The organism is Methylopila turkensis (assembly GCF_027922325.1).
GTDB lineage: Bacteria > Pseudomonadota > Alphaproteobacteria > Rhizobiales > Methylopilaceae > Methylopila > Methylopila turkensis.
This window is the reverse complement of record NZ_BSFL01000001.1, coordinates 340,608-785,319: the sequence shown is the minus strand read 5'-3', so window position 1 is coordinate 785,319 and position 444,712 is coordinate 340,608. Positions and strand designations below refer to the sequence as shown.

The window sequence follows — 444,712 nt, the reverse complement described above, 5'->3', positions numbered from 1 at the left end:
TGTAGCGGGTCAGGCGCATGACGTTCGGCCGCCGTCCGCGACAGCGCGTTTGGTTTGCATGTTCGAACCGTGCGACCTAAGCAGAAAAGATGTACAAGAAATATATCTTTAGAGCGCGGCCATGAGCGGTCAACCGACGGAAGCCGAGCTTCTTGGGCTGGTCGAGGCGTTCTACGCCCGAGTCCGGAGCGACCCGGAGCTCGGTCCGCTGTTCGAAGGCCACGTGGAAGACTGGACGGAGCATCTGGAGCGGCTCGGCGCGTTCTGGTCTTCGGTCATGCTGGGAAGCGGGCGCTACAAGGGCAATCCGTTCGCGGCGCATCTGAAGCTGCGCGATCGGCTCGAGCCTGCGCTGTTCGCGCGCTGGCTTGCGCTTTGGCGCGCGACCGCGGCGGAGCGCTTCCCGCCGGAGATCGCGGCCGAACTCGACGCCCGAGCCGGCCGCATCGCGGTCAGCCTTCAGGCCGGCCTGCTGTTCCGGCCCGAAGGCGCACCCTCGGGGCCCGAGCCTCAGCGCGCCTGATCGACGTCGCGAACGGCGCCGCGGGCGGCGCTGGTGGTGAAGGCGGCGTAGGCCTTCAGCGCGGCGGAGACCTTGCGCTTGCGCGCCCTCGGTTTCCAGGCGTCGGCGCCGCGGGCGATCTCGGCCGCGCGGCGGGCGGCGATCACGGAAGGCTCGACCGCCAGCCGGATCGACCGGCCCGGGATGTCGATTTCGACCATGTCGCCGTCCTCGACGAGCGCGATCAGGCCGCCTTCCGCCGCTTCCGGCGAGACGTGGCCGATCGAGAGCCCGGACGACCCGCCGGAGAAGCGGCCGTCGGTGACGAGCGCGCAGGCTTTGCCCAAGCCCTTCGATTTCAGGTAGCTCGTGGGGTAGAGCATCTCCTGCATGCCGGGGCCGCCGCGCGGACCCTCGTAGCGGATGACGACCACCTCGCCCGCGACCACCTTGCCGGTGAGGATGCCGCTGACCGCGTCGTCCTGGCTCTCGAACACCTTCGCCGGGCCGGAGAACTTCAGGATCGACTCGTCGACGCCGGCCGTCTTCACGATGCAGCCGTCGAGCGCGAGGTCGCCGGTCAGCACCGCGAGGCCGCCGTCCTGGCTGAAGGCGTGGGCCGCGCTGCGGATGACGCCGTGCTCCCGATCGATGTCGACGTCGTCCCAGCGGCGGTCCTGGCTGAACGCGGTCTGGGTCGGCACGCCGCCCGGTGCCGCCCGGAAGAAGGTCTTCACCGCCTCGCTGGTGGTGACCGCGACGTCCCAGCGGTCGAGCGCGTCGCCGATGGTGGCGCTGTGCACGGTCGGCAGGTCGCGGTGCAGCAGGCCGGCGCGGTCGAGCTCGCCGAGGATGCCCATCACGCCGCCGGCGCGGTGCACATCCTCCATGTGCACGTCCGACTTCGCGGGCGCGACCTTGCACAGCACCGGCACCTTGCGGGACAGCCGGTCGATGTCCTCCATCGTGAAGCCGACCTCGCCCTCGTGGGAGGCGGCGAGCAGATGCAGCACGGTGTTGGTCGAGCCGCCCATGGCGATGTCGAGGCTCATGGCGTTCTCGAACGCCTTGAAGCTCGCGACCTTTCGCGGCAGCACGGCCTCGTCGTCGTTCTCATACCAGCGGCGGGCGATGTCGACGATCAGGTGTCCGGCCTCCACGAACAGGCGCTCGCGGTCGGCGTGGGTCGCGAGCGTCGAGCCGTTGCCGGGCAGCGACAGGCCGAGCGCCTCGGTGAGGCAGTTCATCGAGTTCGCGGTGAACATGCCGGAGCAGGAGCCGCAGGTCGGGCAGGCGGAGCGCTCGATCTTCGCGACGTCTTCTTCCGGGATCCGGTCGTCGGCTGCCGCGACCATGGCGTCGACGAGGTCGAGCGCGACCTCCTTGCCCTTAAGGACGACCTTGCCGGCCTCCATCGGACCGCCGGAGACGAACACGCTCGGAATGTTCAGCCGGAGCGACGCCAGCAGCATGCCGGGGGTGATCTTGTCGCAGTTCGAGATGCAGACCATGGCGTCCGCGCAATGCGCGTTGACCATGTATTCGACACTGTCGGCGATCAACTCGCGCGAGGGCAGACTGTAGAGCATGCCGTCGTGGCCCATCGCGATGCCGTCGTCGACCGCGATGGTGTTGAACTCCTTCGCGACGCCACCAGCCTTCTCAATCTCGCGCGCGACCAGCTGGCCGAGGTCCTTCAGGTGGACGTGGCCCGGCACGAACTGGGTGAAGGAGTTCACCACCGCGATGATCGGCTTGCCGAAGTCGCTGTCCTTCATGCCGGTCGCGCGCCAAAGCCCGCGGGCGCCGGCCATGTTGCGGCCATGGGTCGTGGTGCGGGAGCGGTAGGCGGGCATGGCGATCCTCGGAACGGCTCAAGAGCCGGACGCTGGCGCGCACCGGCCGTTTTCCGAGCTTTTGGCGCCTTATCGCTGCGCCGTCCAACCTCTCCTTCGACGGTCAGCCCTGCGGCCGCGGTCGTGGCGAGGCCTGAGCCTCGGGGGTGAGCGGGCGTTCTGTTCGCTGCGTCGCCGGAGCGAAGGTCTCGTCGAGGCACCAACGTCAGGGGAGCGACCCGGCGCTTCGTAGGCGGTTCGTCCTGGCGCGTCCGGTCGGTCCGATGGCCGCCCGCCGTCAAAACTCTGGTGAATCTGAGCGATCGCCACTATCTCGATCGTGCCGCGCCGGCGTCAGGCCTTGCCGGCTCTGCCGGCCCCACGACGGACATCGACCCATGAGCCTGCACGCCGCCCTCGAGCCTACTGTCGAAGAGGCTGGCCTCTCTCGTCGTCTGAAAGACGGCACGGCGGCGGCCCACCAGCGCCTCGACCGGTCGATCATGGCCGGGGCCCCCTTCGCCGATCGCGCGCGCTACGGCCGATTCCTCGCGGTCCAGCAGGCCTTCCACGCCGACATCGAGGCGCTCTACGCCGATCCCGATCTCGGCCGACTGCTGCCGGACCTCTCCGCGCGCAGCCGGCTGGCGGCGATCGAGAGCGATCTCGCGGATCTTGGGGTTGAGACTCCGGCTTCGGCCGACGGCCCCGCCTTTCCGGCCGGCGCGCCGTTCGACGACGCCGAGGCGCTGGGCTGGCTCTACGTCGCCGAAGGGTCGAACCTCGGCGCGGCCTTCCTGCTGAAGGAGGCGGCGAAGCTCGGCCTCTCCACCGAGTTCGGCGCACGTCACCTCGCGCCGGCGCCGGACGGCCGCGGTCTCAACTGGCGCGTTTTCGCCGCCGCCCTCGACGCTGTTCCGCTCGACGCGGACGGGACCACGCGCGCGGTCGCCGGCGCGGAAGCCGCGTTCGCGCGCGTTCAGGCGCTCGTGCGGGCGTCGTTCGGCTAACGATCGCTCACCCGCGCGGCGCCGTCTCGCCGAGCAGGAAGCCGCGGTCGGCCGCGAGGCGCTTTTCGAGAAAGCCCGCCACCGCCTTGATGCGCGCGATGTGCACAAGGTCCTCGTGCACCGACAGCCAGACGTCCCGGACGGTGGACAGCTCCGGCAGCACCGGGATCAGCGCCGGATTATGGGCCGCGACGAAGCTCGGCAGCATCGCGATGCCCTGGCCGGACGAAGCGCTGACATATTGAGCGATCAGGCTCGTGCTGCGGAAGCCCACATGCGCCGGGCGGAAGATGTCCGACAGCCAGCGGTTCTCGCGGACGTGTATGTACTCGTCGATGAAGTCGATGAAGTCGTGTTCGTCGAGGTCCCGAGCGGAGGTCGGGCGCGGACGGTCCGCGAAATACGCCTCGGCCGCATAGAGCGAGACCCGGAATTCGCCGATCTTGCGGGTCGAGAGCCGCCGCCCGACCGGTCGGTTGAAGCTCACGAACACCTCCGCTTCCCGGCGCGTCAGGTCGAGCGTGCGCGTGTCGGTGATCAGCTCGATCTGGATGCCGGGATACTGCCTGCGGAACGCCCCGAAGCAGGTGGTGAGGTAGAGGCTGCCCATGCCTTCCATGGTGGCGATGCGCACGGCGCCGCCGGCGTCGCCGCCCGCGCCGACCGCCTCCGTCAAGGCGTTCGCCTGGTTCTCCATGCCCTCCGCGTGCTGCAGCAGGCGCAGGCCGGTCTCGGTCAGGGTGAAGCCTGTGCGGCTGCGCTTGAAAAGGCTGGCGCCGAGGCTGCGCTCGAGCTCGCGGATGCGGCGTCCGACGGTGGTGTGGTCGACCTTCAGCGCCTTCGCGGCGCGCGCCAGGTTCTTCTGCCGCGCCACGGCGAGGAAGTAGACGATGTCGTTCCAGTCGTAGCGGGGCTGCGCCTTCACCGCCGCCATGACGCGGTCTCCGTGCTTCGTCGCGAAGGACGGAACTGTAGCTGTCGCGAAAGCCATGATCACTACCGATCCGGCGGCGCACCCCGCCGCCGGATCGGCTCCCTGTCCTGCCGGCGTCAGGCCGCGACGAGCGGCGCGTAGGTGTCGGTCAGGCGGTTCGCGAACATGTCGACCTTCGGGATCATCATCTTCTGCCGGCAGACGGCGAGGTCGACGTGGCGGGGCATGACCGCGCCGAGCGTGAGCGAGCGCGGGGCGACGACGTTGACGTCCCACAGCGGGAAGCCGGTCGGCGGAACCACCATGCTGCCGCCGGGGTAGGGGCTGTCGACCCGGTTCGCGAGCGCGAGCGCGACGCGATTGTCTTCGGCCCGCGGCACGGCGAGCAGTTCGCGCTCGAACGGCTCCCTCAGCGCCGCCGGCCACAGCACGATGTCGGCGGCGCCGACGCCGAGGCAGCGCGAGGTTTCGGGGAAGACCGCGTCGAAGCCCGACATCACGCCGATGCGTCCGAACGGCGTGTCGAACACGGGGTACGCGTCGCCGGCGGTCGCCCAGCGCTTCTCCTCGGCGGTGAGGTGGGTCTTGCGGTAGCGCCCGATCTCCGCGCCGTCAGGCCCGATCAGGACGGTCGCGGCGTAGAGCCGGTCGCCCTCCCGCTCCACCATCGGCGCCCCGATCAGGCAGCCGTAGCGCTTGGCGATCCCCGCCAGCCGCGCCAGGATCGCAGGCGTCGACTCCGCCTGGAGCGCCGCCTCCTCGGCGTTCGGCAGCCAGGTCGGGCTGAAGGCGTATTCCGGCAGGATCAGCACCTTGGCGCCGAGCTTCGCGGTGTGGTCCACCATCTCGAACACAGCGTCCGCGTTGGCTGCGTCCGCCGTCATGTGCATCTGCACGGCGGCCACCTTGGTCACGCTGCGCGACGGCACCAGCGGCTGGTCGGCGATCCCGTAGACCGGGGTCTGCTCGTAAGGCAGCGCAAGCGCGCCGTAGGTCTCCGGCCGGCGGCCCGCGATCTTGTCGTCCGCGGCGTAGATCGACTTGTCCGCCGCCATATCCGGATCGACGTCGGCCACCGCCATGCCGTGTGTGTCGTACGGGACCTTGGCGGCGACGCGGCCCTTCGGGTCCACGATCATGCTTCCGCCGGGGTAGTAGATCGAGCGCTCGTGCCCGGCCTTGGTGGCGGCGACAAGCCACACGCCGTTCTCATAGGCGCGGGCCGGGCCCCACATGTCGGCCTGATCCATGGCGAAGAAGTTCGCCATGTCGACGATGATCTCGGCGCCCTGCAGCGTCATGGCGCGGAAGATCTCGGGGATGCGGCCGTCGAAGCAGATCAGCAGGCCGATGCGGCCGAGATCGGTGTCGACCACAGGGCAGCCGCGCTCGCCGAAGGCGAACCAGTTCTGGTCGTGGGTGGCGAGGAACTGCTTGTGGTAGTGGCAGGCGAGCTCGCCCTTGCGCCCGAACATGACGCCGGAGTTGAAGATCTTGTTCTTCGCCGGGTCCCATTCCGTGATGCCGCTCGCGATGTAGACGCCGTGCTTCGCCGCAAGCGCCGACAGCGCCTTCACGAACGGGCCGTCCGTCACCGTCTCCGCAAGGTCGCGGGCGTGCTGGGCCGAGTCGAACAGGTAGCCCGTGTCCATGCACTCCGGGAACACGATGAGCTCGCAGCCCTGCCGCACCGCCTCCTCCACATAGGAGGTCGCGAGCGAGATGTTGTGGTCGTAGTCGCCGAGGCGCGCGAGCGTCTGCACCGCCGCGGCGCGAAAGCGTCGCTTCGTCATGGGATTGGTCTCCGTAAGATGTCTGCGGGCCGCGTCGGCCCTTCGTCAGCCTGAGGTCAGCTTGGCTCGGGCGCGGCTTTCACCTCGCGCCAGAACGTGTCGAGGCAGCGCCGCTTCAGCGCCGTGAACTCCTCGCTGGTGGTGGCGGCGCCGTCGCGCGGCCAGGGCAGGGCGATGTCGACAATCTCCGCCACGCGCGTCGGCCGCCGGCTCAGCAGCACCAGCTTGTCGGCGAGCTGGATCGCTTCTTCGAGGTCGTGCGACACCAGCAGCGTGGTGATGCTGCGCTTCATGAAGATCTTCTGAAGCTGCTCGCGCATGAACAGCGTCATTTCATAGTCCAGCGCGGAGAACGGCTCGTCGAGGAACAGCACCTCCGGCTCGGTCACCAACGCGCGGAGGATCGACACCGTCTGCTGCTGGCCGCCCGACAGCGTGTAGGGGTAGGCGGCGAGGTCGAACTTGACGTCGAACTCGGCGAGCAGAGCCTCGACCCGCCGCTTTCGCTCCGCCCTCGGCACGCCCATCACCTTCAGCGGGTAAAGGATGTTGTCGATCGAACGGATCCACGGAAACAGCGCCTCCCGGTAGTTCTGGAAGACATAGGAGATGTTGGTCTCGCCGATGGTGCGGCCGTCGTAGAGCGCCTGGCCTGCGTCCATCGGCGCGAGCCCCGAGATCATGTTGATCAGGGTGCTCTTGCCGCAGCCGTTCGGCCCGAAGATCGAGATGAAGGAGCCGAGCGGCAGGTCGAGGTCGAAGCCGTCATAGACGACGGCTCCGTTGAAGCTCTTCGACAGGCCGCGGATCGTCAGCTTGCCGCGGCGCGGGACGGGGGCAGGGGCCGCTTCCGCGGGCGGGCCTTCCGTCGGTCTCAAAGCGTGGATCTGGCCCAAGGCGGCCTCCCGGGTCACTCAGCTGCCGAGGTCGGCTGCGGTCAGCAGCTTGGTCTTCACGTCCACGGAGGCCGGCAGCACGCCCTCCTTGGAGAAGACGTCCACCAGCGCCTGGTAGGAGGCGGCGTCGACGTCGTTCAGGTCCTTGAAGCCGCGGAGGTAAGGCTGCGCGACGAGCTCCAGCTGCTCCGCGCGGATCGCGGTGTATTTGGGAAGCACCGCCCGGTACTTGGCGAAATCGGCGTTCACCATGTCCGTCGCCTGATCGATGATCTCGACCACCTTGCGCGCGACCGCCGGCCGCTCCTTCAGGAACTTCGTGGTGATGAGCGAGGCGCCGGAATAGAACGGGTCGGCGATCACGGCCTCGACCGGGTTGGTCATGGCGCGCTTGGCCTTGCCGGAGGCGACCGCGATCGAGCCGACCGGCTCGAGCGACAGCGTCGCGTCGGCGGTGCCGCCGACGACCGCCGGCACCTGCATCGCGACCGCGAGGTCGACGAGCTTCACGTCCTTGTCCGGATCGAGGCCCGCGGAGCGCACCATGTGGCGGGTGATGGTGCGCCACTGGATGCCCGGCAGATGCCCGAGGGTCTTGCCCTTGAGATCGGCGAAGCTCGCGATCGTGCTGTCCGGCTTGACGATCAGCCCGTCGTTGATGCGGTCGACCTTGATGCCGCCGCCCTGCAGGCCGAACACTTTGAAGGTGCCGGGAAATTTGTGCTCGGCCACCATCGCGATGCCGGCGGCGGCTCCGGGAGGGCCGAAGTCGGCGCGGCCGGCGACCAGCGCGTCGATGATGTGGTTCGGCGACTCCATCTTGTTGGAGACGACCTCGATGCAGGCCTTCTCGAACAGCTTCTCTTCGAGCGCCACGTAATAGGCGGTGGTCTGCATGATCGGGAGCCAGGCCGCGGAGACCTTCTCCATGCTGGCGCAGGCGGAGGCCGCGCCGGCCGACGCGATAAGGGCGACGCCTGCGGCGAGGGCGGTTGCGAGATGGCGCATGCGGTCGATTCCTTCGGGTTCGGAAGGCGGAGAAAGAGGCGCGGCCAGGCTCAGCGCCCGGCCCAGTGGACCAGACGGCGCTCGAGCACGAGCAGCAGCACGTTGAGGCCGTAGCCCATGGCGCCGGCGACAAGGATCGAGCCGTACATGTCGGCGAGTTCGTAGGAGATCTGGGCGTCGATGATGCGGTGCCCGAGGCCGTCGGTCGCTCCGATGAACATCTCGGCGACGATGATGACCACGAGCGCGATCGACACCGCGTTGCGCAGGCCGACGAAGGTCTGCGGCAGCGTCTCGAAGAAGATGACGTCGCGGAAAATCCTGAGCGACGAGGCGCCCATGGACTGCGCTGCGAGGATGCGCGTCCGGCGCGCGTTCAGCACGCCGTAGGCGACGTTGAACACGATGACGAGCCAGGCCGCGAAGGCCGCCACCGCGATCTTGGCGGCGTCGCCGAGCCCGAACAGCAGCAGGAACAGCGGGAACATCGCGGTCGCGGGCGTCGACCGGAAGAAGTCGATCAGGAACTCGACCGAGCGGTAGACCGCGGCCTTGGCGCCGAGCACGATGCCGATCGGCACCCCGAGCGTCACCGCGATCCCGATGGCGTAGGCGACGCGCGCCAGCGTGTGGCCGAAATCTTCGTTCAGCTCGCCCGCCGCGACCCGGCGCGCGGTTTCGCCGATCGTTTCGAACGGCGACGGAAGAAGATCCTTGTTGACGTAGCCGCCCTTGAACGCAATCCACCAGATCGCGATCAGAAGCAGCGGACCGACGGCGAGTTCAAGCGTCTTTCGAAGCTTGGTCGACGACAGTAAAGAGTTCATGGCGTTGAGGCCCGATCCGTTTCGACACGACGCCGTCATGGCGCCGGAGCGTCCTGCGGGCCGAAACGTCGCGAGGACATCTCAGCTTCCGTGGATCATCGTGCCGATCTGTCGGGGATAAAAGGGCCAGTGTTGCACGTCATCGTGCAAAAACGCATGGCATCGCGGGCATTTGGCGTCGGATGAAGAGTAACGATGCAGTTTTAGGCGCCCGGCGCCCATGGCGGCGGCACCTCAGGTCTTTCGAACCTTGAAGCTCATCGAGAGAGACCGGGGCGATCGAAGGACCGGCTGGATAGCGAGGGCGCATTGCGCTGGGGGCATAGCGCGGTCAGACGATCCGGACCGAGCGCGGTCCGTTGAAGCGGACCACGTTCGGACGATGATTCGGGCCTTACCAGCCAGACTGCGCAATAATGGCGCTTTCCGGCAGGCGCGGACGAAGCGCGGGCGATCAAAAGCAGAGCGGCGAGGAAATCCTGAGGAGTCCCTTAGGGAGCCCCTACCGGAAGCCGACCGCCTCGACGACGATCCAGACGATCGCGAAGGGAGCTGCGAGGTTCAGCACGGCTCCGGCCATGAGCACGACGGTCGCGGCGATGGAGCGGACTTCCCCCAGCACGTCGGGCTCCGCCCGGCACCGATACGCCGAGTTCGCGTAAAGCTCCGTGAGCTTGTCTATCGCCATCGCCATTCCCCGAAGTCGCCGTTGGCAAATTCGCTTAGCCGAAGGCGGCGGGGAATAGGGAGTAATCCTTAATGAGATGTAAATTTTAAGGAAAGGTTAACCCTGCCGCGCGGCCGCAGGCGCTGCGGCCACGAGCCGGCGGCCGGCCTCGGTGAGCGCGAGCTTCGCGCGCTGGGTGCGGGCGTCGCGCGCGGCGACCGACACGAGGCCGAGCTCGTCGGCGAGGTCGGACACCGCGCGCAGGACGAGGGCGTGAGCGAGCCCGAAGACTTTGGCGAAGGAGCGGCTGTCTCCGGCGACGCCGGCGCCGAGCGCGGTCAGCACGCCGGCGTGCAGCGGCGTCAGCCCCGGCGCGGCCTCCACCATGGCCTCTACCGCCGCCATGAAGGCGCGTTCGTCCTCGGCGACCGCGGTCATCAGGCGGCCTTTCCCGCGCGCGGCGCGAGCGAGACCAGCACGGACTTCGACAGCGGCGTGTCGGAGAGATCGCCGGCCTTGGTGAAGGGCACGACCGCGTTCAGCTCGGGATAGTAGCCGGCGATGCAACCGCGCGGGATGTCGTAGGCGACGAGCCGAAAGTCCTCGGCGCGCCGCGAGCGGCCGTCGGCGGCGTCGCCCACCACGTCGACGCGCGCGTTGGGCTTCGAGCCCATGGCGGCGATGTCGTCCGGGTTCATGAAGATCACCCGGCGCTCGCCGTAGACGCCGCGGTAGCGGTCGTCGAGGCCGTAGATCGTGGTGTTGTACTGGTCGTGGCTGCGGACGGTCTGCAGCACGAACTGGCCGGGGCGCCTGCGGGCGCTCTGGTGCTCGATCTCGGCCGGCAGCGGCGTCGCGGAGAACTCCGCCTTGCCGGACCGCGTCAGCCATTCGCGCTCGCTCGCCGCGTTGCGCAGCCGGAAGCCTCGCGGCTGGCGGACGCGGACGTTGTAGTCCTCGAAGCCCGGAATGGTGCGGGCGATGCTGTCGCGGATCAGGTCATAGTCCTCGGCCATGGCGGCCCAGTCCACATGGCCCGAGCCGACAGTCGCCGCCGCGATGCCGCAGATGACGCCGACCTCGGACTTCAGATGCGGCGAGGCCGGCTTGTTGATGCCGCCCGAGCCGTGGACCATCGACATCGAGTCCTCGACGGTGACGATCTGGGCCTTCTTCGCGCTGTTGCGATCGATCTCGGTGCGGCCCATGCAGGGCAGCAGATAGGCGACCTTGCCCACCGCCATGTGGCCGAGGTTCGGCTTGGTCGCGATCTGGACCGTGAGGCGGCAGCTCCGCAGCGCCTGCTCGACGACGGCGGTGTCTGGGGTGGCGCGCAGGAAGTTCCCGCCGAGCCCGATGAAGGCCTTGGAGCGGCCCTCGACCATGGCGCCGATGGCGTGCAGCACGTTGTGGCCGGGCTGCCGCGGAACGGCGAAGCCGAACTCCCGCTCGATCGCCGCCAGGAACCACTCCGGCGCGTTCTCGTTGATGCCGACCGTGCGGTCGCCCTGCACGTTGGAATGGCCGCGCACGGGGCACAGGCCGGCGCCCTCGCGGCCGACATGGCCGCGCAGGAACAGCAGGTTCGCGATCTCGCGCACCGTCGCGACCGAGTGCTTGTGCTGGGTCACGCCCATCGCCCAGGTGACTATGACGCGTTCGCCGCCGAGATAGACGTCGGCGAGCGTGGCGATCTGGTCATAGGTGAGGCCCGACTGGTCCTCGATCGCGCCCCAGGAGGTCGCCTCGACCTCCGCGCGCCACGCGTCGAGCCCGACGGTGTGCTCGGCTATGAAGGCTTCGTCCAGCAGCGACGGGCGGCCGGCGGCGCGCGCGGCGTCGTCGCGCGCGAACACGATCTTCGCGACGCCGCGGATCGCGGCCATGTCGCCGCCGAGCTTCGGCTGGAGGTAATGCGTCGCGATCGAGGTCGATCCGCCGCGGATCATCTCGATCTTGTCCTGCGGGTCGGCGAAGCGTTCGAGGCCGCGCTCGCGGATCGGGTTCAGCACCGCGACGCGCGCGCCGCGCATCGACGCCTTGCGCAGGTCGCCCAGCATGCGCGGGTGGTTGGTGCCCGGGTTCTGGCCGATCACGATGATCGCGTCGGCGTGGTGGAAGTCCTCGAGCGTGACCGTGCCCTTGCCGACGCCGATCGCCTGCGTCAGCCCGACGCCCGACGCCTCGTGGCACATGTTCGAGCAGTCGGGGAAGTTGTTGGTGCCGTAAGCGCGCGCGAACAGCTGATAGAGATAGGCGGCCTCGTTTGAGGCGCGGCCGGAGGTGTAGAACTCGGCCTCGTTCGGGCTGTCGAGCGCGTTGAGCTCTGCCGCGATCCCGGTGAACGCCTCGTCCCACGAGACCGCGACGTAGCGGTCGGTCGCCGGATCGTAGCGCATCGGCTCGGTCAGGCGGCCGACGTTTTCGAGGTCGTAGTCGGTCCAGCCGCGCAGCGCGCTCACCGTATGCTCGGCGAAGAAAGCGGGGGTAGCGCGGCGGGCGGTCGCCTCCCACGACACCGCCTTGACGCCGTTCTCGCAGAACTCGAACGACGAGCCGTGCTCCGGATCGCCCCAGGCGCAGCCCGGGCAGTCGAAGCCGTCGGACTGATTGGCCTTCAGCAGCGTGATCGCGCCGGTGATCGCCGACCCGCTCTTGAGCAAATGCTTTCCGCAGCTGCGAAGAGCGCCCCAGCCGCCGGCGGCGTGAGAGCGTTTGAGGGGCGCGTCCGCCTGAGACATGTGCTTCGACCGTGCATGTGAGAGCGCCGAAGCCGCGCGATCGCGGCAGTGAATATGATCCGAGATAGCCCTGAGGCGCTTTCGGCGCAACTAAACGCGCCGGATTTATTTGTCCTTACATGAAGACATGGCGGCCATGCGCTTAATTCATAACAATTAAAAACAGACTTAGAGGTTCGAAAACTATCGATATCGCCGATCGGGCGATATGGATTCGGACATCATCTTGCAAATCATCGTTGACTACGATTGCGCGATAGGAAAATCGCATCATGCCGCGGTGCAATAGGAAAACCGCGTTCAGGTGCCTTCATACCGGGGAGGGAAGTGACTAGATTGCGGACCCGCCCCGGTCTGACGGACCGCAGCGCCGCATCCATCGCCGGCTGAATTTGAGCAATGTCCCCCATTCTTGAGATTTCGGGTCTGTCCAAGACCTATGCGTCCGGGTTCCAGGCGCTGAAGCATGTCGACCTCGCGATCGAGACCGGAGAAATCTTCGCGCTGCTCGGCCCGAACGGCGCCGGCAAGACGACGCTGATCTCGATCGTCTGCGGTCTGGTGAACCGGACCGACGGAACGGTGATGGTCGCCGGCGCCGACATCGAGCGCGACTACCGCGCCGCCCGCTCGCTGATCGGCCTCGTGCCGCAGGAGCTTTCGACGGATCGTTTCGAAAGCGTGTGGGACACCGTGGCGTTCAGCCGCGGACTGTTCGGCAAGCCGAAGAACCCCGCCTACCTCGAAAAGCTGCTGCGCGACCTGTCGCTGTGGGAGAAGCGCGACGAGCGCATCATGGCGCTGTCCGGCGGCATGAAACGCCGGGTGCTGATCGCCAAGGCGCTGGCGCATGAGCCGCGGCTCCTGTTCCTCGACGAGCCGACGGCGGGCGTCGACGTGGAGCTCCGGCGCGACATGTGGCGGCTGATCCGCGAGCTGCGCGAGACCGGCGTCACCGTGATCCTCACCACCCACTACATCGAGGAAGCCGAGGAGATGGCCGATCGTATCGGCGTCATCACCGGCGGCGAGCTGATCCTGGTGGAGGAAAAAGCGGCGCTGATGGCGAAGCTCGGCCGCAAGGAGCTGATCCTCCAGCTCTGCGAGCCGCTTTCCGAGATCCCGGCGGCGCTCGGCCGCCACAAGCTGGAGCTGCGGGCCGGCGGCTCGGAGCTTGTTTACGTCTATGACGCGACGCGCGAAAGCGCGGACGTGGCCTCGCTCGTGACCGAACTGTCGGCTGCTGGCGTCCAGTTCCGCGACCTCAGGACGACGCAATCTTCGCTCGAGGACATTTTCGTGGGTCTCGTGAATGGAGGAGGCCGGTCGTGACCGGAGGCGTCAATCTGCGCGCGGTGGCCGCGATCTACAACTTCGAGATGGCGCGCGCGCTGCGGACGGTGATGCAGAGCGTCATCTCGCCGGTGCTGTCGACCTCGCTCTACTTCGTGGTCTTCGGCGCGGCGATCGGCCAGCGCATGAACGAGATCGACGGCGTGCCCTACGGCGCGTTCATCGTGCCCGGCCTGATCATGCTGTCGCTGCTGACTCAAAGCGTCGCGAACGCGTCGTTCGGCATCTACTTCCCGCGCTTCGCCGGCACGATCTACGAGGTGCTGTCGGCGCCGGTGTCCTATCTCGAGATCGTCATCGCCTATGTCGGCGCGGCGGCGACCAAGTCGATCGTCATTGGCCTGATCATCCTCGCGACCGCCTCGCTGTTCACGCCGCTGTCGATCCAGCATCCGTTCTGGATGATGGGTTTCCTCGTCCTGACCGCTGTCACGTTCTCGCTGTTCGGCTTCATCATCGGCGTCTGGGCCGACGGGTTCGAGCAGCTTCAGGTGATCCCGCTGCTCATCATCACGCCGCTGACGTTCCTCGGCGGCAGCTTCTACTCGATCGACATGCTGCCGCCGTTCTGGCGCACGCTCAGCCTGTTCAACCCGGTCGTATATCTCGTCAGCGGTTTCCGCTGGAGCTTCTACGGCAAGGCCGACGTGAACGTGGAGATCAGCCTCGCGATGACGCTGGCGTTCCTGCTGGTCTGCCTGGTCGCGATCCGCTGGATCTTCAAGACGGGGTACCGGCTGAAGCCCTGAACGCGGCCAAAGGCTCAGCCGCGCGTGCGCGCGCTGACCGCCGGCAGCACCTGGCGGGTGATCCAGTTGATGAGCTCGGTGCGGCGGATCGTCGGGTCGAGCACCGATGGCGCGACGCCGAGCCGCCAGGCGACGTCCTTGCGGTCGGGATCGGCGTCGAGCGCCACGAGGTCGGCGATGTAGGCCGCGGCCTCCGCGCCGTCGCGGAAGAAGCCTTCCTCCAGCATGATCGGCGTGTAGCGGGTCAGGATGCCGCCGAGCTCCGCGAACGTGTATTCCGGGTGGAACTGGACGCCCCAGAACACGCCGTTGCCGTGCCGGATCTCCGCCGCCTGCACCGCGCAGAGGTCGTTGACCGCAGTGACGGTCGCCCCCGGCGGCACGGCCGCGACCTCGTCGGAATGGATCGCGGGCGCGTCGAACACCTGGGCGCGGCCGGCGTGCAGCGCATGGTCGCGGCCGGCGTCGGTGAGATGGATCGAGCGGGCGATGCCGATCTCGCGGCCGCGGCGGTTGAGCTTCACCTCGCCGCCGGCCGCGGCCGCGGCCACCTGAAGGCCCCAGCACGAGCCGAAGAACGGCACGCCGGCGTCGTAGATCGTGCGGGCGAAATCCACCTGCACGAGCGATTCCCGCTCCGACTTCCAGAGGTTGAGCCCCGACCCCGTGATGACGACGCCGTCGTAGGATCCGACGCCTGCTCCGTCCGGCAGGTTCGCGCCTTCGTCCGCCGGATAGCACACGTCGATCGTGGCCTCGAGCTTCTCGGCCGCCGTAAGCCGCGTGAGGACGTCGCTGTAGAAGGCGCTCGGCGTCTGGCCGGAGACGGCGGCGTGCCGCTCGCGCATGGCCTTCGGGTTGCCTTCGACGACGAGGAGGCGGAGCGGGCGCATGCGCGTCACGCCCGCGCCGCGTCGAGGTCGCCGCGGATCGCGGCGCGGTAGAGCCTCGCGAAGTGCGCCGCCTTGAAGGGCAGGGGATTGCCGCCGGTCGAGGGATCGCGTTCGGCCTTCTCCGCCATTTCGTCGACGCGGTCCTCGTCGACGCCGATTTCGGCGAGCGTATGCGGCACGTAGAGCTCCTCCCGGAAGCGCAGCACCCAGTCGATGAAACCGTCGAAACCGCCGTCGATCTCGAACGAGCGCGCGAGATGGGTGAAGCGTTCCTCGATCGCGGGGCGGTTCGCCAGCAGCACGTAGGGCATGATCACGCCGTTGGTCAGGCCGTGATGTGTGTCGTAGAGCGCTCCGACCGGATGCGACAGCGAGTGGATCGCGCCGAGCCCCTTCTGGAACGCGGTCGCGCCCATGCTGGCGGCGGCGAGCATGTTGACGCGGGCCTCGATGTCGCCGCCGTCGACGACCGCGCGCGGGAGGTAGCGCTTGATCAGCCGCGCGCCGTTGACGGCGACGCCGTCCGCCATCGGGTGGAAGCCGGGGGCGGAAAAGGCCTCCAGACAGTGGGCGAGGGCGTCGAAGCCGGTCCAGGCCGTGAGCTTCGGCGGCAGGCCGACCGTGAGCTCCGGATCGAGGATTACGACCGCCGGCTGCATCTTCGGGTGGAAGATGATCTTCTTCTCCTGGGCGCCTTCGTTGGTGACGACCGCCGCGCGGCCGACCTCCGAGCCGGTGCCGGCGGTGGTGGGGACCGCCACGATCGGCGCGATCGCCGCGACGTCGGCGCGGGTCCACCAGTCGTCGACGTCCTCGAAGTCCCAGATCGGCCGGGTCTGGCCGGCCATAAAGGCGACCAGCTTGCCGACGTCGAGCCCGGAGCCGCCGCCGAAGGCGACCACGCCGTCCGCGCCCGCCGCACAATAAGCCGCGACCCCGGCCTCCACATTGGCGTCGGTCGGGTTGCCCTTCACCTCCGAGAACACAGTTGCCGGCCGCCCCGCCGCCTCGAGCGCCGCGAGGGCGCGGCCGACAAGCGGCGTGCTCATCAGGCCGGGGTCCGTCACCAGCAGCGGCCGGGCGATCCCGGCTTGCGCGCAGGCGTCGCCGAGCTCCGCGACGCGGCCGGGGCCGACGAGCACGCGGGTCGGGTAGTTCCAGGCGGCGGTGAAGGGGCTGGTCATGAGCGATCTCGCGGCAGTCGGCGCCGAAGCGCGCTTTCATGAACTCGACCGTCGTCCTACGGCTTGACCGGATGACCCACCGTCAGCGTCGCGCTCGACGTCGGAGATGGACGGTCCGGTCACGCCGGACCATTACGGCTGCTTGCGGCCAAGGGGGACCCTCAGGTCATCTCGCGCAGGTGATAGCTCTTCGGCCGCGTCATCATGTGAAAGCCGATCTCGGACAGGCTGGCGCCGCGGCCGGTGTCCTTGACGCCGGTCCAGGCGAGCGCGGGATCGAGATAGTCGCAGCGGTTCATGAACACCGTGCCGGTCTCGATCCGGTCGCCGAGCGCCTCGGCGAGGTCGATGTCCCGGGTCCAGATCGAGGCGGTGAGGCCGTAGGGGCTGTCGTTCATCAGCCGCAGCGCCTCCTCGTCACCGGAGACCTTCATGATCCCGACCACAGGGCCGAAGCTCTCCTCCATCATCACGCTCATGGAGTGGTCGACGTTGGTGAGCACCTGCGGGGCGAGATAGGGCGTGCCGGCCTTGTCCGCGGGGAAGGCGCGCGGGTCGAGATGCGCCTTGGCGCCGCGGGCGACCGCCTCCGCGATCTGGGCGCGGACGTTCTCGGCGAAGCGGGTCGCGGACATCGGCCCGAGCGTGGTGGCGTCGTCGAGCGGGTCGCCGAGCCTGTACTGCGCCGCCAGATCCACCACGCCCGCGACGAAGCGGTCGTAATGGCGCTCGTGCACATACACGCGCTCGATCCCGCAGCAGCACTGGCCGGAGTTGTAGAACGCGCCGTCGGCGAGGTTTTCGATCGCGAAGTCGAGTTCGGCGTCCTCGCGGACGTAAGCCGGGTCCTTGCCGCCGAGCTCGAGGCCGAGGCTCGCGAAGGTGCCGGCCGCGGCGCGCTCGATCGCCCGGCCGCCGCCGACCGAGCCGGTGAAGTTGATGTGGCCGATCATGCCCGAGCGGATCAGGTCCGAGGTCTCGTCATGGCCGAGGTAGAGGTTGCGGAACAGGCCCTTCGGCAGGCCGGCCTTGTCCATGGCCTCCTGGAGGCGCTCGCCGGCCAGAAGCGTCTGGTTGGCGTGCTTCAGCAACACCGCGTTGCCGGCGATCAGCGCGGGAACGATGGCGTTGACGGCGGTGAGGAACGGGTAGTTCCACGGCGCGATGACGAGCACGACGCCGATCGGCGTGCGCTTGATCATGCGGCGGAACCCCGGCTTTGGCTCGGGGGTGACCGGGGCGAGCGCCTTCTCGGCGGTCGCGACGCAGTGGCGGATACGCTCCTCGACGCCGCGCATCTCGCCGCCATAGCGCACGGGACGGCCCATCTGCAGCGCAAGTTCGGGGACGATCTGCTGGTTCAGGCCGAGCAGCGCCTCGAGGAAGGCGAGCATCTTCGCGCCGCGTTCGGCGATGGGCACGCCGGCCCATTCCTGCTGCGCGCGTTTCGCCGCCGCCGCCGCCTCCGCCACCGCGGCGGGCGGATCGATCGGCCGGCGGGCGACTTCGCGGCCGTCGATGGGGGAAATGCAGGTGAGGTCGGTCATGGAGACACCCATGAACCCGGCGCGAGGGGCGACCGCCGCGGGGAGCCGGGAGCGTTGTCAGGAAGCGGCGCTCTCTCGTAGCACGATCCTCGCGAGGCTTCCCATGCGGGTTTGTCGCCGCGCCGCCGCCGTCTCGACCGACCGGATCGCGGTCGCTCGCCGGTCCGCTTCCGCGGGCGGCCCGATGTCCGGGCCGCCCGACTTAATTCAGAGCGACTTGTACTCGCCCCTGCCGCCGGACAGCGCGAACTCCTCCTCGGGCGAGAGCACCAGCTTGTGGCGGCCGTAGACCGCGAAGTAGACGGTCGCGATCGCGAACCATACCAGCACCCACAGGACCCCCTTGGTGAAGTTCGGATCCTGAACCTGATAGAACAGCGTGACGACGGCGATCACGATGGTCGCGACCGCGCCGGGCACGCCGAGAGGGCTCTTGAACGGCCGCTTGATGTGGGCGGCGTTCTTGCGAAGCAGGATGTAGGAGACCGCCTGCGCGATGTAGGAGAACATCGCCCCCGACACCGCCATGTTGAGCAGCACGCTGCCGATGGTCGCTCCGCCGGTCTCGGCGCCGAGCGCGAACCAGATGATCAGCATCACGCCGAGTCCGACGACCGAGCCGACGATCATCGCGACGTAGGGCGTGCGGTAGGAGGCGTGCGTCACCGACAGGCCGCGCGGGAAGTAGCCGGCGCGCGAGAGCGAATAGATCTGGCGTCCCTGGGCGTAGAGGATGGTGTGGAAGCTCGCGATCAGGCCGGTGAGGGCCACGACGCCGAGCAGCACCACGCCGCCGTCGCCGTAGATCGCCTTGAAGCCGTCGAGCAGCGGCTCGAGCGAGGTGGCGAGGTGGAACGAGCCGACGCCCACGACCGACGGGTTCAGCAGCACGATCATGAAGGCCGAGACGATCAGGGTCGCGATGCCCAGCATGATGCCCTTCGGCATGTCGCGGGCCGGATCGACCGACTCTTCGGCGGCGAGCGGAAGCTGCTCGATCGCGAGGAACAGCCACACCGCGAAGGGCAGCGTAGCCAGCACGCCCGACAGCCCGAAGGGGAAGTACGAACCGCCGCCTTCGGGCAGCTCCACCGGCGCGCCGTCCGGCCCGGCCGCGATGTTCAGCGCCCAGCGCGAGAAGTCCATGTGCGGGACGGCGCTGATCCAGAAGAACACAAGCACCGCGAGCGAGATCAGCGTGAACGCCATCGTCACCTTGAACGACAGCTCCAGGCCGAACACGTTGAGCGCCACGAAGAGCACGTAGAACGCGACCCAGACCAGCGGAGAGTAGGCCGGATCGAAGCCGAAGATCGCGTTGACGTAGCCGGTGATGAAGGTGACGACGACCGCCGGCGTGATGACGTATTCGACGTTTTCGCACAAGCCGGTGAAGAAGCCGCCCCAGGGGCCCATGGCCGTGCGGGCGAAGGAATAGGCCGCGCCGGTGTGCGGCAGCGCCGCCGACATCTCGGCGATCGAGAAGGTCAGGCCGAGATACATAACCGCGATGATCATCCCGGCGACCAGCATGCCGCCCCAGCCGCCGGTGGCGAAGCCGAAGTTCCATCCCGAAAAATGCCCGGAGATGACGGCGCCGACGCCGAGCGCCCAGAGGCTCGCCACGCCGGCGTAGCGCGTCAGTCCGCGCTTTTCGAAATATCCGGCGTCCACCGTCTGGTAGGTGACGCCGCGCTTCCCGTCTTGGGCCATGCCGCTGTTCCCGTTGCGCCGATTGATCGGACGCGCGACGCGCTCGTGTCCAAGCGGGATGACGAGCCTTCTCGCGCGATCACGGAGAGCTCACGCTGTCGTGACCAAGGTCAGCGTCGTGTGGGGCGCGGCGTCTGTCAACTCGGGACGAGCGTCATCACGCCGCAAAATGCGTCACGGCGCAGAAATAGGCTCGGGCGGCGTTGGAATGTGCGGATCGAGGGCAGGTTCGTGAAGAGCAGGCGGGGCGGCGCCTCGCGATATGGGCTCAGACCGGAGGCGGGGGCGCCGCGATCACGAAATGATAGACCGCGATCCCGATTGCGATGACCACGGCCGCGACCAGCAGGATGCGGCCGACCGAGGCGCCGGCCGAAACCGGCTCGCGCGGCTCCTTCGCGGTCTCCGGCTTCGTCTCGGCAGGCTGGGGCGCGAGTTGGGCCGGGGGCGGGGCGAAGGCCGCGACGCCCGAGGCGAGCGGCGGAGCCTCCAGCGTCTGGGGCGCGGCGTCGCGCTCGTCCGGCTCCTCGTGGGCGATCGGCGGCGCTTCCGACACCGACGGAACCACGGTCTCCGCGCTTGGAGGACGGGCGACGATCTCGCGCGAGAACGCTTCGAAGAAGGCTTCGAGCTGCTGCCGCGCCACGCCGCCGACGAGGCGCGAGCCGAGCTGGCCCACCTTGCCGCCGACCTCCGCCGTGATCGTGTAGGTCGCGACCGTGACGTCGCCGTCTTCAGTGAGCGCGATCTTGGCGCCGCCCTTGGCGAAGCCGGCTCCGCCCGCGGCCGCCTGGCCCGACAGGACGCAGCTCTCGGGCCGGAGCTGCTCGTGGACCTTCACCTCGCCGTCGAACAGCGCCTTGACCGGCCCGATCTTGGCCGCGACCTTCCCCTTCAGCCCGTCGGCCGAACGCTCGACGCCCTCGCAGCCGGGCACGCTGGCGCGCAGGACCTCGGGGTCGCACAGACCGGCCCACACAACCTCGCGGGGCGCCGGAATGCGATGGGATCCAGTGAGCTCCATGACGATGTCCCGCACCCTGTTCGCTTTTTTGTCGGGCCAGTTCTAGAACCGGCGACGGGCGCCGGTCCAGCCGCATGAGGCGGGGCCCGGGCGCCTTGAGCACATCGCCGCGACCGGAGCCGCCATGCCCGCCTACGTCTTCACGCCGCCTCCGCAGCCGGCCGTCGCCGTGCTCGGCCGCTCGGAGCTGTTTCCCGCCCGCCGCGTCTACTGCATCGGCCGCAACTACGCCGCCCACGCCGTCGAGATGGGCCACGATCCGGACCGCGAGCCGCCGTTCTTCTTCCTCAAGACCCCGGACGCGCTGCTGCCGGACGGCGCGACGTTCCCCTATCCGCCCGAGACCTCCGACGTGCACCACGAGATCGAGATGGTGGTGGCGCTGGAGAGGGGAGGGCGCGACGTCGCGGTGACGGATGCGCTCGGGCTCGTCTTCGGCTATGGCGTGGGCGTCGACTTCACCCGCCGCGACCTGCAGGCCGAGGCCAAGAAGCTGCAGCGGCCGTGGGAGATCGGCAAGGCGTTCGACCACGCCGCGCCCTGCGGTCCGCTCGCCCGCGCGGCCGAGATCGGCCACCCCGACCGCGGCGCGATCACGCTCGACGTCAACGGCGCCCGCCGGCAGACCGGGGACCTCGACCAGATGATCTGGAAGGTCCCGGAGATGATCGCCTATCTGTCGCGCTACTTCGAGCTTGCGCCGGGCGACCTGATCTTCTCCGGCACGCCGTCCGGCGTCGGCGCGGTCGCGCGCGGCGACCGGCTCGAGGGCCGGGTCGAGGGCGTCGGGGAGCTGCGGCTCGACGTCGGCTGACGCATCCCGGGGCGTTCGCCCCAACGTCCAGGATCAAGAGTAACGATCCGAAAGTATCGATCGAGCGAACGCCCGGCGCCGCAGCGGAGGCCGACATGCTGGTCATTGACGACAAGCGCCTGATCTACGGCGTCCGCACCGCGGGCGACGGCGCGCTGACGCGCCTGCGGTGGGAGGACGTGGACGCCGCGCTCGCCGCCCCCGACGGCTTCGTCTGGCTGCATCTCGACGCTTCCGATTCCCGCGTGCAGCAGTGGCTCGCGACCTGCGAGCTCCTGCCGGAGGACGCGCGGGAGATCCTGCTCGGTTCCGACCGCCACATCCGCATCGAAGCCGGGCCGCACGGCGTCATGGGCGTGCTGGGCGACCTGCACCACGATTTCGCCGACGATCCCAACCGGATCGGCGCGCTGCGGCTGTTCTTCGACGATCGGCGCTTCGTCACCGCCCGCCGCAACGCGCTCCGCGCGGTCGACCGCCTGCGCCGCTCGGTCGAGCTCGACCGCTGCGAGCGGCGCCCGGCGCCGCTGCTGGTCGAGCTGCTGCACCATCTCTCCGACGCGTTCTCGGGTACGCTGTTGGAGACGATCGAGGAGCTCGACGACGTCGAGGCGGACGTGCTCGCCGATCGGGTGAAGGACGGCGGCGCCGCGCTCGGCCGAGCGCGGCGCACGTTCGCCCACCTGCGGCGTCATCTCGGGCCGCAGCGCATCGCGCTCGCCGGCCTGCTGGCGCGGCTTCCCGCCTGGGCGAGCGCCGAAGACGCGAGCGACCTTCGCGACGCCGTGACGCGTTTGGACGCCGTCGGCCACGATCTGGAGCTGGCTCAGGAACGCGCGCGCCAGCTTCAGGACGAGCGCGCCGGGCGGCTGGCCGAGATCACCAACCGGAACCTCTACGTGCTCTCGATCTTCACCGCGATGTTCCTGCCGATGACGCTCGTCACCGGCGTGTTCGGCATGAATGTGGGCGGGCTGCCGGGCGTGGGGTCGGCGCACGGCTTCATCTGGACCATGGCGCTGATGGCGGCGACGGGCGCCGGCACCTTCGCGGTGCTGAAATGGGCGCGGATCATCTGACGCCGATCCGGTTCGCCCATTACGCTCAGCCCGAGAACGCGCGCGCCGCGAGCCTCCGGCTGCGCTGCGCGAAGGCGTCGAACGCGTCCGCCGAGGCGAGGCTCTCCGCCGGGATCGTCACGGGAAGCCCGAGCGCCTCGGCGACCTCCGCCATGGCGCGCGCGCCGAAATAGGCGTTGCCGTGGACCGTGTCGCCGTCCTTGCGCGCCTCGAACTCGGGCCGCAGCCGGCCGTCCGGCCCGGTCGACCAGGGCCGCGGCGAGACCACGCGGACGCCGCGCCGCGCCGCTTCCCTCCCGACGATCGCCTCCAGCGCCGCGGCGAGGGGCGCGTCGGGATGGCGGGCGGGCGGCGCGACGAGCACGACGGTTGCCCCGCCGGCGGCGAGCCAGCCCAGCAGGTCGAGCAGGGGCCCCCGCCGCGCCGCGACAATGGCGCCGAGCGCTTCGATCGTGATGAAGTCGCGCGCGTCGTCCGGGTCCCGCGCCAGCGTGTGGCGGCGGCTGATCTCGTCCTGGACGAGGTCCAGCTGGAAGCCGAGCGTGGTCACGATCGGAAGGCGCACATCCTCGAGCCGGCTCGCGCCGGCCGCCGCGAGCGCGGCGTTCAGCCGGGCGCGCGCCATCGGGTCGGCGAAGTTCAGCCCGCGGGACGGGTCAAAGGCGAAGGCGTCCTCGTCCCAGAGGCGGCCGCGCATCAGCGCGCCGCCGGCCACGCGCAGCCCGATCACCTCCGCGCCCTTCTGCAGCCGCCCCGCATGGGAGCAGCCGAACAGGAACAGGTCGGCCGTCATTGGGGCGCGTCCAGCAGCTCTTCCTCACAGGCGAGGTCGTTGGCGGTCGGCGAAGCGGGAGGCGGCGGCGCGGAGGGCGTCGGCTCCGCCGGCGCCGCGCCCTGCTCGGCGAAGAACGCCTCCATCACGAAGGCGACGCCCGCGGGCGTGATGGTGCGCATGTTCGGGTTGTAGAACATGCCCCGCATCGGCGCGGTCGCCACCATCTCGTAGGACGGGAAGTAGTCGACGGCCGGGTCCCCGGCGGCGAGCTCTCCGGCGACCGCGCGCAGTGTCGACTTGGTGTAGGTGTTCGCGACCAGCGCATGTTCGCCCGTGACCGTCGCGATCAGCGGCACTGGCGAGACCGTCAGGATCAAGCGGATCGACGGATTCAGGCGCTTGAGCACGGCGATCGCCGCCTGCAGATCGTCGCGGATGCGCTCGAAGCCGAAATTGCGAAGGATGTGGCGCTGCGCATCGTAGCGCCCGGCCGCGACGCCGGGGCATAGCGGAAAGACCTCGCCGGTTCCGGCGTCCTGCCAGCATTCGGTCAGCCCGAGGGTGAACAGGAACACGTCGGCCGACGATACGCCCCTGCGGATGGCGCGCAGCGTGGTCGCGCGCGCTGCGCGGACATCGTCGGCGTCCGAAAACCCGCCAGGCTGGATCGCGGGCCGGAAGGGATCGAACCAGCGCCCGTCGTCGTCGCGCCAGAGCTCGTCCGAGGGGGCCGCGTCTCCCGCCGCCCAGTCCAGCCACTGCCGCAGCAGGGCGGCCGAATAGATGTTGCCGGTGCGGAAGCTGAACACGCCGTAGCCGAAGCTTTCCGCCACGTCCGGCGGCATGCCGAACGGCGCTGGCTCCGTGTCGAGCCAGCCGAAGCCCCTGCGCTTCAGCGCGCGGCTGATGTGCTGCGCGAAGCACGAGCCCGCGGTCGCGACCATGGCGTCGCGCCTGAGCGGCGCCTTCGGGCGCCAGATGGCGTTCAGCTCGAATGGGCTCTTCGCCGCGACCGCGAGCCGCCAGAAGGCGTCGTCGGGGAGCGTGTCGTAGGGGTGGCGGCCGTCAGCGATGGTCATCGCGCGGCACATTAGGTCACCGATCTCTCAAGCGCATCCCTATCCTGGACTGCAGGCCGATCGCCGTGGCGTCGTGGAGGGGCCGGCCGACGGGCGAGCCCCTCCGCGACTTACGCGAGGTTCTCGTTGAGGCGCCGGTCGACGATCTGGACGGTGTCGTCGATCGCGGCGTTGGGGAAGTCGAGCTGGTGCGCGATCAGCTTCACCAGCAGATCCACGCGCTCGATGAAGGGCGCGCCGCCGGCGACCGCGCGCGCGGCCGACGAAGGCTTCAGCAGGCTTTCCGCCGCCTTGGCGTATTTCTCGAACGGCACCTGGTCCGCCGGATCGGCGCCGAGCTTGCGGGCGATCGCGTCCACATGGTCGTAGATCGACTGCGAAAGCGCGATGTCGCTGTGCACCGCGTCCCGGATCGAACGCGGCTCGCCGAGCGTGATGCAGCGATAGTTGCCGGTCAGCAGCATCGACCACTTGGCCAGCGGCACGAACAGCGAGTCGAACACCTTGAGCTTCACCGGCACGTCCTTGCCGTCGAGCCGCACCGCGTCGATGTCCGCCTCGAGCTGCCGGAGCAGCCGGTTGTGGGCCTCGTCCTCGAAGGTCGCCGCCTTGAAGTTCGTCGGCAGGCCCACGTGCAGGACGTTCGCCTCCTCCTCCGGCGGGCGGAACGCCTGCGGATCCGGCGAGCACAGCGAGATCAGGCCGGGCTTGAAGCGCTCCCACACCTGCGCGTTGGTGAAGGCTTCCTCGAAGTTCACGCCCTCCAGCCCCGGAATGCGCTTGAGATAGGGCAGCGGCGGCATGTTCATGATCGACAGGCAGGGCAGCTTCGCCTCGGCGATCTTGACCATCAGCACGCGGATCGTGTGGTTGGCGTATTGCGGCTCCTGCATCGCGAGGCCGACCAGATCGTACTTGGAGACGTCGATCGTCTGCGGGGGCGCCGCGTCGAGCTTGCCCGGCAGGTCGCGCGAATGGATGGCGCGGTGCTCCGCCTCGTCGCGCAGCTTGATGCGGACTTCGGTGCCGGCGCGGTTGATGAGCTCGGCCGTCTTCTCGCGACAGACGAGCGTGACGTCGTGGCCCGCCATGAGAAACTTGGTCGCCAGCAGGGAGCCGTAAGAGGCTCCGAGGATCAGAATGTTCGCCATGTCGATGTTTTCCCGGATGTCGCCCGGTGTTTAAAGCAATCTGGCATACAAGGGCTATGAGACGATAATCGTAGGCAGTCGGGCGTCGGGCGAAGGTCTGCGGCTTGCGCGCGGTTTCATCGTTCCTCGATCCGGCCCCCTGCGCCGCTTGCCGACGACGACGCGCCGGCTCGTCCATTCATTCTCAACCGCCTTCTGTGACAGTCCGCATGATCGAGGCCGCATGGGACGACATCGGCATGAGCCGCGCGCTCGAACGGGCGAAACAATGGGCGCGCGCCGTCAAGCGCGACGTCGCGGCGCTGTGGATCGCCGGCCGCGACCCGCGCACGCCGCTCGCCGCCAAGATCGCGGCGCTGGCCGTCGTGGCCTACGCGCTGTCGCCGGTGGACCTCATCCCCGACTTCATCCCGGTGCTTGGCTATCTCGATGATCTGGTCATCGTTCCGCTCGGGATCATGCTGGCGGTCCGGCTCATCCCGGACGAGCTGCTCGCCGAGTTTCGCGCGCGCGCGGCGGCCGCGCCCAGACGCCCGGCCAGCGTCGCAGGGCTTGCGGCGGTGATCGTCATCTGGACCGGCGCGCTCGGCCTCCTGGCGGTCTGGCTGCTCTGACCGCCAGGAGGCGCCGGTCAGGTGCGCCAGGGATGCGCGGGAAGCTCCCATGCCCCGAGCGCCTTCGCGCCCGCGGTGGCGACGGCGTGGTCGTTCTCGACCGACGAGCCGCTGACCCCAATGGCCCCGACCATGACGCCCTCGCTGTCCACGATCGGCAGGCCGCCGGGGAAGGTGATCAGGCCGCCATTCGAATGCTCGATGCCGTAGAGCGGGCCGCCCGGCTGCGACAGCTTGCCGATCTCGCCGGTCGGCATGCCGAAGAACACGGCCGTCTTCGCCTTCTTGATCGCGATGTCGATCGAACCGACCCATGCGTCGTCCATGCGGTGGAACGCCTTGAGGTCCGCGCCCGAGTCGACGATCGCGACGCACATGAAGGTGTCGATCTCGCGGGCTTTTTCGATCGCCGCGCGGATGGCGGCGTCGGCGTTCTCAATCGTGACATGCATGGCGAACTTCTCCAGTACCGGTCCGGCGGACGCGGGGGGAGGGCATATAGACGGCGCGCGCTCGCCGACCGCCCGACTTTCGCAGCACGCGCCTGCGCGCGACGCCAGGGCGCGACTCGGAACCGGGAGGCGCGGCTGGCGTTTCGAGTCGTCGTCGGGAGGTTGCAGACGTGGCGCCACGAGCGAACTGGAAGGGCTTCCTGAAGGTCGGCGAGGTCGTCTGTCCGGTCGCGCTCTACACCGCGGCGTCGACCTCGGACCGGATCGCGTTCCACACCCTTAACCGCAAGACCGGCAACCGCGTGCGCCGGCAGTATGTCGACGCGGAGACCGGCCGGCCGGTCGAACGCGAGGATCAGGTCAAAGGCTACGAAACGTCGGCAGGCGAGCACGTCGTCCTCGAACCCGACGAAGTGGCTGCGGCGGTGCCGGAGAGCGACAAGACGTTCGAGATCGACGCCTTTATCCCGTGCGATGACGTCGACGACGTCTATTTCGACAAGCCCTATTATCTTGCGCCGGCGGACCCAACCGCCCACGAAGCGTTCGCGCTGATCCGCGAGGGGATGCGGAAGAAGAAGGTCGCGGCGCTGGCGCGGACGGTGCTGTTCCGCCGGGAGCGCATGGTCCTCATCCGCCCGCACGATGTCGGCCTGGTCGGCACGACGCTGAACTTCGACTACGAGGTCCGGTCGTCGGCCGACGCCTTCAGCGACCTGCCGAAAGCCAAGATCCAGGGCGAGATGCTCGATCTCGCCAGGCACATCATCGACACCAAGCGCGGCGCGTTCGATCCGTCCGCGTTTGATGACCGTTATGAGGCCGCTCTCGCCGAGCTCGTGAAGGCGAAGATCGAGGGCCGCAAGATCACGCCGCGGAAGCCGAAGGCGCCGGAGAAGGTCACCGATCTCATGGAGGCGCTGCGCCAGAGCGCCGGCGCGTCCGGGGACGCTTCGAAGAAGGCTTCGTCGGTTCCGAAGAGGTCCGGCAAGGCGAAGAAGACGGCGGCCGCCTCGCGGGGCGGCGGAGACACCGAGCGGCGGAAGGCGAGCTGAGCGATGGCGCTCGACGTCTACCGTCGCAAGCGCGACTTCAAGAAGACGTCCGAGCCGGCTGGGTCCGACGACGCACTCGGGTCCGGCGACGGCTACCTGATCCAGAAGCACGCCGCCCGGCGGCTGCATTACGACCTGCGGCTCGAGATGGACGGCGTCCTGAAGAGTTGGGCCGTCACCAAGGGACCGAGCCTCGTCCCCGGCGAGAAGCGCCTGGCGGTTCGGACCGAGGATCACCCGATCGAGTACGGGACTTTCGAGGGCACGATCCCTAAGGGGGAGTACGGCGGCGGCGCGGTCGCGCTGTGGGACCGCGGCCGATGGTCGCCAATCGGCGACGCGGCGCGCGGCTTCAAGAAGGGCCATATCGCGTTCGAGCTGCATGGCGAGAAGCTGTCAGGTCGCTGGCATCTTGTCCGGATCGCCGACCGACGCGGCGAGACGCGCGAGAACTGGCTGCTGATCAAGGGGGATGACGAGGCCGCGCGCGGCGCCTCGGATCCCGACATCCTCGAAGAGCGTCCGGAGTCCGTGAAGACGGGTCGGCTCGTCGAGGAGATCGCGGGCGAGGCGCCGGGATGGTCGTCGAAGACCGGCCGGATCAAGAAGCGACCGCCTGCGGCCGCGGCGAAACGGGCGACGTCGCGCTCCCCGAAAGCGCGCGACGCAGGGGGCGCCGCCGCTTTTCCGGCGAAGGCGAAGCCTGCTCCGCTGCCCGACTTCGTCCCGCCGGCGCTCGCGACATTGGCGCCGAAGGCGCCGGCCGGCGCCAGGTGGATTCACGAGATCAAGTTCGACGGTTACCGGCTGCTCGCCCGCGTCGACGCGGGTCGCGTCAAGCTTCTGACCCGCAGCGGACTGGACTGGACGAAACGGTTCGGGAAGCCGATCGTCGGCGCCCTGAAGGCTCTGCAGACAAAGGATGCGCTGATCGACGGCGAGCTCGTCGTCGAGAATGCGGCCGGCGCGTCGGATTTCTCCGCGCTGCAGGAGGCGTTGAGCGAGGGCCGGACCGACGGATTCGTGTTCTTCGCCTTCGACCTGCTCCACCTCGACGGTCACGATCTGACCGGCTGCGGGCTGCTCGACCGCAAGCAGGCTTTGGCCAAGCTGATCGCCGGCGCCGACCCAGTCATCCGTTTCAGCGAGCACTTCGACGAGAACGGCGGGCTGGTGCTGGAGCACGCCTGCCGGCTCAGCCTCGAAGGCGTCGTCTCCAAGCCTCGCGACGGCAAATACGTCTCGGGCCGGGGGCGAGGCTGGGTGAAATCGAAATGCGCGCACAGGCAGGAGTTCGTGATCGGCGGCTACATGCCGTCGAGCACGGCGCCGAACGCGATCGGCTCGTTGGCGCTGGGCGCCTATGAAGACGGACGGCTCGCCTATGTCGGGCGGGTGGGTACGGGCTTCTCCGCGAAGGTGGCGGCGGACCTGTTCGGCAAGCTCAAGCCGCTGGAGGCCAAGCGTTCTCCCTTCGCCGAAAAGCTGACGGCGGACGAGGCGCGCGGCGTCCGGTTCGTGAAGCCCGAGCTTGTCGCCGAGATCGAATTCCGGGCCTGGACCGGCGATCATCACCTGAGGCACGCGGCGTTCCGTGGCCTGCGCGAAGACAAGCCGGCGGACGAGGTGCGGCGCGAGACGCAAAGCGACGGGGCGCCCGAGGCGGTCGCGGCGCCGTCCGTGAAGCTCACGCACCCGGATCGCCTCTATTGGCCCGAGACCGGCGTGACCAAGCAGGGGCTCGCCGATTACTACATGGAGGTCTGGCCGAAAATCGCGCCGTTCGTCGTCGGCCGACCGCTTTCGCTGCTGCGGTGTCCGGGCGGCGTCGCCGAGCAGTGCTTTTTCCAGAAACACGGCTGGAAAGGCATGAACAAGCACATCGGGCTCGCGACCGATCCGACCGACGACGAGCCGGTGCTGACGATCGACAGTCGCGAGGGGCTGCTCGGGCTTGTGCAGGGCGGCGTCCTTGAGATCCACCCCTGGGGCTCCTCGATGGAGGCGCTCGAAAAGCCCGACATGATCATCATGGACCTCGATCCCGGCGAGGGCGTCGCATGGTCGGCGGTGATCGACGCCGCGCTGGAGGTGAAGAAAAGGCTGGAAGCCGCCGGGCTCACCGCCTTCGTCAAGACGTCCGGAGGCAAGGGGCTCCACGTCGTCGCGCCGGTGAAGCCGAAAGCTGAATGGCCCGACGCCAAGGCCTTCGCTAAGGCGATCGCGGACGCCATGGCCGCCGATCTTCCGTCCCGCTACGTCGCGACCGTCAGCAAGGCGAAGCGCCGCGGAAAAATCCTGATCGACTACCTGCGCAACGGCCGCGGCGCCACCGCCGTCGCGCCCTATTCGACTCGCGCAAGACCTGGCGCCGCCGTCTCGGCTCCGTTGAGCTGGGACGAGCTCGGCCCAGGCGTCGGCCCCGCGCAGTTCACGGTCGACAACATGCCGGCGCGGCTCGCCGCGATGGCGTCGGACCCGTGGGACGGGTTCCGGAAGGCCGCGGCGCCGATCCCGGACGGCGCGAAGACGAAGCGGCGGCGCGCCGGCTAGCGCGGCTTCGCCTTTGCCTTCGAAGAGGCGATGCTGTTCCGCAGCGCGTCCATGATGTTGATGACGTTACCGGTTTCGGGCTGCGGCTCGGCCTTGGGCTTGGCGACCTTCTTCGCGCCTTTCTTCTTCTTCGAGTTGATGAGCTCGAGCAGGCGGGCCTGAACGGGATCATCGACGAAATCGGCCGACCAACTCTTCGTCCGTTCCTCGATCAGCGACCCCATCAGCCGCATCAGCTTCGGGTCCGGCTTGGCCGGTTCGAGACCAGCGAAATAGTCGGCCGCGTCGCGAACCTCGTCGCCGTAGCGAAGCGTCCACAGCACGATGCCGTTGTCGCGCGGCTCCAGCAGCACGGCGCGTTCGCGGCGATAGAGCACCAGCCGCGAAATGCCGACCACGTCTGTCGCCGCCATCGCCTCCCGGATGACGGCGAAAGCCTCCGCGCCCACCTTATCGTTCGGAACGAGGTAATGCGGCTTGTCGTACCAGATCCAACCGACGCTATCGCGCGGGCAGAACATCTCGATGTCGATGGTGTGAGTCGTTTCGAGCGCCACGGCGTCGAGCTCGTCGTCCTCGAGCATGACGTGATCGTCCTCGCCGCGCTCGTACCCCTTGACCTCGTCGTCGCTGTCGACCGGCTTTCCGGTGACGCTGTCGACATATTCGCTGACGATCCGGTTTCCCGTCGTGCGGTTGAGCGTGTGGAAGCGGATCCGCTCGCTCTCCGACGTCGCCGGCGTCATCGCCACGGGGCAGGTGACGAGCGAGAGCTTCAGATAGCCTTTCCAGAACGCCTTCAACGCCATCGCGCGCCTCCCCGATCAGTCCAAAACCGGCGGCGCGCCTTTTTCGTTCCAGCGAGGCGGCCGACGGCCAAGGCTCGGGGCCTGAGATCGCTCCGTCAGACGACCGCCTGCCCGCCGGCGATCGTCAGCAAAGCGCCGGACGTGTAGCTCGCCTCGTCGGACGCCAGCATCACGTAAGCCGAGGCGAGCTCCGCCGGCTGGCCCGGACGACCGAACGGCGTCTTGGCGCCGAAGGTTTCGACCGCCTCGGGCGGCATGCCGGCCGGAATGAACGGCGTCCAGATCGGCCCGGGCAGCACCGCGTTCACCCGGACGCCCTTCTCGGCGAGCAGTTGAGCGAGGCCGACGGTGAGGTTCGCGATCGCGCCCTTTGTGGTGGCGTAGGGCAGAAGCTGCGGCGACGGATCCTTCGAGTTGATCGACGCCGTGTTGATGATTGCAGAGCCGGGCTTCATCCGGCGCATGGCGAGCTGCGTCAGGTGGAACGTGGCGTGGACGTTGACGTCGAAGGTCTTCGTCCATTCCTCCAGCGTCACCTCGTCGATCGACTGGAATGGCCGCTGGTAGGCGGCGTTGTTCACCAGAATGTCCAGGCCGCCGAGCTCCGATGCGGCGCGCTCGATCACCTCTTCGCGGAAGCGCGGATCGCTGATATCGCCCGGCGCCATCACCGCCTTGCGCCCGGCTTCCTCGATGTGCCGGCGGCAGGTCGCCCCGTCGTCGCCTTCGCTCGGCAGGTGGACCACGAGCAGATCGGCGCCCTCGCGCGCGTACGCGATCGCCACCGCAAGGCCGATGCCGCTGTCCCCGCCGGTGATGATCGCCTTCTTGCCTTGAAGCTTGCCAGAGCCCTTGTAGCTCGTCTCTCCGTGGTCGGGACGGGGGTCCATCTTCTCCGTGAGGCCGGGGAAGGACTGCGGCTGCTTCGGGAAGGGCGGGAAGGGAAAATGCTTCATCGAGAGCTCCTCATGTCAGGAGCCCAACGATGCGGCGCCGCTTTCGTTCGCCCGGCCGGTTCGAAGATGAGGCTTCCGCCGCGTCGCGAGAGCCCTTTAGTCGTCTATCCGCACGGCCGTATCAGGACCGGCACCGACTTGGCCGCCGGCACTTTGGACCCACGCGCGTGGTGCCACAGAGGGATCAACGGGTTGCACTCCGGATAGTAGGCGCCGACGCAGCCTTCGGGGATGTCGTACGCCACGATCCGAAAGCCTTCGACCTCGCGTTCGAAATCGTCGGCCACGGTGCGCATCGCCACGGTTTGGCCGTCCCTGAGCGATAGCCGGGCGATGTCGTTCGCGTGCATGAAGACGACCATCCGCGTGCCTTCGACGCCGCGGAAGCGGTCGTCATAACCGTAGACGGTGGTGTTGAACTGATCGTTCGACCGCAACGTGATCAGCCGCAGCGCGTCCGGTTGCGGCGCCGGCATGTCGGGATTTTCGTCGAGGCTTTCGGGGAAGATGAAGTTGGCCTTGCCCGTCGACGTGTTCCACTCGCGCTCGCGCGCCGAGATCGGCTTCGGAAACCCGCCGGGCGTCTCGATGCGCTCGTTGAAGCGCGGAAACACCTTGGGATAGGTCGCCTCGATAGCGTCGCGGACGCGTGCGTAATCGGCCGTCCAGCCGTCCCAGTCGATTGACGGATTCGGCGGCAGCGTCGCCTTGGCGATGCCGGCGACGATCGCGGGCTCGGACAGCAGCGTCGGCGCGCAGGGCTCGGCGAACCCGTGCGAGGCGTGGAAATGCGAGGTCGAATCCTCGATGGACACGATCTGCGGCCGGCCCGCCTGCCGGTCGATCTCGATGCGGCCGAGGCACGGCAGCAGGTAGGCCGCTCGACCGTGGACCACATGGCTGCGGTTCAGTTTGGTGGCGATCTGGACCGACAGCTTCAGCTTGCGCCAGCCGTCCTCCATCAGGCCGGTTTCGGGCGTCGCGCGCAGGAAATTGCCGCCGAGCGACACGAACGCCTCGACCTCGCCGTCGATGATCCCCTCGCAGACGTCGACGGTCGCCATGCCGTCCTCGCGGGGCGGCTCGAAGCCATAGAGCTCCTTCAGCCTGTCGAGCGGCGCGAGGCTGGCCTTCTCGGTGATCCCGACGGTGCGCTGGCCCTGCACGTTCGAGTGGCCGCGCACCGGGCATATGCCGGCGCCGGGACGGCCGATATTGCCCTTCATCAACAGCAGGTTCATCAGCATCTGGACGTTGTCGACGCCCGAGCGGTGCTGGGTCAGCCCCATGCCGTAAACGCCGATGGCGGCGCTGGACCTGGAATACACTTCCGCCGCGATCTCGATGGCATGGCGCGTCAGCCCGGAGCAGCGTTCAAGCTCCGGCCAGTCCCGCGCGCGGCAGGCGTCGGCGAAGGCGTCGTAGCCGTGGCAGTGCTCGGCGATGAAGGCGTGGTCGATCACCTTCGCACCGGGCGCCGCGGCGTCGTCGATCGCGATCAGCGCCTTGCAAAGGCCGAACAGCGCGGCCAGGTCGCCGCCCGCTTTCACCTGATGGTACTGCGTCGAGATCCTCGTCTCGGCCCCGGAGAGCATCTCGGTCGGGGCCTGCGGGTTGGTGAAGCGCTCCAGCCCGCGCTCCTTCAGCGGGTTGAACGTGATGATCGGCACGCCGCGCTTCGCCGCCTCCTGCAGCGGATGCAGCATGCGCGGCGCGTTCGACCCGACGTTCTGGCCGAAGAAGAAGATCAGGTCGGCGTGGTCGAAATCGTCGAGGAAAACGGTGCCGACCGGCACGCCGATGCTCTCGGGCAGGGCCACCGATGTGCTCTCGTGGCACATGTTGGAGCTGTCCGGCAGGTTGTTGGCGCCGTAGGCGCGCGCCAACAGCTGGTACATGTAGGAGGTCTCGAGCGAAGCCCGGCCCGACGCGTAGAAGGCCGTCCGCTTCGGATCGGTCGCCTTCAGCGCCCCGCCGATTTCTTCGAACGCTCTCTCCCAGGCGATCGGCTGGTACGTGTCGCTCGCCGCATCGTATTTCAGAGGTTCTGTCAGCCGGCCCTGATCCTCGAGCTCGAAGTCCGACCAGCCTTCGAGCTCGGTCAGCGTGTGACGGGCGAAGAATTCGGCCCCGATCGTCTTCGACGTCAGCTCCCAGCCGGTCGCCTTCGCGCCGTTCTCGCAGAATTCGAACAGGTGCGGCTCTCGCGGCTTCGACCACGCGCAGCTGACGCAGGCGAAGCCGCCGGGCTTGTTCTGCTTCCAGAGCGCCGCGCCGCTCTTGAGCGGCGCTCCGTCGTAGACCAGCGCCCGACCGACCGATTTGGCCGAGCCCCAGCCGCCGGCCGGCCCGTCATACGTCTCGATACGGCCGTCGCGCGCCATCCTGTACGCTCCTCGCTGAAGGCGTCCCCGGCTGTCGTTCGACCGGGGATGTCAGGGGGCAACGGCCGAGAGCGTCCGGCGTTCCTCCCCGCCGATCAACGGGGCGCGAGGAGCGAGGGCCCGCCAAACCCGGAAGGATTCATCGGGCGCGAACATCAGCACGGCGTTCAGATCGCTCGGGCCGCTGGCGCGAGCGCCCGGTCCATAGACGTCGCGCGCCGGGTTGACCTCATTCCTCCGGCCGCGCCGAGGCCGGCGCCGGGGCCTCCTGCGGCGACCGGACGGACGACCTGCGGACAGGCGACGGCGGTCCGAGCGTTCTCCTGAGAGCGGCCGGGCTCACCCCGAGCTCCGCGGAGAAGACCCGCGTGAGATGGCTCTGGTCCGCGAAGCCGCACTGGGCGGCGATGTCCGCGATCGCGGCGTCCGAATTCAGCAGCGCGGCCTGCGCGGCCTCGATCCGCAGCCGTCGCGACCACCGATACGGGGTTTCCCCGACCGACAACCGGAAAGCGCGGATGAAATGGCCACGGGAGAGGCCGCAAAGCGTCGCGACCTCCGCGACGCTCCGTTTCGGCTCGCCGCCGGCGCCGAGCTCCTCCAGCGCGATTCGGCGCTGTTCCGGCGTGAGCCCGCCGGGGCGCCGGAAGTCGCTCGTGCTCGGCCGCCGACTCATGACGCGGTGCCCGACGCTCCGGGTCGGCTCGCCACGCGCGCGTACCAGTCCGCCGCGAACTCAACGTCCGCGTTGGTGACGCCGTGGCTGGTCGGCAGGACTCGATGCTCGACCGGGCCGCCGGCCTCCTCGAGCATCGTGGCGAGGCGGGCGGCGTTGGCGGCGGGGACGATCGGGTCGCGCTCGCCCGAGACCAGCAGCGCCGGCGTCGGGACGCGCGCCGCCGCGGCGGGCGTCTCGAGCGGAACCATCCCGCGCAGCAGGATCGCGCCGGACAGGAGGCCCGGATGCAGCAGCCGCACAGCGGCCGCAATGTTCGCGCCGTTCGAGAAGCCCAGAGCGACCGGCGCGTCGATCCCGTAGGCGGCCCGCGCCTCGTCCACGAAGCGGGCGAGGTCGCCCGCCCTGCGGCGGAGGTCGGCCTCGTCGAACACGCCCTCGGCGAGCCGCCGGAAGAAGCGCGGCATGCCGTTCTCGAGAACCTGTCCGCGGGGGGACACCAGAGCCGCGCCCGGCGCGACCGCCGCCCCGAGGCCGAGCAGGTCGGTCTCGTCGCCGCCGGTGCCGTGAAGGAGCAGCACGGGCGGCAGGCCCGCGATGGTCGCGGGACGGAACAGATGGACGAAGGAAAGCTCACGCGCGGTCATGGCGAAGCTCCATGAGGTCTGGGTTCGGGAAGGGAGCCGCCTGCGTCCGTCGGGGGCGCAGGCGGACGTTCAAACGAGGGCGGGCAGCCGCTGCTCGATCCGCGGGCGCAGGGGCTCGAGGAACGGGGGCAGCTTCAGCGCCTCGCCGAGACGCTCGGCCGGCTCGTCCGCGGCGAAGCCGGGCTCGTCGGTCGCGATCTCGAACAGCACGCCGCCGGGCTCGCGGAAGTAGACGGACCGGAAGTAGTTGCGGTCCTTCTGCTCCGTCACGCCGAGGCCATGCTCCTCCACGAGCTTGCGGGCCATCTCCGCCTGCGCGGCGTCGTCGGCCGCGCGGAACGCGATGTGGTGCACGCTGCCGCCGCCCGGCCGCCCCCTCAGGAAGCCGCCGACCTCGCGCAGGTCGACGAAGCGGCCGTAGCCCTCGTCGCCGGCGCTGTAGCGGACGACGTTCTCCTCACGCCCGACCTCGCGGTGGCCGAACACGGCCGTGAGCACCGCCGCCGTCGCCGCCGCCTTGTCGAGCAGCAGCGTCACGCCGTGGAAGCCGCGGATGGCGTGCTCGGCCGGAACCGAACCGCCGTCCCAGGCCTCTTCGGCCTCCGCGCCCTCGACGCCGACTAGGGCGAGCGACAGGCCGTCCGGATCCTTGAAGGCGAGCACGGTCTCGCCGAAGCGCACGGCAGGGTTCTCGTGGGGGACCCCGGCCTCCACGAAGCGTTGCGTCCACCATCCGATCGAGCCGCGGGGCACGCGGAACGCGGTCTGCGAGGTCTCGCCGACGCCGACCCGCCCCGGGGCGACATGGTCCCACGGAAAGAAGGTCAGCACCGAACCCGGCCGCCCTGCGGCGTCGCCGTAGTAGAGATGGTAGGTGCCGGGATCGTCGAAGTTCACGGTCTTCTTGACGAGGCGCAGGCCCAGGACCCCGGTGTGGAAGCCGAGGTTCCGGCGTGCGGGCCCGCTGATCGCGGTGACGTGGTGAAGGGCTGCGCCGCTCATGGCGAGAACTCCGTTCGTTAGGCCCCGACATCGGGACGCCGATTTCGCTTGAACGAAAGTACGCGCTGCGCTGAGATATTAAATGGAAACAATCGAAAATCACTGTTTCGTGGAAATGACCAATGGCGACGCTTCCCGACTTCGAGGCCTGGGCGATCTTCGCCCGCGTCGCGGCCCGCGGCTCCCTTAGCCGGGCGGCGGCCGACCTCAATCTCTCGAAGGCCACGGTCTCGAAGGCCGTGGCGAGGCTGGAGACCCGCATCGGGGCGCCGCTCTTCCACCGGACGACGCGACGCCTGTCGCTCACCGAAGCCGGCCGAGCCGCGCTTCCGAACGCCGAACGGATCCTTGGCGCGGGCGAGGAAGCGGAAGCCGAGGCTTTGGCCCAGTCGGCCTCGCCCCGGGGCGCCGTGCGGCTCGCGACGCCGATGTCGTTCGGCCTCGCGCATGTCGCGCCGCTGTTGCCGGAGTTCTTCGCCGCCTACCCGGACGTTTCGGTCGACATGGAGCTCAGCGACCACACGGTCGATCTGATTGAAGGCGGCTTCGACCTCGCGCTTCGGATCGCGAGCCTGTCGGATTCGCGGCTGAAGGTGCGCCGGCTCTGCCGGGTGAACCGGGTGCTGGTCGGCGCGCCCGCCTACTTCGAGCGGGCGGGCCGTCCCTCTCATCCGCGGGACCTCGCCGATCATGCGTGCCTCGGCTACTCCTATCTCGCCTCGCGCGACCGCTGGCGGTTCCTGCGCGCGGACGGCGAGGAGGCCGCCGTCACGCCGTCCGGACCCATGCGCGCCAACAACGCCGATGCGCTGACGCCGAGCCTAATGGCCGGGCTCGGGCTCGCGGTGCAGCCGGAGTTCGTCGTCTGGCGGGACATCGCGGCGGGACGGCTGGAGGCGGTGATGTGCGACTGGCGTCCGCCCCCGATCGCGCTGAACGTCGTAACCCCGCCCGGGCCGCTGCGCCCGCCGCGGGTGACGGCGCTGATCGAGTTCCTGGCGCGTCGGCTAGCGAAGGCCCCGTGGGCGACCCCGGAGCCGGGCGAGACGGCCGCCGGGTAGTCGGCTCGCCGCAGTCAGGCGCGCCTGCGCGCCCGCGGTCGCCCCGGTCTCGCTTTCTCGGGCTCAGTATCGGAGCTGGATCTCCCCGCCCACGAAGTGGACGGTCTTCCCGGGCCCGGTTTCGCTCAGGAAGCGACCGGGTTCGAAAAGGGCGTAGGATGTTTCGAGCGTGACGTTCGGCGTCGCCTCCCAGCCCAGCACGACCTCGCCCTGCGTCCCGACGTAGCGCGCCCTGCTTCCGGCGGACGGGCGGATCAGGTTCCCGGGATTGCCGTAGACGCCGTCGTCAAGCGACTGTCGCCAGTAGAAGACGGCCGCGCCCGTAAGCGACCAGCCGGAACCGAGCGACACCCCGATGACGGGATGGATGTTCATAAGGTTCGCGGGGCCGATCAGGCCGATCTCGCCGAAGTATTTGCCTTTGGGGAACAGCGCGTTGAACGTGCCGAGGCGGCCGCCCGGCCCGCCGTCGCCGCTGATGACGGCGGCCTTGATCTCGACGAACGGTCGAAGGGGGAGCTCGGAAAAGGTGTGGCGCGTTTCGGTCGCCGCCGACCAGGCGAGGATTCTCTCTCCTCCGAAGGAGCCGAGCTGCAGCATCGCCTCGTGGTTCCAGCTCCAGTCCGCGAACGAGCCGAAGAACCGGGCGCCGAAGGTGTGACGGCGCTCGTCGGCGACGCCGCTGTCGAAGCGCGCGTCCTCACGCCCGTAGCCGATCCAGTAGAGGTCGAGGCCCGACCTCGGCCCGATCTCCGGCAGGGCTCGGGTGGCGTACAGGCCGTAGATTTCGCGGCCGCGGTCGGTGCGGTCGTCGAAGTCCCCGGGCGCGTTCGCGACGGGACGGTAGGCGAACGCGTCGGCGGTCCAGCCGCCGAATTCCAGCCGCGCCCGCGCGCCGTCGAAGGAGAGCGGCACGTTCGGCCCGAAGCGCAGGCCGATGAGGCGCTCCGACCCATAGGCGACCATCTGCCGGCCGCCGCGGACCGAAAGTTCACCTGAGCCGACCGGCGCGCTCGCCTCCGCAAAACCTTGCAGCAGCTCGACCCCGGTCTGGTCCACCGGCCCCTCGGTCAGCGCGCTGCGGTCGGCCCAGGCGCCCAGCATCTGACCGAAGAAGCGGAGGTTCGGTCCGAGATGGAGGTCGGCGTAGGGCATGACGCGCGACCAGCCGTAGGTCTCGTCGGGCTTCGCGGCGTCGAAGTTGGCGGCGTAGCTTTCGAACCGCAGCCGAAGGTCCGCGCCGATCGTCAGGAAGCTGTCGCCCGCGGCGTCGAGCGGCGCGAACTTGAACGCCTCCCACGCCGCGCCCGTGCGGTTGGCGGGCTCCCGGAGGACGCCCCAGTCCTCGTCCGCCCGGTTGTTCGAGAAGGACGGGGGCTTCGCGGCCGCCGGGACGGCCATGACCGCGCCGACGATCGAAGCAGCGGCGGCCGCCGTCCGGAGAGAGCGGAGCATGGCTCCGTCACCCTGCCGTGGAGGTCTTGAGGTCCAGGCCAAGCAGGTGGCGCACGACCGGAGCCTCCGGCCCGACATGGAAGCGCCGGGTCGCCTGCTGCAGGTCCGCGTCCGCATGGGAGACGCGCTTGTGCTGGCGAAGGTGCTCGGCCCAGCTTTCGACCATGAACCACTCGACGATCTTCTCGGGATCCTCGGCGTCCTCCGTCACGCCGCAGGCATAGGCGCCGTCGCGCCGCCGCTCGTCGGCGAGCCGGGCGATGGCCTTGAGGAAGTGCTCGCGATCCTCGCGGAGGACCCGGTACTCGATCTGGATCATCACCGGCCCACGGTCGTGCTCGACCGGCTCGGCGGTCAGCGGCTCCGGCCAGTGGTTTGAGGGCGTCAGGTCGGTCTCGCCCTTCGGCAGCGCGCGGCGGCGCAGCAGCAGTCCCGCGGCGGCGAGGCAGGCGGCCGCGACGAGCAGCGTCGCGGCCACGCCGAGATGATGCGCGACGAGGCCCCAGAGCAGGCTCCCGCCGGTCATGGCGCCGTTGAAGACCGTAAGATAGACGGCCAGCCCGCGACCGCGGACCCAGTTCGGCAGGATCGCCTGCGCGGCGCCGTTCAGCGTGGTAAGCGCCACGATCCAGGCGACGCCGAGGAGCAGCAGGCCAACCAGCGCGACGGGCTTCGGAGGCGCGAAGGAAAGACCGGCCATGACGATCGCCGCGACGATGGCGGCGAACAGCAGGAGGCCGTCGGTCCCGAGCCGCGCGCGCAGCTTCGGCATGACCAGCGCGCCGAGAATCGCGCCGAGGCCGACCGCGCCGAGCAGCAGGCCATAGAAGCTCGCCGTCCCTTCGAGCAGCCCGCGCGCGACCAGCGGCAGCAAGGCCCAGACGGCGCTGGCGCAGGCGAAGAACACGCCGGCGTGGAACAGCACGCGGTGAAGCTCGCGGCTCGCCTTGGCGTAGCGGAGGCCCGCCCGGAACGCGCCCGAGAAACGTTCGGCGAGCGCGTCGTCGGCCGTCTTCGGCCGCGGCCACCAGACCAGCGCCGCGATGACGAGGAGGTAGGAGACGACGTCGACGCCGTAGGTCGCGGCCGCGCCCGCGGCGCCGAGCAGGATGCCGCCAGCGGCAGGTCCGATCGAACGCGCGATGTTGATGCCGAGCGAGTTCAGCGCGACGGCGTCCCGCAACTCTCCCCGCGGCACGAGTTCGGGGACGATCGACTGCCAGGTCGGCCCCATCAGGGCCGCGCCGACGCCGCCGACGAAGGTGAGCGCCACGAGCGAATAGACGCTGAGCCCGCCGGAGGCCGCGAGGATCGCAAGCGTAAGGCTCGTCAGGCCGAGAAGCACCTGGATGGCGATCAGGAGCTTGCGGCGATCGAGGATGTCGGAGAGCACGCCGGCCGGGATCGCGAGCAGGAAGATCGGCAGCGTCGCGGCGGCCTGCACCAGGGCCACGGCGGCGGGCGAGGCCGCAAGGTCCGTGACGAGCCATGCGCTCGCGACGTCGCGCATGAAGGAGCCGACGTTCCCGACCACGGTCGCGCCCCAAAGCACGGCGAACAGCGGGCGGCGCAGCGGCGCGAAGGCGCTCGAGGCGGGGGGCGTGGTCATGGGGAGAATCTCGAAGCGGGTTCCTGAAAAGCGTCATGGTCCGGTCAAGCTGGAGAACGACGCCTGGGGTAGGTGGGACGACCCCCTCGTCACACCGCCCAGCATGCGCAACCGAGCGCGCCCCAGAACGTCTTGAGATCGGCGACCGGCAAACGGCCGGACGCCGCTCTCGCGTGGTCGTGGCCGTGGACCCCGCAGGCGTTCGCGCAGCCGCACGCCGTCGCCTGGAGGCGCAGCGCATTGTCCTTCTTCGCCTCCGCCTTCCAGGCGCCGTAGCCGCCATAGGCGCGGACCGGCGACCAGTCGGGCATAGCGGGCGGAACCTCGGTCTCGTCGAGTTTCTCGAAGTCGGCCTTGGCGTAGACGACCTTGCCGCCCACCACCGTGAGGTCCGAGGTGATCGAGGAGATCTCGTCGGGCGCGCAGGCGAAGTAGTCGCGGTCCGGCACGATGAAGTCGGCGAGCATCCCGGGCGCGATACGGCCCTTCTTGCCTTCCTCGTTCGAGAACCAGGTCACGTTCTCGGTCCACATCCTGAGCGCGGTCTCACGGTCGAGCCGGGCGCGGGAAGGGTAGAGAGCCAGGCCCCCGACCGTCCGGCCGGTGACGAGCCAGGACAGCGAGACCCAAGGGTTGTAGGAGGCGACGCGGGTGGCGTCGGTGCCGGCCGAGACCTTCACGCCCTTGTCCAGCATCCGCGCGAAGGGCGGCGTCTCTTCGGCCGCGCCTGGGCCGTAGCGCTCCACGAAGAACTCGCCCTGGTAGGCCATGCGATGCTGCACCGCGACGCCGCCGCCGAGCGCCGCCACCCGGTCGATGGAGCGCTCCGAGATCGTCTCGGCGTGATCGAAGAACCAGTTGAGGCCTTTCAGCGGGATGTCGCGATCGACCTTCTCGAACACGTCGAGCGCGCGCGAGATGGTTTCGTCATAGGTCGCGTGCAGCCGCCACGGCCAGCGGTTCTCGGCCAGCACCCGGACGACGCCCTCGAGGTCGCCCTCCATCTCGGCCGGCATGTCAGGGCGCGGCTGGCGAAAATCCTCGAAGTCGGCCGCGGAGAAGACCAGCATCTCGCCCGCGCCGTTGTGGCGGAAGTAGTCGTCGCCCTGTTTGTACTTTGAGGTCTGCGTCCAGCGGACGAAGTCCTCCTTCTCCTGCTTCGGCTTCTGCGTGAACAGATTGTAGGCGAGGCGCACGGTGAGCTGGCCGTCGTCGGCGAGCTTCTGGATCACCGCGTAATCGTCCGGATAGTTCTGGGAGCCGCCGCCGGCGTCGAGCGCGCCGGTGAGGCCGAGCCGGTTCAGGTCGCGCATGAAGTGGCGCGTCGAGTTCACCTGATACTCGAACGGCAGCTTCGGGCCCTTGGACAGCGTTGCGTAGAGGATCGTGGCGTTGGGTTTGGCGATGAGCAGGCCGGTCGGGTTTCCGCCTGCGTCCCGGGTGATCTCGCCGCCGGGCGGGTTCGGCGTGTCCTTGCCGTAGCCGACCGCCCTCAGCGCCGCGCCGTTCAGCAGCGCGCGGTCGTAGAGGTGGAGGATGAACACCGGCGTCTCGGGCGCGACCTGGTTCAACTCCTCGATGGTCGGCAGGCGCTTCTCCGCGAACTGGGTCTCGGTGAATCCGCCCACGACCCGCACCCACTGCGGCGGCGGCGTGATCGCGACCTGCGCGCGCAGTATGTCCATCGCGTCCTTCAGCGACGGCACGCCGTCCCAGCGCAGCTCCATGTTGAAGTTGAGCCCGCCGCGGATGAGATGCAGGTGGTTGTCGATCAGCCCCGGCAGCACGCGCCGGCCCTTGAGATCGACGACCTTCGTCTGCGGCCCGCGATGCGCCATCACGTCGCTCTCGCGCCCGACCGCGAGGAAGCGTCCGTCCTTGATCGCAAAAGCTTCCGCTTCCGGCGCGGACCGGTCGAGCGTCGTGACGCGGCCCTTGATGACGATGAGATCGGCGGTCGTCGCATCGGTCATTGTCGTCCCTTCGGCGGGCGCGGCCCGCGATGGCGAAGTGAGGCCGGCCGCAAGCGCGGCGGCGGCCGCGCCTAAGGTCGTGTCGCGGCGCGTGGGGCTCATAAGCCGGCTCCGTCTGTCGGCGGCGGGGAAGCGTCGGAATGGCGGCCGGGGAGCGCGCCGAAGAGATGCGCGCCGCATTTCGCCTCGGCCCAGGCGACCGCCGGGCTGAGGCCCGCGACGAGCTTCTGGCCGACAGGCATGATCTGCTCGCCGACAAGGATGCCGAGTAGGCCGACCAACGCCACCAGGGGCGGCGCGGGCGAGCGGACGTGCAGCAGGCTGTAGACGACGCCGACCAGCAGGCCGGCGCCGGCCGAGAGCAGATACATCCTCATCGGCGCGCGCCCGACGGGACCGTCAGTGGCCGCCTTCGGAGGCGCCGAACATCGTCTTGGCGTAGGTGATTCCGAGCCCGTAGGCGCCGCCGTACGTCTTCGCGACGCCGGTGGTGAAGTCGTAGGTCTCGGTGCGGGCCCAGTCGCGCTGGAGCTCGAGGATGTACTGAAGCGAGGTCATGGGGCGCACGCCCGCCTGGATCATGCGCTCCATCGCGCGTTCATGCGCCTCGTCCGAGACGTCGCCGCAGGCGTCGGCGATGACATAGGCCTCGAAGCCTTGATCGATCGCCGAGAGCGTCGGGCCGACGATGCAGACGGACGTCCAGAGGCCCGCGAACACCAGCCGCCGCTTGCCGATGCGGTTGACCTCGTCGATGACGGCCGCGTCCTCCCAGGTGTTCATCGAGGTGCGGTCGAGCAGCTTCTGGCCCGGGAAGGCGTCGGTGATCTCGGAGAACATCGGGCCCGAGAAGCTCTTCTCGGCGACCGTGGTCAGGATCGTCGGCACGCCGAACCCCTTCGCCGCATGGCTGATCAGGGCGGCGTTGTTGCGCAGCGTGACGGCGTCGATCGACTTAGTCGCAAACGACATCTGCGACTGGAAGTCGATCAGGACGAGCGCGTGGTCGGTCGGCGAGACGAGCAGCGAGCCGGGCGTCGGCGTGGCGATGACGGACATGTGGGTTCCCCTGAACGCGCGGCCGCGAACGCAGTCGCTGTGTCGAGAGGACCGTGCCGGGGATGATCAGCCGCGTCTTGAACGCCTGTATCGCGTTTTGAACGTTTGATTCAGCTGGGCGACGAAATCGGAGGGCCTGGCTTGCGCGGCAGCATGCCTGGAGACGATCGGCGAAGGGCGCCGCGGGACACACGTCGAGAACGCTGGCGCCGCCGTAAGTCGCCTGAGCGGCCGCCCTCTCAGCTTCGTTGTGGAAACAATCGTTCGACGCCTCGGGCGACGCCGAGAACGGCTTCGTCCTGGAAACGCCGCCCGACGATCTGCAAGCCGACCGGAAGTCCGTCGTCGGCCGGGCCGATCGGGACCGAAATCGCCGGGCACTGCGGCGTGAGGTTGAACGGGCACGTCATGTCGAGGCCGAGCAGGCGCCCGGCCGCGTCCTCGCCGAAGTAGTCGCCGTCCGTCTTCGCGACCGGCGGCGCCGTGACTGCGCAGGTCGGGCAGAGCAGGGCGTCATAGGTCTCGAACAGCCGGGCCATGTCGCGCCACATCGCGGTGCGGAGCAGCTCGATCCGCTTGTAGCTGGTCGCGTCCTTGGCGAAGCCGCGCCGCATGATCTCCACCATGGCGGGGTCCATGCGATCGCGGAAGGCGTCAAGACGGTCGCCGAAATAGGCCGACATGAACACGCACCAGATCTCGTACCACTCGTCCACGACCGCGCGCGTCCAAGGCAGCGCGACCTCCTCGACGATCGCGCCCGCATCTCTCATGGCGCCGATCGCGCGCCGGATCGCGGCCTCGACCTGCGGCTCGACGGCGTAGAAGCCGAGATCGATCGAAAGCGCGAAGCGCTTGTCCCTAAGGTTCTTGTCGCGGGCGCGCTCGGGCTCGAACGTCAGCGGGAGGGACAGGATGTCCTCGTCGCTCGGGCCCGCGGTCGCTTGGAGAAACGCGTCGGCGTCATCCACCGTTCGGGCGAGCGGGCCGAAATGCGAGATGTCGTCGAACACGCTTGGCAGGATCGTCATCGGGATGCGCCCGAGGCTGGGCTTGAGGCCGACGACGCCGCAGAACGAGGCCGGGATGCGGACCGAGCCGCCCATGTCCGAGCCTTCGGCGAAGGGCACGACGCCGGTCGCGACCGCGACGGCCGAGCCGCCGGACGATCCGCCCGAGGTCCGGCTCGGGTCGACTGGATTGAGCGTCGCGCCGAAGCGCGGGCTCCAGGTGAAGCTCGAATGCGCGAATTCCGGCGTCGTGGTCTTCCCCATCAGGATCGCGCCGGCCTGCTGAAGGCGACGCACGCATAGGGCCGTCTCGGCGGGGACGAAGTCGCCGGAGCTCCAGGAGCCGAGCGTGGTGACGTCGCCGGCCGTCGGCGTCAGGTCCTTGGCCGCGAACGGCACGCCGTGCAGGAACCCGGTCGGGCGGCCGGCCTTGACCGTCTCGTCGGCCTTGCGGGCGGCGGCGATCGCCGCTTCCTCCCGGATCAGCGCGAAGGCGTTGAAGGCGTCCTGCGCCGCGTGGGCGCGCTTCAAAGATTCCCGCATGATCTCGACCGCCGAGAAGCGGCCGCCGCGGACGCCCGAAGCGATCTCCCGCGCCGGAAGATCGAGCGGATGGGCGTCCTGCGTCACGGTTCAGCCGGCCGCCCCGACGCAGGCCAGCACGGTGTCGTAGCGACGGCCAACGTAAATCAGCCCCTCGCAGGGCTCGCCGACCCCGATGTCGAGCACCTGGCAGAACAGCACGGAGTGGGTGCCGACGTCGACGACGCGGTCGATCCGGCAGTCGAAATGCGCGAGCGCGCCCTCGAGCACCGGCGCGCCGCTCGGGCCGCGCCGCCAGGTCGCCGCCGCGAAGCGCTCCTCGACGGGCGTCCGCCCGCCGAACAGGTTCGACAACGGCCTGTGCTCGGGCGCCAGCGTGTTAACGCAGAGCGCGCCGTTCGCCTGGAACGCCTCGCCGACCGAGCTGTCGCGTTTGACGCAGACGAGCAGGGTCGGCGGCGCGTCGGTCACGCTGCAGACCGCGGTGGCGGTGAAGCCGGCGCGGCCAGCCGGCCCGTCGGTCGTCACCACGTTGACGGCCGCCGCGAGCGCCGCCATCGCGTCGCGATAGCGTTCCTTGGTGACCGGCGCCGCGCAGGCGAGATCGGCTGCGTCGTCCATCGGGGTCGCCTCTCGCGTCTCAGAAGTCGAGCAGGTTGTCGCGCAGCTTCTCGTGCGCGTAGGCGGTGCGCGCGAGCCCGCGCTTCTGGAGCGCCGGCACGAGCCCGTCGGTCACCTCCGTGATGAAGCGGCGGCTGACGCGCAGCACAGGCGTCGTGATCAGGAAGCCGTCGCCGCCGACCTCCTCCATCACCTCGCCCATGCGGTCGGCGACCGTGTCGGGCGTCCCGACCAGCTCCACGGAGGACACCAGCCCGCCGCCGCCGGCGACCACCAGCTCCTTCAGCGTCTTGCCGCTACCCCACTGCTGGAATTTGTCGAGCGTGCCGGACTCGCCGTTGGTGACGAGCTTTTCCGGCAGCGGCTTGTCGAGATCATATTGCGCGAAGTCGATCTCGGTGATGGCGGCGAGCGACGCCAGAGTGTCGACGATGAAATGCGGCGAGTTCAGCATGCGCTCGTACTTCGCCCGCGCTTCGTCGTCGGTTTCGCCGAGCGTCGGGGTCACGCAGAACATCACCTTGATCGTGTCCGGGTCGCGCCCGAACTTCGCGGCCCGTTCGCGGATGTCGGCACGGAACTTCCGCATCTCCTCGACGCCGCTTGCGACCGAGACGATCGAGTCGGCGTGAGTCGCGGCGAAGTCGCGGCCCTTCGGCGAGGCGCCGGCCTGCACGTAGATCGGCCTACCTTGCGGCGAGGGCACGGTGTTGAGCGGGCCGCGGACCTTGTAGTACTTGCCCTCGAAATCGATCGGCCGGACCTTGGTCTCGTCGGCGTAGATGCCGGCGTCGCGATCGAGCACGACCGCGTCCGGATCCCAGCTTGCGAACAGCTTGCCCATCACATCCATGTACTCGTCCGCCATCTCGTAGCGCTGATCGCGCGGCGGCAGCCGATCCATGCCGAAGTTCTTCGCCATCAGGTCTTCGGCGGAGGTGACGACGTTCCAGCCAAACCGGCCGTTGGTCAGGCTGTCGATGGTCGAGCACAGGCGCGCCATCAGGAACGGCGGATAGGCCATCGTGGACATGGTGGCGATCACGCCGAGGCGCTGCGTCGCCATGCCCATCGCGACCGCGAGCGGGGCCGGATCGTGCTTCGGCACCATCATGCCGTGATTGAGCGAGGCCTTGGCGGAGCCGCCATAGGTCTGCGGCACCATCAGCTTGTCCTCGATCATGATGTAGTCGAAGCACGCGCGCTCCAGCGACCGCGCCATCTCGACGTAGAACTGGCCATCCCACGGCCGGCCGCCCTGGCCGAAGGGTTCGCGCCATTCGTCCGGCGTGAAGTTCATGAACCAACCGAGGTGGAAGCGCTTGTCGGCCATGGGTCAGTCTCTCTCTCGGGTCAGGAACGGCGCGTCCGCCTCGCGCTCCGCGGCGGCGCGCAAGCGCGCGGCCTCGAAGCGGAAGCTGTCGCGCACGATGCGGGGTTTGGCGCAGAAGTCGGACGTGATGGTCGCGCCGTAGCGTTCCGGCGCCTGCGGGTCGCGGCGGGGTCTGTCGATCGCGACGACCCGGGTGCCGAGATGGAACGCCTCCATCAGGTCGTGGGTCACCATCACGATCGTCATCGCCTGCTCTTCCCAGAGCTCGCGGACGAGCACATGCATCGCCCGCCGCGACCCGGGGTCGAGCGCGCCGAAGGGTTCGTCCAGCAGCAGCACCTTCGGTTTGTTGATCAGCGACTGCGCGAGCGCGAGGCGCTGCTGCATGCCGCCCGAGAGCTGCGCGGGATACTTCTTTGCGTGTTCCGCCAGCCCGACGCGGTCGAGCAGCGCCATGGCCCGCTCCCGGAGCGCCCGCCTGCGCGCGCCGAACAGCCGCCCGAGTAGCGGGGAGCCGGCCCATTGCGGGCCAAGCATGACGTTGGCCAGCACGGTCTTGTGCGGGAACACCGAATAGCGCTGGAACACGACGCCGCGGTCCGCGGTCGGCTCGGCGGCGATCTCCGCGCCGTCGAGCAGGATGCGGCCCCGGGTCGGACGCTCCTGGGCCAGCAGAAGGCGCAGCAGCGTGGTCTTGCCGACGCCGCTTGGACCGATGACGACGAGGAACTCGTGGTCGGCGAGCGTCAGGTCGACGTTCTCGAGCACGATGGCGGAGCCGTACTCCTTCCAGACCTTCTCGAACCGGATCTCGGTCATCGCTTCACGCCTCCCGGAGCTTCGCCCAGGGGAAGGCGGCGGCGGAGAGCTTCCTCAGCGCGTAGTCGAGCAGGAAGGCCAGCAGCGTGATCCAAACGACGTAAGGCAGGATCACGTCCATCGCGAGATAGCGGCGCACGAGGAAGATGCGGTAGCCGAGGCCGCCCTCCGCGGTGATCGCCTCGGCCGCGATCACGAACAGCCAGGCGGAGCCGAGCGACAGCCTGACCGACTCGATCAGCCGCGGCAGCGCCTGCGGCAGCACCACGTCGACGATCATCTGCCAGGTCGACGCGCCGAGCGTCTGCGCCTTGATGATCTGCTCGCGGGGAATTGCCGCGACCAGAAGAACGACGTCGCGCACGATGAAGGGCGCGATGCCGAACACGATGAGCACCAGCTTCGACGTCTCGCCGAGGCCGAAGGCGATGAACAGGATCGGCAGCACTGCGAGCGGCGGGATCAGCGAGAGCGCGAAGATCAGCGGCTCGAAGGTCGCCCGCAGGAAGGGGATGAAGCCGATCAAGATGCCGCCGACGATCCCGATCAGCGCCGACCAGCCAATCCCCTGCAGCAGCCGCGATAGGCTCCACCAGGTATCGTACCAGAACAGCGGCTGGGCGACGGCGGGATCGACCCGCGTCATCAGCCGGCTCATCTGCGCGTAGAAGGCGGACAAGCCCGGCATCAGCTTGTCGGCGGCATCGACCGCGAGCCGTGCGTCCGACGCCGCGAGGTAGAACATCCCCACGGCGACGAACGGCGCCGCGCCGAGCAGAAGGGCGACGCCCGGCGACGGCGCGTAGTTGATGATGCGGCGCATCGCGGTCCGCCCCCGCCGCCGGCCGCTCAGAGCTTTCCTTCGGCGGCGAGCTTCGTGAAGCTAGGGTCGATGCGAACCTTCACGTTCTTCGCCGATCCCATGACGGAGCCGTCGGGATGCTGGATGCCGATCGAGTCCACGCTGTCGGCGCCCTGCCCGTAGAGCCCCTGCTCGAAGCAGAAGGTGCGGACATAGTCCCAGATGTCCTTGGTCTTCGGCGCGGTCAGGAAGTCGGCCGCCTCCTGCGCGGTCAGGAAGAAATGGGTGGTGTCGATCTGGCTCTTGAGCCCCGCCGCGTCGGTGCCGAGCGCGGCGGCCATCGCGGTCTCGAGCGGCGCCGCCTCGGCGCCGCCGGCCTTCATCTTGCCGAGCGTCTCGTACCAGGCGCCGACCAGCGCCTTGGCGAACTCCGGGCTATCCTTGAGCGTCTGGGTCTTGGCGATGACGACGTCCATGATCTCGCCGGGGATCTGCGAGCTGTCAAAGATGACCCCGGAGCCTTTCGCGCCTCTGACCATGTCCGGCACCATCGGCTTCCACGCCACCGCATGCTCCATCGCCGGCTGCGTGACGAAGGCCGCCGCGATCTCGGCGTCGGAGATGTTGGTGGTCTTGACCGAGGAGAGTTTCATGCCGTTCAGCACGAGCGCCCGGTTCAGCAGGTAATGCGAGACGCTGAACTGCAGCAAATGGAGGTCCTTGCCCTCGAGCTCCTTCACAGATTTCGCAGTCTTCGAGACGATCGCGTCATTGCCGTTGGAATAGTCGGTGATCAGGAACAGCGAGCTGTCGACACCGCCAGCGGCGGGCATCACAAGCTGGTCCATGTTGGTCAGGGCGACCGCGTCGAGATCGCCGGCCATGAACTGGTTGACGCCCGCGACATAGTCGTTGATCAGCACGAGCTGGACGTCGACGCCGTACTTGTCGGACCACGTCTTCATGATCCCGGAGGACTGCATGAAATTGAGCGGCATGAAGCCGACATAGACGTTGTAGCCGACCTTGAAGGTCTTTTTGGCCGCGGCCTCGGCCGGCCGGGAGACCTGAACGGCGGCGGCCAGCACGACCGCCGCAGCCACCGCAACGCACCGCGCAAAACGCTTCATCGTCGGCTCCCCGATCGCAGCGCCCCCCAATGGCGGCGCTATTAAACGCCCGTTTAATATGCCGCCGAACCGGGTTATTGTGCAGCGCAAAGTTGAGGCGCCGTGACGTGACGTCAGCCGGTCATTTTCGAGGGAGGCGCCTGTGAGAAAGGCGCAGGCTGCGCGCTCGGCGACCAGCGCCGCAGGATCGCGCGCGACGGCTACGCGACGCCGGCTCGCGCCCGCAGAGCGGACGGAGGCGATCCTCGAACAGGCCCTGCAGCTCTTCGCCGAGAAGCACTATTCCAACGTCACGATGCGCGACATCGCGGGCGCGTGCGGCATCAATCCGGCGTTGATCTACCACTACTTCGAAAGCAAGGAGGACCTGTTCCGTCGGGCTCTCGGCTACGCGATCGAACAGCTCTACGCCGGCTTCGCGGCCGTCCGCGAGACCGCGACGACGCCCCGCGCGGAGATCATGTCGTGGCTCGACATGCATCTGTCGATCGCCCAGACGGTCACGCGCATGACGCAGCTGATGTCGGACCATTCGGCCTCGCACGACGACCGGACCGGCGCCGGCGCGCTCATCGCGCAGTTCTACGCCTTCGAGCAGGCCCTTCTGGAGGACTGCATCCGCCGGGGGATCGCGGCCGCCCATTTCAGGACGGTGGACGTGGCGAGGACGGCCCGAACCATCAGCCTGCAGCTCGACGGGATCTTCTACGCGTCGTCGAGCCGCGGCGACGACCGCATCGCAAGCGACATCGCCGACCTGAAAAGCCTCGTCGCGACTTTGCTCGATCCCTGACGGCAACGCGGAGGAGCCCTGATGGCTCCTCGACCAATCGACGCGCCTCAGCGTGTCATCCGCCGGCGAATACGACGCGCGCCCCGTAGCGTTCGAGTTCCAAAAACTCCTCACGTTTCTCGACGGTATCGGTCACCAGCGTCCATCGGGCCGGCAAAGGCGCCCAGGCCGAGCAATTGGCGCGACCGATCTTCGTCACGTCGGCGAGCACGACGGTTTCGCGCGCCTGCGCCATCATCAGCGACTTCAGCGCGACCTGCTCTAGGCTCGCCTCGCAGAGGCCGCGGCCCGCCACCACGCCGTCCGCGCTCATGAACACGCGGTCGGCCGTCATGCGCCGCATGGCCTCGATCGCGAGCGGACCGACGGTCCCCATGCTGGTCGGCCGCAACGCGCCGCCGAGCGCGATGAGCGTGACGCCGGGCTCGTCCGCGAGAAGCGGCAGCACCGCCAGGTTGTTGGTCACGATCGTCAGCTTTCGGCCGCGCAGCCGCTCCGCGAAGGCGACGACGGTCGAGCCCGCGTCGAGGATCAAAGTGTCGCCGTCCTCGACAAGAGCCGCCGCGGCCTTCGCGATAGCGCGCTTGGCGGCGTTATTGATCGCGAAGCGCTCGCCGAGCGTCGTCTCGGGCTGATGGTTCGCAAGGATCGCGCCGCCATAGGTGCGCCGGACCGCGTTGTCCCGTGACAGCCGCTGAAGGTCCCGACGCACCGTCGAGGCCGAGACGCCGAAGCGAGCGGCGAGGTCCTCGACGTCGGCCTCGCCGGCGCGCAGCGCCTCCAGGAGCTGCGCGCGGCGTTCTCGGCTGCGGATCACCTCGGGCGCCTCCGGATTGCGTGGGCCGGAGAAATTGCCCGCTCCACGCCGTCTTGGCTATCGCCTCGAACGTCGCGGGCCCTTCAGGCCGCGCGCTTCGGCGCGAGGGCGACCGCTTGGCGGAGCGCCTCGACCATCGAACCCTCGTCCGCGATCCCCTTGCCGGCGATGTCGAAGGCGGTGCCGTGGTCGACGGACGTGCGGATGACAGGCAGCCCCACGGTGATGTTCACCCCCGCCTCGAGTCCCAGCACCTTGATCGGCCCGTGGCCCTGGTCGTGATACATGGCGACCACCATGTCGTAGTCGCCTCGGCCCGCGAGGAAGAACAGCGTGTCGGCCGGCAGCGGCCCGCGCACGTCCCAGCCCTTGGCCTTGCACGCCTCGACCGCAGGCGTGATCTTCTTCGCCTCTTCGCCGCGGCCGAACAGGCCGTTCTCGCCGGCGTGCGGGTTGATGGCGCAGACGCCGATCTTCGGGTTTTCGATCCCGGCCTTCACCAGCACGTCGTGACCGCGCGCGATGACGCGCTCGACGAGGCCCGGCTCGATCTTCGCGATCGCGTCCAGCAGGCCGATGTGGGTCGTGACGTGGATGACCCGGAGCTTGGGCGACACCAGCATCATCGAGACCTCCGGCGTGCCGGTGAGATGCGCGAGCAGTTCGGTGTGGCCGGGATATTTGTGGCCAGCGGCGTGCAGCGCCTCCTTGGAGAGCGGCGCGGTGCAGATCGCCTGGGCCGCGCCGGCCTCGACCACCCGCACGGCCTTCTCGATGTACCGGTAGGCGGCCTCGCCCGAGACCGGCGACACCTCGCCGAAGGGATGGTCCTTCGGCACCAGCTTGAGGTCGACGCACTGAACGGATCCCGGCGCGAAGCGGACGTGGCCCGCGTCCTCGACGGCCTCCACCGTGAGCGACGAGCCCACGATCTCGCCGGCCTTCCGCAGCCGTTCGGCGTCGCCGACGACGAGCGGCGCGCACATGGCCTGCACGTCCCCGTGCGCCAGCGCCTTCATGATGACCTCCGGCCCGATGCCGGAAGGATCGCCCATGGTGATCGCGATCGTCGGACGGCTCATGCGAAGGATCCCTTCTGGCGGACGGCGCGAAGCGCGCGCACGATGCGGATGAGGCTCTGGTCGTCGCCGAAGGCCCCGGCCTTGGTCGCGACCGGCACTGACAGCGCGCCCATGGAGAGCCCGAGCGAGACGCCTGGCTCGACCTCGTCGACGAGCCGGATGCCCTGGACGCCGAAGCGCGAGAGCAGCGCCGCGGCGGTCTCGCCGCCGGTCGCCGCGAAGCCGCTCATGACGGCGGCGGCGGGCCGGAGCGCGTCGGCGAGGCCGGACGCGAGCCGCGGTCCGAGCCGCATGTCGAGCGCGTCGCCGATCGTGATCTCGACCAGCACGTCCTCGCCCGCCCGGAGTGTTTCGGAAACGCGGCGGCCGAGGGCTGCGCGGCCTTCCATGTCTTCGAGCAGCAGCTCGGGATCGGCTGGGATATGGGCGACAAGCCCTTCGTCGCGCAGCGCCGCCGCGCCCCTGCGCGAAGTCGCGGCGAGCGAGCCGACGACGATGAGCGCGCCCGCCGCCGAAGCGTCCACCGCCGGCGGTTCGGCGCCGGGCCTCGCCTGGACGGCGGCGAGCGCATGGGCGAGACCGGCCGAGCCGATGAAGAAGGTTCCAGGCGCGGCCGGCAGGCTCGCCTCGGCAATCCGCGCGAGGTCCTCGTCGATTTCGGCGTCGCAGACCGCGACGGCGCCTGTCGCCGCGAGGCGCGCGAAAGCGGCCCTCAGCCCGTCGAGCGGACCGCGGATTTCGGCGAGCCCGACGGTCTTGGCCATCACCCCGGCGCTCGCCAGCACCTCGACGAGGTCGGCGCTCTCATAGGTGTGGTCCCGCCGCCAGAGCTCCGTCGCCTCGAGCGCCTCGCCCGCCACCAGCACGCGGCCTTCGATCGTGGTGCGGCCGACGCCCGGAAAGGCCGGCGCGAACACTCCGAAAGGCTCCGCGCCCGCCTTCCGGAGATGCGCGATCGCCGCCGCGGTCTCGGCGGCCGGCTGGCCGCGCAGCGTTGAATCGATCTTCTTGAAGAGCGTGCGGTCCGGCCCGAGCAGGGTCTCGAGCGCTTCGGCGTGGCGTGCGGCGGCGGCCTCGGCCGTCATGTTGCGGCTGTCGGCGTCGTAGGAGAACGCCTCCGGGCGCTCGGCCGGGGCAGGCGCCGCGCCCCAGCCGACGGCCGCCGCCCGTCCGCGCTTGGCGAAGGCGATCGCGCAGTCGGCCGCTCCCGTCAGGTCGTCGGCGAGGATGAGCCAGCGCCCATCCATGTCAGCGGCCGGGCGTCGGGGCGGTGGGAACAGGGTCGGCCGGGGCCGCGGCCTCCGTCGCCTCGCCCTCGTCGCGGTCTTCGGGCCGGCCGAAGACGCGCGCGGTCCAGGCGGTCGCGATGGGGACGAGGATCGCGGTCACGACCACGCAGGCCGCGACCAGCACCGTCGCATGCGTCGCGGCCTCGGCGTAGGCCGGGTTGGCCGACGCCACGATCGCGGGCACCGCGGCCGCGTTGCCGGCGGTCGAGGCCGCGGCGACGCCCGCGACGCCGGTGCCGCCCGTCAGGCGGTCGGCGAAGAACAGCGGAACCCCCGTCACCACCACGACGCCGACGCCCATGGCGAGGCCGAGCAGGCCCGCCTGCCAGACCTTCGACAGATCAAGCCCCGCGCCGAGCGCGAAGGCGAAGAACGGGATCATCACCGGCACCGCCTTCGACAGGAAGGCGCGCATCTCGCGGTCGAGATTGCCGATGATCATGCCGACGACGAGCGGCAGGATCGCGCCGACCATGGTCTGCCAGGGAAAGGCCGAAAGCCCCGCGACGCCCAGCGTGATCATGGTGAAGAACGGGCCGCTCTCGAGCGACATGATGGTGTAGGCGCCGACGTCGCGCGGGCGGCCGTACTGGCCCATCAGCGCCATGTAGAGGCCGCCGTTCGTGTCGTTCATGGCGGCGACGATCGCGAGCGTGGAAAGCCCGGCGAACATGCCGGCCGAAACCGGAGCCTCGCCGAGGAACTGGCCGAACACCACGCCGAGCACCACCGCGATGCCGACCTTGGTCACGAGCAGCGTGCCGCCCTTCTTCACGATGTAGGGGGTGGCGCGGAAGTCGATCGAGGCGCCCATGCAGACGTAGAACACCGCGAGGATCGTGAGCGCGCCGGAGAACAGCGCGCCTGTGAACGACCCGAAGAACTTGGGCGTGCCTGGAAAGAAGGTCGCGATCAACGCGCCCAGGAGCAGCGGCACCACCATCATGCCGCCGGGCACGCGTTCGATCGCCCGCTTGATCGGCACCTGCATGTCAGCCTCCCTGTCTGCGCGTTTCGCGCATGTTTTGTCTGGCGTTGCAGGCCGAACGCGCACGGACGGCCCAGTCTCACTGCGTGATCGCCCGAAATGCGCAGATCGTCAATCCTTATGCGCGTTTTGCGCAGGAAGGGTTTGACAGCGCAAGATCTCCCCGCCATCCTAATGAATATAGCGAGCATAAGTTCGCATTCCGAACATACGAGCGCCGCCAAGGCGCCGGGCCATTGGGAGGACGAGATGAGCGAAAGCGTTGACGTCGACGCCCGCCCCGCAGCGGCCGGACGATCGGCGGCGTCCGGCGATGCGAAGAACTTCGTCGGCAGCGTCGCCAAGACGTTCGCGGTCCTGAGCGCCTTCGGCCCCGACGCCGCCGAGCTGACAGGCGCCGAGATCGCGAAGCGCGCCGGGCTTGACCGCGGAGCGGCGTTCCGCTTCGCCCACACGCTGGCGGCGCTCGGCTATCTCGCGCCGGTGGCGGGCACGCGGAAGTTTCGCCTGACGCTCAAATGCCTGGAGCTCGGCTTCACGGCCCTCAGCCAGCGCGACCTGCCGTTCCACGCCCGCCCGCTGCTCGCGGACGTCGTGCCGTCGGTCTCCGACAGCGCCTCGTTCGGCGCGTTGCACGAGGGCGACGTGGTCTATCTCGCGCGGATCGAGCAGTCCGGCCCGCAGCCGGTCAGCCGTCGCCCGGGCAGCCGCACCGGCGCCTACGCCGCGGCGCTCGGCCACGCAATCCTCGCCCATCTGCCGCGGGATGCGCAGATCGCGCATCTCGACGCCGCCCCGCGCGTGAAATTGTCGGAGCGGACGCTGATCGACCTCGACGCGCTGACGGCCCGCCTCGACGAGGTGCGGGCGCGCGGCTTCGCGGTCTCGGACGGCGAAAACGCCTACGGGCTACGCACCGTCGCCGCCCCCGTCTTCGACGCCGAGGGCCTCGCGGTCGCGGGCGTCAGCCTCACGATCCGCGCAGAGCGCATGAGCGTCGACGATTTCGTCGATGTCGCCGCGCCCCATGCGATCCGCATCGCAGGCGCGCTCTCGGACGCCGCGCGCCTGTCTCTGGGCGCGATCGCGGTGCCGCCCGCCGGAGGATGGTCATGACCTCGCTCGTCGCCCCGATCGAGCTCCTGCGCCCCGCGCGGATATACTTCGGCCCCGGCATGCTCGCCGGGCTCAGGGCCTATGTGGCCGAGCGCGGCTACACGCGTCCGCTCGTCGTCGCCGACCCCTTCAACGCCGCCCGCGTCGACCTCCTCGGCTTGTGCGGCGCCGTCGCGGTCTTCGGAGAGGTGAAGCCCGAGCCCGACGCGCCGAACCTCGACAAGGCGCTTGCGCTCGCCGCCGAAGCCCGCCCCGACGTCGTGATCGGCTTCGGCGGCGGCAGCGCCATGGACCTCGCCAAGCTCGTGGCCGTGCTGCCGGGCTCGGGCCAGACACTGAAGGACGTCGTCGGGCCGGAGAAGGTTTCGGGCCGCACCGTCGGGCTCATCCAGATCCCGACGACGTCCGGCACGGGCTCCGAGGGCGGGACACGCTCGCTCGTCACCGACCCCGAGACCAAGAACAAGCTTGCGGTCCAGAGCCGCCACATGCTGGCGGATCTTGCGATCGTCGATCCCGACCTCACCATGACGGTTCCGCCAGCCGTCACCGCGGCGACCGGCGTCGACGCCATGGCGCATTGCGTCGAAGCCTTCACCTCCAAGAAGGCGCATCCGATCATCGACGCTTATGCGCTCGAAGGCGCGCGGCTCGTCGGCCGCTACCTCGCCCGCGCGGTCGCCGACGGGGCGGACCGTGAGGCGCGCGTCGGGCTTTCGCTCGCCTCGCTCTACGGCGGCTTCTGCCTCGGGCCGGTGAACACGACCGCGGGCCATGCGGTCGCCTATCCGCTGGGCACGCGCCACCACGTCGCTCACGGCCTCGCCTGCGCGCTGATCTTCCCGCACACGCTCGCGTTCAACGCCCCGGCGGTTCCGGAGAAGACCGGTCTGGTGCTTGAGGCGCTCGGCCTGAACGGCGCGACCGATCCCGAGGCCGCATTCGCGGGCGCCTACCGGTTCTGCTCCGATCTTGGCGTCGAGATGCGGCTGTCCGCGCTCGGCGTGCCGGACAACGACTTCGAAACCATGGCGACGGAGGCCCACGCCATCCGCCGGCTGCTCGACAACAACCCACGCGACATGAGCCGCGGGGACATCCTCGCGATCTACGCCAAGGCCGCCTGAGAAGCGGCCGTCGTCACGACGCGGCCGGACGGCCGCGGATCAAACCTGGAGGACGCCCAATGTTGAAATCCCTGCTGGTCGCGGGCCTCGCGCTCGCGACGCCGCTTTCGCTCGCCCTGACGTCGTCCGCGCACGCGGCCGAAGGCGACTGGCCGAAGAGGCCCATCACGCTGCTGGTGCCGTTCACCGCCGGCGGCACCGCGGACATCTTCGCCCGTATGATCGGCGACCACCTGAACAAGGTCACCGGCCAGCCGATCGTGGCGGAGAACGTCGGCGGCGGGGGCGGCACGCTCGCGCTCGGACGGCTGGCGCGCTCCGACGCCGACGGCTCGGTGATCGCGATCGCCTCGACCTCGAACCTCTCCATCCATCCGACGCTGCTGAAGGACCGGATCCAGTACCAGACTCTGCGCGACCTCGCGCCCATCACCCAGATCTCGCTCGTGCCGAACCTGCTGGTCGTGAACCCGGACCGCATCAAGGCCCGCACCGTCCAGGAGCTCATCGACCACCTCAAGGCCAATCCTGAAAAGGTCTCGTTCGGTTCGTCGGGCGTCGGCACCACGCAGCATCTCGCCGGCGAGCTGTTCATGCAGCGCACCGGCACGAAGATGACGCATGTCGCCTACAAGGGCTCAAGCCAGATGATGCCGGATCTGATCGCCGGACAGATCGACATCGCCTTCGACAACGCGCCGCTGCTCTGGCCGCACATCAAGTCGGGCAAGCTGATCGCGCTCGGAACCGCGACCGCCGAGCGCCTGAAGGTCGCGCCGGATCTGCCGACCGTCGCCGAGACGGTTCCGGGCTTCCAGGCCGTCGCCTGGCACGGCTTTCTCGCGCCGGTGAAGACCCCGAAGCCGCTGATCGAGGCCTACGCCAAAGAGATCAACGCCTTCATGGAGCGTCCCGAGACGCAGAAGCGGTTCGAGGAGCTTGGCGTGCTGCCGATGCACACGTCGCCGGAGGCCTTCGCGAAGCTGATCGGCGAGGAGGCCGGGCAGTGGAGCAAGGTCATCGAGACCGCCGGCGTGAAGCCCGAGTGAGCTGAACGACCGCCTTCGTCCCGGCCGAAGCGCCGGGACGACGGCCTCCCTGTCCCGCGATCCTTCCGAGAGACCCATGACCGCCCGCGAAACCTTCGTCGCCCTCGTGACCTGCTTCGACGACGCCGAGGAGATCGACTTCCGCGCCACCCGCGCGCAGGTGCGCCGGCAGGTCGAGGCCGGCAACCACATCATGTGCGCCGGCACCAACGGCGACTTCACCGCGCTCACCTTCGAGGAGAAGGTGCGGCTGACCGAGGAGGTCGTGGCGGAGGCCGGCGGCAAGGCCCGCGTCATCGTCAACGCGGGGATGCCCGCGACCTACGAGACGGTGAAGCTCGCGCGCGAGTTCGACCGCATCGGCGTCGACGGGATCGCGGTCATCACCCCGTTCTTCATCGAATGCACGCAGGACGGACTGATCCGGCACTTCTCGACGGTCGCCGACGCCGTGAAGACGCCTGTCTATCTCTACGACATCCCGGCCCGCACCCAGAACCACATCGAGCCCGAGACCGCGCGCGTCCTCGCCCGCCACGGCAACATCGCGGGCATCAAGGACAGCGGCGGCCAGCAGGCGACGCTCGAGGCCTACCTCGAAGTCTCGAAGGCGGAAGGTGACTTCGACGTCTATTCCGGCCCGGACTCGCTCGTGCTCTGGGCGTTCCAGAACGGTGCCAAGGGCTGCATCTCCGGCCTTGGCAACGTCATGCCCAAGGTGCTGGCGGAGATCGCCGAAGGCTACAACGCGGGCGACCTAGCGAAAGCCGAGGCCGCGCAGGCGAAGTTCACCGCCTTCCGCACCGACCTCTACAAGCTCGGCTACCCGCCGGCGCTGGTGAAGCGCTCGCTTTACCTGATGGACCCTTCCGTCGGCGCGAGCCGCCAGCCGGCCCTGCCGCCGAGCCCCGAGCAGGACGAGAAGATCGCCGCCCTGCTGAAGACCCATGGTCTCGTCTGAGGAGCGCCCGATGACCGTCGTCGCCACCACCTCGCCCGGCTTCGGCCGCTACGGCGCCGTGCCGGACAAGCTCGCGCAGAAGGGCTGGACCTTCGTTCGCTGCGTCGACGTGACGAAGCCGGACGGGGGCCTCTCGGAGCATCTCGCTGACGTCGATTTCCTGGTCGCGGGCCTCGTCAGGGTGACCGAGGAGACGCTTGGCGCCGCGCCCAAGCTCAAGGCGGTGTTGAAGCATGGCGTCGGGGTCGACAGCATCGACGTCGCGGCCTGCACGGCGCACGGCGTTCCGGTGCTGAACACGCCAGGCGCGAATGCGGCCGCGGTCGCGGAGCTCGCGATCGGCATGATGTTCGCGTTCGCCCGCAACATCCCGGCGGGCCACCAGGGCGTCGTCACCGGCGGCTGGAACCGCGTCGTCGGCAGCGAGATCGGCGGCAAGACGCTCGGGATCGTCGGCCTGGGCGCGATCGGCCGGTCGCTCGCGCTGAAAGCCTTAGGTCTCGGCATGACGGTCGTGGCCTCCGACCTCTATCCGGACCGCGACTTCGGAAGCCGCCACGGCGTCGAGATCGTGGAGCTCGACGAACTTCTGAAACGTTCCGACTACGTCTCGCTCCACGTCTTCGGCGGGGCCGACAACGCCGCGCTGATCAACGCCGAGCGCCTCGCGCTCATGAAGCCCACAGCCTGCCTGCTCAATCTCGCACGCGGCGAAGTTGTCGACCTCGACGCCCTCGACGCGGCGCTCACCGCGGGGAAACTCGCGGGCGCCGGGATCGACGCCTATGCGGTCGAGCCGCCGGACGTCTCCCACCCGATCTTCCGCCAGCCGCGCGTCGTCTTCACGCCGCACACCGGCGCCGACACGGTCGAGTCGGTCGAGCGCGTAGGGCTGATGAACATCGAGGACATCGAGACGCTGATCGCCGGCGGTCGCCCGGCCCGCGTGCTCAACCCGCAGGTGTTCGAGCGCACGGGAGCGCCGGCGTGACCGCGCCCCGCTTCCTCGCCGAGGAGCTGGTCGCGTACGCCGAGGCGTTGTTCTCGGCCGCCGGTCTTGAGACCGACAAGGCGCAGGCTGTCGCGACCTATCTGGTCGAGGCGGACCTGATGGGCCACACCACCCACGGCCTCGCGCTCGCCGCCTGGTATCTCGACGCGGTCGCGGACGGCGTGATGACCAAATCCGGCGCGCCGAACGTGGTCTCCGATCGTGGCGCGGCGGTGTGCTGGCGCGGGCGGCGCCTGCCGGGCGCATGGCTGACCGCGGAGGCCGTCAAGCTCGGCTGCGAGCGCGCCAAGACCCATGGCGCGGCCACGATCGTCATCGGCGACAGCCACCACATCGGCTGCCTTGCGGCCTATCTGCCGATCGCGACGGAGCAGGGCCTTATGGTCACGATCGCGAGCTCGAGCCCCTCCGGCGCGCAGGTCGCGCCGTTCGGCGGACTGAAGGGGCTGTACACGCCAGATCCCGTCGCCCACGGCGTCCCCACGCCTGGCGACCCGATCCTGATCGACATCTCGGCCTCGATCACGACGGTCAACATGAGCCAGCGGCTGCTCAAGGCCGGCGAAGCGTTCCCGCACGACTGGCTGATGGACAAGGACGGCGTCCCATCGCGCGACCCAAAAGTGATGTCCGAGGGTGGCACGCTGCTGCCGACCGGCGGGCTCGACCACGGCCAAAAGGGCTACGGCATGGCGCTGCACGTCGAGGCGGTGACGCAAGGGTTGGCGGGCTACGGCCGCGCCGACGCGCTGAAGGGCACCAACGCCGCGGTGACCGTGCAGGTCTACGATCCGGAGGCGTTCGGCGGTCGTGAGGCGTTCTTGCGCCAGACCGGTTGGCTTGCGGACGCCTGCCGCTCCAACCCGCCGCGGCCGGGCGTCAACGCGGTGCGGCTGCCGGGAGAGGCGGCGCTGAAGCGCAAGCGCGAGGCGCTCGCGAACGGCGTCGCGCTCCACGACGGGATCCTCGCCTCGCTGGAGCCGCACGCGGCTCGGCTGGGCGTTCGAACGCCGACCGCGATCTGAGGCGCGAATTTACAGTATCGCCGCGTCCGTCGAGACCGGCGCGGAACAACTCTCGGTCGCAGTATCAGGAACAGCTTCCAGGCGCGTTAGCGCTGGATGATATGTCGACGTAGTTCTCAGCCGCGTTGCAGATGATCGAGGACGCCCGCAACGTCTCCTGGTCGGGGACGGCGGTCGGAGCGTAGTACGCCAACGTTGCCGTAAGAACGTCGGCTGCGCCGCGGTCGCCGCTCTTGGCGCCGAACTCGCGCAGCGCCGCCGCGAGTATGGACTGCGCCAGCCGTTCGCTTTCGATTTCGAGCTTTTGCAATTGGCCGCGCAGCGTTTGGACGTCCTCGGGACGGGGCGTGTCGGAGAACGACTTCAACGCGCGCCGGATGGACCGAAGCGGCGCGACCGCGACCGCGCGCCACGGCGCGACGGCGCGATCCAACGCGGCGATCTCCTCCTGGCCGACCGCGAGTCCGCGTTGCGTCGCAGCGTAGAGCGCGACCAGCAGGACGTTGACGTCCACGCCGAAGCGATCTTGCAGGGCGAGGCAGGCCGGGGCGACGCCCGGGCGCGAATAGACCGCCAGCGCGAAACGCCAATGCGGATCGTCCGGCTCCCGCGCTTCGCTCGCCGGAGCGTCGTTCACGCGTCCTCCGCGTCGAGGCGCGGCGTCGTCGCGGGCGTCCCGCGCCTCGCTTTCGTCACACCCGACCACCTTCTCGACAGCTTCGCGTCGAGGCCGAACAGGTCGAGCGCGCGGCCGACCGTGTGGTCGATCATATCGTCGATCGTCCGCGGGCGGGCGTAGAAGGCCGGGACAGGCGGCATCACGATCGCGCCCATCTCCGTGACGGACGCCATGCTGCGGATATGGCCGAGATGGAGCGGCGTCTCGCGCACGAGCAACACGAGGCGGCGGCGCTCCTTCAGCACCACGTCGGCCGCGCGCGTCAGCAGGGTGGAGGTGACGCCGGTCGCGACCTCGGAGAGCGTGCGGATCGAACAGGGCGCGACGAGCATTCCCGCCGTGCGGAAGGAGCCGCTCGCGATAGAGGCGCCGACGTTCTCGATGCTGTGGAACTCGCTCGCCAGCGCCCTGAGGTCCGCAAGGCGGAGGTCGGTCTCCTGCGCCAGCGTCACCTGCGCGGAGCGGCTCATCACGAGATGCGTCTCGACGCCGAGCTCGCGCAAGACTTCGAGCGCGCGCACGCCGAGCATGGCGCCGGACGCGCCGCTGATCCCGATGACGATCGGGAGCTGGCTTGCCGCCATCACGCCGGCGCGCATTCGAAACGGCGCTCCGGATAGCACCAGGGGCAGGCCTCCTCCGCCGAGCGGCCGAGCGGGTCCCAGTCGGGGAGCGAGTCCCAGACCGCCTCGCCCGCGGCCTGCGCCTCGGCCATCAGCGCGCTGACGTCGACGCCCGGTATGACGCCGTTCTCCATCCGCACCACGCCATCGACGATCACGGTGTCGACGTCGTCGCCGACGCCGCATTCCACGACGCTCTTCACCGCGTCGCGCACAGGACCGTAGCGCAGCGAATTGCGGCCAGCGAGGTCGATGATCACGATGTCGGCGAGCGCGCCGGGCTCGAGCCGTCCCAGATCGTCTCGCCCCACCGAGATCGCGCCGCCGAGCGTCGCCGCTTCGAACGCCTCGCCGGCGGTCGCGGCGAGATAGCTGTGGCTCATGAGCTTCCCGAGATAGGAGGCCGTGCGCATGTTCATGATCATGTCGCGCGGATAGGTGTCCGATCCGATCGAGATGTTCACGCCCGCCTCGCGGTAGCGCTTCCAGCTGTCGAGCGTGCGGCCGCGTCGCACGATGTTGATCGGGCAGTGCGAGATCGAGACCCCGGCGTCGCCCATCAGCTTGAGGTCCTGCGGCCGGGCGTAATTGAGGTTCGGATTGTCGGCGATGAAGTTGCCGTGGCCGATGTTCAGCGTGGGACGGAGCATGCCGAGACTGTCGAGCAGCTCGATCGGCGTCATCATGTGCTCGCGCACGATGTCATGGAACTCGAGCACGCTGTAGGCCGCATGGGTCGCCATCGGAAGGCGCGCTCGGTCGGCTTCCTCGCGCGTGCGGCGCAGAAGCTCGACGCTCGCGGTCTCGACCTCGCGCGGGACGAGAATGCCGCGGACGCGGCCGTCCGCGTCGCCGTCATGCGCTGCGATCCAATCGAGCGCGGTCTTGAGCCCGTCGAGGCCAAGCCGGTCGTCACGGGTGCGCTTCAGGCGGCCGCGCTCGTCGCCGACCCAGCGCCCGCAATCGAAGCCGGGCGCCAGATAGGCGCGGGTCCCGAGCCGCGTCACCTCGGCCAGGAGCGCGTCCTGCACCTTCAGCTGGCTGCCGAACTCCACGAAGGTGGTGACGCCGTTCCTCAGCAGCTCGGCCACCGTGAAGCGGGCGTTGAGCTGAAAGGCGGCCTCCGCGCCTGCGTCGCCATGCTTCAGGTAGCGCGGGTCGCCCTTCACGGTCGCGCCCTCGCGCGGAACGCTGATCTCGAGGAAGGGCTGGCCGAAATACATCGGCCGACCGGCGTCCGAGATCAGCCGATGCGAGGCGCGATGTCCGGAATGGACATGGGTGTCGATGAACCCCGGGCAAACGAGCCGGCCGCCGGCGTCGATCGTGCGGTCGATCTCGCCCTCGAAGCCGCGGCCGACGAACACGATCCGATTGCCTTCGAAGACGAGCTCGCCGTCACGTATGAGCACATGACGGCCCTTCTCGTGGGCGACGAGCCAGCCGGCGTCGATCTTGGTGCGCATCTGCGTTCGACCTCAGCTCGGCTGGACGATGGAGCGGCGGGCCCGGCTGGCGAACCGGAGCTGCCAGACAAGGATCGCGCCGCCGAGACCCGCGCCGAGCAGCTCGGTCGTCGGGTTCGGCGCGATCAGCATGACGCCGGCTGCGAACAGGACGAAGCGGAGCGGACGGGCGAGCGCGCCGAACAGGTAGCCTCCCGAGGCGGCGGCGGTGGCCGTGACGCCGACCATGGCCGTGCCGACGGTGCGGACGACATGCAGCGCCTCGCCATCGAGCAGGATGCCCTGGTCGAAAACGAAGGCGAACGGGATGATGAAGCCGGGCACCGCGATGCCGAAAGCGATGAGGCCCGTGTTCCAGAGAGATCCGCCGCTGATGCCCGCGGCCGCATAGGCCGCGAGCGCGACAGGCGGCGTCACCATCGAAAGCACCGCGAAGTAGAAAATGAAGAGGTGCGCCGCGAGGCCCGGCACGCCGAGATTCTGCAGCGCCGGTCCGACGAGGATCGCTGCGACCATGTAGGCGGCGGCGGTCGGCATTCCCATGCCGAAGATCAGCGTCAGGAGCATCGCGCCGACGAGCGAGATCAGCAGGGAGCCGCCGGCGATTTCGAGGATCCAGCGTTCGAGATGCAGCGCCATGCCGGTGTGGACCAGCACGCCGACGATGATGCCCGCGACCGCGGACGGAATCGCGACCTCGGCCGCGCCGCGCGCGCCCGCGACCGTCGCCTCGTAGATGTCCTTGAGGCCCATCCGGGTCGACGCCCGCACCCAGCTGATCACGACGATCGCCGCGAGGCTGACGGCGCCGACGCGCATCAGCGAGTACTGCGCGGTGAGCAGGTAGATCATCAGGCCGAGCGGCACGAGGATGTGCCAGCGCTCGCGCAGTCCCCGCAGCGCCGCCGAGACCGGCAGTTCGGCGTTCGGAGCAAAGCCGTGGCGGCGCGAATAGGCGTCGATCAGCACATAGAGCGACAAATAGAACAGAACGGCCGGCACGATCGCCGCATAGGCGACGCTGCCGTAGCTGACCCCGACGATGTCGGCGAGAATGAAGGCGGCCGCTCCCATCACGGGCGGGGCGAGCTGCCCGCCGGTCGAGGCGGTGGCTTCGACCGCGCCGGCGAAGTCCTTGGAGAAGCCCGTGCGCTTCATAAGTGGGATGGTGATCACGCCGTCCACGAGGACGTTCGCGACCGCGCTGCCGGACACCGTGCCGAACAGGCCGGAGGACACCACAGAGGCCTTGGCGGCCCCGCCCCAGGCGCGGCCGGTGACGCAATAGGCGAGGTCGACGAACAGGTGGCCTGCGCCGCTCCGCTCGAGGAACGCGCCGACGATCACGAAGTAGAAGACCATGTTGGCCGAGGCCGATATCGGCGTGCCGAAGACGCCTTGCGTCGAAAGCACCTGCAAATCGACGAAGCGCATCAGGGACATGCCGCTGTGGCCGAGCGGCCCCGGCAAATAGGGGCCGACGAAGACATATGCGATGAAGGCGGCCGACAGCAGCATCAGCACGTTGCCGGCGACACGGCGGCAGGCCTCCAGCAGCAGGGCGATCAGACCCAGGCCGAACACGTAGTCGGCCGTGAAGACCTCGTCGACGCCCTCGATGCGCTCGGACACTCGGGCGCCCTGGAACCAGAAATAGACCGCGCAGGCGATCGCGAGCGCCGCGCACATGAGATCGAGAGGCGAGACCGGATCGTCCGGCCCGCGCCGCGACCGCCATCCGAAGATCAGATAGGCGATCGCGGTGGTCGCTCCGACGTGGACCCCGAGCATCGAGATCTCGAACAGGTTGCGGCCGATCGCCAGCGGGGCGAATTGGGTCACGGTCAGCGCGACCGCGATCACCCCCACCAGAACCCGCGCATGGCGCCCCGACAGCATCATCGCGTCTCTCCCGCAGACCCGCGCCCCGACGTCCCGGACCTCAGTTGGTCAGTCCGGCTTCCTTGAAGTATTTCGCGGCCCCCGGATGCATCGGGCAGTTGCCGTTGAGCGAAGCTTCGCCGGCCTTCTTGGGATCGAAGTCGGCGAGACCGGCGTGGATCTTGGAGAGCTTCGGGGCCTCTTCGATGATCGTCTTCACGAAAGCGTAGGCGACCTCGTCGGGCACGTCCGCGCTGACGAGGATGTTGGAGGCGGCCATCACGGTCGGGATCGGATCGGGCTGGCCCTTGAAGGTTCCGGCCGGCACGGTCGCGGTCGACCAGCCGTACTTCTCGACCATGCCTTTGATGACCTCTTCGGGCAGCGGAAGCATGATCGTGTCGTTGACGGTCGTGATCTGGGTCGCGGCGGGATGGCCCTTGGTCACGACATGCGCCCAGCCGTCCGCCTGCCCGTCTTTGATCGACTCCGCAGCGCCCGAACGCTCGGTCGCCTCGATCATGCCGCCCTTGCCCGCGACCGCCTCCTTGCTGGAGCCGAGCAGCGACAGGATCTGCCGCACGCCCTGCTCGCCGGTGCCGCCGGCCTTGGTGGTGAGCAGGTGAAACTTGTTCTTCCCCTCGGCGATGTCGCTCCAGGACGTCACGCCCGAGGCCTTGGTGACGAAGGCCGCGAGATAGTAGACGTCGAGCCCGCCGATGAGGCCGCGCACCTTGTCCTGCTTCGACTTGAAGGTTCCGAACCCGCCGCATCCCTCTGCGGAGGTCACGGCGAAGGAGATGCCGAGTTCAGCCTCGCCGTTCTGAATGAGCTTGATGTTGCCGACGCCGCCGGCGATCGGCAGCACGTCGATGCTGGAGCCCGCAGGCAGCTTCGGCCGCACCATGTCGGCGATGCCGGCGCCGTAATTGTACCAAGCCGAGCCGACGCCGACCGTCGCCATCCGCAGCTTGACCGGGGCCTCCGCCGCGGCCGGCGAGACGGCGAGGATGGCGGCCGCAAGGCCCGCGCGGAAGGTTGTCAGTCGTGCCATGCCCTTGCTCCCATGCTCGCCGGGCGACGCCCGGCTGGTGAGCCGATAGGGTCGCCGCGCCCTCAGAGCGCGACGCCGGCCTCGGCGAGGATCGAACGGGCGCGCGCGCGCTGCTCGTCGGAGATGACGAGGCGCTCGGCGAAGTCCCGGCCCGTGGGACGGGTCGCGTCGACGCCCATCTTGGTGAGGGTGAAGTTCTCGGGGTCCGAGCTCGGATCGAGGATCGCGCCCTTGCAGCCCGGCACGAAGAAGATGTCCTTCTCGGCGCGCACCCGCGTCGCGATCGCCCAGAACACGTCGTTCATGTCGAAGATGTCGACGTCGTCGTCCACGACGATGACGTACTTCGTGTAAAGTTCGGTCGAGAGCGCCGCCATCGCGGCCATCTGCGGCTCGCCGTCGGCGATCTTCTTGAGCGAGACCACCGCCATGAAGGCCCCGCAGGTCGAGTGCGGCACGTGCACCGCCTGAACGTTGGGCAGGTTGCGCTTGAGCGCGTTGAGGATCTCGCCTTCGCGCGTGACGCAGGAGATCAGGATGTGATCCTTGGCCATGCCGGCCGTGACGCTGTGCAGCATGGCGTCGCGCCGCATGCGCACGCGCTTGGCCACGAAAACGTTCTGGGTCGAGCGGTAGGAGGCGTAGCCCGTGAACTCGCCGAACGGTCCCTCGGGCTCGTGAACGCCGGCGAGAATCTCGCCTTCGATGACGATCTCGGCCCCCGCCGGAACCTCAAGGTCGGCCACCCCGCAGCGCGCGAGGCGATAGGGCTCGCCGAACAGGCCTCCGATGATCTCGAACTTCCGCACATGCGGCGGATAGGCGTAGGTCATCGAGCCCATGTAATGGAGCGGGTGCACGCCGAGCACGATCGCGGCCGGCAGGTTGTCGCCCTTCGCCTCCGCCCGCCGGTGGAACTCGTACATGCGCCGGCGCGAATGCAGCGAGACGCCGAGGCGGTCCTTGCCTTTCAACATCAGGCGGTGGAAGCCTGTGGTGTCGACGCCGGTTTCCGGATCGCGCGCCGTGATCTGGCCAGCCGTGATGTACGGCGCGGCGTCCACCGAGAACTGCAGCGGGATCGGCAGCGCCGTAAGGTCGATGTCGTCGCCCTCCAGCACGACCTCGTCCCATGGCGCGCTCGCGACCGTCTCACAGGGCAGATATCTCTGCGCCCGCTCGCGGAACGCCATCGGCAGGTCGGAAGGGTCGACGTCGAGGCAGGCCGCGAGCAGCCTGCGGTTGGCCGCGACATTGGTGACGAGCGGGATCGGCTTGCCGTCGATGTCCTCGAATAGGACGACCGGGCTGCGGCCAGCCTTCTCAAGCTCAAAGATCAGCGACGTCGGCTCGAAGCGCGACGAGACCTGCTGGCGAACCCGCAGCATCTCCTCGGGGAAACGCGTCTCAACCATGTCGAGGAAGCCGCGCAGGCTTTGCGGATCAGCGTTTTGAAAAGCCACGTCGATTGCCCCGGGGGATCACGCTGCCGGAAGCGATCGATAAACCTCGCCCCGACACATCATCAGCATGCTGACGATTGGATCGGGCGCAACGTCAGAAATTAGCGCCTCTCTGGTCAGAGAATGCGCAAAGACGTGCGGCTGTGCAGATTGTTGGCTTCGACGAGCCGACGCAGAGTCCGGGTGAACGCCTCGCGCTCTTCGGCCGGCAGGGGCGCGATCAGGCGGCCATGAGCCCGGTCGAGGGCGCCGCGCATTTCAGCGAGCAAGGTCTCGCCGGCGGCCTCCAGAAACACGCGACGGAGCCGTTTGTCCCGCAGATCGCTCTCGCGCCGCACAAGCGCGCGTCGTTCGAGCCGCGCCAGGACGTTGGATGTTGTGGTGCGATCGACGCCGATCTCGGCCGCGAGCTTCGCTTGGTCGATCCCGGGATTGAGGTGGGCGACCTGCATGACGCTGGTCTGGACCGGCGTGGTGCCGAAGGCCTCACATTCCTGCAGATAGATCGCGACGTAGATTTGGTGCAGGCGGCGCACGAGAAATCCGGGGCGCGCGAACAACTCGATCGCCTTGCCGTCGTTCAATGACATGTCGCGCGCTCCAGTTGGATTCTCCCGTCGAGCCGAGCCGTAGCCGTCATCGGCTTGCTGGATCGACGCCTAAGCGACAAGGCCGCCGCTGAGATATTTTGAAGGACCAACAGGGATTTTCAGGAGAGAGCGTTTCGTCGTCGGAAAGCGGTGGCCTGCTCGTCGATTGAAACCGCACCGAGACGGTCGCTTCCGGCCGCACCGCGCCGATCGCTTCGAAAAAAGGCGGTTGTTCGACGGCGCATACGCGCGACTGGCCGGAAAGCAAGCGGCGTTCTCGATACCCCGCCAAATTTGCCGCCGGCGCTGGGCAAGTTGCAGGCGATAGAGGGCGGCGCAGGGCGGAAGCCGGACGCGGCGGAGTAGGGCGGGTCGATCCGGAAACAGGATACGTTTCGAGACACACGAAATTTCTCTGAGGCGAGCAAACCCTACAAAGGAGGGGTCTAAGGCGCTTCAAAAAAACTGCGTGGCGGAGGGGGCGGGATTCGAACCCGCGATACGGTTGCCCGCATACACACTTTCCAGGCGTGCGCCTTCAACCACTCGGCCACCCCTCCAACGAGGGCGAGGGATTATCAAGCGGACGGCGCGGTGACAAGCGCGACAGAGCGGGTGAGAGCTTCCGTCGCGTCGCGCTCTGCAGATAGCGAGATCGCGCCCCGAGACAAAGCTCGCAACCCGGATTGTCCCGGAGCCCGTCCCGGCCCATCTTCTCCCGCGATCGCGACGTCCCCGCGTCGCGCCAACAGGAAGCTCGACGACGCCTATGATTCGATTCCTTCTTCGCCTCCTCGGCTTCCTCGTTCTCGCCGCGGGTTTCGTCGCCCTGGTGGTCGACGGCGCGCGCTCGATCGCGGCCGGCGTTCTGTCGCTCACGCCGACGGCCCAGTCCTGGGCGCAGTTCTCGCCCGACACGCTCGAGAGCGTGAAGCGCTTCGTCGCGGATCTTGGCGTCCCGGCGCTCGAGAATCCGGTCCTGTCCTCGATCCTCGCGTCGCCGACTTTCGCGCCGCTCATCGTCATCGGCGTGCTGCTGATGCTCCTCGGCCGGCGGCCGCGGCGGCGGGTCGGCGTCGAGCCGTGACCGCCCGCGACGCGGCCTGACGACCGTCCCTCGATCGGGACGCTTGCCGGTCCGCCACGGCCATGCCATGGCCTGCTGAGGGTCGGAGAACGCGGCGCGCAGGCCGCCGGGGCGTGGGAAGACGATGATCGCACGGACGCTGGAGCGTGGACTTTTCGCAAGCCGCTGGCTGATGGCGCCCTTCTATGTGGGGCTTGTCGTCGGGCTGGTGGTGCTTCTGGTCAAGTTCCTGCAGGAGCTGGTGCATTTCGCAGAAGGCGTGCTGCACGCGACCGAAAGCCAGGTCATCCTCGGCGCGCTGTCGCTGATCGACCTGTCGCTCACCGCCAACCTCATCCTGCTCGTCATCTTCTCGGGCTATGAGAACTTCGTCTCGCGGATGGACCTGCACGACCAGAGCGAACGTCCGGAATGGATGGGCAAGGTCGACTTCTCCGGCCTCAAGATGAAGCTGATCGCGTCGATCGTCGCGATCTCGGCGATCCAGCTGCTGAAGTCGTTCATGGATCTCGGCGCGACCAGCGATCGCGACATCTACTGGATGACGGTGGTGCACGCGGTGTTCGTGCTCTCTGGCGTGTTCCTCGCGCTCTCCGACTGGCTGACCGACCAGGCGCACGGCAAATCAGGCGACAGCCACGCCCCGAACCCCGAAGGCGAGGACACCGAGGAGCATCGCGCGAAGGAAGCGGCCGAGAAGCGCGGAGCCGCGGCCGGCGCCGAGGCGGGAGCCAAGGCCGCCGAGCACTGACGGCGCGGCCGGCCGCTCAGGCGACCGGCGAGGCCGTCGTCTTGGGCTCGAACGGGCAGAGGTCCGCGATCAGGCAGGACGGGCAGTCCGGCTTGCGGGCCTTGCAGACGTACCGCCCGTGCAGGATCAGCCAGTGATGGGCGTGACGCCGATAGGCGTCCGGCACCACGGCCTCAAGCCCGAGCTCGACCTCGAGCGGCGTCCTGCCGGGCGCGAGCCGGGTGCGGTTGCCGACCCGGAACAGATGGGTGTCGACCGCGATCGTCGGCTCGCCGAAGGCGACGTTCAGAACCACGTTCGCAGTCTTGCGGCCGACGCCCGGCAGCAGCTCCAGCGCGGCGCGCGAGGGCGGCACCGCGCCGCCATGCTCCGCGATCAGACGCTCCGACAGCGCGATGACGTTCTTCGCCTTGGCGCGGTAGAGGCCGATCGTCCGGATGTGCTCGCGCACCCGCTCCTCGCCGAGCGCGACCATCGCCTCGGGCGTCGCTGCTTCGGCGTAAAGGCGGCGCGTCGCCTTGTTGACGCCGACGTCGGTCGCCTGCGCCGAAAGCACGACCGCCACCAGCAGCGTGTAAGGATCGACGTGCTCCAGCTCCCCTCGCGGCTCCGGGTCGCGGGCGTGGAAGCGGCGGAACATCTCCTCGACCACCGCTGGCGGCAGCCGTTCGGGCGCGGCCGCTTTCCGATGCGCGGGCGCCTTCGCGGGGGCCTTGCGCGCGGTGGCGGATTTCCGCGCGGCGGCGCGGGGGGAGGTCTGGCGAGGCGGCATGGGCGGGTTATACTGAACCCATGGGCGAAGACGCCAGAGCGCCGAGCGCGAGATCCCCGGACGCGGCCGACGCCGAGGTGTTCGCCGCGGTGATCACCCCGCACCGGTCGCTCGGATCGCGCGGCGCGGCGATCCTGATCGGCGGCTTCGCCATCCTCTCGGCGATCGTCAGCGTGCCGTTCTTCCTCGTCGGCGCCTGGCCGGTGGTTGGCTTCTTCGGGCTCGACGCGCTGCTGCTTTGGCTCGCGCTCCGGGCGAGCTTCGCGCAGGCGCGCGCCTGCGAGCGCGTCGTCCTCACCTATGTTGAGCTGGTCGTGCGCAGGATCAGCCCGCGCGGCGTGGAGAGCGTGTGGCGGTTCAACCCGCTGTGGGTGCGGCTCGAGACCGAGACCGATGAGGATTTCGGCATGACCCGCGTCGCGATCTGGGAACGGCAGGCGTCGCTCGACGTCGCACGCGCGCTGTCGCCGGGCGAACGCGCCGAGTTCGCCGACGCGTTCGGAGCCGCGCTCGCCAAGGCCCGGCGCGGCGCGCTCTCGCCCGCCGAACGGTGACCGCGGCCGTCGGTTTCGGGTGTCCGCCAGGCCGCCTGGCCGCCATGGTGGCGAGGAACCGCATCTTCACCGGAGGCCGGACATGTTGGACGCCCCCTCACCGGCCCTCGGCGACGCTTCCATGGCTCTGACGCCCGAACCCTCCGCGGCGGCCGCGGACTACGACGTGGTCCGGCGCGCGCTCGAACATCTGACGACCCGCTTCCGCTCGCAGCCGACGGTGGAGCAGGTCGCGGACGTCGTCGGGCTGTCGCCCTCGCATCTGCATCACGTGTTCCGCCGCTGGTGCGGGCTGTCGCCGAAAGCCTTCCTGCAGGCGGTGACGCTCGACCGGGCCCGCGATCTGCTACGCCGCGACGACGTCAACCTGCTCGACGCCTCCTACGAACTCGGCCTTTCAGGGCCGGGGCGGCTGCACGATCTGTTCGTCACCCACGAGGCGATGTCGCCGGGCGACTTCAAGACCGGCGGTGCCGGGCTCGTCATCCGCTGGGGCGTCGCGCCGTCGCCGTTCGGCGTGGCGGTGCTGACCGCGACCGACCGCGGGCTGTGCGGCATAGGCTTCGCCGACCAGGCGGGCGGGGTGCAGGAAGCCTATCGCGATCTGGCGCGGCGCTGGCCGGCGGCGGGCTTCGCGCGCGACGACGCCGCGATCGGACCTTATGCGGCGCAGGCGTTCGATCCCGCCTGCTGGAGCCCGGATCGGCCGCTGCGCGTGGTTTTGATCGGCACAGACTTCGAGGTGACCGTGTGGCGGACGCTGCTCGGCGTTCCGCTCGGCCGCGCCACCACCTATGGCGACATCGCGCAGACCATCGGCCGCCCGAAGGCCGCGCGCGCGGTGGGAGCGGCGGTGGGGAAGAACCCGATCTCCTTCGTGGTGCCCTGTCACCGGGTGATCGGCCGCGACGGCGCGCTGACCGGCTACCACTGGGGCCTGACCCGCAAGCGCGCGATGCTGGGCTGGGAGACCGCGAAGCGGCGCGGCGACCGTCCGGCGGAGGACGGCGCCGTCGCCTGAGCCTCACCAGATGCGCGTCACCAGATAGCCGGAGCGGCGGATCATCTCGACCAGGCCGCTCGGCCCCGGCAGGTGCAGGGCGCCGACCGCAAGGAAGGCTTCGCCGCGCGACAGAATGGGCAGCGCGCGATCCAGCATCGAGGCGTTGCGGCGGGTGATGAACGCCGACAGAAAATCGGCGTAGCCGTCGACGTCGAACACGCCGGCCCAGGTCGGGCCTCGCATCGCGAGCAGGTAGCCGATCCGCCGCGTCCGGTAGAGCCCGGTGATCGTGCTCTCGACGTCCTCGGGCTTCATGCCGCGCTCGGCCGCGTCCTTGAGCATGCGCACGGCGACGCCGTCCGGCACCGAGGCCAGAGCCTCGACCTGCTCGAGCGGGGTTTCGAGCGCGACCACGTCCGATCCCTGTTCGTGGGCGAGACGCTCGATGCGTCCATCCGCGGTTTCCGTATCCGTGCTCTTGGGCGTCGCGGCGCAGGTCGAGCGCGACAGGGCAAGCGCGAGATACCAAGGCTGCAGTTGGTCCGCGACGCCCGGCGGGATGCCGGCTTGCGCGATACGCCGCTCGACGTCGGGTCTCACATGCTCGGGGAGCAGCCGCAGCGCGCCGCCGGTGGGGCGGTAGGACCGGTTCGCGACCAGGCGGCGAAGCTCGCCGGCGACGCGACGAGTGCTCGCGCCCGGCAGTTCGATCGCGACCACATTGGAGCGTGCGAGCGCGCGTATGACCAGGTCGTCGAAATCCTTGGCCTCCGCGTCGGTCGAATGCATCGTGCCGAACAGGTAGGACGGTCGGCCGCCCGGCCGCTCGACGCGCCAGAGCAAGCCCTGTCCGTTCACGACGTTGCGGGCGGCGTCCTCGAACGCCGCGAAGCCGGCCGGATCGCTCGCCTGCAGCGCCTTGACCAGGTCGACGCCCGCGCAGGGCTCGAGCTGGCCGCCCTGTGCGCGGATTTCAGCGGCCGCATGGACCGCATTGGCGTCATCGGAGGGAGAGGGCGTGGGGATCGCCGGCGCGTTCTCGGCGGCGGACGCGGGCGACAGCGTGGTCGTGACAAGGCCGAACGCGACCAGCGCCGCGCGAAACCCACGCTGCGCCCGACCGCTGTGCCGCATCGACCATGTCGCCATGACCCGAAATGATGGCGCGCTTTGGCGGCGCGGCCAATCATTTCTTCATGACTGGACGCGTCCGCGCCGACTTCCAGAGAGCCGGCTTGTCAGCCGGCGAGATCCTTGATCGCGGCGATCGTCGAGTCCGGGTTGACGTCGTAGATGATGGGCGCCCCGGTGAACAGCTCGCGACGGAGCAGCGCCTCGGGCGTCAGACGCTCCAGCACCATGATCAGCGCGCGCAGCGAATTGCCGTGGGCGGTCACGAGCGTCTGCTCCCCGTTCAGCACGCGCGGCAGGATTTCGCGCACGAAGTACGGCAGCGCGCGGGCGACGGTGTCGCGCAGCGACTCGCCGCCGGGCGGCGGCACCTCGTAGGACCGGCGCCACATCAGCACCTTCTGCTCGCCCCAGGTCTTGCGGGCGTCGTCCTTGTTCAGGCCGGTGAGCTCGCCGTAGTCGCGCTCGTTCAGCGCCGCGTCCTCGATGACGGGCACGCGCTGGCCGAGCTCGGCCAGGATCAGGTCGTTGGTGCGCTGGGCGCGCTGCAGCTTGGAGGTGAAGGCGACGTCGAACTTTATGTCCTGCGCCTTGAGGCGCGCCCCGGCCGCCTTGGCCTCTTCGACGCCCTTTTCCGTCAGTCCGGGATCCTTCCAACCTGTGAAGAGGTTCTTGAGGTTCCACTCGCTCTGGCCATGGCGGACGAGGACGAGGCGACGTTGCATGCGGCTGCTCCGGCGGAAGGGGCGGTCGGATCGGCGAGCTGTGGCGACGCCGCGCGATCCTTAGCCTAGCCGCACGGCCTTTGCACGAAGCTTTGCGTGGCGTTCAGGCGGGCTGAAGGCCCAGCACGTCGGCCATGCCGTAATGGCCGGGCTTGCGCCGGAAACCCCAGAGGGCGGCCTTCACGGCGCCGCGGGCGAAGATCATGCGGTCCTCGGCCCGGTGCCCCAGTTCGACGCGCTCGCCGGGCCCCGCGAGGATCACCGAATGGTCGCCGACGACGGTGCCGCCGCGCAGCGTGGCGAAGCCGATCGTCCCTTCGACGCGGGCGCCGGTGTGGCCGTCCCGGACGCGAACCGCGCTTTCGGCGAGGGCGATCTCGCGGCCTTCCGCGGCGGCCTGGCCGAGCAGCAGAGCGGTGCCGGACGGCGCGTCGACCTTCAGCCGGTGGTGCATCTCGACGATCTCGACGTCCCAGTCGGGCCCCAGCGCGCGCGCCGCCTGGCGCACCAGCGCCGCAAGCAGGTTGACGCCTAGGCTCATGTTGCCCGAACGCACGATGACGCCGTGGCGGGCCGCGGCGTCGAGCCGCGCGATCTGCGCCGTCGAGAAGCCCGTCGTGCCGATGACGTGCACGATGCGCGCCTGCGCGGCGAGTTCGGACAGGGCGACGCTCGCCTCGGGCGCCGTGAAATCGAGGATGCCGTCCGCCGCCGCGACGAGCGGCAGCGCGTCGTCCGTCACGACGATGCCGAGCGGCCCTAAACCGGCGAGTTCGCCGGCGTCGCGACCGAGATGCTCGGAGCCCGGGCGCTCGAGCGCGCCGGCCAGCTCGACGCCCTCCGTCTCGCCGATCGCCCGCACCAGCGCGCGACCCATGCGGCCGGAGGTTCCTGCAACGATGAGGCGCATGGCGGGCGTCCTTATGCGGAAAACGTGATGCGGCGGTTGGGCTACGGGCGCTGCTATAGCAGGTCGGTAGCGCCCGTGCGAAACGGTGGCTCCCGCTTCGCGGACATTCCTTCAAACTATTCTAATTCCATGCTTATGACAGCTTGGGGAAGCCGATTGACCGCCGCCGGCGCCGGACGTACGACGCGCGTTGCGGCGGACGAAACGACATCGCCCCGGAGGGCGAGCGCCGCATATCGGGGAACGCCGTGATGACCGCTCGTCTGATCTCCCGCCTCGCCGCCGCCTGCGCGCTGTTCGGCGCCGCGACGCCCGCGCTCGCCGCCGAAGTGAACATTTACACCACGCGCGAGCCGGGGCTGATCCAGCCCATGCTCGACGCCTACACCAAAGCGACCGGGACCAAGGTCAACGCCATCTTCATCAAGGAGGGCCTTGCGGAGCGCGTGGCCGCCGAGGGCGCCGCATCGCCCGCCGACATCCTGATGGTCGTCGACTACGGCAACCTCATCGACCTCGTCGACAAGGGGCTCGCTCAGCCGATCAAGTCCGCGGCGCTCGACGCCGCGATCCCGCCGGCGTTCCGCGATCCCGAGGGCCGCTGGTTCGCGACCAGCATGCGCGCCCGCGTCGTCTACGCCTCAAAGGACCGGCTGCCGGATCTGAAGGCGCTGACCTACGAGGAGCTCGCCGACCCGAAGTGGAAGGGCAAGGTCTGCATCCGCTCGGGCCAGCACCCTTACAACACGTCGCTGATCGCGGCCGTCATCGACAAGGACGGCAAGGACGGGGCCAAGGCTTGGCTCACCGGCCTCAAGGCCAATCTCGCCCGCAAGCCGAGCGGCGGCGACCGCGAGGGCGCCAAGGACATCCTCGCCGGAACCTGTGACCTCGCGATTGGCAACTCCTACTACGTCGGCCTGATGCGCTCCGGCAAAGGCGGCGCCGATCAGAAGACCTGGGCCGATTCGATCAACGTCATCCTGCCGACCTTCGCCAAGAGCGGCGGCACGCACGCCAACGTCTCCGGCGCGGTCGTCGCCAAGAACGCGCCGAACCGCGACGAGGCCGTGAAGCTGCTGGAATTCCTGGTGACGGACCAGGGCCAGAAGCTGTTCGCCGAGACGAACTATGAGTACCCGGTGAAGGCGGGCGCCAAGACCGACCCGATCGTCGAGGCGTTCGGGACGTTCGAGCCCGACGACCACCCGCTGGTCGAGATCGCCAAGAACCGAAAGGCCGCGGCCGCGCTGGTCGACGAAGTCGGCTTCAACGACTGATCCCGGAGCCGACGCGGCGATGACCGTCGCGACGCACGGCGGCGACGCCCGCGTCGCCGCCGCCCCGCGGGACGGGCGGCGCTGGCTCACGGCCAGCGCCGTCGTCGCCGCCCTGACGCTCGCGCCGGTGGCGGGCCTCGTCGGGCTCGCCCTGCGCGGCTCGGGCGATCTTTGGCCGCATCTGATCGCGACCGTTCTGCCGCGTGCGCTGATCGAATCCGCGACCCTGCTCGCCGGCGTCGGCGCCGTGGTCGCCGTGGTCGGAGTGGGCACCGCCTGGATCGTCTCGGCCTACCGTTTTCCCGGCCGCGCCATGTTCGACTGGGCGCTGCTGCTGCCGCTCGCGATCCCGACATACATCGCGGCTTTCGCCTATCTCGACATCCTGCACCCGATCGGCCCCGTGCAGACCGCGCTGCGGAGCGCGCTCGGGGTCCAGAACCCGCGCGACCTCTGGTTTCCGGAGATCCGCTCCATGGGCGGATGCGTCTTCCTGCTGGGATCGGTGCTCTACCCCTACGTCTACCTCACCGCCCGCTCCATGTTCTTGATGCAGTCGGCGACGGTGCTGGAGGTCGCGCGCACGCTCGGCGCCGGAGGCCTGCGGACGTTCTTCCTGGTCGCGCTGCCGCTCGCGCGGCCGGCGATCGCGGTCGGCGTCTCGCTGGCGCTGATGGAGGCGCTGAACGACATCGGCGCGGCCGAGTTCCTCGGCGTCCGCACCCTGACGGTGTCGATCTACACGACCTGGGTGAACCGATCGAGCGTCGAGGGCGCGGCGCAGATCGCGCTGGCGATGCTCGCGATCGTGGTGCTGCTGGTCGCGCTCGAACGCTGGGCGCGCCGCCGGCAGACGGTGTCCTCCGGCGCGCGCGGGGTCCGGGGCGCCGCGCGGCGCACGCCCGGCGCGCTAGGGCAGGCCGCCTGCGTGATCGGCTGCGCGCTGCCGATCCTCGCCGGCTTCGTCGCCCCCTTCGCCTATCTGCTGCGCGAGGCCTGGCGCCGGATCGCGGAGTTCGGCCTGCCGCCGCAAATCCTGCAGGAGACCCTGAACACCGTGCTGTTCGCGTCGGTCGCGACCGTGATCGCGGTGACGCTCGGCTTCGTCGTGGCCTACGCCGTGCGAATCGGGCGCGGCGGCCCGGCGCGCTTCACCCTGCGCGCCGCGAGCGTCGGCTACGCCATGCCGGGCACCGTGCTCGCGGTCGGCCTGCTGACGCCGCTCGCCGCCTTCGACAACATGATCGACGGCGCGGCCCGTGAGTTCTTCGGCCTCTCGACCGGGCTGCTGCTGTCCGGCTCGGGAGCCGCGCTGATCTACGCTTATGTGGTGCGGTTCCTCGCCATCCCCGCCGGGGGCGTCGAAGCGGGGCTCGCCAAGATCCCGACGACGCTCGACCACGCCGCGCGCAATCTCGGCGAGCGGCCGGGCGGCGTGGCGCGCCGCATCCACGTTCCGCTCGCAGGACCCGCCCTCGGCGCCGCCGCATTGCTGGTCTTCGTGGACTGCATGAAGGAGCTGTCGGCCACCCTTCTGCTGAGGCCGTTCAACTTCGAAACGCTCGCCACCCACGTCTACGCGGAAGCCTCGCGCGGCAGCTACGAAAGCGGCGCGGTGGCCGCGATCGCCATCGTTCTCACGGGCCTCGCCCCCGTCGTGCTGGTCGCCCGCGCCAGCGCGCGGCGATGGTCGTCGTCTCAAACGGATGACGACGCGCCGGTCGACGCGATCATCCGCCCCTGACGAATTATCACGCGGCGTTCTGTCGCTTCGCGATGTTCGACCCGCGACATTCCGCACTAGAATGATTATGACGTGTCGGCGAAAAGAGAGGCCGATGAAGTACGACGACGTCTTCCGCAACGCGGTCGAGCAGCTTCACCTCGAGAAGCGCTACCGCGTTTTCGCCGATCTCGAACGCCGCGCGGGGTCGTTCCCGCACGCGACGTGGCATGCGCCGGACGGCGCGCGCGACGTGGTCATGTGGTGCTCCAACGACTACCTCGGCATGGGCCAGCACCCGTCCGTCATCCGCGCGATGACGGAGACCGCCGAGCGCGTCGGCGCGGGGGCAGGCGGCACCCGCAACATCGCCGGCACCAACCATCCGCTGGTCCTGCTCGAGCGCGAGCTCGCGGATCTGCACGGCAAGGACGCGGCGCTGGTGTTCTCCTCCGGCTACGTCTCCAACGAGGCCGGCATCTCGACCATCGCCCGGCTGCTGCCGGACTGTCTCATCCTCTCCGACGAGCTGAACCACGCCTCGATGATCGCGGGCGTGCGCGGCTCGGGCTGCGAGAAGAAAATCTTCCGGCACAACGACGTCGCCGACCTCGAGCGCATGCTCAAGGAGGCCGACCCGGCGCGCCCGAAGCTGATCGCGTTCGAGAGCGTCTACTCGATGGACGGGGACGTGGCGCCGATCAAGGCGTTCTGCGACCTCGCCGAACGCTACGGCGCGATGACCTATCTGGACGAGGTCCATGCGGTGGGCATGTACGGCCCCCGCGGCGCCGGCATCGCCGAGCGCGAGGGTGTGATGCACCGCGTGGACGTGATCGAGGGCACGCTCGCCAAGGCCTTCGGCGTCATCGGCGGCTACATCGCCGGCACGCGTTCGCTGGTGGACGCCGTGCGCTCCTACGCGCCGGGCTTCATCTTCACGACCGCCATGCCGCCGGCGATCGCGGCCGCCGCCCGCGCCTCGGTCGCACATCTCAAGGCCTCGCAAGCCGAGCGCGAGCGCCATCAGGCGCAGGCGGCCCGGACCAAGGCCGCGCTCGCCGACCGCGGCCTGCCGGTGATGGATTCCGAGACCCACATCGTGCCGGTGTTCGTCGGCTGCCCGGAGATGGCGAAAGCCGCCTCCGACGCGCTGCTGGCCGACCACGGCATCTACATCCAGCCGATCAACTACCCGACCGTGCCCCGCGGCACGGAGCGGCTCCGGATCACGCCGACGCCGTTCCATGACGACGCGCTGATCGCGAAGCTCGCCCGCGCGCTCGACGCGGTGTGGGAGAAGCTCGACCTGCCGCGCCGCCAGATGGCGCAGGCGGCGGAGTAAGCTCCGCCGCCGGTCCGCGCCTTCAGACCGCGAGCGCCGGCGTCTCCCGACGCCGCGCCACGGCGATGAGCGCCACTCCCGTCAGCAGAGCCATCGCCGACAGGTACCAGCCGACGGCCGCGAGGCCGTAGGCCTTGGCGAGGTAGGTCGCGACATAGGGCGCGGGCGAGGCGCCGAGGATGCCGGCGAGATTGAAGGTCAGCGAGGCGCCGGTGTAGCGCACCGCGGTCGGGAACAGCTCCGCCAAGGCCGCGCTGAGCGGGCCGTAGGTGCAGCCCATCAGACCGAGGCCGAGCACCAGGAACAGCGCGACGCTGACCACGTCGCCGGCGCCGAACAGCGGCTCGAACAGGAAGCCGAACAGGAAGATGCCGACCGTCGCCCAGATCAGCGCCCGCTCGCGGCCGACGCGGTCGGCGATGCGGGCGGCGAACGGGATCGTCAGCCCGAACGCCACCATGCCCAGCATCTGCAGCGGCAGGAACTCGCCGCGGCTGTAGTTCAGCACGCCCGTGCCCCAGCTGAGCGCGAACACGGTCATCAGGTAGAACACCGTAAAGGTCGCGGTCGCGCCGAGCGTGCCGAGCACGAGCAGGCCGGCATGGTCCTTCAGCACCACCGCCATCGGCACCCGCACGCGCTCATGCCGCTCCAGCGCGGCGCGGAAGGCCGGCGTCTCGGTGATCTTGAGCCGCACATAGAGCCCGACGATCACGAGCAGCGCGCTCGCGACGAAGGGGATGCGCCAGCCCCAGGCGAAGAACTGCTCGTCGGTCAGCGTCCAGGACAGCACGAGGAAGCTGAGCGCGGAGCAGATGAAGCCGATCGGCGCGCCGAGCTGCGGGAACATGCCGTACCAGGCCTCCTTGCCCTTCGGCGCGTTCTCGGTCGCGAGCAGCACCGCGCCGCCCCATTCGCCGCCGAGGCCGAGGCCCTGCCCGAGCCGGAAGAAGGCGAGCAGCAGCGGCGCCGCAACGCCGATCTGCGCATAGGTCGGCAGCAGCCCGATCGCGACCGTCGAGAAGCCCATCAACATCAGGGCCGCGACGAGCGTCGCTTTGCGGCCGACGCGGTCGCCGAAATGCCCGAACACCGCCGCGCCGATCGGGCGCGCGAAGAAGGCGATCGCGAAGGTCGCGAACGACTGGAGCATCGCCGAGGACGGATCGCTCGACGGGAAGAACAGCTTCGGGAACACCAGCACGGCGGCGGTCGCGTAGATGTAGAAGTCGAAGAACTCGATGGTCGTGCCCACGAGGCTGGCGAACAGCACGCGAGCGGGAGAGTTCTTCGGGGCGTCGGCGGAGGTGGTCACGAGGCGGCGCTTTCGGCGGAGCTTGGCGGAAAGCGCATGGCCTTACCGTCGTTGGCGTTCCCGCACAATCGCGACAAGCGTCAGACGCGCGTCGTCGGGGCTGAATTCACCCCGTCCTTCGCTTCGCGGCGGTCTGGCGGTCGAGCGTGGTCAGCTTCGCGGGCCAAAGTCCCTGGCGGACGAGCTCGGCGATCACGTCCGCCATAAGCCGCGCCGTCAGGTCGGCGATGCGGAGGTTGAGCGTGCGCTTCGACACCACGACCGACAACCGCCACGACGGCGTCGGATCGACGATGCGCACGGTGTCGAGTTCGCCGCGCTCGATTTCGTCGGCGAAGGCGAAGCGCGGCATGACCCCGACGAAGCCGCCGGAGCGCACCATGCTGGCGATCGCAGGCAGGCTGTCGCAGTCGACCGCGCGCGGCGTCAGGTCGTTGCGCGCGGCGATCTGCTCGATCACGGTCCGCAGCACATTGGGCCGGCCGGGCAGCACCAGCGGCAGGTCGAACAGCCGGGCGAACGCGATCTCGCCGCGGGCGGCCAGCGCATGCCCCGTGGGCACGAACAGGAACAGCTCCTCGACCATCATCTCCGTCCAAGCGACGTTCTCGAACGCCTTGTGGTCGTAAAGCAGCGCGACGTCGAGGCGGCCGGCCTGGATGAGCTCGTCGAGATAGCCGCTCATCGCCTCGACCACATGCAGCCGGACGTTCGGCAGGCGCTTCGCGAAGGCCTGGTAGAGATGGGGCGCCAGCCCGCGGGCGGCGGAGGTGGGCAGGCCAACCGAGACGCGGCCGGCGGGGCTTTCCGCGAGCGAGCGCAGGTCGGCCTTCGCGCCGTCGGCCTCTTCGAGAATGCGACGCGCTCGCTCGCAGAACCGCTGGCCGAGCTCGGTCGTCGTCACTCCGCGCGCGTGCCGGATCAGGAGCTCAACGCCGAGCTCCTCCTCCAGATTGCGGATCTGCTGGCTGAGCGAGGGCTGGGCGACGCGCAACACCTCCGCCGCGCGGGAGAAGTTTCCGCTCTCGGCGATCTGCACGAAGTAGCGGAGCTGGCGCAAATCCATGGGAGACGATCCTCGCGATTGAGGTCAGAAGCCTGCATGACGGCGGTTTCTGAGGCCTGCCTAGAATTATATCATATGCATAGATTATGGCTCGCACTGTTGAAAAAATTATTTCAAAACAATGCGATATACGATTAGATGTGGCTTTATTGTCTGCGCAAACTTTAAGTCATAGGCGGAGCCGATAGCTGTCATCGGAAAACCGTCTTTGATCGTGAGGCGCGTCTCCGTCAGCCTCAGATACGGCGCGAAGATATGCGCATCCATTAAGCCGCAGCGCGGTATGATCTCGGAGAGAGAAACCATGACGTCGTCCAGATTATCGCATGCGTTTCGCTGGCTGGCGTTTGTGGGGATCGCGCTCTCTCCAACGGCTGCGCTGGCGCAGAAGGCGGCTTGTATTGGAAACTCGGTCGCGACGACTGGGCCTGCGGCCTTCGGCGGGGCGGCCATCAAGATGGGCGCCGAGATCGCGATCGAGGAGATCAACGCCAAGGGCGGCGTGCTGGGCGAGCCGCTGAAGCTGATCCAGTACGACGACACCGGCGCGCCGCCGCGCGGCGTCGACAACACCCGCCGCATCGCGTTCGCCGACAAATGCGTCGCGATCCTCGGCGGCTACCACTCCACCGTGTCGGTGGCGCAGGCCGAGCCCGTGAACGCGATCGGCATTCCCTTCGTCGGCGTGCTTGCGGCCAACACCAAGGCGATCGAGAACGGCCGGTCGCCAAACTATATGTTCCGCGTCTCCGCCAAGGACAAATGGGTCGCCCGCTTCCTTGTCGAGAAGGCGATGGCGCAGTCCAAGACCGGCAAGGTCGCGTTCTTCTACGAGAACACCGGCTGGGGCAACGGCGCGCTGCCGGACGTGCAGGCGGCGATGAAGGCCGCCGGCAAGGAGCTCGTCGCGACCGAGACCTTCAACTGGAATGATCAGGACATGACGCCCCAGGCGATCCGCGCGCGCGACGCCGGGGCCGACGTGGTGCTGTTCTGGGCGCTCGACCGCGAGGGCAACCAGATCCTGCGCTCGATGGACAAGGTCGGCTACAAGCCGACGATCATCGGCGCCTGGGGCATCGCCGGCAATCTCGGCGAACTCGCAGGCCCGCTCGCCAACGGCGTCCAGGTCGTCCAGACCTACACCTTCATGGGCGAGATGGACCCGAAGAAGAAGGCGCTCTGGGACAAGATCTCCGCGAAGTACGGTCTCAAGAATCCGCAGGACATCAAGATGAGCTCGGGCGTGGGCAACGCCTACGACGCCGTCTACATCATCGCGCAGGCGATCGAGAAGGCGGGCGCCTACGACTGGGCCAAGGTGCGCGAGGCGCTCTACCAGGTGAAGCTCGAAGGCCTCGTGGCGAACTACGATCCCGCCTTCGACGCCTCCGACCCGGAGCGTCAGGACGCCATCCTGCCCAAGTACTACAAGCTCACCGCCTGGCAGGATGGCAAGCTGCTGCCGATCGAGCAGACGCCCTACGGCAAGACCAACTGACCCCGGACGGCGGCCCGCCTGTCCGCGCGGCCGCCGTTCTCGAACCCTTCGGACCGTCGTCCCAACCTTCGGCCCGAACGGGCGCGGGCGGCTCCCACCCCGGAGCCGTCCGCGACGTCTGACGCAGAGCAGCCCAGCCCATGACCACAGTCCTGCAATACACGCTGTCCGGCCTCGCCATCGGCGGCGTCTACGCGCTCGTCGCGCTCGGTTTCCACATCATGTGGTCGACCGCCAAGGCGGTGAACTTCGCCCATGGCGATACGCTGATGATCGGCGCGGTCCTCGCCGTGCTCGGCGTCGACGCCGGAATGCCGGTCTGGCTCGCCTGCTCGCTGTCGATCCTCGCCGGCGCGGTGTTCGGCGTCGCGCTCGAACGGATCGCCGTGCGGCCGTTCACGGCGGAGGCCAACTCGATCGGCTGGATGCTTGCGACGATCGCGATCGGCATCATGGCGGAGAGCCTCGCCACCATGCAGTTCGGCGGCTTCTCCCGGGCGCTGCCTTCGCCGGGCGTCGATCGGCCGATCAGCGTTTTCGGCGCGGGCGTCTATCCGCAGGAGCTGCTGATCCCTGCTGTCGCGGTGCTGCTCACGCTCGGCCTCGGCCTCGCCCAGAAGCGCACGCTGGTCGGCCGCGCCATGCGGGCCGTCGCCCACGACAAGCGAGCGGCCGCGCTGATGGGGATCAACGTCAACCGCATCGTGGCGCTGTCCTTCGGCATCGCTGCGGTGCTCGGCGCCGGCGCCGGCGTCCTCGTCGCTCCCGTCATCCAGGCCTCCGCCACCATGGGCGTGCTGATCGGCCTCAAGGGCTTCGCGGTCGCGATCATCGGCGGCATCACGAGCGCGCCCGGCGTCCTCGTCGCCGGCCTCGCCTTCGGCGTGCTGGAGAAATTCGTCGAGGGCTACATCTCGACCGCCGCGCGCGAGATCGTCGCCTTCGGCGTGATGATCGCGGTGCTGCTCGCCTTTCCGCAGGGCCTGTTCGGCAAGCGCGAGACGGTGAAGGTATGAGCCGGCTGCACCTCCTCGGCTTCATCGCCCTCGCGGGTCTGCTCGTCGCCGTGCCGCTCACCGCGGAGAACGAGTACGAACTCCGCCTGTTCATGCTGTTCCTGATCTACGGTCTGATCGCGGTCGGCCTGAACGTGCTGGTCGGCCTCACCGGCCTCGTCTCGCTCGGCCAGGCCGGCCTGTTCGCGCTCGGCTCCTATACGGGCGCGATTCTCGCGGTCCGTCTCGGCGCGGACCTGATAACGGCCTCGATCGGCGCCGCGGTGGTGGCCGGCGTCGCCGGCGTCGCGCTCGCCTATCCGACGGTCCGGGTGCGCGGCGTCTATCTCGCGGTCGTCACCATCGCCTTCGGCATCATCGTCGAGAACGTCGCGATCGAGTGGTCGTCGCTCACCGGCGGCACGACCGGCCTCAGCGGCGTGCCCATGCCGAACGTGCTCGGCTACGAGCTCTCCGGCTATGGCTTCTACGGCGTGCTTGCGGTGACGCTGCTGCTCGCCACGCTCGCCGCGCACAACCTCAAGGTCTCCGCCTACGGCCGCGCCATGCTCGCCGTCTCCCAGAGCGAGATCGCGGCGCGCTCGCTCGGGATCAACGCCACCGGGATGCGCATCCTCGCCTTCGTGGCGGCGGCGGTGACGGCGGGCGTCGCCGGGGTGTTCTACAGCTTCCTGAACCAGTACATCTCGCCGGACATCTTCACCTTCTCCGACAGCGTCCGCTTCCTACTGATGGTGATCCTCGGCGGCGCGGCGACCACCTTCGGCCCGGTGCTGGGCGCCTTCACGCTGACCTACCTGCCGGAGTACCTGCAGGAGTTCCAGCTCTGGCAGAAATTCGCCTACGGCGCGCTGCTGCTGATCGTGATGTTCGTGCTGCCGCGCGGCGTGCTCGGAACGGCCGGCTTCGTGCTGAAGCGGCTGAGGCCTCCGGCGCGCGGACTTTCCGAGGCGGAGATCGCGTCGGCCCAGGCGGACCTCGCGCCCGCCGCCCGCGGGGCCACCGCCGAGCTCGTCACGGACGGGCTGACGGTCCGGTTCGGCGGGCTTACGGCGCTCTCGGCCGCGAATGTCCGAGTGAAAGGCGGCGAGGTGCATGCGCTGATCGGGCCGAACGGCGCCGGCAAGTCCACCTTCGTCAACGCGATCTCGGGCGTCTACCGGCCGACGTCTGGCTCGTTCGGGATCGACGGCGAGGACCTCACGGGCAAGCGCCAGCACGAGATCGCGAAGCTCGGCCTCGCCCGCACCTTCCAGAACACCGAACTGTTCGGCGACCTCACCGTGATCGAGAACGTCATGGTCGGCGGCCAGATCGGGCTCAGCTACGGGCTCGCCGACGCCCTGCTGCGCACCCCGCGGCAGCGCCGCGAGGAGCGGGCCCTGCGCGCGGCGGCGGTCGGCCTGCTCGCCTTCGTCGGCCTGACGGAGCACGCCAACGAGGCCGCCCGCTACCTGCCGTTCGGCCTGCAGCGCCGGCTCGAGATCGCCCGCGCGCTGGCCGCCCGGCCGCGCCTGCTGCTGCTGGACGAGCCGGCCGCCGGCCTGACCACCCAAGAGATCGACGACCTTGCGGCGATGATCCGGAAGATCGCGGCCTCGGGCGTCTCGGTTCTGCTGATCGAGCACCATGTCGACCTGATCATGGCGGTCGCCGACACGGTGACGGTGCTGGATTACGGCCAGGTGATCGCGAGCGACCGCCCCGGCGTCGTCCAGAACGATCCCCGCGTGATCGAGGCTTACTTCGGCACGCCCGTCGCCCACGGCGAGTTCGCGGAGGCCGCGTCGTGAGCGCCCCCGCGACGCCGAACGAGACCCTGCTCGAGATCCGGAATCTCGAGATCCGCTATGGCGCGGCGGTCGCCGTGCGCGACGTGTCCATGACCGTGAAGCGCGGCCAGCTCGTGGCGGTCATCGGCGCGAACGGCGCCGGTAAGTCGTCGCTGGTGCGCGGCGCGACCGGCCTCGTGCGGCCGAGCCGGGGCGAGGTGCGGTTCCGGGGCGAGGACACCACGCGCCTGACCGCCGACGCCAAGGTCCGCCGCGGCCTCGTCATGGCGCCAGAGGGGCGGCTACTGTTCCCCGACCAGACGGTCGACGACAACCTGACGCTCGGCGCCTATGTCCATGGCGGGCTCAAGGGCGAGCGCGCGCGCCAGACCCGCGAGCGGGTGCTGGAGATGTTCCCGCGGCTTCGCGAGCGCCTCGGCCAGCTCGCCGGCTCCATGTCGGGCGGCGAGCAGCAGATGCTCGCGATCGCCCGCGGCCTGATGGCGGAGCCCGAGCTGTTCGTGATCGACGAGCTGTCGCTCGGCCTCGCGCCGAAGATCGTCGACCAGCTCATCGGCGTGCTGCGCGATCTGAACCGCCAAGGGCTCACCATCCTGCTGGTCGAGCAGCTCGCCGCCCACGCGCTCGCCATCGCCGACCACACCTACGTCATCTCCAACGGAATCGTCGCGAAGGAGGGCCCCTCCCGGGAGCTCGCCCGCGACCCGGAGGTGATGGCCGCCTTCCTCGGCAAGGCGCACTAGCCCGCGCCGTCGCGATCGAACAACACCCCAAGGAGCGTATCCATGTCCCGCGTCGTCGATCTCAGCCTGACCGTCGAAGACAACATGCCGGCCCACAAGCTGTTCCAGCGGCCGGTCATCACCACCCATCTCAGCCACGAGCGTTCGAAGTCCTTCAACCTCGGCGTGCCCGGCGACGCGATGACCTTCCAGACGAACTTCATCGCCATGCTCGACCACGTCGGCACCCATGTGGACGCGTTCAAGCACGTGAACCCCGACGGCAAGCCGATCGACGAGATGCCGCTTGAGATGTTCATGGGCAAGGCGCTCTGCTTCGACCTGCGCCACATCCCCGACCTCGGCGACATCACCGTCGCCGACATGGAGGCGGCCGAGGAGAAGGCCGGCGTCAAGGTCGACGGCCACATAGTGCTGCTCTGCACCGGCTTCCACGCCCGCAACTATCCGAGCCTCGACTCGGTCTGGAAGAACCCGCTGCTCACCGTCGAAGCCACGAAGTGGCTCTATGACCGCGGCTCCAAGATGCACGGCGTCGAAGGACCCTCGACCGACAAGCCGACCGACGACATCTTCGCCCAGCACCGACTCTGCCGCGATCTCGGCGTCAGCCACTGGGAGTGGCTCGTCAACCTCCAGGAGCTGGTCGGCGCCGGCGAATTCCAGTTCTTCGGCGCGCCGATCAAGTTCAAGGGCGGCTCTGGCTCGCCGGTCCGCGCCTTCGCCATCGTGAACTGACGCCCCTGCGCGCCGGCTTCGCCGGCCGCCTGCCGGGCGTCCGCGGCTTGCTTCGGCGGGGGCGCCGCCGTCAAGCCGTGGACGCCCGGCGTTAGGGGACGCCGTCCGAGGCGGCCCCACCCGCCGACGACCTCCCGCTGGTTCATCCGGAGAGCCGCCCATGTCCGCCGACTTCGATTTCATGAGCGCGACTGAACTCCGGCGGCTCGTGGCGACCAGAGCCGTCTCGCCGGTGGAGCTCACCCGGCGGTCGCTCGATCGCGCGGCGGCGACGCAAGGGACCCTCAACGCCTTCTTCCTGCTGATGGAGGACGAGGCGATGGCGGCCGCGCAGGGCGCCGAGGCCGCGGTGATGCGCGGCGACGAACTCGGCCCGCTGCACGGGCTGCCGTTCTCCGCCAAGGACCTGATGGCGGTGAAAGGGAAGCGTTACGCCTCAGGATCCCGCGCGACCGCCGACAACGTGGCGGAGGTCGACGCGCCCGCGGTCGAACGCGCGAAGGCCGCCGGCGCGATCCTGATCGGCAAGTCCACGACATCCGAATTCGGCTGCAAGCCGGTCGGCGACAGCCCGCTCACCGGGATCACCCGCCACCCGTGGGACCTGTCGAAGACGCCCGGCGGCTCAAGCGCCGGCGCCGCGGCCTCGGTCGCGGCCGGGATCACGCCGTTCGCGCTCGGCACCGACGGCGGCGGCTCGATCCGCATTCCCTGCAGCCTCACCGGGCTCGCCGGCATCAAGGGCCAGTTCGGCCGGGTCGCGGTGTGGCCGACCTCGGCGACGCCGACGCTCGCCCATGTCGGCCCGATGGCGCGCTCGATCGAGGACGCGGCGCTGCTGTTCTCGGCGGTCGCCGGCTACGACCCGCGCGATCCGTTCGCGGTCGCCGGGCCCGTCCCGGACGTGCTCGGCGCCGTCGGCCGGGGCGTCGAGGGGATGAGGATCGCGTGGAGCCCCACGCTGGGCTACGCCCGGCCGGACCCGGAGGTGGTCGCGATCGCGGTGGCGGCGGCGAAGCGGCTGGCCGAGGCCGGCGCCATCGTCGATGAGGTCGATCGGGTGTTCGACGCCGACCCCGAGGACCTGTGGATGGCCGAGTTCTACGCCGGCGTCGGCACGCGGCTCCGGAGCGTGGTCGAGACCAAGCGCGAGCTGCTCGATCCGGCCGTCGCCGTCGTGCTCGAGGCCGCGCTCGCGCAGGAGATGCGCGACTACTACGACAAGGTCTTCCGTCGCTATGCGCTGCGCGACCAGATGCGCCGCTTCTTCGAGCGCTACGACGTCCTGCTGTCGCCGACGCTGCCGAAGGCGAGCGTGCCGGCGGGCGTCGATGTTCCCGAGGGACTGACCGACCGCACGCTGGTGAGCTGGGTGTTCTACACCTACCCGTTCAATCTGACGGGCCAGCCGGCGGCTTCGGTCCGCGCCGGGCTTTGCCCGGACGGCATGCCGGTCGGCCTCCAGATCGTCGGCCGCGCGCTCGGCGAGGCGGACGTCGTCGCGGTCGCGGCCGAGGTCGAGCGTGGTCGGGCGGACGAGGTCGACCTCTTCAGGAGCCGCCTCGCCGCGGAGCTTCGCTAGGGCGCGTCGGCCAGGCCGAAGCCGATCACGGCGCCGCCCTGACGGAAGCCCCAGATCTGGCTGCCGCCGGCCGCCACGGCCACATATTGCCGTCCGTCGACGGCGTAGGTCATCGGCGGCGCGTTGACGCCTGCGCCGCAGTTGAAGCGCCAGAGCGGGTCGCCCGTCCGGGCGTCGAGCGCCACCAGATCGCCGCCGCCCTCGCCGGTGAACACGAGGCCGCCCGCGGTCGCGAGCACGCCGCCGACCAGCGGCTCGGGGGTCTTGCGGGTCCACAGGAGCTTGCCGCCGCGCGCGAGGTCGATCGCGCTCACCAGCCCATACATGCCCTCCTTCTCCGGCTCGATCGTAAAGTAGCGCAGCTCCGGCTTGTCGCCCTGCGCCGGCAGCGTCCGGACGCTGTAGCGGGCCGGCCAGTGCATCGCCGCGACATAGCCGACGCCGCGGGCCGGATCGACGGAGGCCGGCGACCAGTTGACCCCGCCGCCGACGCCCGGCGCGATCACCGCGCCCTCCGGCGTCGGAGCCTGGAACATGTTGGACTGCGGGATGTAAGGCTCGGACTTGAACAGAAGCCGGCCGGTCTCGCGGTCGTGGACGAAGTACCAGCCGAGCTTGCTCGCCTGGCCGACCGCCGCGACCCGACGCCCGTCGACCTCGACGGTGAACAGCGACGGCGGGCTCGCCACGTCGTAGCCCCAGAGGTCGTGCGGAACCTGCTGGTAGGCCCAGACCAGCCGGCCGGTCTTCGCGTCGAGCGCCACCAGCGACGAGGTGTGGAGGTTGTCGCCGGGCCGGCTTTCGCTCGCGGCCTGAGGGGAGGGGTTGCCGATGCCCAGGAACAGCAGGCCGCGCTCCGGGTCGTAGGCCGGGGCGTGCCAGATCGAGCCGCCGCCGTAGCGCCACGCGTCGCGATGGTCGGGCGCCGAGGCCTTCTCCGCCGCGACGTCGCGGGGAAGCCTTGCGCCGTAGGCGGTGGTCTCGACGAACGCGCCCTCCCAGTCCTTCACCGTGCTGTCGAACGACCAGACGCGCGCGCCGGTCGCGGCGTCGAAGGCGGCGAGGAAGCCCGGGCGGCCGTAGCGGCCGGCGACGCCGACCACGGCGCCGAGCGGCGCGCCGGGGCGGTCGCTGTCGAGATGGAGGCCGTAGCCGACGCCGGTGATGCCGACGACCACCTTGCCGTCATAGACCAGCGGCGCCGCGGAGGCGCCGACGCCGGTCGAGCCGGACACGGTCTTGGCGGCGTCTGCGGCGTTGAGCGCGAGCGCGTCCTCGGTCGGGGCCGGCGCGCCGGCGTCCTCCACCAGCGCGACGTCCCAGAGCGGCTTGCCGGACGCCTGGTCGAGCGCGACGAGGCGCGCGTCGACGGTCGCGACGAACACCTTGCCGTAGCCGAGCGCGACGCCGCGGTTGCCGGGGCCGCAGCAGAGCTTCTTCGCGCGGGCCTTGTGCTCGTAGCGCCAGCGCTCGCGCCCGGTCGCGGCGTCGATGGCGATGACATGGGAGAAGGGCGCGGACAGATACATCACGCCGTCCGCGACGAGCGGCGTCGTCTGGAAGGTGGCGGCGTAGCCGGTCTGGTAGATCCACTTCGGGACCAGCCGCTTCACCGTGCCGGCGTTCACCTCGGCGAGCGGGGAGAACCGCCGCGCGCCGTAGTCGCGGCCGTGGAGCAGCCAGTTCGCGGGGTCGCTGTCCGCTGCGCGCATCCGGGCGTCGTCGACCGGCTGCGCGCCCGCGGGCGCCGCGATCAGAATCGCGAGCGTCGCCGCGCCCAGCAAGCGAATGAACCACATCGTGCGAAACTCCCGTCCTGACCCCCGTCGGCGCGGGATGCGGGCGAAGCTTCGCGCAGCCGCGGGGCGCGCCGCTATAGGGAACAGGTCGCAGGCGTCGCGCCGCTCAGTTGCGCGCGGGCTCCAGGGCCTCGGCTTCGGTGGTCGGCTGCGCGTCCACGAGGCCCGCGTCGTCGGTCTCCGGGGCCTCCAGCTCGTGATCGCCCGTCAGCCCGTTCTCGATGTAGTCCGCGATGATGCGCGCGAGGTCGCCGTTGGCGCTCCAGGCGCGCAGCACGTCGTGATCGGCGCCTTTCACGAAGTCGATCGAGACGCCGCGCGCGCCGGCGAGATTCGCGGCCTGGATGATGTCCGGCACGTTCTCTGTTCCGACCACGATCTTCAGCTTCTCGATGCGGCCCTTGAGGATGTAGCGGAGATCGGCGCAGCGCGGCTTGAAGAACTCGAAGTCGGCCTTCCAGCGGTTGTCCCGCAGCCGGGTGCGGGCCTCAAGCGAAATCACCGTCTGCGGCGCGATTGAGAGCGCGAACCGGGCTCCAAGCTGCTCGCCGATGCCGACCGCGGCGTATCCTCCCATCGAAGCGCCGACCGTCACCAGCGGCAGGTCCTCGTCGCCGAACTTGTCCTCGATCAGTTCCTCGATATAGGCGGTCGTGCCCTCGAAGCTGTCGGACACGCCCTTGACGCCGAGATTGTACCAGCGCCGCGTGCTGTCCTTCAGGAAGATCGCGTTGTAGGGCAGCGATGCGATCTCATCGACGAGTTCGAAGTCCGGAACGCTGTAGCCGGACCTCTTCACCAGTCCGCCGAACACGACGACATTGGCCTTCGCGCCGGGGGCGTGGGCGATCTTGACGGACTCGTTGATCGTTTCGACTTGATTTGCCATCCACACCCCGACGCGTCTGCGAACGCCCGTAAGCGCACCTTATCGCCTGCTCGGAAGGCGAGGGCGGCCGCTCAGCGAAGTATCACAGGTTCATGCCCAATCTCTGCCCAGAACCCGCTCCCGATGCAAGTCCAGAACGGCTTTGGAAACGACCGCCGATGTGATGCGTCGTCCCGATCCGACACATCAACTTGCGGGCGACCACTGCCGGATTGCTCGCGACCTCTCGCCGGACGGAGCGTTCAGCGAATGATTATTCCAATTTTATGACGACACATTACGTGCTTCTACGAATGCGCCTGCATTTTCGCCCCAAGGATAAGGGGCTGGATCGAGGCTGGCGACGCGCTTATTGGCGCAGAGCTACGACAAGCGCCATGACGCCCACGCCGCAAGGAGGCCGCCAATGTCCCGTCCCGTGCTGATCGCCACAGGGCGCCCGCCCGAGGAGGCGCTGGAGGCGCTCGAACGCGTCTTCGACGTGCGCCGCCTGTGGGAGGCGCCCTCGCTCGACGCCCTGCTGGCGGACGGCGCCGGCGAGGCGGAGGCGATCGCTTCGTTCGGAAAGCGGCCCGTCGACGCCGACCTGCTGGAGCGGCTGCCGCGGATCAGGATCGTGTCGCATTTCGGCGTCGGCTACGACAGCGTCGACGCGGCCTTCGCCGCGCGGCGTGGGATCGTGGTGACCAACACGCCAGACGTCCTGAACGAGGAGGTCGCGGACACCGCGCTCGGGCTGCTCATCACGACCGTGCGCGAGTTCGCCGCCGCGGAGCGCTGGCTGCGCGAGGGCCGCTGGAGCGGGGAGGGGCCGTACCGGCTGACCTCAAGTCTGCGCGGCCGCACCGTCGGCGTGATCGGCATGGGCCGCATTGGCCGCGCCATCGCGCGTCGGCTCGACGCCTTCGATCTGCCGGTGGTCTACCACAGCCGCCGGCCGCAGCCGGATCTCGCCTATCGCCACTACCCCGATCTCGTGGCGATGGCGCGCGAGGTCGACACGCTGATCGCGATTCTTCCGGGCGGCGCCGAGACCAAGGGCGTCATCAACGCCGAGGTGTTTCGGGCGCTTGGTCCCGACGGGGTTCTAATCAACGTCGCACGCGGCTCGGTGGTGGATGAGCCCGCACTGATTGCGGCGCTGCGCGACGGCGTGATTCTCGCCGCGGGTCTCGACGTGTTCGCGCAGGAGCCGCATGTGCCGGAGGAGCTGATCGCGCTGCCCAACGCGGTGCTGTTGCCGCATGTGGGCTCGGCCTCCGTCGCGACGCGCCGCGCGATGGCCGATCTCGTCGTCGCCAATCTCGAGGCCTACGCCGCCGGCGAGCCGCCGCTGACGCCGGTCGCGGAGACGCCGTTCAAAGGATGGGGTCTCTAGGGGACCGAACGCGGAGCTGGGCCGCCGTCGGTCAGCCGGCGGCGGTCCGCTCGTAAGGGTGAATCACGTTCATCAGCGCGCCGTAAGGGGCGAGCAGCAGGAACGCGCCGGCGACCTTCACCACGAAGTCGTAGGTCGCGAGGCTCGCCCACAGCGGCGTCTGCGCAAGGCCGAACAGCGCGACCGGCTCCGACATCGCGGGGTCGCCTGCAAAAGCGAGCGAGAAGAACAGCGCGGTGTCGACCGCGGAGCCGATCAGGCCCGCGGCGAGCGGAGCGCGCCACCAGGCCAGACGGCGCAGCTTCGAGAACACCGCCACGTCGAGCAACTGCCCGACGAGAAACGCCGCGCCCGAGGCGAGCGCGATGCGCGGCGTGGCGAGCCAGATCGACAGCGCGACGGCGAGCGCGAAGCCGCAATACACCACGCGCCGCGCGGCGGCCGGGCCGAAGCGGCGGTTGGTCAGGTCGGTCACGAGGAAGGCGAGCGGATAGGTGAAGGCGCCCCAGGTCAGCTTGTCACCGAGGCCGAGGGCTTCGACCGGATGCTGCACCAGAACGTTCGACGCCGCGACGACCAGGGCCATCGCGGCGACGGGGAACGCCAGTCCGCCCGCCGTGAGCGGCTCGCGCGTCACGGCGTGTCGTCTTGGACGAAAAGAATCAGGAGGCCTGCGCCTGCTCGGCCTGCTGGCCGGCCTTGGCGATCTTGCGCTTAAGGTCGCGCGCGCCCTGGCTCAGCTCGAGCTCGGAGGCCTTCGCGAGGAAAGCGTCGAGGCCGCCGCGGTGCTCCACCGAGCGCAGCGCATGGGCCGAGACCCGGAGCCGCACCGACTGGCCAAGCGCCTCGGACAGCAGCGACACGCGCAGCAGGTTCGGACGGAACGTCCGCTTGGTCTTGTGGTTCGAGTGGCTGACCTTGTGGCCCGAAAGTACGGCCTTGCCGGTCAGTTCGCAGCGCCGCGACATGGGCTCAGCTCCTGAAGGTGACGTTTCGACCCGCGCGTTCGAGCGGCGCTTCGGACGGCTGGCCGTCCGGGCGCGCGCTCCGCGTGCCTGAAAGAGAAGGCGGTCCTATAACGGCGGGGCGGCAGCCCGTCAAGAATTGCGCCCGGCCGCCCGGCTGGGCGGGCGCGCGGGAAGGGCGGCGACATCGGGAGGGCGCGCGCGAGGCCTCACAAAAGGCCGAATATGATTTAGCCTCTTGGGGCCGCTTGGCGTGTCGGCATCGCCGTGATTCTTCGGCGCGCCGCGCGTCGTCCGTCCAGACGTCGTCGCAAGGGTTGCTCGTGGCCGTCCGATTCCTTGTCCGTCTCAGCGCGATCGCGCTCGTTTTCGTCGCGTCCGCTCAGGCCGTATCCGCCGCCGAGACGCGGGTGCGCGCCCGCTACGACCTCACGCTCGCGGGCTTCAACATCGGCACCGCGTCGATGCAGGCCGGCATTCAGGATCAGAGCTACGACCTCAACGTCAGCGCCCGCATGACCGGGCTCGCGCGGTTCCTGACGGGCGGGCGCGGGGCGGCGACTGCCCGTGGCGCGGTGCGCGACGCCACGGTCGCGCCGGCCGCCTACGCCATCAACACCCGCTCGGGCGAGAAGGGCCAGGTGATCCGCTTCGCGCTCGCCGCCGGGGCCATCCGCTCAATGCTGGTCGAGCCGCCGGCGCGGACCGAGGGGATCGTCCCCGTCTCCGACAGCGACAAGCGCGGCGTTCTGGACCCCGTGAGCGCCCTGATGATGCCGGTGGCGGGCGCGGGCGATCCGCTGGCGTCGTCGTCCTGCAACCGCACCCTGCCGGTGTTCGACGGCCGTCAGCGCTTCGATGTCACGCTGCGCTACGACCGCACGGAGACCGTCAAGGGCGCCTCATCGGCTCCCGGCCAGTACGAAGGCCAAGCCATCGTCTGCAAGGCGAGCTACAAGGCGATCTCCGGCCACCGGCCCGGCCGGAAGCAGGTGGCCTTCATGGAAAGCAACAAGGACATGGAGGTCTGGCTGGCTCCGGTAGCCGGTACCCGCGCGCTGCTGCCTTGGAAGATCTCGGTCCGGACCGAGGTCGGCGTCGCCGTGATCGCCGCCAGCTCCTTCGTCGTCGTCCGGCCCGGCGACAAGGACAAGAAGGTGGGCGCCGACCTCTGACCGTCGGATCCCCCGCCGACGCGCCCGTTGCGCGGGCGCCGAGCTCTTGTCCCGCTGCGGAACTGCCTCTCGGGTTGTGGCGGCGTTTCCCCGACCCGGGATTTCGCGAGTCGCGCCAAGTGTTTGGAACGAATCGGGAATCGCAATCGAGTCGCCGATTCGACCCGCCTTCGTTCCGGACTCGTTCCGGTTTTGCGGGTTCGCGAAAGACTCGCGCCGCGTGCATCCGACCGGGTCAGGATGCTAAGGAAGGGTGAATGACCGACGTCGCTGATCTCGCGCCGGCGCCCGCCTCCGACATCCTGGCCCCCATGCGCGGCCGCGGCGTCACCGCGGTGCTCGGCCCCACCAACACCGGCAAGACCCATCTCGCCATCGAGCGAATGGCGGCGCACGGCTCCGGCCTGATCGGCCTGCCGCTCCGGCTGCTGGCGCGCGAGGTCTACCAGCGGCTTGTGGAGAAGGTCGGGGCGGAGAAGGTCGCGCTCGTCACCGGCGAGGAGAAGATCAAGCCGCTCGGCGCGCGCTACTGGGTCTCGACCGTCGAGGCCATGCCGCGCGACCTCGACGTGGATTTCGTCGCGATCGACGAGATCCAGCTCTGCGCCGACCTCGACCGAGGCCACGTCTTCACCGACCGGCTGCTGAACCGGCGCGGCCGCTACGAGACGCTCGCGCTCGGCGCGGCCACCATGAAGCCGCTGGTGGAGAAGCTGCTGCCCGGCGCGCATGTGGTCGGGCGGCCGCGGCTCAGCCAGCTCATGTTCGCCGGCGAACGCAAGCTGACCCGCCTGCCGCCGCGCAGCGCCATCGTCGCCTTCTCCGCCGAGGAGGTCTACGCCATCGCCGAGCTGATCCGGCGGCAGCGCGGCGGCGCCGCGGTGGTGCTCGGCGCGCTCAGCCCGCGGACGCGCAACGCGCAGGTCGCGATGTACCAGGCCGGCGACGTCGACTACCTGATCGCGACCGACGCCATCGGCATGGGCCTCAATCTCGACGTCGACCATGTCGCCTTCGCCGGCGACCGCAAGTTCGACGGCCATCAGTTCCGACGACTGAACCCCTCCGAGATCGCCCAGATCGCCGGCCGCGCCGGCCGCCACCTGCGCGACGGCACGTTCGGCACCACCGGGCGCTGCCCGCCGTTCGAGCCGGAGCTGGTGGAGCGGCTGGAAGGCCACAGCTTCGACGCGGTGAGGGTGCTGCAGTGGCGCAACGCCCGGCTCGACTTCGCCTCCGTCGGCGCTCTGCTTGACAGCCTGTCGCGTCCGCCGGCGGAGGCGGGCCTGACCCGCGCGCCCGACGCCGACGACGTCCGCGCGCTCGCTCATCTCGCCCGCGACCCGCTGGTGCGCGACGCCGCGCGCGGGGCGAAGGCGGTGTCGCTGCTGTGGGACGTATGCCAGGTTCCGGACTACCGCCGGATCGCCCCGGCCCAGCACACGGAACTTCTCGCCGAGCTCTATGGTTTTCTGAGCCGGCCGGGTAAGGTCCCGACCGACTGGTTCGCGCGGCACGTCGCCTTGACCGACCGCGCCGACGGGGACATCGACACGCTATCCGCGCGCATCGCGCATATCAGGACCTGGACGTTCGTCGCCAATCGCGCGGATTGGCTGGACGACCCGGTCCACTGGCAAGGAGTGACGCGCGGCGTCGAGGACAAGCTGTCGGACGCGCTGCACGAGCGGCTCGCCCAGCGTTTCGTCGATCGTCGCACCAGCGTCCTCATGCGCCGCCTCAGGGAAAAGGACATGCTCGAGGCTGAAATCACGAAGGATGGCGGCGTGACCGTCGAAGGTCACCACGTCGGGCGGCTCGCGGGCTTCCAGTTCGCGCCGGATTCGTCCGCCGACAGCGTCGAGGGCAAGGCGCTCAGAGCTGCGGCCGCCAAGGCGCTGACCGGCGAGATCGAGGCCAGGGCCAACCGCTTCGCCAACGCCGGCGACGGCGACATCGTGCTGGCGGCCGACGGGGCCGTGCGCTGGCAGGGCGAACTGGTCGGGAAGCTCGCCAAGGGCGACAAAGCGCTCAGCCCGCGCATCCGCGTGCTCGCCGACGATCAGCTCGCCGGCGCCGCCCGCGAGCAGGTCGACAAGCGCATGGACCAGTGGATCCGCGGCCATGTGGCGAAGCTGCTCGGGCCGCTTTCGGCGCTGGAGCAGGCCGAGGACGTCACCGGCGTCGCGCGCGGCGTCGCGTTCCAGCTCGTCGAGGAGCTCGGCGTGCTCGACCGCGCCCGCGTGGCCGACGAGGTCAAGGGGCTCGATCAGGACTCGCGCTCGAGCCTGCGCAAGCACGGCGTGCGCTTCGGCGCGCACCACATTTATCTGCCGGCTCTGATGAAGCCGGCGGCGCGCGCGCTGGCCGCCCAGCTCTGGGCGCTCGCCCATGGCAAGGACGCCGACGCCAAGGTCGACGACGTCGCTCATCTCGCCGCCTCCGGCCGGACCTCGATCCCGGTCGACAAGGAGATCGACAAGGGCGTCTACCGCGCGCTCGGCTACCGCGTCTGCGGCGAGCGGGCGATCCGCGTCGACATTCTCGAACGGCTCGCCGATCTGATCCGCCCGGCCATCGCCTGGAAGCCCGGCCAGACGGGCGTGGCCCCGGCGGGCGCCTTCGAGGGCAACGGCTTCACCGTCACCGTCGCGATGACCTCGCTCGCGGGCTGCTCCGGCGAGGACTTCGCCACCATCCTGCGCTCGCTCGGCTACCGCATGGAGCGGCGTCCGAAGCCGGCGGAGCCGGTCGCGCCGCCCGCGCCCGTCGAGGCGGAGGCCCCGGCGGCCGAGGCCGCCGTGGAGCCGGACGTCGCCGAGACGGTCGAAACCGCGGCCCCCGACATCGCGGACGCCGATCTCTCCACGGAGGCTGACGTCGTCGAGGCGGCGCCCGACGCCGTCGAAGCGGACGAGACCGAGGAGGGCGCTCCCGAGCCTGTCGCCCACGACACGCCGGTGTTCGACGCCGCGGCCTCCGAGCCCGCTCTCGTCGACCCGGTCGCCCCCGACGAGCCGGAGCCGGAGACGGTCCTCGCGGCGCTCGCCGAGGAGGACGTCGAGGCCGGCGGGATCGACGCCGAGGCGGCCGAGACCATTTCGGAGACCGCCGTCGACGTCGCCGTCGACGCCGCGCCCGAGGCTCCCGCGGCGGACGCCGGCGCGGCCGAGCCTGAGACGATCGAAGTGTGGCGTCCGGCCGGCTTCGGCCGCCGCGAGCGCCCGGACCACCGCGGCGGCCGGCGTGACCGGCGCCCCGCGGGCGGCGAGCGGCCGGCGGCTGCGCAGGCCGCTCCGGGCGAGGCGCGCGAGCCGCGAGGCGGCCCCGAGAGGGGGCCGCGTCCCGACCGCGATCGCCCCCGCGGCGACGGCGGTCGTCCGCACGGTGACGGCGGTCGACCCCAAAGCGAGGGCGGACGCCCCGGCGACGGGCGCAAGGGCGGCCGTGACCGCCGTGGCGGCGACCGCCCCGATCGGGACCGCCCGCGCAGCGGCGAGGATCGTGGCCGGCGGCAGGGCGGCGGCGCGCCGGTCATGACCTCCGCGCCTCCGAAGCGCCCGGAGCGCGGGCCGGATCCGGACTCGCCCTTCGCGAAGCTCGCCGCGCTCAAGGCCCAGCTCGAGCAGGGCCCGAAGCCCGGTCGCGACCCCAAGGGCGGGCAGGGCGCGCGAAAGGGCTCCGACGCCAACGGCGACGTCTGACGGGACCATGCGGAGGCCGGAGGAGAGCCCGCCGGAACGCCTCCGCATCGACGTCTGGCTCTGGCGCGCTCGTGTCGCCCGGACGCGCGCGCTGGCGGTCGGGCTCGTCCAGTCCGGCCATGTCCGCGTCAACGGCCAGCGCGTGCGCGCCCCCGGCCATGGGTTGAAGCGCGGCGACGTGCTGACGATCGCGCTGTCGGCGGCCGTGCGCGTGCTGCGCGTCGCGGAGTTCGGCGAACGACGCGGGCCGGCCGCGGAAGCGCAGGCGTTGTTTGAGGAACTGGGCGACGGCGACGGGCGGCTCGCCTAAGCCCGTCGCATGTGGGCGCGACAGGCGGACGCGTCGCGGGCGACCTTGCGAAGCGTAGGCGCGTCCGCTACGTCACGCGGACAGAACCGGGAGACTGGCATGACCTACGTGGTCACCGACAACTGCATCCGCTGCAAGTACATGGATTGCGTGGAGGTGTGCCCGGTCGACTGCTTCTATGAAGGCGAGAACATGCTCGTCATCCACCCCGACGAGTGCATCGATTGCGGGGTGTGCGAGCCGGAATGCCCGGCGGAGGCGATCAAGCCGGACACCGAGCCCGGGCTCGAGAGCTGGATCAAGTTGAACGGCGACTACGCCAAGACCTGGCCGAACATCACGGTCAGGCGCGACCCGCCGGAGGACGCCAAGGACTTCGACGGCAAGCCTAACAAGCTGGCGGAGTTGTTCTCGCCGGAGCCCGGCCAGGGAGACTGAGCGGCGCCGCCACGGCGGAAGCGTGTGGCGCCCATGCGTCTATTTCATTGATTTTTTAGTCCGTTCGTGATACCAATCACGCAACGGTCAAAAACGACGCGCGCCGCCTAAGCCGTCATGCCGACGGTGTTTTCGCCAGGAAAGCTGAAGCGGTTGAAACTGTCCGGGCGTCGTATCGGCGCGACGGGACACGCGGCGTTTTTCTCTGAGGGAGCGGAGTGCGGAGGACCCGGACGTTTGCGCCGGGCTCGTCGTTCGCCGTCGCCGCCGACCCGGCCCGCCGGGTTCCACTTGTCGCGGTCCGTCCCGCCGCGGGACGACACGGAGTTCGGAACAGCATGACCACCAAGAAGACTTCGCAGGCCAAGCACGGGTTCAAGGCGCTGGAGCACGTGGTCTACCCGTCGCACGGCGTCGGGCAGATCGTGGCGATCGAGGAGCAGGAGATCGCCGGCCACACGCTCGAGCTGTTCGTCATTTCCTTCGAGAAGGACAAGATGACGCTCCGCGTGCCGGTGGCGAAGATTACGAGCGCCGGCATGCGCAAGCTGTCCGAGCCGCAGGTGGTCGCCAAGGCGCTCGAGACCCTGACCGGCCGCGCCCGCGTCAAGAAGACGATGTGGAGCCGCCGCGCGCAGGAGTACGAGGCGAAGATCAATTCCGGCGATCTCGTCGCCATCGCCGAAGTTGTGCGCGACCTCTTCCGCGCCGACACCCAGCCCGAGCAGTCCTACAGCGAGCGTCAGCTCTATGAATCGGCGCTCGACCGTATGATGCGCGAGCTCGCCGCCGCCGAGCGGCTGACCGACATCGAGGCCCAGAAGAAGATCGAAGGCCAGCTCGCAAAGGGCCCCCGCCGCGGCGGCAAGGCCGAGGAGATCGAGGCGGAAGCTGACGTCGCCGAGCAGGAAGAGGCCGCCTAAGGCGCTTTTGTTGCCTGCGGAATCGTTTGCAAAGGGCCCGGCGCATATGCGCCGGGCCCTTTGTCGTTTCCGCCCTTCGCGCGTTGCGCGCCGGAGCGGCCCGGCAAGGGCGAAAGGCGCTCAGTTCACGGAACCGTGAACAAAAAACTCCAGTCCGGCCATGTCCTTTTTGCGGTCTTGGGCGTTTTCCCCCCGTGAAAGCCGTCGTCGGCGGTTCAACGGGGAGTTCCACGATGTCCCAGATGGCCGGTGTTCGCCGCCGCTTCGTTCGCGCCGCCATGGAGGCGCCGTTCCTGGAGCGTGAGGAAGAGCACGATCTGGCCGTCCTGTGGAAAGAAGAGAAGGACGAGGTCGCGCTGCACCGTCTCGCCGCCGCCCATATGCGGCTCGTGATCGCCATCGCCGCGCGTTTCCGTCACTATGGCCTGCCGATGCCCGACCTGATCCAGGAGGGCCATGTCGGCCTGCTGGAGGCCGCTGCCCGCTTCGAGCCGGAGCGTGAGGTGCGGTTCTCGACCTACGCCACCTGGTGGATCCGCGCCGCGATCCAGGATCACATCCTGCGCAATTGGTCGATCGTGCGCGGCGGCACCTCCTCGGCTCAGAAAGCGCTGTTCTTCAATCTGCGCCGCCTGCGCGCCCGTCTCAGCCGCACCGGCGAGACGATGATGCCCGGTGCGCTGCACGACAAGATCGCCGAGGCTGTCGGCGTGTCGGTCAAGGACGTCGCGCTGATGGACTCCCGGCTCTCGGGCCCCGACATGTCCCTCAACGCCCCGATCCTCGACAGCGACCCGAACTCTTCGTCCGAGCGCATGGACTTCCTGGTCGACGACAACCCGCTGCCGGACGAGACCGTGGGCGACTCAATCGACGGCGAGCGCCGCGTCCGCTGGCTGCGCTCCGCGCTCGGCGTTCTGAACGAGCGCGAGCTGAACATCGTCCGCGCCCGTCGTCTCGCCGAGAACGCCGTGACGCTGGAGGCGCTCGGCGAACGTCTCGGCATCTCCAAGGAGCGCGTGCGGCAGATCGAGAACCGCGCCCTCGAAAAGCTCCGCCGCGCGCTGGTGGAGCAGAACCCCCAGGCCATCTCCGCCGCGGCGTCCTGAAAGCGTCCGCATCGCCCGCGTCCGCGCGGTGACACCCAAAATTCCTGGCGCGAAAAGCAAAGACGCCCGGTTGTTCGCCGGCCGTCTTTCGTTCGGTTCAGGGGCCGCCTCGCCGTAGGGCTTGAGTGCCGGCTCTCGGAAATGGTCGCCCAGAGCCTAGTTCGTCCTTCGGCTCGACCGGACGACCCCATCCGTGACGTCGAATTCGACATCCGGCGCGGAGCGGCCGGTTAGGCCAAACCATGCAATGTGGAGGGACGTTAAGGCCCCGCGGCTCATACGATCAGGACGTCGGTGTGGTCGAACGTGACATTCAGGCCCGGCGAAAGCCGCGCGAACAGCACCGCGGCTCCGGACCCCGCGCCGTCGGCGTCGTAGGACAGATTTCCAGACGCCTGGTCGTAAACGAGGTGCGTGGCGAAGGCCTCGGCGGAAAGCGCGCCCAGCGTGAACGCGCTGAAGATCGCGTCGTCGAGCCAGATCTTGTCGCCGCCGTGGGCGAAGCCGCGCACCGTGTCCACATTGGTCGGCCCCAGCGCCGTGTCGAACACGAAGACGTCCGCGCCCTTGCCGCCGTTCAGGGTGTCGTTGCCGAGGCGCCATACAGGCGGTCCGCCCCACCGCCGCCGATCAGGACGTCGTCGCCGTCGCCGCCGTGCAGGGTATTGGCGTGGGCGTTGCCGGTGATGCGGTTGGCGAGTTCGTTGCCGACGCCGGTCGCGGCCCCGGCGGTCTCGGTGAGCTCCAGGTTCTCCACATTGGCGCTCAGCGTGTAGGAGACGTTGGCGACGACGGTGTCGAGGCCGCGGCCGACGCCCTCGATCACCTGATCGGCGACCGAGTCGACGATGTAGGTGTCGTCGCCATGACCGCCGCGCATGATGTCGCCGCCGGCTCCGCCGTCGATGACGTCGTTGACCACCGAGCCGTTGATGATGTCGCGGCCGTCCGAGCCTTCGATGCGCACCACGTCGGCGTAGGGGCCGGACTGATCCCAGCGCTCGAACACGAAGTCCCTGAGATCGGCGCGGCCGTCCACGGTCTCGATGATCAGCGTCTCTTTCGAGTTCGGGCTCTGGCCCCGGATGACGTCAATCTGGCCATACAAGTCGAATTGGCTGTCGAGAAAGCGCGCGGTGACGCCCTCCGCCAGACCGCGGCCGTCGAGCCGGAGAACCTCAAAATTTGTGATGGCGCTTTCGGTGAAATCGGCATAGCCGGAGGTTGACGACGTGCGGACATGAAGCGTGTCCACGCCGTTGTCGCCGGAGGCGGAGCCTCCAAGCGCGGCTCCGGACGCGTAGACGAAGACGACGTCATTTCCCTCGCCGCCGCTGATCTCGTCGCCGATGTCGACCGTCGGCGCGTTGGCGGCCCAGGTGATCCGGTCGTTTCCATCGTAGCCGCGGATAAGGTCTCGCGCGTCCGTTCCGGAAATGATGTTGTTCCGGTCGTTGCCGAAAATGGTGAAGGAGCTGAGGTCTAGATCGAAGTCGGAAAGATCGAACGACGGAGTGAAATTATCGGTGTCGAGATTGATCCGAACGGAAGCGTAGCCACTGATTTTAGCGTTCAGGGATACGAGACCTTCGCCGAACTTGCTGGAATTTGCGAGAAAAGAAGCCGGGTCATAGATGCCGCCCAGGCGCAGGTGCTCAAACGACGTGTAAGTCGAATCTCCGGCCAGAGATGGTATCGGTCCATACAACGTCCCCGGGATCCACAGCGTGTCGTAGCCGTCGCCGCCGTCATAAAATCCCTGGCTGTAGACCCGGATCAGGTCGTCGCCGTCGCCGCCATAGACCTCGTCGCCGGAGCCTTCCTGCGAAACGATCGTGTCATTTCCGCCGAGGCCATAGATGATGACAGGGTCGCCATAGGGCCGGTCCCTGAGTTCGTCGTCGCCCTCGGTTCCGGTGATCACGCGCGGCATGCCGGCCTCCCTCGAACGCCGCGCGCCATACACGGCTCCGCTCCGATGCTAGCCGGGGCGGACAGAAGCGGCAATGGCGACGCGCGTCAAGGTTGCGTCTGGCTGGCGGGCGCGCTCGCGGCGGCGTTCTGCCAGGCGGCGAAGGCGTCGGCGAAGGCCTGGCCGCCGGGGGTGCCCTTCTCCAATGTCAGCACGGCGCGGCGTCCGTTGTCGTAGAGGATCGGGATGTCGATCCAGCCGCGGTCGCGCAGAAGCTGCTCGTTGACGATGCGCTCGTTCTCGATGTTCGAGAGCCCGATCAGGAAGAACCCGCTCGTCACCCGCACCGAAAGCCCCGAGACCGGCGCGCCGCGCGCGGCCTCGTCGGTCTTCATCAGGATGCCGGGGACGTTGGCGACGCCGGCGTTGGCGAAGTTCTCCGGCAGCCGGAACTGGATCTCGACGGTGTGGCTCGCAGGCAGCGTGGCGTCGGTGTTGCGGCGGATCGTCAGCGTGGCGCGGATGCCGCGCGCGGGCACCTCGACGTCGCCGCGGAGCGCCGTCTCGAGCGCCTGCCCCTGCGCGGCGTTGACGGATTCGGTGCGCCACAGCACCGAGCCGTCCACCTGCTCGCCGGACTTCTGGTCGGAGCCTTCCTCGTAGAGAATCGCGCGCTGGGCGACGAGCGGGCCGGCCGGCTGGCTCGGCTGCTGCGACGGCTGGGTCGCGGGGGACTGCGGCTGCGGCTGCGCGGTCGGCGCCTGCGGCTCGGTCCCCGGGCCGGCGTCGGGCGCGCGCGCCACGTTGGTCTCGGGCGGGCGTCCGGGCTCGGCCTGCGGCGGGGGATCGCTGAGCAGACGGTCGTCGGACTTGCCGCCGTTCGCCGGCGTGGCGGCTTCGGGCGTCGCGGCGTCCTTCGCCCCATTGGCGGCCGTGTCGGTCGCGGCGGTCTGCGTCGCGCCGCCGCCGAACAGGGCGGCGATCTGGTCGCGGCCGACCGCGACGCCGGCCACGATCGCGACCAACGCGAGCGCGGCCACGGCGACCAGCGGGCCGCGGCTCTTCTTCGGGCGCTCTGCGCCGGCTTCGCCGGCGGCGCGGATGATCGGCCGGCCGTCGGCGCGCACTTCGGGGCCGCGGCGCGGGGCCGGGGAGCGCTGCGGCTGCGGCGGGGCGGCGTCGGGCGCGGGCTCGGGCCGCCGCTGAGGCGGAGGAGGCGACGCCTTCGGCGCGGGTTCCGCCGCCTTCGCGGCGGGCGCCGGGGCGGCGCTGGCGCCGCCGCCGTGCTCCTCCTCGACGCGGGCGATCGCCTCCTCGAGGCGCATGCGCTCGCGCGAGATGTCGTCTTCCGACAGCGGCGGATCGATGCTTCGAAGCTGGCGGATGATCGCGGCGCGCGCCCGTTCATAGACTGCGCGCCGGTTCTCGCCCGTGTTCGCCGGAAGTCCCGCGACCGCGCGCGAGAGCACTGGGAAATAGTCCGCCATGACTCACGACATACGTCAGCCGTCCGCGCCCGTCGAGGGCGCCGAAGACACGACGCCGAAAGCTTTTTCAGTCCTCGAACGGGTCGGCCACGAGAATCGTGTCGGCGCGTTCGGGCGAGGTCGAGACCAGCGTGATCGGGCAGCCGATCAGCTCCTCGACGCGGCGGACGTACTTGATCGCCTGCGCCGGAAGATCGGCCCAGGAGCGCGCGCCGGCGGTGGTGCCGCTCCAGCCCTCGATGGTCTCGTAGACCGGCTTCACCCGCGCCTGCGAGCCCTGGCTCGCGGGCAGGCGGTGGATCTCCTGGCCGTCGAGCTCGTAGCCGACGCAGACCTTGATCTCGTCGAGGCCGTCCAGCACGTCGAGCTTGGTCAGCGCGATGCCGTCGATGCCGGAGATGCGCGCGGTCTGCCGGAGCGCGACGGCGTCGAACCAGCCGCAGCGGCGCGGGCGCCCGGTGACGGTGCCGAACTCGTGGCCGCGCTCGCCCAGCCTACGGCCGACCTCGTCGGTCAGCTCGGTCGGGAACGGGCCCTCGCCGACGCGGGTGGTGTAGGCCTTGGCGATGCCGAGCACGTAGCCGATCGAGCGCGGCCCGAGGCCGGAGCCGGTGGCGGCCTGGCCCGCCGTGGTGTTCGACGACGTCACGAACGGATAGGTGCCGTGGTCGACGTCGAGCAGCGCCCCTTGCGCGCCCTCGAACAGGATGCGGTCGCCGGCGCGGGCGCGCTCGTCGAGCAGCTCCCAGGTCGCGGCGATGTAGGGCAGCACCTTCGGCGCGGCGGAGGCGAGCTCCTCGTAGATCGAGTCCACCGTGAGCTCGGGCAGATTGAAGCCGCGACGCAGCGCGTTGTGGTGGCTGAGCAGACGCTCGATCTTGGGGCGCAGCGTCGGCAGGTTGGCGAGGTCGCGCAGGCGGATGGCGCGGCGGCCGACCTTGTCCTCATAGGCCGGGCCGATGCCGCGCTTGGTGGTGCCGATGCGGGTGCCTTCGTTCGAGCCCTCGCGCAGCGCGTCGAGCTCGCGGTGGACGGACAGGATCAGCGTGGCGTTGTCGGCGACCTTAAGGTTTTCGGGCGTCAGCTCGACGCCCTGGCCCGTGAGCCGGCCGATCTCGTCGGCGAGCGCGTGCGGGTCCACCACCACGCCGTTGCCGATCACCGAGAGCTTGCCCTTGCGCACGACGCCGGACGGCAGCAGCGAGAGCTTGTAGGTGACGCCGTCGATCACGAGGGTGTGGCCGGCGTTGTGGCCGCCCTGGAAGCGGACGACCACGTCCGCCTTCTCCGACAGCCAGTCGACGATCTTGCCCTTGCCCTCGTCGCCCCACTGGGCGCCGACCACGACGACGTTCGCCATGCTGAATTCCTTCCGGTCCCTGCGTCAGGACAAAAAAAGACCCCGGCTCGGGAGAGCCGGGGTTCTCCCGCGGCNGGGGGGGGGGGGGGGGGGGGGGGGGGGGGGGGGGGGGGGGGGGGGGGGGGGGACGCGGTTCCCCAGCGCGGCGCCCGCCGCGTGTCTGTGCAGGCTGGGCTCTCGATGCGCCGATGGCGACCGCCCCTTGCCAAACGGCCGGACGCCCGCGCAGTCATGCCCGCCTTCGCGGGCATCCACGACTTCCATGCTGACGCGCTCCGGGCCCCAAGTCGTGGATGCCTGGCATGCGCCGGGCATGACGTGGAGCGCGGAAAAGGCGTCAGCCCTTTCGTCGCTCGGCGAGCAGAGCTTCCGCGCTCCGAAGATTCCTGCTCGCGATGGCGTGGTAGTGCGGTGCGTTGGCGACCGTTAATTCCTCCAGCGCTGCGTGGTAGGCGGCGATGGCTTCCTCCAGCCGCGCCGTGTCGCCCTCACGCTCGCCGAGCACCCTGAGCGCATTGCCGAGATTGTTCTGCGTCATCGCCCATTGGAGCGGGACGCGCTCGCGCGTGTATTCCTCCAGCGCCGCGCGGTAGGCCGCGACCGCCTCCTCCAGCCGGCCGGTCCCGCTCTCGCGCCCGCCGAGGGCTCGGAGCACGGCGCCGAGATTGTTCTGCGTCATCGCCCATTGGAGCGGGACGCGCTCGCGGGTTCGCTCCTCCAGCGCCGCCCGGTAGGCCGCGACCGCCTCCGCCAGCCGGCCGGTCCCGCCCTCGCGCCCGCCGAGCGTCTGGAGCGCATTGCCGAGATTGTTCTGCGTCATCGCCCATTGGAGCGGGACGCGCTCGCGCGTGTATTCCTCCAGCGCCGCGCGGTAGGCCGCGACCGCCTCCTCCAGCCGGCCGGTCCCGCCCTCGCGCCCGCCGAGCGTCTGGAGCGCATTGCCGAGATTGTTCTGCGTCATCGCCCAGTCGAGCGGGACGCGCTCGCGAGTTCGCTCCTCCAGCGCCGCGCGGTAGGCCGCGACCGCCTCCTCCAGCCGGCCGGTCCCGCTCTCGCGCTCGCCGAGCGTCTGGAGCGCATTGCCGAGATTGTTCTGCGTCATCGCCCATTGGAGCGGGGCGCGCTCGCGGGTGTGTTCCTCCAGCGCCGCCCGGTAGGCCGCGACCGCCTCTTCCAGCCGGCCGGTCCCGCCCTCGCGCCGACCGAGCTCCAGGAGCGCATTGCCGAAATTGTTCTGCGTCCCCGCCCAGTCGAGCGGAACGCGCTCGCGGGTTCGCTCCTCCAGCGCCGCGCGGTAGGCCGCGACAGCCTCTTCCAGGCGGCCGGTCCCACTCTCGCGCTCGCCGAGCGTCTTGAGCGCATTGCCGAGATTGTTCTGCGTCGTCGCCCATTGGAGCGGGGCGCGCTCGCGGGTGTGTTCCTCCAGCGCCGCCCGGTAGGCCACGACCGCCTCTTCCAGCCGGCCGGTCCCGCCCTCGCGCCAACCGAGCTCCAGAAGCGCATTGCCGAAATTGTTCTGCGTCCCCGCCCAGTCGAGCGGAACGCGCTCGCGGGTTCGCTCCTCCAGCGCCGCGCGGTAGGCCGCGACAGCCTCCTCCAGCCGGCCGGTACCACTCTCACGCTCGCCGAGCGTCTTGAGCGATACCCCGAGATCCGTCAGAGCCGAGCTGTGCTCATCTGGATCGCCAGCCTGCGCGCGCGCGTTACGAGCGATCTCGATCGAGACCTCAAGTTCGAAGTTCAGCCCTTTGTCGCGGCCGCGGACGTACCATTCGTTCTGCGCGGCACGCAGCGCGGCGAAGCGCTTCGTCCGATCGTCTTGCTGTAAGGCGACCATACGCTCGACGCGCTTCGCGGCCGACCTCGCGTCACGGCGCAGGATGCCCTGATCGAGGCCGGCCTGCAGAAGCTTGAGGCCGTCCGCCAGCGACGCTTCACGACGTTCGTCCTCCCGCCTCCGCCACTCCCCATAGGCGTCGTCGGCGACCTTCGCCGCTTCGTCGAACGCGCCCGTCTTCGACTTGTCGGCGATGCGCGCGAGAACGTCGTCCACGAAGGAGCCGCGATTGGCGGCGCGGCCTTCCCTGGCGACGTCCACGGCGACGTCCACGGCGCGACGCAATTCGATGATCGCGCGGTCGTAATCCGGAACGTCCGCGTTGATTCGCCGGGCGAGTTCGATGATCGCGCCGCGTTGCACGCCCGCCGCGCTGGCCGCATGCGTCATTTGGCTGGTCAGCCCGCCGATCAGACGTTGCAATTCCTCGGGCGACGTTCCGATGACGATCCGGGAGTCCGTCACGTCGCCGCAGATTCCGACGGCTCCGTCCGCCTTGATCTCGCAATCGCCCCTCGCCGCCGCCGGAGCGCTCGCGGCGGTGAGCGTAGCCGACAGAGCGACGGCGATCGGCAGGCGCGAGCCGGTCCTCGTCATCAGGGCCGCTTCTGAGGCTCGGGCGCCGCTGACGCGTTGTCGGAGCGAGCCCCGGATGAGATCGTCGAGCCGGAGACGTTGCCGCCCACGCCGATCCCGCCCTGACTGGCGTCGATGCTGACGCCCGGTCCCGTCGGCGGCGCGGAGAAATGGACGTAGGCCGTCCAAATGCCGGAGACGACGACGACCGCCGCGCCTCCAAGCCAGGCGAGGAGCTCACGGTTGCCCTTGCGCTGGATGAATGACCAGAGACCAGACATCGACGCCCCCGCGACGGATCATGGGCATCCGGGGTCGACAGCCCCGGAGCTCTTCTGAATTCAGTCACAACGTTGAGATGCATCCAAGCGGAATAATCGTTTTCGGCGTAGCGCGGCCGCCGCCGGAGCGACGCATCCGCGCAACGGTCTTCTCAGCGGCGGATGGCGACCGTCAGCCTTGCATTCTCACTCGTTCCTCTGCCGCCGTATCACGCTTCAGCATGCGTCCGCGCATGAAAACCCCGGTGGCGTTCGCCGGGCCCCGAACCGATATCCTCGGAAACCATGAGGACCTGACCGATGACCGATCCCGCTTCCGCCGGCGCCTCTCCCAAGACACCGTCCGCCGCGCTGCCGGACGCGCTTCGGCTCGGGGTCGCGGAGCTCGCGGTGTCCGATCTCGGGCGCTCGGTCGCGTTCTACGAGCGGGTCGTGGGGCTGAGAACGCTCGACCGCGAGGGCCGGGTCGCGACGCTCGGCGGCGCGGGCGGGGAGGGGGTGATCCGGCTCGTCGAGACGCCCGGCGCAGCGCCGAAACCGCGCGCGGCGGCCGGGCTGTTCCACATCGCGATCCTGCTGCCGGAGCGGCGCGACCTTGGCCTGACGCTCGCCCGGCTGCTGCGGGAGGGCGTCCGCCGGCTCGGCGCGTCCGACCATCTCGTCAGCGAGGCGCTCTATCTCGACGATCCCGACGGCAACGGGCTCGAGATCTACCGCGACCGGCCGGAGGCGGAGTGGCCGCGCGAGAACGGCGCGCTGAAGATGGCGACCGAGCCGATGGATCGGGACGGCGTTCTGGCGCTGCTCGGGGCCGGCGCCGATCTCGACGCGCCCCAGCCGGCGGGAACGCGGCTCGGCCATGTGCACCTGCAGGTCGGCGACCTTGCGGCGGCGCGCGCGTTCTGGATCGACGCCGTCGGCTTCGCGCTCACCACGACCTATCCCGGCGCGCTGTTCATGAGCGCGGGCGGCTACCACCACCATCTCGCGGCGAACGTCTGGTCGAGCCGCGGAAGCGGCCCGGCGCCGGAGGGCTCGGCCGGGCTGCGGTCGTTCGAGATACTGCTGCCGGACGGAGGCGCTGTGGAGGAGGTCGCCGCAAGGCTCCGCGCCGCCGGCGTCGCGACGCGCGAGCGCGACGGCCTCGAGGCCTCCGACCCGTGGGGCTCGACCGCGCGATTCCGCGTGGCCTGAGCGCCGGCGTTCGGGGCGGCTCGACCGGCCGCGCCGCGGAAGCCGGAAACGAAAAAAGCCGCCGCGGCGAACCGCGACGGCTTTCGATCAGCTCACGAAGGGGCGGCGCAGGCTCAGGCCCGCGCCTCCATCTGCGCCACGTTCTTGCGCACCGCGTCCTGTACCTTCTCGAAGGCGCGCACCTCGATCTGGCGCACGCGCTCGCGGGAGACGCCGAACTCGCTCGACAGCTCCTCGAGGGTGAGCGGGTCGTCGGCGAGGCGCCGCGCCTCGAAGATGCGGCGCTCGCGGTCGTTCAGCACCATCAGCGCGCCCGAAAGCGCCTGGCGGCGGTTGTCCAGCTCCTGATTCTCGGCGAGGCGGCTCTCCTGGCTGTCGGTCTCGTCGACCAGCCAGTCCTGCCACTCCGACGAGCCCTCGTCCTCCCGGAGCGGGGAGTTGAGCGAGGCGTCGCCGCCGAGCCGGCGGTTCATGTCGATGACGTCCGTCTCGGTGACGCCGAGCTTGGTCGCGATCTGCTTGACCTGGTCGGGCCTGAGGTCGCCCTCGTCCAGCGCCGAGATCTGGCTCTTGGCCTTGCGCAGGTTGAAGAACAGCTTCTTCTGGTTCGCGGTGGTGCCCATCTTCACGAGCGACCACGAGCGCAGGATGTACTCCTGGATCGAAGCCCTGATCCACCACATGGCGTAGGTTGCGAGCCGAAAACCCTTCTCGGGCTCGAAGCGCTTCACGGCCTGCATGAGGCCGACGTTGCCCTCCGACACGACCTCGCCGATCGGCAGGCCGTAGCCGCGATAGCCCATGGCGATCTTGGCCACGAGGCGGAGGTGGCTGGTGACGAGCCGATGCGCGGCGTCGCGGTCGCCATGCTCGCGCCAGCGTTTGGCGAGCATGTACTCTTCCTGCGGCTCCAGCATCGGGAACTTGCGGATCTCGTCGAGGTACTTCGACAGTCCATTGTCGCTGACGAGGATCGGGAGTGCGGCGGATGCCATATGCGTCTCCTTCGGAAAGGGCTCCCTTTCGGCGGGCCCCGGTTGCGACCGCGCCTTCGCGCCGATCGCCTTTGGTCGAAGTTATAACGCGGGAGCGCGGCGGAATGGTGTCAAATCCGCTTCACGCTGCTGTGCGATTATGCATGCCTCACTGCGCGTCGAGGGCGTCGATCATGCGCTGGAGGTCGGTCGGCGCCGGGCTCTCGAAGTGGAGCTCCTCGCCTGTCGCGGGGTGGGCGAAGCCCAGTTCGGCCGCGTGCAGCGCCTGGCGGCCGAGCGTGGCGAGCGCCGCGCGGCCGGCGTCGTCGAGCCGCGACGCCTTGGTGCGGTGCGAGGCGCCGTAGACGCCGTCGCCAAGCAGCGGGTGGCCGAGCTCGGCCATGTGCACGCGGATCTGGTGGGTGCGGCCGGTCTCCAGCCGGCAGGCGAGCAGGGCGGCGCCCGCCCGCTCGAAGCGCCTCAGCGTCTCCCAGTGGGTGATGGCCTCGCGGCCGTCCTTGCGCACGGCGATCTTCTCGCGGTTGCGCTCGCTGCGGCCGAGCGGCAGGTCGACGACGCCCTTCGGGCGCGCGGGCAAGCCCCAGACCAGCGCGAGATAGGACCGGACCAGCGGCCCGGTGCGGCCATGGTCGGCGAACTGGGCGCTCAAGGCGCGGTGGGCGGCGTCGTGCTTCGCCACCACCAGCAGGCCGGACGTGTCCTTGTCGAGCCGGTGCACGATGCCGGGGCGCGCGACGCCGCCGACGCCGGACAGGCTCGCGCCGCAATGGTTGATCAGCGCGTTGACGAGCGTGCCGTCGGCGTGGCCGGCGGCGGGGTGCACCACGAGGCCTGCAGGCTTGTCGATTACGATGAGGTGCTCGTCCTCGAACACGACGGCGAGGGGGATGTCCTGCCCTTCGGGCTCGGCCGCGGCGGGCGGCGGAACCGCGACCGCGAAGGCGTCGCCCGCGTTGACCCTGGCGGAGGGGTCGACTAGCGTCCGGCCGCCGGTGGAGACCGCGCCCTGGCGCATGAGCGCCTGGATGCGCGCGCGCGAAAACGCCGGCAGCCGGGCGGCGAGGAAACGGTCTGCGCGCGCGCCGGCGTCGTCGGGCCCGGCCGTGACGGTTTCGACCGTTTCGGTCGCTGCGACCTGGACGCCCGCGGGCGAGGATGAGGCTTCTGGCATGACGGCGCTACAGGGTTCGAACGAGCCGGGCATCGACGAGATCGCGGCCGACGACGACCCCCGCATCCGGCAGGTCTACCAGCGGCTGAGGCGGCTGTTCCTGATCGGCGGCCTGACGATGGGCGTCGGCTTCCTCGCCGTGATGTCGGCGATCGCCTACCGCGTCGTCAAGTCGAACCATGCCGCGGCCGGGATCACGGAAGCGACGCTTCCGCTTCCCGCCGGCGCGCGCGTGCTGGCGACGGCGGCGGACGGCGGCCGCATCCTGGTCACCGTCGAGGTCGAGGGGCGCGTCAGCGTGCACGCCTTCGACGCCGGCTCCCTGAAGCCGGTCGGCCGGCTCGACGTCGTTCCTGGCGGCCCGGCCGCGGCCCCATTGCGCGGCGGCGAGGCGAAATAATCCGACGCCGCCGCTTGATGCCGGCCCGCGTCCCGGCTATAGGGTGCGCCTCCCGCGAGGCTCCCTTCGTCTAGCGGTCTAGGACGTCGCCCTCTCACGGCGAAAACAGGGGTTCGAGTCCCCTAGGGAGCGCCATTCCTGACAATTCGGACGCGGTCGCGACCGTCGGCTTTTTCCGGCCTCGTCGTCAGCTGCCGCCCATCGCCACTTTCCGGTTGTCGCCAAGGTCGGGTCGCTCGTCGGACAGCCGCGCCTTCGCCATCTGGAACGCGACGGCGATCGGGTTGGTCTTGCCGTCCCAGAACTCCGCCGCGGTGGGGCGGACGACCAGCAGCCGTACGTTCGGGTCCTCAGGACCTTCCGGGAACCACAGCTTGGCCATCTCGCTAAACCGCGCCTTGATCGCGGCGCGGTCGTTCAGCACCTCGGCGACCCCGGAGATCGAGACGTAGTTTTGGGAGCCCGGCTTCGCGAAGGCGAGGCAAACTTCGGGATCGGCCGCGATCTCGTCGTCCTTGTGATGACGGACGTCGGTCAGAAAGGTCACGGCGCCGGCGTCGCGGTCGATCTTCGCGTGCATAGGCCGCGCCCGTAGCGCTGCGCCTGCTTTCGAGGTGAGCATGCAGACGCCGATGTCCTCGGCGAGATCATAAACGCGGTCGACGTCGGTGGCTGTCGTCACGGTTAGTCTCCTATTAGCTTTGGGTCGCGCTGATCGCACGCGCGCTGGCAGGCGTCATGGCTGCGCGCGCCCCGATGGGATGAGCGTGCAAAACCTCGCGGCGTTTACGAATGTGAGGAGCGGCCGGCGAGTCGGCGTGAGGCTGCCGGTCATAAACCGGTGCGTTCGAGCCGGCCGCGTGTGGCGACAAACGCCAGTCCAAGACACCAAAAGACCGGCAGGCGGTTTTACCGCTCCACGCTCGATGTGCGGCCCTAGTTCGTCAGCGAAGTCCGAGGAAGGACAGGATCGCGAGGACGATCACGATCAGGCCGACGAGATAAATGATCGAGTTCACGAGCCGCTCCTTATGTCCGGCGGACAGAGTTTTTGGTGGCGATAGAGCGGAAACGACTCCGGCGGCGATTTTGTTCCTGCGCCCGGGACGGCGGAGGCTCGCCGGGAGCTGCGGCTCGCTTGCGGGAGCCCGGCGCGTTAGGCTCCGCGCAAAACGCGCGAGGATCCCTCATGGACGACAAGCCCGCCATCCGTCTCACCTCCATGGCTCATGGCGGTGGCTGCGGCTGCAAGCTCGCGCCGGCCGTGCTGCAGGACATCCTCAAAAAGATGCCGGTTCCGGTGGCCTGCCCCGATCTGCTGGTCGGGACCGAGACCTCCGACGACGCAGCGGTCTACCGCCTGAACGACGACCAGGCGATCATCGCCACCACCGATTTCTTCACCCCGATCGTCGACGACCCGTTCCAGTTCGGCCGCATCGCCGCCACCAACGCGCTGTCGGACGTCTACGCCATGGGCGGAACGCCGCTGTTCGCGCTGGCGATCGTCGGCATGCCGATCTCGACCATCCCGGTCGAGACCGCGCAGGACATTCTCGCCGGCGGCGCCGAGACCTGCGGCCGGGCCGGAATTCCGATCGTCGGCGGACATTCCATCGACTCGCCCGAACCGATCTATGGGCTGGTCGCGATCGGTCTGACCCGCCCCGATCGCGTGCTGACGAACGCGAGCGCGAAGCCCGGCGACGTGCTGGTCCTGACCAAGGGCCTGGGCGTCGGGATCTTCTCGGCGGCGATGAAGAAGGGCGAACTCGGCGACGCCGCCTACCGCGCCATGATCGCCTCCACCACTACGCTCAACAGCGTCGGTCCCGCGCTCGCCGCGCTCGACGGCGTCCACGCCATGACGGACGTGACCGGCTTCGGGCTGCTAGGCCACCTGCTCGAGATGTGCCGCGGCTCCGGCGTCTCAACCGAGATCGACGAGGCGGCCGTGCCGCTGCTTGAAGGGGCTCTGGCGCTGGCTGAGGCAGGCTACGTCACCGGCGCCTCGGGCCGCAACTGGACGAGCTACGGCGACGCCGTGCGCTGGCCGGAGGACCGCCCGCTCTGGCGCCGCGCGCTGATGTGCGACCCGCAGACGAGTGGCGGCCTGCTGGTCGCCGTCGCCCCCGACGCCGTTGAGCGCGTGCTCGAAACCTGCCGCGCCGCCGGCTTCGCCGCGGCGAGCGTCGTCGGCCGCGTGGGCGAGGGTCCTGCCGAGGTGACGTTCCGGGCCTGAGCCGCCCACAGATATCAACTGTGTCGGCTCGATCGCGGGAGGGAGGCGAGCCGCGCCGATTGGCCAGGCGCCGGTCATGGCTCCAACCGGAAACGGCTGCGAGCGCGATCCACCCAAGAATAGAGGGCCATGACGCCTGGGGGCTGAAGCGCGCCCCCCTCCTGCCGATCAGCGACGGGAGCAGGCGTCAGGGCGGCGAGACGCCGGACGAGGTGATCGCGCCGCTCCGGCGCGGTCATCCGTCGATCGCGCTATGCAGCGTCGATGGGTCGGGCGAAACCGATGTGCGTTTCCGTCCTCGGCCGCAGCGCGCGCAGGACGTTTGGTGGACTTGGAGCGGGCGATGGGATTCGAACCCACGACCCCAACCTTGGCAAGGTTGTGCTCTACCCCTGAGCTACGCCCGCCCGCTTCAGTCCGTCGCCAGCGTCGGCCGGCGAGGCGCTTCCTATGCCGCAGCCGCTGGAGGAATGCAAGGCGGTTTCGCGCGCCTTTTTCCTGGCCGTCGGACAAGGCGCTGGCCGCCGTGGCTGCGGTCCGGCGTGATGGAGGCGGCGAAGACGGAGAGAGGGTGACCCGTCGATGGCGCGCCCGGTCGAGACGCCCTGCAGCCGAAGCGCGCGCCCTGGACGGACATGGACGGGCGCGGCGCGGCCGGCCATAAGCCTCTTCCCAAAGCCTGAAGCGGAGGGAGGAGGCGAGAGACATGCCGGCGACGCGCGACGAGCTTCTGGCCCGGCTTGCGGAGCTCGGGATCGCTTCGGCCACGCACGATCATGAGGCCGTGTTCACGGTCGCCGAATCGCGCGCGCTCAAGGCCGGGATGCCCGGCGGCCACACCAAGAACCTGTTTCTGAAGGACAGGAAGGGGCGGCTGTTCCTCTTCACCGCCGACGCCGAAGCGACGATCGACCTGAAATGGCTCGCGGCGGCGCTCGGCGCGTCGGGCCGGTTCTCGTTCGGGTCGCCGGAGCTGCTCGTGAGCGTCTGGGGCGTGGAGCCCGGCTCCGTCACGCCGTTCGGAGCGATCAACGACGCCGAGGGGCGGGTGACGGTCGGGCTCGACGCATCGCTGCTGCGCCATGAGCTCGTGAACGTGCATCCGCTGACGAACACCGCGACGACCGCGCTCGCGCCCGACGACCTGCTGCGCTTCCTGCGCGCGACCGGCCACGAGCCGGTCATCGTGGAGCTTGCGCGGGCGGAGGCCTGAGGGGCGTGGCGCGGGGGAACCGTCCACGGCCCCGTCGCCGGTTTGGAGCCACGGATCTCGGCTTCCGATTGACCCGGCGCCGGTTTTCGCTATAGAGACACGCGCTGGCGCGGTGGGGACCCTCACCCGCGCCTTCTTCGTTTGGGCGCAAGACCCAGACTGACAAAAAGCCGCGCCAAGGGCATCCCGCCTCGGGAGCGCGTTATGAACACGGGACTATGAAACGATGTTCGCAGTCATCAAGACCGGCGGCAAGCAGCACCGGGTCGCCGAGGGCGACGTGATAACCGTCGGCAAGCTCGAGGGCGAGGCCGGCGCCACCGTGAAGTTCGGCGAGATCCTCGCGATCGGCGCGGGCGACGACGTGTCGTTCGGCGCTCCGTTCGTCTCGGGCGCCTCGGTCGCGGCCGAGATCGTCGAGCATGCGCGCGGTGCGAAGGTCATCGCCTTCAAGAAGCGTCGCCGCCAGAACTCGAAGCGCAAGCGCGGCCACCGTCAGGACCACACGATCGTGAAGATCGTCGGCCTGACCGGCGCGTCGAAGAACTGAGCGGCTGTAGAGAAGGAGAACTCCGATGGCTCACAAGAAGGCAGGCGGCTCCTCCCGCAACGGCCGCGACTCCGAAGGCCGGCGCCTCGGCGTGAAGAAGTTCGGCGGCGAAGCCGTCATCCCGGGCAACATCCTCGTGCGCCAGCGCGGCACGAAGTGGCATCCCGGCGCGAATGTCGGCATCGGCAAGGACCACACCCTGTTCGCGACCGCGGAGGGCAAGGTGCTCTTCGTATCCAAGGCCAATGGCCGGACCTACGTGAACGTCACGACCGCTGCGGCGGCCGAAGCTGCGGAATGACGGCGGGCTGACACGACGCTCCCGCCGGGCCCAAAACCCCCGGCGGAGCGGTCGCTGACCGCGAGGTCCGATGCGACGGGGGAGACGGGCGAACCGTACTCCCCCGTTTCCGTTTCGGAAGGCCCGGTCCGATGTCCCCGACGCCCGATTTCGACGAAAGCCTGTTCGCGGAAGACTGTATGACGGCGGAGCCGTCCGTCCGTCTCCGCCGCCTCACCCCCGCCGACGCCCCGGCGATCGCCGGGTTGCTGGGAGACATCGCGGTCTCCCGCAATCTCGGCCGGGTTCCCCACCCCTACACGCTCGCCGACGCCGAAGCCTGGCTCGCCGGCCTCGTCGCCGACCGTTCGGGCCTGCGGGCGGCGATCTCGGTCGACGGAGCGCTCGCCGGCGTTGTCTCGCTGACGCCAGCCGCAGGCGCGCTCGGCCTCGGCTACTGGCTCGGCGCGCCGTACTCGGGCAGGGGGATCGGGACGCTCGCGATCCGGTCCTTCGTGGATTTCGCCTTCGCCACGACCCGGATCGGGGTCGTCGAGGCGGCGCATATGGTCGACAATCCCGCCTCCGGCCGGGTGCTGGCGAAGGCGGGGTTTCGGCCGTACGGCGCGATGCGGGCGCGGTCGCTCGCGCGCCGGGAGACGGTCGAGCACGTGACGTGCCGGCTGCGCCGCGCGGACTGGGCGGAGACCCTACCGATCATCGAGACCGACCGGCTGACGCTGCGCACGCCGACGATGGCGGACGCCGAGGAGACGGCGCGGCTGGCCGCCGATCGCCCGATCGGGCTCTCGACCGCGCAGACGCCCGCGCTCGGCGCGCTCGACGAAGCCCGGGGCTTCGTGCTGCGCGCGGCGCGCGATCCGCGGCCGGCGAACCTTCGGCTGCTCATGCGGCTCAAGGAGAGCGGGGCGCTGGTCGGCACGGTCGGATGGCGGGCGGGCGAGGCTGGCGTGGTCGATCTCGGCTTCTGGCTTGGCGTCGACCACCGCGGCCGTGGCCTGATGACAGAAGCGGCGCGGGCCGCGCTCGAGGCCGCGTTCCAGACCGGAGGCGTGCGGGCGGTGCGCACAACCTGCCGGGCGGCGGACTGGGCGTCCCGGCAGGTCATCATCCGGTGCGGATTTCAGTGGGAGGGCTCCGGCCTCGTGCGGCCTGCGACCGGCGGTCCGGTGGCGGCGGACCGCTTCCGGCTCGACCGGGAGACGTTCCAGTCGTTCCGGGAATGGACCCCGGCGGCCTTCCGCGCCTTCGGGGGCTGACGGCGCGGCATCCGCGTCGGGACGGACGACGTATCCATGTCGACCGTCCCGCCCGCCGGAGGCATCGTCCATGCGCCCGTTCCTTGCCGCTCTCGCCCTTCCGTTGGTTCTGACCGCCTGCGCCGGCGCGCCGAAGGTCGCCGGCGAAGACGGTCCGGGGCCGGCCTTCGCGCTCGAGCGGACCTTCGCCGGCCGGGGGACGGGGGAGGGCGTGTTCCGCAACACGCTCACCGGCTCGACCCGGCCGTTCAAGGTGGTCTTCAACGGCCGCCGCACCGCGCAGGGGCTCGATCTCGCCGAGGACATCGCCTACGCCGACGGCGAGACCGAGCGCCACGTCTGGCGCTTCCGCCGCGTCGGCCCAGGCCGCTACGAAGGCCGTCGCGACGACGTGGTGGGCGTCGCGACGGGCGTGGAGAGCGGCAACACCCTGCGCCTGTCCTACGACGTGAAGCTCAACACCGGAGGAAGCACGGCGCAGGTGCATTTCGAGGACACGCTGGTGCTTCGCGGTCCCGGCGTCGTCGAGAACAAGGCCCGCGTGTCCAAGTTCGGCGTGCCCATCGGCACGGTGGACATCGCCATCCGCATGGCCGCCCCGCGCCGCTGACCTTCAGACGTTCGCTTGCGCGAGAAATGTGCTAGAGCCTTGCGCGAAAGCAGTTTGGCCGGTCGCCGACTGCTGCGCACGGCCGCGCGCCGTCATGCCCGCTTTTGGCGGGCGTCCACGAGCCTCTTCTGACGTCGAACGCGACGCTCAAGTCGTGGACGCCCGCCAAAAGCGGGCATGACGCGTTTGTCGCGAGCCTCGCGCGCCTGACACGCCAGACGACGAAGCGACGTTCATGAAATTTCTTGATCAAGCCAAAGTCTACATCCGCTCCGGCGACGGCGGGGCCGGCTGCGTGTCGTTCCGGCGTGAGAAATTCATCGAGTTCGGCGGCCCGGACGGCGGCGACGGCGGGCGCGGCGGCGACGTGATCGTCGAGTGCGTCCAAGGGCTGAACACGCTGATCGACTACCGCTTCAAGCAGCACTTCAAGGCCAAGACCGGCGTGCACGGCATGGGCAAGAACCGCACCGGCGCCAAGGGCGCCGACGTGGTCCTGAAGGTGCCGGTCGGCACGCAGGTGCTGGACGAGGACGAGGAGACGCTGCTCGCCGACTTCACCGAGGTCGGGCAGTCGATCGTGCTCGCGAAGGGCGGAAACGGCGGCTTCGGCAACGCCTATTTCACCACCTCGACCAACCGCGCGCCGCGCCGGGCCAATCCCGGTCTCGAAGGCGAGGAGCGCTGGGTCTGGCTGCGGCTGAAGCTGATCGCGGACGCCGGGCTCGTCGGCCTGCCGAACGCAGGCAAGTCGACCTTCCTAGCGGCGGTCTCGGCGGCGAAGCCCAAGATCGCCGACTATCCCTTCACCACGCTTCATCCCAACCTGGGCGTCGTTGGGGTCGACGGACGTGAGTTCGTCATGGCTGACATCCCCGGCCTGATCGAAGGCGCGCATGAGGGCGTAGGGCTCGGCGACCGCTTCCTCGGCCATGTGGAGCGCTGCCGGGTGCTGCTACACCTCGTCGACGGCACTTCGGAGCACGCCGGCGAGGCCTACAAGACCGTGCGCGCCGAACTCGAGGCCTATGGCGCGGGGTTGACGGACAAGCCGGAGATCGTCGCGCTGTCGAAGGTCGACGCGCTGTCGCCGGAACTGCGGAAACAGCAGCTCGCCCGGCTGAAGCGGGCGGCGAAGAAGACGCCGGTGGCGCTGTCGTCGGCCTCCCGCGAAGCGGTCGACGTCACGCTGCGCCAGCTTCTCGCCGTGATCGATGAGGCCAAGGGCGTTGAGGCCGCCGAGGCGATGCCGAAGATCGCCGAGGAGGCGTGGCGGCCTTAAGCCGATGACTATATGCTAGCAGCCGACGAAGGAGTGCTAGCAATGGGGCGCCAACTCAATATCAGAAGCGATGAGGCTTATGATATCGCGCGCCGGGTTTCTCAGATCGTCGACCGACCGATGAGCGACGTCGTTCTCGAAGCGCTGCGCGAGTATGGTTCGAAATTCAGCGATCAAACGGAATTGACGGCCACTCAGAAAGCCGAATCGAACGCCATCCGAGCGATCTCTCGCCGCGCCGCCTCGAAGCGTCTGCCGGGCGTGACGTTGGATGAGATTATGAACGACATGTATGACGAGTTCGGCCTGCCGATATGATCGCGCTTGATACGTCCGCGCTCGTCGCCATGGCGAACGACGAGCCGGAGGCCGGACTTTTTCCGATCTCATCGCACAGCACAGGGCGTTGGTAGGCACGCCGACGCTTTTCGAGACGCATTTGGTCTTGAGCAAAATGCTGTCGCAAGGCGCAGCCGAGGAGTTCATCAAGTCGTTGATGGCTCGGTCCACCTTCAAGCCGGTCGCGTTCTGGATGCAGATGCATTACATCGCCGCCGACGCCTTCGAACGATACGGCCGCGGGCGCGGACACCCCGCCAAGCTGAACTTCGGCGACTGCATGACTTATGCGGTCGCGAAGTTCCATGACTCGCCGCTGTTGTTCAAAGGCGACGACTTCACCCACACCGACATCCGTCCCGCCTGGCTCCCGTGACCGCACCCTCGCTCGCCTCCTTCAACCGCATCGTCGTCAAGATCGGTTCCGCGCTGCTCGTCGATCAGGTGGCGGGCGCGCTCAAGCGCCGCTGGCTTGAGAGCCTGGCCTCCGATCTCGCTCGGCACGCCGCTCGCGGTGCGGAAGTGATCGTGGTCTCGTCCGGCGCGATCGCGCTCGGGCGCACGGTGCTCGGCCTGCCGCGCGGCCCGCTTCGGCTCGAGGACAGCCAGGCGGCCGCCGCCGTCGGCCAGATCGCGCTCGCCCGCGCCTGGTCCGAGGTGCTGGGCGTCCACGACATCACCGCCGGGCAACTGCTCCTGACGCTGGGCGACACCGAGGAGCGTCGCCGCTACCTCAACGCGCGCGCCACGCTCGCCCGGCTGCTGGCGCTGAAGGCGATCCCGGTCGTCAACGAGAACGACACCGTTGCGACCTCCGAGATCCGCTACGGCGACAACGACCGGCTGGCCGCCCGGGTCGCGTCCATGGCGAGCGCGGACTGCCTCGTGCTGCTGTCCGACATCGACGGCCTCTACACCGCGCCCCCGGCGCAGGACCCGACGGCGACCCTGATCCCGATCGTCGAGCGCGTGAACGCCTCGGTGGAGGCGATCGCCGGCGGCGCCGCGTCCGAGTTCTCGCGCGGCGGCATGCGCACCAAGGTCGAGGCGGCCCGCATCGCGACCGGCGCCGGAATCCACATGATGATCGCCTCCGGCAAGGTCGACAGCCCGCTTTCGGTGGTCGAGCAGGGCGGCCGCTGCACCTGGTTTCTGCCGCACGACAATCCGGCCCAGTCCCGCAAGCGCTGGATCGCCGGCGTGCTCGCGCCGCGCGGCGAAATCCATGTCGACGCCGGAGCGGCCTCCGCGCTCAACCGGGGCCGTTCGCTGCTGCCGGCGGGCGTCGTCCGAGTGGACGGCCATTTTTCGCGCGGCGAGGCGGTGATCGTGCGCGCGCCGGACGGCGTCGAGGTGGCGCGCGGGCTGGTGTCCTACGATTCCGGCGACGCGAACCGCCTGCGCGGCAAGCCGACCGCCGAGATCGAGCAGGTGCTCGGCTTCAAGGGACGGCCGGCCATCATCCATCGCGACGATCTGGTGCTGACCGGGGCGTGATCGGAACCGACGTCGTCGCAGGCCGGCCCTGCGATCCGTCATAATGACGCCAAGGCCGAAACGCGCTACATCCCGGCCTCCGCTGGAGGTTCCGCAATGTCCGCCGCCGCCGAACGGCTCATCGAGATCGACACGCTCATGCTGGAGGTGGGCCGGCGCGCCCGCGCGGCGTCGAAGGCCCTGGCGCTCGCGCCGCGACCGGCGAAGGACGCCGCGCTCGCCGCCGCCGCCCGTCGTCTCATCGAGAGCGAGGCGGACATCCTCGCCGCGAACGCCGCCGACCTCGCCGCCGCGCGCGCGTCCGGCGTCGCCGCGTCCTTCATCGATCGCCTGACGCTGACGCCGGCCCGCATCAGCGGCATGGCGGAAGGGTTGGAGACGGTGGCGGGCCTCGCCGATCCCGTCGGCGAGGTGACGGCTGCATGGACGCGGCCGAACGGGCTCGCGATCGAGCGCGTCCGCACGCCGCTCGGCGTCGTCGGCGTGATCTACGAGAGCCGGCCGAACGTGACGGCGGACGCGGGCGCGCTGTGTCTCAAGGCCGGCAACGCCGCGATCCTGCGCGGCGGCACGGACAGCTTCCGCTCCTCGGCCGCGATCCAGGCCGCGCTCGCCTTCGGCCTGCGCGAGGCCGGCCTGCCGGAGGACGCGATCCAACTCGTGCCCACGAGGGACCGCGCCGCGGTCGGCGAGATGCTGGCCGGTCTCGGGAGCAATCTCGACGTGATCGTGCCGCGCGGCGGCAAGGGCCTCGTGGCGCGCGTGCAGGCCGAGGCGCGGGTGCCGGTGTTCGCCCATCTCGACGGCAACAACCATGTCTATGTCGCCGCCGGCGCCGATCTCGACATGGCGCGCGCGATCGTGCTCAACGCCAAGATGCGCCGCACCGGCGTCTGCGGCGCGGCGGAGACGTTGCTGGTCGACCGGGCGGTGGCGGCGACGCATCTCGCGCCGCTTGTCGCCGATCTGCTCGACGCCGGCTGCGCGGTCCGCGGCGACGCCGAAGCGCGCGCCGTCGACCCTCGCGTGACGGCGGCGACCGAGGGCGACTGGGGCACGGAGTTTCTCGACGCGATCATCGCCGTACGCGTGGTGGACGGGATGGACGAAGCCCTCGATCACATCGACGCCTACGGTTCGCGCCACACCGACGCGATCGTCACCACCGACGAGAACCTCGCCGAGCGTTTTCTCGCCGAGGTCGACAGCGCGATCGTGCTGCACAACGCCTCGACCCAGTTCGCCGACGGCGGCGAGTTCGGCTTCGGCGCGGAGATCGGCATCGCCACCGGCCGGCTGCACGCGCGCGGGCCTGTCGGCGTCGAGCAGCTCACGATCTTCAATTACCGCGTGCGCGGGACCGGCCAGACGCGGCCGTGAAACGGGCCTCGGGCGCCGCCTGCGGGAGGGTCGTCCCGCCGCCGCACGCTCCGGGCATGCGGATCGGCCTGTTCGGCGGATCGTTCAATCCGCCGCACGAGGGCCATCGCCTCGCCGCGTTGGTCGCCATGCGGCGGCTGCGGCTCGACAGGGTCTGGTGGCTCGTCACGCCCGGCAACCCGTTGAAGGACGGCGCCGAACTGCGCCCTCTCGCGGAACGCATGGCGGCGGCGCGGCGGATCGCGAACCATCCCCGCATCGTCGTCACCGGCGTCGAGGCCGCGCTCGGCACGCGGCGCACCTTCGACGTGCTCGGTTGGTTGCGGCGCCGGTGTCCGGGCGTCGCCTTCGTCTGGATCATGGGCGCCGACAATCTCGGCGGCTTCCACCGCTGGGAGCGCTGGCGCGCCATCGCCGATCTCGCCCCGATCGCGGTCGTCGACCGGCCCGGGGCCACGCTTGGGTCCAAGCGGGCGCCGGCCGCGCTCAGGCTTGCCGGCGCCCGCGTTCCGGAGCGGCTGGCGGCGGTCGTGCCGCGGCTTGCCCCGCCGGCCTGGGTCTTCCTGCACGGGCCACGCTCCGCGCTGTCTTCGACCGCGCTGAGGGCCGCGCGGAAAGAAGTGAACGGCCGAAAAGCGAAACCCGCGTCGCGAGAGTTGAAAAACGGGCGGTTTCGCCATTAATCTTTTTGAGCTGGAGATGACTCCGGCTTGAGGACAGCTGACGGAAGGGAACAGACCTCTGTCCACCACAGCGCTGAAGGAGACGCCGCGCGCGACGTCTCATATCGGCGGCGGCTCGCCCGATATGGCGAACCCGGCGCTGCTTCATCTCATCCTCGATGTGCTCGACGACAACAAGGCGGAAGACACCGTGGTCATCGACCTGCGCGGGAAATCCGCGCTGGCCGACGAGATGGTGATCGCCACGGGTCGCTCGAACCGCCATGTAGGCGCCATCGCCGACAAGCTGGTCGAGGAGCTCAGGACGCAGGGCCACGGCAAGGCTCTGGTCGAAGGCCTGCCGCATTGCGACTGGGTTCTGATCGATGCGGGCGACGTGATCGTCCACCTGTTCAGGCCCGAGGTCCGGACGTTCTACAATCTCGAGAAGATGTGGTCGTCCGGCCGCCCGGTCGAAGGCGCGGTCTCCTGATCGTCTGAGCGCCGATGCGCGTCGTCGTCGCGGCCATAGGCCGGCTGAAGGCCGGGCCTGAGCGCGAGCTCGTGGCGCGCTATCTCGAGCGCGCGGGTCAGGTTGGCCGCGGCGTGGCGCTCGGGCCGGTCGAGGTGGTCGAGCTCGACGAAAGCCGCGCGCGCCGTCCTGAGGATCGCAAGCGCGACGAGGCGGCGGCTCTCTCCGCGGCGCTCGATCCCAAGCTTCTGATCTACGCCCTCGACGAAGGCGGAAAGTCGCCGGGCAGCGAGGCTTTTGCGGCCGATCTCGGCCGTCGCCGGGACGATGGGGCGGCGGGCGTCGCCTTCGTCATCGGCGGGGCCGACGGGCTCGCCGCCGACCTGCTGGCCCGGGCGAGCGCGCGCGTCGCCTTCGGAGCGATGACTTGGCCGCATCAGATCGTCCGGGTTCTGCTGGCCGAACAGCTCTACCGCGCCGCGACCATCCTCGCGGGCCATCCCTATCACCGCGCGTGACGCTCGGCTCACGACGTTGCGACGCGCCGCAAAACCCGTCAGGTGGTTAGCGAAACGTAAACCTCGATCCGGCTCCAATAGCGTCATGGTCCGTCATCGCCTTCTTCGCGCCTGCGCCCTCGGCGCCGCGCTTGCGGCTTCGCATGCCGCGCCCGCGCAGGAGCCTCCGCAGGCCTTCGACCAGCGGCGCGCGCTCGACGAGGCGCGCGAGACGCTGAAGCGGGCCGAGGAGCGGCGCGAGCGGGTCGCGGCCGAGGTGGAGGCGCTGAGGGGCGAGAGCGGCAAGCTGCAGGAGGCGCTGATCGCGGCCGCGGCCTCCATACGCGAACGCGAGCCGCAGGTCTCCGCGAGCGAATCCAAGCTTTCGGAGCTCAGTGAATCGGAGCGCCAGCTCAGGCAGTCGCTGCTTGCCCGCCGCGACGTGCTTGCGGAGGTGATCGCCGCGCTGCAGCGCATGGGCCGCAAGCCGCCGCCGGCGCTGCTGGTGCGTCCGCGCGACGCGCTGGAGGCCGTGCGCTCCGCGATCCTGCTCGGGGCCGTGGTGCCCGACATGCGCGCCGAGGCCGAAGCGCTGGGCTCGGACCTGCGCGAGATGGTCCGCCTCAAGGGCATGATGACAGACGAGCGCGATCGTCTGGCGCGGGAGATCGAAGGTCTCGGCGCCGAGCGCGCCCGGCTCGAAGCGCTGATCGAAGAGCGGCAGCGGCAGCTCGGCCAGCGCCAGAGCGATCTCGCGGCGGAGGCTTCGGCCTCGCAGACGCTCGGCCGGCAGGTGCTCGACCTCGAAGCGCTGGTCGGCCGCGTGGAGCGCGAGGCGGCCGAGGCGCGCGCCGCCGCCGAACTGGCCGCAAAGGCCGAGCGCCGCAAGGGCGACGCCGATTCGCTGCGGCAGGCCGCGCGGCTCGCGCCCGCCGCTCCGTTCGAAAGCACGCGTGGAAAACTGCCTCTGCCGGTCGCCGGCAGGCGGTTGAGCGACTTCGGACGCGCCGACGCTTCCGGCGGTCATGCGCAGGGCCTGTCGATCGCCGCGCGGGCCGGCGCGCCCGTCAGCGCGCCCTGCGACGGGTGGGTGGTCTATGCCGGACCGTTCCGGTCGTACGGGCAACTCTTGATCCTTGACGCCGGCGGCGGCTATCATGTCCTCCTTGCGGGAATGGAGCGGATCACGGTCGGCCTGAAACAGTTCGTTCTTGCAGGCGAACCGGTTGCGACGATGCGTGGCGATCCGTCAGGGGCGGAGAGAGCCGCCGGCGAATCCCGGCCTGTTCTCTACGTCGAATTCCGCAAGAACGGCGGCGCGATCGACCCGTCACCATGGTGGGCGGGCGTCCCAGGCGAGAAGGTGGGCGGATGATGCGGAAAGTTTCTCTGGTCCTGCTCGGGGCCGTCTTCGGAGCGTCCGCGGCCGGCATGGCGCTGCAGCCGAAGGCGTTCTTCGGCGGCACCCCCGCGGAAGCCGCAGGCTCCGCCGACACCTACAAGCAGCTCAACCTGTTCGGCGACGTCTTCGAGCGGGTGCGTTCCGACTATGTCGAAAAGCCCGACGACGCCAAGCTGATCGAGGGCGCCGTCAACGGCATGCTCTCCGGCCTCGACCCGCATTCGAGCTTCATGGACGCCAAGGCGTTCAAGGACATGCAGGTCCAGACCAACGGCGAGTTCGGCGGCCTCGGCATCGAAGTCCAGATGTTCGAGAATCAGGTTCGCGTCGAGGGCGCGATCGACGACACGCCGGCGGCGCGCGCGGGCGTGCGGGCCAAGGACATCATCACCCATCTCGACGGGCAGGCGATCCAGGGCCTCAGCCTGAACCAGGCGGTCGAGAAGATGCGCGGGCCGGTCAACACGCCGATCGAGCTGACGGTGACCCGAGAGGGCGCGGCCGAGCCGGTCAAGATCAAGATCGTTCGCGACATCATCCGCATTCGCTCGGTGAAGTCGAACGTCGAGGGCGACGACATCGGCTACATCCGCGTCAGCCAGTTCAACCAGCAGACCTTCGAGGGCCTGAAGAAGGCGCTGGACGACACGGACTCCAAGATCGCCAAGGACAAGTTCAAGGGCTACGTCCTCGATCTTCGCAACAATCCGGGCGGTCTGCTCGACCAGGCGATCGCGGTCTCCGACGCGTTCCTGGAGCGTGGCGAGATCGTCTCCACCCGCGGCCGCAACCCCGACGAGTCGCAGCGCTTCAACGCCCGGCCGGGCGACCTCGCCAAGGGCAAGCCGATCATCGTGCTGGTGAACGGCGGGTCGGCCTCGGCGTCCGAGATCGTGGCCGGCGCGCTGCAGGACCACCGCCGCGCGACGGTGCTGGGCACGCGCTCGTTCGGCAAGGGCTCGGTGCAGACCATCATCCCGCTCGGCGGCAACGGCGCCATCCGGCTCACCACCGCGCGCTACTACACGCCGTCGGGCAAGTCGATCCAGGCCAAGGGCATCGTTCCGGACATCGAGAGCGTCCAGGAGATCCCCGAGGACGTGAAGGGCAAGGACGAGACCAAGGGCGAGGCCGGCTTGAAGGGACACCTAAAGAACGGCGAGGACGAAGCCTCCGGCTCGTCGGCCTATGTCCCGACCGACAAGAAGGACGACAAGCAGCTCAACTACGCGCTCGATCTGCTGCGCGGCATTCAGAGCAACGCGAACTTCCCGCCCTCGGCCAAGTCGTCGAGCGCGAACTAAACCGAAAGCGCAAAGCCTTGGGGGCCGCCCGGCGCGTCATGCTCCGGGCGGCCTTCGCACGAATCCGTTATGCTGGCTCCCAACTTCGGCGCGGCCGATTCGAACCGGCTCGGGAGCGATGACGCACGACGATATCGAGAGCCCGATGACGCCGCGCGCCGCCGGCCGCGCGTCGCGTCGCGTCGGCCGTTTCTCCGATCCGGTCGCTGTCGCCGCCGTCGTCGTCGGCTCCATCCTCCTGTTCGTCGGAGGCTGGATTCTGTTCGTCGACGATCCCATGGGCGGCGAGCCGTCCGCCGTCGCCTCGATCGAACGCCGCATCCCGCGTTCGGCTGCGGCGGCTCCGGCCGAGCCGAAGCCCGGCCCGGAGGGAGCGCCGTCCCCCATCATGCGCGACGGCGTGCCGGTCATCCGCCCCGGCGACGCGATGCCGAAAAAGGGCCCGGTGATCATCTCGGTGCCCGGAGCGAGCGACGGTCCGTCCGGCGCGTCCGCGTCCAGCGCCGGACTGCGTTCCAGCTCCGGTCGGCTCGGGCCCGGCGCTGTGGACAAGGCGCTGCTCGAGGACAGCCGATACGGCGCCTTGCCGCGCATCGCCCCGGACGGGCGGCGGCCGCTCGATCTCTATGCCCGACCGGCGACGAGCGCGCCCGGCGGAGGCGCGCGCGTCGCTCTGCTGGTGACCGGTCTCGGCGTCAGCCGCGACGCGACCGACGAGGCGCTGAGGGCGCTGCCGCCCGAGGTGTCCGCCGCCTTCCTGCCTTACGCCGGCGATGTCGCGGAGCAGATCGGCCGAGCGCGCCAAGATGGCCGCGAGGTGTTCGTCCAGGCCCCGATGGAGCCCTTCGATTTCCCCGCGAATGATCCCGGTCCCCAGACGCTGCTGACGAGCCTGCCGGCCTCCGCCAATCTGGAGCGGCTGCGCTGGTCGCTCGGACGCGCCGCCGGTTACGTCGGCGTCACGCCGCTCGCGGGCGGACGCTTCCTCGAGAACGCGGACGCCCTGCAGCCGATGTTCGCCGAACTCGCCCGCCGCGGCCTGATGTTCGTCGGGGCGGGCGGGCGCGGGGATCGGTCCGAGGCCGCCGCCGCCCAGGCCGGGCTCCCGCATGCGGGCGGCGGAGCGATCGCGATCGACCGCACGCCGGACGCCGCCGCCATCGACGCGGCGCTGGCGCGACTCGAGAACGAGGCGAAGGCCAAACCGGGCCTTGTTTCGGTGGGGCAGCTTGGCGCCTCGCCGCTCACGCTGAAGCGGATCGCGGCGTGGCGGGAAGGGCTTGCGGCGCGCGGCGTGACGCTCGTGCCCGTCAGCGCCGCGGCCGGCGCGCAGGGGCCATCGTGATGGCGCCGCGGCTGCCTTATCGCCGCTGCGTCGGCATCATGCTGCTCAATCACGAGGGCAAGGTGTTCATCGGCCGCCGTCGCGGCGGCGATGTCGAGCCGCGGGAGCCGGCCTATGAGTGGCAGATGCCGCAGGGCGGCATCGACCGCGGCGAGGCTCCATTGCAAGCGGCGCTGCGCGAACTGCGCGAGGAGACAGGCGTCACCTCGGCGGAGCTCATCGAGGAAGCCCGCGACTGGTTCAACTACGACTTCCCGCCGGACGTGATGGCGCGCACCCGCAACGGGAAGTATGGCGGTCAGACCCAGCGCTGGTTCGCCTTCCGGTTCACCGGCGCGCCCGATGAGATCGATCTGGCGCCGGCGGGCCACAAGCCGGAATTCTCCGAGTGGCGCTGGGCCGACATGTCGGAGCTGCCGACCTTGATCGTTCCGTTCAAGCGCGGCGTCTATGTCAATGTGGTGAAGGCGTTCGGCCATCTCGCCGAGCGGGGCCCCTCGCGTTAAGAACCAGCGACGGCCCTTTCGACCCGTGGCTCGATCGTTTCGCGGCCGTTCACGACCACCCGACGCGAGAGGATGCGGTCGCCCGGCCGCACGTGCCCGAGCGGAACGTCGCGATCCGGCAGGATGACGGTCGCCTGCTCCCCGACCATCACCACGAGATGCTGGCGCTCGACGGCCGCGGCCCGCGACCATGCCCGGAAGGTTGTGTGATACGGATCGCGCCGCCACGCCGACGGTGCGCCGGGATCGACCTGAACGATCAGGGCGTCGCGCGCCGGCGAGCCGTAGATCACGAACTTGGCGCGGTCCGGCCGCCATTCCGGGCCGAGCGTCTCCCGCGACAGCCAAAGGCAGTGGAAGGTGCGGCACTCCTCCGGCCGCGTCTCATAGGTTCCGCAGCCGCGTCCCGGCGCGCAGTGCGGACACCAGCGCCCCATCGGCTTGCCGAGAGCGGAGATCGCCATCACCTTGCAGCAGAGGGTGCATTCTCCGCATATGCGTTCGCTCATTAGTCCCGGTTCTCGCGAGCTCTCCGCCGGTTCATACCATCTTCCGCCGCCGGGCGCAGACCCCGCAGCGGCGAGGACGGATATGAGCATGCTGCCTGAGATACGTGACCATGCGCGGTTGAGCGCGAACTTTCGCTGGCGTCTGCCGGAGCGGTTCTCGATCGCCGAGGCGATCTGCGACCGCTTCGCGCGGCTCGAGCCGGACCGGCCCGCGATCCTGCTGAAACGGCCAGGCGCGGCGCTCGACGTCACAACCTACGGCGAACTCAGACGCCAATCGCTGGCGCTCGCCGCCGCGCTCGCGAAGCGGGGAGTCGGTCGCGGCGACCGCATCGCCGTGCTGCTGCCGCAGGGGCCGGAGGCGATCGTCGCCCATGTGGCGGCCTCGCGCCTCGGCGCCGTCGCCATGCCGCTCGCGCTCGCCTTCGGGCCGGATGCGCTGTCCTACCGGCTGGCGGATTCGGGAACGCGGGCGATCGTCACCACCGCGGCCGGGCTTGCGAAGCTCCGCGAGATCGCGGAGCCGCTGCCCGCGCTCGAAGTCGTCGTGTCGGTCGACGGCGCGGACGGCGACGCGCTGGACTATGCGGCGCTGACCACCACCGGCGAGTCCCCGCCGGAGCTCGCGCTCGGCCCCGACGATCCGGCGCTGATGATCTACACCTCCGGCACCACGGGGCCGCCCAAGGGCGCGCTGCATGGCGGGCGGGTGCTGATCGGCCATCTGCCAGGCTTCCGCCTGACCCATGATTTCCTCCCGCGCCCGGACGACCGGGCCTGGACGCCGGCGGACTGGGCCTGGGCGGGCGGCCTGCTCAACCTCGCGATGCCCGCGCTGCACTACGGGGTGCCGCTGGTCGCGCAGCCGACGACGAAGTTCGATCCCGAGGCCGCCTTCGCGCTCATGGACGAGGCGAAGCTGCGCAACGTGTTCGTGCCGCCCACGGCGCTGAGGCTGATGTCGGCGGTGGAGCGCCCACGCGAGCGCCACCGTTTCGCGCTGAGGTCCGCCGTCTCCGCCGGCGAGCAGCTCGGCGAGGCGACGTTCCTGTGGGCGAAGGAAGCGCTCGGCCTGACCGTCAACGAGGTCTACGGCCAGACGGAGTGCAATTACGTGCTGTCGTCGGCCGCCGCGCTCGGCGTGTCGAAGCCGGGGGCGATCGGCAAGGCCACGCCGGGCGCCGAGGTCGCGCTGTTCGCCGCCGACGGCCGCCGCTGCGGCCCCGGAGAGCCCGGCGAGATCCGTGTGCGCCAGCCGCACCCCGTCACGTTCCTGGAATATTGGGGCAAGCCGCAGGCGACAGCCGACAAGTTCGACGGCGAGTGGCTGCTGACGGGCGACCAGGCGGTGATGGACGAGGACGGCTATGTCCGCTTCGTCGGCCGCGAGGACGACGTCATCACCTCGTCGGGCTACCGCATCGGGCCGGGCGAGATCGAGGACTGCCTCTCGCGGCACCCAGCGGTGGCGCTCGCCGCCGTCGTCGGCAAGCCGGACGCCGTGCGCACCTCGATCGTGAAGGCCTTTGTGCAGCTCAAGCCCGGCGTCGAAGGAGGCCCAGCGCTGGTCGACGAGATCAAAGCCTTCGTCCGCGCGCGGCTGTCGAGCCACGAATACCCGCGCGAGGTCGTGTTCGTGCCGGAACTGCCGCTGACCACCACGGGCAAGGTGATCCGCCGGCTGCTCCGCGAGCGGGAATGACGTTCCCGGCCGCAGCGATGCATCCCGGATCGGGCTTCGCCCGTCCGGGATGACGACGTGTCGACGTCAGGCCGCCTTCTTCTGCTCGGCGGCTTTCTGCGCCTCGTAGAAGTAGTTGGCCTTCTTGCCGAAGACGACCGAGCGGAGCAGGCGGCGCATGCGCTCGCTCTTGCGCAGCGGCTCGAGCGCCGACCGCGCGGCGGTGTAGGCCGCGACCTTCAGCCCGTCGAGCGCCGGCTTCGCGCCGGGCGCAGCCTGCGGAAAGCCCTTCTCGCGCAGCCAGGCGTTCATGAAGATCAGCTTGTTGTGCCGCACCACCGCGGCGGAGCGCCAGGTGATCGCCATCGAGATCGAGTAGCTGTCGCCGGTGCGCACCCAGTGCGGCACCTGGTAGGGCACGAACACGCCCTGGCCCGGCTTCAGGTCGTAGACCGTGGCCCGGCTCTCGAACTTGGGATCGTAGGTCAGGTTGCGGTGCTTCGACGGCGCGCTCTCCAGATCCTCCTCGGAGACCAGCGAGCGGTCCTCGTTGTCGAACAGATGGAAGAACTTAGGGCCGTGCACCTGCACGAAGAAATTGTCCTCGTTGTCGCAATGGAACGGCGTCACCGAGTTCGCGGAGGACACGAAGATGTAGCCCTCGATGTCACGGAAGTTGGCGGCGTCGAGATTGGCATGGCCGAGGGCGCGGGCGAGGGAGCCGAGCGCCTCCTCGAGCAGGGCGCGATACTCCGGCACGCTTTCGACGCGCTTCAGCACCATCCAGGCGCCGGCGGTCTCGATCTTCGCGACGACTTCCTCCGGCGGCAGGTCGACGAGCGGCGTGTCCTCGGCCTTCTGGTTCGGATTGAGCTTGCCGGAGTTGTACTCGATCCGGTCCTTCTCGAGCTGCTTGGTCAGCTCGATCAGGCGCGGAAGCTGCAACAGCGGATGGCCCACGAGCTGATGCTCGATCGGGAACGGGCGCAGCGGGTAACGCTCGGCGAGGTCGGTGGCTGCGGCGCGGAGCATGGCGGTCATTGTGCTCTTTCCTTCACGCGGTGATAGAGGTCGCGCAGGGCGGCGCGGAGGCGGCGTCGACCAAGTTCGGCGCGGACGGCGTACGCGAGCCGCAAGCGCGCCGGGCCTGGTCTCGTCGAGACGACCCAGTCGGCGAGTTCGAGACGCTCCCGCCAGATGTGGTCGATCATGGGGTGATTGGCGATCGCCGTGGAGTCCGTCGCGTCGATTCCGCGATCGTCGATCAGGCGGCGGGTCAGTTCGATCGTGAGCTGGACGCCCGGCGAACAGCGCGCGAACGCCTCGTCGTAGGCGATCTTGTAGAACCAGGCGCGGCGGCCGCTGGTCAGCACGAGGCCAATGGCGACGGTCTTGCCGTCGAGCGTCAGCTCCAGCACGCGGGCCTCGCCGCGAGCGGCGCGTTCGGCGAACAGAGAGCGCACCATGGCGGTCTGGCGAGGGTTGTCCCTCAGCGCGCTGCGGACGGCGCCCTTCCAGCCCTTGGCTTCGACTTCGATGAAGCGCTCGATCGCCGCGGCGACGTCGCTCTCGCTGCGGCTTTCGACGAAGGCCACGGGACCGTCGTCGCCGAGGCGGCGGAGCTGGCGGCGCAACTCCTTCAGCTTCTTCGACGACAGCGACTGGGTGAGGTAGGCCTCGGCGTCGAGCGATGTCGCGAGCATGGCGCGCGCGTGGCTGTCGATCCGCGCGAAGGAGCGGCCCGAAGCGGAGAGCGCCGCGCGGATGGCGCCAGCGGTCGCGCCGTGCTCCGGCAGGAAGCGGAACTGGAACACGCGGTGCCCGTCCGCGGCCAGTCCGTCGAACAGCGCCTCAATCGCCGCCGCCGGACGCTCGTCCGCGACGAGCGGCTGGCCGAGCGCTCCGAAATACGCCCAGTGCGTCGTGGAGAAGACCGCGCGAATGCCGGACAGCCGGAGCGGCACGACGGCCGCGAGCGCGACCAGACGGCGCGGCTCCCCAGGCGCGGCGCGCCATACGGTGGCGAAGCGGACGTCGCGCATCGCCGACAGCCCGCGCGCCGCCGGGATCGCGAATTCCGGCTCGCAGAACACGTTCGGCTCCAGCGACCGGCCGACGAGGTCGTCCCAGTCCGCCCGCCGCGCGGCGAGCGCCTCGATGTCCAGGAATTCGTAGGCGTGAACCATGCTGGAGGGGCGATCCGTCGCCGCTTCGCCGAGGTCCGCGCCCGAGAGGAAGGGGAGGGCGACGGCGTCCGTCACCGCGTCGCTCGACAGATGGGGTTCGCGCGGCGTGCGGGGGCCCGGTCCCCAGGGCAGCGCGCCGAGGCCGAGCCGACGCCGGGTGATCACGAACAGCAGCACGGACTCGATCACCAGCGTGATGGAGGTGGCCGCTGCCGCGCCCATCGTCCCGAAACGGGGGACCAGCAGGAGCGCCAGCGACAGGTTGAGCACGAAGGCGCTGCCATAGACCGCGGCGCAGATGTTCTGCTGGCCGAGCATGTTGAGCAGCCGTTCGAGCGGACCGACGGTGGCGCGAGCGAGCAGGCCGATCGCGATCACGAACAGGAGCGGATAGCCGGCTGTGAACGCCTCGCCGAACAGCCATAGGATCGGCCATCCGAAGGCGAGCAGCACCGCGCAGCCGGCGAGCGACGGCCAGAAGGTCCAGCGCGCGGCGTCGCGCACCATGGTCTCCAGCCGCTCGCGGTCGCCTGCGACCGAATATTCGGTGAAGCGATGGGCCACCGCCGCCGAGACCGAGAACGACACGAAGGCGACCAGCGACATCACCTTCACCGACGCGTAGTAGACGCCGACCTGATGCGGCTCGACGAACATCGAGAGCACGAGGATGTCGGTGTAGGCGAGCAGCAGGTAGAAGCCCTCAACCATGAAGATCGGCAGCGACACCTTCATCCAGAGCCGCGGGGCGTAGGCGCGGGGGCCGGCGGGCACCTTGGCCGCGAGGCGGCGTTCCAAGAGCACGAGCTGGGCGAGCGCGGTCAGCCATGTGGCCACGATCGTTGCCGCCATCGCCGTGACCGCGGTCGGGGCGTAGTGCTCGTAGCTCAGAACGGCGAGAAGCCCGAGGATCAGCAGCGGGCGCACCAGATAGGCGGGCGCCAGCGCGACGTCGATCCAGTTGTGGGAGCGCGCGATGCCGTCCTGGACGTCGGTCAGCACGTACATCGGCACGCAGATCAGCGCGAGATAGAGCGGAATGACGGCCCAGCTCGACAGGTGTTCGCCGAACAGCCAGAGCCCGAGCAGCCCGACGGCGGTCAGGATGGTCGCGAACAGCATCGACAGCAGGCGGCTGCCGAGCAGAAAGCCGCGCAGGAGGGCGTGCTCGCCGGAGTCGGCGTATTCCGGGATGAAGCGCTGCGGGGAGGACGCGAGGCCGAGGCTCGTCACGCCGCCCAGCAGCAGGACCCAGGTCCAGACATAGACGTAGATGCCGTACTCGCCCTCGCCCATCCAGCGGGCGAGCAGGATCTGCGACGCGAAGGCGATGCCGGCGTTGCCGACGCGGAACAGAAAGGCGCCGCCGGCGACCTTCTTGGCGACGGCGGTGTCCGATCGATCGGCCAGCAGTCGTCGCACCCGCCCGCCGAACCCCGCGAAGCGGCTCCGGTCGGCGGCGTGTTCAGTGCGGTGCGCCTGATCGAAGGGCGCGCTGGCGTCGCTCGGCATCTCGGCCATGTCCCATCCTGTCGGATGCGGCGATCTAACCTATGCGCGCTTAAAGAGAAGTTCGGGAAGAGCGTAAACGAAACTAGCCGTCGAAGCCGTCGTTTTCGAGATATTCGCGTTCGTGGTCGGTCGTGTCGCGCCCGAGCGCGGCGTTCCGGTGCGGAAAACGGCCGAAACGGGCGATGATATCAGCGTGCAGCTGCGCCCAGGCCAGGCCGTCACGATCTCCGTCCGCAGAGAACAGCCGGACGCAGAGCGCCTGCAACTCATGATCCTCGGCGTGCTCGAACGGCAGATAGAAAAAGCTGCGCATCGGTCGGGCGGTCCTGCGGTCGAACCCGCGCGCAACAGCCCGCCGCGCCACCTCGACGGCGAGCGCGTCGGTGGCGAACGCCCGGGCGTGGCCGCGGAACAGGTTGCGCGGCGCCTGGTCCAGTAGGATGAGCAACGCGAGCGCGCCCGGCGCGGTGTCCGCCCAATGGTCGAGCGCCCCGGCCGCCGCGGCGTCGCGCAGCCGGCCAAGCCGGGCGCGGACCATCCGATCGAACACGACGTCCTTCGCGAACCAGCGGGGCCGGCCCGCGGCGCGCCAGAACGCCACCACCGCGAGCGCCTCCCGCGGCGCGCCGCGGCGACGGGGCGCGGCCTCTGCGATTCGCATCAAGTATTCCTCACGAGATCGTCATGAAAATTCGGGGTTCATTCCGCTGCAATTTCCCCATTGAGCCAGAAATGAGTGTGCCTTTTAAGCAACCTCAAGATGTCCGTCTTAGTTCTGCTCCGATCGCGCCCGCGCGGCGCCCGAATCCGCCGCGACTGAAGCGTTCCCCCGAATGACGCCGCCCGCGCCGGCGCAGCCTGTGTGAGAGTTCCGATGTCCCGCCTGCCCGTCCTGTCCCGCCGCGCCGCGCTGCTCGCGCTGACGCCGATGGCCCTCGCGGCCTGCGCCACCGTCAAGCAGCCCGTCTCCGCGTCGCGACACGATCCGGCGACGGTGGCGCGCTACGGCGCGATCCCCGACGAGCCGTTTCCGCTGCCCGCGACCGACATCTCGCGGGTCGACGCGAAGTGGCTGCGGCAGCTGGTGGCCTACGACACCTATGAGCGTCCCGGCACGCTCGTCGTCGACACGCGCTCTCGTCACCTCTACCTCGTGCAGGAAGGCGGCATGGCGATGCGCTACGGCATCGGCGTCGGCAAGGCGGGGCTCGAGTTCGAGGGCAGCGCGCGGGTCGGCCGCAAGGCGGAATGGCCGCGCTGGACGCCAACCCGGGACATGATCGCGCGCGAGCCGGAGCGCTACGGCCCCTACGCCGGCGGCGTCGCGCCGGGGCTCGACAATCCGCTCGGGCCGCGCGCGCTCTACCTGTTCCAGGGCGACCGCGACACGCTGTTCCGCATCCATGGCACCTCCGAGCCCTGGTCGATCGGCAAGGCCGTCTCCAGCGGCTGCATCCGGCTGTTCAATCAGGACATCATCGATCTCTACGCCCGCGTGCCGCGCGACACGCCGGTCGTGGTGCTTCAGGACGGCCCGGCGTCGCTGGTCGAGGCGCCGTCGGATTACGGGCCGGCCTGAGCTACAGGCGGACGCGCTTGCTCGCGAGCGCGTCGTAGAGTTCGGCGTCGAGCGGGACGTAGCGGCGTTCGACCGGATGGGCGAGATAGAGCGGATCCGCCACCGTGGCCGGGTTCGCGCCGTCCTTCACGAGCTCGACCTTGCGCTGTTTGAACGTGCCGGTGATTTCGAGCCCGGTGCCGATCCGCAGGAAGACGGGCCGGGCGTAGGCCGGCAGGTTCTGCGCGAGATGCGCGTGAAGGCCTTCGAGGTCGAGGCTGTCGCCGGCGGCGGGCACGATCAGCGCCATGCCGGCCCGGCCGTCATAGCCGGGCAGGTCGACGCCGTAGACCGTCACCTCCTCGACGCCGGGGAAGACCGAGATGGTCTCCGACACCTCCGACGTCGCGACGTTCTCGCCGCGCCACCGGAAGGTGTCGCCGACGCGGTCGACGAAGTAGAAATAGCCCTGCGCGTCCTGCCGCATCAGGTCGCCGGTGCGGAACCAGCGGTCGCCGGGTTCGAACGCGTCGGTCAGCACTTTCTTGCTGGTCGCCTCCGCGTCGGCGTAACCCTCGAAGCGCATCGAGGGCTTGGAAGGATCGTTCAGGATCTTGCCGACGATCTCGCCGACCTCGCCGACGTCGCACTCGATGCAGCGCCCGTCCGGGCCGCGCACCGCTTCGCCGGCCTCCACGTCGAAGCGGATGATCTTGGTCGGAAACTTCCAGCGGAGGTAGGGCGCGATGCGGCCGACCGCGCCCGGCATGCCGTCGAAGTTGAACAGCGCGACGTTGCCTTCCGTGGCGGCGTACCATTCGAGGATCGTCGGGATTTTGAACCGCTCGGCGAATTGCGGCCACACGTCCGGCCGCAGGCCGTTGCCGCAGGCGAGCCGGACCTTGTGCCGCGTCTCGTCGGGGCAGCTGGGCGTGTGCACGAGGTAGCGGCAAAGCTCGCCGATGTATTCGATCAGCGTGCATTCGGTCTCGACCACGTCCCGCCAGAACCGGCTCGCCTGGAACTTCTCGCGGATGACCACCGAGGCGCCCGCGAGCAGCGGGCTTCCCGCCGCGATCACCCCGCCGACCGTGTGGTACATCGGCAGGCAGTCGTACATGCGGTCGTCCGGGCGGATGCCCATCGCGCCCATGAAGCCGTGGCTGATCGCCATCAGCCGGTAGTGGTTGATGTTGGCGGCCTTGGGCATGCCGGTGGTGCCGCTCGTGTAGATGAACAGCGCCCGGTCGTCGATCGAGAGCTCCGGCAGCTCCTGCGGCGGCAGCGGGTCGCCGGACAGCGCTTCGGCCGCGGCGTCGACGCGCGGCCAGCCCTCCGCGTCGCCGCCATGGGCCCAGACCGCAGGCTTCGGGTCGAGCGCGACCAGCGGGTGCGCGCTCGCATAGGCCTGGGCGAGGCTCGCGCCCACGACTACGTGCTTCGGACGCACGATCGCGACGCAGTGGGCGAGCGGCGCGCCTCCGAGATTGGTGTTGAGCAACGCGACCGCGCCGCCGACGCGGGTGACGCCGATCCAGAACGCCAGATAGTCGGGCCGGTTCGCCATCATCAGCGCGACCACGTCGCCCTTGCCGACGCCGTTGTCCTGCGCCCAGCGCGCGTAGCGGTTGGCGCGGGCGTCGAGCTCGGCGTAGCTGAAGTTCTCCTTGTCCGAGATCAGCGCCGGCCGGTCGCCGTGGGTCGCGGCGAGTTCGGCGATGACGTGGGGGAAAACCCGCGTCCGGTTGCGGCCGATATGCGTGGTCGCCTTCAGCGCCCTGATCGCGCCTCGGATAAATCTCCATTCGCGCGTGAGGCGTGACGGAGCGTTCATGCGATCCTCCCGCGCGCCGTTGTCCGAAACCGTGAGCGGCTGTGTCGGCGCGTCCTGCTTTGGGCTCGAATGAAGCCCGGTCGCCGCGCGGAGTCCAGCCCGCGACACGGTTTTGATCGGAAGGGCTAGCCGAGCAGTCCGCCGCTTCGCGGCGCGAGCGGATTGGCCGTCAGGGCGGCGGCGTCGGCCGTATCCGCGGCAGGGCGTCCGGCGAAAGCGGCGTAGAGGCGGGCGAGCAGGTCCGGCTCCAGGTTCTCGCCGATGGCGACGAGTCGGGTGCGGCGATCGTCGTCCGGCCAGGCGTCGAGGAAGCGGGGCTCGGCGAAGACGTGGCGCACGCCCTGCACCACCAGCGGCCGGTCTGGCTCATCCGCGAGCCGCACCAGCCCCTTCAGGCGGAGCAGCTTCGGAGCGTGGGCGGAGCGGAGCAGCTCCACGAAAAGATCGTAGGCTCCGCGGGTGAGCGCCGCCTCGCTCTCCAGCGACACGGAGCGGATCGCGCCATGACCGAGCGGCGCGGCGTCCAGATCGCGCTCCGGCGCCTCGACGGCGGCGACGATCGCGGCGGTCGGGGCGTGCGCGGCCGTCCGGAGTTCGGCCATGGGCACCAGCCTCGCGATCAGCCCTTCCGTCGCGGCGCGCTCGTCGGGCGTGGCGACGTCGGTCTTCGACAGCAGCACCCGATCCGCCATGGCGACCTGACGCGCGGCTTCCGGGTGCTCGGCCAGCGTCTCCGCGCCGCGCGCCGCGTCCACCACCGCGACGACGGCGGCGAGCCGGTAGCGCATCGCGAGATAGGGGTGCAGCGTCAGCGTCTGCAGGGTCGGAACCGGATCGGCGAGACCGGTGGTCTCCAGCACCAGCCGGTCGAACGGCGGGATGCGGCCGTTGTCGCGCGCCTTCAGAAGCTCCTCGAGCGTCACGATCAGATCGCCGCGCAGCGAGCAGCACAGGCAGCCGCCCGCCAGCGCCACCACGCCCTCCTCGGCATGCTCCACCAGCAGGTGGTCGACGCCGATCTCGCCCAGTTCGTTCACCACCACCGCCGCGCCCGCAAGCGCCGGGTCGCGCAGCATGCGGTTGAGCAGCGTCGTCTTGCCGGCCCCGAGAAAGCCGGTGAGCAGGACGAGCGGAATGGGGGCCGGACGGCGGGGATCGTTCATGCCGCGGTCGTAACAAGCGCCGCGCGCCGCGAGAAGCGCGCATCGCCACTCCCCGTCGCGCGCGGCGCGCTTATCTCAGGCGCGTGACCGCGTTTCAGCCTCCCGTCGACGCCGCCGTCCTGCCCGACCGCTTCGTGCGCTGGTTCGCCGGGCGGGGCTGGACGCCGCGCGTCCACCAGCTCGAACTCATGGCGCATGCGCAGGCCGGCCGGGACGCGCTGCTGATCGCGCCCACCGGCGCCGGCAAGACGCTTGCCGGCTTCCTGCCGACGCTTGTGGAGCTGGCCGAGACCGGCGGGCGTTCGAACATCGGCGTTCCGGGAATCCACACGCTCTACGTCTCGCCGCTGAAGGCGCTCGCGGTCGACGTCGCGCGCAATCTGGAACGGCCGATCGCGGAGATGGGCCTCCCCGTCCGCGTCGAGGGCCGCACCGGCGATACGCCCGCCGCGCGCCGCAAGCGGCAGAAGGAGCGCCCGCCGGACATCCTGCTCACGACCCCCGAACAGATCGCGCTGCTGATCGGCGACCCGAGCGCAGGCCGGCTGTTCGAGACAGTGAAGCGCGTGGTGGTGGACGAGCTGCATGCGCTCAGCCCCACCAAGCGCGGCGACCAGCTGGCGCTGGCGCTCGCCCGCATCCGGGCGCTCGCGCCGGACGTCGTCACGGTCGGGCTCTCCGCCACGGTGAGCGACCCCGACGCGCTGCGCCGCTGGCTGGTCGACCCGCGCCGGGGCCGCCCGCTCGCGGAGCTCGTGCAGATCGCCGGCGGCGCGGCGCCGGACATCTCGATCCATCAGACCGACGAGCGCCTGCCCTGGGCCGGCCATGGCGGCCGCCACGCGCTGGGCGCGATCTACGAGGAGATCAAGCGGCACAAGACCACGCTGCTGTTCGCCAACACGCGGGCGCAGGCCGAGCTGACGTTCCAGGAGCTGTGGCGGATCAACGAGGACACGCTGCCGATCGCCCTCCACCACGGCTCGCTCGACGTCGGCCAGCGCCGGAAGGTCGAGGCCGCCATGGGCGAGGGCCGGCTGAAGGCGGTGGTCGCGACCTCCACGCTCGATCTCGGCATCGACTGGGGCGACGTCGACCTCGTGGTCCACATGGGATCGCCCAAGGGCGCCTCGCGCCTGCTGCAGCGGACGGGGCGCGCCAACCACCGGCTGGACGAGCCCTCGAAGGCCATTATGGTGCCCGCCAACCGCTTCGAGGTGATCGAGTGCGAGGCGGCGCGGGCCGCGGCGCTCGCGGGCGAGCAGGACGCGGAGGCCGCGAAGCCCGGTTCGCTCGACGTGCTGGCGCAGCACGTGCTGGGCGTCGCCTGCGGCGGCCCGTTCGACGCCGACGCGCTGTTCGCGGAGGTCACCTCCGCCGCGCCCTACGCCGACGTCGACCGCGCGACCTTCGACGACGTCGTCGCTTTCGTCGCGACCGGGGGCTACGCGCTGCGCTCCTACGAGCGCTTCGCCAAGATCCGCAAGACCAAGGACGGGCTGTGGCGGGTTTCGAACCCGCAGGTGGCGCAGAGCTGGCGCATCAACGTCGGCACCATCATCGAGGCGACGACGCTCAAGGTGCGCCTCGCCAAGGCGCGACGCTCGAAGGCCGGCACGGTCGCTCCCGGCGGCTTCGGAGGGCGGGTGCTGGGCGAGATCGAGGAGTATTTCGTCGAGACCCTCACCCCCGGCGACACCTTCATGTTCGCAGGCGAGATCCTGAAGTTCGACGCGCTGGTCGACACCGACGTCTACGCCTCGCGCTCGACCTCCGACGCGCCGAAGGTGCCGACCTACGTAGGCGGCCGCATGCCGCTGACGACCGACGTCGCGGCCCGCGTGCGCGGCATCATCGACGACCGCGCGAGCTGGCCGCAGCTGCCCGAGCAGACCCGCGAATGGCTCGGCCTGCAGCAGCGCCGCTCGCTGATCCCGGAGCCGGAGCAGCTGCTGGTCGAGACCTTCCCTCGGGCGGGCAAGAATTTCCTCGTGGCCTACACCTTCGAGGGCCGGCTCGCGAACCAGACGCTCGGCATGCTGCTGACCCGCCGGCTGGAGCGCGCGCACGCCGCCCCGCTCGGCTTCGTGGCGAGCGACTACTGCCTCGCGGTCTGGGCCCTGCGCGACATGAGCGCGATGATCGCGGGCGACCTGCTCTCGCTCGACGCGCTGTTCGACCAGGACATGCTGGGCGACGATCTGGAGGCTTGGCTGGAGGAGAGCGCGCTGATGAAGCGCACCTTCCGCAACTGCGCCATCATCGCCGGGCTGATCGAGCGCGACGTGATCGGCGCGAAGCGGAAGACCGGGCGGCAGGTCACCATGTCCACCGACCTGATCTACGACGTGCTGCGCCGGCACGAGCCGGACCATGTCCTGCTCCGCGCCGCCCGCGCCGACGCCGCCCGCGGCCTGATCGACCTCGAACGCATCGTCGAGATGCTGGCGCGGGTGAAGGGCCACATGGTCCACAAGCCGCTGTCGCGCGTCTCGCCTCTGGCGGTTCCGGTGCTGCTGGAGGTCGGTCGCGAGCCGGTCTACGGCGCCTCCCAGGACGCTCTGCTGAAGCTCGCCGCCGACGATCTGGTGGCGGAGGCGATGGCGGAGGATTAAGGCTGACCCGACCTGTCAGGATGTCGTGATGACCGCTGCCGCCTCTGCCGCTCGTGAGGTTAAAACGTTTGAGAATGACGCTGGCGATCAGCGCGTTGTCATCCTCGAACGCGCCGACGGCGCATACACCTTCTGCAGACAGTGGTTAGAGAACGGCGTGTGGGGTGACCTGGGTCCTGCGGTAGGAATCTACGACTCTGTCTGGACGGCCGAGTGCGAGGCCCGTGACCGGACGCCTTGGCTGGCCTCTCTGTTCAACTGAGCGCCATGGACCGGCCTCCGAAGTTCCTGCTACGTTCCCACCCATGACGATTCGCTCCGCCCGCCTCACGCACGACGCGATCGAGCCTACGCTCGGGGTCGCCGGCGTCGCGCTGGTCGCCGATCCGCTCGGCGCGCTGTACGAGCCGGGATCGGGCGCGCTGATCGTGGCGGACCTGCATCTGGAGAAGGGCTCGTCCTTCGCCCGCCGCGGCCAGATGCTGCCGCCCTACGACACCGCGACGACGCTCGGCCGCCTCGCGCGCCTGATCGCGACGCACCAGCCGCGGGTGGTGATCGCGCTGGGCGACAGTTTTCACGACGACGGCGGCCCGGCCCGCATGCACGAGGCGGACCGCGCGGCGGTCGCCGCGCTCCAGCGCGGGCGCGACTGGATCTGGATCGCCGGCAATCACGACCCGGCGCCGCCGGCGGGCCTCGGCGGCGAGGCCCGCGAGGTCCTCGCGCTCGGCGCCCTCATGCTGCGCCACGAGCCGACGGCGGGCGCGGCGCCCGGCGAGCTCGCTGGCCATCTCCACCCCGTGGCGAAGGTGGCGGTGCGCGGCCGTTCGCTCCGCCGCCGCTGCTTCGCGACCGACGGCGCGCGCGTCGTGCTGCCCGCCTTCGGCGCTTACGCCGGCGGCCTCAACGTGCGCGACCGCGCCTTCCATGGATTGTTCGCCGCCGAGGCCTTCACCGCCTGGATGCTGGGCGACGCCGGCGTCTACGCCATGCCCTCGTGGGGCCTTCGACCGGATTGAGGACGATCGTCCGTCACCAGCGGTAGCGCAGGCCCACGGTGCCGTACTGCACGCCGCCGCTCGCGTTGTCGAACACGGCGAGCTTGCCGCCCGAGCGGTGGTGGAAGCGGAAGACCAGGTCGAAGTTCGGGTGGTCGATCGACCCGAAGGTCACCTCGGGCGAGAGATAGTGCAGGACCTGGGAGCGTCCGCCGCGTGACTTTTCGAGTTCGTAGCGCGGGACGTCCGAGGCCCAGTTCAGACCGGTCGAAACCGCAACCGAGGTGCGCAGGCGGTCGCTCCACGGAAAGCTCTTCCAGCGGAAATAGAGCGCGCTCCAGACTTCGGTCTCATCGAGTCTTCCGAAGCGCTGCGCGACGCCGGCTTCGGTCTCGAACGCCCAGAGCGTGCCGTAGGTCAGCACTTCGCGCGAGAACGACGCGCCGACGATGCCGGAGGAGCCGAAGTTCCAGCGGGTGGGGGATATGTTTGTGCCCGACACGTAGATCGACGTCATCGAACTCTGGACGAGCGCTCCGGCGAAGCCGGTCACAGCGCAGTCCATGGCGCACGGCGCGAACGGCGACGTGAACTTGAACTCGTTGGCAGAGGCGTCCGGCGACGCCGCAGCGCCGGCCAGAATGGCCGTGGCTATCCCCAGAACCGCGGCTGGCCTTGAACTTACGCGCACAATTTTCACTCGCCGACCCTGCCGATCCCCCCGCCTGCCTCTCGTTATAGGGTAGCATGGCGGGAAGTCCGGGCAATTCGTCGTCCGTATCGTCGCGTTGTGTTGACCGTCAAGCGTAGCCCACGACCACGGCGGCGGCGGTGGTCGCGATGGTCGCCAGCGCCGCGAGCAGCAGGCGCAGGCGGGCGTACCACCGTGGCGCGGCGAAGCGCGGGGCGCGCGTCGCATCGAGCGCGCCATGAGCCGCGAGACCCGCCGCCAGCATGGCGAGACCCGCAGCGCCGCCGACCATAAGAGCGCCCCAGGCCCACAGCGGCGGCGCCATCGCGAGCAGGAACAGGCCGTTGCGGATCGAGGGGGAGGGGTGACGCAACGCGAGCCCCCAGTGCGCTCCGCCGAGGAAGGACAGGATCGCGGCGCCGTAGCCGAGCAGGGCGCCGGTCGCGTCGACCCCGAGCGGAAGCGCGTGCCCGAACGCCAGAGCGAGCGACAGCCCGAGAAACGGGGCGAGCCCCGCCAGGCCCAGCGCCAGCGGAAGCTCCGGAATCTCGCGGTCGTGGTCGACAGGCTCGGATGCGATCAGCGTCACGGGCGCGACCTCCTCACTCGCGGCGGAACACGGCGCTCGCCGTCCAGCCGAAGGCGAGCGCGAGCAGCGCCATCACGAAACCATAGGCTACGCGGCGCTGGTCCGCGAGCGCGGCGACGCGCGCCTCGAAGCCGGCCTTGACGACCCGGAAGGTGATGGTCTCGCGGGCCGCCTGCACGCCGGCGGCGTAGAGCCGAACGTCCACCTGATACGGCCCGAACGCGATGTCCGGCGGCAGATGGATCGTCGCTCGGAAAAGATCGCGGTCCAGGAACGTCACGCCGTCGCCGTCCTCGCGCCAGTGCCCGCGTTCCGTCTGAAGCCGTATCAGCGCGTCCACGAAGGCGGCGTCCTCCGACAGGCTGAGCTTGCGGGTGCCTTCGGCGGGCGCGCCTTCCGTCACCGCGCGCAGGCCGAGCCGTTCGCTGAAGATGTCCTCGGGCGAGACGACCCCCTGCAGCGGCCGCGACGACAGCGTCGCGAGGAAGCTCGGCGCGCGCGTGAAGGCGCGGGTGGCGCGGTTCAGCCACAGCGGGCCGAGCTGCTCCTTCCGGCGGACGGTCACCGGCCCGGACGGGCCTTCCGCCTGGACGATGACGTCCCAACGCGCGCCGGGCCGCGCGCCACGGATGGCGCCGAACAGCGTCAGGTCCGCGCCGGCGTAGTTGGAGGCGATCGTGACCTGTTGGGACGACAGCGCAAGCACCAGCTTCTCGGCGCGGGCCGGCGCGGCGCCGAGCGCGAGCGCGGCGATGACGAGCGCCGCGCGCTTCATCGCGGCTTGTCTCCGAGCGTGACCGAGTACGCGTCTCGCGGCGCCACGGTCAGGTCCATGAGGAAGCGCCCGCCGACCGTCAGCAGAAGCAGCGCGAGCAGCAGGCGGAGGTGCTCGCCTCTCAGTTTCTGGCCGGCGCGGACGCCGAACTGCGCGCCGATCGAGCCGCCGAGCATCAGCAGGATCGCGAGCACGACGTCGACCGAGGCGTTGGTCACGGCGTGCAGAACGGTCGCCGAGAGCATGGTGATGAGGATCTGGAACAGCGAGGTTCCGACCACGACGGCCGTCGGCACGCGGAAGACGTAGACGAGGATCGGCACCAGCAGGAAGCCGCCGCCGATGCCGAGCACGGCGCCCACGAAGCCCACGAAGCCGCCGAGGCCGATCAGCGGCAGGACGCTGACGTAGATCATCGAGCGCTGGAACCGCATCTTGAGCGGCAGACGGTCGACGAGCGAGAGCCGGCCCGACCGTCGGGGGGCGGGCGTCGCCGACGGGCGTCGGGCGAGCGTGCGCAGCGATTCCACCAGCATCAGTCCGCCGATCGCGCCGAGCAGCACGACGTAGGATACCGCGATGATCGCGTCGAGCTGGCCGGCGTCGCGCATGGCGTTGAAGAACCAGACGCCAAGTCCTGTCCCCGCCACGCCGCCGGCGAGCAGCACCGCCCCGAGCTTCACGTCGAGCGCGCGTTTTCGCCAGTAGGACAGCACGCCGGTGAAGGCGGAGGCGGCGATCTGCGGCGCTTCGGAGGCGACGGCGACGGCGGTCGGAATGCCGATGAAGATCAGCAGCGGCGTCATGAGGAAGCCGCCGCCGATGCCGAACAGGCCGGAGATGAAGCCGACCGCGAGCGCCATGCCGATCACGAGCAGCACGTTGACCGGTAGCTCGGCGATCGGAAGATAGATCTGCATGGGCCGTGATCGACGAAGGGCGCGCGCCGACGCTCACGCCCCGGCGCGGGCGAGAACGGGCGCGGTTCCGTCGTTAGGTCCCGCCCCGGCCCGCCTTGTCAACGGTCCGTGCTGCGGCGCGGCTTAGCGCAGCGACACCGGGGTGGTCCGCACCGAGCGGGCGGAGGAGCTCGAGACCTGGTCCCATCCGCCGGGGGGCGTCGGGGCTTCGTTGGCCGAATCGTCGACCCCGCGGGGGCGGAAGGCGTCGGTCGCCTGCTGGGCCGCGGTCAGGTTGGCGCCAAGGGCCTTGGCGACCTCGTCGCGCTTTCGTCCGGCGTCCTGGTCGCCCTGGCGGCTCGCGAGCGCGAACCACTTGTAGGCTTCCGCGAGGTCGCGCTTGCCGCCGAGGCCGCGGGCCTGCAGCACCGCGAGATTGTACTGGCTGTCGGCCAGGCCGCGCTCGGCCGCCATCCGGAACCACACGCTGGCGGCGCCGAAATCAGGCTTTCCAAGCCCGCCCTCGGCGTAGATCACGCCGAGATTGTGCATGGCGCGGACATTGCCCGAGGCGGCGGCCTGTTCGTACCAGCGCCGCGCGGAGAGGATGTCGCGCGCCACGCCGCGGCCCTTCTCATACATGCTGCCGAGCCGGTGCTGCGCGGGCGCGAGGCCCTGCGCCGCGGCCTTCTCCAGCCAGCGCGCGGCCGCGGCGGGGTCCGCGGCGACGCCGCGCCCGTCGAGGAACCGGTCGGCGATCTCGAGCTGCGCCGACGGGTCGCCCTGGACCGCGCGCATCCGCAGCGTCGCGCCGCCGATCGAATCCGGGAGCGCGTCCGGATTGGCGGATCGGTTGATGGAGCCGGTCGTCAGGCCGTCGACGGAGGCCGACGGTGTCGTGAACTTCTGGGGGGCCGGCCCGAGGGTCTGCGAAAACGCGAAGTCGGTCATGTCCTTCGCCGGCGCGCGCGGCGGCGAAAGCTGCGCGCCAGGTTTCGGCGCCGGGGCCGGCTCGGATGTCGCCGACGGGGGGATCGGGTCGGCCGGACGTTCGGCGAGCGGCGCGGGCTCCGGCGCCTCCTGGCGCCGGGCCTCGGCCCGCGGGGTTTCGATTTCGGGCGCGGCGGCAGGGGCGGGAGCCGCGGCCTGGGGCGCGGTCGGGACGGCGAGGTCGGACTGCGGCGAGTGCGCCGTCGGCGCCGGATCGACCGGATTGTCGTGCAGGGAGTTCGCGAGCTTGACCACGCCGAGCACGATCAGCGCGGCGGCGAGGGCGATCACGATCGGCCGCCGGCGCGCCTTGAGCGTGGACATGGCTCCGGTGACGTCCGGCAAGCGAACGCTCGACGCCTTCGCCCCCTTCGCTTTAACGACCGTATGCGACGGCTCCTCGTCCGGGTCCGACGATGGCTGGATCGCCGCGCGCCGGGCGGCGGCGATGAAGGAGGCGGCGCTCGGCGCGGCGGCCGGCGCGTCGGGGGCCGGCTCGGGCGCGCGGACCGTCGGCGCGGCCGGCTCCATCGGCAGGTCGAAGACGTCGTCCTCGATCGGCGCGCGCGACGCGGTGATGGCGGGGGCGGCGGGCGCCGCCGCGGCCACGGGCGCCGCCGCGCGGACGCGCGCCGGCTCGGGCTCGCTTTCGACGGCTTCCGCCATCGCGCGGCGGGCGGCGGCTCGGGCCGCTTCGATCGGGTCGACCGTGGGCGCCGGAGCCGTGAGCGGGCGGTCGTCATAAGCCGCACGCTCCACGGGCCATCCGCTGGCGGCGAGCGCGTCCATGCGGTCGGCCAGACGGTCGAGCGTCATGCGCACCGCGTCGAGCGTGTCGGCGGTGCGGCGGTCGGTGCGCACGGCCGCGGCGCGGAGTTCGCCGAGCGCCTCCGCGAGGTCGAGCATGCCGACGCCATGGCCGCCTGCGGGCTCGTCGCTGTCGCGTTCGACGAAGCTTTCGCGCACCGCGTCGGCGGCGGCCTGGCCGGCGTCGCGCGCGGCGGCGGCGCAGCTCTGCTCTACCCGCGCGGCGAGCGCCGAGAACCCGGCGTTGAGGTCGTCGATCCGACCATCGGTGCGGTCGAGATTGTTGATCAGGTCGACGATGCGCTGCTCGATCCCGAACAGGGCGTCAGGCGCGGCGGGGGCCGCGGCGGTCGCGACCAGATGCTCGGCGATGCCGCGGACAGCCTCCTCGATCCGCTCGAAAGAAGAGCCGCGCGCCTGCGCGGCGACGGCGACGTCCTCGATCTGGGTGGAGAGGTCGAAGACCCGCTCGGAGAGGGCCAGCACCGCCGGGGCGGCCGACGGGCGCTCGGCGAGCTGCTGCGCGAGCGATTCGATGCGGCGTTCGACGCTCTCAATCGCGTTCGGCTCCGCGAGCGCGGCGAGTTCGTTCCGGACGACGTCGGCGATCCGCTCGACGTCCGCGGCGCGCGTCAGCGCGGCGGCGGCCAGCGTATCCATCTTGCCGTGCAGGGATTCCATCTTGCCGGACAGCGAGACGAGCGCCGGGTTCGCCGCAGGCGGCTCCGCCAGCTTGCCGGCGATGGCGTCCACCTTCCGCCCGACGTCCGCCAGGCCGCTGTTTTCCGCGAGAGCGTCGATCTTGCCGCTCAGCGCCTCGACCTTCTCGGGCAGCGCCTGCAGCTTGGGGGAGACGGCGGCGCGCTGGCCAAGCTGCGCGGTCAGCGCGTCGAGGCGCTGCGCGAAGGCGTCGAGCGCGGGAGCCGGGGACAGCGCCTCGATCTCGGCCCGAAGCACGCTTTCCATCCGCGCGGAGTCTTCGCTGCGTCTCGCCGCCGCGGCCTCCTGCTCGTCCAGCCGCGCGACCAGAGCTTGGATGTCGGAGGCGAGGCCATCGACGGCCCCGACCTTGGTGAAATGCGCGAGCTCGCCGCGGATGTCGTCGATGTGGCGCGCGAGCGTTTCGATCGCCTCGGCGTTGGAGGGGCCGATGGCCTCGAGCTGGCGCGAAAGCCCGGTCACCTCCTCGGCGAAGCGGGCGAGCATCTGCGGGCTCGCGGCGTCGTTGCGCATGCGGTCGACTTCGATGACGAGCGCTTCGATCGCCTTGAGCGAGGTCGGGTCGAGCCGCGCCGGACGCTCGGCGTCGCAGCGCGCGGCGACGGCGGCGATCTCGCGGAGCAGGCTGTCGACGTCCGAGCGGGTCGGCAGGCCATCGACCGCGCCCGCGAGCGCCTCGATCTGGCGCCGCATGTCGGCGATCACGGCGTCGTTCGCCGACGGGGCGAGCGCGACGGGAGCCGGCTCCGGCTGCGCCGCCGGCCGGACGTCGCGAGCGTCGAGGTCCTTCTGGCGGGCGGCGATCTCCGCGAGCGCCGACCGCAGCGTCGCCGGCCGGGGAGCGTCCGCGGGCTGCGCCGCGCGGGGCGGCGCGGGCGCGACGCTCGGGGCCTGTTCGCCTTCGGCGCGGCCGGCCCAGCGGGCGAGGCCTTCGAGCGCGTCCGTCAGCCGGTCTTCGGTCTGGATGTTGCGGCGGGCGAGCATGTCGACGAGCTGCTCGAGGTCGCGGCGCGGCGCGCTGCCGGTCTCGCCGCGGCTGGCGGCCAGGCGCTTGGCGAGCCGGTCCAGAGCGGAGCCGGCCGGAGCCTCGTCCGTGGCGGGCGCGGCGGCATGTCTCTGGTCGCTGAAGCTCATCGCACCACCCCGAGGCGGCCCCCCGTCCCGTCGCGGTCCGGCGCCGCGGCGTGCTGGAGGCTCGTGGACGACGCGTTAATGCGCCGCCTAACGCAATGTTAACGGATAGGGTAAACAACCCGTTAACTTCGCGGTTAACGCGCTCGCGGCTGACGCCGAAACCATAGGCTGAACGGATGACGGCGGCTCCCGTAACGCGCAAACGGCGGACGCCGGCGTGAAGACTTCCGCGACGGGCGTGTTCGCCGTCTACCGGCGGGCGTTCGCGCTGCTCGGCGAGGAGCGGCGGCTCGGCGTCGCGCTTGCGGCCGGAAACGCCGCGCTCGCGCTCGCGGCCTTCGCGGAGCCGGTGCTGTTCGGGCGCATCATCGACAGCCTGGCCGGCGGCCGGGCCGGCGAACTGCCGACGCTCGCGGCGGCCTGGGCGCTGATCGCGCTCGCCGCCATCGCCGGGCGCGTCGTGGTCGGGCTGAACGCCGACCGGCTCGCCCACCGCCGCCGGCTCGTGGTGATGACGGAGGTCTTCGGCCACGCGCTGTCGCTGCCGCTCAGCTACCACCGCCGCACCCATTCCGGCCGCATCGTGAAAGCGCTCACGCAAGGCGCGAACGCGCTCGCCGACGTCTGGCTGCTGTTCTTCCGCTCCGGCTGCGCGACGCTGATCGGCCTCGTCGCGCTGCTGCCGGCGAGCCTTATGCTCAACCCCTGGCTCGGCGCCATCCTGATCGCGCTCGTAATCCTGTTCGGGATCGCGATCACGCTGCTGCTGCGCAAGACGCAGAGCCGGCAGGAGAACGTCGAGGCCTACCATTCCGACCTCGCCCAGCACGCCGCGGACGCCGTCGGCAACGTCGCGGTGGTGCAGAGCTTCGCGCGCATCCGGGGCGAGATGTCCTATCTCGGCGGCGTGATGCAGCGGCTGCTCGACGCGCAGATGCCGGTGCTGTCCTGGTGGGCCTATGCGGCGGCGGCGACGCCAGCCGCGGGCACGCTCACCGTGCTCGGCGTCGTGCTCGCCGGCGCAGCCCTCAACGCGCAGGGGCTCGCGAGCGTCGGCGACATCGTGGCCTTCGCGGCGCTCGCGACCCTCGTCATCGGCCGGCTCGGCGAGGCGGTGACGCTCGTCAACATGCTGCTGATGAACGCGCCCAAGATCGGCGAACTGCTGGCGCTGCTGGACACGGCGCCGGACGTGGCCGACGCGCCCGACGCCCGCGACCCCGGCCGGCTCTCGGGCGACGTGGCGTTCGAGGACGTGTCCTTCGCCTACGAGGCCGGCCGGCCCACGCTGTCCGACGTCTCCTTCCGCGCCCGGCCGGGCATGACCGTCGCGCTGGTCGGGGCCACCGGTTCGGGCAAGTCGACCACGCTCGCGCTGCTGCACCGCGCCTTCGACCCGCAGGCGGGGCGGGTGACGATCGACGGGACCGACATCCGCGCCATGACGCTCGACGGGCTGCGGCGCAACGTCGGCGTGGTGTTCCAGGAGCCGATGCTGTTCGCGCGCACGATCGCGGAGAACCTCCGTGTCGGTCGTGTAGACGCCTCCGACGCCGAGCTCGAGGCGGCCTGCGAGAAGGCGCAGGTGCTCGACGTGGTGCGCCGCCTGCCGGACGGCTTCGCCACGCCGCTTGGAGAGCGCGGGGCATCGCTCTCGGGCGGCGAGCGCCAGCGGCTCGCGATCGCGCGCGCGCTGCTCAAGGACCCGCCGATCCTCGTGCTGGACGAGGCGACGAGCGCGCTCGACGCCGGCACCGAGGCGAAGGTGCAGGCGGCGCTCGACGCCGCGCGTGCCGGGCGCACCACGCTGGTGATCGCCCACCGGCTCGCGACCGTGCGCAGCGCCGACCTCGTGCTGGTGTTCGAGCGCGGACGCATCGTCGAGCGCGGCTCGTTCGAGGCGCTCGCCAGCGCCGGCGGCCCGTTCGCGAAGCTCGTCGCGGCGCAGGCGCTGGCGCAGGCCGCCGAGCGCGCGAAGCCCGGCTCCGACGCCGTCGTGACCCCTGCGTGATTGGCATCCGGGCACTACGCAGGTACAACGTCAGGTGAGATCGGCAGGCTGTCATGCGCCGTGCGCGTCGGGGGACGGCGCCGTCGGGGCCGCCTCCCACAGACGCATCACGAGTACGATGGCGCCCATGCTTCATTCGATCCGCCGCCGCGCGCTGGTTTGTTTCGCCGCGGTCCTTTCGATCGCCGCCGCCCCGGCCTTCGCCAAGCCTCTGCTCGTCGCCGACATCGCGACGGGCCAGGTGCTCGAGGCGCAGGACGCCACCACGCCCTGGTATCCGGCGTCGCTCACCAAGCTGATGACCACCTTCGTGGTGCTGCAGGCGATCAAGAACGGCCGGCTCTCAGCTTCGACGCCGCTCGTCTACACCGCCCGCGCGCAGGCCGAGCCGCCCAGCAAGATGGGTTTTCAGGTCGGCCAGACCGTGACGGTCGACGACGCGCTCAAAATGCTGATGGTGCAGTCCGCGAACGACATCGCCTTCCTGCTCGCCGAAGGCGTTTCGGGCAGCGTCGAGGCCTTCGTCGCGGAGATGAACCGCACCGCCGTCCAGATCGGCATGACCAACACCAATTTCGTCAATCCCAACGGCCTGCCGGTGCGGCCGGGCCCGGACCTGCAGCGCACGACCGCGCGCGACATGGCGGTGCTCGCGACCGCGCTCTACCGCAACTTCCCGGACCGCGGCGACCTGTTCTCGCTCGACGCGATCCAGATCGGCGGCCGCGTCATGCGCAACCACAACGGGCTGATCGGCCGCTATCCCGGCGCGGACGGCATGAAGACCGGCTACGTCTGCTCGTCCGGCTTCAACGTGGTGGCGACCGCGAGCCGCGGCGGGCGCCGGCTGGTGACGGTCGTGCTGGGCTCGCCGACGCCGCTGGAGCGTTCCGAGACCGCGATCGACGCCTTCGAGCGCGGGTTCGCCGCCCGCTCGGCCGTCGGCACGCTCGCGACCCTGCCCACGATCGCGCCGGCCTTCCCGATCGACCTGCGCGAGGAGATGTGCGGCAAGTCGACCGCCAAGTTCCGCGCCGCGCGCAAGTACGATCCGAACGGCCATCCGTGGCGGCCGATCCTGATGTCCAAGACTCAGGTGAACCCTGTGATGGTCTACGCCACGCCGGCTCCGAACGCGCCGGCGACCGCCGCCAAGCCGAGCGGCGTCGACGAGGACGCGCCGACCGCCTACGCCCCGAACGCCGCCGCCTCGTCGTCGGTGGTGCCCGGCGCCGCGGTCAAGCCCGGAAGCGCCAAGGTGAAGTCGCTCAAGGCCGACAAGCCTGCGAAGAAGCCCGCCGCCAAATCGACGAAGGCGACCAAGGCCGCCGAGGCGGAGAAGAAGGGCCGGGTCAAGATCGAGCTCGACCCCAAGACGCCGCCGCGGAAGACGCTGGGCGCCGGCCCCACCGCGGCCTCGAACGGGCCGACCCCGACGCCGGGCTCGGTCTACCGCAACGCGCAGCCGCCGGCGGGCAAGTCGGCCTTCTGAGCGCTGGGTCCGGAAAGTTTGCGTCGCCCGCAGGCGAGGTCGTCAGGCCCGCCTTCGCGGGCATCCACGACTTGGATCGTGGGGCTTCACGCACAAGGACGTCGTGGATACCCGCCTTCGGCGGGCATGACGCTAGGCCGCGCGGCGCCGAGGCGATTTCCGAACAAGATCGGCGGCCGCCCGCGCCGCGCCGCGACGTTCCGCTTGTGTTCCGGTAACCTTCTCCCGCTACATCGGAAGCATGAGCCTGTCCGCGATTCGCATCCTCGGCGTCGATCCGGGCCTCCGCCGCACCGGCTGGGGGATCATCGAGGCTGACGGCAGCCGGCTGTCCTTCGTGGCGTCCGGCGTCATCGTCCCGGACGACGCGCTCAGCCTCGCGGAGCGGCTCGCGGCGATCCACGCCGGCCTGTGCGCGGTGCTCGCGGGGCATGCGCCGCATGAGGCGGCGGTCGAGGAAACCTTCGTCAACAACAACCCGTCCGCCACGCTGAAGCTCGGCCAGGCTCGGGGCGTGGCGATGCTCGTGCCGGCGCTCGCGGGGCTTACGGTTGCGGAGTACGCGCCGAACCTCGTGAAGAAGACGGTGGTCGGCGCCGGCCACGCGGAGAAGCGCCAGATCCAGGCCATGATCGGCGTGCTGCTGCCGAAGGCGACGTTCAAGAGCGCCGACGCCGCCGACGCGCTCGCGGTCGCGATCTGCCACGCCCAGCATCGCGGGGCGCGCGCCCGCATCGCCGCCGCGACGAGGATGACCGCATGATCGGCAAGCTGACGGGCAAGGTGGATTCGGTCGGGACCGACTGGGCGATCATCGACGTCGGCGGCGTCGGCTATGTCGTGCATTGCTCCGCCCGCACGCTCGGGCGGCTGCCCAAGGCCGGCGAGATCGCCCGGCTGTCGATCGAGACCCATGTGCGGGAGGATCGCATCCAGCTCTTCGGCTTCATGGCCGACCTGGAGCGGGAGTGGTTCCGGCTGTTGAACACCGTGCAGGGGGTCGGAACCAAGGTCGCGCTCGGCGTGCTGTCTGTGCTCGACGCGCCGGAGCTCGCGACCGCGATCGCGTTGCAGGACAAGGCGGCGATCGCCCGCGCGCCGGGCGTCGGCCCGAAGGTCGCGGCGCGCATCGCGGCCGAGCTCAAGGACCGCGCGCCGCTGTTCGCCGACGTCGACCCCAATCTCGGGCGGCTGGCGGCGGGCGATGGCGGGGACGCGAAGCGCGGTCCGCAGCCGGCGCGGGACGCGGTCTCGGCGCTGGTCAATCTCGGCTACGCCGCGCCGCAGGCGAGCGCCGCGGTCGCCGCCGCCATGCAGTCCGCGGGCGAAGGCGCCACCACCGAGCAGTTGATCCGGGCGGGCCTCAGGCAGCTCGCGGGCTGACGCCGGCGAGTCGGCGGCGGAGGCGCGCGAAGACCGCGAGCGCCCGGCTGACCGGCCGCAGGGCGGCGGCGCCGCGGGCGATCGCGTCGCGCGCGAGATCGTCGATGTCGGCGAGGTCGCGCGCGCTGGCGCGCTTCGGGTCGAACACGTTGCGCCGCCGGTCGATCGCGGCGACGCGTTCGCTCCAGGGGCGGCCCCAGACGGCGAGCGCGAAACGGTCGTTCTCCTCGGCGTAGCGCGCGGAAAGCTGGGCCGCGAGCGCGGGCGTCGGTCCGAAGAACGCAGCCTCGTTCCAGCCGCGTTCGGCGAGGGCGGCTTCGAACGCCATGGAGTAGCCCATCAGCGCCTTCGGATCGAAGCCGCGGTCGTTCAGCCGCCGGCGGATCGTGAGCGCCGCCTCGATCGCCTTCGGCCCCGGCGAGGCGTTGCGGTAGGGCCGGTCGTCGAACCCGCGCGCGTCGACGTCGCCGCGGCCGACGGTTTCAAGAAAATCCTCGACGAGCCGCCCCTTCACCGCCTCGAAGCTCTTCAGCGTCAGGTCGACGTCGTCGGCCTCGATCATGTGGCGGAACACGCGCCAGGGCGAGAAGTTCGGGTTCTGCTCAGGCGAGGCCGAGGCGATCCAGCGGTTGAAGGAGCGCGTCAGCCGCAGGCGCTTGGCGTGCTGGGTGTAGGTGGCGTTGATGCGGTCGGGCGTGTCGCGAACGTAGCCGATGATGTGCAGGCGGACGCCGCGGCGCGCGAAGAAGGCGCGCGCGAAGGCGAAGCGCTCGGCCTTGGCGAAATCGGTGCTGAGCGATTCGCGAGTGATCAGCAGGTCGCCGTCCGCCGCCGCAAGATGCCGTCCGAGCCAGCGCCACGAACTCGTGACGGGGGCGGCGGGGTCCTGCTCCAGCGGCAGATGGCGGGCGAGCTGGCGGCCCGTCATCGCGACGGTGCGCGGCGGGAAGGTCGGCAGCCCGAGCCCGCGCGCCTCGATGACCTCGCGCCGCTCCTGCAGGAAGCCCTGGATCGTCGTGGAGCCGGTCTTCGGCGTGCCGACATGGAGATGGCAGATGCGCAAGCCGTCCTCCCCCGCGCGGAGCCGCCGCGTGGGCAGGCGGTTTCGCGGACCGGGCCGATGCCGTATCACGAAAGCGACTGTTTCGCACCGATCGGCCGCATGACCTCGCAAAGCCCCGTCCGCGACGCCCATCTTCGCGACGACGACGCCCTCGACGCGTCGATCCGTCCGCAGACGCTCGCCGACTTCACCGGCCAGCGGCAGGCCCGCGAGAACCTGTCGGTGTTCATCCAGGCCGCCAAGGCGCGCGGCGAGGCGCTGGACCACGTGCTGTTCGCAGGGCCCCCCGGCCTCGGCAAGACCACGCTCGCGCAGATCGTGGCGCGCGAGCTCGGCGTCGGCTTCCGCGCCACCTCCGGCCCGGTGATCGCCAAGGCCGGCGACCTCGCGGCGCTGCTGACCAATCTCGAAGAACGCGACGTGCTGTTCATCGACGAGATCCACCGGCTCAATCCGGCGGTGGAGGAGATCCTCTACCCCGCGATGGAGGATTTTCAGCTCGACCTGATCATCGGCGAGGGGCCGGCGGCGCGCTCGGTGCGCATCGACCTGTCGAAGTTCACGCTGGTCGGCGCGACCACCCGCGCGGGCCTGCTGACCACCCCCCTGCGCGACCGGTTCGGCATACCGCTGCGGCTCAACTTCTACGAGATCGACGAGCTGGAGCTGATCGTGCGGCGCGGCGCGCGGGTGCTCGGCGTCGCCATGAGCCCGGAGGGCGCGCGCGAGATCGCGCGGCGCTCGCGCGGCACGCCCCGCATCGCCGGCCGCCTGCTCCGGCGGGTGCGCGACTTCGCCTCCGTGTCCGGCGAGGCGACAGTGTCGCGCGAGAGCGCCGACCGCGCGCTCCGCTTGCTCGACGTCGACGATCTCGGGCTCGACGCCATGGACCGCCGCTACCTCTCCACGATCGCGACCAACTACGGCGGCGGCCCGGTCGGCGTGGAGACGATCGCCGCGGCGCTGTCGGAGCCGCGCGACGCGGTCGAGGAGATCATCGAGCCGTATCTCATCCAGCAAGGCTTCATACAGCGGACGCCGCGGGGCCGCATGCTGACCGCGAACGCGTTCCGGCATCTCGGGCTCGCCGCGCCGGCCGCGCCCGCCCAGGCGCCGCTGTTCGATCTCGACGAGGAGCGATGACGGCAAATCTCGAAGACGGCGTCGGAGGTCGCCTCGACGGCGTGCGCCACGTGCTCACGCTGCGCATCTATTACGAGGACACCGACTTCTCGGGCGCCGTCTACCACGCCAACTACCTGCGCTACATGGAGCGCGGCCGCACCGAGATCCTGCGTGCGATCGGCTTCGACCACCGCGTGCTGTGGGAGACGGAGCGCGAGGGCTTCGTCGTGCGCCGCATGACGGTCGATTACCTCAGACCTGCGCGCATGGACGACGTCGTCGCCGTCACCACCTGGGTGCACGAGGTCAAGCAGGCGTCGCTGACGCTCGGCCAGTCGGTCACGCGCGACGGCGAGACGCTGGTGACCGGCCTCGCCGTCTGCGCCTATGTCCGCGACGGTCGCCCGGTGCGGATGCCGCTCGCGATGCGCGAGCAGATGGCGCGCACGGAGTAGCGTCAGCCCTTGCGGGCGCGCGACAGCATGTTGCGGAAGCCGCGCGACTTCGGGTCCAGCACGGCCATGAAGATGGTCGAGTTGCAGAGGTTGCGACGCCGTACGATCGCGATCACCACGCCCCAGACGCCGCCCTGGCCCATCACCGGCCCGCCGCTGTCGCCGCGGCACACCGCGCCGCCGGAGACCCCGAACGCGACCGCCGTCGGCCCGTCGGTGACGACCTCGGCGGAGACGTTGGCGAGGCGGAGCTCGCCGCTCGAGCCCTCGTCCGACGGATCGCTGAGCCCGGCGCCGGCCAGCACCGAGCGGGTCTTCGCGGCCTTCAGCGGCTGCGCCGCGATCCGGATCGGCCGGCGGTCGCGCGGCGCGGGCCGGGCGAGCTTCAGGATCGCGAGGTCGGCGCCCAGCAGTTCGGGACGCGGGTTGTCGGCGTCGCCGCGGCCCTGGAAGTCGGGGTGCATCGCGCCCGCGGCGACCTGCACCATCGGTCCCGGTCGCCCGTCGCCCTCGAAGAACTGCGCCACCACCACGCTCGGGCCGCCGAGGTCGGCGAGGCAATGGCCCGCCGTCAGCACGAGATTGCGCTCGATCAGCACGCCGGTGCAGTTGCCGACCTGCGCCCGCGAGCGGCCCATGGGCGTGAGGCTGGTGATGAACACCGTCGCCCGCGTCAGCCGGTCGCCCGCGGGGGCGGGGGAGCCGCCGGACAGCGCCAGAGCCGGCTGCGGCGCGAGGACGGCGGCGCCCGCAGCGGCGAGAACGCAAAACACGAAAAGGCGCATGCAGGAGATCCGGTCGGGCGCCGGCGCGGCGCGGAAAGGGTCGGGTTTCAAGCCGCACCATGGCATGCGGAAGGTCAAACGTCCGTTCCAGTCGCCGTGATTTCGGCAGCCGGCAGGCAGATGTGTCCGTCGAGCGACAACCGGCTGACCGGACGCCTTTGGGTCTTGATCCTCGGCGTCGTCCTCCGGCTTGACCGGAGGACCCATCTCCGGCGCGGACGCGCCGTTTCAGGGATGGATGGTCCGGTCAAGCCGGACCATGACGAAGAAGCAGAGGGAAGGGCCGCTGATCTCAGTCGAGCGCGCGGCGCATGCGGCGGAAGCCGTCCGACGCGGGATCGACCGGCGCGATCGCGATCCGCCCGCCGCAGCCGCCGCGCGGGCGCAGGATGGCGGAGACCACGCCCCAGACCGCGCCGTCGCGGGCCGCGACCGCCCCGCCGCTGTCGCCGCCGCAGGCCGGGCGGTCGACGGACGCGAAGGCGACGCGGGCGCCGGAGCCGGTCGAGAACCGGACGGCGCTAGGACGGAAGCTCTTGAGCGCGCCGGAGCGCGCGCCGGCGTCGGGACCCGACCGGCCGACGCCCGTCATCGCGGACGTCGCCGCGGCGGCGGCCTCCACGTTCCCGCTCAAGGAGGCCGGCGTCGCGCCGGCCACGGGCCGCGCGAGCTTCAGAAGCGCGAGGTCGGCCGCGATCTCGCGCTGGCGCGTCTCCGGCTCGCCGGGACGCTCGCGCCAGCCGATCACATGGCCGGGATGGCGGGCGAACCGCAGCACGGGGAGGTGCGGCGGAACCGCGCGGCGGCCGTCATAGGCGAAGACGGCGACCTGCGCCGGCCCGGACGCCGCGTCGAGGCAATGGCCGGCGGTCAGCACCACGTCGGGCTCGATCAGCACGCCGGCGCAGTCCGAGATGCGGGCGCGGCCGTCGCCGACAGGCGTCACGGTCTGGACCGCGACGGTCGCGGCCTCCAGCCCCGCTGCGGCGAGGGGATCGCTGGCGAACAGGGCGAGGGCGGCGGCGAGGGCGAGGGCGCGCATGGCGTTCGTCTTATCCGGCGGCGGGCCGCGAAGCGAGCGGTCGGGCGGACCGCGGCGCGGGCGCCACAGCGGGAGCCGGTAACGTCGTCTTAACCTTGACGAGCCATTAACGAAGCGTGCGCCTTTGGGATCGGGTCGCAGTTTCAACACATTGACGCGCGACTAGCGCGGTCGTTCCGGTCCTGTTGGCGTCGAAGGCGCGCGGCGTGCGGGCGGCTTGAGGCCGCCGCGCGGCGGCGGCCGGAAGTCGCGGCGCGGCCGCGGAGCGTGGAGACGAACGGACGATGCCAACACCCGACATGTCCTTGCTGGGCCTGTTCCTGCAGGCGCACTTCGTCGTGAAGTTCGTCATGATCGGGCTGCTCGCCGCGTCTGTCTGGTGCTGGGCGATCGTCATCGACAAGCAACTCCTGTTCTCGCGCAACGGCCGCAACATGGACCGTTTCGAGAAGATCTTCTGGTCGGGTCAGAGCCTCGAGGAGCTGTATCGCTCGCTGTCGAACCGTCCGAACACCGGCATGGCGGCGCTGTTCGTGGCGGCGATGCGGGAATGGAAGCGCTCCTATGAGAGCGGCGGCCGGTCCGTCGCAGGCCTGCAGCAGCGCATCGACAAGGTGCTCGACGTGACGATCGCGCGGGAGACCGAGCGGCTTGAAGCGAAGCTTCTGGTGCTCGCGACCGTGGGCTCGGCCGGGCCGTTCATCGGCCTGTTCGGCACGGTCTGGGGCATCATGACCGCGTTCCAGTCGATCGCGGCGTCGAAGAACACCTCGCTCGCAGTGGTCGCGCCCGGCATCGCGGAGGCGCTGTTCGCCACCGCGATCGGCCTCGTCGCGGCCATCCCAGCGGTCATTTTCTACAACAAGTTCTCCAGTCAGGTGACGCGCCAGGCGAGCCGGATGGAGGGCTTCGCCGACGAGTTCTCCGCGATCCTGTCCCGCCAGATCGACGAGAGGGCCTGATCCGATGGGCATGGGCTCGGCGGGTGGAGGCGGATCGCGCGGCGGCGGGCGCCGCCGGCGTCGTACCGCCGTCATGTCCGAAATCAACATGACGCCGATGGTCGACGTCATGCTCGTGCTGCTGATCATCTTCATGGTGTCGGCGCCGCTGCTGACCGTCGGCGTGCCGATCGACCTGCCGCAGACCTCTGCGAACCCGCTGAACGAGGAGAAAGAGCCCCTCACCATCACGGTGAACACCAAGGGCGAAGTCTTTCTTCAGGAGACGCAGGTGCAGGTCGAAGAGATCGCGCCGCGCCTCATTGCCATCACGAATTCCGGCTACGACGAACGCATATACGTGCGGGGCGACAGGAACGTGGTCTACGGCCAGGTGATGAAAGTCATGGGCACGCTGTCCGCGGCGGGTTTCCGCCGGGTCGCGCTCGTGACGGAACTCGAGCAGGGGAGCTGAGCGGACGCCCATGCGCCCAGGCCTGGTCACCTCTGCGGCCGCTCACGTGCTGATCCTCGCCTGGGGCGTGGTCAATCTTGGCACGGCCAAGCCGTTCGAGGTGTCGCCGACGGAGTCGCTTCCGATCGAGATCCTGACGCCGCAGGAATTCGAGGCCATGACCAAGGGCTCGAAGACCTCGAAGACGGTCGACACCCCGAAGATCAAGGCCGACAAGGTCGCCGAGGCCGACCCCGAACCTGTCGACGACGCGCTGCCCGAGGCGAAGGAGGACGTCGCCGCGCCGCCTCCGCCGCCCGCGCCGAACCTCGCGAAGGCCGAGGCCGAGGCCAAGGCCGCCGCTGAAAAGGCCGAGAAGGCGGAAGCCGCCAAGGCGGCCAAGGTGGAAGCCGAGAAGGCCGAGAAGGCCGAGGCCGCGAAGGTGGCCAAGGCCGCGGCCGAGCAGAAGGCCGCCGCGGACAAGGCCGCGAAGGCGGAAGCCGCCAAGGCCGCCGCCGAGAAGGCCGAGAAGGTCGCTCAGGCGCAGGCCGCCGAGGCCGAGCTGCGCGCCAAGGCCGCGGCCGAGGAGAAGGCCGCGCAGGACAAGGCGGCCGCCGAAAAGGCCGCGGCGGACAAGGCGGAAGCCGAGAAGGCGGCGAAGCTCGCGGCGGAGAAGGCGGCGCAGGAGAAGGCGGAGAAGCTCGCCAAGGCCGAAGCCGACAAAGCCGCCAAGCTCGCGGCCGAAAAGGCCGCCAAGGAGAAGGCCGAGAAACTGGCCAAGGCCGAGGCGGAAAAGGCCGCCAAGGCGGAGGCCGAGAGGAAAGCGGCCGAGGCCAAGGCCGAGGAGCGCAAGTTCGATCCCAACAAGATCGCCTCGCTGCTGAAGAATTCGCAGTCGACCTCGAACGCGCCGAGCAAGTCCGCGCTCGAGGACAAGCGCGCGCCCGGCCGCACCCAGACGGCGGCGCGCGAGACCGCGCCGGAGACGACCGCCGGCACCAGCCGCGGCACGGCGACGAAGCTGTCGCTCTCCCAGCGCAACGGCATCGACAACGCCGTGCGCGAGCAGGTGATGCAGTGCTGGAACCCGCCTTTCGGGGCCGCGAACGGCGACAGCCTGGCCGTGCGCGTGACCTTTACGTTGAACGCCGACGGCACGCTCAGCGACGGGCCGACGGTGGTCAACAACTCGTCCAACCCGGCCTTCCGCGCCGCGGCGGGCGCCGCGACGCGCGCGGTCCAGCGCTGCGCGCCGCTGAAGCTGCCGGCCGACGCCTACGACTACTGGCGCCAGGTGACGATCAACTTCGATCCCAAGGAGATGATGGGCGGATGACCCGCGTCTCCGCCACGGCCTCGCCGCGCTCGCGCGGCATGCCGCCCCTCACGGTTCCGCTCCGCCGGACCGCCCGCCCGCTCTGACGCGTTCCGCGCCGCCGGCTCGCCCGCCGGCCTCAAACGGATAGCCACGAATGTCGCTCTCGCCTGCTCAACTGCTCCGCGCCGCGGCCCTGATCGTCGCGCTCTTCGGCCTCGCCGCGCTGGCTCCGGCCGCGCGCGCGCAGGTCAACATCGACATCAACCAGGGCAACGTGCAGCCGCTGCCGATCGCGATCCCGGCCTTCCTCGGCCAGGGCGCGGACGCCGAGCTCGCGCGCAACATCGCGAGCGTCGTCGAGGCGGACCTGAAGCGCTCCGGCCTGTTCGCGCCGATCGACCACAAGGCCTTCATCGAGAAGATCACCAACACCGACGCCGCCCCGCGCTTCGGCGACTGGCGCATCATCAACGCGCAGGCGCTGGTCACGGGCCGGGTCGTCCGCCAGGGCGACGGGCGGCTCAGGACCGAATTCCGGCTGTGGGACGTGTTCGCGGGCAACCAGCTCGACGGCCAGCAGTTCTTCACCGACAAGAACTGGCGCCGGGTCGCGCATCTGATCGCCGACATGATCTACGAGCGCCTGACCGGCGAGAAGGGCTACTTCGACACCCGCGTCGTCTATGTCGACGAAAGCGGCCCGAAGGACAAGCGCGTCAAGCGCCTCGCCATCATGGACCAGGACGGCTTCAACGTCCGCTACATCACCGGCGGCGAAGAGCTGGTGCTGACCCCGCGCTTCAGCCCGACGAGCCAGGAGATCACCTACATGTCGTTCGGGCGCGCCGAGCCGCGCGTCTACCTGCTCAACATCGAGACCGGCCAGCGCGAGGTCGTCGGCAACTTCCCCGGCATGACCTTCTCGCCGCGGTTCTCGCCGGACGGGCAGAAGGTGATCATGAGCCTGCAGCAGGGCGGCGACTCGAACCTCTACGCCATGGACCTGCGCTCGCGCACCACCACGCGGCTGACGGATTCCGGCGCGATCGACACCTCGCCGTCCTATTCGCCGGACGGCAGCCAGATCGTGTTCGAGAGCGACCGCGGCGGCAACCAGCAGATCTACGTCATGTCGGCCGGCGGCGGCGGCGCGCAGCGCATCTCCTTCGGGCAGGGCCGCTATTCCACGCCGGTGTGGTCGCCGCGCGGCGACCTGATCGCCTTCACCAAGCAGTCCGGCGGCAAGTTCGCGATCGGCGTGATGAAGCCGGACGGCTCGGGCGAGCGCATCCTCACCGAGGGCTTCCACAACGAGGGCCCGACCTGGGCGCCCAACGGCCGCGTGCTGATGTTCTTCCGCGACCAGGGCGGCGGCCCGCGCATCTATTCCGTCGACGTCACCGGCCGCAACGAGCAGCGCATCCCGACGCCGGGATTCGCCTCCGATCCGGCCTGGTCGCCGCCGCTGAACTGAGCGGCGCGATGGGGGTGACCGTCTACGGCATCAAGAACTGCGACACGATGAAGAAGGCGCGCGCCTGGCTGGACGCGCGCGGCGTCCCTTACGCGTTCCATGACTACAAGGCCGCCGGAATCCAGCCGGAGACGCTCGCGGACTGGGCGCGGCAGGTCGGCTGGGAGACCCTGCTGAACCGGGCCGGCACGACCTTCCGCAAGCTTCCCGACGCCGATCGCGAAGGCCTCGACGAAGCGAGGGCGCTCCGGCTGATGGCGGCGCATCCGAGCCTGATCAAGCGGCCCGTGCTGACCGGCAAGGGCGAGCCCGTGGTGGGCTTCAAACCCGAGCGCTACGCCGAGCTGTTCGCCGGCTAATCGTCCGCGCTTATTCCGCCGCGATCGCCGCGCTCTCGTAGGACGCCGACAGGTTGTCGAGGCTCGCCACGATGTGGTCGGCGAGCGCCTGCGCGGTCTCCGTCAGCGAGCCGGCGTTCTTCAGCAGCGCGATCTTGCAGGTCGGCAGCGGCGGGAAGCCGTCGGCCTGGTTCAGGATGCGCATGCCCGGCCGCAGCGCGGACTCCGGCAGCACGGAGACCGCGAGGCCCGCCAGCACGGCGGAGCCGACGGCCGTGAAGTTGCAGCTCGAATAGAGCACCCGGCTCGCGCGGCCGACCGCCTCGAGCTGCGCCATCGCGGTCTCCCGCCACTCGCAAGCGGCGGTGCCGAGCGCGAGCGGGATCACCGCCTCCTCGTGGACCATGGCGCGCTGGGAGGTCACCCACAGCAGCGGCTCCTGCCGGATGATCTCGCCGACCGGCTTGCGCGACGCGTGGGTGATGATGGCGAGGTCGAGGTCGTCGCGCTCGATGAAGCCGACGAGATGGCTCGTCGGCTCGCACACCACCGACACCTCCACCCTCGGGTTGGAGCGGGAGAAGCGCGCCAGGATCTCGGGCAGGTAGCGCTCGGCGTAGTCGTCCGGCACGCCGAGCCGCACCCGCCCGGTCAGGGCGTCGTCGGCGAAGGCCGACACCGCCTCGCGCGAGATGTGGACGATGCGCCGGGCGTAGTCGAGCAGGCGCTCGCCGTCCTCGGTCAGCCTGGCGCCGCGGCCGTCGCGCGCGAAGATCGGCCGGCCGACCCGCTCCTCCAGCCGCTTCATCTGCATCGACACCGCCGACTGGGTCTTGTGCACCACGTCAGCAGCGCGGGTGAACGAGCCGGTGTCCACGATCGCGACGAAGGTCTTCAGTTGGTCGACATCCAGCAGGGCAGTCATCGGCGCCTCTGAGCATCACGGGATATGATGACCCATATTAGAAACATTCGTTTCACTGATCAATCGGCCTCGGGCATGGTCGCGTCGTTCCCGGGAGGCTGCGGCGGTTTCGGGTGGTGCGGATGAGCCGGACCACGAATCGTCGCGACGGATGGATCACGCCGCCCGGACGATGAGGAGGTCGCAATGTCGCTGATGTCGCTCGAGAGCCTGAAGACCGCCCGGATCACTCCGGCCAAGGTCGCCATCTTCGTGGCCCGCGACGTCATGCGCCGCGCCGCCGCCGTCGCCGTGGCCTGGCGCCGTCGCAACGACCTGCGCGAGCTCGCGCGTTTCGACGATCGCATGCTGGCGGATCTCGGCCTGTCGCGCGGCGACGTCGCCTCGGCCGCCTCCGAGCCGATGTGGCGGGACCCCACGCTCCGGCTGTCGGCGCTCGCGATCGAGCGCCGGGCGGCCGAACGCGATCACGTGCGGTGGCGGCGCGGCCGGATCGCGGCGGCGCGCGAAACCCGCGTCGAAGGCGCCCGGTCGCGGGAAGCCTGCGCCGACTGACGCCCCGCCCATATGACCCGCCGCGGGGCGGCCGGGACCTCGCCCGATGGCGATGTCCCGGCCGTCCTACGGTCGTTTGAGAGGCCGCCGCCGATCGTCGCAGCGTCCAAAACAGAGCCATAAACACCGCGGGAAAAGTTTGTCGGATGACAAACGGATCGCGCCCGAGGGCGTCCGCGGCGGTTCCGGCTCGAATCAGGCGTTGAGCGTCAGGCGATAGGCGTAGGCGTCGCCGCGGAACAGGCCTTCCACATACTCGATCATCCGGCCGCCGCCGTCATAGGAGCGGCGACGGATCAGCAGGCAGGGCAGGGGCTCCTCGAAGCCGAAGATCGCGCTCTCGCGCTCGTCCGGCGCCGCCGCCTCGATCGTCTGCTCGCAGCGCGTCAGGGTCAGCCCGTTCTCGGCCAGCCGCGCGTAGACCGAACCGCTGAGGTCGGCCTCGGCCAGCGCCGGCGCCGCGGAGACGTCGTACCACGCCTTCTCCACCGACAAGGGCATGCCGTCGCCAAGCCGCACGCGCACCAGCTTGAGCAGCGGGGCGGCCGAGGGCAAACCGAAGATCGAGGCGATCGAGCGGTCGGTGGCGACGTCCTGCTCCAGCACCTCGGACGACGGCGTGCGGCCGAGCTCGCGCATCTCCTCGGTGAAGCCCTTCAGCCGCTCCATGCCCGGCTTCAGCCGGCTTTCCACCGCCTCGACGCGGTAGCCGAGCCGGCCGTGCGCGCTCAGCATCCGGCGGCGGCGCAGCGCGTCGTAGCAGCGCTGCACGGTGGTGCGGCTGACGCCGAGGTCCTCGGCGAGCCGACGCTCGGCCGGCAGGGTGGCGCCCACCGCGACGACGCCCGCGCTGATCAGCGCCGCGAGCTGCTCCTCCAGCTGCTGATACATGGGCCGCGCGGTGTCGTCGCGCAGGCGGAGAAGGTTGAACAGGTTAGGGGCGTCGCTCAAAACGTAGGCGCTTCCGGACAGGCGAACATGGAAAAGGCCGGTCGCGCGCAAACGCGCGCCGTACCAATACGTCATTATACGGTGCACGAAAGATGGCGAAAGGCGAGCAGGAGCATGGGCGTCCACGCAATCGTGCAGTCCAGAAGAGCCCCAAAGGCGCGGCGGCGGCGCCGACGCCGTCGGTGACGCGACCCCCATGCGACGTTATAGAAGCGCGTGGTTCAGCTCCGCCGGAGTTCGATGTCGTCGCTACAGCCAGCAGAAACCTCCGGGCCGAGCCCGCTCGAACGCCTTGCGGCGGCTCTGGCGAGCCGTGATCTCCCGGCGCCGCTGAGCGTGGGGCCGATGTCCGGGGAGTGGGCGCCCCTGGCGCGGCTCTGGGGCCCGGACCGGTCCGCCATGGAGCGGCTGCTCGCCCATCAGCGGTCCTACGCCGCCGATCTCGACGAGAAAGGCCAATCCGCCTACCTCATCGGCGGACACGCCTATGCGCTGGCGGTTCCGCTCGCCCTGGGCGTGGTGGCGCACGGCGTCGCCTTCGACCTGTCGGCCGACCGCATCGGCTTCCGGCTCGAGCGCTACGTCATGGCGTATGGCGGCCGCGACGCGCCCGGCGAGCGCATGCATCTGCGGCTGTCATCGCCGAGCTTCGCGACCGTCGATCCGGCCCATGCCGGCGTCGCGGGCGCCGTGCTCCTGCCGGACCGCGCCGCGCTCGCCGGGCATGTCGGTATCGCGCTCGAAGCGCATCTCGCGCCGCTGGTCGAATGGCTGCACGGCTATGGCGGGCTGTCCCGCGGCGCGCTATGGCGGCTCGTGGGCGACGCCGTCGCGATGGCCTTCCTCGGCGTGGGCGAGGCGCTCGGCCGGGTGGAGGACGCTAAGCGCGACGCGCTTGGCGTCCTGAAGCGTCCGGGCTCGCCGCTGAACAACCCGCAGATGCGTTTCGCCCGCTTCGACCTGGTTCATTCGTCCGCGCCTGACCGGCCGATCGCCAGCGAGAACGTCTGCGTCCGCGGCGGGTGCTGCCGCTACTACACCGTCGAGGGCGGGAGCTATTGCGGAAGCTGCGTGATGCTCGATGCGCGGGAGCGCGAAGCGCGCATGCTGGCGGCGTTCCGGCTTCGGCTCGGCGAGGCCGCTTGCGCCGGCGCCGCGGCGCGCGAGGCGCGCTGAAGCGCAAGGGCCAAAAACGCCTTGAATAGACTCAAGTTCTGTTCTCACGCGGTCTTGATGGCGCCACGATCCGCCAATGTCCTTCTAGGACTACGCGGGGAGCCGCCCCGCGACGACGCCGCCAGAGACGGCGAGACAGGAGCGCGCGATGCTGGGCCAGCGCTATCCGACGATCCTCGAGATCGAGGGCGTCCTGGGCGACGTGCCCCATGACGGATACCTGCCGGACCTGACGACGGTGTTCGCCGACCCCGCCGTGATGACGACGCTCGGCGGCGTCCGCTCCAGCGACGCCGCGTCGAGCTTCATCGCGCGGGCCAGGGCGCACTGGCGGGACGCCGGCTTCGGGCTCTGGTTCCTGCGCGACATGCGCGACGGCTCCTTCTCCGGCTGGGCCGGCATCCGCCGCTGCGAGGTCGCGGGCGAGCGCACGGTCGAGCTCGCCTACGCGCTGACGCCGCGCATGCGCTGCCGCGGCCACGCCACGCGCATCGGCGCGGCCGCGCTGCAGCTCGGCTTCGAGAACCTGGGCCTGCCGGAGATCGTCGCCTTCACCACCGTCGCCAACACGCACTCGCTCGCGGTGATCGATCGGCTCGCCTTCGCCTATGACAAGCCGTTCGAGCACGCCGGCCTGCCGCACGCGCTCTACCGTCGGACCGCGGCGATGCACGCGGGGGCGTGAAGCGCCGCGGCGTCATCCCGGACGGCCGAAGGTGGATCCGGGACCGTTTTTAGAATGAAGCTCGTCATGGTCCGGCTCGACCGCACCATCCACGTCCGGCGTGGCGCTCGACGTCGGCGATGGGTCCTCCGGTCAAGCCGGAGGACGACGGCGGAGTGCGGCCCGGGCCGCGAGCGCGCCCCTGCGGACGACGGTCCCGGCTCTCCGCTTCGCTGCGGCCGGGATGACGCCCGGCGTCCTCACTCCGCGGCGAGCTTGGCCGCGCGGTTGGGGTCGTAGTTCAGCACCGGGGCGAGCCACTTCTCCATGTCGGCGAGCGCGTAGCCCTTGCGGGCGGCGTAGTCGGCGACCTGGTCGCGGTCGATCTTGCCCAAGCCGAAGTACCGGCTTTCCGGGTGGCTGAAATAGAGCCCGGAGACGGCGGAGCCCGGCCACATGGCGTAGCTCTCGGTCAGCGTCAGGCCGATGGCCTCGGGCGCGTCGAGAAGCTCGAACAGCGTGCCCTTCTCGGTGTGGTCGGGCTGGGCCGGATAGCCGGGAGCGGGGCGGACGCCGTCGTATTTCTCGGCGATCAGATCCTCGTTCGAGAGCGCCTCGTCGGGGGCGTAGCCCCAGTGCACCTTGCGCACCTCGGCGTGCATCCACTCCGCGGCGGCCTCCGCCAGACGGTCGGCGAGCGCCTTGGCGAGGATGCCGCCGTAATCGTCGTTGGCGCGGGCGAAGCGCTGCGTCACCGCCTCCTCGCCGATGCCGGCGGTGACGGCGAAGCCGCCGACATAGTCCGGCACGCCCGAATCTTCCGGAGCCACGAAGTCGGCGAGCGCGAGGTTCGGCCGGTCCTTGCCGCGCGCCATCTGCTGGCGCAGCGTGTGGAGCGTGGCGAGCTCCTCGGTCCGGGTCTCGTCCTTGAACAGCACGATGTCGTCGCCGCGGGCGGCGGCCGGCCAGAAGCCGATGACGGCGCGCGCCTCCAGCCACTTCTCCTGCGCCATCTGGCGCAGCATGGCCGTGGCGTCGTCGTAGAGGCTCTTCGCGGCCTCGCCGTATTTCGCGTCCGTGAGGATGTCCGGATAGCGGCCCTTCAGCTCCCACGTCGCGAAGAACGGCGTCCAGTCGATGTGGGGGATCAGCGTCTCGAGCGGGATGTTCTTCAGCACCTTGGTGCCGAGGAAGCTGGGCTTCGGCTGAACGCGCGCGGTGTCGATCACCAGGCGGTTCTCGCGCGCGGCCGCGATCGGGGAGCGGACCTTGTCCTCCTGCGCCCGCGCGTGCTGCTCGGCGAGGCGGGCGTAGTCGGCCTGGATGTCGGAGACGTAAGCCGCGGCGCCGCCCTCCTTGGACAGCAGCTGCGACACCACGCCGACCGCGCGGCTGGCGTCCAGAACATAGACCGCCTGGCCCCGCTCATAGGCCGGATGGATCTTCACCGCGGTGTGGATCTTGGAGGTGGTGGCGCCGCCGATCAGCAGCGGCACGTCGAAGCCCTCGCGCTCAAGCTCGGAGGCGACCGTCACCATCTCGTCTAGCGAGGGCGTGATCAGGCCGGACAGGCCGATGACGTCGACGTTGTGCTCGCGCGCGGCGGCGATGATCTTCTGCACCGGCACCATGACGCCGAGGTCGATCACCTCGTAATTGTTGCACTGGAGCACGACGCCGACGATGTTCTTGCCGATGTCGTGGACGTCGCCCTTCACCGTCGCCATCAGGATCTTGCCGGCGTTGGAGCGCTGGGTCCCGCCGTTGAGGCGCTTCTCCTCCTCCATGAACGGCATCAGGTAGGCCACCGCCTGCTTCATGACGCGGGCCGACTTCACCACCTGCGGCAGGAACATCTTGCCCGAGCCGAACAGGTCGCCGACGACGTTCATGCCGTCCATCAGCGGGCCTTCGATGACGTGCAGCGGACGCTCGGACGCGGCGCGGGCCTCCTCGGTGTCGGCCTCGATGAACTCGGTAATGCCGTGGACGAGGGCGTGCTCCAGCCGCTTCTTCACCGGCTGTTCGCGCCACTTGGTGTCGACGACGCGCGCTTCCTGCTTGCCGCCCTTGAACTTGTCGGCCGCGGCGAGCAGCCGGTCGGTCGCGTCCGGCCGGCGGTTGAGCACGACGTCCTCGGCGAGCTCGCGCAGCTCCGGGTCGATGTCGTCATAGACCGGCAGCGCGCCGGCGTTGACGATGCCCATGTCCATGCCGACGGCGATGGCGTGGTAGAGGAACACCGAGTGCATCGCCGCGCGCACCGGCTCGTTGCCCCGGAAGGCGAAGGAGAGGTTCGAGACGCCGCCCGAAATGTGCGCGTGGGGCAGGTTCTCGCGGATCCACTTGGTCGCCTCGATGAAGTCGACGCCGTAGTTGGCGTGCTCCTCGATGCCGGTCGCGACCGCGAACACGTTCGGGTCGAACACGATGTCTTCCGGCGGGAAGCCGACTTGGCTCGTCAGGATCTTGTAGGCGCGGGCGCAGATCTCGGTCTTGCGCGCGAAGGTATCGGCCTGTCCTTGCTCGTCGAACGCCATCACCACCACGGCGGCGCCGTAGGCGCGCACCTTGCGCGCGTAATGGATGAAGCTCTCCTCGCCTTCCTTCAGCGAGATCGAGTTCACGATCGGCTTGCCCTGGACGCACTTCAGGCCGGCCTCGATCACCGACCACTTGGAGCTGTCGATCATCACCGGCACGCGGGCGATGTCCGGCTCCGAGGCGACGAGGTTCAGGAACTCCGTCATCGCCTTCTCGGAGTCGAGAAGGCCCTCGTCCATGTTCACGTCGAGGATCTGCGCGCCGTTCTCCACCTGCTCGCGCGCCACGTCCAGCGCCGCGGCGTAGTCGGCGTTGGTGATCAGCTTCCGGAATTTGGCGGAGCCGGTGACGTTGGTGCGCTCGCCGACGTTGACGAAGCGGGAGGCGGCGGAGGTCATGGGCGATCCGTCGTGAGGGTCAGGCGTCAGGCGGCGGTCAGTTCGAACGGCTCGAGGCCGGACAGGCGCATCTTGGGCGCGACGTCCGGGACCTTGCGGGGCGCCTTGCCCTTCACCGCCTGCGCGATCGCGGCGATGTGGGCGGGGGTGGTGCCGCAGCAGCCGCCGACGATGTTGACGAGGCCGGACGAGGCGAACTCGCCGACGAGCTCGCCCATCGCCTCCGGGCTCTCGTCGTAGAGCCCGAACTCGTTCGGCAGGCCGGCGTTCGGGTAGGCGCAGATCAGCGTGTTCGCGACCTTCGACAGCTCGGCGACGTGGGCGCGCATCTCCTTGGCGCCGAGCGCGCAGTTCAGCCCGAACGAGATCGGCCGCGCGTGGTTCAGCGCGTTCCAGAACGCCGTCGGCGTCTGGCCCGAAAGCGTGCGGCCGGACAGGTCGGTGATCGTGCCGGAGATCATCACGGGCACGCGGATTCCGCGCTCGGCGAACAGCTCCTCGATCGCGAAGATCGCGGCCTTGGCGTTCAGCGTGTCGAAGATGGTCTCGACGAGCAGCAGGTCCGCCCCGCCGTCGAGCAGGCCGCGCGCGGCCTCGCCATAGGCCTCGGCGAGCTGGTCGAAGGTGATGGCGCGGAAGCCCGGATTGTTCACGTCCGGCGAGATCGACGCCGTGCGGTTCGTCGGCCCGAGCGTGCCGGCGACGAAGCGCGGGCGGCCGTCCTCCTTGGCCGCGATGTCGCCCGCCTGCCGCGCGAGCTTCGCGCCCTCGACGTTCAGCTCGTAGGCGAGCGCCTCCATGCCGTAGTCGGCCTGGGCGATGGTCGTGGACGAGAAGGTGTTGGTCTCGACGATGTCGGCGCCGGCGCGGAAGTATTCGAGATGGATGTCGCGGATGGCGTCGGGCTGGGTCAGGATCAGAAGGTCGTTGTTGCCCTTGAGGTCATGGCCCCAGTCCTTGAAGCGCTCGGCGCGGAAGTCCTCTTCCGAGAACTTGCGCTGCTGGATCATGGTGCCCATGGCGCCGTCGAGCACGAGAATGCGCTCGGCGGCGAGCGTGCGGATCGTGGTTTCGGTGTCGGTCATGGTTATCACGCTCACCTTTCAGTCCGGTAGGGCCGCCTTACTTGGCGGTCTCCAGCGCCTTAAGGCGCTTCTCAATCGCGTCCAGCCGGTCGTCTACGCCGTTCACGACGTAGCGGCCGAGAATTGTTTCGCTCTTCAACGCTTCGCGGATCGCGTCGAGCTTCTTGTCCTGTCCGGCGAACCGCGAGTCGACCCCGTCGAAACGCGACTCGAATTTGGCGTCGATCGCATCAAACCGCGTATTCATGTCGCGCCGTAGCTCGCGCAGTAGCGTCAGAACCAGGTTATCGGGCTCGGCCATTTTGGAAGCTCCGTGATTCTTCCCTTAAGATGGCGCCATTCCATTCAAATGCACGGGGCGTCACGCCGCGACCGCCCCCGCCGCGGCCGAATCCGGCCGAAGGCCCAGCAGGTGGCAGACGGCGTAGACCAAGTCGGCCTTGTTCATGGTGTAGAAGTGGAAGTCCTTCACGCCGTGATCGACCAGGTCGAAAACCTGTTCCGCGGCGACCGCGGCCGCGATGAGCTGGCGGGTCTGCGGATCGTTCTCAAGCCCGTCGAAGCGCGCGGCGAACCAGTCCGGCACGGTGGCGCCGGCGCGGGTCGCGAAGTTCGCGGTCTGCCGGAAGTTCGAAACCGCCACGATCCCCGGCACGATCGGGATGTGGATGCCGCGCGCCCGCGCCTGGTCGACGTAGCGGAGGTAGTGGCCGTTGTCGAAGAAGAACTGGGTGATGGCGCGCGTCGCGCCGGCGTCGACCTTGGCCTTGAGCACGTCGAAATCGGCCTCGACGCTCGGGCTCTCCGGGTGCTTTTCGGGATAGGCCGAGACGGAGATCTCGATCTCCGGCGCGCGCCGGCGGATGCCGGAGATCAGGTCCGCGGTGGAGGCGTAGCCGCCGGGATGCGGCTCGAAGGTCGAGCCGACGCCGCCGGCGGGATCGCCGCGCAGCGCCACGATGTGGCGGACGCCGGCCTCGCGGTAGCCGTCGACGACCGCGTCGACCTCCTCGCGGGTCGCGGACACGCAGGTCAGGTGCGCGGCCGGCGGGATGTCGGTCTCCTTCACCATCCGGGCGACGGTCGCGTGGGTGCGCTCGCGGGTCGAGCCGCCGGCGCCGTAGGTGACGGACATGAAGGTCGGCCCGAGCGGCGCGAGCCGCTCCACCGAGCGCCAAAGCGTCTCCTCCATCTCCGGCGTCTTGGGCGGAAAGAATTCGAACGACACGCGGATCGGCCGGCGCCCGGCGCGGGAGAGACGTTGGTTGGGCATCATGCCACCTCGAGTTTCGAGGGAGAGAGCGGCGCGTCGGCGACGATCCTGGGATCGCGCGCGAGCCACAGCGATACGGTGAGCTTGTCCGCGGCGCCGTCGGGCGGCGGCAGCTGGATATGGGCGACGACGTCGAGGCCGGCCGCCGAAAGCCAGCCGGCCATCGTGTCGTTGGAGAAGCCGAGCCTTCGGTGGGCGTGGGCTTCGCGCAACTCCTCGATGCCGTGGGGCGCGAAATCGACGATCAGCAGCCGCCCGCCGGCGCTGAGCGCGCGCGCGGCCTCGCGGACGGCGCGGGCGCCGTCGTCGAGGAAGTGCAGCACCTGGTGCACGACCACGAGGTCGAAGCTGTCCGCGGGAACTGGAAGCGCGAAGATGTCGCCCTGCCGCACCTGCGCGTTCGCGACGCCGGCGCGGGCGAGATTGGCGCGCGCGAGAGAAAGCATGTCGCGGTTGCTGTCGATGCCGATTGCGCGGCCGACCTGCGGGCTGAGCAGCTCCAGCACGCGGCCGGTGCCGGTGCCGAGGTCGAGCGCGGTCTCGACGCGGCGGTCGCCGAGGATGTCGAGGATCGCCCGCTCCACCGCGGTCTCGGCCACATGCAGGCTGCGCACGCCGTCCCACCGCGTGGCCTGCGCGCTGAAGTAGCGGGCGGCGGCGTCGTGGTGGGCGGCCCGGACCTCGGCCAGCCGCTCGCGGTCGCGCGCGAGCGCCGCGTCGGCCGGATCGAGCCGGTCGAGCGCGGCCACGGTCGCCTGCTTGATCGGCGCGATTTCCGTGAGCCCGAAGAACGCCCAGGCGCCTTCGCGCCGGCGCTCGACCAGTCCCGCCTCGACCAGCAGCTTGAGGTGCCGCGAGATGCGCGGCTGGCTCTGGCCAAGAATGTCGGTGAGGTCGGACACCGTCAGCTCGCCTTCGGCCAGCAGGGCGAGCACCCGCAGCCGCGTCGGCTCCGCCGCGGCCCGGAGGGCGGCGAGCGCGGCGTCGAGGCCGATCCGTGACGAGGCGTCGATAAAAGACATAAAGATGTCTTTATATCGGTCTGGCCGCCGATGCAATGCGCCTTTTCAGGCGCGGGGCCCTCCGCACTTGGCTCAGTAGATCCACTGCTCCGGAATCTTCACCGCGACGGCGCCGCCGGCTTCGATCGCGCCCGGTCGCTCGACGCTCGCCACCACCCCGCGCAGCCTGCGGGCCACGGCGCGAAAGCCCAGCTCGGCGCTCGCCGCGCCGGTGCGCCGGGCGATCGCGGCGCCGGCGAAGCGGCAGGGCGCGTTCTGGCCCTCGACCACCACGACCGCGCCGCCGTCGAAGAACAGGCGCGTTCCGGCCGGCAGGAAGGACAGGCGGGGGACATCGCGGATCACGATGTTGGCGCCGATCCAGGCCGGCGCCACCTCGGTGAGCCCCATCGCCGCGGCGACCTCCGCCAGATCCTCGACGGACACGATCGACAGCTGCCGGCCGGACCGGATCTCCGTTCCCCGCGCGTACCAGGGCTCCCGGCCCCCCGCTGGCCGGATGAAGCCGGCGTGGCGGTCGCCCGGAACGCCCTCGAAGCCGAGCGCGAGGCGCGCGACAGGGGCCGTCTCGAACGTGTCGGGGCTCGGCGTGGCGAGCACGTCCACGAGCCGCCCGGCGATACGGCGGCCCGGATGGATGGCGATCTCGCCGAACAGGTCGGTGGTCATCGGAGCCTTCTCAGGGCATCAGGCGGCGACGGGCGGCATCGCGTCGCGGAAGATCTCGGCGAAGGGCGGCGCGGGGTCAACGGGCTTTCGCCACCATGAACAGACGCGGAAAGCGCAGCAGGACCTTGCCGTCGGCGCGGGGCGTGTAGAACGAGGCGAGGCGCCGCTGGTAGTCGGCTTCGAAGGCGGCCCGCTCGGCGGCGTCGAGCGGCGCGACGAACGGCCGGAGCCCGGTCGCGCGCAGCCAGTCGACGATCGCCGCCAGCCCGTCGAGCGGATGGGCGAAGGTGGTGCGCCAGACGTCCGCCGTCGCGCCCGCGCCGGTCAGCAGGTCGTAGTAGCGCTCCAGGGGCAGAAGGACCGCGCGCGACGCCGTGGCGGCGCTCAGCCTGTCCCGCCACCGGCCGTCGAGCGCGGTCTCGCGCATGGCGACGTGGGACGGCTCCTGCAGGTTGTCCGGCATCTGCACGGCGAGGACGCCGCCGGGCGCCAGGGCGCGGAGCAGGCGCGGAAACAGCGTCTCGTGGTCCGGCAGCCACTGCAGCGCGGCGTTGGCGAAGATCACGTCCGGCCGTTCCGCCTCGTCCGGCGTCCAATGGGCGATGTCGGCTTCGACGAAGCGGGCGGAGGGCAGGCGCGCGCGGGCCGCCGCCAGCATGTCGGACGAGGAGTCGACGCCGATCGCCTCCGCGTCGGGAAAGCGGCGCGCGAGCAGCTCGGTGGAGTTTCCGGGACCGCAGCCGAGGTCGACCACGCGCCGGGCCGCGGCGAGCGGAACGCGCGCCAGCAGCTCCGCCGCAGGCCGGGTGCGCTCATCCGCAAAGCGCAGATAGCGCGCGGCGGACCAGTCTTCCTTCAACGTCATATGACTTCCGCCTCCCTCAGGAGGACGGCTCCATCCGGCAGTAGATCGCGGCGGGCGCGGCGTCGAAATACTTGAACAAGGCCGGGCAGAGCCAGCCTTCCTGCCCGGTCGATCTCCAACGGTACCAGTTGCCTTCGTACTCCTCTCGCACCCACAGCAGCTCGTGCTGATAACCTGGAAACGGTTTGGCGGAGAAGATGAGCCGAAAGCCTTGAGCCGCATCGGGAATTGTCGCCGTGGCGGCGTCGATCATCTCCGGCACGCCGAAGACGAAGGGCTCCTTCACGAGCCCCGTCGCCTCGTCGTCAAACACCCACATGTCGCGATCGCGATAGGGATAGATCACCATCATCGCGTTCGCCATCGGGTTTACGCCCATCTCACCGCGCGAACTGGCGGTACTTGATGCGCTTGGGCTCGACCGCGTCGGGACCGAGGCGGCGCTTCTTGTCTTCCTCGTAGTCCTGGAAGTTGCCCTCGAACCATTCGACGTGGCTGTCGCCCTCGAAGGCCAGCATGTGCGTCGCGATGCGGTCCAGGAACATGCGGTCATGGCTGATGATGACCGCGCAGCCGGCGTAGTCCTCCAGCGCCTCCTCGAGCGCGCGCAGCGTCTCCATGTCGAGGTCGTTGGTGGGCTCGTCGAGCAGCAGGACGTTGGCGCCCGACTTCAGCATCTTGGCGAGATGGACGCGGTTGCGCTCGCCGCCCGAGAGGTCGCCGACCTTCTTCTGCTGAGCCGCGCCCTTGAAGTTGAAGGCGCCGACATAGGCGCGGGAGTTCACCTCGCGCTTGCCGAGGTGGATCACGTCGGTGCCGCCCGAGATCTCCTCCCAGACGTTCTTATTGGGATCGAGCGAGTCGCGGGACTGGTCGACATAGCCGAGATGGACGGTGTCGCCGACCTTGATCTCGCCCTTGTCCGGCTTGTCCTGGCCGGTGATCATGCGGAACAGCGTGGTCTTGCCGGCGCCGTTCGGGCCGATGATCCCGACGATGCCGCCGGGCGGCAGCTTGAAGGACAGGTCCTCGATCAGCAGCTTGTCGCCGAAGCCCTTGGACAGGCCGTCGAACTCCACCACGTTGGCGCCAAGGCGCTCTGCGATCGGGATGACGATCTGCGCGGAGGTCGGCCCCGCCTCGGAGGCCTTGGCCACCAGGTCGTCGTAGCGCTGGATGCGGGCCTTGTTCTTGGCCTGGCGCGCCTTCGGGCTGTTGCCCATCCACTCCTGCTCGCGCTTGAGCGTGCGCTGCAGCGCCTCCTCGACCCGGTTCTCCTGGATCATGCGCTTCTGCTTCTGCACCAGCCACGAGGAGTAGTTGCCCTCGTAGGGGATGCCGCGGCCGCGGTCGATCTCGAGGATCCAGCCGGTCACGTTGTCCAGGAAGTAGCGGTCGTGGGTGATGATCAGGATCGCGCCGGGGTAGTTCCGGAGGTGGTTCTCGAGCCAGTTCACCGTCTCGGCGTCGAGATGGTTGGTCGGCTCGTCCAGCAGCAGCAGCTCCGGCTCCTCCAGCAGCAGCTTGCACAGCGCCACGCGGCGCTTCTCTCCGCCCGAGAGCTTGGAGACGTCCCAGTCGTCCGGCGGGCAGCCGAGCGCGTCCATGGCCTGCTCGACCTTGCTGTCGAGATCCCACAGGCCGAGCGCCTCGATGCGGTCCTGAAGCTCCGTCATCTCGTCCGCGGTCTCGTCCGAGTAGTTCATGGCGAGCTCGTTGTAGCGCTCGAGGATCGCCGTCTTGGCGGCGACGCCCTCCATGACGTTCTCGCGCACCGTCTTGTTCGGATCGAGCTGCGGCTCCTGCTCGAGGTAGCCGATCCTCGCGCCCTTGGCGGCCCAGGCCTCGCCGGTGAACTCCTTGTCGATCCCCGCCATGATCTTCAGCAGGGTCGACTTGCCGGCGCCGTTCGGGCCGAGGATGCCGATCTTGGCGTCCGGGTAGAAGGACAGGTGGATGTTGTCGAGCGTCTTCTTGGGCCCGAAGGCCTTCGAGACGCCGGCCATGTGATAGATGAATTCGCGCTGGGCCATGGGGCTTTCGAGCTCGCGTGGAAGGCGCGCGCGGCGGCGCGGCCGGCGCGGGGATGTCGTGGGTTGGCGGCCTTTTAGCGCGGCGCTCTCCGGCGCGGAAGGGGGGCCTCACCTCTCCCGGGGATCGAAGGCGTCGCGCAGGCGGTCGCCGAGCACGTTGAGCGCGGAGAGCGTCGCCACGAAGAAGGCGGCGGGAAACAGCAGCAAGTGCGGCGCGCCCTGCAGGCTGCCGGCGCCCTGCGCGATCAGCGCGCCCCAGCTCGTCAGCGGCGCCTGCACGCCGAGCCCAAGGAACGACAGGAAGCTTTCGAGCAGGATCACCTTGGGCGCCGTCAGCGTGGCGAACACCACGACCGTCCCGACCATGTTCGGCAGGATGTGGCGCAGCAGGATGCGGCGTTCCGAGACGCCCAGCGCGCGGGCGGCCTGCACGAACTCCCGCCGCTTCAGCCGCAGCGTCTCGCCGCGGACGATGCGGGCCATGTCGAGCCACTCGATCGCCCCGATCGCGAGGAACAGCAGCGCGAAGTTCCGTCCGAAGGTCACCACCAGCAGGATGACGAGGAACACGAAGGGAAGGGCGTAGAGCACGTCCACGATCCGCATCATCACGTCGTCGGTCCGGCCGCCGACGAAGCCCGCGACCGCGCCCCAGGCGACGCCGATGACGAGGCTCGTCAGCGTGGCGAGCAGCCCGACCGCGAGCGAGACGCGGCCGCCTGCGAGGATGCGCGCCAGCAGGTCGCGCCCGTTGGCGTCGGTTCCCATCAGGAAGCGGACGCGGTTCACGTGGCCCTCGATCACCGCGCTCCGCCCGCCGTCGCGCGTCTCCGCGAGCCGCGCGTCGCGGAACTCGTCGGCGCGCTCGACGTAGCGCAGCACCCGTGGGTCGATCGGCTCGGCGCCCGCGATATCGGCGCGGAAGCGGTCGCCGTCGATCGTCAGCCGCGTCAGCTCCACGCGGCCGCGCGCCAGCGCCGAGCGCAGCGCGCCCTCCAGCGTCGCCGGCTCGGGATAGGGCTGCAGGCTCGGCGGAACCAGCACGTAGGAGCGGTAGACGCGGTCGTACGCGTGCGGCGAGAACCATGGCCCGGCGAGACAGACGAGGGCGATCGCGGCCAGCAGGCCGAGCGCCGCGAGGCCGACCGGATCGCGCTTCAGGCGCCCGAGCGCGCGACGCGTGAGCCCGCCCCGCGCGGGCGCAGGAGCGAGCACGGCGTCAGTCATGCCGGATCCGCGGGTCGAGCACGGCGTAGGCGAGGTCGACGAGCAGGTTGAACAGGACGACGAAGACGCCGACCAGCACCACCGTGCCCATCACCAGCGCGTAGTCGCGGTTGAGCGCGCCCAGCACGAAGTAGCGCCCGACGCCGGGGATGCCGAAGATGGTCTCCACGACGACGGATCCCGTGAGCAGCGCCGCCGCCGCCGGACCGAGATAGGACAGCGCCGGGCCGCCCGCCGCGCGCAGGGCGTGGGCCGTCACCCGCCATTCCGGCAGGCCGTAGGCGCGCGCGGTGCGGATGTGGTCGGCCTTCAGCGCCTCGATGGTCGCGGCCCGCGTCAGCCGCGCGAAGGCCGCGATCTGCGGCAGGGCGAGGGCGACCACGGGCAGGACCTTGTGGCTAAGCGCGCCCTGTCCCCAGCCGGCCGCCGGCAGCCAGCCGAGCCAGACCGCGAACGCCAGCGACAGCAGCGGCGCGATGACGAAGCTCGGCACGGTGAGGCCGAGGCCCGAGAGCGTGGTCACGGCCGCGTCGAGCGCGGAGCCCTGGCGCTTCGCCGCGAGCGCGCCGAGCCCGACGCCCAGGACGAGCGCCAGAATGAGCGCCGCGCCGCCGATCTGGAGCGAATAGGGCAGGGCGCGGGCGAACAGCTCGGTGACGGTGAAGTCGCGGTAGCTGTAGCTCGGGCCGAGGTCGCCCTGGAGAAGCCGCGCGAGATAGTCGCCGTACTGGACGATCAGCGGCTGGTCGAGCCGGTAGGCGCGCTTGAGGTTTTCGAGCACCGCGGGCGCGAGCGCCTGATCGGCGTTGAACGGCCCGCCGGGCGTGAACCGCATCAGCAGGAAGGACAGCGTCACCACCGCGAACAGCGTCGGGATCGCCCAGAGCAGGCGGCGGAGGACGAAGGCGATCATCGCGCGCGCCGCAGACGGAAACGACGTCCCGGAGTAGGCGGAATCCTCACGGCTCCAGCCTTAGATAGCGCGTGGGATGAATGTCCATGACGTTGTCCTCCCAACCCTTCAGCCGGTGCGAGACCAGCGCCTTGGAGGCGTAGAACAGGATCGGGATCATGGGCTGCTCGTCGACCAGGATCGCCTCCGCCTTCCGGAGCGTCGCGAGGCGCTCGGCCGGGTCGGCCATGTCGTCGGAGGCCTTCACCAGCGCGTCGTAGGGCGGGCTGTTCCAGCCGGGATAGTTGAAGCCGACATTGTCGCTGAGGCCGAGGAAGAGGAAGTTCTGCGGGTCGCGGTAGTCGGCGATCCAGGCGGCGCGGGCGACGTCGAAGTCGCCGCGGTTCTGGAGGTGGGCGTAGTGGGTCTTGCCGTCGGCGTTGATCAGCCGCGCATCCACCCCGATCGCCTTCCACATGTCCGCGATCGCGGTCGCGGTGTTCTGGTGGTTCTCGCCCGAATTGTAGCGGATCTCGACCTCGAGCCGCTGTCCGTCGGGATCGAAGCCGGCCTCCTTCAGCAGCGCGAGCGCGGCGTCCTCCCGCTCAAGCTGGGACATCGCCCGCCACGACGCCTCGACAGGGGCGTAGCCGTCGAAGCCCGGCGGCACCCAGCCATAGGCCGGCAGCATGGTGCCGGCCCAGACCTTCTCGGCGATGAATTCTCGGTCGAGCGCCATGGAGAGCGCGCGGCGGACGCGCGGATCGGCGAAGGGCGCCTTCCGTACGTTCACGGCGTAATAGTAGACGCCGACATAGGGCGCGATGCGGAGCTGGTCGCCGAGGGTGCGGCGGATGAAGGCGATCTGCTCCGCCGGCACGTCGTCGTAGGACTGGATCTCAGACGTCTGGAAGCGCCGGAGCGCCGCGCCTCGGTCCTCCAGCGGCACGTAGTTGACCACGTCGATCGCGACCTCGGAGGCGGCGTGGAAGAACGGGTTCTTCTCCAGCCGGATGTGGTCGTTCGGCAGGTTCTCGGCGAGCCGATAGGCGCCGTTCGTCACCATGCGGCCGGGCTTCACCCAGTCGCGGCCGAAGCGCTCGATGCTCGCGCGGTGCACGGGGTAGGTCGTTTGGTGGGTCAGCAGCTCGAGGAAGTAGGGCGTCGGCCGTTCGAGCCGGATCTCCAGCGTGCGCGCGTCGCGCGCCGCGATGCCAAGCGCCTCCTTCGGCGCCTCGCCTTTGTTGACCTTCTCGGCGTTGAGGATCGGGTAGAGCAGGTTGGCGTATTTCGCCGCGAAGGCCGGATCGAGGATGCGGCGGAGCGAATAGACGAAGTCCTCCGCCGTCACCGGATCGCCGTTCGACCAGCGCGCGTCCGGCCGCAGCATGAAGGTCCATGTGCGACCGTCGTCGGAGGCCTCCCAGCGCTCCGCCGCGCCGGGCGTCACCTCCGCGCGGGCGTCGTGGGCGGTGAGGCCTTCGAACAGGTCGCGCATCAGGTTCGCCTCCTGCACGGTCGAGACGAGGTGCGGATCGAGCGTTTCCGGCTCGCCGGCGTTGCCGCGGTCGTAGACGGTGAGCGCCTGCGCCGGCATGCCGAGCGCCATGGCGACGACGAGGCCGGCGAGAAGTCGCCGCAGCGCGCGCAGGGCTCTTATGTCGGCCTCCGATCCTGCAGGGGGCGAAGCGCGATGGTAGGAGAGGGCCGCGCTGCGTCGCAAGGCGGCGCGGCGCCGCGAGCTTCACGTTCGACGGCGCGTCGGCGCGCCGGCTTTCGTTTCGCCGCGCGCCGCGCTACGGCAGTCCGCCTCACGGCCGCCCGTCGCGGCCTCCGGAGCATGGCATGATCTCGGACGTCACCCTTCCCGCCGTGTTCGCGGCCGGCGCGATCAGCTTCCTCAGCCCCTGCGTGCTGCCGCTGGTGCCGCCCTATCTCTGCTTCCTCGCCGGCACCACGCTCGACAAGCTGACGGCGGAGGACGCGCCGCGGGCGGTGACCGCGCGCACGCTGGGCGCCGCCGCGCTGTTCGTGGCGGGCTTCGCCACCGTGTTCGTGGCGCTCGGCGCCACCGCCTCGGTGATGGGCCAGCTCCTGCTGCGCAACGCGCCGCTGCTCGCCACCGTGGCGGGCGTCGCGATCATCGTCATGGGGCTGCACTTCCTCGGCCTGTTCCGCATCCCCTTCCTGATGCGGGACACGCGCCTGCAGGTCGAGAAGCCGGTCGGGCCGTGGGGCGCCTATGTCATGGGGCTCGCCTTCGCCTTCGGCTGGACGCCGTGCATCGGGCCGGTGCTCGCGGCGGTGCTCGCGGTCGCGGCCTCGGAGGCGACGGTCGCCCATGGCGCCGGGCTGCTCGCGGTCTACGCGGCGGGCCTCGGCGTGCCATTTCTCATCGCGGCGCTGGCGATGAAGCCCTTCGTCGGCTTTCTGAAGCGCTTCCGCGCCCATCTCGGCACGGTGGAGAAGGTGATGGGCGGGCTGCTCGTGCTGACCGGGATCGCCTTCCTGACCGGCTTCACCGCCACCGCCTCGTTCTGGCTGCTGGAGACCTTTCCGGGGCTCGCGACTCTGGGGTGAGGCGAAAAAAAAAAGCCCGCCCCGGGATCGCCGGGACGGGCTCGATCGTTGTCGGAACGCCGGAGCTTACATGCCGAGCTGGCTGTAGCCGCCGTCCTTGAACTCGTAGAACGTGAAGCCGGCGACGGTCGGGTCGCCCTTGTCGTCGAACTTGATCTCGCCGGCCACCGTCGGGAAGGCCTGCTTGTTCATCTCGGCGGTGACGGCGTCGGCCTCGGTCGATTTGGCGTCGGTGGCGGCCTTGGCGAAGATCTGCACGGCGGCGTAGCTGTAGAGCGTGAAGCCCTCCGGCGAGATCTTCTTCTCCTTGAACTTCTTCACCACCTCGGCCGCGCTCGCGAGCTTGGTCTGGTCCGGCGGGAAGGTGAAGAGCGTGCCTTCGCCGCCCTTGCCGGTGATGCCGAGGAACTCGTTCGACTGCAGCGCGTCGCCGCCCATCAGCACCGCCTTCAGGCCCTGGTCGCGCATCTGGCGCACGATCAGGCCGGCCTGCTGGTAGTATCCGCCGAAGTAGACGACGTCGACGTTGGCCTGCTTGAGCTTCGACACCAGCGCCGAATAGTCCTTCTCGCCCGCGGTGATCGCCTCGTAGAGGGTCTCCTTGCCGCCGCCGGCCTGGAACGTCTTCAGCGTCTCGTCGGCGAGGCCCTTGCCGTAGGACGACTTGTCGTGGACGACCGCGACCTTCTTGCCGGCGTACTTCTCGAGGATGTACTTGCCGGCGATGCCGCCCTGCTGGTCGTCGCGGCCGCAGACGCGGTAGATCGTCGGGCCGGGGCGCTTGTCGGTGTAGGTCGGGTTGGTGGAGGCCGGCGAGACCTGGATCACCTCTTCCTCGGCGTAGACCGCGGAGGCCGGGATCGACGAGCCCGAGCAGTAGTGCCCGACCACGAACTTCACGCCCTGGCTGACGAGCTGGTTCGCGACGTTGACGGCCTGCTTCGGATCGCAGGCGTCGTCGCCGACCTTCAGCACCAGCTTCTCGCCGTTGACGCCGCCGGCGGCGTTGATGTCGGCCACCGCCTGCTCGGCGCCGTTCTTGAGCTGGGCCCCGAACACGGCGTTCTCGCCGGTCATCGGGCCCGCGACGCCGATGACGATGTCGGCGTAGGCGGGCGCCGAAAGGACGAGCGCAAGGCCGAGCCCGAGGCCGGCCGCGAGATGTTTCTTCATCGATGGAATCCCTTGCTGTCGCATGCCCGAAGCTGTTCCGCGAAGGCGACTCTTCCGTTCGCCTTTGGTCCAATGTGCCGCGCCGCGCCGCGTCTGTCACGCGGGTCGGGGCGGCCAGAGATCATCGCCGCGGGCGCCACGACAGCGGCCCGCTTGGCTCGTAGAGCCACGGATATTGCCGGACCATCTTGCGCGCCGTCGTGACGCGATGGCCGAGGAGCGCGAGCCCGACGAGGATCGCGAGATCGACGAGCAGAAAGTGCAGGGTCAGCAGGCTGCCGCTGAACAGCGCGAAATGGATGAAGCGCACGGCGCAGGCGAGCGGAACCATCCAGACCGCCGCCTTCCACGCCGGCTCCCACGCGCCCGCGATGGCGCGGCCGGCGAGCCACGCGGCGCCGCCGCCGAGGATGACGGTGACGAACAGGAATTCGGGAAGCGAGATCTCCCAGATCAGCCCCATCAGTGCCGCCCTCCCTCGAGATAGGCGGCGCGGACCTCCTCGCGCTCCAGCAGCTCGCGGCCCGCGCCCGACAGCGTGATCGAGCCGTTGACCATGACGTAGCCGCGATGGGCGAGCTTCAGCGCGTGGTAGGCGTTCTGCTCGACCAGGAACACGGTCAGGCCCTCGGTGCGGTTCAGCTCGCCGATCGCCGCGAAGATCTGCTTGGCGATCAGCGGCGCGAGGCCGAGCGAGGGCTCGTCGAGCAGCAGGAACTGCGGCCGGCTCATCAGCGCGCGGGCGATTGCGAGCATCTGCTGCTCGCCGCCGGACAGCGTGCCGCCGCGCTGGGAGACGCGCTCCTTGAGCCGCGGAAACAGATCGAACATCCGCCGCAGGTCTTCGTCGAAATGGGCGAACTGCGTCACCGCCGCGCCCATCTGGAGGTTCTCCAGCACGGTCATGCGCGGGAAGATGCGGCGCCCTTCCGGCGACTGGGCGATCCTGAGCCGCGCGATTTCGTGCGTCGGCATGCGGGTGATGTCGCGGCCGTCATAGACGATGGAGCCGTCGCGCGCCTGCGGGCTGCCGAAGATCGTCATCATCAGGGTCGACTTGCCGGCGCCGTTCGCGCCGATCAGCGTGACGATCTCGCCCTTGGCGACGTCGATGTCCACGCCCTTCAAGGCCGCGATCGCGCCGTAATAGGCGGTGACGCCGCGGATCGTCAGCATCGGCTCGGTCATCGCGCGGCCTCCGCGCCCTCGACCTCGCGCTCGACGTCGGCGACCTCCTCATCCTCGACGCCGAGATAGGCGGCGATCACCTTCGGGTCGTCGCGCACCGCCTTCGGGGAGCCGTCGGAGATCTTCTTGCCGTAGTCGAGCACGACGACGTGGTCGGAGATCTCCATGACGACGCTCATGTCGTGCTCGATCAGCAGCACCGCGGCGCCGTCGTCGTCGCGGATCGAGCGCAGCAGCGCGTTGAGCTCCAGCGACTCGCGCGGGTTGAGGCCGGCGGCGGGCTCGTCGAGGCACAGCAGCACCGGGTTGGTGCACATGGCGCGCGCGATCTCGAGCCGGCGCTGGTCGCCGTAGGGCAGGTCGGCCGCGGGGTCGTCGGCGCGGTCGATCAGGCCGATGCGCTCGAGCCAGACCTTGGCCTTCTCGATCGCCTGGCGCTCCGCCCTGTTGAACCCGCCGATCCCGAGCACGCCGAGCACGGTGAGGCCCGACGCCTTCATCAGCGGCTCGTGCTGGGCGACGAGCAGATTCTCGAGCGCGGTCATGCCGCCGAACAGGCGGATGTTCTGGAAGGTGCGCGCGACGTTGGCCTTGCGCGAAATCTGGTGGTCGCGCAGCCGCTCCAGCAGCAGCACGCCCTCATGGCTCTTCAGCGGGAGCCGGCCGGCGGTCGGCTTGTAGAAGCCGGTGATGCAGTTGAACACCGTGGTCTTGCCGGCGCCGTTCGGGCCGATCAGAGCGGTGATCTCGCCCCGGCGGACGTCGAAGGAGACGTCGTTCACGGCGGTGAGGCCGCCGAAGCGCATGGTCAGGTGCTCCACGCGCAGCAGCACGTCGTCGGGGAGGGCCGGCAGCTCCTCGGTCATCCGTGGCCCTCCTGCACGAGGGAGCCGGAGATCGCCTTCTTCTCCTTCAGGAACACGGACGGCGAGCGGGACGAGACCAGGCCGCGCGGCCGCCAGATCATCACCAGCACCATGACCAGCCCGAAGGTGATCATGCGGTAGTCGCTGAACTCGCGGAACAGCTCGAAGCCGCCGATCATCACCACGGCCGCGATCGCGACGCCGAACTGGGAGCCCATGCCGCCGAGCACGACGATCGCGAGGATCATCGCGCTTTCCATGAACACGAAGCTCTCCGGGCTGATGAAGCCCTGCCGGGTCGCGAAGAACGAGCCGGCGAAGCCCGCGAACGAGGCGCCGATCGCGAAGGCTGTCAGCTTGGTGGTGACGGTGTTGATGCCGAGCGAGCGGCAGGCGATCTCGTCTTCCCTCAGCGCCTCCCAGGCGCGGCCGATCGGCAGCCGGCGCAGGCGGATCGTGACGAAGTTGGTGAGGAGCGCCAGCGCGAGGATCAGGTAGTACAGGAACAGGATGCGGTGCAGCGGCGAGTAGTCGAGCCCGAAGGTCGCCGCGAAGCCGTCCGGCCCGCGGTCGAAGTCGATTCCGAAGAAGCTCGGCCGGGGGATGCCGGAAATGCCGTTCGGTCCGCCCGTCACCCAATACCAGTTCAGCAGCACGATGCGGATGATCTCGCCGAAGGCGAGCGTGACGATCGCGAGATAGTCGCCCCTGAGACGGAGCACGGGGAAGCCGAGGATCACGCCCCAGAACGCCGCGAGGATGCCGGCGAGCGGCAGGCAGATCCAGAACGACAGCCCGAAATACTGCGCGAGCAGGGCGTAGGAATAGGCCCCGACCGCATAGAACGCCACGTAGCCGAGGTCGAGCAGGCCGGCGAGCCCGACCACGATGTTCAGGCCCCAGCCCAGCATGACATAGGTCAGCACCAGGATGCCGAGGTCGATCGCGTAGCGTTCGGTGAAGGGCAGCAGCGGCATCGCGACCGCGCCGGCGATGGCGAGCGGGCCGAGGAAGCGCGCGAGCCCCGCGAGCTTCGCCTCGAGCTTGGGCGGCACGTAGCCGACGCGCTTGACGCGACCGGGCCGCCAGAGCGTGAGGTTGAGCAGCAGCCGGCCGGCGAACACCACCGCGACCGCGATCGCGACCGGCGCCCAGCGCTGCTCCAGCACAAGGCCCTGCGGGCTCTGCACCGGCACGAGGCCCATCATCGGCGCCGACAGGCCAAGCGCGATCAGGGCGGCGACGGCGGCGTCGCGGACCGCGGCGGGGAAGGACGCTTCCGTCGACGCCTGCGCGTCCGCGGCGGGGGTCTGCGGCATCAGACCTTCTCGACCTCGGGCCGTCCGAGCAGGCCGGACGGCAGGAAGATCAGCACGATCGCGAGGATCGAGAACGCCGCGACGTCCTTGTATTCGACCGAGAAATAGGCTGACCAGAAGGTCTCGATCAGACCGATCAGCAGGCCGCCCAGCATGGCGCCGGGGAGCGATCCGATGCCGCCGAGCACCGCGGCGGTGAAGGCTTTCACGCCGGCGACGAAGCCGATGTAGAAGTCCACCACGCCGTAATAGAGCAGGTACATCAGCCCTGCGACCGAGGCGAGCGCGGCCCCCATCACGAAGGTCAGCGAGATCGTGCGGTCGACGTCGACGCCGAGCAGGGAGGCCATCTTGCGGTCCTGCTCGCAGGCGCGCTGGGCGCGGCCGAGCGAGGTCTTGGCGACGATCACCGTGAAGATCGCCATCAGCGCCACGGTGGTGACGACGATCAGGATCTGCACGTTCGAGATGTTGACGACGAAGCCTTCCGCCGCGCCGAACTGGTGCCCGCCGGGCACCACCGGAGGCAGCGGCTTCACCCGCGCGCCCTGAGCGAGCTGGACGTAGTTCTGCAGGAAGATCGACATGCCGATCGCGGAGATCAGCGGCGCGAGGCGGAACGAGCCGCGCAAGGGCCGATAGGCGATCCGCTCCACCGTCCAGCCGTAGAGCGCGGTCAGCGCCATGGCGACGATCAGCACCACGAGCAGCGCGAGCGGCACGAAGGTGATTCCGATCGCGACGAGGGCGAGATAGACGATCAGCGCCATGAACGCCCCGACCATGAACACGTCGCCATGGGCGAAGTTGATCATGCCGACGATGCCGTAGACCATCGTGTAGCCGATGGCGATGAGCCCGTAGATCGAGCCGAGGGTGACGCCGTTGATGAGCTGCTGGAGGAAATATTCCATGCCCGCGCGCTACGCCCTTTCCTCGTCCGCCGTCTGACGGAGCCTCGCGCTCCCGCCATCCGCCCGGAAAATGAGCCTGCCTCCGCAATGTGCGAAATCGGCCGGCCCTGACTCTTAGCAAGCGCGGCGGGCGCCGACAACGCGGCTCCGCCGATGATGCGGCGTTCGCGCGAAAGCTGCGCAGGCCGAGACGCCTTGGAGCGTGCTATGTGTCGGGGCGAGGAGCGAGGGACGTCGTCGAGGGCGCATTGGCGGACAGGGACGGATGTGAGCGGGGCGTCGCCCCGGAAGTGCGTTCGGAGCGCCGGGGGCCGCGTCTTGCGGCCGCCGTGCGGGTCGCCGTAGCCGTCGCGCTGTCAGCGCCGGCGTCCGCGCGGGCCCAGGGGCCGACCGAGGATTTCGCGGCCGCGTTCGGACGGGCGTTCGACGGCGTCGCGGCCTGCGGCGTGCTGCGCGACGTGGCGGCCGGCGCCCAGCCGGCGGTGAGCGACTTGCAGGCGTGCGGCGAGCGCCTGCCGCCCTGCGCCGCCTTCGAAGTCGCCGCCAACGTGGTCGCGATCGATCGCGGAATCGTGCCGGACGCCGACACGCCGGTCCGGCGTGAGCTTCAGGGCGACGACCCCGAGCAGAAGTCGGCGGAGCGCGGCGTCAATCTCCGCGACGCGTTCCGGAAGCCCGAGCCCTGGGTCTATGAAGAGCTCGCGCGCCGGATCGGGCCGGAGGCCTATGGCAAGGCGCTGGCCGCCCTGCGCTACGGCAACGCTGACGCGAGCGCCTCGCCGGTGGAGCGCATGTGGCTGGGCGAATCCCCGGACGGCCTCAGGATCAGCCCGGTGGAGCAGGTCGATTTCCTGGCCCGGCTGAAGCGCGGCGAACTGCCGACGAGCGCCGAATCGCAGGCGCGGGCGGTGGAGATCATCCCGTTCGAGCGCATACCCGAGGGGCTGTTCGCCTGGAAAAGCGGCGAATGCGGTCCGGCCGGCGGCGACAGGGTCGCCTGGGCGATCGGCTGGGTCGACCGCGGCGGCCGCAGCACGATCTACTCGGCGGTCGAGAAGGGCGCGGAGGTCACGGGCGCGGACGCGCTCGGCCGGATGCGCGCCGTGCTGAACGAGCTGTCGCTGACGCCGCCGCCGCCGAAGCGATGAGGCCGTCGCAAAACGCCGGCGGAGGATTATGTTCGGGCGCGACGCCCGGACTTCCTCCGGGCCGGGAACGAGGACGCGCCCCATGTCCGCCACCTCTGACCGTCCCGCGGCCGACCCGCTCGCCATCGCCGAGGCGTGGGCGCGCGAAGGCCGCCAGGTCGCGCTTGCGACCGTGGTCGAGACCTGGGGATCCGCGCCGCGGCCGGCCGGCAGCCATCTCGTGATCGACGCCGACGGCGCGTTCGAGGGCTCGGTCTCCGGCGGCTGCGTCGAGGGCGCGGTCGTGGGCGAGGCCGCCGAGGTCATCGCGAGCGGCGAGCCGCGCCTGCTGGAGTTCGGCGTCGCGGACGAGACCGCGTGGCGCGTCGGCCTGTCCTGCGGCGGCCGGATCAAGGTGTTCGTGGAGAAGGTCGCGTGACCGGGCGGCTCCGCGCATGAAGCTCGAACTGCTTGCGGCGCTCAACGCCGCGCGGGCGGAGCGGCGGCTCGCGGTCGTCGTCACGCGCCTCGCCGACGGCGAGCAGCGGCTTGTGACAGACCCCGCGGGCGATCCGGCCGAGGCCGACATCCGCGAGGCGATCCGCTCCGGCCGCAGCGGCGTCGCGGGCGACGTCTTCCTCGCGGTCCACCGCCCGTCGCCCCGGCTCGTGATCGTCGGGGCCGTGCACATCAGCCAGGCGCTGGCGCCCATGGCGGCGATGACGGGCTACGACGTCGTGGTGGTCGATCCGCGCGCGGCCTTCGCGAGCGCCGAACGCTTCCCCGGCGTCGACCTGCGCGCGGAATGGCCGGACCGCGCCGACCTGCGGCTCGACCCCTTCACGGCGGTCGCCGCCGTCACCCACGATCCCAAGATCGACGATCCGGCGCTGGCCGCGGCGCTCGCGGCGAACTGCTTCTATGTCGGCGCGCTCGGCTCGCGGAAGACGCACGCCGCGCGCCGCCAGAGGCTGGAGGAGGCGGGCGTGCCGCCGGCGGCGATCGATCGCGTGCGCGCGCCCATCGGGCTGCCGATCGGCGCGGTGAGCCCGGCGGAGATCGCGGTCGCGACGCTCGCCGAAATCACCGCCGCGCTCCGGCGGCCGCAGGAGACCACGGCATGAGATTCGGTTCGGTCCCGGTGGCGCGGGCGGTCGGGTCGGTCGCGGCCCACGCCGTGCGCGCCGACGGCGTGACGATCCGCAAGGGCGCGGTGGTGACGCTCGCCGACGCCGCGGCGCTTGCGCGGGCCGGCGTCTCCGAGATGGTGGTCGCGGAGCTCGCGCCCGACGACGTGCCCGAGAACGAGGCCGCGCACCGGATCGCGACCGCGCTCGCCGGCTCGGGCGTCCGCGTCGACCGCCCCTTCACCGGCCGCGCCAACCTGTTCGCCGACGAGGCCGGGTTGCTGCTCGTGGACCGCGCCGGCGTCGACGCCCTGAACGCGATCACCGAGGACGTCACCTTCGCCACGCTGCCGGAGCACGCCGCCGTAGCCCGCGACGCCATGGCGGCGACGGTGAAGATCATCCCGTTCGCGCTGCCCGAGGCGACGGTCGCGGCCGCCGAGGCTGCGGCGCGCGCGTCCGGCCCGCTGGTGCGGATCGCGCCCTATCGGGTGACGCGGGTGGCCGCGGTCTCGACCCTGCTGCCGGGCCTCGCGACTAAGGTGGTCGACAAGACCATCGCCACGCTCGAGCGCCGCCTCGCGCCGGCCGGCGCGAGGGTGGTGGGCGAGCTGCGCGTGCCGCACGACGCCGACGCGCTCGCCCGCGCGCTCGTCTCGCTCGCGCCGGCGGACCCGGAGCTGATCGTGGTGTTCGGCGCCTCCGCCATCACCGACCGCCGCGACGTGGTGCCGATGGCGATCGAGGCGGTGGGGGGCTCGGTCGAGCGGCTCGGCATGCCGGTCGATCCCGGCAACCTGCTGCTGCTTGGCCGTATCGGGAACGTGCCGGTCGTCGGCGCGCCCGGCTGCGCGCGCTCGCCGAAGGAGAACGGCTTCGACTGGGTGCTGGGCCGGCTGCTCGCCCGCACGCCGGTTTCGGGCGCCGAGATCGCCGGCATGGGCGTGGGCGGGCTGCTGATGGAGATCGTCTCGCGTCCGCAACTGCGCGCGGAAGCGGAGGAGGGCGGCGGCCGCGTCGCGGGCGTCGTGCTCGCGGCCGGGCGTTCGAGCCGCATGGAGGGGCCGAACAAGCTGCTCGAGATCGTCGAGGGCCGGCCGCTGGTGCGGCACGCCGTCGAGGCCGCGCTCGCCTCCAAGGCGCTCTCCGAAGTGGTGGTCGTCGTCGGCCATCAGGCCGATCGGGTCGAGGCGGCGCTCGCCGGGCTTCCCGTGCGCTTCGCCGCCAATCCCGCGTTCGGCGACGGCCTTTCGACCTCGCTGAGGGCGGGCCTCGTCGCCCTCGACCGCAGCGTCGACGGCGCGCTGGTGATGCTTGGCGACATGCCGCGCATCGATCCGGGGCTGATCGGCAAGCTTGTCGCGGCGTTCGATCCCTCGTCCGGCGCGCACGCCGTCCTGCCGACGCGCGACGGCAAGCGCGGCAACCCCGTGCTCTGGGGCCGCCGCTTCTTCGCCGAGCTCATGGCCGTCGAAGGCGACGTCGGCGGACGCCATGTTCTCGGCGCCTACGCCGAATTCGTGCGCGAGGTCGAGGCGGACGCCGGCGTGCTGTTCGACGTCGACACGCCGGAAGCGCTGAGGGCGCTCAGGGCCGGCGAATAGCGGGCGGCTCGTCCGCGCGCTTGCCTGTCGGCCGCCGCTCCCGTCGGCAGCGCTCCGAGCAGTAGCGCACCTCGTCCCAGACCTTCTCCCAGCGCTTGCGCCAGGCGAACGGGCGGCCGCAGCCGGCGCAAAGCTTGTGCGGCAGATCGGCCTTGGCTTTGCGCTTGGGCATGGTCGGTCTGAACCGGGTGAAGCGCGCGGCCGTATGCGGACCGAGGGGCCCGAAGGAGACGGCATGGCGGATACGACGCTCATCTACGGCGGAAGCGGCGGCATCGGATCGGCGCTGGCGCGCGCCGTGGTCGCGCGCGGCGGAGCAGTGCATCTCGTCGGCCGCAGCGAAGAGCGGCTCAGGGCCGCAGCCGACGAGACGGGCGGCGGCTACACCGTCGGCGACGTCGCCGATCCCGACCTGTTCGCGCGCGCCACCGAGGCCGCGGCCGCCGACGGTCATCTGGTCGGGCTCGCCTATGCGGTCGGCACCATCAATCTGAAGCCGCTGTCCAAGCTGACCGACGGGGATTTCGAGACGGACTTCGTCCTCAACGCGCTCGGGGCCGCGCGGGCGGCGCGCGCCGCGCTGCCGGTGTTGAAGCAGGCGGACGGAGCGTCGGTGGTGCTGTTCTCGACGGTCGCGGTGGCGCAGGGCTTTGCGAACCACGCCTCGGTCGCGATGGCCAAGGGGGCCGTGGAAGGCCTTGTCCGGGCGCTTGCGGCCGAGCTCGCGCCGAAGGTCCGCGTCAACGCCGTCGCGCCGTCGCTCACGAAGACTCCGCTCGCGGCGCCCTTGGCCGGCTCCGAGCAGGTGGCCTCCGCGATCGCCGCCATGCATGCGATCCCGCGCCTCGGCGAGCCTGAGGACGCGGCGGCGCTCGCCGCCTTCCTGCTGTCGGACGCGGCCGGCTGGATCACCGGCCAGGTCATGGGCGTCGACGGCGGGCGGTCGACGCTCCGGACCAAGGGATAGCGCTGGCGCGGGCCTGCGATGCCGGGCGCGCCGTTGTCGACGGCCGCCGCCCCTCCCACGTTGCGCCCTCGCGGCCCCTGTGCCTTATGCGCGCGAGGCTCGAAAGCTGAGGAGCGTGTGGCATGGCGGAATACGACGTCGACCTGTTCGTCATCGGCGCGGGCTCCGGCGGCGTGCGCGCGGCGCGGATCGCGGCCCAGCACGGCGCCAAGGTCGCGATCGCGGAGGAGTACCGCATCGGCGGCACCTGCGTCATCCGGGGCTGCGTGCCGAAGAAGCTGCTGGTCTACGCCAGCCGCTTCGCCGAGGAGTTCGAGGACGCCGCCGGCTTCGGCTGGACCGTGCCGGAGCCGACCTTCTCCTGGCCGGCGCTGATCGCGGCGAAGGACCGCGAGATCGCGCGCCTGTCCGCGATCTACGAGGCGAATCTCGTCAAGGCCGGCGTCGCGATACACCGCCAGCGCGCCACCATCGCAGGTGAGAACGCGGTCGCGCTCGCCGACGGCGCGACCGTGACGGCGGGGACCATCCTGATCGCGACCGGCGGCGCGCCCGCGAAGGGCGTCTTCCCCGGCGCGGAGCTCGCGATCTCCTCGAACGAGGCGTTCGACCTGCCCGCGCTGCCGGCGAGCATCGTCATCGTCGGCGGAGGCTACATCGCGATCGAGTTCGCCGGCGTGTTCGCCGGGCTCGGCTCCCGCGTCACCCTGATCCACCGCGGCGCGAAGCTGCTGCGCGGCTTCGACGAGGACGTGCGCGACGAGGTCGCCGCGGGCCTCGCCAAGCGCGGCGTGGAACTGGTCTTCGAGGACGAAATCGTGGGGATCGAGGCGGTCGAAAGCGGCCGCCGCGTGCTCACGAGCGCCGGCCGCGCGATTGAGGCGGAGCAGGTGATGCTCGCGATCGGGCGCGGCGCGCTGGTCGACAATCTCGGCCTCGACGCCACCCATGTGATGCGCGACCACTCCGGCGCGGTGATGGTGGACGTGACCGCCCGCACCAACGTGCCCTCGATCTACGCCGTGGGCGACGTCACCAACCGCGTGAACCTGACGCCGGTCGCGATCCGCGAGGGCCACGCCTTCGCCGACACCGTGTTCGGAAACGCGCCGACACTCGTGGACTACGCCGACATCCCGACCGCCGTATTCGCGACGCCCGAGGTCGGCGTCGTGGGCCTGACCGAGGCCGAGGCGCGCGACCGGGGCGGCGAGGTCGACATCTACAAGGCCCGCTTCCGGCCGATGAAGGCGACGCTCTCCGGCCGGGACGAGAAGGTGCTGATGAAGATCGTCGTCGACGCCGCGACCGACCGCGTGCTCGGCGTGCACATCGTCGGCGAGGCCGCGGCGGAGATGATCCAGCTCGCGGCCGTCGCCGTGAAGATGGGCGCGACGAAGGCGCAGTTCGACGCGACCGTCGCGCTGCACCCGACCGCCGCGGAGGAACTCGTCACGCTCAGGACCAAGTGGTCGCCGTCGTGAGCGTTCGCCGAGGCGGCGCATCGCTCTCTGCCGCCTCTCCCCGGCGGGGAGAGGTCGGCCCGGAGGGCCGGGTGAGGGGGCTTGCCCCTCTTCGGCTTGCGATCCTCCCCCTCACCCGCTCGGCTTCGCCGATCGACCTCTCCCCGGCGGGGAGAGGGGAAGGAGCGCCGTCCTGATGGACGCGCGCGCGGCCCCGGTCATCGACGACGTCCGTCGGCGCCAGATCATCGTCGGCGTGCTGGCCGCGATGCTGCTAGCGGCGCTCGACCAGACCATCGTCGCGCCGGCGATGACCACCATCGGCCAGTCGCTCGGCCACGCCGAGTACCTGTCCTGGGTGATCTCGGCCTATCTCGTGACCGCGACGGCGGTCACGCCGCTCTACGGCAAGCTCGCCGACATCCACGGCCGCTATCCGGTGATCGTCGCGGCGGTCGCGATCTTCTTGGCGGGGTCGGTGGCGTGCGCGCTGGCGCCCAATCTCGGCGTTCTGGTCGCCGGCCGCGCGCTGCAGGGCGTCGGAGGCGGCGGCCTGATCGCCCTCGCGCAGACTGTCATCGGCGACATCGTGCCGCCGAAGCAGCGCGGCAACTACGCGGCCTACATCTCGGGCATGTGGGCGGTGTCGGGCATCGCGGGGCCGATCGTCGGCGGCGTGATGGCCGAGCACCTGCACTGGTCGATGATCTTCTGGGTCAACCTGCCGATCGGCGTGCTGGCGCTCGCGATCATGCACGCGCCGCTGCGCGACCTGACGTTCCAGCCGAAGTCGCACAGACTGGACGTGCCGGGCGCAATGCTGGTGGTCGGCGCGACGTCGCTCGCCATGCTGGCGCTGTCCTTCGGGCGCGTCAGCGGCGACTGGACCTCGCCGCTGGTGCTCGGGCTCGCCGCGTCGGCGGCGGCGGCGGGCGCGCTGTTCGTGCGCCGGCTGTGGACTTTCGCCGAGCCGCTGATCCCGCTGCACGTGCTGAAGGACCGCGTCATCGCCCGCGCGACGGCCTCGCTGTTCTTCGCGGTCGGCGGCCATCTTGGGCTGTCGACGCTGGCGCCGGTCTACTTCGAGTCCATGCACGGGCTCCGGCCGGACCTCGCGGCGCTCGGCCTCACGCCGCTCGCGCTCGGCGCCGTCGGCGGCGCGCTGACCGCGGCCCGCGTGCTGGTGCGGTCGGACAAGTACAAGACCCCGGCGCTCGCAGGCCTCACGGTCGCCTTGGCGACGCTCGCGGTGCTCGCAGCGACGACCGAGGCGCGCTCGTTCTGGCTCACTGAGGCGCTGTTCTTCGTCTACGGCTTCGGCGTCGGCACGATCTTCCCGACCACCACCGTCAGCGTCCAGAACGCCGTCGCGCGCCACGACCTCGGGGCCGCGACCGCTCTGCTCGCCTTCATGCGCTCGCTCGGCTCCGCGGTCGGCGTCGCGGTGCTCGGGGCCGTGGTGCTGGGCGCGGGGCTCGGCGCGGAGGGCGGCGGAGCCGGCCCACGCGTGGCGATCAGCCCGGACGCCTTCCGGATGGCGTTCCTGATCGCGGCGGTCGCGACCGCGGTCGCGATCGCGGCGCTCGCCGCCATGCCGCGCCGTCCGCTGCGCGACAGCTTCGAGCCGCTCCCTCCGGAAGGCTGAGCCGGTTCGCGGTTCCCGCGGGTTGGCGCGGGCGGCGCGCAGGTGCTAGAAGCGCGCGCCACGAGCGGCCATATGACGCGTGGACGGCTGCGGCCGTCCGCGCCGGCGCCGCCCGGCGAGCTTTTGGAGAACCGAGATGTCCGAGCGTTGGAGCCCGTCCAGCTGGCGCGATAAGCCGATCCTGCAGGCCCCGGTCTATCCGGACGCGGCCGCGCTTTCGGCCGTCGAGGCTCAGCTTGCGTCGTTTCCGCCGCTCGTGTTCGCCGGCGAGGCGCGCAAGCTGAAGCGCCAGCTCGCCAAAGTCGCCAAGGGCGAGGCGTTCCTGCTGCAGGGCGGGGACTGCGCCGAGGCCTTCGCCGAGCATTCCGCCGACAACATCCGCGACTTCTTCCGCGTGCTGCTGCAGATGGCGGTGGTGATGACCTACGCCGCCGCCTCGCCGGTGGTGAAGGTCGGCCGCATCGCCGGCCAGTTCGCCAAGCCGCGCTCGTCGCCGACCGAGGTCGTGGACGGCGTCGAGCTGCCGATCTACCGCGGCGACATCGTCAACGGCACCGACGCGACGCCCGAGGCCCGCATCCCGGACCCGCGCCGCCAGCTCGAGGCGTACCGCCAGTCGGCGGCGACGCTGAACCTGCTGCGCGCCTTCGCGACCGGCGGCTACGCCAATCTCGACTTCGTGCACCAGTGGATGCTCGGCTTCGTCAAGGAGAGCCCGCAGTCCGGCCGCTACCAGGAGGTGGCCGACCGGATCGCGGAGGCGCTCGACTTCATGCGCGCCTGCGGGGTCGATCCGGAGACGCACACGGAGCTGCGCACGACCGACTTCTTCACCAGCCACGAGGCGCTGCTGCTCGGCTACGAGCAGGCGCTGACCCGCGTCGACTCGACCACCGGCGACTGGTACGCGACCTCGGGCCACATGCTCTGGATCGGCGACCGCACGCGCCAGCTCGACCATGCGCATGTGGAGTACTTCCGCGGCATCAAGAACCCGATCGGCCTGAAGTGCGGCCCGTCGCTGAAGCCGGACGAGCTGATGCGGCTGATCGAGGCGCTCGATCCCGACAACGAGCCGGGCCGGCTGACGCTGATCGCGCGCTTCGGCGCCGACAAGGTCGACGCGCATCTTCCGGCGCTGGTGCGCGCCACCAAGACTGGCGGCCGCAACGTGGTGTGGTCGTGCGACCCGATGCACGGCAACACCATCAAGGCGGCGTCCGGCTACAAGACCCGGCCGTTCGAGCGCATCCTCGCCGAGGTGAAGGCGTTCTTCGACGTCCACCGCGCCGAGGGCTCCTACGCCGGCGGCATCCATGTGGAGATGACCGGCAAGAACGTGACCGAATGCACGGGCGGCGCCCGCGCGATCTCGGACGCGGACCTGCACGACCGCTACCACACCCACTGCGACCCGCGCCTCAACGCCGAGCAGGCGATCGAGGCGGCGTTCCTCGTGGCCGAGGAGCTGAAGAAGGAGCGCGTCGCCCGCGGCCGCAAGCATGTCGCGGCCGCCGAGTGAGAACTCCGATCCGGCGGGCGTAAGGCGCGGCGCTCGGCGCGCCGCCTTCCTTCGTGCAGATTTGGCGGAGACGTATGGCGGTCTCACCTCAAGACGTGCGCCGCGCCTATCGCGTGGATGAGACGCCCGGCGATCTCGCGGCGCTCATGCTGGCCGAGTTCGATCGGCTGGACGCCCGAGGATCGCGAGGCGTCGGATGAGTGAGCCTGCTCCTTGTCCGGGCCTTGAGCCGGGACCCAGACGCGCCGCCGTGTGAAGACCAACGCGGCTGGCCCGTCGCGTCGCGTTTAAGAACCGTGAGGTTCTGGGGCCCGGCTCAAGGCCGGGACAAGAGGGCATGCTTGTCTTCGCGGGCATGATGGAACCCGCTGATCGCCGTCTCCGGACGGACCTTACGGCGCGTAGGTCAGCGTCGTGGTCTGGACGTTGGCGGCGTCGGGGCCGGTCATGACCTCGATCGGGCCGGGCGTCGCGCCGAAATCGGTCTCGCTCTTCCAGTAGCCGAAGTCCTTCTCCGCCACCGTCAGCTCCACCGTCTTCGTCTCGCCGGCCTTCAGCGCCACGCGGGCGAAGCCGCGCAGCGTGCGCATGGGCTGCGACACCTCGGCGACCTTAGGCCGGAGATAGAGCTGCACCACCGCCTCGCCGTCGCGGCGGCCATGGTTGCGCACCGCGACCGAGACGACGGCGCTTTCGCCCTTGGCCAGCCGCTCGCGGTCGAGCTTCGGCGGGCCGAACGCGAAGGAGGTGTAGGTCAGGCCGTAGCCGAAGGGGTAGAGCGCGCCGTAGGTGGAGTCGCCATAGCCGGTGGTGAAGGGCTTGATCGGCGTCTCCGCCGGCCGCCCCGTGGGAAGCGCTTCGTGATGGATCGGGATCTGGCCGACCGAGCGCGGGAAGGTCATAGGCAGGCGTCCCTTCGGCTCCACGTCGCCCATAAGCAGGCGGGCGAGCGCGGGGCCGCCCATGGTGCCCGGCTGCCAGGCGTAGAGGATGGCCGGCGCGCGCTCCGCGAGCGAGCTCAGCGCCAGCGGACGGCCGGCGAACACCACCACCACCGTCGGCTTGCCGGCGGCCAACACGGCGCGCACAAGCTTCTCCTGATGGCCGGGCAGGCCGAGCTCGGAGCGGGCGGCGCTCTCGCCGGACTGGTTGAAGCGCTCGCCCACAGCCAGCACCACCGCCTGCGACCGGCGCGCGGTCTCGACCGCCGCGGCGATCTCCTCGTCGGTGGAATCCTCCACCGCGCCGCCATGGGTGGCGAGCACTTCGCCGCCCTCGCCGAGCCGGCGCTCGAGGCCCTGCTTCAGCGTCTCGGTCTCGTTGGGTTCGCCGCGGGCGGCCCAGGGGCCGAGCGTGTCGGCGGCCGAGTCGCCGAGCGGGCCGATCAGCGCCACCCGCTTCACATCCGGCGCGAACGGCAGCACGCCGTCGTTCTTGAGCAGGACGAAGGACTTCTCCGCCATGTCCTGCGCCGCCGCCTTCTGGGCGTCGGTGAAGATCTCGCGCTTCTCGCGGTCGGGCGTCGCCCCGCGATACGGGTCCTCGAACAGGCCGAGGTCGTCCTTCAGCCTGAGCACCCGCCGCACGGCCTCGTCCACCACCGCGACGTCGAGCTTGCCCGCCCGCACTAGCTCCGGAATCTCCTTCACATAGGCGCGGGACTCCATGTCGAGGTCGGCGCCGGCCACAAGCGCCTGCTGCGCGGAATCCGCCAGATCGGCCGCGGTGCCGTGGTCGGGCAGCTCCTTGATGGCCTGGAAGTCGCTGGTCACGACGCCGGTGAAGCCCCATTCGCCGCGCAGCACGTCGGTCAGCAGATGGCGGTTGGTGATGGTGGGACGCCCGTCGGTGGCGTTGAAGGCGCCCATGAAGCAGCGCACGCCGGCCCGCGACGCCGCCTCGAACGGCGGCAGATAGGTCGCCTTCAGCGCGCGGGGCGAGAGGTCCAGGGCGGAGTAGTCGCGCCCGCCCTCGACCGCGCCGTTGGCGCCGAAATGCTTGACGCAGGAGGCGGCGTTGTCCGGCTTCTTCAGATCGGCGCCCTGGATGCCGCGCACCCGCGCCTCGCCGATGCGGGCGGCGAGCCACGGGCTTTCGCCGGCGCCCTCGACCACGCGGCCCCAGCGCGGATCGCGGCTGACGTCGAGCATGGGGGTGAAGATCATGTTCACGCCGGCGGCGGTCGACTCCACCGTCGCCACCCGCTCCGCGTTCTCGATCGCGGCCATATCCCAGCTCGCGGCCTGGGCGAGCGGGGTGGGGAACACGGTGCGGTAGCCGTGGATGACGTCCATGGCGAGGATCATCGGGATCTTCAGCCGCGTCTTGGTGACCGCGATCTCCTGCAGCGTGCGGGTCTGCTCCGCGCCGTAGACGTTGAACAGGCCGCCGACCGAGCCCTCCGCGATGCGGCGGGTCACGTCCTCGTAGGCCGGCTCCAGCACCGGCACGATCGAGACGAAGTTGAGCTGCCCCGCCTTCTCCTCGATCGTCATTTGCGACAGCAGCTCCTCCACGCGTGCGTTCCGGTCCTCGGGCGCGGCCGTGGCGGACGAGGCGAACGCGGCGGCGAGACATGCGGCCGCGGCCAGGCGGAGGACGGAGGCTGTCATGGAGGCGGTCACCGTTCGACGTGGCGGGGGCGGCACTCTCGCCGCAGCGGCCGTCGATGAAAACCCCGCCCCCGGCGACGGTCCGCCGCAGGCGGCGCTTGCGCGGCCACGCTCCCGCCCCGCATAACGCCGGACAAAAGCTGCGGAGGACGACGCCATGACCGCCCCACGGATCGCCCTGCTCGGAACCGGCTTGATGGGAGCGCCGATGTCGCGCCGCCTGCTGGGCGCGGGCTTCCCCGTCACGGTCTGGAACCGGACCCGGTCGAAAGCCGAGCCGCTCGCCGCGGACGGCGCCGCGGTCGCAGACACTGCGGCCGAGGCGGTCCGGAACGCCGACGTCGTCATCACCATGCTGGAGAACGGGCCGATCGTCGGCGAGGTGCTGTTCGGCGCCGCCGGCGCCGCCGCGGCGATGAAGGCGGGCGCCATCGTCCTCGACATGAGCTCGATCCCGCCGCCGACCGCGCGCGACCATGCGCTCAGGCTGGCCGATCTCGGCCTCCGCCATGTGGACGCGCCGGTGTCGGGCGGCACGCGCGGCGCGGCCGAAGGCGCGCTCGCGATCATGGCGGGCGGCGCCGAGGACACGATCGCGGAGCTCGCGCCGGTGTTCGCGCCGCTCGGCCGCGCGCTCCGCGTGGGCCCGAGCGGCTCGGGCCAGCTCGCCAAGCTCGCCAACCAGGCGATCGTCGGAATCACCATCGGCGCGGTCTCCGAGGCGCTGCTGCTCGCCGCGAGCGGCGGGGCGGACCCGGCCGCCGTGCGCGAGGCGATCCGCGGCGGCTTCGCGGAAAGCCGCATCCTGGCCGAGCACGGACAGCGCATGATCGAGCGCGACTTCCTCCCCGGCGGGCAGGTGAGGGTGCACGTGAAGGACCTCGACACCGCGCTCGCCGCGGCGGCCGACGGCGGCGTGACGCTGCCGCTGCTCGCGGCCGTGCGCGACCTGTTCGTGGCGCTTCGGGACGACGGCGGCGCGGCCTATGACCATTCCGCGCTGCTGATCCAGCTCGAACGCATGAGCGGCAAGCGGCTCGGCCCCGGTCCCGACCGGCTGCCGGGCTGAGCCCGGACTTAGCCGGCCCCAAGCCGCGGTCTGGCGTCGCTGTCCGCTTTCGACTATCGACGGCTCCGAACCTCCGACCTGTCGCCCGCGCCTCGTCGCCCGCGGGCCAAGAGCGCCTTTCCATGCCCGATCTTCTGCTTGAGCTGTTCTGCGAAGAAATCCCCGCGCGCATGCAGGGCCGCGCCGCCGACGACCTGAAGGCGCTGGTGACCAACGCGCTGGTCGAGCGCGGCCTGACCTACGAGGGCGCCAAGGCCTTCGTCACGCCGCGCCGGCTGACGCTGGTGGTCGGCGGCCTGCCGGCGCGCCAGCCGGACCGGCACGAGGAGCGCAAGGGCCCTCGCGTCGGCGCGCCGGAAAAGGCGCTGGAGGGCTTCCTCAAGGCGGCGGGCCTGACCTCGATCGATCAGGCGACGGTGCAGGCCGACCCCAAGGGCGACTTCTACGTCGCGCGCATCCACAAGCACGGCGCGGCCACGACCGAGGTGATCGCCGAGATCGTGCCCGCCATCGTGCGCGCCTTCCCCTGGCCGAAGTCCATGCGCTGGGGCGAGGGGACGCTCCGCTGGGTGCGGCCGCTGCATTCGATCGTCGCGACCTTCGGGGTTCCGCAGGAGGAGCCCGACATCGTCCGCTTCGAGATCGACGGGATCGCCTCCGGCGACGTCACCCGCGGCCATCGGGTGCACGCGCCGGGCGAGATCCGCGTGAAGCGCTTCGACGACTACGTCGCGAGCCTCGAAAAGGCCCGCGTGGTGCTCGACGCCGAGCGTCGGCGGGACATCATCCGCGCCGACGCCCGCACCCTCGCCAACGCCCAGAACCTCGATCTGGTCGAGGACGAGGCGCTGGTGGAGGAGGTCGCCGGTCTCGTGGAATGGCCGGTGGTGCTCATGGGCCAGTTCGAGGCCGAGTTCCTCGACGTGCCGGACGAGGTGATCCGCGCCACCATCCGCGCCAACCAGAAGTGCTTCGTGCTGAAGGACCCGGCGACCGGTCGGCTGACCAACCGCTTCATTCTGGTCGCGAACCTCGACGCCACCGACGGCGGCGCGGTCATCGTCCACGGCAACGAGCGCGTGGTGCGCGCCAGGCTCTCCGACGCCCGCTTCTTCTGGGAGACGGACAAGAAGACGCCTCTTGAGGCTCGGCTTGAGAAGCTGAAAAGCATCACCTTCCACGCCAAGCTCGGCACCCAGTACGAGCGGGTGGAGCGCATCGCGAGGCTCGCGAAGGAGCTCGCCCCGCTGGTGGGGGCCGATCCGGCGAAGGCGGAGGCCGCCGCCCGGCTCGCCAAGGCCGACCTCGTCACCGAGATGGTCGGCGAGTTCCCCGAGCTTCAGGGCCTGATGGGCCGCTATTACGCCGCCGCCGAGGGTCTCGACCCCGAGATCGCCGCCGCGTTGGAGGAGCACTACAAGCCGCAGGGCCCGTCGGACCGCATCCCCACCGCCCCCGTCTCCATCGCGGTGGCCTTGGCCGACAAGATCGACACGCTGGTCGGCTTCTGGGCGATCGACGAGAAGCCCACGGGCAGCAAGGACCCCTACGCGCTGCGGCGGGCGGCCCTCGGAGTCGTGCGGATCATTCTGGAGAACGGGTTGCGGCTGAGGCTTCTGGACGTGGTCAGTGGCGCGTCGGAGGCGGCAATCGGCGACGATCTCCTCGCCTTCCTCGCCGATCGCCTCAAAGTCCAGCTTCGCGAGCAGGGCAAGCGGCCCGATCTGGTCGACGCCGTGTTCGCGGCGGGCGACGGGTCGTCCCATGACGACCTTGTGCTGATCGTGCGCCGGGTGGAGGCGCTGGAGACGCTGCTGTCGACCGAGGACGGCAAGAACCTGCTGGCGGGCTACCGCCGCGCCGCCAACATTCTGAAGGCCGAGGAAAAAAAGGACGGCGCCGGCGCGTTCGAGGACGCGCCCGATCCGGCGCTGTTCGTGGAGCCGGCCGAAGGCGCGCTGTCGGCGGCGCTCGACGTGGCGGAGCCCGCGGCGGCCGCTGCGCTGGCGGCGGAAGACTTCCCCGCCGCGACCGCGGCGCTTGCGAAGCTCAGGCCGGAGGTGGACGCCTTCTTCGACGGCATCATGGTCAACGCGCCGGAGCCGGCGCTGCGGGCGAACCGTCTTCGCCTGCTCGCGCGCCTGCGCCGCGCCACCCGCGCCGTCGCCGATTTCGACCGCATCGCGGGCTGACGGTGGGGCGCGCGCCTCAGCGGCGCCGGCGGTCGAGCGCCTTCTGGCTCTCGTGCAGGCGGTTCCAGGCGAAGGCTTTGTAGAGCTCGCGCTCTTCCTGCGAAGCGAAGCCTTCGTGATCGTGGCGCGGCGCTGCGGCGTCGCTCAGCCGCCAGGCGCGACGGGGATGGTCGCGTGCGAAGATGCGCATCGCGAGACTTTCGACGACGTTTGCGGCCAGATGCTGCATACTGCGCTTCCCGAGCCGTGGAGCCTTTCCCATAACGCGTAAAGCTATCAGATAGCCTGCGTCGCCTAGTTGTCATCTCCCCTTAGCTTAAAATCGGCATTAATTCGTTTTGTTAGCGGTCTCTAAGAGTGTCTGCCGCACTGCAAAATACTTGCGGCCGGAAACACAAACGCCCCGGTTTAGTCGGCCGGGGCGTCGCGTCGTTGGGTTGATCTGACGAGCAGGTTCAGTCGTCGCGGTAGACCTTCTCGCGGCGCTCGTGGCGCTCCTGAGCCTCGATCGACAGGGTCGCGATCGGCCGGGCTTCGAGCCGGCGCAGCGAGATCGGCTCGCCGGTCTCCTCGCAATAGCCGTAGGAGCCGTCCTCGATGCGCTCCAGCGCGGCGTCGATCTTGGCGATCAGCTTGCGCTGGCGGTCGCGCGCCCGGAGCTCGATGGCGCGGTCGGTCTCGGACGACGCGCGGTCGACCAGGTCGGGATGGTTCTGGTTCTCGTCCTGGAGGTGCTCGAGAGTCTCGCGGCTGTCGCGGAGGAGCTCGTCCTTCCATGCGATCAGCTTGTCGCGGAAGTAGCGGCGCTGCCGCTGGTTCATGAAGGGCTCGTCTTCAGACGGCCGGTAATCGCTCGCCAACTCCACGCTCATAGTCCCGCCTTTGGCGTCGCCGCTCGCTGGTTCCGTTCGGGCCGGAATATAGCCACGTCAGGCGTTCTCCACAATTGCGGATTTATTCGGGAAGCCTTTGATATCAGTACGTAATTTTTGTTACATAAAATCCCGTTCGCTGGTCCGGTCCGAAAACGCGCGCCGTCAGGCGCCGCGCTTGGCGAGTTCGACGCGGGCGCGGAGTTCGATCGCGGCCAGCGCGTCGTCCAGTCCGCGGTCGCCGGTCTGTTCGCTCCGGGCGGCGAGGCGGTCCGCCAGCGCGGTCAGGGTCGGCAGATCGGCGCGGCCTTCGAGCGTCGCGATCTTGAGCTCGTCGAGACTGTCGAGCAGGCCGCGGCCGCGCTTCAGCTCGCGCCGCCTGCGCTCGGCCGGCGGCTCCTGAACGGCCTGCAGCGCCAGCAGCGCGTCGATCCCGGGGCTCTGCCGCACCGCGGTCGGGGCGCCGGCCGGGCTGGACGTCGGCGCGTCGCCCAGGCGAAAGCCCGACCCCGCGGCGGGCGCGCGCGACGCGGCTGCGCCGCCGGGCGTCAGGCGTCCAGGACCTTCGATCCGCATGTGGCTGGCGTCCCCGCAGAGCCGGACCTCCGGCGTCCGGAGACCATGGCGGCGGTATGGTTAACCCGGCGTTAACCCTCGGCAGAATTTGCCGGCCCCAGGGTTAATTCTGCCGGCGCGCTTTCGCCGCGCTTGAGGCCCGCGACGTCGCCTCGCCAAGATCGTCTTGCCGCGGCGGCTCCGGCACGGCTTTCGCAAGGGGAGGGGGAGCCCGAGCTTCGTCTCCCGCGTATCCGGACCGCACGCCATGCGCCTTCCCGCCCTGTCCCGCCTCCCGGCCCTCGCGATGGCGCTCGCCGTCGCGCTGGGCGCCGCGGCGCCCGCGCAGGCCGCGGACCCGGCGGTCGGCGTGGTTCCCGGCGCGAGCGCGCGCGACGAGTCCGGCGTTCGCGTCGACATCCGCAAGAGCGTCGCCCGCAAGCGCGCCTTCGCCGGCCAGGACGACGGCGGCCCGACCCGCGGCGGCGTGACCTCGCGTATCAAGGACCTGACCGACATCGAGGGCGTGCGCGAAAACCAGCTCGTGGGCTACGGCCTCGTGGTCGGCCTCAACGGCACCGGCGACAGCCTGAACGCCGCGCCCTTCACCAAGCAGTCCCTGCAGTCGATGCTGGAGCGGCTCGGCGTCAACACCCGCGGCGCGACGCTGCGCACCAAGAACGTCGCGGCGGTGATGGTGACGGCGAACCTGCCGCCCTTCGGCACGCAGGGCACCCGGCTCGACGTCACCGTCTCCGCGCTCGGCGACGCCACCAGCCTGCAGGGCGGCACGCTGATCGTGACGCCGCTGATGGGCGCCGACGGCGAAGTCTATTCGGTCGCTCAGGGGTCGGTCGCCGTGATCGGCTTCAACGCGCAAGGCGAGGCGGCGCAGATCGTGCGCGGCGTGCCGACCACGGGGCGGATCTCGAACGGCGGCCTGATCGAGCGCGAGATCCCGTTCTCGCTCGCGAACCTGACGACGGTCCGGCTCGCCCTGCGCAACCCGGACCTCACCACCGCGCGGCGGATCGCGGCCGGGATCAACGACTTCATCGGCTCCGGCGTCGCCGAACCGCTCGATCCGTCGACGGTCGCGATCCAGGTCCCGAAGAACTTCCAGGGCAACATCGTCCAGCTTCTGACCGAGATCGAGCAGCTCCGGGTCGAGCCCGACCAGATCGCCAAGATCGTCATCGACGAGCGCTCCGGCATCATCGTGATGGGCCAGGACGTAAGGGTCTCCACGGTCGCCGTGGCGCAGGGCAACCTCACCGTCACCATCACCGAGGACCCGATCGTCAGCCAGCCGGAGCCGTTCAGCGACGGTGAGACGACGGTCGTGCCGCGCACCAGCGTCTCGGTCGACACCGACGCGAACCGCCGGCTCGCCGTGCTGCGGGAGGGCGTGAACCTGCGCCAGCTCGTGGACGGCTTGAACGCGATTGGCGTCGGCCCGCGCGACCTGATCGCGATCCTGCAGGCGATCAAGGCCGCGGGCGCGCTGCAGGCCGAGATCGAGGTGATGTGATGGCCGCGACCGCGACTTCGCCGACCCCCGCCGCGCTCGGCGCGCTGACGACCTACGACGCCCATCCGCAGGCGAAGGCGGCCTCCCGCCTCGACGCCGCCGCGGTGGACTTCGAGGCCGTGTTCCTGACGCAGATGATGCAGTCGATGTTTTCCGGCCTCGGCGACGACGGCCCGCTCGGCGGCGGGCCCGGGACCGACGCCTACCGCTCCATGCTCGCCGACCAGTACGGCCGTTCGGTCGCGTCCGCCGGAGGCGTCGGCCTCGCGGATCATGTTCGGTCCGAACTGCTCTCTCTCCAGAAAGGAAGCTGACGCCATGCACGCCGGCCGTCATGTCCCCGCGCCCCGCCCCGAGCTCTCGGTTGAGGAGGCGGCGGCGCTGCTGTCGCGGCTCGCCGACACCGTCGAGCGGCTCACCGGCGTGGTGGTCGAGGAGACGCGCCTCGTCCGCTCCGGCGCCTACCAGGCCGCCCGCGCGCTCGAGGTCGAAAAGGGCGCGCTGTCGAGCCGCTACATGCTCGACGTCGGCGCGGTGTCGGGCGCGGGCGACGCGATCGCCGCCCAGCCGCGCGAGCAGCTCGAGGAGATCGAGCGGATGCACGCCGCCTTCCGCTCCGCGCTCGACGAGAACCTCGCCGTGCTGGGCACCGCGCGCTCCGTGGCCGAAAGCCTGCTGCGCGGCGTCTCGGAGGAGATCGGCGGCCGGGCCGCGCCGAAGACCTACGACGCCCGCGGCGGCGCCTATGGCCGGCCGGCGGCCGCGCCGATGGCGCTGTCGCGCACGAGCTGATCGCTCGAATACGAAATGATTCGCGGGATCGAAATGATCCGCCGTTAACCCAACCTCCTAACGCCGCCTTAACGCGGCCTCCGTCAGACTGCGTATTGCGGACGAAGGGTCCCGCGAGCGGTCCGAGGGAGGACGCCATGGATACGGGCATCGGTTCGTTCGCGCCCGCCTCGCAGCCGATCCGCGTCGTCGCGGCGCAGCCGACGCCGGAACGGCTGCCTGAGCGCGCGAACGACCCAGAGCCGGCGGCGTTCGCCGCCCCGACGCCGTCGGAGCGGCGGGTCGATATCGACGCGGCCACCAACAGCCTGATCTTCCGCACGGTCGACATCGCGACCGGCGTGACGGTGCAGCAGACCCCCGACGAGGCCCGCCTGAGGCTGCGCGCCTACATCGATACGCTCGGCGCGAAGGTCGCCGAACCGACGCTCGTCGCCACCGCCTGAGCGGGCCTTCGCGCCGACGTCACCACTCCTGCTTCTGCGGCAGGCCGTCGGCGATGTCGTAATAGTCCGACTTCGAGCCGACATAGATGTGCTCGGCGAGCCTGAGCCCGGTCGGCGCGTCGAGCGTGCCGGCGGTGACGTAGATCTCCTCGCCCGGCTCCGCCTGCCAGAACAGATTGCCGCCGCAGCGCCCGCAGAAGCCGCGCCGCACGCCTTCCGACGACTGGTGCCAGGCGAGCGTCTCGTCGGAGAGCAGCGTGAGGTCTGCGGCCCGGCACGCCGACATCACCGCATGGCTGCCGCTCGTGCGCGCGCATTGCGAGCAATGGCACGCGATCGGCTGCGACAGCGCGCCGGAGATCCGGTACCGCACGCCCCCGCACAGACAGCCTCCGCTCGCGCCCATCATTCGCGACCTTCCTCGATTTCGGTACCGCGCATTCGGCCGGCCGATTCCGCCGCCCCGCCTCGCGCCATTGTTTGAGCTGCGTCTTGAACCTGCAACCTGTATATACAGGTTATGATCATCACGTGGGACGAGCCGAAGCGGCTGGCGAACATCGAGAAGCACGCGATGGACTTCGCCGACCTGACGCTGGAGTTCTTCGCCCGCGCGGCGATCGGGCCGGCCAAAGGCGGCCGGCTTTATGCGATCGGCGAACTGGACGGCGTCGTCACGGTGATCTTCGCCCGGCTTGGGACCGAGGCGATCTCGGTCGTCAGCATGCGGCCCGCTTCGGTGAAGGAACGGAGGTCGATCGATGGGTAAGGAATTCAGGCCCGGCAGGGGCTACACCAAGGCGGATTGGGACGCGGTCTCGGACAATCCGGAGCTGAGCGACGAGGAGCTTGCGCAGTTCCGACCCATGTCCGAGGCGATGCCCGATCTTCATGCGGCCTTGACCGAAGCCATCCGCAAGCGCGGACCGGCCCGGACCAAGGAGGCGGTCTCGATCCGTCTGGATCAGGACCTCGTGGCGAAGCTGCGCGCCACCGGGCCCGGCTGGCAGTCGCGCGTCAACGACGCGCTTCGGGCGTGGCTCGACAAGGGCGCGGCGTGATCGACGTCGTCGACCTTGTCCTGCAGGCCGCGAACGGGACGCCGCCGCCGATCACCGGCGCCGGGCGAAGGCGGGAGAACGTCGGTTGGGGCGACGGACTGATGCCGTTCCTCGTGGTCGGCGTGCCCGTCCTGGCGTTCCTGCTCTGGTACGAGTGGACGCGCCGGCGGCGATAGCGCCGTTCTGGAGGCGACAAAAATCCGATAGGGCGCGACGGCCGCCGGGGAGAGGGGAAACCGGCGGCCGTCGGCCAGTTGGAGGTCCGCGCGGCGGGCGCGCGGACCTCCGAGGACGACGGTTCGGGCGTGGGGACGCAGAAACCCGCCGCCGTCCTGCCTCGAGCGAGGCGCGCCTTCGGCGCCTCGCGCATTCGTTCAGCCGAGCGACACCCGCGTCGCGGCCGACGGGGCGACGGGCTCCGCCGGGGCGGGGCCTGGCGTCGGCTCCGGCGCGCCGCCGCCTGCGAGGTTGCGGATCACGACGTAGAACACCGGCGTCAGGAACAGGCCGAACAGCGTCACGCCGATCATGCCGGCGAACACCGCGACGCCCATGGCCGAGCGCATCTCGGCGCCGGCGCCGGTGGAGGCCGCAAGCGGCAGCACGCCCATGATGAAGGCCAGCGACGTCATCAGGATCGGCCGGAGCCGCAGCCGGCTCGCCTCGATCGCGGCCTGCAGGACCGTGCGGCCCTGATGCTCGAGCTCGCGCGCGAACTCCACGATCAGGATGGCGTTCTTCGCCGACAGTCCGACCAGCACGATCAGGCCGATCTGGGTGAAGACGTTGTTGTCCCCGCCCGTGAGCCAGACGCCGATCATGGCGGCCAGCAGGCTCATCGGCACGATGAGGATGATCGCGATCGGCAGCGTCAGGCTCTCGTACTGCGCGGCGAGCACGAGATAGACCAGCAGCAGCGCCACCGGGAACACGATCAGCCCGGAATTGCCGGCGAGGATCTCCTGGTAGGTCAGCTCGGTCCACTCGAAGGCGAAGCCCTGCGGCAGGGTCTCGGCGGCGATCTTCTCGACTGCGGCCTGCGCCTGTCCGGTGGAGTAGCCGGGCGCCGCTCCGCCGTTGACGTCGGCCGAGAGGAAGCCGTTGTAGCGCATGGCCCGCTCCGGACCCGAGCTGGGCTTCACCGTCAGCAGAGCCGACAGCGGGATCATTTCGCCCGACGTCGAGCGCACCTTGAGGAAGCCGACGTCGTCGGCGCGGGCGCGGAAGGCGCTGTCGGCCTGGACACGGACGGAGTAGGTGCGGCCGAAGGCGTTGAAGTCGTTGACGTAAAGCGAGCCGAAATAGATCTGCAGCGTGTTGAAGATCTCCGACACCGGCACGCCGAGCTGGCGCGCCTTGACGCGGTCCACGTCGGCGAACAGCTGGGGCACGTTCACCTGATAGGAGGAGAACAGGCCGGCGAGCTCCGGCGCCGCCTGCGCGCGGGCGAGGAACGCCTTGGTCGCGCGGTCGAGCGCCTGGTAGCCGAGGCCGGCGCGGTCCTCGATCTGCAGCTTGAAGCCGCCGATGGTGCCGAGCCCCTGCACCGGGGGCGGCGGGAACATGGCGATCGTCGCTTCCTTGATGCCGGCGAACTTGGCGTTGAGGCTCGCCGCGATCGCAGCGGCGCTTAAGGACGGGTCGCGCCGTTCCTCGAACGGCTTCAGCGAGGTGAAGACGATGCCGGCGTTCGACGAGTTGGTGAAGCCGTTGATCGAGAGGCCCGGGAAGGCGATGGCGCGCTCCACCCCCGGCTCCTTCAGCGCGATCTCGCTCATGCGCCGGATCACGGCTTCGGTGCGGTCGAGCGTGGCGGCGTCCGGAAGCTGGGCGAAGCCCACGAGATACTGCTTGTCCTGCGCCGGCACGAAGCCGCCGGGCGTGACGTGGAACAGGTGGCCGGTAAGGCCCACCAGCGCGACGTAGACCACGAGCATCACCGCCTTGCGGGCGATGGCGCGAGAGACGCCGCGGCCATAGGCCTCCGAGCCCCAGGCGAAGGCGCGGTTGAAGCCGCGGAAGAACCAGCCGAGCGTCGCGTCGAGGAAACGCGTGAACCGGTCCTTCGGCGCGTGGTGGTCCTTCAGCAGCAGGGCGGCGAGCGCCGGCGACAGCGTCAGCGAGTTGAACGCCGAGATCACGGTCGAGATCGCGATCGTCAGCGCGAACTGCTTGTAGAACTGGCCGGTGAGGCCGGAGATGAAGGCGAGCGGCACGAACACCGCCACCAGCACCAGCGCGATCGCGATGATCGGTCCAGAGACCTCCTGCATGGCCTTGTAGCTGGCCTCGCGGGGCGACAGACCTTCCTCGATGTTACGCTCGACGTTCTCGACCACGACGATGGCGTCGTCGACCACGATGCCGATCGCGAGCACCAGCCCGAACAGGGTGAGCGCGTTGATCGAGAAGCCGAACAGGTGCATCACCGCGAACGTGCCGATGATCGACACCGGCACCGCGGCGAGCGGGATGATCGAGGCCCGCCAGGTCTGCAGGAACACGATCACCACCAGCACGACGAGCGCGACCGCCTCGAGCAGGGTGTGGACCACCGCCTCGATCGAGGCGCGCACGAACTGGGTCGTGTCGTAGACGATCTCGTAGTCCACGCCCTCGGGCATGTTCTTCTTGATGTCGGCCATGGTCGCGCGGACCTGGTCGGCGATCTCGATCGCGTTCGAGCCGGGCGCCTGCGACACCGGCACGGCGACGGCGTCGCCGTTGTCGAGCAGCGAGCGCAGCGCGTAGTCGGCGGCGCCCATCTCGATGCGGGCGACGTCGCGCAGGCGCACGATCTCGCCGTTCGCGCCGGACTTCACGACGATGTCGCCGAACTCCTCCTCGGACTGGAGCCGTCCCTGCGCGTTGACGGAGAGCTGGAGCTCGACGTCGGACGGCGCGGGCGAGGAGCCGACGACGCCGGCCGCGGCCTGCACGTTCTGCGCCCGGATCTCGCCGACCACGTCGGCGGCGGAGAGCCCGTGCTCGGCGACCTTCTGCGGGTCCAGCCAGACACGCATGGAGTAGTCGCCGGAGCCGAACAGCTGAACCTGGCCCACGCCCGGGATGCGCGCCAGCCGGTCCCTGACGTTCAGGACGGCGTAGTTGCGCAGGTAGGTCATGTCGTAGCGCTTGTTCGGCGACACGAGATGCACGACGAGGGTGAGGTCGGGCGAGGACTTGATGGTGGTGACGCCGAGCTGGCGCACCTCCTCCGGCAGCCGCGGCTCGGCCTGCGAAACGCGGTTCTGGACGAGCTGCTGCGCCTTGTCGGGATCGGTGCCGAGCGCGAAGGTCACCGTCAGCGTCATCACGCCGTCGGTGGTGGCCTGGCTCGACATGTAGAGCATGTCCTCGACGCCGTTGATCTGCTCCTCGATCGGCGTCGCCACCGTTTCGGAGATGACCTTCGGGTTGGCGCCGGGATAGGTCGCGCGCACCACCACCTGCGGCGGCGCGACGTCCGGATATTCCGAGATCGGCAGGCCGCGCAGCGCCAGCACGCCGGCGAGGAAGATGACGATCGACAGCACGCCCGCGAACACGGGCCGGTCGATGAAGAACTTCGAGATGTTCATGGCGCGGGGGTCTTCACTGGCTGGCCGAAGCCTGGCGGCCGACGCTCGCGACCGCATCCATGGCGGCGGGGCGGGGGTCGACCAGCGCGCCGGGGCGCAGCTTCTGGGCGCCGTCGATCACGACGCGCTCGCCCGGCTCCAGACCGCTTTCGACCACGCGTAGGGCGCCGACCGAGGCGCCGAGGGTGACCTCGCGGTAGGTCGCGCGGTTCTCGCCGTCGACGACGAACACGAACGACTTGTCCTGGTCGACGCCGACCGCCCGCTCGCTCAGCAGCAGGGCCGGCCGGGTCTTGGCCTGGCCGAGCTTCATGCGCGCGAACTGACCCGGCATCAGCCGGCCGTCGGCGTTGGCGAAGGTGGCGCGTACGCGGATGGTGCCGGTGCGGGCGTCGACGGTGGAGCCCACGAGCTGCAGCCGACCGCGGACCTGATCCTCGCGCGCCTGCAGCGTCATCTCGACCGGGATGTCGCCGATGCGCTCGCGGCGGTCGCCGCCGTCGTCGAGGCTGTCGAGCGCCCGCGAGACCGCGAGTTCGTCGGCGTCGAAGCTGGCGTAGATCGGGTCGACGGAGGTGAGGCGGGTCAGCACCGGCGCGCCGGGGCCGGCCGCGACCAGATTGCCGACGGTGATCTCGATCCGGTCGACGCGGCCGGCGACCGGCGCGCGCACCTCGGTGTAGCTCAGGTTGAGCTTTGCGGTGGTGAGCGCCGCCTTGGCGCCGGCGAGGTTCGCTTCCGCCTCGCCGAGCGCGTTCACGCGGGTGTCGAGGTCGCGCTGGGAGATCGTCGAGAGCGCCGTCATGCGGCGGCCGCGCTCGAGATCGGCGCGCGCGAGCGTCAGCCGGGCCTCGGCCGCCGCGACGCCGGCCTGCGCCCGCTCGACCTCGGCGGCGTAAGGGGCGGGGTCGATGGTGACGAGCCGGTCGCCGGCCTTGACCAGCGCGCCCTCGCGGAAATGGATCTGCTGGATCGGGCCCGCGACGCGCGAGCGCACCTCGACCTGTTCGACCGCCTCGAGCCGGCCGGAAAACACCGTCCAGGTCGGGGTGTCGCGGCGGGCGAGGGTGGCGACGCCGACTTCGGTGGCGGCGGGCGCGGCCGGCGCGTCGGAGGCGCCGGCGTCGCCGGCGGGCAGGGTGGAAAGGCTCAGGACCGCAGCGGCGGCGAGCGCCGCTGCGGTGAGTCCGGCGCTCAGGCGTACGGACAGCGTGGAACGCGTCATGGCGGCATCCCCGAGAAGGTATCGGAATAATGTACCGATCGGTATCGTACCGCTAGGTAGATATCGGGGGCGCCCTCTGTCAACCCTTAGTCTATCGATCGGTATGAAAAGCGCCGAAGCCGCCCGGATCGGCCCGACCGCTGTGCGGGTCCGAAGGCGCAGGACGCCGGCCGCGGCGTCGCAATCCGGCCCGGGCGATCTCCTGAAGCTCAGGGTCCGGCTTACGCCGATACCCTGCGCCGCGGGGCCATAACCTATTGATAACCATGCCGTTCGATTGCCGGCGGCGTTCATGGAACCGCGCCGCGGAATTAACCGCCGCTTAGGGCCGCCCGCCCGAGGCTCCGCGTGCGCTTCAGGACGAGGCGCGCCCCTCAGTCTCCCAGAACAGGAGCCTCAAATGTCCGACATCACCCTCAACTCGGCCGTCCGCTCGAACCTCCGCACCCTTCAGTCGACCACCGACCTGATGGCCCGCACGGAAGAGCGGCTCTCGACCGGCAAGAAGGTCAACTCGGCGCTCGACAACCCGTCGAGCTTCTTCACCGCCCAGGCTCTTGATCGCCGCGCGAGCGACCTCACCAACCTCCTCGACAGCGTTTCGAACTCGGTCAAGACGATCGAAGCCGCCGACAACGGCATCTCGGCGATCAGCGACCTCGTCACGCAGATGAAGTCGGTGGCGCGCTCCGCCCAGCAGTCCAGCTCGGCCGTCGACACCAAGGCCGGCTTCACCTCCGCCGCCGTGGCCGGCGCCACCGCCGACAACCTGCTCGGCACCGGCACCGCCGCCACCGCCACGACGCTCGCCGGCGTCGCCGACGTCGCCGCCACCTACACCGGCGGCACGCTGTCGATCAACGGCACCGACGTCACCATCGCGGACGACAGCGACGCCGACGCGGTCAAGGCGGCGATCGACGCGGCCGACATCGAAGGCCTGACGGTCACCAACAACGCCGGCACGCTGGAGTTCTCGCTGGCGAGCGGCGAAGACCTGACGCTGACGGCCAGCACGGCCGGCCTCGCCGACAACCTCGGCCTCAGCGCCACCGGCGGCACCGACGTCACCGTCACCTCGACGAACGGCACGCCGGCTGCAAACGACCTCGAAGGCAAGACCCTGACGGTCACCGTCGGCGACGGCGAGACCGGCACGATCACCTTCGGCACGGGCTCCGGCCAGGTGTCGACCCTCTCCGGCCTGAACGACGCTCTGGCGCAGTACAACGCCAAGGCTTCGATCTCCTCGACCGGCCAGCTGACGATCGAGACCACCAACGAGTACGGCTCGTCCGACCTCACCATCGGCGGCACCGCCGTCAGCACCGACGGTTCGCCGGCGGCCGGCGAGATCTTCGGCGTCGCCTCCACCTCGGCGGCGAGCAAGTCGGCGGTCATGGGCGGCGACGGCCAGGACCGCCGCACCGACTACATGAACGACTACAACGACCTGCGTCAGCAGATCGCTGAACTCGCGAAGGACGCCAGCTACAACGGCGTCAACCTGCTGAACGGCGACGACCTCTCGGTCGTGTTCAACGAGGACGGCTCCTCCAAGCTCGACGTCGCCGGCGTCGACGTCATGGACGTGCTCGGCCTTTCGGACATCACCTTCGACGACTTCGCCGACAGCTCGAAGATCGAGGAAGTGGTCTCCAAGCTGAACGACGCCCTCGGCTCGCTGGACAGCCTGTCCTCGCGCCTCGGCTCGCAGCTCTCGGTCGTCGAGACCCGCCAGTCCTTCACCAAGGACATGGTCGGCACCCTCGAGGACGGCGCGCTGTCGCTGACCGGCGCCGACACCAACGAAGAGGCCGCGAATCTCGCGACCCTGCAGACCCGTCAGTCGCTGATCGTCTCCTCGCTGTCGATCTCGACCAGCCAGGAGCAGAACGTCCTTCAGCTCCTCCGCTGATCGACGCAACAAGCGAAGAACCGGCCTGAACGACGGCGGGGGCCCCCACGGCTCCCGCCGTTTTCGTTCGCGCAGGATAGGAGTTAGTGGACGTCGTCCGTTCCCGTCCGGCGACCGTCGCTAAGCCGGCATTAACCTTAACTTCCGATTAAGGTTAACGGCCTATGTTCCGATCAACGTCCTAAACGACGTCCCGAATCGGAGCCTTTCTTATGGCCGACATCACGCTCAATTCCGCGGTCCGGTCGAACCTGCGCTCGATGCAGCAGACGACCGAACTGCTCAACCGAACCGAAGAGCGCCTTTCGACCGGCAAGAAGGTCAACTCGGCGCTGGACAATCCCGCGAGCTTCTTCACCGCACAGTCGTTGGACCGGCGGGCGAGCGATCTCGGAACGTTGCTCGACAACGTCAAGAACTCGATCCAGACGCTCGAAGCGGCCGACAACGGCATCAAGGCGATCACGGACCTCGTGGAATCGCTGAAGTCGACGGCCCGCTCCGCCCAGCAGTCGCCGCTTGCGGTGTCGACCAAGGCGAGCCTGACGTCGGCGACCATGAACGGGCTCAGCGGCGACAACCTGCTGTCGATGAACACGGTGACGCCCGCGGTTCCGACGACGTTCGACGGACTTGAGGACGTCGACGCGACCCATTCGGGCGGCGCGCTGACGGTCAACGGCGCGACGGTCAACATCGCCGCAAACGCCACCGCCGCGCAGGTGAAGACCGCGATCGACTCGCTCAACATCTCCGGGCTGAACGTCGTCGACAACGCCGGCACGCTCGAGTTCGAGCTCGAAAGCGGCGCCGACCTCAGCATCGAGGGCTCGTCCGCCCTGCTCGACTCGCTCGGCCTGATCGCCGACGGCGGGACCGCGACCAGCGCCGGCTCCACCAACGGGACGCTGTCGACCACGGCGAGCGGCGACAGCCTGCTGAAGGACGAGACGCTCACCTTCACCGACAGGTTCGGCGCGCTGAAGACCGTCACCTTCGCCTCGTCGCCCGGCGCCAACAACGTCGACACGATCGACGAGCTGAACGCGTGGCTGCTCAACAACGACGTGCAGCTGACCGCGTCGATCCCGAAGGAAGGCGAGGCCGGCGCCACGCTTGCGTTCCAGACCACGAACGCGATCGCGGCCGACACGCCGATCGCGGCCACCGGCACCGCCACGGGCGCCGGCGCGGTCTTCGGCAGCGGCGGCTTCGCGGCGCCGGTGCTCGACCAGGACGCCGCCACCAAGCGCTCGAACTTCGCCACCGACTACAACGAGTTCCTGGGCGAGATCGCGAAGCTCGCCAAGGACGCCACCTACAACGGCGTCAACCTGCTGAACGGCGACGATCTCGACGTCATCTTCAACGAGGACGGCTCGTCACGGCTCGAGGTCAAGGGCGTGCAGTTCGACGCGGAAGGGCTTGGCCTCGCCGCGATCACCGCCGAGGACTTCTACGACTCGGACTCGATCGAGAAGATCATCGACAAGCTCGAGGCGGCCTTCGCGACCATCGAGGCGCAGTCCGCCAAGTTCGGCTCGCAGCTTGCGATCGTGCAGACCCGCGAGACCTTCACGAAGGACATGATCGGCACCCTCCAGGACGGCTCGCTGTCGCTGGTCGGCGCCGACACCAACGAAGAGGCCGCGAACCTCGCGACGCTGCAGACGCGCCAGCAGCTGATCGTGTCTTCGCTCTCGATCTCGACCCAGCAGGAATCGGCGGTGCTGCAGCTTCTGCAGTAAGGCGCCTAGCTTCCTTCTCGGGCGGAGCGGCGGACGTCCGGTCGGGCGTCCGCCGCTCGCCGTTTCAGGACCTTAAGCCACGGAGGACGCGCATGACCCTCAAGGTGGAGTTGAAGCCCGGGGAGCGGATCGTCATCGGACGTTCCGTGGTCACCAACGGCGCCGCCCGGACACAGCTGCTGATCGACGGCGGCGATCCGGTGCTGCGCGAGCGCGACATCCTGCAGGAGCGCGACGCCGACACGCCGGCCAAGCGCATCTATTACACCGTCCAGATGATGTACATGGCCGGCTCGATCGAGAAGGTCAGCAAGATCTACAGCGCGCTGACGCGCGACGCCGTGAAGGCCGCTCCGAGCATGCTTCCCCTGATCGACCGCATAAATAACCACGTCTTAACAGGCGCGCTTTACAAAGCTTTGCGTGAGGCGCGCAGTCTCGTGGCGCACGAGAAGGGAATCTTCGAGCATGCAGAACGGAGCGCAGGCGTACGCGCGGATGGCGCAAACGACGGCTAACCCGCGCGAGCGCGAGGCCCAACTGCTGCTGAGGGCGGCGGCTCGGTTCGCCGCCGCGCAGACCGCGGAACCCTTCGACCGCACCGCCGCCCGCGAGGCGGCGACCTTCAACCGAAAGCTCTGGACCGTCTTCCTCAGCTCCGTGCTGCGCGCAGAGAACCCTCTCGACGCCGCCACCAAGATGAACATCAAGAAGATCGCGATGTTCGTGCTCGACCGCTGCCACAGCCTCGAGATCAATCCCTCCGCCGAGCCAATGTCGGCGCTGATCAACATCAACCGCAATCTCGCGGAAGGCCTGCGCGGCTGATCCCGACAGAGCGCTGACCACGGCTCCGCGCGCTGGTCAGAGCGCGGAGCAGGTGCTCGGCAGCGCCCGCAGCGCGAGGTCGGCGACGCGGTGGAGCTCGGCCCGGTCGGCGCCGGACGAGGCCTTCACGGCCATGCCGAGGCCGACCGCCATCACGTAGCGCGCCCAGTCGGCCGGGTCCTCCTCGGGCGGAAGCTCGCCGTCCGCCGCGGCCTTGTCGAGCCGTTCCCGCAGCGTGCGTTCGCTGAGCGAGCGCCGGGCGACGAGTTCGTCGCGGATGGTGGAGCCGGCCTCGCCGCAGGCGACGCCGCTGTTGACGCCGAGGCAGCCCGGCGGGTGCATCGGGTCGGTCAGGACGTCCGCGTAGCCCTTGAGGAGGCGTTCGATCGCGCGCCGCGCGGTCGGCTCGGCGAGGGCGTCCGCGACGAAGCAGAGATGGCTCTGCTCGTAGCGGTCCAGCACCTTGCGGAACAGCTCCTCCTTGTTGCCGTAGGTGGCGTAGAGGCTAGGGCGCGTGATGCCCATCGCGTCCGTGAGGTCGCTCAGCGACGCGCCTTCGTAGCCGTGACGCCAGAACACCTCCAGCGCCGCGCACAGCGCCTCGTCGACGTCGAATTCCTTGGGCCTGCCCATCTCCGCAAACTTTCCAGAGGTTTTGTACCGATCGATATAGTGAGCCTTGCCGCCGGCGTCGAGCCGGCCATTCGGCGGGGCTGATCGGCGTCCTGCGTATCAGGCGGGCGTGGCGGCCGGGGGCAGGGGGCGGAGCGGCTCGGCCGCCGGCTCCGGTTCGGCCGCGCGGGGCGCAGCCGCAGGGGTCGTAGGCGCGGGCCCCGGCGACGCGCCGCCCGTGGGCGGAACCTCGGAAGCGGGGTCTCCGCCTGGGCTGTCCGGCGGTGCGGCTGGCCGGTCCGGCGTCGGCCCAGACGGGAGGCCGCGGCCGAGGCCGAGGCGCTCCAGCATGCCGCGGGCGATCTCGCGCTCGCCCATGATCACCTCGTTCGCCCCGAGCTTCTCCAGATGCTCGATCTCGGCGTAGGCGTGGGCGCGAGCGAGGATGACGAGGTTCGGGTTGAGCTTGCGGGCCTGCTCCACCACCTGGCCGGCCTCGAACGCATTGGGGATCGCGACCACAAGCCGGGACGCCCTGTCGAGCCCGGCGAGCGCCAGCACGTCGGACGCCGCGGCGTTGCCGACGATGGTCTCGGCGCCGGACTCCTTGAGCGCGGCGATCGGCTTCTCGGCGTCCTCCACCACGAGGAACGGCACGCCCGCGGCCTTGAGCTGTTCGCCCACCAGCGCGCCGACGCGGCCGTAGCCCACGAGCACGATGTGCCCGCTCAGGGCCGTCGCCTGCTGCGGCGCGTCCTCGTCCGCGACCGCGGCGGCGCGTTCGGCCTCAACCGTCGCGACCGACGGTTCGGCCGCGGCCGGCGCCGGGCCGCCGTCGGGCGAGACCAGCGGCTTGGTTCGGTCGACGTCGAGCTCGGGGCCGGACGTGTCGGGCTGCGCCACGGCGACCTTCGGCGATCCCCGGACGATCCGCGCCTCGAGCCACGGCTTCAGCCGTTCGACCAGCACGAACATGATCGGATTGAACACGATCGACAGCAGCGCGCCGGCGAGGATCAGGTCGCGGCCTTCCTCCGGCAGCAGCTTCAGGCCGACGCCGAGCTCGGCCAGGATGAAGGAGAACTCGCCGATCTGCGCGAGGCTCGCCGAGATCGTCAACGCCGTTCCGACCGTGCGGTTGAAGGCGATGACGATCAGGAAGGCCGCGAGCGACTTGCCGATGACGATAATCGCGAAGGTCGCGACCACCGGGCCAGGGTCGCGCAGCAAGATCGTCGGATCGAACAGCATGCCGACCGAGACGAAGAACAGCACGGCGAAGGCGTCGCGCAGCGGCAGGCTTTCCTGCGCGGCGCGGTGCGACAGCTCGCTCTCGGACAGGATCATGCCGGCGAAGAAGGCGCCGAGCGCCAGCGAGACGCCGAACAGCTTGGCCGCGCCGAACGCCACGCCGAGCGCGATCGCGAGCACGCCGAGACGGAACAGCTCGCGCGAGCCGGTGTGCGCGATCCGGTGCAGCACGGCCGGGATGACGCGCCGGCCGACGATCAGCATGAAGGCGACGAAGGCCGCGACCTTGACGAGCGTCAGGGCCAGCACGCCCACGAGGCCGAGATCCATGCCGAGCGCGCGGCTGACCAGCGTCGCGAGCGGATCGCCGCCGCCGTGGCCGCCGCCATCCCCGCCTGCGATGCTGGCGACGGCCGGGATGAGCACCAGCGCCAGAACCATCGCGAGATCTTCGACGATGAGCCAGCCGACCGCGATCTTGCCGCGCTCGCTCTCGACCAGACGGCGCTCCTGCAGCGCTTTCAGAAGGACGACGGTGGAGGCGACGGAGAGCGCGAGGCCGAACACCAGGCCGCCGCCGTGGCTCCAGCCGAGCGCCATGCCGAGGCCCCAGCCGAGCAGCGTGGCGAAACCCATCTGGACCACCGCGCCGGGCACCGCGATGCCGCGCACCGAGAGCAGGTCCTTCAGCGAGAAGTGCAGCCCCACGCCGAACATCAGCAGGATGACGCCGATCTCGGCGAGTTCGGGCGCGAGCTGCTGGTCCGCGACGTAGCCGGGCGTGTGGGGTCCCACGAGCACGCCCGCGACGAGATAGCCGACGAGAGGAGGAAGCTTGAGCCGATTGGCGAGAGCCCCGAGCACGAAGGCGAGCACGAAGCCCGCGACCAGCGTCGAGATCAGCGGCGTCTCATGCGGCATTCACGTCTCCTTCGCGGCGGCGTGCGGCGGTTATCGCTTCATCTAGACCCTGCCGGCCAGATTCGCTCCTGGCGATTGTCCGGAAAGACCATAGGTCGCGCCGCTTGGAAGCCGCTGCGCGGCGCCCGCGACGGGACGGACGCGCGGTTCGGCCGCTACTTTTAATAGGCCTCTGCTGCCGCGCCGGCCCGTTATAGCCCGCTCATGAGGGATTTATCGAGAGCGACTTCGTTTTCGACTTGCAAAATTATGCGAACGGGCTCAATCCCTGATTAGCGAAAGAGGAGTTCCAATCGAAATGAGCGAAGAGATCGATTACGTCACCCTGGCGGCCGATGTCGTGAGCGCCTACGTCAGCAACAATTCGGTCGCCGCGGCCGATCTCCCGGGTCTGATCCAGACGGTGCACGGCGCGCTCGCCGCCGCTGCGACCGGCGCGACCAAGGAGCCTGTCGTCGAGCTTACGCCGGCGGTGCCGATCAAGAAGTCGGTTGGCCCCGATTTCATCATCTGCCTGGAAGACGGCAAGAAGTTCAAGTCGTTGAAGCGTCATCTGCGCACCGCTTACGACATGACCCCGGCCGATTACCGCGCCAAGTGGGGTCTGCCGGCCGACTATCCCATGGTCGCCCCGAACTATGCCGCCGCCCGCTCGGCGCTCGCAAAGAAGGCCGGCCTCGGCCAGCAGCGCAGCAAGGCGGCCGCCGCCGCTCCGGCCCCGGCTCCGGCCAAGCGCGGCCGCAAGGCCGCGGCCTGATCTTCGCACTGCGGCGCCGAGCGCCGCGGAGCGGTTCGTGATGAGACCTCTTCGGCGGATCCGCTAACCTGTGAAACGCCTCGGCCCCCGCCGGGGCGTTTTGCGTTGCGGGGCCGGAAAACGTGCAGCCGGGCGCCCCGCCGCCTGCAGAATGGGCTTAGCCCGGCCGCGGCGCGGGTCTAGACTGCCGGCGCCCAAGATGTGGACTGCGGGAGGCGGCCGTGACGGCGTACCGATGCGACCTCGGCGGCGAACGTTACGCGTTCGACGATCTGAAGACCGTTCTGGCCAAGGCCTCGCCCCGGCGCTCGGGCGACGAACTCGCCGGCCTCGCCGCCGAAACCGACGCGGAGCGCATCGCCGCCCGCTACGTGCTGGCCGACCTGCCGCTCAAGGTCTTCCTCGACGAGGCGTTGGTGCCTTACGAGGACGACGAGGTCACCCGCCTCATCATCGACGGCCGCGACGCGGACGCGTTCCGCCCGATCGCCCATCTCACCGTCGGCGGCTTCCGCGACTGGCTTCTCGGCCACGAGGCCGACGGCGAGGCCCTCGCGGCCGTCTCGCCCGGCCTCACGCCCGAGATGGTCGCCGCGGTCTCCAAGCTGATGCGCAACCAGGACCTGATCGCGGTGGCGCGCAAGCGCCGCGTGGTCACCGCCTTCCGCACCACGCTCGGGCTGCCTGGCCGGCTGGGCTCGCGGCTGCAGCCGAACCACCCGACCGACGACCTGCGCGGCATCGCGGTCTCGGTGCTCGACGGCCTGCTCTACGGCGTCGGCGACGCCGTGATCGGCATCAACCCCGCGACCGACAACGTGCCGAACGCGATCGCGCTGATGGAGATGCTCGACGCGCTGCGCCAGTCCTACGACATCCCGGCCCAGACCTGCGTGCTGACCCACGTGACCAACGCCATCGAGATCATGAACCGGCGCGCGCCGGTCGACCTCGTGTTCCAGTCGGTGGCGGGCTCGGAGGCCGCGAACCGCGGCTTCGGCGTCGACCTCGCCGTGCTGAAGGAGGCCCATGAGGCGGCGCTGGCGCTGCAGCGCGGCACGGTCGGCCAGAACGTGATGTATTTCGAGACCGGGCAGGGCGCCGCGCTTTCCGCCGACGCCCATCACGGCGTCGACCAGCAGACCATGGAGGCGCGCGCCTACGCGGTCGCCCGCGCATTCGATCCGATGATCGTCAACACCGTGGTCGGCTTCATCGGCCCGGAATATCTCTACGACGGCAAGCAGATCATCCGCGCCGGACTGGAAGACCACTTCTGCGGCAAGCTGCTCGGCCTGCCGATGGGCTGCGACGTCTGCTACACCAACCACGCCGAGGCCGACCAGGACGACATGGACGGCCTGATGACGCTGCTGACGGTGGCGGGCTGCACCTTCCTGATCGCGGTGCCGGGCGCCGACGACGTGATGCTCAACTACCAGAGCCTGTCGTTCCACGACCTGCTGTACCTGCGCGCGACCATGGGCGTGAAGGCCGCGCCCGAGTTCGAGGCTTGGCTGGAGCGCATGGGCATGGTGGGGCCCGAGGGGCGCATCAACGAGCTCACGCTGTCCGATCCGCGCATGTCGCGGCTGCTCGACCAGACCCGCCGCGTGGCCTGACCGGAGACCTCAAGCCCATGGCCGACGCCCCCGGCAACGTGACCGATCTCTGGAGCCCGCTCCGGGCCGCCACCTCCGCCCGCGTCGGCCTTGGCCGCAGCGGCGACGCGCAGCCGCTGCGCGCCGTGCTCGAATTCCAGCAGGCCCACGCCAAGGCGCGTGACGCCGTGCATCTGCCGCTCGACGTGGACGCGCTGACGGCTGAGCTCGGGCCCCACAGGGTCGTTCAGGTCGAGAGCGCGGCGGCCGATCGGTCGACCTATCTCCGCCGCCCCGATCTCGGCCGGCGGCTGGACGAGGCCTCGGCCGAAGCGCTCGACGCCGAGGAGAAGGGCTTCGACGTCGTGTTCGTGATCGGCGACGGCCTGTCGGCGACCGCCGTGCAGACCCACGCCGCGGCGCTGCTGCACGCCGCGGTCGAACGCCTCGGCGGGTTGTCGGTCGGGCCGGTCGTCGTGGCGCGGCAGGCCCGCGTCGCGCTCGGCGACGAGGTCGGCGAGCGGCTCAAGGCGAAGCTCGTTGCCGTGCTGATCGGCGAGCGGCCGGGCCTCAGCGTCGCGGAGAGCCTCGGCGTCTACCTCACCTTCGATCCCCGCCGCGGGCGCCGCGACAGCGAGCGCAACTGCATCTCCAACGTCCACCGGCTCGGCGGCCTCTCCTACGCGCTCGCCGCCGACAAGCTCGCCTGGCTCGCCCGCGAGGCGCTGCGCCTCGGCCTCACCGGCGTCAAGCTCAAGGACGACGTCGACCTGCTCGCCGCCGCTGCCGGATCGCCGGCGCTCGAAGGCGGCTGACGGGGCCGCCCCACGCCCTCTGCTGTGGCGCGGCGGACTCAGGCCGCGCCCAATCGACAGGCCCGGCGCGACGGGCCACGCCCGCGTCATGTTTCGCCGCGACTGATCGACGTGAGGCCGCGCGCGGCGCCGGAGGCGTAACGGCTCTTTAAGCCTAACGGAACCTTCGGTTAACCGGGAGGATGCTATGGATCGCTCAACCGAAAGCCACAAGGAGTCATCGGGGATGTTGCGTACCATGCGTTTGGGCGGAAGCGGCAAGGTCGCCGCCGCCATCTGCGCGACGCTGCTTCTGGCGGCCTGCGCGAAGAAGGGGCCCGGCGACGGGATGGACGGCGCGGGCGGGGGCTATGGCGCGGGCGGCCGCGGCGGCCCTCCCGGCAGCCAGCAGGACTTCGTCGTGAACGTCGGCGATCGCGTGTTCTTCGAGACCGATTCGACCGAGCTGACCTCGACCGCCCGCTCGACGCTGGACAAGCAGGCGCAGTGGCTGTCGCGCTATCCCCGCTACTCCATCCTGATCGAGGGCCACGCCGACGAGCGCGGCACGCGCGAGTACAACTTCGCGCTCGGCGCCCGCCGCAGCCAGGTCACCCGCGACTACCTCGCGGCCCGCGGCGTCTCGGCCGGCCGCGTGCGCACCACGTCCTACGGCAAGGAGCGTCCGGTCGCGGTGTGCGACGACATCTCCTGCTGGTCGCAGAACCGCCGCGCCGTCACCGCGCTGCAGGGTTCCGCCGGCTACTGACGCATAAGTGTCTCCGCCGGCGGGGGTCTTGCGCCCGCCGGCGGAAACAGCCCTAATTCAGCCGAACTCACGACGTAAGCGGCTCGTATCGCTCACATCCGGCTGGGAACGTCCGCCCCCATGCACATCGCTCCGCGCTTCCCGCTCGTCCGACGTTTCGCGCTTGGCGCCGCGCTCGCATGCGCGCCCATGACCGCGGCGCTCGCCCTGGACGCCGAGGCGGCCGAGGAGCGCGGCTGGATCGAACGTCGCGTCGACGGGCTCGAGCGCAGCCTCGCCTTCTTCGGCGGCGGCGGGCGCGAGGAGCGCCCGTCCTCCAACGTGCAGCAGGCGCAGTCGTCGATGGCGGACATCGCGGTGCGGCTCGACCGGCTGGAGAACCAGATGCGCCAGCTCAACGGCCGCATCGAGGAACTGGGGTTCCAGATCAAGCGCGGCGAAGAGACCCAGAAGCGGTTCCAGAGCGACGCCGAGTTCCGCTTCCAGGACCTCGAGAGCGGCAAGGGCGGCGCCGGAGCGGCGAAGCCAGGCCGACGCGGCGACGCCGGCCCGGCGGTTCCCGGCGCTGGCGGCGGCGCGACCGCAGGCGCGGCCGGCCCGGCTCAGGCGCCTTCCAACCTCGGCTCCGCCCCCTCCAATCTCGGCGCGCCGCGCGATTCGATCGGCGGCCTGATCGACGACGGCCCGGGCGACGACCCCAGCGGCCCGATGCGCATCACCCCGCCCGGCGCGGCGGCTCCCGACCGCACCGCGACCGGCCCCACCGGCGCGCTGCCGCCGCGCGGCGCATCGCAGGGGCAGGGCGGCATGTCGGTCGGCACCGGCGACCCGCGCGACCAGTTCGACATGGGCGTCGGCTTCATGCAGCGCCGCGACTACGAACTCGCCGAGCAGACCTTCCGCGAGTTCCTGCGCGCGAACCCGAACGACCCGAAGGCCGCGGAAGCGCGCTATTGGCTGGGAGAGAGCCTCTACCAGCGCCGGCAGTACACCGACGCCGCCGACAGCTTCTACAAGATTTATGTGGACGCGCCGCAGTCGGCCAAGGCGCCGGAGAGCATGCTGAAGCTCGGCATGTCGCTGAACGGCATGGGCAAGAAGGAAGAGGCCTGCGCCACCATCGCGGAGGCCGGCAAGAAGTACAGCCGCATCCGCTCCCAGAGCGACCGCGAGTTCAAGCGCATCGCCTGCTGACCTTCCGCGCCTGCCGACGCCCATCTCGATCGCCGCGCCGCCAGTCGCGCTCGCGTCACGCCCGGCGAAGCCGGCTGTCCACGACTTCCGCGTCGAGCCGCCGATAAAGTTGTGGATGCCCGCGAAGACGCGGGCATGACGGCGCGCTTTCCGCCCTGGCCGCGCGTCTCCATGACGAACGGGGGCTGACGCGGCGCCCGCGCTCAGGTCATCTGGCGCGAGGCTCCTCCGTAACCGGCGGCGTATGACCGACGCGACCTCATCCCTGACGCCGTCCGAATGCGACGCGCTGTTCGACGCCGGCTTCGCCGGCGCCGGTCACGTCGTGCTCGCGGTGTCGGGCGGGGCGGACTCGGTCGCGATGCTGGTTCTGGCCGCGGAGTGGCGGGAGCGTCGCGAGGGCGGTCCGAAGCTTTCCGTCGCGACCGTGGCGCACGGCCTGCGCGCGGAGGCCGTGGACGAGGCCGCCGCTGTGACGCGGCTTTGCGCCGAACGCGGCTTGCCCCATGCGCGGCTCGCCGGCGCGATCCTGCCCGGGCCGGGCGTCGAGGCGCGGGCGCGCGAGGCCCGCTACGCCGCGCTGCTCGCGCACGCCCGCGAGGTCAGGGCCGACGCGATCGCCACCGCCCACACCCGCGACGACCAGGCCGAGACGGTGCTGATGCGGCTCGCCGCCGGCAGCGGCCCGGCCGGCCTCGCGGCCATGCGCCCGCGCGCGGACCGGGGCGGGATCGCGCACCTGCGCCCGCTGCTCTACGCCCCGAAGGCGCGGCTGGTCGCGAGCCTGCAGGAGCGTGGGATCGGCTGGGCCGAGGACGCCATGAACGCCGACCCGGCCTACCTGCGGGCGCGGCTTCGCGGGGCGCGCGACGTGCTGGAGCGGGAAGGCCTGACCTCCGCGCGGCTCGGGGCGCTCGCGGCCCGGATGGCGCGGGTCGAGGACGCGCTGGAGGCCGCGGTCGACGCCGCGGCGGCGGAGCATTTCGTACGGGAGGGGGACGGTGCGCGCCTCGGGCCGGGCTGGGCGAGGCTCGCGGACGAAATCCGCCTGCGCCTGCTCGCTCGCGCGATCGCGGCGGCGGGCGACGGGCTGATCCGCCTCGACCGGCTGGAGCGCCTCTTTACGCGGATCACGGTCGAGTCCGCCGGGGCCGCGACGCTCGCCGGCGCCAAGGTGGTTTGGGCCGACGGCGGCGTCCGCACGTCGCCCGCGCCGCTGCGGCGGGGTTGACGCGTGAGAAACGTCATGCCCGGCGAAGCCGGGTATCCATGACTTTCTGTGGCGCTGAGTTCGACGCCCAAGTCGTGGATACCCGCGCGAAGGCGCGGGCATGACGGCGTCATCGGTGTCGGACGTCGATCACCCGTGCCGCTTCAGGATCGCCTTCACTTCCTCGACCAGCCGGGCTTCCGGCACGGTGACCTGCGCGGGGCGGCTTTCGGTCCACTCGGCGCGGTCGGAGATCGCGGCGGCGGCTTTCGCGCCCTCGATCAGGTCCTTGAGCGTGACTTCGCCCTTCTCGCGTTCGTCCGAGCCCTGGATCACCACGACCGGCGCCTTGCGGCGGTCGGCGTATTTCATCTGCGCCTTCATGCCGGACGAGCCGAGATAGACTTCGGCCGCGACGCCCTCCGCGCGCAGTCGCGCCGCAAGCGCCATCGAGTCGCCGATCCGGTCGCGGTCGAGCGCAAGCACGACCACCGGCCCCGCGGTCTTCGCCGCCTCGTCCGGACCTTTCAGCGCCGCGAGCGCCGCCTGCAGCCGCGACACGCCGATGGAGAAGCCGGTGGCGGGAACGTCCTCGGCCATGAAGCGGCCGACCAGCCCGTCATAGCGCCCGCCGCCGCCGACCGAGCCGAACTGGATCGGTTTTCCGTCGTCGCCCGCGATCTTGAAGGTCAGTTCGGCCTCGAACACCGGGCCGGTGTAGTATTCGAGCCCGCGGACGACGCTGAAATCTAAGCGTATGCGTTCTGAATTATATCCAATTTTATTGCATATATCGCTGATAGCGATCAGCTCGACGATTCCAGAATGAAATGTTGTATTGTCGTTTAAGGAGCTTGTTCGTCCCATCAAGGTCTGAAAATGATTGTCACTCGAAATAAGCTCGCCGCCTTCAGCCGCAGTTAGCAATTGAAGTATCTTATCAATGTCTGGTGCTTCCAGCCCGGCACCCTTCGTAAAGTCTCCACTCTCATCTTCCCGGCCTTCGCCCAAAAGGGCCTTCACGCCTTTAGTGCCCAGCCGGTCCAGCTTGTCGATCGCGCGCAGCACGGTTAGCCGGCGGCCGGCGTTCTCCTCGCCGCCGAGGCCGATCGCCTCCATCACGCCGTCGAGAATCTTGCGGTTGTTGACCTTGATGACGTACTTCCCGCGCAAGCCGAGCGCGTCCAGCGTGTCCGCCATCATCATGCACATCTCGGCGTCGGCGGCGACGCTCGCCGCGCCGACGATGTCGGCGTCGAACTGCAGGAACTGGCGAAAACGGCCGGGGCCGGGCTTCTCGTTGCGGAACACCGGGCCGAAACGGTAGCTGCGGTAGGGCTTCGCGAGCTTCTGGAAGTTCTCCGCCACATGGCGGGCGAGCGGCGCCGTCAGGTCGTAGCGCAGCGACAGCCACTGGTCGTCGTCGTCCTTCAGCGAGAACACGCCGGCGTTCGGGCGGTCCTGATCGGGCAGGAACTTGCCGAGCGCGTCGGTGTATTCGAGGAACGGCGTCTCGACCTCGTCGAAGCCCCAGAGCTCGTAGACCTTGCGGATCTTCTCGACCATGGACCGGGTCGCGGCGAGCTCGGCCGCGCCGCGGTCGGCGAAGCCGCGCGGCGTGCGGGGGGCTGTGAGGTCGGTGCGGCGGGCGGTCATGGGCGTTCAGGCGGTCCGGGCTTGCGGGAGTGCGGGCTCCCTACCGCACCGGGCGCCGCGCGGCAATCTCGGGCGCAAGGCGGCCGCCGCGGGCGGCTCCCGAAAATATCGATAACGGTTTCCGTTACCACGTTGACGCCCCTGTCTCGTTAGCGACCGCGGGCGCGCAATAGGCGTGCGTGCGCTTCTGCGCGCAACTCAGGGGATGCGCATCGTGCCGCCCGCCGCACGTCCCAACCGAGCCCAGGCCTGCTCCCTAAAAGCGCGGCTGCGCGACGCCCGCGGCGCCGCGGCGGTGGAGTTCGCGCTGCTCGCGCCGGTGCTTCTGATGATGATCGCGGGCGTCGTCGCCTACGGGCTCTATTTCGGCCTCGCGAACAGCGTGCAGCAGCTCGCGGCGGACGCCGCCCGCGCCTCCGTCGCCGGGCTCTCCGACGCCGAGCGCGCCCAGCTCGCGAGCGACCGGGTCGCAGCCTCCGCGGGCAGTTACGTCCTGCTCGATCCGGCGCGGGCGACGGTCACCGCGCGGCCTTCGCCGGCCAACGCCGACCTGTTCGAGGTGCAGGTCGCCTACGACGCCTCGGCGCTTGCGATCTGGAGTTTCGGCGGCCTGGTGCCGCTGCCGACGAAGACGATCGTGCGCTCCGCCTCGATCCAGCGCGGGGGCTATTGAGATGCGCGCCCTAGCGCGGCGGTTCCGGCGCGACGAGGGCGGGGCGGTCGCCGTGCTGGTGGCGGCGCTCTGCCTCTGCGCCGCAGGCCTGCTCGCAGTGAGCATCGACGCCGCCAGCATCTATCTCGACCGCAGGAAAGCGCAGAGCGCGGTGGACCTCGCGGCGCTCGCCGCCGCGAGCGATCTCGCCAACGCCGAACGCGCGGCCCGCGCGACGCTCGCCGCCAACGGGGTCGCCGGGCCGCGAGAGTTTCGCCTCACGCTCGGCCAGTACACGCCCGACCCCCGCACCGCGTCCGGCGGCCGGTTCAGGGCCGGGACGACGCCCTACAACGCGGCGAAGGTGGAGATCGGCGTCGACGCGTCCTTCTACTTCGCCAAAGCGTTCCTGTCGCAGAACAGTCTCGTGGTGCGATCCGCGGGCGTGGCCGCCAGCACCCAGCTCGCCTCGTTCTCGATCGGCTCGCGTCTCGCCTCGCTCAACGGCGGCGTCGTCAACGCGCTGCTGTCGAAGCTGCTCGGCGGTTCGGTCTCGCTCAGCGTGATGGACCACAACGCGCTCGCCTCCGCGAAAGTCGAGGTCACGCCGCTGCTGACCGCGCTCGGCGCCCGCGTCAACGTCACGGCGGGGACCTACGGCGACGTGCTGTCGGCGCGGGTCCGCGCGACCGACCTGATCTCGGCGATGGCGGACGTGGCGCAGGGCTCGTCGTCGGTTTCGGCTGCGCTCCGACGGGTCGCGGCTGCCGCCGACGTCACCAGGCTCGTCGACATGACGAAGCTCATCAGCCTCGGCGACTACGCCCGGCTCGCCATCGGCGACGCGACCTCCGCCCTGTCGGCGGGCGTGTCCGCGCTCGACCTGCTCAACGTCGCCGCCCAGGCGGCGAACGGCGCGAACCAGATCGCGCTCGATCTCGGCGCGCAGATTCCGGGCCTCCTTGGCCTGACCGCGACGATCGACATCGGCGAGCGGCCGCAGAACTCGCCCTGGCTCGCCATCGGGAGCGCGGGAACCGTCGTACGCACCGCGCAGACCCGGCTGCGGCTCGCGGCCCAGGTCGGCGGCTCCGGCGCGCTGCTGGGCCGGGTGATCAACCTGCCGATTGCGGTCGATCTCGCGGCGGCGGAGGCGCGCATCTCGGCGATCTCCTGCGGGCGGCAGCCCCGGCTCGACGGCCGGGTCACGGTGCAGGCCACCCCGGCTCTCACCGAGATGTGGGTCGGCGAGCCGGCCAGCGCCTCCGGCTGGTCGGGCTTTTCCGCCAATCCGCAGATGAATCCGGCGACGCTGCTGAACGTGCTCGGTCTGGTCCGGGCGACGGCCGAGGCGCATGCGGCGGCGACCAACGTCGCGCCGACGCCGCTGGTCTTCTCCTATGACGACATCGCGGCCGGCGCCATGAAGTCGGTGAAGACCACGAACGCGGCGCAAACCACGCTGGCCACGCTGGTCGGCGGGCTGAAGGTCAACGTGAGCGTGCTCGGCTTCCTCGGGCTCGGCCTCACCGGCGACGCGCTCGAGTCGCTGCTGAAGCTCACCCTCGCGCCGGTCGGCGCGCTGATCGACCCCGTGCTGAACACGCTGCTCCAGACGCTTGGACTGGCGGTCGGCGAGGCCGACGTCACCGTCCGCGGCCTGCGCTGCGACGGCTCGGCGCTGGTGGGCTGACGCTCCTCAGCCGAACAGATCGGCGATCGTCTCCTCGCCTAGCGCGAAGGCCGCGCTTGCGCCGGCGCCGGAGGCGGCGAGCGCCACGCGCACGTTCGGGGCCGGGGCGTCGAGCAGCACGGGCCGTTCGGCCGAGAAGGCGTAGGTCCCGGTCCAGCGCGAGAGGACCTGCTTCGGCCGCTTGCCGACCACGGCGGCGAGTTCGTCGAGGATCAGGTCGTCGACGGACTGGGGCTGGAACGGATCGGGCGTCGCATCGAAGGCGCGGCTCGCGCCGACCACGAGCGAGCCGTCCGCGGACTGCGCCGCGACCAGCGCGACGCCGTGGGCGAGATGCTCGGGCTGCTCGGCTTCGAGCCGGGCGAGGAGCGCTTCGGTCTCCGGCAGGTCGGCGAAGCCCGGAAGGCGCGGCAGGCTGAGGTCGGACGCGACCACGCCCGGCGCCTCGAAGCCGTCGTCGTAGCGCACGCGCAGCATGTGCGCCTTGGCGCGCGTCAGGCTCTGGCCCGCGAGCCGATCGGCGTAGAGCGTGCGGAAGTCGTCGCCGGCGCAGACCACGGTCGCCTCCGCCACGACCGGCCCGCGCGAGGTCACGAGACGCCCGCCCTCGATCGCCGTGACCGCGGTCTCCCAGCGGAAGGCCACGCCATGCGCCTCCGAAAGCCACGCCGCGATCTTGGCCATGGCGGGCCGCGCCTCGACCCGGAGCTCGTGCGGGCTCCAGAACACGCCGGTCATCTCGCCCTTGAACTCGGGAAACAGCGCGCGGGCCTGTTCCGCCGGATAGAACTGGCAGCCTTCCGCCATGTCGGTCGCGAGGAAGGACTGCAGCACGGCGGCGGATTCGGGCCGGCGGGCCACGATCGCGAGGCCCTCCTGCTCGACGCGCACGGCGGCCTTGGCGGCGACCTCGGCCCAGATGTCGCGCGAGCGCCGGGCGCGTCGCCAGGCGGCGCCCGCGGGCTGGCCGGTGACGCTGACGACGCCCGGCATGCGCGCGGAGGCGCCGTTCGCCCGCGCCTCGCGGTCGAACACCACCACGCGGCGGCCGCTGCGCGCGGCGGCGAGCGCGTGCGCGAGGCCGAGAACGCCGCCTCCGACGACGGCGAGATCGAAATGCTCGGACATGATCCGGGAACCCGTTGAACGGCGGGACGCTGACGCCATCCCGGCCGCCCAGTCAATACGGGCGCGTCTTCGGCCGGCCCTGCGACCCGCTCAGGCGGACGCGCCGTCCGCCCAGCGTTCCCGCTTGCGGTAGATCGTGGAGGGGCTGATCTCAAGCGCGGCCGCGGCGCGGGCGAGGTTGCCGCCGCAGGCCGCGAGCGCGGCCTCGATGATGCGGCGCTCCTGCACGTGGAAGGGCTCGATCGCGTCCGGCGCTCCCGGCCCCGCGGCGACGTGCCGCCCGGCGTTCGCGCGCAGCTCGCGCGGCAGCATGGCGAGCGTCACCTCCTCGCCGTCGTCCATGACGATGGCGCGGCGGATCACGTTCTGCAGCTCGCGCACGTTGCCCGGCCAGTCGTGAGCCCTGAGCAGCGCCATCGCGTCGGGCGCGAAGCGCGTGAAGCGGCGGCCTTCCTCCGCGGCGAAGCGCCGGAGGAAGGCGAGCGCAAGCGTCTCCAGATCCTCGCCGCGCTCGCGCAGCGCCGGCAGCCGGATCGGCAGCACGTGCAGGCGGTAGAACAGGTCCTGCCGGAAGCGTCCGGAGGCGACCTCGGCGAGCGGGTCGCGGTGGGTGGCGCAGACGATGCGGATGTCGGCGCGGCGGGCCTGCGTGTCGCCGACGCGGCGGAACTCGCCGGTCTGCAGGAAACGCAGCAGCTTGGCCTGCAGCGCGAGCTCCATCTCGCCGATCTCGTCCAGGAACAGCGTGCCGCCCGCGGCGGCCTCGGCGGCGCCGACGCGGTCCTCGGCGGCGCCGGTGAAGGCGCCGCGCACGTGGCCGAAAATTTCGCTCTCCATCAGCTCGCGCGGGATCGCGCCGCAGTTGAGCGCAAGGAACGGCTTGCCCCCGCGGCCCGAGCGGGCGTGAAGCGCCTCGGCGCAGAGCTCCTTGCCGGAGCCGCTCTCGCCGGTGATGAACACCGGCGCGCGCGACGGCGCGATGCGGGCGATCTCCTCATAGACCCGGCGCATCGGCTCGGAGGCGCCGACGAAGCCAGAAAAATCCTCGGGCTCGGGCGCGGGGGGCGCAGCGCGCGCAGCGCGCTCGGAGAAGCGCGGCGTCAGGCGGCGGGCTAGGGAATCCGGCGAATAGGGCTTCAGCACGAAATCGACCGCGCCCCGCCGCATCGCTTCGACCGCGAGGCCGACGGAGCCGGAGCCGCTGGTGGCGACCACGGTCAGGCCTTCCCCGACGAAGCGTTCGATCAACGCGAGCGCCGCCCGGTCCGGCGCGTCCACGATCGCGAGTTCGGCCGTACGGGCGATGGCGCCGATCGCTTCCGCCGGCGCGACAGCCGCGGTCACCTCGCCGCCGGCGGTCGCGACCGCGACCGTCGCGACGCGCAGAGCGGCCGGGTCCGCGTCGACGATCAGGACGTGCGTCCGCGCGTCAGCCGCGCGGCGAACCTCCGTCGTGTGCGCCTGCGCCATCGATCCTCTCGGAGACCTCTGCTTGCGGCCGGCGGCGCCGGACGCGGAGCCCAAGGTCGCCGAACAGGGTAAACGAAAGGTGAGCGGGCGTTCGACTGTCGCGACCGCTGCCGCGATCCTCAGCCCGTGACGGCGGGCGCCGCGTCGTAGCCGGCGTCGCGCACCGCGGCCGCGGCCTCCTCGGCCGAAAGCTTCGTGTCGGCCGAAACCCGACCCGCGATGCGGTTCACCACCACCACGGCGTCGGCGTCGCGGGCCGCGATCGCGTTCTGGACGGCCTTGGAGCAGCCGTCGCAGGTCATTCCTTCGACGTCGAGCACGATCATTACGATTTCCTCGCGTTGGTTTTTTGCCGCGGTCGCGGATTTTCATATGGCAAGGCGCGGTTCAGCGCGCGAGGACATTGGCCTGTGATTCGCGAATCTGAAATGATTCCGTCTCGCGCGCCCCACGGAAGCACCCGGATGCCCAAGCCTGCCGTTTTCTTCGTCGCCTTCGCGATGGCGGTGACGGCGGCGTGCGTCGGCGTGATCGCGAGCTACGGTCTCGGGTTCGGCGGCGCGGAGAGCGCGCTCGCGGCGCTGTCGGCGCTGGCGCTGATGGCCTTCGCGCACATGGCCTTCGTGCGGCCGCCCGGACTGGACGAGAGCCGGCTCGAGGATCTCGACCGGCTGGCGACGCAGCTCCAAAGCCGCGTCGAGACGCTCGACGTCCGGATTTCCACCCTCGACGCGGCGGTGCAGGAGCGCGCGCGCGCCGCCGCCCGCCCGCTGATGGAGGAGATCGCGGCGCTCGGGGGACTGGTGACGTCGGTCGCGAAGGAGGTGGCGGCGCACGAGCTCACGCTCAACCGCGTCCATCTCCGCCTCGACGCGATTCCAGAGCCCGTCGTCGCGGTCCCGGCGCCTCCGCCTCCCGTCGCGTCCGAACCGCCCGCCGCCCGGGAGCCCGAGCGCGCGCCCGAGCCGCCCGTCTCCCGCGCGCCGTCGGGCCGCCGCGTCGCCGCGCCTGCGACGCCCGCGGCCCCGAAGCCACAGGCGCCCGAGGCGTTCGATCCGCTCGACGCCGAGCATGGCCCCGACGAGCCGGGCGGGCCGGTCGACCGCGGCGTCGCCGCCCGCGTGGAGCTCGCGCTGCGCGACGATCGGATCGACTTTTACCTCCAGCCGGTGGTCGCGCTGCCGAACCGCCGCACGCTGCATTACGAGGGATTGTCCCGTCTGCGCGAGCCGGACGGCATCGCGCTTCCGGACGAGTTCCTGGCCGTCGCGGCCGCCGAGGGACGGCTCGGCGAGATCGACCGCCGCGCCATCGCCCGCGGCGCCCGGGTCGCGGCGCGGCTGATCGAGAGCGGGCGGACCGTCGGCGTGTTCGTCAACATCGCCGCCAGCACGCTCGGCGACGAGGGCGCCGTCAGCGAGCTCATCGACATCGCGGAGCGGACGCCGGAGGTCGCGCGCGCGCTGACGCTCGAGCTGACGCAAGAGGCGTTCGAGGGGCTGGACCAGGCCGGACGCGAGACCCGCAAGGCGTTGAGCGAGCGCGGCTGGCGGTTCTCGATCGACCAGGCGACCGATCTCAGGATCGAGCCGCGCGATCTCGCGCGCCGCGGCGTGCGCTTCGTCAAGGTTCCGGCCGCGGCGCTGCTCGACCCGGAGGCCGCGCGCGGCCTCGCGATTCACCCATCCGACCTGGCCAGCCTGCTGCTTCGCCACGGCGTCGACCTGATCGCGACCCATGTCGAGGAGGAGAGCGAGGTGCCGGAGCTGCTCGACCACGAGGTGCGGGCCGCGCAGGGGCATCTGTTCGGCGTGCCGCGCCCGGTGCGCGAGGACCCGCCGGCGACGCCCGAGCCGGCGCGCGCGGAGAGCCAGCCGCGCCGGTTCCAGCCGCGGCCGTTCGTGCGCCGCGCTTGACGGGGCCGCGGCCCAGGCTTAGCCGGGGCCCTCATGTCCGATGTTTCTTCCGAATCCCCGGTGTTCGCCCGGTTCGCGCCGCTCGCCTCGGCCTATGACGTCGCGCTCTGCGACGTCTGGGGCGTGCTGCACGACGGCCTCGCCGCCCACGCCGCCGCAAGCGACGCCCTAACCCGCTTCCGCGCCGGAGGCGGCGCCGTGGTGTTGGTCTCCAACGCGCCGCGCCCCTCCGACTGGGTGGTGTCCCATCTCGACGGCTACGGCGTGCCGCGCAGCGCCTGGGACGCAGTCATCACCTCCGGCGACGTCACGCGCCATATGCTGGCCGAGCGCGGCGTCTCGCGGGTCCACCACATCGGACCGGACCGCGACGTGCCGCTGTTCGGCGACGAGCGCATCGAGCGCGTGTCCGCCGAAGAGGCGCCGGTCGCGGTCGTCACCGGCCTCGTCCATGACGACGTCGAGATTCCCGAGGACTACCGCCCAAGGCTCGAGGCGCTGAAGGCGCGCGGCACGCCGCTGATCTGCGCCAATCCCGACCTCGTGGTGCAGATCGGCGACCAGCTGCTGTGGTGCGCCGGCTCCATCGCCGACATGTACCGCGACATGGGCGGCGAGACCCATTACGCCGGCAAACCCTATGCGCCGATCTACGACGCCGCGCTCGGCCTCGCCTCCGACATCCTCGAGCGCAACGTCGACCGCGAGCGGGTCATCGCCATCGGCGACGCGGTGCGCACCGACCTCGCCGGCGCGACGGCGGCGGGCCTCGACTGCCTGTTCGTGGCGGACGGCATCCACGCCGAAGAGCTCGGCCGCGGCGCGCCCGACCCCGAGAAGCTCGCCGCGCTGTTCGCCGCCAACGGCTATCACCCCGTCGCGGTGACGCCCCAGCTGACGTGGTGAGCGGGGAGGGGCGTCCGGCCTTGCGGTCGCCTTACCCCTCCTCGGCCTGGGCGGCGGCGCGCCAGCCGATGTCGCGGCGGCAGAAGCCTTCGGGCCAGTCGATCAGGTCGACCGCGGAGTAGGCGTTCATCTGGGCTTCGGCCGCGTCGGCGCCGATCGCGGAGACCGCGAGCACGCGGCCCCCGACCGCCAGCAGGCGATCGCCGTCGAGCGCGGTGCCGGCGTGGTACACCGTGACGCCCGGCCGGGCCGCGGCCTTCGCGATCCCGCGGATCTCCGAGCCCTTCTCATGGGGTCCGGGATAGCCCTTCGCCGCCATCACCACGGCGAGCGCGGTCTCGCGGGCGAAGCGAGGCTTGCGGGCGGCGAGATCGCCGTCGACCGCCGCGATGAGCAGGTCGAGCAGGTCGTCCTTCAGGCGCGGCAGCACCACCTGAGCCTCCGGGTCGCCGAAACGGGCGTTGTATTCGACGAGCTTCGGGCCGTCCGAGGTCAGCATCAGCCCGGCGTAAAGGAAGCCGACGAACGGCGTTCCCGCCTCCGCCATGGCCTTCACCGTCGGCCGCACGATGCGCGCCATCGCGTCCTCGGCGATCGCGGGGCTGAGCGCCGGCGCCGGCGAATAGGCGCCCATGCCGCCGGTGTTCGGCCCCTCGTCGCCGTCATAGGCGCGCTTGTGGTCCTGCGCGTCGCCGAACAGGAGCGCGGTGGTCCCGTCGCACAGGGCGAACAGGCTGGCCTCTTCGCCCTCCATGAACTCCTCGACCACGGCCTCGGCGCCGGCGCTTTCGAACAGCGCGTCTACGGCCGCATGCGCCTCGGCCAGAGTTTCGGCCACCACCACGCCCTTGCCGGCGGCGAGGCCGTCGGCCTTCACCACGACCGGCGCGCCGAAGGCGTCGACGGCGGCGTGGGCTGAGGCTGCGTCGCGGCAGTGGCGGAAGCCCGCGGTCGGGATGCCGTGTTCGGCGCAGAGCGCCTTGGTGAAGGCCTTTGAGCCCTCGAGCCGGGCCGCGGCCCCGCTCGGGCCGAACGCCTTGATTCCGGCGTCCGCGAGACGGTCGACGACGCCCGCCACGAGCGGCGCCTCGGGGCCGACCACCACGAGGTCGACGGCCTCGGCCTTGGCCAGCGCCACGATCCCGTCTAGGTCGTCGACGGAGACGTCGCGCAGCTCGGCGTGCTCGGCGATGCCCGGATTTCCGGGCGCGGCGATGAGGCGCGTGAGCCGCGGGCTCTTCGCGAGGCTTGCGGCGAGCGCGTGCTCGCGGCCGCCGGAGCCGAGAAGGAGAACGATCATTGGGCCTCGCGCGGGCGTCGACGGGGTCGGTGTCGCGCCGTTCTAGACGAGGCCGGGCTCCGGGTCACGGCCGACGGCGGGGCGCGCCGCCGGCCGCAGTTCGGAACGGGGGGTCCGGCCCGTCAGATCATTCGACGATGACCTTGCCCTTCATCATCGGGTGCGGGGTGCAGATGTAGCCGTACTCGCCGGCGGCGCCGAACTTCACGGTGTAGGTTTCGCCCTTGTTGAGCATCTTGCCCTGCGCCTTGGGGTTGCCCTTGGCCGGACCTCCGCGGAAGTGGACGTTGTGGGCGATCTCGTCGTTGTTGGTCCAGGTCACGCTGTCGCCGACCTTGACTTTGATCTCGGGCGTTCCGAACGCCATTTTGTCGATGCTGACGGCGTTGGCGCTCGCGGCGCCGCCTTCGACGATCTCGATCGGCTCCTGGGCGTAAGCGAAGGACACGGGCAGGGCGACGCAGAGCGCGGCCAGCAGGGCGTTACGCATGACGTTCTCCTCGGTTGCGTTATTCTCGGCGCTCGCTCGTTTACGAGTCGATCGCTCCGGCATTTTCGTTCAGCAGTCGCGAGCGGGCGAAGCAGTCTGGAACTGTGAAAAGCAGTATCAGGCCGGACGAGGACAATGCCTTCATCCAGCATACCTAGCGCGTGCGCGGGTGCAGTCAAATAAGACAATCACTATGCTTGCAATGCGCCGCGCGGTCGCAGACGAAATTGTGATCAACCTCGACTTAGACATTTTCGCGTTTGTTGCGACGCAGCAATCTCGCGGCGGCTGCCGGTTTTGGGTATGACAGACCGGCGCAGTCCGATGAGAGGCCCATGACCCTGAGCGACGCCCCAGCCGCGCCGACCAACGCCCGAGACGTCACCGTCTCGGAGCTGTCTCAGCAGCTCAAGCGCACGGTGGAGGAGACCTTCGGCCATGTGCGGGTGCGCGGGGAAATTTCGGGCTATCGCGGGCCGCATTCCTCGGGCCACGCCTATTTCGCGCTGAAGGACGAGGGCGCCAAGATCGACGCGGTGGTCTGGCGCGGCGCCTTCGCCAAGCTGCGCTTCAAGCCGGAGGAGGGCATGGAGGTGATCGCCTCCGGGCGGCTCACCACCTATCCCGGCAAGTCCGCCTACCAGATCGTGATCGACCATCTGGAGCCGGCCGGCGTCGGCGCGCTGATGGCGCTGCTGGAGGAGCGCAAGCGCAAGCTTCGGGCCGAGGGGCTGTTCGACCCGGACCGCAAGCGCCCGCTGCCTTACCTGCCCCGGGTCATCGGCGTCGTCACCTCGCCGACCGGCGCCGTCATCCGCGACATCCTGCACCGCCTCGCGGACCGCTGCCCCTCCCACGTGCTGGTCTGGCCGGTCAGGGTGCAGGGGGAGACGGCCGCGGCGGAGGTCGCGGCGGCGATCCGCGGCTTCAACGCGCTGGCGCCCGGCGGCCCGATCCCGCGGCCGGACGTGCTGATCGTCGCGCGCGGCGGCGGCAGCCTCGAGGACCTCTGGAGCTTCAACGAGGAGATCGTCGTCCGCGCCGCGGCGGAGAGCGGAATCCCGCTGGTCTCGGCGGTCGGGCACGAGACCGACACGACCCTGATCGACCACGCCGCCGACCGGCGCGCGCCGACGCCGACCGCCGCCGCCGAGATGGTCGCGCCGGTCCGGGCGGAGCTCGTCGCCTATGTGGCCGAGCTCGGGAGCCGGCTCCGCGGCGCGACCTTCCGCGGGCTCGAGGCCAGGCGCACGGAGCTGCGCTCCGCGGCGCGGGCGCTGCCGGCGCTCGACGCGCTGCTGCAGGCGCCGCGCCAGCGGCTCGACCATGCCGCCGCGCGGCTCGCCCCCGCGCTCGCCGCCAACGCCGGCCGCCACCGCGCCCGGCTCGCGGCGGCCGGCGCCCGGCTGCAGCCCGCGACGCTTTCGAACCGCATCGCGCTCGGCCGCGAGCGCGCGGATGCGCTGAAGGGACGGCTCTCCCGCGCCTTCGCCACGCTGGAGCAGCGCCGGCGCGACCGGCTCGCCGGGGCGTGGAAGCTGCTCCGGAGCTACAGCCACGCGGGCGTGCTGGAGCGCGGCTACGCGCTCGCGCTGCGCGAGGGGAGCGGCGAGGTCGTGCGCCGCGCAAGCGAGCTCCAGCCCGGCGACGCGCTGCGGCTCGTCTTCGCCGACGGCGAAGTCGGCGCGACGACGTCCGGCGCCGGACCAACCCTGCCCGGGGAGCCGGCGCCAAAGCGGGAGCCGAAGGCGCGGAAGCCCGGGCCCGCCGGGCAGCCGGACCTGTTCAGTTGAACTTCGCGCTGGCTCGGATCAGAGGGCGGCCCGCGCGCCGGCGCGCGGCGCTCTTCACGAGAATATTCCCCCTGGCTAGCCGCTCGGCGCTTGATCCGCGCCGGGGCCGCGCCTGATACCGCCTCGCCTGAGGTGACCGGCGCGCAGACGCCGCTGACGGGTACGATTGGAGCGCGCCGCGCATGGAGAACGCCGAGAATTCCGCCCGGTTTCCGATGAAGCCTGTTCCTATTCTCATCGGCGGCGCGGTCTTCCTCCTCCTGCTGGCGCTGCCGGCGCCCGAGGGCCTTTCGCCCGAAGGGTGGCGGGTCGTGGCGGTCGCGGCGCTGATGATCGTGTGGTGGATCACGGAGGCCATTCCGGTTCCCGCGACCGCGCTCGCCCCCGTCGCCCTGCTGCCGGTGCTGGGAGCCGTCAGCGTGACCAAGGCGGGCGCCCCCTATGGCGATCCGATCATCTTCCTCTTTCTCGGCGGCTTCGTGCTGGCGCTGGCGATGGAGCGCTGGAACCTGCACCGCCGGATCGCGCTCAACATCGTCGCCTGGACCGGATCGCGGCAGGACCGCATCGTCGGCGGCTTCATGATCGCGACGGCGTTCGTGTCCATGTGGGTGTCGAACACCGCGACGGCGGTCATGATGCTGCCCGTCGCCATGTCCGTCGTCGGCCTCATGGACGGACGCGCGAAGGCGGACGGTTTCGCCTTGTCGCTGATGCTCGCGATCGCCTACGCGGCCTCGATCGGCGGCGTCGCCACGCTCATCGGCACGCCGCCAAACGCGCTTCTGGCCGGGGCGCTGAACCAGACCTACGGCTACGACCTCGGCTTCGCGCGCTGGATGATCATCGGCGTGCCCGTCGCGGTCGTCATGCTCGTGGCCGCCTGGCTGCTGCTGACGCGCATCGCGATCCGCCTGGAGGCGGTCGAGGTCGAGAACGCCGGAGCGGTGATCCGGCGCGAGATCGACGGGCTGGGCGGCTGGTCGCGCGCCGAGGTTCGGGTCGGCGTCATCTTCGTCGTCACAGCCTTCGCCTGGATCTTTCGGACCGTCCTGGACGATTTCATTCCCGGCCTGAACGACAGTTCGATCGCGATACTGGCGGCGCTCGCGCTGTTCCTGGTCCCGTCAGGCGACGCCAAGGGCGGAGCGCTGATCGACTGGGAGGCGTCCAAGCGCCTGCCGTGGGGCGTGCTGGTGCTGTTCGGCGGGGGCCTGAGCCTCGCCGCCGCCGTCAGCTCCACGGGCCTCGACAGCTGGATCGGGTCGCTGCTCGGCGCCGTCGCCTCGCCGCTCCCGCTGATCGGGGTGGTGATCGTGGTCGCCGCGGTGGTGCTGATCCTGACCGAGTTCACCTCGAACACGGCCACCGCCGCCGCCTTCATCCCGCTGCTTGCGGCGCTGGCGGTCAATCTCGGCGAGAACCCCCTGCTGCTGACCGTGCCGGCTGCGTTGGCCGCGTCGATGGCGTTCATGCTTCCGGTCGCCACGCCGCCCAACGCGATCGTCTTCGGCTCCGGACGCGTCACCATCCCCCAGATGGCGCGGACCGGCTTGGGGCTAAACCTCGGAGCGCTGCTCGTGATCTCGACGGTCGCCTATGGCCTGATGCTCGCCTTTTTCGGCGTTACGCTCGGCGAGCTGCCGGACTGGGCGTCGTCCGGAGAGGGCAAATCCTGACGTCGGCACGGATCAGCGGGTCGACGGCGTGAGCGCACGCCGCATCGGCCTCGCGCTCGGCGGCGGAGGGGCGCGCGGCCTCGCCCATATCCATGCGCTGCAGGCGTTCGACGATCTCGGCGTCCGTCCCGCTGCGATCGCCGGCACGTCGATCGGCGCGATCTACGGCGCGGCCTACGCCTCCGGCCTGAGCGCGGCGGAGCTGCGCGCTCACACCGCGGCGATGCTCCGGACGCGCGGCGACGTGGTCGGCAAGCTCTGGAAGGCGAGGGTCGGCCGGCTGCCGGACCTGTTCGGCGCGGGCTCGCGCAACCCGGTGCTGCTCGACGCGGAGACGCTGATGGAGCTGTTCCTGCCGGAGGGCGTGGCGGAGACGTTCGAGGAGCTTGCGATCCCGTTCGCGGCGATCGCAACCGACTTCTTCGCCCGCGCCGAGATCGTGTTCCGCGACGGACCGCTCAGGCCGGCGGTCGCGGCGTCGATGGCGATCCCCGGCCTGTTCCGACCGGTCGTCCACCGGGACCGAACCCTGATCGACGGCGCCATGACCAACCCGCTCCCGTTCGACGTGCTGGGCGACGTCGACGCTGTAATTGCAGTCGACGTGACCGGCGGGGCGGTGCTCGACGGACCCCGTCCGCCTAATGCGCTGGAGGTCGGGCTCGGCTCGGTTCAGATCATGCAGGCAGCGATCGTGGCGCTTAAGCTCGAACGTCGCGCGCCGGACGCTGTGATCCGCCCCCATGTGGAGGCGATCACGCTGCTCGACTTCCTGAAGACCTCCGCCGTGCTGCGCGCGACCGAGCGCACGCGCGAGGAGACCAAGCGCGCGATCGAAGCGGCGCTGGCCTCCTGAAGGGCGGCGGCGCGGCGCTCAGACCCCGCCGAAATGCCGGCGCAGCAGCGCGATGTTGCGGCGGTTGGCCTTGAAGGCGACGTCGAACACCGATCCGAGGATCGGAATGCTGCCGACCACGGTGTCGAGCGCCACGTTGCCGACCATGCGGGCGAGCACGTGGCTCGGCGCGCCGAGCTCGTGCGCGCGCTTGATCATGTAGCCGGACACCAGCGCCGCCGAGAGGTCGCCCGCGACCGGCACGAGGCCGACGAGGGCGTCGACGCCGAAGCGCCAGTTGGTGCCGGGAATCCGCCAGCGCGAGTCCAGCAGATGCGCGAGCCGGTCGAGCTCGTCGAGCGTCTCGGCGTGGCCGGGCGTTTGGGGCATGCGTCCGGCGAAGCCGGTCGCGGCGCGCGCGTTCATTTGCGGATGATGACCCAGATGGCGTGGATGATGCCCGGGATGTACCCGAGGATGGTCAGCAGGATGTTGAGCCAGAAGTGCAGGCCGATGCCCACCTGCAGGAACACGCCGAGCGGCGGCAGCAGAATGGCGATCAGGATGCGGACGACGTCCATGAAACTTCCTCTCAAGAATGCCCAGCCCGACAACGCGCCAGACGCGTTCCGGTTCACCCACCCGACATGGGGTCTCTTCGGGCGCGGAAGAAGGCCCTGAGGAGTTCGGCGGATTCGGTTTCGCCGATGCCGGGATAGACTTCGGGCGCATGGTGGCAGGTCGGCTGCCCGTAGAGCCGCACGCCCGAGGTGACGGCGCCGCCCTTCGGGTCCTCGGCGCCGAAATAGAGCCGCCGGATGCGGGCGAAGGAGATCGCCCCCGCGCACATCGGGCAGGGCTCCAGCGTCACGTGCAGGTCGCAGCCGACGAGCCGCTCGCTTCCGGTCGCGACGCAGGCGGCGCGGATCGCCAGCATCTCGGCGTGCGCGGTCGGGTCGTTGAGCTCGCGGGTGCGGTTTCCGGCGGCGGCGATCACGGCGCCGTCGCGGATGACGACGGCGCCCACCGGCGTCTCGCCGCGCGCGGCGGCGGCCCGCGCCTCGTCGAGCGCCCGCGCCATCGGCGTCACGGCCGTCTTCGCCCTCGTAAACCCGTCGCTCACGTGCTATCGCCCGCTCGTCATGACAGATGAAACCGACCGCACCGACGCCCCGCATCCGGGCGCCGAGGACAGGACCGCCTCGCCGCCCGGCGAGCGCGTCGCCAAGGTGATCGCCCGCGCCGGCCTCGGCTCGCGCCGCGAGGCCGAGGCCTGGATCGCCGCCGGCCGCGTCGCGGTCAACGGCGCGGTGATCGACGCCGCCGCCCGCAACGTCACGCCCGCGGATCGCGTGACGGTCGACGGCCGCGCCTTGCCCGCCCGCGAACGCACGCGGCTCTGGCTCTACCACAAGCCGCGCGGCTATGTGACCACCACGCACGATCCCGAAGGCCGCGAGACGGTGTTCGAGATCCTTCCGCCCGCGATGCCGCGGGTGGTGACGGTCGGCCGGCTCGACATCAACACCGAGGGCCTGCTGCTGCTCACCAACGACGGCGGCCTGTCGCGCGTGCTGGAGCTGCCCGAGACCGGCTGGCTGCGCCGCTACCGCGTGCGCTGCTTCGGCCGGGTGACGCAGGACAAGCTCGATGCGCTCAAGGACGGCGTGACCATCGACGGCTTCCACTACGGCGGCATCGAAGCGACGCTGGAGCGGCAGCTCAACGACAATTGCTGGCTGCAGATCGGGCTGCGCGAGGGCAAGAACCGCGAGGTCAAGCGCGTCGCCGAGCATCTCGGCCTCGCCGTCAGCCGCCTGATCCGCATCTCCTTCGGGCCGTTCCAGCTCGGCGACCTTGGCGAGGGCGCGGTCGAGGAGGTGCGCACCCGCACCCTCGCCGACCAGCTCGGCAAGCGCCTTGCGGAAGAGGCCGGCTGCGACTTCGAGGCGTCGGCGTTCGACCATGGCGAGGACGCGCCGCTTGTGACCGGCGGCCGCGGCGCAGGTCGCAAGACCGGCCCGGAGGCGCGGGCGACCGCCGAGCGCGACCGGCTCAAGGACCCGTCGCAGCGCGTCGGCAAGCGCGCGCCGGTCGCCCGGCCCCGCGACATGGCGGCGCCCGCCGCCGCCGGCCCGAGCGAGGAGCGCGCGCCGGTGAAGAAGCGCGCGGGCTCCGTCGCCGACCGCAAGGGCCGCGCGGTGAAGGTGGAGCGCGTCGAGCGCGGCGATGCGGATGCCGCGCCGAAGCGCGTGCGCCGCAGCGATCCGGCCGCCGCCGAGCGTTTCGGCGCCGCAGGCCGCGCCCCGCGCCCGCCGCGCGCCGACGCGAAGGCCGCGCCCAAGGCCGGAGCCAAGCCCGGCGGTCGTTCCGATCGTCCGGATCGCGGTCCGCGTCGTGACGACGGCGGCGACCGTCCCGCCCTCGGTCCGCGCCCGTTCGCACGCAACGAAGGCGGCGAACGCCCGCGCGCCCGACCCGAGCGCGGCGAACGGTCCGAGCGTCCCGCCCGGTCCGCCGCGGGCGAGCGTCCCGTGCGAGCTCCGCGTCCTGACGGCCCGGATCGCGGCCCGCGCCGCGACGATCGCGGCGATCGTCCCGCCCGCGGCCCGCGCCCGTTCGCGCGCAGCGAAGGCGGCGAGCGTCCCGTGCGGGCTCCGCGTCCCGACGGCCCCGATCGCGGCCCGCGGCGCGACGATCGCGGCGATCGTCCCGCCCGCGCGCCGCGCCCGTTCGCGCGTAGCGAAGGCGGCGAGCGTCCCGTGCGCGCCCCGCGCCCCGATCGCCCGGAGGCTCCCGGCGGCGAACGTCGTCCTGCCGCGCCGCGGACCTCCGCGCCGCGCTGGCGCGACGACGCCGCGACGTCGGAGCGCCGCGAGCGTCCCGAGGGCGCGCGCGCGCCGCGTCGCGCCGACGGCGAGCGGCCGGAACGGACGCAGGGCGAGCGGCGCTCAGGTCCTGCGCGCGGCGACCGCCCGCGCGCCGATCGTCCGGCGGGCGACCGCCCCGCCGGCGACCGTCCGAAATTCGCGGGTCGCCCGCGCAGCGACGGCGCCGCGCCGCGCAGCGACGGCCGCCCGCGCGAGGCGAAGCCCGGCGGCGGCAAGCCAGGCGGCTTCAAGCCAGGCGGCAAGCCCGGCGGGTTCAAGCCGCGCGGTCCGGGCGGAAAGCCTGGCGGCGGGGGCAGGCCTGCTGGGGGCAAGCCCGGCGGCGGCAAGGGACGGCCGGGCGGTGCGGATCGTCGGCGGTAAGTTCAAGGGCCGCGCGCTCAAAGGTCCGGCGGCGGACTCGCGCGCGATCCGCCCCACCACCGACCGGCTGCGCGAGGCGCTGTTCAACGTGCTGGCCCACGCCTATGGCGATCCGGCCGACGGCGCGCGCACGCTCGACCTGTTCGCCGGCACCGGCGCTCTCGGCATCGAGGCGCTGTCGCGCGGGGCGCGCTACGCGCTGTTCGTGGACGAGGGCGCGGAGGCGCGCGCCTGCCTGCGCGCCAACGTCGAGGCCTTCGGTCTCGGCGGCGTGAGCCGCATCGCCCGCCGCGACGCGACCCATCTTGGGTCCATCGGCGCGGTCGCGCCCTTCGACCTCGTCTTCGCCGATCCGCCCTACGGTCGCGGCCTCGGCGAGCGCGCGATCGCCTCCGCCCACGACGGCGGCTGGCTGACGCCCGGCGCCCTCGTCGTCTGGGAGGAGGCGGCCGACGCCGACGTCGCGACGCCCGCCGGCTTCGAGGAGCTCGAAACCCGCGCCTATGGCGACACCAAGGTGATGATTCTGAGGGCGTCGCCGCCCGCATAAGGGCGTCGTTAAGCGGTGGCCGTCTAGCGTCTTGCCGGGACGCGGGAGACGGGCGACATGACGGCGGCGGATATCGAGGGCGCGGCGGCGGGGCGGCGCGCGGTCGCGGGCGCGGCGACGGCGTTCACCGCGGCGATCGGGCTCTCCGCCTTCCTGCTGTTCGCCGTGCAGCCCATGTTCGCCAAGATGGTGCTGCCGACGCTTGGCGGCGCGCCGGGCGTGTGGTCGGTCGCCATGGTGTTCTTTCAGGCGCTGCTGCTCGGCGGCTACGCCTATGCGCACCTCATCACCCGCACGCTGACGCTCAGGAACGCCGTGATCGCGCATCTCGCCGTGCTCGGGGTCGGCTTCGCCGTCCTGCCGATCGCGGTCGCCGCGGGCTGGGGACGGCCGCCCGCCGACGGCGAAGCGATCTGGCTGCTCGGACTGTTCGGGGCCTCGGTCGGCCTGCCGTTCTTCGCGCTTTCGGCCAACGGCCCGCTGCTGCAGGCGTGGTTCGCGGCCTCGCGCCGCGAAGGCGCGTCCGATCCCTACTTCCTCTACGCCGCCTCGAACCTCGGCTCGGTCGGCGCGCTGGTCGCCTATCCGCTTCTCGCCGAACCGCTGATGGCGCTCGCCGGCCAGAGCCGGCTGTGGACCGCCGGCTACGCCGTGCTGATCGGGCTGATCGCGCTCGCGGGCTTCGCCGCGCTGCGCGGCGGCGCGGGCGCGGCGGCGGCTCCGGCCGTCCGCGACCCGGCCTCGTCCGGGCGCTGGCCGGCCTGGGTCGGGCTCGCCTTCGTGCCTTCGGCGCTGCTGGTCGCCGTCACCGCGCACATCACCACCGACGTCGCGGCGGCCCCGCTGCTGTGGGTCGCGCCGCTCGCGCTGTTCCTGCTCACATTCGTCGCCGCGTTCCGCGCAAAACCGCTGATCGCGTCGAAGCCGCTCGCCTTCGCGCAGGTCGCGCTGACCGCCGCCGCCTTCGTCTCGCTGATGTCGGACTGGCCGATCGCGGTGGCGCTGCCGCTCCACCTCGCGCTGCTGACCGCCGTCGCGCTGACCGCGCACGGCCGGCTCTACGCGCTGAGGCCGGCCGCCGGCGACCTCACGCGCTTCTATCTGTTCATGTCGCTCGGCGGCGTGCTCGGCGGCTCATTCGCCGCGCTCGCGGCCCCGCGCCTGTTCTCGACCGTCGCCGAATACCCGCTGCTGCTCGCCGCGGCGGCGCTCTGCCTGCCGGGCCTCGCGTTCAAGGGCGAGGCCCGCCGCGACCTCGTCGCGATCGGCGTGATCGCGTTCGGCGCCGTCGCCCTCGGCGCGCTCTACGCCGCGATCGACCCGTCGGCCGGCTTCGGCGTGCATGTCGCGCTGACGCTCGCCTTCGCCGGCGGCATGGTCGCGCTCTGGGGCCGGCCCGCCCGCGTGGTCCCGCTCGCGCTCGGCGCCGCCCTGGTCGCCTGCGGGGTGACGCCCGGCGCGCAGCGCGGCGAGAGCCTGCGTTCGTTCTTCGGCGTGCACCGCGTCTCGCCGACCGCCGACGGTCGCTTCCTGACGCTGGTGCACGGCAACACCATCCACGGCGCCATGCGCGTCGCGAACGACGACGGCTCGCCTTACGAGGGCGCGCCGGAGCCGACCACCTACTACACCCGCGAAGGCGCGCTCGGGCAGGGCGTCGCGGCGATCCGCGCGGCCCGCGGCGGCTCGCTCGGCGAGGTCGCCGTCATCGGGCTCGGCAGCGGCAGCCTCGCCTGCCATCGGGCCACGGGCGAGACCTGGCGCTTCCTCGAGATCGACGACACCGTGATCCGGCTCGCGCGGCCGGGCGGCCGGTTCCCGTTCGTGGGCGCCTGCGCTCCCGACGCGCCGCTGGTGCTGGGCGACGCCCGCCTCACCATGGCCGATCAGCCCGGCGGCTTCGGCCTCGTGGTGGTCGACGCCTTCTCGTCCGACGCCATCCCGGCGCATCTGATGACCCGCGAGGCGCTGGCGCTCTACCGCTCGAAGCTCGCCCCCGGCGGCGCCATCCTGATGCACGTCTCGAACCGGCATCTCGAGCTCGCGCCGATCCTCGCCCGCGTCAGCGCCGATCTCGGGTTCGCCGCATGGGTCCGGCGCGAGGGCGACCTGGACGAGCCGATCTCGGCGCGGATGCGCACCAGCGTGACGGCGGTGATGCTGGCGGCGAACGACGCCGACGTCGGATCGATCGCGACCGGAGGTGGCTGGACGCGCGTCGCGCCGGACCTCGCGCGCCGACCGTGGACCGACGATTTCAGCAACATCCTCGAGGCCTTCGCCCACTGAGGAGAGGCTTCGCGCCTCAGGGCGCGGGGTCGGCCACGGCGCGGGGGTACCAGAATTCGAGCTGGCCCGGCGGGGCCTTGTAGCTGGTGATGATCTTGACCACGACGTCGTCGAAACCGTTTGCGCGGGCGACGCCGGCGATCCTGTCGGCGAGATCCTTGTCGCCCTCGTTGAAGTAGCGCAGCTCGGCTTTGGGTGGCGCTCGCACGCCGACGATCTCGACGCCCGGCGTCTTCACCCCCGCCTGCCTCAGGGCGGCGAGGAACGGCCCCGCGCCGTTCTTCTGGGCGAGCGTCGAGGCCTGCATGTAGACCACAGGCGCGGACTGCGGATCGGCCGGCCGCGGCGCGGCGCCCGCCAGCGCCTCCGGCAGGATGGCGGAGGAGCGGGCGTTGGAGAGGCGGATGTTGTTCTCGGTCGAGCGCGCCACCACCTGGCCGACCGCGTTCTCGATCTCGCCCGGCGTCTTCAGCACGCCGGTGACGAAGGCGAGCACGAGCCCAAGGATGCCGACCAGGAAGGTGCGGTAGACGTATCTGCGGATCTCGGCGGGCAGGCGCCGCAGGCTGAACAGGTCCAGCACGATCGCGAGCGTCAGCGCGACGATCAGCACGGCGACCGAATAGACGATCACCTGCGTCAGGACGAGCCGCTCGATTCCCATGGCGGATGGTCTCCTGACCGGACCGAACCGGCGGCCGGGGCGCGCGACGGCGGCGCGTGGTTTAAGGCTCTTTTTGGTATTGGGCTCCGGTCTGAGTCAACGCTTGTCTGCGGCCATCCTTAGCGTTCCTCGAACACGACCCTGTTGCGGCCGGACGCCTTGGCGGCGTAGAGCGCCGCGTCCGCGCGGGCGAACAGATCGTCCGGCGCGCCGTCGCTGTCGCGCAGCAGCGCGACGCCGAGGCTGACGGTCACCCCGAGCGTGACGGCGCCGGCGACGATCGGGGTTCCCGCGACCGCCGCGTGCAGGCGCTCCGCGACCGTCTTGGCCTCCGCGCGGCCGGCCTGCGGCAGCAGCGCGGCGAACTCCTCGCCGCCGACCCGCGCCAGCATGTCGTCGCGCCGCAGGGCGCGGGCGGCGCGGTCGGCCACCGCCTTCAGCGCGTCGTCCCCCACGGCGTGGCCGAAGCGGTCGTTGATGGCCTTGAAGTGGTCGATGTCGAGCACGATCAGCGCGAGCGGACCGCCGCCGGCGCGCGCGGCCGCGACGTCATGGGCGAGCCGTTCGCCGAAGCGCCGACGGTTCGCCGCGCCGGTGAGCGCGTCCGTCCGCGCCGCCGAGCGCAGCTCCGCCTCCAGCCGGCGCTGCTCCGTCACGTCCCATAGGACGAGGGCGTAACGTTCGCCGAGGAAGCGGTAGAAGAACTGGATGACGCGGTCGCCGCCGTCGCGCGTGCGGACGGTCCATTCGGCCATGTGGGCGCGGGAGGGGTCGGCACGCGCCGCGGCGACCGTGCGCCGCCAGTCCTGCCGCGCGCTCCGGCGCGCCTCCGCGTCGGGAAAGGCGAGCCGCCACCAGTGGTCGTGATGGGCGATCGCCACGCCGGCGTAATCGAACAGCGCGTCCGAGGCGCTGTTGTAGAACAGGGCGTTGAAGTCGCGGTCATAGAGCTCGACCCCGACGGGCAGCGACTCCAGCACGGCGCGCAGCTCCGCCCGTTCGTCGGCCGCGCCGGTGGGGGGCGCCCCCTCGGGGCGGAGCGTCGCGACCACGAGCCCGGGGTCCTTCGGATCGCGCGCGAGCTCGAACCGGATTGCGCCCGCCGCTCCGCAGTCGAGCGTCACGCCCGCGCCGGCGCCGTTCAGCGCCATCGCGCCGATCGCCCGGGCGAGCGCGGCCGCGGCGTCCGGCCCCAGCGCCTCAGCGAGCCGGCGCCGCGCCGCCGCCCGCTCGCCGAGCAGCCGCCGCGCGGCGGGATTTGCGGCGAGGATCACGGCGTCGTTCCCCGCCGCGATCACGAGCACCGGGCTCGCCACCGCCTCGATCAGCCGCCGTTCGCGCGCGGAGAGCGTCGGGTCCGTCGCCATGCGCAGAGCCGCCCGCCGCCGCCGTCAGCGCGGGTACCAGAACTCCATCTGGCCGGGCGGCGCGGTGTAGTTCGCGATCGTCTTCACCACCGAGCCCTTCAGCCCGTGCTGGGCCGCGAGCGCCGCGACCTGCTCGGCGAGGGGCTTGTCGGCGTCGTTGAAGTAGCGCACCTCGGGCTCGGCCGGAGAGCGGCCGGAGATGACCTCGATGCCCGGCGACTGGAAGCCGGCCGCCCTCAGCGTGCGCCACAGGTTCTCAGCGGCGAAGCGGGCGTCCATGTCGGGGACCTGGATGTAGACCGTGCCCACCTGCCCAACCGGAATCTGGCCTGAGTCCGAGGCCACGATCGCGCTGTTGCGGGCCTGGAACGCCTTGGCGCTCTCGGCGGCGGCGGCGACCTGCGTGGCGGCCGTGTCCGGCGGCTGCAGCGCCCCCGCGAGCCAGCCGACGACAAGCCCGACGCCGGCGAGCGCGTAGACGCCGTAGAGCGCGGTGCGCAGCAGCTTCGGCACGGCGATGAGCCGCACTGCGGTGAGCGCGACGATCACCGTCAGCGCGACGAACAGGCCGAGCAGCGCATAGACGGCGGCGAGGCGGATCAGCAGATCGGCGGCGGTCTGTTCCAGCATGGCGGCCTTCCCCGGCGATTCGATGAGCGTCAATTCTGTGTGCGGGAGCATGGCGGCCCGATCAACCCTGGCGGGCGTCACCTCCGGCCGAACAGCTTTTCGAGGTCGGCGGTAGAGAGCCGCACGAAGGTGGGGCGGCCGTGGTTGCAGGTCGAGGCGGCGGGCTCGGCCTCGATCGCGCGCAGCAGCGCGTTCATCTCGTCGGGCTTGAGCTTGCGGCCGGCGCGCACCGAGCCGTGGCAGGCGACCGTCGCGAGGATGTGGTCGAGCCGGCGCGCCACCGGCGCCGCTTCGGCGTCGCCTTCGGCGAGCGCTTCGGCCACGTCGCGCAGCAGCGCGGCGCCGTCACAGGGGCCGAGCGGCGCGGGCGTCGCGCGCACCAGAACGGCGCCGGGCCCAAAACCCTCGACCGCAAGGCCGAGCCCGGCCAGCAGGTCGGCCGCGGCCAGCACCCGTTCGGCGTCGGCCGGGTCGAGGTCGACCACGTCCGGGACCAGAAGCTCCTGGCGGGGCACGCCGGAGGCGGCGCGCAGTCGCTTCAGCTCCTCGTATTTCAGGCGCTCATGCGCCGCATGCGCGTCGACCAGCACGACGCCGTCGCGGGTTTCGGCCAGCACATAGGTGTCGTGCAGATGGGCCTTGGCGGCGCCGAGCGGGCGGTCGAGCGCGGCGTCGGGCGCGGCCGCGGCGACCTGCGGGTCGGCCGCGGGGGCCAAGTCGACGAGATCGACCGAGAACGCCGCCTGCGCCGCCTCGCCGAAGCCGCGCCGCGGGGCCGGCTGCGGCCAGCGCGTCGGGGTCGCCGGCCGGGCCGCGGGCCGGTGGCCGAAGGGCGCGGCGGCGAAGCGCGCCAGCTCCGCCCCGCCGGCGGCGTAGGGCGCGGGGCCGCGCTCGGCGAGCGCCGCCCGCACGGTCGAGATCAGCAGAGCGCGGATCAGGCCGGGATCGCGGAACCGCACCTCGGCCTTGGCCGGGTGCACGTTGACGTCGACCTCGCCGGCGCCGACGCGGATGTCGAGGGCCGCGACCGGCCAGCGGTCGCGCGGCGTCACATCCTGATAGGCGGCCTTGAGCGCGCCGACGAGCAGGCGGTCGCGCACCGGGCGGCCGTTGACGGAGAGGTGGATCGCCGCGGCCGTCGCGCGGTGCAGGTGGCTGAGGCCGACATGGCCGGCGATCGCGGCGCCCTCGCGCGTCCCCGCGATCGCGACGACCGCCTCGGCGACCTCCGCGCCCAGAACCTGCGCCATGCGCTCGGCGCGGCCGGCGTCGTCGTCGGAGACGGCGGGAAAGCGCAGCGTCCGGTCCTCGAGCGAGAGCGTCCAGTCGACCTGCGGCGCGGCCAGCGCGAGCCGGCGCACCACCTCGGCCGCGGCCTGGCCCTCGGCGCGGTCGGTCTTCAGGAACTTGGCGCGCGCCGGGGTGGCGAAGAACAGGTCGCGCACGGTGATGCGCGTGCCGTGGGGAAGCGCCGCGGGTTCGGGCTCGGACTTGACGCCGCCTTCGACCGACAGCCGCCAGCCGTGGGCTGAGCCGGCGGTCCGGGTCTCGATCCCGAGCCGCGCCACCGCGCCGATCGAGGGCAGCGCCTCGCCGCGGAAGCCCATGGTGGCGATCCCGACGAGATCGGCGTCGGAGGCGATCTTCGAGGTCGCGAACCGCTCCACCGCGAGCGTGAGATCGTCGCGCTCCATGCCGCAGCCGTCGTCGGCGACGCGGATCAGCCGCGCGCCGCCGCCCTGCAACGCCACCTCGATCCGGCGCGCGCCGGCGTCGAGCGCGTTCTCGGCAAGCTCCTTCACGACGGACGCCGGGCGCTCCACCACCTCGCCCGCGGCGATGCGGTTCGCGACGACGTCGGAGAGCAGGCGGACAGGCATCGGCGGGCGCGGCTTCTCGATGTGTGCGAGTCGAGGCCCAGTCTAGAGCCTGCCGCCGGGCATGGACATGGTTCGTCCCCGCTGCGACGGGAGGGGTCTTGCGTGCTTTCGCGCCCGGAGAGGTTTGCGTCGACGCAGGGGCCCGAGGGCGTGCAACCTGCGCTATTTGACGCATCCCGCCGGCGGCGCGAAGGTCGGCCCAACAAGAGCAGGCCGAGGGAGGCTCAGATGCCGGAAACGCAGCGAGGCGCGCGATGCGTCGTGGTGATGGGACCGTCCGGGGTGGGAAAGACCACCGTCGCCAAGGCGTTGGCGGGCCGGCTCGGCTGGCTGTTCGCGGAGGCCGACGAGTTCCACCCGCCGGCGAACATCGAGCAGATGTCGGCCGGAATTCCGCTCGACGACGACGACCGCGCCCCTTGGCTCGCGAGCATCCGCGACTGGATCTCGGACCACGGCGCGGCCGGATCGTCCAGCGTCGTCACCTGTTCGGCGCTGAAGCGGCGCTACCGCGAGGTGCTGCGCGGCGCGACCGTCGAACTCAGCTTCGTCGAGCTCGTCGGCGAGCTCGCGCTCGTGAAGGAGCGGATGGCGAAGCGGACCGGACACTACATGCCGGTCTCCCTGCTCGATTCCCAGTTCGAGGCGCTGGAGAAGCTCGCGCCGGACGAGACGGACGGCGTTCTCGTCGACGTCAACGCGGACCCGGACACGGTCGTCGCACGGGCGCTCGCGGCGCTCGGGCTAGGCGATCCGGCGCCCCGCGCCGTCGCCGCGCGCGGCTGACCTTCCCCGAGGGAGAGACCCGATGACCCCTGCCGCCGCCGCGCCCGCCATGGGCGCCGCACCCTTGCTGCTGATCGCCGCCGCCGCCATCGCGGCGCTGCTCGTGCTGATCATGCGCTTCCGCATGCACGCCTTCCTGGCGCTGATCCTGGTCAGCCTCGTCACCGCCTTCGCGGCCGGCATCGCGCCGGAGAAGGTGGTGCCGACCCTGATCGCAGGCTTCGGCACGACGCTCGGCACCGTGGCGCTGCTCGTCGGCCTCGGCGCCATGCTCGGCCGGCTCGTGGAGGTCTCGGGCGGCGCGCAGGCGCTCGCCGACGACCTGATCCGGCTGTTCGGCGAAAAGCGGGCGCCGTTCGCGCTCGGCGTCGCGTCGCTGATCTTTGGCTTCCCGATCTTCTTCGACGCCGGCCTCGTGGTGATGCTGCCGATCATCTTCTCGGTCGCGAAGCGGCTCGGCGGCGGCCTGCTGCGCTACGGCATCCCGGCCGCGGGCGCGTTCTCGGTCATGCACGTGTTCGTGCCGCCGCATCCGGGGCCTGTGGCCGCGACCGAGCTGCTGAAGTCCGACATCGGCCTCGTAACCCTGCTCGGCCTCGTGGTCGCGGTGCCGACCTGGTACGTTACGAGCTACCTGTTCGGCCTCTGGATCGGCAAGCGCATCGAGGTGAAGGTGCCGGAGCTTTTGTCCGGCGGTCCGCAGGCGGCGCACGATCCGAACCCGCCCAAGTCCTCGACCGTGATCTGGCTGCTGCTGCTGCCGCTCGCGATCATCTTCGTCAACACCGGGCTCGACTTCCTCGCCGCCGCCGGCGTCTTCGACCGCAAGGCGACGTGGTTCGTCACGGCCCGCACGCTCGGCCAGACGCCGATCGCGCTGCTGGTGGCTGTGCTGGTCGCGACCTACGTGCTGGGCGTCCGTCGCGGAAAGGGGCTCGGCGAACTCGAGAAGCTGGTCGACGGCGCGCTTGGCCCGATCTGCGCCATCACCCTGATCACCGGCGCCGGCGGCATGTTCGGCGGCGTGCTGCGGGAAAGCGGCATCGGGGGCGCGCTGTCGCAGACGCTGAACGATCTCGGCATGCACGTGTTCGTGGCGGGCTACGTCATCGCCGCAGCGCTGCGGATCGCGCAGGGCTCGGCGACGGTCGCGCTCATCACCGCGGCCGGCCTAGTGCAGCCGGCGGTCGCAGCGGCCGGCTACAATTCGGTCGAGTCCGCCGCGGTCGTGCTGGCGCTCGCCGCGGGCTCCGTGATCGCGAGCCACGTCAACGACAGCGGATTCTGGCTGGTCGGCCGGTTCTTCGAGATGGACCTGAAGACCACGCTCAAGACCTGGACGGTGCTGGAGACCCTGATCAGCGTGATGGGCTTCGCGATCGCCGGGCTGATCTTCGTGCTGGCGTAAGAGGGCGCGAGGCTCCCGGCCTTGGCCGGGACTTAGGCCTCGACGAACTTGAGGCCAGCGTCGCGTTCTGGCGTAAGACGCAGCGGTTACGTGTCCCGGCTCGAGGCCGGGACACGAGGGCGGAGCAGACGGGCTCCGCAAAAGCCTCAGCGCGGCGCGCCGCCGGGGGCGGGCGCAGGTGCGCCGAGGGCGTCGCCGGCCGCGTCCGGCGCCGGCGGCTTGCGGATGTTGGCGTCGGCGAGGCCGGCGGGCTTTCCGACCGCGACCACCAGCAGCTTGCCGCCGTCGAACAGCTTGGCGGCCGCGGCCCTGACCTCTTCTGGCGTCACCGCCTCGACCATCGCGTTGCGGCGGTCGATGTAGTCGATGCCGAGATCGTCGAGCTGGAGCTGCACGAGCTGGTTCGCGATCTTCGCCGAGGTGTCGAAGCGCAGCGCGAAGGAGCCGATGAGGTAGCGCTTGGCGCTGGCGAGCTCCTCCGCCGTCGGGCCGTCCTTCGCCATGCGGGCGATCTCAGCGCGGATCAGGTCGACCGACTGGCCGGCGCGGTCGTTGCGGGTCGCGACGCCGCCGAGCAGCAGGCCGCCGTGGTCGAACGGCTGCAGATAGCTGTAGACGGAGTAGGCGAGGCCGCGCTTCTCACGCACCTCGTTGAACAGGCGCGACGAGAACGTGCCGCCGCCGAGGATGTGGTTCGCCACATAGGCGGGGATGAAGTCGTCGTCGTTCCGGAGCGGACCGGGGCGCCCGAAGATGATCGAGCTCTGCGGCACGTCGAGCTCCAACACCTCGGTGCGGCCGGCGCCCTGGGGCGTCACGGTCGGCACGGGGGTGAGCTCGGCCTTGGCCGGAAGGCCGCTCAGCGCGCCGTCGACGAGGCCCTTCAGCCGCTCGGCGTCGATCGCGCCGACGACGCCGATCACCACGTTGTCGCGGGCGATCTGGCGCTTGTGGAACGCCACGAGGTCGTCGCGGGTCAGGCTCGCGAGGCTCGCCAGCGTGCCGCGGGTGGGCCGGCTGTAGGGATGGCCCGGAAACGCCGTGGCGAAGAAAGTGCGTCCGGCGAGATCGTCCGGATCGAGCGCGTTGCGGCGGATCTGGGCGGACACCTGGCCGCGCATGCGGTCGAGCGCGTCCTGGTCGAAGCGCGGCTTCGACAGCGCGAGGCCGAGCAGGCGGAACGCCTCGTCGACCGTCTCCGGCAGCGCGCGCAGGCTCGCGGTCACGCCGTCGCGGCTGGAGGAGAACGACAGCTCGATCGCCTTGTCCTCGAGCGTCTGCTGGAACGCCTCGGCCGACATGTCGCCGGCGCCCTCGTCGAACAGCGTCGCCATCAGGCCGGCGAGGCCTTCCTTGCCGTCCGGGTCCTGCGCGGCGCCGCTGCGGAAGGCGATCTCGACCGCGATCACCGGCACGGCGGTCTCCTCGACCAGCCAGGCCTCGGTCCCGCCGGGCGTCTTCACCCGCTGGATATCGGTGGCGCGGGCGGAGGCGGTCGCGGCGAGGCTGGCGGAGGTGATCATGATGGCGGCGAACAGTCCTTTCAGGGCGCGGGAGACCAGGGGCGACGCGGCGCGCGCCGTCACGGGCGCGCCTCGGCGGCGGGACGGGCGGCCGGCGCCTTGGCGCCGACCAGCTCGCCGGTGACGCTGCGGCGCGGATCGAGCACGGCGCGCACAGCCGCGCGCACCTCCTCAGCGGTCACGGCGCGGATCTTGGCCGGCCAGTTCTGCACGTCGGCGACCGTGCCGCCGGTCGCGAGCGAGGCGCCGTAAATCCGGGCGAGCGTCGCCTGGCTGTCCTGCGCGTAGATGGTGTCGGCGACGAGCCGGGTCTTGGCGCGCTCCAGCTCCCCGTCCGTCGGGCCTTCCTCGAGGAAGCGCGCGATGGTCTCGTCGAGCGCGGCCTCGACCTCGCGCAGCGTCGCCGCGCCGCGGGGGCTGCCGTAGATCGCGAAGCGACCGTCGTCGAGCGCGTCGCCCTGGTACCAGGCGCCGGCGCTGGCGGCGACGCCCTTCTCGACCACGAGCGAGCGGTAGACGCGGCTCGTGACGCCGCCGCCAAGGATCTGGGCCGCGAGATCGAGCGCGTAGGCCTCGTCGCCGGCCGCGGTCTCGTAGGACGGGGCCAGGAACTGCTTGGAGATCGACGGCTGCGTCACCCGCGGGTCGGACAGCGAGACGCGGCGCGCGGCGCGCGGCTCCGGCTCGGTCGGGCGCAGGCGCGGGCCGGGATCGGCGCGGCGCTCCACCTTGCCGTAGGTGTCGGCGGCGAGCTTCTTGACCTCGTCGGCGTCGACGTCGCCGGCGATCACGAGGATCGCGTTGTTCGGGGTATAGAAGCGCTTGTAGAAGGCGAGGGCGTCCTCGCGCGACAGTTTCTCGATCTCATGCTGCCAGCCGATGATCGGCGTGCCGTAGGGGTGGTTCACGAACAGCGTCGCGGCCACCGCCTCGGAAAGCTGCGAGGACGGATCGCCGTCGACGCGCGAGCGGCGCTCCTCCAGCACCACGTCGCGCTCGGGGTTCACCACCTCGTCGGTCAGCACGAGGCCGGTCATCCGGTCGGCCTCGAAGGCCATCACCGTCGCGAGATGCTCCTTGGCGACCCGCTGGAAATAGGAGGTGTAGTCGAAGGAGGTGAAGGCGTTCTCCTGCCCGCCGAGCTCGGCGACCTGCTTCGAGAACGCGCCGGCCGGGTTCTTGGCGGTGCCCTTGAACATCAGGTGTTCGAGGAAGTGGGCGATGCCGGAGACGCCGCGCGGCTCGTCGGCCGAGCCGACCTTGTACCAGACCATGTGCGTCACGACCGGGGCGCGCCGGTCGGGGATGACCACCACCTCAAGCCCGTTGTCCAGCGTGAAGGTGGAGACCTGGGGGCCCGCCGCTCGGGCGGGCTCGGCCTCGGTCGCGGACGGCGAGAGGCCGGCGAGGGAGCCTGCGAGCGTGACGGCGGCCATGGTTCTGGCGAAACCTCCGGTGAGACGTTTGAGCATCGATCCTGCAGCCATCGCGTTGACGTTGTCGAGCGAAGCCCGCGGACGTAGGTCAGACCGCAGGGCGGCCGGGCGACCGCCCGGCGCAGCGCCCAACATATAGGCGCGGGCGTTCCGGCGCGCGAGCGGCGACGCGCCTCACATCGGCTCGCGGCGGATTAAGTTTGCGTCATCCTTCGCGGAGCGCGCGCCGGCCAAGGTGCGCGACCGTCCCGCCGCGCCGGAGGCGCGACGTCGGCGAACCCATCAGCGGCGCCGGAGGCCGCTCAGTTCGAGAACGGATTGAGCTTCTGGTACCAGGCCTTGTCCTGCGCCGCGGCGGTCTGCGGGCCGGAATAGGGCGCGGTCTGCGCCGGCTGGAGATAGCCGGTCGGCGGGTCGGTCAGGCGCTTGCGCTCGCCGACCGGGGCGACCGGAGGCGGAAGGGGCTCCGAGGCCGACGCGGTCGACCTGCGACCGCTCACCTCGCTCGGCGACAGCCGCGTAATCTCATTGTCGGCGTGGGTCGGGGCGTAGCCGCCCGTGTCGCGTCGGGTCACGGCCCGGCGGCTCTTGAGCTCGCTCGGCGACAGCCGCGAGATCTCGTTGTCGCCCTGCGTCGGGGTGTAGCCGCCGACGCCCGGATCGGTCGCGACGCGCCGGCTCTTGAGCTCGCTCGGATCGAGGCGGGATTCGCGGTCGCCCATGCGGTAGCTGCGCTGCTCGGTGCGCGGCAGGTCGGCTTCGGCGCGCTGGCGCGCCCGGCGCTCGACGTCCGGATCGGACGGCCACTGGCCGGTGGCCTGGCCCACGGCGCCCTTGGCCTGCGGGGCCGGAAGCTGGTTCACCGACGACGGCGGCACCAGCGCCGGCCGCTCGCGATACTCGATCTCGGGCTTTTCCTTGTCGCCCATGCCGAAGGCGTCGAACAGATCGGTGATCGGGTTCGAGCCCATGTCCTGCGCGTGCGCGGGGTGGGCGACGGCCAGTCCGGCGGCGGCGATGGCCGCGGCGGCGAGGCGGACGGTGACGTGGCGCATGGTCAACTGGTCCTTCAGGCGATGGCCTCGAAGCGCCAGGCCTGACGACCGCGCGCTCTACGAAGATACCCCCGCGGCGCTCTTCGGGCCGCGGAGCGCACCATACAGAAGCAGCCCGACCCCCGCAACGATGGCGGCGTCGGCTAGGTTGAACACGTACCAGGTCGCGTCGCCCCAGTGCAGCAGCGCGTAATCGACCACGGCGCCGTAGGCGATCCGGTCGATTCCGTTGCCGATCGCGCCGCCGAGGATGAGCGCGAGGCCGAGCGCGGAGAACGCGTCCTTCTCGCGCGCGATCCAAATCGTGATCGCGATCGAGGCGACCACATGGAGCGCGACCAGCGCCCAGCGGCCGAACTCGCTGTCCTGCTGCAGCAGGCCGTAGGAGACGCCGGTGTTCCAGACCAGCACGAGGTCGAACATCGGAGCGACCGCGACCCGGCCCTTCTCCGCGAGGTCGAACACGAACAGCGCCCAGAGCTTCAGCGCCTGGTCGAGCGCGAGCACGACGAGCGCGAGCGCATAGGCGCGGCGGGCGGGCGGCACGAGCGTCATGGGCGGACCGTCCGCAGAACGCTGGCTTTGCTTATCCCGGCCTTGGGCCGGGACCCAGACACGCCAAGCGTCTGGAAAGAGCGCGACCGCCGCCTAGGCTTGTCCTGCACCGTCGGCGCATATGGGTCCCGGCTCGAGGCCGGGACAAGAGCCGGGTCGCTCACGCCGCCTTCTCCCGCGCGGCGTCCCATTCGCGCAGCGCCTGGGCGTCGCGCGGTGTGACGTCGGGATAGTCCGGGTCGGCGCCGACGTCGGGCGTCACCTTCCACGAGCGGGCGCATTTCCGGCCCTCGGCGCGCGCGAACGCCACCGCGACGCCGGCGACGTCGGGCAGGCGGAAGGCGTCGGCCGGCGCTTCGTCGGCGACCACCGTGATCGCGCTGGTGATCGCGACCTCGGCGAGGTCGACCCGCTTCAGCGCCTCAGCCAACTCCGGATCGGTCACGTGGACGACCGGCGCGGCCTCGAGCGACGAGCCGATGCGCTTCGCGGCGCGCTCGATCTCCAGCGCGCCGGTGACGACGCGGCGGACCCGGCGCACCTTCTCCCACTTCTCCGCCAGCGCCTCGTCGCGCCAGTCGGGATCGGCGAGGGCGTAGAGCTCGAGATGGACCGAGCCGTCCTCGCCGGGGAAGCGCGACAGCCAGGTCTCCTCCGCCGTGAACGGCAGCAGCGGCGCGAGCCGCGTGACCAGCGTGCGGAACACACGGTCGATCACGGTGAGCGCGGCGCGCCGCGTCACCGAGGAGGCCGGGTCGCAGTAGAGCGCGTCCTTGCGGACGTCGAAGTAGAACGCCGAGAGGTCGTTCGTCAGGAAGGTGAACAGGCTCGCGAAGCCGCGCTTGAAGTCGAAGGCCTCATAGGCCGCCTCGACCTCCAGATCGACCTCCGCCAGCCGGTGCAGCACGTAGCGCTCCAGCTCCGGCATGGCGGCGTGCTCGACGACGTCGCCGTCGTGGAAATGCGCCAGCGCCCCGAGCATCCAGCGCAGCGTGTTGCGCAGCTTGCGGTAGGCGTCGGTCGCGGTCTTCAGGATTTCCTGGCCGATGCGCAGGTCGTCGGCGTAGTCCGACTGCACGACCCAGAGGCGCAGGATGTCGGCGCCGGACTGCTCGATGATCTTCTGTGGGGCGACGATGTTGCCGAGCGACTTCGACATCTTGCGGCCCTGCTCGTCGAGCACGAAGCCATGCGTCAGCAGCGCGTCGTAGGGCGCGCGGCCGCGCGTGCCGCAGCTTTCGAGCAGCGAGGAGTGGAACCAGCCGCGGTGCTGGTCGGAGCCCTCGAGATAGAGCACCTGGTCCTCACCGCCGTCGACGGCGCGCTTCGGCGAGAGGTCTGGGCGGCGGTCCAGCACATAGGCGTGGGTGGAGCCGGAATCGAACCAGACATCGAGGATGTCCGGCACCTTGTCGTAGTCGGACAGGGCGTAATCGTTGCCGAGGAAGCGCGAGCCGTCGTCGGCGAACCAGGCGTCGGCGCCTTCCGCCTCGAACGCCTCGGCGATGCGGGCGTCGACGCGCGGGTCCTGCAGGATCTCGCCGGTCTCCTTGTGCGTGAACACGGTGATCGGCACGCCCCAGGCGCGCTGGCGCGAGACCACCCAGTCCGGCCGGCCCTCGATCATCCCGCGGAGGCGGTTCTTTCCCTGCGGCGGGTAGAAGGCGGTCGCCTCGATCGCCGCGAGCGCGCGCGAACGCAGCGTGTCCGCGGGGCCGGCGATGTCGCGGTCCATGTGGATGAACCACTGCGGCGTGTTGCGGAAGATCACCGGCTTCTTGGAACGCCAGGAATGCGGGTACTGGTGCCGCAGCTTTCCGCGCGCGACCAGACGGCCGGCCGCGACCAGCGCGTCGATGACCGCCTGGTTGGCGTCGCCCTTGTCGCCCTTGTGGGTGATGACCGAGCGGCCGGTGAAGCCCGGCGCGTCCTTGGTGAGGAAACCCTCGGCGTCGACCGTGTAGGGGATCTTCGAGCTGATCCCGCGCTTCTCCAGATCGAAGCGGTGGTCCATCCAGAGCTCGAAGTCCTCGCGACCGTGGCCGGGCGCGGTGTGCACGAAGCCCGTGCCGGCGTCGTCGGTGACATGGTCGCCGGGGAGCAGCGGCACGGCGAAGTCGTAGCCGAGATCGCGAAGCGGATGGTGCGCCTCGACGTCGCCCAGATCCTCCGCCGTCACATTATGAAGCTTCTTAAAGCCGGTGACCTTCGCGGCCTTGAACACGCCTTCCGCGAGCGCGTCCGCCAGCAGATAGCGCGCGCCGACCTTCGCCCAGTTATCCTCGGGGGCCTCGGTCACCTCATAGAGGCCGTAAGCGATCTTCTGGGAGTAGGCGACGGCGCGGTTACCGGGCAGCGTCCACGGCGTGGTCGTCCAGATGACGACGGAGGTGCCAGCGAGCGTCATCCCGGCCGAAGCCGACGGCGCAGAGCCGGGATCGTTCTCAGAAAGAAGCGCTTCATCCTGCACGCGGTCCCGGCTCTCCGCTTCGCGGCGGCCGGGATGACGGTCGAGGAGCGGAAACGCCACGAACACCGTGTCGCTGGTGAACTCCTGGTACTCGATCTCGGCCTCGGCGAGCGCGGTCTTCTCCACCACCGACCACATCACCGGCTTGGAGCCGCGGTAGAGCTGGCCGGTCTTCGCGAAGGTCATGATCTCGCGGGCGATCTGCGCCTCGGCCGAGAACTTCATGGTGGTGTAGGGGTCGTTCCAGTCGCCGGTGACGCCGAGGCGCTGGAACTCCGCGGACTGGATCCCGATCCAGTTCTGCGCGTACTCCCGGCACTCCTTGCGGAACTCGATGACCGGCACCTCGTCCTTGTTCAGGCCCTTGGCGCGGTAGCCCTCCTCGACCTTCCACTCGATCGGCAGGCCGTGGCAGTCCCAGCCCGGCACGTAGTTCGAATCGAAGCCCGCCATCTGGCGGGTGCGCACCACCACGTCCTTCAGGATCTTGTTGAGGGCGTGGCCGATGTGCAGGTGGCCGTTGGCGTAGGGCGGCCCGTCGTGGAGGACGTACTTCCTCCGCCCCGCGCTCGACGCGCGCAGCTTTTCGTAAAGCCCGATCCGCTCCCAGCGCTTCAGCAGCTCCGGCTCCTTCTGGGGAAGGCCGGCGCGCATGGGGAAGTCGGTCTGAGGCAGGAACAGGGTTTCGGAGTAGTCGCGGGCGTCGGTGGGCTTGGCGTCGGCGGGCATGGGGCGCGTCCGGATATCTCGATCGAGGCGTCGGTCAGGCGGCGTGTCGTCTCCCGGCCTGTCGCCCGGACCGCGCGGAGAACCCGCGGCTCAGGCTCGGGCCGGGCCGATAATTCGGAAGATCGCGGACGGACGCAGGCGCATGGGCCGAAGCTCGGAAATGACGTTGCGCGCCTTGTAGCAGGGTCGGGCTTGCTGACAAGTGAAGGGGCGCGGAAGGCGCCAGCGATCCCTCCCCTGGGACAGGGGAGGGTGGCCTCGCGTCAGCGAGGTCGGGTGGGGTGCGGCGCCGGACGAGGCGCTTCGCCAGGTCCTGTTCCGATCGTCGCGGTCAAAAGGAACGACGTCGCAAGGGCGATGTCGGCGGCCCCACCCGACCCTTCGCTCCGCGAAGGGCCACCCTCCCCAAGCGTCGCTTGAGGAGGGATCACACCAGCGCGCTCGGCGCGAGCGGATCTTCCGGTTGCGCGAGCAGGCGCCGCGCCTCGGCCTTGTCGCGCTCCATCTGTTCGATCAGCGCGTCGACGCTCTCGAACTTCGCCTCCGCCCGCTGCCAGGCGACGAGCTCCACGCGCAGGCGCTTGCCATAGAGGTCGCCGGAGAAGTCGAGCAGGAACACCTCGAGCCGCGGCGCTCCGTCGTCGAACTGCGGGCGGCGGCCGAAGCTCGCGACGCCGTCGACGATCCGGCCGTCGACCAGCGCGCGCACGGCGTAGATGCCGTGCGCGAGCCGCGTCTCCGGCGGCAGGATCAGGTTCGCGGTCGGGAAGCCAAGCTCGCGGCCGCGCTTGTCGCCGTGGACCACCTCGGCCTCGACGATCCAGCGGCGGCCGAGCAGGCGGTTGGCGGCGGTCAGGTCGCCGGCCGCCAGCAGGTCGCGGATCGCGCTGGAGGAGACCGGCGTCAGGCCGCCATGAGGCGGCACGATCTCGACGAACATGCCGTGCCGGGGCCCCGCTTCCGCGAGGAAGGCTGGCGAGCCCAGCCGGCCGCGGCCGAAATGGAAATCCCAGCCGACCACCACGGTGTGGGCGCCGAGCCGGCGCGCCAGCACGTCGGCGACGAAGTCCTCGGCCTCGATGCGCGACAGCGCCTCGTCGAAGTTCAGCGTCACGGTCGCGTCGGCGCCGGCGCGGGCGAGCTGGCGCGCCTTCTCATGGGCGTCGGTCAGCCGGAACAGCGGCCGGTCCGGCTGGAAGAAGGTGCGCGGATGCGGCTCGAAGGTCAGCGCCACCACGGGGCGGCGCGCGGCGTGGGCGTTCTCCGCAGCCTGCGCGATGACGGCGGCGTGGCCGCGGTGCACGCCGTCGAAATTGCCGACGACCACATGGCCGTCGCGGAAGCGCTCGGGCAGCGTGGCGGGATCGATCAGCGGCGCATGTTCGGGCTGAGCGGCCATCGCCCTCGGGGATGCTCTTCGGCCGCGCGGGGAAGGAGGTTTCGCGGGCCGGGGAGGGATGGCGCGCGGCGGCGCGGGCGTCAAGGCGCCCAAGGGCGCCCGCGCGGGCTTGACGTTTGGCGCGCCATGCCGCGTCGTCGGTCGCGACCATGACCGACACCGCATCGCCCTCCGGCGCCGTCGCCGACGCGCAGCCCCGCAACTGGGTGGACAGGCGCGCGCCGGCCTCGTGGCGCCCGTTCCTGAGGCTCGCCCGCGCCGACCGCCCGATCGGGGCCTGGCTGCTGTTCTGGCCCTGCGCTTGGTCGGTCGGCCTCGCGGCGGTCGCCGGCGGCGCCGCGCCGGACCTTTGGACGCTCGCCCTGTTCGCGGTCGGCGCGGTCGCCATGCGCGGAGCCGGCTGCACCTACAACGACCTCGTCGACCGCGACATCGACGCCAAGGTCGCCCGTACCCGCTCGCGGCCGCTGCCGTCCGGGCAAGTCACGGCGAAGGGCGCCGCTGTGTTTCTGGCGGCGCAGCTTCTGGTTGGCCTCGCGGTGCTGCTGTCGCTGCCCTGGTTCGCCGTGCTCGTCGGCGCCTGCTCCGTGCTGCCGGTCGCGCTCTACCCCTTCATGAAGCGGGTCACCTGGTGGCCGCAGGCCATGCTCGGCGTCTGCTTCGGCTGGGGCGCGCTGATGGGCTGGGCGGTCGCCTTCGGCCGGCTCGACGCCGCGCCGCTGTTGCTGCACGCCGCGGCGTTCCTGTGGATCATCGGCTACGACACGATCTACGCCCACCAGGACAAGGAGGACGACGCCCTCGTCGGCGTCGGCTCCACGGCCCTGCTGTTCGGCGAGCGCACCCGGCCAATCGTGGGGGGCCTCTACGCCGGAGCGGCCGCACTGCTGGCGCTCGCGGTCTTCGCCGCGGGCGGCGGCGCGGCGGCTTATGCCGGGGTCGCGGCCTTCGCGGCGCATGGCGCATGGCAGGTCATGCGGCTCGACATCGCCGACGCCGCGCTCTGCCTGCGCCTGTTCAAGTCGAACCGCGAGGCCGGCGCGCTCGTCTTCGCCGGCTTCGCGCTCGACGCCCTTCTGCGGATGTGAGGCCCCAATGAGCGACGGTCCCAAAGACCCTGTCAGCCCGCCGCACCGGCGCTTCATGCTGCGTCAGGCCGGGCTCCGGCTGTGGCTCGCCGTCGGCGTGGTCGTCGCGGCGATCCTGCTGCTGATCTACGGCTGACGTTTCCTCCCGCGAAATTCGTATTCCTCTTGAGCAGAATTGGCACGCTTAATGCTTGAACCCCGTCGAAGCCGCCGCCCTCGCGAGGCGGCCGGTCGACGACGAACAAGGGGGTTCGCATGGATAACGCGGCGTTGCTGGCGAAGATCGAGGCCTTGGAGGCCGCGGTCGCGCTGACGAAGACGATCAACGCGGAAGTGTTCTACTGGTGGTGCACCGCCTTGATGGTGGCCATCCACGCCGGGTTCCTTGCCTACGAGATGGGCGCCTCGCGCGCCAAGAACGCGCTGGCTTCCGGCCTCAAGAACCTGCTCGCCTTCGCGTTCCTGGTGCCGACGTTCTACTTCTTCGGGTGGTGGATCTATCTGGCGTTCCCGACCGGCTTCACCGTGTCCGACGCCGCGGCGGCCGGCCTGCCCTGGAGCGAGTCCATGGGCCCCAACCTGGGCGACAACGCCTCGGGCATCTTCTGGGCGGCGTTCACGCTGTTCGCGGCGACGACCGCCTCGATCATGTCGGGCGCCGTCATCGAGCGCATCCGCATGTCGGCCTTCACGATCCTCGCCATTCTGCTGGGCGGCTTCGTCTGGATCCTGGGCGCCTCCTGGGGATGGCACCCGAACGGCTGGCTGACGTCGCAGTGGGGGCTGCATGACGTGGGCGCCGCCGGCTGCGTCCACACGATCGCCGGCTTCTTCACCCTCGGCGTGCTGATCAATCTCGGGCCGCGCATCGGCCGCTTCACCTCGGATGGCAAGGTGGTCCACATCGCGGGCCACAACATGCCGATGTCGCTCATCGGCCTGATGCTGATCGTGATGGGCTTCTTCGGCTTCCTCGGCGGCTGCATCATCTACAACGGCGGCACGTGGATGACGATCTACAACACGCCGGCCACGCTCTCCGCCTTCGCCTTCAACACGCTGATGGGCGTGGCCGGCGGCATGATCGGCGCCTATGTCGTCACCCGCGATCCGTTCTGGATGATGTCCGGCGCCCTGATCGGCGTCATCTCGTCGGCGCCCGGCCTCGACGTCTACCACCCGGCGCTGGCCTTCCTGATCAGCTTCGTGGGCGGCCTCGCGATCCCGAAGATCGCGGACTTCATCCTCGAGCGTCTGAAGATCGACGACGCGGTCGGCGCCGTCGCCGTCCACGGCTTCGGCGGCGTGTGGGGCCTCGTGGCCGCGGGCATCTTCGCCGCCGGCTACCCGAACGTGGAGGGACCGGCGGTCTCCTTCCTCGGCCAGTTCATGAGCATGCTCGTGTTCGTGGTCCTCGGCTTCGTGCCGGGCTACCTCGCCTCTTACGCGCTGAAGGCTCTTGGCGTGCTGCGCGTCGCGCCCGCCGCCGAGATCGCCGGCCTCGACATCGCCGAGGTTCCGGTCAAGGCCTATCCGGAAGCGACCATTCCCGCCTACGGGACCTCGGTCATGAGCCCGGCCGAGTGAGCCTCAAGCGATCCTGGCGGCCGGCCTCTCGGCCGGCCGCCCCTGCAACCCGTCAGGCGCCGCGGCGCCGCTGGAGATGATCCGATGAATTCCGCACCGATCACCGCCTGGGAAGGCGCCAAGGCCTACTTCACCTTCGCCGACCGGCCCGGCGTGCTGATGTTCTTCTGCGCCGTCGCCATCGTCGCCTGCGCCGCCTCGATCGCCTCGATGATGCGGCACGAGACCTCGTGCTCGAAGAAGCTCGGCTGAGCCTCCATCGGTTCGGGTGTCCCAACGAACGAGGCCGCGCCCGGCGACGGGCGCGGCCTCGTTCTGTCGGGGGAGCCCGGCTGAAGGCGCGGGCCGAACGGCTGTCAGTTCCGCGCGATGATTTCGCGCTCGCTGCGATGGACGGGCGCCTCTCCAGAGAGCGCGCCCGTGCGCCGCTTCGCGAGGAAGCGCGGCCGCCGGCCCGCAAGCAGGCTGTGGCGACGGCGCGGGCGCGGGCGGCGAACCTCGACCAGACCGAGCATGGCTGACGGCGTCGAGCGGCGGCCGTCGAGCTCCTCCACCAGCAGCGGCAGCTTCAGCGCGCGGCCCCAGCTCTTCCATTCGGCGAGGCCGTCGCCGTCCGGCGCGCTTTCGTGCAGCGGCACGTCGAGCGCGCGGTCGCGATGGGCCAACACCACCTCGACCCGGTCGCATTCCGGCTTCTCGCCGGGCGCCACCCTGACGGCGACGCCGGAGAAGGCGTTGAGAGGCACCGCGATCCGCATCGACATGCTACGCACCTTCCTGTCCACCACCACGCGCTCCGCATCGAGCGTCACGCGCCGCTCGCCGCCGTCCGCCGCGGCGTCGGGCGCCGCGAAGCGGATCGGCAACGCGAAGGGATCGAGCCGGCTGGCCGACCCCGTTCCGGCGCACGCCTGCGCGCCGGTTTCGGTTTGACGTCCCACTGTCCAGTCTCCCTGAAGGCCCCGTTGTTCGGGCTCTTCGCTGTAAGCCGGACAATGCCTCACGCCTTCGCCGCGTCGGCTTAACGAGGCTGGTGAATCCTTTCTTGTCCGGGCGTTCTGCTCGGTTTGTCTGCCGCTATGCTGAAGAGGTGCTTTCGGCGCAGGGTAAGCTTTGAGTGAACCGCTTCACCCGCGCGCGGGCCTGTGCGACAACGCCGGCGCCGTGGCGCGCTTGCGGATCGGCCTTGTTCCCGACACTTTGCGGGTGCGGTCATCGCCCTCGCCGCACCGTTCCCACCAGCACACAGGATGTCCCGCGCCCGTGACCTCGATCGACGCCGAGCTCGACCTCGTTCCCCTCGCAGACCGCCTCGCCGAGGTCGTCGGCGAAGCCGGGGCGATCGCCGCGCGTCTGTTCAAGGGCGGCGGCGCCGAGCGCTGGAGCAAGGCCGACGACAGCCCCGTGACCGAGGCCGACATCGCCGTCGACCGCTACCTCGCCGAGCGCCTGCCGCCGCTCGCGCCAGGGTCCGGCTGGCTGTCGGAGGAGACCGCGGACACGCCCGAGCGGCTCGACCGGCGCCGGGTCTGGATCGTCGACCCGATCGACGGCACCCGCGCCTTCGTCGACGGCGTGCCGGAATGGGTGGTCTCGGTCGCGCTGGTCGAGGACGGGCGCCCGATCGCCGGCATCGTCCACAACCCCGTGCGCGGCGTGACCCACGCCGCGGTGCGCGGCGGCGGGGCGACCCTCAACGGCCGGCCGCTGACGGTGAGCGACTCCCACGATCTCGAAGGCGCCCGGGTCGGCGGCACGCGCTCGCTGATCTCCCCGCTGAAGACGCACGGCGTGGTCGAGGGCGCCTGGATCTACGCGCTCGCGAACCGGCTCGTGAAGGTGGCGGACGGCACGTTGGAGGCCGCGCTCGCGCGGCCCGCGGCGCACGACTGGGACATCGCGGCCGCCCATCTCATTCTCGAGGAGGCCGGCGCCGTGCTGACCGATTTCGACGGCGCGGCCCCCACGTACAACCGCAGGAGCACGCGGCAGGGCGCGCTGGTCGCCGCCGCGCCGCACCGTCATGCGGCGCTGCTCGCCGCCATTTCCGCCGAACCCGAACTGGTCGCCGCCGCGAAGGACAAGACCCGATGACCGAAGTGAAGCCCAAGCAGCTCCTGCATCTCGTTTTCGGCGGCGAACTGGAGGACGTCTCGGGGGTCTCGTTCCGCGACCTGTCGGAGCTCGACGTCGTCGGCGTCTTCCCGGACTACGAGAGCGCGCGCGCGGCCTGGAAGGCGAAAGCGCAGGCGACCGTCGACAACGCCCACATGCGCTACTTTGTCGTGCATCTGCACAGGCTGCTGGAGCCGGACGCCTCGGCCGCGCGCTGAGGGTCGTCCGGCCTGCCGCCATGCTGAAGCGACTCGGCCGGTCCGCGGTGGTCCAGGAAGCCGCCGGCAGCCTGCTCGCGGGATACATCCGGCTGGTGCGCGCGACCAACCGCTGGACGTTCGACCCGCCGGACCTGCACGACCGCCTCGTCCCCGAACTGCCCGTCATCGTCGCGCTCTGGCATGGCCAGCATCTGATGGTGCCGGCCATGAAGCGCGGCGACATGCCGGCGCGCACGCTCGCCTCACGCCACGCGGACGGCGGCGTCAACGCGATCGCCTGCGCCCGGTTCGGCATCGGCGCGGTGCGCGGCTCCGGCGGTTCGGCGCGCAAGTCGGCCCGCCGCGGCGGCGCGCAGGCGCTCCGCGCCATGCTCGACGTGCTGGCGAAGGGCGAGAGCATGGTGTTCACCGCCGACGTGCCGAAGGTCTCGGGCCGGGCCGGCGAGGGCGTCGCTCTGCTCGCCAAGCTGTCGGGGCGCCCGGTGTTCCCGTTCGCGGTCGCGACCAGCCGGATCAAGACGCTCGACACCTGGGATCACGCGGCGATCAACTTGCCGTTCGGACGCGGCGCGGCCGTGCTGGGAGACCCGGTCAGGGTCGAGCGGGACGCCGGTCCGGAGGCGCTCGAACGGGCCCGCCTCGCCATCGAGGCGGGGCTCGACGCGGCCCATGAGCGCGCCTACCTTGCGGTGGGGATGCAATGGACAAGACGCGGCGCGAGCCGCGCCGCAGCCGAGGCGTCTCCGCATGCCTGACGACTTCCGCCGTACGGCGCGCGCGACCGCGCCCCTGACGCTGTACCGGCAGAGCCTCGCCGCCTTCCGTCCGTTCGCGGGGGCGCTGCTGCGCCGGCGGGCCGGCCGCGGCAAGGAGAATCCGGAACGCATCGCCGAGCGCCGCGGCGTCGCCGGCATGGCGCGCCCGGACGGCCCGCTGGTGTGGCTGCACGGCGCGAGCGTCGGCGAGTTCAACGCGCTGGCGCCCCTGGTCGAGCGCCTCGTGGCGCGCGGCTTCTGGGCGCTGGTGACGACCGGCACCGTCACGTCGGCGGCGGTCGCCGCGCAGCGCCTGCCGGAGGGCGCCATCCACCAGTTCGTGCCGCTCGACGTCCCCGCTTACGTGGAGCGGTTCCTCGCCCACTGGCGCCCGGACCTCGCGCTCATCGCCGAAAGCGAGATCTGGCCCAACCTGCTGCGGCGGGCGCGGGCGCTCGGGGCGCCGCTGGTGCTGGTCAACGGCCGCATGTCCGAGCGCTCCTTCTCGCGCTGGCGGCGCGCCCGCCGCACGATCAGCGCGTTGATCGACCATTTCGACCTCTGCCTCGTGCAGTCGCAGGGCGACGCGTCGCGTTTCGTCGATCTCGGCGCGCGCCGGGTGGAGAACGTCGGCAACCTCAAGTTCGACGCCGCCCCACCCGCCGCGGACTCCTCGGCGCTCGCGGCGCTGCGCGCGATGACGCGGGGGCGGCCGGTGTTCGTGGCGGCCAGCACCCATCCCGGCGAAGACGCCGCCGTCGCCCGCGCCCATGTGGTGGCGCGCGCGCATGCGCCGGACCTCATCACCATCATCGCGCCGCGCCACCCGGGCGCCGGCGCCGCCGCGGCCGAAGCGGCGAGCCTGCACGGCCTCGCGGCCGTCCGCCGCTCCGAAGGCGCCGAGCCCGGCCGTGACGTCGAGTTCTACGTCGCCGACACGATCGGCGAACTCGGCCTGTTCTACCGCCTCGCCGACGTGGTGTTCGTCGGCGGCTCGCTGGTCCGCCACGGCGGCCAGAACCCGATCGAACCCGCCAAGCTCGGCGCGCCGGTGGTGCACGGGCCGCATGTGGCGAACTTCGCCGAGGTCTATGACATGCTCGACCGCAGCGGCGGCGCCGTCCGCGTGGTCGATCCGGACGCGCTCGGGGCGGCGGCGGCGCGCATCGTGCTCGACGGCGGAGCGCGCGGCGCGATGGTCGCGGCCGCGACGACCGCGTGCCAGCGGCTCGGCGGCGCCGTGGACCGCACGCTCGGCGCGATCGAGCCCTATCTGATGCAGGTCCGGCTCGGCGTCGCCTGATGCGGACGCCGGCCTTCTGGCGGCGGGAGCGAAGCCTCGCCGCCATGCTGCTCGGGCCGATCGGGCGCCGCGTCGGGGCCATCACCGCGGCGCGGATGGCCGAGCCGGGAGCGACCGTCGGCGCGCCCGTGCTCTGCGTCGGCAATCTGGTCGCGGGCGGCGCCGGCAAGACCCCGACCGCGATCTGGCTCGCCGGCCGTCTCGCCGCTGAGGGCAGGCGGTCCGCCATCGTCTCGCGCGGCTATGGCGGCGGGCTCGCAGGGCCGGTCGCGGTCGATCCCGACGACCACACCGCCGCGGAGGTCGGCGACGAGCCGCTGCTGCTGGCTCGGACGGCGCCGACGTTCGTCGCCCGCGACCGCGTGGCCGGAGCGCGGCTCGCCATAGCGCAGGGCGCGGACGTCGTGGTGCTCGACGACGGCTTCCAGAATCCGGCGCTGGCGAAGACGTTCTCGCTGGTCGTGATCGACGGCGGGCAGGGCGTCGGCAACGGGCGCTGCATCCCTGCGGGGCCGCTGCGGGCGCCGTTTGAGGCTCAGCTCGCGCACGCGCATGCGGCGCTGGTGGTCGGCGCAGGCGCGCCCGGCGACGCGCTCGCGGGCCGGATCGCGCAGGCGGGCCTGCCGGTGTTCCGCGGCGCGCTGCGGCCGGCGCCGGAAGCCGCCGCCGCGCTCGCGGGCCGGCGGGTCGTGGCGGTCGCGGGGCTCGGCCGGCCGGCGAAGTTCGTGGAGACGCTTCAAAGCCTCGGCGCGGAGGTTGTGAGGCTGCATGCGCTCGCCGACCACGCAGCGCCGTCGCCGCGCGAGGCGGAGGCCATCCTGGCCGGAGCGCGAGCGGCGGGCGCGGCGATCGCGACCACGGCCAAGGACGCTGTGAAGTGGACCGGCGCGCTGGTGCCGCTCGCCGAGGCCGCGATCGTCGTGCCGGTCGCGCTCGAGGTGGAGGACGCCGAACGTCTGCTCGCTCTCGTCCGCGCCGCGCTCGACGGCGGCTGAGCGGCGGCGGCGCGACGTCAGGCCTTGCCGAGCGCGCGCGCCAGCGCCTCTTCGGGGCCCGCGTAAGGCTCCTGCCGCTCGACGCTCCAGTAGCGCAGCTCTTCGATCGCGATCGGCTGGCCGGTGACCGCGCAGCGCACGAAGGCGCCGGGCCGCATGACCCGGAAATCGGCGTCGAGGTAGCGCACTTCGGCCTCGCCGGACGACGGCGGACGTTCGTAGCGGTTCATGGCGGCGTCTGGCTCCGTAACGCCTGAGCATATAGGCGAGCGCGTCGGCGGCCGCAAATGTCGGGCGTGGAAGGGGGTATGCTAGCGCGCGGCCGCGTCGAGAGCCCGCGCCCGCCGGCCGAACATGCGGCCGACCACGCGGTCTTTCCAGACGAGGCCGTGCAGCGCCGCCGCCGCGGCGTGGCCGCCGATCAGCGCCAGCAGCGTCCAGGACATCGGGGAATGGGTCGCGTCGGCGATCGCGACGAGCGCGTCGTTCGTCACGCCGGTCGGCTCGAACAGCCGGATCCCGAACACGTCCCAGCCCTTGCCCTTGCCGTACTGCCGGACGACGGCGACCGTGGGGACCAGGACCAGCAGCGCGTAGATCAGCACGTGCGCCGCCCGCGCCAGCCGTCCCGCGAGCCCGGCGCTGTAGGACGGGCGGCGCTTCCGGTTCGCGAACGCCCAGACCGCGCGCGGGATCACCAACAGGAGAACCAGCAGCCCGACGGGGCCGTGCGGCGCGACGCCGTAGATCGCGTTCAGCGTGGCGTTGTGCTCGCCCAGCAGCCGATAGGCCAGGACCATCGCGAACTGCCACAGCACGAGCGCGGCGATCGCGCCATGAAACGCGCGCGTGACCGCGCCGTAGCCGGCGGGGCTGTCGGAGAGCGCCCTGCCGATCATCCGCGACTCCTGCACGCGCCAGATCGGACAAGTCCTGCGCATGGCGCGAAGAGCGACGGCATCATGAACCCTTGACGTGCTTGCGCCGAGGCGAGTGAAAGACAAGAATATATCCTGAGTAACCCTTAGATCGTCGTATTTCAATGACGCCTGTTTGGACGATCACAGACACGTGCTTGCAAGACTGCGAATGTATATTAGAAGCGATTTAATCGGAGGGTTCCGACAGCGCGGCCGGGCGGCGGTGGCCGTGCGGCCGCTTGATCCCGGACGACGCGCGGGCCACATGATAAGCGGAAGCTTCACCTCGAAAGGTTTTCCCCAGCAATGACCGAACCTAGGGGCCGCGTGTTCGAAGAGATCGGTCGCCTGATGACCGACGCCGCCGGCGCGGCGTCCGGCGTGCGCCGCGAGATCGAGACCGTCGTGCGCGCGCAGGCGAACCGCGTGCTGTCCGAACTCGACCTTGTCCGTCGCGACGAGTTCGAGGCCGTGCGGGCGATGGCGCAGAAGGCGCGCGAGGAGAACGAGCGGCTGGCCGCGCGACTGGAGGTGCTTGAGGCGAAGCTGTCGGCCGCGCCTGCGACGTCCGCAGGCAGCGGCGCCGACGACACGGTCGTCTCCTAACCCAAGGATATCGCCGCGCCGCTATGCATTAGTTGTGTGCAGCGCGCAAAACGACGCCATATACTGATCGTGGCGGCTCGAATCGTCGCCGCCTCCGGGCGGGGCGCTTCAGGGTCGCGGTCGGCGGTCGGATCAGCCGGTCCGCCGGTCACGCGTGACGTCGTTCCCACGCCCTTCAAGGGCCCCACCCCGGGAGGAGCTCATGGCTCTCATCGACGTGGACGCCGAAGATCGCCAGGCCCATCCTGTCGACATGATCGAACGCATCGCGACGGCGAACGACTGGTCCTTCGACCGGTCGGACGACGACGAGATCACGATCTCGGTCGACGGCTCATGGACCGATTACCACGTGTCCCTCACGTGGATGGACGATCTGGAGTCCCTTCATCTCGCCTGCGCCTTCGACCTCAAGGTCCCCGATCGCCGGAAGGCGGAGGTGCACCAGCTTCTGACGCTCGTCAACGAGCAGATGTGGCTTGGGCATTTCGACCTGTGGAGCAAGGAGGGCGTGGTCATGTACCGCCATTCCCTGCTGCTCTCGGGCGGAGCGGAGGCGAGCATTCCGCAATGCGAGGCGCTGCTTCAAGCCGCCATCGAGGCTTGCGAACGCCACTACCAGGCGTTCCAGTTCGTGGTCTGGGCCGGCAGGAGCGCGAAGGAGGCCATGGAGGTGGTGGCCTTCGAGACGGCAGGGGAGGCGTGAGCACGCACATGCCCTCGTGACGGCGACGGATTCCGCCGGGCCGCTCGATCCGGGCGGCCCGGTTCTTCTCGTGGGCGCCGGCAAGATGGGCGGCGCCCTGCTCGACGGATGGCTGGCGCGGGGGCTCGACCCGCGCCTCGTCGCCGTCGTCGATCCGGGACTTCCCGAGGCCGCCGCCGCGGCGCTCGCCGCGAACGGCGCGACGGTCGCGCCCGAGCCCGGTGCGATCCAACACCCTTCCGCCATCCTGTTCGCGGTGAAGCCGCAGGTCGCGGCCGCCGCGCTGCCGACCGCCGCGGCTTTCGCAGGCCCCGAAACGGTGGTCGTCTCCATCCTCGCCGGAACCACGCTCGCGACGCTCGGCGCAGGCCTCCCGTCCGAGACGGCGATCGTGCGCGCCATGCCGAACACGCCGGCCGCCGTCGGCCGCGGGATCACCGCCTGCGTCGCCAACGCCCATGTCTCCGCCGGCCAGAAGGCGCTGGCCGACGCGCTGCTGAGCGCGGCCGGCGCGGTCGAATGGGTCGCGGACGAGGCGCTGATCGACGCCGTCACCGGCGTCTCCGGCTCAGGCCCGGCCTATGTCTTCCTGCTGGTCGAGACGCTTGCGAAGGCCGGCGTCGCCGCGGGCCTGCCCGCCGATCTCGCCGCCCGGCTCGCGCGCGCGACCGTCGAAGGCTCCGGCGAGCTGCTGCGCCTGTCGCCGGACGCTCCGGAGACGCTGCGCACGAACGTCACCTCGCCGAACGGCACCACCGCCGCGGCGCTCGCCGTGCTGATGGCTGACGACGGGCTCGGGCCTCTGATGGAGCGCGCCGTCCGTGCGGCAGCGGCGCGCGCGCGGGAGCTCGCGGGCTGAAGGGCTGACGTCGGAGCGGATGCGGGCGGTCGCATGGGGCGGGGGCGGACGTTCCCGCGGCCCCGTCGCGCCGCGAACCGGCTCATGGCGCCCCAGGATCCGAGATGTCTTACGTCGGTCGACGCCGCCGCTTCGCGACTAGCTCGCCTTCGTCCGGTCGATCGGACGCCTCTGATGCCACTACATTGAGCAGTACATTATAATAATAAAACTAAGAACCGGCTTACATTCGGTTTATTACATTAATGTGAAGCGCATAATCGTTTCGTGATCAGACTAGCACTAGCCCAAATCTGTGAGGCAATGTTTCCCTCCGCCGAGGGGGAGTGTTTCCCCTGTCGGGGGACCAATGAAGAAGAAACAACAACGCGTGGCGCTGTTTGCGGCCACCGGGGTGGCGGCTGCGCTGGCCGCCGGAGAGCTTCGCGCGCAAGAGGGCGGCGCGACGCGGCTCGATCAGATCGACGTAATCGGCGCTCCGTCGCAGACGCCGGCCGCGGGAGCGTCGGCGCAGGCGGGCCCCGTCGGTCCGGTCGACCCGCGTCAGATGCTGCCGGCCGATCTGCAGGGTTTCGCCGGCTCGGCCAACCGCGTCTCCTTGCAGGATCTCGAAAGCCAGCGCCCGCTCACGACTCATGACGCGCTGAGGAGCATTCCCGGCGTCGCCACCGTCTCGGACGACGGTTTCGGGCGGCACTCCGGCATCAGCCTGCGTGGTTCGCCGTTCCGCCGGTCGCGCAAGGTCCTCGTCATGGAGGACGGCGTTCCTATCAACTTCTCGCCCTATCTCGACGCCGGCACCCATTACACGCCGCCGCCGGAGCGCATCGAAAGCATCGAAGTTCTCAAGGGCCCGCTGGTGAACTACGGGCCGCTGAACAATCATGGCGTCATCAACTTCCGCAACCTTTCGCCGTTCGGGCCGAAGGAGACGGTGTTCAGCGCGGCGATCGGCGACACCAAGGGCGCCGACAAGAACCTGAACAACATGCGCCATGTCCATACGCGCCAGTCCGTCGACAATATCGGCGTCGTTCTGTCCTATTCGGGGCTCGACGCCGGCGGCGCATGGGACGTCGAAAAGCTCGGCTACAATGATTTTTACGCCGCGATCGGCATTCGCGGCGAAAATCAGGACATCACCTTCTCGGGCGGGTTCCACCGCCAGCGCGACCATTACGACGAAGACAACTTCTCAGGCACGCTGTCGGAGCTGAGGAGGTTCAAGCGCAACAAGAAGCGCGCCGCGGACAACGGCAATTTTCCGGTCGCATGCGGCAGCTGCTACGACTGGAACACCTACAACGCCGACTATTTCCGCGGCCAGGTCGCGCACAATTACTACATCGACGCCAAGACCACGCTGACGACGCGGATCTACGGCAATCATCACGATCGCGCCCGCTTCTATGTCAGCGACGAGTCGAACGATCCGCCGTCGGACTTCGTGATGGAGGGCCGCGACCGGCTCTACCGGAACGTGGGGGCGGACAGCCGCATCGAACGCGCCGATCTGCCGCTGTTCGGCGGGATGACGCACACGGTTCAGGCCGGCGTGCGCTACGAAGAGCACTTCTTCGACAACCAGAACCGCATCGGCGACACGAACGAGCGCCTGGACTTCAGCAACCGCGGCGACGACGACGGCGCGCAGAAGCTCACCGCCAAGTCCTTCGCCGCCTTCGCCCAGACGGCCATCAAGGCGACGCCGACGCTCACGCTCGTCCCCGGCGTGCGGCTGGAGCGCTACAGGATCGGGTTCCGCGATCTCGACGACTCCTCCAACAACGGAAACTCGAACTACCATCAGGTCATGCCGATGCTGTCCTTCGCGTGGGAGGCCATGCCGGACACGACGGTCTACGGCGGCTACCATCGCGGTCTGTCGCCGCACATCGTGCGCGACGTGCTCGAAGCCGACGACGGCTACATCGCCCCGCGCAAGGAAGTCGGCGACAACTTCCAGATCGGCGTCCGCACCAAGGCCGTCCAGGGCTTCACCTTCGACGTCGCCTACTTCCACAGCGACATCCGGAACTACCAGTTCGGCGAGGCCTTCCAGTCCGACCTCGGCGACCGGGTGTTCAGCTCGCTCGACAAGGTGCGCTTCGACGGCGTGGAGCTTTCGGCGCGCCTCGACAGCCGCGCCTTTATCAGCAGCCCCTGGAACCTCTACGGCGAGGGCGCCTACACCTACGTCCACAGCAAGATCGTAAAGGGCACGGAGGAGGGCGGCGCGGACGTCTCGGGCAACGAGGTCCCGGAATCCATGCGGCACAACGCCAATCTGACGGTCGGCGTGCAGCATGACAGCGGCCTCGACGCCAGCATGACCTGGAGCTACCGTGGCGGCTTCTACACCGACGCCCTCAACCTGCCGATGAACCCGCTCGACGTGGAGGAAGGCCGGGTCAAGGGCGCCTGGCTGCTGTCGGCGCGCGCCAGCTACAAGGTCACGCAGGAGCTGACGGCCTGGGTGTCGGGCCAGAACCTGACGGACAAGTTCTACATCACGGATCGCAGCGACGGCGCCAAGCTCGGCATCGGCCGCACCGTGATGGCGGGCGTCACCTACAAGTTCCAGTAAGCGCCTGATCGAAGAACGCCGGGCGCCGTTTCGGGCGTCCGGCGTTTCCGGCGTTTGAGCGTCCGGGCGTCTCCCCGCGCAGCCGCCATCGTCATGCCCGGCGAAGGCCGGGCGCCCGCGACTTCGGCGTGGAGCGCTACGTCCCCAGAAAATCGTGGATGCCCGGCTCCGCCGGGCATGACGCGTTGGACCGAATGGTCGGCAGGAGCCGACTTCGACCCGAACGTGTCCATGCGACGCAACGATTGCGACCTTCGAGCGGTTCTATCACCGACGCGCGCGATCCGGTTTGTCGTTACTGCGAGACGCCGAAAAGCGCGCTTCGTCGAACTCTTGTATGAAAAGGACGAGCCGCATGGCGAAAAGAGACATCAATATAAAGCACTCTGACGATGTCCGAGGCGCCGGCGGGGAACTGCATCAGACCGCGTCGGCCCCCGAGGCCCGCATCACCAGCAATCACGGCGCGCCGATCAGCGACAACCAGAACTCGCTCAAGGCCGGCGCCCGCGGCCCGACGCTGCTCGAAGACTTCGTCCTGCGGGAGAAGATCCAGCATTTCGACCACGAGCGGATTCCGGAGCGCATCGTCCATGCGCGCGGCTCGGCGGCGCACGGCTTCTTCGAGCTGACGGAGTCGCTCGCCGACGTCACCACCGCGAAGGTGCTGACCGAGGTCGGCAAGAAGACCGAGGTGTTCACGCGGTTTTCGACCGTTGCGGGCGGCGCGGGCTCGGTCGACACCCCGCGCGACGTGCGGGGCTTCGCGGTCAAGTTCTACACACGCGAGGGCAACTGGGACCTCGTCGGCAACAACATCCCGGTGTTCTTCATCCAGGACGCCATCAAGTTTCCCGACCTGATCCACTCGGTGAAGATGGAGGCCGACAGCGGCTATCCGCAAGCGGCGTCCGCGCACGACACCTTCTGGGACTTCATCTCGCTGATGCCGGAATCGACCCACATGGTCATGTGGGCGATGTCGGACCGCGGCATCCCGCGTTCGCTGCGGATGATCGAAGGGTTCGGAGTGAACACCTTCCGCCTGCTGAACGAGGAGGGCGTCGCGACGCTGGTCAAGTTCCACTGGCGTCCGAAGCTCGGAGCCCAGTCGACCTGCTGGGACGAGGCCGTGAAGATCGCGGGCGCGGATCCGGACTACCACCGCCGCGACCTCTACGAGGCGATCGCCGACGGCGACTTCCCCGAATGGGAGTTCGGCGTGCAGCTCTTCACCCAGGAGGAGGCCGACGCGCTGCCGTTCGACATCCTCGACGCGACCAAGATCGTGCCTGAGGAGGTCGCGCCGGTCCGCGTGGTCGGCCGCATGGTGCTGAACCGCAACCCCGACAACTTCTTCGCCGAGACCGAGCAGGTCGCGTTCCTGCCGACCAACATCCCGCCCGGGATCGACGTCTCGGAGGACCCCCTGCTGCAGGGCCGGCTGTTCTCCTATCAGGACACCCAGCTGTCGCGGCTCGGCACGGTGAACTTCCACCAAATCCCAATCAACCAGGCCAAGGGCTGCCCGTTCCAGAACTTCCAGCGTGACGGCCAGATGCAGACGGCCGTGCCGAAGGGCCGGGCGAACTACGAGCCGAACAGCCTCAGCGAGGCGGGCGAGGACGGCGGACCGCGCGCAGACCCCAAGGGCGGCTTCCGCACCGCCGCGATCCCGGTCGAAGGGACCAAGGTCCGCATCAGGTCCGAGACCTTCGCGGACCACTACAGCCAGGCGCGGCTGTTCTTCCGGTCGCAGACCCCGCCGGAGCAGGCGCATATTGCGAGCGCCATTGTGTTCGAGCTTTCGAAGGTCTCGCTCGAGCATGTGCGGCTGCGGGTGCTGGCGAACCTCAGGAACGTCGACGAGGAACTCGCGAGCCGAGTCGCGGCGGGTCTCGCGATCGACCTTCCAGAGAAGGCGCCGGCCGCGGTCGAGCCGATCGACCTCGACCTTTCGCCTGCGCTCCGCATCGTCGGCAAGTATCCCGAAACGCTCGAAGGTCGGGCGATCGGGCTGCTCGTGACGGACGGGGCCGACGGAAAGATCGTCGAGGCGCTGAAGTCCGCGGCCGAGGCCGAGGGCGCCAAGGTCAAGACCGTGGCGCTGAAGGTCGGCGGCGTGACGCTCAAAGGCGGCGAGAAGCTAAAGGCCGACGCGCAGCTCCAGGGCGCGCCGTCCGTCATCTTCGACGCGGTCGCGATCGTGGCGTCGGAAGACGGCTGCGCCGAGCTCCTGAAGGAGGGCGCGGCGGTCGATTTCGCCAAAGACGCGTTCGGGCACCTGAAGGCGATCGGCCACACCAAGGAGGCGCAACCGCTGCTCGACAAGGCGGGCGTCGAGCCCGACGCGGGTGTGGTCGACCTCGCGGGCGGCGCGGAGGCGTTCCTCGCGCCGGCGCGGACCCGTCAGTGGGACCGCGAGCCGAACGTCCGCATCCTCGCGTAAACGCGGCCGCCGCCCAGCGGCCGCCTCTGGCCTCCGGCGACGCAAGCCGTCGGAGGCCTATCACGCAAACGCCGCTCCGATCTGACTGAAGACGTCTGCGAACCATCATTCCACGAGCTGAACGTCCGCTTGAGGGCCTACTGCCCATGTCTCCTCCTGGCTCGTAGGAGAAAGCACCCATCGCCACTTTGCCTCCAGTCGTAGGATTTTTATCTTGACATCCGCCTAAATTCCCTGCAAGGTCAAAGGACCTTCTCCCATCGGGAGGCGTGGCCGGAACCGGTCGTCCGCGTGGGGGGAGGGCGGCGCCTGCGCCGTGGGCCTTTCCGGCGGCCCGCGTCCCGGGACGTCGGTCGCAGCGCAGGGTTTTGGACGCTCGGGGGCTTTGGCCCGCTTGTCGTCCGAACCTCGCGAAAAGCCGCCCGCCCTGCATTATGACGGGGCCGCGCCTAGACAGAGGCGCCTTAAGGCGGACGGACGCTTCGGAGCTTTTCGGAGTTCCCCGCGTCCGCCGCCGGAGAGCAGGCGATGCGACCGTCGCGAAAACGCCGTGCGGGGGCGCCGGGCGACCGGTTTTCCGAAGACTGCGGAACGAGCGGTGGCCCGGCGCCCCTGTCTCCTGACGACTGCGCGTTGATCTCATGTCCACGCTTCCGTCACGCCCGCAGCGGTCGCCGCCGCGGCGCGCGTAGCCGCGCCTGCCGAGACGGAGGCTGCGATCGCGGGGCGCTTCGTCATGGAAGCGCCGCCTCCGGCGTCCTATGTTCAGCGGACGACCCGATCGAACGCCAGGGAGGAGCTCCGCCATGGCCCGCAAACCGTCGAACGACGCCAAGCCCGATCCGAACGCCCCGACGCCGGAGGCGGCTTCGTCCGAGCCGGCCGCGGCCGCGCCGAAACCCGATCCGAACGCCCCGAAGCCTGATGCGGCCTCGCCCGAGCCGGCTGCGGCCGCGCCGAAAGCCGAAGACCCGCGCGAAAAGGTCGTCGACGCGCTGCTGGCGCTGCTCGCCGAGCGGCGCTGGGGCGACATCGGGCTCTACGACATCGCGGAAAGGGCCGCGGTCTCGCTGGCCGAGCTTCGGGCGCTGTTCCCCTCCAAGGGCGCGATCCTGGCCGGCTTCGTGCGGCGGATCGATCTCGCGGTGCTCGCGGGCCGCGCCGACGACCTCGTGGACGAGCCGGCGCGCGAGCGGCTGTTCGACGTGCTGATGCGGCGGTTCGAGGCGCTCGCGCCCCATCGCGCGGCGCTGAGGGCGGTGCGGCGCGGGCTCAGCGTCGATCCGCTCGGCGCCGGCGCGATGAATCAGGTCGCGGTGTCGTCGATGCAGTGGATGCTGGCGGCGGCGGGCGTGCAGGAGTCCGGCCCGATCGGCGCCGCCCGCGCGCAGGCGCTGGTGCTCGCGAACGCGCGCGTGTTCGACGTCTTCCTCGACGACGACGACGATCCCGGCCTCGCCCGCACCATGAAGGCGCTCGACGAGCAGTTGCGCAAGGCCGAGCGCTGGGCGCGCCGGGCCGACGACGTCGGCCGGCTGACGGCGCCGTTGCGCGACGCCTGCGGCCGCATCCTCGGCCGCGCGTCGGAGCGCCGCCGCGACGAGGCCGACGACGTGGCGACCGCCGCCTGATGGCCGACGGATCCGGCGCCGCCGCGACGCCCGCGATCGGGTTCGACGACTTTCTGAAGGTCGACATCCGCGTCGGCACCATCGTGGAGGCGGAGCCCTATCCGGAGGCGCGCAAGCCCGCGCTCAAGCTCAGGATCGACTTCGGGCCGGAGATCGGGGTCAAGCGCTCGTCGGCCCAGATCACGCGGCATTACGCGCCGTCGGAGCTTGTCGGCCGGCAGGTGGTCGCGGTGGTGAACTTCCCGCCGCGCCAGATCGGCAAGTTCATGTCCGAGGTGCTGACGCTAGGCGTGCCCGACTCCGAGGGCGAGGTCGTCCTGCTCGCGCCCACGCTGCCCACGCCGAACGGCGGCCGGATGTTCTGACGGCTGCGGCCGTCAGGGCAGCCGCAGCAGGTCGAGCAGCAGCTCGGCGAACCGGGTGTTGTCGTAGAGCTCGGGCATCAGCGCGATCGGGTTCGAGAACAGCGAGTCGCTCGCGACGATGCCGTTCCAGTCGAGCTTGCGCGGCGTGGCGACGCCGGCCGCCGCGAAGGCCTCCAGGAATTCGCGCGCGATCAGGCCGTGGCCGATGGCGGTCGGGTGCACGCCGTCCAGGCTGAACACGCCGCCGGCGCTCATCTTCGCCTTGCGGTCGACGGTGTAATAGACCGTGTCGACCGTGCGTCCAAGCTTGTCCCGCAGCGCTACGAGCTCCGGCGGGAGCACGTAGGGCGGGTTTCCGTCGTTGCGCTTGAAGGCGAGGCGCAGGAGCTGGGCGCAGATGTCGACCAGCACGTAGTCGACCTTGCGCCCGCCCGCGGGCGGGGCCTTGGCGTTGTAATCGGCCACCAGTTTCGCGATGGCGGCGTTGTAGCCGGCGATCGTCGTGTCGATCCCGTGCGCCTCGTCGCGGGTGAGCGAGTTGCCGGACCGCCGGGCGTAGTCGTGGTCGAACAGGAAGTAGGTGTAGCGGTCGAAGTACTTCGCGCTCGGCAGCGTCCCGAACGGGTCGTTCATGTCGTGCGAGGCGCCGACGCCGCGCGCGAGCGGCGCGATGGTGACGGCGGGCACGGTGGCGACGAAGACCTTGCAGTCCCGCTTGCCCGTTGAAAGCGTCGTATGGAGCTTGTCCATCAGGACGTCGTACTCCTCCGTGAAATGCTCCACGGTCCAGAGATTGTATTCGTTGCGTTCGTCGAGGCTCATTTTCAGCGGCGATTTGCGCGCGCCGGCGGTGCTCTTCACGCCCATGCGCACGACGGTGCCGAGCGCGTTGTTGGCGCCGAGCCAGACGACGACGTTCTCGACGCCCTCCGAGTGATGGTGATGCTTCAGCCAGCGCAACTGGCTGTAGTCGTTGAAGCGCGGGTCGCGGGACGGGTTGAGCACCGCGTGGGCGGTGCGCTCGAAGGCGGCGTTCGGTAGGTCGAAGAAGCCGTCGCCGGGGTTCTTGGTCTCCGCTGCGGCGATGCGTTCGAGGCACAGGCCCGGCGTCACCGTCCATGCGTCGGCGACCGTGAAGCCGGCCACCGAAACGTTGGGGAAGAACTGGCGCCGGCCGGCCTGGGGCAGGGCGATGTTGCCGAGGCCACGCTCGTAGTAGTCTTCGACGTCGTCCAGGATGCCATTGACCGAGGCCACGGCGAGCGGCCACTCGATCGGGCCGCGGATGTCGCTGCCGTATTTGCGCTGCAGGCTGCGCAGCAGCTTCTCGATGTTGATCGGCAGCCCGCCCTCGCCCCAGAAGGGAATGGGATACTGGTCCGTGCTGGTGGCGAGGCCGAGGCATTTCGCGAGCAGCGTCGAGTAGGACAGCTCCGTGCGCGCCGCGGCGAGCGACATGAAGCCCTGCGAGATGCTGTCGCCGATCGTAAACAGTTTCATGGGGAAGCGCCGGGAAAAGGGTTGCGGGACTTTCGCTGCTTACGCGACGCCGTGAACCACCCTGTCCGCCGCGCGAGAGCGGCGATCGTCCTCCAAGACTGCCAAATCGCATCGCCCGTAAATATACGGTCTAATGCGGATATCAATCCATGGTTGTGTAGCGCCACGGCTGTGCCGTGCCGGGACTCGGGCTCAGGCGGAGCCGGCCGGCACCGCAGGGCGCGGGTTAGGGGGCGGGCGTGGCGCCGGCGCTCGCTGCCCGATCAGGAGCGGGGCGCGCGCCGGGCGATGAGGCGGGCGACGCGCGCCTCGAGGCTTTCCGCTCCCCGCCGCGCCTCGACGGTCGCGACCAGTTCGGAAAGCCGCTTCGGCTCGGCGTCGATCGCGATCGCGATCAGCGCGCCGAGGTCATGCATCACCATGCCGGCGATGCGGGCGAGGATCGCCGCGCTCGGGATCATGGTGGCGAACCACAGCGCCGGCACCGCGCTCAGGCCTCCCGGCGGCAGCGTCACGTGCAGGGCGTGGACCGCCATCGTCATGCCGGTCGACAGCGCGTAGAGCCCCGACAGCACGGCGACATAGGTGAGGGCCTTGTCGACGCCGATCACCGTCTCGCCCTTGTTCAGCGCGCCCCAGGCGAAGCCGCCCGCGGCAAGCGCGCCGATAAGCCCCCAGGACAGCGCCGCGACGAGCGCGTAGAGCGAGGCCACGTCGGCGCGCCCGGCGGCCTTCAGGGCCGCGATGCGCGCGCCGGTCGCCTCGGGCATCAGCCACGACATCTGCGGCGTATAGGTCGAGGCCGCCTGCAGAAGGTTTCCGCCGAGCGCCAGCACCAGAACGCCCGCGATGACGGCGTAGGCGCCGACGATCATGGCTGTGCTGACGCGGAAGGAGAGGCGACCCGACATGGCCTGAATCCTAAAGCCGCGCCGGACCGGCGGCGATGGTCATATTTTATTAAAGTTAAGGATAGTTAACGCAATCAAGCGAAATCGCGCGCAGGCCGAAAAGCCAAGCAGCGCGAGGGCTTGAGGCGGATTTCAGGTGATCGCTCGACGAGCGCGGATCAGCGGCGCGACCAGCGCTCCAGAGCGTCGTCGTCGGCGGCCTTCGCCGCGACCCAGGCGCCGCCGTCGGCGGTCTCCTCACGCTTCCAGAACGGCGCGGAGGTCTTGAGGTAGTCCATCACGAACTCGGCCGCCGCGAAGGCCGCGGCGCGGTGCGGCGAGAGCGTCGCCACCAGCACGATCGGCTCGCCCGGACGGATGCGGCCGTGGCGGTGGACGATCAGCGCGTCGAGCAGCGGCCAGCGCGCGCGGGCCTCCGCTTCGATGCGGGAAAGCTCCTCCTTGGCCATCTCAGGGTAGCACTCGAGCGTCAGCGCTTCGAGCGGCGCGCCGGAGTCGGCGTTGGGACGGCAGAGCCCGGTGAAGGTCACCACGGCGCCCGCATCGACGTGTCCCGCGCCGAGGTCCGCGGTCTCGCGCCCGGCGTCGAACAGCTCGGTCTGCACGCGCACGGCCATGGCGGCGCTCAGCCGCCGGTCATGGGCGGGAAGAAGGCGATCTCGCGCGCTCCGGCGATCTTGGCGTCCGGCTTGGCGTGGCGGCGGTCGATGGCGGCGCGGATCGCGTCCGACTCGAAGGCGTGCTCGTATTCCGGCCCGCGCGAGCGCAGCCAGGCGATCAGCTCGCCGATCGTGGAGACGCCGGCGGGGGCCTCGGCCGTCTCCTCGGCGCGCCCGACGCGTTCGCGCACCCAGGCGAAGTAGAGCAGCTTCATTCCACCGGCTCCTCCAGAACGTGGCGCAGGCCAGCCCTGAAATAGTCATAGCCGGTGTAAAGCGTAAGGATCGCCGAGAACCACAGCAGACCGAGGCCGACGGCGGTGACGCCGGGCAGCACCTTGTCGCCGGCGGGCCCGGCCAGCAGGAAGCCGACGGCGATCAGTTGCGCCGTGGTCTTGTACTTCGCGAGCCGCGTCACCGGCACGCTGACGCGCAGCTCCGCCAGGAACTCGCGCAGGCCGGAGACCAGCACCTCGCGGCACAGGATGACGACCGCAGCCCAGAGCGACCAGTCCTCGATCGTGCCGATGGCGCAGAGCATCAGCAGGCAGGCGGAGACCAGCAGCTTGTCGGCGATCGGGTCCAGCATGCGGCCGAGCGGCGACTGCTGCGCCCAGGCGCGGGCGAGATAGCCGTCGAGGAAGTCGGTGATGGCGGCCACCATGAACAGCCCGACGGCGCACCAGCGGTAGATGTCGGCTTCGGCGTAAAGGCAGCCGACGACCACCGGCACCGCGGCGATGCGGGCGTAGGTGAGCAGGTTCGGGAGGCTCGTGACATGCAGCCGGGAGGCGTTCCGCCTCTGGCGGACCGCTGCTGAGCTGACCGGGTCGAGCTGGCTTTCGGGACTCATGGAGCGCGCCGCCGGAGAATGCGAGGTCTAACCGGCGCGACACGACCACGGGAGGCCGACGGCCGTCAACGCGTCATTCCAAATCGCGCGGGCGATCCGGGCGCTGGCCGGCGGCTCAGCGCTCGCCCTTTTCGTGGAAGAAATCGTAGATCGCCTTCGCCATCGAGCGGCTGACGCCGGGGGCTTTCTCCAGGTCGGCGAGGCCGGCGCGGGCGACCGCCTTGGCGGTGCCGAAGTGGCGCAGCAGCGCGCGCTTGCGGGTGGGGCCGACGCCCGGCACCTCGTCGAGCGGATTGGCCACGAACTCCTTCGAGCGCCGGGCGCGATGGGTGCCGATCGCGAAGCGGTGAGCCTCGTCGCGCAGGCGCTGGACGTAATAGAGCACCGGGTCCCGCGGCGGCATGCGGAACGGCTGCTTGCCCTCGAGGAAGAAGGTCTCGCGGCCCGCCTCGCGGTCGACGCCCTTGGCGATGCCGACCAGCGGCACGTCGGTGAGCCCGAGCTCCGTCAGGGTCTCGCGGGCGGCGGCGAGCTGGCCCTGGCCGCCGTCGATCAGCACGAGGTCCGGCCAGGGCGGGGCGTCCTCGGCCGTCCGGCCCTCGGCGTCGCGGGGCGATTCCTTCTGCAGCCGCGCGAAACGGCGGCGCAGCACCTGCCGCATCATACCGGTGTCGTCGCCGGGGGTGAGGTCCTCGGGCCGGATGTTGAACTTGCGGTAGTGGTTCTTCTGGAAGCCTTCGGGACCCGCGACGATCATGCCGCCGACCGCCGCGGTCCCCATGATGTGGCTGTTGTCGTAGACCTCGATGCGCTGCGGCGGCGCGGAAAGGCCGAACGCCTGCTGGACGCCGGCGAGCAGCTTTCCCTGCGTCGCGGTTTCGGCCAGCCTACGGCCGAGCGCCTCCTTCGCGTTCGACAGCGCGCGGTCGACCAGCTCCTTCTTCTCGCCGCGTGCGGGAACCGCCACCTCGACCCTGCGGCCGGAGCGGATCGTGAGCGCCTCGCCGAGCAGAGCCCGGTCCTCGATCTCCTCGCTCAGCAGCACCAGCCGCGGCGGCTCCTCGGCGTCGTAGAACTGCGACAGGAACGAGCCCAGCACCTCGCCGGTCTCGAGCGATCGGTCGGCCTTCGGGAAGTACGCGTGCGCGCCCCAATTCTGGTAGGCGCGGAAGAAGAACGCTTCGACGCAGGTCTGGCCGCCCTCGGCGTGAATCGCGAAGACGTCGGCCTCCTCGACCGTGCGCGGGTTGACGCCCTGGTTGGCCTGGATCGCGGCGAGCGCCGCGAGCCGGTCGCGATAGACCGCGGCGCGTTCGAAATCGAGCGCCTCCGACGCATCGTCCATGGCGCGGGCGAGATCGGTCTTCACCCGGTCGCTCTTGCCCGAGAGGAAATCGCGGGCTTCCTCCACCAGCACGGCGTAGTCGTCGAGCGCGATCTCGCCGGTGCAGGGGCCGGAGCAGCGCTTGATCTGATGCAGCAGGCAGGGACGGGTGCGGCGCTCGTAGTAGCTGTCGGCGCAGGAGCGCAGCAGGAAGGCGCGCTCCAGCGCGTCGATGGTGCGGCCGACCGCGCCGGCGGAGGCGAAGGGGCCGTAATAGTCTCCCTTCCGCGTGCGCGCCCCGCGGTGCTTGGCGATCTGCGGCGCGGGATGGTCGGTTGCGATCAGGATGTAGGGGAACGACTTGTCATCCCGCATCAGAACGTTGAAGCGCGGGCGCAGGCGCTTGATGAGGTTCGCCTCGAGCAGGAGCGCCTCGGTCTCCGTCTCGGTCGAGACGAACTCCATCGCCGCGGTCTCGGCGATCATGCGGGCGATGCGGATGTTGTGCCCGACGCCGCGGGCGTAGTTCGCCACCCGCTTCTTCAGGGACCGCGCCTTGCCGACGTAGAGCACCTCGCCGCGGGCGTCGAACATGCGGTAGACGCCGGGGCCGTTCGGCAGGCGCTTCACCTGCTCGCGGATCACCTCCACGCCCCGGCGCAGGCTTTCGGGGGCGGCGTCGAGTTCGGCCTCGATCGTCGCGCGCTCCTCGACGCCTGCGTCCGCGAGGCCGTCGTCCTCGCGCGGGGGGATGTCCGTGTCGGTCATGAGACCGGCAACTTAAGCGCCGCGGACCGATTCCGCGAGGGCGGGTCCGCCGTCGTCCGCTGGGCCGACCAGATGCTGGCCGCCGTCGACCGGGATCATGACGCCGGTCACGTTTTCGGCGCCCAGCAGGTAGACCACGGCCTCGGCGATCTCGAACGGGGAGGGGCCGCGCGCAAGCGGGGTCGACGTCTGCTGGCGGGCGAAGGCCTCGGCGTCCTGCCAGCCGTTCGGCAGGGTCGGGCCGGGGCCGACGGCGACCACCCGGATGCGCGGCGCGAGCGCCTTCGCCAGCGTCTCCGTCGCCGTCAGCAGCGCGCATTTTGCGAGCGTGTAGGACAGGAAGTCGGCCGTCGGCCGCAGCGCGCGCTGGTCGATGATGTTGACGACGCAGCCCTGCGCCCCCGGCGGCAGCTGGGCCGCGAACGCCTCGATCAGGAAGACGGGCGCGCGCAGGTTCACCGCCATCTGGCGGTTCCAGAGGTCGGCGTCGAGCGCGCCGATCCCGTCATGCTCGAAGATCGACGCGTTGTTCACCAGCGTCGTGAGCGGGCCGAGCGCGGCGGCGGCGCGGTCGACCAGCGCGGCGGGGCCGTCGGGCGACGCGAGGTCGCCTGCGACGGCGCGCGCCGCGCCGCCCGACCTGCGGATGTTTTCCGCCACCTCCTCAGCCTCGGCCGCCGAGCGGAGATGGTGAACCGCGACCGGCTGGCCAAGGCGCGCCAGCGCCCGCGCGATCTCGGCGCCGATTCTGCGGCCGCCTCCGGTCACAAGCGCGGCACCCAGTCGCCGAACGTCAGCCGGCATATGGCCTCACCCAAGTTGTTCGAGCGATGATTTTCATGGTACGACAGCCAAGAGTTGCCCAACTGCAACGCAGCCGCCGACCTTATTTCGGTCAGTGGCCCGCCACATTCACGTACGCAAACGGCCCCAAAGCCCGATCATATCGATAGCGGGCGCCATTCGGGAAAAGCGGATGGAACCAAATCGCGACGGGCGCGTTTGAGCGCTATCGACGCGGGGGTCCTTCAGCGCCATGGGCGGTGAGACGCGTAGGAGTCGAACGACATGAAGCGAGCGACGCTCTTCGGGGGGGCTGCCGCGCTTGCCCTCTGGGGCGGCGCAGCTTTCGCCGCCGACATTCCCGCCTACGAGGCGGCGCCCGCAGTCGCGGCGCCCGTTCCCTCCTTCACATGGTCCGGTCCCTATCTTGGCCTGCAGGCCGGTTACGGCTGGTTCGACGCTGACAATCGCGTGAACGGCTTCAAGCCGGACTCATCGCCGGACGGCTTCACCGTCGGCGCCTACGCCGGCTACAACCACCAGCTCGAGAATTCCCCGCTGGTGCTGGGCGTCGAGGCCGACATCAACTACACCGACGGCGACGCCCGGCGCGGCACGCGCGGCTTCACCGGCGCCTCGGACACCAGGATCGGCAACGACGTGGGCTTCACCGGCGCCGTGCGCGCCCGGGTCGGCTACGCGTTCGACCGCTTCTTGGTCTATGGCGCGGGCGGTCTCGCCTTCGCCGACCATGAGGTGAAGGCGCGGGCGACGGCGCCAGGCGGCGCGAGCGGCTCGGACGACACCGTCGCGGTCGGTTGGACGATCGGCGGCGGCGTCGAGGCGGCGCTCAGCGACAACGTCACGGCGCGGGTCGAGTACCGCTATTCGGATTTCGGGACGGACAGCTTCAGCGTCGCAGGCAGTCGGGTTAAATCCGATTTGACTGAAAATCGCGTGATGCTCGGCGTCGGATACAAATTCTCCAGCGGCTGGTGATTGAGTTCGCCGATGGTGGGTAACCTCTTGGAAGGTATTTACCGTTCTAAGGGGTGTAAACGCGGAAATGTTTTCGGACTGGACTGCGTGGCGTTGGCGCCGAATGACTCAGTTGCGTTGCATTGTTGCTACACAGTTTGAGTTGGGCCTGCGTTATATAGAGGGCAGATGCTCCGAACGATCCGGAGCGAACACAGTAAGTTGAGGTTACCATCATGATCCGTCGTATCCTTCTCGGCGCCGCCTCCGCGGCAGCTTTCGCCGCCATGGTTCCCGCCGCGATGGCGGCTGATCTTCCGGCTTACGAAGAGCCGGCTGTCGCGATCGCGCCGGTGCCGTCCTTCACCTGGACCGGCCCGTACATCGGCGTTCAGGCCGGCTACGGCTGGGGTTCGGCCGCCCGCACTGACAAGGACGGCTTCACGGTCGGCGGCTACGCCGGCTACAACTACCAGTTCGACAACTCGCCGGTCGTGATCGGCATCGAGACCGACTTCAACTACAGCGACGCCGACGGCAGCCGCCGCCGCGCCCGCACCGCCAGCGACTGGAACGGCGCCACCCGCGCCCGCGTCGGTTACGCATTCGACCGCTTCCTGGTCTACGGTGCGGCCGGCGTGGCCTATGCGGATCGTGAGCTCCGCGTCCGTGGCCTCGGCCGCGACACCAAGACCGCGGTCGGCTGGACTGTCGGCGGCGGCCTCGAGTACGCCGCAGCCGAGAACGTCTCGGTCCGCGCCGAGTACCGCTACAACGACTACGGCAAGGACCGGTTCAGCATCGGCAACGGCATCCGTTCCGAGTACACCGAGCACCGCGTCATGGGCGGCGTCGCCTACAAGTTCAACTCGCCGTTCTGATCCCGGACGGCGGGCCTCGCGCCCGCCGAACAGGTCTGGAGATGAGCCCCGCGGCCTCGCCGCGGGGCTTTTTTCGTGCGATCGCCGAACCGCCCTGAACGGCGGAAGCCTTGTCCGATCAACGCTCTACAAATAAAAGCCGCGACGTTTCGTCCGTTCGCTTCATGTCCCGATAACCTTCACGACTCGCTAAGGATTGGCGGCTAGTTTCGACCCAACGCCCTCCCGCTTTCCGGCGAGGAAGCGGCGTCCGCACCACCATGTGTTCCCTGTCGCGTTTCGGCCGGATCCCCTCGCCCGGTCGTATGTCGAGTATCGAGGCTGCCCCCATGATCCGTTCTATCGTCATCGCCGCGTCCGTCGCCGCGCTGGGCGCCGCGCCCGCGCTCGCCGCCGACCTTCCCTACGAAACCCCGGCCGGCGAATACGCCGCCCCGGCGTCCGGGTTCACCTGGTCCGGCGCCTATGTCGGCGCCCAGGCCGGCTACGGCTGGGCCAAGGCCAACAACCGTCAGGGCCGCGACACCAAGCCGAGCGGCGCGATCGTCGGCGGCTACGCCGGCTACAATCATCAGTTCGACGCCTCGCCGGTCGTCGTCGGCGTCGAGACCGACGTCAACTACAACGACGGTTCCGATCGCAAGGTGACCGCCGCCACGCGCATCCGCAACGAGCAGCAGTGGTCGGGCGCGACCCGCGCCAAGGTCGGCTACGCCTATGACCGCTACCTCGCCTATGGCGCGGCCGGCGTGGCCTACAGCGGCCAGAAGGTCTCGGGCCGGGTCGGCGCGGATCGCGGCAGCGACGACAAGACCGCCGTCGGCTACACCGTCGGCGCCGGCGTCGAGGGCGCCGTGACCGACAACGTCACCGCCCGCCTCGAGTATCGCTACACCGACTACGGCACGGACAAGTACCGGATCGGCGGCTCGCGCGAGAAGACCGACGTCACCGAGAACCGCGTGATGGGCGGCGTCGCCTACAAGTTCGGCTCGGCCTGGTGATTCCATGTCGGCGCCTTCGGGCCCGACCTCGAGCCTTCTCGAAACCCCGCGGCGCGAGCCGCGGGGTTTTTCGTTGCGGCCGAATCCGGCATTAAGGGTTTGTTTACTGCGCGGTATTTTTCTGATCGCGGCTACGTTCCGTTAACCGGATCGCGGCGTGTCCGGCGTTAGTTTCACAGTCCCGCAGGCCGTAAGGTCCGCGCCCGTTTCGCGCTCCCCGGATCGACGCCACGTATGCATCGTCTCCTCGGCACGCTTCTGCTCTTCCTCGGCGCGGCACTTGCTTCGCCGGCGCGAGCGGCTGACGTCGCCGGAACGGACGACGCCTTCGCGTGGACCGGTTTTCGCGTCGGCGTGATCGGCGGCTACGGCCGCATCGGCGAGGCCGGCCCATTGCTCGGCGCGTCGATCGGCTACGACTGGCGCTTCGACGATGTCGTCGTGGGCGTGGAGGGCGACCTCTCCGGCGGCGGCGTAGACGGCCGCCGCGAGGGCGGTCGGTACGGCATCGACCTGTTCGGCACAATCCGCGCCCGCGTGGGCTACGCCTTCGACCGCTTCGTCGTCTATGGCGCGGCCGGCGCGGCCTTCGTCTCCGCCGATTACGCCCGGGACGGCGCGCGCGACCGCGACGTCCACACCGGCTGGACCATCGGCGCCGGCGTGGAGACCCACCTGTTCGACGCGCTGACCGCCCGGGCCGAGTTCATCTATGTGGATCTCGACCGCCGCTCGTTCGACATCGGTCAGGCGGTCGGGATCGGCCCTGACGGCGGCCAGATCAGGCTCGGTCTGAACTACCGGTTCTGAACGACCGCCGTCGTCGGGTCAGCGCTTGGCGTTGCGCGCGTCCTTGAGCTCGTCGATCAGCGTCGACGCCTCGGCCTTGGTGAGGTCAGGCTTGTAGGCCGCCGCGCCCGTCTCCTCCGACAACGTTTTGAGATACGAGGCCTGCGCCCCGGTCATGGGCTCGTCGCCGGACACCCAGTCGGCGGGGTCCTTCTCGGCGTTGCTCGCGGGATCGGGAGCGGTCTTCGGATTGGCGTCCACCGCGTGGACGGGCTCGCCGGGCGTCGGCGCGTCCGGATCGGCGGCGCGGCGTTGGTCGGTGCGGTCCTGCGGCGTGCTGTGCTCGGTCATGGCGTTCCCGTTCCGTTTCTGTCTGCGAGGGAAACGCCTGGGCTGCGCGCTGGTTCCGCCCATGAAAAAGCCCCCGGCGCGGGGCGCGCGCCGGGGGCGGGGCGAAAAACGAAGCGGCCTAATTACGGACAAGCCACCTGGCGTCCGTCGTAGGCCGTGTACGTGCCAGTGTTCGGATTGTACGAGCGGAACCGACGCGCGCAATAGCTGTCTCCACGCGCGTAGGCGCGGTTATTTGCCGCCGACCCGGCGATGATCGCGCCGGCCGCAAGGCCGAGCGCGCCGGCCGCCAGATAGCCGCCACGGTCGCGTCGACCGCCGTAATAGCGCCGGCCGCCATAGTATCGGCGTCCACCGTAATACCGTCGGCCGCCATAGTACCTGCGGCCGCCATAATAGCGCCCGCCGCGATAGCTGCGGCCGCCGCGGTAGCTTCGGCCGCCCCGCCAACCGCGACGGTCGCGGACGTTCTCGACGTCGCCGGCCGCGAGCGCGGCCAGCGCCTGGCCTCGGACCTGATCGAGCGAGACCGGCGGCGGCGCGCTTTTGGTCGTTCCGGCCTGAGCCGAAGCGGTTTCCGATCCGGTGAGCACGCCCGTGATGCCGATCACGGCCGCTATGGCCAAGGTGAGCGTCTTTCTCATGCTAGTGTCCTTGCTGTCGCGCGCGACAAGGCGCGTCTGTGCGTTGCTTTCGCCCATCTCCCCACGCACAACGCTCGCAGAGGGCGGTCGTTGCCGCATCGAGGTCACGGGACGCTCAACTCACTGTGACGCGTCCGTGATCGCCGCTGTTCCGCCGGTCGTAGTGTTCGCCTCAGGAGACCCGCCCATGCGTCTTGTCCTCGCCGCCCTCTGCCTCGTCGCGACCGTTGTGGCCGGCGTCGCCGCGGTGCGGTTCGAAGCCTGGACGGTGACTTGCGGGGAGGGGGCGGCGCCCGAATGCAACGTGGCGTCGGCGACGCTGCCGGCGGCCGGGGCGAAGCATGTGAGTCTGATCGTGACGCGCGCCGGCGCGAAGGAGGCGCAGCCGCGTTTGCGGCTCGTGCTCGAAGGGCCGGCCACGCCGCTGCCGCGTCCGCGGCTGGCGCTCGCGGTCGATGGCGGCACACCCGTCCGGCTCGTCCCGGGCGCCGATCTCGCCGTCACGCCCGGCGCGGACGCCGCGAATGTGGAGATCCGGCTGTCCGAGGGCGCGACCCGGCGGCTGCTTCCCTTCATGCGGCGCGGACGGGTGCTGTCGGTCGAGGTCACCGGCGAGGCCGACGACAAGATCGCGGCCGAGGTTCCGCTGCCGGGGCTTCAGGGCGCCTTCGCCGAGGTCGACCGCGCCCAGGCGCGCGCCGACAAGCCGGAGGCGCTGAGCGCTCTGATCGGGGGCTCCACGCCCGCGGCGCTGTCCGGCCAGGTGCGCGACGTCACCCGCGAGGCCACCCCGGCGCGGCTGCGCACGATCATGGTGGAGCGTGACTGCCCGGTGTGGGACCGCACGGAGAACGACCCGTCTTTCCTCGCCGACGAGAGCTTCGCCGCCGATCTCGGCTCCGGGCGTACGCTGTGGGCGATCGTCTGCGCCTCGGGCGCCTACAATGTCGAGTTCGTGCTGTTTCTCGAGGACCCGTCGCAGGCGGCGGACCGGTTCGAGCCGCTGCTGTTCGCCTCCTTCGTCGAGTCGCTCGGCTGGACCGGCGTCGACAGCCTGTCGAACGTCGCCTACGACCCGGCGAAGAAGCAGCTCACCGCCTTCGAGAAGGGCCGGGCCGCGGGCGATTGCGGCACGGTCGGCGCCTGGGAGTGGGGCGGCGCCGCGTTCCGCATGGTCGAATACCGCGCCAAGGAGGAGTGCGACGGCGTCGGCGAGCCCGGACGGTTCCCGATCGTGTTCCGCGGCGAGCGCTGACGCCGGGCGTCAGCCGCCGGCGCGCGACTCCAGCGTGGCGTAGCCCTCCTGGCCTTCGCCTTCCTCGAAGGCGGCGTCGACCGCGACGAAATCGTCGGGGTAGAAGCCGTTGAAGCGGGTGCGCAGCGCGAGGCTGTAGGCGCCGATATGCCCGATCTCGATCCAGTCGCCGGTGTCGACGTCGTCGGGCAGCCAGAACGGCCGCGACAGGATGTCGACCGAGTCGCAGGTCGCGCCGCAGACCCGGAACGGCGCCAGCTTCGGGGCTGCGGCGCGGCGCGACCTTCGGCGGGCCGGGTCGGGGATCAGCCGCGCGGGCAGGGTGATCTTGCCGGTCCAACTGTCGGACAGCGAGCTCCATATGCCGTCGTTGATGTAGAGCCGCTGGCCCTTCTTCAGCAGCACCCGCACCACCACCGTCAGGCAGCGCGCCACGATCACCCGGCCGGGTTCGGCGATCAGCGGCAGGTCGCCGAGCCCCCAGGCGTCGACCTCGTCCTGCACCCGCGCGATCAGCGCGCCGACCGCGGGGGCAGGGGTCGCCGGGCGCTTGCGGTCGTGGCCGTAGCGGGCCGGGAAGCCGCCGCCGACGTCGAGCGCCGCGATCGGGACGCCGGCGCGGCCCTTCACCCAGGCCGCGGTCGCGATCGCGCGCTCGTAGGATTCCAGGTCCTCGACCTGGCTGCCCACATGGAAGGTCAGCCCGACGCGGAAGCCGATCCGGTCGATCCGCCGGACGAGCTCGACCGCATGGGCGGGCGCCGCGCCGAACTTCTTCGACAGCTCGTAGGCGGCGTGGCCTTTGGTGGCGAGCCGCACGAACAGGGTGAAGTCCTCGGGCGCGAGGTCGAGCGCGCGCACTACGCGCAGGATCTTGGCGACCTCGTCCTCGTGGTCGATCGCGATCGCGCGCACGCCATAGCCTTCGAGCGCCAGCCGGATGTCCGACTGCGCCTTGACCGGGTGCATGTAATAGAGCGCGGCCTCCGGCGCGGCCGCGCGCGCCGCTGCGAACTCGGCCGGGCTCGCCACGTCGAAAGCGGACACGCCCGCCTCGGCCAGCGCCTCCAGCACGAAGGGCTCGCCGTTGGTCTTCACCGCATAGGCCGTGCTTCCGCGGAAGGCGTCGAGGAAGGCGCGGGCGTCTTCGACGAGGGCGCGGCGGTCGAAGGCGTAGACCGGACGGTCGGGCCGGAGCGCGAGGGCCGCGTCCCGTGCGGAAGGAAAGCGCTGCATCCGGGGCGGGTTCTCCTATCGGCGGGCTCGCCGCGGCCGAAGGTGGCGCGGCGTCGCGACGGTCGTGCGACGGCGGTCCGCCGCGGAGGGCGTCCGCGTAACCATATGGCGCTCAAGCACTTGATTTGACGCCCCCGCCGCTCGATGGTCCTGCTGTCGTCGCCTCCCGGAGATCGTGCGCATGCGCGCGCTGCAGTTCGTTTGTGCTTTCGTGGCCGTGGTCGCGGCCGGCTCCGCCGCCTCGGCGGCCGACTATGCGCGCTACGAGTCGCGCCAGACGGTGTTCCGCGGCTACACCGGCGCGCTGCCGGCCTGCGGCGACGAGCGCGTGCTCGGCCATATCGCGGGGCGCTTCGCGTCGCGCGAGCGGGGCTACTGGGGCTCGTCGCTCGAACTCGCCGGGTTCAGCCGGACGCGCGAGCTCGGCTATCGCAGCTGGGGCGCCGAGTTCATCCCGCGCCGCTTCTGCGCCGCGCGCGTCGTCACCACCGACGGCCGCAAGCGGTCCGTCTATTACGAGATCGGCGAGGGCTTCGCCTTCGCGGGCGCGGGCTGGGACGTGAACTGGTGCGTCACCGGCCTCGATCGCAATCTGGCCTACGCCCCGGGCTGCAAGATGGCCCGCCCGTGAGGTCTGGCCTTCGCGCCGTCTTGGCGTGGACGCTGCTGCTCGCCGCCTTCGCGCCATCGCCGTCGCGCGCCCAGGGCCAGCCCGGCGACTTCGATTTCTACGTGCTGTCGCTGTCCTGGTCGCCGACCTATTGCGCCTCCGCCGGCCGGCGCGCGGAGGGGATGCAGTGCGCGGGTCCGCGCCCGTTCGGCTTCGTGGCGCACGGGCTGTGGCCGCAATACGAGCGCGGCTTCCCGTCGGACTGCCGCGCCGGCGGCTTCCCGAGCCGGGCCGTGGTGGACTCCATGCTCGCCGTCATGCCGAGCCCCGGCCTCGTGCGGCACCAGTGGCGCAAGCACGGGACCTGCTCCGGGCTCGGGCCGGAGGCGTTCTTCGCGCTCACCCGCCGCGCCTATGAGCGCGTGGTCGTGCCGGAGATCTATCGCGGGCTCGACCGGCCGCTTGTCACGTCGCCGGCCGATGTCGAGCGCGCCTTCATCGCCGCCAATCCCGGCCTTGCGCCCAGCATGATCGCGGTCGACTGCAACCGCCGAAACCTGCGCGAGGTCCGTGTCTGCATGAAGCGCGACCTGTCGTTCCGCCCCTGCGCCGAAGTCGACCGCCGCGCCTGCCGTGCGAGCGAGCTTGTGCTGCCGCCCATGAGAGAGACCCGAGAATGACCGAGCCTGACGTCGAACCCGCCATGCGTCTGCACCGGCTCGGCGGGCCGACCGCGCCGTTCGAGGACAGCGCGCCGCCGCCGGAGCTCGTGGTGGAGGGCGAGCCGCGTTTCCGCACCACGGTGCATTACGAAGCGCCGGACGGCCGGCTGTTCGCGGGCGTCTGGGCGGCGACGCCGGGCGCGTGGCGCGTGGCCTATGACGAATGGGAGTGGTGCCGGCTGCGCAGCGGCCGCTGCGTGCTGACGCCGGACGGCGGCGAGGCGCAGGAGTACGGCCCCGGCGCCGCGATCGTGATCGAGCCCGGCTTCACCGGCGTCTGGGCCGTCGTGGAGCCCTGCGAGAAGGACTTCGTCGTGATGCTGCCCCCCGCCGGCGACGGCGAGGCGTGAACTACCGGCACGCGTTCCACGCCGGTAATTTCGCCGACGTGCTGAAGCACGTCGTGCTGGCGCGGATCGTCGACTATCTCAACGCCAAGCCCGCGCCCTGGAGCTATCTCGACACCCACGCCGGCGTCGGGGTCTACGACCTCGCCGGCGACGAGGCGGAGCGGACCGGCGAGTGGCGCAACGGCGTCGGCCGCCTCGTCGGCCGACGCCTCGGGGCGGCGGCCGAGACGCTGCTCGCGCCCTGGCGCGCCGTGCTCGCGGAGTTCCAGGCGCCGGATGGCGCGCTCGCGCGCTATCCCGGCTCGCCGGAGATCGTCCGCCGGCTGGCGCGGAAGGACGACCGGCTGCGGCTCTGCGAGCTGCACCCGAAGGATCGGCAGTCGCTCGCCGCCGCGCTCGGCCGCGACGAGCGGGCCAAGGTGGTCGAGATCGACGGCTGGACCGCGCTCGGCGCGTGGCTGCCGCCGCGGGAGCGTCGCGGGCTGGTGCTGGTCGACCCGCCCTTCGAGCAGCCGGGCGAGCTCGCCCGCATGGCCGAGCGCTTTCTCGCCGCCCATCGGGTCTGGCCGACCGGCGTCTACGCGCTGTGGTATCCGGTCAAGGATCCGGCCGCGCTCCGGGAGCTGACGGAGCCGCTGATCGCGGCCGGCGTCGGCAAGCTCCTGCGCGTCGAGCTCTTGGTGCGCGAGCCGTCCGATCCCCGGCTTCTGTCCGGCTCGGGCCTCGTGATCGCGAACCCGCCCTGGACGCTCGCCGACGAACTGCGCTCCGGACTGCCTGATCTCGCGGCGGCGCTCGCTCAAAGCGCGGGCGCGCGCGCCGCGGTGGAGACGCTCGCTCCGTAGAAATCCCATGAGACGCTTGGGCGCGGCGCGGCCGCGGAACGCGCCATCTTTTCGCCTTGCCAGCGACACGACCCAAAAGTTACCAAATCAGACACGATGCGCGCTCGCCGGAACAGCGGCCGGAGAGCGTGCGGGGGCGCCACGTGGGGTTGGCGTCGGGTGCAACGGAAATGGCAAGGGGGCGCCCACATGGCGCAAAGCGGGACGGTCAAATTCTTCAACGCGGAGAAAGGCTACGGCTTCATCAAGCCGGACGACGGCGGCAATGACATCTTCGTGCATGTGTCGGCCGTGACCCGGTCGGGCCTGTCGAACCTGGCCGAGGGCCAGCGCGTGTCGTTCGACGTCGAGCCGGACCGCAAGGGCAAGGGTCCGAAAGCGGTCAACCTCATTCCGGGCTGACCGCGTCCCCGCGCCCTGCATGCGGCGGGGCGCGGACGGCCGCCGACCGTGGCGGCGCTACGCCGCCGGCAGGTTGGCGGATGGCGAAGGCCACGCTAAGCAGCGGCGGTCGGCGCCGCGCGTCCGGCCGCCGACGCGGTCGCGGGCCGCGGCGCGCCATCGGGAGCCGCCATGCTGACACTCCGTTCCTCGCCGCCGTCGCCGTTCGGCCGCAAGGTCAAGATCGCCGCCGCCGTGCTCGGCCTGTCCGATCGCCTGATGATCGTGACGACCGACACCTCCGACCCGGCCGATCCGATCCGGCAGATCAACCCGCTCGGCAAGATTCCGACGCTCGAGTTCGACAGCGGCGCCACGCTGTTCGACAGCCGCGTCATCCTCGAATATCTCGACCATCTCGCGGGCGGCGGCAGGATCATTCCCGCCGATCCGTCGGAGCGGTTCGCGGCGCTGCGCCTGCAGGCGCTCGCCGACGGGCTGATGGACGCCGCGCTGCTGCAGATCTACGAGATGCGCCTGCGCGCCGAGGGCGAGCGCTCCCAGAAGTGGGTGGACAACCAGGCGGGCAAGGTCGCCCGCGCGCTGGCGGCGCTGGAGCAGGCGCCGCCGCCGGCCCGCGTCGACGTGGGCTCGATCGCGGTCGCCTGCGCGCTCGGCTATCTCGACCTGCGCTTCGAGGGCCGCTGGCGCGCCGACCATCCGCGGCTGGTGGAGTGGCTCGACGCCTTCCGCGCCCAGACGCCGTCCTACGACGCCACCCGCGCGCACTGAGCGACGCTTCGCGTCCGTCGCCGTCCGGGCCTCATGGCGCCGGACGGCGAAACTACCGCTACCTCCTCAGGCCGCCGCGACGGCGGCCTCGGCGGGCTGCACCACCGCCTGATAGTCGTTCATCAGCGCCTGCGTCAGGTCGCCGACGACGAAGCGGTGCTCGGCGATCTCGGAGACCGGGGTGACCTCGGCCGCCGTGCCGCAGATGAAGCACTGCTCGAAGTCCGCCAGCTCCTCCGGCAGGATCGCGCGCTCGACCACGTCGACGCCGCGCTTGCGCGCGAGGTCGATGACGGTGCGGCGGGTGATGCCGTCGAGGAAGCAGTCCGGCGTCGGCGTGTGCAGCTTGCCGTCCTTCACGAAGAAGATGTTGGCGCCGGTGCATTCCGCGACCTGGCCGCGCCAGTCGAGCATCAGCGCGTCGGCGTAGCCCCGCCGCTCCGCGGCGTGCTTCGACATGGTGCAGATCATGTAGAGGCCGGTGGCCTTCGCCTTGGACGGCGCGGTCTTCGGGTCCGGACGGCGCCACTGCGCCATGTCGAGCCGGATGCCCTTGAGTCGCTGCGCCGGGTCGAAATAGCTCGGCCACTGCCACACCGCGATCGCGAGATGGATGGTGTTGTTCTGGGCGGCGACGCCCATCATCTCGCTGCCGCGCCACGCGATCGGGCGGACATAGGCGTCGACGAAGCCCTGGCGCGCGAGCGTCTCCTCGCAGGCCCGGTCGATCTCCTCGACGGAGTAGGGGATCTCGAAGTCGAGCAGCCGCGCGCTTTCGATCAGCCGCTGGTTGTGCTCGCGCATCTTGAAGATGCGGCCGCCATAGGCGCGCTCGCCCTCGAACACGGCGCTCGCGTAATGCAGCGCGTGCGTCAGCACATGCACCTTGGCGTCGGCCCACGGCACGAAGGCGCCGTCGAACCAGATGACGCCTTCGCGTTGGTCGAAGGGTTGGGCGTCGGCCATGATGATGCTCCTCGAAGGTCGGCGGCGGGCCGGCGGATGCGGCCGCGTCGCCTCGGCGTCCTGATCTCGCTCGCGCGTCGCCCGTGCGTGCGCCTGAAACAGGCACGGGGTCAAGCGCTTCTCCGCTCCACCGGCGTTTTGCGTCCGGCGCCCGGAGTGGGTAATCTTCGTGCGCGATCGACCTTCCGGCGCGGTCGCGCAATGATCTGTGCGGCAGGCGGGGCCTCTCGGCAAGTTCGTGTCGCCTGCAGCGGCCTTCGTGTAATGAAAAGGCACGGATAAGTCAACATGGCTGACGTAATCGCCGGGCGCGCCGCATCGCGGGGCGGCTCCGAGGCCCCACCGATCCAGCCGGACCCCGACGCGCCGCCCTACGACCTGATGGAGCTGCTGTTCTTCGCCTATCGCGACTTCGTGCGCGACGTCGACGAGGAGCTCGCGGGTTTCGGCTTCGGCCGCGCGCACCATCGCGTGCTGCATTTCGTGGACCGCAATCCGGGGCTCCGGGTCGCCGACCTGCTCGATATCCTGAAGATCACCAAGCAGAGCCTCGGGCGGGTGCTGCGGGAGCTGGTCGATCAAGGCTTCGTGGTTCAGCGCGAGGGCGCGTCCGACCGGCGCCAGCGGCTGCTGTTCGTGACCGAGCGCGGCGACGCCCTCGCGCTCAGGCTCGCCCACATCCAGAGCGAGCGCATCGGGCGCGCGATCGAACTGAGCGGCCCGGAGGCCGGCGACGCGGCCCGGCGGTTCCTGTTCGCGATGGTCGATCCGTCGGAGCGCGAGCAGGTTCGCCAGCTCGTCGCCCTCGGGCGGCCGCGCGGCGGGCTGGGCTGACCGCGCGTGGCGCTTGATTCAGGGACGGCGAAATCGCCGAGCGACGACGCCGCCCATCTGCTCGTGGTCGACGACGACGCGCGCATCCGCACGCTGCTGCACCGGTTCCTGTCGGGCAAGGGCTATCGCGTCACGGTCGCCTCCGACGCGGCCGAGGCGCGCCAGAAGCTCGATGCGCTCGCCTTCGACCTGCTGGTCCTCGACGTGATGATGCCGGGCGAGAACGGGCTCGATCTCGCCCGCGCCATCCGCGCCCGCTCCAGCGTGCCGATCCTGATGCTGACCGCGCGCTCCGACGCCGAGGACCGCATCGCGGGGCTCGAGACCGGGGCCGACGACTACCTGCCGAAGCCGTTCGACCCGCGCGAGCTGCTGCTGCGCGTCGGCGGCATCCTGCGCCGCGCGGGCGCGTCGGGGGCGTCCGCCTCCGCGCCCGAGGTGCGGTTCGGCGGCTACGCCTTCCACCGCGGCCGCGGCGAGCTGAAGCGCGGCGACGAGGTCATCCGCCTCACCGACCGCGAGCGCGACCTGCTCGCGGCCCTCGCCGAGCGCCCCGGCCAGACCGTGCCGCGCTCCGCGCTCGCCGGCGACGACGCCGCGCCCGGCGACCGGGCGGTCGACGTCGTCGTCACAAGGCTCCGGCGCAAGATCGAGGTCGACCCGACGGCGCCCATCCTACTTCAGACGGTGCGCGGCTTCGGCTACCGCCTGCTGACGGACGAATGAGCGAACCGGCCGCGCCCACGGAGCACTGGCTGCGGCGGCTGCTGCCGAAGGGCCTCTACACCCGCTCGCTGCTGATCATCGTGGCGCCGATGGTGCTGCTGCAGGGCGTGCTGGTGTTCGTGTTCATGGAGCGGCACTACGAGGTGGTGACCCAGCGCCTGTCCTCGGCGGTGAGCGCCGACGTCGCGGCGCTGGTCGCGCTGCACGCGGCGAACCCGACGCCCGAGAACGACGCCGTCATCGCCCGCATCGCCCGCGAGCAGCTGTCGCTGCAGGTCGAGTTCCTACCGGACCGCGCTCTGCCGCCGCCGCGGCCGCGGCCGTTCTTCTCGATCATCGACGAGGAGCTGTCGAACGAGCTGGCGGACGATCTCAAGCGGCCGTTCTGGATCGATACGGTCGGGCGGTCGAACTATGTCGAAATCCGCGTCGCGCTCGACGACGGCGTGATGAAGGTGCTCGCCCGCCGCAGCCAGACCTACGCCTCCAACAGCCACATCTTCCTGGTCTGGATGGTCGGGGCCTCGCTGGTGCTGATCGGCGTCGCGATCCTGTTCCTGCGCAACCAGATCAAGCCGATCCTGGCGCTGGCCGAGGCGGCGGAGAGCTTCGGCAAGGGCCGCGCGAGCCCGGACTTCAAGGTGCGCGGCGCCCGCGAGGTGCGCGAGGCGGGCCGCGCCTTCCTCGACATGCGCGACCGCATCGAGCGCCAGATCGAGCAGCGCACCACCATGCTCGCCGGCGTCAGCCACGACCTCCGCACCATGCTGACGCGGTTCCGGCTGCAGCTCGCGCTGCTCGACGAGGGGCCGGAGGTCGAGGATCTCGCTCGCGACGTCGACGAGATGTCGCGCATGCTGGAAGCCTATCTCGCCTTCGTGCGGGGCGACGCCGGCGAGGCGCCAGCGCCGACCGACGTGCCGGCGCTGCTCGACGACCTCCGCCGCGCCGGCGAGACGGCGGGCGCCTCCGTCACGGTCGAGAGCCACGGCGAGCCGATCGCGGTGCTGCGGCCGGACGCGTTCCGCCGCTGCGTCGGCAACCTGGTCTCCAACGCGACGCGCTTCGCACGGCGCATCGCGATCCAGGCGATCCACGACGGCCGCATGCTCGAGATCCGGGTCGACGACGACGGTCCCGGCATCCCGCCCGAGCAGCGCGAGGAGGTGTTCCGCCCGTTCCTGCGGCTCGACCAGGCCCGCAATCAGGACCATGGCGGCACCGGCCTCGGCCTCGCCATCACCCGCGACATCGCCCGCAGCCACGGCGGCGACGTCACGCTGGAGTCGAGCCCTCTAGGCGGCCTCAGGGCCGTCGTGCGCGTCCCGGCCTGACGGGCGGGAATGAACCGACGATCACATCACCGCCAGCCGCGCCGGCTATGGGTTGCGGCGCAGCATCGGCGGCGGCCACAGTCGGGCGTGCGGGAATCAACCAAAATTCGACGGGGGCCGATGGTCAGATCCGGAGCCGTCGCGCTTGCGACATGCGGCCTCGCGGCGGCGCTCGCCCTGCCGTCGCCGGCCTCCGCCCGGAACGCCTGGCTCGAGGACTGGGCGTCGCGCGCCCAGATCGCCCTCGACGCCGCCGACCCCGCGGCCGAGCCGTTCGACGCGCCCGTGAAGCTCGTGATCGAGCCGCGCCCCGTGCGGACCCCGAGCGCGGAGGAGAAGCGCGTCAGCGACGAGACCATCGCGCTCTACGACGCGACCATCGGCGCGAACACCGCCACGAGCTACCTCTGGGCCGGGATCGAGACCGGCAACCCGCTGACCCGCGACGAAAGCTACCGCTGGGACTCGCTCGACGACGCCGGCCTGTTCGACGCCGGCCGGCGCGCGAAAACCATCGCCGAGCTCCAGGCGCTGGGCGTGTTCAATCTTCGCATCGGCCTGTCCGGCCACCGCATCGACCTCGACGACGCCGCGAGCTGGGCGGAGCATGACGCGCTGATCCGGGATTTTGCCGGCGCCGGCGTCAACCTCAGCCTCGACCTGCATCATTTCGGGGTCGAGGACCGCTTCCGCACGCTGACCGCCGACGGGCGGACCGACCACGCCCGCAGCTACTACCTGCATCCGGAATGGCCGGGCTATTTCGCCCGCTTCGCACGCGAGGCCTACCGGCGCTACGCCGGCGACGTGAAGGCGGTGACGCTGATCAACGAGCCGGAGACCACCGTCGGCTTCAACAGCGAGATGTGGCACGGCGGCTATCCCGGCTGGGGCGATCCGCGCCACCACGTGGTCTATGTGGAGCGCGCCTTCGCCATCGCGACGGCTGCGGTGAAGGCCCGGCTCGCGATCGAGATCGAGGCGGCGAAGCAGGGGCGGCGGCCGCTCTACATGCACACCGAGGCGGCGGTGTTCAAACCCGGCCGCCCGGAGTTCAACCGCTTCCTGCGCTTCTTCCCGAGCGATCTGATCCTCGGCAAGGCGTGGCTGTTCGACGCCGATCCGGCCGCGCTCGCGAACACGCCGCCGGCCGCGCTCGCGAAGCGCTGGGCGCTGACGCCGCCCGCCGAGCGGACCTCGCTGGACTGGGCGGTCGCGCGCTATGTCGGCGCCGGGGGAAGCGAGGGCGAACGCGCTCAGCGCCGCGACCGGCTGGCCGAGATGATCGCCACGCTCCAGCACGCGCATGCGGAGCTGAAGCGCGTCACCGCCAAGACCATGCGCGCCGACACGCTGTTCGGCGTCGACTACTACGCCCACAACGAGGACCGCGGGACGAGCGGCGACTGGCTCTCGCCCGAGCCCCAGCTCTACGCCGCGCAGGTCGCGGCCGGCGAGCGCGCCGGGCTCTACCGCGCGATCGTGGCCTATTACGACCGCTACCGGCTTCCGATCGTCATCGGCGAGACCGGAACGCCGTTCTACGCCTACGGCGCGCGCTGGCACGCGCAGATGCTGCTGGAGCAGGCCCAGGCGATGGCGCAGGGCGTGCCCATGCTCGGCCACGTCATGTACCCGCTGATCGACACCTGGGGCTGGGAGACCGCGCTGTCGGTCCCGAAGGACCGCACGACGGTGAACACCGGCGGCCTGCTCGACCTGACGCTCGCGCCGCGGCCTTACGTCGACGTCCTGCTGCGCGCCCTCGACAGCCGCACCGCGGCGGCGACGGCCGCCGAACCCGAAAGCGCCGTGCAGTAAGGCCTAAGGCCTTCGCTCCGAACCCTTCGTCATGGTCCGGCTTGACCGGACCATCCATGGTCGATGTCGGGGATGGGTCCTCCGGTCAAGCCGGAGGACGACGAGGCTCATTCGGCAAGCCTTCGGGAGCGTCGACGCGCAGGGCCGTCGGCGGGACCGCCGTCAGTCCGCCGCCGGGCGCCCACGCATCGCCTTGACGCCGGAGCGTTTGGACTTGCCCGTCAGGCGGCGCTCCTTCGAGGCGAGCGTCGGGCGGGTGGCGCGGCGCGGCTTGGGCTTCTCCGCCGCCTCGCGCAGCAGGGCGGTCAGCCGCTCGATCGCCTCCGCGCGGTTGTCGCCTTGCGTGCGGTGCGACTGCGCCGTCAGCACCAGCACGCCGTCGTTGGTCAGCCGCGCGCCGGCGAGCTTCATCGCCCGGATCGCGACGTCGTTCGGCAGCGAGCGCGAGCGGCGGATGTCGAACCGCAGCTGCACCGCGGTCGCGACCTTGTTGACGTTCTGCCCGCCGGGGCCCGAGGCGCGCACGAAGGCGAGTTCGATCTCGTCCTCGTCGACCGCGAGGTTCGGCGTGATCTGGAGCATTCGCGGGCCTCGACGCAGCGGAGCCGCCCCGCGCGGAGGCGGCGTCGCCCCGATGTGTCAGCCCACCACGACGAAGTCGAGATGCGACAGCGTGGCGAGGTTGGGCGAGAGCGTCGCGAAATGGATCGCGCCCGCGTCGCCCGAGCCGTCCTTGTCGAAGAACAGCTGGCCGGTGGCGGCATTGTAGATGACGCGGTCGTCGGCCTCGGTCGCCGCGGTCCCGGTGTTGAACGCGCCGGCCGCCAGCGTTCCGGGCGCGATCTGCGAGAACACCCGCCGATCGAGTTCGATCGTGTCGTCGGCGACCACGAAGTCGGTGATGCGGTCGACGTTGCCGCTTCCGAGCACGCTCGAGAAGACAAAGGTGTCGGCGCCGTCGCCGCCGGTGAGGATATCCGCGCCTCGGCCGCCGTCGAGCCGGTCGGCGCCGCCGAGGCCGTTCAGCGTGTTCGCGGCGGCGTTGCCGACGAGGGTGTTGGCCTGGCTGTTGCCGGTTCCGTTGATCGCGGCGGTCCCGGTCAGCGCGAGCGTCTCGATGAACTGGCCCGCGAGCGAGAAGCTGACCGAGCTGTTGACGGTGTCGAAGCCGGCGCCCTGCGTCTCGATCACGACGTCGCCGGCGTCGTCGACGAAATAGGTGTCGTCGCCGGCGCCGCCCTGCATCCGGTCCGCGCCTCCGCGGCCGTCGATGACGTTCGCCGCCGAGTTGCCGGCGATGGCGTTCGCCTGGCTGTTGCCGAACGCATTGATGGACTCGGAGCCCGTGAGGATCAGGCGCTCGATGAACTGGCCTGCGAGCGAGAAGCTGACCGAGCTGTAAACCGAGTCGACGCCGCCGCCGTCCGCCTCGATCACGACGTCGCCGGCGTTGTCGACGTGATAGGTGTCGTCTCCGCCGCGCCCCTCCATCCGGTCGGCGCCGCCGCCGCCGTCGATGATGTTTGCGCTGTTGCTGCCGATAATGAGATTGGCCGAAGCGTTGCCGGTTCCGTGGCCTGTGCCGGTCAGGACCAGCTTTTCGATGAACTGCCCGGTGAGCGAGAAGCTGACGGAGCTGTACACCGTGTCGAAACCCGCGACGTTCGCCTCGATCACCCGGTCGCCGTAGTGGTCGACATAATAGGTGTCGTCGCCGGCCCCGCCTTCCATGCGGTCGGCTCCGGCGCCTCCGTCGAGCGTGTCGGCGCCGTCCCCGCCGCGCAGCGTGTCGTCGCCGCCGAGGCCAAAGAGCGTGTCGTTTCCGCCGAGCCCGATGAGCGTGTTTTCGTTGCCGCTGCCGGTGATGACATTGTCCAGAGCGTTCCCCGTGACGGAGAGGCGGGAAACGCCGAACAGCGTTATCGACCGCACGTCGTCGTCGAGCAGCAGCATGCCCGTCGTGCTCGATGACGCGTGGAACGTCACGGCGTCGCCGCCGATCGTGAGCGGCTCGAAGATCGGCACGGCCCGGACGAGCGTCACGAGCTGGCCGGTCTCGAGCTGCCGGGTCGCGGCGGCGAGCTCGGCGAAGGTGTGGATTTCCTCGAGCAGTTCGCCGCCCACGCCGGTCCGGATGGTGGCGAGGAGGTCATCGGAGAGGATCACCCCCTGAGCGGTCGAGGCGCCGAGCGTCGCGTTCACCGGGGCGCCAAGGTTGACGGTGAAGCGTTCGTCGGCCTCCAGCTCCGTGTCGCCCGAGACCCGGAACGTGACCGTGACCGAACTCTGGCCGGCTACGAAGGCTGCCGTGCCGTACGGCGTCCAGTTGCCGAAGAAGTCCCGCGCGTCGGTGTCGATGTGCAGGACCGTCCAGGACACGCTGGCGTCCGTGCTCAGGTCCCCCGTACGGGTCACCTCGAAGCTGAACGTCGGACTGGGACCGGCGTCGCCTTCCTCGTGGACGAGGTCGGTGGCGCCGATCGCGACGATCGAGCCCGCCTCGCGGGAGGAGGCGCTCGCCGCGGTCCCGCGCTGGAGCTCGGCGGCTTCAGGGTCGGCGGGTTCTGCGACGATGGCCATGGCGTCCGCCCTCCGCGGATGGCGATCGTCGAGATCGACGCCGCCGCTTCGTCACGGGAGGCCGTGCGGCGACGCGCTCGGATGCGTCCCCCGTCCGGCCGACCGAACGTCCCGTGACGTGCGCGTCGAGACTATTGCGTCCGAAACGGGTGTCAAACGCCGCGTCCCGGGCGCGACGCCCGGAGATCGGTCTCCCGTCAGCCGTCGCGCGGCCGTCCCCGGCGCCGGACGATCCGGACGCCGGGACGGACTTCCGGTCTCAGGCGATGGCTTCCCAGAGGTTCCAAAGGCTGAGCGAGGTGATGAGCAGGCCGACGATGATCAGCAGCGCGCGCGCCGGCAGCTTGCGCACGAGCACGGCCGCGAAGGGGGCCGCGAACAGGCCGCCGACCACGAGGCCCGCGATGGTGGTCCAGTGCGTGAAGCCGCCGAGCAGCGCGAAGGACGCGCCGCTCGCGATCGCGAGGAAGAACTCCGCGGCGTTGACCGAGCCGATCGTGGTGCGCGGGTCCTGGCCTGAGCCGAGCAGCGAGGTGGTGACGACCGGGCCCCAGCCGCCGCCGCCGACCGCGTCCACGAAGCCGCCGGCGACGGCGAGCGGCGCGACGTAAGTCGGCGGGTCGCTGCGAAAGCGGATGGGCCGGAACGCCTTGCTGACGATGTAGAGGCCGATCAGCAGCAGGTAGGCCGAGATCCAGGGCTTCAGCAGGTCGCCGTCGAGCGTCGTGACGAGATAGGCGCCGGCGACCGCCCCGATCACGCCGGGGATGAGCAGGCGGCGGAACAGCCTGCCGTTCACGTTGCCAAGCTTCCAGTGCGACAGGCCGGAGAAGCCGGTGGTGAAGATCTCGGCGATGTGGACCGAGGCGGAGGCCGCGGCCGGCGGCACGCCCGTGGAGAGCAGGAAGGTGGTGGAGGTCACGCCGTAGGCCATGCCGAGCGCGCCGTCGACGATCTGCGCCACCAGGCCGACCGCCACCGCGGTCCAGAAGCCGCGCGAGGCGAGGCCTGCGCTGATCTCCGCGGGCGCCGCGTCCCAATCGATCGGCGCAAGCCAGAGGCCGACCGCGCTCGCCGTCGCGACGACGGCGAGGGCAGCCAGGATTCCGATGCGGGTCAAGCAGTCCTGCCTCTCGAGGCTGGCGGAGGAAGCGGTTGCTCCAGACGTAACGTCATACGACGACACGACGAGCCCCGTCGAAGGCGGCCCGGGCGCGAGGCCGAACTCCAGCTAGAGCGGAGGCCAAGCGGCGGAACGAGGCCGGCCATAGGCTTTAGGTCGCGGGCTTTCGCCGTTTGCACCGGCGCCTCGGCCTGATATGGGTCCGGAACGGGGCGGATGCGGGGAAAGATCGTGGCGGGCAGGCGCGGCCGAGGGCGGACATGGGGGGCGGTTGTGGCCGCCTACCTGCTCGTCGTCCAGGCGGCGCTGATCGGCCTCACGCTCGGAGCCTCCGCTTCTCCGTGGACCGCAAGCGGCCTGCCGCGCGTGCTGTGCGCGCCCTCGGGAGCCGCCGCCGACGGCCCGGCCGATCCCGCCGGGCGTCACGCGATTCCCAATTGCTGCGTCAACGGCTGCGCCATGTTCGGCGGCGGCGCCGCGCCCGCGCCCGAGGTGGCTTACGTCCGGCCGCAGCCTGCGTTCTCCGAGGCCGCGCGGCCGGCGGCGTCCTTCGCCGCGGCCTTCGGCGCGCCGGAACGCTCGCCCGCCGCCGCGCGGGCGCCTCCCGCCGCGGCCTGATCGAGCCGGCCCGGCGCGCGCGTGCGCGCGCTTCTTGCTGGCGTTTCCCCGTGTTTGACGCCCGCCCGCGCGATTCCTCGCGCGCGCCGGCGCATCCCCTGAGCCTTTACGCCCCGTCCGGCCGCGACCGCCCGCGTCGCGCCCGCTCCGACGCTGCCGCCGCCCGACTGGCGCGGTCGCGCCGGCGCGCCCGAACAGGAAAACGAGATCCATGAAGACCATCGTCCTCGGCGCCGCGCTCGCCGCCTTCGCCACCGCGGCCTCCGCCCATGTCACGCTCGAAACCCGCGAGGCGCCGGTCGGCGCGTCCTACAAGGCCGTGTTCAAGACGCCGCACGGCTGCAAGGGCGCGCCCACCAACGTGGTGCGCGTGAAGATCCCGGAGGGCGTCATCGGCGTGAAGCCGATGCCGAAGCCCGGCTGGAAGCTGGAGACCGTGACCGGCAAATACGCCAGGGCCTATCCCTACTACCACGGCGTCACCCTGACCGAGGGCGTGACCGAGGTGATCTGGAGCGGAGGCGAGCTGCCGGACGCGTTCTACGACGAGTTCGTGCTGCAGGGCTTCCTGACCAAGGACCTGAACACGGAGGCGCCGCTCTACTTCCCCGTGGTGCAGGAATGCCCGGGCGGCGCCGCCGCGCGGTGGATTGAGATCCCGGCCGCGGGCGCGTCGGCGAGCGAGCTCGAGGCTCCGGCCCCGGCGCTGAAGCTGCTGCCGGCGCGCTGAGGCGGGGCGGATGCGGCGCATGGCCGGGACAGGCGCGGGGGTTCTCGCGGGCATGCGGGATCGCGCGGCGGCTTACGTTGTCGCCGCCGTGCTTCTGCTCGTCTCGGCGTCCGCCGCCTTCGCCCATGCGAGCCTCGTCCGCGCCGAGCCCGCCGACGGCTCCGTCTCGGCCGCGGCGCCGGCGCGCGTCGCGCTCGTCTTCAGCGAGCCGGTGTCGCCGATCGCGCTCCGGCTGATCGCGCCGGACGGCGGGGCCGAGACGCTCGAGCGCTTCGCCGTGAAGGGAACGACGCTCGAGATCCAGCCCCCGGCGGGGCTGACGCCCGGCACCTATGCGCTGAGCTGGCGGGTGGTGTCCGAGGACGGGCATCCGGTCGGCGGAACCGTCGCCTTCTCCATCGGCGCGCCGAGCGCTTCCGGCGCGCCGGCGGCGGAGGCCGCGGACGGCGCGGTCCGCGCCGCGATCTGGGCCGCGAAGGTCGCGTTCTATGCGGCGCTGTTCTTCGGCGTGGGCGGAGCCTTCGCGGTCGCCTGGCTCGGCGCGCCTTCGCGGTCCGGCGCGCGCGTCGCGGCCGCGGCGATGGCGGCGGGCGTCGTCGTCGCGCCGCTGTCGCTCGGCCTGCAGGGCGTCGACGCGCTCGGGGCGTCGCTCGACGCGGTTACGAACCCGCTCGCCTGGACGACCGGCTGGGGCGTCAGCTACGCCCGCACGGCCGTGGCGGCGACGGCGGCGCTCGCGCTGGGGCTGGCGTCGCTCCGGGTCTGCGGCCTCCCGGCTCGCGCGCTGTCGGCCGCGGCGCTCTTAGGCGTCGGCCTCGCGCTCGCCGCGAGCGGCCACGCCGCCGCCGCGTCGCCGCAGGCGCTGACGCGGCCGATGGTCTTCCTCCACGGCGCCGGCGTCGCGTTCTGGGCCGGAGCGCTTGCGCCGCTCGGGCTGGCGCTCGCCCGCGAGGGCGCCGGCGCGCTCGCCACGCTGCGGCGCTTCGCGCGCGTCGTCCCGTTCGCGCTGCTTCCGCTCGTGATCAGCGGACTGACGCTCGCCGCGATCCAGCTCGAAAGCCCGGCGGCGCTGGTCGAGACCGCGTATGGGCGGGTGCTGCTCGCCAAGGCCGCGCTGCTCGCGGGCCTGTTCGCACTCGCCGCGCTCAACCGCTGGCGGCTGACCGGCGCGGCCGAGAACGGCGACCGGCGGGGCCGGCGCAACCTCGCGCGGGCGATCGCCGTCGAGATCGGGCTCGTCGCCGCGATCCTCGGCGTCGCGGCGCTCTGGCGCTTCACGCCGCCGCCGCGCGCGCTGGCGGTCGCCGCGGCCGAACCGGCGGCGTTCCACATCCACACCGATAAGGCCATGGCCGACGTAACGATCGCGCCCGGCCGCGCCGGTCCGGTCACGGTCTCCGTCGTGATCATGACCGGCGACTTCGGCCCGCTCGACGCCAAGGAGCTCACCGTCGCGCTGTCGAACCCCGCGGCGGGGATCGAGCCGATCCGGCGCGCGGCGACGAAGCCCGGCGACGGCACGTGGCGCGTCGACGGGCTCGTGATCCCCGCGCCCGGGCGCTGGCAGGCGCGGCTCGACATCCTCGTCTCGGACTTCAAGATGGTGCGGGTCTCGGGCGAAGTGGACATCCGCCGATGACCCGGCTCCCCCGTCTCGTCGCGGCCGTCGCGCTCGCCTACGCGCTCATTCTGCAGGCGGTGTTCGCCGCGGGCGTCGGAGCGCCGGCGCCTGACGCCGGCGGCCACGTGCTGTGCTCCGGAGCCTCGGTCGACGGCGGCTTGGCCGACCGCGGCGACACGCCCGGCACGCCCGCCGGCTGCTGCGCGCTCGGGTGCTGGACCGGCGCGGCCTTCGGACCGCCCGACCCAGCCATTCTCTCGCTTAAGCTCGACGTCGAGCGGTTCGCAGGCGCCGGAATGCGGGCGGCTGCGCCGCCTCCGAGGCCGGCGCAGGACAGGAGGCTGAGGACGCCGAGGGCGCCGCCGCGGTTCGGCTGACCGTTCCGGCCCCGATCGTCCTCACGCCTTATCGTTCTCGGAGTTTCCCCATGTCCCGGTCCGCACGCCTTGCGGGCGTCGCGCTGTCCTGCGCCGCTCTCCTCACCCCGGCCCACGCCCAGTCCCCGGAGGCCGACGCCGAGGCCGCCATCGCGCTGCCCGGCATCGACGTCGAAGGCCGCGGCGACGCCGGCGGCAGCCTCACCTCGCCCTCGCTCGACCTGCGTCGCGCGGAGATCGAGCGCACGCCCGGCGCCGTCGAGGTGATCGACGCCGAGACCTACAAGCGCACGACGCCTGCGCTCACCATCAAGGACGCGCTCGACTACACGCCCGGCGTTTTCGCCCAGCCCAAGTGGGGCGACGACACCCGGCTCTCGATCCGCGGCTCCGGCCTGTCGCGCAACTTCCACCTGCGCGGCGTCCAGCTCTACATGGACGGAATCCCGATCAACACGGCCGACGGCTACGGCGACTTCCAGGAGATCGACCCCTCCGCCTACCGCATGATCGAGGTCTACAAGGGCGCGAACGCGCTGCGGTTCGGCGCCAACGCCATCGGCGGCGCCGTCAACTTCGTCACCGCGACCGGGCGCGACCCGCTCGCGAGCGTCGCGCAGGTCGGGATCGACGTGGGCAGCTTCGGCCATGTCCGCACTCAGGCGAGCTCAGGCGGCGTCCACGGCAACGCGGACTACTTCATCACCGGCTCGTGGCAGCGCGCGGACGGGTTCCGGGATCACAGCAGCGGCGATTCCGCCCGCGTGAGCGCCAATGTCGGCTACCGGCTGTCCGAGAACGTGGAGACGCGGTTCTACCTCAACGCCAACACCGTGGATCAGAACATTCCGGGCGCGGTCACCCGCGAGCAGGCGCTGAAGAACCCGAAGCGGGCCAACGCCGGCAATCTCGCGCAGGACTATGAGCGCAACCTCGACACGCTGCGCTTCGCCAACAAGACGACCTTCCGCATCGCCGACACCACGACGCTCGACGTCGGAGCCTTCGTTGTCGACCGCCACCTGCGCCACCCGATCTTCCAGTGGCTCGACTACAAGTACTTCGACTACGGCGGCTTCGCCCGCGCGACCGACGAGCGCGAGATCGCCGGCCATGTCAACCGGCTGGTCGCGGGCGTGACGCTGCACAACGGCGAGACCCGCGCGAAGCAGTATCGGAACAGCCAAGGCGAAAAGGGCGACCTTCTCTCGGACGCCAAGCAGAAGTCCGAAAATCTCTCGGCCTATGCGGAGAACACCTTCTACGCGACGCCGACCGTCGGCGTCGTCACCGCGCTGCAGTTCCTGCATGCGGAACGCAAGCAGGACGGCAGGGTCGCGACCGGAACGGGCTCGAAGTCCTTCGACGAGTTCAGCCCGAAGGTTGGCCTGCTGTGGAATTTTGCGCCCGGCATGACCGCCTTCGCCAACATCTCCCGCTCGGTCGAGGTCCCCAGCTACGGCGAGAACAGCTTCGCCAACCCGAACGCGACGCTCGCCAAACCGCAGAAGGCCTGGACCTACGAGATCGGCACGCGCGGCGCCCGTGAGGACTTCACCTGGGACGTCGCGGTCTACCGGATGGAGATCAAGGACGAACTGCAGTGCCAGGACGGGACCAATCTCGGCTCCTGCACGGTCGTCAACCTCGACAAGACCGTGCATCAGGGCGTCGAGATCGGCTTCGGCGCCGCGGTGCTCAAGGGCCTATTCGTGAACGGCGGCGACGGTGGCCTGATCACCAAGGGCGAGCGCGGCGACGCCGCTGAGGTCGACAAGCTCTGGCTGAACGTCGCCTACACGTTCAACGACTTCTATTTCGACGGCGCGCAGCGCGTGGACGGCCAGTCGATCAAGGGCAACGAACTTCCCGGCGCGCCGCGCCACTTCGTTCGCGCCGAGCTGCTCTACAAGCACCCTGCGGGCTTCTACGCCGGACCGAACGTGGAGTGGGTTCCGGAGGCCTACTACGTCGACAACGTCAACGAGCAGAAGACGAAGGCCTACGCGCTGCTGGGCGCCAAGGTCGGCTACGACGCCGGCGGCTCGCTCTCGGCCTATGTCGAGGGCCGCAACCTGACGAACGAGAAGTACATCTCGAGCGCCAGCATCACCGACCGCGCGACGCTCACGTCGCCGCTCTACGAGCCCGGCGTCGGCCGCGCGGTCTACGCCGGCGTGAAGTACCGCTGGTGAGCGCGCTCGGCCACGGGCGCAGGGCGGCGGCCGACCGCGGCTCGCGCCTGGGCGCCTAAGAGGGAGACGGCGCGTCGAAGCGGCGCCCGTCTTCCCGCCGCAGGCCTCTCGGCGACGGCGCCGCTCGCAAGCCGCCGTCGCACGCGTCGCGATCGGCGCGGAGGGCCGCCCCCTGCGGCGTCTTGTCCTGTTCGCGCTTGACGCCTCCCTGTTTTTGGCATACCAAATTCCACATACCAAATAGAGCGCGATCAGACGCGCCGGGTCGGGCCGATCGAGCCCGTCTTTGGTGGAGGAAAAGAGGGAGAAGACGGGCTTAGGCGTCCCTGCGTTCTCTGCGCATCCATGTGAAAACTTCGATCCCGCCGTATGTTGCGTTCGCTATGGCGCATCTCGTCTTGGCGGCGCGTTGTTTCTACTGGAGTTCAGCGAGCGGGCGCCGGCCCAGGATTGCGCCATGCCAGATCCGGTCGATTACGCGCAACTGGTGGAGACTGCGGGCGACGCCATCGTCGTCAGCGACGCGCGCGGCTTGATCGTGGCGTGGAACGCGGCCGCGGAGAGGATTTTCGGCTTCACGGCCGAGGAGGCGCTCGGCCAGTCGCTCGACCTGATCACGCCTGATCGTCACCGCCGGCGCCACTGGGACGGTTACGCCAAGACCATGGCGTCGGGAAAGACCCGCTACGGGACCGAGATCCTGCGGGTTCCGGCGCTGCACAAGGACGGTCGGCCGCTGTCGATCGCGTTCTCCGTCGGCCTCCTGTTCGACGACGCGGGCGCGGTCAGCGGGGTTACGGCGATCGTCCGCGACGACACAGGGCGATGGAACGACGAACGCGAGATGCGCCGCCGGCTGGCGGAGCTCGAGGCGGACGTGCGGGCCGCGCCGAACCCATGAGCGACGGGGCTCGCGCCCCGGCGTCCAATCAACGCGCCATCTCGGCCAAGAGGGCCGGATGCGACGTAAACGAGGGAGTGAAACTGAGATGACCCAGCCGCTGGAAGGCATCAAGATCATCGACTTCACGCACGTCCAGGCCGGTCCCGCCTGCACGCAGCTGCTCGCGTGGTTCGGCGCCGACGTCATCAAGGTCGAGCGCCCCGGCGCCGGCGACGTCACCCGCTCTCAGCTCCGGCACATCGAAGACGCCGACGCGCTGTACTTCACGATGCTGAATTCGAACAAGCGCTCGCTGACGCTCGACACCAAGACGCCGGAAGGCAAGGAAGTCCTTGAGAAGCTGATCAAGGAATCCGACGTCATGGTCGAGAACTTCGGCCCCGGCGCGCTCGACCGCATGGGTTTCTCCTGGGCGCGCATCCAGGAGCTCAACCCGGGCATGATCCTCGCCTCGGTGAAGGGCTTCTCGGACGGCCACCACTACGAGGACCTGAAGGTCTACGAGAACGTGGCGCAGTGCGCCGGCGGCGCGGCCTCCACCACCGGCTTCTGGGACGGCCCCCCCACCGTGTCGGCCGCCGCCCTCGGCGACTCCAACACCGGCATGCACCTTGCGATCGGCATCCTCACGGCGCTGCATCACAAGAACAAGACCGGCCAGGGCCAGAAGGTCGCCGTGTCCATGCAGGACTCGGTGCTGAACCTCTGCCGCGTCAAGCTGCGCGACCAGCAGCGCCTCGACGCGCTCGGCTATCTGGAAGAGTACCCGCAGTACCCGCACGGCGAGTTCTCGGACGTGGTGCCGCGCGGCGGCAACGCGGGCGGCGGCGGCCAGCCGGGCTGGGTGCTGAAGTGCAAGGGTTGGGAGACCGATCCCAACGCCTACATCTACTTCACCATCCAGGGCCACGCCTGGGCCCCGATCTGCAAGGCGCTCGGCAAGGAGGAGTGGATCGACGATCCGGCCTACAACACCGCCCGCGCCCGCCAGGACAAGATCTTCGACATCTTCGCCACGATCGAGGAATGGCTCGCCGACAAGACCAAGTTCGAGGCGGTCGACATCCTGCGCAAGTTCGACATCCCGTGCTCGCCGGTGCTGTCGATGAAGGAGATCGCAGAGGATCCCAGCCTGCGCGCCAGCGGCACGGTGGTCGAGGTCGACCATCCGAAGCTCGGCAAGTACCTGACGGTCGGAAGCCCGATCAAGTTCTCGAACCTGAAGGTCGACGTGAAGGCCTCCCCGCTGCTCGGCGAGCACACCGACGAGGTGCTCAAGGATCTCGGCTACACCGAGCAGCAGATCGAGATGCTGCACCAGGCGCGCGCGGTCTGATCCCGCGCTCCTCGTGACGAACCGGGGCGGCGCGCAGCGATGCGCGCCGTTTCCGTTTCGGCCGCGGGAGACGTCGCCCTGTCGAAATCTGGCGTCGCGTCGACTTCACCGTCATGCCCGCCCTTGCGGGCATCCACGACTTCGAGCCTCGCTCGACGGGCTAGTCGTGGATACCCGGCTTCGCCGGGCATGACGGCGGGACCATAGGCGCCGCGCTCCAGACTCCGAGGCTGTCGAAATGCTCGATCCCCATCTTCTGGGGCGGCTGGATTTCGTCCACCGTCCGCCGGACCGGCCGCCGCTGCCGCCGGGCCGCCATGCGCTCGGCCTGTTCGAGACCCGCGACGCGATGCTGGTGGTGCCGGAAGGCCTCGATCCGCGCCGGCCGGCGCCGCTGATGACGCTGTTCCACGGCGGCGGCGGCAGCGCGGAAAAAATCCTGCCGATGATGGAGCGCCACGCGCTGGAGCGCGGCTTCCTGCTGCTGGCTCCGCAGTCGCTCTATCCGACCTGGGACATCGTCATCGCCGGCAACGGCCCGGACCGCGAGCGGCTCGACGTCGCGCTGGGCGAAGTGGCGTCGCGGTTCCTGCTCAATCCGACGCGCTTCGCCTTCGCCGGCCATTCCGACGGCGGCAGCTACGTGCTCTCGCTCGGGCCGACCAACGGCGACATCGTCAGCCATATGATCGTGTCCTCAGCCGGCTTCATGTCGGTGCACCTTCAGATCGGGGCGCCGCGCGTGTTCCTGTCGCACGGGCTGCGCGACGAGCAGATCCCCATCGACCGCGCCGGCCGCACCCATTCCGCCCGGCTGAGGGAGGCGGGCTACGACGTGACCTATGTGGAGTACGACGGCCCGCACGCGTGGCGGCCGGAGGTGGCGGCGCGCTCGGTCGACTTCTTTCTCGCCCCGCGTGCGGCGGCGAGCTGAGCGCCGTCACGCGTCGCGCGAACTGAAGCGTTCGACGATCAGTTTGGCGAGGATGGTGAGCAGGGCGATGCCGGCGAGCACCGTCGCCGCGGCGAAGGCGCCGGCGGCGTTGTAGTCCTGATACAGCAGCTCGATCTGCAGCGGCAGCGTGTTGGTCACGCCGCGGATCGAGCCCGACACCACCGACACCGCGCCGAACTCGCCCATGACGCGTGCGTTGGTCAGCACCGCGCCGTAGAGCAGGGCCCAGCGGATGTTCGGCAGCGTGACGCTCCAGAGCGTGCGCCAGCCCGAGGCCCCAAGCGACAGCGCGGCCTCCTCCTCGCTGGACCCTTGCGCCTGCATCAGCGGCAGGATCTCGCGGGCCACGAACGGCGCGGTGACGAACAGGCTCGCCAGCACGATCGCGGGATAGGCGAACATGACCTTGATCCCGAGCGCGTCCAGCGTCGGCCCGAACCAGCCCTGCGCGCCATAGACGAACAGATAGGCGACGCCCGCGACGATCGGCGAGATCGAGAACGGCAACTCCACCAGCGCGGTCAGGAGCCCCTTGCCGCGGAACTCGAACTTCGCGATCGCCCAGGCCGCGGCGATGCCGAAGGCGACGTTGATCGGCACCGCGATCAGCGCGGTCGCGACCGTGAGCCAGATCGCGTGCCGCGTGTCGGGGGTGGTGAGATTGGCGAAGTAGGCGCCCCAGCCGAGCTTCAGCGCCTCCACGAAGATGACGACGAGCGGCCCGCCGATGACGAGCGCGGTCACGAGCAGAACGGCGGCCAGCAGGCCCGCGCGGAACAGCGGGCCGTCGCCGATGCGGGGGCGGCGGGCCGCGCTCACGACGCGCCCCTGAGGTAGCGCAGGTGCCAGAGCTGGATGGCGTTCACCACCAGCAGCATCACGAAGGCGGCCGCGAGCAGCACGCTCGCGATCGCCGCGGCGGCGGCGTAGTCGTATTCCTCCAGCCGGATGAACACGAGCAGCGCCACGATCTCGGTGCGGAACGGCTGGTTGCCGGCGATGAAGATCACCGCGCCGAACTCGCCGAGCGAGCGGGCGAAGGCCAGGCTGCAGCCGGCGAGGAAGGCGGGGAAAATCGCCGGGAACACGACGCTCGCGAAGATGCGCCACTGGCCGGCGCCGAGCGTCTCCGCGGCCTCCTCCACCTCTGAGGTCAGGTCCTCCAGCACCGGCTGCACCGACCGCACCACGAAGGGAATGGAGGTGAAGGCCATCGCCGCCATGATGCCGAGCGGGGCGTAGGCGACCGTGATCCCGAGCGGGGCGAGAACCTGGCCGTACCAGCCGTTGGCCGCGAACAGCGCGGTCAGCGCGATGCCCGCGACCGCCGTCGGCAGCGCGAACGGCACGTCGACGAGCGCGTCGAGCAGCCGCTTGCCGGGGAATGCGTAGCGCGCGAGCACCCACGCCAGCGCGAGGCCGAACACGGCGTTGAAGGCGGTGGCGCCCAGCGCGCTCAGCACGGTGACGCGGAAGGCCGCGAGCGCGCGCTCGCCCGTCACCACGGCCACGAAACGCGCCCAGCCGAGATCCGCCGCCTGCCACAGCAGCGCGGCCAGCGGCAGCAGCACGATCACGCCGACATAGAGCAGCGTGCAGCCCATCGCGAGCCGGAAACCGGGAAGGACGGAGCGGTGCATGCGGGCTCGCTGAACGCATCCCCAAGGCCGCGGCGGCCGACAGGGCGCAGAATGAAACGCGTCATCCCTCCGGCCTGACCGGAGGATCCATGCTTGGCGTCGAGCTTTACGGCCGAGATGGGCCCTCCGGTCAAGCCGGAGGGCGACGCAGCTTCGCTGAAAAGCGCGTCAGCGCCCGACGAAAAGCTGGTCGAGCTTGCCGCCCGAGGCGAAGTGGACCTCGTTCGCCTTCTTCCAGCCGCCGAAGGCGGCGTCGACCGTCAGCAGCTCGACCTTCGGGAACTGGGCGGCGGTCGCCTCCAGCACCTTCGGGTCGCGCGGGCGGTTGTTGAACGCGGCGATGATCTCCTGGGCCTTCGGCGAGTACAGCCACTCGAGATAGCCCTTGGCGATCGCCTCGCTGCCGCGCTTCGCCGCCACCTTGTCGACCACGGCGACGGGGAAGTCCGCGAGCAAGCTCACCGCCGGCGTGACGAGATCGACCTTGTCGGAGCCGTACTCCTTCTTCACCGCCGCGGTCTCGGCCTCGAAGGTCACCAGCACGTCGCCGATGCCGCGCTCGATGAAGGTCGTGGTCGCGCCGCGGCCGCCGGTGTCGAACACGGGCACGTTGGCGAGCAGCTTCTTCACGAAGGCGTCGGCCTTGGCCTCGTCGCCGTCATAGGTCTTCAGCGCGAAGGCGTAGGCCGCGAGATAAGTGTAGCGGGCGTTGCCGGAGGTCTTCGGGTTCGGGAACACCACCTTGACGTCGTCGCGGACGAGATCGTCCCAGTTCTTGACGTTCTTGGGGTTGCCGGCGCGCACCACGAAGGAGGGCAGGGAGTAGTAGGGCGAGGCGCCGTTCGGGAACTTCGTCTTCCAGTCCGCCGCGACGAAGCCCTTGTCCGCCAGGAACTGCACGTCGAGCTCCTGGTTGAAGGTCACGACGTCGGCGTCGAGGCCCTCGACGATCGAGCGCGCCTGCTTGGAGGTGCCGGCGTGGCTCTGGTTGACGGTGACGTCCTTGCCGGTCTTCGCCTTCCACTCCGTGACGAAGACCTTGTTCAGGTCGGCGTAAAGCTCGCGGCCGATGTCGTAGGTGGCGTTGAGGATGGTGTCCGGCTCGGCGGCGGAGGCGGGCGCGGCGAAGGCCGCGAAGGCGATGCCGACGGCGAGCGCGGCGCGGCGGGTGATGGCGGCCATGGAAGGCTCCAATGCGGCGCGGTCCGTCGCGCCGGTGTGGGACGTGGTCGAAAGCGGACCGCTCTCGTGCGCGTTAGATAGCAATCACCACTACATCTGTCGAATATAAATATTAATACGTTCGCTGGCTGTTGATTTTCAGTGCGCGGGGCGCCAGGTCCGCCCGATAGGTCGCGCGCTGATCGGCGCCTGGACCGCTATCGCGCACGCCTGAGCGGCCCGCACGCGCATTGACGTTGCGCGGGCGGGCGCCGACATGCGAAGGCGTCGGCGCCGACGCCCCTTCGCGCCGGCGGGCGAGGCGCGATGTCGGTCGAGATCAAGATCTGCGGTCTGTCTGAGCCGGAGACGCTGCGTGCGGCGCTCGACGCCGGCGCGGACGTGGTCGGGCTGGTCTCGTTCCCGAAGAGCCCGCGCCATGTGACGCTCGCGCGCGCCGGCGAACTCGCGGCGCTCGCCCGCGGGCGGGCCAGAATCGCGCTGCTGACGGTCGACGCCCCTGACGCGCTGCTCGCCGAGCTCGCCGCGGCCGTGCGGCCCGACATTCTTCAACTGCACGGCGCGGAGACGCCGGAGCGCGCGGCCGAGCTGAAGCGCCTTTACGGCGCCGAGATCTGGAAGGCGGTCCCGGTCGCGACCGCCGCCGACGTCGCCTCCGCGGACGCCTGGGCCGGCGTCGCCGACCGCGTGCTGTTCGACGCCCGTCCGCCCAAGGAATCCCCGCTTCCCGGCGGCAACGGCGTCGCTTTCGACTGGAGCCTGCTCGCGAGCCTTGACCCCCGTCGCGCCTTCGTGCTTTCCGGGGGCCTCGACCCCGAAAACGTCGCGGAGGCGCTCGCGATCACGCGCGCGCCGGCCGTCGACGTCTCGTCGGGCGTCGAACGCGCGCCGGGGGCGAAGGACCCGGAGCGCATCCGGGCTTTCGTCGACGCCGTACGCAATGGCTGAAGCGCAAGCGCCCCAACGCCGTCCTGACGGAGGTTCATCGCCCGTGACCGAGCAGCCGAAGCCGAACTCGTTCCGCACCGGACCCGACGACCGCGGCCGGTTCGGGATCTACGGCGGCCGCTTCGTCGCCGAGACGCTGATGCCGCTGATCCTCGAGCTCGAGAAGGAGTATGAGGCGGCGAAGAAGGACCCGGCCTTCCACGCCGAGATGGCGTCCTACCGCACCCATTACATCGGCCGGCCGAGCCCGCTCTATTTCGCCGAGCGGCTGACGGACCACCTCGGCGGCGCCAAGGTGTACCTCAAGCGCGAGGAGCTGAACCACACCGGCTCCCACAAGGTGAACAACGTTCTCGGGCAGATCCTGCTCGCGAAGCGCATGGGCAAAAAGCGCGTCATCGCCGAGACCGGCGCCGGCCAGCACGGCGTCGCGACCGCCACGCTCTGCGCGCGCTTCGGGCTCGACTGCGTGGTGTTCATGGGCGCGGTCGACGTCGCGCGGCAGGCGCCGAACGTGTTCCGCATGAAGATGCTGGGCGCGACGGTGGTGCCGGTGCAGTCCGGCGCGAAGACGCTCAAGGACGCCATGAACGAGGCGCTGCGCGACTGGGTCACCAACGTCGCGGACACGTTCTACTGCATCGGCACCGTCGCCGGCCCGCACCCCTATCCCAGCATGGTGCGCGACTTCCAGTCCGTCATCGGCGACGAGACCAGGGCGCAGATGCAGGAGCTCGAGGGCCGCCTGCCGGACAGCCTGATCGCCTGCGTCGGCGGCGGCTCCAACGCCATCGGACTGTTCCACCCGTTCCTCGACGATCCGGACGTCGCGATCTACGGCGTCGAGGCGGCGGGCTTCGGCCTGTCCGGCCTCAACGCCGCCTCGATCGCGGGCGGCCGCCCGGGCGTGCTGCACGGCAACCGCACCTACCTGCTGATGGACAGGGACGGCCAGATCGAGGAGGGCCATTCGATCTCCGCCGGCCTCGACTATCCCGGCATCGGCCCGGAGCACGCCTGGCTGAACGACATCGGCCGGGTGAAGTACCTCTCCTGCACCGACGACGAGGCGGTCGAGGCGTTCCAGCTGCTGTCGAAGCTCGAGGGCATCATCCCCGCGCTCGAAAGCGCGCACGCCATCGCCAAGGTGGTCGAGCTCGCGCCCACGTTGCCGAAAGACCACCTGATGGTCGTCAACCTCTCCGGCCGCGGCGACAAGGACGTGCCGCAGGTGGCGGAGCTGCTGGGGACGAGCCTGTGAACAGAAGGGCCGAAGGCGGCCTCACCCGGCGTCGCCCCTCGCCGAGCTCTCCCCGCTGGGGAGAGGTGAAGGCCAGCGTACTGTCCCGCCATGGCGCGATGATGCGCCGGCCAGCGGCGACAGGCGAGGGCGCTGTCCGTCCTGGAGTCCTGTTGACATGACCGCCCGCATCGAAGCCCGTTTTGCGCTCGCGCGTGGTGAAAACCGCGCGGCCCTCGTGACCTTCATCACGGCGGGCGATCCCGACCATGAGACCTCGCTCGCCATCCTGAAGGCGCTGCCGGGGGCGGGGGCGGACGTGATCGAGCTCGGCATGCCGTTCACCGATCCGATGGCGGACGGCCCGGCGATCCAGCAGGCGGGCCTGCGCGCGCTCAAGCACGGCGAGTCCGTCACGACCACGCTTGACCTGGTGCGCGCCTTCCGGGCCGGCGACGACGCCACGCCGATCGTGCTGATGGGCTACTACAATCCGATCTACGTCTACGGCGTCGACCGCTTCCTCGCCGACGCGCGCGAGGCCGGCGTCGACGGCCTGATCGTGGTCGACCTGCCGCCGGAGGAGGACGAGGAGCTCTGCCTGCCTGCGCTGAAGGCGGGCCTCGCCTTCGTCCGGCTCGCGACCCCTACGACGAACGACGTGCGGCTTCCCGCCGTGCTCCAAAACACCTCCGGTTTCGTCTATTACGTGTCGATCGCCGGGATCACCGGGGCGGCGACGCCCGATTTCGGCGTGGTGGCGTCCGCGGTCGCGCGCATCAAGCGCCACACCGCGCTGCCGGTCGTGGTCGGCTTCGGCGTGAAGACGCCGGAGCACGCGGCGGCGATCGCGCGGGGCGCGGACGGCGTGGTGGTCGGCTCGGCGCTGGTGGACGCGGTGCGGACCAGCCTCGACGGCGACGGCCGCGCCACGGAAAAGACGGTTTCGGCGGTCACCGACCTCGTGTCGGCGCTCGCGGCCGGCGCCCGCTCCGGCCGCGCCGCGGCCTGAACGCTTAAGCTGGAGGCTAAGGCCCCAATGAACTGGCTCGTCAACGTCGTTCGCCCGAAGATCAACAGCCTCTGGACCCGTCGCGAGACGACGCCCGAGAACCTGTGGATCAAGTGCCCGGAGACCGGGCAGCTTGTGTTCCACAAGGACGTGGAGGCCAACGACTGGGTCATCCCCGGCTCGGGCTACCACATGCGCATGGGGGCCAAGCAGCGCCTTGCCGCGACGCTCGACCCCGGCTTCGAGGAGATCGCGCTGCCTGAGGTCGCGCTCGATCCGCTGAAGTTCCGCGATGAGAAGAAATACGCCGACCGCCTCAAGGACGCCCGCACCAAGACCGGCATGAACGACGCCGTGAAGGTCGCGGTCGGGGCGATCGAGGGAACGCCCGTCACCGTGGTGGTTCAGGACTTTGAGTTCATGGGCGGCTCGCTCGGCATGGCGGCCGGCGAGGCGATCGTGCGCGGGCTCGAGACCGCGGTGGAGCGCGGCACGCCCTGCATCCTGTTCGCGGCCTCGGGCGGAGCGCGCATGCAGGAGGGCATCCTGTCGCTGATGCAGATGCCGCGCACCACCGTCGCGGTGCAGATGCTGCGCGAGGCGCGCAAGCCCTACATCGTGGTGCTGACCAACCCGACCACCGGCGGCGTCACCGCCTCCTACGCCATGCTCGGCGACGTCCACATCGCCGAGCCCGGCGCGCTGATCGGCTTCGCCGGCCCCCGCGTGATCGAGCAGACCATCCGCGAGAAGCTGCCCGACGGCTTCCAGCGCTCCGAATACCTCAAGGAGCACGGCATGGTGGACATGGTCGTGCACCGCAAGGATCTGCGCGGGACGCTCGCGCGGCTGTGCCGTCTGCTGACGGGCGCGGCCAAGCCGGCCGCCCCCGCGGTCGCGGCGGAGCCGACCTCGGACGAGGCCGCGGCCGAGGTCGCCCACGCGTGAGCGCGTCGCCCGCCCGGAGTGAGCCGCTCGTGGACCAGAGCGAGGCCATCCTCGCGCGCTTTCTGGCGCTGCATCCCAAGGAGATCGACCTCTCGCTCGGGCGGGTGGCGCGGCTTCTGGGCGACATCGGGCATCCCGAGCGGGCGCTGCCGCCGACGATCCAGATCGCCGGCACCAACGGCAAGGGGTCGACCACCGCCTTCCTGCGCGCGATGCTGGAGGCGGCGGGCAAGAGCGTGCACGTCTACACCTCGCCGCATCTCGTGCGCTTCCACGAGCGCATCCGGCTGGGCGCGCCCGGCGGCGGCGCCTATGTCGACGAAGGCCGCCTGACCGAGATTTTTCGCGAGGTCGAGGCGGCGAACGCGGATCAGCCGATCACGCTGTTCGAGATCACCACCGCCGCGGCCCTGCTGCTGTTCGCGCGCGAGCCGGCCGACGTGCTGCTGCTGGAGGTCGGGCTCGGCGGGCGCTACGACGCCACCAACGTCGTGCCGTCGGCGATCGCGAGCGTGATCACGCCGGTGAGCCTCGACCACCAGAAGTTCCTCGGCGACAGCATCGAGGCGATCGCGCATGAGAAGGCCGGCATCCTGCGCAGCCTGACCCCGGCCGTGATTGCCCGGCAGGACGACGCCGCGCTCGCCGCGATCGAGCGCGAGGCGGCCCGCGTCGGCGCGCCGCTCGCCATCGCCGGACAGGACTGGCAGGCGCGCGAGGAGCGCGGCCGGCTGGTGTTCGAGGACGGCGACGGCCTGCTCGACCTGCCGCTGCCGCGGCTCGTCGGCCGCCACCAGATCGAGAACGCCGGCGCCGCCATCGCCACCCTGCGCGGTCTGCAGGCGCTCGGCGTCGGGGCGGAGGCGATCGAGGCCGGGCTCGGCTCGGTCAACTGGCCCGCGCGCATGCAGCGGCTTTCGGGCGGGCGGCTGCCGGCGCTGCTGCCGGAAGGCTCCGAGCTCTGGCTCGACGGCGGCCACAATCCGGACGGCGGCCGCGCCGTCGCCTCGACGCTCGCCGAACTCGACGAGCGCTCGCCGAAGCCGATCGTCATGGTCGTCGGCATGCTCAACACCAAGGATTCCGACGGCTTCCTCGAGGCCTTCGCCGGCCTCGCCGGCCGCGTCTACTGCGTGCCGATCGGCTCCTCGACCGCGGCCCGCACGCCGGACGAGGTGCTCGCGGCCGCCGAGCGCGCCGGACTGGCGGCTGAAGGCTGCGCCTCGATCGAGGAGGCGCTCGCCCGCGCCGCCCGCGCCGCCGGCCCCACGCCGCCGCGCGTGCTGATCATCGGCTCGCTCTACCTTGCCGGCGAGGCGCTCGCCGCCAACGGCACGCCGCCGCAGTAGCGAGCCCCGCGCGCTACTCGGCCGAGATCTTCGCCTGCGCGATCAGGTCGGTCCATTTGCGGCTTTCGGCGGCGATGAACGCTTCCGAGGCCTCGACGGAATCGCCGCGCGGCGTGAAGCCGAGATCGGCGAGGCGCGACTGCGCCTCGGGCGCCTTCAGCCCCTCGGCGAGCGCGGCGTTCAGCGCGCGCACCGCCTCGTCGGGCGTGGCGGCGGGCGCGAGCAGCGGATACCAGCTGTCGAGCGCATAGCCCGCGACGCCCGCCTCGGCGACGGTCGGCGTCTGCTCCCAACCCTTGGGCCGGGCCGCGCCGGTGGTCGCGAGCGCCAGGATCTTGCCGTCGTCGGCGAGCTTGCGGGCGTTCATCGGGCTGATGAAGGCCATGTCGATGCGTCCGCCCGCGAGGTCGAGGACCACTTCGCTGGTGCCCTTGTAGGGCACGTGCATGATGTCGACCGCCGCCAGCCGCTTGAACAGCTCGCCGCCGAGATGGAGCGTCGTGCCGACGCCCGACGACCCGTAGGTGAGCACGCCGGGCTGCGACTTGGCGAGCGCCACGAGCTTCTCGACCGAGGTCGCCTCGAAGCCGCTGCGGACGGCGAGGACGGAGGGCCCGCTCGCCGCGATGGCGATGGCGCGGAAGCCGTCGAGCTTGAACGGCGCGTCGGGGAGCAGCGCGGGCTGGGTGACGTAGCTGACGCCGGACGGCAGCACGACCGTGTAGCCGTCCGGGGTCGCCCGCGCGCTCACGCCGAGCGCCAGCGCGCCGCCCGCGCCCGGCCGGTTCTCGATGATCGCCGGCGCCTTGAACGCCCGCTCGAAGGCGAGGCCGACGAGGCGGCCGATGATGTCGTTCGGCCCGCCGGGCGGAAACGGGACGACGACCGTGATCTGACGCTCCGGGAACGCGGCGCGGGCGGGTCCCGCTCCGGCCGCGAGCGCGAGGCCCGCGGTCGCGGCGAGCGCCTGACGGCGGGTGACGCCTTCGGTCATCGTTCAGCTCCGCTGTGACTGTGACTGTCGCATGAAGGCTAGCGCATCCGCGACCAAAGTCGAAAGCCCGGCGCGGCTTCGGCGACGAAAAAGCCCTCCGGCGCGGTCCGCCGGAGGGCTTTCGTCGTTCAGAGCCGAGCTGTAGCGAGGTTCAGACCGCGCTCTCGATCCAGTTGACAAGCTTGGACTTCGGAGCCGCGCCGCGCTGGGTGGCGACGTGCTGGCCGCCCTTGAACATCATCAGCATCGGGATCGCGCTGATGCCGAAGCGGGTCGCGACCTCGGGGTTCTCGTCGACGTTCAGCTTCAGGATCTTCACCTTGCCGGCCATCTCGTTGGAGATCTCCTCCAGCGCCGGCGCGATGGCGCGGCAGGGGCCGCACCATTCGGCCCAGAAGTCCACCACCACCGGCTCCGTCGAGCGGAGCACGTCGTCGTCGAAGGTGGCGTCGGAAACCTTGGCGGTCGCCATGGATAGCATCCTTGTGTTGGTCCGGCGGACGGCCCGCGGGCGTGGGCGGTCCTGCTCTTCGTTCGGAGCGAACGTATGAACCGCCCGGGGGAGCGTCAAGCGAAGCGGATCAGGGCCTTTGGCCGCGCATGGGTCGGCGGTCACGGCAGCCGGTCGAGCCGCGGCGCGGCGGTCCACAGGATCGCGGCGCGCACCGGGCGGTCGGGCCAGATCGCGGCGAGCAGCTCGGCGTAGGCCGAAAGCTGCGCGGCGTAGCCCGGAGGGACCGGCGCGCCTTCGGGCGGCGGCCGGCGGTCGGTCTTGTAGTCGACCACCAGCACCTCGCGCTCCGTCACCGCGAGCCGATCGATGCGGCCGGAGACGGGGCGTCCGTCCGCGAGCGTCCCGACGATCGGGACCTCGCCGCGCCCGCCGGGGGCGAACACCGCGGCGAAGGCGGGATCGGCGACGATCGCGAGCGCGGATGACGTCGCCTCCGCCAGCACGTCGGGCGGCAGCGCCTCCGCCGCGCCGGCGGCGAGCCGCGCCGCCGCCTCCGCCCGCCGCTCGGGCGCGAGCTCCGGCAGCGCCTTCAGCAGCCGGTGCAGCAGCGCGCCGCGCGCCCGCGCCGCATCTGCGCCGGGCCCCGGGATCGGCGCCGGCGCGTCGGGATCGTCGACCGCGAGCGCGGAGGGCGACAGCGGCGGGCCGGGCGCGGCCTCCGGAGCGGCGGCGCGGCCGAGCCAGTCCGGCGGGGGAGCCTGAGGCGCCGGGAGCGGCAGCTCGGGCTCGCCGTCGGAGAACAGAGCCCCGACGCGCAGCCGCAGCGCCGGCTGCTCCATGCCGATGTCGACGCTTTCGACGCCCTCCGCGCCGGCGAGCCCGTCGCGGACCAGGTCGTACCACGCGCCCTCGGGGCGGGGGCGGCCGCCCTCGTGGCCGCAGACCAGCAGACGGTCGCGGGCGCGGGTCATGGCGACGTAGAGCAGGCGGCGGTGCTCGGCCTCCGCGCCGGCGCGCGCCTCGGCGCGTGCGGCGGCCAGGGCCGGCGGGTCGTCGTCCTTTCGGCCGGCCCAGACCGGGATCGGCGCCGCGCCGTGGCCCGCCTCCGGCCGGGGCACGTCGAGCAGCGCGGAGCCTCGCCCGGAGGCCGCGCCGCCGCAGGTGTCGGCGAGCACGACGAAGCCGGCCTCGAGCCCCTTGGCGCCGTGCACGGTCATCACCCGCACCTCGCCGGAGGAGACGTCGAGGTCGCGCTTGATCTCGGCGGGGGCTGCGGCGAGCCAGACGAGAAAGCCCGCGAGCGACGGCGCGTGGGTCGCGGAGAAATCCTGCGCGAGGTCGAGGAAGGCGTCGAGCGGGTCGTCCGCCTCGTGGCCGAGCCTCGCGCGGAAGGCGCGGCGCGCGCCGCCTTCCGCCAGCAGCCCGGCGTAGAAGGCGAACGGCGTGCGCTGGGCGGCCTCGCGCTTGAGCCGCTCCAGCTTCGCCGCTGCAACTTGCGCCCGCGGCGGGCCGCCTGCGAGCGCGTCCGCGAGTCGTCCGGAGCGCTGGGCCGCGACCGCCATCAGGTCGTCGTCGTCGAGCCCGAACAGCGGGCTCTTGAGCGCGCAGGCGAGCGCGAGGTCGTCGTCCGGCGTCGTCAGCGCATGGCCGAGCGCGACCAGGTCCATCACCGCGATGTGCTCGCCGACGATCAGCCGGTCCGCGCCCGCCACCGGCACGCCCCGGCTTTTGAGCGCGCGCAGGATCGCCTCGAACAGCGCCTTGCGCTGCCGCACCAGCACCAGCACCTCGCCGGCCGGAACCTCGCGGGCGGCGATCGCGCGGTCGATCTCGCGCGCGATCGCCTCCGCGAGCCGCACCACGGCGCTCTGCGGCTTGACCTCGTCGAACGGCGCGTCCCAGGCCTCCTCGGCGCCCTTGGCCTCGATCGCCGGCACGATTGGCCAGACCTCGACCGAACCGGGCGCGTCGCGGCGCGTCGTGGTGTGGTGGGTGCCGGCGGCGTCCGAGCTCAGGCCTGCATGGGCCTCCTCGCGGGCGAACACGAAATCCACCGCCCGCAGCACCACGGATGCGGAGCGGAAGCTCTCCTGCAGCCGCACGTCCTGGAACGGCCGCCCGGCGGCGTCGTGCTCGCGGCCGTAGGTCTGGCGCGTGGCGCCGAAGGCGGCGGGCTCGGCGCCCTGGAACGAGAAGATCGACTGCTTCTCGTCGCCGACCGCGAACACGGTGCGGCGGTCGGGGCCGCGGGCGCCTTCGCCGGCGGAGAACTCCTCGGTGAGCCGGCGCACGATCTCCCACTGCTGGGGCGAGGTGTCCTGCGCCTCGTCGACCAGCACGTGGTCGAGCCCGCCGTCGAGCTTGTAGCGCACCCAGGTCGAGCTGACCCGGCCGAGCAGCGCGCGGGCCTTGTCGATCAGGTCGTCGTAGTCGAGCAGCGCCTCCGCCGACTTGGCGCGGGCGTAGGCCGCGATGGTCGCCTCCGCGAGCGTCAGCAGCGCGTGGGTGCGCTCGACGATTCCGGCCGCGGCGAGGCGCGGCAGCAGGTCGGAGAGCCGCGCCATCTCGCCGTCGAGCAGCGCGGCGATGTCGGGATAGGCCGCGCGCGTCGCCTTGGTGAGGAAGGTCTTCGGCGCGCGCGGCTTGCCGGCGTCGGTCAGGAACAGGCTGAGATAGGCGTCCCGGCGCTCGCCCGGGTCGCGCGCCGCGACCGCGCGGAGCAGATGTCCGGCGAGCTTCTGGTCCGTGACGGAGCCTTCGACGAGCGAGGCCGCGATCGCCGGCCATTCGGCGTCGGGCACGCCGGCGCCGAGCACCTGCGCCTCCAGCGCCTCGCGGGCGTCGTCCGGGCCGAGACCGAAGGTCCGCGCCAGCGCCGTGGCGGCGCCGTCCGGTCCGCCGATCGCCGGGTCCTCGAACAGCGCCTTCAGCTCCGCCCGCCCGTGAAGCGCCTCGGTTACCGCGTCGTCGATGGTCTGGGCCGCGACCGTCGGCACGAGGCGCGCGAGCGCGCGGCCGACGGCGCCCCCGGGGTCGCGCGCGGCCTGCGCCAGCACGGCGGCGCGGGCGCGCGCCAGCATCTCGGCCTGATCGCGCGGGTCGAGCTCGGCGAAGCCCGCGGGCACGTTGGCCTCGAACGGGAACTGGCGCAGCAGCCGGCCGCAGAAGGCGTGGATCGTATAGATCTTCAGCCCGCCCGGCGTCTCCAGCGCGCGGGCGAACAAGCGGCGGGCGCCGGCGAGCCGGGCCGGGGAGGGCGGCGCGCCGTCGAGGCCCGCGATCTCGCGGCTGAGCTCAGCGTCCGGCAGCGTGGCCCAGCCGCGCAGCCGCTCCACCACCCGGTTCTGCATGTTGGCCGCGGCGGCCTTGGTGAAGGTCAGGCACAGGATGCGCGAGGGCTCCGCGCCCGAGAGCAGCAGGCGCACCACCCGCTGCACCAGCACGTAGGTCTTGCCCGAGCCGGCGTTGGCCGACACCCAGGCGGAGCTCGCGGGGTCGGAGGCGCGCGCCTGATCCGCGACGGTCCTTTCGCTCGGGCCGCTCACGCCTCGCCTCCGTCGCCCTCGGCCGCGCCGCCGGTCGCCGACCATTCCTTGACGCGGGCGAGATGGGCGTAAGGCCCCTCGGGGCGCGACAGGAACTGCGGATGCGACAGCGAGCGGTAGGGCTCGTCCGGGTTCTCGAACCGGTCGACCACCTGCCGGAAGCGCTTCAGCGCCTCGTCGGCGACGGCCTCCAGCGGCTCGGTCTTGTGGCGGATGTCTATGATCTCGCCGGCGGGGTCGCGGCCTGTGAGCCGCAGCAGCATCATGCCGCCGAGCGCCCCGGCCTTGGGCGCGATCCCTTCGAACCCGCCTTCGCGCAAGATCGCGCCTTCGAGCGGAAGCTGCGGCGCGAAGCCCGCGAGCGCCTGCCGCGCGGTCGCCGCGCGCCCGGTCTTGTAGTCGATCAGCACGGCCGAGCCGTCGGCCAGCAGGTCGATGCGGTCGGCGCGGACGTTGAGCGTGAATTCGCGTCCCGCGACGGTGGGGAAGGCGAAGGCGCCGGTCCGCTCGGCGTGGCGGGTCGTCACCTGCGCGTTCCGCCCGCGCTCGAAGGCGAGCGTCCAGTCGGCGATGCGCTCGAACCGCGGCAGCCACATCAGCCGCACCTCGTCGCGCTCGGCGAGATCGCCGAAGGCCTCGCGCCCGAGCCGCAGCAGGTTTTCCCGCGCTGCGATGTCATCCATTGCGACGCCAGACGAGAGAAACGCCTCCAGCGCCGCGTGCACCACGTCCCCGAGCTCGGCCGGGCCGGGAGCGGGGCCGACGGGGCCAAGCTCCTCGAGGCGCAGCACGTGGCGGGCGTAGATCGAATACGGATCGCGCAGCCAGGTCTCGACCGCGGTGACGCTCAGCCGCGTCGGCCTGAGCTCCAGCGCGGGGCGCGGCTCGGGCGGCCGGGTGGGCGGGGCGCGCCCGGCGTCGTCGAGGCGCTCGCCAAGCGCGGCGTAGCGGGCGCCGCGGGCCTCGGCCGCGGCGTAGTCCGCCGGCGCGACGGCGGCCAGCCGCTGCAGCCAGCGCGAGGGGATGGTCGGCGCGCCGCCGGCCTTGGCCGCGCGCGTCAGCACCGCCTCGCGCGCGCCGAGCAGCTGGCAGAAGTCGTGCGCGGACAGCCCGATCCGCCGCTCCGGCTGGGCGAGGCCGAGTTCCGCGCGCAAGGGGCGGTTGATCCAGGCGTCGCTCTGCGGCGCCGGCGGCCAGACGCCGTCGTTCAGCCCGCCGAGCACGATGCGGTCGACGCTGATCAGGCGCGCCTCCAGGGGCCCGAGGATGCGGAGCCGCGGATGCCGGTCGCGCCGGGGGCGGACCGTGCGGCCCGCCATCAGCGCCTCGACCACGCCCGGAAAACTGCGCGGCGAGATCGGATCGGCGCTCGCCGCAGCGTCGGCGAGCTCGTCGAGGAAGCGGCCGAGCTCCTCGGCGTCGTCGCCCTCGGGCGCGCCCGCGACGGCGTCATAGACCGCGCGCAGGCCGGTCGCGAGCTGGACGAGCGGCGTGGGGCCGGACGCCGCGAGGCTCGCGAGCGGCGCGAGCGCCGCCTCCAGCGCGTCGAGCAGGCGCGCGGCCTGAGCGCGGTCCGCGCCGCCGAAACGGGCGGCGGGGCCGCGGGCGCGCGCGTCGAGCGCGGCCCGGAGCGCCGCGAAGCCGGGCTTCGCCAGCGGCGTGCGGAAGGCGACGAGATCGAGCGCGTCGATCGCGCGCTCGGGCAGTCCCGCCTCCGCCGCAAGCCGGCAGGCGGGGGCGCGCAGCAGCGCGAGCAGGTTGGCGGGGGTTGGATCAAGCGCGGCGTCGGCGGCGAGCCGCAGCAGCGCGCCGGCGCGGGCGGCGCCGAGCGGCTGCCCCGCGCTGTCGTCGATCGCGACGCCCCAGCGTTCGAGCTCGACCGCGACCCGCGCGGCGAGGCCCCGGTCGGGCGTGACGAGCGCCGCGGTCTTGCGCGGCGTCTCCAGCGCCTCGCGCAGCGCGAGCGCGGCCGCCGTCGCCTCGCCGCGCGGGTGGGCCGTGGCGACGATCGCGACCTCGCCGAGCGCCGCGGCGCTCTCGGCCGGGGCAAGCGGCGCGCGGCTCCACAGGTCGGTGGTGTCGGCCGGGCGCAGCGCGTCCGCGACCAGTTTTCCGCGCGCGGCGAGCGGCCGAGGCGCGGGCGCGAGCTCCCTAACCTCGGCGCGCGCGAGGCCGAGCGCGCGCAGGAGATGGGAGAGGCCGCGCTGGGGGTGGCCGGCGAGCGCCGGCTCGTCGCCCTCGATCAGCGTCGCCCAGGAGGCGTCGTCGAGCCCGTCGCGGTCGAGCCCCGGCAGCGCGACGGCGCCCTGGGGCGCGTTGGCGATCGCCGCGATCAGCCGGCGGGTCGCCGGCGCCGAGCCGGTGGAGCCCGCCGCGACCACGGGCCCGCCGCCGGCCTGCACGCGGGCGATGGCGGCGTCTATCTGCAGCCGACGCCGCCGGCTGGGGTCCAGCCGCCGGATCTCGTCGAGATGCTCGGGCCAGAGGCGCAGCGCGACCTGCAGGAAGGACTGCGTGATCGCCCAATACTGGTCGTGCTCGCCGGGGGCGAGCCGGTCAAGCGCGGCGATGTCGACCTCCTCGGTCTCGATCGCGTCGATCAGCGCCTCGAGGTCGCCGGCGAGGTGGATCGCCTCCGCCGCGGTCGCGGGGATCAGCGGCCCGTCGTCGTCGCCGAGCGCGAGCGCGGACCGGTCGAGCGTCTCCGCGAAGCGGGAGACGAGCTTGGCCAGCGTCAGCCGGCGCTCCAGCGGCGCGACCGCGGGCGGCAGGTCGGCGTCCGCGTCGTCGAGCGGATCGGCCGCCTCCATGTCCGCGTCCACGTCGCCGAGCGGGGCGATGCGCGGCAGCAGGGTGGCGCGGCCGTCGAGCGCTTCGAGAAAGGCGTCCCGAAGTGCGCGCGAGGCGCGGCGTGTGGGCAGGAAGATGGTGGCGTCCGCGAGCGCCAGCGGGTCGCCGCGCGGCGCGAAGCCGGGGATCAGCGCGCCGTCCAGCAGGCCGTCGACCAGCGTCCGCAGGAACGGCGCGCCCGCGGGAATGGTGACGACGTTGGGAACGCGCGGGGAATCGCTCATCGCGGGCGAGGATAGCGCGGAGCTTGCCCGCCGTCAGAGATGCGCAGGCGGCGCTTCGCGATCGGCGCCCTGCCGGCGAAGGCCGGTCGCCGTCACACCACCGACAGGTCGATCGCCCGCTCGGCCTCGACGATCGCCTCGGGCGTGCCGACGTGCAGCCACACGCCGTCCAGCCGCAGACCGTGCAGGCGGTCGCGCTCGATCGCCTCGTTCCAGAGCCGGTTGATCGAGAACGGCTCGTCGCCGCGGTTCTCGAACGCCGCGCGCGGCATGATCGCGACGCCGGCGTAGGCGAAGGGCGTGACCTGCCGCTCGGCGCGGCGGCGCAAGCGGCCGTCGGTGAAGAACTGGAAGTCGCCGGCGCCCTCGAAGCCGACGCTCGCGGTGAGCGCCGCCACCAGCAGCAGCGCGTCCATGCGCTTCGGGTCCCACATCTCCGCCATGCGGGCGAGGTTCGGCCGCGCGCCGTCGATCCAGAACGTGTCGGCGTTGAGGATGAAGATCGCGTCGCCGCGCAGGTGGGGCAGCGCCTTGACCACGCCGCCGCCGGAATCCATCAGCCGGCCGCGCTCGTCGGAGATGATGATCTCCGGCGAGGTCCGACGGCCAAGATGGGCCTCCATCTGGTCGGCGTGGTGATGCACGTTGACCACCGCGCGCTCGACTCCGGCCTCGGCCAGGCGATCAAGCACATGGTCGAGCAGCGTGCGGTCGCCGACCGTCACCAGCGGCTTCGGCCGCGTCTCGGTGATCGGCTTCATGCGGGTGCCGAGACCCGCGGCCAGCACCATGGCGTCGGTGATGCGCGCGCTCACGCCGGCTGCTCCATGGCCCCGAGCCGCGCCTCGTACCAGGCGGCGAGATCGGCGAGGTCGGGATGGGCGAGGTTCGCCGCGAGCGTCTTCAGCACGCGCGGCAGGTTGGCGAGGTAGCCGGGCTTGCCGTCGCGCTTGGCGAGGCGGACGAAGATGCCGAGGATCTTGGTCGCCCGCTGCGCGCCGATGGTGGCGTAGGCGCGGGCGAAGGCGCGCGGCTCGAAGCTCGGGTCAGTCCGGCGGCGGCGCTCCAAATATCGGGCGGCGAGCGCCATTTCGAGCCCGTCTGGCATGTCGACGCGGGCGTCCTGCATCAGCGAGACCACGTCATAGGCCGGCGGGCCCATGACCATGTCCTGGAAGTCCAGCAGGCCGAGCTTGGCGAGCCCCTCGCGGTCGTCGCGCCAGGTGAGGTTCGGCGAATGGTAGTCGCGCAGCGTCCAGGTCGGCTCCTCGGCCAGCACCGGCTCCAGCGCCGCGCGCCAGAGCGCGTGGAACGCCTCGCGCGCCTCCGGGTCCGGCGAGACGCCGGTGGCGTGGGGCAGGTACCAGTCGTTCAGCAGCTCGCATTCGACCAGCATGGCGGCGACGTCGTAGGGCGGCACGCGGTAGAGCTCGCGGCCGACCGGCAGGTCGACGGGAAGCTCGCGGCCGTGCAGGTCGGCGAGCAGGTCGGCGGCGAGCTCGTAGCGGCTCGCGATCGGCTGGCCGCCGGCGGCCACCGGCTCGAAGCCCATGTCCTCCACCAGCAGGAAGCCGTTGACGAGGTCCTGGGCGTAGATCTGCGGCGCGGCGTAGCCGAGGCCGCGCAGCGCGTCGGCGACCGCGACGAAGGGCTTCACGTCCACCGCGAGCCGCGCCAGCGTCAGGTAGCTCTTGCCGTCGAAGATCGCGGGGCCGTGCGCGCGGGCCGGCGCGTCCATCAGGATCGCGGTGCGGCTTCCGAGCGTCAGGCGCTCGTAGAGCCGGCTCGACGCGTCGCCCTGCACGTGCTCGCGGCTCGCCTCGCCCCAGCCGGCGGCGTCGACGAAGCGTTTTCCGTCGCGCAGCCTCGCGAGCCGGCGCGCGAAGGCGCCGTAGCCGGAGAAGCGGGCGCGCCGCCCGGCGCCCCCCGGCGCGATGTCGAGCGCGAGGTCGAGACGGTCCGGCGGCAGTTCGGCGCCCAGCCGGTCCGGCCACTCCACCAGCACGATCGCGTCCTCGCCGGCCTCGTCCCAGCCGAGCTCCTCGAGCTCCTCCGGGCCGGTCAGACGGTAGAGGTCGGCGTGCACGATCGGGCCGCGCGGCAGGTCGTAGGTCTGCAGCAGCGTGAAGGTCGGGCTCGGCGCCTCGAGTTCGGGGTCGTTGGCGCGGGCGCGCACCAGCGCGCGGGCGAAGGTGGACTTGCCGACGCCGAGGTCGCCGGACAGGGTCACGAGGTCGCCGGGCTTCAGCGCGCGGGCGACGTCGGCCGCGAGCGCCGCGGTCGCCGCCTCGTCGGGCAGCGTCAGGTCCCAGGTCTCGACGCCGGGCTTCTGCGCCGTCGTCCGCGCCGCGCCGATCAGGCTCGCAGGGCCCCTCATTCGGCGGCCGCGGCGATGGCGCGCACGGGGAAGGCGCAGGTGACCACGGTGCCGACGCCGGGCTTGCTCTCGATCGCGACCTGCCCGCCATGCAGCTCCACCAGCGAGCGCACGATCGAGAGGCCGAGGCCCACGCCGCGGTGGCGGGCGCCGGCGGTGCGGCTCTCGAACCGGTCGAACACCTTCTCGATCAGCTCGGGCGAAATGCCGGCCCCGCGGTCGGCGACGCGGAAGATCACCTTGTCCTTCGAGCGCTCCGCGCTGACCCGGATCGACAGGCCCGGCTGCGAGAAGCCGATCGCGTTGGCGAGCAGGTTGAACAGCACCTGTCGGACGCGCTTGGCGTCCGCGACGAACACCCCGACGTCGTCGGCCGCCTCGATCTCGAGCCCGAGGCCGGCCTCCGCGAGCCGGTCGCGCACGCCTTCGACCGCGCCGTCGATCGCCTCGCGGATGTCGACAGGCCCGAGCTCCAGCTCCATGGCGCCGGCGTCGATGGTGGTCAGGTCGAGGATGTCGTTGATGATCGCGAGCAGGGCCGCCGATGACGACAGGATGTGCTCGACATATTCGCGCTGCTTGGTCGAGAGCGTGCCGAGCCGCGCGTCGCCGAGCAGCTGGCCGAAGCCGATGATGTTGGTGAGCGGCGAGCGCAGCTCGTAGGAGACGTGGTTCACGAAGTCGTTCTTCAGCCGGTCGGCCGCCTCCAGCGCTTCGGCGCGTTCGCGGAGCGCGCGCTCCACGTTCACGCTCGCGGTGACGTCGGTGAAGGTGGCCAAGGCGCCGCCGTCCGGCAAGGGCAGCGTCACCACGTCGATGATGCCGCCGCCGTCGCGGTCGATGCGGAGCGCGAGCGGCTGGCGCTCGTCCGGCATGGCGGTCAGGGCCATCTTGAGCCGGGCCCAGAGGTCGACGTCGGCGGCGCGGGCGCCGCAGGCCTTCAGGATCTCGTCGGCGTGCGGCCGGTTCGCGAGGTCGGCCTCGCCGAGCCGCCAGAGCGCGGCGAAGGCGGGGTTGTGCAGCTTCAGCCGGCCGTCGGAGCCGAACACGGCGACCGCCTCCTGAAGGTGGTCGATGGTCTCGCGCTGCACCTTGGTGAGCGCGTTGAAGCGGCTTTCGAGCTCCAGCCGCTCGGTGACGTCGTCGAACAGATAGGTGACGCCGCCTTCCGGATTCGGCGCGGCCACCACGCGCAGCGTGCGGCCGTCCGGCAGATGCCACCAGTGCTCGCGCGGCTCGATCGCGCGGTAGGCCTCGTGCAGCTCGGCCTTCCATTTGCGGAAGTCAGCCTCCTCCGGCAGCCGCCGGTCGGCGCGCAGCCGGTCCAGAATGGCGGCGTCGCTCGGGCCGCCTTCGAGGAAGCCGGGGTCGAGCGACCACAGCCGGGCGTAGGCCTGGTTGTGGAACGAGAGCGCGCCGTCCTTGCGGAAGATCGCTACCGCGGTCGCGAGCTCGTCGAGCGTGCGGCGGTGGGCCTCCATCTGGCGGGAGAGGTCGGCGCGGACGTCCTCGAGCTCTGAGACGTCGATCGCGATCGCCGCCGCGCCGGAAGGCGAGGGGGCCTCGACCACGTCGAAGATGCGGCGCTGGCTGGCGAACACGGCCGGGGCCCGCTTGCGGAACACCTGGCCCGCCTCGTTGGCGCGGCGGGCCGCGGCGCGGATCGTCTGGTCGAGGAACTCCGCGTTCTGCTCGACGGCCGCGACGCCGTCCTTCGCTTCGACGCCGCGGGCGTAGGCCTCGTTGGCGTAGGCGAGCCGGCCGTCCTCGTCGCGCAGCCACACCGGCTGGGTCAGCGCCTCGATCAGCGCGAGCGTGCGGCCGAGCGCGCCCTGAAGCTCGGCGTTGCGGTCCTCGATCTCGGCGCGCGCGAGGCGCTCGCCGGTGACGTCGCGAAGCCGCATCACGACCGCGCCGCCGACCGGCCGGCCGTCGGCCTCGATATGGCCGCCTTGCGGCGTCCGGAGCACCAGGCGGAACGGCTCGCCGCGCTGGCGCAGCGCGTCGATGCGAGCGTCAAGGCCGCGGGCGGCTTCGGGCTCGAGCCAAGCGCCGAAAGCGAGCAGCCGCCGTCCCACTGGCAGGCCGGCGAGGCGCGACGGTTCGCCGACGATCTCGGGCGCGCCGTCCCCGCGCCAGGTGACGATGACCTGCGTCTCGGAGGCGACGAGCGCCTCGGCGCGGTCGAGCCTGCTTCGGAGGTCGGCGATCTCGCGGGCGCTTTCGACGCCGGCGTCGACAAGGCGCTGGCGCGCGCGCAGCAGCATGATGGCGCAGGTCACGGCCACGAACAGCGCGCCGAGGAACAGCGCGAGCGCAGCGGTTTCGGAGGCCCCGAAGGGCGCGGCGTGGGCGGAGGCGGCGGGCAGGACGGTCGCCGCGCCTGCGATCGCCAGGCGAGCGGGTCCCAGTCGCGGCCGTTCGAACATATGCTGCAACCCCCACCGGCGGACCGGGGCGACAACTCGCTCCGGCTGCGGGAAACGTGCGCGCCGCCCCACGCGGCCCGTCACGAATCAGAGGTCAGTCTACTGACCGGGGGAATCGCCCCCAAGAGTCCATAAAGAGTACGAATGTGCGTTTGGTCACTTTTTCGCCCCGACTGCGGCGCCTTTGCCCACCCGCACGTCGTAAAGGGATTGCGCCTCCAACACGTCCGCGATGTGGGTTTCCGCCCAGATCCGGAGGCCGTCCACCACCCGGGCGAGCGTGCGCCCGAGCGGGGTCAGGGCGTACTCGACCGTCACCGGCACGGTGGGGAAAGCGGTGCGCGTCACCAGCCCGTCGCGCTCCAGACCCTTGAGCGTCTGCGACAGCACCTTCTGCGACAGCCCCTCGACCTCGCGGCGGAGCTGGTTGAAGCGCCGCGGCCCTTTCATGAGCAGGCCGAGGATCAGCGCGGCCCATTTGTCCGCGATTGTGTCGAGCACCATCCGGGTCGGGCAGGAGGCGGCGTAGGCGTTGGCCGCGCCCGAAGCGGCGGATGGGGAGGCGGTGCCCCGCGGGTGACCTGGTGTCGTCATGGTGCCTTCTTGAGCCCTGCTGTCAGATCGATATGTAGGTTTCCATCGGAAACTTATAAAGGATCTCGACCATGAACGTCGCATTGATCGGCGCCTCCGGCGCCGTCGGCTCCCGCGTCCTCGCCGAACTCGTCCGCCGCGGCCACGCCGTCACCGCGATCGCCCGCAACCCCGACCGCATCGCGAAGAGCGAAGGCGTGACGGCGGTCGCCGCGGACGCGGCCGACGTCGCCGGCCTCGCGCAGGTTCTGCGCGGCCACGACGCCGTCATCAGCTCGGTCCATTTCTCGGCGGGCGATCCCGCGAACCTTCTGGCGGCGGTGAAGCAGGCGGGCGTTCCGCGCTATCTCGTCGTCGGGGGCGCGGGCAGCCTGGAGGTCGCGCCCGGCGTCAGGCTGATCGACACGCCGGAGTTCCCCGAGGAGTACAAGGCGGAGGCTGCGGCCGGCGCGGCCTATCTCGACCTGCTGCGGCGCGAGGGCGATCTCGACTGGACGTTCCTGTCGCCCTCGGCGCTGTTCGTCCCCGGCGAGCGCACCGGCGCGTTTCGGATCGGCGGCGACGCGCTGCTGACCAACGCGGACGGCAGCAGCATCTCGTACGAGGACTTCGCCATCGCCTTCGTCGACGAACTGGAGCGCCCGGCGCATTCCCGCAGGCGCTTCACCGTGGGCTACTGACGAGCCTCCGAAACGAAAACGGGGAGGCGCGATGGCCTCCCCGTCGGTCGTGCGGATGAGCGGTCGAGGCTCAGTAGCGGTAGGTCTCGGGCTTGAACGGGCCCTGCTGCGGCACGCCGATGTAGCCGGCCTGCTTGTCGGAAAGCTTCGACAGCTTCACGCCGATCTTGTCGAGGTGCAGCGCCGCGACCTTCTCGTCGAGGGTCTTGGGCAGCACGTAGACCTGGTTCTTGTACTTGCCGTCCTTGTTGTTCGCCCAGAGTTCGATCTGCGCGAGCGTCTGGTTGGTGAACGAGGCGGACATCACGAAGGAGGGGTGGCCGGTGGCGTTGCCGAGGTTCACCAGGCGGCCTTCGGACAGCACGATGATCTTCTTGCCGTCCGGGAACTCGACCTCGTCGACCTGCGGCTTGATGTTGTCCCACTTGAAGTTCTTCAGCGCGCCGATCTGGATCTCGCTGTCGAAGTGGCCGATGTTGCAGACGATCGCCCGGTCCTTCATGTCGCGCATGTGGTCGACCGTGATGACGTCGACGTTGCCGGTCGCGGTCACGAAGATGTCGGCGCGCTTGGTAGCCTCCTCCATGGTCACGACCTCGTAGCCCTCCATCGCCGCCTGCAGCGCGCAGATCGGGTCGACCTCGGAGACGAGCACGCGGCAGCCGGCTTGGCGCAGCGAGGCGGCCGAACCTTTGCCGACGTCGCCGAAGCCCGCGACCATCGCGACCTTGCCGGACATCATGACGTCGGTGCCGCGGCGGATCGCGTCGACGAGGCTCTCGCGGCAGCCGTAGAGGTTGTCGAACTTCGACTTGGTGACGCTGTCGTTGACGTTGATCGCCGGGAACAGCAGCTCGCCCTTCTTGGCGAACTCGTAGAGGCGATGCACGCCCGTCGTGGTCTCTTCGGTCACGCCCTTAATGGCGTCGGCGTTCTTCGTGTACCAGCCCGGATGGGTCTTGAGGCGAGACTTGATCGCCGCGAACAGGATCTCTTCTTCCTCATTGGTCGCGCCTTCGAGGAAGGCGACGTCGCCGGCTTCCGCACGCTTGCCGAGGTGGAGCAGCAGGGTGGCGTCGCCGCCGTCGTCCAGGATCATGTTCGGGGTGCCGCCGTCGGCCCACTCGAAGATGCGGTGCGTGTACTCCCAGTACTCCGTCAGCGTCTCGCCCTTCACGGCGAAGACGGGCGTGCCGTTCGCGGCGATGGCGGCGGCGGCGTGGTCCTGGGTCGAATAGATGTTGCACGAGGCCCAGCGGACGTCGGCGCCGAGCGCCTTCAGCGTCTCGATCAGCATCGCGGTCTGGATCGTCATGTGCAGCGAGCCGGCGATGCGCGCGCCCGCGAGCGGCTGCGACGGGCCGAACTCCTTGCGGCAGGCCATCAGGCCCGGCATCTCGGTCTCGGCGATCGCGAGCTCCTTGCGGCCCCAGTCGGCGAGCGAGATGTCCTTGACGACGTAGTCGGGAAGCGGGGCGTCCTTAAGGGCGGCGGCGGTCTGGCTCATGAGAAAGCGATCCTTCCGTTTGACCCGGCCATGCGGGGGCGCCGCGGGCGGGACGTGCATGTCGCCCGCCTCGTACCACGCCTTTCGCCGGCGATCAATAAAGACATAAAGAAGTCTTTATGTCGGAAGCGAACGACAAAAAAAGGGCGGCCCGAAGACCGCCCCTTCCGCCTCGCGTCGGGCGAGATCAGAACTTGTAGTTCACGCCGACGCGCGCGATGTGGCCGTCGTTCTCGAACTTGGACTTGTAGCCCGACTGGCCGACCGGCGCGACCGCGGTGCGGTTCACGTTCAGCGTGGTGTCGCCGAGGTCGTAGTAGAGGTACTCGCCCTTGACCGAGATGTTGTCGGTCACGGCGTACTCCACGCCGCCGCCGACGGCGTAGCCGACTTCCCAGTCGCTCTTGCTGTCCTGGAACCCGACCGCGCCGCCGACGCCCGCGGGCGTCAGGTTGTTGTTGAAGCGGGCCGAGGTCTTGACCTTGCCGTAGGCGAGGCCGCCGGTGCCGTACACCAGCACGCGGTCGAACGCGTAGCCGAGGCGGCCGCGCACGGTGCCGAGGTACTCAAGCTCCTGCGAGAAGCTGGAGCGGATGGTGCCGAGAGCGGGGGCGAGCGGCGGGATCGCGTAGCGCGCGGTCTCGTCGATGTCGGTGTAGTTGAAGTCCGCCTCGATGCCGAACACGATCGGCGAGTTGTCGAGCTGGACGTTGTAGCCGAGCTGGCCGCCGACGGTCCAACCGTCGCCGTCGATGCCGAGGCTCGGGGGACGCAGGCGGTTCTGGACGTTCAGGCGGGTCGCCGCGTCCTTGCCGCGCGTGCGGACGTCGTGGTCGCCCCAGATGTAGCCGGCGTTGGCGCCGACGTAGAAGCCGGTCCAGGTGAAGGACGGCACGGCGACCAGAGCCGGCTCCTCATAGGCCGGAAGGTCGGCCGCGACGGCCGACGCGGCGGTGACGAGAAGCGCGGCGGCGGCGGCCGATGCGCGGAGCATGCTGATCATGGTTTAGTCCCCTAGGCGACACTTTGCTGTGCAACCACGCTACGCTAGGGGCGCCCCCATGGTTTCAGACGATCTTGTGATCATTATCCATTGCGCGCGGGCGTTGCATTTTGGCCGCACTATGGCCGACGCGCGGCGGTGGCATGTCCGATCACAGCGTCGCGAGTGACGTGGCCGTGTGATGACATCGCAGGCGCCCATCCCCACATTGCGGGCAACGCAACCTGGGGAAACGAAACGCCAATGTCCCGACCGACCCTCGTCCGCCGTATAGCCGCGACCGCGCTTGCGGCGCTGGTGATGGGCGTGACGCTCGCGCCTCTCGACGCCGACGCCCGCGCCGGCCGCAGCGGCGGATTCGGCAGCCGCGGATCGAAGACCTTCCAGGCGCCGCCTCCCACAGCGACCTCTCCGGGCGCGGCGCCGATCCAGCGCTCGCAGACGCAGCCGAACGCCATGCAGCCCGGTCAGGGCGCCGGCGCGGCGGCCGCGGCCCAGCGCCGTCCCGGCATGTTCGGCGGCGGCTTCGGCGGCATGCTGATGGGCGGCCTTCTCGGCGCGGGCCTGTTCGGCCTGCTGTCGGGCTCCGGCTTCTTCGGCGGACTGGGCTCGCTCGCCTCGATCCTGGGCCTCGTGCTGCAGGGCGTGATCATCTTCTTCGTGGTGCGGCTCGCCATGAGCTGGTTCCGCAACCGCAAGAGCCAGCAGGCGCCGGCCTACCAGAGCGCGCCGAACCCGGCGTCCCCGCCCCCGGGCGGCGGCTACCGCTTCGACGCGCCGCAGGCCGCGAACGGCGGTCCGGCCTCCGGCGGCCTTGGCGGCTTTGGCGGTTTCGGCCGCGCCGCCCCGGCTGCGACGCCGGTTACGCTCGACGGCCAGGACTTCGACGCGTTCGAACGCCTGCTCTCCGACGTGCAGGCGGCCTATTCCGACCAGGACCTCGCGCGTCTGAACCGTCTCGCCACCGCCGAGGTCGCCGACGGCTTCTCGGCCGACATCGAGGACGACCGCAGCCGCGGCGTGGTCAACCGGATCCGCGACGTGAAGCTGCTGCAGGGCGACCTGTCGGAGGCCTGGAACGAGGGCGAGCGCGACTACGCCACGGTCGCGATGCGCTACGGCCTCGTGGACGTGGTCGAAGACCGGGAAACCGGCCGGCTGGTCGAGGGCGACCCGAACCGTCCGGTCGAGGCGACCGAGCTCTGGACCTTCGTCCGCCCGCGCGGCGGCGACTGGCGGCTGTCCGCGATCCAGCAGGCCGCCTGAACCGCAGCGTTTTAATCCCGCGACCTGACGACGGCGCCCCTCGCGGGCGCCGTTTTCGTTTGGGGGAGGGAAAGGAGGCGTCTCTGAGGGAATGTCACTCCCCCTCACCCGGCCCTGCGGGCCGACCTCTCCCCACCGGGGAGAGGTGCGATGCGGCGCCGTTCTTTACCTCTCCCCAGCGGGGAGAGGTCGGATGACGTAGTCATCCGGGTGAGGGGGAAAGGGGCGTTGGTCCGGCGGCCTACTCGTCTTCGCCGAAGCGGTTCGCGACGAGGGCGGTGATGGCCTCCAGCGCCTCCTGCGCCTCGGCGCCGCGCGCCTCGACGAGGATGGTGGTGCCGGGGGCGGCGGCGAGCATCATCAGGCCCATGATCGAGGTGCCGCCGACGGTCTCGCCGGCCCGGCTGACGAACACGTCGGCCTGGAAACGCTCGACGGTCTGGACGAATTTCGCGGAGGCCCGGGCGTGCAGGCCGCGCCGGTTGACGATGGGCAGCTCGCGGGAAACGCCGCCGTCGCTCATCTGTCGAACGCCCTCACGCCCTGCAGGTCACTTGCCCGAGAGCACGCGGCTCGCGACGTTGATGTACTTGCGACCCGCCTCTTGCGCCTGCACGACCGCCGCGTCAAGCGGCAGGTCGGAGCGCACGCTGGCGAGCTTGATCAGCATCGGCAGGTTGATGCCGGCGATGACCTCAACCTTGCGGCCGTCCATGCAGGAGATGGCGAGGTTCGAGGGCGTGCCGCCGAACATGTCGGTCAAAACGGCGACGCCGTCGCCGCTGTCGACCTCGCGCACCGCCGCGATGATGTCGCCGCGCCGCAGCTCCATGTCGTCGTCGGGCTCGATCGTGATGGTCGCAATCTGCCCCTGGGGCCCGACCACATGTTCGAGCGCGGCGCGAAACTCACAGGCGAGACGCCCGTGAGTGACCAGAACGAGGCCTATCATGCAGTCTCCGCGCAAATCGCTTGCGCTCCACGTCGCGACCGCCGCGCGCACCCAGCGCGGTCGGATCAGGATGCCGACGCTTGCGGCGCCGGAAAGCCCAGTTTTTCATGTTGCGGCGCGAACGCAAGTGCGTAGACGTCACAATGCGGTCGCGTGAACATGGGTGTTAACGCCTGCGATACCAAGGCGCCGCCGGCTGCGGAACGGGCTGCGACGGGGAGTCGCGGCAGCGAGACGCCTGAGATCGAGGCGCTCAGCGCCTCATCGGGAGGCAGCCGCTCGGGCGCCTCGACGAGGTCGACGACCAGCCGCACCACGGCGCCCGGCAGCCAGGCGCGGCGGACGATCCCGACGCCGCGGATCTCGATAAGGCCTGCAAGCGCGGCCGGAGGCGCGGCGACGAGCCGCCCGCCATGGACCGACAGCGTCACGCGGTCGTCCGCGACCAGGCGGCCGAAGCGGCCGTCGCGCTCCGCTCGGTCGAGCAGTTCCAGCGCGAGCGACGACTTGCCCGCGCCCGAGGGGCCGCGGATCAGCACGCCGGCGTCCCCGACCACGACGCAGGTCGCGTGCTCCGTCACGTCAGCGCCGCCGGCAGCCGCACCACGAAGCGGGCGCCGGCGACCTTCGGCTCCTCGCCGTCCGGCGCGCCCTTGGCCTGCCGGTTCTCGGCGCGGATCGTTCCGCTGTGCGCCTCGACGATCTGCTTCGAGATCGACAGCCCGAGGCCGGAGTTCTGGCCGAAGCCGTGCTCGGGCCGGTCGGTGTAGAAGCGCTCGAAGATCCGCTCGATCGCGTCCGGACGGATGCCCGGCCCGACGTCGTCGACGATGATCTCGACCGCGCTCTTCACCCGCCGGCAGCTGACCCGCACCGTCGCGCCCTTCGGCGAGAACGAGCGCGCGTTGTCGATCAGGTTGGTGACGACCTGGGCGAGCCGCGAATCGTGGCCGAGCACGAGATAGGCGTCGCGGCCCTGCGCCGCCTCGGCGACCTTGAGCGCGACCTTGATGTCGTCGTCGCGCCGGACGCTGTTCTGCATGTCGATGACGGTCGAGAGCAGCTTGACGATGTCGACCGGTTCGGCGTCCTGGCGCTGCAGCTCGGCGTCGAGCCGGCTCGCGTCGGAGATGTCGCTGATCAGCCGGTCGAGCCGGCGCACGTCGTGCCCGATCACGTCGAGCAGCCGGCCGCGCGCCTCGTCGGACTTGGCGAGCGGCAGCGTCTCGACCGCCGAGCGCAGCGAGGTCAGCGGGTTCTTCAGCTCATGCGCCACGTCGGCCGCGAAGCTCTCGATCGCCTCGATCCGGGCGTAGAGCGCGTTGGTCATGTCGCGCAGCGCGCCGGACAGATGGCCGATCTCGTCCGAGCGGTTGGTGAAGTCGGGGATCTCGGCGCGGTGGCGGATGCGGTGGCGCACCCGTTCGGCGCCGTCGGCGAGCTTGCGGACGGGGCCGGCGATGGTGCTCGCGAGCAAGAGCGACAGCACCAGCATCACCGCGGCCGCGACCAGGAAGTAGCGCACGATGGCGTAGCGCTCGGCGCGCACGATCGAATCGATGTCGCCGCCTTGCGTCGAGAGCAGCAGCGCGCCGGTGACGGCGCGGAAGCGTTGGATCGGCACCGCCACGGACACGATGATCTCGCCGCTGTCGTTCACGCGCACGACGCTCTGCGGCGCGCCCGACAGCGCGCGGTTCACCTCGGGGTAGCCGCGCCCGTTTGCGGCGCCGAGCTCCGCGTAGAGCGGCAGGTCGGAGCGCCGGAACCAGGACTTCACCGACGACCACGCCTTCTCGAACAGGTTCGGGTCGCGGGTCTTCGGCGCCGGCAGGTCGAAGCGCAGGATGTCCCCGCGGGCGTAGAGCGAACGCGAGTCCAGCAGCAGGCCGCCGTCGCGGTCGTAGATGCGCGCGCGGGTGCGGGTCGGCGTCACCAGGCGCCGCAGCACCGGGGCCACCCGCTCCGGATTGATCGGGAATTCGAGGCTCTGCAGCCCCTCCTCGCCGGGGGAGGCGCTCTCGCCGAGCTGCAGCTCCAGCAGCTTGTCCGGGTCGACGTAGAGCTGGTTGGTCTCGACCGTCGCCGAGGAGGCGATCGCGCCGGCGATGATCTCGCCCTGGATCAGCAGGCTCTGGACGCGGGCGTCGATCAGACCGGCGCGGAACTGGTTGAGGTAGAGGATGCCTGAGGCGAGGGCGAGCAGCCCCGCGAGGTTCAGCACCACGATCCGGCGCGTCAGGCTGGAGAAGCCGAGCAGGCGCAGCGCGTGCAGCGCGTCGCGAGCCCGCGCGCGCAGCGGGCGGCGGACGGCGCCTTCGTCCTCCGCCTCGGGCGAGGCGAGATCGTCCGTCCGCTCGGCGTCCACGCTCATGGGATTAAGCCCGCCGCCCGGGCGTCGGCCGCGCTCAGATTTCCTTGAAGCGGTAGCCGACGCCGTAGAGCGTCTCGATCATGTCGAAGTCGTCGTCGACCGCCTTGAACTTCTTGCGCAGCCGCTTGATGTGGCTGTCGATGGTGCGGTCGTCCACATAGACCTGGTCGTCATAGGCCGCGTCCATCAGGGCGTTGCGGCTCTTGACCACGCCGGGACGCATGGCGAGCGCCTGCAGGATCAGGAACTCGGTCACCGTCAGCGTCACCGGCTCACCCTTCCAGGTGCAGGTGTGCCGCTCGGGGTCCATCATCAGCAGTCCGCGCTCGAGCGCCTTGCTGTCGGCGTCCTTCGTGGAGGCGCCGGGCAGGGCGGCCGCGTCCTTGGCGGCGGAGCGGCGCAGCACCGCCTTGACCCGCTCCACCAGCAGCCGCTGCGAGAACGGCTTCCGGATGAAGTCGTCGGCGCCCATCTTGAGGCCGAACAGCTCGTCGATCTCCTCGTCCTTCGACGTCAGGAAGATCACCGGCAGCTCGGACTTCTGCCGGAGGCGGCGGAGCAGCTCCATCCCGTCCATGCGCGGCATCTTGATGTCGAAGATGGCGAGGTCCGGCGGAGCCGCCTTCAGCCCTTCGAGCGCCGAGGCCCCGTCGTTGTAGGTCTGGATCCGGTAGCCTTCCGCCTCGAGGGCGATGGAGACCGAAGTGAGGATGTTGCGGTCGTCGTCGACCAAAGCGATCGTGGGCATGGCGCCGTCTGCTAGATGAAGTCCCCCGCCGCATGAAGCGGCATGGCGTGGCTGAATTGTGACGGCGCGCCCGAACGCCGCAGATGTCAAGCGCCGACTTCGACGGCGCGCCGCGCGAGACGACGAGGAGTTGAGAGATGTCCGGCCCCGCCGCAGCCGTTTTCGACCCTGTCGCCGAGACCCGCCGTCTGGTCCGCGCCGCCCGCCGCGCGGGGCTCGCGACGCTCGACGCCTCGGGCTCCCCTTACGTGTCGCTGGTCGCGGTCGCGACCGCGCCGGACGGCGCGCCGCTGCTGCTCGTCTCCGATCTCGCCCGCCACACCGCCAACCTGAAGCGCGATCCGCGCGCGAGCCTGCTGTTCGCCGAGGTCGGCGGCGGCGACCCGCTGGCGCATCCGCGCGTCACGCTGTTCGGCGCGGTCGAGCGGATCGACAAGCAGGCGGGCCGTGGGCGCTGGCTCGCGCGGCAGCCGGAATCCGCGGGCTATTTCGACTTCGCCGACTTCCGCATGCTGCGGCTCGCGCCCGAGGGCGCCCACCTCGTCGCCGGCTTCGGCCGCATCGTCGACCTCGTCTGGGACGCGCTCGCGACCGATCTCGCCGGCGCCGAGGCGCTGGTCGAGGCGGAGGCGGGCGTCGTCGAGCATATGAACGAGGATCACGCCGACGCGACGAGGCTCTACGCCACCGCGCTGCTCGGCGCGGAGGACGGCGCGTGGCGCTTCGAGGGCGTCGACCCGCTCGGCTGCGAACTCGGGCTGGACGGCCGCGCGCTCTACCTGCCGTTCGACGGGCGGGCTGAGAATGCGGGCGACGTGCGCCGACGGCTGGTCGATCTGGTCGCCAGAGCCCGCGCCGCCGCGGCGTGAGCGCATTCAGCGCCGCTGCATCGTGACAGTTCAGTTTTCAGTTTGTCTTCATGGTGGGGGAGATGAATTCGTATGTTTTCGGCCAAGTTATCGCCGCTCGACTGCTGAGCTGTCGACTAAAGGGGTAGGATTTTCTACGCAAACCTGGTCGTAAGAGCGGCGCCGCAATCTTGACAGGACTGTCATGTTCGCGCCCCGATTGGCTGATCTCTGGGGAGCCAAGGAGCGCGCGAGCAGCGCGGAAATGACCATGGAGACGATGTTGCGACAGATCGGCGAGTGGAACGAGGATCACGGGGCCGAAACCTTCGGCTTCGTGGATCTCGCGGGGCTCAACTGGAACCTCGAGACCCCGGTGCTGATCGAGCGCTCGCTTCGCCGCGGCGAAGCCCAGCTCTCGGCAACCGGCGCGCTCGCGGCCGAGACCGGCGCCCACACCGGCCGTTCCCCGAAGGACAAGTTCATCGTCCGCGACGAGACCACCGAGAACACGATCTGGTGGGACAACGCCGTGAGCCTCACCCCCGAGCAGTTCGAGACCCTGCGGCAGGACTTCATCGCGCATGTCCGCGGCCGCGAGCTGTTCGTGCAGGACCTCTACGGCGGCGCGGACCCCGCGCACCGGCTCGCGACCCGCGTCTACACCGAATACGCGTGGCACTCGCTGTTCATCCGCACCATGCTGATCCCGCCGGAGCGGGCGGAGCTGCCGCGCTTCGCGCCTGAGCTCACCATCGTCGACCTGCCGTCGTTCCGGGCCGATCCCGAGCGCCACGGCGTGCGCTCGCCGACCGTGATCGCGCTCGATCTCGCCCGCGGGATCGTGCTGATCGGCGGCACGGCCTATGCCGGCGAGATGAAGAAGTCGGTGTTCTCGGTGCTCAACCACCTGCTGCCCGAGCGCGGCGTGATGCCGATGCACTGCTCCGCCAACGTGGGCGAGCAGGGCGACGTCGCGGTGTTCTTCGGCCTGTCTGGCACGGGCAAGACCACGCTGTCGGCCGATGGCCAGCGCCAGCTTCTCGGCGACGACGAGCACGGCTGGGGTCCGGACGGCGTGTTCAACTTCGAGGGCGGCTGCTACGCCAAGACCATCCGCCTGCGTCCAAAGGCCGAGCCCCAGATCGCGGCGGCGCTGCGCCGCTTCGGCGCGGTGCTCGAGAACGTGCCGCTCGATCCCGTCACGCGGCTGCCGGACTACGACGACGGCTCGCGCACCGAGAACACCCGCGGCGCCTACCCGCTGCGCTTCGTGAAGGGCGCGAGCCCGACGGGCCGCGCCGGCCAGCCGAAGAACATCGTGATGCTGACCGCGGACGCCTTCGGCGTGATGCCGCCGATCGCGCGGCTCACCGCAGCGCAGGCGATGTACCACTTCCTGTCAGGCTACACCGCCAAGGTGGCCGGCACCGAGACCGGCGTGAACGAGCCGCAGGCGACCTTCTCCACCTGCTTCGGCGCGCCGTTCATGCCGCGTCCGCCGCAGGTCTATGGCGAGCTGCTGAAGAGCCTGATCGCCGAGCACGACGTCGACTGCTGGCTGGTGAACACCGGCTGGGCCGGCGGCGGCTACGGCGTCGGCGAGCGCATGCCGATCGCGGCCACCCGCGCGCTGCTCTCGGCCGCGCTCAGCGGCGAGCTGAAGCAGGCCGAGACCTATGTCGACCCGAATTTCGGCTTCGCGGTCCCGACCGAGGCGCCCGGCGTCGACCCGGCGCTGCTCAGGCCGCGCGAAGGCTGGGCCGACAAGGCGGCCTACGACGCCGCCGCCCGCCGCCTGGTGGAGATGTTCCGCAAGAACTTCGAGCGCTTCGACGAGGCGGTCGACGCCGAGGTTCGCGACGCCTCGCCGTCTTTCCGCGCCGCGGCCGAATGAGGGGCCCGGCATAGGTTCGCCGCCCCGTCGCCCTATGTGACGTCGCCTGACGATCGACGAAAGGCGAACCCATGAGAGCGATCATCCTTGCGGCCCTCATCGCCGCGCCGGCGGGCGCGGCGGTCGCGGACGAGGTGCCGCCCCGGACGCCGGGCCTGTGGGAATCGGTCAGCACGTCCGACGACGGCGTCACCAAGGCGCGGCAGTGCGTCGGCGAGGACACCGACCGGCTGGCCAAGCAGGCGGTCGGCGGCGCGAACTCCTGTTCGAAGAACGTCGTGACCCGGACGGGCGACGGCTACGCGACGGAGACGGTGTGCAAGGTCGGCGCGGTCACCGCCGAGGGCAGGGGTGCCATCACCGGCGACTTCCGCACCACGGTCCGGATCGAGACCGTCACGGTGCTGACGGGGCTTCCCGAACAGTCGACGCCGCTCACCCGCAAGACGGTGATCGAGAACCGCCGCGTCGGCGACTGCCAGCCCGGCCAGAAGCCGGGCGACATCATCCTGGAGGACGGCACGGTCGCGCCGACGCCGGGAACGCCGACGAAGACGCAGTAGACGCGAGGGACGTTCTCGCGCCGCCGATGTCGCGCGGCGATGGCGCGCGCCTGACGTTTCGCCGCCACTGTGACCGATCACAGCCAATTGAGGCGGCCGTCTTAATCAGGGCTTGCGCACTCTCGGGTTGGGGGCGGGCGATCGAGCGTCCGGCGTTGGGCCGGGCGGCGCCTTCTCCCGTGCGAGCGGCGGGGGCTGCGACGATGTTCCAGACACGACAGGCGGCGGACCGGGAGGCGCGCCTCGCGGCGCTCGACCGCGTCCAGGGCGTGATCGAGTTCGATCTCGCCGGGAATGTGCTCTCCGCTAACGACGCGTTTCTCGCGGTCGTCGGCTACGCCAGGAGCGAGGTCGTCGGTCGGCATCACGCGATGTTCGTCGAGCCGGCCTACGCCGCGTCGCCCGACTACGCCGCGTTCTGGAGCCGCCTGCGCTCGGGCGCGTTCGAAGCCTCGCAGTTCAAGCGGATCTCAAAGACCGGGGATGAGATCTGGATCGAGGCCTCGTACAACCCCGTGCTCGGGCGCGACGGCAAGCCTTACAAGGTCATCAAGTTCGCGACCGACATCACCCGCCAGAAGGCGGAGGACGCCGACCGCGCCGGCCAGATCGCGGCGATCGGCAAGTCGCAGGCGGTGATCGAGTTCACGCTCGACGGCGAGGTGCTCACGGCGAACGACAACTTCCTCGCCGTGCTCGGCTACCGGCTGGACGAGATCGCTGGCCGTCATCACGCGATGTTCGTCGAGCCGGCCGAGCGCGACAGCGCTGAATACGCCGCGTTCTGGGCCCGGCTGAAGCGCGGCGAGCATCAGGCGGCCCAGTACCGCCGCATCGGCAAGGACGGCCGCGAGATCTGGATCCAGGCCTCCTACAACCCGATCCTCGACGCCTCCGGCCGGCCTTACAAGGTGGTGAAGTTTGCGACCGACATCACCGAGCAGGTGCGCCTGCTCGCCAACCTCCAGCGGATGATCGACCGCAACTTCTCTGAGATCGACGAGGCGGTGGCGCGCTCGGCCGACGAGGCCGGCGGCGCGCTTCACGCCGCGGCTGCGGCGACCGGCGACGTCCAGACCATGGCGGCGGCGGCCGAGCAGCTCGCCGTCTCCGTCGCCGAAGTGTCGGAGAGCATGTCGCGCTCGCGCGGCGCGACCGACGACGCCTTCGAGCAGACCAGCGTGGCGACCGACTTCACGCGTCGCCTATCGGAGGCGGCCTCCGCCATGGGCGGCATCGTCGCGCTGATCCAGAACATCGCGGCGCAGATCAACCTGCTCGCCCTCAACGCCACGATCGAATCGGCCCGCGCGGGCGAGGCGGGCCGCGGCTTCGCGGTGGTGGCGCAGGAGGTGAAGAACCTCGCGGCGCAGGCCGCCCGCGCCACCGATCGCATCGGCGCCGAGATCGCCGGCGTCCAGACCCTGTCGAACGACGTCGTCCAGACGCTGGAGGCGATCCGCGGCTCGGTCGAGATCATGCGCGGCTCGGTGGTCGCGACCGCCGCCGCGGTCGAGGAGCAGAGCACGGTCACGCGCGACATGTCCGCCAACATGCAGGGCGCGGCGCGCTCGGTCGCCGACATCTCCGGCGCCATCGACCAGATTTCGCGCGCGGTCGGGCAGGTCTCGAGCGCCGTCACCACCACCCGCGACGCCGCCCGTGTGCTGGCGCGGTAGCTTCAGCCCGTCTTCGCGAGCGCGTCGGGGAAGCCCGGCGCGGTCTGCCAGCCGAGGTCCGGCAGCATCACGATGCGCGCGCCGCGCATGTCGGCGGCGCAGGTGAGGAAGCCGCGCTCCTCCATATAGGCCAGCAGCCGCCGCGCCCGGCCGGGCGAGCGGGTGCCGTAGGCGCGGGCGATCTCGCCGTCGGAGGGGCAGGGCGCCTTGGTGAGCGCCGCCTTCGCCACCAGCAGGAACACGCCGCGCACGTCCTCCGGCAGCGAGGCGGCGACCAGCGTCGCCTGCTCCCAGTCGGAGGCCTCGACCGACGCGTCGTCGACGCCGGCCTTGGCGATCGCGAGCTCGCGGCGGAAGCGCGGCAGGTCGGGCGCCTCGCCCGGCAGCCGGGCGATGCGGCAGCGGACGAGAAAATCCTGATAGAGCGCCGAGACCGGCTGGAAGCTCGCGTCCGGCTCCGCCACGATCGCGGCCATGATCTCGGCGATGGCCTTTTCGCGCTCGGCGTCGGCGAACAGATCGACGCGGGCTTCGGGCGCCGCTGCGGCGGCGGCCTCGCGCGAGCGGGCGAGCTGCGCCAGAACGTCGGCGGTGGAGGCCGTCGCCGCCTGCGCGCGCGGGGCGGCCTCGCCGAGCGAAGGGCGGAAGATCAGCCCGGCCGCGTCCTCCGCCGCCGGCTGCTCCGGCAGCGGCGTGAGCTTCGGGCTGCTGCCCCTGCCCTCGGACTGCACCGCGCCGATGCGGATCGCCTCCGGCTTGCGGCCGATCGCCGGGCCAAGCCCCACGAAGGCGCCGCGGTCGAGGTTGCGGAACGCCTCAGCCTGCCGCCGCTCCATGCCGAGCAGGTCGGCGGCCCGCGCCATGTCGATGTCGAGGAAGGTGCGGCCCATCAGGAAGTTCGAGGCTTCCGCCGCCACGTTCTTGGCGAGCTTCGCCAGCCGCTGGGTCGCGATCACGCCGGCGAGCCCGCGCTTGCGGCCGCGGCACATCAGGTTGGTCATGGCGGCGAGCGACTGGCGGCGGCTCTCCTCGTCGGCGTCGCCCGAGGCCGCGGGCGCGAACAGCTGCGCCTCGTCCACCACCACCAGCATGGGATACCAGACGTCGCGGTCGGCCTCGAACAGGCCGTTCAGGAACACGGCCGCGGCGCGCATCTGGCGGTCGACGTCGAGCCCCTCGAGGTTCAGCACCACGGACACGCGATGGCGGCGCACGCGGTCCGCGATCAGGCCGAGATCACGCTCGCAGCCCGCCGCGTCCACCACCACATGGCCGAAGCCGTCGGCGAGGGTGACGAAGTCGCCCTCCGGGTCGACGATGCACTGCTGCACCCAGGGCGCGCTCTGCTCCATCAGCCGGCGCAGCAGGTGCGACTTGCCCGAGCCCGAATTGCCCTGCACGAGCAGGCGGGTCGCCAGCAGCTCCTCGAGGTCGAGGACGGCGCGCTGGCCGTTGCCCCGCGCGCCGATGTCCACGCTCACCGTCATGCCGGCCTGATTCCCGCTCCCGTCGCCGTGTCAGGGGAGGGGACGGTCCGCGATCGCGGCGCACAAGTCCACGCCGCCGCGCCGTCGTCCCCAGAGAAAGCGCGTGTCAGCCGTCGGCGAAGCGGCGGCCGCGATGCGGCTTCTTGGCCGGGCCGTCGGTCGGCTTGCGCGGACCGGACGGCCGCTCCGGCCGCGGACGGTCGCGCGTCGCGGCGGCGTGGTGGCCGTGGGCGGGCTTGTCGCGGAAAGTCCGCGCCCCCTGCGCCTCGCTTGGCGCGTCAGGGCGGGGGCGCTTCACGTAAGGCGCGGGCGCACGCGCTCCGGGCTCGCGCGCGGGCGCCGCGTTCATCGGGTCGTAGCCCGGCTTGGAGCCGTAGCCCGGCCTGTCCTGCCGGGGCCGGTCGGATTTCTGATCGTCGAAGCGCGGACGCGGGGCCTTGCGGGCGCTGGGCTCGCGCGCGCCGGGCGCCTCGGCGCGGGAGATCGCGACGTCGCCCTTCTCGGCGCCGAGCGCCATCGCGGCGAAGCTCTCCGCGGCGGCGGCGGCGATCTCGACCTTGGTCTCGCCGTCGAAGATGCGGATCGCGCCGATGTCGTCGCGGGTCACGCCGCCGCGGCGGCAGATCAGCGGCAGCAGCCATTTGGGATCGGCGTTCTGCTTGCGGCCGACGGCGAGCCGGAACCACACGCCCTCGCCGAACGGCCCGCGCGGCGCGCGGGGCTCGGAGCCGGCGCGCTCGAAGCGGTCGGAGCCGGCGCCCTTGCGGACCACCGCGGGACGCTCGCCGGGATCGCTGACCTCTTCCGGCGCCGGCAGGTGGGCGCGGTGCAGCCGCGCCAGCGCGACCGCCATCTGCTCGGGCGTGAGCCGTGCGGCGAAGGCCTGCGCCAGCGCCTGGTCCTCGTCGGTCGCCGGATCGGTGAGCGTGGGCGAGGCCAGCAGCCGCTCCTGATCGAGCACGCGAATCTCCTCCGCGGTGGGCGGGCCGCTCCAGATCGGGGTCACGCCGGCGTCGACCATCAGGGTCTCGGCCTTGCGCCGCCGCGAGGTCGGTACCAGCAGGACGCTGACGCCCTTCCGCCCCGCGCGGCCGGTGCGGCCGCTGCGGTGCTGGAAGATCTCGGCGTCGTGCGGCAGCTCGGCGTGGATGACGAGGCCGAGCTTCGGCAGGTCGATGCCGCGGGCGGCGACGTCGGTCGCGACGCAGACCTTGGCGCGGCCGTCGCGCAGGGCCTGCAGTGCGCGGTTGCGCTCGTTCTGGCTGAGCTCGCCCGACAGCGACACCGCGTCGAAGCCGCGCTCGGCGAGTGTGGCGTGCAGCCGGCGCACGCTCTCGCGGGTGGCGCAGAACACGATCGCGGCCTCGGAATCGAACTGCCGCAGCAGGTTCACCACCACATGGCCGGACTCGCGCGGATGCACGCGCACGGCGCGGTGTTCGATGTCGGCGTGGGCGCGGGTCGCGCCCGCGATCTCAATGCGGGCGGCGTCGCGCTGGAAGCGGCGGGTGATCGCGATGATGTCCTTCGGCAGCGTGGCGGAGAACAGCAGCGTCCGCCGCTCCGCCGCCGCGGCCTCGAGGATGAACTCGAGGTCTTCGCGGAAGCCGAGGTCGAGCATCTCGTCGGCCTCGTCCAGCACCGCGGCCTTGAGGCCCGAGAGGTCGAGCGCGCCGCGCTCGATGTGGTCGCGCAGCCGGCCCGGCGTGCCGACGACGATGTGGGTTCCGAGCTCCAGCCGGCGGCGCTCGGCGCGCGGGTCCATGCCGCCGACGCAGGCGGTCACCCGGCCGCGCGCCTCGGCGAACAGCCAGCGCAGCTCGCGTTCCACCTGCATGGCGAGCTCGCGGGTCGGCGCCACCACCAGCGCGACCGGGCGGCCGGCCTCGCCGAGGAACTCGGCGCCGTCGAGCAGCGTGCCGCCCATGGCGAGGCCGTAGGCCACCGTCTTGCCGGAGCCGGTCTGGGCCGAGACCAGCAGGTCGCGCGCCTCGAGGCCCTCGGCCAGAACCGCGTTCTGGACGGGCGTGAGCTCCGCATAGCCGCGGGCGTCGAGCGCGCGTGCGAGCGGGGCGGCGAGGTCGGTCATGGACAAGGGCGGATCGCTTTTCGAACGGCGGGCGAACAATGCGAAGAGACGCCGCGGACGGTTGTCGTCCGCGGCGTCTCTTCGCCGGATTTGGCCCGATCTTGCGTGTGGCCGCCCTGATACCGCGTTTTGCGCCGCGGCGCCACCTTGCGCCCTATGGCGTCAGCGCACGGCCATCATGCCCGCGTCGAGGGGCGGGGCGTAGGCGGCGTCCATGCGCGCGCCGCCGACGTCGCCGCCGCGGGCGTAGGAGGCGTTGGCGCAGATCTCCTCGCTCGACGCCGGCGGCTCGCCCGGACGGGGCGGACGCGCGAAGCCGTAGCGTCCGCCGCAGGCCGCAACCTGCGGCGGACGGGCGGTCGCGTCGAAGATGTCGTGGCCTTCCCTCAGCATGGCCCAGAACGGCATGTTCGGGTTGTCGGCGTGCCGCGCCATGTTCGCGTCGGTCATGCGGAAGGGGAACGCCTGGAACGGCACCGCGCTCTGGCCGCTCAGCAGCGCCTCGCGCACCAGCGCGTAGATTTCGTGCATGTTCTTGTGGGTCATGGCGTAGCAGCCGATCGACTTGCAGCCGCCATGCACCATCAGATGGCTGCCGGTGCGGCCGAGCGAGCGGTCGAAGGCGTTGGGAAAGCCGATGTTGAAGGCGAGGTGGTTGCGCGAGTACGGGTTCAGCCCGCCCGCGGTGATGGCGTAGAAGCCTTCCGGCGCCTGCCGGTCGCCCTCGCGCAGCTTTGGGCCAAGCTTGCCGGAGAAGCGGCAGATCTCGTAGGAGCGCAGCAGGCCGTAGCGGCCGTTGCGCTCCTGCTTCCAGACCTCCAGCACCGCTTCCTGCTTGTAGACCCGGATCAGGATCGGCGCCTGGCGCGGCATGTCGTTCTCTCGCATCAGGCTGACCGTCTGATACGAGACCGCCCCGGTCTTGACCTTCTTGACGCGGGGGCTGGACGAGCAGCCGGCGAGGATGAGGGCGAGCGCCGCTGCGACGGCGAGGGTGAGGCCCGGCGACCTTGAACGCATCTCGTCTGCTCCGCGGCCCGGCCTCGGCGCGGGGGCGCCGAACGCGGCTCAGGCCATCGCGGCCGGCAAACACGCGCCGCCCGCGGCGACCCTTTCGACACACAACCGTCGAAAAAAGGATCGTCCGCTAACTTCGCCGGATTCCGATAACGTCCGGTAAACCGCTTCCGGCGACGCGGCGCGTTCGCGCAGGCGTGATTCCGGCGACCGGCCGGCCGCTCACCAGTCGAAGAACAGCAGCGTCAGCAGCACGAAGCACGGGCCGAGAATGCCCCACGACCAGAGCATGTAGCCGAAGAAGCTCGGCATCGCGACGCCGCGGCTCTTCGCGATCGCGAGCACCATGAAGTTGGGCGCGTTGCCCACATAGGTGAGCGCGCCCATGAACACCGCGCCGCCGGAGATCGCGACGAGCGTCGAGGCGAGCGGCCCCATCAGCTCTTGCGCGTCGCCGCCGGCGATGTTGAAGAACACGAGGTAGGTCGGGGCGTTGTCGAGCACGCTCGACAGCAGGCCGGTGAGCCAGAAATAGGTGGCGTCGCTCGGGGCGCCGTCGGGCCGCGAGACCAGCGCGATCAGCGGTGCCGCCGCGCCCTCGGTTCCCGCCTTCAGGATCAGCAGCGCCGGGATCAGCGTGGTGAAAATCGCCAAGAACAGCTTGGCGACCTCGCGGATCGGCTCCCAGTCGAAGCCGTTGCGCTCGCGCAGCTCCGCCGGCGTGATCTTCAGCGAGACCAGCGCGAGGCCGACGAGGATCACGTCGCGGGCGAGCGCCTGCAGCGTGACCTTGGTCCCGAACACGTCGAAGACGACGCCGGAATCCCAGAGCCCACTCATCAGGATCGCGGCGACGACGCCCGCGAGCAGCGGAAGGTTCTGGAGGCCCTTGAGCGCGAGCCGGCTGTCGGGCGTCGGATCGGGTTTCGGGACCGCCGGCTCGCGCGAGAAGAACCAGCGGTCGAGCAGGTAGAAGCCCGGCAGCAGGATCGCGACCAGAACCGCGGTCTCCTTGGCCATGTGGGTCGTGGTCCAGAAGAAGTCGACGCCCTGCAGGAAGCCGAGGAACAACGGCGGGTCGCCGAGCGGCGTCAGCGAGCCGCCGATGTTCGAGACCAGGAAGATGAAGAAGATCACCACATGGGCGTTGCGCTGGCGGTGGTCGTTGGCCCGGAGCAGCGGCCGGATCAGCACCATCGAGGCGCCGGTGGTGCCGATCACGCTCGCGAGCAGCGTGCCGATCGCGAGCAGCGTCGTGTTGAGCGCGGGCGTGCCGTGGAGGTTGCCGGCGACGAGGATGCCGCCCGAGATCGTGAACAGCGAGAACAGCAAGATCACGAACGGGACGTACTCGCCGACCGCCGCGTGGACGAGTTCGGTCCCGACTGGCCCGGGGCCTTCGACGAGCGCGAAGGGCGCGAGCAGCGCCAGCGCCCAGCCGGCGGCGATCTTGCCGTAATGGTGGTGCCAGAGATGCGGGGCCGCGAGCGGCAGGATCGCGATCGACAGCAGCATGCCGACGAGCGGCAGCGTCCAGACCAGCGACAGCCCGGCGCCGTCCACATGGCCCGAGGCCGCGGCGAACGCGGGGGAGGGCGCGGAGAGCGCGGCGGCGAGGACGCCCCCAGCGAGGAGAAGCAGGCGCGGGGCGCGAGACGTCATCGGTGCGGCGGGACTCAGGGTCGGAAGGGCGGGCGGCCTCAGATTTATCGTCCGTCGCGGCGCCGGCCAACCGAAACCGGACGCCTCTCCCGTCGACGTCCGTGGAGGCGGGCTCTGCGAAACGGCCGCCCGCCGGAGCGGTTCGAAGCCTCAGCGCGCCGCGGCGACCTGACGTCCGGCCTTCGTCGCGGTCGTTGAGGCGAGGCGTGTCGCGGCGCGGGTCGGCGCGATCCGTCCTCCCGCCATCGCCTGGATCAGGCGGCGGTCCTTGGCCGAGACCAGCCGGCTCTGCCCGACCGGAACATAGTTCGCGAGCACGCCGGTCGCGCCGCCCTTGAACACCAGCACGCGGTCGGCGAGGAACAGGATGTCCCCGTTGCGCAGGGTGGGGTCGATCAGATGCCAGTCCGGATTGGCCTTCGGGTCGATCGTCCGGGCCAGGATCTCCGCGGGGCTCAGCTGCGGAACCGGCTTCGCCGCCGTGCGGACCTTCTGGCGCGGCGCGATCGTCACGTCGGGATGCGCCGCCTGCTGCGTCGCCGCGGGACGACGGCCGAACAGCCAGTCCAGGAAGCCGGCCTTGGCGGGATTGAACGGCGCCAGCAGCACGATCGGCGTCAGGAAACCGACCAGCGCCGTGGCCCACAAGCTCCGATCCATCGCATCCGCCCCCGGTTTCGACCGCCGCCGCAGGACAGCGATAAAGCCAAGACCTGGGCTCTGGAATAGTGCATCCCGCTGAGTCCGCGCGATTTGTTCACTTAGCGTTAACCGTGACGCCGCGCGGCCTTCACCACCGCAAAAGTCTCCTGCCCAGAACCGCCCCGACGCCCGCCACGATCGCGATCGCGATCGAATACCAGACGGCCACGAACAGCGGCGAGTCGTCCGGGCAATGCGCGGCGTAGAAGGTCGCGGCGATGGCGCCGGCGAGCAGGCCGGCGGCGGCGCCGGCGGCGGCGGGCGAGGAGGGCGCGCCGCGCCTGAGCGCGACGAGCAGCAGGCCGAGCGGCGCCGCCGCGATCAGCGGCACATAGGTCAGGCACGTCATCGCGTTGCGGCCGATCAGGCGGGTCGCCCAACTCGCTTCCGGCGTCATGTTGAGCTCGGCGGCGACGCCGAGCGCCAGCAGGGTCAGCGCCGCGCCCAGCGCCGCCTTCGCCGGCCCGGTGGCGGCCGCAGGCCGCGACAGCCTGAGGACGAGCGCGGCGGCGGCGGCGGCGAAGGCCGTCGTCACGACGAACTTGAACGGGAAACGCAGCGTGCCGAGCGAGGCGATGACGTCGGGCCGGGGCCCGAGTTCAATCATGAAGACGACGCCTGCGACGACCACGGAGGCGAGGGTCGCCAGCGCGAGGGCGCGCGTCAGCCGGACCGGCGGCGTGGCCGCGTCCTGCGCAAGCGCTCCGATGAGCTGGTCGGTCCTCATTCCCTAAAACTCCTGTAAGCGGCGGACAGCGCGCTGAGCCCGCGATGCAGGGCGACGCGCACGGCCCCCTCGCTCATTCCGTATCTCGCGGCGGTCGAGCGGATGTCGTCGCCGTCGAGAGAGATCGCCTTCACCACGTCGTGCTGGCGGCCCTTCAGCACGCCGATCAGCTTCTCGGTCTCGCGCGGCGTCAGTCCGTCGTCCTCCGCCGGCGCGGGCAGGACCTCCGCCAGTTCGTCGATCGGCACGTCGACGCGCCGGCCGCGGCGCCTCAGCGAGTCGATCAGCTTGTTCCGCGCGATCGTCGCGGCCCACGGGCCGACCGGTTGCGCGGGGTCCCATGTGCCGCGCTTCAGGTGGATCGCGAGCAGCGCCTCCTGCAGCGCGTCCTCCACGTCGTCCGCGCCGAGCCGGTAGGCCGAGGCCCGCCGCCGGAGCACGCCGCGCAGGAAGCCGGCGAGTTCTTCGAGCAGCCGCCGATAGGACGAGGCGTCGCCGGCCTCCGCCGCCGCGAGCCATGCCGCCCAGTCGCCCTCCCTTTCGTTCACGCAGCCTCCCTCGGGCCCTTTACGCAGCCGGGCGGCGAAGCGTTACACGCGTCCCGCACCTCATTTTCCAACGATTTTTTGGCGCGGAAGCGTAACAGGCCGGCAGCTTCACGCGAACTCCTCAACGCGGGCCGATGGGGCTCGCCGATCCTCAGGAGGACAAGATCATGAATCGCCGCACCGTCAACGTCGCGCTCGCCGGCTCCTTCGCCGCCGCCCTCGCCGCCGTCGCCAGCCCGGCCTTCGCCGAGGAGAAGATGGCCGGCAAGGAGAAGTGCTACGGCGTCGCCCTCAAGGGCCAGAACGACTGCGCCGCGGGCGCGGGCACGACCTGCGCCGGGACCTCCAAGGTCGACTATCAGGGCAACGCCTGGAAGGCCGTTCCCGCCGGCACCTGCGTCACGATGAAGACGCCGTCCGGCATGGGCTCGCTCACCCCGCTCAAGTCGTAAAGCGTCGCGCTCCTTGTCCCCGCCGCCCGCGCGAGGGCGCGGGGACAAGGGCCCGGCCGCCAAGGAGGCACCGCCATGGTCCTGCGTTCGCCGCTCCCCGTCCGGCTGCCGGCGCTGCCCGGCGTCGGCTTCAAGCCGGAGCATTTCGACGACATCCTCGCCGACCGGCCGTTCGACGGCTTCTTCGAGGTCCACGCCGAGAACTACATGGGCGCCGGCGGGCCGCCGCACGCCCGGCTCGGCCGGCTGCGCCGCAACCACGCGCTGTCCCTCCACGGCGTCGGTCTGTCCATCGGCGGCGCCGATCCGCTCGACCGCGAGCACCTCGCCCGGCTGAAGGCGCTGTGCGACCGCTACGAGCCGGAGAGCTTCTCCGAGCATCTCGCCTGGTCGACCCACGCGGGCGCGTTCCTGAACGACCTGCTGCCGCTGCCCTACACCGCCGAAACGCTGGACCGGGTCGTCGCCCATGTGGCGCAGACGCAGGACGCGCTCGGCCGGCGCATGCTGCTGGAGAACCCGGCGACCTACGTCGCCTTCGCCGAAAGCGACATTCCGGAGACGGCGTTCCTCGCCGCCGTCGCGCGCCGCGCCGGCTGCGGGCTGCTGCTCGACCTCGACAACGTGCTGGTCTCCGCGACCAATCACGGAACCTCGCCCGAAGCCTGGCTCGACGCCTTTCCTCTCGCCGACGTGGGCGAGATTCATCTCGCGGGCCATGCCGAGACCACGGACGACGCCGGCGCGCCGCTGCTGATCGACGCCCATGGCGCCGTCGTGCCGGACCCGGTCTGGGCGCTCTATCGCCGCGTCCTCCGCCGCGCCGGGCCGCTGCCGACCCTGATCGAGTGGGACAACGACGTGCCGGCGTGGCCCGCGCTGCGCGCCGAGGCCGAGCGCGCGCGCGGCCTTCTCGTCGCCGCCGCCCATGACGAGGCGGCGTGACATGAGCGCGGCCGTCCAGTCCCGCTTCGCCGCGGCGCTGCGCGATCCGGCGGCCGCGCTTCCTCCCGACCTCGCGCTTTCGCGCGGCCGGGTCCCGGAGCGACGCTTCGTGGTCTATCGGAACAACGTCGCCGCGTCGCTCCGCGCCGCGCTGGAGACGCGCTTTCCGGCCAGCCGGCGCATCGTCGGCGAGGCCTTCTTCGCCGAGCTCGCTGGCGCCTATGCGCGCGCGCATCCGCCGCGCTCAGCCCTGATGATGGCCTATGGAGACGGCCTGGCGGATTTCGCCGCCGCGGTCCCTGCGCTCGCGAGCGCGGCTTACGTCGCGGACGTCATGCGAATCGAGGCGGCGCGCACCCGCGCCTATCACGCCGCCGACGCCGAGCCGCTGGGGCCCGAACGGTTCGCGGCCATGCGCCCGGAGGAGTTGCAGCGGCTCCGCATCACGCTTCACCCCTCGCTCGAGATCGTGCGCTCCGCTTATCCCGCGCTGACGATCTGGGCGATGAACGCCGGAGAGCGCGACCTTGCCCCGATCGTCGACTGGTCGCCCGAGGACGCCCTGGTCGTCCGGCCCGCGCTCGACGTCGTCGTGCGCCGGCTGCCGGCGGGAGGCGCGGCCTTCCTCGGCGCGCTCGCCGCCGGCATGACGCTCGGGACCGCGGCGCGGCTCGCGGCCGGAAACGACGCCGGCTTCGACCTCACCCTCAACCTCGCCGGCCTGATCGGGGCCGGCCTCGTGGTCGCCATGACGGCGGCCCGACCGCGCCGGGGAGGGCGCGCCCCATGACCCATGCTCCGACCGCCGCCCCAGCCTCCGGGATCGCCCGCGCCGTCGAGGCCGCGATCGCGCTGTTCGAGCGCATTCCCTATTCGGCGCTGGCGCTCGCGGCCCGCGTCTTCCCCGCCGCGGTGTTCTGGCAGTCCGGCCAGACCAAGGTCAGCGGCTTCGGCCTGTCCGACAGCGCGGTGTTCCTGTTTGAGGAGGAGTACCGCCTTCCGCTGGTCGATCCGACGGTCGCGGCCTATGCGGCGGCGGCCGCCGAGCATCTGTTCCCGCTGCTGCTGGTGATCGGCTTCGCCAGCCGGTTCGCGGCGCTCGCGCTGCTCGCCATGACGCTCGTCATCCAGATCTTCGTCTATCCCGACGCCTGGCCGACCCACGGCGTCTGGGCCGCCTGCTTCCTGCTCGTGATCGCGCGCGGGCCGGGCGCGCTGTCGCTCGACCATCTCGTCGCGCGGGCGTGGCGCCGGTGAGCGGCGTCGACTAAGAACGGCTCCATGTCCGCCCGTTACGACTTCACGTCCACGCGCCTGTTCGTCGAGGCCGACCTCGCGGCCGGGGCGAGCGTCGACCTTGGCGACGCGCAGGCGAACTACCTCCGCAACGTGCTGCGCTTCGCGCCCGGCGACGGCCTGCTGCTGTTCAACGGCCGCGACGGCGAATGGCGGGCGCGGACCGCAGAGGTCGCGAAGAAGCGGGTGACAGTCGTCGTCGAGGAGATGACCCGGCCGCAGACGCCGCCGACCGGCGTCGACTACCTGTTCGCGCCGCTGAAGCACGCCCGGCTCGACTACATGGTCCAGAAGGCGGTGGAGATGGGCGCGGGCCGGCTGCGCCCGGTGCTGACGCGGCGGACCCAGGCCGCCCGCGTCAATCTCGATCGCATGCGCGCCAACGTCGTCGAGGCGGCGGAGCAGTGCGGCGTGATCTCCGCGCCCGAAGTGCTCGAGCCCGAGCCGCTGGAGAAGGCGCTGGGCGCCTGGCCGACGGAGGTCCCGCTCGCCTTCTGCGACGAGGCCGCCGACGTCGCCGATCCGATGGCGGCGCTCCGCGGACGGGTCTCCGGCGCGATCGGCCTGCTGATCGGTCCGGAGGGCGGGTTCGACCCCGCCGAGCGCGCCGCGCTGCTGCGGCTGCCGTCGGTGGTCCGGCTGTCGCTCGGTCCGCGAATCCTGCGCGCGGACACCGCCGCGGTCGCGGCGCTGGCGCTCGTGCAGGCGGCGCGGGACGGCGACGCCTCATTTTGAACACAGAGCGGGGCGGGTTAACCCGCCCCGCGCAGCTGAGGTTAATTCACCCAGCGTCGCCGGGTTAACGGCGGTCGCGCCGTCAACCCCTTGTTAACCCTGTTCGGCCAATTGTTAACCCGAGGTTGCAGGTCGCTTAACCTCGAATTGCGTGGTTCGCGTCGCGGCGGAGTTGCCGAAATAGCGCACAGCGGCGGGATCGACCGCCCGCTCGCGATCTTGGCATGCCGCCGGAACGTCGAGAGGCGTATAGCCGTTAGAGAAGCCGCCGGCTCGTGGCGGCGTGTGCGGGTCATGCGAAGAATACCTCCCATGTCATCAGTTTCGAACGCTTTCGCAGCCTCCGTCGCGCTCTGGTCGCGCCGGTTGATTCTGGCGGCGTTGCCGCTCGCTCTAGCCGCCTGCTCGCAGTCGCGGGCTTTGCCGACGGCGAACCCGATGCCTTACGCGGCCGCTCCGGTGACGGTGACGCCGGTCCTGCCGCCGGCGCCGTCCTTCGGCTCGGGACTGTCCGACGACGCGCGCTACGGCGCCGCCGCCGGCGCCGACGAGCCCTTCCCGATCAAGGCGGTCAACCTTCAGCGGATTGACCAGAAGTTCCTCAAGCAGACGGTCCCGAACACCACCGGCGAGCCGGCCGGAACGATCGTGATCGACCCGCACGAGCGGCATCTCTACCTCGTCCAGGACGACGGCACCGCGATCCGTTACGGCGTCGGCGTCGGCCGGCAGGGCTTCTCGTGGAACGGCGAGGCCTACATCCGCCGCAAGCTCGAATGGCCGGACTGGCACCCGCCGGCGGAGATGGTTGCGCGCGACCCGCACGCCCGTCCCTACGCCAACGGCATGCCCGGCGGTCCCAGCAACCCGCTCGGCGCCCGCTCCATGGCGCTGTGGCAGGGCGACAAGGACACGCTGTTCCGCATCCACGGCACCATCGAGCCCTACTCGATCGGCAAGGCGGTTTCGTCCGGCTGCATCCGCATGCTGAACCAGGACGTCATCGACCTGTACAGCCGCGTGCCGCTCGGCACCCGCGTGGTCGTCCGCGCGTGATTTCGGCCGGCGCGCAGCCCTTGACGGCGCGCGCCGCGCCCTTCCGCTTTTTCAGCTGACGACGTCAGTGCGGCCGCGCCTGCGGCCGCCGCTGATAGCGCATACACGAACGGACGGCCCGCCCATGTCGCGTAACGACGCTCCCGCCTCCCGCCAGCTCACCCGGCGCGCGCTCGTCTCGCTGCTGCCGCTGGGCCTCGCGGCCTGCGCCGGCGGTTCGCTGCGCGACGTCAGGGCGTTCATCGATCCCGACGGCGCGAATTACGACGACATCTACGGGCCGCGGCCCGACGAGAAGTTCCCCGTGCCGGGCATCAACTGGCGCAACCTGCACCCCGCCGTGCTCCGTCGCAGCATGACGGACCCGACCGGCGAGAGGCCCGGCACGATCGTCGTCGATCCCGACGCGCGCCTGCTCTACCTCGTGCTCGAGAACGGCCGCGCCATGCGCTACGGCGTCGGCGTCGGCAAGCAGGGCATGGAGTGGAACGGCCGCGCCACCATCCAGCGCAAGGCCGCCTGGCCGACCTGGACGCCCACCCGCGACATGATCTCGCGCGATCCTGCGCTGAACGCGAAATGGGCCGGCGGCATGCCCGGCGGGCTCGACAATCCGCTCGGCGCGCGCGCGCTCTACCTCTACCAGGGCGGACGCGACACGATGTACCGCATCCACGGCACCAACGCGCCGCGCTCCATCGGCCGCGCCATGTCGTCGGGCTGCGTCCGCATGCTCAACCAGGACATCATCGACCTCTACGAGCGCGTCTCGACCGGCGCGCAGGTCGTGGTGCTGCCTGCGAGCCGCACCCTCGGCGTGACCTGAGGTTCGTCGGGCAGACCGGCTTTACGCCTGCGATCCGACCGCCTAACTGTCTGCGGCTTCGCCTGATCAGGAGCCTGCATGGCCCGCGACCAACTCGATCCCACCTTCATCACCTCGCGCGAGGAGCTGGTCTCCTGGTTCGAGGTCGGCTGCAAGCCGGTCGAAAGCTTCCGGATCGGGACCGAGCACGAGAAGTTCCCGTTCCGCCGGGCCGACCTGTCGCCGGTCGCCTATGAGGGGCCGAACGGCATCCGCGCCCTGCTCGAAGGGATGCAGATGCTGCTCGGCTGGGAGCCGATCATGGAGGACGGCCGCATCATCGGCCTGTTCGACGTGACCGGCGGCGGCGCCATCAGTCTTGAGCCGGGCGGCCAGTTCGAACTCTCCGGCGCGCCGCTTGAGACGATCCACCAGACCTGCTCCGAACTGCACGCCCATCTCGCTCAGGTGCGGCAGGTGGCGGAGCCGCTCGGCCTCGGCTTCCTCGGGCTCGGCATGAGCCCGAAATGGACCTTGGCGGAGACCCCGGTGATGCCCAAGGGCCGCTATGGCATCATGACCCGCTACATGCCGAAGGTCGGCTCGCGCGGCCTCGACATGATGTACCGGACGTCCACGGTGCAGGTGAACCTGGACTTCTCCAGCGAGGCGGACATGGTCCGCAAGCTGCGGGTGAGCCTGGCCCTGCAGCCGATCGCGACCGCGCTGTTCGCCAATTCCCCGTTCACGGAAGGGCGGCCGAACGGTTTCCTGTCCGCGCGCTCCGAGATCTGGCGCGACACCGACAACGCCCGCGCCGGGATGCTGCCCTGGGCGTTCGAAGACGGCATGGGTTTCGAGCGCTACGTCGACTACGCGCTTGATGTGCCAATGTATTTCGTGAAGCGCGGCGACCATTACCACGATGTGGCGGGCGCCTCCTTCCGCGATCTGTTGGCGGGACGGCTGCCGCAGCTTCCGGGCGAGCGCGCGACCGTCGCGGACTGGGCGAACCACCTCAGCACGATTTTCCCCGAGGTGCGGCTGAAGCGCTACCTCGAGATGCGCGGCGCGGACTCCGGACCGACGGGACGCATCTGCGCGCTGCCGTCCCTGTGGGTCGGCGTGCTCTATGACGACGCAAGCCTCGACGCCGCATGGGAGATCGTGAAGCACTGGACCGCCGAAGAGCGTCAGAAGCTTCGCGACGACGTCCCCCGCGAGGGTCTGTCCGCCCGCATCCGCAACCGGTCGGTGCTCGAAGTGGCCCGCGACGTGCTGGCGCTCGCCGACGACGGCCTCGCCAGACGCGCGCGGCTCAACCTCTACGGCGAGGACGAGCGCATCCATCTCGCGCCGCTGCATCGCGTGGTCGAGCAGAACGCCACGCTCGCCGAGCAGCTGCTCGCGAAGTACGACGGCCCGTGGGAGAAAAGCGTCGATCCGGCCTTCGGCGAACTCGCCTACTGAGGCGCCGCCTCGGACGTCAGCTGATCGAGGTGCATCCGGATATGGGCGGCCTCGGCCGGCGAATTCGCAAGCGCGATCGCTCGGTCGAAGGCCACGCGGGCTTCGGCGAAGCGATTGGCCTGCTTCAGGAAAACGCCGCGCACGCCAAAATAGTAGAAGTAGCCTGAGAGCTTGTCCGCGAGCGGCTCGATCAGCGCGAGCCCGGCTTCGGGGCCGGCGAGCTTGGCGGCCGCGACGGCGCGGTTCAGCGTGACGACGGGCGAGGGCTGCATCCGTTCGAGCGTGGCGTAGAGTTGGTCGATTCCGCGCCAGTCGGTGTCGGAGCCGGACGCGGCCTGGGCATGGAGCGCGGCGATCGCGGACTGGATCTGATAGGGGCCGGGCGCCCGACGCCGCATCGCCTTCTCGATCAGGGCGAGGCCCTCGGCGATCATGCGCCGGTCCCACAGGGCGCGGTCCTGCTCTTCCAGCAGCACGACGCCGCCCTCGGCGTCGAACCGCGCGGCCGCGCGGGAATGCTGCAGCAGCATCAGCGCCGAGAGCCCCATCAACTCGGGTTCGGCGGGGAACAGCTTCATCAGCAGGCGCGCGAGCCGGATCGCCTCGTCGCAGAGCGCGGTGCGGGCCTCGTTCGTCGCTTCGCCGGCCGAATAACCCTCGTTGAAGACGAGATAGATCATGGCGGAGACGGCCGTGAGCCGCTCCGCGCGCTCGATCGCTGACGGCGTCTCGAACGGGGTCCCGGCCTTCGCGACGCGGGCTTTCGCGCGTGTGATGCGCTGCTCCATGGCGCTTTCGCTGACAAGGAACGCCCTCGCGATTTGGCGCACGGCGAGGCCCGACACCACCCGAAGCGCGAGCGCGATCTGTTGCGTCGACGGCAGGTCGGGATGGCAGCAGACGAACAGCAGCCGGAGGATGTCGTCCCGGTACCCGGCTTGATCGAGCCGTTCGACCAGATCGCCCTCGACGTCGTCGAGATCGGAGATCGCGTCCTCGTCGGGCAGCGCGGCGAGGCGACGGTCGCGTCGCTTGGCGTCGAGCGCGGCGTTGCGGCCGACGAAGATGAGCCAGGCCGCCGGATCGCGCGGCGGGCCGTTGCGGGGCCAGGCGGCGAGCGCCTTGAGGCAGGCCTCCTGAAAGGCTTCCTCCGCCAGCTCCAGGTCCCGGAAGTAGCGCAGCAGCGCCGCGACCGCCTGCGGGCGCGCCGCGATGAGCGCCTTGTCGATCCAGGCGAGGTCGGTCGTCATGTCGGGAGCGCGCCGGGCTTAAAGAGCGAGACGGGCCGGATCTCGTAGGAGCCGCCGGGGTTGGCGCGGCCGAGATCGCGCGCGATCTCAAGCGCCTCGTCGAGCGAGGCGCAGTCGACCACGTAGAAGCCGAGCAGCTGCTCCTTGGTCTCCGCAAACGGTCCGTCGATGACGAGCGGCGGATCGCTGTCCTTGCGCAGCGTGGTCGCCGCGGTGGTCGGCATCAGCCGCGCGGCGGGCCCGAGCTTGCCCTGGCGGGCGATCTTCTCGTGCACGACGTCGAGCCGGGCCATGCAGGCGTCGTCCTCCTCCTTGGTCCAGGAGGTGACGACGTCCTCGTAGTGGTAGCAGAGCAGCGCGTAGAGCATCGGAGCGGTCCCGTTTCGTCACAAGGACGGACGAGTATGCCCCGGGCCGACAGCGCCTGCGCTGGTCACGCTAAAAGTTTTGGCGTCAGCGCGGTTCGGCCGTCAGGGCCATGGTCGGCTGGTGCGTCGGGAGCTCCGCCGCGGGCGTCGGAAAAGCCTGAGGCGGCAAGGGGATCGGCGCGAAGGCGGGCGTCGCGGACGGCGTCTCGGTGGTCGTCACCGTGACGGCCGCCGGCGTCTCCGAGGCCTGCGCCGGAGGCGCCCACGGCTGCGGAGCCTCGCGCGGGGCGAGAGACGCCACGACGATCGGCTTCGCCTCGGCGGTCGGGTCGGTCTTGGCGAAGGCGAGCGCGAGCGCCCGGGAGCGGGCGTTCTCGCGCAGGTCCGCCGGGGTCTCGACGCTACGCTTCTCGTAGAAGGCGTTGCCCCCGGCGAGCAGCACGTAATGCATGTTGGGGTAGGGGAAGCGCAGGCCGGCGGTGTGGAAGAACATCGCGTTCCGAACGCCCGGATGGCGCTTGCCCTGCAGCACCTCGTCGGCCACGCGGCGGGCGCGCTCGGCGCCGCCGTCGTCCATGGCCTTCGTCATCACGCCGGGCGCGAACTGGCCTTTCTGGGCCACAACATCGCACACCGTGGAGCCGTAAGTCCCTGACTTCACGCGGTTCGTCACCACTGTGCCGACGGCGCGCATGCCCTCGTCGCTGCCGCGGTGGGACTCGAAATACATCGCCCGGGCGAGGCAGTCGCGGTCTTGCGCGGAGTAGCTGACCTTGACGATCGCGGCGGGCTTCGGCGCTTGCGCGCAGGCCGCGGCGGCGAGAGCGACGGTCGCGGACGCGACGACACGGACGACGGATTTCGTCATGCGGCTGGCGTTCCCCCTTCAGCTTCCAGACGCCGCCTTCGGTTAGCCGGCGTCCTTACTGAGGGGTTAATGGACCCGCGGCCGGTTATCAAATCGTTAATGTCGCGGTTAACGCCCGCCCGGCGACGGGTTGATTTGGGTTAATCCGCCCGCAACGATGAACCCAAAGCCGTTTCGGCCGCAGGATTTCGAGGCGGCGCCGATGCAACCGGCGCCCTTTCCCGGAGAGAGACGTAACTGTATATCCGGTGAGCCCGGTGACGCGATCTGGTCGCGTTCGGGTGTCGCGGGGGCGGCGCGCAATCGAGAAGGAGATCGGATGCCCGCCGCATCCACGGTCGATCTGACCAACTGCGACCGGGAGCCGATCCATATTCCCGGGAGCATACAGCCGCACGGCTGCATGATCGTTTGCAATCCCAGCGCGTCACGGGTGCTGCGCCATTCGGCGAACGCGCCGGAGATGCTGAGCGCGCCTGGCGATGTCAACGGCCGCGAGCTTGCGGACGTGATCGGCGCGTCGGCCGCCCATCTCGTACGGAACTCGCTGACGCTGACCGGCGACGCGTCGCGGCCGGCGCTGTCGTTCGCGGTCGAGGTCGGCGGGCGCTTGTTCGACATGGCGGTCCACACCCACGCCGCGAACGCCATCATCGAGTTCGAGCCGTCGAGCGTCGAGGCGCGGCAGCCGCTCGAGCTCGCGCGGATGCTGATCGGCCGCATCCGTGGCCTGGACGAGGTCGGCAGGCTGGTCCAGGACTCGGCACGCCTCGTCAAGGCGGTCACAGGCTATGACCGCGTCATGGTCTATCACCTCGAGCGCGACGGCTCCGGGCGGGTGGTCGCGGAAGCGAAGCGGCCGGACCTCGAGAGCTTCTTCGGACAGTACTTTCCGGCGAGCGACATTCCCCAGCAGGCCCGCGCCCTCTATCTGCGCAACACCATCCGCGTGATCTCCGACGCCTCCGGAGAGCGCGTGCCGCTGGCGCCGGCGATCGACGCCTCGGGCGAGCCGCTCGACCTGTCGTTCGCGCATCTGCGCAGCGTGTCGCCGATCCACTGCGAGTACCTTCGCAACATGGGCGTGGCGGCCTCGATGTCGATCTCGGTCGTGGTGGGCGGAGAGCTGTGGGGCCTGATCGCCTGCCATCACTACACCCCGCGCGTGCTGCCGATGGCCGAGCGGTCGGCGGCGGAGATGTTCGGCGAGTTCTTCTCGCTGCATCTCGAAGCCCTGAAGCAGCGCGGCAAGCTCGACGCCGCGACCAAGGCGCGCCAGGCGCTGGACGGCGTGCTGCGTCTCGCCTCGCACCACGCCGATCTGGGCGAAGCGCTGCGCGAGAGCCTCGACGACATCCGGCAGCTCATGCCCTGCGACGGCGTCGGACTCTGGTTCGGCGGCGCCTGGCTGTCGATCGGCGCGGCGCCGCCCGCGACCTTCGCGCCGCCGCTCGCGCAGTTCGTCGGCGGGGTCGCCGAGGGGCGGGTTTTCGCCACGCACGCCCTTGGGCAGTTGCTGCCGGAGGCGGAGGAAGACTGTCCGTCGGTCGCGGGCATGCTCGCCGTGCCGCTGTCCCAGCGCCCGCGCGACTATCTGTTCTTCTTCCGCAAAGAGATCGTGCAGACGCTCGACTGGGCCGGCAATCCGGAGAAGGTCTACGCCACAGGCCCTCTCGGCGACCGCCTTACGCCGCGCAAGAGCTTCGCGATCTGGAAGGAGACCGTGCGCGGCCAGTCGCGGCCGTGGTCCGACGACGATCGCCAGATCGCGGAGGCCGCCCGCAGCGCGCTGGTGGAGATCGCTCTCCGGCACAACGAGCTCCTCGCCGACGAACGCAGTAAGGCGGATCTGCGCCAGCGCATGCTGAACGAGGAGCTAAACCACCGCGTCAAGAACATCCTGGCCATCATCAAGTCGCTTGTCGGCCATCCGGCCAAGGACGGTCGTTCGATCGCGGACTATGTCGCCTCGCTCAAGGGCCGGATCCAGGCGCTCGCCTACGCGCACGACCAGATCGTTCGGGGAGACGGCGGCGGTCGGTTGTCCGATCTGGTGGCGGCCGAACTGACGCCCTATCGCGATCCGGGGGCGACGGTGGAGACCAGCGGCCCGGAGTTCTGGCTGGACGCGCGCGCGTTTTCGGTGATCGCGCTGGTGCTGCACGAGCTTTCGACCAATGCGGCGAAATACGGCGCGCTGTCCGCGCGGGGCGGCCGGCTGGGCGTGACGTGGACCGCGACATCCGCCGGCGACTGCGAGATTCTGTGGCGCGAGAGCGGAGGGCCGCGCGTGTCGCCGCCGACGCGGCAGGGCTTCGGCACCGTTCTGGTCGACCGCAGCATTCCCTACGATCTCGGCGGAGAGAGCGCCGTCGAGTATCCGCCGAGCGGGGTTGAAGCTCGGCTGCTGATCCCCGCGAAGCATGTCGCGCTGGTGGATTCCCGCGTGCGTGGCGCCGACATCGCCGAACCGGTCGCGGAGCCGCAGCCGGCCGCGCCCCTTGGTGACATTCGCCTGCTCCTGGTCGAGGATCAGATGCTGATCGCGATGGATGTCGAGGCGATGCTCGCGGCCAGCGGCATGACGAACGTCTCGACCAGCGGATCGGCCGCCGACGCGCTGCGCCACCTCATGCAGTTCGCGCCGGACGCGGCCGTGCTCGACGTCAATCTGGGCGACGGCACCTCGATCGCCGTGGCGGAGGAGCTGGTTCGGCGCAACATCCCGTTCGTTTTCGCCACCGGCTACGGCGACCGCTCGATGATCCCCGAGGTTTTCTCGGACATTCCGGTCGTCCGTAAACCCTATGACGCGCAGGCCCTGATCCGGGGCCTCGAGCAGGCGATCGACGCGCAGGCCTGATGCCGGGCGGCGGCGCGCAAAAAAATGCGCGATGCTGCGGATGAAACGGCTCCGCGGCTCCGTACGCCTGTCATGACGAGCAGCTCCTCCCGCTTCGACGTGATCGCGCAATTGCCGGCCATGCGCCGCTACGCGCTCACATTGACGCGCGATCTCGCCGACGCCGAGGACCTGGTGCAGGACGCGCTGGTCCGCGCCTACGCCAAGCGGGCGAGCTACGACGACGAGCGGGAGCTGCGGCCCTGGCTGCTCGCGATCCTGCACGCGGTCTTCATCGACGGCGTGCGCAGCCGCCGGGCCGAGCTGCTGCGCATCGCCCGCGCCGGCGAGACGTCGGACGACCACCACGCGCCCGCGCAGGACCACGTCGTTCGGCTCGCGCAGATCCGCGAGCGGTTCGCCGCCCTGCCGGAAGAGCAGCGCGCCGCGCTCCATCTCGTCGCCGTCGAGGGCCTGTCCTACGCCGACGCCGCGAACGTGCTCGGCGCGCCGGTCGGCACGCTGATGTCGCGGCTCGCCCGCGCCCGCGAGGCGCTGCGGCGGATCGAGGCCGAGGAGCCGGAGAGGCGACCCCAGCATCTTCGCATCGTGAGAGGAACCGATGGCATCGACTCCTGATCCCATTCTGGAGGGCGAGCTCGACGCCTATGTGGACGGTCAGGTCGACCTGCGCCGCCGCATCGAGATCGAGGCCTATCTCGCCGCTCATCCGCCGCTGGCGAGCCGGGTGATGGCCGATATGCGCCTGCGCGACGAACTGCGCTGCGCCTTCGGCGAACCGGAAGCCCCGGCGGATAGGCGCGCGCAGACCCTGAAGCTCGCGCGACGGCTTGAAGGCGCGCGCTCGCGGCAGCGCCTGTTCGTGAACCTCAGGCGCGCGGCGGTGGTCATGCTGCTCGTCGGCGCCGGCTGGATCGCGAACGCCTCCGTCGGACCTCTGCTGGTCGGGGCGGTGTTCGCGTCCCCCCAGCCGCCCGCCTATGTGGTCGACGCCGTCATGGCCCATCGCACGGCGCTGCTGCGCGGCGAGATGGTGTCTCAGGTCGAGACGCCGGACTACGACCGCACCGAGATCCGCGCCGCGACCGCGATCGTGCTTCCCAAGCTGCCCAAGGACTGGAAGGTGACCGACGTCCAGGTCTTCCCGTCCAAGTACGGGCCGAGCGTCCAGATGGCGATGGAGACGCCGGACCTCGGCCTGCTGTCGTTCTATGCGGTGCGTCCGGGAGCGTTCGGGATGGAGCCGGCGGTCGCCAGGAGGATCGACGACGGCGTCGTCGCCGCCTACTGGCAGGTGGCGGACGTCGCCTACACCCTGGTCGGGCAGGCCGACGAAGAGAAGCTGCTGGCGCGGGCCGACCGCTTCGCCGGTCGGATCGGCCGCGCCGCCCGCGCGGAGGCCGCCCGATGAGCCTGCGCAGCGAGCTCCGCTCGGCCTACGCCTGCGGCCGGATCGACGAACTGCTGGAGCGCGAGGCGCCGTCCGTGGCCGAGACGGATCGGCCGATGGGCGGGCTCGAGCTGCTGAAGCGCGCCGCGCGGGCGGCGCAGGCGCGGTCGAAGGTCGCGCCTTTCGATCCGCGCGCCCCGCGCCGCCCGACGCCGCAGGCGCGCGCCTAATCTTGCGGCAATTTCTGTCTATATTTCGCGCTGTCGTGATGTCGGGCGCGCGGCTATAGGTTTGCGCATGAGTTGGCGGCTAGGGTTCCGCGTCGCGTGAAGCGGCGGCTGGTCCGAGAGCCGCCGCCGGACCGGGAGACATCCGGACCGGACACGGCGGGCGAAAATCCCGGGAGACCTCAGCAGCCAGGAACTGGCGACGCTGGTCTTCGCACGTTCCAGGCTTCCTTGAAGTTCTTGGAACGAGGCTCATCATGACGTCGACCGATCCCCTGAAAGCCAAAATCATCGCCGAGCGCAGCGCGCAATACGCGCGGCTGAAGGCCGCCGGAGACGCGCCGAAGACGCTTCCGCCCGCGACCGCCCGCGACGGCGCGCCGATCGACCCAGCCGCGGTGCGCGAGCGCGAGACCCTGCCCGGCGGCTGGTACTGGACCGGCCGGATCGCCCGCGGCGAGGCGCTCAGGGTGCTGAACGCCTCCGGCGCGTCCGGGGTCTCGCTGTTCTTCTGGAACGCTGCCGACACCTCCGAGCGCTACAACAGCGCCGACACCATCAAGGTGCAGTGGACCTCCGACCTCCGGAAGGGCCGGGTGCTGTTCTCGGACATGGGCCGGGTGATGCTGTCGATCGTCGAGGACACCTGCGGCGCGCACGACACCGTCGTCGGCGGCTCGACGCCGGGCTCGAACCTCGCCAAGTACGGCGACTCCGCGCTGCGCTCCACCCGCGAGAACATGATCCTCGCGGCCTCCAAGTTCGGGCTCGGGGCCCGCGATCTCGCGCCATTGCTGACGCTGTTCGCGCCGGTGCGCCACGGCGCCGACGGGCGCTTCGCCTTCCGCGACGGCGTGGTGCAGCCCGGCGATTTCGTCGACCTGCGCGCCGAGATGGATCTGCTGGTCGCGGTCTCGAACTGCCCGCATCCGTTGGCGCCCGACCGGGTGTTCGACCCCGGCGAGGTGGAGCTGATCGTCCATCGCTCGGCGCCGCCCGAGGCCGACGACATCTGCCGCACCGCGACCGCCGAGGCGGTCCGCGGCTTCGAGAACAACGCCCGTTATCTGCGCGCCGTCTGAGGGAGAGAGCCGATGACCGATCTCCGCGCCGCCGAGCGGCCCGCCTCCTCGTTCTTCGCGAGCCCCGCGCCGCTCGATCCGAAGGACGCGATCTACGACTTCACCATCCCGGCGAACCGGCCCTGGTCCGGGATCGTCGAGAAGGGCCAGATCCTGCGCATTGTCGACCTCGAGGGCTGCCAAGCGGTCGACACCCTGTTCTACGCCGCGCACGACCATTCCGAGCGCTACAGCGCGCAGGACACGATCCTGGCGCAGGGCGCGCCCTACGTCTCCACCGGCACGCGGCTGATCTCGAACGAGGGCCGGCTGATGGGGACCGTGATCGCCGACAGTTGCGGCCGGCACGACACCTCGGCCGGCGCGTGCTCCTGCGAGGCGAACACCGTGCGCTTCGGCCACCACACGCGGCACATGCACGCCTGCCGCGAGAACTTCGTGATCGAGGTGGCGAAGCACGGCATGACGAAGCGGGACATCGTGCCCAACATCAACTTCTTCATGAACGTGCCGATCGAGCCCTCCGGCGCGCTCGCGATCGTCGACGGCGTGTCGTCGCCCGGCGACTACGTCGACGTGCTGGCGGCCGTCGACCTGCTCTGCGTGATCTCGAACTGCCCGCAGATCAACAACCCCTGCAACGGCTTCGACCCGTCGCCCGTCAGGGTGCTGATCTTCGACCCGTCGAACGCCTGAGCGGCGACGCGACGATGTTCAAGAAGGTTCTGATCGCGAACCGCGGCGAGATCGCGGGCCGCATCGTCCGCACGTTGCGCCGGCTCGGCGTCGCCTCGGTCGCGGTCCATTCCGAGGCCGACCGCTTCACACGGCCCGTGCTCGACGCCGACGAGGCGGTCTGCGTCGGCGGCGACGCCGCCAAGGACAGCTACCTCAACGTCGACGCCATCGTCGCGGCCTGCCGCGCGACCGGCGCCGAGGCGGTCCATCCCGGCTACGGCTTCCTGTCGGAGAACGCCGGCTTCGCCGAGCGGCTGGCGGAGAACGGCGTCCGCTTCATCGGCCCGCGGCCGGAGCACCTGCGCGGCTTCGGGCTGAAGCACACCGCGCGCGAGATCGCCCGCGCGGCGGGCGTGCCGCTGCTCGCGGGCTCCGACCTGCTCGCGACCGCCGACGAGGCGGTGGCCGCGGCGGAGAGCGTGGGTTTCCCTGTGATGCTGAAGTCGACCGCGGGCGGCGGCGGCATCGGCATGCAGCTCTGCCACGACGCGGGCGAGCTGCGCGAGCGCTTCGCCGCCGTGCAGCGCATGGCGGGGGCGAGCTTCGGCGACGCCCGCGTCTATCTCGAGCGCTTCGTCGCGGTCGCGCGCCACGTGGAGGTGCAGATCTTCGGCGACGGCAAGGGCGGCGTGGTGGCGCTCGGCGAGCGCGACTGCTCGCTGCAGCGGCGGAACCAGAAGGTCATCGAGGAGACGCCGGCGCCGAACCTGCCCGAGGCGGTGCGCGCCCGGCTGCGGGACGCCGCCGTGGCGCTTGGCCGCGAGGTGGCTTACGAATCCGCCGGCACGGTCGAGTTCATCTACGACGTCGGCCGCGGCGACGTGTCGTTCCTCGAGGTCAACACCCGCCTGCAGGTGGAGCATCCCGTCACCGAGGCGGTGTTCGGCGTCGATCTCGTGGAGTGGATGGTCGCGCAGGCCGCGGGCGACTTCACGCTGCCTTCGCAGGCGAGCCTTGTCGCCGTCGGCGCCGCGATGGAGGCGCGCGTCTACGCCGAGGTCCCGCAGGCGGATTTCCGGCCCTCGACGGGCAGGATCACCAAGGCGCAGTTCCCGGCCTCCGCCCGCGTCGACGGCTGGATCGAGAGCGGCGCGGAGGTCACGCCCTGGTACGACCCGATGCTCGCCAAGGTGATCGTCCACGGCGAAACCCGCGCCGACGCGCTCGCCAAGCTGAACGCCGCGCTGGCCGAGACCACGCTGCTCGGCATCGAGACCAATCTCGACTATCTCCGCGCGATCGCCGGCTGGGACGCCTTCGCCGCCGGGGACGTCTCGACCGGCGCGCTCAAGTCCTTCGCCTTCGCCCCGCGCGCGATCGAGGTGGTGAGCCCCGGCGCGCAGACCAGCGTGCAGGACTGGCCGGGCCGGCTCGGCCTCTGGCATGTGGGCGTGCCGCCCTCCGGCCCGATGGACGAGCGCTCGTTCCGGCTCGCGAATCGCATCGCCGGCAACGCCGAGGGCGCGCCCGCGCTCGAATGCACGGCGACCGGCCCGACGCTGAAGTTCCACTGCGCGGCGACGATCGCGCTCACGGGCGCGGCGATGCGGGCGACGCTCGACGGCGCGCCGATCACTTACTTCGAGCCGGTCGAGGTTCCCGCCGGCGCGACGCTCGCGCTCGGCGCGATCGAAGGGCCGGGGCAGCGGACCTATCTCGCCATCCGCGGCGGGATCGAGGCGGCGGAGGCCTTCGGCTCGAAGGCGACCTTCATGCTCGGCGGCTTCGGCGGCCACGCCACCGGCGCGCTCCGGGCGGGCGACATCCTCAAGGTCGACGGCGCCGCGACGGTTTCCGAGCCGCGCGCGGTGCGCGCCGACGAGCGCCCGGCGTTGACGCGGGAGTGGACCATCGGCGTGCGCTCCGGTCCGCACGGCGCGCCGGACTTCTTCGACGACGCTGACATCGTCGACCTGTTCAACGCGCGTTACGAGGTGCACTTCAACAGCGCCCGCACTGGCGTGCGGCTGATCGGCCCGCAGCCGCGCTGGGCCCGCAGCGACGGCGGCGAGGCCGGGCTGCATCCCTCGAACCTGCACGACAACGCCTACGCCGTCGGCGCGCTCGACTTCACCGGCGACATGCCGATCATCCTCGGGCCGGACGGGCCGAGCCTCGGCGGCTTCGTCTGCCCGGTGACGATCGCGCGCGACGAGCTGTGGAAGGCGGGCCAGCTTCGTCCCGGCGACACGGTGCGCTTCGCGCCCCACGGGCTCGCCGCGCCGGCGGTCAAGCGCGCGCGCGACGTCGAAAGCCCGATCCTCGGCGTGCGCGAGGACGGGCCGGCGCGGGTCGTCTACCGCCGGCAGGGCGACGACAACATCCTGGTCGAATACGGCGACATGACCCTCGACGTCGCCCTGCGCATGCGGGTGCACGTGCTGGCCGAGGCGCTGGCCCAGGCGAAGCTGCCGGGCGTGATCGACATGACGCCGGGCATCCGCTCAATGCAGGTGCATTTCGACAGCGCCGTGATCCCGCAGGCGCGGGTGCTGGACGCGCTGGCGGAGATCGAGGCCGGGCTGCCGGCGCCGGAGGACGTGACCGTGCCGAGCAGCACGGTGTGGCTGCCGCTGTCGTGGAACGATCCCGAGATACGGCTCGCCATGCGCAAATATCAGGAGCTCGTCCGCCCCGACGCGCCCTGGTGCCCCGACAACATCGAGTTCATCCGCCGCATCAACGGCCTCGACACGGTCGAGGACGTGGCGAAGATCGTGTTCGACGCCGAGTATCTCGTGATGGGCCTCGGCGACGTCTATCTCGGCGCTCCGGTCGCGACGCCGGTCGATCCGCGCCACAGGCTGGTGACGACCAAGTACAACCCCGCCCGCACCTGGACGCCGGAGAACGCCGTCGGCATCGGCGGCGCCTATCTCTGCGTCTACGGCATGGAGGGACCGGGCGGCTACCAGCTCTTCGGCCGCACGATCCAGATGTGGAACTCGTGGCGCACGACCGAGGCCTTCAAGCCCGGCCACCCCTATCTGCTGCGCTTCTTCGACCGCGTCCGCTTCTTCCCCGTCGAAAGCCAGGAGCTGCGCGAGATGCGCGCCGCGTTTCCGCACGGTCGCTACGACGTGCGGATCGAGGACAGCTCGTTCTCCTACCGGGCCTATGCGCGGTTCCTGACCGACAACGCGGACGGCATCGCCGCCTTCCAAGCGCGCCGGCAGGCCGCCTTCGAGGCCGAGCGGGCGGACTGGAAGGCGAGGGGGCTCGACAGCTTCGTCAGCGACGCGGGCTCCGCGCCGGAGGACGAGAGCGCGGTCCCCGACGGCTGCGTCGCCGCCGCGAGCCACATGACCGGCAACGTCTGGAAGCTGCTGGTGGAGGAGGGCGACCATGTCGCCGTCGGCCAGCCGATCGTCGTGGTCGAGGCCATGAAGATGGAGATGGAGATCACCGCGCCGGCCGCCGGCGAGATCGTGTCACTCCGGGCGAAGCCCGGCCGCACCGTTCGGTCCGGCGACGTGGTGGCGGCGATCCGCCCGGCGTGAGGCGTCAGGCGCGTCGTCGTTCTCAGCGGCGCTGTACCTGCGCTCCCGCAGCCCCGCGCTCTCCCTCGTCCTGCGGCTCGACCCGAGGACCCATCTTCGGCGTCGAGCTTTACGCCGGGTATGGATGGTCCGGTCAAGCCGGACCATGACGCCGTGTCTCTGTTGCACCGTGACTATGCGGACGCCCCGGCTCCCTCACCCGGATGACGTCGTCATCCGACCTCTCCCCGCCGGGGAGAGGTGGCGCAGCGGCGCCGTCGCTTCCCGGAAGCGCGTCGCTCTCTTGTCCCGGTCCTGAGCCGGGCCCCACAACGCCGACGCGCTTCGGAAGCAGGCCACGGTCGGGCGGGATTTTCGGGACCGTGGAGGCTCTGGGTCCCGGCTCAAGGCCGGGACAAGGAAAGGGGCGTCGCCGCGTCGCTTCCCGGAAGCGCGTCGCTCTCTTGTCCCGGCCTTGAGCCGGGACCCATCAACGCCGACGCGCTTCGGACGCAGGGCGCGGTCGGGCAGGCGTTTCGGGACCGTGGAAGGTTCTGGGTCCCGGCTCAAGGAAGGGGGCGGCCCGGACCGTTCGCCGGAATGTTGGCGGATTTTGCCCCGCCGTTGCAGGAAATTTCAGAGAATTCACCTGGCGGTTCACGCCTGTTGCAGGCCTCCGCGGCGTCGTCCGGGACGATGCGGGGCCGGAAAAGCGGCTCTGGCGTTCGAAGAAACGTGCGCATACAATGCATCGGTTTGTATGGATGCGCGAGGTTCGAGCTCTATGTCCTGGCCAGGCCGGATCGTCCTGTCCGATTCAAGCCCGTACTACCTGCAGATCGCCGACGCGATCGAGGCGGCGGCGGACGCGGGGCGGCTGCGGCCGGGCGACCGGCTGCCGCCGCAGCGCGCGCTGGCGCAGGAACTCGACGTCGACCTGACGACCGTCACCCGCGCCTATGCCGAGGCGCGCCGCCGCGGCCTGCTGGACGCGGTCACCGGCCGCGGCTCCTTCATCGCGGCGCGGCCGGATCTCAGCGCGCCGGCGATCGACCTCAGCATGAACATCCCGCCGGCGCCCCGAGGCGTCTCGCTCGCCGACGCGATCGCGCGCGGCGTGGCCGACATCGCGGCGCGGGCGAACGTCGATACGCTGATGTCCTATCATTCCGGTCCCGGCGCGCCGCAGGACCGGGCGGCGGCGGCGGTGTGGCTGAAGCCCGCGCTCGGCCGGATCGACGACGCGCGGATCGCGGTCAGCCCCGGCGCGCAGACCGCGCTCGCGGCGCTGCTGTCGCTGCACGCTCAGGCCGGCGACGCCGTGCTGGCCGAGCCGCTGTGCTATCCGGGCCTGCTGCTGGCGGTCTCCCGGCTCGGGCTGAAGACCGTCGCGGTCGAGAGCGACGCCGACGGCATGCGCCCCGACGCGCTGGAGCGCGCGGCGCGGGGCGGGGCCCGCGTGGTCTACCTCAACCCGACGATCGCCAACCCGACAGCCGCCACCATGCCCGAGGCGCGCCGGCGGGACATCGCCGCCGCCGCGGCGCGCCACGGCCTGACGATCATCGAGGACGACCCTTGCGCGCGGCTGGCGGAGGATGCGCCGCCCGCCTTCGCGACGGTCGCGCCGGCCGCGACCTGGCATGTGGCGACGCTGTCGAAATGCCTGACGCCGGGCCTGCGCACGGCCTATGTGGTCGCGCCGGACGAGGAGGGCGCGCGCCGCTTCGCCGCCGCCATGCGGGCCTTCGCGCTGATGCCGGCGCCGCTGATGACCGCGCTCGCGACGTTCTGGATCCGCCGCGGCGACGCCGAGACGCTGCTGCGCGGCGTGCGGGAGGAGGCGGCGGCGCGGCAGGCGCTCGCGCGCGACATCCTGCCGGGCGCCCGCGGCGCGCGGAACGGGCTGCATCTGTGGCTGCCGTTGCCGACGCACTGGGACCGCTACGGGCTGATCGAGGCCGCGCGCGCGCAGGGGCTGGGCGTCACGCCTTCGGACGAGTTCCGGGCCGACGGCGCGGCGCCTGAGGCGGTGCGGGTTTCGCTCGGCGGCGTCGCCGACCGGGCGCGGCTCGCCGCCGCCCTCAAAACGCTTGCGGCGCTCGTTCAGGGCGAACGGCGCCGCGTGCATGACGTGGTGTGAGGCCTCGGGCCCGCGGGCTCACCAGCCGCCGCGGTCGTCCTCGTCCTCGCCCGGCCGGACCAGCCGGGCCTCGGCGGCCTTGTGGTGGAACTGGCTCGCCACCAGCCAGCCCTTCAGCGGGCGCAGCGGGGGAATGCAGGTCGCGAGCAGCAGCGGCAGGGTGGTGAAGAGATGCACCCAGTAGGGCGCGCTGTAGGCCGCCTCGATCCAGACCGCGCAGAAGGCGGCAGGCAGACACCCGAAGGTGATGACGAAGAAGGCGGGCCCGTCCGCGGGGTCGGCGTAGGAATAGTCGAGGCCGCAGACCTCGCAGTTCGGGCGCAGCTTGAGGAAGCCCTCGAACATGTGGCCCTCGCCGCAGCGGGGGCAGCGACCGCGGATGCCGACGGCGTAGGGCGCGAGGTTCGGTCCGGTTTGGGTGGTCACGACGGTCTCCCTCTCATGACGTCCCTGCGCATGTATTCATGTTGCCATACAATGTCAATAATGTATGGTTTTTCTGTCCTCGCAAACGGGAGACCCCGATGAGCCGTCCGCCGCTGCCGCCTTTCACCGCCGAGACCGCCGCGCAGAAGGCGCGGATGGCGGAAGACGCCTGGAACACGCGCGAACCCGCCCGGGTGGCGCAGGCCTACACGGTCGACAGCACGTGGCGGAACCGGGCGGAGTTTCTAACAGGCCGCGACGCGATCGAGGCGTTCCTCGCCCGCAAGTGGGCGCGCGAGCTCGACTACCGACTGATCAAGGAGGTTTGGGCCTGGCATGAGAACCGCATCGCGGTGCGCTTCGCCTATGAGTGGCGCGACGACAGCGGCCACTGGTTCCGCAGCTACGGCAACGAGAACTGGGAGTTCGACGAGCACGGGCTGATGCGCCGGCGGATTGCGAGCATCAACGACCACCCGATCGCCGAGAGCGAGCGCAAGTACCACTGGCCGCTGGGCCGCCGGCCGGACGACCACCCGTCGCTGAGCGATCTCGGCCTCTGAGGCGGGGCGCTCCCTCACCTGGCCCTTCGGGCCGACCTCTCCCCGGCGGGGAGAGGTGAAGACCCGCGCCCCCTTCCTTACCTCTCCCCGGGGGGGAGAGGTCGGATGACAAAGTCATCCGGGTGAGGGGGCGTCCGCGTATTCTCGTTCCGGGATGAACGAGGGGCTACAGCTCGTCGTCGAGCGCTTTGGCGCAGAGCACGTCGATCACGGTGACGGCCGCGATCACGCCAAGCGCCGCGAAGGCCGCGGCGCGCTTGGGGTTGTCGCGGCTGAGCGCCGGGGCGAGGGCGGCGACGTCCATGGCGTCCCCGGCGACGCGCGCCCAGATCCAAACGCGCTTGCCGCGGCCGCGCCGCCAGCCGAAGAGGCCCGCGCCGGTCGCGAGCTCCCGCGCGCCGAACCCTTTCAGGAACTGGTGGTTCTTCGACAGCCCCAACCGACGCGCCAGCGCGCCCGGCGCTGCGAGCTCCACCGCGGCGAGCCCGAGCGAGACCCAGCCGAGCGCGGTGGCGAAGGTCTCGGCCTGGCGGCGGGTGGGCGTCGACAGCGTGGGCAGGTTCATGCCGCGGCTCCTTGAGGGCGTCGGGGAAGGTCCTGCGTGGTTCTGGCGCGCCCCGCGCCGGCGTCCAGTGGCGGCCGCGCGCTTGATCCGGCGGTCGCGGCGGGCGATCACAGGTCATCCGCCCGACGCCTGAGGCGAAAGCAGAGCCGCCGATCGTGAGCCGAACGCGCCGTCCGCCCTGTCCGGTCACCGGCGAGCCCGCGTCGCGGCTCGTGCAATGGGTGAGCGCGGAGCTGCTCGCCGATCTCTGGCGCTACGAGTTCCGGGTCGACGTGCGGCCGAGCTTCCGCGGCGCGACCCGCTTCGGGCTCTGGGAATCGCCGACCGGGCTGCACTTCTTCGATCCGATGACCGCGGGCGACGCCGCCTTCTACGACCGCGTCTACGCCCGCATGCGGCTCGACCGCCATCGCGGCAAGGGCCCGAAGGCCGAGTTCGCCATGGCGGCGCAGAGCGTCGCGTCGGGAGACCGGGTGCTCGACGTCGGCTGCGGCTTCGGCGCCTTCCGCGCCTCGGTCCCGCACGCGGACTATGTGGGACTGGAGCCCTATGGCGGCGCGGACCGGCCGCCTTACGTCCTCGCCGAGACCCTCGACGGCCATCTCGCGGCGAACGCCGGGGCCTATGACGTCGCCTGCGCGTTCCAGGTGCTCGAGCATGTGGAGCGCCCGCTCGCGATGCTGCGGGGCATGGCGGCGGCGGTCCGGCCAGGCGGGCGGGTCATCGTCGGCGTGCCGCACGTGCCCTCCGCCGGCGCCCGCATCCCGAACTACCTGATTAACGCCACGCCCCACCATCTGAGCTGGTGGACGGAGGCTGCGCTGCGCGCGGCGGCGGAGCGCGCTGGCCTCGTCGACGCTCGCGTCGAGCAGGCGCCGTGGTCGGACGTGGACGCGATCGTCTACTGGATCGCGCGCTGCTCGCCGATCAAATGCGCGGACCGCCGCTACCGGCACGCCTGGTCGTGGCACGCGGCGAGCGCGGTCGGCTTTCTCGCGGGCTACGCGATGTGGACGCTCAGGGGCGCGCCGCGCGCCGCGGACGACGAGGGGGCCTCCCTTTTGCTGACGGCGCGGAAGCCGGGCTGAACGCATTTCCCCGGAACCGATCACGCGCACGTGCGTTTTCACATCGCGACGGCGCGTAAAACGCGGAGCGGGCCGGAGCGTGACCGTCGGCCGCGTTTCTTTCTCGCCGCACAAGGATGACGAGACATGTCCCCACTGATCGGTATTCTGATCACCGTTCTGGTGATCTTCCTGGTGCTTTATCTGGTCGGCATGCTGCCGATCGACGGTCGGGCCAAGCAGATCATCCGCATCATCGTCATCATCATCGGCATCATCTCGCTGCTGAAGTATCTCGCGGTGTTTTGAGCGAAGGCGCTTCGCACCAATCAATGCGGCGTATCGGTCCGGCTTGAACGGACCATCCATCCCCGGCGTCTGGCCAGACGCCGGGGATGCGTCGTTTCGGTAGGCTGAATGGCGACGCGCAAGCAGGCGGAGCGCGGTCGGCGACAACGCTAATCGGGCCTTCGGGCACGACGCCGGCGCCGATCCTGCAGATTTGAGCGGCGTAGAGAGGGATCAGCTCGCTAGGCGTCTGATCTCGGCCTGCCGTTCGGCCGATCCGATCCAGTAGCGCCGTTCCCATTCCAGCGCGTGGCGGACGATGAGGTCGAGATCGTCCAGCTTCGGCGTCCAGTCGAGCCGGTCGCGGATATGCCGGGCGTCCGCCACGGACACGAACGGATCGCCGGGCCGCCGGGGCGCCTCCCGAGTGGCGATCTCGATGCCCGCCGCGCGGTTCACCGCGGCCACCACCTCGCGCACCGAGAAGCCGCGGCCGTAGCCGCAGTTTAGCGTCACGCTCGGGCCGCCGTCCGCGAGATAGTCGAGCGCGGCCACATGCGCCGCCGCGAGGTCGGCCACGTGGATGTAGTCCCGGACGCCGGTGCCGTCGGGCGTCGGCAGGTCGGTCCCTAGAATGTCGAGACCCGCCCGAAGGCCGAGCGCGGCGCGGGTGGCGAGCGTGATCAGGTTGCTGGCGCCCGCGGCGCGCTGGCCCGTGCGCATCGCGGGATCGGCGCCCGCCACGTTGAAGTAGCGCAGCACGACGTAGGACAGCCCGTGCGCGGCGGCGGCGTCGCGCAGGATCCACTCCGACATGAGCTTAGAGGTTCCGTACGGCGAGGCCGGGGCGACCGGCGCGTGCTCCGGCGTCGGCGTCGGCGGCAGCAGGCCGTAGACGGCGGCGGTCGACGAGAAGATGAAGCGCTTCACGCCGGCCGCGACCACCGCGGACAGCAGGTTGCGGGTCTTGCCCGTGTTGGCGAGGTAGGTTCCGAGCGGATCCCGGACCGAGTCCGGCACCACGATCTTCGCGGCGAAATGGGCGACCGCGGTCACGCCGTGCTGGGCGATGGTCCGCAGCACGAGCGCCTCGTCGCCGACGTCGCCCACCACGAGCGGAACGTCCGAGGGCAGCGCGTCGCGCGCGCCAGTCGAGAGATCGTCCAGCACGACGACGCTCCGGCCCTGCTCGCGCATCGCGAGCACCATGTGCGCGCCGATGTATCCTGCGCCGCCGGTGATCAGCACCGTCATGAGACGACCCTTTCGCGTTCGGAACGCGTTTCCTGGCGCGAGCTTACGCGCGGAACCCTTTGCGTTTGGTTGCGCGGCGCCCTTGCTTCGAGCCGCTCAGGCCTCGCCGCGCATCAGCTTGCCGCCGTAGGTCTGCGGATCGATGACGCCCTCCCGCTCGGCGCGGGCGCGGTCGTCGTCCGAGATCACGTCCTGAACCATGTCGAGCCGCTTCCAGACCGCGAGCGGCGTCGGCCGGTCCGGCCGCGGCACGTAGCGCGACGGCGCCTTGCGCTCGTAGGTGTGGATGTAGCGCGGACAGTTCACCCACGCCTTCGTCACGTCGATCCGCACCACGTATTTCGCCTCCGTCCAGCCCGCCATCAGCGGGTCGTCCCGCAGCATGCGCGCGACGCCCTGCACGCGCAGGCGGTGTGGGGTCTCGAAGTCCATGAACAGCAGGCCGACCTTGCCCTGGCCCTCGATGTTGCCCATCGAAAGAAACATGCCGTTGCCGTCGAAGCCGGGAAAGGCCAGCGTGCGACCGTCGAGCGCCCGCACCAGGCCGACGGGGCCGCCCTTGTAGGACACCGTCGGCATGCCGTCCGGATCGACGGTCGACAGGAAGAAGAAGTCGCGCTGCTCGATGAAGGCGCGTTCGTCCTCGGTGAGCTCGTCATGGGCGTGCTTCTCGTCGAGCAGGGTCGCGAGCTTGACGGAGCCGAACTCCTCCTGCAGGCGGCGATGGTCGTTGAAGTAGAGTGAGGCCATGGGCGTTCTCCCGGATGTCTTTTCGTGGGCCGGCGCAACGGGCCGGCGGCCGGATCATGCCCTCTGAGGCGCCTGCGGCCTATCCTTCATGGGGGACGGATCGCGTCTCCCATCGACGCTCCGACGCCACATCTTTCGGCGACGCGACCGTGGCGGACGAAGCCACGGTCGCGATGGAGAACGGGCATGGCCAAGACTCACGATACGCGCCGCCTCTGGCCAAGGCCTCTGGGCGCCGCCGCGCTTCTCGCCGCCTGCGTCGGGCTTGCCGGCTGCGCGACCGACCCGGCGCAGCTCGCCGCGGAGGACATGGCCCGCTGCCGCGGTTACGGCATGAAGCCCGGCACCGAGGCCTTCGCCAACTGCCGCATGACGCTCGACGTCGAACGGCGCCGCGAGCGTAGCCGCCGTCTGGACGACCTCGAGCCGCGCTACGGCCGTTTCGGTCCCTATTACGGAGGCTGGTGAGGCGTCAGCGGTGCAGCAGGCCGCGGGCGATGGTCTCGTCGGTGATGAGATGGCGGAAGATGCGGCCCTTCAGCGCCGCCCGCACGCTCTCGGTCTTGAGGCGGCCTGACGCGACGCCGATGGTGCAGCGGCTGCGGAAGGTGTCGCCCGGCACGCCGACCCGGCGCCGGTTGACGTCGCAGTCGACGAAGGCTCCCTCGGCGTCAAAGAACAGGCCGGCGAAGGAGCCGACCGAGCCCGCCGCGCGGGCGTCGCGCAGCTCACCCTCCGTGATCAGCTTCTGCGTCACAAGGAAGCTTTCCAGCGTCGCCTCGGTCACGCCGGACATGGCGACGTCGGCGGCGTTCGCGAGATCGAGGGCGGTGCGCACCGTGCGTTGAGCCACGAGCACATCTCGGTCCGCGATCGTGTCGGCGAGATAGGGCGCGGGGAGGAAATAGCCTTCGCCGCCGGTGCGCTCGGCGACGCGGTGCACCACTTCGAACGGATTCGACGCCGCCTTGCGGGTGAGCGAGCCCATCACCGAGACGAAGCGCGCGCGGGGAGCCCGCGGCCCGCGGTAGGCCTGGGCGACGGCGGCCATGGTGGTGCCCCAGGACAGCGCGAACACGCCGTCCGGCTTCGCGGCCACGGCCCGGGCGAGGGTTTCGGCGGCGGCGATCGCGACGAAGCGCTTGTCGATCTCGGACTCGCCGCGCTCCTCCTGTCCGGAGGCGGGCGTCACGCTGCAGGCGTCGAGCCCGAAGGCGCAGCAGAGCTCGTTTTCGAGCGCGATCATCTCGACGGACGGGTGCGTGATGCGGATATGGACGACGCCTTCGGCCCGCGCGGCGGCGATGAGGCGGTTCACCTTCACCCGCGAAAGGCCGAGCCGGTCGGCGATCTCGCTCTGGTTCATCTCGCCGACGAAGTAGAGCCACGCCGCGCGCACCATCGCCTCGGCGTCGCCCGGAGGCGCGGCCGGCGCATGGTCGGCCGGCGGCCCCGCCAGGGTCGTTTCCATCGTCGGTCTCCGTGGACGGCGGCTGGCATACAAGAACCGACCGCGGCCGCGAAGATGACGACCGCGCTTCGCCGCGGCAAGCGGCGGCGACTGCGCAAAAAGGCGAAGCGCTAAGGCAGCGGCCCGTCAGCGCGCGGCGACGATCGACAGCGCGGTCAGGAAGCCCGCGAGGTCGTCGGTGACGTGGTCCACATGGGGCGCGCCGGTGAAATCCTCCGGTGAGGTCGCGCGCTCCAGCGCGTCCGGCTCGCCATCGCGGGGCGCGATGAGCACCGTGCGCATGCCGAGCGCGTGCGGCACCACGAGGTTCTTCGACAGATCCTCGAACATCGCCGCCCGTTCCGGCGCGATGCCGTGCAGCTTCAAGAAGCCGTCATAGGCTTCTTGCGCCGGCTTCGGCACGTAGTTCGAGGCGGCGATGTCGTAGACGTCCTCGAACAGGTCGAGCACGCCGAGCCGCCCCGCGACGCTCTCCGCGTGGCGGCGGGAGCCGTTGGTCAGCACGAAGCGGCGTCCGGGCAGCCGCGCGATCGCCGCCGCGAGGTCGGGCGCCGGCTCCAGCACCGAATGGTCGATGTCGTGCACGAAGGCGAGGAAGTTCGCGGGGTCGAGCCCGTCCTCCGCCATCAGGCCGCGCAGCGTCGTGCCGTGGGTGCGGTAGTAGTACTTCTGCAGGGCGCGCGCCGAAATCCCGTCGATGCCGTAGCGGTTGGCGATGTAGGAGGTGATGCGGTCGTCGATCTGGTCAAACAGCCGCGACGAGGCGGGGTAAAGCGTGTTGTCGAGGTCGAAGACCCAGGTGTCGACATGGTCGAAGCCCTTCGCCTGCGCCTCGATGGCGTGCTGCGCCAGACGGGCGACGGAGGCGGGCTTCGGCATGTCGTTCATGTGCGCCTGCTGCTTGGGGCGGCCTGTCGCCGGACGCGACGTCGAGCGACCGAGAGTGCCACAGCTTTCATGAACGACCCATGATCGTGCTGCGATGCGGCGTTTCGATGTCGGGAGCGGGGCCTAAAGCGCCTGAGCGTAGTCCGAGGCCCGCGACAGCGCGTAGGAGACCGGCGACGGCGCGCCCGTGAGCGCGAGCAGCGCGAACGACAGCACGATCCAGCCGATCGCGACGAGCCGCGGCCCCTGGCTGACATAGACCACCGCGACCAGCAGGTTGATCACGGCCAGCAGGTCGCGCGGCACGCCAGACCACAGCGACGGCAGCAGGTAGAAGATCAGCCCCATCACCGTCATGGCGACGGCGAATTCGCCGAGGCCGCGGCGGGCGGGGCCCGGCGGAGGCTTCTTCTCCGGCCGGCGGCGGAACTGGACGATGTTTTCGCTCACCGCGTGATGAGCGTTCCGGCGCCGCCGTCGGTCAGAAGTTCGATCAGCACGGCGTGCGGCGTCTTGCCGTCCAGGATGACCACGCCCTCGACGCCCTTCTCGACGGCGTAGATGCAGGTCTCGACCTTCGGGATCATGCCGCCGGAGATGGTGCCGTCCGCGATCAGGCCGCGCGCCTCCTCGATCGAGAGCTGCTCGATCAGCTTGCCGGACTTGTCGAGCACGCCGGGCACGTCGGTCAGCAGCAGCAGGCGCTTGGCGTCGACCGAGCCCGCGATCGCGCCGGCGAAGGTGTCGGCGTTGACGTTGTAGGTCGCGGCGCCGTCGGCGCCCGCGGCGACCGGCGCGACCACCGGGATGAGGTCGGAGTTCAGCACCCAGTCGAGCACGGTGCGGTCGACGCGGTCCGGCTCGCCCACGAAGCCGAGATCGACGGTCTGCTCGAGGCGGGTCTCGGGGTCGATGATGGTGCGGGTCGCCTTGCGGGCCGAGACCATGCCGCCGTCCTTGCCGGACAGGCCGATGGCGCGGCCGCCCTCGGCGTTGATCGAGGCGACGATGTTCTTGTTGATCAGGCCGGCGAGGATCATCTCGACCACCTCGACGGTGGCCTGGTCGGTGACGCGCAGGCCGGCCTTGAACTCGCTCTTGATGCCGAGGCGGTCGAGCATCTTGCCGATCTGCGGCCCGCCGCCGTGCACGACGATCGGGTTGATGCCGACTTCCTTGAGGATCGCCACGTCCTGCGCGAACCAGCGCGAGGCCTCGGCGTCGCCCATGGCGTGGCCGCCATATTTCACGACGACCGTAGCCGCGTCGTAGCGCTGCATGTAGGGCAGCGCCTCGACGAGGATGCGGGCGGTGTCGTGGGGAGCGCCGGGAACAGTCATGGAAGCGGCCTCGCGAACGCGGGATCGGGCCGGCGCGTTCTAGACGCTTCGATGTGACGGCTCAATGACGGATCGCGCCCCGCCCGCGCTCAGGCGGCCTGCGCCCGGTCCGCCGCGCCGCGCCATTCGCCCCTCAGCAGCCAGCCGACGATCTCCGGCAGCGTGCGGCGCGGTGGAATGGCCATGATCTCGTCGATCGTCCGCTCGGCCTTCTCGGAAAGCTGGGTGAAGGCGGCGTCCGCGTCGGACGACGGCGCCGCGCGGCGGATGGACTGGAAGTAGGCCGTGACGCCTTCCCGGTCGAGGCCCTGGACGAGGTAGAACAGCAGGCTGACATGGAAGCTGACCGGAAGCGGATCGAGCACCACGCTGGAGCCCCGCAGGGCGAGCGCCTCGCCGGCGTCGACCGGGTTGCGCGCGCCGTAGGTCACGAGCCAGCGGAGGTTCGGCAGATTGGCGGGTTTGGTCTGGTCGCCAAGCGTCTCCGTGCGGCGGCGCTCGGTCGCGTCCAGCGACCTGAGGCCTTCCAGAAACGCCTTGTAGGTCGGGTAGCGCAGCCGTCCGTTCGCCGGCCAGAGCTGCGTCTGCGGGCTGAAGGCGAAGGCCGAAAAGGCGCGCTCCGGCATGGCCTGCGCAAGCGCGCGGCTGACCGCCAGCGATCCGAAGCCGCCCTTGCTGTAGCCGAGGCAGCAAACGGACTGGATGTCGTTGTCGGTGATGAAGTCGCGAAGCGCGCGGGTCAGCGCCAAGGTGCGGACGGCGTAATAAGCGTCGCGGCGATCGGACAGGTCGAGGGTCGTCGCCCCGAAATCCTGACCGCCCATCTCGAATTTCCGCTTGGCGGAGAACACGATCACCAGAGAGCGCGTGCGGGGCCCGGGCCGCAGCGACCATCGCACGCCGGCGTCGATCCGCTCAAGCGCCGAGGCGTCGATTTCCCTATGCTCAGGTCGGTCCGACGGATCCGGAGAAGCCGGAACAGGTCCGGCGTCGCCGGAGAGTAAGGTCACGCGATGCCACTCCGCTCTCGTTGCCGCCGCGCATGATGACATGCTGCGCCGCAATATCACGGCTCAGTGACAGAAGGCCAGCGTGCGGCGCTTGTCGACGCAGCACGATGTCGCGGCGCGAGCTCAGGAAAAGCCGTCAGAAGCCGTCGTTCTCGCGCGCACCGCGGATCGCCCAGCGCGACGCGCGCTGCGTGAGGCCGTCGGCGGCTTAAGTCGCCGTTCTGGCCGCGGCTTCTTCGGTCGAAACGCCGGCGCGCCGGCTGAGCTCCCGCAGCTCCTCGATCAGGCGCTTCTGGCGCCAGGCTTCGAAGGCGGGGGCGGGAAGCGGGGGAGAGAACAGGTAGCCCTGGCCGTAGGTGCAGCCGTGGCTCGCCACAAGGGCGCGCTGGTCGTCGGTTTCGACGCCTTCCGCCACCGTCTCGACGCCGAGGCTCGCGGCGAGGCCGAGCACCGCCGCGACCACCACCTGCGCGTTCCGCTTCTCGATCGCGTCGCGCACGAAGGCCCGGTCGATCTTCAGCACGTCGAACGGCAGCGCGGTCAGCGAGGCGAGATTCGAATAGCCGGTGCCGAAATCGTCGATCGCGATTCGGACGCCCGCCGCCCGCAGCGGCGCGAGCTCGCGCGCGGCGTGCAGGCTGTCGGACATCGCGACGCTCTCGGTGATTTCGAGCTCGATCAGGGCGGGATCGCAGCCCACGCCGCGCACCAGCGCGAGCGTCTGCTCGGCGAAGCGCGGGTTGCGGAATTGCAGCGCCGACACGTTGACGGCGACGCGCATATCGAGCCCGAGCTCGCGCCAAGCGGCGGCCTGGCGGCTCGCCTGCTCGATGACGAAGCGGCCAAGGCTCTCCATCAGGCCGCATTCCTCGGCGACCGGCACAAACTTGTCCGGCGGCACCAGCCCGCGGGTCGGATGGCGCCAGCGCACCAGCGCTTCCGCGCCGACGACGCGGCCGCCGCGCAGCTCGATTTGCGGCTGGTAGTGCAGCTCCAGCTCCCCGTTCGAAATCGCCCGGGAAAGCTCCTGCTCGATCCTCAGCCGCCCATAGGCGTCGTCGCTGAGGGCGACGCCGGCGCGACGGACCGTCTGCGGGCCGCCGGCGCGGGCGCTCGCGAGCGCGGTCGAGGCGCTGCGCAAGAGCTCGCGCGCCTCGTCGCCGTTCGCGGGCGCGAAGGCCACGCCGATCGCCAGTCCGAGCGTGATCTGATGCTCGTCGACCGCCAGCGGCGTGTCGAACGCCGCGAGCGCCCGCTGAGCCAGGTCGTCGCCGGCGTCCGGAGCCGCGCGTTCGACCAGAATGGCGAACTCCGTCTCGCCAGTGCGCGCCAGCGTGGCGGTCCGGTCGCCCCACAGCGCCTGGCTCGGTGGTCCGTTGCGCGCCCAGGCGGCCAAGACCTCGCGCAGCCGCTCCGCGACGCCCAGCACCGCGGCGTCGGCGGCCGACTGGCCGAGGCCCGCGCCGACCCGGTCGAGCCCGAACACGCCGATTTTCAGCAGCGCCGCGGTTTCGCCGATCTGCAGGCCCGTCGCGATGCGCTCCCGAAGCGCCTCGCGGTTCGGGAGCCGCGTCAGCGTGTCGGCGAAGGTGAGGCGGCGGACGACATCGTTGGTGGCCAGCAGCTGCCGCGTCACGGCGAGATGCGCGCGCGCGAGCGCGCCGATCTCGTCGGCACGGTCGGCGGCGGCCGTCAGATCGGCGTCCGAGGCGCCCGTGCGGGTGACGGCGCGGGCGAGCACGCGGAGCGGCCGGGTCGTGCGGTTGAACAGCAACACGACGGCCGGCATCGTCAGCATAAGAAAGCCAAGGGTGCCCATCATGCCCGCGGCGACGATGCGCGCGACCTCCTGGCCGGCGGGCGCCAGCGAGACGCCGATCCGGAGCTCAGCCTTCGAACCATCGGGCAGGTCGACCGGTCGCGCGAGCCGGATCACGTCGTCGTCGAGCGTGATCGCGGCGACCGCGCCCTCCGTGGACGGCGTCGCCGGCCGATTCTGCAAGGTCGCGTAGGCCGCGCCGTGCTCACCGCGCAGGGTGGTCAGGGCCGCGTCAGGCGCGTCGCCCCGCGCGATCGCGTTCTGGAAGGCGAGCGAGGCGACGATCGCCGCGCGCTCGGCCCGCTCCTGCGCGGAGGCGCGCACGCCATAGGCCGAGGTCGCGATCAGGACGCCGGCGAGACCGAGCGCGAACACGCCGATGAGCGCCGCGAAACGCACGGTCAGCGCGCCGCGCCAGCCCTCGGCGCGCGAACCGATCGGCTCGGACGCCGCTGTGGTGGGTTCGCTGGCCATCGCCAAGACATAACGTGGAGATGGTCAAGGAAGAGTTAGCGAGCCTCGGTCGGACGGCCGGCGTCGCGTTCGACCTGCTCGGAGCACGACTGGAACGCCTCGCCCGCGTTCTCCTCCTGCGCCGCGACGATCTCCTCGCGACTGAGTTTCGCCAAGCGCTCGATGTCGGCCGGCGACATGGCGTCGGCCAGCGTCTCGCCGTAGCAGCGGCAGAAGCGGGCGATCGCCTCGGGCTTCAGCGACACGTTCTCCGGCGCCCCGGTCTGGGCGGTGACGCAGGCGTCGTTGGCGGCGCGGATGAAGGCCGCGCGCGCCTCGCCGGAAAGGCCCGACCGGGCGGCGGGAGCGGCCGGGCGGTCGAGATACGACCAGCCGAACATCACAAGCGCGACGGCGGCGAGCGCGGCGAGGGAGAGCGTCAGCGTTCTCGGCAAGCGGCGGCCTCTGTCGAGGGGCTGAAACGACGGAAGCCCCGACCGCGCGGTCGAGGCTTCCAAAGCATGCGGACCAGCGTTGCGCCGATCAGTTCTTGGTCGAGATGCCGAAGTTCGCGAACTTCTTGTTGAAGCGCGAGAGGCGGCCGCCGCGGTCGGTCAGCTGGGTCGAGCCGCCCGTCCAGGCCGGATGGGTGTTCGGGTCGATGTCGAGCTGCAGCGAGTCGCCTTCCTTGCCGTAGGTCGACTTGGTCAGGTACTCGGTGCCGTCGGTCATGACGACCTTGATCGTGTGGTAGTCCGGATGGATGTCGGTCTTCATGGCGAGGCCTATCGTCTTCGGCTGACGCTCGGCCGGAAGGCGGCGTCTAACGGTCTGAATGCGCGTGAGGGCGCAGCCTATAACCCAAAGCGCAGGCCGGAACAACAGGGCCGTGCGGTTGGGCCGCGGAGGTCGGGGTTGTCGGATGCGCGGTCCGCGCGGCATAAAGCGCGCGCATGACGTTTAGAACAACAACAAAGACGCCCAGTGATGGCCCGCCGCCGATCCATTGAGCGGGAGGGGGACCGGAGTTCGCGTTCGCTCCGCCCGCTCGCAGCGCTCAGCCCGTTCGCGCTCCGCCACAAGGGCCGCATGCTCGGCGCCTTCGTGGCGCTGGTTGCGTCCGCCGCGGCGACGCTTGCGATTCCCGTCGCGGTGCGCCGGGTGATCGACTTCGGCTTCTCGGCCGAGCACCCCGGCATGGTCGACTGGTATTTCGGGACTATGCTCGCGGTCGTCGCCGTGCTCGCAGTCGCGAGCGCCGCCCGCTACTGGTTTGTGACCACGCTCGGCGAGCGGGTCGTCGCCGACCTCCGCGACGCGGTGTTCACGCGGCTCACCACGCTGTCGGCCGCGTTCTATGACAGCGCCCGTTCGGGCGAGCTGGTCTCCCGGCTCACCGCCGACACGACCCAGATCAAGGCGGCGTTCGGCGCGACGGCGAGCCAGGCGCTGCGCAACCTGTTTTTGTTCCTCGGCGCCGCGGCGATGATGGTCGTGACGAGCCCCAAGCTCTCCGCGATGGTGCTGCTCGCGATCCCGGTCATCGTGCTGCCGCTGGTCGGCTTCGGACGCTCGGTGCGCCGCCGTTCGCGCGCCGCCCAGGACACGCTGGCGGAGGCCTCCGCGCTCGCCGGCGAGACCATCGGCGCGATGCGCAGCGTGCAGGCCTTCAACGCCGAGACGCGGGTCGCCGGGCGCTTCCGCGCCGCGGTCGAGGACGCCTACGCGGCCGCCGAGCGCTCGATCGGCGCGCGCGCGGTGCTGACCGCGATCGCGATCTTCCTGATCTTCGCGAGCGTGGTCGCGGTGCTGTGGTACGGCGCGACCGGGGTGCTCGCGGGAACGATGTCGCCCGGCACGCTCGGCCAGTTCGTGCTCTACGCCGTGTTCGCGGCGGGCGCGATCGGCGAGCTGTCCAACGTCTGGGGCGAGCTGTCCCAGGCCGCGGGCTCCGCCGAGCGGCTGAACGAGCTGCTTGAGGTCCGGCCCGGCGTGGCCGACCCGGCCTCGCCCGTGCGCTTCCCCGAGCCGCCGCGGGGCGAACTGGCCTTCGAGAGCGTCGGCTTCGCCTATCCCGGCGCGCCGGAGCGGGTCGTGCTGCGGGACGTGTCGTTCCAGGTGCGCCCCGGCGAGACGGTGGCGATCGTCGGCCCCTCCGGCGCCGGCAAGAGCACGCTGATCAACCTGGCGCTGCGCTTCTACGACCCGACCGCGGGCCGGGTGACGCTCGACGGCGTCGACATCCGCGCCGCGGCGCTCGAGGACGTGCGGGCGCGGCTCGCCTTGGTGCCGCAGGACCCGGTGGTGTTCGCCGCGAGCGCGCGCGAGAACGTCCGCCTCGGCCGTCTCGCCGCGACCGACGCCGAGGTCGAGGCGGCGGCGCGCGAGGCCGGCGCGCACGGCTTCATCGGCGCGCTGCCGCAGGGCTACGACACGCTGCTCGGCGAACGCGGCGTGACGCTGTCGGGCGGCCAGCGCCAGCGCATCGCGCTCGCCCGCGCGCTGCTGCGCGACGCCCCCGTGCTGCTGCTCGACGAGGCGACCTCCGCGCTCGACGCCGAGAGCGAGACGCTGGTGCAGCAGGCCATCGCGGCGCGCGGCGCACGCCGAGCCACCCTCGTCATCGCGCACCGCCTCGCGACCGTGCTCGCCGCCGACCGAATCGTTGTGATCGAGGATGGCGCGGTCGTGGAGGAGGGAACCCATGCGGAGCTCGTCGCCCGCCGCGGCCTCTACGCCCGGCTCGCCGAGCTGCAGTTCGGCCGCGTCGACGAGGCGCTGCGCGTCGCGGCGGGCTGAGGCGTGACGCCCGACCTGGTGCTCACCGACGCGGCCGGCTCGGACGACCGCGACGCTATCCTGCGCGAGCTGATCGCCTTCAACGAGGCGTCGGTCGGGCCTTCCGGCGCCAGACCACTCGCCGTGCTGCTGCGCGATCCCGCGACCGCCCGGACGGTCGGCGGCCTGTGGGGGCGCACGAGCTTCGACTGGCTCTATGTGGAGCTGCTGGTGGTGCCGGAACGACTGCGCGGGGCGGGCTTCGGGCGCGCGCTTCTCGGCACTGCGGAGAGGGAGGCTCGCGCTCGCGGCTGCGCCGGGATCTGGCTCGACACCTTCGATTTCCAGGCGCGCGGCTTCTACGAGAAGCTCGGCTTCGAGGTCTTCGGCTCCATACCCGGCCACCCCCGCGGCCGCGAGCGGTTCTTCCTCAGTAAGACGTTTTAAGACGCGCGCTTAGGTTTGCGCCGAGAGCGGAGCTGGAGCGCAAGGGGGATGCGCTCAGCGCTCCGTCAGTTTGAGCTCGATGCGGCGGTTGCGGCGGTAGGCGTCTTCGGTCGTGGCCGTGTCGAGCGGCTGGAACTCGCCGAAGCCAGCGGCGAGCAGGCGCTGCGGCGGCACGCCCTTCGAGACGAGATACTCGACCACCGCGATCGCCCGCGCCGAGGACAGCAGCCAGTTCGAGGGGAAGGCGCCCCGCGTCGGGCGGATGTCGGTGTGGCCGTCGACGCGCATCACCCAGTTGATGTCGGAGGGGATTTCGCCGTTCAGCTGAACCAACGCCTGCGCGAGCTTGTCGAGTTCGGGACGGGCCGCCTCGCTCAGCTGCGCCTGGCCGACGTCGAATAGCACCTCGGACTGGAACACGAACCGGTCGCCGACGACGCGCACGTCGGGCCGGTCGGCGAGGATCTGCCGCAGCCGTCCGAAGAAGTCGGAACGGTAGCGCGCCAACTCCTGCACGCGCTGGGCCAGCGCCACGTTCAGCCGCGAGCCGAGATCGGCGATCTTGGCCTGGCTCTCGCGGTCCCGGTTCTCGGAGGCGTTGAGCGCGTCCTCGAGCGCGGCGATCTGGCGGCGCAGCGCCGAGATCTGCTGGTTCAGCAGCTCGACCTGGCTGCGGGCGCGGGCGGAGAGGTCGCGCTCGCGATCGAGCGAGCCCTGCAGCTCCGCGACCTGGCCGCCGGCGGCGTCCGCCCGGCTCGCGCCGGACTGCGCCTCGGCGCGGAGGCGGTCGCGCTCGCTCTCGACGGCCTGGAGGCTCGCCATCAGCGAGGCGGCCTCGTCCTTCGACGCGAGCCCGGTGGAGCGCTCCAGCGCCAGCAGTTCGGTGAGCTCCGCGATCTGCGCGTTCAGCCGCTGCAGCGCGGTGTCCTTGCCCGACACTTCCCGGCCCAGCAGGAACTGCGCGACCATGAACACGGTCAGCAGGAAGATGATGACGAGCAGCAGCGTCGACAGCGCGTCGACGAAGCCCGGCCAGTAGTCGACCGGCCGGTAGCGCCGCCGCGCGCTCAGAGCCATGGGAGCCATCTCGCTGCGCGGTTGCGGAGACGGGCGCTCGTCTTCACCTCTCCCCGGCGGGGAGAGGTCGGCCCGAAGGGCCGGGTGAGGGGGCCTCGTCCCATCCGGAAAGCTCTCGTCCCCCTCACCCGCTCGGCTGCGCCTCGCGACCTCTCCCCGCCGGGGAGAAGTGGAAGGTGGAGCGGGCTGACGCTGTTCACGGCTGCGCCCGCTCGCTTTCGCCGCGGGCGCGCTCGGACAGCAGCTTCTCCAGCAGGTCGCGGATCGCCTCCTGCTGGTTGGACTGGGTCTCGACCCAGTCGCGGATCATCTGCTGCTCGGAGCGCATGTGCTTGACGAGGCCCTGGATGCCTTCGGCGAGGTGGGCGGTCGCCTGCGCCGCGGCCTTGCCGGAGCCGCCGCCGCCCTGCTCGGCCATGGTCTTGGCGAGCCGGTCGAGGGCGGCCGCGACCTCGCCGCGCCCGGCCTGGTCGGCGGCCGCGACCGGGGCGGGCGGGCCGAAGACGCCGTCGCGGGCGTCCGCGTCCGCCACCGCCACCGCGGCCGCGAGCCAGTCCTCGAGCTCGTTGTGGAAGCGGTTCTGGGCCTGCCCGGCCTGAAGGTCGAGGAAGCCGAGGATCAGCGAGCCGGCGAGGCCGAACAGCGACGCGGAGAACGAGGTGCCCATGCCGGCGAGCGGGCCGGCGAGGCCGGTCTTCAGCTCCTCGAACAGCACGCCGGTGTCCTGCGTGCCGCTCCCGCCGAGCGACGAGATCACGCCGGAGATCGAGCCGACGGTCTCCAGCAGGCCCCAGAAGGTGCCGAGCAGGCCGAGGAACACCAGCAGGCCGGTGAGGTAGCGCCCGATCTCGCGCGCCTCGTCGAGGCGGGTCGCGATCGAATCAAGGATCGAGCGCATCAGGTTGGTGCCGATCGGCGCGTTGCCGACCCGGTCGCCGAGCAGGCTCGCCATGGGCGCGAGCAGCTTCGGCTGGTCGCGCAGCGCGAGGCCGGGCTCCGACATGCGGAAGCCGTTGACCCAGCGCACCTCGGGGAACAGCCGGATGACCTGCCGGAACGCGAGCAGGATGCCGATTATCAGCACCGCGAAGATCAGGCCGTTGAGCCCGGCGTTCGCCAAGAACGCCTTCCCGATCTGGTCGTGCAGGATCAGTCCAACGAAGCCCGCAAGCGCGAGGAAGATCACCATCCGGAGCAGGAAGACCCGCGGCGAGGACAGCTTGTAGGGGTCGAGTTCGGACAGGGACATCGACGGGCCGCCCGGCGGTTGCGCTTTGTTGCGCATCCATAGACCACGGTTCCCGCTGCTAAAAAAGTGCGTAGGAACCACGGTCGAGCAGCGTTCGTCAGCCCTTCACGAGCTTCAGAAGCTGGCCGTGGATCGCCTCGTTGCCGCAGACGACCGAGCCGCGCGCGAGCATGGCGTCGCCGCCGGCCGCGTCGGTGACGAAGCCGCCCGCCTCGCGCACCAGCAGCAGGCCCGCGGCGAGATCCCAGCTCTTCAGGTCCCGCTCCCAGAAGCCGTCGAGCCGGCCGGAGGCGACATAGGCGAGGTCGAGCGAGGCCGCGCCGAAACGCCGGATGCCGGAGACGCGGCCCTGGATGCGGCCGAGCTCCTCGCGGAACAGGTCGTGGGCCGGGCGGCCGAGATGCGGCACGCCGCAGGCGATCACCGCGTCGACGAGGTCGCGCCGCGCCGCGACCCGCAGACGGCGGTCGTTGAGATAGGCGCCGCCGCCGCGCTCCGCGGTGTAGAGCTCGTCGGTGATCGGGTTGAAGACCACGCCGGCGACGAGCTGGCCCGCGCGCTCCAGCCCGACCGAGATGGCGAACATCGGGATGCCGTGCAGAAAGTTCGTGGTGCCGTCGAGCGGATCGACGATCCAGCGGTGGTCCGGATCGGTGCCGGCGACCTCGCCGCGCTCCTCCATCACGAAGCCGTAGCCCGGCCGCACGCGGGAGAGCTCCGCGAACAGCGTCTCCTCGGCCTTGCGGTCGGCGGCGGTGACGAAGTCGCCCGGGCCCTTGGCCGAGACCTGAAGCTGCTCGACCTCGCCGAAGTCGCGGCGCATGGCGCGGCCGGCCTTCATGACGGCCTGGACCATGACGTTGAGGACGGGCGAGCGGGCCATGGACAAGTTCGCTTTCAGGGTCTGCGCCGCCCCCGGGGGAGGCGCTGGGAGGTCAGGTCAGTACGGCACGCCGTCCGCGCGCTTGGTCTTGAGCGCCTCGGCGTACCATTCGAGTTCTCGGGCGAAGCGGTCGAACCGCGTCGCGACTTTCTCGTCCGTCGGCCGGCCGGCATCGTCGAAGGCCTGGCCGATCTTCGGCACGGCGTAGATCGAGGGGATCGACGGCATGCCGAGCTCGCCGACGATCGCCCGCAGCTGCATCGCGGCGCGAACGCCGCCGAAGCCGCCCGCCGAGTAGCTGACGATCGCGGACGGCCGCCAGAAATACTCCTCGAGGAAGTGGTCGAGCAGGTTCTTCAGCGCCGGCGGAACGCCGTGGTTGTACTCGCCCGTGACGAGAACGAAGCCGTCGGCCTGCCCGTAGAGCTCGGCGAGCTCCCGAAGCACGGGCGGCGCTTCGTCGGGCTCGTATTCCTTGTACATCCGGTCGAGCAGCGGCAGGCGCCGCTCCATCGGATCGATCAGCGGGGCGTCATGCCCGCGGGCGCGCAGCGTCTCCGCGATCCATCGCGCGAGCGCGATCCCCTGCCGCTCGGTGCGGACGGAGCCGTAAAGGACGGGAAGCGTCAGGGGCATGATGGCTCCTCGGGCAGTCCGCGAACGCAGCCGTCATGCCCGCGTCTTCGCGGGCATCCACGACTTGCGACCTCGGGCGTGACGTCGGCGAAGTCGTGGATGCCCGGCCGAAAGGCTGGGCATGACGCAGTGGCTCCGAGCGAACCGTCGCTCGGTCGTCTCAGTCCGCGCGGCGGAGGTAGGTGACCTCGTTGGTGTCGACCACGATGCGCTCGCCGGACGCGATGAAAGGCGGCACCATCACGCGCAGGCCGTTCTCGAGCTTGGCGGGCTTGTAGGAGGAGGCGGCGGTCTGGCCTTTCACCACCGGATCGGCCTCGACGATCTCGAGCGTCACCTGATCCGGCAGCTTCACGCCGATCGGGCGCTCCTCGTGCATCTCCACGGTCACCGTCATGCCGTCCTGCAGGAAGGCGGCGCGCTCGCCGATGAAGTCGGTCGCGAGCGTGATCTGCTCGTAGGTGCCGGTGTCCATGAACACCAGATCGTCGCCCTCGGCGTAGAGGAACTGGAAGTCCTTCTGCTCAAGCCGGACGCGTTCGACCGTCTCGTCGGCGCGGAAGCGCTCGTTAAGCTTACGGCCGTCGATCAGGTTCTTCATCTCGACCTGGTTGAAGGCGCCGCCCTTGCCGGGCTTCACGGCGTTGGTCTTGACCGCGGCCCAGAGCCCGCCCTGATGCTCGAGGACCATGCCGGGGGTGATCTGGTTTCCGTTGATCTTCATAGGTCGGTCTTTCGCGCGAAGGCCGGCGCTTCGCGGCGCGGCTTGAAAAATGGTCGCGCTCGTTTGCCCCCGGCCGGGCGCGGCGTCAAGGTTTCGGGGCGGCCATCGTGCGCGCGCCGGCGGCTTCCGCCTCCGGGATCGGTCCGAACGGCGTGGCCCAGGACCGCGCCAGCGCCGCGGCCTCGGTCCGCTGGGCCTCGGGCAGGGTCTGCACGAAGCCCTCGAGCCAGGTGTCGACCAGCCCCTGATCGCTCGCGAGCCGGTGCCAGGCCGCAGCGCGCACCGGATCGCGCCCGACGCCGCGGCCATAGGCGTAGAGCCGGGCGAGCCGGTTTTGGCCGATGGCGTTGCCGCGTTCGGCGGCGCGGCGGAACAGACGCGCGGCCTCCAGTTCGTTCTTCTCGACGTCGACGCCCCGGAACAGCGCGATCGCGTATTCGACCATGGCGGCGATCTGGTCCTGCGCCGCCGCCTTGGCGAGCCAGTTCCCCGCCGCCGCCGGATCGGCGGGGACGCCGCGGCCTTCTTTCAGCAGCACGGCGTAGGCGTATTGCGCGTCCGGCTCGCCGATCTCGGCGGCCTTCGCGAACGCCTTGGCGGCGGCCCGCGCGTCGCCGGCCTGCAGGCGCAGAAGCCCGAGATTGTAGAGCGCGGCCGGCTGGCCGAGCTCGCCAGCGCGCTCGAACTCCTCGATCGCGCGCGCGACGTTTTTCGGGGCGCCGTCGCCGTTCACATGGATCAGGCCGAGCGCGAGCATCGCCTGCGGGTCGCCAAGATCGGCGGCGCGCTCGTACCACGCCATCGCCTGGGGCACGTCGCGGCGCACGCCCTGGCCCTTGGCGTAGAGCTCGCCCAGCAGGGTCATGGCGGCGCTGTTGAGCCGGGCGCCTTCCGCGAGCTTCAGCGCCTGCGACCGGGCCTCGATGTAATGGCCGCGCTGATAGGCGCCGTAGGGCAGATCGGCGTTGGGGTCGACGGCCGCCGCGGGCTCGGGCGCCTTCGGCTGCGCTGGCGCGACGCTGCGCGCGGGATCGCCGGCGCCGTCCGGCGTCAGGATCATCATGTCCCTGAAGCTCGGCACCGGCAGCTTCGGATCGCGCTCGTTCGGCCGCGTCTGTCCCTGCGCGGCGCCGCAGGCGACAGCCGCCGCGGCCAGCGCTGCGGCGAGCCGTTTCACGGAGTCGGCGCCCGCGCGAGCGAGATCGCGGCGTGGGCGGCGGCGACCGCCGCGGCCGGTCCGGATTCGTGGCGCCACACCGCGTCGCCGAGCCCGACGAACTCCACGCCGGTCGTGGCGAGCGCCGCGACGTCGTCGAGCGAGCCGGCGAAGCCGACGCAGGGGGTCTCGAAGATCGGAACCCACCACGCGACGCGCTCCAGCGTCTGCTCCGCCGACCAGGCCGCGCCGTTCTCGGCCATGCCGAACAGCACGTAATCGACGCCGCGCTCGCCGGCGGTCATCGCGTCGTCGCGCGAGCGGGACACCGCGGCGCCGACGATCTTCTCGGGCTGGAAGCGCTCGACGGCTTCGGCCGCCGCGGCCTCGCCGACCACATGGACGCCGTCCGCGCCGGACTTGCCCACGATGTCCTCGACGCCCTCGCCGGCGATCAGCGCGGCGGCGCCGGCGCCTTGCGCGGCCGCGATCAGGGGCTTGGCCCGCGCGATGCGGGCGCGGTCGTCGGCTGGGGCCAGCCGGATCGCGACGGCCGCGACGTCGCCGGCCGCGAGCGCGGCCTCGAGCGCCGGCAGGAAGGCCTCGGTCTCGGCGAGCTCCGGCGTCACGAGCATCAGGCGTGGGGCGGAGGCGTCGTCGGTCATCGGGCGTGGGCTCACGGGGGAGGGAGCGTGCGCTTGTGGCGCCGGGCTTTGGCGAAAACGGGGCGGCGACCCGCCGCTCCGAGGCGCAACGCAAAACCGCCGCGCGACAGAAGCGGCGCGGCGGTTTCGGCTGTGGTCAGGGCCGGCCGACGTCTCCGTCGCGCCGGCCCCTCCGGTGTTTACGCCTTGGCGTAGATGTCGATGATCTTGCCGAGCAGGTCGATCGCCTCGTCGCGCGGACGCTGGAACGCGTTGCGGCCCATGATCGAGCCGAAGCCGCCGCCGGCCGCGATCTGGCTTATCTCGGAGAGCAGCGCGTTGGTGTCGTTCTTGGTCTCGCCGCCCGAGAAGATCACGATGCGGCGGCCGCCGAAGCAGCTCTTCACCACGTCCTGGATGCGCTCGGACAGCGTCGAGACCGGGATCTTGGCCTTCTCGTAGGCCTTCTTCGCGGCGTCGAGCTCGAGGTGGTCGGACGGCGGCTTCACCTTGATGATGTGGGCGCCGAGCAGCGCCGCCATGTGGGCGGCGTAGGCGATGACGTCGGCGGCGGTCTCGCCCTTCTTCGTCAGCGTGCCGCCGCGGGCGTAGGACCACACCACGACCGCGAGGCCGACCGACTTGGCTTCGGCCGACAGCTCGCGGATCTCCTCGAACTGGTCGTAGGCCGCGTCCGAGCCCGGATAGATCGTGAAGCCGATCGCCGAGCAGCCGAGACGGACGGCGTCCGCGACCGAGGCGGTCACCGCCTGGTCGGCGTCCTCGTTGAGGCGCGACAGCGAGTTCGCGCTGTTCATCTTGAGGATGGTCGGGATCTGGCCGGCGAAGGTGGAGGCGCCCGCCTCCAGCATGCCGAGCGGCGCGGCGTAGGCGTTGAGGCCGGCGTCGATCGCGAGCTGGTAGTGGTAGTGCGGGTCATAGCCCGCCGGGTTCGGCGCGAAGGAGCGCGCCGGGCCGTGCTCGAAGCCCTGGTCGACGGGCAGGATCACCAGCTTGCCGGTGCCGGCGAGGCGGCCCGTCATCAGCAGGCGGTAGAGGTTGGCCTTGGTGCCGGGGTTGTCGCTCTCGTACCAGGACAGGATTTCCTTGACCCGCGGCGTGATGAGCGAATGGGTCGCGGGGGTGATCTTGGTCTGAGCGTTCATAGGCCTCTCGAAGTCCGGTTCGCTGGTGGCGTTTATATAAGGCGAAACGCTCAGTTTGTCGCGCTGAGCGCGGCGACCCCCGGCAGCTCCTTGCCCTCGAGCCATTCGAGGAACGCGCCGCCGGCGGTCGAGACATAGGTGAAATCGCCGGCGACGCCGGCATGGTTGAGCGCGGCGACAGTATCGCCTCCGCCCGCGACGGAGAGAAGACGCCCCTCGACCGTCAGCGCCGCGGCCTTCTGCGCTACGGCGACCGTGCCCTCGTCGAACGGCGTCAGCTCGAACGCGCCGAACGGGCCGTTCCACACCAGCGTCTTCGCCTGCTCAAGCACCTTCGCGACACCCTCCGCCCCCGCGGGCCCGATGTCGAGGATCATCTCGTCGGCGGCGACCTCCGTGACGGCGGCGACGCGGTTCGCGGCCTCGGCCTTGAACTCCCTCGCCAGGCGTCCGTCGGCGGGCAGCACGATGGTGCAGCCCGCGGCCTTGGCCTTGGCCTCGATCTCGCGCGCAGTGTCGAGGAGGTCACGCTCGCAAAGCGACTTTCCGACGTCGATCCCCTGCGCCGCAAGGAAGGTGTTCGCCATGCCGCCGCCGATTACAAGGTAGTCGACCTTGGCCACGAGGTTGCCGAGCAGGTCGAGCTTGGTCGAGACCTTGGCGCCGCCGACGACTGCGACCACCGGGCGTTCGGGGCTGCCGAGCGCCTTCGACAGCGCGTCGAGCTCCGCCTGCATGGAGCGGCCGGCGTAGGCCGGCAGCAGCCGGGCGAGCCCTTCGGTCGAGGCGTGGGCGCGATGCGCGGCCGAGAAGGCGTCGTTGACGTAGATGTCGCCGAGCTTCGCGAGTTCGGCCGCGAAGGCCGGATCGTTCGTCTCCTCGCCGGCGTGGAAGCGCACGTTCTCCAGCAGCAAGACGTCGCCCGGCGTCATGCGCGCGACCGCTGCGGCGGCGGCTTCGCCGACGCAGTCCTCGGCGAAGCCGACGTCTTGGATCAGCGTCTTCTCAAGCGCCGCGACCACCGGCCGGAGCGACTGGCTCTCGTCGCGCTTGCCCTTCGGACGGCCGAAATGGGCGAGCAGGATCGTCTTCGCGCCCTTCTGCGACAGCTCGTTCAGCGTCGGCTGGATGGCGCGAAGCCGGGTGTCGTCGGTGACCCGGTCTCCGTCCATCGGCACGTTCAAGTCCACGCGCACCAGCACGCGCTTGCCGGCGACGTCCACGTCGTCGAGGGTCTTGAACGCGGTCATCAGATCACCCGAGTGAAAAGGCCTGGATAGTCGGTCACGAAGCCGTCGGAATCGATCGCGAGGACGGCTTCGAAGCTGCGGTCCGCCGCTTGGTAGTGGAAGCGGCGGCCGGGCTCAAGGCAGGTGTAGATCTGCCCGTCGACGGCTGGAACGTAGCTGTCGAAAGGCACGTAGACCATCCGCAGTTCTGCGGTCTCGCCCGGCGTCCACGCCCGGCGGCGGATCGGCAGCGTGTTGGTCAGCGGCGTGCCGGCGAGGTCGACGTCGAGGCAGCCGTCGAACTGGGGGAGCGCCTCGCCGACGCCGTTCGCCCAGTGGCCGCGGCCGTCCGAGACGAGGTGCAGCCCGCGCCCGTCGACCGAGCCCAGAGCGAGCTCGCGCACGCGCCAGCCGGCGTCGCAATCGATGCGGTAGTAGACGCCGTAGGGCGCGCCGCCGCGCGAGCCGATCACGGCGCCGCGGAACACGATCCGCCCGTCCTTGGGCGCGACGACCACGTGATCGAGGCCGTCGCCCTCAAGGCTGCGCCAGCGGGCGGTGACGGGGCGGGGAGGAGGGAAGGCGGTCATGGCGAGGATCGCTTCGTTGTCCTCTCGCGCCGTCGTCATCCTCGGGCTTGCCCCGAGGATCCATCGGGCGCGGACGCGCCTGACGTGATGGATGCCCGGGTCACGCCCGGGCATGACGGCGCGTCTGCTGCAGCCGCGCCGTTCAGGCTCGATCGCCGCTCAGAGCAGCTTGGCGATCGCCACCGCCGTGTCCGACATGCGGGACGAGAATCCCCACTCGTTGTCGTACCAGCTCAGCACGCGCACGAAGCTGCCTTCAAGCACCTTGGTCTGGTCGAGCGCGAAGCTCGACGAGTGCGGGTTATGGTTGAAGTCCGACGACACCAGCGGGGCGTCCACCACGTCGAGGATGCCCTTGAGCTTGCCGGCGGCTGCGGCCTTCACCGCGTCGTTGACCTCCTGCACCGAGGTCGCGCGCTTGGCGACGAACTTGAAGTCGATCACCGAGACGTTGGGGGTCGGCACGCGGATCGACACGCCGTCGAGCTTGCCCTTCAGCTCCGGCAGCACGAGGCCGACGGCCTTGGCGGCGCCGGTCGAGGTCGGGATCATGCTGAGGGCCGCCGCGCGGGCGCGGTAGAGGTCCTTGTGCATGGTGTCGAGCGTCGGCTGGTCGCCCGTGTAGGAATGGATCGTTGTCATGAAGCCGTGCTCGATGCCGATGGCGTCGTTCAGCACCTTCGCGACCGGGGCGAGGCAGTTCGTGGTGCATGACGCGTTCGAGACGATGACGTGGTCCTTCGTCAGCTTGTCGTCGTTGACGCCGAACACCACCGTCAGATCGACGCCGTCGCCGGGCGCCGAGATGATGACGCGCTTGGCGCCCGCCTGGAGATGGGCGGAGGCCTTCTCCTTGCTGGTGAAGATGCCGGTGCACTCGAGCGCGATGTCGACGCCGAGCGCGGCGTGCGGCAGCTCGGCCGGGTTGCGGATCGCGGTCGCCTTGATGTCGCCGTGGCCGGCGACGGAAATGACGTCGCCGTTGACGGTCACCTCGGCCGGGAAACGGCCGTGGACCGAGTCGTAGCGCAGCAGGTGCGCGTTGGTTTCGACCGGTCCGAGGTCGTTGATCGCAACCACCTGAATGTCCTTGCGCCCGGACTCGACGATCGCCCGGAGCACCAGCCGTCCGATGCGCCCGAAGCCGTTGATCGCGACCTTCACCGCCATTTTCTCGTCTTCCCTCGCCTGTCGTCCCCGCTTGAGCGCGGAGCGTTCCGTTCCTCGTCCCTTGCGCGTCCGCCGTCGGCCGTCACGGCCCGGCGGGCGCAAGGGCGCTCTATATGGGGCTTTTCGCCGGAAAAAGCGCCTGAGATTTGGTGAAGCCGCCCATTCACGCGGCTGAAGCCGCGAGCCGGGTCGCGAGTTCGGTGACGCCGTCGACCGTGATCCCGAACTTGGCGTAGACCTCCTTGTAGGGGCCGCTCTCGCCGAAGCTCGACATGCCGACGAACCCGCCGTCCGAGCCGATGATCGCGTCCCAGCCCTGCCGGATGGCGGCCTCGATCGCGATCTTCACCGGAGCCGTGCCGATCACTTCGGCGCGATAGGAGCCGGGCTGGTCGAAGAACAGGTCAAGGCAGGGGGCCGAGACCACGCGGGTCGGCAGGCCCGCGGCGTCGAGCTTCGCCTTGGCCTCGATCGCGAGGCTGACCTCGGAGCCGGTCGCGAACAGGCTGACCTTGGCCGGGCCGTCCGCGGCCGCGAGTTCGTAGGCGCCCTTCGCCGACAGGTTCTCGGCCGTCTCTTCAAGCCGGAGCTGCGGCAGGTTCTGGCGGGTCAGCGCCAGGACGCTCGGCCGCGTCTTGGACGAGACCGCGAGCTCCCAGGCCTCCGCCGTCTCGATCTGGTCGCAGGGGCGGAACACGTTGAGGTTCGGGATCGCGCGGAGCGACGCGAGGTGCTCGACCGGCTGATGGGTCGGGCCGTCCTCGCCGACGCCGATGGAGTCGTGGGTGAACACCTGCACCACGCGCAGGCCCATCAGCGCCGCGAGCCGGAGCGGCGGGCGGCAGTAGTCCGAGAATACGAGGAAGGTCGAGCCGACCGGCAGCAGCCCGCCATGGATGGCGAGGCCGTTGATGGCGCCGGCCATGCCGTGCTCGCGGATGCCCCAGTGCATGAACGTGCCGCCGTACGCGCCGGGGCGGATGACGGTCATGTTCTTGGTGAGCGTGTTGTTGGAGGGCGTCAGGTCGGCCGAGCCCGAGACCAGTTCGGGCAGGGCGGTGGACACCACCTCGAGCGCGGCTTCGCCGGCCTTGCGGGTCGCGACCTCCTTTGGGGCGGCGTAGAGCTTGGCGCGGTACGCCGTCATGGTCGCGGCGAAGTCCGCCGGCAGATCGCCGTGCAGGCGGCGCTCGTAGTCGTCGCGCACCGCGGGCTCGATCGCCTCGAACCGGCTCTCCCACTCCTTGCGCGCGGCGCGGCCGCGCAGGCCGGCCTCCGCCCAGGCGGAGCGCACGTCCTCGGGGATCTCGAACGGCGGGTAGTCCCAGCCGAGCGCCTTGCGAGCGCCCGCGATCTCCTCCGCGCCGAGCGGCGAGCCGTGCGCCTTCTCGGTGCCGGCCTTCTTCGGCGCGCCGAAGCCAATCACGGTCTTACAGGCGATCAGCGTCGGCTTGTCGGCGTTTTCGGTCGCCTTCAGCGCCGCCTCGATCGCCTCCGGGTCGTGTCCGTCGATGCGGACCGCGTTCCAGCCGCAGGCCTCGAAGCGCTTGATCTGGTCGACCGAGTCCGACAGCGAGGTGTCGCCGTCGATCGAGATCGAGTTGTCGTCATAGAGGAACACCAGCCGCGACAGCTTGTAGTGGCCGGCGATCGCGATCGCCTCCTGGCTGACGCCCTCCATCAGGTCGCCGTCGGAGCAGATGGCGAAGGTGCGATGGTCGGTGATGGTGGGGTACTGCGCCGCAAGGATGCGCTCCGCGAGCGCGAGGCCGACGGCGTTGGAGATGCCGGCGCCGAGCGGGCCGGTGGTCGTCTCCACGCTCTCGGTGTGGCCGCGCTCCGGGTGGCCCGGCGTGCGCGAGCCGACCTGCCGGAAGCGCTTCAGCTCGTCGATCGTCATCTCCTTCGAGCCGGTCAGATGCAGCAGCGCGTAGAGCAGCATCGAGCCGTGGCCGGCGGAGAGGATGAAGCGGTCGCGGTCCGGCCAGAACGGCGCCGAGGCGTCGTACTTCAGCACCTTGGTGAACAGCACGGTCGCGACGTCGGCCATGCCCATCGGCATGCCGGGATGGCCGGAATTGGCCTTCTCCACCGCGTCCATCGCGAGCGCGCGGATGGCGTTGGCGAGCCGGCGGGTGGCGTTCGCGTCGGTCATGGAGACGTCCAGTCCTGTCTGCGCGGCCGGGGCCGCGCGCGAAGTTCGGGGCGGCCGGCGGCGTCGGGGCAGGAGCGCTGAAGCTCCAAGAGCGCTGCGGCCGGCCGCAGGGTCGCCGGGACGTTTAAAGGGGCGCCCGGTCATGTCAATACGCGCGCCGAGCGGAGCCGTTCCGCAGTCCGCGGGCAGAGCGCGGTGGACGGCGCGCTCCGCACGATTGACGCGTTTTCGACGGGTCTCTTAAAGTCGGGCCTGCAACGCCTTGCCACGACGTCGGTTTCCGTCGCCGGCGTCACGGCGGGCGAGGCTCGGAAGATGGGGGCGTTCCGGGTGAGCGATCTCGACGTGGCGCTGAAGCGACTGGACGCGGCCCTCGACGCGGCGGAGGCCGCGGTCGGCCGCGCGCTCGACGCCGCCGACGCCGCCCGCGCCCGCGAGGAGGAGCTGAACGCCTTCGCGGACGACCGCCTCCGGCTCGCCGGGCTGCTCGACGAGGCCGCAGCCCGCGCCGAGGCCGCGAACGAAGGCGACCGCGAGCTCGCCGCCCGCGTCGACGCGGCGATCGCGGCCGTCTCCGCGGTGCTCGCCGAAGCGGAGGGCTGAGCGATGCCCCAGGTCACTGTCACGATCGGCGGCCGCGACTACAAGATGGCCTGCGGCGAGGGCGAGGAGGAGCACCTGCTGGCGCTCGGCCGGCTGGTCGACGAGCGCCATTCCGGGCTCAAGCGCTCGTTCGGCGAGGTCGGCGACGTGCGCCTGTCGGTGATGACCGCGATCATGATCGCCGACGAGCTCGACGCGGCCGGCAAGCGCCATGCCGAGCTTGAGGCCGAGATCGCGGCGCTCAAGGCCGAGCGCGCCGACGCCGGCGCCGCCTGGGACGGCCGCCACGCCGACGTCGCCAACGACATCGCCGCCGCCGCCGAGCGACTGGAGCGCCTCGCCGACGAGCTCAGCGACGGCGTCCGGCGGGAGTGAGGAGCGGGGCGGCGCGCTCCGGACGTTCCAAGGCGGCTTGTCGCGGTCGCCGTCATCGGCGGCGCCGTCGGGCTGTTCAAGGGGACAGTATGGCCGCCGATCCAGGACTCGCTCTGCGAGGACGTCGTCCTGTCGGAGGCCGCGTCGCCGGACGGCGTCTATATCGCCCAGCAGATGGAGCGGCGCTGCCCGACGCTCGAGGCTCTTCGCATCGTGCGGATCCGCTCCGAGAGCGAGATCTTAGAGCCATCCATGGAGGTCGAGGGCGACGAACGCCGTGATTGGGCTCTCGCGCTGACCACGTCCGCTCCTATCGACATGGCTTGGCCCGAGGCGCGCACGCTGTCGCTGACGTCGGACTTCTCTGGAATGAAGCTGTCTCGGAGCCAGCTGGGAAAGATCAGGATCGTTTCCGCGCATGAGCCGCCTTCGCGCCACTAGCGCTCCGCCCGGCCATCCCCTATCTTCCCTCTCGCGGTGCTGCGGGGTGCGTCAGGAAACTTGAATCCCCGGGCCCTTACGATCTCGAACGGGACCTGTTCCCCGCCTCGTCCGTGGACTTGGCGGCACGGGGCCCACCTACATAGTAGGTGTCCCGGGATCTTACCTCCAACGGCCATCGTGGCTCCGCGCTTCTATCCCGCATGACCGAAACGACCGTTCCGCCGCACGACGCCGCCGCCCTCAAGGCGGCGCTGCGGCGCGAGGTTCTGGAGCGCCGGTCGGCGATCTCCGAGGCCGACCGCATCCATGCAGGCGCGGCGGTCGCCGCGGCCGGCGCCGACCTCGTGACGCGGCTGAAGCCGTCCCGCGTCTCGGTCTTCGTCGCGATCCGCGGCGAGATCGCGACCGCGCCGCTGATGGACCGGCTCCACGCCATGGGCGTCCCGCTCTGCCTGCCGGTCATCGCGCGCAAGGAGGCGCCGCTCGTCTTCCGCGCCTGGTCGCCCGGCGAGCCGCTGGAGACGAAGCGCTTCGGCCTGCTGGAGCCGGGGGAGGGCGCGGCGGAGGTCGAGCCCGACCTGCTGTTCGCGCCCCTCGCCGCCTTCGACGCCCGCGGCTTCCGGCTCGGCTACGGCGGCGGCTTCTACGACCGCACGCTCGAGAACCTGCGCGCGCAGCGCCCGACCACAGCGATCGGCCTCGCGTTCGCGGGCCAAGAGATCGGGCGCGTTCCGACTGACCCTTACGACCAGAAGCTCGACGGCATGCTGACCGAGTCCGGCTACGCGGCGTTCGTCTGACGACGGCGTGGCGAAACCTTGTCGGCTTGTCGCGCGTTGACCCCGCGCCGCGGCAACGGGCCCGGTGTCGTTATTCTGGAGTGTCCGCCATGGCGCGTCGTCTCATCGCCCTCGCATCCGTTCTCGCCTTCACCGTGACGATGGCCGGTTGCGCCAACACCGTGCGCGGCGCGAAGCGCGACGTCACCGCCACGGGGCAGGCGATCGCCCGCTGATCTCAGGCGCCGCCGTTTTCCGACGGTGACGGCGCCGTCAGGCTCGGATAGTGAGGCGCGTCGGCCGGAAAGCGGCCGGCGCGCCTCGTCATGATCCGGGAGCCATGATGCGACTGCTGTTTCTGGGCGACGTCGTCGGCCGCGCCGGCCGCGCCGCCGTCACCGAGCGCCTGCCGGGCCTCAGGGAGCGCTGGGCGCTCGACATGGTCGTCATCAACGGCGAGAATTCCGCCGGCGGCTTCGGCATAACCGAGGCGATCTACCAAGAGCTGCTCGACGCCGGCTGCGACGCCGTCACGCTCGGCAACCACGCGTTCGACCAGCGCGAGGCGCTGGTGTTCTCGGAGCGCGCCGACCGGCTGGTGCGCCCCGTCAATTTCCCCAAAGGCACGCCCGGCCGCGGCGCCCAGCTTGTCGAGGCGCGCAACGGCGCGCGCGTCCTGGTGGTCAACGTCATGGGCAACGTGTTCATGGGCGCGGCGCTCGACGATCCGTTCCGCACCGCCGACGCCGAGCTCGAGGCCTGTCCGCTGGGCGCCGCCGCCGACGCGGCGGTGGTCGACTTCCACGCCGAGGCCACCAGCGAGAAGCAGGCCTTCGGCCACTTCGTGGACGGCCGCGCCACGCTCGTGATCGGCACCCACACCCACACCCCGACGTCCGACCATCGCATCCTGCCCGGCGGCACGGCCTACATGTCCGACGCCGGCATGTGCGGCGACTACGACAGCGTGCTCGGCATGAAGAAGGACGAGCCGATCCAGCGCTTCCTGCGCAAGCTGCCGTCCGGTCGCTTCGAGCCGGCGGAGGGCGTGGGCACGCTGTCCGGGCTCGCCGTCGAGGTCGACGCCAACGGGCTCGCGGCCCGCATCGCGCCCGTGCGCATCGGCGGCGCGCTCAGCGAGGCGCGGCCGGAGTTCTGGGAGAATTGAAGGCGCGGCTCAGGCGACGCGCCGAGGCCCGTCGTGGCTGTGTCAAGTTTCGCCGGCGCAGCGGTTCACCTCGATCGTGACGTGGCTCAGGCCGGCGAGGCCGGCGAGGCGCGCCTTGCAGGTCGCCGGCTCCAGCGGCTCATGCGTCGCGACCGACGCGATCACGGCCATGTGCCCCGGCCCCACGCGCCACAGATGCAGGTCCGTCACGCGCGCGTCGCCGATCTCCAGCCGCCCGCGGATGCGGCCCCCGAGCTCGGCGTCGGGCGTGGCGTCGACCAGCACGCGGGCGGTGTCGCGGGCGAGCGAGACCGACCACCAGCCGATCACGGCCGCGCCGACGACGCCGATCGCCGGATCGATCCAGCTCCAGCCTGAGCGCCAGCCGACGAGCAGCCCGCCGATCGCGAGCGCCGAGGTCAGGGCGTCGGCCAGCACGTGGAGATAGGCGCCGCGCAGATTGTGGTCGTGATGGTCATGGTCATGGCCATGGTGATCGTGGTCGTGGTCGTGGGCGTGGCGATGGCCGTGGTCGTGGCCATGACCGTGATGGCTATGGCCGGCGCCGTGCCCGAGCAGCAGGGCGCAGCCCACGTTGACGGCGAGGCCGATGACCGCGACCACCGTCGCCTCGGCGTAGGCGACCGGCTGGGGGTCAGCCAGGCGCGCGAACGACTCCCAGCCGATCGCGAGCGCGACGAGGCCCAGCACGATCGCGCTTGCGAAGCCGGCGAGGTCGCCGACCTTGCCGGCGCCGAAGGCGTAAGCGGGGTCCGCGGCGTGGCGGGCGGCGAAGCGATAGGCGAGCGCCGCGAGGCCGATCGCGCCGGCATGGGTCGCCATGTGCCAACCGTCGGCGGTCAGGGCCATCGAGCCGTAAGCCCAGCCGGCGACGATCTCCACCACCATGGTGACGAGCGTGACGCCGACGACGATCAGCGTGCGGCGCTCGTTCCGGGCGTGGTCCGCGCCGAGAAACGCGTGATGGTGCGTAAGCTCGGGCGCCACGCGCCCGTCGTCCGCGATGTGCATCGCGCGTCTCCTCGCCGAAACCCTGCAGACGGGGGTGGATCCGTCCCGTCCTGCGGTCAAGGCCATCACATATGGCGATGGCCGGCATAAGCGATCTGCGTTTCTCTTCGTGCGGCGCGCGGGCGATAACGCCGCTTCCCGTCGCAGTCCCGATCGTCGCGCCATGCCCGCCGCCGCTTATGTCGCCCCGCAGACGTCCCGCGAAGCCGCCGTCGGCAAGTCCGATCTCGGCCTCTACGCTGTGCTGGTGCTTGGCTGGGGCACGAGCTGGATCGCGATCCATCACCAGCTCGGCGTGGTCTCGCCGACGGTGTCGCTCGTCTGGCGGTTCGGCCTCGCGGCGCTCGTCTGCTTCGCGCTCGCCGCGGCGCGGCGCGAGCGGCTGGCGTACGGCCTGAAGGCGCATGCGGGCTTCGCGCTCGCGGGCGTGCTGATGTATTCGACCAACTTCCTGATGTTCTACCTCGCGGGCGCCCATGTGGCGTCCGGGTTGCTCGCGGTCGTGTTCGCGCTCGCCTCGCCGATCAACATCGCGCTCGGCGCGCTGCTGTTCGGCCGCCGCGCCGAGCGGCGCACGCTGGCCGGCGCCGCGCTCGGCATCGCCGGCGTCGCGCTGCTCTACGCGCCGGAGATCGCCTCGGCCGGCTTCGACCTCGCGGCGCTCGGCGGGCTGGGCCTCTGCGTCGCCGGCACGCTGCTGTTCTGCTCCGGCAACATGGTGTCGAGCGTGATCCAGCGCTCGATCCCCGACGTCGCCGCCACCGCCTGGGGCATGGCCTACGGCACGATCTGGCTGACGATTCTCGCCGTTGCGAGCGGCGCGCGCTTCACGTTCGAACTGACGGCGCCCTACTTGCTGTCATTGGGATGGCTCTCGATCGGATCGTCGGTCGCGGCGCTGCTCGCCTATCTCGCGCTGCTGAAGCGCGTCGGCGCCGGCCGCGCGGGTTTCGCGACCGTGCTGTTCCCGGTCGTCGCGCTCGCGATATCGAGCGTGTTCGAGGACTACCATTGGGGTCTAAGCGCCATAGCCGGCGCGCTGCTGGTCGCGGCGGGCAACGCGCTCGCGCTCGGCCTCGTCGGCCGCAGGCCCTAGAATCCACGACCAAACCGGGATCGCGCGCGCCGCCGCGCAACACTCCGTTATTCATTTTGCCGCACTCTTCCGCCGTCGTGCGAAGCCGCCTCCGGGGCGCTTCCGGGGGGACGGAATGGACGAGCTGCTTCGCGATTTTCTGACAGAGACCGCCGAGAACCTGGATCAGGTCGACGTCGAACTGGTCCGGTTCGAGCAGGAGCCGGCGAACGACAAGATTCTCGGCAACATCTTCCGCCTCGTCCACACGGTGAAGGGCACCTGCGGCTTCCTCGGGCTCGGCCGCCTCGAGGCGCTCGCCCACGCCGCCGAGACGCTGATGGGCGAGTTCCGCTCCGGCGCCATGGCGACGCCGGACGCAGTGACGCTCATCCTCGCCGCGATCGACCGCATCAAGGAGATCCTCGCCGACCTGGAGAAGGCGGGGACGGAGCCCGCCGGCGACGACCTCGACCTGATCGCCGAGCTGGAGCGCGTGGCGATCGAGGTGTCGAAGCCCAAGACCGCCGTCGATCCGACGCTCGGGCGCGAGCTCCGTCCGGGCGAAGTGCCGCTCGACGAGTTGGAGCGCGCCTTCCGCGAGACGCCTGGTCCGGACATTGCGATCGCGGCGCCCCGCCCGGCGGCGGTCGCCGAGGCGCCCGCGCTGAAGTTGGTGGAGCCCGAAGCCGCCAAGCCCGCGGCGGCGGCCCCGGCGCTCGCCGACGAGCCGCGCGGCGGCGAAGTCACGCTCGCGGGCCAGACGATCCGCGTCGGCGTCGACACGCTCGACCGGCTGATGAACATGGTCTCCGAGCTGGTGCTGACCCGCAACCAGCTCCTCGACACCGTGCGCCGGCGGGGCGAGAGCGAGTTCGGCCCCTCGCTCCAACGGCTCAACCACGTCACGGCCGAGCTGCAGGAAGGGGTCATGAAGACCCGCATGCAGCCGATCGGCGCCGCCTGGCGGGCGCTGCCGCGGCTCGTGCGCGACCTCTCCTCCGACCTGGGCAAGAAGATCGAGCTCGTCACCGAGGGCGCCGACACTGAACTCGACCGTCAGGTCCTCGACCTGATCAAGGACCCGCTGACGCACATGGTGCGGAACTGCGCGGACCACGGCCTTGAGACGCCCGCCGAACGCGTCGCGGCCGGCAAGTCCGAGACCGGCGTGATCCGGCTCTCGGCCTATCACCAGGGCGGCTGCATCATCGTCGAGATCGCCGACGACGGCCGCGGCCTCGACGTCGAACGCATCAAGAAGAAGGCGGTCGCGAACGGGCTCGCGACCGAAGCCGACGTCGAGAAGATGTCGGACGCGCAGGTCCACCGCTTTATCTTCGCGCCGGGCTTCTCCACCGCGGCCGCCGTCACCAGCGTCTCCGGACGCGGCGTCGGCATGGACGTGGTGCGCGCCAACATCGAGCTGATCGGCGGCGCCGTCGACCTGCGCTCGACCGCCGGCAAGGGCTCGGCGGTGGTGATCCGCATCCCGCTCACGCTCGCGATCGTGTCCGCGCTGATGGTGACGGCCGACGGCGAGACCTTCGCCATCCCGCAGCTATCGGTGCTGGAGCTCGTCCGCACCCGCCGCGGCGGCGACCACGTGATCGAGCGGATCGGCGACACCTCGCTGCTGCGCCTGCGCGACCGGCTGCTGCCGCTGGTGCGCCTGCGCGACCTTCTGGGCCTCGCGACCCAGGACGCCGACGCCGCCGAGGACGTCTTCGTGGTGATCAGCCAGGTCGGCGACGACATCTTCGGCATCGTCGTCGACGACGTGCTCCACACCGAGGAGATCGTCGTCAAGCCGATGGCTTCGCGGCTCAACCACATCGCGCTGTTCTCCGGAACCACTATTCTGGGCGACGGCTCCGTCATCCTGATCCTCGACCCGAACGGCGTCGCGGCGGCGGCGGGTCCCGCCACCCACCGCGAGGCGGCGGCGGAGGAGGCCGGCTCCGGCTTCGACGACCGGGCCGACATCGTCCCGCTGCTGCTGTTCCGCGCCGGCTCGGCCGCGCCCAAGGCGGTGCCGCTCGCGCTCGTCACCCGCCTCGAGATGATCGAGGTGGACACGATCGAGGCGACCGGCGGCCGCATGCTGGTGCAGTACCGCGGCGGGCTCATGCCGCTGGTGCCGGCGGGCGAAGGCGTCGCGCTGAAGAGCGCCGGGGCGCAGCCGCTGCTGGTGTTCTCCGACGAGGGCCGTTCGGTCGGCCTCGTGGTCGACGAGATCATCGACATCGTCGACCACCGCATGGAGATCACGATCGGCTCGATCTCGGCCGGCGTGCTCGGCACCTCGGTGGTGGCGGGCCATGCGACCGAGATCGTCGACGTCGCCTACTATCTCACGCTCGCCTTCGAGGACTGGCTGCGCCGCACCGACCGCCCGTCCGAGCGCAACGACCAGCCGGCCGTGCTGCTGGTCGACGACAGCTCGTTCTTCCGCAACATGCTGACGCCGGTGCTGACCGCGGCCGGCTTCCGCGTCACGGCGGCGGCGAGCGGCGGCGAGGCGCTTCGGCTGCTGCGCGACGGCCGCGGCTTCGACGTGATCGTCACCGACATCGAGATGCCCGAGATGGACGGCTTCGCCTTCGCCGCCGCGGTGCGCGCGGAAGGCCTCGCGGCGCATCGCCCGATCCTCGCGCTGTCCTCGCTGACGGCGGAGAGCGTGGTGGAGCGGGCCCGCGAAGAGGGCTTCAGCGACTATGTCGCGAAGTTCGACCGGCCCCGCCTCGTCGCCTCGCTCGAAACCCTCGCCCCCCGCTGGAGGAGCGCCGCGTGAGCGCCGACGATCCGATCACCTACGTCACGGTCGAAGTGGCGGGCCAGCTCTTCGGCATCAACATCGGCCGCGTGCGCGAGGTGTTCGCGCTCGAACGCCTCACGCGCGTGCCGTTGTCGCCGGCGGAGATCGCGGGCGTGCTCAACCTGCGCGGCCGGATCGTCACCGCCATCGACATGCGGGTGCGCCTCGGCCTGTCGCCCAAGACGATCGACGAGCACACGATGGCGGTCGGGGTCGACCACAAGGGCGAGGCGCTCGCGCTCATCGTCGACCGCGTCGGCGACGTGCTGGCGCTGACCGCCTCCGACCGCGAGGCCAAGCCCGCGACGCTCGACCCGCGCTGGGCCGCCGTCGCCGAAGGGGTCCACCGCCTCGACGGCCAGCTGATGCTGATCCTCGACGTCGAACGCGCCGTCGATTCCGCCACCCTCGCGCAAGCCGCCTGACCAGAGCCCCCTCAGGAGCCGGACCATGAAACACTGTCTCGTCGTCGACGACTCGAGCGTCATCCGCAAGGTCGCGAGGCGCATTCTCGAAGGCTACAGCTTCAAGATCTCCGAGGCCGAGAACGGCCAGAGCGCGCTCGCGCTCTGCAAGCAGGCGATGCCCGACGGCATCCTGCTCGACTGGAACATGCCGGTGATGGACGGCTACGAGTTCCTGTCGGAGCTGCGCTCGCTGCCGGGCGGCGACACGCCGAAGGTCGTGTTCTGCACCACCGAGAACGACGTCTCCTTCATCACCCGCGCGATGCGCGCCGGCGCGGACGAATACGTCATGAAGCCGTTCGACAAGGAGATCATCGGCTCCAAGTTCGCCGAGGTCGGCCTGATCTGACGACGTCCCCCTCGAAGAGCGACGCGTCATGACATTCGCAGCGCATAGCATGTCCGCGGAGCCTCTCCGCATCCTGATCGTCGACGACAGCGCGGTGGTGCGCGGCGTCGTCGCGAAGTGGCTCGGGGAGGAGCCGGGCCTCTTCGTCGCCGGAACCAGCCGAACCGGGCTCGCGGCGGTCGCCGACGTCGTCCGCCTTCGCCCGCACGTTGCGGTCCTCGACGTCGAGATGCCGGACATGGACGGCGTGTCGGCGCTGCCGCTTTTGCTGAAAGCGCAGCCGGACCTTGCCGTGCTGATGGCGTCGTCGCTGACGCGCCGCAACGCCGACATTTCGCTGAGATGCCTCGCGCTTGGCGCGGCCGATTTCATCGCGAAGCCCACGGCCGAGGTCGCGCAGTCCGACTACCGGCGCGATCTCGTCGCCAAGATCCGCGCCGTCGGCGAGCACGCCCGGCGGCGCGCGCGCATGCGGACGCCCGGCGCGGCCCCGGAGCCGCGGCCCGCGGCGCCTGCGTTCGGCCGCGCCCCGGCGTCGGCGGCGCCCGCGTCCGCGGGATCGAGCTTCGCCGCCGCCGCCCCCGCCGCGAAGCATCGTGCGTTTTCCGTCGCCCCGGTGCGCGCCATCGCGATCGGCGCCTCGACCGGCGGTCCGCAGGCGCTGGCGGCGCTGCTCAACGCCATCGGGCCGTCGATCGGCCGCGTGCCGGTGCTCGTGACGCAGCACATGCCGGCCGCCTTCACCCCGACGCTCGCCGAGCATCTCGGGGCCGCGAGCGGGCGGCCCGGCCGCGAGGCCGCGCACGGCCAGCCGCTTGAGCCGGGCGTCATCCACGTCGCGCCGGGCGGAAAGCACCTGACCGTCGCGCTGAAGGGCGGAGCGGCCTTCGCGTCGATCGACGACGGTCCGCCCGAGAATTTCTGCAAGCCCTCGGTCGACCCGACCTTCCGCACCGCCGCCGCAGCCTACGGCTCGGGCCTGCTCGCCGTGATGCTGACCGGCATGGGCTCGGATGGCGCGGCGGGCGTGCGCGCCGTCGCCTCCGCCGGCGGCTCCGTCATCGCGCAGGACGAAGCCACCAGCGTCGTCTGGGGCATGCCCGGCGCCGCCGTCGCGACCGGCTGCTGCGCCGCCGTCCTGCCGCTGCCCGCCATCGGGTCTCGGATCGTTCGCCTGATCGCCGGAGAGCGCGCATGACGCCGACGGAATTCGCCTTCCTCGCGCGCTTCCTCAAGGAGCGGTCCGGCATCGTGATCGGCGAGGACAAGCGCTACCTTGTCGAGAGCCGTCTTGGTCCGATCGCGCGCAAGGCCGGTTTCGCCTCGCTGTCGGAGCTCACGCAGCGGCTGATGCGCGGCGGCGACACCGCGCTCGCCCAGTCGGTCATCGAGGCGATGACCACCAACGAGACTTTCTTCTTCCGCGACGGCGCGCCGTTCACCCAGTTCTCCGACGTGCTTCTGCCGGAGTTCGCGAAGACCCGCGCCGCCCAGAAGCGCGTGCGGATCTGGTGCGCGGCTTGCTCCACGGGCCAGGAGCCGTACTCGCTCGCCATGCTGCTCGACGAGAAGGCGGCGCAGTTCCCCGGCTGGCGGTTCGAGATCGTCGCGACCGATCTCGCGAGCGAGGTGGTCGACCGCGCCCGCACCGGCCTGTTCAGCCAGTTCGAGGTCCAGCGCGGGCTGCCGATCAAGCTTCTCCTGAAGCACTTCACGCAGGAGGGCGACCGTTGGCGGATCGCTGCGAAGCTCAGGGAGCGGGTGCAGTTCCGCACGCTCAACCTGCTGCGCGACTTCTCCCCGCTCGGTCAGTTCGACGTCGTGTTCTGCCGCAACGTGCTGATCTATTTCGACGAGCCGACCAAGGCCGACATCCTCGGCCGCATCGGCAAGCAGCTCGCTCCGGACGGGGCGCTGCTGCTGGGCTCGGCCGAGACCGTGCTCGGCCTCAACGCCGCCTTCCGCCCGCATCCGAGTCACCGCGGCCTGTTCGTGCCTGCGGCCGCCGGCGCCGCGCCCTCCGCGTTCCGCCTCGCCTCCGCGGTCCGCTGACGGCGGACGTCCTAGGCGGCGTAAACCCTGTTGGCGGACGCCGCTGGCGACGTCGCCCGGCTCCCTGCTACGTCTCCGTTGTCCACGAACGGAGACGCGTCCTGTGATTGTCCGTCCTTCGCGGCTCGCCGCGCTCGCCGTTCTGACGACGCTCGCGCCGGGCGGCGCGGTGGCCCGGGACTCCGGATCGCGACTGCCGCCCGAGTTCGCCCGCTACCTGCGGCCAGGCCTCTATGTCGAGCAGTTCGTCGCCGAGGCGCTGCGGCCGTTCCGGGTGGCCGATATAGGCAATGACGGTCTCGACGCCGCCGACGTCGCCCTGGCGCGCCGCCGGCTCGACGCCCTCGGCCGGGCGCAGAACGCAGCCTTCTTCGTCGGCGCCGACCTCGACGGCGACGGCGTGCTGTCGCCGGAGGAGCGTGAGCTTGCGCGGCAGGCGCCTCCGGGCGCGAGAGCGCCGGGAGCGAAGGACGAGCGGTTCGACCGGCTCGATGGCGACGGCGACGGCCGCGTCACGCTGCAGGAGGCCGTGTCGGCTCCCGGTCCGAGCTCGGCTTTTCGCGGTCCCGGCGAAGGCTCGGCCGAGCCGTTCATGGCCTTCGACAGCGACGGCGACGGCCGCGTCACGGCGGCCGAGGCCGAGTAGGCCATGCGCCGGACCTTCTCCATTGTCGACCGGAACGGCGACGGCTTGATCGCGACCGAGGAGTTTCAGGCGGCTCAGGCTCCGCTCCGGATCGCCGCGATCGAGGCGAACGCGCCATCCTGCGAGGTTCCGCGCGCCGGGGAGGGCCAGCAGATCATCGCGTTCGGGGTGTACGAAGGCGACGCCGTGCCGACCGCGACCGTGGTGGGACAGAACGAGGAAAGCACGACTGCGGAGCTCGTGATCGAGGAGGGCGACCAGCCGCTTTATGTCGTCTTAACGTCCTATGACGCCATGATCTGGCGGGTGACGGGCGCGAAGGACCGCGTGGCCCGGCTGGTGCTCGCCTCCGCCAAGGCGGGGCCGTCCGGCCTCTCGGCCGCGGGCGCGGTCGGCCTGCCGGCGGAGAAGGTGACGATCGCCGCTCGGGGCTGCTTCGGCTCCTTTAGCAAAACCGAATCGCCGGAAGCGAACGCCGCCCGGTCGGCTCTCCAGCGCGCTCTGGGCCGGGCGCCCGATGCGTTTGGCGGCGCCTACAACGCCTCGGCCCTCACGCTGCCTGCGATGGCCGCGGTGAAGATCCAGGCATCGCGTGATCCGAAGGATACGCCGGCGGGCTTCGATCCGCGGACCTGGCGCGACGCGCTGCGGTTCGCGCCGGGCGGGGTGGTGGAGATCGACCCTTCCACGGTCGTGTCGGGCGCGCCGGTCGTCGTGTACGAGGTGCTGCCGCAGCAGATCGGGCTCGCCAAGCTCGTGGGCGAGGGCGCGATCGAACGCGTCGGCGGAACCTTCCGGATCGTAAAGCCGATCCCGCGCTTTCCGGCCGGGCTCGCCGGCGCGCATTCGGTCGGCTTCTCGCTCGCACCCGGCGTGCCCCGGCCGAAGGGCGATCTGGGGCACTCCTGCATCGCCGTTGAAGATGGCTCCGAGCCCGCATCGGGCCGGTTCGCTTGCCGCGGCAGGCCCTGAAACGACGAGGCCCCGGACCGAGGGTCCGGGGCTTCGCGAAGCGACGTGTCGGGAGCCGCGCCTCAGGCGATGGCGCGGGTCTCGTCCTCGTTGGGCTCGCGCAGCACATAGCCTCGGCCCCAGACGGTCTCGATGTAGTTCTTGCCGTTGGTGGCGTTGGCGAGCTTCTTGCGGAGCTTGCAGATGAAGACGTCGATGATCTTCAGCTCCGGCTCGTCCATGCCGCCGTAGAGATGGTTGAGGAACATCTCCTTGGTGAGCGTCGAGCCCTTCCTGAGGCTCAGCAGCTCCAGCATCTGGTATTCCTTGCCCGTCAGGTGCACCCGGGCGCCGCCGACCTCAACGGTCTTGGTGTCGAGGTTCACGATCAGGTCGCCGGTGGTGATGACCGACTGAGCGTGGCCCTTCGACCGGCGCACGATGGCGTGGATGCGGGCGACCATCTCGTCCTTGTGGAACGGCTTGGTCATGTAGTCGTCTGCGCCGACGCCGAGGCCGCGGACCTTGTCCTCGATGCCGGCGAGGCCGGAAAGGATCAGGATCGGCGTCTTGATCTTCGCGACCCGAAGCGCGCGGAGCACTTCGTAGCCCGACATGTCGGGCAGGTTCAGGTCGAGCAGAATGATGTCGTAGTCATAGAGCTTGCCGAGGTCGATGCCCTCTTCCCCGAGCTCCGTCGTATAGACGTTGAAGCTTTCGGACTTGAGCATCAACTCGATGCTCTGCGCCGTGGCGCTATCGTCCTCAATCAGAAGAACGCGCATGCGAATCCTCCACCGATGCCCGCGTCGCCTGCCTCGGCGACGCCGAGCCCGGCACGGTGAACCGATCGTTTAAAGTCCGATTCAAGCTTAACGACCATTAGTTAACAGAAGGTGATTCTGCGCCGCAAGCTTGATCTCATTTGGGGTGCATTTCGTCATAATGTGATGAAAATCAACACGTTACGAAGAAATGCAAACTCACTTCAAACCTTAAGAAAAGCGCCTAACCGACTCTTCCGACTCAAACTTCCGAGTCGGCGTTACGGTTTCCGCAGCCTTAAGCGTTGGGGCCATGATTGGGCGTGGCGGTAAACGAAGCGTTACGCTGGCCGCAGTCTCGGCAATGATTCGCTAGGGATTGGGGAAAAGCCGCGATGCAGGGGCTGATCGAGGCGATCGAGGCTACGCCGGAGCGTGAGATCTACGGGCGCGTGGTCGGCGTGCGCGGCCTCCTGGTCGAGGTCGCGGGGCCGCTTGGCGCGATGGCGATCGGGGGCCGGGTGACGATCGAGGCCGCGAACGGCCGCGGCACCGACTGCGAGGTGGTGGGGTTCCAAGGCGACAAGGCGCTGCTGATGCCGTTCGCCCCGCTCGAGGGCGTGCGCCGCGGGTGCCGGGCGGTAGTCGGCTCCGCCCAGCCCGGCGTCCGCCCCGCGCGCTCCTGGCTCGGCCGCGTGATCGACGGCATGGGCGCGCCGATCGACGGCAAGGGCCCGCTCAAGGAAGGCCCGCTGCTCTATCCCTACCGCGCGCCGCCGCCGCCGGCGCACGCCCGCAAGCGCGTCGGTCAGCCGCTCGACCTCGGGGTGAGGGCGCTCAACACCTTCGTCACCTGCTGCGCCGGGCAGCGCATGGGCATCTTCGCCGGCTCCGGCGTCGGCAAATCGGTGCTGCTCGCGATGCTCGCCCGCAACACCGCCTGCGACGCCGCCGTGATCGGACTGATCGGCGAGCGCGGCCGCGAGGTCCAGGAGTTCCTGCAGGACGACCTCGGCGAGGCCGGCCTGTCCCGCTCGATCGTGGTGGTCGCGACCTCCGACGAGCCCGCGCTCAAGCGCCGCCAGGCGGCCTATCTCACGCTCACGCTGGCGGAGGCCTTTCGCGACGAGGGGCTGGACGTGCTGTGCATGATGGACAGCGTCACCCGCTTCGCCATGGCGCAGCGCGAGATCGGCCTCGCCACCGGTGAGCCGCCGACCACCAAGGGCTACACGCCGACCGTGTTCGCCGAACTGCCCCGACTGCTCGAGCGCGCGGGGCCCGGCACGGCGGAGGGTACGGTGACCGGCGTCTTCACCGTGCTCGTGGACGGCGACGACCACAACGAGCCGGTCGCCGACGCCGTACGCGGCATCCTCGACGGCCACATCGTGATGGAGCGCGCGATCGCGGAGCGGGGCCGCTACCCTGCGATCAACATCCTCAAATCGGTGTCGCGCACCATGCCGCGCTCGACGCCGGAAGAGCGGCGGCCGCTGATCGCCCAGGCGCGCCGCGCCATGGCGACCTTCACCGACATGGAGGAACTGATCCGTCTCGGCGCCTACCGTCCGGGATCGAGCGCGGAAGTCGACGACGCCATCGCGCTGAGCGGGCCGATGGAGCGCTTTCTCGCGCAGGGTAAGGAAGAAGCAACGCGTCTCGGCGAAGGGTATGCCCAGCTCGCTTCCATCTTAGGCGTTTCGGAAACCTGACGCTAACCCGCGTGTGCTTCCATGTCCGACATGAAATCCAGAGACACCCTGCTCAAGCTCAAGCGTTTCCAGGTCGACGAGAAGCGTCGGCAGGCGGCGCAGATCGAATCCATGATCGCCGAATTCGAGCGCATGGCCGGCGACCTCGATCGCGAGATCGCGCAGGAGCAGGAGCGGGCCGGCATCCATGACGTCGCCCACTACGCCTATCCGACCTACGCCAAGGCGGCGAAGGTCCGGCGCGACAATCTGATGCGCTCCGCCGACGAGCTGCGCGGCCAGCTCGCCGACGCCCAAGCGGCGCTCGCCGAAGCGTTCGAAGAGCTCAAGAAGATCGAGATCCTCGAAGAGCGCGACACCGCGCGCGAAAAGCTCGCCGAAGCCGCCCGCGATCAGGCCGAGATGGACCGCATCGGGCTGACGCCGGTCGAGCTGCGCGCGAGCTGAGGCCGGCGCTCAGCGGCCATCCCTTCCGATTCGATCAGCGTGCGTTCAGGGCGTCCCTGAGCCGGGCGATCTCGTCGCGCAGGCGTCCGATGTCCTCTGGGGCTGCGGCCGAGCCGAGCGCGCCGACGATGCTCTCGGGCACGCTCGCGGCCTTCAGGCGCAACGCCCGGCCTTCGTCCGTGAGGTGCACGCGGACCTGCCGCTCGTCTTCGGCGTCGCGCTGGCGGGTGACGAGCCCCGCCGCCTCCAGCCGCTTCAGCAGCGGCGTCAGCGTGTTCGATTCCAGAAAAAGCTGCTCGCCGAGCGCGCCGACGGTCACGCCGTCCTTCGCCCACAGCGCCACCATCGCCAGGTATTGCGGATAGGTCAGGCCGATCGCGTTGAGCGCCGGCTTGTAGGCGCGGTTGAAGGCGCCATTCGCGGTGTAGATCGCGAAGCAGACGAACTCGTCGAGGCTGAGGGAGGGCGCGGACATCAGGGCACTATGCCACAGGTAATAGATCGCGTGCGATTTAATCCCATGCGATAAGGCCGTTCAGCCATGCGCAGATATATATCGTGTGCGATTAAATCGTGTGGGATAAGAATTGGGTCGCGGCCGGGTCACGGTCGCTCCAAAGCCTCGTTCGAACAGGAGACGTCCGATGAAGATCATCTATTCCACCCAGGCGCGCGCGACCGGCGGCGGGCGCGACGGCAAGTCCGCGACCCTCGACGGCAATCTCGCCGTCTCGCTGTCGGTTCCGAAGCAGATGGGCGGCGCAGGGGGGGAGGGAACCAACCCCGAGCAGCTTTTCGCGGTCGGCTACGCCGCGTGCTTCCTCGGCGCGGTGCGCTTCGTCGGCGGGCGCGACAAGATCGCGGTTCCGGCGGACGCTGACGTGACCTCGACCGTCGGCTTCGGCCCGCGCGACGACGGCAAGGGCTTCGGCATCGACGTGGCGCTCGAAGTCTCGCTGCCCGGCCTCGACCGGGCGACGGCCGAAGACCTCGTGGCGCGCGCGCATGTGGTCTGCCCCTACTCGGAGGCGACGCGCGGCAATCTCGACGTGAAGCTGACGGTGGCCGTCTGAGCGACCGCTACTTCGGCGGGCCGAAGCGGCGGGGTTTCGCCCGCGGCGCGACCGACGCCGGTTCGATCGCGCCGGTGACGATCTGGGGCTCACGCTCCGGCGGCAGCGGCGCGACGACGGCCGCGGTCTGCGTCGACACCCGGACGGTCGCGGGCGTCGGAGCGGCGGGCGTCGCGGCGGCGGTCTGGCGCGGGGCGACCGGCGGAAGCGGAACCGCGACGGCGCCCGCGCGTGCGGGCGGCGCCATGTCGACAAGTTCGGCCGGCGCGGCCAGAGCGCGCGGGCCGGCGTAGGCTTGCGCCTCGCGTACGGGCGAGGCCGTCTGGACCGCCGCGACCCGCGACAGGCCGCCGATCGCGTCGGCCGCGCCCGCCACGCGGGCGTTGGCGGCGGGCGAGGTCAAGGCGGCCGACCGTTGCGCCGAGACGGGCGGAACTGGAACGGCGGCGGGAGCGGGAGCGACCGGGGCCACGGAGGCCAGAACCGGCCGCGCGTCGGCGCCGATCACGCGCGGCGCCGACGGCGCGGCCGGGGTCGTCGACGCGATGCGCGTCTCGACCCGCGCCGCGGGGGCCGGGCCGGCCACGGCAGGCGTCGCCGCGGCGACTTGGACGGGTGGAGGTCCGAACTTGCCGTTCCGGCCGAGGCCGATCGCGGCCAGCATGCCCTTGCGCTTGGCGTCGTAGTAATAGCCGCTGGCGTAGAAGCGGACCGCCCTGTCCTCGTCGCCGCCCGCCACCTTGTAGGCGCCGGCGAGGTAGCGCACGGCGTAGGCGAGATTGGTGTCGGCGTCGAACAGGCCGGAGGGCGCGCCCTGATAGCCCATGGACTTCGCGGTCGCGTGCTTGATCTGCATCATGCCGTAGTGGCCGCGGTTGTAGGCGCGCGGATTGTAACGGCTCTCGCGCATGATCACACGGCGCACGAGGCGCTCGGGCACGCCGTTCGCAGAGGAATGCTTCGCGACGATGGCGTCGAACTTCGCGGCGTCCGCGGGCGCGCTCTGCGCCGAGGCGCCATGCGCGCATGCGACCGCCACGGCGATCCCGAACAGCCCTGCCTTCACGCTTCGCGTCCCCACGCCGTCGCACGAGCGCTCTTGATCGGCCGCAATTGAGTCCATTGCGTGGCGGGGGCGCGGCGGGCGGCTAGGGCGACGTCCCGGCCTCACTCCTCGTCGGCCTTGCTGAGCCAGAGATTGAGGCTGGGCGGCCGGGAGTCGCTTAACCTGCGGATGGTGTCGCGCAGCCAGCGGTGGCCGGCGTCGCCGTCGTAGGAGGCGTGCCATATCATCGACACCGAGACGTCCGGCAGCAGGATTGGGGCCGGGCTCACCGTCAGGTCGAGCGCCTCGGCGAAAAAACGCGCCACCCGCGCATGCATCGTGGCGATGACCGGCGCCTGCTTCACCACGAAGGGCACGGCGGTGAAGCGCGGCGAGGTCAGCGCGATGGTGCGGCTGAGCCCGATCTTGGCCAGCGCGTCGTCCACCACGCCGTGCGCGCTCTCGACAAGGCTCGTCAGCACATGCGGCAAACGGACATAGTCCTCGATCGTGATCGGCGGCTCGACCCCGACCAGCCCGGCGTTGAAGATGCAGACGTAGCTGTCGCGGTGCAGCAGCCGGCGTTTGTGCTGCAGCCCGCCATCGTCGAACAGGCCGATGCCGAGCTCGACCCGGTCGGCGTCGAGATCCTGCAGGATGCGGATGCGGTCGATGCTCCTGATCAGCAGCCGCACGCCGGGCGCGGTCTCGCGCAGATGCGCGAGCAGCGAGGGGATCAGCAGCACCTCGGTACTGTCCGGCATGCCGATGACGAAGGTGCGGTCGGAGGTCGCGGGATCGAACGCGTCGTCCCGCGCCACGATCGACGTGACCTGCGCCAGTGCCGAGCGGACCGGCTCCATCAGATCCATCGCCCGCGGGGTCGGCTGCATGCCGTTCGGGCCGCGGATCAGAAGCTCGTCGCCGAACAGCGCCCGCAGTCGCGCCAGCGCGTGGCTGGTGGCGGACTGTCCCAGCCCCAGCCGCACCGCGGCGCGCGTGACGCTGCGCTCCGTCATCAGCGCGTCGAAGGCGACGAGCAGGTTCAGGTCGAAGCGGCTGAGATCGATGTGGTCAATAGAACGCATTGATCCAATCGGTTGGATTCATGACGAAAGGATAGGCATCTTCGGCCTCAGACAGCGGCTCCGGGATCGTCCCCGCCGCGCCCCATCCGGAAGATGACCATCATGTTCACCCGTATCGCAACCGCCGCCGCAGTCCTCGTCGGTCTGACCGCCTCGGCCTCGGCCATCGAGCTGCAGCCGGGCACGGCGAGCCGGATCGAGCTCGGCGCCCGCGCCGGCATCGCCTACTACACGGTGTCGCCCGCCGGCTACCGCGTCGTGACCGGTATCGCCCGCAAGGCCGACTCCCCCTCGCTGCGCTTCGAAACGACCCTCGCCGCAGGCCAGCGGGTTCTCGTCTCCGCTCCGCAGGAGCTCGGGCAGCCCGCCACCTCGGTCGAGATCTTCCGCGACGGCGACCGCGTCTTCATCGGCGCGCCGGCGACCAACTGAGCCGGACGCAAGCGGGCGCTCCAGGTTGAGGAGCGCCCGCCGCCGCGACCTCCGGGGGGCATGGAGGTCTTGGATCGCGACAGGGGTCGGGCCCTTGCCGCCAAAACCTGTACGCGCCGGACGGCCGGATCGGTTTCAACGCGCGGCCGGAAGCCGCGGCTTCGTCAGGCTGACGGAGGCCGCCGCGCCGAAGGTCGCGCGGAATTGGCGCGCGAAGTGGGCCTGGTCCGCGAATCCGGCCGCATGGGCCGCGGTGGTGAAGTTCGCGCCCTCCACGATCTCGGCGATGGCGCGGCGCATGCGCGCCCAGGCGCGGTAGCGCCGGAACGGGACGCCGACCTCCTGCGTGAACAGATGCTGCAGCCGTGACGCCGACAGGCCCGCCGAGCGCGCCAGCCGATCGAGCGGCGCCCCGGCGTGGTCGAGCGCGCGCGCGGTCGCCGCGACCCGCGGATCGATCGCCCGGCGCGCGCGGGCCCGCCCGAAGGCCAGCGCGTCGTCGAGGCCGTCGTCCACGAAGTCGAGCGCGTCCTGGCGCTCGTGCAGCTCGCGGGCGAGCGTCCTGACCATGGAGCGGCCGACGAGGACGCCGTCGCGCTCGCACGGCGTCGCGACGAGGCTCGCCAGCGCCGCCGGCCCGCCGGCGTCCGGCTCCGCGTAGAGGACGAACACCGGCTCGCCGTCGAGGCGGAGCTCGTGGACCACGCCGGCCGGGATCATCGCGGCCTCGCAGGCGAGCCAGCCGCCGCCCGGCAGCCTCAGGCCGAACGGCCCTCCGAGGCTCGACAGAAACACCGGCGCGCCGTGCTGGTGCGGCGCGTTGTAGACCAGCGGGCCGACGAACAGCGTGCGCCCGGCGCCGAGCCGCCACAGCGGCCCGAGCGCCGGCGGCTGGGGCGCGGCCGCAGCGGCTTCGTTCAAGCGCGATCCTCCCGACGGCCGTATGGCTCGGCCTTGTCCGACCACCATCGAGCCGAGGCCGACCATGCGCAAGACCACTGAGGGCGTCACCCGCCGCGCCGCCGCGATCGGCCTTCTGGCCGCGCCGGCCCTGCTGCGGGCGGGACCTTCCGCCGCCGCGGCGCCGCGGCTCGGGCCGGCGGAGCCCGCGTTCCGCCGTCTGACGCTCGGCGCGTTCGAGATCACGGTCCTCAGCGACGCCGAGGCGATGATCGACGGCCCGTGGCCGATCGTCGGCGAAAACCGTCCGAAGGAGGAGGTGGAGGCGCTGATGCGCGCTAATCGGCTGCCGCCGGCGCGGTTCCGTCCGGGGTTCAGCCCGGTCGTGGTCAACACCGGCCGGGAGCTCGTGCTGATCGACGCCGGCAACGGCGCGGAAGGCTTCGTTCCGCGCCCGGCCGGGGGCCGGCTGCTCGACAGTCTCAAGGCGGCGGGCATCGCGCCCGAAGACATCGACGTCGTCGCGCTGACCCATTGCCACGTCGACCACATCGGCGGGCTGATGGAGGCCGGCGCGCCGGCGTTCCCGAACGCCCGCTACGCCGTGGGCGCGCGGGAGCACGCCTTCTGGGCCGACGACGCCCGCCTCGGCGCGCCCGAGGGCGCGGTCGAGCGCAGTTCCGCGCTGCTGTTCCGCAAATTCATGCCGCCGCTCGCCGCGCAGACCACCTTCCTCAAACCCGGCGACGAGGTCGCGCCGGGGATCGTCGCGGTCGCGGCGCACGGCCACACGCCGGGGCATCTCGCCTACCATCTCGAGAGCGCGGGACAGCGGCTGCTCGTCTGGGGCGACTGCGCCCATCACGAGGTGGCGTCGCTCGCGCATCCCGAATGGAGCGCGCTGTTTGACATGGACAAGGCGGAAGGCGCGGCGACGCGTCGGCGGGTCTACGAGATGGCGGCGGCGGAACGGCTGCCGGTGCTGGGCTATCACACGTCGTTCCCCTCGCTCGGCTTCGTGGAGCGGACGGGAAGCGCCTATCGTTGGCTGCCCGTCACCTATCAGTTCGCGGAGTGACGGATCGGGATTGACGACGCGCCCGGCGCGCCGTCCACTTCAGGCATGAGGCTCCTCCTCCTCGTGTTGCTCAGCTTCAACGCCGGCTACGTGGACGCGGCGGGCTTCCTCGCGCTGCACGGCCTTTTCACGACGCATGTCACCGGCAACTTCGTCACGCTCGGCGCGGCGGTCGCCATGGGCGCGACCGGCGTGCTCGCCAAGCTGCTCGCGCTGCCGCTTTTCTGCGTCGTCGTACTGGCGGCCCGGCTCGTCGGCGTCGGCATGGAGCGCCGGGACTGGCCGGTGACGCGGATCATGTTCGTGCTGCAGGCCGCCCTTCTCGCCGCGGCGGCTGCGCTCTCGGTCCGGCTCGGCCCGTTCCCGGACGGCGACGCCTGGCCGGCGCTCGCGACCGGCGGCGCGCTGGTCGCCGCCATGGCGATCCAGAACGCGGTGCATCGCGTCCGGCTGCCGAGCCTGCCGCCCTCGACCGTGATGACCGGCCCCACCACGCAGATGATGGTCGACCTCGGCGACCTGATGCGGCCGATCCGGCCGGAGGCGCGGGCGGCGGCGAAGAAGCGGCTGGGGCCGACGGGGCTCAGCGTCGCCGCTTTCGCGCTGGGCTGCGGCGCGGGAGCGCTGGTTTTCGTGGCCGTGCCGCTGTGGTGCTTCGCGCCGGCGCCGGTGGTGTCGCTGCTGACCTTCGCCGTGGCGGGCCGGAAGGCCACCGAGCCCGGCTGAATTGCGTGAAGCGGCAGTGACTTAGACTTAGGTCGTAGAAATCATCGATACGATCGATAACCAATATCGAACCGATCGGTTTGATTCATGCGAGGGGAGGGGGCACATCACGGTCCAAGAGACGGCGGGTTGGCCCCGCCGCGAACCTTCGAGGACTTGGACCATGATCCGCACCGCTTCGCTCGCCGCCGCCCTGGCGACCCTCATCTCCGCCCCGGCGTTCGCCGGCGACCTTACCTCCAACGTCGACGCGCCGAAGGCTCCGTTCCGCGTCAGCGCGGCCGACGCGGCCTCGACCCAGTCGGCCGGCACTGTCGGCGCGATGCATGTCGCGGTCGCCGGCCGCGCCACCAGCCTCGCCGAGGTCCAGCGCGAAAGCCGCTACCTCCTGACCGCGGCCAACGGCATCTGGCTCGCCGCCCAGCCGGTGGTCCAGGCCGACGCCTCGGTCGCGAAGTCCGGCTCGTAACGGCCCCACCGGTTTCCCGACCGGACTGAGCGACGGCGGCGCGTCCCGGACGCGCCGCCGTTTTCGCGTCAGACGCTCGCGACCGTCTTGAGCCTCGCGCGCGGATGGATCTCGTTCTGCGACATCACCGGCGTCTGGTTGCGGAAGCGCTCGACGATCGAGCGCACGAAGGGCCGCGCGGCGGCGGAGGTCAGCAGCACCGGCGTTTCGCCCTGGCGGGCGGCCTCCTCGAAACGGTCCCGGACCGCGGCGATGAACTCGTGCAGCTTGGACGGCGCCATGGCGAGCGTCTTGTCCTCGCCGGTTCCGACGATCGATTCCGCGAAGGCCTGCTCCCACTGCGGGGACAGCGTGACGAGCGGAACGTAGCCGCCCATCGCCTGATGCTGGGCGCAGAGCTGGCGTCCGAGCCGGGTGCGGACGTGCTCGACGATCTGCGCCGGGGCGCGGGTGAAGGAGACCGCCTCGGCGACGCCTTCGAGGATGGTCCCGAGGTCGCGGATCGAGACCCGCTCGGTGAGCAGGAGCTGGAGCACGCGCTGGATGCCGGTGGTCGAGATCTGCGCGGGCGTGATGTCCTCCACCAGCTTCTGCTGCTCCTTGGGCAGCTCCTTCAGCAGCTTCGTCACCTCGCCGTAGGACAGCAGGTCCGGCATGTTGGCGCGCACGATCTCGTTGAGGTGGGTCGAGAGCACGGTGGTGGCGTCCACCACGGTGTAGCCGAGAATGTTGGCTTCTTCCCGCAGCGAGGCGTCGATCCAGGTCGCGGGCAGGCCGAAGGTGGGCTCGACGGTGTGGACGCCCGGCAGCCTCACCTGCTGGCCGCTCGGGTCCATCACCATGAACTGGTTCGGGTAGACCGAGCCGCCGCCGGCCTCGACCTCCTTCACCTTCACCACATAGGCGTTCGGCGCGAGCTGCAGGTTGTCGAGCAGACGCACCTGCGGCAGCAGGAAGCCTACCTCGCCCGCCATCGTGCGGCGCAACGCCTTGATTTGCTCGGTCAGCTTGTCGGGGCCGTCCTTCGAGTCGACGAGCGGCAGCAGCGCGTAGCCGAGCTCGATCTTGACGTCGTCCATCCTGAGGGCGGAGGCCGGATCTTCGGCGGCGGCGGCCGCCGCCGCCTCCGCCGCCGCGGCGGGACCGGCCCCGACGATCTGCGCGACCCGTTCGGCTTCGGCCACGTCCCTCGTCCTCGAGGAGCGGTAGGCCATGTAGCCCGCCCCGGCCGCGAGCCCCATGAACGGGATAAAGGGAATGCCCGGCAGCAAGGCCATCACGCCGATGACCGCGGCGGCGAGGCCGAGCGCCTTCGGGTATCCCGAGAGCTGGCGAACCAGCGCGCGGTCGGCCGAGCCGGAGACGCCGGCCTTGGAGACCAGCAGGCCGGCGGCGGTGGAAACGATCAGCGCCGGGATCTGGCTGACGAGGCCGTCGCCGATCGACAGCAGCGTGTAGGAACGGGCGGCCTCCGCGAAGCCGAGGCCGTTCTGCGCGATGCCGACGATCATGCCGCCGATGATCGTGATGAACAGGATCAGGATGCCGGCGATCGCGTCGCCCCGCACGAACTTCGAGGCGCCGTCCATGGCGCCGAAGAAGGTGCTCTCGTCCTCGAGCTCCTTGCGGCGGGTCTTGGCGGTGGCCTCGTCGATGAGGCCGGCGGAGAGATCGGCGTCGATCGCCATCTGCTTGCCGGGCATGGCGTCGAGGGTGAAGCGCGCCGCGACTTCGGCGATGCGGCCGGAGCCCTTGGTGATGACGATGAAGTTCACGATGACGAGGATCGAGAACACGATCACGCCGATCACGAAGTTGCCGCCCATCACGAACGAGCCGAAAGCCTCGATCACGTGGCCGGCGGCGTCGGGCCCCTCGTGGCCATGGCCGAGGATGAGGCGCGTCGAGGCGAGGTTCAGCGCGAGCCGCAGCATGGTCGCGACCAGCAGCACGGTCGGGAAGGCCGAGAACTCCAGCGGCTTCTCGATGAACAGCGCCGTCATCAGGATCAGCACCGACAGCGTGATCGAAATCGCGAGCAGCAGGTCGAGCAGCAGCGGCGGCAGCGGCACGATCAGCACGCACAGGATGACGAGCACGCCGAGCGCGAGGCCGAGATCGCCGCGGCGCAGGATGTTCCAGGCTTTGGCGAGCGGGGCGGGCAGCGCGACGCCGCCGGACGAGGACGCCGTCGTGGGGACGGGGGTCGGTCCGCGTCCCGTCACTGTCACGTCCGACATCGTCCACCCTCGCACTCTGCGACCATGCGCCCGGCAGAAACTGCCGGGCGCATGGTTAGCGGGTGGTTAACGGCGCGCTCGTCGCGGTGACGGCCTCGTGATCGGAGCCGCCGCTGGCGCGCCCCCCGACGCAGCGCCATGATCGGGACATGACGCGAGTTTTTCTTCTGGCGGCCTTCGCTCTGATCTGGTCTCCGGCGATGGCCGACGACGAGGCGCTGTGGCGCGCGCTGCGCGAGGGCGGCCACGTGGCGTTGATGCGCCATGCGACGGCGCCGGGCGTGGGCGATCCCACGAACTTCCGAATCGGCGATTGCTCGACGCAGCGCAATCTGAGCGACGCCGGCAGGCGCGAAGCGAAGGCGGTCGGCGAACGGTTCCGCGCCGCGGGCGTCGCGGTGGGCAGGGTCGTGAGCAGCCAGTGGTGCCGCGCTCGCGAGACCGCGGAAGCGATGGCGCTCGGTCCGGTCATCGAGGACCCGAGGCTGAACTCCTTCTTCGAGATCGGCGATCGGAGGGCCGCCATCGCGGCCTCGCGGCAGGCGGTGCTGGACGCGCCCCGGAGCGGACCGATTACGGTGTTCGTCACCCATCAGGTCAACGTCACTGCGCTGACCGACGTCTATCCGGCCTCGGCCGAGATCGTGGTGGCGAAGCTGACCGGCGCAGGGTTCGAGGTGGTCGGATCGATCAAGCCCTGAGAGGGCCGTCGCCGCGGCCCGAGCCGACGCTTGGGGGCCAAGGCGGACGCTCGGGGGCCAAGAAGCCTGCCGCTCCTCGGCCGACCAGAGCGCTTGCTCGCGGGCTTAGAGATCGTCGCGGGCGTACTCGCGGCAGGTGTAGCCGATGAAGCAGCTGCGGTCGTCGGCGGAGCGGATCCAGGCCGGCTCCGTCACCTGCGTGCGGTAGCAGCCGCGGGAGTCGCTGACGAAGCGATCGTACGTGGTGCGGCTGGTGCTGATCACCGCCGCGCCGCGCGCCGCCACAAGGTCCTGCAGCGCGCCGCAGGAGAGGGCGGGCGCGAAGGGCCGCGGGTCGGCCGAGGCGGCGCCCGCCGCAAGCGTCACGGCCGCGCCGCAAGCGGCGACGAGGCGCGATATGGACGAGACGGTCATGCGCTCCATGTCCTTCCGCGATACCCGCGCGACGCGCGGCTTTCGTCATGGAGATAGGGCCGGCGGCCCTCCGCCGCCATGTCTCCCGCGCATGCTGCGGCGCGCATAGACGGAACGCCTGGCTCGATGGGACACTGACGCGGGGCGGAGACGACAGGGAGAAGCCGAATGGATCGACGATCCTTCCTTACGGGCCTGCTCGGAATAGGCGGAGCGGCAATCGTGACGAGCCTCGCCGCGCCAGCCGCGAGGGCGCTGCCGCTGGACGATCTGAAACGCGCCGTCCCGGGCGCGCCGGAGGACGCCGAAGCCGAGACGGCGGGCCGCGCGCCGGACGGCACGGAGATCGAGCAGGCGCGCGATCATCGCGGTCGTGGACGCCGGCGGGGCCACAGGCGCCGGTACCGCCGCCATCCCGGCCGCTACGGCTATTACGGTCGTCGCCGCTATTACGGACGTCGCCGCTACTACCGCCGCCGGCCCTATGGCTATTGGGGTCGCCGGTGCCGCACCCGCTGGACGCCCTACGGCTACGTCCGCCGCTGCTGGTGACCTGACGACGCAAGCCCGGCGCCCTGGCGCCGGGCTCTTTGCGCGCGGGGTCAGCCGAAGCTTCTGAGCGCGACGCCAGCCAGTGCGCAGACGGCGAGAGTCGGGCCCATCCCTGCGCGGAAGCGCAGCATCGCCACCATGGCGCCCGCGGCGAGCAACGCCGCCCAGGGATCGATCGAGGCGAGCACGGGCAGGTCAGGCCCGAAGCCCGGCGACCATGTCTCGCGAAACACCACGTGAAGCGCGAACCAGACCGCAAGGTTGAGGATGACGCCGACCACCGCCGCGGTGATCGCCGACAGCGCAGCGGCGAGCCGGCGGTTTGAGCGCAGCCGCTCCATGTAGGGGCCGCCGAGGAAGATCCACAGAAAGCTCGGCGCGAAGGTCACCCAGGTGGTGAGCAACCCGCCCAGCGCGCCGGCGACGAGCGGGTCGAGCGCGCCCGGAGCCCGGCTCGCGGCGAGGAAGCCCACGAACTGTGTGACGAGAATCAGCGGGCCGGGCGTGGTCTCCGCGAGGCCCAGCCCGTCCGCCATCTCGCCCGGGCGGAGCCAGCCGAACGTCTCCACGGCCGCCTGCGCCACATAGGCCAGCACCGCATAGGCGCCGCCGAAGGTGACCGCGGCCATGGAGCTGAAGAACCCGGCGATCTGGGTCCACACGCTGTCCGCGCCCGCGAACGTCCACAGCAGCAGAACGGGGCCGAGCCAGATCGGCAGCCAGACCGCCAGCGCGCCGGCCGCGCGCCGCCGCGACGGCGTCGCATGCGCGAGCTCGCCACGGTCGAACATGGCGTCGATTACGCCGACGGTCTGCGGCCCGGCTCCCGCGCCATGGCCGGCGGCTGCGAACAGATGGGGCGCCCGGCGCGCGCCGAACCATCCGAACAGGCCGGCGGCCAGGATCACGATCGGGAACGGGACCTTGAACAGGAAGAGCGCCGCGAAGGCCGCGGCGGCGACGCCGACCATGACGCGGTTCCGCAGCGCGCGCCGGCCAATCCGGAGCACCGCCTCGATCACGACCGCGAGCACTGCGGCCTTGACGCCGAAGAACGCCGCCTCGACCAGCGGCGCCTCGCGCCACACGGTGTAGACGACGCTGAGAGCCAGCATCACCAGGGCGCCGGGAACGATGAACAGCAGCCCGGCGATCACGCCGCCCGCCGTGCGGTGCATGAGCCAGCCGATATAGGTGGCGAGCTGCTGCGCCTCGGGGCCGGGCAGCAGCATGCAGTAGTTGAGGGCGTGCAGGAACCGCTCCTCGCCGATCCAGCGCCGTCGCTCGACGAGCTCGCGGTGCATCAGCGCGATCTGGCCGGCGGGACCGCCGAAGCTCAGCAGCCCGATCCGCGCCCACACGCCGAGCGCTTCGCCGAGGGTCGGAACGGCTTCCGACGCGGGAGAGTCGGTCAGTTCGGAGTTATGGGGTGTAGACAGCATGCGGCGTCCGCCTCCTCGGGAAGGAGATCGTGGACGCGAGCTTTGGGCTTTCGCCTGAAGGGGACGTCGCGGAAAACCCCTGCGGAAAAGGGTAAGCATGCAGCCGCGGCGGGCGTCAATCGGCCCGGGACGGACGCCTGGAGGCTCAGCCCGGCTTCTTGCCGGCGCCGAGAAAGGCCTCGAAGATCTGCTCCATGGCGCGGGCGTTCTGCGCCTGAAGTTCGCGGCCGGTCTGCACCATCTGGTCGAACGAGGCCGCGAAGGCGTCGGACTGCTCGCCCTCCGGCGCGCCTGCGGGCGGCGCCTCCGCCGGGGGAGCGTCGGGCGGCGACGTCTCGTCGCGGCGCGGGGCGCCGAACATGCCGTTCAGGATGTCGGCCATGACGTCGCCCATGGGATTCGCCGGCGGATCGCGCGGCTCCGGCTCCTCCGCAGTCTTGCCGAAGCCGCCCATCCAGTCCTGGAACGGGTTCTGCGGATTTTCCGAGCCGCCCTTGCGGCCCTCGGCGGCCGTCTGCCCGAACATCTGGTCCCAGAACGGGCCGAACGGCCCGGCCGCGCCGCCGGAGGAGGGCGACGGCGCGGAAGCGCCCTGCGACGCCTTCATGAAGCCGCCGATCAGGATGCTGGTCAGCACCGGCAGCACCTTGCGGATGATCTCGGCCTGGACGCCGGAGGCGGCCGCCGCCTGCGCCGCGACCGCCCGCGACACCTCCTTGGAGCCGAACAGCGCGCCGAGCGCGTCGTCGCCCGCCGCCCGGGCTGTCGGGTCGAGGGCGGCGGCATGCGCCTCGAAGGCGCGGGCGTAGACGTCGGCGCCGAACAGCTCGTTCAGCCGGTGCGCCGCGTGGTCGTTGCGGGCCTGGCGCTGGAAGCTCTGCGCGAAGGCCGGCGTCAGCGCCGCGGTCGCGGCCCGCATCTGCGCGGGATCAAGCCCGTAGGCGCGCGCGATGTTGTCGAACGCCGCGCCGCCCTGCGCCTGCCGCATCAGCTCGTAAAAGTTGATCATGGCCTCGCCGCGTCTTGTTTCCGGCGCCGTCGCCGTGGTTTGGCGACAGCCTAGCGCGCCGGGCGGCGCGGCGACAAATCCGCCGACCGCGCGCTCATGTCGGGGACTCGCCCGTCGTCCTGCCGTCGAGCATCGCGCCCTTCCGCTTCGGCTGCGACAGCGGCTGCGGGGTCGGCTTGTTGGTGTAGGAGAATTCGCGCCCGGCGTAGATGCCCTCCACGCGCTGGATCTCGAGCCGGGCGGCGTCGCGGCGGCGCACGTCCTCCTCGATCTCGGCGGCGCGCTCGGCGTCCACGCCCATGGCCTCCAGCGCCATGCGCCCGATCACCAGCGCGCTCTCGAAGGTCTCACGCGCCACGTCGGCGACGCCGAGGGCGTAGAGCTCCAGCGCATGGCCGCGGTCGTAGGCCTTCACGACGAGCTTCGTGAGGGGAAAGCTCGTCTGCACGATTTCGACCACGCGCTTCGCGACCTCGCGGTCGTCGACGCAGACCACGATCGCCCGCGCGCGTGCGGCGCCTGCGGCGCGAAGCACGTCGAGCCGCGAGCCGTCTCCGTAATAGACCTTGAACCCGAACCGGGCGGCCTGGGCGACGCGCTCGGGATTGGCGTCGATCAGCGTGGTCTCGACCCCTTCGGCGAGCAGAAGCTGGGCGGCGATCTGCCCGACCCGGCCGAAGCCGATCACCATCACCTCGCCCTTCGCGCCCGAATAGTCCTCGTCCGCGCCTGGCGCGCCGGACGATGGCTCCGCGCGGTCGGCGAGCCGTTCGGCGAGCGCGATCAGCGGCGGCGCCGCCACGAGGCTGAGAGCGGCGGTCGCCGACAGCAACGTCGCCGTGTCGGCGTCGATCAGCCCGTTCGCGAGCGTCAGCGGGATCAGGACGAAGGCGAACTCGCCGGCGGCGCCGAGCAGCGCGCCGATCCGGAGCGCGTCCGCGAACGACGCGCCGAACGAGCGGGCGAGGGCGGCCGCGATCGCGATCTTGAGCGCGAGGTAGCCGAGCGTCGTCGCGATCAGGGGCGCCCAGTGCGTCGCGACCTCGCCAAGCTTGATCGTCATCCCGATGCCCATGAAGAACAGCGCGATCAGCAGCCCGCGGAACGGCTCGATGTCGGCCTCAAGCTCGTGGCGGTAGGAGGAGCCGGCGAGCAGCGCGCCGGCGAGGAAGGCGCCGAGCGCCATCGACAGCCCGACCGCGTGGGCCGCCTCCGCCGCGCCCAGCACCACCAGCAGCGCGGCCGCCGTCATCACCTCGCGCGCGCCGGTGCGGGCGAGCAGGCGGAACATGGGATCGAGCAGGTAGCGGCCGGCGACCACGATGCCGGCGAGGACGGCGATCGCCTCTCCGGCCGCGAGCAGGGTTTCGGTCCAGCTGTCGGCCGCGTCGCCGCTGGCCGCCGACCCGAGAAAGGGCACCAGCGCGAGCGCCGGCACAACGGCGATGTCCTGCGCCAGCAAGGCGGCGAAGGTCTGCTCGCCGTAAGGCCGGTTGAGGTGGCCGCGCTCGTCGAGAATCTGCAGCGCCATCGCGGTGCCGGAGAAGGCGAGCGCCAGCCCGAGCGCGAGCGCGGGCTTCGGATCGTAGCCGAAGGCCATGGCGACGCCTGCGAGCGCGAGCGTCGTGACAGCGATCTGCCCGCCGCCGAAGCCGACGACCTGCAACCGCAGCGCGACCAGCCGCTCGATCTTGAGGTCGAGGCCGATCAGGAACAGCAGCATGACGACGCCGAGCTCCGCCACCTGCAGCACCGCGTCCGGATGGGAGATCAGCCCCGCCGCTGACGGTCCGATCGCGGCGCCCGCGAACAGATAGCCGACCGCGCCGCCGAGCCCGAGCCTGCGCGCGACCGGCGCGGCGATCACGGCCGCGATCAGGAGGATGAGCGCTCCAATCAGCGGGCTCGATGCGGCGGCGTGGTGCATCGGCGGTCTCCGGACGCGAGGCGGGGAGCCATCTGCGCCTCAGGCCGCTCGCGGAGCAAGCGGGCGCGGCGCGCTGGCGCACATGACGAAGCCGCGGCAGGCGCTTATCATAGGGGCTAAGGAAGCCGGTCGGGCGAACGCCCTGTCCGAGCGGGCGCGCGATGCACATCACCGAACTACCCACCATCGATATGGCCGGACTGGCCGAGCGGCTCGCCGGCCTGCCGCATCTCGTGCTGCTCGACAGCGCGATGCCGCACGCCCGGCTCGGCCGCTATTCGTATCTCGCGGCCGACCCTTACGCGGTGCTGGAGGTCGGCCAGGACGGCGCGCGCCTCGGCGACCGGCCGGTCGAGGGCGATCCGCTCGCCGCGCTCGACGCCGCGCTCAAGGCCTCGCGGACCGCGGCGCTGCCCGACCTGCCGCCGTTCCAGGGCGGGGCCGCGGGCTTCATCTCCTACGACTACGGCCGCCGTCTTGAGCGCCTGCCGGCGCCCGCGGTCGACGATCTCGAACTGCCGGACGCGGTGCTGCCGCTCTACGACTGGGTCGTCGCCTGCGACCACCGGAAGGGCCGGGCCTGGCTGATCTCGACCGGCGCCCCGGAGACAGAGCCCGCCGCGAAGGCCGCCCGCGCCAAGGCCCGCGCGGAGGCGGCGCTGGCGCGGCTCTCGGAGCCGGCGGTCCTGCGCGCGCCGGTGGTCCAGCCGCCGGTGAGCTTCCGCTCGAACTTCGACCGCCCGGCCTATGAGGCGGCGATTGCGGCCTGCGTCGAATACGTGCTCGCCGGCGACATCTTCCAGGCGAACGTGGCCCAGCGGTTCCTCGCCGATCTGCCCGCGGGCTTCGACCCCTGGTCGTTCTACCGGCGGCTCAGGGTGCGCAACGCCGCGCCGTTCGCGGCCTATCTCGCCTTCGGCGACGTCGTGGTGGCCTCGTCCTCGCCGGAGCGGTTCGTGGCGGTCGAGGGCGACCGCGTCGAGGCCCGTCCGATCAAGGGCACCGCCAAGCGCTGGGCCGACCCGATCGCCGACGGCTCCTCCTCGCGCGCGCTGCTCGCGTCCGAGAAGGACCGCGCTGAGAACGTCATGATCGTCGACCTGCTGCGCAACGACCTGAGCCGCGTCTGCCGTCCGGGCAGCGTCGAGGTGCCGACGCTCTGCGGGCTC

The 444,712-nt window shown here is 70.7% G+C and carries 419 protein-coding genes, 3 tRNA genes, 1 other RNA gene, 1 pseudogene and 1 riboswitch (2 of these 425 only partly in view); of the genes and pseudogenes, 214 read left to right on the top strand and 210 right to left on the bottom strand.

Annotated elements, in window-relative coordinates; genetic code table 11:
* Nucleotides 1–19 carry the 5' portion of an Rrf2 family transcriptional regulator gene (locus PKE78_RS03660; protein WP_271199483.1) on the bottom strand. The gene continues 440 nt to the left of window position 1, outside the view, so the window shows 19 of its 459 coding nt (coding positions 1–19); the start codon lies at nucleotides 17–19; the stop codon falls past the left edge of the window.
* A 102-nt stretch (nucleotides 20–121) separates the two neighbouring features.
* Here PKE78_RS03660 and PKE78_RS03655 point away from each other — a divergent pair, with 102 nt between their 5' ends.
* Nucleotides 122–523, top strand: coding sequence for a group III truncated hemoglobin (locus PKE78_RS03655; RefSeq protein ID WP_271199482.1), 402 nt, complete (start codon nucleotides 122–124; stop codon nucleotides 521–523).
* Here the strand turns inward: PKE78_RS03655 and ilvD are convergent.
* Nucleotides 511–2,358 (bottom strand): dihydroxy-acid dehydratase, encoded by a 1,848-nt coding sequence (gene ilvD / locus PKE78_RS03650; protein WP_271199481.1) that lies wholly within the window; start codon nucleotides 2,356–2,358, stop codon nucleotides 511–513. The two genes, PKE78_RS03655 and ilvD, sit on opposite strands and share 13 nt — an antisense overlap.
* 377 nt (nucleotides 2,359–2,735) lie before the next feature.
* On the opposite strand from ilvD, the gene PKE78_RS03645 reads away from it, so the two are divergent.
* Nucleotides 2,736–3,347, top strand: a complete 612-nt coding sequence (locus PKE78_RS03645; RefSeq protein WP_271199480.1) for a biliverdin-producing heme oxygenase — start codon at nucleotides 2,736–2,738, stop codon at nucleotides 3,345–3,347.
* A gap of 7 nt (nucleotides 3,348–3,354) precedes the next feature.
* Here the strand turns inward: PKE78_RS03645 and PKE78_RS03640 are convergent, their stop codons facing one another.
* From PKE78_RS03640 to PKE78_RS03610, 7 genes are all read right to left on the bottom strand, one after another.
* Entirely contained in the window at nucleotides 3,355–4,338 is a 984-nt protein-coding gene (locus tag PKE78_RS03640) for a LysR family transcriptional regulator (protein WP_271199479.1), read from the bottom strand.
* 59 nt (nucleotides 4,339–4,397) lie between these two features.
* Entirely contained in the window at nucleotides 4,398–6,074 is a 1,677-nt protein-coding gene (locus PKE78_RS03635) for a carbon-nitrogen hydrolase family protein (RefSeq protein ID WP_271199478.1), read from the bottom strand.
* Between the two features lie 56 nt (nucleotides 6,075–6,130).
* Nucleotides 6,131–6,970 (bottom strand): ABC transporter ATP-binding protein, encoded by an 840-nt coding sequence (locus PKE78_RS03630; protein WP_271199477.1) that lies wholly within the window; start codon nucleotides 6,968–6,970, stop codon nucleotides 6,131–6,133.
* Between the two features lie 18 nt (nucleotides 6,971–6,988).
* Nucleotides 6,989–7,978, bottom strand: coding sequence for an ABC transporter substrate-binding protein (locus PKE78_RS03625; protein WP_271199476.1), 990 nt, complete (start codon nucleotides 7,976–7,978; stop codon nucleotides 6,989–6,991).
* A gap of 50 nt (nucleotides 7,979–8,028) precedes the next feature.
* Nucleotides 8,029–8,805, bottom strand: a complete 777-nt coding sequence (locus PKE78_RS03620) for an ABC transporter permease (RefSeq protein WP_271199475.1) — start codon at nucleotides 8,803–8,805, stop codon at nucleotides 8,029–8,031.
* Between the two features lie 784 nt (nucleotides 8,806–9,589).
* The gene (locus PKE78_RS03615; RefSeq protein WP_271199474.1) at nucleotides 9,590–9,910 is read right to left on the bottom strand and encodes a hypothetical protein; all 321 of its coding nucleotides are present in this window, start codon (nucleotides 9,908–9,910) and stop codon (nucleotides 9,590–9,592) included.
* Entirely contained in the window at nucleotides 9,910–12,213 is a 2,304-nt protein-coding gene (locus PKE78_RS03610; RefSeq protein WP_271199473.1) for an FdhF/YdeP family oxidoreductase, read from the bottom strand. Before PKE78_RS03610 ends, PKE78_RS03615 begins: the two co-directional genes overlap by 1 nt.
* 399 nt (nucleotides 12,214–12,612) lie before the next feature.
* Here PKE78_RS03610 and PKE78_RS03605 point away from each other — a divergent pair, with 399 nt between their 5' ends.
* On the top strand, nucleotides 12,613–13,545 hold the full coding sequence (locus tag PKE78_RS03605; RefSeq protein WP_271199472.1) for an ABC transporter ATP-binding protein: 933 nt from the start codon (nucleotides 12,613–12,615) through the stop codon (nucleotides 13,543–13,545).
* On the top strand, nucleotides 13,542–14,315 hold the full coding sequence (locus PKE78_RS03600) for an ABC transporter permease (protein WP_271199471.1): 774 nt from the start codon (nucleotides 13,542–13,544) through the stop codon (nucleotides 14,313–14,315). Before PKE78_RS03605 ends, PKE78_RS03600 begins: the two co-directional genes overlap by 4 nt.
* Nucleotides 14,316–14,329: 14 nt before the next feature.
* Here the strand turns inward: PKE78_RS03600 and PKE78_RS03595 are convergent, their stop codons facing one another.
* The 5 genes from PKE78_RS03595 to PKE78_RS03575 all read right to left on the bottom strand — a co-directional run bounded on the left by PKE78_RS03595 (nucleotide 14,330) and on the right by PKE78_RS03575 (nucleotide 20,676).
* Nucleotides 14,330–15,217: a type 1 glutamine amidotransferase gene (locus PKE78_RS03595; RefSeq protein WP_271199470.1), complete on the bottom strand. Its 888-nt coding sequence runs from the start codon at nucleotides 15,215–15,217 to the stop codon at nucleotides 14,330–14,332.
* The gene (locus PKE78_RS03590; protein ID WP_271199469.1) at nucleotides 15,214–16,392 is read right to left on the bottom strand and encodes an iron-containing alcohol dehydrogenase; all 1,179 of its coding nucleotides are present in this window, start codon (nucleotides 16,390–16,392) and stop codon (nucleotides 15,214–15,216) included. Before PKE78_RS03590 ends, PKE78_RS03595 begins: the two co-directional genes overlap by 4 nt.
* Nucleotides 16,393–16,553: 161 nt before the next feature.
* Nucleotides 16,554–17,939 (bottom strand): aldehyde dehydrogenase family protein, encoded by a 1,386-nt coding sequence (locus PKE78_RS03585; RefSeq protein ID WP_271199468.1) that lies wholly within the window; start codon nucleotides 17,937–17,939, stop codon nucleotides 16,554–16,556.
* A gap of 207 nt (nucleotides 17,940–18,146) precedes the next feature.
* Nucleotides 18,147–19,652, bottom strand: coding sequence for an amino acid permease (locus PKE78_RS03580; RefSeq protein ID WP_271199467.1), 1,506 nt, complete (start codon nucleotides 19,650–19,652; stop codon nucleotides 18,147–18,149).
* Between the two features lie 268 nt (nucleotides 19,653–19,920).
* Entirely contained in the window at nucleotides 19,921–20,676 is a 756-nt protein-coding gene (locus tag PKE78_RS03575; protein ID WP_271199466.1) for an SRPBCC family protein, read from the bottom strand.
* 124 nt (nucleotides 20,677–20,800) lie between these two features.
* Between PKE78_RS03575 and PKE78_RS03570 the strand changes: the two genes are divergently transcribed.
* Nucleotides 20,801–21,490, top strand: a complete 690-nt coding sequence (locus tag PKE78_RS03570; RefSeq protein WP_271199465.1) for a fumarylacetoacetate hydrolase family protein — start codon at nucleotides 20,801–20,803, stop codon at nucleotides 21,488–21,490.
* Nucleotides 21,491–21,585: 95 nt separating this feature from the next.
* Nucleotides 21,586–22,569, top strand: a complete 984-nt coding sequence (locus PKE78_RS03565) for a CorA family divalent cation transporter (protein ID WP_271199464.1) — start codon at nucleotides 21,586–21,588, stop codon at nucleotides 22,567–22,569.
* A gap of 25 nt (nucleotides 22,570–22,594) precedes the next feature.
* Here PKE78_RS03565 and PKE78_RS03560 read toward each other — a convergent pair whose 3' ends face one another.
* The 3 genes from PKE78_RS03560 to PKE78_RS03550 form a co-directional block, all read right to left on the bottom strand.
* Nucleotides 22,595–23,362 carry an SGNH/GDSL hydrolase family protein gene (locus tag PKE78_RS03560; RefSeq protein WP_271199463.1) on the bottom strand — a complete coding sequence of 256 codons (768 nt, stop codon included), beginning with the start codon at nucleotides 23,360–23,362 and terminating at the stop codon, nucleotides 22,595–22,597.
* A complete protein-coding gene (locus PKE78_RS03555) occupies nucleotides 23,359–24,423 on the bottom strand; it encodes a GSCFA domain-containing protein (protein ID WP_271199462.1) in 1,065 nt (354 codons plus the stop codon). The genes PKE78_RS03560 and PKE78_RS03555 overlap by 4 nt, the downstream gene beginning before the upstream one ends.
* A gap of 110 nt (nucleotides 24,424–24,533) precedes the next feature.
* Complete coding sequence (locus PKE78_RS03550; protein WP_271199461.1) at nucleotides 24,534–25,574, bottom strand: ketopantoate reductase family protein; 1,041 nt, start codon at nucleotides 25,572–25,574, stop codon at nucleotides 24,534–24,536.
* A 209-nt stretch (nucleotides 25,575–25,783) separates the two neighbouring features.
* On the opposite strand from PKE78_RS03550, the gene PKE78_RS03545 reads away from it, so the two are divergent.
* Nucleotides 25,784–26,188 carry a YkvA family protein gene (locus PKE78_RS03545; RefSeq protein ID WP_271199460.1) on the top strand — a complete coding sequence of 135 codons (405 nt, stop codon included), beginning with the start codon at nucleotides 25,784–25,786 and terminating at the stop codon, nucleotides 26,186–26,188.
* Nucleotides 26,189–26,205: 17 nt separating this feature from the next.
* Here the strand turns inward: PKE78_RS03545 and PKE78_RS03540 are convergent, their stop codons facing one another.
* Entirely contained in the window at nucleotides 26,206–26,640 is a 435-nt protein-coding gene (locus PKE78_RS03540) for a GlcG/HbpS family heme-binding protein (RefSeq protein WP_271199459.1), read from the bottom strand.
* A 170-nt stretch (nucleotides 26,641–26,810) separates the two neighbouring features.
* Here PKE78_RS03540 and ku (PKE78_RS03535) point away from each other — a divergent pair, with 170 nt between their 5' ends.
* Nucleotides 26,811–27,695 carry a non-homologous end joining protein Ku gene (gene ku / locus PKE78_RS03535; RefSeq protein ID WP_271199458.1) on the top strand — a complete coding sequence of 295 codons (885 nt, stop codon included), beginning with the start codon at nucleotides 26,811–26,813 and terminating at the stop codon, nucleotides 27,693–27,695.
* Between the two features lie 3 nt (nucleotides 27,696–27,698).
* Nucleotides 27,699–30,248 carry a DNA ligase D gene (gene ligD / locus PKE78_RS03530; RefSeq protein WP_271199457.1) on the top strand — a complete coding sequence of 850 codons (2,550 nt, stop codon included), beginning with the start codon at nucleotides 27,699–27,701 and terminating at the stop codon, nucleotides 30,246–30,248.
* Here the strand turns inward: ligD and ku (PKE78_RS03525) are convergent.
* The 6 genes from ku (PKE78_RS03525) to PKE78_RS03500 form a co-directional block, all read right to left on the bottom strand.
* Nucleotides 30,245–31,057 (bottom strand): non-homologous end joining protein Ku, encoded by an 813-nt coding sequence (gene ku, locus PKE78_RS03525; protein ID WP_271199456.1) that lies wholly within the window; start codon nucleotides 31,055–31,057, stop codon nucleotides 30,245–30,247. The two genes, ligD and ku (PKE78_RS03525), sit on opposite strands and share 4 nt — an antisense overlap.
* Before the next feature lie 95 nt (nucleotides 31,058–31,152).
* Nucleotides 31,153–32,013, bottom strand: coding sequence for an SDR family oxidoreductase (locus PKE78_RS03520; RefSeq protein ID WP_271199455.1), 861 nt, complete (start codon nucleotides 32,011–32,013; stop codon nucleotides 31,153–31,155).
* Nucleotides 32,014–32,117: 104 nt separating this feature from the next.
* Complete coding sequence (locus PKE78_RS03515) at nucleotides 32,118–34,397, bottom strand: FdhF/YdeP family oxidoreductase (protein WP_271199454.1); 2,280 nt, start codon at nucleotides 34,395–34,397, stop codon at nucleotides 32,118–32,120.
* A 229-nt stretch (nucleotides 34,398–34,626) separates the two neighbouring features.
* Nucleotides 34,627–35,073 (bottom strand): helix-turn-helix domain-containing protein, encoded by a 447-nt coding sequence (locus PKE78_RS03510; protein WP_271199453.1) that lies wholly within the window; start codon nucleotides 35,071–35,073, stop codon nucleotides 34,627–34,629.
* Nucleotides 35,070–35,720 carry an alpha/beta hydrolase gene (locus PKE78_RS03505; protein ID WP_271199452.1) on the bottom strand — a complete coding sequence of 217 codons (651 nt, stop codon included), beginning with the start codon at nucleotides 35,718–35,720 and terminating at the stop codon, nucleotides 35,070–35,072. Before PKE78_RS03505 ends, PKE78_RS03510 begins: the two co-directional genes overlap by 4 nt.
* 69 nt (nucleotides 35,721–35,789) lie before the next feature.
* Nucleotides 35,790–36,722, bottom strand: a complete 933-nt coding sequence (locus tag PKE78_RS03500) for a ring-cleaving dioxygenase (protein ID WP_271199451.1) — start codon at nucleotides 36,720–36,722, stop codon at nucleotides 35,790–35,792.
* A 122-nt stretch (nucleotides 36,723–36,844) separates the two neighbouring features.
* On the opposite strand from PKE78_RS03500, the gene PKE78_RS03495 reads away from it, so the two are divergent.
* Entirely contained in the window at nucleotides 36,845–37,783 is a 939-nt protein-coding gene (locus tag PKE78_RS03495) for a LysR family transcriptional regulator (protein ID WP_271199450.1), read from the top strand.
* Nucleotides 37,784–37,846: 63 nt separating this feature from the next.
* Here PKE78_RS03495 and PKE78_RS03490 read toward each other — a convergent pair whose 3' ends face one another.
* The 11 genes from PKE78_RS03490 to PKE78_RS03440 all read right to left on the bottom strand — a co-directional run bounded on the left by PKE78_RS03490 (nucleotide 37,847) and on the right by PKE78_RS03440 (nucleotide 50,137).
* The gene (locus PKE78_RS03490) at nucleotides 37,847–39,238 is read right to left on the bottom strand and encodes an alginate export family protein (RefSeq protein WP_271199449.1); all 1,392 of its coding nucleotides are present in this window, start codon (nucleotides 39,236–39,238) and stop codon (nucleotides 37,847–37,849) included.
* Between the two features lie 7 nt (nucleotides 39,239–39,245).
* Nucleotides 39,246–40,847 carry an MFS transporter gene (locus PKE78_RS03485; RefSeq protein WP_271199448.1) on the bottom strand — a complete coding sequence of 534 codons (1,602 nt, stop codon included), beginning with the start codon at nucleotides 40,845–40,847 and terminating at the stop codon, nucleotides 39,246–39,248.
* An 89-nt stretch (nucleotides 40,848–40,936) separates the two neighbouring features.
* Nucleotides 40,937–42,922: an amidohydrolase gene (locus PKE78_RS03480; protein ID WP_271199447.1), complete on the bottom strand. Its 1,986-nt coding sequence runs from the start codon at nucleotides 42,920–42,922 to the stop codon at nucleotides 40,937–40,939.
* Nucleotides 42,919–43,197 (bottom strand): XapX domain-containing protein, encoded by a 279-nt coding sequence (locus PKE78_RS03475; RefSeq protein ID WP_271199446.1) that lies wholly within the window; start codon nucleotides 43,195–43,197, stop codon nucleotides 42,919–42,921. The genes PKE78_RS03480 and PKE78_RS03475 overlap by 4 nt, the downstream gene beginning before the upstream one ends.
* A 22-nt stretch (nucleotides 43,198–43,219) precedes the next feature.
* Nucleotides 43,220–43,879: a hydrolase gene (locus PKE78_RS03470; RefSeq protein WP_271199445.1), complete on the bottom strand. Its 660-nt coding sequence runs from the start codon at nucleotides 43,877–43,879 to the stop codon at nucleotides 43,220–43,222.
* A 239-nt stretch (nucleotides 43,880–44,118) separates the two neighbouring features.
* Nucleotides 44,119–45,519 (bottom strand): amidase, encoded by a 1,401-nt coding sequence (locus tag PKE78_RS03465; RefSeq protein WP_271199444.1) that lies wholly within the window; start codon nucleotides 45,517–45,519, stop codon nucleotides 44,119–44,121.
* A gap of 3 nt (nucleotides 45,520–45,522) precedes the next feature.
* Nucleotides 45,523–46,053 carry a flavin reductase gene (locus PKE78_RS03460; RefSeq protein ID WP_271199443.1) on the bottom strand — a complete coding sequence of 177 codons (531 nt, stop codon included), beginning with the start codon at nucleotides 46,051–46,053 and terminating at the stop codon, nucleotides 45,523–45,525.
* A gap of 19 nt (nucleotides 46,054–46,072) precedes the next feature.
* Entirely contained in the window at nucleotides 46,073–47,386 is a 1,314-nt protein-coding gene (locus tag PKE78_RS03455; RefSeq protein WP_271199442.1) for an NtaA/DmoA family FMN-dependent monooxygenase, read from the bottom strand.
* Between the two features lie 3 nt (nucleotides 47,387–47,389).
* Nucleotides 47,390–48,205: an ATP-binding cassette domain-containing protein gene (locus PKE78_RS03450; RefSeq protein ID WP_271199441.1), complete on the bottom strand. Its 816-nt coding sequence runs from the start codon at nucleotides 48,203–48,205 to the stop codon at nucleotides 47,390–47,392.
* A 4-nt stretch (nucleotides 48,206–48,209) separates the two neighbouring features.
* Complete coding sequence (locus tag PKE78_RS03445; RefSeq protein WP_271199440.1) at nucleotides 48,210–49,028, bottom strand: ABC transporter permease; 819 nt, start codon at nucleotides 49,026–49,028, stop codon at nucleotides 48,210–48,212.
* A 26-nt stretch (nucleotides 49,029–49,054) separates the two neighbouring features.
* Nucleotides 49,055–50,137 (bottom strand): putative urea ABC transporter substrate-binding protein, encoded by a 1,083-nt coding sequence (locus PKE78_RS03440; protein ID WP_271199439.1) that lies wholly within the window; start codon nucleotides 50,135–50,137, stop codon nucleotides 49,055–49,057.
* 142 nt (nucleotides 50,138–50,279) lie between these two features.
* Here PKE78_RS03440 and PKE78_RS03435 point away from each other — a divergent pair, with 142 nt between their 5' ends.
* Nucleotides 50,280–50,930, top strand: a complete 651-nt coding sequence (locus PKE78_RS03435) for a TetR/AcrR family transcriptional regulator (RefSeq protein ID WP_271199438.1) — start codon at nucleotides 50,280–50,282, stop codon at nucleotides 50,928–50,930.
* Nucleotides 50,931–50,985: 55 nt separating this feature from the next.
* Here PKE78_RS03435 and PKE78_RS03430 read toward each other — a convergent pair whose 3' ends face one another.
* The 4 genes from PKE78_RS03430 to PKE78_RS03415 all read right to left on the bottom strand — a co-directional run bounded on the left by PKE78_RS03430 (nucleotide 50,986) and on the right by PKE78_RS03415 (nucleotide 55,109).
* Nucleotides 50,986–51,747 (bottom strand): DeoR/GlpR family DNA-binding transcription regulator, encoded by a 762-nt coding sequence (locus PKE78_RS03430; protein WP_271199437.1) that lies wholly within the window; start codon nucleotides 51,745–51,747, stop codon nucleotides 50,986–50,988.
* Between the two features lie 83 nt (nucleotides 51,748–51,830).
* Complete coding sequence (pdxA, locus tag PKE78_RS03425) at nucleotides 51,831–52,829, bottom strand: 4-hydroxythreonine-4-phosphate dehydrogenase PdxA (protein ID WP_271199436.1); 999 nt, start codon at nucleotides 52,827–52,829, stop codon at nucleotides 51,831–51,833.
* Nucleotides 52,826–54,076, bottom strand: coding sequence for a four-carbon acid sugar kinase family protein (locus PKE78_RS03420; protein WP_271199435.1), 1,251 nt, complete (start codon nucleotides 54,074–54,076; stop codon nucleotides 52,826–52,828). The genes pdxA and PKE78_RS03420 overlap by 4 nt, the downstream gene beginning before the upstream one ends.
* 1 nt (nucleotide 54,077) lies before the next feature.
* Complete coding sequence (locus PKE78_RS03415; RefSeq protein ID WP_271199434.1) at nucleotides 54,078–55,109, bottom strand: 2-keto-3-deoxygluconate permease; 1,032 nt, start codon at nucleotides 55,107–55,109, stop codon at nucleotides 54,078–54,080.
* A 246-nt stretch (nucleotides 55,110–55,355) separates the two neighbouring features.
* Here PKE78_RS03415 and PKE78_RS03410 point away from each other — a divergent pair, with 246 nt between their 5' ends.
* The 6 genes from PKE78_RS03410 (at nucleotide 55,356) to PKE78_RS03385 (ending at nucleotide 61,396) form a co-directional block, all read left to right on the top strand.
* The gene (locus PKE78_RS03410) at nucleotides 55,356–56,222 is read left to right on the top strand and encodes an IclR family transcriptional regulator (RefSeq protein ID WP_271199433.1); all 867 of its coding nucleotides are present in this window, start codon (nucleotides 55,356–55,358) and stop codon (nucleotides 56,220–56,222) included.
* Nucleotides 56,219–57,349 (top strand): iron-containing alcohol dehydrogenase, encoded by a 1,131-nt coding sequence (locus PKE78_RS03405; RefSeq protein WP_271199432.1) that lies wholly within the window; start codon nucleotides 56,219–56,221, stop codon nucleotides 57,347–57,349. Before PKE78_RS03410 ends, PKE78_RS03405 begins: the two co-directional genes overlap by 4 nt.
* Before the next feature lie 59 nt (nucleotides 57,350–57,408).
* A complete protein-coding gene (locus PKE78_RS03400; protein WP_271199431.1) occupies nucleotides 57,409–58,398 on the top strand; it encodes a Bug family tripartite tricarboxylate transporter substrate binding protein in 990 nt (329 codons plus the stop codon).
* A 76-nt stretch (nucleotides 58,399–58,474) separates the two neighbouring features.
* Nucleotides 58,475–59,359 (top strand): dihydrodipicolinate synthase family protein, encoded by an 885-nt coding sequence (locus PKE78_RS03395; RefSeq protein ID WP_271199430.1) that lies wholly within the window; start codon nucleotides 58,475–58,477, stop codon nucleotides 59,357–59,359.
* Between the two features lie 10 nt (nucleotides 59,360–59,369).
* Complete coding sequence (locus tag PKE78_RS03390) at nucleotides 59,370–60,350, top strand: phosphoglycerate dehydrogenase (protein ID WP_271199429.1); 981 nt, start codon at nucleotides 59,370–59,372, stop codon at nucleotides 60,348–60,350.
* Complete coding sequence (locus PKE78_RS03385) at nucleotides 60,347–61,396, top strand: Ldh family oxidoreductase (RefSeq protein WP_271199428.1); 1,050 nt, start codon at nucleotides 60,347–60,349, stop codon at nucleotides 61,394–61,396. Before PKE78_RS03390 ends, PKE78_RS03385 begins: the two co-directional genes overlap by 4 nt.
* Before the next feature lie 64 nt (nucleotides 61,397–61,460).
* On the opposite strand, the gene PKE78_RS03380 is transcribed toward PKE78_RS03385, so the two are convergent.
* The 8 genes from PKE78_RS03380 to PKE78_RS03345 all read right to left on the bottom strand — a co-directional run bounded on the left by PKE78_RS03380 (nucleotide 61,461) and on the right by PKE78_RS03345 (nucleotide 69,712).
* A complete protein-coding gene (locus tag PKE78_RS03380) occupies nucleotides 61,461–62,033 on the bottom strand; it encodes a TIGR02444 family protein (protein WP_271199427.1) in 573 nt (190 codons plus the stop codon).
* Nucleotides 62,030–62,674, bottom strand: coding sequence for a UbiX family flavin prenyltransferase (locus tag PKE78_RS03375; protein ID WP_271199426.1), 645 nt, complete (start codon nucleotides 62,672–62,674; stop codon nucleotides 62,030–62,032). The genes PKE78_RS03380 and PKE78_RS03375 overlap by 4 nt, the downstream gene beginning before the upstream one ends.
* Nucleotides 62,659–64,164, bottom strand: a complete 1,506-nt coding sequence (locus tag PKE78_RS03370) for a chlorohydrolase family protein (protein WP_271199425.1) — start codon at nucleotides 64,162–64,164, stop codon at nucleotides 62,659–62,661. The genes PKE78_RS03375 and PKE78_RS03370 overlap by 16 nt, the downstream gene beginning before the upstream one ends.
* A gap of 12 nt (nucleotides 64,165–64,176) precedes the next feature.
* Nucleotides 64,177–66,066, bottom strand: a complete 1,890-nt coding sequence (locus PKE78_RS03365; RefSeq protein ID WP_271199424.1) for a TRAP transporter permease — start codon at nucleotides 66,064–66,066, stop codon at nucleotides 64,177–64,179.
* 40 nt (nucleotides 66,067–66,106) lie between these two features.
* Complete coding sequence (locus PKE78_RS03360) at nucleotides 66,107–67,099, bottom strand: TAXI family TRAP transporter solute-binding subunit (RefSeq protein ID WP_271199423.1); 993 nt, start codon at nucleotides 67,097–67,099, stop codon at nucleotides 66,107–66,109.
* Between the two features lie 62 nt (nucleotides 67,100–67,161).
* Nucleotides 67,162–68,562 carry a UbiD family decarboxylase gene (locus PKE78_RS03355; protein ID WP_271199422.1) on the bottom strand — a complete coding sequence of 467 codons (1,401 nt, stop codon included), beginning with the start codon at nucleotides 68,560–68,562 and terminating at the stop codon, nucleotides 67,162–67,164.
* A gap of 116 nt (nucleotides 68,563–68,678) precedes the next feature.
* Nucleotides 68,679–69,152 (bottom strand): MarR family winged helix-turn-helix transcriptional regulator, encoded by a 474-nt coding sequence (locus tag PKE78_RS03350; RefSeq protein WP_271199421.1) that lies wholly within the window; start codon nucleotides 69,150–69,152, stop codon nucleotides 68,679–68,681.
* Nucleotides 69,153–69,622: 470 nt separating this feature from the next.
* Nucleotides 69,623–69,712 (bottom strand) — tRNA-Ser (locus tag PKE78_RS03345).
* 209 nt (nucleotides 69,713–69,921) lie between these two features.
* Here PKE78_RS03345 and PKE78_RS03340 point away from each other — a divergent pair.
* Together PKE78_RS03340 and PKE78_RS03335 are read left to right on the top strand one after the other, a co-directional pair.
* The gene (locus tag PKE78_RS03340; protein ID WP_271199420.1) at nucleotides 69,922–70,239 is read left to right on the top strand and encodes a hypothetical protein; all 318 of its coding nucleotides are present in this window, start codon (nucleotides 69,922–69,924) and stop codon (nucleotides 70,237–70,239) included.
* A 124-nt stretch (nucleotides 70,240–70,363) separates the two neighbouring features.
* Nucleotides 70,364–70,990, top strand: coding sequence for a TIGR00645 family protein (locus PKE78_RS03335; protein ID WP_271199419.1), 627 nt, complete (start codon nucleotides 70,364–70,366; stop codon nucleotides 70,988–70,990).
* Between the two features lie 16 nt (nucleotides 70,991–71,006).
* Here the strand turns inward: PKE78_RS03335 and nth are convergent, their stop codons facing one another.
* Complete coding sequence (nth, locus tag PKE78_RS03330; RefSeq protein WP_271199418.1) at nucleotides 71,007–71,762, bottom strand: endonuclease III; 756 nt, start codon at nucleotides 71,760–71,762, stop codon at nucleotides 71,007–71,009.
* 20 nt (nucleotides 71,763–71,782) lie between these two features.
* Here nth and PKE78_RS03325 point away from each other — a divergent pair, with 20 nt between their 5' ends.
* Both PKE78_RS03325 and PKE78_RS03320 read left to right on the top strand, forming a co-directional pair.
* Nucleotides 71,783–72,316: a DUF2244 domain-containing protein gene (locus tag PKE78_RS03325; protein ID WP_271199417.1), complete on the top strand. Its 534-nt coding sequence runs from the start codon at nucleotides 71,783–71,785 to the stop codon at nucleotides 72,314–72,316.
* A gap of 121 nt (nucleotides 72,317–72,437) precedes the next feature.
* The gene (locus PKE78_RS03320) at nucleotides 72,438–73,337 is read left to right on the top strand and encodes a methylated-DNA--[protein]-cysteine S-methyltransferase (RefSeq protein ID WP_271199416.1); all 900 of its coding nucleotides are present in this window, start codon (nucleotides 72,438–72,440) and stop codon (nucleotides 73,335–73,337) included.
* A gap of 3 nt (nucleotides 73,338–73,340) precedes the next feature.
* Here the strand turns inward: PKE78_RS03320 and PKE78_RS03315 are convergent, their stop codons facing one another.
* From PKE78_RS03315 to dapB, 3 genes are all read right to left on the bottom strand, one after another.
* On the bottom strand, nucleotides 73,341–74,453 hold the full coding sequence (locus PKE78_RS03315) for a TraB/GumN family protein (protein WP_271199415.1): 1,113 nt from the start codon (nucleotides 74,451–74,453) through the stop codon (nucleotides 73,341–73,343).
* A 104-nt stretch (nucleotides 74,454–74,557) separates the two neighbouring features.
* Complete coding sequence (locus PKE78_RS03310; protein WP_271199414.1) at nucleotides 74,558–75,175, bottom strand: 2,3-bisphosphoglycerate-dependent phosphoglycerate mutase; 618 nt, start codon at nucleotides 75,173–75,175, stop codon at nucleotides 74,558–74,560.
* A gap of 103 nt (nucleotides 75,176–75,278) precedes the next feature.
* On the bottom strand, nucleotides 75,279–76,085 hold the full coding sequence (gene dapB, locus PKE78_RS03305; protein WP_271199413.1) for a 4-hydroxy-tetrahydrodipicolinate reductase: 807 nt from the start codon (nucleotides 76,083–76,085) through the stop codon (nucleotides 75,279–75,281).
* A gap of 251 nt (nucleotides 76,086–76,336) precedes the next feature.
* Between dapB and PKE78_RS03300 the strand changes: the two genes are divergently transcribed.
* The 3 genes from PKE78_RS03300 to hemA all read left to right on the top strand — a co-directional run bounded on the left by PKE78_RS03300 (nucleotide 76,337) and on the right by hemA (nucleotide 80,433).
* Nucleotides 76,337–77,365, top strand: coding sequence for an extracellular solute-binding protein (locus PKE78_RS03300; RefSeq protein ID WP_271199412.1), 1,029 nt, complete (start codon nucleotides 76,337–76,339; stop codon nucleotides 77,363–77,365).
* A 19-nt stretch (nucleotides 77,366–77,384) separates the two neighbouring features.
* Entirely contained in the window at nucleotides 77,385–79,109 is a 1,725-nt protein-coding gene (locus tag PKE78_RS03295) for an ABC transporter permease (protein ID WP_271199411.1), read from the top strand.
* A gap of 94 nt (nucleotides 79,110–79,203) precedes the next feature.
* Complete coding sequence (hemA, locus tag PKE78_RS03290; protein ID WP_271199410.1) at nucleotides 79,204–80,433, top strand: 5-aminolevulinate synthase; 1,230 nt, start codon at nucleotides 79,204–79,206, stop codon at nucleotides 80,431–80,433.
* A 22-nt stretch (nucleotides 80,434–80,455) separates the two neighbouring features.
* Here hemA and PKE78_RS03285 read toward each other — a convergent pair whose 3' ends face one another.
* From PKE78_RS03285 to PKE78_RS03275, 3 genes are all read right to left on the bottom strand, one after another.
* Nucleotides 80,456–81,748 (bottom strand): MFS transporter, encoded by a 1,293-nt coding sequence (locus tag PKE78_RS03285; protein ID WP_271199409.1) that lies wholly within the window; start codon nucleotides 81,746–81,748, stop codon nucleotides 80,456–80,458.
* A gap of 106 nt (nucleotides 81,749–81,854) precedes the next feature.
* Entirely contained in the window at nucleotides 81,855–82,814 is a 960-nt protein-coding gene (locus PKE78_RS03280; protein ID WP_271199408.1) for a LysR family transcriptional regulator, read from the bottom strand.
* Nucleotides 82,815–82,922: 108 nt separating this feature from the next.
* Entirely contained in the window at nucleotides 82,923–83,267 is a 345-nt protein-coding gene (locus PKE78_RS03275) for a hypothetical protein (protein WP_271200091.1), read from the bottom strand.
* Here PKE78_RS03275 and PKE78_RS03270 point away from each other — a divergent pair.
* From PKE78_RS03270 to PKE78_RS03245, 6 genes are all read left to right on the top strand, one after another.
* Nucleotides 83,170–84,315, top strand: coding sequence for an ABC transporter substrate-binding protein (locus tag PKE78_RS03270; RefSeq protein ID WP_271200059.1), 1,146 nt, complete (start codon nucleotides 83,170–83,172; stop codon nucleotides 84,313–84,315). The two genes, PKE78_RS03275 and PKE78_RS03270, sit on opposite strands and share 98 nt — an antisense overlap.
* A gap of 140 nt (nucleotides 84,316–84,455) precedes the next feature.
* On the top strand, nucleotides 84,456–85,331 hold the full coding sequence (locus PKE78_RS03265) for a branched-chain amino acid ABC transporter permease (RefSeq protein ID WP_271199407.1): 876 nt from the start codon (nucleotides 84,456–84,458) through the stop codon (nucleotides 85,329–85,331).
* Nucleotides 85,328–87,124, top strand: a complete 1,797-nt coding sequence (locus PKE78_RS03260; RefSeq protein WP_271199406.1) for a branched-chain amino acid ABC transporter ATP-binding protein/permease — start codon at nucleotides 85,328–85,330, stop codon at nucleotides 87,122–87,124. Before PKE78_RS03265 ends, PKE78_RS03260 begins: the two co-directional genes overlap by 4 nt.
* The gene (locus tag PKE78_RS03255; RefSeq protein ID WP_271199405.1) at nucleotides 87,121–87,867 is read left to right on the top strand and encodes an ABC transporter ATP-binding protein; all 747 of its coding nucleotides are present in this window, start codon (nucleotides 87,121–87,123) and stop codon (nucleotides 87,865–87,867) included. The genes PKE78_RS03260 and PKE78_RS03255 overlap by 4 nt, the downstream gene beginning before the upstream one ends.
* 42 nt (nucleotides 87,868–87,909) lie before the next feature.
* Nucleotides 87,910–88,605, top strand: a complete 696-nt coding sequence (locus PKE78_RS03250) for a cyclase family protein (protein ID WP_271199404.1) — start codon at nucleotides 87,910–87,912, stop codon at nucleotides 88,603–88,605.
* A 160-nt stretch (nucleotides 88,606–88,765) separates the two neighbouring features.
* On the top strand, nucleotides 88,766–90,187 hold the full coding sequence (locus PKE78_RS03245) for an amidase family protein (protein WP_271199403.1): 1,422 nt from the start codon (nucleotides 88,766–88,768) through the stop codon (nucleotides 90,185–90,187).
* On the opposite strand, the gene PKE78_RS03240 is transcribed toward PKE78_RS03245, so the two are convergent.
* Together PKE78_RS03240 and PKE78_RS03235 are read right to left on the bottom strand one after the other, a co-directional pair.
* Nucleotides 90,184–91,986: a pyrroloquinoline quinone-dependent dehydrogenase gene (locus PKE78_RS03240; RefSeq protein WP_271199402.1), complete on the bottom strand. Its 1,803-nt coding sequence runs from the start codon at nucleotides 91,984–91,986 to the stop codon at nucleotides 90,184–90,186. The two genes, PKE78_RS03245 and PKE78_RS03240, sit on opposite strands and share 4 nt — an antisense overlap.
* A gap of 106 nt (nucleotides 91,987–92,092) precedes the next feature.
* Nucleotides 92,093–92,875, bottom strand: coding sequence for an alpha/beta hydrolase (locus tag PKE78_RS03235; protein ID WP_271199401.1), 783 nt, complete (start codon nucleotides 92,873–92,875; stop codon nucleotides 92,093–92,095).
* 406 nt (nucleotides 92,876–93,281) lie between these two features.
* Here PKE78_RS03235 and PKE78_RS03230 point away from each other — a divergent pair, with 406 nt between their 5' ends.
* Nucleotides 93,282–94,253, top strand: coding sequence for a 2-hydroxyacid dehydrogenase (locus PKE78_RS03230; protein WP_271199400.1), 972 nt, complete (start codon nucleotides 93,282–93,284; stop codon nucleotides 94,251–94,253).
* A 31-nt stretch (nucleotides 94,254–94,284) separates the two neighbouring features.
* Here PKE78_RS03230 and PKE78_RS03225 read toward each other — a convergent pair whose 3' ends face one another.
* Both PKE78_RS03225 and rpmB read right to left on the bottom strand, forming a co-directional pair.
* Nucleotides 94,285–94,839 (bottom strand): queuosine precursor transporter, encoded by a 555-nt coding sequence (locus tag PKE78_RS03225; RefSeq protein WP_271200058.1) that lies wholly within the window; start codon nucleotides 94,837–94,839, stop codon nucleotides 94,285–94,287.
* A 76-nt stretch (nucleotides 94,840–94,915) separates the two neighbouring features.
* Nucleotides 94,916–95,221 carry a 50S ribosomal protein L28 gene (gene rpmB / locus PKE78_RS03220; RefSeq protein ID WP_271199399.1) on the bottom strand — a complete coding sequence of 102 codons (306 nt, stop codon included), beginning with the start codon at nucleotides 95,219–95,221 and terminating at the stop codon, nucleotides 94,916–94,918.
* 320 nt (nucleotides 95,222–95,541) lie between these two features.
* Between rpmB and PKE78_RS03215 the strand changes: the two genes are divergently transcribed.
* The 6 genes from PKE78_RS03215 (at nucleotide 95,542) to PKE78_RS03190 (ending at nucleotide 102,877) form a co-directional block, all read left to right on the top strand.
* Nucleotides 95,542–96,393: a DUF3108 domain-containing protein gene (locus PKE78_RS03215; protein WP_271199398.1), complete on the top strand. Its 852-nt coding sequence runs from the start codon at nucleotides 95,542–95,544 to the stop codon at nucleotides 96,391–96,393.
* A gap of 257 nt (nucleotides 96,394–96,650) precedes the next feature.
* The gene (locus tag PKE78_RS03210; protein WP_271199397.1) at nucleotides 96,651–100,097 is read left to right on the top strand and encodes a helicase-related protein; all 3,447 of its coding nucleotides are present in this window, start codon (nucleotides 96,651–96,653) and stop codon (nucleotides 100,095–100,097) included.
* A 7-nt stretch (nucleotides 100,098–100,104) separates the two neighbouring features.
* Nucleotides 100,105–100,407 carry an RNA-binding S4 domain-containing protein gene (locus tag PKE78_RS03205; RefSeq protein ID WP_271199396.1) on the top strand — a complete coding sequence of 101 codons (303 nt, stop codon included), beginning with the start codon at nucleotides 100,105–100,107 and terminating at the stop codon, nucleotides 100,405–100,407.
* Nucleotides 100,408–100,506: 99 nt separating this feature from the next.
* Nucleotides 100,507–100,845 carry a ferredoxin FdxA gene (fdxA, locus tag PKE78_RS03200; protein ID WP_271199395.1) on the top strand — a complete coding sequence of 113 codons (339 nt, stop codon included), beginning with the start codon at nucleotides 100,507–100,509 and terminating at the stop codon, nucleotides 100,843–100,845.
* A 338-nt stretch (nucleotides 100,846–101,183) separates the two neighbouring features.
* The gene (locus PKE78_RS03195; protein ID WP_309299088.1) at nucleotides 101,184–101,768 is read left to right on the top strand and encodes a CarD family transcriptional regulator; all 585 of its coding nucleotides are present in this window, start codon (nucleotides 101,184–101,186) and stop codon (nucleotides 101,766–101,768) included.
* A 233-nt stretch (nucleotides 101,769–102,001) separates the two neighbouring features.
* Complete coding sequence (locus tag PKE78_RS03190; protein ID WP_271199394.1) at nucleotides 102,002–102,877, top strand: RNA polymerase factor sigma-32; 876 nt, start codon at nucleotides 102,002–102,004, stop codon at nucleotides 102,875–102,877.
* Nucleotides 102,878–103,152: 275 nt separating this feature from the next.
* Here PKE78_RS03190 and PKE78_RS03185 read toward each other — a convergent pair whose 3' ends face one another.
* The 6 genes from PKE78_RS03185 to PKE78_RS03160 form a co-directional block, all read right to left on the bottom strand.
* Nucleotides 103,153–103,428 carry a hypothetical protein gene (locus tag PKE78_RS03185; protein ID WP_271199393.1) on the bottom strand — a complete coding sequence of 92 codons (276 nt, stop codon included), beginning with the start codon at nucleotides 103,426–103,428 and terminating at the stop codon, nucleotides 103,153–103,155.
* A gap of 26 nt (nucleotides 103,429–103,454) precedes the next feature.
* On the bottom strand, nucleotides 103,455–104,810 hold the full coding sequence (locus PKE78_RS03180; RefSeq protein WP_271199392.1) for a calcium-binding protein: 1,356 nt from the start codon (nucleotides 104,808–104,810) through the stop codon (nucleotides 103,455–103,457).
* Between the two features lie 86 nt (nucleotides 104,811–104,896).
* On the bottom strand, nucleotides 104,897–106,276 hold the full coding sequence (locus PKE78_RS03175) for a hypothetical protein (protein ID WP_271199391.1): 1,380 nt from the start codon (nucleotides 106,274–106,276) through the stop codon (nucleotides 104,897–104,899).
* A 67-nt stretch (nucleotides 106,277–106,343) separates the two neighbouring features.
* Nucleotides 106,344–107,636 carry an adenylosuccinate synthase gene (locus tag PKE78_RS03170; protein WP_271199390.1) on the bottom strand — a complete coding sequence of 431 codons (1,293 nt, stop codon included), beginning with the start codon at nucleotides 107,634–107,636 and terminating at the stop codon, nucleotides 106,344–106,346.
* A 337-nt stretch (nucleotides 107,637–107,973) separates the two neighbouring features.
* Complete coding sequence (locus PKE78_RS03165; protein ID WP_271199389.1) at nucleotides 107,974–110,070, bottom strand: tetratricopeptide repeat protein; 2,097 nt, start codon at nucleotides 110,068–110,070, stop codon at nucleotides 107,974–107,976.
* Nucleotides 110,070–110,330 carry a hypothetical protein gene (locus PKE78_RS03160; protein WP_271199388.1) on the bottom strand — a complete coding sequence of 87 codons (261 nt, stop codon included), beginning with the start codon at nucleotides 110,328–110,330 and terminating at the stop codon, nucleotides 110,070–110,072. The genes PKE78_RS03165 and PKE78_RS03160 overlap by 1 nt, the downstream gene beginning before the upstream one ends.
* Nucleotides 110,331–110,630: 300 nt before the next feature.
* On the opposite strand from PKE78_RS03160, the gene PKE78_RS03155 reads away from it, so the two are divergent.
* Nucleotides 110,631–111,524: a VOC family protein gene (locus tag PKE78_RS03155; RefSeq protein WP_271199387.1), complete on the top strand. Its 894-nt coding sequence runs from the start codon at nucleotides 110,631–110,633 to the stop codon at nucleotides 111,522–111,524.
* 113 nt (nucleotides 111,525–111,637) lie between these two features.
* Here PKE78_RS03155 and rpoH read toward each other — a convergent pair whose 3' ends face one another.
* Both rpoH and PKE78_RS03145 read right to left on the bottom strand, forming a co-directional pair.
* Nucleotides 111,638–112,519: an RNA polymerase sigma factor RpoH gene (rpoH, locus tag PKE78_RS03150; RefSeq protein WP_271199386.1), complete on the bottom strand. Its 882-nt coding sequence runs from the start codon at nucleotides 112,517–112,519 to the stop codon at nucleotides 111,638–111,640.
* A gap of 148 nt (nucleotides 112,520–112,667) precedes the next feature.
* A complete protein-coding gene (locus tag PKE78_RS03145; protein ID WP_271199385.1) occupies nucleotides 112,668–113,690 on the bottom strand; it encodes an RluA family pseudouridine synthase in 1,023 nt (340 codons plus the stop codon).
* Here PKE78_RS03145 and PKE78_RS03140 point away from each other — a divergent pair.
* Together PKE78_RS03140 and PKE78_RS03135 are read left to right on the top strand one after the other, a co-directional pair.
* The gene (locus PKE78_RS03140) at nucleotides 113,689–114,090 is read left to right on the top strand and encodes a hypothetical protein (RefSeq protein ID WP_271199384.1); all 402 of its coding nucleotides are present in this window, start codon (nucleotides 113,689–113,691) and stop codon (nucleotides 114,088–114,090) included. The genes PKE78_RS03145 and PKE78_RS03140 overlap by 2 nt on opposite strands.
* A gap of 59 nt (nucleotides 114,091–114,149) precedes the next feature.
* A tRNA-Glu gene (locus PKE78_RS03135) sits at nucleotides 114,150–114,225 on the top strand.
* Nucleotides 114,226–114,277: 52 nt separating this feature from the next.
* On the opposite strand, the gene PKE78_RS03130 is transcribed toward PKE78_RS03135, so the two are convergent.
* A complete protein-coding gene (locus PKE78_RS03130; protein WP_271199383.1) occupies nucleotides 114,278–114,772 on the bottom strand; it encodes a pyridoxamine 5'-phosphate oxidase family protein in 495 nt (164 codons plus the stop codon).
* A gap of 507 nt (nucleotides 114,773–115,279) precedes the next feature.
* On the opposite strand from PKE78_RS03130, the gene selD reads away from it, so the two are divergent.
* Entirely contained in the window at nucleotides 115,280–116,332 is a 1,053-nt protein-coding gene (gene selD / locus PKE78_RS03125) for a selenide, water dikinase SelD (protein WP_271199382.1), read from the top strand.
* 332 nt (nucleotides 116,333–116,664) lie between these two features.
* On the opposite strand, the gene PKE78_RS03120 is transcribed toward selD, so the two are convergent.
* A tRNA-Gly gene (locus PKE78_RS03120) sits at nucleotides 116,665–116,739 on the bottom strand.
* A gap of 299 nt (nucleotides 116,740–117,038) precedes the next feature.
* Between PKE78_RS03120 and PKE78_RS03115 the strand changes: the two genes are divergently transcribed.
* From PKE78_RS03115 to PKE78_RS03035, 17 genes are all read left to right on the top strand, one after another.
* Entirely contained in the window at nucleotides 117,039–117,545 is a 507-nt protein-coding gene (locus tag PKE78_RS03115; protein WP_271199381.1) for a prolyl-tRNA synthetase associated domain-containing protein, read from the top strand.
* 226 nt (nucleotides 117,546–117,771) lie between these two features.
* Nucleotides 117,772–118,095, top strand: a complete 324-nt coding sequence (rplU, locus tag PKE78_RS03110; RefSeq protein ID WP_271199380.1) for a 50S ribosomal protein L21 — start codon at nucleotides 117,772–117,774, stop codon at nucleotides 118,093–118,095.
* A 25-nt stretch (nucleotides 118,096–118,120) separates the two neighbouring features.
* Nucleotides 118,121–118,396, top strand: a complete 276-nt coding sequence (rpmA, locus tag PKE78_RS03105) for a 50S ribosomal protein L27 (RefSeq protein ID WP_271199379.1) — start codon at nucleotides 118,121–118,123, stop codon at nucleotides 118,394–118,396.
* Nucleotides 118,397–118,527: 131 nt separating this feature from the next.
* Nucleotides 118,528–119,655: a GNAT family N-acetyltransferase gene (locus tag PKE78_RS03100; RefSeq protein ID WP_271199378.1), complete on the top strand. Its 1,128-nt coding sequence runs from the start codon at nucleotides 118,528–118,530 to the stop codon at nucleotides 119,653–119,655.
* Between the two features lie 70 nt (nucleotides 119,656–119,725).
* Entirely contained in the window at nucleotides 119,726–120,265 is a 540-nt protein-coding gene (locus tag PKE78_RS03095) for a DUF3833 family protein (protein WP_271199377.1), read from the top strand.
* A gap of 235 nt (nucleotides 120,266–120,500) precedes the next feature.
* Complete coding sequence (gene obgE / locus PKE78_RS03090) at nucleotides 120,501–121,547, top strand: GTPase ObgE (RefSeq protein WP_271199376.1); 1,047 nt, start codon at nucleotides 120,501–120,503, stop codon at nucleotides 121,545–121,547.
* A 42-nt stretch (nucleotides 121,548–121,589) separates the two neighbouring features.
* Nucleotides 121,590–121,865 (top strand): type II toxin-antitoxin system VapB family antitoxin, encoded by a 276-nt coding sequence (locus tag PKE78_RS03085; RefSeq protein WP_271199375.1) that lies wholly within the window; start codon nucleotides 121,590–121,592, stop codon nucleotides 121,863–121,865.
* An 88-nt stretch (nucleotides 121,866–121,953) separates the two neighbouring features.
* Nucleotides 121,954–122,262 carry a type II toxin-antitoxin system VapC family toxin gene (locus PKE78_RS03080; protein ID WP_271199374.1) on the top strand — a complete coding sequence of 103 codons (309 nt, stop codon included), beginning with the start codon at nucleotides 121,954–121,956 and terminating at the stop codon, nucleotides 122,260–122,262.
* On the top strand, nucleotides 122,259–123,383 hold the full coding sequence (gene proB, locus PKE78_RS03075; RefSeq protein ID WP_271199373.1) for a glutamate 5-kinase: 1,125 nt from the start codon (nucleotides 122,259–122,261) through the stop codon (nucleotides 123,381–123,383). Before PKE78_RS03080 ends, proB begins: the two co-directional genes overlap by 4 nt.
* Before the next feature lie 96 nt (nucleotides 123,384–123,479).
* Complete coding sequence (locus PKE78_RS03070; protein WP_271199372.1) at nucleotides 123,480–124,763, top strand: glutamate-5-semialdehyde dehydrogenase; 1,284 nt, start codon at nucleotides 123,480–123,482, stop codon at nucleotides 124,761–124,763.
* A gap of 56 nt (nucleotides 124,764–124,819) precedes the next feature.
* Nucleotides 124,820–125,446, top strand: coding sequence for a nicotinate-nucleotide adenylyltransferase (locus PKE78_RS03065; RefSeq protein WP_271200057.1), 627 nt, complete (start codon nucleotides 124,820–124,822; stop codon nucleotides 125,444–125,446).
* A gap of 124 nt (nucleotides 125,447–125,570) precedes the next feature.
* Nucleotides 125,571–125,918, top strand: coding sequence for a ribosome silencing factor (gene rsfS, locus PKE78_RS03060; RefSeq protein ID WP_271199371.1), 348 nt, complete (start codon nucleotides 125,571–125,573; stop codon nucleotides 125,916–125,918).
* 14 nt (nucleotides 125,919–125,932) lie between these two features.
* Nucleotides 125,933–126,415 carry a 23S rRNA (pseudouridine(1915)-N(3))-methyltransferase RlmH gene (gene rlmH / locus PKE78_RS03055; protein ID WP_271199370.1) on the top strand — a complete coding sequence of 161 codons (483 nt, stop codon included), beginning with the start codon at nucleotides 125,933–125,935 and terminating at the stop codon, nucleotides 126,413–126,415.
* A gap of 85 nt (nucleotides 126,416–126,500) precedes the next feature.
* Complete coding sequence (locus PKE78_RS03050; RefSeq protein WP_271199369.1) at nucleotides 126,501–127,769, top strand: murein hydrolase activator EnvC family protein; 1,269 nt, start codon at nucleotides 126,501–126,503, stop codon at nucleotides 127,767–127,769.
* Nucleotides 127,766–129,100, top strand: a complete 1,335-nt coding sequence (locus PKE78_RS03045; RefSeq protein ID WP_271199368.1) for a S41 family peptidase — start codon at nucleotides 127,766–127,768, stop codon at nucleotides 129,098–129,100. The genes PKE78_RS03050 and PKE78_RS03045 overlap by 4 nt, the downstream gene beginning before the upstream one ends.
* 118 nt (nucleotides 129,101–129,218) lie before the next feature.
* Entirely contained in the window at nucleotides 129,219–130,445 is a 1,227-nt protein-coding gene (locus PKE78_RS03040; protein WP_271199367.1) for a divergent polysaccharide deacetylase family protein, read from the top strand.
* Nucleotides 130,445–130,951 carry an RNA pyrophosphohydrolase gene (locus tag PKE78_RS03035; protein ID WP_271199366.1) on the top strand — a complete coding sequence of 169 codons (507 nt, stop codon included), beginning with the start codon at nucleotides 130,445–130,447 and terminating at the stop codon, nucleotides 130,949–130,951. The genes PKE78_RS03040 and PKE78_RS03035 overlap by 1 nt, the downstream gene beginning before the upstream one ends.
* Here the strand turns inward: PKE78_RS03035 and PKE78_RS03030 are convergent.
* Entirely contained in the window at nucleotides 130,948–131,460 is a 513-nt protein-coding gene (locus PKE78_RS03030; protein ID WP_271199365.1) for a hypothetical protein, read from the bottom strand. The genes PKE78_RS03035 and PKE78_RS03030 overlap by 4 nt on opposite strands.
* 88 nt (nucleotides 131,461–131,548) lie before the next feature.
* Between PKE78_RS03030 and PKE78_RS03025 the strand changes: the two genes are divergently transcribed.
* Entirely contained in the window at nucleotides 131,549–133,162 is a 1,614-nt protein-coding gene (locus tag PKE78_RS03025; RefSeq protein ID WP_271200056.1) for an AMP-binding protein, read from the top strand.
* 66 nt (nucleotides 133,163–133,228) lie between these two features.
* On the opposite strand, the gene PKE78_RS03020 is transcribed toward PKE78_RS03025, so the two are convergent.
* The 3 genes from PKE78_RS03020 to PKE78_RS03010 all read right to left on the bottom strand — a co-directional run bounded on the left by PKE78_RS03020 (nucleotide 133,229) and on the right by PKE78_RS03010 (nucleotide 137,500).
* Nucleotides 133,229–134,182, bottom strand: coding sequence for a cupin-like domain-containing protein (locus PKE78_RS03020; protein WP_271199364.1), 954 nt, complete (start codon nucleotides 134,180–134,182; stop codon nucleotides 133,229–133,231).
* Nucleotides 134,179–136,848, bottom strand: coding sequence for a GNAT family N-acetyltransferase (locus PKE78_RS03015; protein WP_271199363.1), 2,670 nt, complete (start codon nucleotides 136,846–136,848; stop codon nucleotides 134,179–134,181). Before PKE78_RS03015 ends, PKE78_RS03020 begins: the two co-directional genes overlap by 4 nt.
* Nucleotides 136,849–136,921: 73 nt before the next feature.
* Nucleotides 136,922–137,500, bottom strand: coding sequence for a DUF924 family protein (locus PKE78_RS03010; RefSeq protein ID WP_271199362.1), 579 nt, complete (start codon nucleotides 137,498–137,500; stop codon nucleotides 136,922–136,924).
* 213 nt (nucleotides 137,501–137,713) lie between these two features.
* On the opposite strand from PKE78_RS03010, the gene PKE78_RS03005 reads away from it, so the two are divergent.
* Nucleotides 137,714–138,418, top strand: coding sequence for a L,D-transpeptidase (locus PKE78_RS03005; protein WP_271199361.1), 705 nt, complete (start codon nucleotides 137,714–137,716; stop codon nucleotides 138,416–138,418).
* Nucleotide 138,419: 1 nt separating this feature from the next.
* On the opposite strand, the gene PKE78_RS03000 is transcribed toward PKE78_RS03005, so the two are convergent.
* Both PKE78_RS03000 and PKE78_RS02995 read right to left on the bottom strand, forming a co-directional pair.
* On the bottom strand, nucleotides 138,420–140,231 hold the full coding sequence (locus tag PKE78_RS03000; RefSeq protein ID WP_271199360.1) for a long-chain-acyl-CoA synthetase: 1,812 nt from the start codon (nucleotides 140,229–140,231) through the stop codon (nucleotides 138,420–138,422).
* A 125-nt stretch (nucleotides 140,232–140,356) separates the two neighbouring features.
* Nucleotides 140,357–141,394: a CobW family GTP-binding protein gene (locus PKE78_RS02995; protein WP_271199359.1), complete on the bottom strand. Its 1,038-nt coding sequence runs from the start codon at nucleotides 141,392–141,394 to the stop codon at nucleotides 140,357–140,359.
* Nucleotides 141,395–141,477: 83 nt separating this feature from the next.
* Between PKE78_RS02995 and PKE78_RS02990 the strand changes: the two genes are divergently transcribed.
* From PKE78_RS02990 to pdeM, 3 genes are read left to right on the top strand one after another with little or no spacing between them, the layout of a single operon-like run.
* Entirely contained in the window at nucleotides 141,478–144,009 is a 2,532-nt protein-coding gene (locus tag PKE78_RS02990; protein WP_271199358.1) for a ligase-associated DNA damage response DEXH box helicase, read from the top strand.
* A gap of 28 nt (nucleotides 144,010–144,037) precedes the next feature.
* A complete protein-coding gene (locus PKE78_RS02985; RefSeq protein ID WP_271199357.1) occupies nucleotides 144,038–144,271 on the top strand; it encodes a hypothetical protein in 234 nt (77 codons plus the stop codon).
* A gap of 43 nt (nucleotides 144,272–144,314) precedes the next feature.
* Nucleotides 144,315–145,031 (top strand): ligase-associated DNA damage response endonuclease PdeM, encoded by a 717-nt coding sequence (pdeM, locus tag PKE78_RS02980; RefSeq protein WP_271199356.1) that lies wholly within the window; start codon nucleotides 144,315–144,317, stop codon nucleotides 145,029–145,031.
* A gap of 13 nt (nucleotides 145,032–145,044) precedes the next feature.
* On the opposite strand, the gene PKE78_RS02975 is transcribed toward pdeM, so the two are convergent.
* The 5 genes from PKE78_RS02975 to PKE78_RS02955 all read right to left on the bottom strand — a co-directional run bounded on the left by PKE78_RS02975 (nucleotide 145,045) and on the right by PKE78_RS02955 (nucleotide 151,615).
* Nucleotides 145,045–145,563 carry a hypothetical protein gene (locus tag PKE78_RS02975; RefSeq protein WP_271199355.1) on the bottom strand — a complete coding sequence of 173 codons (519 nt, stop codon included), beginning with the start codon at nucleotides 145,561–145,563 and terminating at the stop codon, nucleotides 145,045–145,047.
* A gap of 247 nt (nucleotides 145,564–145,810) precedes the next feature.
* On the bottom strand, nucleotides 145,811–146,290 hold the full coding sequence (locus PKE78_RS02970) for a DUF3429 domain-containing protein (protein ID WP_271199354.1): 480 nt from the start codon (nucleotides 146,288–146,290) through the stop codon (nucleotides 145,811–145,813).
* A gap of 13 nt (nucleotides 146,291–146,303) precedes the next feature.
* Nucleotides 146,304–147,065 carry a TIGR02186 family protein gene (locus PKE78_RS02965; protein ID WP_271199352.1) on the bottom strand — a complete coding sequence of 254 codons (762 nt, stop codon included), beginning with the start codon at nucleotides 147,063–147,065 and terminating at the stop codon, nucleotides 146,304–146,306.
* Nucleotides 147,062–147,985: a sulfite exporter TauE/SafE family protein gene (locus tag PKE78_RS02960; RefSeq protein ID WP_271199351.1), complete on the bottom strand. Its 924-nt coding sequence runs from the start codon at nucleotides 147,983–147,985 to the stop codon at nucleotides 147,062–147,064. The genes PKE78_RS02965 and PKE78_RS02960 overlap by 4 nt, the downstream gene beginning before the upstream one ends.
* A 123-nt stretch (nucleotides 147,986–148,108) precedes the next feature.
* A complete protein-coding gene (locus PKE78_RS02955; RefSeq protein WP_271199350.1) occupies nucleotides 148,109–151,615 on the bottom strand; it encodes a hypothetical protein in 3,507 nt (1,168 codons plus the stop codon).
* A 217-nt stretch (nucleotides 151,616–151,832) separates the two neighbouring features.
* Between PKE78_RS02955 and PKE78_RS02950 the strand changes: the two genes are divergently transcribed.
* The 4 genes from PKE78_RS02950 to ruvA all read left to right on the top strand — a co-directional run bounded on the left by PKE78_RS02950 (nucleotide 151,833) and on the right by ruvA (nucleotide 156,501).
* The gene (locus PKE78_RS02950; protein ID WP_271199349.1) at nucleotides 151,833–153,626 is read left to right on the top strand and encodes a glucan ABC transporter ATP-binding protein/ permease; all 1,794 of its coding nucleotides are present in this window, start codon (nucleotides 151,833–151,835) and stop codon (nucleotides 153,624–153,626) included.
* 127 nt (nucleotides 153,627–153,753) lie between these two features.
* Nucleotides 153,754–155,118: a serine hydrolase gene (locus PKE78_RS02945; RefSeq protein WP_271199348.1), complete on the top strand. Its 1,365-nt coding sequence runs from the start codon at nucleotides 153,754–153,756 to the stop codon at nucleotides 155,116–155,118.
* Nucleotides 155,119–155,359: 241 nt separating this feature from the next.
* Nucleotides 155,360–155,881, top strand: coding sequence for a crossover junction endodeoxyribonuclease RuvC (gene ruvC, locus PKE78_RS02940; RefSeq protein ID WP_428981218.1), 522 nt, complete (start codon nucleotides 155,360–155,362; stop codon nucleotides 155,879–155,881).
* Nucleotides 155,878–156,501 carry a Holliday junction branch migration protein RuvA gene (ruvA, locus tag PKE78_RS02935; protein ID WP_271199347.1) on the top strand — a complete coding sequence of 208 codons (624 nt, stop codon included), beginning with the start codon at nucleotides 155,878–155,880 and terminating at the stop codon, nucleotides 156,499–156,501. The genes ruvC and ruvA overlap by 4 nt, the downstream gene beginning before the upstream one ends.
* Here ruvA and PKE78_RS02930 read toward each other — a convergent pair.
* A complete protein-coding gene (locus tag PKE78_RS02930) occupies nucleotides 156,482–157,564 on the bottom strand; it encodes a hypothetical protein (RefSeq protein ID WP_271199346.1) in 1,083 nt (360 codons plus the stop codon). The two genes, ruvA and PKE78_RS02930, sit on opposite strands and share 20 nt — an antisense overlap.
* Nucleotides 157,565–157,663: 99 nt before the next feature.
* Between PKE78_RS02930 and ruvB the strand changes: the two genes are divergently transcribed.
* Entirely contained in the window at nucleotides 157,664–158,707 is a 1,044-nt protein-coding gene (gene ruvB / locus PKE78_RS02925; RefSeq protein WP_271199345.1) for a Holliday junction branch migration DNA helicase RuvB, read from the top strand.
* Nucleotides 158,704–159,144: a tol-pal system-associated acyl-CoA thioesterase gene (gene ybgC, locus PKE78_RS02920; protein ID WP_271199344.1), complete on the top strand. Its 441-nt coding sequence runs from the start codon at nucleotides 158,704–158,706 to the stop codon at nucleotides 159,142–159,144. The genes ruvB and ybgC overlap by 4 nt, the downstream gene beginning before the upstream one ends.
* A gap of 2 nt (nucleotides 159,145–159,146) precedes the next feature.
* Here ybgC and PKE78_RS02915 read toward each other — a convergent pair whose 3' ends face one another.
* Together PKE78_RS02915 and PKE78_RS02910 are read right to left on the bottom strand one after the other, a co-directional pair.
* Nucleotides 159,147–159,929, bottom strand: a complete 783-nt coding sequence (locus PKE78_RS02915; protein WP_271199343.1) for a S1 family peptidase — start codon at nucleotides 159,927–159,929, stop codon at nucleotides 159,147–159,149.
* Between the two features lie 292 nt (nucleotides 159,930–160,221).
* Entirely contained in the window at nucleotides 160,222–160,971 is a 750-nt protein-coding gene (locus PKE78_RS02910) for a trypsin-like serine protease (protein ID WP_271199342.1), read from the bottom strand.
* Between the two features lie 284 nt (nucleotides 160,972–161,255).
* Here PKE78_RS02910 and tolQ point away from each other — a divergent pair, with 284 nt between their 5' ends.
* From tolQ to PKE78_RS02885, 5 genes are all read left to right on the top strand, one after another.
* Nucleotides 161,256–161,933, top strand: a complete 678-nt coding sequence (gene tolQ, locus PKE78_RS02905; protein ID WP_271199341.1) for a protein TolQ — start codon at nucleotides 161,256–161,258, stop codon at nucleotides 161,931–161,933.
* 10 nt (nucleotides 161,934–161,943) lie between these two features.
* Nucleotides 161,944–162,387 (top strand): protein TolR, encoded by a 444-nt coding sequence (gene tolR, locus PKE78_RS02900; RefSeq protein ID WP_271200054.1) that lies wholly within the window; start codon nucleotides 161,944–161,946, stop codon nucleotides 162,385–162,387.
* A gap of 10 nt (nucleotides 162,388–162,397) precedes the next feature.
* Nucleotides 162,398–163,702 carry a cell envelope integrity protein TolA gene (gene tolA, locus PKE78_RS02895; protein ID WP_271199340.1) on the top strand — a complete coding sequence of 435 codons (1,305 nt, stop codon included), beginning with the start codon at nucleotides 162,398–162,400 and terminating at the stop codon, nucleotides 163,700–163,702.
* A gap of 136 nt (nucleotides 163,703–163,838) precedes the next feature.
* Nucleotides 163,839–165,158, top strand: coding sequence for a Tol-Pal system beta propeller repeat protein TolB (gene tolB / locus PKE78_RS02890; RefSeq protein ID WP_271199339.1), 1,320 nt, complete (start codon nucleotides 163,839–163,841; stop codon nucleotides 165,156–165,158).
* An 8-nt stretch (nucleotides 165,159–165,166) separates the two neighbouring features.
* Nucleotides 165,167–165,517, top strand: a complete 351-nt coding sequence (locus PKE78_RS02885) for an ArsC family reductase (RefSeq protein ID WP_271199338.1) — start codon at nucleotides 165,167–165,169, stop codon at nucleotides 165,515–165,517.
* A gap of 10 nt (nucleotides 165,518–165,527) precedes the next feature.
* Here the strand turns inward: PKE78_RS02885 and PKE78_RS02880 are convergent, their stop codons facing one another.
* Nucleotides 165,528–166,421, bottom strand: coding sequence for a LysR family transcriptional regulator (locus PKE78_RS02880; protein WP_271199337.1), 894 nt, complete (start codon nucleotides 166,419–166,421; stop codon nucleotides 165,528–165,530).
* Between the two features lie 186 nt (nucleotides 166,422–166,607).
* Between PKE78_RS02880 and PKE78_RS02875 the strand changes: the two genes are divergently transcribed.
* Entirely contained in the window at nucleotides 166,608–166,976 is a 369-nt protein-coding gene (locus PKE78_RS02875) for a DUF1127 domain-containing protein (RefSeq protein ID WP_271199336.1), read from the top strand.
* A 195-nt stretch (nucleotides 166,977–167,171) separates the two neighbouring features.
* On the opposite strand, the gene PKE78_RS02870 is transcribed toward PKE78_RS02875, so the two are convergent.
* Nucleotides 167,172–167,867 (bottom strand): GntR family transcriptional regulator, encoded by a 696-nt coding sequence (locus PKE78_RS02870; protein WP_271200053.1) that lies wholly within the window; start codon nucleotides 167,865–167,867, stop codon nucleotides 167,172–167,174.
* 300 nt (nucleotides 167,868–168,167) lie between these two features.
* Between PKE78_RS02870 and PKE78_RS02865 the strand changes: the two genes are divergently transcribed.
* Together PKE78_RS02865 and PKE78_RS02860 are read left to right on the top strand one after the other, a co-directional pair.
* On the top strand, nucleotides 168,168–169,103 hold the full coding sequence (locus PKE78_RS02865) for a ferric iron reductase (RefSeq protein WP_271199335.1): 936 nt from the start codon (nucleotides 168,168–168,170) through the stop codon (nucleotides 169,101–169,103).
* 148 nt (nucleotides 169,104–169,251) lie between these two features.
* On the top strand, nucleotides 169,252–169,788 hold the full coding sequence (locus PKE78_RS02860) for a GNAT family N-acetyltransferase (RefSeq protein WP_271199334.1): 537 nt from the start codon (nucleotides 169,252–169,254) through the stop codon (nucleotides 169,786–169,788).
* Between the two features lie 239 nt (nucleotides 169,789–170,027).
* Here PKE78_RS02860 and metH read toward each other — a convergent pair.
* The 11 genes and pseudogenes from metH to PKE78_RS02805 form a co-directional block, all read right to left on the bottom strand.
* Nucleotides 170,028–173,794: pseudogene (metH, locus tag PKE78_RS02855) on the bottom strand (methionine synthase).
* Nucleotides 173,795–173,831: 37 nt separating this feature from the next.
* On the bottom strand, nucleotides 173,832–174,095 hold the full coding sequence (locus PKE78_RS02850) for a hypothetical protein (protein ID WP_271199333.1): 264 nt from the start codon (nucleotides 174,093–174,095) through the stop codon (nucleotides 173,832–173,834).
* A gap of 60 nt (nucleotides 174,096–174,155) precedes the next feature.
* The gene (gene metF / locus PKE78_RS02845) at nucleotides 174,156–175,067 is read right to left on the bottom strand and encodes a methylenetetrahydrofolate reductase [NAD(P)H] (protein WP_271199332.1); all 912 of its coding nucleotides are present in this window, start codon (nucleotides 175,065–175,067) and stop codon (nucleotides 174,156–174,158) included.
* On the bottom strand, nucleotides 175,067–176,089 hold the full coding sequence (locus PKE78_RS02840) for an ArsR/SmtB family transcription factor (protein ID WP_271199331.1): 1,023 nt from the start codon (nucleotides 176,087–176,089) through the stop codon (nucleotides 175,067–175,069). Before PKE78_RS02840 ends, metF begins: the two co-directional genes overlap by 1 nt.
* A 72-nt stretch (nucleotides 176,090–176,161) precedes the next feature.
* The gene (locus PKE78_RS02835; protein WP_271199330.1) at nucleotides 176,162–176,758 is read right to left on the bottom strand and encodes an MOSC domain-containing protein; all 597 of its coding nucleotides are present in this window, start codon (nucleotides 176,756–176,758) and stop codon (nucleotides 176,162–176,164) included.
* 76 nt (nucleotides 176,759–176,834) lie between these two features.
* The gene (gene tam / locus PKE78_RS02830) at nucleotides 176,835–177,623 is read right to left on the bottom strand and encodes a trans-aconitate 2-methyltransferase (RefSeq protein ID WP_271199329.1); all 789 of its coding nucleotides are present in this window, start codon (nucleotides 177,621–177,623) and stop codon (nucleotides 176,835–176,837) included.
* A 16-nt stretch (nucleotides 177,624–177,639) separates the two neighbouring features.
* Entirely contained in the window at nucleotides 177,640–177,987 is a 348-nt protein-coding gene (locus tag PKE78_RS02825; protein ID WP_271199328.1) for a DUF6717 family protein, read from the bottom strand.
* 16 nt (nucleotides 177,988–178,003) lie between these two features.
* Entirely contained in the window at nucleotides 178,004–179,656 is a 1,653-nt protein-coding gene (gene ettA / locus PKE78_RS02820; RefSeq protein ID WP_271199327.1) for an energy-dependent translational throttle protein EttA, read from the bottom strand.
* A gap of 108 nt (nucleotides 179,657–179,764) precedes the next feature.
* Entirely contained in the window at nucleotides 179,765–180,883 is a 1,119-nt protein-coding gene (locus PKE78_RS02815) for an ABC transporter permease (RefSeq protein ID WP_271199326.1), read from the bottom strand.
* Nucleotides 180,876–181,796: an ABC transporter permease gene (locus PKE78_RS02810; protein ID WP_271199325.1), complete on the bottom strand. Its 921-nt coding sequence runs from the start codon at nucleotides 181,794–181,796 to the stop codon at nucleotides 180,876–180,878. Before PKE78_RS02810 ends, PKE78_RS02815 begins: the two co-directional genes overlap by 8 nt.
* Nucleotides 181,797–181,842: 46 nt before the next feature.
* Nucleotides 181,843–183,384 (bottom strand): peptide ABC transporter substrate-binding protein, encoded by a 1,542-nt coding sequence (locus PKE78_RS02805; RefSeq protein WP_428981237.1) that lies wholly within the window; start codon nucleotides 183,382–183,384, stop codon nucleotides 181,843–181,845.
* Between the two features lie 236 nt (nucleotides 183,385–183,620).
* Here PKE78_RS02805 and PKE78_RS02800 point away from each other — a divergent pair, with 236 nt between their 5' ends.
* Nucleotides 183,621–184,355 carry a cytochrome c biogenesis CcdA family protein gene (locus tag PKE78_RS02800; protein ID WP_271199323.1) on the top strand — a complete coding sequence of 245 codons (735 nt, stop codon included), beginning with the start codon at nucleotides 183,621–183,623 and terminating at the stop codon, nucleotides 184,353–184,355.
* A gap of 66 nt (nucleotides 184,356–184,421) precedes the next feature.
* Here the strand turns inward: PKE78_RS02800 and PKE78_RS02795 are convergent, their stop codons facing one another.
* The 6 genes from PKE78_RS02795 to PKE78_RS02770 form a co-directional block, all read right to left on the bottom strand.
* Entirely contained in the window at nucleotides 184,422–185,528 is a 1,107-nt protein-coding gene (locus PKE78_RS02795; protein WP_271199322.1) for a branched-chain amino acid ABC transporter substrate-binding protein, read from the bottom strand.
* A gap of 121 nt (nucleotides 185,529–185,649) precedes the next feature.
* On the bottom strand, nucleotides 185,650–185,991 hold the full coding sequence (locus tag PKE78_RS02790) for a DUF6867 family protein (protein WP_271199321.1): 342 nt from the start codon (nucleotides 185,989–185,991) through the stop codon (nucleotides 185,650–185,652).
* Entirely contained in the window at nucleotides 185,991–186,716 is a 726-nt protein-coding gene (locus PKE78_RS02785) for an ABC transporter ATP-binding protein (RefSeq protein ID WP_271199320.1), read from the bottom strand. Before PKE78_RS02785 ends, PKE78_RS02790 begins: the two co-directional genes overlap by 1 nt.
* Nucleotides 186,713–187,582: an ABC transporter ATP-binding protein gene (locus PKE78_RS02780; RefSeq protein WP_271199319.1), complete on the bottom strand. Its 870-nt coding sequence runs from the start codon at nucleotides 187,580–187,582 to the stop codon at nucleotides 186,713–186,715. The genes PKE78_RS02785 and PKE78_RS02780 overlap by 4 nt, the downstream gene beginning before the upstream one ends.
* Entirely contained in the window at nucleotides 187,579–188,901 is a 1,323-nt protein-coding gene (gene livM / locus PKE78_RS02775) for a high-affinity branched-chain amino acid ABC transporter permease LivM (RefSeq protein WP_271199318.1), read from the bottom strand. The genes PKE78_RS02780 and livM overlap by 4 nt, the downstream gene beginning before the upstream one ends.
* Entirely contained in the window at nucleotides 188,901–189,815 is a 915-nt protein-coding gene (locus PKE78_RS02770; protein ID WP_271199317.1) for an ABC transporter permease subunit, read from the bottom strand. Before PKE78_RS02770 ends, livM begins: the two co-directional genes overlap by 1 nt.
* Nucleotides 189,816–190,144: 329 nt before the next feature.
* Here PKE78_RS02770 and PKE78_RS02765 point away from each other — a divergent pair, with 329 nt between their 5' ends.
* The 4 genes from PKE78_RS02765 (at nucleotide 190,145) to PKE78_RS02750 (ending at nucleotide 193,673) form a co-directional block, all read left to right on the top strand.
* Nucleotides 190,145–190,963 carry a penicillin-binding transpeptidase domain-containing protein gene (locus tag PKE78_RS02765; RefSeq protein ID WP_271199316.1) on the top strand — a complete coding sequence of 273 codons (819 nt, stop codon included), beginning with the start codon at nucleotides 190,145–190,147 and terminating at the stop codon, nucleotides 190,961–190,963.
* 82 nt (nucleotides 190,964–191,045) lie between these two features.
* Nucleotides 191,046–191,381, top strand: coding sequence for an XdhC family protein (locus PKE78_RS02760; RefSeq protein WP_271199315.1), 336 nt, complete (start codon nucleotides 191,046–191,048; stop codon nucleotides 191,379–191,381).
* 16 nt (nucleotides 191,382–191,397) lie between these two features.
* Nucleotides 191,398–192,066, top strand: coding sequence for an XdhC family protein (locus PKE78_RS02755; protein WP_271199314.1), 669 nt, complete (start codon nucleotides 191,398–191,400; stop codon nucleotides 192,064–192,066).
* Complete coding sequence (locus tag PKE78_RS02750) at nucleotides 192,063–193,673, top strand: molybdopterin-binding/glycosyltransferase family 2 protein (protein WP_271199313.1); 1,611 nt, start codon at nucleotides 192,063–192,065, stop codon at nucleotides 193,671–193,673. The genes PKE78_RS02755 and PKE78_RS02750 overlap by 4 nt, the downstream gene beginning before the upstream one ends.
* Here PKE78_RS02750 and PKE78_RS02745 read toward each other — a convergent pair.
* A complete protein-coding gene (locus PKE78_RS02745; protein WP_271199312.1) occupies nucleotides 193,657–193,845 on the bottom strand; it encodes a DUF2256 domain-containing protein in 189 nt (62 codons plus the stop codon). The genes PKE78_RS02750 and PKE78_RS02745 overlap by 17 nt on opposite strands.
* 63 nt (nucleotides 193,846–193,908) lie before the next feature.
* Here PKE78_RS02745 and PKE78_RS02740 point away from each other — a divergent pair, with 63 nt between their 5' ends.
* The 4 genes from PKE78_RS02740 (at nucleotide 193,909) to PKE78_RS02725 (ending at nucleotide 199,270) form a co-directional block, all read left to right on the top strand.
* Nucleotides 193,909–194,640: an SDR family NAD(P)-dependent oxidoreductase gene (locus PKE78_RS02740; RefSeq protein ID WP_271199311.1), complete on the top strand. Its 732-nt coding sequence runs from the start codon at nucleotides 193,909–193,911 to the stop codon at nucleotides 194,638–194,640.
* A gap of 122 nt (nucleotides 194,641–194,762) precedes the next feature.
* Nucleotides 194,763–196,124 carry a glutathione-disulfide reductase gene (gene gor, locus PKE78_RS02735; RefSeq protein WP_271199310.1) on the top strand — a complete coding sequence of 454 codons (1,362 nt, stop codon included), beginning with the start codon at nucleotides 194,763–194,765 and terminating at the stop codon, nucleotides 196,122–196,124.
* 175 nt (nucleotides 196,125–196,299) lie between these two features.
* A complete protein-coding gene (locus PKE78_RS02730) occupies nucleotides 196,300–197,748 on the top strand; it encodes an MDR family MFS transporter (RefSeq protein WP_271199309.1) in 1,449 nt (482 codons plus the stop codon).
* Nucleotides 197,749–197,884: 136 nt separating this feature from the next.
* A complete protein-coding gene (locus PKE78_RS02725; RefSeq protein ID WP_271199308.1) occupies nucleotides 197,885–199,270 on the top strand; it encodes a class II 3-deoxy-7-phosphoheptulonate synthase in 1,386 nt (461 codons plus the stop codon).
* A gap of 392 nt (nucleotides 199,271–199,662) precedes the next feature.
* Here PKE78_RS02725 and bglX read toward each other — a convergent pair whose 3' ends face one another.
* Nucleotides 199,663–201,882 carry a beta-glucosidase BglX gene (bglX, locus tag PKE78_RS02720; protein ID WP_271199307.1) on the bottom strand — a complete coding sequence of 740 codons (2,220 nt, stop codon included), beginning with the start codon at nucleotides 201,880–201,882 and terminating at the stop codon, nucleotides 199,663–199,665.
* Nucleotides 201,883–202,039: 157 nt separating this feature from the next.
* Here bglX and PKE78_RS02715 point away from each other — a divergent pair, with 157 nt between their 5' ends.
* On the top strand, nucleotides 202,040–202,951 hold the full coding sequence (locus tag PKE78_RS02715; RefSeq protein WP_271199306.1) for an NAD(P)-dependent oxidoreductase: 912 nt from the start codon (nucleotides 202,040–202,042) through the stop codon (nucleotides 202,949–202,951).
* Between the two features lie 122 nt (nucleotides 202,952–203,073).
* A complete protein-coding gene (glyS, locus tag PKE78_RS02710; RefSeq protein WP_271199305.1) occupies nucleotides 203,074–205,143 on the top strand; it encodes a glycine--tRNA ligase subunit beta in 2,070 nt (689 codons plus the stop codon).
* Between the two features lie 16 nt (nucleotides 205,144–205,159).
* On the opposite strand, the gene PKE78_RS02705 is transcribed toward glyS, so the two are convergent.
* From PKE78_RS02705 to PKE78_RS02695, 3 genes are all read right to left on the bottom strand, one after another.
* A complete protein-coding gene (locus tag PKE78_RS02705; RefSeq protein WP_271199304.1) occupies nucleotides 205,160–205,372 on the bottom strand; it encodes a hypothetical protein in 213 nt (70 codons plus the stop codon).
* Between the two features lie 226 nt (nucleotides 205,373–205,598).
* Nucleotides 205,599–206,015: an RNA polymerase-binding protein DksA gene (gene dksA / locus PKE78_RS02700; protein ID WP_271199303.1), complete on the bottom strand. Its 417-nt coding sequence runs from the start codon at nucleotides 206,013–206,015 to the stop codon at nucleotides 205,599–205,601.
* 165 nt (nucleotides 206,016–206,180) lie between these two features.
* A complete protein-coding gene (locus tag PKE78_RS02695; protein ID WP_271199302.1) occupies nucleotides 206,181–206,591 on the bottom strand; it encodes a flagellar assembly protein FliX in 411 nt (136 codons plus the stop codon).
* 247 nt (nucleotides 206,592–206,838) lie between these two features.
* On the opposite strand from PKE78_RS02695, the gene PKE78_RS02690 reads away from it, so the two are divergent.
* The 4 genes from PKE78_RS02690 to PKE78_RS02675 all read left to right on the top strand — a co-directional run bounded on the left by PKE78_RS02690 (nucleotide 206,839) and on the right by PKE78_RS02675 (nucleotide 209,339).
* Nucleotides 206,839–208,101, top strand: coding sequence for a flagellar basal body P-ring protein FlgI (locus PKE78_RS02690; RefSeq protein WP_271199301.1), 1,263 nt, complete (start codon nucleotides 206,839–206,841; stop codon nucleotides 208,099–208,101).
* Nucleotides 208,101–208,415: a rod-binding protein gene (locus PKE78_RS02685; RefSeq protein WP_271199300.1), complete on the top strand. Its 315-nt coding sequence runs from the start codon at nucleotides 208,101–208,103 to the stop codon at nucleotides 208,413–208,415. The genes PKE78_RS02690 and PKE78_RS02685 overlap by 1 nt, the downstream gene beginning before the upstream one ends.
* Before the next feature lie 4 nt (nucleotides 208,416–208,419).
* A complete protein-coding gene (locus PKE78_RS02680; RefSeq protein ID WP_271199299.1) occupies nucleotides 208,420–208,893 on the top strand; it encodes a hypothetical protein in 474 nt (157 codons plus the stop codon).
* A 137-nt stretch (nucleotides 208,894–209,030) separates the two neighbouring features.
* Nucleotides 209,031–209,339, top strand: a complete 309-nt coding sequence (locus PKE78_RS02675; RefSeq protein ID WP_271199298.1) for a hypothetical protein — start codon at nucleotides 209,031–209,033, stop codon at nucleotides 209,337–209,339.
* A gap of 19 nt (nucleotides 209,340–209,358) precedes the next feature.
* On the opposite strand, the gene PKE78_RS02670 is transcribed toward PKE78_RS02675, so the two are convergent.
* Nucleotides 209,359–209,745 (bottom strand): GFA family protein, encoded by a 387-nt coding sequence (locus PKE78_RS02670; protein WP_271199297.1) that lies wholly within the window; start codon nucleotides 209,743–209,745, stop codon nucleotides 209,359–209,361.
* A gap of 114 nt (nucleotides 209,746–209,859) precedes the next feature.
* On the opposite strand from PKE78_RS02670, the gene PKE78_RS02665 reads away from it, so the two are divergent.
* Genes PKE78_RS02665 through PKE78_RS02655 form a run of 3 tightly spaced genes read left to right on the top strand, consistent with a single transcriptional unit; the run spans nucleotide 209,860 to nucleotide 210,576 of the window.
* A complete protein-coding gene (locus PKE78_RS02665; protein WP_271199296.1) occupies nucleotides 209,860–210,108 on the top strand; it encodes a BrnT family toxin in 249 nt (82 codons plus the stop codon).
* Nucleotides 210,101–210,400: a BrnA antitoxin family protein gene (locus PKE78_RS02660; protein WP_271199295.1), complete on the top strand. Its 300-nt coding sequence runs from the start codon at nucleotides 210,101–210,103 to the stop codon at nucleotides 210,398–210,400. Before PKE78_RS02665 ends, PKE78_RS02660 begins: the two co-directional genes overlap by 8 nt.
* A complete protein-coding gene (locus tag PKE78_RS02655) occupies nucleotides 210,397–210,576 on the top strand; it encodes a hypothetical protein (protein WP_271199294.1) in 180 nt (59 codons plus the stop codon). The genes PKE78_RS02660 and PKE78_RS02655 overlap by 4 nt, the downstream gene beginning before the upstream one ends.
* Before the next feature lie 198 nt (nucleotides 210,577–210,774).
* On the opposite strand, the gene PKE78_RS02650 is transcribed toward PKE78_RS02655, so the two are convergent.
* Nucleotides 210,775–213,981 (bottom strand): efflux RND transporter permease subunit, encoded by a 3,207-nt coding sequence (locus tag PKE78_RS02650; protein WP_271199293.1) that lies wholly within the window; start codon nucleotides 213,979–213,981, stop codon nucleotides 210,775–210,777.
* A gap of 13 nt (nucleotides 213,982–213,994) precedes the next feature.
* Nucleotides 213,995–215,206, bottom strand: coding sequence for an efflux RND transporter periplasmic adaptor subunit (locus PKE78_RS02645; protein WP_271199292.1), 1,212 nt, complete (start codon nucleotides 215,204–215,206; stop codon nucleotides 213,995–213,997).
* A gap of 400 nt (nucleotides 215,207–215,606) precedes the next feature.
* Between PKE78_RS02645 and PKE78_RS02640 the strand changes: the two genes are divergently transcribed.
* The 4 genes from PKE78_RS02640 (at nucleotide 215,607) to PKE78_RS02625 (ending at nucleotide 219,700) form a co-directional block, all read left to right on the top strand.
* Nucleotides 215,607–217,124, top strand: coding sequence for a flagellin N-terminal helical domain-containing protein (locus PKE78_RS02640; RefSeq protein ID WP_271199291.1), 1,518 nt, complete (start codon nucleotides 215,607–215,609; stop codon nucleotides 217,122–217,124).
* Between the two features lie 212 nt (nucleotides 217,125–217,336).
* A complete protein-coding gene (locus tag PKE78_RS02635) occupies nucleotides 217,337–218,872 on the top strand; it encodes a flagellin N-terminal helical domain-containing protein (protein ID WP_271199290.1) in 1,536 nt (511 codons plus the stop codon).
* Between the two features lie 92 nt (nucleotides 218,873–218,964).
* Nucleotides 218,965–219,390 carry a flagellar biosynthesis repressor FlbT gene (locus tag PKE78_RS02630; protein WP_271199289.1) on the top strand — a complete coding sequence of 142 codons (426 nt, stop codon included), beginning with the start codon at nucleotides 218,965–218,967 and terminating at the stop codon, nucleotides 219,388–219,390.
* Nucleotides 219,371–219,700 (top strand): flagellar biosynthesis regulator FlaF, encoded by a 330-nt coding sequence (locus tag PKE78_RS02625; protein WP_271199288.1) that lies wholly within the window; start codon nucleotides 219,371–219,373, stop codon nucleotides 219,698–219,700. Before PKE78_RS02630 ends, PKE78_RS02625 begins: the two co-directional genes overlap by 20 nt.
* A gap of 36 nt (nucleotides 219,701–219,736) precedes the next feature.
* Here PKE78_RS02625 and PKE78_RS02620 read toward each other — a convergent pair whose 3' ends face one another.
* Both PKE78_RS02620 and PKE78_RS02615 read right to left on the bottom strand, forming a co-directional pair.
* A complete protein-coding gene (locus PKE78_RS02620) occupies nucleotides 219,737–220,333 on the bottom strand; it encodes a TetR/AcrR family transcriptional regulator (RefSeq protein WP_271199287.1) in 597 nt (198 codons plus the stop codon).
* A gap of 99 nt (nucleotides 220,334–220,432) precedes the next feature.
* On the bottom strand, nucleotides 220,433–222,484 hold the full coding sequence (locus tag PKE78_RS02615) for a cation:proton antiporter domain-containing protein (RefSeq protein ID WP_271199286.1): 2,052 nt from the start codon (nucleotides 222,482–222,484) through the stop codon (nucleotides 220,433–220,435).
* A gap of 298 nt (nucleotides 222,485–222,782) precedes the next feature.
* Between PKE78_RS02615 and PKE78_RS02610 the strand changes: the two genes are divergently transcribed.
* From PKE78_RS02610 to tilS, 6 genes are all read left to right on the top strand, one after another.
* Nucleotides 222,783–223,241: a Ros/MucR family transcriptional regulator gene (locus tag PKE78_RS02610; protein ID WP_271199285.1), complete on the top strand. Its 459-nt coding sequence runs from the start codon at nucleotides 222,783–222,785 to the stop codon at nucleotides 223,239–223,241.
* Nucleotides 223,242–223,462: 221 nt separating this feature from the next.
* On the top strand, nucleotides 223,463–224,863 hold the full coding sequence (locus PKE78_RS02605; RefSeq protein ID WP_271199284.1) for an ethanolamine ammonia-lyase subunit EutB: 1,401 nt from the start codon (nucleotides 223,463–223,465) through the stop codon (nucleotides 224,861–224,863).
* A gap of 17 nt (nucleotides 224,864–224,880) precedes the next feature.
* Complete coding sequence (eutC, locus tag PKE78_RS02600) at nucleotides 224,881–225,657, top strand: ethanolamine ammonia-lyase subunit EutC (protein WP_271199283.1); 777 nt, start codon at nucleotides 224,881–224,883, stop codon at nucleotides 225,655–225,657.
* Nucleotides 225,658–225,895: 238 nt separating this feature from the next.
* Entirely contained in the window at nucleotides 225,896–226,405 is a 510-nt protein-coding gene (gene pal, locus PKE78_RS02595; protein ID WP_271199282.1) for a peptidoglycan-associated lipoprotein Pal, read from the top strand.
* A gap of 120 nt (nucleotides 226,406–226,525) precedes the next feature.
* A complete protein-coding gene (ybgF, locus tag PKE78_RS02590) occupies nucleotides 226,526–227,599 on the top strand; it encodes a tol-pal system protein YbgF (protein ID WP_271199281.1) in 1,074 nt (357 codons plus the stop codon).
* Nucleotides 227,600–227,843: 244 nt separating this feature from the next.
* A complete protein-coding gene (tilS, locus tag PKE78_RS02585; RefSeq protein ID WP_271199280.1) occupies nucleotides 227,844–228,830 on the top strand; it encodes a tRNA lysidine(34) synthetase TilS in 987 nt (328 codons plus the stop codon).
* A gap of 129 nt (nucleotides 228,831–228,959) precedes the next feature.
* Here the strand turns inward: tilS and hisS are convergent, their stop codons facing one another.
* Entirely contained in the window at nucleotides 228,960–230,465 is a 1,506-nt protein-coding gene (hisS, locus tag PKE78_RS02580) for a histidine--tRNA ligase (RefSeq protein WP_271199279.1), read from the bottom strand.
* Between the two features lie 214 nt (nucleotides 230,466–230,679).
* Between hisS and PKE78_RS02575 the strand changes: the two genes are divergently transcribed.
* Nucleotides 230,680–231,138, top strand: a complete 459-nt coding sequence (locus tag PKE78_RS02575; protein ID WP_271199278.1) for a TadE/TadG family type IV pilus assembly protein — start codon at nucleotides 230,680–230,682, stop codon at nucleotides 231,136–231,138.
* Nucleotide 231,139: 1 nt separating this feature from the next.
* Nucleotides 231,140–232,810, top strand: coding sequence for a TadG family pilus assembly protein (locus tag PKE78_RS02570; RefSeq protein WP_271199277.1), 1,671 nt, complete (start codon nucleotides 231,140–231,142; stop codon nucleotides 232,808–232,810).
* A gap of 6 nt (nucleotides 232,811–232,816) precedes the next feature.
* Here PKE78_RS02570 and PKE78_RS02565 read toward each other — a convergent pair whose 3' ends face one another.
* From PKE78_RS02565 to PKE78_RS02555, 3 genes are all read right to left on the bottom strand, one after another.
* Nucleotides 232,817–233,938 carry a TIGR03364 family FAD-dependent oxidoreductase gene (locus tag PKE78_RS02565; RefSeq protein WP_271199276.1) on the bottom strand — a complete coding sequence of 374 codons (1,122 nt, stop codon included), beginning with the start codon at nucleotides 233,936–233,938 and terminating at the stop codon, nucleotides 232,817–232,819.
* 90 nt (nucleotides 233,939–234,028) lie between these two features.
* On the bottom strand, nucleotides 234,029–235,408 hold the full coding sequence (locus PKE78_RS02560) for a sigma-54-dependent transcriptional regulator (RefSeq protein WP_271199275.1): 1,380 nt from the start codon (nucleotides 235,406–235,408) through the stop codon (nucleotides 234,029–234,031).
* 119 nt (nucleotides 235,409–235,527) lie between these two features.
* Nucleotides 235,528–235,734 (bottom strand): heavy-metal-associated domain-containing protein, encoded by a 207-nt coding sequence (locus tag PKE78_RS02555; protein WP_271199274.1) that lies wholly within the window; start codon nucleotides 235,732–235,734, stop codon nucleotides 235,528–235,530.
* Between the two features lie 138 nt (nucleotides 235,735–235,872).
* Here PKE78_RS02555 and PKE78_RS02550 point away from each other — a divergent pair, with 138 nt between their 5' ends.
* On the top strand, nucleotides 235,873–237,324 hold the full coding sequence (locus PKE78_RS02550) for an EAL domain-containing protein (protein ID WP_271199273.1): 1,452 nt from the start codon (nucleotides 235,873–235,875) through the stop codon (nucleotides 237,322–237,324).
* 33 nt (nucleotides 237,325–237,357) lie between these two features.
* On the top strand, nucleotides 237,358–238,230 hold the full coding sequence (locus tag PKE78_RS02545; RefSeq protein ID WP_271199272.1) for a TIGR01459 family HAD-type hydrolase: 873 nt from the start codon (nucleotides 237,358–237,360) through the stop codon (nucleotides 238,228–238,230).
* Between the two features lie 31 nt (nucleotides 238,231–238,261).
* Here PKE78_RS02545 and purD read toward each other — a convergent pair whose 3' ends face one another.
* Entirely contained in the window at nucleotides 238,262–239,530 is a 1,269-nt protein-coding gene (purD, locus tag PKE78_RS02540; RefSeq protein ID WP_271199271.1) for a phosphoribosylamine--glycine ligase, read from the bottom strand.
* A 127-nt stretch (nucleotides 239,531–239,657) separates the two neighbouring features.
* Nucleotides 239,658–240,020 carry an amicyanin gene (locus PKE78_RS02535; RefSeq protein WP_271199270.1) on the bottom strand — a complete coding sequence of 121 codons (363 nt, stop codon included), beginning with the start codon at nucleotides 240,018–240,020 and terminating at the stop codon, nucleotides 239,658–239,660.
* On the opposite strand from PKE78_RS02535, the gene PKE78_RS02530 reads away from it, so the two are divergent.
* The 4 genes from PKE78_RS02530 (at nucleotide 240,019) to PKE78_RS02515 (ending at nucleotide 244,348) form a co-directional block, all read left to right on the top strand.
* Complete coding sequence (locus tag PKE78_RS02530) at nucleotides 240,019–240,327, top strand: hypothetical protein (protein WP_271199269.1); 309 nt, start codon at nucleotides 240,019–240,021, stop codon at nucleotides 240,325–240,327. The two genes, PKE78_RS02535 and PKE78_RS02530, sit on opposite strands and share 2 nt — an antisense overlap.
* 28 nt (nucleotides 240,328–240,355) lie before the next feature.
* Entirely contained in the window at nucleotides 240,356–241,813 is a 1,458-nt protein-coding gene (xseA, locus tag PKE78_RS02525) for an exodeoxyribonuclease VII large subunit (protein ID WP_271199268.1), read from the top strand.
* Nucleotides 241,814–241,995: 182 nt separating this feature from the next.
* Nucleotides 241,996–243,492: an SLC13 family permease gene (locus PKE78_RS02520; protein WP_271199267.1), complete on the top strand. Its 1,497-nt coding sequence runs from the start codon at nucleotides 241,996–241,998 to the stop codon at nucleotides 243,490–243,492.
* A 28-nt stretch (nucleotides 243,493–243,520) separates the two neighbouring features.
* Nucleotides 243,521–244,348, top strand: coding sequence for a patatin-like phospholipase family protein (locus tag PKE78_RS02515; protein ID WP_271199266.1), 828 nt, complete (start codon nucleotides 243,521–243,523; stop codon nucleotides 244,346–244,348).
* Nucleotides 244,349–244,366: 18 nt separating this feature from the next.
* Here PKE78_RS02515 and PKE78_RS02510 read toward each other — a convergent pair whose 3' ends face one another.
* Genes PKE78_RS02510 through PKE78_RS02500 form a run of 3 tightly spaced genes read right to left on the bottom strand, consistent with a single transcriptional unit; the run spans nucleotide 244,367 to nucleotide 245,408 of the window.
* A complete protein-coding gene (locus tag PKE78_RS02510; protein ID WP_271199265.1) occupies nucleotides 244,367–244,717 on the bottom strand; it encodes a DUF4112 domain-containing protein in 351 nt (116 codons plus the stop codon).
* A 32-nt stretch (nucleotides 244,718–244,749) separates the two neighbouring features.
* Nucleotides 244,750–244,908 (bottom strand): YqaE/Pmp3 family membrane protein, encoded by a 159-nt coding sequence (locus PKE78_RS02505; RefSeq protein ID WP_271199264.1) that lies wholly within the window; start codon nucleotides 244,906–244,908, stop codon nucleotides 244,750–244,752.
* Nucleotides 244,909–244,961: 53 nt separating this feature from the next.
* Complete coding sequence (locus PKE78_RS02500; protein ID WP_271200052.1) at nucleotides 244,962–245,408, bottom strand: nucleoside deaminase; 447 nt, start codon at nucleotides 245,406–245,408, stop codon at nucleotides 244,962–244,964.
* 61 nt (nucleotides 245,409–245,469) lie between these two features.
* On the opposite strand from PKE78_RS02500, the gene PKE78_RS02495 reads away from it, so the two are divergent.
* The 3 genes from PKE78_RS02495 to PKE78_RS02485 are packed head-to-tail and all read left to right on the top strand — an operon-like array spanning nucleotide 245,470 to nucleotide 250,417.
* A complete protein-coding gene (locus PKE78_RS02495) occupies nucleotides 245,470–247,578 on the top strand; it encodes a pseudouridine synthase (protein ID WP_271199263.1) in 2,109 nt (702 codons plus the stop codon).
* Entirely contained in the window at nucleotides 247,559–248,128 is a 570-nt protein-coding gene (gene rsmD / locus PKE78_RS02490; RefSeq protein WP_271199262.1) for a 16S rRNA (guanine(966)-N(2))-methyltransferase RsmD, read from the top strand. Before PKE78_RS02495 ends, rsmD begins: the two co-directional genes overlap by 20 nt.
* 57 nt (nucleotides 248,129–248,185) lie before the next feature.
* Entirely contained in the window at nucleotides 248,186–250,417 is a 2,232-nt protein-coding gene (locus PKE78_RS02485; protein WP_271199261.1) for a fused MFS transporter/spermidine synthase family protein, read from the top strand.
* Between the two features lie 16 nt (nucleotides 250,418–250,433).
* On the opposite strand, the gene PKE78_RS02480 is transcribed toward PKE78_RS02485, so the two are convergent.
* From PKE78_RS02480 to mutL, 4 genes are all read right to left on the bottom strand, one after another.
* Nucleotides 250,434–251,081 (bottom strand): hypothetical protein, encoded by a 648-nt coding sequence (locus tag PKE78_RS02480; protein WP_271199260.1) that lies wholly within the window; start codon nucleotides 251,079–251,081, stop codon nucleotides 250,434–250,436.
* A gap of 119 nt (nucleotides 251,082–251,200) precedes the next feature.
* On the bottom strand, nucleotides 251,201–252,448 hold the full coding sequence (locus PKE78_RS02475) for a sensor domain-containing diguanylate cyclase (RefSeq protein WP_271199259.1): 1,248 nt from the start codon (nucleotides 252,446–252,448) through the stop codon (nucleotides 251,201–251,203).
* Nucleotides 252,449–252,472: 24 nt separating this feature from the next.
* Nucleotides 252,473–253,078: a hypothetical protein gene (locus PKE78_RS02470; protein WP_271199258.1), complete on the bottom strand. Its 606-nt coding sequence runs from the start codon at nucleotides 253,076–253,078 to the stop codon at nucleotides 252,473–252,475.
* Between the two features lie 77 nt (nucleotides 253,079–253,155).
* A complete protein-coding gene (gene mutL, locus PKE78_RS02465; RefSeq protein ID WP_271199257.1) occupies nucleotides 253,156–254,958 on the bottom strand; it encodes a DNA mismatch repair endonuclease MutL in 1,803 nt (600 codons plus the stop codon).
* A 228-nt stretch (nucleotides 254,959–255,186) separates the two neighbouring features.
* Here mutL and PKE78_RS02460 point away from each other — a divergent pair, with 228 nt between their 5' ends.
* Entirely contained in the window at nucleotides 255,187–255,744 is a 558-nt protein-coding gene (locus tag PKE78_RS02460; protein WP_271199256.1) for a gluconokinase, read from the top strand.
* Nucleotides 255,745–255,766: 22 nt separating this feature from the next.
* Nucleotides 255,767–257,152, top strand: a complete 1,386-nt coding sequence (locus PKE78_RS02455) for a GntP family permease (protein ID WP_271199255.1) — start codon at nucleotides 255,767–255,769, stop codon at nucleotides 257,150–257,152.
* A 146-nt stretch (nucleotides 257,153–257,298) separates the two neighbouring features.
* Here the strand turns inward: PKE78_RS02455 and PKE78_RS02450 are convergent, their stop codons facing one another.
* From PKE78_RS02450 to PKE78_RS02425, 6 genes are all read right to left on the bottom strand, one after another.
* The gene (locus tag PKE78_RS02450) at nucleotides 257,299–258,738 is read right to left on the bottom strand and encodes a M16 family metallopeptidase (RefSeq protein ID WP_271199254.1); all 1,440 of its coding nucleotides are present in this window, start codon (nucleotides 258,736–258,738) and stop codon (nucleotides 257,299–257,301) included.
* Entirely contained in the window at nucleotides 258,735–260,147 is a 1,413-nt protein-coding gene (locus tag PKE78_RS02445) for a M16 family metallopeptidase (RefSeq protein WP_271199253.1), read from the bottom strand. The genes PKE78_RS02450 and PKE78_RS02445 overlap by 4 nt, the downstream gene beginning before the upstream one ends.
* A gap of 266 nt (nucleotides 260,148–260,413) precedes the next feature.
* Complete coding sequence (locus PKE78_RS02440) at nucleotides 260,414–261,166, bottom strand: hypothetical protein (RefSeq protein WP_271199252.1); 753 nt, start codon at nucleotides 261,164–261,166, stop codon at nucleotides 260,414–260,416.
* Between the two features lie 57 nt (nucleotides 261,167–261,223).
* Nucleotides 261,224–261,721 (bottom strand): signal peptidase II, encoded by a 498-nt coding sequence (lspA, locus tag PKE78_RS02435; protein WP_271199251.1) that lies wholly within the window; start codon nucleotides 261,719–261,721, stop codon nucleotides 261,224–261,226.
* Nucleotides 261,722–261,881: 160 nt separating this feature from the next.
* On the bottom strand, nucleotides 261,882–264,920 hold the full coding sequence (ileS, locus tag PKE78_RS02430; RefSeq protein WP_271199250.1) for an isoleucine--tRNA ligase: 3,039 nt from the start codon (nucleotides 264,918–264,920) through the stop codon (nucleotides 261,882–261,884).
* A 427-nt stretch (nucleotides 264,921–265,347) separates the two neighbouring features.
* The gene (locus PKE78_RS02425) at nucleotides 265,348–266,319 is read right to left on the bottom strand and encodes a bifunctional riboflavin kinase/FAD synthetase (protein ID WP_271199249.1); all 972 of its coding nucleotides are present in this window, start codon (nucleotides 266,317–266,319) and stop codon (nucleotides 265,348–265,350) included.
* A 149-nt stretch (nucleotides 266,320–266,468) separates the two neighbouring features.
* Here PKE78_RS02425 and ubiA point away from each other — a divergent pair, with 149 nt between their 5' ends.
* The 4 genes from ubiA (at nucleotide 266,469) to PKE78_RS02405 (ending at nucleotide 269,246) form a co-directional block, all read left to right on the top strand.
* A complete protein-coding gene (ubiA, locus tag PKE78_RS02420) occupies nucleotides 266,469–267,407 on the top strand; it encodes a 4-hydroxybenzoate octaprenyltransferase (RefSeq protein WP_271199248.1) in 939 nt (312 codons plus the stop codon).
* 7 nt (nucleotides 267,408–267,414) lie between these two features.
* Nucleotides 267,415–267,543, top strand: coding sequence for a hypothetical protein (locus PKE78_RS02415; RefSeq protein ID WP_271199247.1), 129 nt, complete (start codon nucleotides 267,415–267,417; stop codon nucleotides 267,541–267,543).
* 119 nt (nucleotides 267,544–267,662) lie between these two features.
* Nucleotides 267,663–268,994, top strand: a complete 1,332-nt coding sequence (locus tag PKE78_RS02410; protein WP_271199246.1) for an ammonium transporter — start codon at nucleotides 267,663–267,665, stop codon at nucleotides 268,992–268,994.
* 84 nt (nucleotides 268,995–269,078) lie between these two features.
* Nucleotides 269,079–269,246, top strand: coding sequence for a hypothetical protein (locus PKE78_RS02405; protein ID WP_271199245.1), 168 nt, complete (start codon nucleotides 269,079–269,081; stop codon nucleotides 269,244–269,246).
* A gap of 104 nt (nucleotides 269,247–269,350) precedes the next feature.
* On the opposite strand, the gene PKE78_RS02400 is transcribed toward PKE78_RS02405, so the two are convergent.
* Nucleotides 269,351–269,935 carry a DUF6101 family protein gene (locus PKE78_RS02400; protein WP_271199244.1) on the bottom strand — a complete coding sequence of 195 codons (585 nt, stop codon included), beginning with the start codon at nucleotides 269,933–269,935 and terminating at the stop codon, nucleotides 269,351–269,353.
* Nucleotides 269,936–270,257: 322 nt separating this feature from the next.
* On the opposite strand from PKE78_RS02400, the gene PKE78_RS02395 reads away from it, so the two are divergent.
* Genes PKE78_RS02395 through lpxK form a run of 5 tightly spaced genes read left to right on the top strand, consistent with a single transcriptional unit; the run spans nucleotide 270,258 to nucleotide 274,383 of the window.
* A complete protein-coding gene (locus tag PKE78_RS02395) occupies nucleotides 270,258–271,088 on the top strand; it encodes a 3'(2'),5'-bisphosphate nucleotidase CysQ (RefSeq protein ID WP_271199243.1) in 831 nt (276 codons plus the stop codon).
* Nucleotides 271,085–271,327: a DUF4170 domain-containing protein gene (locus tag PKE78_RS02390; RefSeq protein WP_271199242.1), complete on the top strand. Its 243-nt coding sequence runs from the start codon at nucleotides 271,085–271,087 to the stop codon at nucleotides 271,325–271,327. Before PKE78_RS02395 ends, PKE78_RS02390 begins: the two co-directional genes overlap by 4 nt.
* A gap of 20 nt (nucleotides 271,328–271,347) precedes the next feature.
* Nucleotides 271,348–272,085 carry a lysophospholipid acyltransferase family protein gene (locus PKE78_RS02385; protein ID WP_271199241.1) on the top strand — a complete coding sequence of 246 codons (738 nt, stop codon included), beginning with the start codon at nucleotides 271,348–271,350 and terminating at the stop codon, nucleotides 272,083–272,085.
* Nucleotides 272,078–273,388 carry a 3-deoxy-D-manno-octulosonic acid transferase gene (locus PKE78_RS02380; protein ID WP_271199240.1) on the top strand — a complete coding sequence of 437 codons (1,311 nt, stop codon included), beginning with the start codon at nucleotides 272,078–272,080 and terminating at the stop codon, nucleotides 273,386–273,388. Before PKE78_RS02385 ends, PKE78_RS02380 begins: the two co-directional genes overlap by 8 nt.
* A complete protein-coding gene (gene lpxK, locus PKE78_RS02375) occupies nucleotides 273,388–274,383 on the top strand; it encodes a tetraacyldisaccharide 4'-kinase (RefSeq protein ID WP_271199239.1) in 996 nt (331 codons plus the stop codon). Before PKE78_RS02380 ends, lpxK begins: the two co-directional genes overlap by 1 nt.
* Nucleotides 274,384–274,400: 17 nt before the next feature.
* Here lpxK and PKE78_RS02370 read toward each other — a convergent pair whose 3' ends face one another.
* The gene (locus PKE78_RS02370; protein ID WP_271199238.1) at nucleotides 274,401–274,613 is read right to left on the bottom strand and encodes a DUF2093 domain-containing protein; all 213 of its coding nucleotides are present in this window, start codon (nucleotides 274,611–274,613) and stop codon (nucleotides 274,401–274,403) included.
* An 81-nt stretch (nucleotides 274,614–274,694) separates the two neighbouring features.
* Nucleotides 274,695–275,282, bottom strand: a complete 588-nt coding sequence (locus PKE78_RS02365) for a cytochrome b (protein ID WP_271199237.1) — start codon at nucleotides 275,280–275,282, stop codon at nucleotides 274,695–274,697.
* Nucleotides 275,283–275,609: 327 nt separating this feature from the next.
* Here PKE78_RS02365 and PKE78_RS02360 point away from each other — a divergent pair, with 327 nt between their 5' ends.
* From PKE78_RS02360 to PKE78_RS02330, 7 genes are all read left to right on the top strand, one after another.
* The gene (locus PKE78_RS02360) at nucleotides 275,610–275,909 is read left to right on the top strand and encodes an accessory factor UbiK family protein (protein WP_271199236.1); all 300 of its coding nucleotides are present in this window, start codon (nucleotides 275,610–275,612) and stop codon (nucleotides 275,907–275,909) included.
* 202 nt (nucleotides 275,910–276,111) lie between these two features.
* Entirely contained in the window at nucleotides 276,112–276,615 is a 504-nt protein-coding gene (locus PKE78_RS02355) for a type III secretion system chaperone family protein (protein WP_271199235.1), read from the top strand.
* 85 nt (nucleotides 276,616–276,700) lie between these two features.
* Nucleotides 276,701–277,474 (top strand): pyrroline-5-carboxylate reductase, encoded by a 774-nt coding sequence (gene proC / locus PKE78_RS02350; protein WP_428981236.1) that lies wholly within the window; start codon nucleotides 276,701–276,703, stop codon nucleotides 277,472–277,474.
* 370 nt (nucleotides 277,475–277,844) lie between these two features.
* Complete coding sequence (locus tag PKE78_RS02345) at nucleotides 277,845–280,061, top strand: TonB-dependent receptor family protein (RefSeq protein WP_271199233.1); 2,217 nt, start codon at nucleotides 277,845–277,847, stop codon at nucleotides 280,059–280,061.
* Nucleotides 280,062–280,416: 355 nt separating this feature from the next.
* Entirely contained in the window at nucleotides 280,417–282,510 is a 2,094-nt protein-coding gene (locus tag PKE78_RS02340; RefSeq protein ID WP_271199232.1) for a catalase, read from the top strand.
* An 806-nt stretch (nucleotides 282,511–283,316) separates the two neighbouring features.
* Nucleotides 283,317–284,141: a TetR/AcrR family transcriptional regulator gene (locus PKE78_RS02335; protein ID WP_271199231.1), complete on the top strand. Its 825-nt coding sequence runs from the start codon at nucleotides 283,317–283,319 to the stop codon at nucleotides 284,139–284,141.
* On the top strand, nucleotides 284,141–284,506 hold the full coding sequence (locus PKE78_RS02330; RefSeq protein ID WP_271199230.1) for a tRNA-binding protein: 366 nt from the start codon (nucleotides 284,141–284,143) through the stop codon (nucleotides 284,504–284,506). Before PKE78_RS02335 ends, PKE78_RS02330 begins: the two co-directional genes overlap by 1 nt.
* 12 nt (nucleotides 284,507–284,518) lie before the next feature.
* Here PKE78_RS02330 and PKE78_RS02325 read toward each other — a convergent pair whose 3' ends face one another.
* The 7 genes from PKE78_RS02325 to PKE78_RS02295 form a co-directional block, all read right to left on the bottom strand.
* Entirely contained in the window at nucleotides 284,519–286,006 is a 1,488-nt protein-coding gene (locus PKE78_RS02325; RefSeq protein WP_271199229.1) for an SGNH/GDSL hydrolase family protein, read from the bottom strand.
* Between the two features lie 263 nt (nucleotides 286,007–286,269).
* Nucleotides 286,270–286,917, bottom strand: coding sequence for a hypothetical protein (locus PKE78_RS02320; protein ID WP_271199228.1), 648 nt, complete (start codon nucleotides 286,915–286,917; stop codon nucleotides 286,270–286,272).
* Nucleotides 286,918–287,075: 158 nt separating this feature from the next.
* The gene (locus PKE78_RS02315) at nucleotides 287,076–287,534 is read right to left on the bottom strand and encodes a molybdenum cofactor biosynthesis protein MoaE (protein ID WP_271199227.1); all 459 of its coding nucleotides are present in this window, start codon (nucleotides 287,532–287,534) and stop codon (nucleotides 287,076–287,078) included.
* Nucleotides 287,535–287,542: 8 nt separating this feature from the next.
* Nucleotides 287,543–287,791, bottom strand: a complete 249-nt coding sequence (gene moaD / locus PKE78_RS02310; RefSeq protein ID WP_271199226.1) for a molybdopterin converting factor subunit 1 — start codon at nucleotides 287,789–287,791, stop codon at nucleotides 287,543–287,545.
* On the bottom strand, nucleotides 287,788–288,429 hold the full coding sequence (gene pgsA, locus PKE78_RS02305) for a CDP-diacylglycerol--glycerol-3-phosphate 3-phosphatidyltransferase (protein WP_271199225.1): 642 nt from the start codon (nucleotides 288,427–288,429) through the stop codon (nucleotides 287,788–287,790). Before pgsA ends, moaD begins: the two co-directional genes overlap by 4 nt.
* Before the next feature lie 115 nt (nucleotides 288,430–288,544).
* Nucleotides 288,545–290,521 carry an excinuclease ABC subunit UvrC gene (uvrC, locus tag PKE78_RS02300; protein ID WP_271199224.1) on the bottom strand — a complete coding sequence of 659 codons (1,977 nt, stop codon included), beginning with the start codon at nucleotides 290,519–290,521 and terminating at the stop codon, nucleotides 288,545–288,547.
* 12 nt (nucleotides 290,522–290,533) lie between these two features.
* Nucleotides 290,534–291,325 (bottom strand): SDR family oxidoreductase, encoded by a 792-nt coding sequence (locus PKE78_RS02295; protein ID WP_271199223.1) that lies wholly within the window; start codon nucleotides 291,323–291,325, stop codon nucleotides 290,534–290,536.
* Between the two features lie 264 nt (nucleotides 291,326–291,589).
* Here PKE78_RS02295 and PKE78_RS02290 point away from each other — a divergent pair, with 264 nt between their 5' ends.
* The 4 genes from PKE78_RS02290 (at nucleotide 291,590) to PKE78_RS02275 (ending at nucleotide 294,977) form a co-directional block, all read left to right on the top strand.
* Nucleotides 291,590–292,303, top strand: coding sequence for an outer membrane protein (locus PKE78_RS02290; protein ID WP_271199222.1), 714 nt, complete (start codon nucleotides 291,590–291,592; stop codon nucleotides 292,301–292,303).
* 215 nt (nucleotides 292,304–292,518) lie between these two features.
* Nucleotides 292,519–293,163 (top strand): outer membrane protein, encoded by a 645-nt coding sequence (locus PKE78_RS02285; RefSeq protein WP_271199221.1) that lies wholly within the window; start codon nucleotides 292,519–292,521, stop codon nucleotides 293,161–293,163.
* Nucleotides 293,164–293,492: 329 nt separating this feature from the next.
* On the top strand, nucleotides 293,493–294,167 hold the full coding sequence (locus tag PKE78_RS02280) for an outer membrane protein (RefSeq protein WP_271199220.1): 675 nt from the start codon (nucleotides 293,493–293,495) through the stop codon (nucleotides 294,165–294,167).
* A 234-nt stretch (nucleotides 294,168–294,401) separates the two neighbouring features.
* Nucleotides 294,402–294,977, top strand: coding sequence for an outer membrane protein (locus PKE78_RS02275; RefSeq protein WP_271199219.1), 576 nt, complete (start codon nucleotides 294,402–294,404; stop codon nucleotides 294,975–294,977).
* Between the two features lie 18 nt (nucleotides 294,978–294,995).
* On the opposite strand, the gene PKE78_RS02270 is transcribed toward PKE78_RS02275, so the two are convergent.
* Together PKE78_RS02270 and PKE78_RS02265 are read right to left on the bottom strand one after the other, a co-directional pair.
* Nucleotides 294,996–295,307 (bottom strand): DUF3072 domain-containing protein, encoded by a 312-nt coding sequence (locus tag PKE78_RS02270; protein ID WP_309299087.1) that lies wholly within the window; start codon nucleotides 295,305–295,307, stop codon nucleotides 294,996–294,998.
* Nucleotides 295,308–295,429: 122 nt separating this feature from the next.
* Nucleotides 295,430–296,050: a BA14K family protein gene (locus PKE78_RS02265; protein WP_271200050.1), complete on the bottom strand. Its 621-nt coding sequence runs from the start codon at nucleotides 296,048–296,050 to the stop codon at nucleotides 295,430–295,432.
* A gap of 88 nt (nucleotides 296,051–296,138) precedes the next feature.
* Between PKE78_RS02265 and PKE78_RS02260 the strand changes: the two genes are divergently transcribed.
* Nucleotides 296,139–297,206, top strand: a complete 1,068-nt coding sequence (locus PKE78_RS02260) for a DUF1176 domain-containing protein (protein WP_271199218.1) — start codon at nucleotides 296,139–296,141, stop codon at nucleotides 297,204–297,206.
* A gap of 9 nt (nucleotides 297,207–297,215) precedes the next feature.
* Here the strand turns inward: PKE78_RS02260 and PKE78_RS02255 are convergent, their stop codons facing one another.
* Nucleotides 297,216–298,442, bottom strand: coding sequence for a type III PLP-dependent enzyme domain-containing protein (locus tag PKE78_RS02255; RefSeq protein WP_271199217.1), 1,227 nt, complete (start codon nucleotides 298,440–298,442; stop codon nucleotides 297,216–297,218).
* A 181-nt stretch (nucleotides 298,443–298,623) separates the two neighbouring features.
* On the opposite strand from PKE78_RS02255, the gene PKE78_RS02250 reads away from it, so the two are divergent.
* From PKE78_RS02250 to PKE78_RS02225, 6 genes are all read left to right on the top strand, one after another.
* Nucleotides 298,624–299,073: a hypothetical protein gene (locus PKE78_RS02250; protein ID WP_271199216.1), complete on the top strand. Its 450-nt coding sequence runs from the start codon at nucleotides 298,624–298,626 to the stop codon at nucleotides 299,071–299,073.
* On the top strand, nucleotides 299,070–299,732 hold the full coding sequence (locus PKE78_RS02245; RefSeq protein WP_271199215.1) for a ribonuclease T2 family protein: 663 nt from the start codon (nucleotides 299,070–299,072) through the stop codon (nucleotides 299,730–299,732). Before PKE78_RS02250 ends, PKE78_RS02245 begins: the two co-directional genes overlap by 4 nt.
* Nucleotides 299,729–300,124: a cupin domain-containing protein gene (locus PKE78_RS02240; RefSeq protein ID WP_271199214.1), complete on the top strand. Its 396-nt coding sequence runs from the start codon at nucleotides 299,729–299,731 to the stop codon at nucleotides 300,122–300,124. Before PKE78_RS02245 ends, PKE78_RS02240 begins: the two co-directional genes overlap by 4 nt.
* A complete protein-coding gene (locus tag PKE78_RS02235) occupies nucleotides 300,121–300,969 on the top strand; it encodes a 23S rRNA (adenine(2030)-N(6))-methyltransferase RlmJ (protein WP_271199213.1) in 849 nt (282 codons plus the stop codon). The genes PKE78_RS02240 and PKE78_RS02235 overlap by 4 nt, the downstream gene beginning before the upstream one ends.
* Nucleotides 300,970–301,158: 189 nt before the next feature.
* Nucleotides 301,159–301,371, top strand: a complete 213-nt coding sequence (locus PKE78_RS02230; protein ID WP_271199212.1) for a cold-shock protein — start codon at nucleotides 301,159–301,161, stop codon at nucleotides 301,369–301,371.
* Nucleotides 301,372–301,542: 171 nt separating this feature from the next.
* Nucleotides 301,543–302,142 carry a glutathione S-transferase family protein gene (locus PKE78_RS02225; RefSeq protein WP_271199211.1) on the top strand — a complete coding sequence of 200 codons (600 nt, stop codon included), beginning with the start codon at nucleotides 301,543–301,545 and terminating at the stop codon, nucleotides 302,140–302,142.
* Nucleotides 302,143–302,208: 66 nt separating this feature from the next.
* On the opposite strand, the gene PKE78_RS02220 is transcribed toward PKE78_RS02225, so the two are convergent.
* Nucleotides 302,209–303,108 (bottom strand): branched-chain amino acid aminotransferase, encoded by a 900-nt coding sequence (locus PKE78_RS02220; RefSeq protein WP_271199210.1) that lies wholly within the window; start codon nucleotides 303,106–303,108, stop codon nucleotides 302,209–302,211.
* 288 nt (nucleotides 303,109–303,396) lie between these two features.
* On the opposite strand from PKE78_RS02220, the gene PKE78_RS02215 reads away from it, so the two are divergent.
* From PKE78_RS02215 to PKE78_RS02200, 4 genes are all read left to right on the top strand, one after another.
* Nucleotides 303,397–303,942, top strand: a complete 546-nt coding sequence (locus tag PKE78_RS02215; protein ID WP_271199209.1) for a MarR family winged helix-turn-helix transcriptional regulator — start codon at nucleotides 303,397–303,399, stop codon at nucleotides 303,940–303,942.
* 6 nt (nucleotides 303,943–303,948) lie between these two features.
* Nucleotides 303,949–304,668, top strand: coding sequence for a response regulator (locus PKE78_RS02210; RefSeq protein ID WP_271199208.1), 720 nt, complete (start codon nucleotides 303,949–303,951; stop codon nucleotides 304,666–304,668).
* Nucleotides 304,665–306,002 (top strand): ATP-binding protein, encoded by a 1,338-nt coding sequence (locus PKE78_RS02205; protein ID WP_271199207.1) that lies wholly within the window; start codon nucleotides 304,665–304,667, stop codon nucleotides 306,000–306,002. Before PKE78_RS02210 ends, PKE78_RS02205 begins: the two co-directional genes overlap by 4 nt.
* Before the next feature lie 120 nt (nucleotides 306,003–306,122).
* Complete coding sequence (locus PKE78_RS02200; protein WP_271199206.1) at nucleotides 306,123–307,823, top strand: hypothetical protein; 1,701 nt, start codon at nucleotides 306,123–306,125, stop codon at nucleotides 307,821–307,823.
* A gap of 162 nt (nucleotides 307,824–307,985) precedes the next feature.
* On the opposite strand, the gene arfB is transcribed toward PKE78_RS02200, so the two are convergent.
* The 3 genes from arfB to PKE78_RS02185 form a co-directional block, all read right to left on the bottom strand.
* Complete coding sequence (gene arfB / locus PKE78_RS02195; protein ID WP_271199205.1) at nucleotides 307,986–308,405, bottom strand: alternative ribosome rescue aminoacyl-tRNA hydrolase ArfB; 420 nt, start codon at nucleotides 308,403–308,405, stop codon at nucleotides 307,986–307,988.
* A gap of 57 nt (nucleotides 308,406–308,462) precedes the next feature.
* Nucleotides 308,463–310,403, bottom strand: a complete 1,941-nt coding sequence (locus PKE78_RS02190; RefSeq protein WP_271199204.1) for a hypothetical protein — start codon at nucleotides 310,401–310,403, stop codon at nucleotides 308,463–308,465.
* 259 nt (nucleotides 310,404–310,662) lie between these two features.
* Nucleotides 310,663–311,523 carry a sulfite exporter TauE/SafE family protein gene (locus tag PKE78_RS02185; RefSeq protein WP_428981217.1) on the bottom strand — a complete coding sequence of 287 codons (861 nt, stop codon included), beginning with the start codon at nucleotides 311,521–311,523 and terminating at the stop codon, nucleotides 310,663–310,665.
* 276 nt (nucleotides 311,524–311,799) lie between these two features.
* On the opposite strand from PKE78_RS02185, the gene PKE78_RS02180 reads away from it, so the two are divergent.
* The 8 genes from PKE78_RS02180 to PKE78_RS02145 all read left to right on the top strand — a co-directional run bounded on the left by PKE78_RS02180 (nucleotide 311,800) and on the right by PKE78_RS02145 (nucleotide 320,241).
* Nucleotides 311,800–312,144, top strand: a complete 345-nt coding sequence (locus PKE78_RS02180; RefSeq protein WP_271199203.1) for a hypothetical protein — start codon at nucleotides 311,800–311,802, stop codon at nucleotides 312,142–312,144.
* A 211-nt stretch (nucleotides 312,145–312,355) separates the two neighbouring features.
* Nucleotides 312,356–312,874 (top strand): YcnI family protein, encoded by a 519-nt coding sequence (locus tag PKE78_RS02175; RefSeq protein ID WP_271199202.1) that lies wholly within the window; start codon nucleotides 312,356–312,358, stop codon nucleotides 312,872–312,874.
* Between the two features lie 19 nt (nucleotides 312,875–312,893).
* Complete coding sequence (locus tag PKE78_RS02170) at nucleotides 312,894–314,513, top strand: copper resistance CopC/CopD family protein (protein WP_271199201.1); 1,620 nt, start codon at nucleotides 312,894–312,896, stop codon at nucleotides 314,511–314,513.
* A complete protein-coding gene (locus tag PKE78_RS02165) occupies nucleotides 314,510–314,872 on the top strand; it encodes a hypothetical protein (RefSeq protein WP_271199200.1) in 363 nt (120 codons plus the stop codon). Before PKE78_RS02170 ends, PKE78_RS02165 begins: the two co-directional genes overlap by 4 nt.
* A 50-nt stretch (nucleotides 314,873–314,922) precedes the next feature.
* On the top strand, nucleotides 314,923–317,067 hold the full coding sequence (locus PKE78_RS02160) for a TonB-dependent receptor family protein (RefSeq protein ID WP_271199199.1): 2,145 nt from the start codon (nucleotides 314,923–314,925) through the stop codon (nucleotides 317,065–317,067).
* A 457-nt stretch (nucleotides 317,068–317,524) separates the two neighbouring features.
* Complete coding sequence (locus tag PKE78_RS02155; protein ID WP_271199198.1) at nucleotides 317,525–317,968, top strand: PAS domain-containing protein; 444 nt, start codon at nucleotides 317,525–317,527, stop codon at nucleotides 317,966–317,968.
* 88 nt (nucleotides 317,969–318,056) lie between these two features.
* Nucleotides 318,057–319,307: a formyl-CoA transferase gene (frc, locus tag PKE78_RS02150; protein WP_271199197.1), complete on the top strand. Its 1,251-nt coding sequence runs from the start codon at nucleotides 318,057–318,059 to the stop codon at nucleotides 319,305–319,307.
* A 238-nt stretch (nucleotides 319,308–319,545) separates the two neighbouring features.
* Nucleotides 319,546–320,241, top strand: coding sequence for an alpha/beta hydrolase (locus PKE78_RS02145; protein WP_271199196.1), 696 nt, complete (start codon nucleotides 319,546–319,548; stop codon nucleotides 320,239–320,241).
* Nucleotides 320,242–320,247: 6 nt separating this feature from the next.
* Here PKE78_RS02145 and cysW read toward each other — a convergent pair whose 3' ends face one another.
* From cysW to PKE78_RS02130, 3 genes are all read right to left on the bottom strand, one after another.
* Nucleotides 320,248–321,081, bottom strand: a complete 834-nt coding sequence (cysW, locus tag PKE78_RS02140; RefSeq protein ID WP_271199195.1) for a sulfate ABC transporter permease subunit CysW — start codon at nucleotides 321,079–321,081, stop codon at nucleotides 320,248–320,250.
* A complete protein-coding gene (cysT, locus tag PKE78_RS02135; RefSeq protein ID WP_271199194.1) occupies nucleotides 321,078–321,902 on the bottom strand; it encodes a sulfate ABC transporter permease subunit CysT in 825 nt (274 codons plus the stop codon). The genes cysW and cysT overlap by 4 nt, the downstream gene beginning before the upstream one ends.
* Nucleotides 321,903–322,070: 168 nt before the next feature.
* Nucleotides 322,071–323,084, bottom strand: coding sequence for a sulfate ABC transporter substrate-binding protein (locus PKE78_RS02130; RefSeq protein WP_271199193.1), 1,014 nt, complete (start codon nucleotides 323,082–323,084; stop codon nucleotides 322,071–322,073).
* A 306-nt stretch (nucleotides 323,085–323,390) separates the two neighbouring features.
* Between PKE78_RS02130 and PKE78_RS02125 the strand changes: the two genes are divergently transcribed.
* From PKE78_RS02125 to PKE78_RS02105, 5 genes are all read left to right on the top strand, one after another.
* A complete protein-coding gene (locus PKE78_RS02125) occupies nucleotides 323,391–324,032 on the top strand; it encodes a phosphoribosylanthranilate isomerase (RefSeq protein WP_271199192.1) in 642 nt (213 codons plus the stop codon).
* 43 nt (nucleotides 324,033–324,075) lie between these two features.
* Nucleotides 324,076–325,293 (top strand): tryptophan synthase subunit beta, encoded by a 1,218-nt coding sequence (gene trpB, locus PKE78_RS02120; RefSeq protein ID WP_271199191.1) that lies wholly within the window; start codon nucleotides 324,076–324,078, stop codon nucleotides 325,291–325,293.
* 157 nt (nucleotides 325,294–325,450) lie between these two features.
* Nucleotides 325,451–326,284, top strand: a complete 834-nt coding sequence (trpA, locus tag PKE78_RS02115; protein WP_271199190.1) for a tryptophan synthase subunit alpha — start codon at nucleotides 325,451–325,453, stop codon at nucleotides 326,282–326,284.
* Nucleotides 326,285–326,311: 27 nt separating this feature from the next.
* Complete coding sequence (gene accD, locus PKE78_RS02110; protein ID WP_271199189.1) at nucleotides 326,312–327,232, top strand: acetyl-CoA carboxylase, carboxyltransferase subunit beta; 921 nt, start codon at nucleotides 326,312–326,314, stop codon at nucleotides 327,230–327,232.
* A 29-nt stretch (nucleotides 327,233–327,261) separates the two neighbouring features.
* The gene (locus tag PKE78_RS02105; protein ID WP_271199188.1) at nucleotides 327,262–328,581 is read left to right on the top strand and encodes a bifunctional folylpolyglutamate synthase/dihydrofolate synthase; all 1,320 of its coding nucleotides are present in this window, start codon (nucleotides 327,262–327,264) and stop codon (nucleotides 328,579–328,581) included.
* A gap of 13 nt (nucleotides 328,582–328,594) precedes the next feature.
* Here PKE78_RS02105 and PKE78_RS02100 read toward each other — a convergent pair whose 3' ends face one another.
* From PKE78_RS02100 to PKE78_RS02065, 8 genes are all read right to left on the bottom strand, one after another.
* Nucleotides 328,595–329,575: a Bug family tripartite tricarboxylate transporter substrate binding protein gene (locus tag PKE78_RS02100; RefSeq protein WP_271199187.1), complete on the bottom strand. Its 981-nt coding sequence runs from the start codon at nucleotides 329,573–329,575 to the stop codon at nucleotides 328,595–328,597.
* A gap of 151 nt (nucleotides 329,576–329,726) precedes the next feature.
* The gene (trxA, locus tag PKE78_RS02095) at nucleotides 329,727–330,047 is read right to left on the bottom strand and encodes a thioredoxin (protein ID WP_271199186.1); all 321 of its coding nucleotides are present in this window, start codon (nucleotides 330,045–330,047) and stop codon (nucleotides 329,727–329,729) included.
* A 140-nt stretch (nucleotides 330,048–330,187) separates the two neighbouring features.
* On the bottom strand, nucleotides 330,188–333,574 hold the full coding sequence (gene addA / locus PKE78_RS02090; RefSeq protein ID WP_271199185.1) for a double-strand break repair helicase AddA: 3,387 nt from the start codon (nucleotides 333,572–333,574) through the stop codon (nucleotides 330,188–330,190).
* The gene (gene addB / locus PKE78_RS02085) at nucleotides 333,571–336,648 is read right to left on the bottom strand and encodes a double-strand break repair protein AddB (protein WP_271199184.1); all 3,078 of its coding nucleotides are present in this window, start codon (nucleotides 336,646–336,648) and stop codon (nucleotides 333,571–333,573) included. Before addB ends, addA begins: the two co-directional genes overlap by 4 nt.
* Before the next feature lie 92 nt (nucleotides 336,649–336,740).
* Complete coding sequence (locus PKE78_RS02080; protein WP_271200048.1) at nucleotides 336,741–337,439, bottom strand: nucleotidyltransferase family protein; 699 nt, start codon at nucleotides 337,437–337,439, stop codon at nucleotides 336,741–336,743.
* A gap of 20 nt (nucleotides 337,440–337,459) precedes the next feature.
* A complete protein-coding gene (tsaE, locus tag PKE78_RS02075) occupies nucleotides 337,460–339,025 on the bottom strand; it encodes a tRNA (adenosine(37)-N6)-threonylcarbamoyltransferase complex ATPase subunit type 1 TsaE (protein WP_271199183.1) in 1,566 nt (521 codons plus the stop codon).
* Complete coding sequence (locus tag PKE78_RS02070) at nucleotides 339,022–341,454, bottom strand: sensor histidine kinase (RefSeq protein WP_271199182.1); 2,433 nt, start codon at nucleotides 341,452–341,454, stop codon at nucleotides 339,022–339,024. Before PKE78_RS02070 ends, tsaE begins: the two co-directional genes overlap by 4 nt.
* 156 nt (nucleotides 341,455–341,610) lie before the next feature.
* Nucleotides 341,611–342,048 (bottom strand): winged helix-turn-helix transcriptional regulator, encoded by a 438-nt coding sequence (locus PKE78_RS02065; protein ID WP_271199181.1) that lies wholly within the window; start codon nucleotides 342,046–342,048, stop codon nucleotides 341,611–341,613.
* Nucleotides 342,049–342,119: 71 nt separating this feature from the next.
* Between PKE78_RS02065 and PKE78_RS02060 the strand changes: the two genes are divergently transcribed.
* Complete coding sequence (locus PKE78_RS02060) at nucleotides 342,120–342,728, top strand: NAD(P)-dependent oxidoreductase (RefSeq protein ID WP_271199180.1); 609 nt, start codon at nucleotides 342,120–342,122, stop codon at nucleotides 342,726–342,728.
* Nucleotides 342,729–342,798: 70 nt separating this feature from the next.
* On the opposite strand, the gene ahcY is transcribed toward PKE78_RS02060, so the two are convergent.
* Both ahcY and PKE78_RS02050 read right to left on the bottom strand, forming a co-directional pair.
* Nucleotides 342,799–344,235, bottom strand: coding sequence for an adenosylhomocysteinase (gene ahcY / locus PKE78_RS02055; RefSeq protein WP_271199179.1), 1,437 nt, complete (start codon nucleotides 344,233–344,235; stop codon nucleotides 342,799–342,801).
* 187 nt (nucleotides 344,236–344,422) lie between these two features.
* Entirely contained in the window at nucleotides 344,423–345,238 is an 816-nt protein-coding gene (locus PKE78_RS02050; protein WP_271199178.1) for an outer membrane protein, read from the bottom strand.
* Between the two features lie 243 nt (nucleotides 345,239–345,481).
* Between PKE78_RS02050 and PKE78_RS02045 the strand changes: the two genes are divergently transcribed.
* Nucleotides 345,482–346,504, top strand: a complete 1,023-nt coding sequence (locus PKE78_RS02045; RefSeq protein ID WP_271199177.1) for a TIM44-like domain-containing protein — start codon at nucleotides 345,482–345,484, stop codon at nucleotides 346,502–346,504.
* Between the two features lie 241 nt (nucleotides 346,505–346,745).
* Here the strand turns inward: PKE78_RS02045 and PKE78_RS02040 are convergent, their stop codons facing one another.
* The 5 genes from PKE78_RS02040 to PKE78_RS02020 form a co-directional block, all read right to left on the bottom strand.
* Nucleotides 346,746–347,027: an HPr family phosphocarrier protein gene (locus PKE78_RS02040; protein ID WP_271199176.1), complete on the bottom strand. Its 282-nt coding sequence runs from the start codon at nucleotides 347,025–347,027 to the stop codon at nucleotides 346,746–346,748.
* A gap of 27 nt (nucleotides 347,028–347,054) precedes the next feature.
* A complete protein-coding gene (locus tag PKE78_RS02035; protein ID WP_271199175.1) occupies nucleotides 347,055–347,456 on the bottom strand; it encodes a PTS sugar transporter subunit IIA in 402 nt (133 codons plus the stop codon).
* Nucleotides 347,457–347,521: 65 nt separating this feature from the next.
* Entirely contained in the window at nucleotides 347,522–348,037 is a 516-nt protein-coding gene (locus tag PKE78_RS02030) for an HPr kinase/phosphorylase (protein ID WP_271199174.1), read from the bottom strand.
* Nucleotides 348,034–349,830, bottom strand: coding sequence for a sensor histidine kinase (locus PKE78_RS02025; protein WP_271199173.1), 1,797 nt, complete (start codon nucleotides 349,828–349,830; stop codon nucleotides 348,034–348,036). Before PKE78_RS02025 ends, PKE78_RS02030 begins: the two co-directional genes overlap by 4 nt.
* Nucleotides 349,831–349,864: 34 nt before the next feature.
* Nucleotides 349,865–350,578: a response regulator transcription factor gene (locus tag PKE78_RS02020; protein WP_271199172.1), complete on the bottom strand. Its 714-nt coding sequence runs from the start codon at nucleotides 350,576–350,578 to the stop codon at nucleotides 349,865–349,867.
* Between the two features lie 137 nt (nucleotides 350,579–350,715).
* Between PKE78_RS02020 and PKE78_RS02015 the strand changes: the two genes are divergently transcribed.
* The 4 genes from PKE78_RS02015 (at nucleotide 350,716) to PKE78_RS02000 (ending at nucleotide 355,565) form a co-directional block, all read left to right on the top strand.
* Entirely contained in the window at nucleotides 350,716–351,447 is a 732-nt protein-coding gene (locus tag PKE78_RS02015; RefSeq protein WP_271199171.1) for a HugZ family pyridoxamine 5'-phosphate oxidase, read from the top strand.
* Nucleotides 351,448–351,709: 262 nt separating this feature from the next.
* Nucleotides 351,710–353,323, top strand: coding sequence for a phosphoenolpyruvate carboxykinase (locus PKE78_RS02010; RefSeq protein ID WP_428981235.1), 1,614 nt, complete (start codon nucleotides 351,710–351,712; stop codon nucleotides 353,321–353,323).
* Between the two features lie 71 nt (nucleotides 353,324–353,394).
* Entirely contained in the window at nucleotides 353,395–353,886 is a 492-nt protein-coding gene (locus PKE78_RS02005; protein ID WP_271199170.1) for a DUF3617 domain-containing protein, read from the top strand.
* A 203-nt stretch (nucleotides 353,887–354,089) separates the two neighbouring features.
* Nucleotides 354,090–355,565: a methyl-accepting chemotaxis protein gene (locus tag PKE78_RS02000; protein WP_271199169.1), complete on the top strand. Its 1,476-nt coding sequence runs from the start codon at nucleotides 354,090–354,092 to the stop codon at nucleotides 355,563–355,565.
* Between the two features lie 2 nt (nucleotides 355,566–355,567).
* On the opposite strand, the gene PKE78_RS01995 is transcribed toward PKE78_RS02000, so the two are convergent.
* From PKE78_RS01995 to PKE78_RS01965, 7 genes are all read right to left on the bottom strand, one after another.
* On the bottom strand, nucleotides 355,568–357,052 hold the full coding sequence (locus PKE78_RS01995) for a helicase HerA domain-containing protein (RefSeq protein ID WP_271199168.1): 1,485 nt from the start codon (nucleotides 357,050–357,052) through the stop codon (nucleotides 355,568–355,570).
* Between the two features lie 106 nt (nucleotides 357,053–357,158).
* Nucleotides 357,159–359,141 (bottom strand): DEAD/DEAH box helicase, encoded by a 1,983-nt coding sequence (locus PKE78_RS01990; RefSeq protein WP_271200046.1) that lies wholly within the window; start codon nucleotides 359,139–359,141, stop codon nucleotides 357,159–357,161.
* A 162-nt stretch (nucleotides 359,142–359,303) separates the two neighbouring features.
* Nucleotides 359,304–360,161, bottom strand: a complete 858-nt coding sequence (locus PKE78_RS01985) for a L,D-transpeptidase family protein (protein WP_271199167.1) — start codon at nucleotides 360,159–360,161, stop codon at nucleotides 359,304–359,306.
* A 219-nt stretch (nucleotides 360,162–360,380) separates the two neighbouring features.
* Nucleotides 360,381–361,820 (bottom strand): sodium:proton antiporter, encoded by a 1,440-nt coding sequence (locus PKE78_RS01980; protein WP_271199166.1) that lies wholly within the window; start codon nucleotides 361,818–361,820, stop codon nucleotides 360,381–360,383.
* A 150-nt stretch (nucleotides 361,821–361,970) separates the two neighbouring features.
* Nucleotides 361,971–362,480, bottom strand: coding sequence for a hypothetical protein (locus PKE78_RS01975; RefSeq protein WP_271199165.1), 510 nt, complete (start codon nucleotides 362,478–362,480; stop codon nucleotides 361,971–361,973).
* A 130-nt stretch (nucleotides 362,481–362,610) separates the two neighbouring features.
* Nucleotides 362,611–363,249, bottom strand: a complete 639-nt coding sequence (locus PKE78_RS01970; protein WP_271199164.1) for an NrsF family protein — start codon at nucleotides 363,247–363,249, stop codon at nucleotides 362,611–362,613.
* Nucleotides 363,246–363,797 carry a sigma-70 family RNA polymerase sigma factor gene (locus tag PKE78_RS01965; protein WP_271199163.1) on the bottom strand — a complete coding sequence of 184 codons (552 nt, stop codon included), beginning with the start codon at nucleotides 363,795–363,797 and terminating at the stop codon, nucleotides 363,246–363,248. The genes PKE78_RS01970 and PKE78_RS01965 overlap by 4 nt, the downstream gene beginning before the upstream one ends.
* A 167-nt stretch (nucleotides 363,798–363,964) precedes the next feature.
* On the opposite strand from PKE78_RS01965, the gene PKE78_RS01960 reads away from it, so the two are divergent.
* From PKE78_RS01960 to PKE78_RS01925, 8 genes are all read left to right on the top strand, one after another.
* Nucleotides 363,965–364,249, top strand: a complete 285-nt coding sequence (locus tag PKE78_RS01960) for a BufA1 family periplasmic bufferin-type metallophore (RefSeq protein ID WP_271199162.1) — start codon at nucleotides 363,965–363,967, stop codon at nucleotides 364,247–364,249.
* A 75-nt stretch (nucleotides 364,250–364,324) separates the two neighbouring features.
* Complete coding sequence (gene bufB / locus PKE78_RS01955) at nucleotides 364,325–365,194, top strand: MNIO family bufferin maturase (RefSeq protein WP_271199161.1); 870 nt, start codon at nucleotides 364,325–364,327, stop codon at nucleotides 365,192–365,194.
* Nucleotide 365,195: 1 nt separating this feature from the next.
* Entirely contained in the window at nucleotides 365,196–365,984 is a 789-nt protein-coding gene (locus PKE78_RS01950; RefSeq protein ID WP_271199160.1) for an HvfC/BufC N-terminal domain-containing protein, read from the top strand.
* On the top strand, nucleotides 365,981–366,451 hold the full coding sequence (locus tag PKE78_RS01945) for a DoxX family protein (protein WP_271199159.1): 471 nt from the start codon (nucleotides 365,981–365,983) through the stop codon (nucleotides 366,449–366,451). The genes PKE78_RS01950 and PKE78_RS01945 overlap by 4 nt, the downstream gene beginning before the upstream one ends.
* A 24-nt stretch (nucleotides 366,452–366,475) precedes the next feature.
* Entirely contained in the window at nucleotides 366,476–367,225 is a 750-nt protein-coding gene (locus PKE78_RS01940; protein WP_271199158.1) for a 16S rRNA (uracil(1498)-N(3))-methyltransferase, read from the top strand.
* Nucleotides 367,226–367,537: 312 nt separating this feature from the next.
* On the top strand, nucleotides 367,538–368,281 hold the full coding sequence (locus PKE78_RS01935) for a L,D-transpeptidase (protein WP_271199157.1): 744 nt from the start codon (nucleotides 367,538–367,540) through the stop codon (nucleotides 368,279–368,281).
* Between the two features lie 124 nt (nucleotides 368,282–368,405).
* On the top strand, nucleotides 368,406–369,107 hold the full coding sequence (locus PKE78_RS01930; protein WP_271199156.1) for a L,D-transpeptidase: 702 nt from the start codon (nucleotides 368,406–368,408) through the stop codon (nucleotides 369,105–369,107).
* Nucleotides 369,108–369,185: 78 nt separating this feature from the next.
* Nucleotides 369,186–370,556 (top strand): glutamate--cysteine ligase, encoded by a 1,371-nt coding sequence (locus tag PKE78_RS01925; RefSeq protein ID WP_271199155.1) that lies wholly within the window; start codon nucleotides 369,186–369,188, stop codon nucleotides 370,554–370,556.
* On the opposite strand, the gene PKE78_RS01920 is transcribed toward PKE78_RS01925, so the two are convergent.
* From PKE78_RS01920 to PKE78_RS01910, 3 genes are all read right to left on the bottom strand, one after another.
* Nucleotides 370,550–371,806, bottom strand: coding sequence for an RNA polymerase sigma factor (locus PKE78_RS01920; RefSeq protein WP_271199154.1), 1,257 nt, complete (start codon nucleotides 371,804–371,806; stop codon nucleotides 370,550–370,552). The genes PKE78_RS01925 and PKE78_RS01920 overlap by 7 nt on opposite strands.
* Entirely contained in the window at nucleotides 371,803–372,174 is a 372-nt protein-coding gene (locus PKE78_RS01915) for a YciI family protein (protein ID WP_271199153.1), read from the bottom strand. The genes PKE78_RS01920 and PKE78_RS01915 overlap by 4 nt, the downstream gene beginning before the upstream one ends.
* 85 nt (nucleotides 372,175–372,259) lie before the next feature.
* A complete protein-coding gene (locus PKE78_RS01910) occupies nucleotides 372,260–373,042 on the bottom strand; it encodes a cell wall hydrolase (RefSeq protein WP_271199152.1) in 783 nt (260 codons plus the stop codon).
* A 319-nt stretch (nucleotides 373,043–373,361) separates the two neighbouring features.
* Between PKE78_RS01910 and PKE78_RS01905 the strand changes: the two genes are divergently transcribed.
* The 8 genes from PKE78_RS01905 (at nucleotide 373,362) to PKE78_RS01870 (ending at nucleotide 384,964) form a co-directional block, all read left to right on the top strand.
* Nucleotides 373,362–375,905, top strand: a complete 2,544-nt coding sequence (locus PKE78_RS01905; protein ID WP_271199151.1) for an HWE histidine kinase domain-containing protein — start codon at nucleotides 373,362–373,364, stop codon at nucleotides 375,903–375,905.
* A 72-nt stretch (nucleotides 375,906–375,977) separates the two neighbouring features.
* Nucleotides 375,978–376,523: a sigma-70 family RNA polymerase sigma factor gene (locus PKE78_RS01900; RefSeq protein WP_271199150.1), complete on the top strand. Its 546-nt coding sequence runs from the start codon at nucleotides 375,978–375,980 to the stop codon at nucleotides 376,521–376,523.
* Complete coding sequence (locus PKE78_RS01895; protein WP_271199149.1) at nucleotides 376,507–377,316, top strand: anti-sigma factor family protein; 810 nt, start codon at nucleotides 376,507–376,509, stop codon at nucleotides 377,314–377,316. The genes PKE78_RS01900 and PKE78_RS01895 overlap by 17 nt, the downstream gene beginning before the upstream one ends.
* On the top strand, nucleotides 377,313–377,525 hold the full coding sequence (locus PKE78_RS01890) for a hypothetical protein (protein ID WP_271199148.1): 213 nt from the start codon (nucleotides 377,313–377,315) through the stop codon (nucleotides 377,523–377,525). Before PKE78_RS01895 ends, PKE78_RS01890 begins: the two co-directional genes overlap by 4 nt.
* Nucleotides 377,526–377,593: 68 nt before the next feature.
* Nucleotides 377,594–377,703, top strand: a riboswitch (guanidine-I (ykkC/yxkD leader).
* A gap of 76 nt (nucleotides 377,704–377,779) precedes the next feature.
* Nucleotides 377,780–378,604 (top strand): urea amidolyase associated protein UAAP1, encoded by an 825-nt coding sequence (locus PKE78_RS01885; RefSeq protein WP_271199147.1) that lies wholly within the window; start codon nucleotides 377,780–377,782, stop codon nucleotides 378,602–378,604.
* A gap of 12 nt (nucleotides 378,605–378,616) precedes the next feature.
* The gene (locus PKE78_RS01880; RefSeq protein WP_271199146.1) at nucleotides 378,617–379,300 is read left to right on the top strand and encodes an urea amidolyase associated protein UAAP2; all 684 of its coding nucleotides are present in this window, start codon (nucleotides 378,617–378,619) and stop codon (nucleotides 379,298–379,300) included.
* A 14-nt stretch (nucleotides 379,301–379,314) separates the two neighbouring features.
* Nucleotides 379,315–382,842: an urea carboxylase gene (gene uca / locus PKE78_RS01875; RefSeq protein WP_271199145.1), complete on the top strand. Its 3,528-nt coding sequence runs from the start codon at nucleotides 379,315–379,317 to the stop codon at nucleotides 382,840–382,842.
* Between the two features lie 763 nt (nucleotides 382,843–383,605).
* Nucleotides 383,606–384,964 (top strand): aminotransferase-like domain-containing protein, encoded by a 1,359-nt coding sequence (locus PKE78_RS01870; RefSeq protein ID WP_271199144.1) that lies wholly within the window; start codon nucleotides 383,606–383,608, stop codon nucleotides 384,962–384,964.
* Between the two features lie 18 nt (nucleotides 384,965–384,982).
* Here the strand turns inward: PKE78_RS01870 and PKE78_RS01865 are convergent, their stop codons facing one another.
* Nucleotides 384,983–385,390 (bottom strand): DUF983 domain-containing protein, encoded by a 408-nt coding sequence (locus PKE78_RS01865; protein ID WP_271199143.1) that lies wholly within the window; start codon nucleotides 385,388–385,390, stop codon nucleotides 384,983–384,985.
* Between the two features lie 98 nt (nucleotides 385,391–385,488).
* On the opposite strand from PKE78_RS01865, the gene PKE78_RS01860 reads away from it, so the two are divergent.
* Nucleotides 385,489–385,953 carry a nuclear transport factor 2 family protein gene (locus tag PKE78_RS01860; protein WP_271199142.1) on the top strand — a complete coding sequence of 155 codons (465 nt, stop codon included), beginning with the start codon at nucleotides 385,489–385,491 and terminating at the stop codon, nucleotides 385,951–385,953.
* A 166-nt stretch (nucleotides 385,954–386,119) separates the two neighbouring features.
* On the opposite strand, the gene PKE78_RS01855 is transcribed toward PKE78_RS01860, so the two are convergent.
* Nucleotides 386,120–386,518, bottom strand: coding sequence for a hypothetical protein (locus PKE78_RS01855; RefSeq protein WP_271199141.1), 399 nt, complete (start codon nucleotides 386,516–386,518; stop codon nucleotides 386,120–386,122).
* 155 nt (nucleotides 386,519–386,673) lie between these two features.
* Between PKE78_RS01855 and PKE78_RS01850 the strand changes: the two genes are divergently transcribed.
* Together PKE78_RS01850 and PKE78_RS01845 are read left to right on the top strand one after the other, a co-directional pair.
* Nucleotides 386,674–387,606, top strand: a complete 933-nt coding sequence (locus PKE78_RS01850) for a class I SAM-dependent methyltransferase (RefSeq protein WP_271199140.1) — start codon at nucleotides 386,674–386,676, stop codon at nucleotides 387,604–387,606.
* A gap of 126 nt (nucleotides 387,607–387,732) precedes the next feature.
* Nucleotides 387,733–387,894, top strand: coding sequence for a Thivi_2564 family membrane protein (locus tag PKE78_RS01845; RefSeq protein WP_271199139.1), 162 nt, complete (start codon nucleotides 387,733–387,735; stop codon nucleotides 387,892–387,894).
* A 213-nt stretch (nucleotides 387,895–388,107) separates the two neighbouring features.
* Here PKE78_RS01845 and galE read toward each other — a convergent pair whose 3' ends face one another.
* Both galE and PKE78_RS01835 read right to left on the bottom strand, forming a co-directional pair.
* Nucleotides 388,108–389,127, bottom strand: a complete 1,020-nt coding sequence (gene galE, locus PKE78_RS01840) for a UDP-glucose 4-epimerase GalE (RefSeq protein WP_271199138.1) — start codon at nucleotides 389,125–389,127, stop codon at nucleotides 388,108–388,110.
* A 96-nt stretch (nucleotides 389,128–389,223) separates the two neighbouring features.
* Nucleotides 389,224–389,877: a pyridoxamine 5'-phosphate oxidase family protein gene (locus tag PKE78_RS01835; RefSeq protein WP_271199137.1), complete on the bottom strand. Its 654-nt coding sequence runs from the start codon at nucleotides 389,875–389,877 to the stop codon at nucleotides 389,224–389,226.
* 186 nt (nucleotides 389,878–390,063) lie between these two features.
* Between PKE78_RS01835 and PKE78_RS01830 the strand changes: the two genes are divergently transcribed.
* Nucleotides 390,064–390,345 carry a hypothetical protein gene (locus tag PKE78_RS01830; protein WP_271199136.1) on the top strand — a complete coding sequence of 94 codons (282 nt, stop codon included), beginning with the start codon at nucleotides 390,064–390,066 and terminating at the stop codon, nucleotides 390,343–390,345.
* A 4-nt stretch (nucleotides 390,346–390,349) separates the two neighbouring features.
* On the opposite strand, the gene PKE78_RS01825 is transcribed toward PKE78_RS01830, so the two are convergent.
* The 8 genes from PKE78_RS01825 to rpmE all read right to left on the bottom strand — a co-directional run bounded on the left by PKE78_RS01825 (nucleotide 390,350) and on the right by rpmE (nucleotide 397,635).
* Nucleotides 390,350–391,348 carry a sugar-binding transcriptional regulator gene (locus PKE78_RS01825; RefSeq protein ID WP_271199135.1) on the bottom strand — a complete coding sequence of 333 codons (999 nt, stop codon included), beginning with the start codon at nucleotides 391,346–391,348 and terminating at the stop codon, nucleotides 390,350–390,352.
* A 126-nt stretch (nucleotides 391,349–391,474) separates the two neighbouring features.
* A complete protein-coding gene (locus PKE78_RS01820) occupies nucleotides 391,475–392,236 on the bottom strand; it encodes a pyrimidine 5'-nucleotidase (protein ID WP_428981216.1) in 762 nt (253 codons plus the stop codon).
* 123 nt (nucleotides 392,237–392,359) lie between these two features.
* Nucleotides 392,360–392,686 (bottom strand): hypothetical protein, encoded by a 327-nt coding sequence (locus PKE78_RS01815; protein WP_271199134.1) that lies wholly within the window; start codon nucleotides 392,684–392,686, stop codon nucleotides 392,360–392,362.
* Nucleotides 392,683–393,576 (bottom strand): acetylglutamate kinase, encoded by an 894-nt coding sequence (argB, locus tag PKE78_RS01810; RefSeq protein WP_271199133.1) that lies wholly within the window; start codon nucleotides 393,574–393,576, stop codon nucleotides 392,683–392,685. Before argB ends, PKE78_RS01815 begins: the two co-directional genes overlap by 4 nt.
* Before the next feature lie 89 nt (nucleotides 393,577–393,665).
* Nucleotides 393,666–394,475, bottom strand: coding sequence for an alpha/beta fold hydrolase (locus PKE78_RS01805; RefSeq protein ID WP_271199132.1), 810 nt, complete (start codon nucleotides 394,473–394,475; stop codon nucleotides 393,666–393,668).
* A 319-nt stretch (nucleotides 394,476–394,794) separates the two neighbouring features.
* The gene (locus PKE78_RS01800; RefSeq protein ID WP_271199131.1) at nucleotides 394,795–396,879 is read right to left on the bottom strand and encodes a putative bifunctional diguanylate cyclase/phosphodiesterase; all 2,085 of its coding nucleotides are present in this window, start codon (nucleotides 396,877–396,879) and stop codon (nucleotides 394,795–394,797) included.
* 35 nt (nucleotides 396,880–396,914) lie between these two features.
* A complete protein-coding gene (locus PKE78_RS01795) occupies nucleotides 396,915–397,313 on the bottom strand; it encodes a hypothetical protein (RefSeq protein ID WP_271199130.1) in 399 nt (132 codons plus the stop codon).
* A gap of 88 nt (nucleotides 397,314–397,401) precedes the next feature.
* Nucleotides 397,402–397,635 carry a 50S ribosomal protein L31 gene (gene rpmE, locus PKE78_RS01790; protein ID WP_271199129.1) on the bottom strand — a complete coding sequence of 78 codons (234 nt, stop codon included), beginning with the start codon at nucleotides 397,633–397,635 and terminating at the stop codon, nucleotides 397,402–397,404.
* Between the two features lie 210 nt (nucleotides 397,636–397,845).
* Between rpmE and PKE78_RS01785 the strand changes: the two genes are divergently transcribed.
* Nucleotides 397,846–399,657, top strand: a complete 1,812-nt coding sequence (locus tag PKE78_RS01785) for an ABC transporter transmembrane domain-containing protein (RefSeq protein ID WP_271199128.1) — start codon at nucleotides 397,846–397,848, stop codon at nucleotides 399,655–399,657.
* A 3-nt stretch (nucleotides 399,658–399,660) separates the two neighbouring features.
* Complete coding sequence (locus PKE78_RS01780; RefSeq protein ID WP_271199127.1) at nucleotides 399,661–400,083, top strand: GNAT family N-acetyltransferase; 423 nt, start codon at nucleotides 399,661–399,663, stop codon at nucleotides 400,081–400,083.
* A gap of 54 nt (nucleotides 400,084–400,137) precedes the next feature.
* Here PKE78_RS01780 and PKE78_RS01775 read toward each other — a convergent pair whose 3' ends face one another.
* The 12 genes from PKE78_RS01775 to tkt all read right to left on the bottom strand — a co-directional run bounded on the left by PKE78_RS01775 (nucleotide 400,138) and on the right by tkt (nucleotide 412,762).
* Entirely contained in the window at nucleotides 400,138–401,160 is a 1,023-nt protein-coding gene (locus PKE78_RS01775; RefSeq protein WP_271199126.1) for a peptidoglycan -binding protein, read from the bottom strand.
* Nucleotides 401,161–401,356: 196 nt separating this feature from the next.
* Nucleotides 401,357–402,409, bottom strand: a complete 1,053-nt coding sequence (locus PKE78_RS01770) for a flagellar motor protein MotA (RefSeq protein ID WP_271199125.1) — start codon at nucleotides 402,407–402,409, stop codon at nucleotides 401,357–401,359.
* Between the two features lie 97 nt (nucleotides 402,410–402,506).
* The gene (locus PKE78_RS01765) at nucleotides 402,507–403,292 is read right to left on the bottom strand and encodes an inositol monophosphatase family protein (protein WP_271199124.1); all 786 of its coding nucleotides are present in this window, start codon (nucleotides 403,290–403,292) and stop codon (nucleotides 402,507–402,509) included.
* Nucleotides 403,293–403,349: 57 nt separating this feature from the next.
* Nucleotides 403,350–403,928 carry an NADPH-dependent FMN reductase gene (locus tag PKE78_RS01760; RefSeq protein WP_271199123.1) on the bottom strand — a complete coding sequence of 193 codons (579 nt, stop codon included), beginning with the start codon at nucleotides 403,926–403,928 and terminating at the stop codon, nucleotides 403,350–403,352.
* Between the two features lie 160 nt (nucleotides 403,929–404,088).
* The gene (gene efp, locus PKE78_RS01755) at nucleotides 404,089–404,652 is read right to left on the bottom strand and encodes an elongation factor P (RefSeq protein ID WP_271199122.1); all 564 of its coding nucleotides are present in this window, start codon (nucleotides 404,650–404,652) and stop codon (nucleotides 404,089–404,091) included.
* An 85-nt stretch (nucleotides 404,653–404,737) separates the two neighbouring features.
* The gene (locus tag PKE78_RS01750; RefSeq protein ID WP_271199121.1) at nucleotides 404,738–405,829 is read right to left on the bottom strand and encodes a tetratricopeptide repeat protein; all 1,092 of its coding nucleotides are present in this window, start codon (nucleotides 405,827–405,829) and stop codon (nucleotides 404,738–404,740) included.
* A complete protein-coding gene (locus PKE78_RS01745) occupies nucleotides 405,826–406,473 on the bottom strand; it encodes a thiamine phosphate synthase (RefSeq protein ID WP_271199120.1) in 648 nt (215 codons plus the stop codon). The genes PKE78_RS01750 and PKE78_RS01745 overlap by 4 nt, the downstream gene beginning before the upstream one ends.
* Before the next feature lie 179 nt (nucleotides 406,474–406,652).
* A complete protein-coding gene (locus tag PKE78_RS01740) occupies nucleotides 406,653–407,618 on the bottom strand; it encodes a class I fructose-bisphosphate aldolase (protein WP_271199119.1) in 966 nt (321 codons plus the stop codon).
* A gap of 50 nt (nucleotides 407,619–407,668) precedes the next feature.
* Nucleotides 407,669–408,868, bottom strand: a complete 1,200-nt coding sequence (locus PKE78_RS01735; protein ID WP_271199118.1) for a phosphoglycerate kinase — start codon at nucleotides 408,866–408,868, stop codon at nucleotides 407,669–407,671.
* On the bottom strand, nucleotides 408,868–409,437 hold the full coding sequence (locus tag PKE78_RS01730) for a putative glycolipid-binding domain-containing protein (RefSeq protein ID WP_271199117.1): 570 nt from the start codon (nucleotides 409,435–409,437) through the stop codon (nucleotides 408,868–408,870). Before PKE78_RS01730 ends, PKE78_RS01735 begins: the two co-directional genes overlap by 1 nt.
* 159 nt (nucleotides 409,438–409,596) lie before the next feature.
* Complete coding sequence (gene gap / locus PKE78_RS01725; protein WP_271199116.1) at nucleotides 409,597–410,607, bottom strand: type I glyceraldehyde-3-phosphate dehydrogenase; 1,011 nt, start codon at nucleotides 410,605–410,607, stop codon at nucleotides 409,597–409,599.
* 163 nt (nucleotides 410,608–410,770) lie between these two features.
* The gene (tkt, locus tag PKE78_RS01720) at nucleotides 410,771–412,762 is read right to left on the bottom strand and encodes a transketolase (RefSeq protein ID WP_271199115.1); all 1,992 of its coding nucleotides are present in this window, start codon (nucleotides 412,760–412,762) and stop codon (nucleotides 410,771–410,773) included.
* Between the two features lie 330 nt (nucleotides 412,763–413,092).
* On the opposite strand from tkt, the gene PKE78_RS01715 reads away from it, so the two are divergent.
* From PKE78_RS01715 to PKE78_RS01690, 6 genes are all read left to right on the top strand, one after another.
* Nucleotides 413,093–413,365 (top strand): DUF4164 family protein, encoded by a 273-nt coding sequence (locus tag PKE78_RS01715; protein ID WP_271199114.1) that lies wholly within the window; start codon nucleotides 413,093–413,095, stop codon nucleotides 413,363–413,365.
* 3 nt (nucleotides 413,366–413,368) lie between these two features.
* Nucleotides 413,369–413,740, top strand: a complete 372-nt coding sequence (locus tag PKE78_RS01710) for a cell division protein ZapA (protein WP_271199113.1) — start codon at nucleotides 413,369–413,371, stop codon at nucleotides 413,738–413,740.
* Nucleotides 413,741–414,214: 474 nt separating this feature from the next.
* Nucleotides 414,215–414,372, top strand: a non-coding RNA gene (ssrS, locus tag PKE78_RS01705) — 6S RNA.
* 12 nt (nucleotides 414,373–414,384) lie between these two features.
* Nucleotides 414,385–414,984 carry a 5-formyltetrahydrofolate cyclo-ligase gene (locus PKE78_RS01700; protein ID WP_271199112.1) on the top strand — a complete coding sequence of 200 codons (600 nt, stop codon included), beginning with the start codon at nucleotides 414,385–414,387 and terminating at the stop codon, nucleotides 414,982–414,984.
* A gap of 89 nt (nucleotides 414,985–415,073) precedes the next feature.
* A complete protein-coding gene (locus tag PKE78_RS01695) occupies nucleotides 415,074–415,199 on the top strand; it encodes an EncA/B family entericidin (RefSeq protein ID WP_271199111.1) in 126 nt (41 codons plus the stop codon).
* A gap of 107 nt (nucleotides 415,200–415,306) precedes the next feature.
* Nucleotides 415,307–416,131 carry a TIGR00282 family metallophosphoesterase gene (locus PKE78_RS01690; protein ID WP_271199110.1) on the top strand — a complete coding sequence of 275 codons (825 nt, stop codon included), beginning with the start codon at nucleotides 415,307–415,309 and terminating at the stop codon, nucleotides 416,129–416,131.
* A 42-nt stretch (nucleotides 416,132–416,173) separates the two neighbouring features.
* On the opposite strand, the gene dmeF is transcribed toward PKE78_RS01690, so the two are convergent.
* On the bottom strand, nucleotides 416,174–417,163 hold the full coding sequence (gene dmeF, locus PKE78_RS01685; protein WP_271199109.1) for a CDF family Co(II)/Ni(II) efflux transporter DmeF: 990 nt from the start codon (nucleotides 417,161–417,163) through the stop codon (nucleotides 416,174–416,176).
* 163 nt (nucleotides 417,164–417,326) lie between these two features.
* Between dmeF and PKE78_RS01680 the strand changes: the two genes are divergently transcribed.
* From PKE78_RS01680 to PKE78_RS01645, 8 genes are all read left to right on the top strand, one after another.
* Entirely contained in the window at nucleotides 417,327–418,259 is a 933-nt protein-coding gene (locus PKE78_RS01680) for a DMT family transporter (protein WP_271199108.1), read from the top strand.
* A 115-nt stretch (nucleotides 418,260–418,374) separates the two neighbouring features.
* Nucleotides 418,375–421,032 (top strand): hybrid sensor histidine kinase/response regulator, encoded by a 2,658-nt coding sequence (locus PKE78_RS01675; protein ID WP_271199107.1) that lies wholly within the window; start codon nucleotides 418,375–418,377, stop codon nucleotides 421,030–421,032.
* Nucleotides 421,029–421,481, top strand: coding sequence for a chemotaxis protein CheW (locus PKE78_RS01670; RefSeq protein WP_271199106.1), 453 nt, complete (start codon nucleotides 421,029–421,031; stop codon nucleotides 421,479–421,481). The genes PKE78_RS01675 and PKE78_RS01670 overlap by 4 nt, the downstream gene beginning before the upstream one ends.
* Before the next feature lie 25 nt (nucleotides 421,482–421,506).
* Nucleotides 421,507–421,872: a response regulator gene (locus tag PKE78_RS01665; protein WP_271199105.1), complete on the top strand. Its 366-nt coding sequence runs from the start codon at nucleotides 421,507–421,509 to the stop codon at nucleotides 421,870–421,872.
* Between the two features lie 28 nt (nucleotides 421,873–421,900).
* The gene (locus PKE78_RS01660) at nucleotides 421,901–423,070 is read left to right on the top strand and encodes a protein-glutamate methylesterase/protein-glutamine glutaminase (RefSeq protein WP_428981215.1); all 1,170 of its coding nucleotides are present in this window, start codon (nucleotides 421,901–421,903) and stop codon (nucleotides 423,068–423,070) included.
* Complete coding sequence (locus PKE78_RS01655; protein ID WP_271199103.1) at nucleotides 423,067–423,924, top strand: CheR family methyltransferase; 858 nt, start codon at nucleotides 423,067–423,069, stop codon at nucleotides 423,922–423,924. The genes PKE78_RS01660 and PKE78_RS01655 overlap by 4 nt, the downstream gene beginning before the upstream one ends.
* Before the next feature lie 103 nt (nucleotides 423,925–424,027).
* The gene (locus PKE78_RS01650) at nucleotides 424,028–424,570 is read left to right on the top strand and encodes an EF-hand domain-containing protein (protein WP_271199102.1); all 543 of its coding nucleotides are present in this window, start codon (nucleotides 424,028–424,030) and stop codon (nucleotides 424,568–424,570) included.
* 3 nt (nucleotides 424,571–424,573) lie between these two features.
* Nucleotides 424,574–425,542, top strand: a complete 969-nt coding sequence (locus PKE78_RS01645; RefSeq protein WP_271199101.1) for a hypothetical protein — start codon at nucleotides 424,574–424,576, stop codon at nucleotides 425,540–425,542.
* A 62-nt stretch (nucleotides 425,543–425,604) separates the two neighbouring features.
* Here the strand turns inward: PKE78_RS01645 and ctrA are convergent, their stop codons facing one another.
* The gene (gene ctrA / locus PKE78_RS01640) at nucleotides 425,605–426,306 is read right to left on the bottom strand and encodes a response regulator transcription factor CtrA (RefSeq protein WP_271199100.1); all 702 of its coding nucleotides are present in this window, start codon (nucleotides 426,304–426,306) and stop codon (nucleotides 425,605–425,607) included.
* A 374-nt stretch (nucleotides 426,307–426,680) separates the two neighbouring features.
* Here ctrA and fliI point away from each other — a divergent pair, with 374 nt between their 5' ends.
* Both fliI and fliJ read left to right on the top strand, forming a co-directional pair.
* On the top strand, nucleotides 426,681–428,000 hold the full coding sequence (gene fliI, locus PKE78_RS01635; RefSeq protein ID WP_271199099.1) for a flagellar protein export ATPase FliI: 1,320 nt from the start codon (nucleotides 426,681–426,683) through the stop codon (nucleotides 427,998–428,000).
* Between the two features lie 30 nt (nucleotides 428,001–428,030).
* Nucleotides 428,031–428,447 (top strand): flagellar export protein FliJ, encoded by a 417-nt coding sequence (gene fliJ, locus PKE78_RS01630; protein WP_271200044.1) that lies wholly within the window; start codon nucleotides 428,031–428,033, stop codon nucleotides 428,445–428,447.
* Nucleotides 428,448–428,481: 34 nt separating this feature from the next.
* Here fliJ and PKE78_RS01625 read toward each other — a convergent pair whose 3' ends face one another.
* A complete protein-coding gene (locus PKE78_RS01625) occupies nucleotides 428,482–428,922 on the bottom strand; it encodes a MarR family winged helix-turn-helix transcriptional regulator (protein ID WP_271199098.1) in 441 nt (146 codons plus the stop codon).
* A 169-nt stretch (nucleotides 428,923–429,091) separates the two neighbouring features.
* Here PKE78_RS01625 and PKE78_RS01620 point away from each other — a divergent pair, with 169 nt between their 5' ends.
* Complete coding sequence (locus PKE78_RS01620) at nucleotides 429,092–429,520, top strand: organic hydroperoxide resistance protein (RefSeq protein WP_271199097.1); 429 nt, start codon at nucleotides 429,092–429,094, stop codon at nucleotides 429,518–429,520.
* A 7-nt stretch (nucleotides 429,521–429,527) separates the two neighbouring features.
* On the opposite strand, the gene PKE78_RS18530 is transcribed toward PKE78_RS01620, so the two are convergent.
* Together PKE78_RS18530 and PKE78_RS01610 are read right to left on the bottom strand one after the other, a co-directional pair.
* Entirely contained in the window at nucleotides 429,528–430,586 is a 1,059-nt protein-coding gene (locus PKE78_RS18530; RefSeq protein WP_428981214.1) for a transglycosylase SLT domain-containing protein, read from the bottom strand.
* Between the two features lie 101 nt (nucleotides 430,587–430,687).
* Nucleotides 430,688–431,653 (bottom strand): LysR family transcriptional regulator, encoded by a 966-nt coding sequence (locus tag PKE78_RS01610; protein WP_271199096.1) that lies wholly within the window; start codon nucleotides 431,651–431,653, stop codon nucleotides 430,688–430,690.
* Between the two features lie 102 nt (nucleotides 431,654–431,755).
* On the opposite strand from PKE78_RS01610, the gene PKE78_RS01605 reads away from it, so the two are divergent.
* Nucleotides 431,756–432,085 (top strand): hypothetical protein, encoded by a 330-nt coding sequence (locus tag PKE78_RS01605; protein WP_271199095.1) that lies wholly within the window; start codon nucleotides 431,756–431,758, stop codon nucleotides 432,083–432,085.
* Between the two features lie 135 nt (nucleotides 432,086–432,220).
* On the opposite strand, the gene PKE78_RS01600 is transcribed toward PKE78_RS01605, so the two are convergent.
* On the bottom strand, nucleotides 432,221–433,006 hold the full coding sequence (locus tag PKE78_RS01600) for a helix-turn-helix transcriptional regulator (protein ID WP_271199094.1): 786 nt from the start codon (nucleotides 433,004–433,006) through the stop codon (nucleotides 432,221–432,223).
* Between the two features lie 64 nt (nucleotides 433,007–433,070).
* On the opposite strand from PKE78_RS01600, the gene PKE78_RS01595 reads away from it, so the two are divergent.
* The 3 genes from PKE78_RS01595 to PKE78_RS01585 all read left to right on the top strand — a co-directional run bounded on the left by PKE78_RS01595 (nucleotide 433,071) and on the right by PKE78_RS01585 (nucleotide 435,258).
* A complete protein-coding gene (locus tag PKE78_RS01595) occupies nucleotides 433,071–434,063 on the top strand; it encodes an MBL fold metallo-hydrolase (RefSeq protein WP_271199093.1) in 993 nt (330 codons plus the stop codon).
* A gap of 45 nt (nucleotides 434,064–434,108) precedes the next feature.
* Nucleotides 434,109–434,789, top strand: a complete 681-nt coding sequence (locus PKE78_RS01590) for a YoaK family protein (RefSeq protein ID WP_271199092.1) — start codon at nucleotides 434,109–434,111, stop codon at nucleotides 434,787–434,789.
* A gap of 163 nt (nucleotides 434,790–434,952) precedes the next feature.
* Nucleotides 434,953–435,258: a hypothetical protein gene (locus tag PKE78_RS01585; RefSeq protein WP_271199091.1), complete on the top strand. Its 306-nt coding sequence runs from the start codon at nucleotides 434,953–434,955 to the stop codon at nucleotides 435,256–435,258.
* Between the two features lie 68 nt (nucleotides 435,259–435,326).
* Here the strand turns inward: PKE78_RS01585 and flhA are convergent, their stop codons facing one another.
* Nucleotides 435,327–437,498 (bottom strand): flagellar biosynthesis protein FlhA, encoded by a 2,172-nt coding sequence (flhA, locus tag PKE78_RS01580; protein ID WP_271199090.1) that lies wholly within the window; start codon nucleotides 437,496–437,498, stop codon nucleotides 435,327–435,329.
* 149 nt (nucleotides 437,499–437,647) lie between these two features.
* Here flhA and PKE78_RS01575 point away from each other — a divergent pair, with 149 nt between their 5' ends.
* Entirely contained in the window at nucleotides 437,648–438,199 is a 552-nt protein-coding gene (locus PKE78_RS01575) for a histidine phosphatase family protein (RefSeq protein ID WP_271199089.1), read from the top strand.
* 105 nt (nucleotides 438,200–438,304) lie between these two features.
* Here the strand turns inward: PKE78_RS01575 and PKE78_RS01570 are convergent, their stop codons facing one another.
* Nucleotides 438,305–438,613 carry a hypothetical protein gene (locus PKE78_RS01570; RefSeq protein WP_271199088.1) on the bottom strand — a complete coding sequence of 103 codons (309 nt, stop codon included), beginning with the start codon at nucleotides 438,611–438,613 and terminating at the stop codon, nucleotides 438,305–438,307.
* 222 nt (nucleotides 438,614–438,835) lie between these two features.
* On the opposite strand from PKE78_RS01570, the gene PKE78_RS01565 reads away from it, so the two are divergent.
* A complete protein-coding gene (locus PKE78_RS01565) occupies nucleotides 438,836–439,165 on the top strand; it encodes a hypothetical protein (protein ID WP_271199087.1) in 330 nt (109 codons plus the stop codon).
* A 50-nt stretch (nucleotides 439,166–439,215) separates the two neighbouring features.
* Here PKE78_RS01565 and chrA read toward each other — a convergent pair whose 3' ends face one another.
* The 3 genes from chrA to PKE78_RS01550 all read right to left on the bottom strand — a co-directional run bounded on the left by chrA (nucleotide 439,216) and on the right by PKE78_RS01550 (nucleotide 443,543).
* On the bottom strand, nucleotides 439,216–440,607 hold the full coding sequence (gene chrA / locus PKE78_RS01560; protein ID WP_271199086.1) for a chromate efflux transporter: 1,392 nt from the start codon (nucleotides 440,605–440,607) through the stop codon (nucleotides 439,216–439,218).
* A gap of 145 nt (nucleotides 440,608–440,752) precedes the next feature.
* Nucleotides 440,753–441,616, bottom strand: a complete 864-nt coding sequence (locus PKE78_RS01555) for a DUF937 domain-containing protein (RefSeq protein ID WP_271199085.1) — start codon at nucleotides 441,614–441,616, stop codon at nucleotides 440,753–440,755.
* A gap of 94 nt (nucleotides 441,617–441,710) precedes the next feature.
* Nucleotides 441,711–443,543 (bottom strand): monovalent cation:proton antiporter-2 (CPA2) family protein, encoded by a 1,833-nt coding sequence (locus PKE78_RS01550; protein WP_271199084.1) that lies wholly within the window; start codon nucleotides 443,541–443,543, stop codon nucleotides 441,711–441,713.
* A 161-nt stretch (nucleotides 443,544–443,704) separates the two neighbouring features.
* Between PKE78_RS01550 and pabB the strand changes: the two genes are divergently transcribed.
* On the top strand, nucleotides 443,705–444,712 hold the 5' portion of the coding sequence (gene pabB, locus PKE78_RS01545; protein WP_271199083.1) for an aminodeoxychorismate synthase component I. The gene runs 429 nt beyond the window's last position; only the first 1,008 of its 1,437 coding nucleotides appear in the window; the start codon lies at nucleotides 443,705–443,707; its stop codon lies off the right edge, out of view.

Coding starts and splice junctions, on each gene's coding strand:
- PKE78_RS03655 (WP_271199482.1), top strand. CDS start 122: ATGAGCGGTCAACCGACGGAAGCCGAGCTTCTTGGGCTGGTCGAGGCG.
- ilvD (WP_271199481.1), bottom strand. CDS start 2,358: ATGCCCGCCTACCGCTCCCGCACCACGACCCATGGCCGCAACATGGCC.
- PKE78_RS03645 (WP_271199480.1), top strand. CDS start 2,736: ATGAGCCTGCACGCCGCCCTCGAGCCTACTGTCGAAGAGGCTGGCCTC.
- PKE78_RS03640 (WP_271199479.1), bottom strand. CDS start 4,338: ATGGCTTTCGCGACAGCTACAGTTCCGTCCTTCGCGACGAAGCACGGA.
- PKE78_RS03635 (WP_271199478.1), bottom strand. CDS start 6,074: ATGACGAAGCGACGCTTTCGCGCCGCGGCGGTGCAGACGCTCGCGCGC.
- PKE78_RS03625 (WP_271199476.1), bottom strand. CDS start 7,978: ATGCGCCATCTCGCAACCGCCCTCGCCGCAGGCGTCGCCCTTATCGCG.
- PKE78_RS03620 (WP_271199475.1), bottom strand. CDS start 8,805: ATGAACTCTTTACTGTCGTCGACCAAGCTTCGAAAGACGCTTGAACTC.
- PKE78_RS03615 (WP_271199474.1), bottom strand. CDS start 9,910: ATGACCGCGGTCGCCGAGGACGAACGCGCCTTCATGGCGGCGGTAGAG.
- PKE78_RS03610 (WP_271199473.1), bottom strand. CDS start 12,213: ATGTCTCAGGCGGACGCGCCCCTCAAACGCTCTCACGCCGCCGGCGGC.
- PKE78_RS03605 (WP_271199472.1), top strand. CDS start 12,613: ATGTCCCCCATTCTTGAGATTTCGGGTCTGTCCAAGACCTATGCGTCC.
- PKE78_RS03590 (WP_271199469.1), bottom strand. CDS start 16,392: ATGACCAGCCCCTTCACCGCCGCCTGGAACTACCCGACCCGCGTGCTC.
- PKE78_RS03585 (WP_271199468.1), bottom strand. CDS start 17,939: ATGACCGACCTCACCTGCATTTCCCCCATCGACGGCCGCGAAGTCGCC.
- PKE78_RS03580 (WP_271199467.1), bottom strand. CDS start 19,652: ATGGCCCAAGACGGGAAGCGCGGCGTCACCTACCAGACGGTGGACGCC.
- PKE78_RS03575 (WP_271199466.1), bottom strand. CDS start 20,676: ATGGAGCTCACTGGATCCCATCGCATTCCGGCGCCCCGCGAGGTTGTG.
- PKE78_RS03570 (WP_271199465.1), top strand. CDS start 20,801: ATGCCCGCCTACGTCTTCACGCCGCCTCCGCAGCCGGCCGTCGCCGTG.
- PKE78_RS03565 (WP_271199464.1), top strand. CDS start 21,586: ATGCTGGTCATTGACGACAAGCGCCTGATCTACGGCGTCCGCACCGCG.
- PKE78_RS03560 (WP_271199463.1), bottom strand. CDS start 23,362: ATGACGGCCGACCTGTTCCTGTTCGGCTGCTCCCATGCGGGGCGGCTG.
- PKE78_RS03555 (WP_271199462.1), bottom strand. CDS start 24,423: ATGACCATCGCTGACGGCCGCCACCCCTACGACACGCTCCCCGACGAC.
- PKE78_RS03550 (WP_271199461.1), bottom strand. CDS start 25,574: ATGGCGAACATTCTGATCCTCGGAGCCTCTTACGGCTCCCTGCTGGCG.
- PKE78_RS03545 (WP_271199460.1), top strand. CDS start 25,784: ATGATCGAGGCCGCATGGGACGACATCGGCATGAGCCGCGCGCTCGAA.
- PKE78_RS03540 (WP_271199459.1), bottom strand. CDS start 26,640: ATGCATGTCACGATTGAGAACGCCGACGCCGCCATCCGCGCGGCGATC.
- ligD (WP_271199457.1), top strand. CDS start 27,699: ATGGCGCTCGACGTCTACCGTCGCAAGCGCGACTTCAAGAAGACGTCC.
- ku (WP_271199456.1), bottom strand. CDS start 31,057: ATGGCGTTGAAGGCGTTCTGGAAAGGCTATCTGAAGCTCTCGCTCGTC.
- PKE78_RS03520 (WP_271199455.1), bottom strand. CDS start 32,013: ATGAAGCATTTTCCCTTCCCGCCCTTCCCGAAGCAGCCGCAGTCCTTC.
- PKE78_RS03515 (WP_271199454.1), bottom strand. CDS start 34,397: ATGGCGCGCGACGGCCGTATCGAGACGTATGACGGGCCGGCCGGCGGC.
- PKE78_RS03510 (WP_271199453.1), bottom strand. CDS start 35,073: ATGAGTCGGCGGCCGAGCACGAGCGACTTCCGGCGCCCCGGCGGGCTC.
- PKE78_RS03505 (WP_271199452.1), bottom strand. CDS start 35,720: ATGACCGCGCGTGAGCTTTCCTTCGTCCATCTGTTCCGTCCCGCGACC.
- PKE78_RS03500 (WP_271199451.1), bottom strand. CDS start 36,722: ATGAGCGGCGCAGCCCTTCACCACGTCACCGCGATCAGCGGGCCCGCA.
- PKE78_RS03495 (WP_271199450.1), top strand. CDS start 36,845: ATGGCGACGCTTCCCGACTTCGAGGCCTGGGCGATCTTCGCCCGCGTC.
- PKE78_RS03490 (WP_271199449.1), bottom strand. CDS start 39,238: ATGCTCCGCTCTCTCCGGACGGCGGCCGCCGCTGCTTCGATCGTCGGC.
- PKE78_RS03485 (WP_271199448.1), bottom strand. CDS start 40,847: ATGACCACGCCCCCCGCCTCGAGCGCCTTCGCGCCGCTGCGCCGCCCG.
- PKE78_RS03480 (WP_271199447.1), bottom strand. CDS start 42,922: ATGAGCCCCACGCGCCGCGACACGACCTTAGGCGCGGCCGCCGCCGCG.
- PKE78_RS03475 (WP_271199446.1), bottom strand. CDS start 43,197: ATGAGGATGTATCTGCTCTCGGCCGGCGCCGGCCTGCTGGTCGGCGTC.
- PKE78_RS03470 (WP_271199445.1), bottom strand. CDS start 43,879: ATGTCCGTCATCGCCACGCCGACGCCCGGCTCGCTGCTCGTCTCGCCG.
- PKE78_RS03460 (WP_271199443.1), bottom strand. CDS start 46,053: ATGGACGACGCAGCCGATCTCGCCTGCGCGGCGCCGGTCACCAAGGAA.
- PKE78_RS03455 (WP_271199442.1), bottom strand. CDS start 47,386: ATGGCCGACAAGCGCTTCCACCTCGGTTGGTTCATGAACTTCACGCCG.
- PKE78_RS03450 (WP_271199441.1), bottom strand. CDS start 48,205: ATGACCGAGATCCGGTTCGAGAAGGTCTGGAAGGAGTACGGCTCCGCC.
- PKE78_RS03445 (WP_271199440.1), bottom strand. CDS start 49,028: ATGCGCCGCATCATCAACTACGCGCCGTCGCCGGGCGTCGCCCTTCTG.
- PKE78_RS03440 (WP_271199439.1), bottom strand. CDS start 50,137: ATGAAGCGTTTTGCGCGGTGCGTTGCGGTGGCTGCGGCGGTCGTGCTG.
- pdxA (WP_271199436.1), bottom strand. CDS start 52,829: ATGAGCCGTCCGACGATCGCGATCACCATGGGCGATCCTTCCGGCATC.
- PKE78_RS03420 (WP_271199435.1), bottom strand. CDS start 54,076: ATGGATGGGCGCTGGCTCATCCTCGCCGACGACCTGACGGGAGCGGCC.
- PKE78_RS03415 (WP_271199434.1), bottom strand. CDS start 55,109: ATGCAGGTGCCGATCAAGCGGGCGATCGAACGCGTGCCCGGCGGCATG.
- PKE78_RS03410 (WP_271199433.1), top strand. CDS start 55,356: ATGAGCGAAAGCGTTGACGTCGACGCCCGCCCCGCAGCGGCCGGACGA.
- PKE78_RS03405 (WP_271199432.1), top strand. CDS start 56,219: ATGACCTCGCTCGTCGCCCCGATCGAGCTCCTGCGCCCCGCGCGGATA.
- PKE78_RS03400 (WP_271199431.1), top strand. CDS start 57,409: ATGTTGAAATCCCTGCTGGTCGCGGGCCTCGCGCTCGCGACGCCGCTT.
- PKE78_RS03395 (WP_271199430.1), top strand. CDS start 58,475: ATGACCGCCCGCGAAACCTTCGTCGCCCTCGTGACCTGCTTCGACGAC.
- PKE78_RS03390 (WP_271199429.1), top strand. CDS start 59,370: ATGACCGTCGTCGCCACCACCTCGCCCGGCTTCGGCCGCTACGGCGCC.
- PKE78_RS03375 (WP_271199426.1), bottom strand. CDS start 62,674: ATGCGCGCCGGCGTGATGGCGGCAAGCCAGCTCCCGATCGTCATCGGG.
- PKE78_RS03370 (WP_271199425.1), bottom strand. CDS start 64,164: ATGCGCACCAAGATCGACGCCGGCTGGCTCGTCGCCCACGAGAAGGGC.
- PKE78_RS03365 (WP_271199424.1), bottom strand. CDS start 66,066: ATGATGCTGTCGGGGCGCCATGCGCGGGTTCTGGTGGGGGTGATCGCG.
- PKE78_RS03360 (WP_271199423.1), bottom strand. CDS start 67,099: ATGGCACGACTGACAACCTTCCGCGCGGGCCTTGCGGCCGCCATCCTC.
- PKE78_RS03350 (WP_271199421.1), bottom strand. CDS start 69,152: ATGTCATTGAACGACGGCAAGGCGATCGAGTTGTTCGCGCGCCCCGGA.
- PKE78_RS03340 (WP_271199420.1), top strand. CDS start 69,922: ATGATTCGATTCCTTCTTCGCCTCCTCGGCTTCCTCGTTCTCGCCGCG.
- PKE78_RS03335 (WP_271199419.1), top strand. CDS start 70,364: ATGATCGCACGGACGCTGGAGCGTGGACTTTTCGCAAGCCGCTGGCTG.
- nth (WP_271199418.1), bottom strand. CDS start 71,762: ATGCCGCCTCGCCAGACCTCCCCCCGCGCCGCCGCGCGGAAATCCGCC.
- PKE78_RS03325 (WP_271199417.1), top strand. CDS start 71,783: ATGGGCGAAGACGCCAGAGCGCCGAGCGCGAGATCCCCGGACGCGGCC.
- PKE78_RS03320 (WP_271199416.1), top strand. CDS start 72,438: ATGGCTCTGACGCCCGAACCCTCCGCGGCGGCCGCGGACTACGACGTG.
- PKE78_RS03315 (WP_271199415.1), bottom strand. CDS start 74,453: ATGCGGCACAGCGGTCGGGCGCAGCGTGGGTTTCGCGCGGCGCTGGTC.
- PKE78_RS03310 (WP_271199414.1), bottom strand. CDS start 75,175: ATGCAACGTCGCCTCGTCCTCGTCCGCCATGGCCAGAGCGAGTGGAAC.
- dapB (WP_271199413.1), bottom strand. CDS start 76,085: ATGCGCCTCATCGTTGCAGGAACCTCCGGCCGCATGGGTCGCGCGCTG.
- PKE78_RS03300 (WP_271199412.1), top strand. CDS start 76,337: ATGACCGCTCGTCTGATCTCCCGCCTCGCCGCCGCCTGCGCGCTGTTC.
- PKE78_RS03295 (WP_271199411.1), top strand. CDS start 77,385: ATGACCGTCGCGACGCACGGCGGCGACGCCCGCGTCGCCGCCGCCCCG.
- hemA (WP_271199410.1), top strand. CDS start 79,204: ATGAAGTACGACGACGTCTTCCGCAACGCGGTCGAGCAGCTTCACCTC.
- PKE78_RS03280 (WP_271199408.1), bottom strand. CDS start 82,814: ATGGATTTGCGCCAGCTCCGCTACTTCGTGCAGATCGCCGAGAGCGGA.
- PKE78_RS03275 (WP_271200091.1), bottom strand. CDS start 83,267: ATGGCCGCCCCGCCGAAGGCCGCAGGCCCAGTCGTCGCGACCGAGTTT.
- PKE78_RS03265 (WP_271199407.1), top strand. CDS start 84,456: ATGACCACAGTCCTGCAATACACGCTGTCCGGCCTCGCCATCGGCGGC.
- PKE78_RS03260 (WP_271199406.1), top strand. CDS start 85,328: ATGAGCCGGCTGCACCTCCTCGGCTTCATCGCCCTCGCGGGTCTGCTC.
- PKE78_RS03250 (WP_271199404.1), top strand. CDS start 87,910: ATGTCCCGCGTCGTCGATCTCAGCCTGACCGTCGAAGACAACATGCCG.
- PKE78_RS03245 (WP_271199403.1), top strand. CDS start 88,766: ATGTCCGCCGACTTCGATTTCATGAGCGCGACTGAACTCCGGCGGCTC.
- PKE78_RS03240 (WP_271199402.1), bottom strand. CDS start 91,986: ATGTGGTTCATTCGCTTGCTGGGCGCGGCGACGCTCGCGATTCTGATC.
- PKE78_RS03235 (WP_271199401.1), bottom strand. CDS start 92,875: ATGGCAAATCAAGTCGAAACGATCAACGAGTCCGTCAAGATCGCCCAC.
- PKE78_RS03230 (WP_271199400.1), top strand. CDS start 93,282: ATGTCCCGTCCCGTGCTGATCGCCACAGGGCGCCCGCCCGAGGAGGCG.
- PKE78_RS03225 (WP_271200058.1), bottom strand. CDS start 94,839: ATGGCCCTGGTCGTCGCGGCGTCGAACGTTCTGGTGCAGCATCCGGTC.
- rpmB (WP_271199399.1), bottom strand. CDS start 95,221: ATGTCGCGGCGCTGCGAACTGACCGGCAAGGCCGTACTTTCGGGCCAC.
- PKE78_RS03210 (WP_271199397.1), top strand. CDS start 96,651: ATGACCGACGTCGCTGATCTCGCGCCGGCGCCCGCCTCCGACATCCTG.
- PKE78_RS03205 (WP_271199396.1), top strand. CDS start 100,105: ATGCGGAGGCCGGAGGAGAGCCCGCCGGAACGCCTCCGCATCGACGTC.
- fdxA (WP_271199395.1), top strand. CDS start 100,507: ATGACCTACGTGGTCACCGACAACTGCATCCGCTGCAAGTACATGGAT.
- PKE78_RS03195 (WP_309299088.1), top strand. CDS start 101,184: ATGACCACCAAGAAGACTTCGCAGGCCAAGCACGGGTTCAAGGCGCTG.
- PKE78_RS03190 (WP_271199394.1), top strand. CDS start 102,002: ATGTCCCAGATGGCCGGTGTTCGCCGCCGCTTCGTTCGCGCCGCCATG.
- PKE78_RS03180 (WP_271199392.1), bottom strand. CDS start 104,810: ATGCCGCGCGTGATCACCGGAACCGAGGGCGACGACGAACTCAGGGAC.
- PKE78_RS03175 (WP_271199391.1), bottom strand. CDS start 106,276: ATGGCGGACTATTTCCCAGTGCTCTCGCGCGCGGTCGCGGGACTTCCG.
- PKE78_RS03170 (WP_271199390.1), bottom strand. CDS start 107,636: ATGGCGAACGTCGTCGTGGTCGGCGCCCAGTGGGGCGACGAGGGCAAG.
- PKE78_RS03165 (WP_271199389.1), bottom strand. CDS start 110,070: ATGACGAGGACCGGCTCGCGCCTGCCGATCGCCGTCGCTCTGTCGGCT.
- PKE78_RS03160 (WP_271199388.1), bottom strand. CDS start 110,330: ATGTCTGGTCTCTGGTCATTCATCCAGCGCAAGGGCAACCGTGAGCTC.
- PKE78_RS03155 (WP_271199387.1), top strand. CDS start 110,631: ATGACCGATCCCGCTTCCGCCGGCGCCTCTCCCAAGACACCGTCCGCC.
- rpoH (WP_271199386.1), bottom strand. CDS start 112,519: ATGGCATCCGCCGCACTCCCGATCCTCGTCAGCGACAATGGACTGTCG.
- PKE78_RS03140 (WP_271199384.1), top strand. CDS start 113,689: ATGACGGCGCTACAGGGTTCGAACGAGCCGGGCATCGACGAGATCGCG.
- PKE78_RS03145 (WP_271199385.1), bottom strand. CDS start 113,690: ATGCCAGAAGCCTCATCCTCGCCCGCGGGCGTCCAGGTCGCAGCGACC.
- selD (WP_271199382.1), top strand. CDS start 115,280: ATGGACGACAAGCCCGCCATCCGTCTCACCTCCATGGCTCATGGCGGT.
- PKE78_RS03115 (WP_271199381.1), top strand. CDS start 117,039: ATGCCGGCGACGCGCGACGAGCTTCTGGCCCGGCTTGCGGAGCTCGGG.
- rplU (WP_271199380.1), top strand. CDS start 117,772: ATGTTCGCAGTCATCAAGACCGGCGGCAAGCAGCACCGGGTCGCCGAG.
- rpmA (WP_271199379.1), top strand. CDS start 118,121: ATGGCTCACAAGAAGGCAGGCGGCTCCTCCCGCAACGGCCGCGACTCC.
- PKE78_RS03100 (WP_271199378.1), top strand. CDS start 118,528: ATGTCCCCGACGCCCGATTTCGACGAAAGCCTGTTCGCGGAAGACTGT.
- PKE78_RS03095 (WP_271199377.1), top strand. CDS start 119,726: ATGCGCCCGTTCCTTGCCGCTCTCGCCCTTCCGTTGGTTCTGACCGCC.
- obgE (WP_271199376.1), top strand. CDS start 120,501: ATGAAATTTCTTGATCAAGCCAAAGTCTACATCCGCTCCGGCGACGGC.
- PKE78_RS03085 (WP_271199375.1), top strand. CDS start 121,590: ATGGGGCGCCAACTCAATATCAGAAGCGATGAGGCTTATGATATCGCG.
- PKE78_RS03070 (WP_271199372.1), top strand. CDS start 123,480: ATGTCCGCCGCCGCCGAACGGCTCATCGAGATCGACACGCTCATGCTG.
- PKE78_RS03065 (WP_271200057.1), top strand. CDS start 124,820: ATGCGGATCGGCCTGTTCGGCGGATCGTTCAATCCGCCGCACGAGGGC.
- rsfS (WP_271199371.1), top strand. CDS start 125,571: ATGGCGAACCCGGCGCTGCTTCATCTCATCCTCGATGTGCTCGACGAC.
- rlmH (WP_271199370.1), top strand. CDS start 125,933: ATGCGCGTCGTCGTCGCGGCCATAGGCCGGCTGAAGGCCGGGCCTGAG.
- PKE78_RS03050 (WP_271199369.1), top strand. CDS start 126,501: ATGGTCCGTCATCGCCTTCTTCGCGCCTGCGCCCTCGGCGCCGCGCTT.
- PKE78_RS03045 (WP_271199368.1), top strand. CDS start 127,766: ATGATGCGGAAAGTTTCTCTGGTCCTGCTCGGGGCCGTCTTCGGAGCG.
- PKE78_RS03040 (WP_271199367.1), top strand. CDS start 129,219: ATGACGCACGACGATATCGAGAGCCCGATGACGCCGCGCGCCGCCGGC.
- PKE78_RS03035 (WP_271199366.1), top strand. CDS start 130,445: ATGGCGCCGCGGCTGCCTTATCGCCGCTGCGTCGGCATCATGCTGCTC.
- PKE78_RS03030 (WP_271199365.1), bottom strand. CDS start 131,460: ATGAGCGAACGCATATGCGGAGAATGCACCCTCTGCTGCAAGGTGATG.
- PKE78_RS03025 (WP_271200056.1), top strand. CDS start 131,549: ATGCTGCCTGAGATACGTGACCATGCGCGGTTGAGCGCGAACTTTCGC.
- PKE78_RS03020 (WP_271199364.1), bottom strand. CDS start 134,182: ATGACCGCCATGCTCCGCGCCGCAGCCACCGACCTCGCCGAGCGTTAC.
- PKE78_RS03015 (WP_271199363.1), bottom strand. CDS start 136,848: ATGGCCGAGATGCCGAGCGACGCCAGCGCGCCCTTCGATCAGGCGCAC.
- PKE78_RS03010 (WP_271199362.1), bottom strand. CDS start 137,500: ATGCGAATCGCAGAGGCCGCGCCCCGTCGCCGCGGCGCGCCGCGGGAG.
- PKE78_RS03005 (WP_271199361.1), top strand. CDS start 137,714: ATGTCCCGCCTGCCCGTCCTGTCCCGCCGCGCCGCGCTGCTCGCGCTG.
- PKE78_RS03000 (WP_271199360.1), bottom strand. CDS start 140,231: ATGAACGCTCCGTCACGCCTCACGCGCGAATGGAGATTTATCCGAGGC.
- PKE78_RS02995 (WP_271199359.1), bottom strand. CDS start 141,394: ATGAACGATCCCCGCCGTCCGGCCCCCATTCCGCTCGTCCTGCTCACC.
- PKE78_RS02985 (WP_271199357.1), top strand. CDS start 144,038: ATGACCGCTGCCGCCTCTGCCGCTCGTGAGGTTAAAACGTTTGAGAAT.
- pdeM (WP_271199356.1), top strand. CDS start 144,315: ATGACGATTCGCTCCGCCCGCCTCACGCACGACGCGATCGAGCCTACG.
- PKE78_RS02965 (WP_271199352.1), bottom strand. CDS start 147,065: ATGAAGCGCGCGGCGCTCGTCATCGCCGCGCTCGCGCTCGGCGCCGCG.
- PKE78_RS02960 (WP_271199351.1), bottom strand. CDS start 147,985: ATGCAGATCTATCTTCCGATCGCCGAGCTACCGGTCAACGTGCTGCTC.
- PKE78_RS02955 (WP_271199350.1), bottom strand. CDS start 151,615: ATGAGCTTCAGCGACCAGAGACATGCCGCCGCGCCCGCCACGGACGAG.
- PKE78_RS02945 (WP_271199348.1), top strand. CDS start 153,754: ATGCTTCATTCGATCCGCCGCCGCGCGCTGGTTTGTTTCGCCGCGGTC.
- ruvC (WP_428981218.1), top strand. CDS start 155,360: ATGAGCCTGTCCGCGATTCGCATCCTCGGCGTCGATCCGGGCCTCCGC.
- ruvA (WP_271199347.1), top strand. CDS start 155,878: ATGATCGGCAAGCTGACGGGCAAGGTGGATTCGGTCGGGACCGACTGG.
- ruvB (WP_271199345.1), top strand. CDS start 157,664: ATGACCTCGCAAAGCCCCGTCCGCGACGCCCATCTTCGCGACGACGAC.
- ybgC (WP_271199344.1), top strand. CDS start 158,704: ATGACGGCAAATCTCGAAGACGGCGTCGGAGGTCGCCTCGACGGCGTG.
- PKE78_RS02915 (WP_271199343.1), bottom strand. CDS start 159,929: ATGCGCCTTTTCGTGTTTTGCGTTCTCGCCGCTGCGGGCGCCGCCGTC.
- PKE78_RS02910 (WP_271199342.1), bottom strand. CDS start 160,971: ATGCGCGCCCTCGCCCTCGCCGCCGCCCTCGCCCTGTTCGCCAGCGAT.
- tolQ (WP_271199341.1), top strand. CDS start 161,256: ATGCCAACACCCGACATGTCCTTGCTGGGCCTGTTCCTGCAGGCGCAC.
- tolR (WP_271200054.1), top strand. CDS start 161,944: ATGGGCTCGGCGGGTGGAGGCGGATCGCGCGGCGGCGGGCGCCGCCGG.
- tolA (WP_271199340.1), top strand. CDS start 162,398: ATGCGCCCAGGCCTGGTCACCTCTGCGGCCGCTCACGTGCTGATCCTC.
- tolB (WP_271199339.1), top strand. CDS start 163,839: ATGTCGCTCTCGCCTGCTCAACTGCTCCGCGCCGCGGCCCTGATCGTC.
- PKE78_RS02885 (WP_271199338.1), top strand. CDS start 165,167: ATGGGGGTGACCGTCTACGGCATCAAGAACTGCGACACGATGAAGAAG.
- PKE78_RS02880 (WP_271199337.1), bottom strand. CDS start 166,421: ATGACTGCCCTGCTGGATGTCGACCAACTGAAGACCTTCGTCGCGATC.
- PKE78_RS02875 (WP_271199336.1), top strand. CDS start 166,608: ATGTCGCTGATGTCGCTCGAGAGCCTGAAGACCGCCCGGATCACTCCG.
- PKE78_RS02870 (WP_271200053.1), bottom strand. CDS start 167,867: ATGTATCAGCAGCTGGAGGAGCAGCTCGCGGCGCTGATCAGCGCGGGC.
- PKE78_RS02865 (WP_271199335.1), top strand. CDS start 168,168: ATGTCGTCGCTACAGCCAGCAGAAACCTCCGGGCCGAGCCCGCTCGAA.
- PKE78_RS02860 (WP_271199334.1), top strand. CDS start 169,252: ATGCTGGGCCAGCGCTATCCGACGATCCTCGAGATCGAGGGCGTCCTG.
- PKE78_RS02850 (WP_271199333.1), bottom strand. CDS start 174,095: ATGGCCGAGCCCGATAACCTGGTTCTGACGCTACTGCGCGAGCTACGG.
- metF (WP_271199332.1), bottom strand. CDS start 175,067: ATGCCCAACCAACGTCTCTCCCGCGCCGGGCGCCGGCCGATCCGCGTG.
- PKE78_RS02840 (WP_271199331.1), bottom strand. CDS start 176,089: ATGTCTTTTATCGACGCCTCGTCACGGATCGGCCTCGACGCCGCGCTC.
- PKE78_RS02835 (WP_271199330.1), bottom strand. CDS start 176,758: ATGACCACCGACCTGTTCGGCGAGATCGCCATCCATCCGGGCCGCCGT.
- tam (WP_271199329.1), bottom strand. CDS start 177,623: ATGACGTTGAAGGAAGACTGGTCCGCCGCGCGCTATCTGCGCTTTGCG.
- PKE78_RS02825 (WP_271199328.1), bottom strand. CDS start 177,987: ATGGCGAACGCGATGATGGTGATCTATCCCTATCGCGATCGCGACATG.
- ettA (WP_271199327.1), bottom strand. CDS start 179,656: ATGGCCCAGCGCGAATTCATCTATCACATGGCCGGCGTCTCGAAGGCC.
- PKE78_RS02815 (WP_271199326.1), bottom strand. CDS start 180,883: ATGACTGACGCCGTGCTCGCTCCTGCGCCCGCGCGGGGCGGGCTCACG.
- PKE78_RS02810 (WP_271199325.1), bottom strand. CDS start 181,796: ATGATCGCCTTCGTCCTCCGCCGCCTGCTCTGGGCGATCCCGACGCTG.
- PKE78_RS02805 (WP_428981237.1), bottom strand. CDS start 183,384: ATGGCGCTCGGCATGCCGGCGCAGGCGCTCACCGTCTACGACCGCGGC.
- PKE78_RS02800 (WP_271199323.1), top strand. CDS start 183,621: ATGATCTCGGACGTCACCCTTCCCGCCGTGTTCGCGGCCGGCGCGATC.
- PKE78_RS02795 (WP_271199322.1), bottom strand. CDS start 185,528: ATGAAGAAACATCTCGCGGCCGGCCTCGGGCTCGGCCTTGCGCTCGTC.
- PKE78_RS02790 (WP_271199321.1), bottom strand. CDS start 185,991: ATGGGGCTGATCTGGGAGATCTCGCTTCCCGAATTCCTGTTCGTCACC.
- PKE78_RS02785 (WP_271199320.1), bottom strand. CDS start 186,716: ATGACCGAGCCGATGCTGACGATCCGCGGCGTCACCGCCTATTACGGC.
- PKE78_RS02780 (WP_271199319.1), bottom strand. CDS start 187,582: ATGACCGAGGAGCTGCCGGCCCTCCCCGACGACGTGCTGCTGCGCGTG.
- livM (WP_271199318.1), bottom strand. CDS start 188,901: ATGCCGCAGACCCCCGCCGCGGACGCGCAGGCGTCGACGGAAGCGTCC.
- PKE78_RS02770 (WP_271199317.1), bottom strand. CDS start 189,815: ATGGAATATTTCCTCCAGCAGCTCATCAACGGCGTCACCCTCGGCTCG.
- PKE78_RS02760 (WP_271199315.1), top strand. CDS start 191,046: ATGTCCGCCACCTCTGACCGTCCCGCGGCCGACCCGCTCGCCATCGCC.
- PKE78_RS02755 (WP_271199314.1), top strand. CDS start 191,398: ATGAAGCTCGAACTGCTTGCGGCGCTCAACGCCGCGCGGGCGGAGCGG.
- PKE78_RS02750 (WP_271199313.1), top strand. CDS start 192,063: ATGAGATTCGGTTCGGTCCCGGTGGCGCGGGCGGTCGGGTCGGTCGCG.
- PKE78_RS02745 (WP_271199312.1), bottom strand. CDS start 193,845: ATGCCCAAGCGCAAAGCCAAGGCCGATCTGCCGCACAAGCTTTGCGCC.
- PKE78_RS02740 (WP_271199311.1), top strand. CDS start 193,909: ATGGCGGATACGACGCTCATCTACGGCGGAAGCGGCGGCATCGGATCG.
- gor (WP_271199310.1), top strand. CDS start 194,763: ATGGCGGAATACGACGTCGACCTGTTCGTCATCGGCGCGGGCTCCGGC.
- PKE78_RS02730 (WP_271199309.1), top strand. CDS start 196,300: ATGGACGCGCGCGCGGCCCCGGTCATCGACGACGTCCGTCGGCGCCAG.
- PKE78_RS02725 (WP_271199308.1), top strand. CDS start 197,885: ATGTCCGAGCGTTGGAGCCCGTCCAGCTGGCGCGATAAGCCGATCCTG.
- bglX (WP_271199307.1), bottom strand. CDS start 201,882: ATGACAGCCTCCGTCCTCCGCCTGGCCGCGGCCGCATGTCTCGCCGCC.
- PKE78_RS02715 (WP_271199306.1), top strand. CDS start 202,040: ATGACCGCCCCACGGATCGCCCTGCTCGGAACCGGCTTGATGGGAGCG.
- glyS (WP_271199305.1), top strand. CDS start 203,074: ATGCCCGATCTTCTGCTTGAGCTGTTCTGCGAAGAAATCCCCGCGCGC.
- PKE78_RS02705 (WP_271199304.1), bottom strand. CDS start 205,372: ATGCAGCATCTGGCCGCAAACGTCGTCGAAAGTCTCGCGATGCGCATC.
- dksA (WP_271199303.1), bottom strand. CDS start 206,015: ATGAGCGTGGAGTTGGCGAGCGATTACCGGCCGTCTGAAGACGAGCCC.
- PKE78_RS02695 (WP_271199302.1), bottom strand. CDS start 206,591: ATGCGGATCGAAGGTCCTGGACGCCTGACGCCCGGCGGCGCAGCCGCG.
- PKE78_RS02690 (WP_271199301.1), top strand. CDS start 206,839: ATGCGCCTTCCCGCCCTGTCCCGCCTCCCGGCCCTCGCGATGGCGCTC.
- PKE78_RS02685 (WP_271199300.1), top strand. CDS start 208,101: ATGGCCGCGACCGCGACTTCGCCGACCCCCGCCGCGCTCGGCGCGCTG.
- PKE78_RS02680 (WP_271199299.1), top strand. CDS start 208,420: ATGCACGCCGGCCGTCATGTCCCCGCGCCCCGCCCCGAGCTCTCGGTT.
- PKE78_RS02675 (WP_271199298.1), top strand. CDS start 209,031: ATGGATACGGGCATCGGTTCGTTCGCGCCCGCCTCGCAGCCGATCCGC.
- PKE78_RS02670 (WP_271199297.1), bottom strand. CDS start 209,745: ATGGGCGCGAGCGGAGGCTGTCTGTGCGGGGGCGTGCGGTACCGGATC.
- PKE78_RS02665 (WP_271199296.1), top strand. CDS start 209,860: ATGATCATCACGTGGGACGAGCCGAAGCGGCTGGCGAACATCGAGAAG.
- PKE78_RS02660 (WP_271199295.1), top strand. CDS start 210,101: ATGGGTAAGGAATTCAGGCCCGGCAGGGGCTACACCAAGGCGGATTGG.
- PKE78_RS02650 (WP_271199293.1), bottom strand. CDS start 213,981: ATGAACATCTCGAAGTTCTTCATCGACCGGCCCGTGTTCGCGGGCGTG.
- PKE78_RS02645 (WP_271199292.1), bottom strand. CDS start 215,206: ATGACGCGTTCCACGCTGTCCGTACGCCTGAGCGCCGGACTCACCGCA.
- PKE78_RS02640 (WP_271199291.1), top strand. CDS start 215,607: ATGTCCGACATCACCCTCAACTCGGCCGTCCGCTCGAACCTCCGCACC.
- PKE78_RS02635 (WP_271199290.1), top strand. CDS start 217,337: ATGGCCGACATCACGCTCAATTCCGCGGTCCGGTCGAACCTGCGCTCG.
- PKE78_RS02630 (WP_271199289.1), top strand. CDS start 218,965: ATGACCCTCAAGGTGGAGTTGAAGCCCGGGGAGCGGATCGTCATCGGA.
- PKE78_RS02625 (WP_271199288.1), top strand. CDS start 219,371: ATGGCGCAAACGACGGCTAACCCGCGCGAGCGCGAGGCCCAACTGCTG.
- PKE78_RS02620 (WP_271199287.1), bottom strand. CDS start 220,333: ATGGGCAGGCCCAAGGAATTCGACGTCGACGAGGCGCTGTGCGCGGCG.
- PKE78_RS02615 (WP_271199286.1), bottom strand. CDS start 222,484: ATGCCGCATGAGACGCCGCTGATCTCGACGCTGGTCGCGGGCTTCGTG.
- PKE78_RS02610 (WP_271199285.1), top strand. CDS start 222,783: ATGAGCGAAGAGATCGATTACGTCACCCTGGCGGCCGATGTCGTGAGC.
- eutC (WP_271199283.1), top strand. CDS start 224,881: ATGGCCGACGCCCCCGGCAACGTGACCGATCTCTGGAGCCCGCTCCGG.
- pal (WP_271199282.1), top strand. CDS start 225,896: ATGCGTTTGGGCGGAAGCGGCAAGGTCGCCGCCGCCATCTGCGCGACG.
- ybgF (WP_271199281.1), top strand. CDS start 226,526: ATGCACATCGCTCCGCGCTTCCCGCTCGTCCGACGTTTCGCGCTTGGC.
- tilS (WP_271199280.1), top strand. CDS start 227,844: ATGACCGACGCGACCTCATCCCTGACGCCGTCCGAATGCGACGCGCTG.
- hisS (WP_271199279.1), bottom strand. CDS start 230,465: ATGACCGCCCGCCGCACCGACCTCACAGCCCCCCGCACGCCGCGCGGC.
- PKE78_RS02570 (WP_271199277.1), top strand. CDS start 231,140: ATGCGCGCCCTAGCGCGGCGGTTCCGGCGCGACGAGGGCGGGGCGGTC.
- PKE78_RS02565 (WP_271199276.1), bottom strand. CDS start 233,938: ATGTCCGAGCATTTCGATCTCGCCGTCGTCGGAGGCGGCGTTCTCGGC.
- PKE78_RS02560 (WP_271199275.1), bottom strand. CDS start 235,408: ATGGCGCAGGCGCACACGACGGAGGTTCGCCGCGCGGCTGACGCGCGG.
- PKE78_RS02555 (WP_271199274.1), bottom strand. CDS start 235,734: ATGATCGTGCTCGACGTCGAAGGAATGACCTGCGACGGCTGCTCCAAG.
- PKE78_RS02550 (WP_271199273.1), top strand. CDS start 235,873: ATGCCCAAGCCTGCCGTTTTCTTCGTCGCCTTCGCGATGGCGGTGACG.
- PKE78_RS02545 (WP_271199272.1), top strand. CDS start 237,358: ATGTCCGATGTTTCTTCCGAATCCCCGGTGTTCGCCCGGTTCGCGCCG.
- purD (WP_271199271.1), bottom strand. CDS start 239,530: ATGATCGTTCTCCTTCTCGGCTCCGGCGGCCGCGAGCACGCGCTCGCC.
- PKE78_RS02530 (WP_271199269.1), top strand. CDS start 240,019: ATGACGTTCTCCTCGGTTGCGTTATTCTCGGCGCTCGCTCGTTTACGA.
- PKE78_RS02535 (WP_271199270.1), bottom strand. CDS start 240,020: ATGCGTAACGCCCTGCTGGCCGCGCTCTGCGTCGCCCTGCCCGTGTCC.
- xseA (WP_271199268.1), top strand. CDS start 240,356: ATGACCCTGAGCGACGCCCCAGCCGCGCCGACCAACGCCCGAGACGTC.
- PKE78_RS02520 (WP_271199267.1), top strand. CDS start 241,996: ATGGAGAACGCCGAGAATTCCGCCCGGTTTCCGATGAAGCCTGTTCCT.
- PKE78_RS02510 (WP_271199265.1), bottom strand. CDS start 244,717: ATGCCCCAAACGCCCGGCCACGCCGAGACGCTCGACGAGCTCGACCGG.
- PKE78_RS02505 (WP_271199264.1), bottom strand. CDS start 244,908: ATGGACGTCGTCCGCATCCTGATCGCCATTCTGCTGCCGCCGCTCGGC.
- PKE78_RS02500 (WP_271200052.1), bottom strand. CDS start 245,408: ATGGCGCGGGCGCTCGACGAGGCGCGGGCCGCCGCCGCGCGCGGCGAG.
- PKE78_RS02495 (WP_271199263.1), top strand. CDS start 245,470: ATGACAGATGAAACCGACCGCACCGACGCCCCGCATCCGGGCGCCGAG.
- PKE78_RS02485 (WP_271199261.1), top strand. CDS start 248,186: ATGACGGCGGCGGATATCGAGGGCGCGGCGGCGGGGCGGCGCGCGGTC.
- PKE78_RS02480 (WP_271199260.1), bottom strand. CDS start 251,081: ATGGGAATCGAGCGGCTCGTCCTGACGCAGGTGATCGTCTATTCGGTC.
- PKE78_RS02475 (WP_271199259.1), bottom strand. CDS start 252,448: ATGGCGACGGACCCGACGCTCTCCGCGCGCGAACGGCGGCTGATCGAG.
- PKE78_RS02470 (WP_271199258.1), bottom strand. CDS start 253,078: ATGCTGGAACAGACCGCCGCCGATCTGCTGATCCGCCTCGCCGCCGTC.
- mutL (WP_271199257.1), bottom strand. CDS start 254,958: ATGCCTGTCCGCCTGCTCTCCGACGTCGTCGCGAACCGCATCGCCGCG.
- PKE78_RS02460 (WP_271199256.1), top strand. CDS start 255,187: ATGCCGGAAACGCAGCGAGGCGCGCGATGCGTCGTGGTGATGGGACCG.
- PKE78_RS02455 (WP_271199255.1), top strand. CDS start 255,767: ATGACCCCTGCCGCCGCCGCGCCCGCCATGGGCGCCGCACCCTTGCTG.
- PKE78_RS02445 (WP_271199253.1), bottom strand. CDS start 260,147: ATGCTCAAACGTCTCACCGGAGGTTTCGCCAGAACCATGGCCGCCGTC.
- PKE78_RS02440 (WP_271199252.1), bottom strand. CDS start 261,166: ATGCGCCACGTCACCGTCCGCCTCGCCGCCGCGGCCATCGCCGCCGCC.
- lspA (WP_271199251.1), bottom strand. CDS start 261,721: ATGACGCTCGTGCCGCCCGCCCGCCGCGCCTATGCGCTCGCGCTCGTC.
- ileS (WP_271199250.1), bottom strand. CDS start 264,920: ATGCCCGCCGACGCCAAGCCCACCGACGCCCGCGACTACTCCGAAACC.
- PKE78_RS02425 (WP_271199249.1), bottom strand. CDS start 266,319: ATGGCCGCTCAGCCCGAACATGCGCCGCTGATCGATCCCGCCACGCTG.
- ubiA (WP_271199248.1), top strand. CDS start 266,469: ATGACCGACACCGCATCGCCCTCCGGCGCCGTCGCCGACGCGCAGCCC.
- PKE78_RS02415 (WP_271199247.1), top strand. CDS start 267,415: ATGAGCGACGGTCCCAAAGACCCTGTCAGCCCGCCGCACCGGCGCTTC.
- PKE78_RS02410 (WP_271199246.1), top strand. CDS start 267,663: ATGGATAACGCGGCGTTGCTGGCGAAGATCGAGGCCTTGGAGGCCGCG.
- PKE78_RS02405 (WP_271199245.1), top strand. CDS start 269,079: ATGAATTCCGCACCGATCACCGCCTGGGAAGGCGCCAAGGCCTACTTC.
- PKE78_RS02390 (WP_271199242.1), top strand. CDS start 271,085: ATGACCGAAGTGAAGCCCAAGCAGCTCCTGCATCTCGTTTTCGGCGGC.
- PKE78_RS02385 (WP_271199241.1), top strand. CDS start 271,348: ATGCTGAAGCGACTCGGCCGGTCCGCGGTGGTCCAGGAAGCCGCCGGC.
- PKE78_RS02380 (WP_271199240.1), top strand. CDS start 272,078: ATGCCTGACGACTTCCGCCGTACGGCGCGCGCGACCGCGCCCCTGACG.
- lpxK (WP_271199239.1), top strand. CDS start 273,388: ATGCGGACGCCGGCCTTCTGGCGGCGGGAGCGAAGCCTCGCCGCCATG.
- PKE78_RS02370 (WP_271199238.1), bottom strand. CDS start 274,613: ATGAACCGCTACGAACGTCCGCCGTCGTCCGGCGAGGCCGAAGTGCGC.
- PKE78_RS02365 (WP_271199237.1), bottom strand. CDS start 275,282: ATGATCGGCAGGGCGCTCTCCGACAGCCCCGCCGGCTACGGCGCGGTC.
- PKE78_RS02360 (WP_271199236.1), top strand. CDS start 275,610: ATGACCGAACCTAGGGGCCGCGTGTTCGAAGAGATCGGTCGCCTGATG.
- PKE78_RS02355 (WP_271199235.1), top strand. CDS start 276,112: ATGGCTCTCATCGACGTGGACGCCGAAGATCGCCAGGCCCATCCTGTC.
- proC (WP_428981236.1), top strand. CDS start 276,701: ATGGGCGGCGCCCTGCTCGACGGATGGCTGGCGCGGGGGCTCGACCCG.
- PKE78_RS02340 (WP_271199232.1), top strand. CDS start 280,417: ATGGCGAAAAGAGACATCAATATAAAGCACTCTGACGATGTCCGAGGC.
- PKE78_RS02335 (WP_271199231.1), top strand. CDS start 283,317: ATGGCCCGCAAACCGTCGAACGACGCCAAGCCCGATCCGAACGCCCCG.
- PKE78_RS02330 (WP_271199230.1), top strand. CDS start 284,141: ATGGCCGACGGATCCGGCGCCGCCGCGACGCCCGCGATCGGGTTCGAC.
- PKE78_RS02325 (WP_271199229.1), bottom strand. CDS start 286,006: ATGAAACTGTTTACGATCGGCGACAGCATCTCGCAGGGCTTCATGTCG.
- PKE78_RS02320 (WP_271199228.1), bottom strand. CDS start 286,917: ATGTCGGGTCGCCTCTCCTTCCGCGTCAGCACAGCCATGATCGTCGGC.
- PKE78_RS02315 (WP_271199227.1), bottom strand. CDS start 287,534: ATGGCCGTGCGCGTGCAGACCGAGCTGTTCGACGCCGGGCGCGAGACC.
- moaD (WP_271199226.1), bottom strand. CDS start 287,791: ATGAAGCTGCTCTACTTCGCCTGGGTGCGCGAACGCGTCGGGCGCGCC.
- pgsA (WP_271199225.1), bottom strand. CDS start 288,429: ATGAGTCCCGAAAGCCAGCTCGACCCGGTCAGCTCAGCAGCGGTCCGC.
- uvrC (WP_271199224.1), bottom strand. CDS start 290,521: ATGACCGACACGGACATCCCCCCGCGCGAGGACGACGGCCTCGCGGAC.
- PKE78_RS02295 (WP_271199223.1), bottom strand. CDS start 291,325: ATGCCGGCTGACGTTCGGCGACTGGGTGCCGCGCTTGTGACCGGAGGC.
- PKE78_RS02290 (WP_271199222.1), top strand. CDS start 291,590: ATGAAGCGAGCGACGCTCTTCGGGGGGGCTGCCGCGCTTGCCCTCTGG.
- PKE78_RS02285 (WP_271199221.1), top strand. CDS start 292,519: ATGATCCGTCGTATCCTTCTCGGCGCCGCCTCCGCGGCAGCTTTCGCC.
- PKE78_RS02280 (WP_271199220.1), top strand. CDS start 293,493: ATGATCCGTTCTATCGTCATCGCCGCGTCCGTCGCCGCGCTGGGCGCC.
- PKE78_RS02275 (WP_271199219.1), top strand. CDS start 294,402: ATGCATCGTCTCCTCGGCACGCTTCTGCTCTTCCTCGGCGCGGCACTT.
- PKE78_RS02270 (WP_309299087.1), bottom strand. CDS start 295,307: ATGACCGAGCACAGCACGCCGCAGGACCGCACCGACCAACGCCGCGCC.
- PKE78_RS02265 (WP_271200050.1), bottom strand. CDS start 296,050: ATGCGGCAACGACCGCCCTCTGCGAGCGTTGTGCGTGGGGAGATGGGC.
- PKE78_RS02260 (WP_271199218.1), top strand. CDS start 296,139: ATGCGTCTTGTCCTCGCCGCCCTCTGCCTCGTCGCGACCGTTGTGGCC.
- PKE78_RS02255 (WP_271199217.1), bottom strand. CDS start 298,442: ATGCAGCGCTTTCCTTCCGCACGGGACGCGGCCCTCGCGCTCCGGCCC.
- PKE78_RS02250 (WP_271199216.1), top strand. CDS start 298,624: ATGCGCGCGCTGCAGTTCGTTTGTGCTTTCGTGGCCGTGGTCGCGGCC.
- PKE78_RS02240 (WP_271199214.1), top strand. CDS start 299,729: ATGACCGAGCCTGACGTCGAACCCGCCATGCGTCTGCACCGGCTCGGC.
- PKE78_RS02230 (WP_271199212.1), top strand. CDS start 301,159: ATGGCGCAAAGCGGGACGGTCAAATTCTTCAACGCGGAGAAAGGCTAC.
- PKE78_RS02225 (WP_271199211.1), top strand. CDS start 301,543: ATGCTGACACTCCGTTCCTCGCCGCCGTCGCCGTTCGGCCGCAAGGTC.
- PKE78_RS02220 (WP_271199210.1), bottom strand. CDS start 303,108: ATGGCCGACGCCCAACCCTTCGACCAACGCGAAGGCGTCATCTGGTTC.
- PKE78_RS02215 (WP_271199209.1), top strand. CDS start 303,397: ATGGCTGACGTAATCGCCGGGCGCGCCGCATCGCGGGGCGGCTCCGAG.
- PKE78_RS02205 (WP_271199207.1), top strand. CDS start 304,665: ATGAGCGAACCGGCCGCGCCCACGGAGCACTGGCTGCGGCGGCTGCTG.
- PKE78_RS02200 (WP_271199206.1), top strand. CDS start 306,123: ATGGTCAGATCCGGAGCCGTCGCGCTTGCGACATGCGGCCTCGCGGCG.
- arfB (WP_271199205.1), bottom strand. CDS start 308,405: ATGCTCCAGATCACGCCGAACCTCGCGGTCGACGAGGACGAGATCGAA.
- PKE78_RS02190 (WP_271199204.1), bottom strand. CDS start 310,403: ATGGCCATCGTCGCAGAACCCGCCGACCCTGAAGCCGCCGAGCTCCAG.
- PKE78_RS02175 (WP_271199202.1), top strand. CDS start 312,356: ATGAAGACCATCGTCCTCGGCGCCGCGCTCGCCGCCTTCGCCACCGCG.
- PKE78_RS02170 (WP_271199201.1), top strand. CDS start 312,894: ATGGCCGGGACAGGCGCGGGGGTTCTCGCGGGCATGCGGGATCGCGCG.
- PKE78_RS02165 (WP_271199200.1), top strand. CDS start 314,510: ATGACCCGGCTCCCCCGTCTCGTCGCGGCCGTCGCGCTCGCCTACGCG.
- PKE78_RS02160 (WP_271199199.1), top strand. CDS start 314,923: ATGTCCCGGTCCGCACGCCTTGCGGGCGTCGCGCTGTCCTGCGCCGCT.
- PKE78_RS02155 (WP_271199198.1), top strand. CDS start 317,525: ATGCCAGATCCGGTCGATTACGCGCAACTGGTGGAGACTGCGGGCGAC.
- frc (WP_271199197.1), top strand. CDS start 318,057: ATGACCCAGCCGCTGGAAGGCATCAAGATCATCGACTTCACGCACGTC.
- PKE78_RS02145 (WP_271199196.1), top strand. CDS start 319,546: ATGCTCGATCCCCATCTTCTGGGGCGGCTGGATTTCGTCCACCGTCCG.
- cysT (WP_271199194.1), bottom strand. CDS start 321,902: ATGCACCGCTCCGTCCTTCCCGGTTTCCGGCTCGCGATGGGCTGCACG.
- PKE78_RS02130 (WP_271199193.1), bottom strand. CDS start 323,084: ATGGCCGCCATCACCCGCCGCGCCGCGCTCGCCGTCGGCATCGCCTTC.
- PKE78_RS02125 (WP_271199192.1), top strand. CDS start 323,391: ATGTCGGTCGAGATCAAGATCTGCGGTCTGTCTGAGCCGGAGACGCTG.
- trpA (WP_271199190.1), top strand. CDS start 325,451: ATGACCGCCCGCATCGAAGCCCGTTTTGCGCTCGCGCGTGGTGAAAAC.
- accD (WP_271199189.1), top strand. CDS start 326,312: ATGAACTGGCTCGTCAACGTCGTTCGCCCGAAGATCAACAGCCTCTGG.
- PKE78_RS02100 (WP_271199187.1), bottom strand. CDS start 329,575: ATGACCGAAGGCGTCACCCGCCGTCAGGCGCTCGCCGCGACCGCGGGC.
- trxA (WP_271199186.1), bottom strand. CDS start 330,047: ATGGCGACCGCCAAGGTTTCCGACGCCACCTTCGACGACGACGTGCTC.
- addB (WP_271199184.1), bottom strand. CDS start 336,648: ATGAGCGATTCCCCGCGCGTTCCCAACGTCGTCACCATTCCCGCGGGC.
- PKE78_RS02080 (WP_271200048.1), bottom strand. CDS start 337,439: ATGGTGCTGGCCGCGGGTCTCGGCACCCGCATGAAGCCGATCACCGAG.
- tsaE (WP_271199183.1), bottom strand. CDS start 339,025: ATGAGGGGCCCTGCGAGCCTGATCGGCGCGGCGCGGACGACGGCGCAG.
- PKE78_RS02070 (WP_271199182.1), bottom strand. CDS start 341,454: ATGTTCGAACGGCCGCGACTGGGACCCGCTCGCCTGGCGATCGCAGGC.
- PKE78_RS02065 (WP_271199181.1), bottom strand. CDS start 342,048: ATGACGACACCAGGTCACCCGCGGGGCACCGCCTCCCCATCCGCCGCT.
- PKE78_RS02060 (WP_271199180.1), top strand. CDS start 342,120: ATGAACGTCGCATTGATCGGCGCCTCCGGCGCCGTCGGCTCCCGCGTC.
- ahcY (WP_271199179.1), bottom strand. CDS start 344,235: ATGAGCCAGACCGCCGCCGCCCTTAAGGACGCCCCGCTTCCCGACTAC.
- PKE78_RS02050 (WP_271199178.1), bottom strand. CDS start 345,238: ATGATCAGCATGCTCCGCGCATCGGCCGCCGCCGCCGCGCTTCTCGTC.
- PKE78_RS02045 (WP_271199177.1), top strand. CDS start 345,482: ATGTCCCGACCGACCCTCGTCCGCCGTATAGCCGCGACCGCGCTTGCG.
- PKE78_RS02040 (WP_271199176.1), bottom strand. CDS start 347,027: ATGAGCGACGGCGGCGTTTCCCGCGAGCTGCCCATCGTCAACCGGCGC.
- PKE78_RS02035 (WP_271199175.1), bottom strand. CDS start 347,456: ATGATAGGCCTCGTTCTGGTCACTCACGGGCGTCTCGCCTGTGAGTTT.
- PKE78_RS02025 (WP_271199173.1), bottom strand. CDS start 349,830: ATGAGCGTGGACGCCGAGCGGACGGACGATCTCGCCTCGCCCGAGGCG.
- PKE78_RS02020 (WP_271199172.1), bottom strand. CDS start 350,578: ATGCCCACGATCGCTTTGGTCGACGACGACCGCAACATCCTCACTTCG.
- PKE78_RS02015 (WP_271199171.1), top strand. CDS start 350,716: ATGTCCGGCCCCGCCGCAGCCGTTTTCGACCCTGTCGCCGAGACCCGC.
- PKE78_RS02005 (WP_271199170.1), top strand. CDS start 353,395: ATGAGAGCGATCATCCTTGCGGCCCTCATCGCCGCGCCGGCGGGCGCG.
- PKE78_RS02000 (WP_271199169.1), top strand. CDS start 354,090: ATGTTCCAGACACGACAGGCGGCGGACCGGGAGGCGCGCCTCGCGGCG.
- PKE78_RS01995 (WP_271199168.1), bottom strand. CDS start 357,052: ATGACGGTGAGCGTGGACATCGGCGCGCGGGGCAACGGCCAGCGCGCC.
- PKE78_RS01990 (WP_271200046.1), bottom strand. CDS start 359,141: ATGACCGACCTCGCCGCCCCGCTCGCACGCGCGCTCGACGCCCGCGGC.
- PKE78_RS01985 (WP_271199167.1), bottom strand. CDS start 360,161: ATGCGTTCAAGGTCGCCGGGCCTCACCCTCGCCGTCGCAGCGGCGCTC.
- PKE78_RS01980 (WP_271199166.1), bottom strand. CDS start 361,820: ATGACGTCTCGCGCCCCGCGCCTGCTTCTCCTCGCTGGGGGCGTCCTC.
- PKE78_RS01975 (WP_271199165.1), bottom strand. CDS start 362,480: ATGGATCGGAGCTTGTGGGCCACGGCGCTGGTCGGTTTCCTGACGCCG.
- PKE78_RS01970 (WP_271199164.1), bottom strand. CDS start 363,249: ATGAGGACCGACCAGCTCATCGGAGCGCTTGCGCAGGACGCGGCCACG.
- PKE78_RS01960 (WP_271199162.1), top strand. CDS start 363,965: ATGAATCGCCGCACCGTCAACGTCGCGCTCGCCGGCTCCTTCGCCGCC.
- bufB (WP_271199161.1), top strand. CDS start 364,325: ATGGTCCTGCGTTCGCCGCTCCCCGTCCGGCTGCCGGCGCTGCCCGGC.
- PKE78_RS01950 (WP_271199160.1), top strand. CDS start 365,196: ATGAGCGCGGCCGTCCAGTCCCGCTTCGCCGCGGCGCTGCGCGATCCG.
- PKE78_RS01945 (WP_271199159.1), top strand. CDS start 365,981: ATGACCCATGCTCCGACCGCCGCCCCAGCCTCCGGGATCGCCCGCGCC.
- PKE78_RS01940 (WP_271199158.1), top strand. CDS start 366,476: ATGTCCGCCCGTTACGACTTCACGTCCACGCGCCTGTTCGTCGAGGCC.
- PKE78_RS01935 (WP_271199157.1), top strand. CDS start 367,538: ATGTCATCAGTTTCGAACGCTTTCGCAGCCTCCGTCGCGCTCTGGTCG.
- PKE78_RS01930 (WP_271199156.1), top strand. CDS start 368,406: ATGTCGCGTAACGACGCTCCCGCCTCCCGCCAGCTCACCCGGCGCGCG.
- PKE78_RS01925 (WP_271199155.1), top strand. CDS start 369,186: ATGGCCCGCGACCAACTCGATCCCACCTTCATCACCTCGCGCGAGGAG.
- PKE78_RS01920 (WP_271199154.1), bottom strand. CDS start 371,806: ATGACGACCGACCTCGCCTGGATCGACAAGGCGCTCATCGCGGCGCGC.
- PKE78_RS01915 (WP_271199153.1), bottom strand. CDS start 372,174: ATGCTCTACGCGCTGCTCTGCTACCACTACGAGGACGTCGTCACCTCC.
- PKE78_RS01910 (WP_271199152.1), bottom strand. CDS start 373,042: ATGACGAAATCCGTCGTCCGTGTCGTCGCGTCCGCGACCGTCGCTCTC.
- PKE78_RS01905 (WP_271199151.1), top strand. CDS start 373,362: ATGCCCGCCGCATCCACGGTCGATCTGACCAACTGCGACCGGGAGCCG.
- PKE78_RS01900 (WP_271199150.1), top strand. CDS start 375,978: ATGACGAGCAGCTCCTCCCGCTTCGACGTGATCGCGCAATTGCCGGCC.
- PKE78_RS01895 (WP_271199149.1), top strand. CDS start 376,507: ATGGCATCGACTCCTGATCCCATTCTGGAGGGCGAGCTCGACGCCTAT.
- PKE78_RS01890 (WP_271199148.1), top strand. CDS start 377,313: ATGAGCCTGCGCAGCGAGCTCCGCTCGGCCTACGCCTGCGGCCGGATC.
- PKE78_RS01885 (WP_271199147.1), top strand. CDS start 377,780: ATGACGTCGACCGATCCCCTGAAAGCCAAAATCATCGCCGAGCGCAGC.
- PKE78_RS01880 (WP_271199146.1), top strand. CDS start 378,617: ATGACCGATCTCCGCGCCGCCGAGCGGCCCGCCTCCTCGTTCTTCGCG.
- uca (WP_271199145.1), top strand. CDS start 379,315: ATGTTCAAGAAGGTTCTGATCGCGAACCGCGGCGAGATCGCGGGCCGC.
- PKE78_RS01870 (WP_271199144.1), top strand. CDS start 383,606: ATGTCCTGGCCAGGCCGGATCGTCCTGTCCGATTCAAGCCCGTACTAC.
- PKE78_RS01860 (WP_271199142.1), top strand. CDS start 385,489: ATGAGCCGTCCGCCGCTGCCGCCTTTCACCGCCGAGACCGCCGCGCAG.
- PKE78_RS01855 (WP_271199141.1), bottom strand. CDS start 386,518: ATGAACCTGCCCACGCTGTCGACGCCCACCCGCCGCCAGGCCGAGACC.
- PKE78_RS01845 (WP_271199139.1), top strand. CDS start 387,733: ATGTCCCCACTGATCGGTATTCTGATCACCGTTCTGGTGATCTTCCTG.
- galE (WP_271199138.1), bottom strand. CDS start 389,127: ATGACGGTGCTGATCACCGGCGGCGCAGGATACATCGGCGCGCACATG.
- PKE78_RS01835 (WP_271199137.1), bottom strand. CDS start 389,877: ATGGCCTCACTCTACTTCAACGACCATCGCCGCCTGCAGGAGGAGTTC.
- PKE78_RS01830 (WP_271199136.1), top strand. CDS start 390,064: ATGGCCAAGACTCACGATACGCGCCGCCTCTGGCCAAGGCCTCTGGGC.
- PKE78_RS01825 (WP_271199135.1), bottom strand. CDS start 391,348: ATGGAAACGACCCTGGCGGGGCCGCCGGCCGACCATGCGCCGGCCGCG.
- PKE78_RS01820 (WP_428981216.1), bottom strand. CDS start 392,236: ATGAACGACATGCCGAAGCCCGCCTCCGTCGCCCGTCTGGCGCAGCAC.
- argB (WP_271199133.1), bottom strand. CDS start 393,576: ATGACTGTTCCCGGCGCTCCCCACGACACCGCCCGCATCCTCGTCGAG.
- PKE78_RS01800 (WP_271199131.1), bottom strand. CDS start 396,879: ATGGCCAGCGAACCCACCACAGCGGCGTCCGAGCCGATCGGTTCGCGC.
- rpmE (WP_271199129.1), bottom strand. CDS start 397,635: ATGAAGACCGACATCCATCCGGACTACCACACGATCAAGGTCGTCATG.
- PKE78_RS01785 (WP_271199128.1), top strand. CDS start 397,846: ATGGCCCGCCGCCGATCCATTGAGCGGGAGGGGGACCGGAGTTCGCGT.
- PKE78_RS01775 (WP_271199126.1), bottom strand. CDS start 401,160: ATGGCTCTGAGCGCGCGGCGGCGCTACCGGCCGGTCGACTACTGGCCG.
- PKE78_RS01770 (WP_271199125.1), bottom strand. CDS start 402,409: ATGTCCCTGTCCGAACTCGACCCCTACAAGCTGTCCTCGCCGCGGGTC.
- PKE78_RS01765 (WP_271199124.1), bottom strand. CDS start 403,292: ATGGCCCGCTCGCCCGTCCTCAACGTCATGGTCCAGGCCGTCATGAAG.
- PKE78_RS01760 (WP_271199123.1), bottom strand. CDS start 403,928: ATGCCCCTGACGCTTCCCGTCCTTTACGGCTCCGTCCGCACCGAGCGG.
- efp (WP_271199122.1), bottom strand. CDS start 404,652: ATGAAGATCAACGGAAACCAGATCACCCCCGGCATGGTCCTCGAGCAT.
- PKE78_RS01745 (WP_271199120.1), bottom strand. CDS start 406,473: ATGACCGACGACGCCTCCGCCCCACGCCTGATGCTCGTGACGCCGGAG.
- PKE78_RS01740 (WP_271199119.1), bottom strand. CDS start 407,618: ATGAACGCTCAGACCAAGATCACCCCCGCGACCCATTCGCTCATCACG.
- PKE78_RS01735 (WP_271199118.1), bottom strand. CDS start 408,868: ATGACCGCGTTCAAGACCCTCGACGACGTGGACGTCGCCGGCAAGCGC.
- PKE78_RS01730 (WP_271199117.1), bottom strand. CDS start 409,437: ATGACCGCCTTCCCTCCTCCCCGCCCCGTCACCGCCCGCTGGCGCAGC.
- gap (WP_271199116.1), bottom strand. CDS start 410,607: ATGGCGGTGAAGGTCGCGATCAACGGCTTCGGGCGCATCGGACGGCTG.
- tkt (WP_271199115.1), bottom strand. CDS start 412,762: ATGACCGACGCGAACGCCACCCGCCGGCTCGCCAACGCCATCCGCGCG.
- PKE78_RS01710 (WP_271199113.1), top strand. CDS start 413,369: ATGCCCCAGGTCACTGTCACGATCGGCGGCCGCGACTACAAGATGGCC.
- PKE78_RS01700 (WP_271199112.1), top strand. CDS start 414,385: ATGACCGAAACGACCGTTCCGCCGCACGACGCCGCCGCCCTCAAGGCG.
- PKE78_RS01695 (WP_271199111.1), top strand. CDS start 415,074: ATGGCGCGTCGTCTCATCGCCCTCGCATCCGTTCTCGCCTTCACCGTG.
- PKE78_RS01690 (WP_271199110.1), top strand. CDS start 415,307: ATGCGACTGCTGTTTCTGGGCGACGTCGTCGGCCGCGCCGGCCGCGCC.
- dmeF (WP_271199109.1), bottom strand. CDS start 417,163: ATGCACATCGCGGACGACGGGCGCGTGGCGCCCGAGCTTACGCACCAT.
- PKE78_RS01680 (WP_271199108.1), top strand. CDS start 417,327: ATGCCCGCCGCCGCTTATGTCGCCCCGCAGACGTCCCGCGAAGCCGCC.
- PKE78_RS01675 (WP_271199107.1), top strand. CDS start 418,375: ATGGACGAGCTGCTTCGCGATTTTCTGACAGAGACCGCCGAGAACCTG.
- PKE78_RS01665 (WP_271199105.1), top strand. CDS start 421,507: ATGAAACACTGTCTCGTCGTCGACGACTCGAGCGTCATCCGCAAGGTC.
- PKE78_RS01660 (WP_428981215.1), top strand. CDS start 421,901: ATGACATTCGCAGCGCATAGCATGTCCGCGGAGCCTCTCCGCATCCTG.
- PKE78_RS01655 (WP_271199103.1), top strand. CDS start 423,067: ATGACGCCGACGGAATTCGCCTTCCTCGCGCGCTTCCTCAAGGAGCGG.
- PKE78_RS01645 (WP_271199101.1), top strand. CDS start 424,574: ATGCGCCGGACCTTCTCCATTGTCGACCGGAACGGCGACGGCTTGATC.
- ctrA (WP_271199100.1), bottom strand. CDS start 426,306: ATGCGCGTTCTTCTGATTGAGGACGATAGCGCCACGGCGCAGAGCATC.
- fliI (WP_271199099.1), top strand. CDS start 426,681: ATGCAGGGGCTGATCGAGGCGATCGAGGCTACGCCGGAGCGTGAGATC.
- fliJ (WP_271200044.1), top strand. CDS start 428,031: ATGAAATCCAGAGACACCCTGCTCAAGCTCAAGCGTTTCCAGGTCGAC.
- PKE78_RS01625 (WP_271199098.1), bottom strand. CDS start 428,922: ATGTCCGCGCCCTCCCTCAGCCTCGACGAGTTCGTCTGCTTCGCGATC.
- PKE78_RS01620 (WP_271199097.1), top strand. CDS start 429,092: ATGAAGATCATCTATTCCACCCAGGCGCGCGCGACCGGCGGCGGGCGC.
- PKE78_RS01610 (WP_271199096.1), bottom strand. CDS start 431,653: ATGCGTTCTATTGACCACATCGATCTCAGCCGCTTCGACCTGAACCTG.
- PKE78_RS01605 (WP_271199095.1), top strand. CDS start 431,756: ATGTTCACCCGTATCGCAACCGCCGCCGCAGTCCTCGTCGGTCTGACC.
- PKE78_RS01595 (WP_271199093.1), top strand. CDS start 433,071: ATGCGCAAGACCACTGAGGGCGTCACCCGCCGCGCCGCCGCGATCGGC.
- PKE78_RS01590 (WP_271199092.1), top strand. CDS start 434,109: ATGAGGCTCCTCCTCCTCGTGTTGCTCAGCTTCAACGCCGGCTACGTG.
- PKE78_RS01585 (WP_271199091.1), top strand. CDS start 434,953: ATGATCCGCACCGCTTCGCTCGCCGCCGCCCTGGCGACCCTCATCTCC.
- flhA (WP_271199090.1), bottom strand. CDS start 437,498: ATGTCGGACGTGACAGTGACGGGACGCGGACCGACCCCCGTCCCCACG.
- PKE78_RS01575 (WP_271199089.1), top strand. CDS start 437,648: ATGACGCGAGTTTTTCTTCTGGCGGCCTTCGCTCTGATCTGGTCTCCG.
- PKE78_RS01570 (WP_271199088.1), bottom strand. CDS start 438,613: ATGACCGTCTCGTCCATATCGCGCCTCGTCGCCGCTTGCGGCGCGGCC.
- chrA (WP_271199086.1), bottom strand. CDS start 440,607: ATGCTGTCTACACCCCATAACTCCGAACTGACCGACTCTCCCGCGTCG.
- PKE78_RS01555 (WP_271199085.1), bottom strand. CDS start 441,616: ATGATCAACTTTTACGAGCTGATGCGGCAGGCGCAGGGCGGCGCGGCG.
- PKE78_RS01550 (WP_271199084.1), bottom strand. CDS start 443,543: ATGCACCACGCCGCCGCATCGAGCCCGCTGATTGGAGCGCTCATCCTC.